At 67.6% G+C, this 451,511-nt stretch carries 406 protein-coding genes, 2 tRNA genes and 3 pseudogenes (1 of these 411 only partly in view); 223 read left to right on the top strand and 188 right to left on the bottom strand.

The features are described 5' to 3' along the window. The 3 genes from ACKI2N_RS32520 to ACKI2N_RS32510 all read left to right on the top strand — a co-directional run. Positions 1 to 621, top strand: partial view of an MFS transporter gene (locus tag ACKI2N_RS32520; protein WP_420998394.1) — the 3' end only. The gene continues 945 nt to the left of window position 1, outside the view; only the last 621 of its 1,566 coding nucleotides appear in the window; its start codon lies beyond the left edge, outside the window; it ends in the stop codon at positions 619 to 621. 631 nt (positions 622 to 1,252) lie between these two features. Beyond that, entirely contained in the window at positions 1,253 to 1,738 is a 486-nt protein-coding gene (locus tag ACKI2N_RS32515; RefSeq protein ID WP_420998393.1) for a MarR family winged helix-turn-helix transcriptional regulator, read from the top strand. 5 nt (positions 1,739 to 1,743) lie between these two features. Beyond that, positions 1,744 to 1,992: a hypothetical protein gene (locus ACKI2N_RS32510; RefSeq protein WP_420998392.1), complete on the top strand. Its 249-nt coding sequence runs from the start codon at positions 1,744 to 1,746 to the stop codon at positions 1,990 to 1,992. 399 nt (positions 1,993 to 2,391) lie between these two features. On the opposite strand, the gene ACKI2N_RS32505 is transcribed toward ACKI2N_RS32510, so the two are convergent. Further along, positions 2,392 to 4,059, bottom strand: a complete 1,668-nt coding sequence (locus ACKI2N_RS32505; protein ID WP_420998391.1) for a beta-propeller fold lactonase family protein — start codon at positions 4,057 to 4,059, stop codon at positions 2,392 to 2,394. A gap of 345 nt (positions 4,060 to 4,404) precedes the next feature. Between ACKI2N_RS32505 and ACKI2N_RS32500 the strand changes: the two genes are divergently transcribed. Next, positions 4,405 to 6,399, top strand: a complete 1,995-nt coding sequence (locus ACKI2N_RS32500; RefSeq protein WP_426990885.1) for a hypothetical protein — start codon at positions 4,405 to 4,407, stop codon at positions 6,397 to 6,399. 148 nt (positions 6,400 to 6,547) lie between these two features. Here ACKI2N_RS32500 and ACKI2N_RS32495 read toward each other — a convergent pair whose 3' ends face one another. From ACKI2N_RS32495 to ACKI2N_RS32450, 10 genes are all read right to left on the bottom strand, one after another. After that, the gene (locus ACKI2N_RS32495; protein WP_420997968.1) at positions 6,548 to 6,904 is read right to left on the bottom strand and encodes a copper-binding protein; all 357 of its coding nucleotides are present in this window, start codon (positions 6,902 to 6,904) and stop codon (positions 6,548 to 6,550) included. An 11-nt stretch (positions 6,905 to 6,915) separates the two neighbouring features. Beyond that, positions 6,916 to 10,086 (bottom strand): efflux RND transporter permease subunit, encoded by a 3,171-nt coding sequence (locus tag ACKI2N_RS32490; protein ID WP_420997967.1) that lies wholly within the window; start codon positions 10,084 to 10,086, stop codon positions 6,916 to 6,918. Beyond that, positions 10,083 to 11,621, bottom strand: coding sequence for an efflux RND transporter periplasmic adaptor subunit (locus ACKI2N_RS32485; RefSeq protein WP_420997966.1), 1,539 nt, complete (start codon positions 11,619 to 11,621; stop codon positions 10,083 to 10,085). The genes ACKI2N_RS32490 and ACKI2N_RS32485 overlap by 4 nt, the downstream gene beginning before the upstream one ends. Then, positions 11,618 to 12,916 carry a TolC family protein gene (locus ACKI2N_RS32480; protein ID WP_420997965.1) on the bottom strand — a complete coding sequence of 433 codons (1,299 nt, stop codon included), beginning with the start codon at positions 12,914 to 12,916 and terminating at the stop codon, positions 11,618 to 11,620. Before ACKI2N_RS32480 ends, ACKI2N_RS32485 begins: the two co-directional genes overlap by 4 nt. 69 nt (positions 12,917 to 12,985) lie before the next feature. Further along, positions 12,986 to 13,255: a hypothetical protein gene (locus ACKI2N_RS32475; RefSeq protein WP_420997964.1), complete on the bottom strand. Its 270-nt coding sequence runs from the start codon at positions 13,253 to 13,255 to the stop codon at positions 12,986 to 12,988. A 1,000-nt stretch (positions 13,256 to 14,255) separates the two neighbouring features. After that, positions 14,256 to 14,966, bottom strand: a complete 711-nt coding sequence (locus ACKI2N_RS32470; RefSeq protein WP_420997963.1) for an enoyl-CoA hydratase/isomerase family protein — start codon at positions 14,964 to 14,966, stop codon at positions 14,256 to 14,258. 70 nt (positions 14,967 to 15,036) lie between these two features. Continuing rightward, entirely contained in the window at positions 15,037 to 15,819 is a 783-nt protein-coding gene (locus tag ACKI2N_RS32465; RefSeq protein ID WP_420997962.1) for an enoyl-CoA hydratase/isomerase family protein, read from the bottom strand. A gap of 56 nt (positions 15,820 to 15,875) precedes the next feature. Further along, on the bottom strand, positions 15,876 to 17,456 hold the full coding sequence (locus ACKI2N_RS32460; protein WP_420997961.1) for a class I adenylate-forming enzyme family protein: 1,581 nt from the start codon (positions 17,454 to 17,456) through the stop codon (positions 15,876 to 15,878). 51 nt (positions 17,457 to 17,507) lie between these two features. Next, the gene (locus ACKI2N_RS32455; RefSeq protein ID WP_420997960.1) at positions 17,508 to 18,302 is read right to left on the bottom strand and encodes an SDR family NAD(P)-dependent oxidoreductase; all 795 of its coding nucleotides are present in this window, start codon (positions 18,300 to 18,302) and stop codon (positions 17,508 to 17,510) included. Between the two features lie 149 nt (positions 18,303 to 18,451). Then, complete coding sequence (locus tag ACKI2N_RS32450; protein WP_420997959.1) at positions 18,452 to 19,384, bottom strand: LysR family transcriptional regulator; 933 nt, start codon at positions 19,382 to 19,384, stop codon at positions 18,452 to 18,454. A gap of 242 nt (positions 19,385 to 19,626) precedes the next feature. On the opposite strand from ACKI2N_RS32450, the gene ACKI2N_RS32445 reads away from it, so the two are divergent. From ACKI2N_RS32445 to ACKI2N_RS32355, 19 genes and pseudogenes are all read left to right on the top strand, one after another. After that, positions 19,627 to 20,163 carry a flavin reductase family protein gene (locus ACKI2N_RS32445; RefSeq protein ID WP_420997958.1) on the top strand — a complete coding sequence of 179 codons (537 nt, stop codon included), beginning with the start codon at positions 19,627 to 19,629 and terminating at the stop codon, positions 20,161 to 20,163. Between the two features lie 143 nt (positions 20,164 to 20,306). Beyond that, a complete protein-coding gene (locus ACKI2N_RS32440; protein WP_420997957.1) occupies positions 20,307 to 21,419 on the top strand; it encodes an LLM class flavin-dependent oxidoreductase in 1,113 nt (370 codons plus the stop codon). Then, positions 21,420 to 22,406: a quinone oxidoreductase family protein gene (locus ACKI2N_RS32435; RefSeq protein ID WP_420997956.1), complete on the top strand. Its 987-nt coding sequence runs from the start codon at positions 21,420 to 21,422 to the stop codon at positions 22,404 to 22,406. Positions 22,407 to 22,668: 262 nt separating this feature from the next. After that, a complete protein-coding gene (locus ACKI2N_RS32430) occupies positions 22,669 to 23,829 on the top strand; it encodes an acyl-CoA dehydrogenase family protein (RefSeq protein ID WP_420997955.1) in 1,161 nt (386 codons plus the stop codon). 24 nt (positions 23,830 to 23,853) lie between these two features. Next, positions 23,854 to 24,648 (top strand): enoyl-CoA hydratase/isomerase family protein, encoded by a 795-nt coding sequence (locus tag ACKI2N_RS32425; protein ID WP_420997954.1) that lies wholly within the window; start codon positions 23,854 to 23,856, stop codon positions 24,646 to 24,648. A 39-nt stretch (positions 24,649 to 24,687) separates the two neighbouring features. Then, complete coding sequence (locus ACKI2N_RS32420; protein ID WP_420997953.1) at positions 24,688 to 25,845, top strand: acyl-CoA dehydrogenase family protein; 1,158 nt, start codon at positions 24,688 to 24,690, stop codon at positions 25,843 to 25,845. Beyond that, entirely contained in the window at positions 25,842 to 26,621 is a 780-nt protein-coding gene (locus ACKI2N_RS32415; protein WP_426990883.1) for an SDR family NAD(P)-dependent oxidoreductase, read from the top strand. Before ACKI2N_RS32420 ends, ACKI2N_RS32415 begins: the two co-directional genes overlap by 4 nt. Before the next feature lie 74 nt (positions 26,622 to 26,695). Continuing rightward, positions 26,696 to 27,970, top strand: a complete 1,275-nt coding sequence (locus ACKI2N_RS32410) for an ABC transporter substrate-binding protein (protein ID WP_426990882.1) — start codon at positions 26,696 to 26,698, stop codon at positions 27,968 to 27,970. A 12-nt stretch (positions 27,971 to 27,982) separates the two neighbouring features. Continuing rightward, the gene (locus tag ACKI2N_RS32405; RefSeq protein WP_420997950.1) at positions 27,983 to 28,858 is read left to right on the top strand and encodes a branched-chain amino acid ABC transporter permease; all 876 of its coding nucleotides are present in this window, start codon (positions 27,983 to 27,985) and stop codon (positions 28,856 to 28,858) included. Then, entirely contained in the window at positions 28,855 to 29,904 is a 1,050-nt protein-coding gene (locus tag ACKI2N_RS32400) for a branched-chain amino acid ABC transporter permease (protein WP_420997949.1), read from the top strand. Before ACKI2N_RS32405 ends, ACKI2N_RS32400 begins: the two co-directional genes overlap by 4 nt. Further along, on the top strand, positions 29,901 to 30,665 hold the full coding sequence (locus tag ACKI2N_RS32395) for an ABC transporter ATP-binding protein (RefSeq protein ID WP_420997948.1): 765 nt from the start codon (positions 29,901 to 29,903) through the stop codon (positions 30,663 to 30,665). The genes ACKI2N_RS32400 and ACKI2N_RS32395 overlap by 4 nt, the downstream gene beginning before the upstream one ends. After that, positions 30,658 to 31,362, top strand: a complete 705-nt coding sequence (locus ACKI2N_RS32390) for an ABC transporter ATP-binding protein (RefSeq protein WP_420997947.1) — start codon at positions 30,658 to 30,660, stop codon at positions 31,360 to 31,362. The genes ACKI2N_RS32395 and ACKI2N_RS32390 overlap by 8 nt, the downstream gene beginning before the upstream one ends. Before the next feature lie 38 nt (positions 31,363 to 31,400). Continuing rightward, positions 31,401 to 32,045 (top strand): TetR/AcrR family transcriptional regulator, encoded by a 645-nt coding sequence (locus ACKI2N_RS32385; RefSeq protein WP_420997946.1) that lies wholly within the window; start codon positions 31,401 to 31,403, stop codon positions 32,043 to 32,045. 82 nt (positions 32,046 to 32,127) lie between these two features. Further along, entirely contained in the window at positions 32,128 to 33,795 is a 1,668-nt protein-coding gene (locus ACKI2N_RS32380) for an AMP-binding protein (RefSeq protein WP_420997945.1), read from the top strand. 154 nt (positions 33,796 to 33,949) lie between these two features. Further along, entirely contained in the window at positions 33,950 to 34,402 is a 453-nt protein-coding gene (locus ACKI2N_RS32375) for a PaaI family thioesterase (RefSeq protein ID WP_420997944.1), read from the top strand. Between the two features lie 65 nt (positions 34,403 to 34,467). After that, entirely contained in the window at positions 34,468 to 35,565 is a 1,098-nt protein-coding gene (locus tag ACKI2N_RS32370; RefSeq protein ID WP_420997943.1) for an iron-containing alcohol dehydrogenase, read from the top strand. Next, on the top strand, positions 35,556 to 36,191 hold the full coding sequence (locus ACKI2N_RS32365; protein WP_420997942.1) for a hypothetical protein: 636 nt from the start codon (positions 35,556 to 35,558) through the stop codon (positions 36,189 to 36,191). The genes ACKI2N_RS32370 and ACKI2N_RS32365 overlap by 10 nt, the downstream gene beginning before the upstream one ends. Positions 36,192 to 36,340: 149 nt before the next feature. Further along, complete coding sequence (locus ACKI2N_RS32360; protein WP_420997941.1) at positions 36,341 to 37,270, top strand: quinone oxidoreductase family protein; 930 nt, start codon at positions 36,341 to 36,343, stop codon at positions 37,268 to 37,270. A gap of 168 nt (positions 37,271 to 37,438) precedes the next feature. Continuing rightward, positions 37,439 to 38,155 (top strand): annotated as a pseudogene (locus ACKI2N_RS32355) (substrate binding domain-containing protein). A gap of 781 nt (positions 38,156 to 38,936) precedes the next feature. Here ACKI2N_RS32355 and ACKI2N_RS32350 read toward each other — a convergent pair. Next, on the bottom strand, positions 38,937 to 39,092 hold the full coding sequence (locus tag ACKI2N_RS32350; protein ID WP_420997940.1) for a hypothetical protein: 156 nt from the start codon (positions 39,090 to 39,092) through the stop codon (positions 38,937 to 38,939). Between the two features lie 737 nt (positions 39,093 to 39,829). Here ACKI2N_RS32350 and ACKI2N_RS32345 point away from each other — a divergent pair. The 26 genes from ACKI2N_RS32345 (at position 39,830) to ACKI2N_RS32220 (ending at position 61,866) form a co-directional block, all read left to right on the top strand. After that, entirely contained in the window at positions 39,830 to 40,096 is a 267-nt protein-coding gene (locus ACKI2N_RS32345; RefSeq protein ID WP_420997939.1) for a flagellar biosynthetic protein FliQ, read from the top strand. Between the two features lie 69 nt (positions 40,097 to 40,165). After that, complete coding sequence (locus ACKI2N_RS32340) at positions 40,166 to 40,888, top strand: flagellar biosynthetic protein FliR (protein WP_426990881.1); 723 nt, start codon at positions 40,166 to 40,168, stop codon at positions 40,886 to 40,888. Then, positions 40,888 to 42,000 (top strand): EscU/YscU/HrcU family type III secretion system export apparatus switch protein, encoded by a 1,113-nt coding sequence (locus ACKI2N_RS32335; RefSeq protein WP_420997937.1) that lies wholly within the window; start codon positions 40,888 to 40,890, stop codon positions 41,998 to 42,000. Before ACKI2N_RS32340 ends, ACKI2N_RS32335 begins: the two co-directional genes overlap by 1 nt. Further along, entirely contained in the window at positions 41,997 to 44,048 is a 2,052-nt protein-coding gene (flhA, locus tag ACKI2N_RS32330; protein WP_420997936.1) for a flagellar biosynthesis protein FlhA, read from the top strand. Before ACKI2N_RS32335 ends, flhA begins: the two co-directional genes overlap by 4 nt. A 17-nt stretch (positions 44,049 to 44,065) precedes the next feature. Beyond that, entirely contained in the window at positions 44,066 to 44,833 is a 768-nt protein-coding gene (locus ACKI2N_RS32325; RefSeq protein ID WP_420997935.1) for a flagellar hook-basal body protein, read from the top strand. Between the two features lie 48 nt (positions 44,834 to 44,881). Next, complete coding sequence (flgG, locus tag ACKI2N_RS32320) at positions 44,882 to 45,676, top strand: flagellar basal-body rod protein FlgG (protein WP_420997934.1); 795 nt, start codon at positions 44,882 to 44,884, stop codon at positions 45,674 to 45,676. A gap of 2 nt (positions 45,677 to 45,678) precedes the next feature. Then, entirely contained in the window at positions 45,679 to 46,668 is a 990-nt protein-coding gene (gene flgA, locus ACKI2N_RS32315; protein WP_420997933.1) for a flagellar basal body P-ring formation chaperone FlgA, read from the top strand. Between the two features lie 124 nt (positions 46,669 to 46,792). Further along, complete coding sequence (locus tag ACKI2N_RS32310) at positions 46,793 to 47,299, top strand: flagellar basal body L-ring protein FlgH (RefSeq protein ID WP_420997931.1); 507 nt, start codon at positions 46,793 to 46,795, stop codon at positions 47,297 to 47,299. Further along, positions 47,299 to 48,453, top strand: coding sequence for a flagellar basal body P-ring protein FlgI (locus tag ACKI2N_RS32305; protein ID WP_420997930.1), 1,155 nt, complete (start codon positions 47,299 to 47,301; stop codon positions 48,451 to 48,453). The genes ACKI2N_RS32310 and ACKI2N_RS32305 overlap by 1 nt, the downstream gene beginning before the upstream one ends. A gap of 93 nt (positions 48,454 to 48,546) precedes the next feature. Beyond that, positions 48,547 to 48,930 carry a flagellar basal body rod protein FlgB gene (flgB, locus tag ACKI2N_RS32300; RefSeq protein WP_420997929.1) on the top strand — a complete coding sequence of 128 codons (384 nt, stop codon included), beginning with the start codon at positions 48,547 to 48,549 and terminating at the stop codon, positions 48,928 to 48,930. Between the two features lie 7 nt (positions 48,931 to 48,937). Then, positions 48,938 to 49,393 carry a flagellar basal body rod protein FlgC gene (flgC, locus tag ACKI2N_RS32295; protein WP_420997928.1) on the top strand — a complete coding sequence of 152 codons (456 nt, stop codon included), beginning with the start codon at positions 48,938 to 48,940 and terminating at the stop codon, positions 49,391 to 49,393. Further along, entirely contained in the window at positions 49,390 to 49,722 is a 333-nt protein-coding gene (gene fliE, locus ACKI2N_RS32290) for a flagellar hook-basal body complex protein FliE (protein ID WP_420997927.1), read from the top strand. The genes flgC and fliE (ACKI2N_RS32290) overlap by 4 nt, the downstream gene beginning before the upstream one ends. Before the next feature lie 37 nt (positions 49,723 to 49,759). Next, positions 49,760 to 51,205, top strand: coding sequence for a flagellar basal-body MS-ring/collar protein FliF (gene fliF, locus ACKI2N_RS32285; protein ID WP_420997926.1), 1,446 nt, complete (start codon positions 49,760 to 49,762; stop codon positions 51,203 to 51,205). Further along, entirely contained in the window at positions 51,202 to 51,873 is a 672-nt protein-coding gene (locus ACKI2N_RS32280; RefSeq protein WP_420997925.1) for a hypothetical protein, read from the top strand. Before fliF (ACKI2N_RS32285) ends, ACKI2N_RS32280 begins: the two co-directional genes overlap by 4 nt. Continuing rightward, positions 51,870 to 52,691 carry a FliH/SctL family protein gene (locus ACKI2N_RS32275; RefSeq protein WP_420997924.1) on the top strand — a complete coding sequence of 274 codons (822 nt, stop codon included), beginning with the start codon at positions 51,870 to 51,872 and terminating at the stop codon, positions 52,689 to 52,691. Before ACKI2N_RS32280 ends, ACKI2N_RS32275 begins: the two co-directional genes overlap by 4 nt. Beyond that, complete coding sequence (locus ACKI2N_RS32270; RefSeq protein WP_420997923.1) at positions 52,691 to 54,058, top strand: FliI/YscN family ATPase; 1,368 nt, start codon at positions 52,691 to 52,693, stop codon at positions 54,056 to 54,058. Before ACKI2N_RS32275 ends, ACKI2N_RS32270 begins: the two co-directional genes overlap by 1 nt. Next, complete coding sequence (locus ACKI2N_RS32265; protein ID WP_420997922.1) at positions 54,051 to 54,539, top strand: flagellar export protein FliJ; 489 nt, start codon at positions 54,051 to 54,053, stop codon at positions 54,537 to 54,539. Before ACKI2N_RS32270 ends, ACKI2N_RS32265 begins: the two co-directional genes overlap by 8 nt. Beyond that, positions 54,536 to 55,306 (top strand): hypothetical protein, encoded by a 771-nt coding sequence (locus tag ACKI2N_RS32260; RefSeq protein ID WP_420997921.1) that lies wholly within the window; start codon positions 54,536 to 54,538, stop codon positions 55,304 to 55,306. Before ACKI2N_RS32265 ends, ACKI2N_RS32260 begins: the two co-directional genes overlap by 4 nt. 4 nt (positions 55,307 to 55,310) lie before the next feature. Then, positions 55,311 to 55,706, top strand: a complete 396-nt coding sequence (locus ACKI2N_RS32255) for a flagellar hook capping FlgD N-terminal domain-containing protein (RefSeq protein ID WP_420997920.1) — start codon at positions 55,311 to 55,313, stop codon at positions 55,704 to 55,706. A gap of 51 nt (positions 55,707 to 55,757) precedes the next feature. Next, a complete protein-coding gene (locus ACKI2N_RS32250; protein WP_420997919.1) occupies positions 55,758 to 56,948 on the top strand; it encodes a flagellar hook-basal body complex protein in 1,191 nt (396 codons plus the stop codon). Beyond that, positions 56,945 to 57,820, top strand: coding sequence for a FliM/FliN family flagellar motor switch protein (locus ACKI2N_RS32245; protein WP_420997918.1), 876 nt, complete (start codon positions 56,945 to 56,947; stop codon positions 57,818 to 57,820). The genes ACKI2N_RS32250 and ACKI2N_RS32245 overlap by 4 nt, the downstream gene beginning before the upstream one ends. A 5-nt stretch (positions 57,821 to 57,825) precedes the next feature. Next, entirely contained in the window at positions 57,826 to 58,197 is a 372-nt protein-coding gene (locus ACKI2N_RS32240; RefSeq protein WP_420997917.1) for a FliM/FliN family flagellar motor switch protein, read from the top strand. Between the two features lie 391 nt (positions 58,198 to 58,588). Continuing rightward, positions 58,589 to 58,735 (top strand): hypothetical protein, encoded by a 147-nt coding sequence (locus ACKI2N_RS32235; protein ID WP_420997916.1) that lies wholly within the window; start codon positions 58,589 to 58,591, stop codon positions 58,733 to 58,735. A 53-nt stretch (positions 58,736 to 58,788) separates the two neighbouring features. Beyond that, positions 58,789 to 59,811 carry a flagellar type III secretion system pore protein FliP gene (gene fliP, locus ACKI2N_RS32230; RefSeq protein WP_420997915.1) on the top strand — a complete coding sequence of 341 codons (1,023 nt, stop codon included), beginning with the start codon at positions 58,789 to 58,791 and terminating at the stop codon, positions 59,809 to 59,811. Positions 59,812 to 59,852: 41 nt separating this feature from the next. Then, positions 59,853 to 60,638: a sigma-70 family RNA polymerase sigma factor gene (locus ACKI2N_RS32225; protein WP_420997914.1), complete on the top strand. Its 786-nt coding sequence runs from the start codon at positions 59,853 to 59,855 to the stop codon at positions 60,636 to 60,638. Between the two features lie 34 nt (positions 60,639 to 60,672). Then, positions 60,673 to 61,866 carry a tetratricopeptide repeat protein gene (locus ACKI2N_RS32220; RefSeq protein ID WP_420997913.1) on the top strand — a complete coding sequence of 398 codons (1,194 nt, stop codon included), beginning with the start codon at positions 60,673 to 60,675 and terminating at the stop codon, positions 61,864 to 61,866. 17 nt (positions 61,867 to 61,883) lie between these two features. Here ACKI2N_RS32220 and ACKI2N_RS32215 read toward each other — a convergent pair whose 3' ends face one another. Then, on the bottom strand, positions 61,884 to 62,261 hold the full coding sequence (locus tag ACKI2N_RS32215) for a hypothetical protein (protein WP_420997912.1): 378 nt from the start codon (positions 62,259 to 62,261) through the stop codon (positions 61,884 to 61,886). Between the two features lie 40 nt (positions 62,262 to 62,301). Next, positions 62,302 to 62,967: a hypothetical protein gene (locus ACKI2N_RS32210; protein WP_420997911.1), complete on the bottom strand. Its 666-nt coding sequence runs from the start codon at positions 62,965 to 62,967 to the stop codon at positions 62,302 to 62,304. Between the two features lie 194 nt (positions 62,968 to 63,161). Between ACKI2N_RS32210 and ACKI2N_RS32205 the strand changes: the two genes are divergently transcribed. Both ACKI2N_RS32205 and ACKI2N_RS32200 read left to right on the top strand, forming a co-directional pair. After that, positions 63,162 to 77,552, top strand: a complete 14,391-nt coding sequence (locus ACKI2N_RS32205) for a LysM peptidoglycan-binding domain-containing protein (RefSeq protein ID WP_420997910.1) — start codon at positions 63,162 to 63,164, stop codon at positions 77,550 to 77,552. After that, positions 77,549 to 77,998, top strand: a complete 450-nt coding sequence (locus tag ACKI2N_RS32200; RefSeq protein ID WP_420997909.1) for a hypothetical protein — start codon at positions 77,549 to 77,551, stop codon at positions 77,996 to 77,998. The genes ACKI2N_RS32205 and ACKI2N_RS32200 overlap by 4 nt, the downstream gene beginning before the upstream one ends. 99 nt (positions 77,999 to 78,097) lie before the next feature. On the opposite strand, the gene ACKI2N_RS32195 is transcribed toward ACKI2N_RS32200, so the two are convergent. The 5 genes from ACKI2N_RS32195 to ACKI2N_RS32175 all read right to left on the bottom strand — a co-directional run bounded on the left by ACKI2N_RS32195 (position 78,098) and on the right by ACKI2N_RS32175 (position 80,746). Then, positions 78,098 to 78,274: a hypothetical protein gene (locus ACKI2N_RS32195; RefSeq protein ID WP_420997908.1), complete on the bottom strand. Its 177-nt coding sequence runs from the start codon at positions 78,272 to 78,274 to the stop codon at positions 78,098 to 78,100. A gap of 742 nt (positions 78,275 to 79,016) precedes the next feature. Further along, a complete protein-coding gene (locus tag ACKI2N_RS32190) occupies positions 79,017 to 79,541 on the bottom strand; it encodes a hypothetical protein (protein WP_420997906.1) in 525 nt (174 codons plus the stop codon). Continuing rightward, positions 79,538 to 79,765, bottom strand: coding sequence for a hypothetical protein (locus tag ACKI2N_RS32185; protein WP_420997905.1), 228 nt, complete (start codon positions 79,763 to 79,765; stop codon positions 79,538 to 79,540). Before ACKI2N_RS32185 ends, ACKI2N_RS32190 begins: the two co-directional genes overlap by 4 nt. A gap of 58 nt (positions 79,766 to 79,823) precedes the next feature. After that, positions 79,824 to 80,138, bottom strand: a complete 315-nt coding sequence (locus tag ACKI2N_RS32180; protein WP_420997904.1) for a hypothetical protein — start codon at positions 80,136 to 80,138, stop codon at positions 79,824 to 79,826. Positions 80,139 to 80,359: 221 nt separating this feature from the next. Further along, positions 80,360 to 80,746, bottom strand: coding sequence for a helix-turn-helix domain-containing protein (locus tag ACKI2N_RS32175; RefSeq protein WP_420997903.1), 387 nt, complete (start codon positions 80,744 to 80,746; stop codon positions 80,360 to 80,362). A gap of 115 nt (positions 80,747 to 80,861) precedes the next feature. Here ACKI2N_RS32175 and ACKI2N_RS32170 point away from each other — a divergent pair, with 115 nt between their 5' ends. The 6 genes from ACKI2N_RS32170 (at position 80,862) to ACKI2N_RS32145 (ending at position 87,299) form a co-directional block, all read left to right on the top strand. Continuing rightward, entirely contained in the window at positions 80,862 to 83,903 is a 3,042-nt protein-coding gene (locus ACKI2N_RS32170) for a CHC2 zinc finger domain-containing protein (RefSeq protein ID WP_420997902.1), read from the top strand. Positions 83,904 to 83,905: 2 nt separating this feature from the next. Next, on the top strand, positions 83,906 to 84,997 hold the full coding sequence (gene xerC, locus ACKI2N_RS32165; RefSeq protein WP_420997901.1) for a site-specific tyrosine recombinase XerC: 1,092 nt from the start codon (positions 83,906 to 83,908) through the stop codon (positions 84,995 to 84,997). A 29-nt stretch (positions 84,998 to 85,026) separates the two neighbouring features. Continuing rightward, positions 85,027 to 85,227 (top strand): hypothetical protein, encoded by a 201-nt coding sequence (locus ACKI2N_RS32160; RefSeq protein WP_253932921.1) that lies wholly within the window; start codon positions 85,027 to 85,029, stop codon positions 85,225 to 85,227. Between the two features lie 3 nt (positions 85,228 to 85,230). Beyond that, positions 85,231 to 85,545: a type II toxin-antitoxin system RelE/ParE family toxin gene (locus tag ACKI2N_RS32155; protein WP_426990876.1), complete on the top strand. Its 315-nt coding sequence runs from the start codon at positions 85,231 to 85,233 to the stop codon at positions 85,543 to 85,545. Positions 85,546 to 85,816: 271 nt separating this feature from the next. After that, on the top strand, positions 85,817 to 87,001 hold the full coding sequence (locus ACKI2N_RS32150; RefSeq protein ID WP_426990879.1) for a hypothetical protein: 1,185 nt from the start codon (positions 85,817 to 85,819) through the stop codon (positions 86,999 to 87,001). A gap of 10 nt (positions 87,002 to 87,011) precedes the next feature. Then, positions 87,012 to 87,299: a hypothetical protein gene (locus tag ACKI2N_RS32145; RefSeq protein WP_420998562.1), complete on the top strand. Its 288-nt coding sequence runs from the start codon at positions 87,012 to 87,014 to the stop codon at positions 87,297 to 87,299. 76 nt (positions 87,300 to 87,375) lie between these two features. Here ACKI2N_RS32145 and ACKI2N_RS32140 read toward each other — a convergent pair whose 3' ends face one another. Together ACKI2N_RS32140 and ACKI2N_RS32135 are read right to left on the bottom strand one after the other, a co-directional pair. After that, on the bottom strand, positions 87,376 to 87,624 hold the full coding sequence (locus ACKI2N_RS32140; protein WP_426990878.1) for a hypothetical protein: 249 nt from the start codon (positions 87,622 to 87,624) through the stop codon (positions 87,376 to 87,378). 483 nt (positions 87,625 to 88,107) lie between these two features. Further along, positions 88,108 to 88,488 (bottom strand): helix-turn-helix domain-containing protein, encoded by a 381-nt coding sequence (locus tag ACKI2N_RS32135; protein ID WP_420998521.1) that lies wholly within the window; start codon positions 88,486 to 88,488, stop codon positions 88,108 to 88,110. Between the two features lie 116 nt (positions 88,489 to 88,604). On the opposite strand from ACKI2N_RS32135, the gene ACKI2N_RS32130 reads away from it, so the two are divergent. Next, positions 88,605 to 89,009: a CHC2 zinc finger domain-containing protein gene (locus ACKI2N_RS32130; RefSeq protein ID WP_420998522.1), complete on the top strand. Its 405-nt coding sequence runs from the start codon at positions 88,605 to 88,607 to the stop codon at positions 89,007 to 89,009. 1,010 nt (positions 89,010 to 90,019) lie between these two features. On the opposite strand, the gene ACKI2N_RS32125 is transcribed toward ACKI2N_RS32130, so the two are convergent. Both ACKI2N_RS32125 and ACKI2N_RS32120 read right to left on the bottom strand, forming a co-directional pair. Continuing rightward, complete coding sequence (locus tag ACKI2N_RS32125; RefSeq protein ID WP_081651423.1) at positions 90,020 to 90,307, bottom strand: hypothetical protein; 288 nt, start codon at positions 90,305 to 90,307, stop codon at positions 90,020 to 90,022. Next, positions 90,304 to 90,918 carry a hypothetical protein gene (locus tag ACKI2N_RS32120; protein ID WP_420998524.1) on the bottom strand — a complete coding sequence of 205 codons (615 nt, stop codon included), beginning with the start codon at positions 90,916 to 90,918 and terminating at the stop codon, positions 90,304 to 90,306. The genes ACKI2N_RS32125 and ACKI2N_RS32120 overlap by 4 nt, the downstream gene beginning before the upstream one ends. A gap of 179 nt (positions 90,919 to 91,097) precedes the next feature. On the opposite strand from ACKI2N_RS32120, the gene ACKI2N_RS32115 reads away from it, so the two are divergent. Beyond that, positions 91,098 to 91,295, top strand: coding sequence for a hypothetical protein (locus tag ACKI2N_RS32115; RefSeq protein WP_420998525.1), 198 nt, complete (start codon positions 91,098 to 91,100; stop codon positions 91,293 to 91,295). Positions 91,296 to 91,360: 65 nt separating this feature from the next. On the opposite strand, the gene ACKI2N_RS32110 is transcribed toward ACKI2N_RS32115, so the two are convergent. Next, positions 91,361 to 91,822 carry an ATP-binding domain-containing protein gene (locus ACKI2N_RS32110; protein ID WP_420998527.1) on the bottom strand — a complete coding sequence of 154 codons (462 nt, stop codon included), beginning with the start codon at positions 91,820 to 91,822 and terminating at the stop codon, positions 91,361 to 91,363. Positions 91,823 to 92,111: 289 nt separating this feature from the next. On the opposite strand from ACKI2N_RS32110, the gene ACKI2N_RS32105 reads away from it, so the two are divergent. The 9 genes from ACKI2N_RS32105 to ACKI2N_RS32065 all read left to right on the top strand — a co-directional run bounded on the left by ACKI2N_RS32105 (position 92,112) and on the right by ACKI2N_RS32065 (position 99,930). Next, entirely contained in the window at positions 92,112 to 93,227 is a 1,116-nt protein-coding gene (locus ACKI2N_RS32105; protein WP_420998528.1) for a hypothetical protein, read from the top strand. Positions 93,228 to 93,369: 142 nt separating this feature from the next. After that, entirely contained in the window at positions 93,370 to 93,792 is a 423-nt protein-coding gene (locus tag ACKI2N_RS32100; RefSeq protein WP_426990880.1) for a hypothetical protein, read from the top strand. A gap of 148 nt (positions 93,793 to 93,940) precedes the next feature. Beyond that, positions 93,941 to 94,897: a DUF6883 domain-containing protein gene (locus tag ACKI2N_RS32095; protein ID WP_420998529.1), complete on the top strand. Its 957-nt coding sequence runs from the start codon at positions 93,941 to 93,943 to the stop codon at positions 94,895 to 94,897. A gap of 8 nt (positions 94,898 to 94,905) precedes the next feature. Beyond that, positions 94,906 to 95,103: a DUF4926 domain-containing protein gene (locus ACKI2N_RS32090; protein ID WP_420998530.1), complete on the top strand. Its 198-nt coding sequence runs from the start codon at positions 94,906 to 94,908 to the stop codon at positions 95,101 to 95,103. A 440-nt stretch (positions 95,104 to 95,543) separates the two neighbouring features. Further along, complete coding sequence (locus ACKI2N_RS32085; protein ID WP_420998531.1) at positions 95,544 to 95,693, top strand: hypothetical protein; 150 nt, start codon at positions 95,544 to 95,546, stop codon at positions 95,691 to 95,693. A gap of 215 nt (positions 95,694 to 95,908) precedes the next feature. Further along, on the top strand, positions 95,909 to 96,460 hold the full coding sequence (locus ACKI2N_RS32080) for a hypothetical protein (protein WP_420998532.1): 552 nt from the start codon (positions 95,909 to 95,911) through the stop codon (positions 96,458 to 96,460). A 74-nt stretch (positions 96,461 to 96,534) separates the two neighbouring features. Further along, positions 96,535 to 97,152 (top strand): hypothetical protein, encoded by a 618-nt coding sequence (locus ACKI2N_RS32075; RefSeq protein WP_420998533.1) that lies wholly within the window; start codon positions 96,535 to 96,537, stop codon positions 97,150 to 97,152. A gap of 1,295 nt (positions 97,153 to 98,447) precedes the next feature. Then, positions 98,448 to 99,632: a hypothetical protein gene (locus tag ACKI2N_RS32070; protein WP_426990879.1), complete on the top strand. Its 1,185-nt coding sequence runs from the start codon at positions 98,448 to 98,450 to the stop codon at positions 99,630 to 99,632. Between the two features lie 10 nt (positions 99,633 to 99,642). After that, on the top strand, positions 99,643 to 99,930 hold the full coding sequence (locus tag ACKI2N_RS32065; RefSeq protein WP_420998562.1) for a hypothetical protein: 288 nt from the start codon (positions 99,643 to 99,645) through the stop codon (positions 99,928 to 99,930). Between the two features lie 76 nt (positions 99,931 to 100,006). On the opposite strand, the gene ACKI2N_RS32060 is transcribed toward ACKI2N_RS32065, so the two are convergent. Continuing rightward, the gene (locus ACKI2N_RS32060; RefSeq protein ID WP_426990878.1) at positions 100,007 to 100,255 is read right to left on the bottom strand and encodes a hypothetical protein; all 249 of its coding nucleotides are present in this window, start codon (positions 100,253 to 100,255) and stop codon (positions 100,007 to 100,009) included. A 351-nt stretch (positions 100,256 to 100,606) separates the two neighbouring features. On the opposite strand from ACKI2N_RS32060, the gene ACKI2N_RS32055 reads away from it, so the two are divergent. The 5 genes from ACKI2N_RS32055 to ACKI2N_RS32035 all read left to right on the top strand — a co-directional run bounded on the left by ACKI2N_RS32055 (position 100,607) and on the right by ACKI2N_RS32035 (position 104,127). Beyond that, entirely contained in the window at positions 100,607 to 101,344 is a 738-nt protein-coding gene (locus ACKI2N_RS32055) for a DNA/RNA non-specific endonuclease (protein WP_420998490.1), read from the top strand. Between the two features lie 8 nt (positions 101,345 to 101,352). Next, complete coding sequence (locus ACKI2N_RS32050) at positions 101,353 to 101,748, top strand: hypothetical protein (protein WP_420998491.1); 396 nt, start codon at positions 101,353 to 101,355, stop codon at positions 101,746 to 101,748. Between the two features lie 449 nt (positions 101,749 to 102,197). Then, entirely contained in the window at positions 102,198 to 102,518 is a 321-nt protein-coding gene (locus ACKI2N_RS32045; protein ID WP_420998492.1) for a plasmid mobilization protein, read from the top strand. After that, positions 102,515 to 103,627: a hypothetical protein gene (locus tag ACKI2N_RS32040; protein ID WP_420998493.1), complete on the top strand. Its 1,113-nt coding sequence runs from the start codon at positions 102,515 to 102,517 to the stop codon at positions 103,625 to 103,627. Before ACKI2N_RS32045 ends, ACKI2N_RS32040 begins: the two co-directional genes overlap by 4 nt. After that, positions 103,624 to 104,127, top strand: coding sequence for an SMI1/KNR4 family protein (locus tag ACKI2N_RS32035; RefSeq protein WP_420998505.1), 504 nt, complete (start codon positions 103,624 to 103,626; stop codon positions 104,125 to 104,127). The genes ACKI2N_RS32040 and ACKI2N_RS32035 overlap by 4 nt, the downstream gene beginning before the upstream one ends. 75 nt (positions 104,128 to 104,202) lie before the next feature. Here ACKI2N_RS32035 and ACKI2N_RS32030 read toward each other — a convergent pair whose 3' ends face one another. Further along, entirely contained in the window at positions 104,203 to 104,388 is a 186-nt protein-coding gene (locus ACKI2N_RS32030; RefSeq protein WP_420998494.1) for a hypothetical protein, read from the bottom strand. 1,026 nt (positions 104,389 to 105,414) lie between these two features. Here ACKI2N_RS32030 and xerC (ACKI2N_RS32025) point away from each other — a divergent pair. The 7 genes from xerC (ACKI2N_RS32025) (at position 105,415) to ACKI2N_RS31995 (ending at position 111,711) form a co-directional block, all read left to right on the top strand. Continuing rightward, on the top strand, positions 105,415 to 106,437 hold the full coding sequence (xerC, locus tag ACKI2N_RS32025; protein ID WP_420998495.1) for a site-specific tyrosine recombinase XerC: 1,023 nt from the start codon (positions 105,415 to 105,417) through the stop codon (positions 106,435 to 106,437). A 28-nt stretch (positions 106,438 to 106,465) separates the two neighbouring features. Further along, positions 106,466 to 106,666 carry a hypothetical protein gene (locus tag ACKI2N_RS32020; protein ID WP_420998496.1) on the top strand — a complete coding sequence of 67 codons (201 nt, stop codon included), beginning with the start codon at positions 106,466 to 106,468 and terminating at the stop codon, positions 106,664 to 106,666. 3 nt (positions 106,667 to 106,669) lie between these two features. Then, positions 106,670 to 106,984 (top strand): type II toxin-antitoxin system RelE/ParE family toxin, encoded by a 315-nt coding sequence (locus tag ACKI2N_RS32015; protein ID WP_420998497.1) that lies wholly within the window; start codon positions 106,670 to 106,672, stop codon positions 106,982 to 106,984. Between the two features lie 810 nt (positions 106,985 to 107,794). Continuing rightward, on the top strand, positions 107,795 to 108,601 hold the full coding sequence (locus tag ACKI2N_RS32010) for a hypothetical protein (RefSeq protein ID WP_420998498.1): 807 nt from the start codon (positions 107,795 to 107,797) through the stop codon (positions 108,599 to 108,601). Positions 108,602 to 108,610: 9 nt separating this feature from the next. Further along, positions 108,611 to 109,105, top strand: coding sequence for a contact-dependent growth inhibition system immunity protein (locus tag ACKI2N_RS32005; protein ID WP_420998500.1), 495 nt, complete (start codon positions 108,611 to 108,613; stop codon positions 109,103 to 109,105). 738 nt (positions 109,106 to 109,843) lie between these two features. Further along, positions 109,844 to 111,376, top strand: a complete 1,533-nt coding sequence (locus tag ACKI2N_RS32000; protein WP_420998501.1) for a hypothetical protein — start codon at positions 109,844 to 109,846, stop codon at positions 111,374 to 111,376. Positions 111,377 to 111,378: 2 nt separating this feature from the next. Beyond that, positions 111,379 to 111,711 carry a DUF6572 domain-containing protein gene (locus ACKI2N_RS31995; RefSeq protein ID WP_420998502.1) on the top strand — a complete coding sequence of 111 codons (333 nt, stop codon included), beginning with the start codon at positions 111,379 to 111,381 and terminating at the stop codon, positions 111,709 to 111,711. Positions 111,712 to 111,788: 77 nt separating this feature from the next. Here the strand turns inward: ACKI2N_RS31995 and ACKI2N_RS31990 are convergent, their stop codons facing one another. Beyond that, a complete protein-coding gene (locus ACKI2N_RS31990) occupies positions 111,789 to 111,914 on the bottom strand; it encodes a hypothetical protein (RefSeq protein WP_420998503.1) in 126 nt (41 codons plus the stop codon). A 493-nt stretch (positions 111,915 to 112,407) separates the two neighbouring features. On the opposite strand from ACKI2N_RS31990, the gene ACKI2N_RS31985 reads away from it, so the two are divergent. The 5 genes from ACKI2N_RS31985 (at position 112,408) to ACKI2N_RS31965 (ending at position 115,389) form a co-directional block, all read left to right on the top strand. After that, complete coding sequence (locus ACKI2N_RS31985; protein WP_420998504.1) at positions 112,408 to 112,941, top strand: tyrosine-type recombinase/integrase; 534 nt, start codon at positions 112,408 to 112,410, stop codon at positions 112,939 to 112,941. A 29-nt stretch (positions 112,942 to 112,970) separates the two neighbouring features. Beyond that, the gene (locus tag ACKI2N_RS31980; RefSeq protein WP_253932921.1) at positions 112,971 to 113,171 is read left to right on the top strand and encodes a hypothetical protein; all 201 of its coding nucleotides are present in this window, start codon (positions 112,971 to 112,973) and stop codon (positions 113,169 to 113,171) included. A gap of 3 nt (positions 113,172 to 113,174) precedes the next feature. Continuing rightward, positions 113,175 to 113,489 (top strand): type II toxin-antitoxin system RelE/ParE family toxin, encoded by a 315-nt coding sequence (locus ACKI2N_RS31975; protein WP_426990876.1) that lies wholly within the window; start codon positions 113,175 to 113,177, stop codon positions 113,487 to 113,489. Positions 113,490 to 114,056: 567 nt separating this feature from the next. Further along, entirely contained in the window at positions 114,057 to 114,989 is a 933-nt protein-coding gene (locus ACKI2N_RS31970; RefSeq protein WP_420998314.1) for a hypothetical protein, read from the top strand. Continuing rightward, positions 114,976 to 115,389: a hypothetical protein gene (locus ACKI2N_RS31965; protein ID WP_420998315.1), complete on the top strand. Its 414-nt coding sequence runs from the start codon at positions 114,976 to 114,978 to the stop codon at positions 115,387 to 115,389. The genes ACKI2N_RS31970 and ACKI2N_RS31965 overlap by 14 nt, the downstream gene beginning before the upstream one ends. A 586-nt stretch (positions 115,390 to 115,975) precedes the next feature. On the opposite strand, the gene tnpB is transcribed toward ACKI2N_RS31965, so the two are convergent. Then, positions 115,976 to 116,329 carry an IS66 family insertion sequence element accessory protein TnpB gene (gene tnpB / locus ACKI2N_RS31960; protein ID WP_420998316.1) on the bottom strand — a complete coding sequence of 118 codons (354 nt, stop codon included), beginning with the start codon at positions 116,327 to 116,329 and terminating at the stop codon, positions 115,976 to 115,978. 72 nt (positions 116,330 to 116,401) lie between these two features. Between tnpB and ACKI2N_RS31955 the strand changes: the two genes are divergently transcribed. The 10 genes from ACKI2N_RS31955 (at position 116,402) to ACKI2N_RS31910 (ending at position 125,179) form a co-directional block, all read left to right on the top strand. Beyond that, on the top strand, positions 116,402 to 117,160 hold the full coding sequence (locus ACKI2N_RS31955; RefSeq protein ID WP_420998317.1) for a hypothetical protein: 759 nt from the start codon (positions 116,402 to 116,404) through the stop codon (positions 117,158 to 117,160). A 33-nt stretch (positions 117,161 to 117,193) separates the two neighbouring features. Next, the gene (locus ACKI2N_RS31950) at positions 117,194 to 117,694 is read left to right on the top strand and encodes an SMI1/KNR4 family protein (RefSeq protein WP_420998319.1); all 501 of its coding nucleotides are present in this window, start codon (positions 117,194 to 117,196) and stop codon (positions 117,692 to 117,694) included. A gap of 827 nt (positions 117,695 to 118,521) precedes the next feature. After that, positions 118,522 to 119,259, top strand: a complete 738-nt coding sequence (locus ACKI2N_RS31945; protein WP_420998321.1) for a hypothetical protein — start codon at positions 118,522 to 118,524, stop codon at positions 119,257 to 119,259. After that, positions 119,259 to 119,546: a hypothetical protein gene (locus ACKI2N_RS31940; RefSeq protein WP_420998323.1), complete on the top strand. Its 288-nt coding sequence runs from the start codon at positions 119,259 to 119,261 to the stop codon at positions 119,544 to 119,546. The genes ACKI2N_RS31945 and ACKI2N_RS31940 overlap by 1 nt, the downstream gene beginning before the upstream one ends. A gap of 446 nt (positions 119,547 to 119,992) precedes the next feature. Continuing rightward, positions 119,993 to 120,289, top strand: coding sequence for a plasmid mobilization protein (locus ACKI2N_RS31935; RefSeq protein ID WP_420998324.1), 297 nt, complete (start codon positions 119,993 to 119,995; stop codon positions 120,287 to 120,289). 192 nt (positions 120,290 to 120,481) lie between these two features. Then, positions 120,482 to 120,676, top strand: coding sequence for a hypothetical protein (locus ACKI2N_RS31930; protein WP_420998325.1), 195 nt, complete (start codon positions 120,482 to 120,484; stop codon positions 120,674 to 120,676). A 111-nt stretch (positions 120,677 to 120,787) separates the two neighbouring features. After that, positions 120,788 to 121,462, top strand: coding sequence for a hypothetical protein (locus ACKI2N_RS31925; protein ID WP_420998326.1), 675 nt, complete (start codon positions 120,788 to 120,790; stop codon positions 121,460 to 121,462). Between the two features lie 26 nt (positions 121,463 to 121,488). Beyond that, positions 121,489 to 122,661, top strand: a complete 1,173-nt coding sequence (locus ACKI2N_RS31920; protein WP_420998327.1) for a YcaO-like family protein — start codon at positions 121,489 to 121,491, stop codon at positions 122,659 to 122,661. Positions 122,662 to 122,723: 62 nt separating this feature from the next. Next, positions 122,724 to 124,013: an O-acetylhomoserine aminocarboxypropyltransferase/cysteine synthase family protein gene (locus ACKI2N_RS31915; protein WP_420998349.1), complete on the top strand. Its 1,290-nt coding sequence runs from the start codon at positions 122,724 to 122,726 to the stop codon at positions 124,011 to 124,013. Beyond that, positions 124,001 to 125,179 carry an aminotransferase class I/II-fold pyridoxal phosphate-dependent enzyme gene (locus ACKI2N_RS31910; protein WP_420998328.1) on the top strand — a complete coding sequence of 393 codons (1,179 nt, stop codon included), beginning with the start codon at positions 124,001 to 124,003 and terminating at the stop codon, positions 125,177 to 125,179. The genes ACKI2N_RS31915 and ACKI2N_RS31910 overlap by 13 nt, the downstream gene beginning before the upstream one ends. 6 nt (positions 125,180 to 125,185) lie before the next feature. Here the strand turns inward: ACKI2N_RS31910 and ACKI2N_RS31905 are convergent, their stop codons facing one another. From ACKI2N_RS31905 to ACKI2N_RS31895, 3 genes are read right to left on the bottom strand one after another with little or no spacing between them, the layout of a single operon-like run. Beyond that, entirely contained in the window at positions 125,186 to 125,839 is a 654-nt protein-coding gene (locus ACKI2N_RS31905) for a hypothetical protein (RefSeq protein WP_420998329.1), read from the bottom strand. Positions 125,840 to 125,871: 32 nt separating this feature from the next. Then, positions 125,872 to 126,618, bottom strand: a complete 747-nt coding sequence (locus ACKI2N_RS31900; protein WP_420998330.1) for a phytanoyl-CoA dioxygenase family protein — start codon at positions 126,616 to 126,618, stop codon at positions 125,872 to 125,874. A gap of 16 nt (positions 126,619 to 126,634) precedes the next feature. Next, a complete protein-coding gene (locus ACKI2N_RS31895; RefSeq protein WP_420998331.1) occupies positions 126,635 to 127,141 on the bottom strand; it encodes a GNAT family N-acetyltransferase in 507 nt (168 codons plus the stop codon). 155 nt (positions 127,142 to 127,296) lie between these two features. Here ACKI2N_RS31895 and ACKI2N_RS31890 point away from each other — a divergent pair, with 155 nt between their 5' ends. Continuing rightward, a complete protein-coding gene (locus ACKI2N_RS31890; protein ID WP_420998332.1) occupies positions 127,297 to 128,292 on the top strand; it encodes a hypothetical protein in 996 nt (331 codons plus the stop codon). A gap of 24 nt (positions 128,293 to 128,316) precedes the next feature. Here ACKI2N_RS31890 and ACKI2N_RS31885 read toward each other — a convergent pair whose 3' ends face one another. Beyond that, positions 128,317 to 129,045, bottom strand: a complete 729-nt coding sequence (locus tag ACKI2N_RS31885) for a 2OG-Fe(II) oxygenase (protein ID WP_420998333.1) — start codon at positions 129,043 to 129,045, stop codon at positions 128,317 to 128,319. 538 nt (positions 129,046 to 129,583) lie between these two features. Beyond that, positions 129,584 to 133,120 (bottom strand): DEAD/DEAH box helicase, encoded by a 3,537-nt coding sequence (locus ACKI2N_RS31880; protein ID WP_420998334.1) that lies wholly within the window; start codon positions 133,118 to 133,120, stop codon positions 129,584 to 129,586. 8 nt (positions 133,121 to 133,128) lie between these two features. Between ACKI2N_RS31880 and ACKI2N_RS31875 the strand changes: the two genes are divergently transcribed. Next, positions 133,129 to 133,428, top strand: a complete 300-nt coding sequence (locus ACKI2N_RS31875) for a hypothetical protein (RefSeq protein WP_426990875.1) — start codon at positions 133,129 to 133,131, stop codon at positions 133,426 to 133,428. Positions 133,429 to 133,838: 410 nt separating this feature from the next. Next, positions 133,839 to 134,771, top strand: coding sequence for a fimbrial protein (locus tag ACKI2N_RS31870; RefSeq protein WP_420998337.1), 933 nt, complete (start codon positions 133,839 to 133,841; stop codon positions 134,769 to 134,771). 287 nt (positions 134,772 to 135,058) lie between these two features. On the opposite strand, the gene ACKI2N_RS31865 is transcribed toward ACKI2N_RS31870, so the two are convergent. Then, positions 135,059 to 135,748, bottom strand: a complete 690-nt coding sequence (locus ACKI2N_RS31865; protein ID WP_420998338.1) for a glutathione S-transferase family protein — start codon at positions 135,746 to 135,748, stop codon at positions 135,059 to 135,061. A gap of 44 nt (positions 135,749 to 135,792) precedes the next feature. Next, a complete protein-coding gene (locus tag ACKI2N_RS31860; protein ID WP_420998351.1) occupies positions 135,793 to 136,962 on the bottom strand; it encodes an MFS transporter in 1,170 nt (389 codons plus the stop codon). Between the two features lie 275 nt (positions 136,963 to 137,237). Between ACKI2N_RS31860 and ACKI2N_RS31855 the strand changes: the two genes are divergently transcribed. Further along, positions 137,238 to 137,804: a hypothetical protein gene (locus tag ACKI2N_RS31855; RefSeq protein ID WP_420998339.1), complete on the top strand. Its 567-nt coding sequence runs from the start codon at positions 137,238 to 137,240 to the stop codon at positions 137,802 to 137,804. A gap of 25 nt (positions 137,805 to 137,829) precedes the next feature. On the opposite strand, the gene ACKI2N_RS31850 is transcribed toward ACKI2N_RS31855, so the two are convergent. From ACKI2N_RS31850 to ACKI2N_RS31840, 3 genes are all read right to left on the bottom strand, one after another. Continuing rightward, positions 137,830 to 139,152: a cytochrome-c peroxidase gene (locus ACKI2N_RS31850; protein ID WP_420998340.1), complete on the bottom strand. Its 1,323-nt coding sequence runs from the start codon at positions 139,150 to 139,152 to the stop codon at positions 137,830 to 137,832. Continuing rightward, the gene (locus ACKI2N_RS31845; protein WP_420998341.1) at positions 139,149 to 140,696 is read right to left on the bottom strand and encodes a metallophosphoesterase; all 1,548 of its coding nucleotides are present in this window, start codon (positions 140,694 to 140,696) and stop codon (positions 139,149 to 139,151) included. The genes ACKI2N_RS31850 and ACKI2N_RS31845 overlap by 4 nt, the downstream gene beginning before the upstream one ends. Before the next feature lie 62 nt (positions 140,697 to 140,758). Beyond that, entirely contained in the window at positions 140,759 to 142,483 is a 1,725-nt protein-coding gene (locus ACKI2N_RS31840) for a hypothetical protein (protein WP_420998342.1), read from the bottom strand. Between the two features lie 264 nt (positions 142,484 to 142,747). On the opposite strand from ACKI2N_RS31840, the pseudogene blaOXA (ACKI2N_RS31835) reads away from it, so the two are divergent. Both blaOXA (ACKI2N_RS31835) and blaOXA (ACKI2N_RS31830) read left to right on the top strand, forming a co-directional pair. After that, positions 142,748 to 143,542, top strand: a pseudogene (blaOXA, locus tag ACKI2N_RS31835) (class D beta-lactamase); the annotation flags it as partial. Next, positions 143,522 to 144,346 carry an OXA-1206 family carbapenem-hydrolyzing class D beta-lactamase gene (gene blaOXA / locus ACKI2N_RS31830; protein WP_426990956.1) on the top strand — a complete coding sequence of 275 codons (825 nt, stop codon included), beginning with the start codon at positions 143,522 to 143,524 and terminating at the stop codon, positions 144,344 to 144,346. The pseudogene blaOXA (ACKI2N_RS31835) and the gene blaOXA (ACKI2N_RS31830), both read left to right, overlap by 21 nt. A 15-nt stretch (positions 144,347 to 144,361) precedes the next feature. Here the strand turns inward: blaOXA (ACKI2N_RS31830) and fliR are convergent, their stop codons facing one another. The 8 genes from fliR to ACKI2N_RS31790 all read right to left on the bottom strand — a co-directional run bounded on the left by fliR (position 144,362) and on the right by ACKI2N_RS31790 (position 150,308). Then, a complete protein-coding gene (gene fliR / locus ACKI2N_RS31825; RefSeq protein WP_420998343.1) occupies positions 144,362 to 145,147 on the bottom strand; it encodes a flagellar biosynthetic protein FliR in 786 nt (261 codons plus the stop codon). A gap of 61 nt (positions 145,148 to 145,208) precedes the next feature. After that, positions 145,209 to 145,478, bottom strand: coding sequence for a flagellar biosynthesis protein FliQ (gene fliQ, locus ACKI2N_RS31820; RefSeq protein ID WP_029043347.1), 270 nt, complete (start codon positions 145,476 to 145,478; stop codon positions 145,209 to 145,211). Between the two features lie 43 nt (positions 145,479 to 145,521). Beyond that, a complete protein-coding gene (gene fliP / locus ACKI2N_RS31815; RefSeq protein ID WP_420998352.1) occupies positions 145,522 to 146,211 on the bottom strand; it encodes a flagellar type III secretion system pore protein FliP in 690 nt (229 codons plus the stop codon). 149 nt (positions 146,212 to 146,360) lie between these two features. Further along, the gene (gene fliO, locus ACKI2N_RS31810; RefSeq protein ID WP_420998344.1) at positions 146,361 to 146,897 is read right to left on the bottom strand and encodes a flagellar biosynthetic protein FliO; all 537 of its coding nucleotides are present in this window, start codon (positions 146,895 to 146,897) and stop codon (positions 146,361 to 146,363) included. Then, positions 146,894 to 147,352, bottom strand: coding sequence for a flagellar motor switch protein FliN (fliN, locus tag ACKI2N_RS31805; RefSeq protein WP_420998345.1), 459 nt, complete (start codon positions 147,350 to 147,352; stop codon positions 146,894 to 146,896). Before fliN ends, fliO begins: the two co-directional genes overlap by 4 nt. Continuing rightward, positions 147,345 to 148,352, bottom strand: coding sequence for a flagellar motor switch protein FliM (gene fliM / locus ACKI2N_RS31800; RefSeq protein ID WP_420998346.1), 1,008 nt, complete (start codon positions 148,350 to 148,352; stop codon positions 147,345 to 147,347). The genes fliN and fliM overlap by 8 nt, the downstream gene beginning before the upstream one ends. Positions 148,353 to 148,501: 149 nt before the next feature. Further along, on the bottom strand, positions 148,502 to 148,987 hold the full coding sequence (gene fliL, locus ACKI2N_RS31795) for a flagellar basal body-associated protein FliL (RefSeq protein ID WP_420998348.1): 486 nt from the start codon (positions 148,985 to 148,987) through the stop codon (positions 148,502 to 148,504). A 316-nt stretch (positions 148,988 to 149,303) separates the two neighbouring features. Further along, positions 149,304 to 150,308 carry a GlxA family transcriptional regulator gene (locus tag ACKI2N_RS31790; RefSeq protein ID WP_420998354.1) on the bottom strand — a complete coding sequence of 335 codons (1,005 nt, stop codon included), beginning with the start codon at positions 150,306 to 150,308 and terminating at the stop codon, positions 149,304 to 149,306. Positions 150,309 to 150,524: 216 nt separating this feature from the next. Here ACKI2N_RS31790 and ACKI2N_RS31785 point away from each other — a divergent pair, with 216 nt between their 5' ends. The 3 genes from ACKI2N_RS31785 (at position 150,525) to ACKI2N_RS31775 (ending at position 154,636) form a co-directional block, all read left to right on the top strand. Next, on the top strand, positions 150,525 to 151,211 hold the full coding sequence (locus tag ACKI2N_RS31785) for a M24 family metallopeptidase (protein WP_420998355.1): 687 nt from the start codon (positions 150,525 to 150,527) through the stop codon (positions 151,209 to 151,211). A gap of 220 nt (positions 151,212 to 151,431) precedes the next feature. Further along, the gene (gene acnB, locus ACKI2N_RS31780) at positions 151,432 to 154,017 is read left to right on the top strand and encodes a bifunctional aconitate hydratase 2/2-methylisocitrate dehydratase (RefSeq protein ID WP_420998358.1); all 2,586 of its coding nucleotides are present in this window, start codon (positions 151,432 to 151,434) and stop codon (positions 154,015 to 154,017) included. A gap of 148 nt (positions 154,018 to 154,165) precedes the next feature. Beyond that, positions 154,166 to 154,636 (top strand): thioesterase family protein, encoded by a 471-nt coding sequence (locus tag ACKI2N_RS31775; protein ID WP_420998360.1) that lies wholly within the window; start codon positions 154,166 to 154,168, stop codon positions 154,634 to 154,636. A gap of 45 nt (positions 154,637 to 154,681) precedes the next feature. Here the strand turns inward: ACKI2N_RS31775 and ACKI2N_RS31770 are convergent, their stop codons facing one another. The 8 genes from ACKI2N_RS31770 to fliF (ACKI2N_RS31735) form a co-directional block, all read right to left on the bottom strand. After that, on the bottom strand, positions 154,682 to 155,776 hold the full coding sequence (locus ACKI2N_RS31770; protein ID WP_420998361.1) for a glycosyltransferase: 1,095 nt from the start codon (positions 155,774 to 155,776) through the stop codon (positions 154,682 to 154,684). Positions 155,777 to 155,872: 96 nt separating this feature from the next. Continuing rightward, entirely contained in the window at positions 155,873 to 156,529 is a 657-nt protein-coding gene (alkB, locus tag ACKI2N_RS31765; RefSeq protein WP_420998362.1) for a DNA oxidative demethylase AlkB, read from the bottom strand. A gap of 180 nt (positions 156,530 to 156,709) precedes the next feature. After that, positions 156,710 to 158,251, bottom strand: a complete 1,542-nt coding sequence (locus tag ACKI2N_RS31760) for a flagellar hook-length control protein FliK (RefSeq protein ID WP_420998363.1) — start codon at positions 158,249 to 158,251, stop codon at positions 156,710 to 156,712. Between the two features lie 20 nt (positions 158,252 to 158,271). After that, positions 158,272 to 158,727 (bottom strand): flagellar export protein FliJ, encoded by a 456-nt coding sequence (gene fliJ, locus ACKI2N_RS31755; RefSeq protein ID WP_420998364.1) that lies wholly within the window; start codon positions 158,725 to 158,727, stop codon positions 158,272 to 158,274. After that, positions 158,720 to 160,192, bottom strand: coding sequence for a flagellar protein export ATPase FliI (gene fliI, locus ACKI2N_RS31750; protein ID WP_420998365.1), 1,473 nt, complete (start codon positions 160,190 to 160,192; stop codon positions 158,720 to 158,722). The genes fliJ and fliI overlap by 8 nt, the downstream gene beginning before the upstream one ends. Beyond that, positions 160,185 to 161,051: a flagellar assembly protein FliH gene (gene fliH / locus ACKI2N_RS31745; RefSeq protein WP_420998366.1), complete on the bottom strand. Its 867-nt coding sequence runs from the start codon at positions 161,049 to 161,051 to the stop codon at positions 160,185 to 160,187. Before fliH ends, fliI begins: the two co-directional genes overlap by 8 nt. Continuing rightward, positions 161,038 to 162,030, bottom strand: a complete 993-nt coding sequence (fliG, locus tag ACKI2N_RS31740) for a flagellar motor switch protein FliG (protein WP_420998367.1) — start codon at positions 162,028 to 162,030, stop codon at positions 161,038 to 161,040. The genes fliH and fliG overlap by 14 nt, the downstream gene beginning before the upstream one ends. Further along, the gene (gene fliF, locus ACKI2N_RS31735; protein WP_420998368.1) at positions 162,020 to 163,726 is read right to left on the bottom strand and encodes a flagellar basal-body MS-ring/collar protein FliF; all 1,707 of its coding nucleotides are present in this window, start codon (positions 163,724 to 163,726) and stop codon (positions 162,020 to 162,022) included. Before fliF (ACKI2N_RS31735) ends, fliG begins: the two co-directional genes overlap by 11 nt. A 495-nt stretch (positions 163,727 to 164,221) precedes the next feature. On the opposite strand from fliF (ACKI2N_RS31735), the gene fliE (ACKI2N_RS31730) reads away from it, so the two are divergent. Continuing rightward, positions 164,222 to 164,551, top strand: a complete 330-nt coding sequence (fliE, locus tag ACKI2N_RS31730) for a flagellar hook-basal body complex protein FliE (RefSeq protein ID WP_420998369.1) — start codon at positions 164,222 to 164,224, stop codon at positions 164,549 to 164,551. A 234-nt stretch (positions 164,552 to 164,785) separates the two neighbouring features. Here fliE (ACKI2N_RS31730) and ACKI2N_RS31725 read toward each other — a convergent pair whose 3' ends face one another. From ACKI2N_RS31725 to ACKI2N_RS31645, 17 genes are all read right to left on the bottom strand, one after another. Further along, the gene (locus ACKI2N_RS31725; RefSeq protein WP_420998370.1) at positions 164,786 to 165,439 is read right to left on the bottom strand and encodes a hypothetical protein; all 654 of its coding nucleotides are present in this window, start codon (positions 165,437 to 165,439) and stop codon (positions 164,786 to 164,788) included. Then, a complete protein-coding gene (locus ACKI2N_RS31720) occupies positions 165,430 to 166,305 on the bottom strand; it encodes an NAD-dependent epimerase/dehydratase family protein (protein ID WP_420998371.1) in 876 nt (291 codons plus the stop codon). The genes ACKI2N_RS31725 and ACKI2N_RS31720 overlap by 10 nt, the downstream gene beginning before the upstream one ends. After that, positions 166,302 to 167,378 (bottom strand): FkbM family methyltransferase, encoded by a 1,077-nt coding sequence (locus ACKI2N_RS31715; RefSeq protein ID WP_420998372.1) that lies wholly within the window; start codon positions 167,376 to 167,378, stop codon positions 166,302 to 166,304. The genes ACKI2N_RS31720 and ACKI2N_RS31715 overlap by 4 nt, the downstream gene beginning before the upstream one ends. A gap of 60 nt (positions 167,379 to 167,438) precedes the next feature. Continuing rightward, complete coding sequence (gene rfbC / locus ACKI2N_RS31710; RefSeq protein WP_420998373.1) at positions 167,439 to 167,984, bottom strand: dTDP-4-dehydrorhamnose 3,5-epimerase; 546 nt, start codon at positions 167,982 to 167,984, stop codon at positions 167,439 to 167,441. Beyond that, entirely contained in the window at positions 167,981 to 169,246 is a 1,266-nt protein-coding gene (locus tag ACKI2N_RS31705; protein ID WP_420998375.1) for a class I SAM-dependent methyltransferase, read from the bottom strand. The genes rfbC and ACKI2N_RS31705 overlap by 4 nt, the downstream gene beginning before the upstream one ends. Next, positions 169,243 to 170,298 (bottom strand): CDP-glucose 4,6-dehydratase, encoded by a 1,056-nt coding sequence (gene rfbG, locus ACKI2N_RS31700; protein WP_420998389.1) that lies wholly within the window; start codon positions 170,296 to 170,298, stop codon positions 169,243 to 169,245. Before rfbG ends, ACKI2N_RS31705 begins: the two co-directional genes overlap by 4 nt. Positions 170,299 to 170,330: 32 nt before the next feature. Next, positions 170,331 to 171,104, bottom strand: a complete 774-nt coding sequence (gene rfbF, locus ACKI2N_RS31695) for a glucose-1-phosphate cytidylyltransferase (RefSeq protein ID WP_420998376.1) — start codon at positions 171,102 to 171,104, stop codon at positions 170,331 to 170,333. Further along, the gene (locus ACKI2N_RS31690; RefSeq protein ID WP_420998378.1) at positions 171,101 to 173,326 is read right to left on the bottom strand and encodes a tetratricopeptide repeat protein; all 2,226 of its coding nucleotides are present in this window, start codon (positions 173,324 to 173,326) and stop codon (positions 171,101 to 171,103) included. Before ACKI2N_RS31690 ends, rfbF begins: the two co-directional genes overlap by 4 nt. A gap of 3 nt (positions 173,327 to 173,329) precedes the next feature. After that, positions 173,330 to 175,588: a tetratricopeptide repeat protein gene (locus ACKI2N_RS31685; RefSeq protein WP_420998379.1), complete on the bottom strand. Its 2,259-nt coding sequence runs from the start codon at positions 175,586 to 175,588 to the stop codon at positions 173,330 to 173,332. 240 nt (positions 175,589 to 175,828) lie between these two features. Further along, the gene (locus ACKI2N_RS31680; RefSeq protein ID WP_420998380.1) at positions 175,829 to 176,143 is read right to left on the bottom strand and encodes an EscU/YscU/HrcU family type III secretion system export apparatus switch protein; all 315 of its coding nucleotides are present in this window, start codon (positions 176,141 to 176,143) and stop codon (positions 175,829 to 175,831) included. Continuing rightward, positions 176,140 to 177,468, bottom strand: a complete 1,329-nt coding sequence (locus tag ACKI2N_RS31675; RefSeq protein ID WP_420998381.1) for a flagellar hook-length control protein FliK — start codon at positions 177,466 to 177,468, stop codon at positions 176,140 to 176,142. The genes ACKI2N_RS31680 and ACKI2N_RS31675 overlap by 4 nt, the downstream gene beginning before the upstream one ends. An 8-nt stretch (positions 177,469 to 177,476) precedes the next feature. Continuing rightward, a complete protein-coding gene (locus tag ACKI2N_RS31670) occupies positions 177,477 to 177,818 on the bottom strand; it encodes a flagellar protein FliT (protein ID WP_420998382.1) in 342 nt (113 codons plus the stop codon). Position 177,819: 1 nt separating this feature from the next. Beyond that, positions 177,820 to 178,266, bottom strand: a complete 447-nt coding sequence (gene fliS / locus ACKI2N_RS31665) for a flagellar export chaperone FliS (RefSeq protein WP_420998383.1) — start codon at positions 178,264 to 178,266, stop codon at positions 177,820 to 177,822. 46 nt (positions 178,267 to 178,312) lie between these two features. Then, complete coding sequence (gene fliD, locus ACKI2N_RS31660) at positions 178,313 to 179,740, bottom strand: flagellar filament capping protein FliD (protein ID WP_420998384.1); 1,428 nt, start codon at positions 179,738 to 179,740, stop codon at positions 178,313 to 178,315. Between the two features lie 49 nt (positions 179,741 to 179,789). Further along, on the bottom strand, positions 179,790 to 180,173 hold the full coding sequence (locus ACKI2N_RS31655) for a flagellar protein FlaG (RefSeq protein WP_420998385.1): 384 nt from the start codon (positions 180,171 to 180,173) through the stop codon (positions 179,790 to 179,792). A gap of 139 nt (positions 180,174 to 180,312) precedes the next feature. Beyond that, the gene (locus ACKI2N_RS31650) at positions 180,313 to 181,638 is read right to left on the bottom strand and encodes a FliC/FljB family flagellin (protein WP_420998386.1); all 1,326 of its coding nucleotides are present in this window, start codon (positions 181,636 to 181,638) and stop codon (positions 180,313 to 180,315) included. Positions 181,639 to 181,863: 225 nt separating this feature from the next. Next, positions 181,864 to 182,187 (bottom strand): RNA chaperone Hfq, encoded by a 324-nt coding sequence (locus ACKI2N_RS31645; protein ID WP_420998387.1) that lies wholly within the window; start codon positions 182,185 to 182,187, stop codon positions 181,864 to 181,866. Between the two features lie 951 nt (positions 182,188 to 183,138). Here ACKI2N_RS31645 and ACKI2N_RS31640 point away from each other — a divergent pair. The 4 genes from ACKI2N_RS31640 (at position 183,139) to ACKI2N_RS31625 (ending at position 188,901) form a co-directional block, all read left to right on the top strand. After that, positions 183,139 to 185,220, top strand: coding sequence for a methyl-accepting chemotaxis protein (locus tag ACKI2N_RS31640; RefSeq protein WP_426990874.1), 2,082 nt, complete (start codon positions 183,139 to 183,141; stop codon positions 185,218 to 185,220). 430 nt (positions 185,221 to 185,650) lie between these two features. Continuing rightward, positions 185,651 to 187,135 carry an MDR family MFS transporter gene (locus ACKI2N_RS31635; RefSeq protein ID WP_420992081.1) on the top strand — a complete coding sequence of 495 codons (1,485 nt, stop codon included), beginning with the start codon at positions 185,651 to 185,653 and terminating at the stop codon, positions 187,133 to 187,135. A 12-nt stretch (positions 187,136 to 187,147) separates the two neighbouring features. Continuing rightward, entirely contained in the window at positions 187,148 to 187,333 is a 186-nt protein-coding gene (locus ACKI2N_RS31630; protein ID WP_420992082.1) for a hypothetical protein, read from the top strand. After that, positions 187,330 to 188,901, top strand: a complete 1,572-nt coding sequence (locus ACKI2N_RS31625; RefSeq protein ID WP_420992083.1) for a sensor domain-containing diguanylate cyclase — start codon at positions 187,330 to 187,332, stop codon at positions 188,899 to 188,901. Before ACKI2N_RS31630 ends, ACKI2N_RS31625 begins: the two co-directional genes overlap by 4 nt. Positions 188,902 to 188,961: 60 nt before the next feature. Here ACKI2N_RS31625 and ACKI2N_RS31620 read toward each other — a convergent pair whose 3' ends face one another. From ACKI2N_RS31620 to ACKI2N_RS31600, 5 genes are all read right to left on the bottom strand, one after another. Then, positions 188,962 to 189,945 (bottom strand): oxygenase MpaB family protein, encoded by a 984-nt coding sequence (locus tag ACKI2N_RS31620; RefSeq protein ID WP_420992084.1) that lies wholly within the window; start codon positions 189,943 to 189,945, stop codon positions 188,962 to 188,964. A 61-nt stretch (positions 189,946 to 190,006) separates the two neighbouring features. Next, a complete protein-coding gene (locus tag ACKI2N_RS31615) occupies positions 190,007 to 191,029 on the bottom strand; it encodes a cytochrome d ubiquinol oxidase subunit II (protein ID WP_420992085.1) in 1,023 nt (340 codons plus the stop codon). Next, entirely contained in the window at positions 191,026 to 192,456 is a 1,431-nt protein-coding gene (locus tag ACKI2N_RS31610; RefSeq protein WP_420992086.1) for a cytochrome ubiquinol oxidase subunit I, read from the bottom strand. The genes ACKI2N_RS31615 and ACKI2N_RS31610 overlap by 4 nt, the downstream gene beginning before the upstream one ends. 4 nt (positions 192,457 to 192,460) lie before the next feature. Next, on the bottom strand, positions 192,461 to 193,078 hold the full coding sequence (locus tag ACKI2N_RS31605; RefSeq protein ID WP_420992087.1) for a GbsR/MarR family transcriptional regulator: 618 nt from the start codon (positions 193,076 to 193,078) through the stop codon (positions 192,461 to 192,463). Positions 193,079 to 193,330: 252 nt separating this feature from the next. Then, positions 193,331 to 193,927, bottom strand: coding sequence for a TetR/AcrR family transcriptional regulator (locus tag ACKI2N_RS31600; RefSeq protein WP_420992088.1), 597 nt, complete (start codon positions 193,925 to 193,927; stop codon positions 193,331 to 193,333). Positions 193,928 to 194,102: 175 nt separating this feature from the next. On the opposite strand from ACKI2N_RS31600, the gene ACKI2N_RS31595 reads away from it, so the two are divergent. From ACKI2N_RS31595 to ACKI2N_RS31575, 5 genes are all read left to right on the top strand, one after another. Beyond that, the gene (locus tag ACKI2N_RS31595) at positions 194,103 to 195,134 is read left to right on the top strand and encodes an alpha/beta hydrolase (protein ID WP_420992089.1); all 1,032 of its coding nucleotides are present in this window, start codon (positions 194,103 to 194,105) and stop codon (positions 195,132 to 195,134) included. Between the two features lie 285 nt (positions 195,135 to 195,419). After that, a complete protein-coding gene (locus ACKI2N_RS31590; RefSeq protein WP_420992090.1) occupies positions 195,420 to 196,334 on the top strand; it encodes a LysR family transcriptional regulator in 915 nt (304 codons plus the stop codon). 206 nt (positions 196,335 to 196,540) lie between these two features. After that, positions 196,541 to 197,287: a glucose 1-dehydrogenase gene (locus ACKI2N_RS31585; protein ID WP_420992091.1), complete on the top strand. Its 747-nt coding sequence runs from the start codon at positions 196,541 to 196,543 to the stop codon at positions 197,285 to 197,287. A gap of 427 nt (positions 197,288 to 197,714) precedes the next feature. Then, on the top strand, positions 197,715 to 198,263 hold the full coding sequence (locus ACKI2N_RS31580; RefSeq protein ID WP_420992092.1) for a hypothetical protein: 549 nt from the start codon (positions 197,715 to 197,717) through the stop codon (positions 198,261 to 198,263). Between the two features lie 30 nt (positions 198,264 to 198,293). Continuing rightward, entirely contained in the window at positions 198,294 to 198,899 is a 606-nt protein-coding gene (locus ACKI2N_RS31575) for a hypothetical protein (protein WP_420992093.1), read from the top strand. A 264-nt stretch (positions 198,900 to 199,163) separates the two neighbouring features. Here ACKI2N_RS31575 and ACKI2N_RS31570 read toward each other — a convergent pair whose 3' ends face one another. From ACKI2N_RS31570 to ACKI2N_RS31525, 10 genes are all read right to left on the bottom strand, one after another. Further along, complete coding sequence (locus ACKI2N_RS31570; RefSeq protein WP_420992094.1) at positions 199,164 to 199,658, bottom strand: (2Fe-2S)-binding protein; 495 nt, start codon at positions 199,656 to 199,658, stop codon at positions 199,164 to 199,166. Continuing rightward, entirely contained in the window at positions 199,655 to 201,991 is a 2,337-nt protein-coding gene (locus ACKI2N_RS31565; RefSeq protein WP_420992095.1) for a xanthine dehydrogenase family protein molybdopterin-binding subunit, read from the bottom strand. Before ACKI2N_RS31565 ends, ACKI2N_RS31570 begins: the two co-directional genes overlap by 4 nt. A gap of 40 nt (positions 201,992 to 202,031) precedes the next feature. Beyond that, complete coding sequence (locus tag ACKI2N_RS31560) at positions 202,032 to 202,817, bottom strand: FAD binding domain-containing protein (protein ID WP_420992096.1); 786 nt, start codon at positions 202,815 to 202,817, stop codon at positions 202,032 to 202,034. A gap of 13 nt (positions 202,818 to 202,830) precedes the next feature. Then, entirely contained in the window at positions 202,831 to 203,337 is a 507-nt protein-coding gene (locus tag ACKI2N_RS31555; RefSeq protein ID WP_420992097.1) for a nucleoside deaminase, read from the bottom strand. Positions 203,338 to 203,412: 75 nt separating this feature from the next. Then, positions 203,413 to 204,174 carry an ABC transporter permease gene (locus ACKI2N_RS31550; RefSeq protein ID WP_420992098.1) on the bottom strand — a complete coding sequence of 254 codons (762 nt, stop codon included), beginning with the start codon at positions 204,172 to 204,174 and terminating at the stop codon, positions 203,413 to 203,415. A gap of 23 nt (positions 204,175 to 204,197) precedes the next feature. Then, entirely contained in the window at positions 204,198 to 204,971 is a 774-nt protein-coding gene (locus tag ACKI2N_RS31545; RefSeq protein WP_420992099.1) for an ABC transporter ATP-binding protein, read from the bottom strand. 94 nt (positions 204,972 to 205,065) lie between these two features. Next, entirely contained in the window at positions 205,066 to 206,046 is a 981-nt protein-coding gene (locus ACKI2N_RS31540; RefSeq protein WP_420992100.1) for an ABC transporter substrate-binding protein, read from the bottom strand. Between the two features lie 40 nt (positions 206,047 to 206,086). After that, positions 206,087 to 206,875, bottom strand: a complete 789-nt coding sequence (locus ACKI2N_RS31535) for an alpha/beta fold hydrolase (RefSeq protein ID WP_420992101.1) — start codon at positions 206,873 to 206,875, stop codon at positions 206,087 to 206,089. A 15-nt stretch (positions 206,876 to 206,890) separates the two neighbouring features. Continuing rightward, a complete protein-coding gene (locus ACKI2N_RS31530; RefSeq protein WP_420992102.1) occupies positions 206,891 to 207,862 on the bottom strand; it encodes an isopenicillin N synthase family dioxygenase in 972 nt (323 codons plus the stop codon). A gap of 151 nt (positions 207,863 to 208,013) precedes the next feature. After that, complete coding sequence (locus ACKI2N_RS31525; protein WP_420992103.1) at positions 208,014 to 208,973, bottom strand: LysR family transcriptional regulator; 960 nt, start codon at positions 208,971 to 208,973, stop codon at positions 208,014 to 208,016. 237 nt (positions 208,974 to 209,210) lie between these two features. Here ACKI2N_RS31525 and ACKI2N_RS31520 point away from each other — a divergent pair, with 237 nt between their 5' ends. From ACKI2N_RS31520 to ACKI2N_RS31510, 3 genes are read left to right on the top strand one after another with little or no spacing between them, the layout of a single operon-like run. Beyond that, the gene (locus ACKI2N_RS31520) at positions 209,211 to 210,086 is read left to right on the top strand and encodes a transporter substrate-binding domain-containing protein (protein WP_420992104.1); all 876 of its coding nucleotides are present in this window, start codon (positions 209,211 to 209,213) and stop codon (positions 210,084 to 210,086) included. Between the two features lie 8 nt (positions 210,087 to 210,094). Further along, positions 210,095 to 210,943: a transporter substrate-binding domain-containing protein gene (locus ACKI2N_RS31515; RefSeq protein WP_420992105.1), complete on the top strand. Its 849-nt coding sequence runs from the start codon at positions 210,095 to 210,097 to the stop codon at positions 210,941 to 210,943. Positions 210,944 to 210,972: 29 nt separating this feature from the next. Then, complete coding sequence (locus ACKI2N_RS31510; RefSeq protein ID WP_420992106.1) at positions 210,973 to 212,406, top strand: FAD-binding oxidoreductase; 1,434 nt, start codon at positions 210,973 to 210,975, stop codon at positions 212,404 to 212,406. A 32-nt stretch (positions 212,407 to 212,438) separates the two neighbouring features. On the opposite strand, the gene ACKI2N_RS31505 is transcribed toward ACKI2N_RS31510, so the two are convergent. Next, on the bottom strand, positions 212,439 to 213,212 hold the full coding sequence (locus ACKI2N_RS31505; RefSeq protein ID WP_420992107.1) for an SDR family oxidoreductase: 774 nt from the start codon (positions 213,210 to 213,212) through the stop codon (positions 212,439 to 212,441). 196 nt (positions 213,213 to 213,408) lie between these two features. After that, positions 213,409 to 214,431: an NADPH-dependent aldehyde reductase Ahr gene (gene ahr, locus ACKI2N_RS31500; protein ID WP_420992108.1), complete on the bottom strand. Its 1,023-nt coding sequence runs from the start codon at positions 214,429 to 214,431 to the stop codon at positions 213,409 to 213,411. 365 nt (positions 214,432 to 214,796) lie between these two features. On the opposite strand from ahr, the gene ACKI2N_RS31495 reads away from it, so the two are divergent. The 9 genes from ACKI2N_RS31495 to ACKI2N_RS31455 all read left to right on the top strand — a co-directional run bounded on the left by ACKI2N_RS31495 (position 214,797) and on the right by ACKI2N_RS31455 (position 223,924). Further along, complete coding sequence (locus tag ACKI2N_RS31495; protein WP_420992109.1) at positions 214,797 to 216,005, top strand: efflux RND transporter periplasmic adaptor subunit; 1,209 nt, start codon at positions 214,797 to 214,799, stop codon at positions 216,003 to 216,005. 1 nt (position 216,006) lies between these two features. After that, positions 216,007 to 216,711, top strand: coding sequence for an ABC transporter ATP-binding protein (locus ACKI2N_RS31490; RefSeq protein ID WP_420992110.1), 705 nt, complete (start codon positions 216,007 to 216,009; stop codon positions 216,709 to 216,711). A gap of 21 nt (positions 216,712 to 216,732) precedes the next feature. Continuing rightward, positions 216,733 to 217,887 (top strand): ABC transporter permease, encoded by a 1,155-nt coding sequence (locus ACKI2N_RS31485; protein ID WP_420992111.1) that lies wholly within the window; start codon positions 216,733 to 216,735, stop codon positions 217,885 to 217,887. A 15-nt stretch (positions 217,888 to 217,902) separates the two neighbouring features. Beyond that, entirely contained in the window at positions 217,903 to 219,069 is a 1,167-nt protein-coding gene (locus ACKI2N_RS31480) for an ABC transporter permease (RefSeq protein WP_420992112.1), read from the top strand. A gap of 344 nt (positions 219,070 to 219,413) precedes the next feature. Continuing rightward, positions 219,414 to 219,980 carry a peroxiredoxin-like family protein gene (locus ACKI2N_RS31475; protein WP_420992113.1) on the top strand — a complete coding sequence of 189 codons (567 nt, stop codon included), beginning with the start codon at positions 219,414 to 219,416 and terminating at the stop codon, positions 219,978 to 219,980. Positions 219,981 to 220,002: 22 nt separating this feature from the next. After that, entirely contained in the window at positions 220,003 to 220,515 is a 513-nt protein-coding gene (locus tag ACKI2N_RS31470) for a CoA-binding protein (RefSeq protein ID WP_420992114.1), read from the top strand. Further along, entirely contained in the window at positions 220,515 to 222,107 is a 1,593-nt protein-coding gene (locus ACKI2N_RS31465; protein WP_420992115.1) for an acetate--CoA ligase family protein, read from the top strand. Before ACKI2N_RS31470 ends, ACKI2N_RS31465 begins: the two co-directional genes overlap by 1 nt. After that, positions 222,104 to 222,838, top strand: a complete 735-nt coding sequence (locus ACKI2N_RS31460) for an enoyl-CoA hydratase/isomerase family protein (protein ID WP_420992116.1) — start codon at positions 222,104 to 222,106, stop codon at positions 222,836 to 222,838. Before ACKI2N_RS31465 ends, ACKI2N_RS31460 begins: the two co-directional genes overlap by 4 nt. A 120-nt stretch (positions 222,839 to 222,958) precedes the next feature. Continuing rightward, positions 222,959 to 223,924 (top strand): Bug family tripartite tricarboxylate transporter substrate binding protein, encoded by a 966-nt coding sequence (locus ACKI2N_RS31455; protein WP_420992117.1) that lies wholly within the window; start codon positions 222,959 to 222,961, stop codon positions 223,922 to 223,924. Here ACKI2N_RS31455 and gcvA read toward each other — a convergent pair. Then, the gene (gene gcvA / locus ACKI2N_RS31450) at positions 223,893 to 224,843 is read right to left on the bottom strand and encodes a transcriptional regulator GcvA (protein ID WP_420992118.1); all 951 of its coding nucleotides are present in this window, start codon (positions 224,841 to 224,843) and stop codon (positions 223,893 to 223,895) included. The genes ACKI2N_RS31455 and gcvA overlap by 32 nt on opposite strands. 116 nt (positions 224,844 to 224,959) lie before the next feature. Here gcvA and ACKI2N_RS31445 point away from each other — a divergent pair, with 116 nt between their 5' ends. The 7 genes from ACKI2N_RS31445 (at position 224,960) to ACKI2N_RS31415 (ending at position 233,513) form a co-directional block, all read left to right on the top strand. After that, positions 224,960 to 226,396 carry a pyridoxal phosphate-dependent decarboxylase family protein gene (locus ACKI2N_RS31445; RefSeq protein WP_420992119.1) on the top strand — a complete coding sequence of 479 codons (1,437 nt, stop codon included), beginning with the start codon at positions 224,960 to 224,962 and terminating at the stop codon, positions 226,394 to 226,396. A gap of 139 nt (positions 226,397 to 226,535) precedes the next feature. After that, positions 226,536 to 227,630 carry an NADH:flavin oxidoreductase gene (locus ACKI2N_RS31440; RefSeq protein WP_420992120.1) on the top strand — a complete coding sequence of 365 codons (1,095 nt, stop codon included), beginning with the start codon at positions 226,536 to 226,538 and terminating at the stop codon, positions 227,628 to 227,630. 256 nt (positions 227,631 to 227,886) lie between these two features. Beyond that, positions 227,887 to 228,273 (top strand): response regulator transcription factor, encoded by a 387-nt coding sequence (locus tag ACKI2N_RS31435; protein WP_420992121.1) that lies wholly within the window; start codon positions 227,887 to 227,889, stop codon positions 228,271 to 228,273. Positions 228,274 to 228,629: 356 nt separating this feature from the next. Continuing rightward, positions 228,630 to 230,546: a PAS domain-containing sensor histidine kinase gene (locus ACKI2N_RS31430; RefSeq protein ID WP_426990873.1), complete on the top strand. Its 1,917-nt coding sequence runs from the start codon at positions 228,630 to 228,632 to the stop codon at positions 230,544 to 230,546. Further along, positions 230,536 to 231,183, top strand: a complete 648-nt coding sequence (locus tag ACKI2N_RS31425; RefSeq protein ID WP_420992123.1) for a response regulator transcription factor — start codon at positions 230,536 to 230,538, stop codon at positions 231,181 to 231,183. Before ACKI2N_RS31430 ends, ACKI2N_RS31425 begins: the two co-directional genes overlap by 11 nt. A gap of 237 nt (positions 231,184 to 231,420) precedes the next feature. Continuing rightward, positions 231,421 to 232,098, top strand: a complete 678-nt coding sequence (locus tag ACKI2N_RS31420) for a heavy metal response regulator transcription factor (RefSeq protein ID WP_420992124.1) — start codon at positions 231,421 to 231,423, stop codon at positions 232,096 to 232,098. Beyond that, entirely contained in the window at positions 232,098 to 233,513 is a 1,416-nt protein-coding gene (locus ACKI2N_RS31415; protein ID WP_420992528.1) for a heavy metal sensor histidine kinase, read from the top strand. Before ACKI2N_RS31420 ends, ACKI2N_RS31415 begins: the two co-directional genes overlap by 1 nt. Here the strand turns inward: ACKI2N_RS31415 and ACKI2N_RS31410 are convergent. The 3 genes from ACKI2N_RS31410 to ACKI2N_RS31400 are packed head-to-tail and all read right to left on the bottom strand — an operon-like array spanning position 233,488 to position 239,620. Continuing rightward, positions 233,488 to 235,050, bottom strand: a complete 1,563-nt coding sequence (locus ACKI2N_RS31410) for an efflux transporter outer membrane subunit (RefSeq protein ID WP_420992529.1) — start codon at positions 235,048 to 235,050, stop codon at positions 233,488 to 233,490. The genes ACKI2N_RS31415 and ACKI2N_RS31410 overlap by 26 nt on opposite strands. A 53-nt stretch (positions 235,051 to 235,103) precedes the next feature. Then, on the bottom strand, positions 235,104 to 236,354 hold the full coding sequence (locus ACKI2N_RS31405) for an efflux RND transporter periplasmic adaptor subunit (protein ID WP_420992125.1): 1,251 nt from the start codon (positions 236,352 to 236,354) through the stop codon (positions 235,104 to 235,106). After that, positions 236,351 to 239,620, bottom strand: a complete 3,270-nt coding sequence (locus ACKI2N_RS31400) for an efflux RND transporter permease subunit (RefSeq protein WP_426990872.1) — start codon at positions 239,618 to 239,620, stop codon at positions 236,351 to 236,353. The genes ACKI2N_RS31405 and ACKI2N_RS31400 overlap by 4 nt, the downstream gene beginning before the upstream one ends. Before the next feature lie 368 nt (positions 239,621 to 239,988). Here ACKI2N_RS31400 and ACKI2N_RS31395 point away from each other — a divergent pair, with 368 nt between their 5' ends. Both ACKI2N_RS31395 and ACKI2N_RS31390 read left to right on the top strand, forming a co-directional pair. Then, positions 239,989 to 240,339: a DUF4148 domain-containing protein gene (locus ACKI2N_RS31395; protein WP_420992127.1), complete on the top strand. Its 351-nt coding sequence runs from the start codon at positions 239,989 to 239,991 to the stop codon at positions 240,337 to 240,339. A gap of 218 nt (positions 240,340 to 240,557) precedes the next feature. Beyond that, entirely contained in the window at positions 240,558 to 240,911 is a 354-nt protein-coding gene (locus ACKI2N_RS31390; protein ID WP_420992128.1) for a DUF4148 domain-containing protein, read from the top strand. Between the two features lie 431 nt (positions 240,912 to 241,342). Here the strand turns inward: ACKI2N_RS31390 and ACKI2N_RS31385 are convergent, their stop codons facing one another. From ACKI2N_RS31385 to ACKI2N_RS31350, 8 genes are all read right to left on the bottom strand, one after another. Then, positions 241,343 to 241,840, bottom strand: coding sequence for a lecithin retinol acyltransferase family protein (locus ACKI2N_RS31385; RefSeq protein WP_420992129.1), 498 nt, complete (start codon positions 241,838 to 241,840; stop codon positions 241,343 to 241,345). A gap of 61 nt (positions 241,841 to 241,901) precedes the next feature. Further along, on the bottom strand, positions 241,902 to 242,045 hold the full coding sequence (locus tag ACKI2N_RS31380; protein WP_420992130.1) for a hypothetical protein: 144 nt from the start codon (positions 242,043 to 242,045) through the stop codon (positions 241,902 to 241,904). A gap of 128 nt (positions 242,046 to 242,173) precedes the next feature. Next, entirely contained in the window at positions 242,174 to 242,494 is a 321-nt protein-coding gene (locus ACKI2N_RS31375) for a hypothetical protein (protein ID WP_420992131.1), read from the bottom strand. Between the two features lie 291 nt (positions 242,495 to 242,785). Continuing rightward, entirely contained in the window at positions 242,786 to 244,057 is a 1,272-nt protein-coding gene (locus ACKI2N_RS31370; RefSeq protein ID WP_420992132.1) for a chloride channel protein, read from the bottom strand. Then, positions 244,041 to 244,460: a DUF3331 domain-containing protein gene (locus ACKI2N_RS31365; RefSeq protein ID WP_420992133.1), complete on the bottom strand. Its 420-nt coding sequence runs from the start codon at positions 244,458 to 244,460 to the stop codon at positions 244,041 to 244,043. Before ACKI2N_RS31365 ends, ACKI2N_RS31370 begins: the two co-directional genes overlap by 17 nt. 60 nt (positions 244,461 to 244,520) lie before the next feature. Beyond that, positions 244,521 to 245,480 (bottom strand): helix-turn-helix domain-containing protein, encoded by a 960-nt coding sequence (locus ACKI2N_RS31360; RefSeq protein WP_420992134.1) that lies wholly within the window; start codon positions 245,478 to 245,480, stop codon positions 244,521 to 244,523. A 462-nt stretch (positions 245,481 to 245,942) separates the two neighbouring features. Further along, a complete protein-coding gene (locus tag ACKI2N_RS31355; RefSeq protein WP_420992135.1) occupies positions 245,943 to 246,923 on the bottom strand; it encodes a cytochrome d ubiquinol oxidase subunit II in 981 nt (326 codons plus the stop codon). A gap of 37 nt (positions 246,924 to 246,960) precedes the next feature. After that, positions 246,961 to 248,358, bottom strand: a complete 1,398-nt coding sequence (locus tag ACKI2N_RS31350) for a cytochrome ubiquinol oxidase subunit I (RefSeq protein ID WP_420992136.1) — start codon at positions 248,356 to 248,358, stop codon at positions 246,961 to 246,963. 331 nt (positions 248,359 to 248,689) lie between these two features. Between ACKI2N_RS31350 and ACKI2N_RS31345 the strand changes: the two genes are divergently transcribed. Both ACKI2N_RS31345 and ACKI2N_RS31340 read left to right on the top strand, forming a co-directional pair. After that, positions 248,690 to 249,202: a DUF2721 domain-containing protein gene (locus ACKI2N_RS31345; RefSeq protein WP_420992137.1), complete on the top strand. Its 513-nt coding sequence runs from the start codon at positions 248,690 to 248,692 to the stop codon at positions 249,200 to 249,202. Positions 249,203 to 249,256: 54 nt separating this feature from the next. After that, positions 249,257 to 249,556 (top strand): ArsR family transcriptional regulator, encoded by a 300-nt coding sequence (locus tag ACKI2N_RS31340; RefSeq protein ID WP_420992138.1) that lies wholly within the window; start codon positions 249,257 to 249,259, stop codon positions 249,554 to 249,556. 33 nt (positions 249,557 to 249,589) lie between these two features. Here ACKI2N_RS31340 and fdhD read toward each other — a convergent pair whose 3' ends face one another. Both fdhD and ACKI2N_RS31330 read right to left on the bottom strand, forming a co-directional pair. Further along, positions 249,590 to 250,372 carry a formate dehydrogenase accessory sulfurtransferase FdhD gene (gene fdhD / locus ACKI2N_RS31335; protein WP_420992139.1) on the bottom strand — a complete coding sequence of 261 codons (783 nt, stop codon included), beginning with the start codon at positions 250,370 to 250,372 and terminating at the stop codon, positions 249,590 to 249,592. A gap of 133 nt (positions 250,373 to 250,505) precedes the next feature. Next, entirely contained in the window at positions 250,506 to 251,426 is a 921-nt protein-coding gene (locus ACKI2N_RS31330) for a bestrophin family protein (RefSeq protein WP_420992140.1), read from the bottom strand. A gap of 235 nt (positions 251,427 to 251,661) precedes the next feature. On the opposite strand from ACKI2N_RS31330, the gene ACKI2N_RS31325 reads away from it, so the two are divergent. The 5 genes from ACKI2N_RS31325 to ACKI2N_RS31305 all read left to right on the top strand — a co-directional run bounded on the left by ACKI2N_RS31325 (position 251,662) and on the right by ACKI2N_RS31305 (position 258,019). After that, on the top strand, positions 251,662 to 253,980 hold the full coding sequence (locus ACKI2N_RS31325; protein ID WP_420992141.1) for an FdhF/YdeP family oxidoreductase: 2,319 nt from the start codon (positions 251,662 to 251,664) through the stop codon (positions 253,978 to 253,980). A gap of 26 nt (positions 253,981 to 254,006) precedes the next feature. After that, entirely contained in the window at positions 254,007 to 254,510 is a 504-nt protein-coding gene (locus ACKI2N_RS31320) for a nitrate reductase associated protein (protein ID WP_420992142.1), read from the top strand. Between the two features lie 114 nt (positions 254,511 to 254,624). Beyond that, positions 254,625 to 255,635, top strand: coding sequence for an alpha/beta fold hydrolase (locus ACKI2N_RS31315; protein WP_420992143.1), 1,011 nt, complete (start codon positions 254,625 to 254,627; stop codon positions 255,633 to 255,635). A 177-nt stretch (positions 255,636 to 255,812) separates the two neighbouring features. Then, complete coding sequence (locus ACKI2N_RS31310) at positions 255,813 to 257,132, top strand: hypothetical protein (protein WP_420992144.1); 1,320 nt, start codon at positions 255,813 to 255,815, stop codon at positions 257,130 to 257,132. Next, positions 257,129 to 258,019, top strand: coding sequence for a hypothetical protein (locus ACKI2N_RS31305; RefSeq protein ID WP_420992145.1), 891 nt, complete (start codon positions 257,129 to 257,131; stop codon positions 258,017 to 258,019). The genes ACKI2N_RS31310 and ACKI2N_RS31305 overlap by 4 nt, the downstream gene beginning before the upstream one ends. Positions 258,020 to 258,082: 63 nt before the next feature. On the opposite strand, the gene nhaR is transcribed toward ACKI2N_RS31305, so the two are convergent. Both nhaR and ACKI2N_RS31295 read right to left on the bottom strand, forming a co-directional pair. Then, on the bottom strand, positions 258,083 to 258,976 hold the full coding sequence (gene nhaR / locus ACKI2N_RS31300; protein ID WP_420992146.1) for a transcriptional activator NhaR: 894 nt from the start codon (positions 258,974 to 258,976) through the stop codon (positions 258,083 to 258,085). Between the two features lie 90 nt (positions 258,977 to 259,066). Continuing rightward, positions 259,067 to 259,234 (bottom strand): hypothetical protein, encoded by a 168-nt coding sequence (locus ACKI2N_RS31295; protein WP_420992147.1) that lies wholly within the window; start codon positions 259,232 to 259,234, stop codon positions 259,067 to 259,069. A 343-nt stretch (positions 259,235 to 259,577) separates the two neighbouring features. Between ACKI2N_RS31295 and ACKI2N_RS31290 the strand changes: the two genes are divergently transcribed. Then, the gene (locus ACKI2N_RS31290; RefSeq protein ID WP_420992148.1) at positions 259,578 to 259,715 is read left to right on the top strand and encodes a DUF3563 family protein; all 138 of its coding nucleotides are present in this window, start codon (positions 259,578 to 259,580) and stop codon (positions 259,713 to 259,715) included. Between the two features lie 140 nt (positions 259,716 to 259,855). Further along, entirely contained in the window at positions 259,856 to 259,990 is a 135-nt protein-coding gene (locus tag ACKI2N_RS31285) for a hypothetical protein (protein WP_420992149.1), read from the top strand. Positions 259,991 to 260,042: 52 nt separating this feature from the next. Here ACKI2N_RS31285 and ACKI2N_RS31280 read toward each other — a convergent pair whose 3' ends face one another. From ACKI2N_RS31280 to ACKI2N_RS31220, 13 genes are all read right to left on the bottom strand, one after another. After that, positions 260,043 to 260,708 carry a helix-turn-helix domain-containing protein gene (locus ACKI2N_RS31280; RefSeq protein WP_420992150.1) on the bottom strand — a complete coding sequence of 222 codons (666 nt, stop codon included), beginning with the start codon at positions 260,706 to 260,708 and terminating at the stop codon, positions 260,043 to 260,045. A gap of 59 nt (positions 260,709 to 260,767) precedes the next feature. Next, on the bottom strand, positions 260,768 to 262,075 hold the full coding sequence (locus tag ACKI2N_RS31275; protein WP_420992151.1) for a M20 family metallo-hydrolase: 1,308 nt from the start codon (positions 262,073 to 262,075) through the stop codon (positions 260,768 to 260,770). 43 nt (positions 262,076 to 262,118) lie between these two features. Further along, positions 262,119 to 263,408, bottom strand: a complete 1,290-nt coding sequence (locus ACKI2N_RS31270) for an amidase (protein ID WP_420992152.1) — start codon at positions 263,406 to 263,408, stop codon at positions 262,119 to 262,121. A gap of 30 nt (positions 263,409 to 263,438) precedes the next feature. Further along, positions 263,439 to 264,146, bottom strand: coding sequence for an ABC transporter ATP-binding protein (locus tag ACKI2N_RS31265; protein ID WP_420992153.1), 708 nt, complete (start codon positions 264,144 to 264,146; stop codon positions 263,439 to 263,441). Further along, positions 264,143 to 264,946 (bottom strand): ABC transporter ATP-binding protein, encoded by an 804-nt coding sequence (locus ACKI2N_RS31260; protein WP_420992154.1) that lies wholly within the window; start codon positions 264,944 to 264,946, stop codon positions 264,143 to 264,145. Before ACKI2N_RS31260 ends, ACKI2N_RS31265 begins: the two co-directional genes overlap by 4 nt. Further along, positions 264,943 to 266,109: a branched-chain amino acid ABC transporter permease gene (locus ACKI2N_RS31255; protein WP_420992155.1), complete on the bottom strand. Its 1,167-nt coding sequence runs from the start codon at positions 266,107 to 266,109 to the stop codon at positions 264,943 to 264,945. The genes ACKI2N_RS31260 and ACKI2N_RS31255 overlap by 4 nt, the downstream gene beginning before the upstream one ends. A gap of 21 nt (positions 266,110 to 266,130) precedes the next feature. Then, on the bottom strand, positions 266,131 to 267,060 hold the full coding sequence (locus ACKI2N_RS31250; RefSeq protein ID WP_420992156.1) for a branched-chain amino acid ABC transporter permease: 930 nt from the start codon (positions 267,058 to 267,060) through the stop codon (positions 266,131 to 266,133). Between the two features lie 117 nt (positions 267,061 to 267,177). Then, a complete protein-coding gene (locus tag ACKI2N_RS31245) occupies positions 267,178 to 268,353 on the bottom strand; it encodes a branched-chain amino acid ABC transporter substrate-binding protein (RefSeq protein ID WP_420992157.1) in 1,176 nt (391 codons plus the stop codon). Between the two features lie 360 nt (positions 268,354 to 268,713). Continuing rightward, the gene (locus ACKI2N_RS31240; RefSeq protein ID WP_420992158.1) at positions 268,714 to 269,667 is read right to left on the bottom strand and encodes an ABC transporter ATP-binding protein; all 954 of its coding nucleotides are present in this window, start codon (positions 269,665 to 269,667) and stop codon (positions 268,714 to 268,716) included. After that, complete coding sequence (locus tag ACKI2N_RS31235; RefSeq protein ID WP_420992159.1) at positions 269,664 to 270,680, bottom strand: ABC transporter ATP-binding protein; 1,017 nt, start codon at positions 270,678 to 270,680, stop codon at positions 269,664 to 269,666. Before ACKI2N_RS31235 ends, ACKI2N_RS31240 begins: the two co-directional genes overlap by 4 nt. A gap of 12 nt (positions 270,681 to 270,692) precedes the next feature. After that, complete coding sequence (locus ACKI2N_RS31230; protein WP_420992160.1) at positions 270,693 to 271,577, bottom strand: ABC transporter permease; 885 nt, start codon at positions 271,575 to 271,577, stop codon at positions 270,693 to 270,695. After that, a complete protein-coding gene (locus ACKI2N_RS31225; RefSeq protein ID WP_420992161.1) occupies positions 271,574 to 272,581 on the bottom strand; it encodes an ABC transporter permease in 1,008 nt (335 codons plus the stop codon). Before ACKI2N_RS31225 ends, ACKI2N_RS31230 begins: the two co-directional genes overlap by 4 nt. Before the next feature lie 5 nt (positions 272,582 to 272,586). Beyond that, positions 272,587 to 274,212, bottom strand: a complete 1,626-nt coding sequence (locus tag ACKI2N_RS31220) for an ABC transporter substrate-binding protein (RefSeq protein WP_420992162.1) — start codon at positions 274,210 to 274,212, stop codon at positions 272,587 to 272,589. A gap of 152 nt (positions 274,213 to 274,364) precedes the next feature. Here ACKI2N_RS31220 and ACKI2N_RS31215 point away from each other — a divergent pair, with 152 nt between their 5' ends. Next, a complete protein-coding gene (locus tag ACKI2N_RS31215; protein WP_420992163.1) occupies positions 274,365 to 274,535 on the top strand; it encodes a hypothetical protein in 171 nt (56 codons plus the stop codon). Between the two features lie 79 nt (positions 274,536 to 274,614). Here the strand turns inward: ACKI2N_RS31215 and ACKI2N_RS31210 are convergent, their stop codons facing one another. Both ACKI2N_RS31210 and ACKI2N_RS31205 read right to left on the bottom strand, forming a co-directional pair. After that, a complete protein-coding gene (locus ACKI2N_RS31210; protein ID WP_420992164.1) occupies positions 274,615 to 275,661 on the bottom strand; it encodes an aldo/keto reductase in 1,047 nt (348 codons plus the stop codon). Positions 275,662 to 275,836: 175 nt separating this feature from the next. Further along, complete coding sequence (locus ACKI2N_RS31205; protein WP_420992165.1) at positions 275,837 to 276,517, bottom strand: TetR/AcrR family transcriptional regulator; 681 nt, start codon at positions 276,515 to 276,517, stop codon at positions 275,837 to 275,839. Positions 276,518 to 276,723: 206 nt separating this feature from the next. Here ACKI2N_RS31205 and ACKI2N_RS31200 point away from each other — a divergent pair, with 206 nt between their 5' ends. The 5 genes from ACKI2N_RS31200 (at position 276,724) to ACKI2N_RS31180 (ending at position 281,854) form a co-directional block, all read left to right on the top strand. Continuing rightward, the gene (locus ACKI2N_RS31200; protein WP_420992166.1) at positions 276,724 to 277,719 is read left to right on the top strand and encodes a tripartite tricarboxylate transporter substrate binding protein; all 996 of its coding nucleotides are present in this window, start codon (positions 276,724 to 276,726) and stop codon (positions 277,717 to 277,719) included. Continuing rightward, a complete protein-coding gene (locus ACKI2N_RS31195; protein WP_420992167.1) occupies positions 277,712 to 278,476 on the top strand; it encodes a GntR family transcriptional regulator in 765 nt (254 codons plus the stop codon). The genes ACKI2N_RS31200 and ACKI2N_RS31195 overlap by 8 nt, the downstream gene beginning before the upstream one ends. Positions 278,477 to 278,529: 53 nt before the next feature. Continuing rightward, positions 278,530 to 279,759, top strand: a complete 1,230-nt coding sequence (locus ACKI2N_RS31190; RefSeq protein WP_420992168.1) for an aconitase X — start codon at positions 278,530 to 278,532, stop codon at positions 279,757 to 279,759. Further along, positions 279,756 to 280,268, top strand: a complete 513-nt coding sequence (locus tag ACKI2N_RS31185; protein WP_420992169.1) for an aconitase X swivel domain-containing protein — start codon at positions 279,756 to 279,758, stop codon at positions 280,266 to 280,268. The genes ACKI2N_RS31190 and ACKI2N_RS31185 overlap by 4 nt, the downstream gene beginning before the upstream one ends. 212 nt (positions 280,269 to 280,480) lie before the next feature. Beyond that, complete coding sequence (locus ACKI2N_RS31180) at positions 280,481 to 281,854, top strand: HdeD family acid-resistance protein (protein WP_420992170.1); 1,374 nt, start codon at positions 280,481 to 280,483, stop codon at positions 281,852 to 281,854. A 34-nt stretch (positions 281,855 to 281,888) separates the two neighbouring features. Here the strand turns inward: ACKI2N_RS31180 and egtD are convergent, their stop codons facing one another. From egtD to ACKI2N_RS31165, 3 genes are all read right to left on the bottom strand, one after another. Beyond that, positions 281,889 to 282,869 (bottom strand): L-histidine N(alpha)-methyltransferase, encoded by a 981-nt coding sequence (gene egtD / locus ACKI2N_RS31175; RefSeq protein WP_420992530.1) that lies wholly within the window; start codon positions 282,867 to 282,869, stop codon positions 281,889 to 281,891. Beyond that, complete coding sequence (gene egtB / locus ACKI2N_RS31170; RefSeq protein WP_420992171.1) at positions 282,862 to 284,103, bottom strand: ergothioneine biosynthesis protein EgtB; 1,242 nt, start codon at positions 284,101 to 284,103, stop codon at positions 282,862 to 282,864. The genes egtD and egtB overlap by 8 nt, the downstream gene beginning before the upstream one ends. A 382-nt stretch (positions 284,104 to 284,485) precedes the next feature. Continuing rightward, a complete protein-coding gene (locus ACKI2N_RS31165) occupies positions 284,486 to 285,394 on the bottom strand; it encodes a LysR family transcriptional regulator (RefSeq protein ID WP_420992172.1) in 909 nt (302 codons plus the stop codon). A 210-nt stretch (positions 285,395 to 285,604) separates the two neighbouring features. Here ACKI2N_RS31165 and ACKI2N_RS31160 point away from each other — a divergent pair, with 210 nt between their 5' ends. The 9 genes from ACKI2N_RS31160 (at position 285,605) to ACKI2N_RS31120 (ending at position 298,342) form a co-directional block, all read left to right on the top strand. Continuing rightward, positions 285,605 to 286,270: a gamma-glutamylcyclotransferase gene (locus ACKI2N_RS31160; protein ID WP_420992173.1), complete on the top strand. Its 666-nt coding sequence runs from the start codon at positions 285,605 to 285,607 to the stop codon at positions 286,268 to 286,270. A 31-nt stretch (positions 286,271 to 286,301) separates the two neighbouring features. After that, positions 286,302 to 287,276, top strand: a complete 975-nt coding sequence (locus tag ACKI2N_RS31155; RefSeq protein ID WP_420992174.1) for a LysR family transcriptional regulator — start codon at positions 286,302 to 286,304, stop codon at positions 287,274 to 287,276. A gap of 172 nt (positions 287,277 to 287,448) precedes the next feature. Next, a complete protein-coding gene (locus ACKI2N_RS31150; protein ID WP_426990871.1) occupies positions 287,449 to 288,237 on the top strand; it encodes an alpha/beta hydrolase in 789 nt (262 codons plus the stop codon). A 255-nt stretch (positions 288,238 to 288,492) separates the two neighbouring features. Then, positions 288,493 to 289,665: an efflux RND transporter periplasmic adaptor subunit gene (locus tag ACKI2N_RS31145; protein ID WP_420992176.1), complete on the top strand. Its 1,173-nt coding sequence runs from the start codon at positions 288,493 to 288,495 to the stop codon at positions 289,663 to 289,665. 27 nt (positions 289,666 to 289,692) lie between these two features. Continuing rightward, positions 289,693 to 292,911, top strand: a complete 3,219-nt coding sequence (locus ACKI2N_RS31140) for an efflux RND transporter permease subunit (protein WP_420992177.1) — start codon at positions 289,693 to 289,695, stop codon at positions 292,909 to 292,911. Positions 292,912 to 292,928: 17 nt separating this feature from the next. Next, a complete protein-coding gene (locus ACKI2N_RS31135; RefSeq protein ID WP_420992178.1) occupies positions 292,929 to 294,452 on the top strand; it encodes an efflux transporter outer membrane subunit in 1,524 nt (507 codons plus the stop codon). 311 nt (positions 294,453 to 294,763) lie between these two features. Beyond that, positions 294,764 to 296,314, top strand: a complete 1,551-nt coding sequence (locus tag ACKI2N_RS31130; protein ID WP_420992179.1) for an MFS transporter — start codon at positions 294,764 to 294,766, stop codon at positions 296,312 to 296,314. Between the two features lie 542 nt (positions 296,315 to 296,856). After that, complete coding sequence (locus ACKI2N_RS31125) at positions 296,857 to 297,657, top strand: VacJ family lipoprotein (protein WP_420992180.1); 801 nt, start codon at positions 296,857 to 296,859, stop codon at positions 297,655 to 297,657. 211 nt (positions 297,658 to 297,868) lie between these two features. After that, positions 297,869 to 298,342: a DMT family transporter gene (locus ACKI2N_RS31120; RefSeq protein WP_420992181.1), complete on the top strand. Its 474-nt coding sequence runs from the start codon at positions 297,869 to 297,871 to the stop codon at positions 298,340 to 298,342. A gap of 78 nt (positions 298,343 to 298,420) precedes the next feature. Here ACKI2N_RS31120 and ACKI2N_RS31115 read toward each other — a convergent pair whose 3' ends face one another. Beyond that, positions 298,421 to 300,430 (bottom strand): gamma-glutamyltransferase family protein, encoded by a 2,010-nt coding sequence (locus ACKI2N_RS31115; protein ID WP_420992182.1) that lies wholly within the window; start codon positions 300,428 to 300,430, stop codon positions 298,421 to 298,423. A gap of 1,004 nt (positions 300,431 to 301,434) precedes the next feature. Here ACKI2N_RS31115 and ACKI2N_RS31110 point away from each other — a divergent pair. Beyond that, positions 301,435 to 301,821, top strand: a complete 387-nt coding sequence (locus tag ACKI2N_RS31110; RefSeq protein WP_420992183.1) for a hypothetical protein — start codon at positions 301,435 to 301,437, stop codon at positions 301,819 to 301,821. Positions 301,822 to 301,873: 52 nt separating this feature from the next. Here the strand turns inward: ACKI2N_RS31110 and ACKI2N_RS31105 are convergent, their stop codons facing one another. The 3 genes from ACKI2N_RS31105 to ACKI2N_RS31095 all read right to left on the bottom strand — a co-directional run bounded on the left by ACKI2N_RS31105 (position 301,874) and on the right by ACKI2N_RS31095 (position 304,189). Next, positions 301,874 to 302,269: a hypothetical protein gene (locus ACKI2N_RS31105; RefSeq protein WP_420992531.1), complete on the bottom strand. Its 396-nt coding sequence runs from the start codon at positions 302,267 to 302,269 to the stop codon at positions 301,874 to 301,876. Between the two features lie 159 nt (positions 302,270 to 302,428). Next, the gene (locus ACKI2N_RS31100; protein WP_420992184.1) at positions 302,429 to 303,262 is read right to left on the bottom strand and encodes a tetratricopeptide repeat protein; all 834 of its coding nucleotides are present in this window, start codon (positions 303,260 to 303,262) and stop codon (positions 302,429 to 302,431) included. A 27-nt stretch (positions 303,263 to 303,289) separates the two neighbouring features. Beyond that, a complete protein-coding gene (locus tag ACKI2N_RS31095) occupies positions 303,290 to 304,189 on the bottom strand; it encodes a Ku protein (protein ID WP_420992185.1) in 900 nt (299 codons plus the stop codon). A 296-nt stretch (positions 304,190 to 304,485) separates the two neighbouring features. Here ACKI2N_RS31095 and ACKI2N_RS31090 point away from each other — a divergent pair, with 296 nt between their 5' ends. Beyond that, a complete protein-coding gene (locus tag ACKI2N_RS31090) occupies positions 304,486 to 309,354 on the top strand; it encodes a response regulator (RefSeq protein WP_420992532.1) in 4,869 nt (1,622 codons plus the stop codon). On the opposite strand, the gene ACKI2N_RS31085 is transcribed toward ACKI2N_RS31090, so the two are convergent. Next, complete coding sequence (locus ACKI2N_RS31085) at positions 309,338 to 311,971, bottom strand: excinuclease ABC subunit A (RefSeq protein ID WP_420992186.1); 2,634 nt, start codon at positions 311,969 to 311,971, stop codon at positions 309,338 to 309,340. The genes ACKI2N_RS31090 and ACKI2N_RS31085 overlap by 17 nt on opposite strands. A 204-nt stretch (positions 311,972 to 312,175) precedes the next feature. Between ACKI2N_RS31085 and ACKI2N_RS31080 the strand changes: the two genes are divergently transcribed. The 3 genes from ACKI2N_RS31080 to ACKI2N_RS31070 all read left to right on the top strand — a co-directional run bounded on the left by ACKI2N_RS31080 (position 312,176) and on the right by ACKI2N_RS31070 (position 314,786). After that, entirely contained in the window at positions 312,176 to 313,306 is a 1,131-nt protein-coding gene (locus ACKI2N_RS31080; RefSeq protein ID WP_420992187.1) for a methyl-accepting chemotaxis protein, read from the top strand. 360 nt (positions 313,307 to 313,666) lie between these two features. Further along, positions 313,667 to 313,996 (top strand): RcnB family protein, encoded by a 330-nt coding sequence (locus ACKI2N_RS31075; protein WP_420992188.1) that lies wholly within the window; start codon positions 313,667 to 313,669, stop codon positions 313,994 to 313,996. A 469-nt stretch (positions 313,997 to 314,465) separates the two neighbouring features. Next, positions 314,466 to 314,786 (top strand): high-potential iron-sulfur protein, encoded by a 321-nt coding sequence (locus ACKI2N_RS31070; protein WP_420992189.1) that lies wholly within the window; start codon positions 314,466 to 314,468, stop codon positions 314,784 to 314,786. A gap of 106 nt (positions 314,787 to 314,892) precedes the next feature. Here ACKI2N_RS31070 and ACKI2N_RS31065 read toward each other — a convergent pair whose 3' ends face one another. Next, positions 314,893 to 316,011: a BON domain-containing protein gene (locus tag ACKI2N_RS31065; protein ID WP_420992190.1), complete on the bottom strand. Its 1,119-nt coding sequence runs from the start codon at positions 316,009 to 316,011 to the stop codon at positions 314,893 to 314,895. Positions 316,012 to 316,189: 178 nt separating this feature from the next. Next, positions 316,190 to 316,660 (bottom strand): MarR family transcriptional regulator, encoded by a 471-nt coding sequence (locus ACKI2N_RS31060; RefSeq protein WP_420992191.1) that lies wholly within the window; start codon positions 316,658 to 316,660, stop codon positions 316,190 to 316,192. Positions 316,661 to 317,207: 547 nt separating this feature from the next. Between ACKI2N_RS31060 and ACKI2N_RS31055 the strand changes: the two genes are divergently transcribed. Next, complete coding sequence (locus ACKI2N_RS31055; protein ID WP_420992192.1) at positions 317,208 to 318,557, top strand: MFS transporter; 1,350 nt, start codon at positions 317,208 to 317,210, stop codon at positions 318,555 to 318,557. 54 nt (positions 318,558 to 318,611) lie between these two features. On the opposite strand, the gene ACKI2N_RS31050 is transcribed toward ACKI2N_RS31055, so the two are convergent. Together ACKI2N_RS31050 and ACKI2N_RS31045 are read right to left on the bottom strand one after the other, a co-directional pair. Next, positions 318,612 to 319,589, bottom strand: coding sequence for an aldo/keto reductase (locus tag ACKI2N_RS31050; RefSeq protein ID WP_420992193.1), 978 nt, complete (start codon positions 319,587 to 319,589; stop codon positions 318,612 to 318,614). 123 nt (positions 319,590 to 319,712) lie between these two features. Further along, complete coding sequence (locus ACKI2N_RS31045; protein WP_420992194.1) at positions 319,713 to 320,660, bottom strand: LysR family transcriptional regulator; 948 nt, start codon at positions 320,658 to 320,660, stop codon at positions 319,713 to 319,715. 215 nt (positions 320,661 to 320,875) lie between these two features. Between ACKI2N_RS31045 and ACKI2N_RS31040 the strand changes: the two genes are divergently transcribed. From ACKI2N_RS31040 to ACKI2N_RS31020, 5 genes are all read left to right on the top strand, one after another. Continuing rightward, complete coding sequence (locus tag ACKI2N_RS31040; RefSeq protein WP_420992195.1) at positions 320,876 to 321,865, top strand: Bug family tripartite tricarboxylate transporter substrate binding protein; 990 nt, start codon at positions 320,876 to 320,878, stop codon at positions 321,863 to 321,865. 31 nt (positions 321,866 to 321,896) lie between these two features. After that, positions 321,897 to 323,192, top strand: a complete 1,296-nt coding sequence (locus tag ACKI2N_RS31035; protein ID WP_420992196.1) for a 3-isopropylmalate dehydratase large subunit — start codon at positions 321,897 to 321,899, stop codon at positions 323,190 to 323,192. A 62-nt stretch (positions 323,193 to 323,254) separates the two neighbouring features. Beyond that, the gene (locus ACKI2N_RS31030; RefSeq protein WP_420992197.1) at positions 323,255 to 323,818 is read left to right on the top strand and encodes an alpha-IPM isomerase; all 564 of its coding nucleotides are present in this window, start codon (positions 323,255 to 323,257) and stop codon (positions 323,816 to 323,818) included. Between the two features lie 84 nt (positions 323,819 to 323,902). Continuing rightward, positions 323,903 to 325,105, top strand: coding sequence for an aspartate transaminase (locus ACKI2N_RS31025; protein ID WP_420992198.1), 1,203 nt, complete (start codon positions 323,903 to 323,905; stop codon positions 325,103 to 325,105). Positions 325,106 to 325,146: 41 nt separating this feature from the next. Next, positions 325,147 to 325,848, top strand: a complete 702-nt coding sequence (locus ACKI2N_RS31020; protein ID WP_420992199.1) for an RraA family protein — start codon at positions 325,147 to 325,149, stop codon at positions 325,846 to 325,848. A gap of 141 nt (positions 325,849 to 325,989) precedes the next feature. On the opposite strand, the gene ACKI2N_RS31015 is transcribed toward ACKI2N_RS31020, so the two are convergent. Next, positions 325,990 to 326,065, bottom strand: a tRNA-Met gene (locus tag ACKI2N_RS31015). A gap of 276 nt (positions 326,066 to 326,341) precedes the next feature. Next, positions 326,342 to 326,584 (bottom strand): hypothetical protein, encoded by a 243-nt coding sequence (locus ACKI2N_RS31010; RefSeq protein WP_420992200.1) that lies wholly within the window; start codon positions 326,582 to 326,584, stop codon positions 326,342 to 326,344. Positions 326,585 to 326,767: 183 nt separating this feature from the next. On the opposite strand from ACKI2N_RS31010, the gene ACKI2N_RS31005 reads away from it, so the two are divergent. Beyond that, positions 326,768 to 327,571 carry a 5'-3' exonuclease gene (locus ACKI2N_RS31005; protein ID WP_420992201.1) on the top strand — a complete coding sequence of 268 codons (804 nt, stop codon included), beginning with the start codon at positions 326,768 to 326,770 and terminating at the stop codon, positions 327,569 to 327,571. Between the two features lie 16 nt (positions 327,572 to 327,587). Here ACKI2N_RS31005 and hpaI read toward each other — a convergent pair whose 3' ends face one another. Both hpaI and ACKI2N_RS30995 read right to left on the bottom strand, forming a co-directional pair. Beyond that, positions 327,588 to 328,388 carry a 4-hydroxy-2-oxoheptanedioate aldolase gene (gene hpaI / locus ACKI2N_RS31000; protein ID WP_420992202.1) on the bottom strand — a complete coding sequence of 267 codons (801 nt, stop codon included), beginning with the start codon at positions 328,386 to 328,388 and terminating at the stop codon, positions 327,588 to 327,590. Between the two features lie 159 nt (positions 328,389 to 328,547). Beyond that, entirely contained in the window at positions 328,548 to 329,411 is an 864-nt protein-coding gene (locus tag ACKI2N_RS30995; RefSeq protein ID WP_420992203.1) for a class I SAM-dependent methyltransferase, read from the bottom strand. 290 nt (positions 329,412 to 329,701) lie between these two features. Here ACKI2N_RS30995 and ACKI2N_RS30990 point away from each other — a divergent pair, with 290 nt between their 5' ends. From ACKI2N_RS30990 to ACKI2N_RS30965, 6 genes are all read left to right on the top strand, one after another. Continuing rightward, complete coding sequence (locus ACKI2N_RS30990) at positions 329,702 to 330,169, top strand: rhodanese-like domain-containing protein (protein ID WP_420992204.1); 468 nt, start codon at positions 329,702 to 329,704, stop codon at positions 330,167 to 330,169. 108 nt (positions 330,170 to 330,277) lie between these two features. After that, positions 330,278 to 331,264: a serine O-acetyltransferase EpsC gene (gene epsC / locus ACKI2N_RS30985; RefSeq protein WP_420992205.1), complete on the top strand. Its 987-nt coding sequence runs from the start codon at positions 330,278 to 330,280 to the stop codon at positions 331,262 to 331,264. Next, positions 331,261 to 331,515, top strand: a complete 255-nt coding sequence (locus ACKI2N_RS30980) for a helix-turn-helix domain-containing protein (RefSeq protein ID WP_420992206.1) — start codon at positions 331,261 to 331,263, stop codon at positions 331,513 to 331,515. The genes epsC and ACKI2N_RS30980 overlap by 4 nt, the downstream gene beginning before the upstream one ends. A 188-nt stretch (positions 331,516 to 331,703) precedes the next feature. After that, on the top strand, positions 331,704 to 332,636 hold the full coding sequence (locus tag ACKI2N_RS30975) for a family 2A encapsulin nanocompartment shell protein (protein WP_420992207.1): 933 nt from the start codon (positions 331,704 to 331,706) through the stop codon (positions 332,634 to 332,636). Beyond that, entirely contained in the window at positions 332,611 to 334,512 is a 1,902-nt protein-coding gene (locus ACKI2N_RS30970) for a family 2A encapsulin nanocompartment cargo protein cysteine desulfurase (RefSeq protein WP_420992208.1), read from the top strand. The genes ACKI2N_RS30975 and ACKI2N_RS30970 overlap by 26 nt, the downstream gene beginning before the upstream one ends. Before the next feature lie 272 nt (positions 334,513 to 334,784). Then, positions 334,785 to 335,555 carry a ferredoxin--NADP reductase gene (locus tag ACKI2N_RS30965; RefSeq protein WP_420992209.1) on the top strand — a complete coding sequence of 257 codons (771 nt, stop codon included), beginning with the start codon at positions 334,785 to 334,787 and terminating at the stop codon, positions 335,553 to 335,555. Between the two features lie 57 nt (positions 335,556 to 335,612). Here ACKI2N_RS30965 and ACKI2N_RS30960 read toward each other — a convergent pair whose 3' ends face one another. Genes ACKI2N_RS30960 through ACKI2N_RS30935 form a run of 6 tightly spaced genes read right to left on the bottom strand, consistent with a single transcriptional unit; the run spans position 335,613 to position 342,660 of the window. Continuing rightward, positions 335,613 to 335,798, bottom strand: a complete 186-nt coding sequence (locus ACKI2N_RS30960) for a hypothetical protein (RefSeq protein ID WP_420992210.1) — start codon at positions 335,796 to 335,798, stop codon at positions 335,613 to 335,615. Between the two features lie 30 nt (positions 335,799 to 335,828). After that, on the bottom strand, positions 335,829 to 337,586 hold the full coding sequence (locus ACKI2N_RS30955; protein ID WP_420992211.1) for a dipeptide ABC transporter ATP-binding protein: 1,758 nt from the start codon (positions 337,584 to 337,586) through the stop codon (positions 335,829 to 335,831). Continuing rightward, on the bottom strand, positions 337,583 to 338,530 hold the full coding sequence (locus ACKI2N_RS30950; RefSeq protein ID WP_420992212.1) for an ABC transporter permease: 948 nt from the start codon (positions 338,528 to 338,530) through the stop codon (positions 337,583 to 337,585). Before ACKI2N_RS30950 ends, ACKI2N_RS30955 begins: the two co-directional genes overlap by 4 nt. A 25-nt stretch (positions 338,531 to 338,555) precedes the next feature. Further along, entirely contained in the window at positions 338,556 to 339,521 is a 966-nt protein-coding gene (locus tag ACKI2N_RS30945; RefSeq protein ID WP_420992213.1) for an ABC transporter permease, read from the bottom strand. A gap of 40 nt (positions 339,522 to 339,561) precedes the next feature. Beyond that, positions 339,562 to 341,148, bottom strand: coding sequence for an ABC transporter substrate-binding protein (locus ACKI2N_RS30940; RefSeq protein ID WP_420992214.1), 1,587 nt, complete (start codon positions 341,146 to 341,148; stop codon positions 339,562 to 339,564). Positions 341,149 to 341,193: 45 nt separating this feature from the next. Then, a complete protein-coding gene (locus ACKI2N_RS30935) occupies positions 341,194 to 342,660 on the bottom strand; it encodes a leucyl aminopeptidase family protein (RefSeq protein WP_420992215.1) in 1,467 nt (488 codons plus the stop codon). A 271-nt stretch (positions 342,661 to 342,931) separates the two neighbouring features. On the opposite strand from ACKI2N_RS30935, the gene ACKI2N_RS30930 reads away from it, so the two are divergent. Beyond that, positions 342,932 to 344,029 (top strand): LLM class flavin-dependent oxidoreductase, encoded by a 1,098-nt coding sequence (locus ACKI2N_RS30930; RefSeq protein WP_420992216.1) that lies wholly within the window; start codon positions 342,932 to 342,934, stop codon positions 344,027 to 344,029. Positions 344,030 to 344,033: 4 nt separating this feature from the next. Beyond that, complete coding sequence (locus ACKI2N_RS30925; RefSeq protein ID WP_420992217.1) at positions 344,034 to 344,993, top strand: ABC transporter substrate-binding protein; 960 nt, start codon at positions 344,034 to 344,036, stop codon at positions 344,991 to 344,993. 27 nt (positions 344,994 to 345,020) lie between these two features. Here the strand turns inward: ACKI2N_RS30925 and ACKI2N_RS30920 are convergent, their stop codons facing one another. The 9 genes from ACKI2N_RS30920 to ACKI2N_RS30880 all read right to left on the bottom strand — a co-directional run bounded on the left by ACKI2N_RS30920 (position 345,021) and on the right by ACKI2N_RS30880 (position 353,104). Then, positions 345,021 to 345,758 carry a GGDEF domain-containing protein gene (locus tag ACKI2N_RS30920; RefSeq protein ID WP_420992218.1) on the bottom strand — a complete coding sequence of 246 codons (738 nt, stop codon included), beginning with the start codon at positions 345,756 to 345,758 and terminating at the stop codon, positions 345,021 to 345,023. Between the two features lie 18 nt (positions 345,759 to 345,776). After that, complete coding sequence (locus ACKI2N_RS30915; RefSeq protein ID WP_420992219.1) at positions 345,777 to 346,166, bottom strand: DUF1987 domain-containing protein; 390 nt, start codon at positions 346,164 to 346,166, stop codon at positions 345,777 to 345,779. A 22-nt stretch (positions 346,167 to 346,188) separates the two neighbouring features. Then, a complete protein-coding gene (locus ACKI2N_RS30910) occupies positions 346,189 to 346,758 on the bottom strand; it encodes a SiaB family protein kinase (protein WP_420992220.1) in 570 nt (189 codons plus the stop codon). Positions 346,759 to 346,800: 42 nt separating this feature from the next. Next, positions 346,801 to 348,051, bottom strand: coding sequence for a SpoIIE family protein phosphatase (locus ACKI2N_RS30905; protein WP_420992221.1), 1,251 nt, complete (start codon positions 348,049 to 348,051; stop codon positions 346,801 to 346,803). Between the two features lie 155 nt (positions 348,052 to 348,206). Beyond that, entirely contained in the window at positions 348,207 to 349,127 is a 921-nt protein-coding gene (locus ACKI2N_RS30900; protein WP_420992222.1) for an ABC transporter substrate-binding protein, read from the bottom strand. Between the two features lie 58 nt (positions 349,128 to 349,185). Then, positions 349,186 to 350,004, bottom strand: coding sequence for an ABC transporter permease (locus tag ACKI2N_RS30895; RefSeq protein WP_420992223.1), 819 nt, complete (start codon positions 350,002 to 350,004; stop codon positions 349,186 to 349,188). 20 nt (positions 350,005 to 350,024) lie between these two features. Further along, positions 350,025 to 350,939 (bottom strand): ABC transporter ATP-binding protein, encoded by a 915-nt coding sequence (locus ACKI2N_RS30890; RefSeq protein ID WP_420992224.1) that lies wholly within the window; start codon positions 350,937 to 350,939, stop codon positions 350,025 to 350,027. A 13-nt stretch (positions 350,940 to 350,952) separates the two neighbouring features. Then, the gene (locus tag ACKI2N_RS30885) at positions 350,953 to 352,053 is read right to left on the bottom strand and encodes an ABC transporter substrate-binding protein (protein WP_420992225.1); all 1,101 of its coding nucleotides are present in this window, start codon (positions 352,051 to 352,053) and stop codon (positions 350,953 to 350,955) included. Between the two features lie 163 nt (positions 352,054 to 352,216). Then, positions 352,217 to 353,104 (bottom strand): LysR family transcriptional regulator, encoded by an 888-nt coding sequence (locus tag ACKI2N_RS30880; protein WP_420992226.1) that lies wholly within the window; start codon positions 353,102 to 353,104, stop codon positions 352,217 to 352,219. Positions 353,105 to 353,383: 279 nt separating this feature from the next. Between ACKI2N_RS30880 and ACKI2N_RS30875 the strand changes: the two genes are divergently transcribed. From ACKI2N_RS30875 to ACKI2N_RS30845, 7 genes are all read left to right on the top strand, one after another. Continuing rightward, a complete protein-coding gene (locus tag ACKI2N_RS30875; protein WP_420992227.1) occupies positions 353,384 to 354,385 on the top strand; it encodes an ornithine cyclodeaminase family protein in 1,002 nt (333 codons plus the stop codon). Further along, positions 354,382 to 355,215: a phosphate/phosphite/phosphonate ABC transporter substrate-binding protein gene (locus ACKI2N_RS30870; RefSeq protein WP_420992228.1), complete on the top strand. Its 834-nt coding sequence runs from the start codon at positions 354,382 to 354,384 to the stop codon at positions 355,213 to 355,215. Before ACKI2N_RS30875 ends, ACKI2N_RS30870 begins: the two co-directional genes overlap by 4 nt. Positions 355,216 to 355,349: 134 nt before the next feature. After that, a complete protein-coding gene (locus ACKI2N_RS30865; RefSeq protein WP_420992229.1) occupies positions 355,350 to 356,306 on the top strand; it encodes a Bug family tripartite tricarboxylate transporter substrate binding protein in 957 nt (318 codons plus the stop codon). Between the two features lie 172 nt (positions 356,307 to 356,478). Further along, positions 356,479 to 356,820 (top strand): hypothetical protein, encoded by a 342-nt coding sequence (locus ACKI2N_RS30860; RefSeq protein WP_420992230.1) that lies wholly within the window; start codon positions 356,479 to 356,481, stop codon positions 356,818 to 356,820. 290 nt (positions 356,821 to 357,110) lie between these two features. Further along, positions 357,111 to 358,652: a methyl-accepting chemotaxis protein gene (locus ACKI2N_RS30855; protein ID WP_420992231.1), complete on the top strand. Its 1,542-nt coding sequence runs from the start codon at positions 357,111 to 357,113 to the stop codon at positions 358,650 to 358,652. A gap of 97 nt (positions 358,653 to 358,749) precedes the next feature. Beyond that, positions 358,750 to 358,826 (top strand) — tRNA-Arg (locus tag ACKI2N_RS30850). A 285-nt stretch (positions 358,827 to 359,111) separates the two neighbouring features. Next, on the top strand, positions 359,112 to 359,498 hold the full coding sequence (locus ACKI2N_RS30845) for a hypothetical protein (RefSeq protein WP_420992232.1): 387 nt from the start codon (positions 359,112 to 359,114) through the stop codon (positions 359,496 to 359,498). A gap of 22 nt (positions 359,499 to 359,520) precedes the next feature. Here ACKI2N_RS30845 and ACKI2N_RS30840 read toward each other — a convergent pair whose 3' ends face one another. From ACKI2N_RS30840 to ACKI2N_RS30825, 4 genes are all read right to left on the bottom strand, one after another. Then, the gene (locus tag ACKI2N_RS30840; RefSeq protein ID WP_420992233.1) at positions 359,521 to 359,895 is read right to left on the bottom strand and encodes a hypothetical protein; all 375 of its coding nucleotides are present in this window, start codon (positions 359,893 to 359,895) and stop codon (positions 359,521 to 359,523) included. A 137-nt stretch (positions 359,896 to 360,032) separates the two neighbouring features. Beyond that, positions 360,033 to 361,064: a phosphate ABC transporter substrate-binding protein PstS gene (pstS, locus tag ACKI2N_RS30835; protein ID WP_420992234.1), complete on the bottom strand. Its 1,032-nt coding sequence runs from the start codon at positions 361,062 to 361,064 to the stop codon at positions 360,033 to 360,035. Positions 361,065 to 361,346: 282 nt separating this feature from the next. Then, a complete protein-coding gene (locus ACKI2N_RS30830; RefSeq protein ID WP_420992235.1) occupies positions 361,347 to 361,538 on the bottom strand; it encodes a hypothetical protein in 192 nt (63 codons plus the stop codon). 232 nt (positions 361,539 to 361,770) lie between these two features. Continuing rightward, entirely contained in the window at positions 361,771 to 362,466 is a 696-nt protein-coding gene (locus ACKI2N_RS30825) for a dienelactone hydrolase family protein (protein WP_420992236.1), read from the bottom strand. Between the two features lie 256 nt (positions 362,467 to 362,722). Between ACKI2N_RS30825 and ACKI2N_RS30820 the strand changes: the two genes are divergently transcribed. The 3 genes from ACKI2N_RS30820 (at position 362,723) to ACKI2N_RS30810 (ending at position 365,056) form a co-directional block, all read left to right on the top strand. Beyond that, positions 362,723 to 363,076: a YciI family protein gene (locus ACKI2N_RS30820; protein WP_420992237.1), complete on the top strand. Its 354-nt coding sequence runs from the start codon at positions 362,723 to 362,725 to the stop codon at positions 363,074 to 363,076. A 181-nt stretch (positions 363,077 to 363,257) separates the two neighbouring features. Beyond that, the gene (locus ACKI2N_RS30815; protein WP_420992238.1) at positions 363,258 to 363,671 is read left to right on the top strand and encodes a YciI family protein; all 414 of its coding nucleotides are present in this window, start codon (positions 363,258 to 363,260) and stop codon (positions 363,669 to 363,671) included. 89 nt (positions 363,672 to 363,760) lie between these two features. Then, positions 363,761 to 365,056, top strand: coding sequence for an RNA polymerase sigma factor (locus tag ACKI2N_RS30810; protein ID WP_420992239.1), 1,296 nt, complete (start codon positions 363,761 to 363,763; stop codon positions 365,054 to 365,056). Positions 365,057 to 365,059: 3 nt separating this feature from the next. Here the strand turns inward: ACKI2N_RS30810 and ACKI2N_RS30805 are convergent, their stop codons facing one another. From ACKI2N_RS30805 to ACKI2N_RS30780, 6 genes are all read right to left on the bottom strand, one after another. Continuing rightward, complete coding sequence (locus ACKI2N_RS30805; protein ID WP_420992240.1) at positions 365,060 to 365,773, bottom strand: class I SAM-dependent methyltransferase; 714 nt, start codon at positions 365,771 to 365,773, stop codon at positions 365,060 to 365,062. Positions 365,774 to 365,999: 226 nt separating this feature from the next. Further along, on the bottom strand, positions 366,000 to 368,024 hold the full coding sequence (locus ACKI2N_RS30800; protein ID WP_420992241.1) for an acetyl-CoA carboxylase biotin carboxylase subunit: 2,025 nt from the start codon (positions 368,022 to 368,024) through the stop codon (positions 366,000 to 366,002). A 40-nt stretch (positions 368,025 to 368,064) separates the two neighbouring features. Then, positions 368,065 to 368,850, bottom strand: coding sequence for an enoyl-CoA hydratase/isomerase family protein (locus tag ACKI2N_RS30795; protein ID WP_420992242.1), 786 nt, complete (start codon positions 368,848 to 368,850; stop codon positions 368,065 to 368,067). 52 nt (positions 368,851 to 368,902) lie between these two features. Beyond that, positions 368,903 to 370,510, bottom strand: a complete 1,608-nt coding sequence (locus ACKI2N_RS30790) for a carboxyl transferase domain-containing protein (RefSeq protein ID WP_420992243.1) — start codon at positions 370,508 to 370,510, stop codon at positions 368,903 to 368,905. Between the two features lie 56 nt (positions 370,511 to 370,566). Next, entirely contained in the window at positions 370,567 to 371,748 is a 1,182-nt protein-coding gene (locus ACKI2N_RS30785) for an isovaleryl-CoA dehydrogenase (protein WP_420992244.1), read from the bottom strand. 96 nt (positions 371,749 to 371,844) lie between these two features. Then, positions 371,845 to 373,569, bottom strand: coding sequence for an AMP-binding protein (locus tag ACKI2N_RS30780; protein ID WP_420992245.1), 1,725 nt, complete (start codon positions 373,567 to 373,569; stop codon positions 371,845 to 371,847). A gap of 311 nt (positions 373,570 to 373,880) precedes the next feature. Between ACKI2N_RS30780 and ACKI2N_RS30775 the strand changes: the two genes are divergently transcribed. From ACKI2N_RS30775 to ACKI2N_RS30765, 3 genes are all read left to right on the top strand, one after another. Further along, entirely contained in the window at positions 373,881 to 374,588 is a 708-nt protein-coding gene (locus ACKI2N_RS30775) for a TetR/AcrR family transcriptional regulator (RefSeq protein ID WP_420992246.1), read from the top strand. A 438-nt stretch (positions 374,589 to 375,026) separates the two neighbouring features. Next, entirely contained in the window at positions 375,027 to 375,821 is a 795-nt protein-coding gene (locus tag ACKI2N_RS30770) for a substrate-binding periplasmic protein (protein ID WP_420992247.1), read from the top strand. After that, complete coding sequence (locus ACKI2N_RS30765) at positions 375,818 to 378,610, top strand: bifunctional diguanylate cyclase/phosphodiesterase (RefSeq protein WP_420992248.1); 2,793 nt, start codon at positions 375,818 to 375,820, stop codon at positions 378,608 to 378,610. The genes ACKI2N_RS30770 and ACKI2N_RS30765 overlap by 4 nt, the downstream gene beginning before the upstream one ends. 130 nt (positions 378,611 to 378,740) lie before the next feature. Here the strand turns inward: ACKI2N_RS30765 and ACKI2N_RS30760 are convergent, their stop codons facing one another. After that, positions 378,741 to 379,100 (bottom strand): hypothetical protein, encoded by a 360-nt coding sequence (locus tag ACKI2N_RS30760; RefSeq protein WP_420992249.1) that lies wholly within the window; start codon positions 379,098 to 379,100, stop codon positions 378,741 to 378,743. Positions 379,101 to 379,663: 563 nt separating this feature from the next. Further along, positions 379,664 to 380,446 carry an IclR family transcriptional regulator gene (locus ACKI2N_RS30755; RefSeq protein WP_420992250.1) on the bottom strand — a complete coding sequence of 261 codons (783 nt, stop codon included), beginning with the start codon at positions 380,444 to 380,446 and terminating at the stop codon, positions 379,664 to 379,666. Between the two features lie 248 nt (positions 380,447 to 380,694). Here ACKI2N_RS30755 and ACKI2N_RS30750 point away from each other — a divergent pair, with 248 nt between their 5' ends. The 10 genes from ACKI2N_RS30750 to ACKI2N_RS30705 all read left to right on the top strand — a co-directional run bounded on the left by ACKI2N_RS30750 (position 380,695) and on the right by ACKI2N_RS30705 (position 393,013). Continuing rightward, complete coding sequence (locus ACKI2N_RS30750; RefSeq protein WP_420992251.1) at positions 380,695 to 382,716, top strand: hydantoinase/oxoprolinase family protein; 2,022 nt, start codon at positions 380,695 to 380,697, stop codon at positions 382,714 to 382,716. A 3-nt stretch (positions 382,717 to 382,719) separates the two neighbouring features. Further along, positions 382,720 to 384,354 (top strand): hydantoinase B/oxoprolinase family protein, encoded by a 1,635-nt coding sequence (locus tag ACKI2N_RS30745; protein ID WP_420992252.1) that lies wholly within the window; start codon positions 382,720 to 382,722, stop codon positions 384,352 to 384,354. Positions 384,355 to 384,386: 32 nt separating this feature from the next. Continuing rightward, complete coding sequence (locus tag ACKI2N_RS30740; RefSeq protein ID WP_420992253.1) at positions 384,387 to 385,643, top strand: ABC transporter substrate-binding protein; 1,257 nt, start codon at positions 384,387 to 384,389, stop codon at positions 385,641 to 385,643. 114 nt (positions 385,644 to 385,757) lie between these two features. Beyond that, complete coding sequence (locus ACKI2N_RS30735; RefSeq protein ID WP_420992254.1) at positions 385,758 to 386,540, top strand: ABC transporter ATP-binding protein; 783 nt, start codon at positions 385,758 to 385,760, stop codon at positions 386,538 to 386,540. Positions 386,541 to 386,557: 17 nt separating this feature from the next. Beyond that, on the top strand, positions 386,558 to 387,292 hold the full coding sequence (locus tag ACKI2N_RS30730) for an ABC transporter ATP-binding protein (protein WP_420992255.1): 735 nt from the start codon (positions 386,558 to 386,560) through the stop codon (positions 387,290 to 387,292). Positions 387,293 to 387,317: 25 nt separating this feature from the next. Further along, positions 387,318 to 388,211, top strand: a complete 894-nt coding sequence (locus ACKI2N_RS30725; protein ID WP_420992256.1) for a branched-chain amino acid ABC transporter permease — start codon at positions 387,318 to 387,320, stop codon at positions 388,209 to 388,211. Positions 388,212 to 388,220: 9 nt separating this feature from the next. Next, entirely contained in the window at positions 388,221 to 389,276 is a 1,056-nt protein-coding gene (locus ACKI2N_RS30720; protein ID WP_420992257.1) for a branched-chain amino acid ABC transporter permease, read from the top strand. 8 nt (positions 389,277 to 389,284) lie between these two features. Continuing rightward, positions 389,285 to 390,604, top strand: a complete 1,320-nt coding sequence (locus tag ACKI2N_RS30715; RefSeq protein ID WP_420992533.1) for an NAD(P)/FAD-dependent oxidoreductase — start codon at positions 389,285 to 389,287, stop codon at positions 390,602 to 390,604. A 78-nt stretch (positions 390,605 to 390,682) separates the two neighbouring features. Then, on the top strand, positions 390,683 to 391,843 hold the full coding sequence (locus tag ACKI2N_RS30710; protein ID WP_420992258.1) for an NADH:flavin oxidoreductase/NADH oxidase: 1,161 nt from the start codon (positions 390,683 to 390,685) through the stop codon (positions 391,841 to 391,843). A gap of 261 nt (positions 391,844 to 392,104) precedes the next feature. Then, positions 392,105 to 393,013, top strand: coding sequence for a LysR family transcriptional regulator (locus tag ACKI2N_RS30705; RefSeq protein ID WP_420992259.1), 909 nt, complete (start codon positions 392,105 to 392,107; stop codon positions 393,011 to 393,013). Here ACKI2N_RS30705 and ACKI2N_RS30700 read toward each other — a convergent pair. Then, the gene (locus ACKI2N_RS30700; protein ID WP_420992260.1) at positions 393,010 to 393,327 is read right to left on the bottom strand and encodes a hypothetical protein; all 318 of its coding nucleotides are present in this window, start codon (positions 393,325 to 393,327) and stop codon (positions 393,010 to 393,012) included. The genes ACKI2N_RS30705 and ACKI2N_RS30700 overlap by 4 nt on opposite strands. A 456-nt stretch (positions 393,328 to 393,783) precedes the next feature. On the opposite strand from ACKI2N_RS30700, the gene ACKI2N_RS30695 reads away from it, so the two are divergent. The 4 genes from ACKI2N_RS30695 (at position 393,784) to ACKI2N_RS30680 (ending at position 400,946) form a co-directional block, all read left to right on the top strand. Then, entirely contained in the window at positions 393,784 to 395,823 is a 2,040-nt protein-coding gene (locus tag ACKI2N_RS30695) for a hydantoinase/oxoprolinase family protein (protein WP_420992261.1), read from the top strand. Between the two features lie 9 nt (positions 395,824 to 395,832). After that, positions 395,833 to 397,818, top strand: a complete 1,986-nt coding sequence (locus ACKI2N_RS30690) for a hydantoinase B/oxoprolinase family protein (protein ID WP_420992262.1) — start codon at positions 395,833 to 395,835, stop codon at positions 397,816 to 397,818. 9 nt (positions 397,819 to 397,827) lie between these two features. After that, a complete protein-coding gene (locus ACKI2N_RS30685; RefSeq protein ID WP_420992263.1) occupies positions 397,828 to 398,820 on the top strand; it encodes a Bug family tripartite tricarboxylate transporter substrate binding protein in 993 nt (330 codons plus the stop codon). A gap of 440 nt (positions 398,821 to 399,260) precedes the next feature. After that, the gene (locus ACKI2N_RS30680) at positions 399,261 to 400,946 is read left to right on the top strand and encodes an FAD-dependent oxidoreductase (RefSeq protein ID WP_420992264.1); all 1,686 of its coding nucleotides are present in this window, start codon (positions 399,261 to 399,263) and stop codon (positions 400,944 to 400,946) included. 83 nt (positions 400,947 to 401,029) lie between these two features. Here the strand turns inward: ACKI2N_RS30680 and ACKI2N_RS30675 are convergent, their stop codons facing one another. The 3 genes from ACKI2N_RS30675 to ACKI2N_RS30665 all read right to left on the bottom strand — a co-directional run bounded on the left by ACKI2N_RS30675 (position 401,030) and on the right by ACKI2N_RS30665 (position 403,624). Then, positions 401,030 to 401,848, bottom strand: a complete 819-nt coding sequence (locus ACKI2N_RS30675) for an SDR family NAD(P)-dependent oxidoreductase (RefSeq protein ID WP_420992265.1) — start codon at positions 401,846 to 401,848, stop codon at positions 401,030 to 401,032. Between the two features lie 71 nt (positions 401,849 to 401,919). Further along, entirely contained in the window at positions 401,920 to 402,840 is a 921-nt protein-coding gene (locus tag ACKI2N_RS30670) for an alpha/beta fold hydrolase (RefSeq protein WP_420992266.1), read from the bottom strand. After that, positions 402,833 to 403,624: a type 1 glutamine amidotransferase domain-containing protein gene (locus tag ACKI2N_RS30665; protein WP_420992267.1), complete on the bottom strand. Its 792-nt coding sequence runs from the start codon at positions 403,622 to 403,624 to the stop codon at positions 402,833 to 402,835. Before ACKI2N_RS30665 ends, ACKI2N_RS30670 begins: the two co-directional genes overlap by 8 nt. Positions 403,625 to 403,904: 280 nt before the next feature. On the opposite strand from ACKI2N_RS30665, the gene ACKI2N_RS30660 reads away from it, so the two are divergent. Then, positions 403,905 to 404,645 (top strand): SDR family oxidoreductase, encoded by a 741-nt coding sequence (locus ACKI2N_RS30660; protein ID WP_420992268.1) that lies wholly within the window; start codon positions 403,905 to 403,907, stop codon positions 404,643 to 404,645. Positions 404,646 to 404,679: 34 nt separating this feature from the next. Further along, complete coding sequence (locus ACKI2N_RS30655; protein WP_420992269.1) at positions 404,680 to 406,056, top strand: aldehyde dehydrogenase family protein; 1,377 nt, start codon at positions 404,680 to 404,682, stop codon at positions 406,054 to 406,056. A gap of 73 nt (positions 406,057 to 406,129) precedes the next feature. Here the strand turns inward: ACKI2N_RS30655 and ACKI2N_RS30650 are convergent, their stop codons facing one another. From ACKI2N_RS30650 to ACKI2N_RS30640, 3 genes are all read right to left on the bottom strand, one after another. Further along, complete coding sequence (locus ACKI2N_RS30650; protein WP_420992270.1) at positions 406,130 to 409,018, bottom strand: ATP-binding protein; 2,889 nt, start codon at positions 409,016 to 409,018, stop codon at positions 406,130 to 406,132. A 169-nt stretch (positions 409,019 to 409,187) separates the two neighbouring features. Continuing rightward, on the bottom strand, positions 409,188 to 409,670 hold the full coding sequence (locus tag ACKI2N_RS30645; protein WP_420992271.1) for a hypothetical protein: 483 nt from the start codon (positions 409,668 to 409,670) through the stop codon (positions 409,188 to 409,190). Positions 409,671 to 409,903: 233 nt separating this feature from the next. After that, positions 409,904 to 411,331, bottom strand: a complete 1,428-nt coding sequence (locus ACKI2N_RS30640) for an ATP-binding protein (RefSeq protein ID WP_420992272.1) — start codon at positions 411,329 to 411,331, stop codon at positions 409,904 to 409,906. A 348-nt stretch (positions 411,332 to 411,679) separates the two neighbouring features. On the opposite strand from ACKI2N_RS30640, the gene ACKI2N_RS30635 reads away from it, so the two are divergent. Further along, positions 411,680 to 411,982, top strand: a complete 303-nt coding sequence (locus ACKI2N_RS30635) for a putative quinol monooxygenase (protein ID WP_420992274.1) — start codon at positions 411,680 to 411,682, stop codon at positions 411,980 to 411,982. A 34-nt stretch (positions 411,983 to 412,016) separates the two neighbouring features. Continuing rightward, positions 412,017 to 412,343: pseudogene (locus tag ACKI2N_RS30630) on the top strand (2,4-dienoyl-CoA reductase); the annotation flags it as partial. A 141-nt stretch (positions 412,344 to 412,484) separates the two neighbouring features. Here the strand turns inward: ACKI2N_RS30630 and ACKI2N_RS30625 are convergent. The 8 genes from ACKI2N_RS30625 to ACKI2N_RS30590 all read right to left on the bottom strand — a co-directional run bounded on the left by ACKI2N_RS30625 (position 412,485) and on the right by ACKI2N_RS30590 (position 427,278). After that, on the bottom strand, positions 412,485 to 413,030 hold the full coding sequence (locus tag ACKI2N_RS30625; RefSeq protein ID WP_420992276.1) for an invasion associated locus B family protein: 546 nt from the start codon (positions 413,028 to 413,030) through the stop codon (positions 412,485 to 412,487). Positions 413,031 to 413,082: 52 nt separating this feature from the next. Beyond that, positions 413,083 to 421,683: an autotransporter-associated beta strand repeat-containing protein gene (locus ACKI2N_RS30620; RefSeq protein WP_426990870.1), complete on the bottom strand. Its 8,601-nt coding sequence runs from the start codon at positions 421,681 to 421,683 to the stop codon at positions 413,083 to 413,085. Between the two features lie 370 nt (positions 421,684 to 422,053). Then, entirely contained in the window at positions 422,054 to 422,581 is a 528-nt protein-coding gene (locus tag ACKI2N_RS30615; RefSeq protein WP_420992280.1) for a DUF302 domain-containing protein, read from the bottom strand. A 148-nt stretch (positions 422,582 to 422,729) separates the two neighbouring features. Beyond that, positions 422,730 to 423,566, bottom strand: coding sequence for an alpha/beta fold hydrolase (locus ACKI2N_RS30610; RefSeq protein ID WP_420992281.1), 837 nt, complete (start codon positions 423,564 to 423,566; stop codon positions 422,730 to 422,732). A 613-nt stretch (positions 423,567 to 424,179) separates the two neighbouring features. Then, a complete protein-coding gene (locus ACKI2N_RS30605) occupies positions 424,180 to 424,575 on the bottom strand; it encodes a VOC family protein (RefSeq protein ID WP_420992282.1) in 396 nt (131 codons plus the stop codon). A gap of 28 nt (positions 424,576 to 424,603) precedes the next feature. Continuing rightward, positions 424,604 to 424,954, bottom strand: coding sequence for a ribbon-helix-helix domain-containing protein (locus ACKI2N_RS30600; protein ID WP_420992283.1), 351 nt, complete (start codon positions 424,952 to 424,954; stop codon positions 424,604 to 424,606). A gap of 38 nt (positions 424,955 to 424,992) precedes the next feature. Next, positions 424,993 to 426,561, bottom strand: a complete 1,569-nt coding sequence (locus ACKI2N_RS30595; protein WP_420992285.1) for a GMC family oxidoreductase — start codon at positions 426,559 to 426,561, stop codon at positions 424,993 to 424,995. A 108-nt stretch (positions 426,562 to 426,669) separates the two neighbouring features. Further along, positions 426,670 to 427,278 (bottom strand): twin-arginine translocation signal domain-containing protein, encoded by a 609-nt coding sequence (locus tag ACKI2N_RS30590; RefSeq protein ID WP_420992287.1) that lies wholly within the window; start codon positions 427,276 to 427,278, stop codon positions 426,670 to 426,672. 365 nt (positions 427,279 to 427,643) lie between these two features. On the opposite strand from ACKI2N_RS30590, the gene ACKI2N_RS30585 reads away from it, so the two are divergent. The 5 genes from ACKI2N_RS30585 (at position 427,644) to ACKI2N_RS30565 (ending at position 431,666) form a co-directional block, all read left to right on the top strand. Next, the gene (locus ACKI2N_RS30585) at positions 427,644 to 428,342 is read left to right on the top strand and encodes a hypothetical protein (RefSeq protein ID WP_420992289.1); all 699 of its coding nucleotides are present in this window, start codon (positions 427,644 to 427,646) and stop codon (positions 428,340 to 428,342) included. Positions 428,343 to 428,403: 61 nt separating this feature from the next. Further along, positions 428,404 to 429,414, top strand: coding sequence for a M35 family metallo-endopeptidase (locus ACKI2N_RS30580; protein ID WP_420992291.1), 1,011 nt, complete (start codon positions 428,404 to 428,406; stop codon positions 429,412 to 429,414). Then, entirely contained in the window at positions 429,414 to 429,902 is a 489-nt protein-coding gene (locus ACKI2N_RS30575) for a hypothetical protein (RefSeq protein ID WP_420992292.1), read from the top strand. Before ACKI2N_RS30580 ends, ACKI2N_RS30575 begins: the two co-directional genes overlap by 1 nt. A gap of 149 nt (positions 429,903 to 430,051) precedes the next feature. Beyond that, positions 430,052 to 430,852 (top strand): ATP-binding cassette domain-containing protein, encoded by an 801-nt coding sequence (locus tag ACKI2N_RS30570; protein ID WP_420992293.1) that lies wholly within the window; start codon positions 430,052 to 430,054, stop codon positions 430,850 to 430,852. Position 430,853: 1 nt separating this feature from the next. Next, positions 430,854 to 431,666 (top strand): ABC transporter permease, encoded by an 813-nt coding sequence (locus ACKI2N_RS30565; protein WP_420992534.1) that lies wholly within the window; start codon positions 430,854 to 430,856, stop codon positions 431,664 to 431,666. A gap of 24 nt (positions 431,667 to 431,690) precedes the next feature. On the opposite strand, the gene ACKI2N_RS30560 is transcribed toward ACKI2N_RS30565, so the two are convergent. Continuing rightward, on the bottom strand, positions 431,691 to 432,752 hold the full coding sequence (locus tag ACKI2N_RS30560) for an NAD(P)-dependent alcohol dehydrogenase (protein WP_420992295.1): 1,062 nt from the start codon (positions 432,750 to 432,752) through the stop codon (positions 431,691 to 431,693). 174 nt (positions 432,753 to 432,926) lie between these two features. Between ACKI2N_RS30560 and ACKI2N_RS30555 the strand changes: the two genes are divergently transcribed. Both ACKI2N_RS30555 and ACKI2N_RS30550 read left to right on the top strand, forming a co-directional pair. Next, positions 432,927 to 433,304 carry a c-type cytochrome gene (locus ACKI2N_RS30555; protein ID WP_420992535.1) on the top strand — a complete coding sequence of 126 codons (378 nt, stop codon included), beginning with the start codon at positions 432,927 to 432,929 and terminating at the stop codon, positions 433,302 to 433,304. A 158-nt stretch (positions 433,305 to 433,462) separates the two neighbouring features. After that, the gene (locus ACKI2N_RS30550; protein WP_420992296.1) at positions 433,463 to 433,777 is read left to right on the top strand and encodes a hypothetical protein; all 315 of its coding nucleotides are present in this window, start codon (positions 433,463 to 433,465) and stop codon (positions 433,775 to 433,777) included. A 90-nt stretch (positions 433,778 to 433,867) separates the two neighbouring features. On the opposite strand, the gene ACKI2N_RS30545 is transcribed toward ACKI2N_RS30550, so the two are convergent. Then, a complete protein-coding gene (locus tag ACKI2N_RS30545; protein ID WP_420992298.1) occupies positions 433,868 to 434,779 on the bottom strand; it encodes a LysR family transcriptional regulator in 912 nt (303 codons plus the stop codon). Positions 434,780 to 434,971: 192 nt separating this feature from the next. Between ACKI2N_RS30545 and ACKI2N_RS30540 the strand changes: the two genes are divergently transcribed. Next, the gene (locus ACKI2N_RS30540; RefSeq protein WP_420992300.1) at positions 434,972 to 435,835 is read left to right on the top strand and encodes an NmrA family NAD(P)-binding protein; all 864 of its coding nucleotides are present in this window, start codon (positions 434,972 to 434,974) and stop codon (positions 435,833 to 435,835) included. Between the two features lie 64 nt (positions 435,836 to 435,899). Here ACKI2N_RS30540 and ACKI2N_RS30535 read toward each other — a convergent pair whose 3' ends face one another. Further along, complete coding sequence (locus ACKI2N_RS30535; protein ID WP_420992301.1) at positions 435,900 to 436,856, bottom strand: hypothetical protein; 957 nt, start codon at positions 436,854 to 436,856, stop codon at positions 435,900 to 435,902. A 307-nt stretch (positions 436,857 to 437,163) separates the two neighbouring features. Here ACKI2N_RS30535 and ACKI2N_RS30530 point away from each other — a divergent pair, with 307 nt between their 5' ends. After that, positions 437,164 to 437,928 (top strand): helix-turn-helix domain-containing protein, encoded by a 765-nt coding sequence (locus ACKI2N_RS30530; RefSeq protein ID WP_420992303.1) that lies wholly within the window; start codon positions 437,164 to 437,166, stop codon positions 437,926 to 437,928. Here ACKI2N_RS30530 and ACKI2N_RS30525 read toward each other — a convergent pair. Genes ACKI2N_RS30525 through ACKI2N_RS30515 form a run of 3 tightly spaced genes read right to left on the bottom strand, consistent with a single transcriptional unit; the run spans position 437,889 to position 440,312 of the window. After that, a complete protein-coding gene (locus ACKI2N_RS30525) occupies positions 437,889 to 438,395 on the bottom strand; it encodes a RidA family protein (RefSeq protein WP_420992304.1) in 507 nt (168 codons plus the stop codon). The genes ACKI2N_RS30530 and ACKI2N_RS30525 overlap by 40 nt on opposite strands. Positions 438,396 to 438,433: 38 nt before the next feature. Next, complete coding sequence (locus tag ACKI2N_RS30520; protein ID WP_420992305.1) at positions 438,434 to 439,339, bottom strand: PhzF family phenazine biosynthesis protein; 906 nt, start codon at positions 439,337 to 439,339, stop codon at positions 438,434 to 438,436. A 10-nt stretch (positions 439,340 to 439,349) separates the two neighbouring features. Next, positions 439,350 to 440,312, bottom strand: a complete 963-nt coding sequence (locus tag ACKI2N_RS30515; RefSeq protein ID WP_420992307.1) for a Bug family tripartite tricarboxylate transporter substrate binding protein — start codon at positions 440,310 to 440,312, stop codon at positions 439,350 to 439,352. A 268-nt stretch (positions 440,313 to 440,580) separates the two neighbouring features. On the opposite strand from ACKI2N_RS30515, the gene ACKI2N_RS30510 reads away from it, so the two are divergent. From ACKI2N_RS30510 to ACKI2N_RS30500, 3 genes are all read left to right on the top strand, one after another. Next, positions 440,581 to 442,032 carry an aldehyde dehydrogenase family protein gene (locus tag ACKI2N_RS30510; protein WP_420992308.1) on the top strand — a complete coding sequence of 484 codons (1,452 nt, stop codon included), beginning with the start codon at positions 440,581 to 440,583 and terminating at the stop codon, positions 442,030 to 442,032. Next, positions 442,029 to 442,943, top strand: coding sequence for an NAD(P)-dependent oxidoreductase (locus tag ACKI2N_RS30505; RefSeq protein ID WP_420992309.1), 915 nt, complete (start codon positions 442,029 to 442,031; stop codon positions 442,941 to 442,943). The genes ACKI2N_RS30510 and ACKI2N_RS30505 overlap by 4 nt, the downstream gene beginning before the upstream one ends. Before the next feature lie 69 nt (positions 442,944 to 443,012). Further along, positions 443,013 to 443,996, top strand: a complete 984-nt coding sequence (locus ACKI2N_RS30500; protein ID WP_420992311.1) for a Bug family tripartite tricarboxylate transporter substrate binding protein — start codon at positions 443,013 to 443,015, stop codon at positions 443,994 to 443,996. On the opposite strand, the gene ACKI2N_RS30495 is transcribed toward ACKI2N_RS30500, so the two are convergent. After that, positions 443,929 to 444,903 (bottom strand): LysR substrate-binding domain-containing protein, encoded by a 975-nt coding sequence (locus tag ACKI2N_RS30495; RefSeq protein ID WP_420992313.1) that lies wholly within the window; start codon positions 444,901 to 444,903, stop codon positions 443,929 to 443,931. The genes ACKI2N_RS30500 and ACKI2N_RS30495 overlap by 68 nt on opposite strands. A 125-nt stretch (positions 444,904 to 445,028) precedes the next feature. Further along, the gene (locus ACKI2N_RS30490) at positions 445,029 to 445,982 is read right to left on the bottom strand and encodes a LysR family transcriptional regulator (protein WP_420992314.1); all 954 of its coding nucleotides are present in this window, start codon (positions 445,980 to 445,982) and stop codon (positions 445,029 to 445,031) included. A gap of 244 nt (positions 445,983 to 446,226) precedes the next feature. On the opposite strand from ACKI2N_RS30490, the gene ACKI2N_RS30485 reads away from it, so the two are divergent. Next, a complete protein-coding gene (locus tag ACKI2N_RS30485) occupies positions 446,227 to 448,425 on the top strand; it encodes a molybdopterin cofactor-binding domain-containing protein (RefSeq protein WP_420992315.1) in 2,199 nt (732 codons plus the stop codon). 34 nt (positions 448,426 to 448,459) lie between these two features. Here the strand turns inward: ACKI2N_RS30485 and ACKI2N_RS30480 are convergent, their stop codons facing one another. The 3 genes from ACKI2N_RS30480 to ACKI2N_RS30470 form a co-directional block, all read right to left on the bottom strand. Further along, on the bottom strand, positions 448,460 to 448,951 hold the full coding sequence (locus tag ACKI2N_RS30480) for a (2Fe-2S)-binding protein (protein ID WP_420992317.1): 492 nt from the start codon (positions 448,949 to 448,951) through the stop codon (positions 448,460 to 448,462). A gap of 153 nt (positions 448,952 to 449,104) precedes the next feature. Beyond that, the gene (locus ACKI2N_RS30475) at positions 449,105 to 449,941 is read right to left on the bottom strand and encodes a hypothetical protein (RefSeq protein WP_420992319.1); all 837 of its coding nucleotides are present in this window, start codon (positions 449,939 to 449,941) and stop codon (positions 449,105 to 449,107) included. A gap of 66 nt (positions 449,942 to 450,007) precedes the next feature. Next, positions 450,008 to 451,429 carry a TAXI family TRAP transporter solute-binding subunit gene (locus ACKI2N_RS30470; protein WP_420992320.1) on the bottom strand — a complete coding sequence of 474 codons (1,422 nt, stop codon included), beginning with the start codon at positions 451,427 to 451,429 and terminating at the stop codon, positions 450,008 to 450,010. Between the last annotated feature and the right edge of the window lie 82 nt (positions 451,430 to 451,511).

The raw sequence follows: 451,511 nt of genomic DNA, 5'->3' as shown, positions 1-451,511 counted from the left end.
CTGTCGGCGCCGATGTTGGTCGTCCCCGTAGTTGTCGCCACGCTGACCCGCTGGATCTCCGCAGGCGTGCTCTCGGGCATCGGCTTTCTCATCGCCGCGGGCGGCCTCCACTGGTTCAGTCAGATCGACGTCGGTGCTGCCGGCTTCGCAGTAGTGGGCCCGATGCTATTGATTGGAATCGGAGCTGGCATGCCTTGGGGCCTCATGGATGGTCTCGCAGTGAGTGTGGTGCCCAAGGAACGTGCGGGGATGGCCACGGGCATCTTCAATACGACGCGCGTGGCGGGGGAGGGGATCGCTCTCGCCACGGTCAGCGCCGTCCTGGCCGCCATTGCCCAGGTTAGCTTGAACGCAGTACTGGCCGAAGCCGGTTCGACTGCCGGAAAGGTCACCGAAGCTGCGCAGCGGCTTGCGACCGGGGACCTCGCGCACGCTGCCGAGGCGCTGCCTCAAGTCAGCCATCAGCTGTTGGTCGCGGGGTATGGTGATGCCTTCCGTATTCTGTTGCACGTGCTGACGGTCATCACCGTGCTGTCAGCCGTCGCAGTCTTCGGCTTCCTCTCGCGCACGCCACAGCAAGCCGGAGCACCTGCAACTGAAGAACTGGGCTCAAACGCCTAATCTTCGATGCCGGCCCTGTCTTGCGCAAACCAAGCCAAGGTTGCCGCTTCGCAGTAATCGAGAATCTCTCGCGTGCGGGCTAGGAATGGAAACTTGAGCTGGCGCCGCGGGAACGGGCTAAGTGCGACGGTAGGGTGGCATGATCGCTGCGGTAGCTCTGGTCTGCCGGTCCAGCGGTTTGCGCAGGGTCTCCCTGTGTTCACGCAAGTGGTCGAAGACAACTTCGGTTGCAATCAAGTCCTGTTTGAGCATGTCTTGAACCGTCCTAGGTACGCGGTCAAGAAGCAGGCCGGACTCGGTCGTCGTTTCGAAGCACTGCCATTCGGAAGCGATCTCCTATATGCGCTTGTTCCAATCCAAGTTGACATGAAGCTTGGTCAAGGTCGACATCGAAGGAGTATTGTTCCTTCACGCCGGGATTGATACGTACGAAGTTGCGGAACTGGATCGGCGCGTGGTCTGAGATATGGATAGACAAGAGGTGGTGGAGAGGCTTTTTGCCTATAGCGTCCAGCGAATTGTCAAGGCGCGGCGGCTTCGCGACTGATTGATTTTTAGCGGCAGGAGGGCCGGTGCGGCCTGCGCGCTGCGTAGGCCCCAATCTAACGATATGGTTGCTATCATCTCTCTCATGCCCCCGATCGACGCCCTCCGTTTTGCCTTTACCGGCCAGCTCATGCTGGCCGGCCGCCAATGGCGCCATATCTCACAAGGCGTGGTGACTGCCTACGGCATCTCCGCCGCAGCAGCCGGACCGCTGCTGTTCATCCGCCGCCTCGGCGGCGGCGTGCGGCAGGTCACGCTGGCCGACTACGTGGGACTGGAAGGCGCTTCGCTGGTGCGGCTGGTCGACCAGCTTTCCGCCGCGGGCCTGGTGCGCCGCGAGGTCGACGCCAATGACCGCCGCGCCAACGCGCTGTGGCTGACCGACGCCGGCGAGGAACTCGCCACCAAGATCGAGGCCGACCTCAAGCAGGTGCGCGCGGACGTCTTCGCGGGTCTCACCGAGCAGGATTTCGAAGGCGCGCTGCGCGTGCTCGACGCGCTGTCGCGCGGCGCCGCCGCGGCGGGCGGCAACGCCGGCAACATCGCCCTCCCCCGCAGCGCGGAGTCCTGACCGCGATGATGACCTGGCCTTCCGGAAGAGACTGGCTCTTTTCCTTCAAAGCTTTCGTGGCCGCCATGCTGGCGCTGTTCATCGCGCTCTACCTCGGCCTGCCGCGCCGGCTGGTGGCCTTGCGGGCCATGAGCTATGCGCGGATGCCGTTGACAGAGCCCGGCACCGGCTGGTGGTCGGCATCCTGGCATTGGACCGGCTCATCAGCCAGCTTTCCTACGGCACCGAGACCGCCGCGCGCGCGGCAGGCGTAGGAACTGTGCGGCCGCATGACCATCGGGGGCGCTAGCATGTGATGGCGCGTTAGCAGCGTGTCCCGATAGGTGGGTTCAGTCCAGGAGGGGCAGGTGCCGCACGCATCTCGACGCTGCACTGGCCTCCCACTGAGGCAGCGGGCGACCGCAGGCCAATTTGAGCACGCTCGGTTCGCGCCGGTGCCACCGGCCTCCGCGGTGCTGCATTCTCGTCAGCGCTGCCCCTGCCGCGAGCATCCCGTGCCTCGATGACAGGAGCGGGCTGGGAAGCGGGTTTCCCCGAGGGACTATCGTTGGGTGACATTGGCTTTCCGTTTCCATTCATGCTCAGCGCAACGGCCTCACTTTGTCGCCATCCAACTCTGAGAGCCGCTGTCGTGAGCATTGTGCCGGGATGTATCAGAACAGCCCAATTCCTGCAGGGCCAGATCCTGTCGCGGGCAACGCTCCGCCGCTAGGAGTTAGTGTTCCGCTGGATGGATTAATGCCATAGACGGTGACATTGTTGTCGTTGAAATTCGTCACGTAGAGCAGCCGTCCACCGGGATCCACCGCCGCATAGAGCGGCTGGCCGCCCGTCGGATAGGTCCCCGTCCCCGTCAAGGCGCCGGTGACGGCATCGATGCTGTAGGCTGAAACGCTGTTGGATGCCTGATTGACAACATACAGGAACCTGCCGCTCGGATCGATCACCAAGGTTCTCGGCGAGGAGCCGGCCGCTATCGTCCCCTGGAGTGTCAAGCTTCCCGTCGTGCTATTGATGGCAAAGATCGAGACAGTGTTCGCACCGAAGTTTGTCACGTAGGCAAACTTGCCCCGGGGCTCGATGATGATGGTGAACGGTATGTTCGCCACGGAGAATGGCGAGCCAGCCACGGGCGTGAGCGTACCGGTAACGGCGTTGAGTGCATAGACCGAGATTGAGTTGTCATTACGGTTTGTGCAATACAGAAATTTTCCAGCTGGATCGATCGCAATGCTGCTGGCCCCGTTTCCTGCCGCAAAGGGCGATCCCGTGACTGGGGTAAGTTCGCCTGTCGTTGTGTTGACGGCGAAGGCCGAAATGCTGGGAGGAGAACTGCCGCCGGTGTAAACAAACTTCCCACGCGGATCCACGGCCAACCCCAGGGATGCCGAGCTAACCGGATATGGCGAACCGACCGTTGCGGCCAGCGTACCAGTGGCGGGATCAAGACGGTAGGCCCACAGTGCGCTAACGCTCGCACTTGCGGCAAATAAGAACTGCCCCGCCGGATCTCTTGCCATCCCGAACGGGAACGAGGAAGGAAATGGTGATCCGGCCAGTCCAGACAGGGCGCCAGTCGTGGCATCGACGGCATAGCCCGAAATAGTGCCCGACGTTTGGTTTGCCACATAGGCAAAGCGCGGTGTGCTAGCGGTACAGGTGACGGTCGCGCTAGCCACGTCTGCGCCAGCCACCGTGCCGGTGCCAGCCGCCACCGTGCAGGTCTGCGGGGGTAGCGTTGGCTGCGTCCTGACCGTAACCGTATAGTTTGCGCCGCTCGCCACTGGCGTCGCGAATGTGAACGCGCCGTCGGTGTTCACGGGCAGGTCATCCCCCGCATTGTTCTGCAGGACGAGCCCGCTACCCGTCAAGCCGCTCACGGTTCCACCCACACGGAAGGCATTGGTCGAGCAAACTACGGCCACGTTGTTGACGGCGGTATCTTGCACTGTGGCGCTGCCGGCATTGACCGTGCAAGTCTGTGTCGGATTGTTCGGCTGGACCTTGACGGTTACCGCATAGGACGCGCCGGTCGCGACCGGCGTGGCAAACGTGAACTGCCCATTGGTAGCGACAGCCAGATCGTCGCCTTCGTTGTTTTGCAACAGTAGGCCGTGCCCGGAGAGCCCGGTGACATTGCCACTAATGGCAAAGGTTGCGAGCGGCGGAGCAACGGGTCCGACGGGAGGGGTGACAGGGGCAGGAACCTCCGCGTTCGCGGGCGGGTCATCACTGCCGCAGCCGAAAAGAGAGAGGGAGCCGACCGCGACGCTGGCGGCCAGCAGCACGGCTCGCAGCCGCGCGGAATTGAGGTTGACCATGTGACCGATCCCGTTTCTTATGATCAGGGCGCGTCCGTCGGCCGGTGTCAGCTACGGTGTCCCTTTGTATCTATTGTTTGATCCATTCTCGCTGGCGATTTTCGACCTGATACCAGCGGCGACTATTTTAGAGCTTGTTTGGATATTCAAGGATGGGCGATTTTGTGCGGCAGCAGACCGCCTATGGGCCCATGTTTGCTTACTTGTGATGATTGACGCATATTATAAAACTTGATAGCCCCGAAGGGGTATGGAAGAGAGCAGGAGCTCGCTGCTACAGTCGCCCGGCACAACCCCGGTGGCGCGTATGTATATTTGCCAATAAATAAAAACGGGTCAGGTCACATGTTCCAAGGTTTCCATGCCGGCGCGCGGTCTCGCGCGGCCGGCCTGCTCTCGCTTGTCCTCGCCGCTGGCCTGCTGTCCGCCTGCGGCAGCGACGAAGCCCCATCTTCCCCAGCCACGCAGACACCCAGCAGCCGCCTCGTCGTCGACACCGGCACGGCCGCGCCCGCGCAGGGCGGCACGCTGACGCTGAAGGCTACCTTGCTCGGCGCCGATGGCCTCGAGGTCAAGGGCGCCAAATTCGCGTGGTCGTCGTCCAACGAAGCGGTCGCGGTAATCGTGTCGGCCTCCGACCAGGCGCCGGCGGCCGCCAGCATGATGCAGCCGGTGGGTACCTATGCCTCGGTGCGCATGCTCGCTCCCGGCGAGGTCGACATCGTCGCCACGGCGACGCTGCCCGACGGCAGCCAGGCCACCAGCACCACGCACCTGGCCGTGCAGGCGCCGGCGGCGAAGACCTATGCGCTGACGCTGTCGCCGTCCACGCTGACGGTCAACTACGGCGCGGCGCCGCAGGTCGTCACTGCGGTGGTGCAGCGCTCGGACGGCGTCGACGGCGCGGCCGACCTGACGGACTGGTCGTGGGCGGTCGACAACGCCACGTTCGCCGCCGCGCCGGCGGCGGACAGCCATTCGGCGCAGGTCGCCACCACGGGCACGCTGGCGGACACGGGCAAGCTCACCGCCTGCGCCACCACGCCGGCGGGCGACCGGCTGTGCGCCAATGCCGCGCTGGCGCGGCCGCTGGTGGCGCTGCCCTCGATCGCGTTCTCGGCGCCGTCGCTGAGCGTGAAGCCGGGCCGCACCGGCACCGTGACGGCGACGCTGACCGACGGGCCGGGCGCCGACCTGGCCGGCCGGGCGACGCTGGCGTGGTCGATCCAGCAAAGCGGCACGGCCGCATCCATCGTCGGCATGCCCACCAGCACCAGCGTGACGATCGGCCTCGATGCCGCACAGGTCGACGCCTATGTTGCGACGCTGACGCTGACGGCGACCTATCCGGACGGCCGCACCAACAGCAGCACGCTGCCGCTGACGTCCACGGGCGCATGGACACGCCTGCCGGATGCGCCCATCGCCAACCCGTCGGTGGTCAGCCTGGCCATCGACGGCACGCGCGTGTGGCGGCTGACCGCGGACGGCAGCCAGCCGGCGCGGCTGGAGCGCTTCGGTGCGCTCGACGCCGCTCCGCGCGAACCTGCTACGGCGTTGCCGGCGGCGGCGCGCGGCGTGTGGCTGGCGGCGGATACGGACCCGGCGAATTCGGCGGTGGTGGTGCAACTGGGTGCGGATGGCGCGGGCGTGCCGTTCGGCAGCTTCGATGCGGAGCTTGTCGGCCCCCTCACGAGCTTCTCGCTGATGGACTGCGCGCAATATACGGCCTCTTCCACTGCGGGGCGTGCCTTCGTGAAGGCCAGCGTCGGCACCGGCATTGTCTCGACGGGCTGGTGTGCCAATTCGTGGATATGGTGGTGGCAGCAGGTGGGTGGTGATGCGTATTTCAGCTATTTCGACGGCTCACCAGTTCTTGACGCGCGTCCGCTTCCCGCTGGTGGTGGCTTGGCTGTCCAGGCAGACGGATCGCGCAGCTTCGTGTGGGCGGACGGCGACGGAATTTCTTGGGGCGCCGTGGCACCGATAAACCTTGGCCTTGGGGCCGTCCAGGGGAATGCCGTCAATGAAAATGCGCCACTCTATGGTTATGCGAGCGGCTCCGGGATCGTTGTCAACGCCGGACCAGGCATCCCCTATGCGCCTGTCGCGGCCGCGGTACCGCCATTGACGAAGCTGAGCGCCGTCCCGCATTTCGTGGTGGGGCTCGCCGCGTCGTCGCTTGCTGTCCTCGATACGGACAGCAACACGCCGACGACGCTCGCGCTGCCGGGCAACGGCACTGCGACCGACTTCGTGAGCGCAGCCGCCGCGAACGGCAAGCTGCGCATCGCCGCCCGGCTCGCCGACGGCTCGGTGTGGGTCTACGACCAGCCTTGATTTAGTGGCCGCTGGCTGCAAAACGGCCCAGCCGATGGTATCGAACAGTGCCCGGGCACGGGCCTGTCAGCGCGCGGCAACCGGGCCGCTGCAAGGTCATCCGGCCCGTCGCATGCCGCCGAAAGCGGCGGCATGCGGTCGGGTACGCCTATTTCCGTTGCATGTCCACGACGGTCGGCCTGCCGTCGATCTTGTCGAAGGTGGCCGAGACCGAATCGCCCTCCTTGAAGTCTTTCAGCGAAGCGCGATCCTTGGCTGGAAACGCCATCGTCATGGCGGGCATGCCGAGGTTCTCGATCGGGCCGTGCTTGAGCGTGACTTTGCCTGACTGGAGGTCGATCTTCCTGATCTCCGCGGGCACCGGGTGCGGCGGCTGAGCCGGTCCGGCAGAAGCGGCCGCCGGGGCAGATGGTTTCATGGCCATGCCGTCCATAGGTGCCGCGGCGAACACGGCTGGCGCGGTGGAGAACGCAAGAACGAGCGGGAGAATCTTGAAGTGCTTCATGACGTTTCCTCTTAAAGTGGGGGATGGGTGGGGAGTGATGAAGATGACGGGGGTGACCGCGTTGCTTGGCGCCTGCGGATCAGCAAATACATGGCCGGCACGACAAACAGCGAGAGCAACGGTGCGGTGACCATGCCGCCGACCATCGGCGCGGCAATGCGTTGCATGACTTCCGATCCGGTGCCGTGCGACCACATGATCGGAATCAGGCCGGCGAGGATGACCGCGACGGTCATCGCCTTGGGGCGGACCCGTAGCACTGCGCCTTCCTGAATGGCGTCCAGCAGCGCAGCCATGCTTGCCTCACCTTCGTCCACGCGTGCCGCCCAGGCTTGCTTCAGGTAGAGCAGCATGATGACGCCAAACTCGGCCGCCACGCCAGCCAGCGCGATAAAGCCGACGACTCCTGCCACTGACAGGTTGTAGCCCAACAGATAGAGCAGCCAGAAGCCGCCGACGAGCGCCAGCGGCAGCGTGCCCATGATGAGCAGGGCTTCATCCAGCCGGCCGAATACCAGGTAAAGCAGCATGAAGATGATGAGCAGCGTGAACGGCACCACCACCTTCAGCTTCGCGGTGGCGCGTTCCAGGTACTCGAATTGTCCCGACCAACTGACGGAATAGCCCGCCGGCAGCGGGACTGCCCTGGCCACTGCCACCTGCATGTCGTGCACGACCGAGCTCAGGTCGCGCCCGCGAATGTCCACGTACACCCATCCGGACAGCCGCGCATTCTCGCTGCGCAGCATTGGCGGACCCAGTACAACCTGGATGCGCGCCACGTCGGACAGCGTGATCTGCTGACCCCGGTCGGTGACGATGGGCAGGCCGCGCAACTGTTCCACCGAGTCGCGGTAGTCCCGCGGGTAACGCACATTGATGGGAAAGCGCGCCAGGCCATCAACGACTTCGCCCACGTTATCGCCGCCTACGCCCGACGACACGATGCCCTGGACATCCTCGATGTTGAGCCCGTAGCGCCCGGCTGCCATCCGGTCGATATCCACATCGATGTAGCGGCCGCCGGCGAGCCGTTCGGCCAGCGCGGAAGTGACACCCGGCACCGTCTTGACGGCGTCTTCGATCCGCGCGGCCAGGCGGTCGATTTCCTTCAGGTCAGTGCCCGCCACCTTGATGCCAACCGGACTCTTGATACCCGTGGCGAGCATATCGATCCGGTTGCGGATCGGGGGCACCCAAATATTGGACAGGCCTGGCACTTTGACAATGCGATCGAGTTCCTCCACGATCTTGTCGGTGGTCATGCCCGGGCGCCACTGATCGCGGGGCCTGAACTGGATGGTGGTCTCGAACATCTCCATGGGCGCCGGGTCGGTCGCCGTATCGGCGCGCCCGGCTTTGCCGAACACGGTTGCTACCTCGGGGACGGTCTTGATGAGCCGGTCGGTCTGTTGCAGCAACTGCGCCGCCTTGCCGGCGGAGAGTCCGGGCAAGGCCGAAGGCATATACAACAGGTCGCCCTCGTCGAGCGGCGGCATGAATTCGCCGCCGATCCGCATGATCGGCCAGGCGGTAGCCGCTAGCAGCACCGCGGCAATCGCCACCGTTGTCTTGGGGTAGGCCAATACCCTTGCCAGCACAGGCCGATATGCGCGGATCAGCCACCGGCTTAGCGGATTGGACTGCTCCGCGGGGAGCTTCCCCCGAATCAAGTAACCCATCAGGACCGGCACCAGTGTTACGGACAGCCCCGCGGCCGCGGCCATGGCGTAGGTCTTGGTAAAGGCCAGCGGCGAGAACAGCCGACCCTCCTGCGCTTCCAGCGTGAAGACCGGAATGAATGACAGCGTGATGATGAGCAGCGAGAAGAACAGTGCCGGCCCCACCTCGGCGGCCGATTCGCCGATTACGTTCCAGCGCTCCTGGCCGGCCAGGCTGCGCCCGGGATACTTCGCATGCCAGTGCTCCAGATGCTTGTGCGCGTTCTCGATCATGACGACTGCAGCATCGACCATGGCCCCTACCGCGATGGCGATGCCGCCCAGGGACATGATGTTGGCGTTGACACCCTGGTAGCGCATCACCAGGAATGCGGCCAGCACGCCCAGTGGTAGCGACACGATGGCGACCAGGGCGGAACGCAGGTGAAACAGAAAGGCCAGACAGACAATGGCGACGACGATGAACTCTTCGATCAGTTTGTGCGTCAGGTTCTCCACTGCGCGGTTGATGAGGGCCGAGCGGTCATAGGTGGGGACAATCTCGACGCCCGCCGGCAAGCTCTCTTGCAGTGTGGCGAGCTTGGCCTTTACCGCCTCGATGGTTTCCAGCGCGTTCTTGCCCGAGCGCATCACGATCACGCCGCCGGCCACCTCGCCCTGGCCGTCCAATTCGGCGATGCCGAGCCGCATCTCTGGGCCGAGCTGGACCGTGGCGACATCCCCCAGCCGCACGGGGATGCCGGCGTCACTCGTCAGCAGCGGTATCTGCCGGAAATCGTCGAGCGTTTTCAGGTAGCCGGTGGCCCGCACCATGTATTCCGCCTCGCCGAGCTCCAGTACGGAGCCCCCGGCCTCCTTGTTGGCGCCCCTGAGCGCCGCTAGCACCTTGGACAGCGACAGGTTGTAGGCGCGCAGGCGGTCCGGCATCAGCACCACCTGGAATTGCTTGACCATCCCGCCGAGGGACGCAACCTCGGCGACATTGGGCAGCGATTTCAACTCGAAGCGCAGGAACCAGTCCTGCAACGCGCGCAGTTGGCCCAGGTCATGCTGGCCGGTCTTGTCCACTAGCGCATACTCGTAGATCCAGCCGACGCCGGTGGCATCCGGGCCCAAGGCGGGCTTGGCCGCGGCCGGCAGGCGGGATTGCACCTGGTTCAGGTATTCGAGCACGCGGGAGCGCGCCCAGTACAGATCGGTGCCGTCCTCGAACAGCACGTAGACAAATGAATCGCCGAAGAACGAGTAGCCGCGCACGGTCCTGGCGCCCGGCACCGACAGCATGGTGGTGGTCAGCGGATAGGTGACCTGGTTCTCCACGATCTGCGGCGCCTGGCCGGGAAACGGCGTGCGGATGATGACCTGCACGTCCGACAGGTCGGGCAAGGCGTCGAGCGGCGTACTGCGTACCGCCCACAGCCCCCATGCGGTCAGCATGGCCGTCGCCAGCAGGACCAGGAAGCGGTTGCGGATGGATGCCAGGATGAGGCGGGCGATCATGGCCTGGCCTCCCGCGCGGCGGTAGCCGGCTCGACCGACGACAGGACCGCCTCGCCCTCGTCATTCAGGTGGAAGCGGAAGCGCACGCGATCGCCAGGCTTGAGCCCTTTGGGCAGGCCGGCGGGCGGCGCGGCAAAATCCATCGTCATGGCGCCCCACTGCGCCGACGGAATAGCGCCGTGCGAGATCGTCAGGCTGTCGCCGCCATTCACAGCCTCGATGCGCCCCATGCCCTCGTGTTCGACTGCGGACGCTGCCGGCGCGGGGGCATCCGGCGACGCGCTCAGGCGTTCGGTGGTGCCGCGCAGGCTGGCCTCAGAATCGATGAGGAACTGCCCGGACGTGATGATTTTCTGACCTGCCTTGAGGCCGTCCAGCACTTCCACCATGCCCCCGGACTCACGGCCCGTCTTGATGCCGGCAGCCACGAAACCTGCGTTGCCGGCATCCACCATGACGATGGTGCGCTGGCCAGTGCGGATGACGGATTCGGCGGGGATCAGCAGCGCTTCCTTGTCCTGGCGGCTATCGAAGCGAACGGTCGCGAACATGCCCGGCAGCAGGCGCCTGCTCTTGTTGGGCAGGATGATGCGGACCTTGATAGTTCGCGTTACCTGATCGACGTCGGGTAGCACGGTGTCGACCTTGCCGGCGAGCAGCTCGGCCTCCCCCGTGGCATGCACCTGGACGGCTTGCCCGGGCGAAATAGCGCGCGCTTGTCCTTCCGGCACCTCGGCGATTACCCAGACCTGGCCAAGGTCGGCCAGGCGGAACAATGTCATGCCGGGAGACACGGTCATGCCGTCGCGCACGGCAACTTCGGTCACGACGCCATCGACCGGGCTGACGATGCCAAGGTTGGGCTGGACCTTGCCAGAGGCCTCGACCACCCTGACCTGGCCCGATGTCATGCCGGCCTGGAACATGCGGGCCCTGGACGCACTGCGCAGGTCGGGCTGGCCGCTCGCCGCCGTGCGGGATACTGCGAGAAACTCCTCCTGGGCGGCCACCCAATCCGGCGAGTACAGCGTGACCAGCGCCTGACCTTGCTGGACCGGATCGAATGTTGCGCGGACCGCGACGTGCTGGACAAACGCACCCGTGCGTGCCTGGATCACCTGGATACTGCGCTCGTCGACGGCAACGTTGCCGGGCACCTCGAGCACCGCGCCTAGGCGGCCGGCTTTGACCTCTGCTGTGCGGATGCCCAGGTTCTGGGCAATGCGACTATCCACCGTGACACCGCTGCCGCCACCATCCCCATCCGCGTAGACGGGCACAAGCTGCATGTCCATGAAGGGCGACTTGCCCGGCTTGTCGAAACGCTGGCCCGGCACCATGGGATCATGCCAGTACAGGACCCTCTTGCCGGTTTTCGGATCGGCGTTGCCCCCCTTGAGGCCAGGTGCCGCGCCGGCCTGGGCCGACGATTGCGCTGATTGCGCTCCCCGCACGAAGCCGAGGTGATAGGCACCATAGATCGCCGTGACGGCGAGAACGACGCAGGCCGCCGTTGCCATGCGCTTGCGGTTCATTTGACCTCCTTCAGGGCGGGCTCGGTTTGCGCGGTGGGCAGGGGGACCAGGAAGGCCAGGTCTGCCCATAGCTTCGCCGTTCTGGCTTCGAGTGCCAGCCGCTCCAGCGTGGTGTCGATGGCACGATGGTTCGCCTCGGCGACGGCCAGCAGCGTTCCGGTGTTGGCTTGGTAAGCGGTCAGCGCGGCGTCCGCCTGGGCCTGCGCCAGCGGCAGGGTGCTCTCGTCGTAGCGCTTGAGCCGGCCGAGATTGCGCTCCAACTCGGCGAGCCTGACCCCGACCATGGCTTGGATGTCGCGGCGAACGACTTCTGACCTCGCGCGCGCGTCGGTTGCCTGCGCCAGCCTGGCGGCGACTTCGCGGTCCTGGCGATTGCCCTGGTCCCACGGCATGGGAAAGCTGACGTTGATAGAGGCCATATTGGAAAAAGCGGAGCCGCGCTGGCTGTACATCAACTCGACTGTGACATCCGGCTTCCTTGCCTGCGTGGCTGTGCGGACCTCCGTTTCTGCCAGGGCGACGTCGCGCCGCGCGGCTTCGATCTCGGGCACGGCATCGAATTCGCCTTGTGCAAGTTGGCGGACTGGCGGTGGCACATCGAAGCGCGGTCGGTCAGAGAGCGGCCGGCTCGCCTCTGGGCCGACCCAGCGCTCCAGCGCCAGCGTGCTGGTAGCGAGGGCAGAGCGGTTTTCGTCAAGGCGGTCCTGCAGTTTCTGGATCTCCAGTTCCGCCGTGAGGACGTCCGCGCGCGTGCCACGTCCGCTCCGGTATGCGGCGATTGCCGCCTGGCGTGCCAGTTCGAGAGGGTGGCCATGATGGCCGAGCAGCACACCCGTCTGTTCCGCATACCAACGGTCCAGCCATGCGGACACCGCATTGCGTTGCACATTGGCCACGCTGACCGCGCGTTGCGCCTCGGCGGAGGAGGCCTCAGCCTCGAAGCGCGCGGCCCTGGCGCGGCGTTTGTCCGCGCGGGTGAATTCCTGCGCCACGCCGATGGAGCGCTGGGTCATGAAGTCCCGGCTGAGCGAAAATTTATCGGGGCCGCTAACGGGAACGTTGTCAAGTCCGAGCTTGAGCACCGGGTCCGGCAGTTGGCCCGCCGCGACCGCCATTTGCATGGCCGCCTCGACGGCACCGCGCGAGGACTCGGCATCGCCGGCGTGCGCGGTGGCTAGCGCGACGGTTTCCGCCAGAGAAAGAGGGGGAACGGATGGCGGAGTCGCGGCATGCGACAACGCCACGAACGCGGACGCGCAGAGCAGCGCCAGCGTCTGACGATGAGGGAAAAGCATATAGCCTCCAGAAGCGACGAAAGCTACCCCTGCATAGGGGATAGCAACGAACTGTCGTCGGTCTGGAGGCTATGTTTGATAACTGCAGTGGAGAATCGTGAGCGCGGGCGGCGGGGCGCGTGCCTCCGTTTCCGCACGCATTGCGATGCAAAAATCGGAGACCGTCACGGCGATCGGCGAAAGGACGCTCAGCAGAACCGGCAAGAAAACCGGAATCTGTGGTGACACATGGTCGGCAGTTTTGGAGTCGGCCTGGCAGTGCGCGAGGCAGAGCGCGCCTTGATCGGCCGCCTTGTCGCTGTCGGCCATCTCGGCCATCTCGGCGCAGGATTCGGTCAAGGCCGCCTCCGTGCTGCCGCCTGCCACCTGATACCGGTTGCCAGTACAGGCGTACGCCGCCACTGCCAGTTGAACTGTCAGGAAGACGATAAGCAGGAAGCCGGCAAAGAGTGGATGCCGGTGGGCCAAGGAGCGCAAAGGCGATTTTCAGGTGACTGACAGCCGCAAGAATACCGTATTTGCTTGGAATACTCCTGCATGCCGGCCCGGTGGCGCTGCAGGGTAACCTGCTCTAGGCGGGTGACGGCAGGCACGGCACAGCCTCCAGTCCGTCGGGGCGGGGAGGGCGCGGTTGCGCAACGCCAGCGCGCCGCCATGCGCCACCGCAATCGCGCACGCGATCCTCAGCTCTAGCCCGGTTCTACCGGCCGTTTTGTCCGGCCTGACATAGGGCTCGATACCTCGTCGAGCATATCGTCGGGGACGCCGGGCCAGTTGTCGCTGACCGTGATGCGCGGTATGCGGCCTTTATCCTCGACGAACAGATGGTGCCGGTCAGGAGTACCAGCCTCCATGTCATCTTGGCGAAATCCACGCGTCGATGTCAACGGAGGGATACGACTCTCCAAGCGACCAGTGCGGCCGAGCCTTGGCCAGGCTGTCCAGGGCCGGCGGCGCGCCGCCTTCCAGGTTATGCGCGTGCTTGGCCCACGCCGGCGTGCCGGCAACTGGTGGCCATGCAGGTCTCGACCGTGCTGGTCGGTGTCGGTGGCCGTGGGCACGAGTCGGCGTGACCCAAGCCCTGCGCGAAGCCAGTGTGCGGGCGCTGTCATCGCGCGCACGCGGGTGCACCACCACCTGAAGGTTCTGTTGGTCTTGGCCAGCCTGACGCTGTGACGCATCCGGTGCCCGCAGCAGCCATCATGCTGGCGCAGCGCGGGAGCACGGCTTGCGCTGGCGTGTGAACAATCGTGGGCACCGCAGATCCTGGGCTGGTCGGGAACACATCCCGATGTTCCTAATTTCGGGCGAATTAGGAGCGAACTGGGCATGCCGCGCTTCAGGAGGATGCGCTCATGCCCATGATGCTGGCAGCATAGTCCCGCTCGATGTCATACGCGGGCCACAAGGCATTGTCGTCCTGGTGGTTCATCACCGCCTTGATCTGTTCGCCCAGCGGGCTCGCCAGGTTCTTGCCGACCTCGGTAGCCAAGGTGAGCGCACGCTCGAGCACGCCGTTTGCGTCCGCTGCCAGTTCGTGGACGAAACCCAGGTCGAATGCGCGTTGCCCGCTGATGGGGCTACCGAGCAAGGTCAGCGCGCGCGCGACGCCGTGCGGCAGGTGCGCCTTCAGCATCGCGTAGCCACCATAGGCGCCGACCTTGACTTCCGGCAGCGCGAGCCGCGCATCGGCGGTCGCGAGGCGGATGTCGCAGGCGGCGGCGAGAATCAGGCCGCTGCCCATGACGGCGCCGTGCAGCGCCGCAACGCTGGGAAGGGTGCTGCATGTGACGGCCCGCATCGCATCGCGCACCGCGCCGATGCCCTGCAGGGTGCCCGCGCGCGTGATGCCATCGAATTCAAGCACGTCGTTGCCGCCGCAGAAGTGCTTGTGCGGTGCTCCGCTGAAGACAATGGCGCCCGCGCCGGATGACTCGGCATCGTGAATGACCGCGGGCAATTCCGCCCACCGGCCGAACGACATGGCATTGACGGGAGGCGCATCCAGATGGACGATGGCGATGCCGTTGGCAAGTTCGAGTCGAAACATGATCCACTCCTTTGAGGTGGCAGTGTGGCCTGCCATCCGCCGCACGTGGGCGGATAGCGTTCTGGCCTCGTCAGGCTTTGCCGAAGACCGGCTTTCTCTTTTCCGCGAAGGCTTCGATCGCTTCGGCGTGGTCGGCGCTCAGGTTGGTGAGGCACTCGTAGGCCGTGCCGGCGTCCATGTGGCCATGCGCCAGCTGGCGAAGGGGGATGGTGTACCCGGCCTTGGTCCACCGGATTGCCTTGGTCGCGCCGTTGCGTAGTTTGGCGACGATGCTCTCTACCTTGGCGTCGAGCTCGGCCTCGGGCGCCACGTGGCCGAACGCGCCGAGCCCGTGCGCGTCCGCGGCGCTCAGCAGATCGCCCGTCAGCAGCAGTTCGCGGGCCTTGCCGTAGCCGATGACCTGCGGCCACAGGAAGCCGCCGCCATCGGCCGCGTTCAGGCCCACGCGGACATGCGGGTCGCCGATGCGGGCGCGCTCGTCGGCGATGGTGATGTCGCACAACAGCGCGAGCGTCGCACCGAGCCCTACCGCGTCGCCGTTGATGCGGCCGACGATGGGGATCTCGCAATCGAGCATCGCATACACGATGCGCTTGGCCTCCCACGTGACCATCTCGAAGCTGTCCGGGTTGCGCACGGCCTCGCGCATCCACTCGATATCGCCGCCGGCGCAGAACGCGCGGCCAGCGCCGGTCAGCACGATGGCTGCAAGGTCGCGCCGCGCGCCCAGGTCGATGAAGACGCGCGACAGCGCGGTGTGCAGCTCGCCGTTGACGGCGTTCAGTGCATCGGGGCGATTGATGGTGAGATAGGCGACCCGGTCGCGCACCTCGAGCAATAGGGCTTCAGACATCGTTCTTCCTTCTACGTTAGCGAATCGAGTTCGCGGATTGGTGGTACGGAAACGGTTCAGGCGGCTGTTTTCGCGGGCCGTGCGCGGTCGGCGAGGGCGTCGCGCAGTTCACGCTTGAGCACCTTGCCCATCGGGTTCTTGGGCAGCGCGTCCAATACGTGCCAGTGGCGCGGGCGCGCATAGTCGGCGAGATAGGTTGCGCAATGGCGGGCAAGCGCATCCACGTCGATGGTGTGCCCCGGCGCCGCGACCACGCAGGCGGCGACGTCCTCGCCCAGTGCATCGTGCGGGACAGAAATCGCCGCCGCCTCGGCGATGCCGGGGAAGCGATACAGGACGCTTTCGACGGCGGCGGAAGATATCTTCAGGCCGCCGCGGTTGATGATGTCCTTCATCCGGTCGACGAAATGGAGTAGGCCTTCGTCATCGATGCACCCAATGTCGCCCGTGCGGACCCAGCCGTCGACGAACGCCTCGCGGCTGGCCTCGGGATTGCGGTAATAGCCCACCGCCATCGAGGGCCCGCTGAAGACGATCTCTCCGTGCTCGCCGGGGGCCGCGGGCTTTCCGTCCGCGTCGACGACTCGCACCGAGCAGGTGGGCATGGGCAGGCCGACCGCGCCGGCCTTGCGCGGCAGGAATTGCGGCGGCAGATAGGTGCCCGCCGGCCCGGTTTCGGTCATGCCCCAGATATGAACCTGGTCCGCCCAGGGCAGGCGTTTAGCCAGTTTGTCGATGACTTCCGGCGGCATGACGGACCCGCCGTAGCCGAACCGGCGCACGCGGCGCAGGTCATAGCTGTCGTTGAGATACTCGTCCACCAGAAAGTGGATGATGGAGGTGACGCCATGGTAGACCGTGGTGCCCTCGGTTTCGATCAGCCGCAGGCGCTCGGCATTGGACAGCGGTACCTGTTCCAGCACTACGCCGGCGCCGCTCACCCAGGCCGACATGCACGCCATGCTCATGACGGAGCTGGTAAAGAAAGGCCATGCCCCCTGATATTGGTCGCCGCGCTCGAGGCCGATGGACAAACCCACTGCCTGGCCGGCGTGCAGCATGCTCCGATGGCTGTGCATGACGGCCTTCGACCGTGCGGTGGTGCCCGAGGTGAACAGAAGGCAGGCGAGGTCTTCCGCGCCGACCGCCGTCGGCACGGCTTCCGCCGCATGGGAATGCTCGGGGTCGGGCCAGCGCTCGGCCGAGCCGTCCGGCGCATCGAGCAGAAGCAGGCGGGCCCCCGCGCAGATCTGCGCGATGCGGCCTGCAGACTCGCTCATGCACACCACCGTGACCGGCTCGGTCAGTGCAAGCGCATGTTGCAGTTCCTCGTCGGATGCGCGTGTGTTCAGCGGCACGACCACCGCGCCGATCTCGAGGCAGCCCAGTGCCGTCAGCACGCATTCGCGGCTGGCATAGTTGGTAAGGAATACCGCGACGCGCTCGCCGTGCCGCACGCCGTGCCGGTAGAGCGCGCGGCCCATGCTCGTCATCCGGTGGACAAGCTGGCCGTAGCCAAGGCGGTCGCGGTAGCCGCGCCAGGAGTGGCCGGAGAAGGCAATGGTGAAGGGCATCTCCGCCGCGCGCCGGCGCAGCAGGGCCGGGATGGTTAGTCCGTGAATGTCGTTGTGGCTCATGATTTGCCTGCTATGACGGGGTTCAGGTTCGCCGGCCGACTCGGGCCGGCCTCAGCCGATCGTGTCGACGACGCCGCCGTCGACGCGCAGGGAGGCGCCCGTGGTGGCGGAGGCTTGCGGCGAGGACAGGTAGACCACGAGATTGGCGACCTCGTCCATGCTGGCCGCGCGGCGGATGATCGAGGTCGGACGGTGCGCGACGACGAACGCCGCTGCCGTCTCTTCCATCGACAGTCCGGATTTCTCCTGCTCTTCCTTGAGCAGGCTTTGCAGTCCCTCGGACAGCGTCGGTCCCGGCAGCACGGCATTGACGGTCACGCCGGTGCCTGCCATGCGCTTGGCAAGCCCGCGCGATACGGTCAGGTTGGCGGTCTTGGTGGTGCCGTAGTGAATCATCTCGACCGGTACATTGAGTGCCGACTCGGACGAGATGAAGATCACGCGGCCCCAGCCGCGCCCGGCCATGCCACGTAGATAGGCACGGGCGGTACGTACCCCGCCCATCACGTTCACCTCGTACATGCGCAGCCAGACCTCGTCCGGCGTTTCGAAGAAGTCCTGCTGGCTGTAGATCCCGGCGTTGTTGACAAGGATGTCGACCTCCGGCACGGCCGTCGCAAGCGCGTCCACGCCGTCCGCCGTCGCCACGTCGCACACTGCGCCGCGCACATCGGCCCGCGGCAGTTCAGCACGCAATCTTTCGACGGCGAGGCTGACCTCCTCCCGGGTGAGACCGTTGATGACGACGGACGCGCCCGCATTTGCCAGTCCCCGGGCGATGGCAAAGCCGATGCCCTGGGTCGAGCCGGTGACGAGCGCGGTCTTCTTCGATAAATCGATCTTCATGGTTAGCCCTCCTGTTGGCCAATGCGGGACGCGAACGCGATGTCCCGGCGAGATGCGGCGGACGTCGTTGTCGACGCCTGGTTCCTTCGGGTTTGTTGTGGTTTCTGACGGGAAAAACGACCGCCGCGTCCGCGCGGCGCCAGGCTCGCTCAGAGCACCGAGTCGAGCAGGTGAGCCGAGCGGGATGCGACGAGATGGCGCGCGGGCTCTTCCATCTGCTTGAAATACTGGACGGCGAAATCGACGAAGGACTTCACGCGGACTGTCAGCCGTTTCGAGCCGTCGGTCAGCAGGTGAAACCGCGTGGCCGGCAGGTGATGATCTTCCAGTACCGGCACTAGCCGGCTCGCCACGATGTCGGCGCCGACTTCCCATGCACCCTTCCAGATCAGCCCGAGGCCCGATATGGCCCACTGGCGCAGGATGTAGCCGTCGTTGGTCATGCGGTTTCCCCTGACCTGCACGGAGGTGGCGAAGCCATCTTGCATGAAGCGCCAGCGGTCGAGCGGGAAGTCTGCCCGCAACTGGATCAGGCAATTGTGGCTGCGCAATTCGTCTGGCGTGCGCGGTGCGCCGTGCTTGTCCAGGTACGCAGGCGAGCAGCACGCGACCGGCCTGTCGTCGCCAAGGGGGCGGGCCACCATGGAACTGTCCGGAAGATTTCCCCAGCGGATGGCGACGTCGAGCCCGCGGTCGACGAAGTTGAGCACCTGGTCACTGAAGATGATGCGAAACGTGACGCCGGGATTCTCCGCGACAAACGCATCGACCAGTTGCGAGACATACTGGCGCCCGAGATCGATTGGGCAGGTGATGCCGATGGTGCCTCGCAGGTCCGCGTGTCCGCCTTTGATGGCGCGGTCGAGCGATTCGACTTCGTCGAGGATGCCCTGCGAGTTCTCGAACAGGTACTGTCCTTCCGGGGTCGTGCTCAGGCCGCGCGTGCTGCGCTTGAGCAGCGGCGCGCCGTAGAACTCTTCCATGGCCTTGAGGCGGCCGCTCATGGCCGCCGGTGAAAGCCCCAGTTGTCTTCCGGCCGTCGAAAGCGACCCCGTCTGGACGACCAGGCGGAATAGACGCATGTCCTGTATGCGGTCAGCCATAGTGCGATTGTCTCGAATGTTGTTCTAGTTCTGGCAGTTGACGTCATGTCGCGTCAACCCGTTGCGGCTCAGTATAGGGTGAGCTCGCCCGCTTAGCGATGCCTTTGCTTTTCAGGAATTGTGAAAAGTATTTTCACCAAACTTGAATACAGGTTGGGCTGAGCGCGGTGCTAACGTTTGACGAAACGAAGCGCGGCGACAAGACATGAAGGAGACAAACAATGCACGCAAATGCCAAAACCGGGACCGGCACCCCGGATCTCTGCGCGGAATTCAGATCGGCCATGGGACGGTTAGCGTCATCCGTCACGCTGATCACCACCGTGGACGGCGATAGCAGCCCGCACGGCCTGGCCGCCACGGCCTTTTCCTCCGTTTCGATGGACCCGGCATCGGTCCTCATCTGTGTGAACCGGTCGGCCAGCGCGTCGCCGGTCATCAGGAAGACAAAGCTCTTCTGCGTGAGTCTGCTGCAGAGCGAGCACGAGAAGATCAGCACGATCTTCAGCCGCTCCGACATGCGCGGGCAGCGCTTCGTCGAGGGCGACTGGAAGGCCGGCATCCATGGTATCCGCTATCTGGTGGATGCGCAGGCGGCCATCTTCTGCGAGGTGGCTCACGAGATCGAGCACGGCACCCACACCATCATCGTCGGTAACGTCATCGATGTCGTGCTGCCCGACGTACAGGAACCCCTGGTCTATGTCGGCGGCCGCTACCGGCGGCTCGAGACGCCGACGTCGATTGTCCGGCAGTAACGGGCAGGGCCGTGTGGAGGCGGCGGGGCTCCCGTTCATGCCCGCCGGGCACCGGCGTCCGCCGATCACGGAGGTTGTGCCAGCGCCGTCCGCGACGACGGCCTGTTTAATGGATCAGCAAACAAGAAGATCAAGGAGACACGATGAAACTCGGCATTTTTATGCAGCCGCTGCACCTGTCCGGTGCCCCGTACCACGCCATGTACGACATGGATCTCGCCTGCGCCATTCATGCCGACAAGGTCGGTTATGACGAGCTCTGGATGGGGGAGCATACCTCGCAGCGGACCGAACCGGTCACCAACGCGCTGCAGTTCCTGTCGGCGCTGATTCCGGTCACGGAGCGGATCAAGCTGTGCACCGGCGTGTTGAATCTGCCCCACCATCATCCTGCCCGCATTGCCGCCGACGCGGCGATGTTCGACCACATGTCGAAGGGGCGTTTCATCATGGGCATCGGCCCGGGTGGCCTCGCGTCCGATTTCGAGGTCTACAAAAGTGACCACAGGTCGAGCGGCGCGATGCTCGCGTCGTGCTACGACATGGTGCGCGCGATCTGGAACAGCAGCGCGCCATACGACCTCGAGACCGCCCACCACAAGGTGAGCATCAGGAATACCGTCAACGAGGCGCTGGGGGTCGGACTGATGCCGACGCCCTATCAGGATCCGTTCCCGCGCGTGGCGACGTCGGCGATGAGCAATTTCTCCAGCACGGCGAAGCTTGCTGGGTCCAAGGACTGGGATCTCATCTCGGCCAATTTCAACCTGCCGTCGACCGTGGCGTCGCACTGGCAATCCTACAGCGAGGGCGCGCAGGCGGCGGGGGTGAAGGCGGACTGGCGCAACTGGCGTGTCGCGCGCTCGGTCTTCGTCACCGATTCGCAGGCGCAGGCCGACGAGTATCTGGCGCGCGAGACTAACGCGCTGAGCAAGTATTTCGACTTCATGGTCACCCACCTCAAGGCCATCGGCTACGCCGGCATCTTCAAGACGAGGCCGGAAATGACCGACGACGAAGTCTCGGTCGAGCACTGCGTCAAGGAGATGGTCATCGCGGGCGATGCGAAGTCGGTGGTCGACCAACTGGTGGCCTTCAGCGAGACAACGGGCCCGTTCGGCACGTTGCTCACGACCTTTCACGAATGGGACGACGAAGCGCTCTGGCGGCGTTCGATGGAATTGACTGCGCAGCATGTCATGCCGAAGCTGAGCGAATACATGGACGGCCATCTGGCTGCGGCACTGGAGAAATGAATGAGTTGGGAAGCACAAGAGGTACGCATCCGTGAATACGGCGGACCGGAGCAGATGTATGTGGAGTCGGTAACGCTCACCGAACCGGGCGAGGGACAGGTTCTGCTCAGGCAGGATGCGGTCGGCATCAATTTCGTCGACACCTACCAGCGCCGAGGCGTCTTCCAGATTGGAGCGCTGCCAGCGGCGCTGGGCGTGGAGGGCGCGGGCATCGTGGAGGCGGTAGGGCCGGGCGTGGCGCGCGTGCGTGTGGGCGACCGCGTGAGCTATGCCGGTCCGCCGATCGGCTCGTACGCGAGCCGCCGGGTGCTGCCGGAGAGGATCCTCGTGCGGCTACCCGAGGGAGTCAGCAACCAGGTCGCCGCCGCCGTAACGTTGCAGGGCATGACCGTCCACATGCTGATGACACGCATCCGTCCGCTCAAGGACGGCGACACCGTGCTCGTGCACAGCGCTGCGGGTGGCCTTGGTCTGCTGATCGTGCAGTGGGCGAAGAGTCTCGGCGCGCGCGTCATCGGCACGGTCGGCTCGCCGGAGAAGGCGGCGCTGGCGAAGTCTGCGGGCGCCGACGAGATCATCCTGTACAAGCAGGTCGACTTTGCCGAGGCGACCAGGGAGATCACGCGCGGCGGCGGCGTCGACGTGGTCTACGAGGGTGTGGGAGGAGACACGCTCAGGCGCTCGCTGGCGGTCATCAAGCCATTCGGGCTGGCGGTGAATCTCGGGCAGGTCGGCGGGCCGCTGCCGACGCTTTCGCTGGCGGATCTGGGACCATACCAGTCGCTGTCGGTGTCGGTTCCGGGCGTGTCGACGCACCTGCGCACGCTGCCGGACTTACAGGCCGCGGCCGACGAACTCTTCGGGCGCGTCGTTACGGGCGCGCTGAAAGTGCACATCGGTGCACGGCTGCCGCTTGCCGCCGCGGCGGACGCGCACCGTCTGCTCGAGAGCGGCAGATCCACCGGTTCCATCATCCTCGAGCCGTAACCATCCCCTGCGGCACCTGCGGCGCCCGCCGACCCTGCCGGGTCGCGCGGGCGGCAGCGTATGGAGCGCCGCCCGCGCGCGTCGGATGTCGTTCCCGCGCAGGGGAATGACAAGGCAGCGCATCGGGCGCACACGCCCAGTTTCTGCGGGTTCATCGTTTACCCTGAAATGAATGTAAATTCATAAAATGAACGTTGACTCATAATTCATGGCGTTCTATCTTTGTTTCAACGACGACCAGTCATCGACAGTGGGAGAAGCAGTGGATTTCACCGAAACGACCGAAACGCGGCAGCTCAGGGAAACGCTGCGCCGCTTCGTGGAAAAAGAAATGCCGCGCGAAGCCGCGGCCGCATGGGACCGGGAGAACATCTTCCCCCGCGAAGTGTTCGGCAAGCTTGCCGGGCTCGGCGTGATGGGACTCACGGTGCCGGAGGAGTTCGGCGGGACCGGGCGCGACATCGTCGCCACCATGATCGTCATCGAGGAGCTGTCGCGCCGCAGCCTTGCGGTGTCGGTGCCCTACCTCATGGCGTCCTGCTATGCCGGCATGAACCTCGTGGAGTGCGGCTCCGAGGCGCAGAAGCACGAGCTGCTGCCGCGCGTGGTCGACGGACGGCTGATGTTCGCCTACGGCTGGACCGAACCGGACGTCGGTGCCGATCTGGCCAGTGTGCAGACGCGCGCTCGGCGCGAGGGAGACAAGGTGATCGTCAATGGCGCCAAGCGCTTCTGCTCGGGAGCGGAGATCTGCGACTACATCTTCACGCTGGTGCGCAGCGGCGAAGAGAGCGAGCGCTACCACAACCTGTCGTTCGTGCTGATTCCGCCGGATGCCCCCGGCGTGACGATCACCCGCATCGATTGCATGGGCATGAAGGGCGCGGCGACTACGGACGTGATTTTCGACAACGTCGAGATTCCGGCTGCCCACATCGTAGGGGGGGACGCGGGCTGGAACCAGGGATGGTCGATGCTGATGGGATCGGGTCTGGATGTGGAGAAACTCGAGGTGGCCGCGGTGGCGGTCGGCGTCGCCACCGCCGCACTCGAGGATGCCTGGGCCTATGCGCACGAACGGCGCCAGTTCGGCAAACCGATCGGAGACTACCAGTCCATCCGCCACAAGCTGGCCGACATGAAGACGCGCCTGCACGCCGCACGCCTGATGCTCTACCACTCGGCATGGATGGCCGACCAGCACCAGCGTTGCGCGGTGGAGACCTCGATGACCAAGTTGTATGCCGCCGAGGCTGCCAAGGACATCGCACTGGAATGCCAGACCATCTTCGGCGCCTACGGCTACGTCAAGGAATTCGACGTGGAGCGCTATGTGCGCGACGCGCTGCTGATTCCCATCATGGGCGGCTCGTCGGCGATCCAGCGCAACAACATTTACAAGTGGACCAGCGCCGGCCTTTGAGCCGGCGCAATCGGAGGAGACATCATGAAGTTCGAAGATTATCGGACCATCGCGTTCTCGCGGCGCAACCGCGTGCTGACCGTCACTCTGAACCGGCCCGACCGGCTCAACGCCGTCGACGAGCTGATGCACGAGGAGCTGTCGCAAGTGTTCGTCGACTGCTCGCGCGACCCGGATTCCGACCTGGTCGTCATCACCGGCGCCGGGCGGGCCTTTTGCGCGGGGGGCGATATCGACTGGATGCAAAGCGCGATCGACGTCCCGAGCCGCTTCGAGAAGACCACCCGCGAAGCCAAGCAGATCGTCTATTCGCTGCTCGACTGCGAGAAGCCGGTCATCGCCAAGCTGAACGGCCACGCCACCGGTCTGGGCGCCACCATCGCGCTGTTCTGCGACCTCATCTTCGCTTCCAGCCGCGCCAAGATCGGCGATCCGCACGTCAGCGTGGGCCTGGTCGCAGGCGACGGCGGCACCGTGATCTGGCCGCAACTGCTCGGCTTCGTGCGCGCCAAGGAATACCTGCTGACGGGCGATCTGCTGTCTGCGGAGGAGGCCGCGCGCATCGGCTTGATCAACCGCAGCGTGGATCCGGAAGCGCTCGACGCCACGGTGGACGCCTTTGCCGACCGCCTAAACGCCGGCGCGATCAAGGCGATCCGCTGGACCAAGATGTCTACGAACATCGCGCTAAAGCAGATCGCGCATTCGGCCATGGATGCCTGCCTGGCCTACGAATCGTTGTCCAACGTCACCAGCGACCACCAGGAAGCGGTGAATGCTTTCCGCGAAAAGCGCACGCCGGTCTTCACCGGCGAGTGACCCGCCAAACCGGCGTCCAACCCAGCAGGACACTCCATCGTGGACCTTTCCGAAGCGGATGACATCCGGCAACTGCGCGAGACGCTGCGCAGGTTTGTCGACAAGGAAATGCCCCGGGACCTCGCGGCCCGGTGGGACAAAACCAACACGTTTCCGCGCGACGTCTTCAACAAGCTCGCCGGCCTGGGCGTGCTCGGCCTTACCGTGCCGCAGGAGTACGGCGGCCTGGGCCGCAACATCGTCGCGGCGATGGTGGTGATCGAGGAACTGGCGCGGCGCAGCCTGGCCGTGGCGATTCCCTACATCAATGCCGCCTGCTACGCGGGCATGAACATCGTTGAATGCGGCACGGACCGCCAGAAGGCCGAGATCTTGCCGCGCGTGGTGGATGGCTCGATGATCTTTGCCTACGGCTGGACCGAGCCCGACGTGGGTTCCGACTTGGCCAGCGTGCGCACGCGCGCTCACCGAGATGGCGATGTCATCGTCGTCAACGGCGCCAAGCGATTCTGCTCCGGCGCCGCGCAGAGCGACTACATCTACACGCTGGTGCGCACCGGCCCGGAGCAGGAGCGTTACCGCAACCTGACGCTGCTGCTGATTCCGCCCACCCACCCCGGCGTCACCATCGAGCCGATCAACGGGCTGGGACTGAAAGGCTTCCCGACCACCGACGTCACGTTCGCGGACGTCGAGCTGGCCCCGGACATGATCGTCGGCGGCGCGGCCGGATGGAACAATGCCTGGCCCATGGTGGCCCGCTCCGGTCTCGACGTCGAGAAGCTCGAAGTGGCGGCCATGGCGGTCGGCATCGGGCAGGCCGCGCTCGACGACGCCTGGACCTACGCCGCCGAGCGCCGGCAGTTCGGCGCGGCGATCGGCACGTATCAGTCGATCCAGCACAAGCTGGCGGACATGAAGACCCGCCTGCACGGCGCCCGGCTGATGCTCTACCAGGCCGCCGGGATGGCGGACCGGCAGCTTCCCTGTTCGGGCGAGACCTCGATGGCCAAGCTGTTCGCCACCGAGGCCGGCAAGGCCATCGCGCTGGAATGCCAGACCATCTTCGGTGCCTATGGCTACGTCAAGGAGTTCGACGTCGAGCGCTATGTGCGCGACTCGCTGGGCCTGCCCATCATCGGCGGCTCGTCGGCGATCCAGCGCAACAACATCTACAAATGGATGGCACGGCAATGACAGGAAACCAGACCCCGATCACCCTCGCGGGACGCACGGCGCTGGTCACCGGCGGCGCCAGCGGCATCGGCCTGGCTGTCGCGGCGCTGTTCAGGACGCTCGGCGCGACGGTGGTGGTCAGCGACCTCAACCTCGAGCCGCCGCCGGACCTGCCCGGCGACTACGTGCATGGCGACGTGCGCAGCGAGGCCGATGTGGAACGCATGGTGGCGGCCGCGGCCGGGATTGGCCGCGGCCGCCTGGACATTGCCGTCAACTGTGCCGGGATTTCCGACCAGCTCGTGCCTACCGTCGAGCAGGATGCCGAGACCTGGCAGCGGGTGGTGGACATCAGTCTGCGCGGTACCTACTTGGTATGCCGCGAGGCAGGCCGGCGCATGCTGGCGCAGCGCGCGGGCGCGCTCATCAATATCTCCTCGGTCACGGCGGCTTCCGGCTTCCCGCGCCGCACGGCCTACGGGCCGGCCAAGGCCGGCGTCGAATTGTTGACCCGGAGTCTCGCCTGCGAATGGGGTGCGCAAGGGGTGCGGGTGAACTGCATTGCGCCTGGCTACATCGCCACGCCACTGGTCGAGGCGCTGTGCCGGCGCCAGGAGCTCGACGAGGGCCGCCTGCAGCAGCGCACGCCGCTGGGCCGCCTCGGCAGGCCCGAGGAGATCGCGCGCGCAGCGGCATTCCTGGTTTCGGACTGGGCCGCTTTCATTACCGGTGCCGTACTGGCCGTCGATGGCGGATGGACCGCGTTCGGCGGGGCGGGAGATATCGCGTCCGCCTGATCCCGCTTCGTAGCCTTGCCCGGCGGGGTCCACAGAGGCCCCCCTCGCCGTCAATAAAACAAGAGGAGACAAGAGTGAAACTCAAACGTAGAGATGTACTCAAGATAGTTGGGGCTGGTGCGGCCGTGGCCGGCTCCGGGACGCTGCTGGGCGGCGTCGCGCGGGCGCAGTCGAAAGATCCGCTGAAGATCGGCTTCATTTCTTCGCTCACCGGGGCGCAGGCGCCGATCGGTCAGCCCATGCTGTTGGGCGCGCAGATCGCGGTCGACCAGGTCAACCAGGCGGGAGGCGTGAACGGCCGCAAGCTCGAGCTCGTGATCCGCGACGACAAGGCCAAGCCGGCCGACGCCACGGTGGCCGCGCGCGAACTGGCAGGCAGTGGCGTCAACCTGCAGATGGGCGTGGTATCGAGCGCGGTGGCACTGGCGCTGACCGCCATGCTGGAGCAGGAGAAGGCCGTGCTGATCACCTGCGCGGCCCATTCCGACAAGCTGACCAAGGAGAACTTCAGCCGCAACTATTTCCGCGTGACGGACAACCCCTACATGAAGCTGCGCTTCATGGCGCGCGCGCTGGCCGAGCGCTACGGCGCGGTGTCGCGCTGGTCCGGTCTGGTGCCGGATCATGAGTACGGGCGCACCACATGGAATTGCTTCGAGGAGGGCCTGCTCGAGTACTACCCCAGCGTGGCGAAGAAGGAACCGAGCATCTCCCAGGCCCTTAAGACCCAGTACGGCGCGACAGACTATCGCAACGTCATCGGTTCCGCCATGGGCCTGCCGGCCGACGGCTTCTTCGTCTCCGTCTACGGCGGCGACGCGGTGACGCTGTTCAAGCAGGCGCAGCCCTACGGCTTCTTCCGCAAGGCCAAGGTGGTGGTCGATCCCGCCAACGAATTCGTGGTGGCCAAGGCGATGAAGCGGGAGCTGCCGGAGATGTGGTGCGGCTCGCACTGGTATGCCGGCGCCTTCGAGGACCTGCCGCTCAGCAACGCAGTGCTCAAGGAGCACGTCAGGCGGACCAACGATCCGTACCCGACCGGCTGGGTGGGAGAGGGACATGCCGCGGTCATGGCTTACGTGAAGGCCATCCAGGAGGCCGGCGGCACCGGGACGCAGGCCATCGTCAAGGCGCTCGAAGGCGTGACCTTCGATACCGTTTGCGGGCCCCGCCATTTCCGCCGCGAGGACCACCAGGCCATCAAGCCGCTGATCATGTACCGGCTGCGCGGCTCGCGTACCGCGGCGGCCGGGTTCGAGGTGCTAGAGTACATCAAGATGCCGGGCCAGGACTTCGTCGATCCCCCCACCCCGGGCAAGCCGCTTTCGTTCCGCTACGTGAAGGCCTGACGGGGAGCCCGCATGGACCAGATAGCCTTGACCCTGCTCAACGGCCTGTCGTGGGGAATGACGGTGTTCCTCACGGCGGCCGGCCTGTCGCTGGTCTTCGGGATCCTGCACGTGCTGAATTTCTCGCACGGCGGCTTCCTGATGATCGGCGCCTATCTCTCGTACACCATCGGCGCCGCGCTGCAGGCGGACTCGCTGTGGCAGTTCTTGCTGGTTGCCCTGGCCTGCGCGGTGGCGGTGGGCCTGCTGGGCGCCGCGGTGGAGCGCTTCGTGTTCCGACGGCTGCAGCGCGTGAGCGAGGCGTATTCGCTCATCGCCACCTATGCGCTGCTGATTCTCTGCCAGGGCGTCGTCAAGGTGGTCTGGGGCATCGATTTCCTGAGCGTGGCGCCGCCGGTGGAACTCGGTGGCGCAGTGGCGCTGGGCGATGTCGTCGCGCCGAGCTTCGTGCTGTTCGTCATCGCCTGCGGGGTGGCGGTGTTCGCCGTGATGGATGCGGTGCTGTTGCGCACCGAGGTCGGCAAGCGCGTGCAGTCGGTGGCCATCGATCCGTGGATGGCCGGGCTGGTCGGCATCAACGTCAACGCGGTGCTCTCCTGGACCGTGGTGTGCGGCTTCGCGCTGGCGGGATTGGCCGGCGCGTTACTGTCGGTCAACCAGAGCCTGTCGCCGTCGATGGGCAGCGCGTTGATCATTCAGGCCTTCGGCGCACTCATCGTGGGCGGGCTGGGCAATATCCGCGGTGCCTTTCTTGCCTCGGTGCTGCTGGGGCTGGTCACATCGTTTGGCGACAGTTTTGTGCCGGACGTACCCGGCCTGTTCTTTTTCGTGGCGCTGGCGGCCATTCTCCTGATCCGGCCGCAGGGGCTGATGCGAGGTCTGCGATGAACCCGAACCCTGACACGGACCTGATCGCGGGCGCGCGGCGGGCCGATATTGCCATCTTTGCCTCGCTCCTGGTGCTGTTCCTTTCGGTGCCGGCCTGGGCCGATGCCGGGCTGGTGTTCCTGGCGGGCGTGGTGCTGGTGCAGATCGTCTTCGCACTGAGCTTCAACACCATCTTCGGCCTGGCGGGCATGGTCAGCTTCGGGCACGCCGCCTACTTCGCCGGCGGTGCCTATGCGGCGGGGCTGATCCTCAAGGGCGAAGATCCGTCGATCATGGCGGCGCTGGCGGCGGGCGGCCTGGCCGGCGGTGCGATGGCCTGGTTGGTCGGCGCGCTGGCGCTGCGGCGCGCTAGCGGCAACTACTTCGCCATCCTGACCCTGGCGCTGGCGGAGCTGCTGCATGTCGTCATTTCGAAATCCACGGTCCTCGGGCGCGAAGACGGCCTGACCGGCATCGCCCGTCCGCGGATGCATCTGTTCGGTGTAGCCACGCTGGACCTGGCACAGGGCACGACGCTGTTCTACTTCCTGCTGGCGCTGGCCGTACTGCTTGGCGCGGGAGCGTGGCTGCTGTGGCACGGCCCGTTCGGGCGCGTGCTGGCCGCACTCCGCCAGGAGCCGGAGCGCGCCGCGTTCCTCGGCATCGACGTGCACCGCGCGCGGCTGGCGGCCTTCGTGCTGAGCGGGGCGGGCGCCGGGTTGGCCGGCGCGATGTATGCGCCGCTGGCGCAGTTGCTGACGCCGGAGGTTGCGCACTGGAGCTATTCGGCGCTGCCGATCCTGTTCTGCCTGCTGGGCGGCAGTGCGTTCTACTGGGGTCCGGTGGCCGGCGTGCTGGTGTTCCTGGGGCTCGAGCACGCCACGCGCAATATCGTAGGCTTGTCGGAGATCGTCATCGGCGCGACGTTGCTGTGCGTGGTGCTGGCATTCCCGGGCGGGATGGCCGGCGCCGTGGCGCGCCTGGCCAGGCGCCGTGGGCAGGGCGCGCGCGCCGCCACGGCGCACGCGCGGGCGGCCGCGGTTGCCGGCAAGGAGGTGGACGCATGACCCCGAGCCTGCAGGCCAGCGGCATCCACAAGAGCTATGGCGCCATTTCCGTGCTGAAGGACGTCTCTCTCAGCGTGGCGCCGGGCACCACCCATGCGGTGATTGGCCCCAATGGGGCGGGCAAGACCACGCTGTTCCGCGTGCTGAGCGGGGAGGTCTTCGCCGAACGGGGCAGCGTGCGCTTCGAGGGCCGCGACGTCGGCGCGCGCCCTGGTTTCAGGCGCGTGCGCGACGGCATCGGCCGCACCTTCCAGGTGGCGCGGGTGTTCGGCGAATTCAGCGTGCTGGACAACGTGGCGCTGGCGCTGGAGGCCTGCGCTGCGGCGTCGCCAGCTTCCCTTTGGCGGCGGCTGCGCGTGCGTGCTTCCGCCGCGCTGTTGGCCGAGGCGATGGACGTGCTCGCGACCGTGGGGCTGCACAAGCGTGCGGCTGACCCCGCCGGCATCCTGGCCTATGGCGAGCGCAAGCGGCTGGAACTAGCCATGACGCTGGCGCTGCGCCCGCGCATGCTGCTGCTGGACGAGCCCATGGCCGGTATGTCACCGGGCGACCGGCTCGCCGCGGTGGAGCTGCTCAACCGCATCTCGCGCGAGCTGTCCATGGCGATCCTGCTGACCGAGCACGACATGAGCGTGGTGTTCGCGCTGGCTCACCACGTTACCGTGCTGAACTACGGCGAAGTGATTGCCTCTGGCACGCCGGACGAGGTCAGGGCCTCCGCGCTGGTCCGCGAAGTCTACCTGGGGCACGAACATGCTTGAGCTGCGCGACGTCAGCGCCTTCTATGGCGACAGTATCGCCCTCCATTCGGTCAGCCTGCGCGTCGGGGCGCGCCAGGGCGTGGCCCTGCTCGGGCGCAACGGGGCCGGCAAGAGCACGCTACTCAAAAGCATCGTGGGCGGCGGCCCGTCGGTGCGCGGCAGCGTGCGGTTCGACGGCCAGGAGCTGGGCGGCGTGGCCACGCACCTGCGGGTGCGGCGCGGGCTGGCCCTCGTACCGGAGGATCGCCGCATCTTTGCGCACCTTAGCGTGGCGGAGAACCTGGCGATCGCGCGGCACGGCGCCCGCGCCGGCACCGCCTGCCACGACGTGGCGCAGAGCTGCGGCCTGTTTCCGCTGCTGGGTGGCCTGCTGGAGCGCAAGGGTACACAGTTGAGCGGCGGGCAGCAGCAGGTGCTGGCGGTGGCGCGCGGGCTGGTGACGCGTCCGCGCTGCCTCCTGCTGGACGAGCCGACCGAGGGCGTGGCGCCGCTGATCGTGGCGCAGATGGCCGAGCAGATACGCCATGCCTGCGCACTGGAGGGCACCGCGCTGCTGGTGGCGGAGCAGAACGTCTGGTTCGCGCGGGCGTGCAGCGAATATGTCTATGTGATGGATGCCGGTAATATCGTGTTTTCGGGCACCTGGGCGGACTACGACCGCCGGCCCGAGATCGCCGAACGCTACCTGGCGCTGTAGGGTGGCCGGCGCCCACGATCAATCCATCGCCCACAGGTATGAGCTCCGACACCGCTGCCACCAACCCCACCAGCCTGGCGCCCAAGGCGCGCCGCACCACGCGCGAGGCGCGGGCGGAAGAACTGCGCAACAAGATCCTCGCCGCCGCGGCGCAGGTAGTCGGCCAGCATGGCTACGCCGACGCGTCCATCGGGCGCATCACCGAGGCGGCCGGCATTGCGCAGGGCACGTTTTACCTCTACTTCGAGTCGCGCCAGGCGCTGTTCGACGTGCTGCTGCCCCACGTGGGCGCCGGACTGCTGGCTTACGTGCGCAAGAAAGTGCACGGCGCGCATTCGTTCCTCGAGGTGGAGGAGCGTGGTTTTCGCGCTTTTTTCGAATTCCTGCGCACGAACCCGGGCTTCGTGCGGGTCCTGAACGAGGCCGAGGTCGCCGCTCCGGTGGCGCACGCGGCCCACATGAAGCTGCTGACCGAGCACTACGTGCAGTCGCTCCAGCGCAGCGTGGAAAGCGGCGAAATCCGCGAGTTCGAGGGCAAGGAGCTGGAAGCGCTGGCCTATGTGTTCCAGTCGGCGCGCAGTTATCTCTATTTGCGGTATGTGAAGGGGAGCGAGAAAACCAAGAAGCTCCCCGACTGGGTGGTCGAGACGTACATGAAACTGGTGCGTAACGGCCTGAAGTGACGGGCTGAAGCGGCGCGGCGATCCCTGCACAGGCGGGCGCCGCAGCGCGATGCAGTGTGGCTGGCCCGTCGGTGTCATGCAGATGGACAACGAGACCGACATGAGCATGGATGCAAGTGGCTGGAGCACTCGTCTGACTGACGAGCTGATCGGGCAGTACACACGAAGCGGAGCATGGCGCGGCCTGACCACGGAGCGGCTGGCAAGGCAGCGCGCGGATGAAGTGCCGGAGCGCATCGCGATCGTCGATGGTGAGCGGCGCCTCAGTTATGCCGGGTTGTTGCGGGAGGCCGAACGCATTGCCTGCGGCCTGCGCGATGCCGGTCTGGTGCCCGGCGACGTCGTCAGTTTCCAGTTGCCGAACTGGTGGGAAGCGGTGGCGATCAACCTGGCCGCCGCGCTGGGTGGCTGGGTCATCAATCCCATCGTGTCGATCTACCGCGATGCCGAGGTCGGTTTCATCCTGGACGACAGCCGGGCGCGCGCGATCTTCGTGCCCGAGCGATTCCGCAGCATCGACTATGACGCCATGCTGGAACGCATCCTGGCCGGCATCGCGCAGCCGCTCCTCGTGGTCACCGTGCGCGGCGAGTCGTCCGGCCGGAACGCCTTCGAGGAACTGGGCGTCGGCGCCGCGCCGTGGCGGCCATGTCAGGTTTCGCCCGACGCCGTCAAGCTTCTGCTCTATACCAGCGGCACTACCGGGCGGCCCAAGGGCGTGCTGCACAGCCACAACACGCTCATGGCCGAGCTCGACGCCGTGTCGCGCTTCTGGGACGTCACCGCGGATGACGTCGTGTTCATGCCGTCTCCGGTCACGCACATCACCGGCTATACCTACGCGCTGGAGTATGTCTTCGTCGCCGGGGTCAGGGTGGTGCTGATGGACCGCTGGGACGCCGGCGCCGCGCTGGCGCTGGTGCGCGCCGAAGGCGGCACCCTCACGGTCGCGGCCACGCCGTTCCTGGCGGAGCTGGCCGACGCCGTGGAACGCAGCGGTGTCGGCCTGCCTTCGCTGCGCATTTTCGCCAGTGGCGGGGCGCCGGTGCCACCTGAACTGGCGCGGCGCGCGGCGCGCCTCATGCCCGGCTGCGTGGTGTGCCGCGTCTATGGCAGCAGCGAGACACCGACGGTGACGCTCGGCATCCGTGCGCAGGAGGCGCGGGAGCGCGGCGCCGCGACCGACGGCCAGGTCGTCAACAATGAGGTCCGGATCGTCGATCCGGCCACCGGAGCGGCGTTGCCCTCCGGCGCCAGCGGCGAGATCCTGGTGCGTGGTCCGGAGGTCATGCTGGGGTATCTCCGCCCGCAGGACAACGCGGAGGCGTTCGACGCCGATGGTTACTTCCGCACCGGCGATCTCGGCTGCCTGTCGGCGGACGGTTTCATCACCGTGACCGGCCGCAAGAAAGACCTGATCATCCGTGGCGGCGAAAACCTCAGCCCGAAGGAGATCGAGGACGTCATCCACGCGCACCGGGACGTGCTGGAAGCCGCGGTTGTCGCCATGCCGCATGCGCGGCTGGGCGAAACGCCTTGTGCCTATGTCGTGCTGCGTCCCGGTGCTGGCATGACGCTGGATAGCCTGAGCCGGCACCTGGAACAGGCCGGGCTGGCACGGCAGAAGTTTCCCGAGCGGCTGTTCATGGTCGAGGCGATGCCCAAGACCGCCTCGGGCAAGATTCTCAAGCACGAACTTCGCGCCCGCGCGGCACAAGCCGGCGCGGCGCCCGAGACCGCCGCGTCCTGAACGGAGCCCCCCTTGAAGTCCATTCTCTTTTCCGCGTTGCCGCAGCATGTGGTGACGCCGCCCGATCGCGTGGCCATCGGTCCCGTGAGGCGATATTCGGTGCCGGAGGGTTCTGCTATGGGCCGGCACAGCGTCAACTCGCAGGGGAGTCGGCATGTCTGTTGATCCGACGCGCGTGCCGGCGGCCGCAATACCGCCGGGCTATGTCGCGATTCCCACTGAGCCTTTCATGGAGGCCGTGGGGCCGGTCTACCGCCGCATCAATGCGGCAGGGTACTGGGATATCGGCTGCCGGGCGATGCCGCATCACGGCAACCGCTTCGGCCGTATGCACGGTGGCATGCTCGCCACCCTCGCCGACTATGTCATCGGCTTCAACCTGCTGGCCGACGCGGACCCTCGGCTGCAACTGGCAACAGTGAGCCTCAACCTGGATTTCCAGGCCGGCGCGGGTATCGGTGAATGGATCGAAGCCACGGTTTGCATCGACAAGCCGGCGGGCCGGCTTCGCTTTGCGAGTTGCATGCTGCGCGGCGAGGGCGGGCGTTTGCTGCTGCGTGGCAGCGGCGTGTTTTCAGCCGTGATAGCGGGGCAATCATGCGCCTAGACCATGCCCGCGCACGGCAAGGCCAGGCCGCTGGAACGCACGCGCCGGATACCGGAGAGCGCCGCATGCTGCGCTTTGTCTCTCCGGCCGAATATGTGCAGGGTCCCGGCGCGCTGTCCTGCTTGCCGGCGTTCGCGGCGCGGGCAGGCACGAACGCGGCCATCGTGATCGACGGCGGCATCGACGAGATGGTCTCGCCGCTGATCGGCGAAGCCTATGGCCCACGCCACCCGCCGCCCAGATGCCGCATCGGCGGTGAAGTCACCCATGCCGCCATCGCCGCGTTGGCGCAGTCCCTGCCAGCCGATGCCGCGGTGGTGATCGGGGTGGGCGGTGGGAAGGCCATCGACATGGCCAAGGGTGCGGCGCGTGTGCGCGGCCTGCCGGTTATCTCGGTGCCGACGGTGGCTTCCAGCGACGCGCCCGCCAGCCGTGTCTATGCCGTCTACGACGACGCCCACCGGCTGGTCGCGGTGGAGCACATGCAGGCCAGCCCGCTGGCCGTGATCGCGGACACCGCGCTGATGGTACGGGCCCCGCTCAGACTGATGCGCGCAGGTATCGGCGACGCCATCGCCAAGAGCTTCGAGGCCGATGCCGCGTGGGCCGCGCAAGGCCGGAACATGCTCGGCAGCGCGCCGCCCGCGATCGGCAGGGCGATTGCCCGCGCGGCATATGACACGATCCGGCTGCAGGGGCAAGCGGGGCTCGCGGCCATGAAGCAGGGTGCGCCGGATGCGGCGTTCGAAGCGCTCGTGGAGGCTTGCGTGCTGATGTCCGGTCTGGGATTCGAGAACGGCGGGCTGTCGCTGGCGCATTCGGTCACGCGTGGCCTGATGTGCTCGCCGCATGGCGCGGACGCGCTGCACGGCGAGCATGTGGCTTACGGCGTCATGGTGCAGGTCGCAGCCGAGCGCCGCGACGGCGGCTTTATCGATGAGCTCGCCGGCTTTCTTCGCGACGTCGGGTTGCCGTTCTCGCTGCGGTCGATGTCGGGGCGCCGTGCAGAGCTGGCGGATTTCGCGCAGATCGCGGCAGCGACCATGCAGGCGCCGCATCTGGCCAATTTTCCCTTGCCGCTCGATGCCATGGCACTGGTGCGCGCCATGCAGGAGGTCGAAGCGCGCTCAGAGTCCACCGCCTCGCGCGGGCCGTGGCCATGATCTCGCGGCCCGCACCGAAACGCGGCGGGGGCAGTCACTGCGGCGAGGCGGACTGCGCCCGGCCCGCCTGGCGCAATGCCCCGCCGCGCGCGACCGATGAATGGGCGGCGCTGCGGCGCGAGGTGAAAGCGCTGGTGCGGCAGGCTGCCAGCGCCGCCACCCATCTGGATGCATGGCTGCGGCGCCAGCGCGGGCGCAGGCAGATTCTCGCCTTTGCTGCCGCGTGCGAGCTTGGCCTGGGAACGCAGTCGCAGATTCCACCGTGCCTGGAGACGATGCGCGGTATCGACAGTCCGGCGCTGCGAGCGTTGTTCTGGGCGGCAGTGAATCGGATCCGCGTGCGCGAGGCCAACACCGGCATGGGCGAGGCCGGCAGCATGGATGCGGAGGCGGCAGATCGCCTCCTGAACAATCGTGCCGGTGCGGCCTGCCCGTCCTGCATCGCGTTTTCCCGATTGGGCAGGCAGGCGGCTCCGGCCGCGCATCTGCTGGCGCGCGGGCAACGCATCCGCGACGTCGGACAGCAGCGCAGCGTCCAGTCCCGCTATGTCTGCGGGCACTGCGGGACCCAGTGGATTCAACAGCATCACCCGTGGGAGTTTTTCTCGCACTGGTACCGGGCGTAATGCGGGGTGACGGGTGACAGGCGCCGTCGCGGCCGCGCATGGCAAGCGGAGCAATCATTGTTTCATCGCAAGCAAATGGAGGAAGACGAATGAGATGGAGCGCAGACGAAGTAAAGATCCGGAAATTTGGCGGGCCGGAGGAATTTTATTTGGACCACGTCTCACTGCAAGAACCCGGCCCGGGTGAAGTTCTATTGCGGCAGGAGGCGGCCGGCGTCAACTTCATCGATACCTACCACCGGAAAGGCCTCTTTCCCATTGGCGAATTGCCGCGGGCGCTGGGTGTCGAAGGGGCCGGAGTCGTGGAAGCGATCGGTCCCGGCGTGACGAGCGTAAGAGTGGGGGAACGGGTCAGCTATCCTCGCTCGCCTGTGATCGGCGGATACGCCAGCCGCCGCACGATTCCGGAGTGGCTGTTGATGCGATTGCCGGATGGCATCGACACGGACACAGCCGCAGCCATCAGCTTGCGGGGGATGACGGCGCATATGCTGATGTCGCGCGTGCGGCCGCTGAATGCGGGCGATACCGTGCTGGTTCATAGCGCGGCGGGTGGGCTCGGGCTTGTACTCGTGCAGTGGGCGAAGGCGCTGGGGGTTCGCGTGATCGGGACGGTCGGCTCCCCGGCGAAAGCCGATCTGGCCAGCTCGGCCGGCGCCGACGCTGTCATCCTCTACAAGAACGCCGATTTCGTCGAGGCGACCAGGGAACTGACCAATGGCGCGGGGGTGGACGTCGTGTACGACGGCGTGGGCGGCGACAACTTCACCCGCTCGCTTGCCGTTATCAAGCCGTTCGGCATGGCCATCAACCTCGGGCAGTCCGGCGGACCGCTTCCCACCGTCGGTCTTGCGGAGCTCGGGCCCTATCAATCTCTTTCGGTTTCCGTCCCGGGATTGTCGCCGTACCTGCGCACGCTTGCCGCGGTTCAGCCGGCGGCGGACCAGGTATTTGCCCGTGTGCTGGACGGCACGCTCAAGGTCCACATCGGGGCGCGGTTTCCGCTGGCGCAGGCGGCCGATGCCCATCGGCTGATCGAGAGCGCACAGTCGACCGGATCCATCATTTTGCTGCCATAGGGATCATGGCGTCCTGAGAGTTAGCGGCGAGCCGCCCGTTGTGTGGCCGGCTCCGCCAACGAGTCCAATCTACCCGGTAGCGCAATCGAGAAGAGCGGCGGTAGCCGCGCCGTATCGAACCGACAAGCAAATCTTCCTGAATCCGCTCTGCGCTCACTGACTTCCAACATGGGCGCGCTACTGGCACGACTGCGCATATGGGCAGACGCTCGACAGCCTGCGCGAAGCGCATTTGGCCCTTTCCGCGGCGCACGTGGAGCCTGCCGGCCGGGTTCGCGTCATCTGCCTGCCGCGCTGGGCCGCCTGATCATCCCGGTCCTCACTTCTCTCAGGGCGCGCCATCCGAAGGTAACGCTGGAGCTGTCACTGACCGGCAAGATTTCAGACCCGATCAGCGAAGGGTGGGACATCGTGGTGCGCATTGGGGAATTGCCCGCGGATTGGGAGATGACGGTGCGCAAGCTCTGCGAGATGCGCTTCGGCCTGTATGCCTCGCCGGACTACCTCGCGCGCAGGGGCGAGCTGAACAGCATTGCCGACCTGGACGAGCATGACGCCGTGGTCTTCCGCGGCTAGACCGGACGCCTGCGCCCTTGGGCGCTTTTTGACGGCAAGGAGATCCGGCACATCTCGCCGGAGCCAGCGATTATCGTCGCTGACGGACAGGCGCTGACGGAAGCCCTCGTGCAAGGGCTTGGCATCTCACAGTTGTTATACGGCATGGTAAAGCCGTGTGTGGCGACTGGCCAGCTCGTCAACGTGCTGCCCGGCGCGAATATTCCCGGCCTGCCCGTCCACGCGATTATCCCGCAAGGCCAGAAAATGCCGGCCAAGACGCGGGCGGAGCTGAACCAGCTCGCGGACAGTATCCGATCGCCGGCATAAGGTTGGTGATGCGGATACAGGCACCGCGCCCGCTGGTTCAAGGCGGCCATTCGCTAGGAATCGAAGACTGTTGATTGCATAGCTCCTGCTTCGGTAGGCCGTCGTGCCACGAACCTATACGGCCGCCCAAACGAAGTCCGCTTGAGCGAGGTCTTGGTATCTGGGAAAGCACAATTATGGGGCCAATTTCGAGATCTCGCACCGCTGCAGCTTGTCGTGCCACCGTCGCGCGCAACCACGATCGCTGTCAGACGCTCGCCCCGCTTTATATAAGGCACCGCAATTGCGTCGGCTCACTGACTCAGGATGCTGGCGGATCGGATCCTCGAGCGTGCCTGAACCGAGCCATTCGCCCCCGGTCTTGATGACGTCTTTAAGCCGGTCCGTGATGCGCAGGTAAGCGTCGGAATCGTTCCGAACGTCGCAGCGCCACTCATCCGGTTTTGCTTACCCTGCCTTGTGCCCGTCATCTGTTCGGGGTTCGTGGAGCGGTTTGTTAGCTGGTCTAAGACAATCGCACGCGGCTCTTTTACTGGGAGGCTATCTGCACTACGTGCTATGTCGGATCGCCGATCACCCGATAAGCCGGATCGACGGACTACTCCCTTGTGCCTTGATACCGGACTGACGACACTCGCGTACATCCTGCGCCGCGTCGCCTTCATCGGAGACACGGGCTGCATCATCTTGGTCCGGCCAACGATTCGGGAACTGGCATGCGCTTGCGTGCGAGCCACGAGTCGCCGAACGTTTCGTGTTCCATACTGACCTTGCCGCAGTACTATGGGCGGCTCCCGTATTCATTGCCGCCAGTGGCATAGCCGCAGAGGTACTGGACTTTGTCGAAATTGACCTTGTTGTCGAGCGGCGCCTGTACTTGGCGCTGGCTCTGCCCGACGCCCGATGCGTGATTCGGATCGCTCCAGACATTGCGCATCTTGATGGCGTTGCCGGCAAAGGCACCGGCCAGAGCGCCGGCCGCGCCCGCGGGGATGTCTCAGTTGCCTGGTTGACAACCTGCGAGGCTTCCGTAATGACTGTCGCTCTGGTACCCGTCGTCGCAGAAACACTACCGACCCGAAGTGCTCCACCCAGGCGACCAGCCATCTGCTGGCTGCGGAGATACCCGAGATCGTCAGCGCCATCTGACTTGATACGACCAGACTCTCCTTAATGACTGATACATACATTCACAATTATGTCATGTATTTGCATCGAGTCAATGGAAGGGCGCTTCGCTACTCGGTCCTCCATGTGGGAAATGTGTGGCGTAATTGCATCGCTCCCCCGAGGTCTTCTCCGGCAGGTGCGGATTCCACTGGCGGCACCGCTCAGGTGGGGCCGCCCGCAATCGCGCTTCGCATAAAGAAAGCAATGTCAAAACTGATGCAATCGACGCGACAAACTCGTGTTGATGTTTGCATTGATCCCGCCAAAAGTTGGGCTTGTGAATTTTCTTTCTTTAATTGCACAATGACACTCGCCGCATTGATGGCGCACACACGAACGCATGAGGCGAACGTGATGCACTGACATGCCAGTTGCTGTCGTGTGGGAGCGACAGCAACCGAAAACATAGATTACGCGATACGTTGCCGCTGGCTTTACAAGAGCCAAGAGAGCAACGGTCGACGTAAAAAACATAAGCCGAAATCAGTTGTGAAGGGGTCGACAATGCACGCGGATCTTGCGTTGCGGATGATGGCAAGTTTGCTATGGACAGGCCTGACGATATGCCTGCCCTTACTCGCCGTGATCATGGCTGTGGGACTGGCAATCAGTCTTCTACAGGTGGTCACGCAAGTTCAGGAAATGTCACTCACTTTTGTCCCGAAGCTTGTTGCGACGGGCATTGTCCTCATTGCCCTCGGCCCCTGGATGTTGCGGCAGCTGACAAGCTATTCGGCGCAACTCTGGGCAAGCATCCCAAGCCTGTTCTGACGGCGGTCCCGCATGTTTTCCGCAGGCAGCCTCGCGTGGTACGGGCCGTGGGTGGCATCCGTGTTGTTGATGAGCATACGTATCGGCATGGTATTCGCCATGACGCCGATCCTGACCGGCATGCCCATGCCGGCCTCGGTCCGTATCATGCTTGTGCTGGGGCTTGCCGTTGCCTTGGGAGGGGTGCTGCCCAATACGACCCTGCGCGGCGCAGTTGATGCCAGCGACTTGCTGCGTGCGGTGGGAATCGAATTTTCGATCGGCGTGGTACTGGCCCTGGGAGTCACCCTGGCGTTTGCCACGTTCTCAGTCGCTGGGCGCATCTTGGACATTCAGATCGGCTTCGGTATTGGCCAGTTGTTCGATCCCGCAACGCGGCAGAACCTTCCCATCCTAACTGGCGCGTTCAGCCAGTTGGGCTTGCTTTGTTTCTTTGCCGTCAATGGCCACCACACGGTGCTACGTGCCCTTGCCTATAGCTTCGAGCAGTTTCCGATGGGTGAACCCTGGCCGTTGTCCGAAAGCCTGCCTGTTGTCTTGCGGCATGCCGCTGGCGTGTTTGCACTTGGTTTTTCTTTGGTAGCCCCCGTGGTGACGTGCCTGTTACTGGTGGAGCTTGGTCTTGGCGTGGTGGCGCGCAACCTGCCACAAATGAATATGTTCGTGATGGGTATGCCGGTCAAGGTCATCGTGGGCCTGTCCGCGTTGGCCGCCTGGATCGGTGGCGCTGGCGATGTCGTTAGCAGGATCTTTACTTCGGTGTTTCGCGGCTGGGAGGCGTTGTTCCGGTAATGGCCGACGAGGACTTTGACAAGAGCGAGACGGCTTCGGCATACAAGCTGGAGCGCGCGCGCGAGCAGGGGCAGGTTGCCAAAAGCACTGAGATCACGGCCCTGTGCGTCTTTGTCACGGCCATTGCGTGCCTGAACGCGCGTGGAATCGAGGGGGTCCTGGCGCAGTTTCGTTTCGACCTGGGAATCCTGCAGCGAGTTTCCCAAGCGGAGAGCGTCGCGCAGTTGTGGACGCTAATCGGAAGTTCGCTCGAACACATCGGCGCGTCGCTGGCATCCTTCCTGGCGATGATCGTGATTGCCGCAATAGCGGGTAATGTGCTTCAAACCGGACTGATGTTCGCGCCGAAAGTGTTGCAGCCTGACTGGACCCGCCTCAATCCAGTAACGGGGCTCCGTCGCTTGTTCACCATGCGGACGTTGTTCGAGGCACTACGTGCTTGCGTGAAGCTGACGTTGCTAGTGCTTGTTATCTACTATGCGCTGGCCGCACTTCTTCCCCAGTTCCACCATCTGGCCGCGTTGCAGCCCCGCCGCTATATCGAGGTCGTGGTCGGCGATATCGCGTCTGTTGGTTTTCGGATCGCAATGATCCTGTTGCTGATCGCGGCGGTGGATATTCTTTTCATGCGGCGCCAGTTTGCCAACCGAATGCGAATGAGCAAACGCGAAGTGCGCGACGAGCATAAGCAGCGCGAAGGCGATCCCCGCGTGCGGGCCAGGCAGCGCGAAATCCGTCAGCAGATGCGCAGGCGCTCTGCAACGCTGACACGCGCGGCGGGCGCGGACGTGGTCATTGCCAACCCGACCCATCTTGCGGTCGCGCTCGAATATCGCCATGGCCAGATGGAATCGCCTAGGGTTGTCGCCAAGGGCGGTGGGCCGCTCGCGCTGGCCATTCGCCGGATCGCCCACCAGCATGGCGTGCCTGTCGTGGAGAACCGCCCGCTCGCGCGTGCCTTGTTCCGGCAGCTCGACATCGGTCACCATGTACCGCAGTCCCTGTACGCGGACGTTGCCAGGATCATGGTGTGGGTGTTGGCGATGCAGCGCTCGCGTAGGGCCGCGTTGCAGTTGGCTACCGGAAGTCCGGAGCGAGAGGCGATCAAATGAAGATGTTACAACGCCTGTTCGCTCGGCAGGGCGACATCGTCCTTGTCGCGTTGGTGCTGGGGATCTTGCTGGTTCTTTTCGCGCCGATTCCGCGCGGGGTGCTGGACTTCCTCATCCTGACGAATTTCTCTTTCGCCTTCCTTATATTGCTGCTGACGTTTTACATGGCTAGGCCGGTGGAGTTCTCCACCTTTCCGTCGCTCTTGCTGATCGCTACGTTATTCCGGCTCTCACTCAACGTTGCAGCAACGCGCCTGATTCTGTCCGACGCCGACGCTGGGCGCGTCATTGCGGCAATAGGTTCCTACGTAGTCGGCGGCAACTACGTGATCGGCCTCATCGTTTTCCTGATCCTCATCGTCGTGCAGTACGTGGTAGTGACCAGCGGCGCGCAGCGCGTGTCGGAGGTGGCCGCGCGCTTTACGTTAGACAGCATGCCGGGCCAGCAGATGAGCATCGATGCCGATCTCAATATGGGGTTCATCGATCAAGAGGAAGCGCAACGTCGCCGGAAGAACCTAGAGAAGGAAGCCGCCTTCTATGGAGCGATGGACGGCGCTAGCAAGTTCGTCAAGGGTGATGCGATCGCGGGCATCATCATCATGTTGATCAATATCATCGGGGGCTTGGTCATCGGCACGATGCAATTCGGTATGCGGTGGTCAGAGGCGCTGCAGACCTACACGCTATTGACCATCGGGGACGGCATCGTGACACAAGTACCCGCGCTGGTCATTGCCGTTGGCACGGGTATCATCGTCACGCGGTCGGCCTCCGATTCTAACCTGAGCCATGAAGTGCTGCGTCAGGTGACATCATTTCCGAAGACGTTGCTGCTGGTGGCCTGTGCCCTCGGGGGACTGGTCATGCTGCCCGGTATTCCCGCGTTGCCGGTGGTTGTACTGCTGGCCTGCGTGCTGGCTATTGCATTCTTTGCATATCGATCTCGCAAGGCAGAGGCCGCCCCGGCGGAAGAGGCTGACGAGGGTGCCAATGGCGCGGCGAAAGCGGATAGCGACACCTATGCAGCACTGGCTGTCGAGCCCATCGAGGTACACGTGGGAACACAATGGTTGCCCCTTGTTCGCAAGGACGGCGGCTTGTTCATGGATCGCATCGCGCTGTTCCGCAAGCAGCACGCACAGGAGCTTGGGCTGGTGCTGCCACCCGTGCGGTTCCGCGAGGGGGCGCGCATGGGGCCGTCGCAATACGAGATCCACGTCGACGGCGTGGTCCGAGCGAAAGCCGATGTACAGATGGAGCGCCTGCTGGCAATCCATCCTTCCGGTGACACGCGAGCCATTCCTGGCGAGATTACCAAGGACCCTACCTACGGTTTGCCTGCGCTCTGGATCGGGCCGGAACAGCGCGAGGCGGCCACTGCTGCTCGTTTTACCCTGGTCGATGCGCAAACCGTCTTCCTGACGCACCTCACCGAAGTTCTGCGACGGGAGTCGGCCACATTGCTGACCCGCGCCGATACGGAGCGGTTGCTTGCACGGGTCCGGGAATCGCATCCAGGTCTGGTTGAAGAATTGATCCCTACCGTGCTGTCTCTGGGCGACGTACAGAAGGTGATGCAGAACCTATTACGGGAGAAGGTCAGTATCCGGCATATCGAGGCCATCCTGGAGACTCTCGCCGATGTGGGGCGCACTACCAAGGACTCGCTTGCGTTGACCGAGGCCGTACGCCAGCGGCTGGGCCATGCTATCTGCCAGGCGTTGGTCGGCGATGCCGGAGCGCTTCAGGTGCTGACACTTGATGCCACCATGGAGGCAAGTTTCCTACAAGGTTTGCAGGCGGCCGAACCCGGCGGGCATTTTGCATTGGAGCCGCGCATGGCGGAGCAATTCATCCAGCGCTTGGTGTTTCAGGCGGAGAAGATGATGAAAAGTAATCTCTTGCCTGTGGTGTTGTGTTCGCCGGAATTACGCCGGCATATCCGAAGCTTGTCGGAGCGGGTGTTGCCGCATCTGCGTGTGATTTCGATGGCGGAGGTGCCGCATGCCATCGAGTTGAAGTCGTTCGGCATCGTAACTCTCTAGCCAGAAGGAAGACAATCGTGCAACAGACACTGGGCGTGGCTCTGTTGGGAATGCAGCAGGATGCTAGTCAGTTGGACCGGATCGCAATGAATCTTGCCAATGCGGCGAGCCCGGGATATCGGCGCGACGTCGGTGCCATGCAGTCCACTCAGGTACTGTTCAATGCCTTGCCGTTTGCCGCCCATCTGGCGATGGGCGATGGAGCGACAACCGGCGCATACACCTCGGGCAGGCAGGCGGCATTGACACCGCTGTCGCTGACCGACACGCGTGCCGGCACGCTGCGAGCCACGGGCCAGAAACTGGACGTGGCGCTGACGGGACAAGAGTTTTTTGAAGTCGCTACAGAAGCTGGCCCCGCCTATACGCGTGATGGGCAGTTCAGGCTAGACGTGAGGGGCCGGTTGGTGACGGCGAACGGAAACGCTGTTATGGGCCGTGGTGGCGAAATCGTACTAACCACATCCACCCCCATCATCGACAGCACTGGCGTGGTGCGGGAGAACGGCAATGTGGTGGCGCAGTTAAAGCTGGTGACATTTGCCGATCCGAAAGCACTCAAGCGGCTTGGCGACGGGATGTGGGAGCAGGGCGCCGGCATGACGCTGGTGCAGGAAGGCGCGACCGTGGTTCGGCAGGGGTTCCTCGAGAACAGCAACGTTAACTCCTTGGCCGAGATGACGGAACTGATCCGGACGATGCGACATTTCGAATCGATGCAGAAAGTGACGCAGCACTACGATGAGATGACCGGCAATGCGATTCGCAAGCTGGGTGAGATGTAATACGGCACGGAACCCGGGCAGATAAACAAGCAAAGGAAGGAGGACAAGATGCTGGATGCACTCTTCATTGCGGCGACAGGCATGCAGGCGCAGCAGACCAACGTGGATACTATTGCCAATAACCTAGCCAACGTCAACACGCCCGGATTCAAGAAGGGCCGCGTGAGCTTTTCTGACCTGATCACGCAGGACGCCACCAAGCTTCTGGGCATTGCCGGGGATGCGGCTGCCGGCGTTAGCGGCGCCACCACCCGGGTCGGTGTCGGCGTGGGTATCGCTAACATGGACAAGGTGCTCGACGTTGGTGATCTGAAGAAGACTGACTCGGCATTTGACGTCGCTATTGCCGGCCAGGGGTTCATTGAAGTCCAAATGCCAGATGGCACCCGCGCGTTCACGCGCGGCGGGACGCTGAAGGTCAACCAGGACGGCATGCTCGCCACACAAACTGGCTACGCGCTCAAGCCCGGCATAGCCATCCCGGAGAACGCGACGGACATGCAGATCGGAGCCGATGGACATGTAATGGTGCGCCTAAGCGGGCAGACCACACCGACGGACGCCGGCCAGCTTGAACTCGTCAGGTTCCCGAACGCGGGCGCTGTGACCGCGATGGGAGACAACCTGTACCGCACTAATGAGAACGCAGGCGAACCTATTGCCATGCGTGCGGGCGATGACGGTACATCGCAGATCCAGCAGGGTTTTCTGGAAGGGTCCAACGTCAAGCTTGTCGACGAGATGGTGGGCCTTATGATTGCGCAGCGCGCGTATGAGGCCAACGTCAAGATCGCGCAGGCGTCGGACGAGATGCTCGGCATGGTCAACAATCTGCGGCGATGAACGTGAATCAGGTCGCTCCCTGCCGATCCATGCTTGCCCTGACGTGGATGCTAGCGTTGGCGGCGCTGCTGCCTGCGCACGCACGGGCGGGTGCTAGCGCGCACGTCGCGCTCGCCGACCAAGTACAGGTTCGGCGGCCCGAGGTGTTGCTTGGCGATGTCGCACAATTACGCAGCGGCGACCTGGACACACTTCGCCAACTAATGTCGCTATCGATCGGGCCGGCTCCCAGGGCAGGCGACGCGGTAGTCCTAGATCGGCGCATGATCGCCCGGTTCGCCCAGGCCCGGCTCCGGGTGGCAGAAGGTGCGATCGAATGGGAGGGCGCGCAGAGCGTTCGCATCGAGCGTGCCACGCAGTCAATTGCGGGAGATCGGCTTGTCGGTGCAGCGCGCGAGCAGTTGGACGGATGGCTGAGGGGGCGCTACCAGCGCTTCAGCTTGGCGGCCACCCAAGACGTCAGCGTGCTGCAGGTGCCCGCCGGTGACGTGGAGGTGCGAGCCCGGGAGTTGCCCGACAACCTTTTACCCACGCGGCGGATGGTGGTTTGGCTAGATGTATGGGTTGGCGGTGTCTTCGTGCGGACCGTCCCGGTTTCCTTCGAGGTCAGCGTCTACCAGCAAGGCTGGGTGGCGCAGCGCGATGTGCGCGCCGGCGAGACCTTGCAGGCCAGCGCCTTCGAGCCTCGCGTGATCGATATCGCCCGCGCGGGCGGCGTGCCGCTCGCCGTGGTGCCCGAAGGAGGGCGCGTGCGCCACACGGTCCTGGCGGCGACTCCCCTGCTTGCGGCCGCGGTGGAGGCCGCGCCCGCTGTAGTACGTGGCCAGACTGTCGTCTTGCGTAGCCATATGGGTGCCATTGCTCTGGAAGCACGCGCCGAGGTACTGCAAGACGGTTGGCGGGGGGGCCATGTGCGCGTACGCATGCCTGCTGCGAAGGATTCCATTATGGCCCGCGTCATCGACGGCGGCCATGTCGAGTTGGTGCAGTAGATGCCGATACGAAGGGTATAGGGAACACATCGAAACCATGTCCAGAACTGATTGGTCACGCCGAATCATGCGCCTGTGTGCCGTGGCGCTGCTCGTTGCTAGCACATGCGTCAATGCGGAGAGCTTGTACTCCGAACAACGATTCCGTCCGCTGACTGCCGACAACAAGGCGTTCCGGCTTGACGACGTCATTACCGTGCAGGTCTACGAGAACGCATCAGCCGCCGCCAATGCCGACACGGCCACGCGCCGCAAGAACGACGTCGGAGGCAACCTTACGGTGTCCCGCACGCCGCCGTTCACCGCCAATCTGGCCGTGGGGGGAGACTTCGATGGCGGTGGACGCACCAGCCGCACGGGCAAGGTACTCGCGTTGCTCACGGTTCGCGTGCAGGAAATTCTTCCCAACGGCGACTTGCGTGTTGCAGGCGAGCAATTGCTGGTCATCAATGGCGAGCAGCAGCGCATCAACCTCGAGGGCCGCGTGCGACCGCTGGATATTTCCGATGGAAACGTCGTGCTGTCCACGCGGATCGCGGACGCAAAGATTACTTACGTGGGCGATGGCGACCTGTCGGAACGACAGACGCGCGCCTGGTGGCGCAAGGTGATCGATTGGTTGGGACTGTAATGAACGGCATGTTGCGCAAGCGATGGATGACAGCTTGTGGCGGTACGCTTGCCGCCGCAGCTCTGCTGCTCGGTGCCGTGGGCGCGCAAGCGGCCACGGAGGCCCCGGTGCGAGTCAAGGACCTCGGCAAGTTGCACGGTTGGCGCGAGAACGCGCTGGTTGGCTATGGTGTTGTGACTGGCCTGGCCGGTACCGGCGACGCGCCCACGAATCGTTCGACGAGGCAGGCCCTGGCCAATGTATTTTCGCAGTTCAACATGACCGTAGCCCCGGAACAGGTTCAGAGCCGCAACGTCGCCGTGGTCATGGTTACGGCGTCGTTACCGACGTTCGCGCGTGAAGGCGATACTGTCGACGTCACGGTCACCTCAGCCGGGGACGCACGCAGTCTGGTCGGGGGCACCTTGTTGCTGACACCGATGAAGGCCCCCAATGGTCGGGTCTATGCCTTGGCGCAGGGCCCGCTATCCGTCGGCGGCTATCGCTATGACGCCAACGGTAACGTGGTACAGAAGAACCATCCGACCGTGGGTTCAATCCCGGCCGGGGCGACCGTAGAGGTGGGAGTCCAGGCCAACATGGTCGACGAGCGCCAAAACGTGACCTTCGTGCTAGCCGAGCCTGACTACACCACCGCAAACCGCGTTGCCAATGCCATCAACGCGCAACTTGGCGCGTCACTGGCGGAGGCGCGCGATGCCACCGGCATCGAAATCAGTATTCCCGATGCGCTGCGGGCGCACCCTGTGGGTTTCTACTCCCGCATCGAGAACGTCACCGTGGAGCCGGACCGACGCGCCAAGGTGGTCATCAACGAACGTACAGGCACGGTGGTTACGGGAGGCGACGTCCGTATCGATAAGGTGGCCATTTCTCATGGAGACCTAAAGATTTCCATTGTCAGTGAGAACATGGCATCGCAGCCATTGCTGGTGCGGCAGGCTGGGCCAGGCGTGCGGACAGCCATCGTGACCAACACACGTGTGGACGTGGACGAACGCAATTCACCAGCGTTTGTCGCTGCAACCAACAACACGGTCGCGGATCTGGTCCAGTCGCTGGCCCAGATGAAGACCAACACGCGGGACATCATCTCGATCCTGCGCGCGGTCAAGGCAGCCGGCGCGTTGCACGCCGAACTGGTCGTGCAATAGCAACCGAGCGATGCGCAGGATATGCCGCGGAGCACTGGACAAGAAGAGCAAGGCAGACGTGAAGCAATACATGATGGGAAACCGGAAGACACCATGATTACAGGGATTGAAGGTCTGACCACGGCAGCGCTGTCCGCGGCGCTCGATGCCGCATCGATGCAGCAGCGCGTCATCGCCGCGAACATCGCCAATGTCAATACACCCGGCTACGTGCCTATGCGCCTGCAATTTTCAGCGCACCTGGATGCACTCGCGATGCCGGGGCGGGGTGGTGCCGGTACGGACCCGGCGACACTGCTGGCGGTCAGCATGGACTTGCGCCAAGCCCGTGACGCCAGCGGGGTGATGGACACAGTACAACCGGACCAGGAGGTTGCCGCAATGTCCGAGAACGCGCTGCACTACCAGGCCCTTGCTACCGCGCTCGACAAGCATTACTCGATTCTCACCAGCGCCGTCTCCGACGGTAAGCGATAGGTATCACATGGATTACCAGCAATCCTTTGCAGTTAGCGCGCTGGGCATGAGCCTGGAGCGCATGCGTGTGGATGTGTCCGCGCTGAACATTGCCAATGCCAATTCGGTGCTCGGCGCCGTTGGCGCGCCCTACCAGCCAATGCGTGTGGTGTCCTACGCGCAGGGACCATTCGCGATTCCGGGTCCCTCGATGGATGCGGGGGCCTTCACCAATATGATCGATCGCGCGCTGGCCGCGCCGGTGGCTTGGCTGGAGCCCACAGCCATGCCGCCGCGCCAGATGTACGAGCCCGGCCATCCCTACGCGGATGCCAAGGGGTTTGTGTCATATCCGGGTGTGGACACCGCAACCGAGATGATGACGATGCTGTCGGCCACGCGCGCGTATGAGGCCAACGTGGCCGCGATGAACATGGCGCGCGCGATGGCCATGAAGGCCCTGGAGATCGGAGGCAACACATGAACGTGGAAGCTGTTGGCGAGATTGCGGCCGCTGCGGCCGCGGCGACAGCCGGCCAAGCGAGCCCGCAGGCAGTCGTTGCAAACCCGTTGCTCGTTGGAGCTACCGGTCAGGCGTCATTTGGCGGAATGGTCTCGGGTGGATTGGAGCAGATCAACCAGACGCTGCTGACAAGCCAGCAGGACATGCAGAACCTGGCAATCGGCAATGTGCAGAACCTGCATCAAGTCATGATCCGCCTAGAGGAAAGCAAGATCACTTTCCAACTGATGTTGCAGATGCGCAACCGCATGCTCGAGTCCTATCAGGACGTCATGCGCATGCAGGTATGACGTGCAAACCGACCGGCAAGGATGAACAGGTGACGAAGTGCTGAAGGAATTCTGGAATGGATTGTCTCGCGTGCGCCGGGCAGGCCTGGGGATTGGTGCGGCGGCGATTGTCGCTGCAACCGTGTTCGCAGGCGTCTGGCTGCTCCCCGCTGAGGATCAGGTGCTGTTCGCCGACCTGGCGCCGCAAGATGCCGCTGTGATGACAGCGGAACTCGACCGCATGAAGGTGCCATATCGCCTATCGAACGATGGTTCGACCATTCTGACCGACGGAGATGTGGTTCATAAGACCCGGCTTAAGCTGATGGGTAAAGAGTTGCCTCTGCACGGCGGGGTGGGTTTCGAATTGTTCAATGGGGGCGATTTTGGCATGACTGAGTTCGCCCAGAAGGTAAATTACCAGCGTGCCCTACAGGGGGAACTGACGCGGACTATCTTGTCGATCTCGGATGTGAAGGCGGTGCGCGTGCATATCGCGCTGCCGGAGGATGGGTTGTTCAAACGTAACGACAGCAAGCCGAAGGCATCCGTAACTCTTGCGCTCAAGGATGGCAAGACGCTCGCACCGGAGCAGACAACTGGCATCCAGCGACTGGTGTCGGCATCCATTGCTGGGTTGGTTAGTCAGGACGTGACGATTCTTAATGAGCAGGGCGTGGCCCTCACCCGTGCGGTCCAGTCCGACGGCGGATCAGACGGCTCGGCGCGACTTGACTTGAAGCGCGATACGGAGAACGCCCTCGCAAAAAAGGCGGTTAACGTGTTGGAGCGCACGTTCGGCGCAGGGCAGGTGGTGGCCAGCGTCGATGTGACGCTGAGCATGGACGCAGTACGGATCACCACGGAGGACGTGGTGGGTACGCCCGGGCGTGGCAACCAGGCGCTGACTGGCGTCGTGGTGCGCGAGCGCGAGAGCAACCATGACGGCGGCGCACCGTTGAGCGTCCGCGATGGTGTCGGCGGCAGCGCGCAGCGGGAAGTCGAGTATCAGGTTGGCAAGCGCGTCGAGCAGGTGATTGGCCAGCCCGGCGCGGTCAAGCGGATGCAGGTACTAGCGGTCATCAAGCGCGGCCTGTCCCCTGAGCAGATCGAGCAGGCCAAGGCCATGCTCGCTACCGCGACGGGCGCGATGGCGGAACGCGGTGATGTGGTACTGGTCCAGACGATGAGTGCATATGGTGCCGACATGCTGCCAGACGACGCGTCTCCGTCGGATCGCACGGACACCGCAGCTGCGGCCACGCCTGCGTCCGAACGGGCAAGCGGGCATGGGGATGCCGGCACCTTTGGCCCCGGCCTAGTGCTATCTGCACTGCTGGCGGCCGTATTGTTCGGCGGGTTCGGTTGGTGGCTCGGCCGCCTACGTAGCGGCGCACGAGCCGGCGTGGCGACCATGACGGGCGCGGAGCGCGAGGCCATGCTCGCGCAGTTGAGATCGTGGTTGAACGATCCGGGACAAGGACATGGCGGGGACCGGCGATGATGGCTGCGATCTCTCCGTTTCCCGATCTGACATTGGATGAGGACACGGTCGTGGCAGGACAGCGTCGCGCTGCGCTGGCGCTACACGCGATGGCTGCCGCTGATCGTGAATGGGTGCTCGACCAACTTCCAAAGGCGGACCGGCTCACGCTCCGGCGGTTGACTGAAGAGCTGGCACGCCTTGGCGTGCCGCAAGACCGCCAGTTGCTCGAGCTGACGCGTCAGGCGTTGCCAGCGGTGGACGCTGGCGAAAGTGTTGGCGCACGTCGCGTGGATCCGGCCGTCGGCCTGTCGCGCGACGCGCTGGTGGTCCGGGTGGCCGCGTTGCCGCCGGAGATCGTGGTGCAGTTGTTGCTCAGGGAGCCGGTGGCACTGGCAGCCAGACTGCTGGCGATCAGTACATGGCCATGGAAGGCGTCGCTGATGCAGCGGCTCGGCCCGGTCCGTGCGCGCCGTATCACAGACCACATGCTGATGGATTCGGTGCCGGACGTCGGGCATCAGCGCGACGAGGCGCTCCTGCGCGCGTTGCTGCGGCGCGCGGAGGGATTCCACCCAGATGACGTGACCGAAGAACGGTCCAAGGGAGCGACGCTGAATGGCCTCGTCAACCGGTTCGGTACCCGTCTCGGCGGCTGGATCAGGATATGGAGACGGGCAACACAATGAACATCGACCAGGAATCCCGGGTGCTGAAGATCGCCGTGCTGGAGGAGGCACCGCGCGCATTGCCACGGTGGCCGGCACGCGCGCCGGTGCTGGCGGTACAGCCGACCTCGATGTTGGAGCCGGCTGTCGCCACGGGGGGCGTTCAACCCATGCCGGCGTCTGGCGCGGCTAAACAGACGGACCGTGCTCCGGCAGCGGACGATGCCGAGGCACGTGGCTATGCGGTGGGTTTGGAGCGTGGCATGAACGAGGGCATGGCCGCAGCCCGCGTGCAGATAGCGGAAGCTGCCGGGCAGGCCGCCGCCGCGGCCCGCGAAGAGGTTGTCAGCGCTCAGACCGGCGAACGCGCCCGGATTGATGCCGCGCTGGCCGAGCACGCGTTGCTGACGCACCGCGTGCTGGAGCAGGTCCAGCGCAAGCTGGACGACAGCCTGCATGGCATGGAAGCCCAGGCCGCGGCGATTGCCTACGAGGCAACATGCCGAATTGTCGGCGCAGCTGCCCCAGAACCTGAGGCGATCCGGCACGTGATCGTGGCAGCATTCGCCGAACTGCAAGGCAAGGCCGTCCTGCGCGTGCGCCTGCATCCGGACGATTTCACGACCTTCCACGCGGGCCATGATTCGTCGTCGCTGACCGCGCGCTACCCGGCGGTGACGTGGGCGGCCGATGAAGGTGTGGCAATCGGCGGATGCCTCGTCGATACCGTGGCTGGCACGCTGGACGCGCGTATCGAGACGCAGTTGCAGAAGCTCGGTCGTGCATGGCGGGAGGCCGCCGCTACGGTCCCGGCCGATTCCGATCGGGATGGCGACTAATGACAGGAACGCTGGCAGCCGTGCGCGCCTCGACGCTTCGCGCCGCCCTGACTGGCCGCATAGGTACAGTGCGGCAGCTGTCCGGGCTGGCTATCGAAGCTGATGGTCCCGACGCGGTAATCGGCGAGGTCTGCACCATCCTGCCGCGCCACGGCGGCGCACCAGTGCACGCGGAGATCGTTGGTGTACGCCCAGGTGCCGTGACGCTGATGCCGTATGCGGCTGCGCATGGGCTGGGCGTTGGTAGCGAAGTGGTTGCGACGGGTCGAATGGCAAGCATCGGGGTTGGCGTCAGGCTGTTAGGACGCGTTATCGACGGATTTGGCGAGCCCCTGGATGGGAAGCCGAGGCCAGGGTGCTCGGTACGTCGACCGCTGCATGCGCGACCCCTGAATCCGATGGAGCGACCGCGCATCGAGCACGTGCTGGAGACCGGTGTGCGTAGCCTGGACACGCTGCTGACGTTAGGGCAGGGCCAGCGCGTCGGCATCTTCGCGGGCAGCGGCGTTGGCAAGAGCACCCTGCTCGGCATGGTGGCGCGCCATGTCAAAGCGGACATTAACGTGATCGCACTGATTGGCGAGCGCGGCAGGGAAGTGCGCGAGTTCATCGATAAGCAACTGGGCGAGGAGGGCCTGCGGCGATCCGTGGTGGTAGTTGCAACTTCCGACCAGCCAGCACTGGCGCGCGTGCACGCCGCATACGCTGCGATCTCCATTGCGGAGCATTTCCGCGACGAAGGCAGGCAGGTGCTGCTGACCATGGATTCCGTCACGCGGCTGGCCATGGCACGCCGTGAAATCGGCCTGTCCGCCGGCGAGCCACCGACCGCCCGTGGGTACACGCCATCGGTTTTCGCCGAACTGCCACAATTGTGCGAGCGCTGTGGCACGGCGGCTGGCGGCGGCAGCATCACGGCGTTGCTCACGGTGCTGGTGGAAGGCGACGACATGAACGAGCCGATTGCCGACTGTCTACGCGCTACGCTGGATGGCCATATCGTATTGTCCCGCGCGATCGCGCACCAGGGCCGGTATCCGGCCATCGATGTGTTGCAGAGTGCCAGCCGCCTGATGTCGGACCTTGTTGACGCACCCACGCGGGCGCTGGCAACCGAAGTCGTGCGCTTGCTGGCTGTGTTGGAGCGCAATCGACAACTAGTTGACATCGGCGCCTACGAGGCGGGCGGCAATGCGGAGCTGGATGCGGCGCTGGCGGTGGCCCCTGCCTTGCGCGCGTTCCTTGCGCAGCGCGAGGGTGGCGAGTCGCGCGACGCATCGCTGCAGGCGCTTCGTCAAGCCCTTGCGCAGTCCGCCGCAGCGACGCGGATGCATGGTGGTCCCCAGGTGGAGAGCCGACATGGATAGTCGCGGTTTCCACTATAGCCTGGATCCGGTACTGAAGCAGGCCACATGGCAACTCGATGCCGCGAAGCTTGCACTGGGGCGTGCCTGCGCGGCGCTGGCGCAAGAGCAGGCCCGGCAGACGAAGCTGGACGCGGACTACGCGGGGGCCGCACGAGAGCTTTCGACCGACGATGGTGGCGTGATCGACCTTGCCCGCCGCAGACACGCGCTGCGTTACCTCGGCCAGATGCGGACTCACCTGGAGGAAGGCAAACGGCAACTGGAGCGGTCAGTGGCGGCACGCAACGAAGCCTTGGAGGCTCTCAATGCGGCGCACCGCGCCATGGAGTTGCTGGACCAGCACAGGGCCGACATGCGGCGTGCCTATGCGGCAGAGCGTGCGCGCCGCGCCGGCGCGGCACAGGACGAGGACTGGACGGCGCGCCGGGCTTGGCGAGCAGCCGCCGTTGCCATGACTGACCAGGAGGCATCGCCCCGATGATCGCAATGAACCCGTTCCCGCAAGGCGGTTTACCGGACTTGCCAAAGCAGGCGGCCAGCCGGGAGTCGGTGCCCCCACCGACCAGCCCGTCCCAGGATTCAGGCGGTTCGGCTTGGCTGCGCGAAATGGAGCTTGCCGAGCGCCAGGACTGGTTCCAGGGTGCGCTGAGCTACCGTGCTCATCCGCATGCCACGCCGTCGGGGGCGAGCGCGGCACCCGCCCAGTCGCCCCTAGTGAAGGCCTCCTCCGGAGCCGCGCTTGCCGCGCGCATCGCGCTGGATCGCCTGAGTGCGGCAAGCGCTGAGACCTGGCGCGCGGAGACATGGGGGGGCGTGCCCACGGTGCCAGTCTGGGCTGACGCAAGCGATGACAAGCACGCCGCCTTGCACAACGCGCAAACGGTGCAAGCTCCGATGGGAGACGCGCGCATCGCAGCAATGGGACCCGCTGGCACGACGGCGACGACAACAGGGAACCATGCGCGGGCCTCGTCGGGCCAGCGTTCCATCGCGGATGTCGACGGCATGGGGGAGGCAACGCCGCTGCGGCTCCATCTTGAGTTTCACGCGGAGGGCGCGCGCTTGTGGATCGGCACGCGAACTGGCACGGCGACCGAGATAGAGCAGGCGATCGCGGCGGTTCGCCACCGACTGGCGCGGGAGGGCAGGTCGCTCGTCAGCGTGACCTGCAACGGCAAACCATGGCAGGCAGACCAGGCCGCCCGGACCTGGGGGTCGGGCGTGACGAACCAACACAACGAAGGATAAGACGATGGCATCGATCGACACTGTTGGGAGTACCAGCCTGCAGTCGGGCTCCATCGGGCTGCAGGATTTTCTAAAGATCCTGCTGACGCAGCTGACCTACCAGGATCCGCTGAAACCCATGGACAACCAGGAATTCATGGCGCAGGTGGCGCAGTTTACATCGCTGGAGCAGACACAGCAGTTGAACAGCAAGATGGATGCGCTGCTGTCCAGCCAGTCATCGCTGCAGTCGGTGGGGTTGATTGGCCGGACCGTGGAAGTCTCTACCCAGTCCGGTACCGTCGTCGGCACCGTCAGCTCACTATCGCTAGCGGGCGGCGCACCGTCGTTGACGATCAAGACTGCCGCCGGCGCAGAGCTGCCTAACATCAGCCTGTCACAAATCAACGTGGTGCGCTGACGCGCGCCTCACGGCACGGAACACAGAACGCACTAGACAGGGGGGGGAACGATGCTTGATTCCATCTACATCGGCATGACCGGTCTCATGGGGTATTCGGAAGGGCTGAAGGTCATTGCGAATAACACGGCGAACATGAACACGCCGGGGTTCAAGAGTTCGACATTGCAGTTTGGCGACCTGCTTTACACCGACGGTAAGTCGGACCTTGGCCTTGGGGGCTCGATGTCGGGTCACGGTTTTGGCCTCAGCACTTTCGGCACGACTCTGAATTTCAACTCTGGCGAACTACGCCAGACCGGCAATAGCATGGACTTGGCGGTCGATGGCCTGGGCCTGTTCATGCTGCAAGCACAGGACGGCAGCATCCGCTACACGCGATCCGGCCAGTTCGACTTTAACGACGCCGGTGAGCTGATTACGCGTACCGGCGGACTCAAAGTCTTCGGCATCGACGCCGCAGGCAACGTGGGCATTGTATCGGTGGCCGGGGCGCGGACCAGCGCGGCCAAGGCGACGGGCAAAGTGTCGTTTACCGGCAACCTGTCCAGCACGGCCACCGAGCAAACAGTCGGCAACCTGAAAGTCTTTGACGTGGCGGGCGTGGAACACGCCCTGTCGCTCAAATTCACCAACGGCAGTGCCACCACGCCCGGCAGCTGGGCGGTGTCGATCCTCGACGGCACCACGGAAGTCGGGAACGGCACGATCCAGTTCACCAACGGCAGCCCCAGCGCGGATACCGCGCAGCTGACATTCAGCTATACGCCGCCTGGGCAGGCGGAGATGTCGGTCACGCTGGATTTCAGCAAGGATGTGACGTCATTCGCCTCCGGCAACCTGTCCACCCTGGCGGCGTCTGGGGGGGATGGCACACCCGCAGGCACGCTTGCCAACATTGGCTTCGATGAGAACGGCTTCGTGGTTCTCACGTACTCGAACGGCGAGTCCACCAAGGGAGATCGCCTGCTGTTGGGGCGCTTCGATTCCAGCGACGCTATCAAGGCTGTGGGCGATAACCTGTTCATGTCCACCAACGATTCCCTTTGGCATCAGGGCGTCGCGAACTCCGACGCGTTCGGCGGCATCAAGCCCGTCACGATCGAGATATCCAATGTCGATCTGTCGCAGGAGTTCAGCGATTTGGTAATCATGCAGCGTGGCTATCAGGCATCGTCCCAGGTTATTTCGACGGCCAATGACATGCTGCAGGAGTTGTTCACGATGAAGAGCCAAGCATGACAGCCGCACGCGGGAGCATGACCGCGGTGCCGCGAGAACTGATTTGGTGGCGCGAGGCGGACCTGGCCCAATGGCGCGAGCTCCTGGAGCGGGCGATGACTGCTTTCGCCGTGGCTTGGGACCTGGATGTCGCCGTGTCCGCGTTCGGCAATGCCGGCGATATAGTTTTGCCTCCGGTATTGCGATCCGAACTAGCCTGGGCTCCCCTCGAGACCTCGGGTTTATGGGTCGGGTGCGCCGATGCGCCCGTGCTTTCGGTCCGGCGCGCGCTATTTGGCCACGAGGAAACAGAGGCATGGCAGCATGGCGATGAGCGCGACGGCACCCTGACGACCGATGTGGCCAACGAGGCGTGGCGTGCGCTGGGTGGAGCGCTGGCTGGTGTCTTTCTTGTTCCTGAGGACGATCGCAACTTCCCGGTGGCGGTTACGTATCCCGTAGCGCAGCGCAAGCCCTGGTCCGGGGCGTTGATGGCAGTCATATCCGTCCGCGGCAGCATGTCCGTGCAGTTTGGCCTGCATGTGCCGCCTGAGCTGACTCGTGTTTCCGCTCCAAAGTCGCCACGTCCGGGCCTCCCGTCGCGTGCGCGCATAGCGCTGACGCCAGTAGCGGCGGCCCTTGGCAGCCAGCCGATTGCACTTGTCGTCACTCTTGCCGACATCGAGCTTGACCTCGGCGCGCTGCTTGCGATGCAGACCGGAGATGTCGTCACGATTCCGCACTCGCTCCAACAGCCCATGACGCTTGCGGTGCGCCACGCCAACGGTGGTGCCGGAGAACCGGTCGCGCACGCGTTTCTCGGTGCTGTGCATGGCACAAAGGCCATTGAATTGGTCGGCTTGGCCGACCGGCCCTCTACTCTCACGCATTGAATATCATGCTCGACAATGAAGCGGCGCCCCGCGCGCATAACCCTCAACCCACGGATGTCGCAGCGGTCGCTGCGCAACCACTGACCTACGAGCCATTGCCCGACACGCCGTCGGCAGTTGGGACGGCGGTGGTGCGGTCGGCAAGTCCGCTGCTGGGCGTCAGGGCTCGACTGGAGGTCTGCATCGGCGAGACCGAGACTACTGTCGGCGAATTGCTCGGCGCCAAGGAAGGCCATGTATTCCAGTTGGATCGCGGGATTGACCAGCCCGTCGATATTCGTCTCGACGGCAAGGTCATTGCGCGAGGTACGCTTGTCGCCGTGGGCGACAGTTTTGCGGTTCGCTTGACCGAACTGCCGCTGCCACTGAATCCTTAATATGCGGAGATTTGGGACACCCACGCAGTGTATCGTTGCTGGCATGCGTCTTCCACGGACGGTATTCGCGTTGTCTGCGGCGATGCCTGTGTCGGCGGCGCCGGCGATGCCGGCCGGGCCAGAGGCGACTTCGCAAGACGCGCGGCCCCGGGCGACTCCTTCAACTGCAGTACCACTGCCCTACAAGCAGGAGGATGACGTACCGTCCGGCGCGGCCAGCGTATCGATCTTACTGCTGGTCATGGCGCTTGTGACTATGATCTGGGCGTCCGCGCGCCGTCGCGGCCATGCGCCGTGGCTTGCGCGCCTGCTGCGTATTCGTCCAGGCACTCGGCCCAACGACGCACGCGTCGTGGTATCCACGCCGACATCGTTGAACCCGGCGATACGTTTGCACGTCGTCGAATGGGACGGTGGGCGCCTGCTGGTGGCCGCCAGTGCCGCGGGCAACGTTACGGTGCTCCAGACCTGTCCGCCGACCGGCATGGATGGCGTGCCGGACGCGGCGCTAGCAGAGCCGGAGGCCGCGGATCAATGACCGACCCGTTACTGACCTCGGCCAGTAGTACGCTACGAGAGCTACGCATGGTAATGTTAGCTGTCGCGCTTGCGTTGTCGTGCTTGCCCGGACTTGCCGCCGATATCGACGGGCCAGCAGACAGCCCGACCTCAGGCGCCGCCTCCGAAGAGGGGAGCGGTTCGTTCATTGGAAGCCGCTCAAGCAAGGCGAATGGCGGTCCTGGGGTGGCGCTTGACGCCGAGGCGAGTGCGACCGGCGACGGTGCCGCATTGCTGCGAAGCGCCATCACCATTGAACGGGATGCGGCTGCAAACGAAAGTTCCCCGGCCATTGTTGGAAGTACCAGCGCGGCGCGCAGCGGCGCGCGCGACCGGACCGCCGCGGTCGGTGGTGGATCCCATATCTCCGCGTCGCCAGCGGCACTACGCGCCGCTGCCAGACCAGCGGAGATTCGCATCACGCCCGACGAGACCTCGTTCGCCCTGCGCGCGGTCATCGGCCTTACCGTGCTGGCCGTCCTGCCGGCCATGTTGATCTGCCTAACAGCGTTCCTGCGAATCATTGTGGTGCTGTCGATGCTGCGTCACGCAGTCGGCATGCCGGAGACGCCGCCGAACACGGCGCTGATCGGACTGGCCTTGTTTCTCACGCTCTTCACCATGGCACCGGTGCTGCAAACCGTGAACACCGAGTCGCTGCAGCCGTTCATGCAGGGCCGCATTGGCATGGAGCAGGCATACACGCGGGCCAGCGGGCCGATGCGTGACTTCATGATCCGTCAGACCCGCGAGCAGGATCTGGCGCTAATGGTGGAATTGTCGAAGGCAAGCAAGCCGGAGACGCTGGACGACATCAGCAACGTCCAACTGATCCCAGCGTTCATGCTGTCGGAGCTGCGCGCCGCTTTCCAGATCGGCTTCGTGGTGTTCCTGCCGTTCCTCCTAATCGACCTGATCGTTTCCAGCATCCTGATGGCGCTGGGCATGATGATGATGCCGCCGATGACCATCGCATTGCCACTGAAGATACTGATGTTCATCTTGATAGACGGCTGGAGCGTCTTGCTGAAAGCCTTGGTGGGGTCGTTCCATTGAGCAGAGCTACCTCAACTTCTGCCCACGTCCATGGGCTAACTGTGTCGGCCGAAGGAGCCGAGCGGGCGGACGCCGAGGTCGCGCTGTGGCGGAGCTGGCGCGAGACACAGGCCGCGGAGGCGAGGGAGGCGCTCATCTGCCACTACCTGCCTTACGCGCGCATGGTGGCTGCAACCTACTACGCGCGGCGCACACACGACGAGATCGAGTTCGATGAATACCTGCAGTTCGCCGTGGTCGGCCTGGTAGAGTCGCTGGACCGTTACGAGGACGGTCGTGGCGCACAGTTCAAGACGTTTGCGTCGCGCCGGATGCACGGAGCGATCCTGAATGGCCTGGAGCACATGACCGAGAAGCAGCAGCAGATCGCGCTGCGGATGCGGCTGAGGCAGGAGCGCCTGAAGGAAGTTAAGATCGCCGCCCGCTTGGCCGCGGAGGAAGAGGAGCGCCAGAGCGAGAGCAGCCGTGCGGCCAAGGGAGCCCCGTTTCGCTACCTGGCGGAGGTTGGGATAGGCGTGGCGCTAACATTCCTGCTGGAGGGCACGGGCCTGGTGGAAAACGACGCGCTCGCCAGCGCACCGACGTCCCAGTACTATGGCAGCATCGAATTCCGGCAATTGCAGCAGCGCTTGCGCCATTTCGTCGGCACGCTGTCAAAGCAGGAACAGACCGTCATCCGCTCGCACTACCTGCAGGAAATCAGTTTCGAGGAGATAGCCGGCACGCTTGGTGTAACACGCGGACGGATCGCCCAGATTCACCGCGCGGCGCTCGACAAGTTGCGGCAATCGCTGCGATCGCACAATCAATCGGATGTGGCGTGGTAGCGCAGGCGCGGCACCGACAACTGGATACCTTACTATGGCAAACCACCGCCCGGCCGCGGAAGCGCTGGCACGGCTGACACGGCTGGAACAATATCTGCGGGAGGATCCCAACAACCTGCCGCTGCTCGAGGATGCATTCAACGTGGCCTTTGCCGCTGGCGAATGGGAGCGCGCGCGGTTTCACCTGCGCCACGCGGCGGCGTTGGGTGTGACCGGACACACGGTGGATTTCCGAGAGGCTCACCTCGATCTCGCGGCGCATCGCTGGCAGCAGGCACGCGCGCGCCTTGAGTCCATGCGGGCAGCCCCCGGCCTGCCGGTCGAGGCGCGGGACGCAGTTGCGCACGATCTGGCCTATGCTGCCTTTCGCCAAGGAGACCTGGATGGCTCCCACGCCGTGCTGGCGCCACTGATGGAACCGGTCGAGGCCCGACCTACGCCCGCGCAACAGATCTTGTGGCTCCGGCTACTCCATCATGCTGGTCGCCTGGAAGATGCCGTAGAGTGGGTGCGTTCCCGGATATCTTCTGACTGGCTTGTGGCGGACGCCTCGGGCGTGGCGAGCCTGGCGGCATTGGACCTTGGACAGCTTGATGTGGCTCAAGCCTGGGCGACGGCCGCGCTTCGCGAAAACAGCCAGTTGCTCGAAGCGTTGGTGGCGCTGGGGACGGTCGCGCTGGCCCGGCGCAATCCCACACAGGCCCGTGCCGCGCTGCGCGGCGCGCTCGAAGTCCATCCCCGAGATGGCCGTGCGTGGTCGGCGCTTGGGTTCGTGGACCTGCTGGAACAGCAGCTGGATGCTGCCATCTATGACTTCCACCAAGCGGTCCAGTCCATGCCTGACCACATTGGTACATGGAACGGGATGGGATGGACCAATATCGTCCGTCGTGACATGGAGGCGGCGGCACAGGCATTCGAACGTGCGATTGCATTGGACCGCAACTTTGGCGAGAGCCATGGCGGTCTCGCGGTTGCCTATGCTTTCCTTGGCAGGCGAGAGGAAGCCGAGCAGGCTATCGAGCGGGCCAACGGCTTGGACAGGACAAACCTGGCCAGCCAGTACGCCAGCGCGGTGCTTGGCGGCGATGCGCGGGATGTCCAGACGATTCAACGTTTGGCGGTGCGATTGCTTTCCCGTCGCGCGGGACCGGCGGGTGGCACGATGGCCGATTGGCTGCCGCCTGTCGTGGAAGCTACTCGGGAAGCGGGCGACACCGGTCAGTAGATTCCAGGCATGGCCAGTTAGATTAACAGTTGACTCGCCTCCCGGATAACGGCGGCAATTTCCGGCTCGGATTCCATATGCTTTTGGACATCATCGACGAGCTGGTAGAAGCGGGCGTCGTTCATCAGTGTTTCACCAAATTCGGCCAGCAGCACGGATTCCAGGAACACCCGGAATGCCTTGCGGGGCCGCTCCGGATCGTCGGGATCAATGGCCAGTACCCGTCGTGCGACGACCGCCGCAAGGTCTGTTTCGGTGCTGGCGCCTTGCACGGCATCGCGTCTGGCGCCGTCCTTGCGCGCCGGGACGGCTTCACCCGCGCGGCCGTCCCTCAGTGTGGCAACTTGGGCGCGAATCATTGCGGCGAGGCGGCTCGGGCCATCGATCTGCGTCATGAAAACTCAGTAATGATTGTCTGTGCCATCGCAGGTGGCATCAATTGAGCGAGCCGCCGCGTTGGTAGTTGGTGAGCAGCACATGGGCGGACGCTGCTGGGCCGGGTGCTTCCGGCTGTACAGCGGTCTCCGCGGTTGGCACCGCTGCGCTGGTCTCTCCCACGGAGTCTGCCATCCTCTGCAAGACCATGGCGATATCCGCATTCAAAGGCGCGTTGTCTGCGTTGGCTCGCATGCCTTGGTGGAACAGTCGGGCGGCGTCGGACATGTTGTCGTGGGCCAAATGGGCAAATCCCTGCACGAACAATGAAAGCGGATGCTCCTGGCCAAGGTCCAGCAGAGGTTGCCACGAGAGCATCGCCATCGGGACGTTACCCGAAGTGAACTGCAGCAGCCCCAATTGATATCGCGCGATATGCAGCGCGGGATCGAGCAGCAACGCCCTAGCATAGGCAGATTCTGCCTCCGCATAACGGCCAGCCTGGGCTAGCTCGCCGCCGGCCAGCACGTAAGGGATGGCGGCATGGGGTGCAAGCGCGCTCACTTGGGCCAGCAAGGCCAGCGCGGTCTCGCCGTCGTTGCGCTGGCTGGCCGCAATGGCGTCGCGCAGCAGCGCGTCGGGATCTGAAGTTCGCAAATCTGACAATTCTCGCAAGGACGGCAGGCCGTGCACGGCCTGAACAGGTACGCCTGGAGCGCTCAGCATGGCTGGCAACCGCGACGGAAGGGTCGCGACCGGGTTGGATAACCACAGCCGCTCTCAGTATATCCAACGCTGTCTTACCCCGTTTAGTTTGCACCATACTGGTGCAATCGCGAGCACATGGTTGTCCTGCCGCGCGCGATGGTCGGCTAAACGCTTCGCAGAACCTATGGATGTCTTGGTTCGAGGACCGGTCGATGTTGCTGAGCGAATTGCCAGCCCGACTGTTCGTGAACCAACCGTACACAGGTAAAGCACAATCCATGGTAGCGATCGTCAGCGGCAACAGCCTCGGCCTGAATCTCACGTCCCTTGCCACGCTCGGGCAACGAGGATTAATAGGTAACGCTTCGCAGGGACGGAACGGCGAGCAGTCCTACGTCAATATCGTCACGGGCAACCTGGTCCTGCAGGACCGCGACGACGGATTGGTCGGTCTGGGCGGGGCGGTCAGTGTCCTGCGTACGTACAACAGTCAAGGCCGGTTTGCTGACGACAACGGCGATAACTGGCTCAACGGCCTGGACGCCCGGATCCTGATCTTCGGCGCGCCGATGGCGTCCGGTAGCACGATCAACCGCACTGACAGGGACGGATCGGTTGCCGTCTACGCGTTCGACAGTTTTTACGGCGCCTACGTTAGCACCTCCGGTGGTGGCGCCTACGACAAGTTTACCTACGATGCGGCCCAAGGCCAGTACGTCTGGACCGACGGTGATTCGCAACGCAAGGAGACCTACGGAACGGACGGTCGACTTCTGCAAAGCACGGACGCCCAGGGCAACACCCTTACCTATGTCTGGGGACAGTGGGGTGTCACGTCGATGACGAACAGCGCGGGAGAGGCGTTGTTGCTGGACTACGACAACGGCAGCAACCTCTCGCGCGTGCGCTCGATGGTGCTGGTTAATGGCACGCTGACATCCGTGCGCACGGTGTCTTACGAATACGACAGCTCCAACCGCCTTTCCGCCGTCACAGTGGACCTGACCCCCGACGATGGTACGGTCGCTGATGGGAACGTCTATCGGACGACCTACACCTACGACGGTGCCAGCACCCGCGTGGCGTCGATAAACCAGACCGATGGCACGCGGCTGGCGTTCACCTATGTGCAGACTGGCGCCACGTTCCGCGTTGCCACCGTGACGGATGCGCTGGGTCAGATCACCTCCTATAGCTACGACCAGGCGAACTACCGGACCACGGTGACCGACCCTCTGGGCCACGCCACGCGCTACAGCTACGATAGCAAGGGACAGCTCTACAACATCGAGTCCCTGAGCGCGACGGGGGTGCCGACCCAACTCGTATGGTTCGACTACAACCTTAGCGGCGACGTTGTCCGTGCCTACGATGGTGAGGAGCGATCCGTTTCATATGAGTACGATGCAAACGGCAATCAGACGCTTCAGCGCGACAGCCTTGGCAACACCGTGCGGCGTGTGTATGACGCACAGAACCGGCTGCTGACGGAAACGATCTACCTGGTGCCGGATCCGGACGGCGAAGACCAGTTGCAGCCCGAGGGGCCCCAAACGACCCGGTACGTCTACGATGCCGGTAATAAGAGCGAGCTCCGCTTTACGATCTCGGCGCAAGGGCGAGTGACCGAATATCGCTACGATGCAGCGGGGAACCGTATCCGCAGTATCGAATACACCGCGGGCACCTATACCGTCGCATCGCTCACAGAGACCAGCGTCCTTGCCGAATCGCAACTGGCCACCTGGGCCGCTGCGCAGGATCAGCGTCGCGTTGTACGGACCGACATGACGTATGACTTCCGCGGCCAGTTGCAGTCGACGACCACCTACACGAGCGTCGATGCGGCAGGCAACGGCGTGGCGGACGGCGCCGCAACGACACAATTCGTCTATGACCAACATGGCCTGTTGCTGAAGACGATTTCCGGAACCGGTGGGATCACGCAATACAGCTACGATGGGCTTGGTCGCCTGGTGGCAAACATCGATCCGGCCAACCAGTTGACGATAACCCAATACGACGACGCCAACAACAAGACATCGGTCCGCTCGGCCAACGGACTGGTGACCACTAGTGCCTATGACAAGGCAGGGCATCTTGTCGGTGTGGCGCAATTCAACGCCTCGGCTCAAGCACTGGGTCAGAGCACGTATGCCTACGATGCGGATGGGCGCCTGGTGATGAGCCAGGACGCCACCGGCGTCCGCAGCTGGATCCTGTACGACGACAGGGGTCGCAAGAGCGCCGACATCGACGGCAACGGTACGTTGACCGAGTATGTCTACAACGACGCGGGCCAGCTGACCGAGGCAATTGTCCATGCAAACGCCATACCAATCGGGCAGCTCGTCAATGGACAAGGCACGCCGACGAACCCGCTTCTGGCCACCGTGCGGCCGGCGCCTTCAACGCTGGACAGCAAATCCTGGCGCATTTATGACGGTGCAGGCCGGCTGATCATGTCGGTGGACGCGAGCGGCGCGGTAACCGAAACGAAGTACGACGGGGCGTCGCGAGTGATTTCCGTGGTCCGCTATGCCACCCTGGTCAATCCCGCCACGCTTGGTGCCCAGCCGGCAGTGGACAGTGTGGCGCGGCCGACGTCGGCAGACGATCGCGTGCTGCGCAACTTCTACGATGCCGATGGTATCCTGCGCGCGACGCTCGACGGCGAGGGCTACCTGTCGGAATTGCGTTACGACGCCGCCGGCCAGTTGACTGATCGCATCACGTATGCCACGGCCACCGATCCGTCGCTACGCGCGTCCGGCACGCTGAGTGAACTGCTGCCCGCCGCGAACGGTGCCGATGCGCATTTTGTGTATCTGTACGACGCGCATGGCCAGTTGACGGCCGAGATTGACGCCGAGAACTTTATGACCGAGCGGGTCTACGATGCGGCCGGTAATGTTACGCGCAGCGTTCGGTATGCTACCAAGATCGGTGGCACGGTCACGGCCGCGTCGGACATCAATACAGTCCGGCCGACAGCTAAGGCGGCGGACCAACTGACTGTATGGGCCTACGACCAATTCAACCGCGTTATCAGCGAGACCAACGCCGAAGGCACGATCACGTCCTACACCTACGACGTGATGGGCAATCGCACCTCCACGTCGACGGCAGTAGGTACCACGGACTTGCGCACGCTGAACGTCCGTTATGACATCCAGGGCCGCGTGGTTGCAGAGCTGTCGGCCGAGGGCGCTTCCAAGCTGACCACCGGCATGACCCAGGCTCAGGTCGATGCCATCTGGGCGCAATATGCCACCATCCATACATACGACGCGGCGGGTCGCCGTACCAGCAGTACGGATGCAAACGGCTTCCTCACGTTCTATTTCTATGATGCCGACAATCGCCTAACGCACACGGTCAATGCGCTTGGCGAGGTCACAGAGCAGCAGTACAACGCGCAGGGTTTGCTGACTGCGTTGATCCGCTACGGCACGCGCATTAACATCTCGGGCTTGACAGGTCCCAACGCCGGTGGGATTGCCAATGCGGCGCTGAGTGCAGCAATTGACGCCATTCGCAATCCCGCGTTGGACAGCAAAGTCGCCTACACGTATACCGCCAATGGCCTGGCGGCCAGCGCAACCGATGCGACGGGCAACCAGACTACCTTTGCCTACGATGCATTTGGCGAAGAAATTACTCGCACCTCGGCGGTGGGGGACGGCCGCATCGTCGTGCAGCAGACCAGCTACGACAAGCGTGGCCTGACGGTCCAGTCGCTGCTGGATCCGGCCGGCATGCGCCTGGCCACCGGCACGGTCTACGATGCGTTTGGCCGCGCTATCCGCTCCGTGGATCGCAACGGCAATGTCAGCGAGGCTAGCTATGACCGCCTGGGACGCACGGTCTCGACGAAGGATCCGCTTGGTGGCGTGCGGGCGACTACCTACGACGCATTCAATCGCATACTGACGCAGTCGGACGCGCTCGGCAACGTCACGACGTACGCTTATTCGGACAAGAATCGCACGGTGACGGTGACATTGCCTGGCAATATTGTCACGACCACGACGCACAACCGCTATGGACAGACGGTTAAGCTAACTGATGCCAAGGGTAACGAGACGCTGTACAAGTACAACCCGAACGGCAGCCTGATCCAGACGGACACCAACGTCACCCAGACCAAGAACGCCTACGACCGTGTCGGCCACCTGATCAAGTCAACGGACGCCAACGGCAACGCAATCAATTACACGTACGATGCCGCTGGGCGCGTGCTTACGCAGCAAGTGGACCCCGGTGGTCTCAACCTGACTACCACCTACACATACGACGCGCTGGGAAACCGGGTGACCGTCAAGGACCCGCGCGGCACTGTCACGACCTATCAGTACGACCAGAAGGGCCAAGTTTTGAAGCAGTCGGTGGATGCCGCCGGCTTGAACTTGCAAACGATATATGCCTACGATGCTGTCGGCCGCGTGCTGACGGTCACTACGCCAAACGGCATAGTAACGGCGTACGCCTATGACAAGGCGGGGCGCCGCATCAGCGAAGCGGTGGACCCAGCCGGGCTGAACCTTACCACGACCTACGCCTACGACGGCGACGGCAATGTGACCAGCAGCACGGACGCCAATGGTAACGTCACTCGCTTTGCCTACGACGCCAACGGTAACTTGGTCTTCACCCTGGCGGCAAACGGGACCCTGACCCAGTCGGTCCATGACGCAGAAGGGCACGTGATCCGTGCGATCACCTACGCGACGCCGATTTCGATGGCTGGCCTGCCCGCTGTACCCACCATCGCCGACATCACGGCGCGGATCGTGTCCGCGCCCGCCAGCGACATCGTCGACTCGAGCGTCTACGATGCGACTGGCCGCCTGCGCTACAGCGTGGACGGCACAGGGGGTGTCATCGAGTATCGCTATGACGCCAACGGCAATGTCGTCGAACGCATTGCCTACGTCAATCGCATCGCGTTGGCCAACTGGAACGGTACGTCCAGTCCGACGGTGACGGCTGACCCGGCCCACGACCTGCACCTGCGCACGGTTTACGACGATGTTAACCGTCCGGTCTACACGATCAATGCCGCTGGTGTCGTGACCGAAGTCCGATACGATGACGTGGGCAATGTGCTGGAGCAGATCACCTACGCGACCCCGGTACCGGCCAACACGGCGGCCACGGTCTCTGCCATCAAGGCCGCCGTCGCTCTGGTCGCTAACGCCGCAAAGGACGCCCGTGTCCGCACGCAGTATGACGCGGCCAACCGTCCTACCTATAGCGTGGACGGCACTGGCGCGGTCACCCTGAGGGTCTATGACAAGGCTGGCAACCTGACCAGGCTGGTCCGCTACGCCACCTCTTTGTCGCCGGGCGCTGCATTCAGCGCCGTGGTGTCCAGCCCAGCGGATGTCGTGACCGCTTTTGCTTACGATGCAGCCAGTCGCCAGGTATTCCAAGTGGACGCACTAGGCGGCGTGACCGAGCGTAGCTACGATGCCAATGGTAATGTGACGACCAGCACGCGCTATGCGACGGCCCTGGTTGGCACGGTATTGACGCAGGCTCTGGCCAGCCCGACGCTTGCCACTATCCGCACGGCCATCCAGCAGGCAGCCGGAGACCGCACCGAGCGCTACGGTTACGACAATGCGAACCGTGCGGTCATTGCGATCGACGCGCAAGGCACGGCAACCGAAAACACCTACGATGCTGTAGGGAATGTGGTATCGGTCCACACCTATGCCAAGCCGGCGGACTTGAGTGGCCTGACAGCGAACTCCCCGCTGGCCACGTTGCGATCGCGCCTGACTGCGGATGCGGCGCACGACCGTATCGAGCGCAAGGCCTATGACGCGGGCAACCGGCTGGTGTATTCGGTGGACGCCCTCGGGTATGTCAAGCAGACCCAGTACGACGGCATTGGCAATATCGTCAAGGCGACCCAGTACGCGCTGGCGATCCCGGCCGGTGTTGCTCCGACGGCGACTGCCATTGGCGCCGCGGTGGTGACGGCCGTGGCGCTGGACCAAGTCAACACGTTTGCCTACGATCCCGCGGGTAACCTTGTGGCCAGCTCGGACGCGTTGGGCGCATCCGAGCGGTACACGTACAACGGCCTGGGCGAGAAGCTCTCCTACACCAACAAGCTCGGCAACGTCTGGACCTATGACTACGATGCTGCGGGGCGGCTGATTCAGGAAACGTCGCCACTGGTCAACCTGATGACGGTGGGGCCTGTTGGCCCCGGCGGCAGCCTGCAGGGCACGTTGTACCAGACCACGACAGTGGTAACGCGCTACCAATATGACGCGCTCGGTAACCTGTTAGCCCGCACCGAAGCTGCCGGGCGGCCGGAAGAGCGGACTACGCGATACGAGTACGACGCCCTCGGCAGGCAGGTCAGAACAACGTTCCCCCCGGTCGGGGTCTATACCGCTGAATCGGCAGGCAGCCTCGCGGCAGCGGCGCAGAACGGTGGCACCACGCGCTCGGAGACCGTGCGCTCGTTGACATCGGAAACCTACTACGACACGCTGGGCAACGCGGTTGGCGGCAAGGACGTCGCCGGTAATACGAGCGCCAAGGTCTACGACGCGCTCGGCAACGTTCTGTATGAATTGGATGCAGAGGGGTACGTCACCGGCTACACGCGTAATGCGTTTGGCGATGCCACACGCATGGTTCGCTATGCTACGCGGACCAGTCTTTCCAACACTCCATTCGCCGGCGCCAGTGGCGCGCCGACGCGGGCGGCCGTGGAGGCCGCTATCAACGCGGCGGGTATCGACCACAGCCTTGACCGGGCAATCTTGAGCGCTTACGACAAGCTTGGCCGCGTGATCGAGCTTGGGGAACCGCAGGCGTTCACGTACGACTCTAGCGCAGCGGCCAATGCCCAATATTTCATGGCGGGGCGGACCACGCGCACGACCTATGACGGCTTCGGCAACGCGGTACAGGTCAGCCAGTTGCGCAATGCGGTCACCAATAGCTGGACCACGACTACCAACTACTACGACCTACGTGGCAACCAAGTGGCCACGGTGGATGCACTAGGTTATCTGACGACGAGCAACTTCGATGCCGAAGGCAACGTGGTCGCCCAAACCGAGTATGCCAACGCGATTGCCGCCGGTAGCTGGTCGGTGGCCGGCTACAGCTTGCCGACGGGTTCCGGCGATGACCGCACGAAGGCGTATACGTTCGACAGGGCAAATCGTAAGATCGCCGAGACGCGTATCAATGTGGAGTACAGTGCCTCCTCGAACGGATCGAGCCAGCGCAGCAACCTGACAACGTCGTACACGTACGACGCGGTCGGAAACCAGACTAGCATCACGGATGCTCTTGGCTCGGTGACCTATAGTTACTATGACGCTCTGGGCCGAGTCAAAGCAGTGGTCGCGCCCCCTGTCAACGGTGGGGGTAGTTCGCCTGTCACCACACCCTTGACGGAGTTCTATCGTGACGCCTACGGCAATGTGGTGTCGCAGTCGGAACGTATTTACGGGGCGAACTACGTCTCGGTCAACTCCTATACGTCAACCCAGGGGCCGGGTGACCGTACGAGCTATACCCAGTACGACCTGCACGGCCACGCAATACAGTCAACCGATGCTACGGGCGCGAGCGGCTATGCCTCCTATAACGAGCGGGGGCAAGTGGCCAAGACGTGGCAGGCAGTCACCGGCAACGACGGCCTTACTCGTACCCAGCTTGAGGTCTACCAGTACGATAAGCTGGGTCAACTGACTCACACCGTGGACCCTGCCCCCGGCCTTAGCTGGTCCGGACTGAACGACAATGGCCTTGAGTACAACGCGTTTGGTGAGGTCGTTCGCAAGGGCCTCAATGGGGGGTGGCAGGAGTACTTCGACTACGACAACGCCGGTCACCTCTGGCGTACCAACAACGGCGACGGCGTTGACCGCATCACGCTGTTCGACCTGAATGGTGACGCCACGGCCGATCTTCGTAGTGCTGGCATCGGGCGCGATAATATCAATATCGCGAACATCGCGAGCGCGGACGCGGCAAGGATGTACACAGATCTGCGTCGCACGGACACGCAGTACGACGCGCTTGGCCGTCAGGTGGCGCAGTCCGGACCAGAGCGCCTGGAGTCGCAAGGTGGGGTGTCCGTGGAGCCGATGTCGGTCAATTTCTCGCTACAGTCCGCGACCTCGGCCGGCGACGAATCCGGGAACGCCCAATGGGTCGGTGCCAATCAGATCAACCTGTCGTGGTCTGGTCTGGCATCGCTGGGTAGCGGTGCCGTGCGCGTCGAGGTGGACTACGTCAGCAGCCCGTACAACTACGGAACCTACGTACGGGATGAAAGTGGCAACTTGGGATTTCCGAAGGACGAAAACGGCAATCCAATCTTCAGCACCATGCCCGGCGTCACGCAGTCCCGTTCGCAGATACTTACTGCGGAACAGGGTGCTTACGGCGCTGTCTTTTCCTGGCAGGATTCCTATGGCCAGGTGGGCGGCATCAGCAAGGTGACGCATGTACGCGTCTTCAAGCAGGATGTGCAAGGCAACTGGGTCCTGATCCACGATCAGGGAGGGGCGGGAATTGGGGGTAGTGCCATTGAGGTCCGGGCTCCCGCGGATCCAATGGAGCAGGTCTACCTGCAAGTCCGTCCGCTAAACGGTGGCGGCACGTGGGGTGACCCGCTCCCGCTGACGAATTTTGGGGACGTGCTGCGCTACAACGCCGCAGGTCTGTCCCCGGGCGACTATGCATACCAAGTACTGACTGTCGGTCGGGACGGCGCGACGCATATCACGGCGACAGGTTCGGTTAACGTGGCAGTGCCCGCGCTTGCGACAATCGGTGTGCCGGTGAGTTATGGGGCCGCCGGCGCCGGCGTGCTCGCGTGGCAGAGCCCGGGTGACAACATCATCCAGACCGTCAACTATCGTCTGGCGGGAAGCAATGGAGGGTGGCAGTCGTTGGTTGCAACGTCGCGGGGTAACGGGTATTACGGCGTGGATACCTCGGTGCTCGGCGCGGGGACGTACGAGTTTGAGCTGCTGTGGAGGCAGGATGGCGTATCGGTCCCCTACGCTCATGCGACTGGCCAATTCCAGAAAATTGCCGAGGTCCCGGGATACTGGGTCCCACAGGTCAATTATCCGCCGATCAGTGTGAACCTTGCGGATGGGGTGGTCGGTTCCACGCTCACCACGGACGAAAACGGCAATCCGATCTACGCACGAGACGAGAGTGGAAACATTATTGACGCGACGTCAGTCAAGGTCATGCGGTGGGCGCTGACTGGCGGGAACGTACAGTTTCTCTACCGGCCCACAGGCGGTGGAGCGTGGACGGCACTGCCCGTGATCATGCAAGGCGCGGACGAGTCTGGCAACCCCGCCTACCAATTTGTCAACATATCGGGCATTCCGCCGGGCACGTACGAATACCAAGTGCTCTCGACTAACGCGAACGGGAACCTTATCGCACAGGGTACTGGCTCGCTTACGTCCTACGCGCAGGGCCCTGGTCACTACGAGACGGTCAACGTGCAGGTGCAGGTCCCGGTGACCGTCTATCCTCCGGATCCGTCGCTCTACATTGTCGGCGCGACCAAAGCCCAGTACACCTATCCGGTTGTGACGGCCACAGACGAAAGCGGAAACCAGACGCTTGGCCCGCACTATGCTTGGCAGGGCAGCGTGGTGGTTGCGGTTCCCTACACGGAGACCCAACTCGTCGGCTATCAGGAGCAGTGGTATACGGTTCAGGTCCCGACGCAAGGTCCCCCCGTGATGGTCCAGGACGAGTCGGGCGCCATGGTGCCCGCGCGCGACGAAGCTGGCAACATCATCTACACCACCGTCTATGTAACAGAGTGGCGCTCGCAGTGGGTCCCGGTGTACGGGCCGGTCACGATCTATCCGCCTGATCCGAACCTGTACATGACCGTCGCGCCGCACGCGGTCTACAGTTATCCCGTCGCTGTCGGCACGAACGAAAGTGGCAGTCAGATACTGGGCGAACACTACGCTTGGCAGGGCAACACCGTTGTCGGCGTGCCTTACACCGTGTACCAATGGCAGACCCAGCAACAACAGGTCTGGGTGCCGGGCACTACACCGCCACCGACCAGTCAGTCGACCACACCACCTTATACGCCTGCGTACTACGTCAACACTGTTCCGGCGCAGTATGGTGTCACGGTATCAAACACGTCGGCAAGCCCCATCAGCATCGCCCCCGTGGTGTTGGGGCAGGTATCGGCGATCGACGGAGCATCCTACTGGAGTCGCCCGACGGTCCAGCAGAAGCTCGACCGTTGGGGAAACGTGATCGAGATCACTGACCCACGTTCACCGTACTGGAAGACGACGTATCGCTATAACGCAAACAACCAGGTCATCGAGGAAATCAAGCCCGACGAGAACGGCGCTCAGAGTTCCCTGAGCCCGGTGACGCGGATCACTTACGATGCGCTGGGCCGACAGGTGTCTGTTACGGATGCGAACGGCCATATCAATGGCTTGACCTACGATGAGGCAGGTAACGTGACCGCCGAACTGCATGCGGACGCCGGCATCGTCCGCTACGGCTATGACGCGTTTGGCGACAAGACTCTCACCATCGACGCGCGGGGCTATGCGACCAGATATGGTTATGACAACGCGGGCCGGCTGATTTCCGCCGCGCACGCACAGGTCCAAGTGACTTCGATCAATGCCGCTTACCAATTGCAGGACTATGGCTGGCAGAACCTCACTGAGCACTATTCCTACGACCAGGCCGGCCAACTGCTGAAGCAGAGCAACGGCGCAAACGAGACCACGAGCTATGCCTATGACCTGCGCGGCAACCTGATCTCTACCACGCAGCCACTCCTGCAGGTGACGTACGTAAGCTACGACGCTTATGGCCACAAGAATTATGAGCTGGATCCCAACGGCAACGCGTCGACGTGGACGTACGACTATTTCGGCAAGTTGACGAGCCGTACCGATCTCGCTGGCGCCACATACACCTATACGTACGACAATGCGAAGCAACTGATCTCACAGACCAGCGCACGGGGTGCCTCGATTGCATACAGCTATGACGCGGCGGGCCAAACGACAATGGTCCGCCAGACCGTCGACCCCGCGCAGGGAATCGAGCAGGTCACGACATACGCCTACGACTTGGCTGGCAATCATGTGCGCGAGAAGACGGTCCAGGGCGGCGTGGTCTACCAGGACAACTTTCTGGGCTATGACGCGCTCAATCGTCTGCGCGACGTGGCGGATGGGCAAGTCCATATCTCGTTCCAGTACGACAAGGTCGGCAATCGCACGTACATCGAGACGCATTCGGTTGATGGGGGAAACCGTGCTGACCAGGCACGCTACTTCCTCTATGACGAGATGAACCGGCAGATCGTGGTTGACGGGGTCAACAGTGCCGGAGCCATCGATCCCAGCCAGGGCCATGTCATTACTTATGACAAGAGCGGCAACCGCGTCTCAGATGTCCACTGGGGCAATCAGGTCGTCACCGCTGGCGGCCAGACGGTGATCGATCACTATGACGAGTCGGGCGAGGCCGTGTATAACACGACGCCGGTCCAGTACATCCTACAGCAAGGTTTTACAACGGAAGTCTATGCCTATGACGGTAACGACCGTCTGATGGGCGTCGTACGCGACGGCGTGCAGATTGACCATCGCTACTACGATGGCGCGGGCCGCGTCACGATGAGCGGCCCGAGCAACCTGCCTGTCGATTACGTGACCAAGCTCAATGAAGGCGTCGCGCAGGACCAGACCACCGGTTTGGAGGCGCATGTCAACCAGTACGATGCGAACGGTCGCCTGCTGCACCAGCGTACTCTTAAGAGCAATGGCGCGCTGAAGACGGATGTCAACTACAACAGCTACGACGCCGCCGGCAATGTGCTGCAGTACGCGTTGACGGACTACGATGGCGGGTACACCAACACTTACACATATAGCCTGCAGCTATTTGACAGCTATAAGGAAGGCACGATTTCCGGCACGAGCACGAAGCTCAATCCGGGCTCGACCACGAGCAAATACGACGTCAACGGCAATCTAGTTAGCATTACCGACTCGACCAAGCCGGAAAACAACCGCACCTTCGTCAATGACGCGAGCGGCCATGTGCTGATGGTCAACCAGGGCGGCAACGTGGAGCGCGAGCTTGTCGTCAATGGCGAGGTGGTTGGTCAGCACGGTGTGGGAATTAACCCCGTCACGCCTCGCAACAATCAGGGCAACCCCAATTTCTCGTACATCGCAGACTTCGATTTTGGCTACCAGCCGATCGTGGGCAACTACCCGAATGCCTCGCCGGGTGCCTACACGGTACAGAGTGGCGACACGCTGCAGAGCATCGCGCGCAGCGCGTACGGAGACTCGGCGCTGTGGTACCGGATCGCCGACGCCAACGGGTTGAGTTCTGACCGCGATTTGCGTGTCGGGCAGACATTGAACATCCCGAACAAGGCGACAGGCGTCCATAACGACGGTGGCGTGTTCAAGCCGTACGACCCGAGCAAGATCGTCGGCGATACGACACCGAATCTACCGACGCCGAGCGCGGAAGGCGGTGGAGGAGGCGGTGGGTGCGGTCTGATCGGCGCGATCATTGTAATGGTTGTAGCGGTGGTCGTGGCGTTCTATACGGGACAGTATTACTTGGTGGAGGAGGGGTGGTCTCTTGCTGCGGCAGGTGCGTTGGGTGCAGCGGCAGGTTCGGTTGCAAGCCAGTTGGTAGGCATGTCAATCGGGCAACAGAAGGATTTTGACTTCAAGGCAGTGGGGCTCGCCGCGATCGCTGGCGGGGTCTCGGGCGGTCTGACGGGATTGGATACGGGGGCCGGCAACATTGCCAACGCGATGGTCCGAGCCGCTATCACAAATGCTGTCACTCAGGGGGTTGGGGTCGTCACAGGCGCGCAACACAGTTTCAATTGGGTCGGAGTGGTGACATCAGCGATTGGCGCTGGCGTAGGGCAGGGGGCTTCGGACAGTCTGTTAGGCGAGGCGCACTACGACGCGGATGGGCGCCTCTTGTCAAGGGACAGTACCGATTTTTCGAAGGGATTCGCCGAGACGTTTGGAGGGGCAACGAAATTCGTTGCTGGCGCGATCAGTGGCGCGGCAGCGGGGTTGGTGGCCCAGGCGGCTGTTGGTGGTAGAGTGACCGGAAAACAGATCGCGATGGATGCGTTTGGCAATGCGCTGGGTGGGAGCCTGGCGGACCGCTCCAGTAGTGTCAACAGCGGGCAAGAAGACGTCCTTGGCCAGAAGATTGCGGAACTGCAGCAATCGCCTATCTGGAACGATCCGGTGTCTAGCCAGCCCGGCTTCGACAGCAACGCGGCGTACAACCAACTGGTGGGTGCCTTCAGCCAGCCGGGTGGCACTTATAGCGGGGGCGGATCGTCACAACTGCTGGCGGCCAATGGCATCACGCAGCCCGGGCAGCCGGTGGTGATGTCGGATGCGGGCGGTGGTGGCTATGACGCCCACAATGCGCGCGTGGCCCAGTTGCAGACCCTGGCCGGCCAGGCGTTGGGCGAGGGTGACCGGTATAACGTCGACGGCACTATTGACAATATTATGGTTACCGGCGGTGGGCAGCCTCCGTCGCCCGAACCGGTGGCGCAGCCGCCGCTGCTGCCAGTAAGCCAAGGTGTGCAGCCGGGCATCACTGCGGTGGACCCTGTGACGGGAGCAATTACTTGGGACACGGGAGCGGTATCCAATCCGATTCCATATCCGAACGTTGTTGGAACACAATTACCGCCGGTGTTTGGTGACAGGGTTGCCGCGCTGTCGAGCGAGAGTAACGGACAGGCCTTTCTGCGCGGCTGGTCGGGTGGATACATGGGCGTGATGGAGGGGCCAGATCCGTCCGCAGCCCTGATGGCGGGCAAGTATCTCCGGGAAGGCTGGGACAGCACCAAGCAGTTCGGCTATGACATGATTGGTGGCACTGCCGTCGACAAGGCTCGGGCCAACTTCACCGCTGGTGACTACTTCGGTGCCGCCGTATGGGGTGCCAAGTCCTTGACTGATGCGGGGATGGCCGTCTTTGGTTTGGCTGCGTTACGCCCCTTTGCCGCTGGGGCAGAGACGGTAGAATCCGTCAGTGCAGCCCGCGCGGTAAAACCATACTCTGGAGATGTGTATGCCTCAGACTTCGTTGGCCCGGTTCAGTGGAAATACTTCTATCGTGGTGATGCATCGGCGCGGACAGACTTCCTGTCTTCTATGGCGCAAGAGCGCGGTGTCCCGGCTACTACTGAATTCCTAGATAGCCATGCGGCAGGTGGACTCAACGACATCTATGCAGCGCACGGGGTCGGCAGTCAAGGCCTGCCAACAATCGGTGTGACCGACAATGCGGCTGTTGCGGAATATTTTGCTCGCGGCCCGGCACAGAACCAAAATGGCGTCGTCACGACGTTCCGCTTGGCCGAACGTGACGCGACGAACCTTGCTATTCCGAACTATGAGAATCCTCAGGCATTCTTTGAGCCGAACCCACACATTGGTTTGCCGGAACGTGAATACCTGTTCCACACGCAGATCGATCCGAAGTTCATGTTCCAACAAGTACCGGTGAAACCAAAATGAATGAGATCCGTCTGGCATGGGAGCCAGAAAACCTGACGCCGTTGCAGGCCATAGAGGAGCGCCTGATGGCCTACACGAAAGGCCGCGGCGGAATCATCATTATGGGAAACGGCACGTTGCTTTCCTTGACCCAAGGAGGCAGCGATATTGAGGATGCCAAGAAAGCGCTGAATGAAGCCCGATTCATCATTGATTTCCGGGTGGTTCCCCTAAAGGAAGGGGGGTACATGGTGGCGTTTCACGATGCCGTTTCGGTGTTCGTTGGGCAGGACGAGTTCGAGCAGATGAAGGGCGAAATCGAAACTAGGCAGGGCGACTTACGCTTCCCCGGTGAAGCGTTCTTCGTGCCATCTAATGAACCACCTGCGCATATGCTGGTTGGTCTCTATGCACGCGGAAAGCTTCAGCGAGATGCCTACTTCTTCAATTTTTACAAGCGCATTTAGGGGCGTGGCTGTAGGTGCTCGGCTGATCCCTCTATGTTAGTGATGCGCCGCGCCGCAGCCGTCCGATTTACGCCCTGCGGGCAGTCTCCGTCGCGGGACTCAGCCACTAAAAATCCTCTTAGCCACCTCGCGGCGCACGTCCTCGCTCTCGTGCATTTGCTTGAATCCGGCCATCGCGCGGCGGAGCCACTCGGCAGTGCTTGAGTACAATTCGTCGTGCGGTTGGCCGGCGGGCACGGCCTCCGAATTGTGCATTTGTTCGTCATGGTCGGACATCGCAGTTTCCCTTTGTAGAGTGAGACACATTACGCACGTATCAAAACGCGTGCAAAACAGCCTAGAACCCACGCCAGCATTGGCGTTGCGGGTGATATAGCAATGCGCTTTGCGTCGAACGGGTCAGGCGGCGGTGATTTGTTGGCAAAGCCTTGCAGGACAAGGCTTTGCGGTGTGATAACAAATGCTACCAATTGGTTCCTGAGGCCCTGAGGCGGGCCTGGAGTGTGTTGGCCGGCATGCTGGGCCACCGGAGCCCTAGCGGCCCGAAATAGACGAATTGCCGTGGGATGACACGCGTCATTCGCGGCAGCTTCATCGCTCATGGGCGCGGTGAGCGCGAGCAACGCGGTCAGACCGTGTGTCAGTCTGCAGCTTCCGATTACACGTTGTCACCGACGATATGTTCCCCGGTCAGATCGAACCGCACGAGCTGGCGCCGGCCGTCCTCAATGACACTGCCGCCAAGGTGACTCGGTGCTGTAGCGGCTCTACGTGGGTTCCTCGGCTAATTCGCGATCACTTTACTCCGTAGACGGCCGGAAACCACTTACAGACCACCGCAGATCTACCGCGAATCTGCCACAGATTCGCAGCACGGGTGCACAACGGTAAAGGGCAGGATGCCAGGTCGCTATCTCACGATAGTGACCTGATCCTTGTTCGCTAGGTCGCTACGCGCCCGTCGCAGACACTCAGGGCTACGCCCCGAGACCCTGGGTGAAGGATGGCTGGTACGGCCTCACCTGAAAGCGAAGGCGTTCGCGCGGGCATCGTGCAGCGCATGGTGCTTCCCGCCATGCACGGCGATGTACTGCGCGAAGTGTTCGGCATTGATCCTCAGAAACACGTTCTCGTGCTTCCATCCGCGTGGCAACGGTCCCCCGAGCAAGTGGGTGACGAGCGCGTAATCGTAGTGGGAGTCATAGCAGAGCACAGGCTTGGGCCTGAGTGGCGCGGCCAACAGCCACGCCCGTAGTTCAGCGGCGAGCTGCGATGCCGGCATCGAGCGCCCAGGAAAGCCGCCGAGCTGCGGCAGCACAGTCGCCCGCACGAACTCGCTGCACGCGGACAGCTCGAAGTCCGAGCGCTCGCCGTAGAACTCGCGCCCATCCTCACTCACAATCGCCACACTGATGAGCTGACTGTCCTTGAAGTCAGTGAACTCGGTGTCGATGAAGTAGCGTGTCTTCCACGGGCTGCGCGGGCCGCTGCGCGTCATGCTGTCGGCACTGCTGGCGGTAGCCACCAGCTCATCGCGGGTCATGCCGCGTCCTCCCGATACCACTGCTCGATGTCCTTGGCGTCGTCCGGTTTGAGCGGACCGATGGTGCGAATCGGCGTCAGGCCGGCCAGGCCGAGCCGGTAGAGGTGGTACATCCGTGTCCACGGGGCGTAGAGCGTCAAGCACTGCAGCTTGCGCTCGCGGCGCAGGGGCGGACCGAACAGTTCATACATGGGGTCCGTGTCATCGTTGCGGGGGGTGTCCATGGCTTCCTCCAAGCCAGCCCGACCGAGAGCGGGCGTAATGTCTGCTACCGATTACAGGTCAGGGCCGTTGCTGCGTGTCGTGCCAGGCGCGGCCGGCGGCGAGGGCTTCATCACGGGTAGCAAAGATCTCGCTGGGGCCGCTGGTGATGTGCAGGCGGTCAGGTGCGGCGGCCTTGCCGGCGTCGGGCGTGATGGTCAGCACCTCGCGCGTCCAAAGCTCCCATCGGCCGTCGTTGCGCCAGCTCGGCACGGCGGCGTAGCCGTTGGCTTGCAGCTCCGACTCGACGGCCTCGACCTCGGGGCGGGGCGCGAGTTGCCCGCTCATCATCAGCATGGTTCCGCAGAGGTTGTTGTGTTCACGATTCGTTGGCATCTTGTTGCTTCCTGTTGCCGGTGGCCAAAGCCGTCCCCGGCGGAGGCACGGAGACGGCCGGTGAGACTGCCGGCAGTGCGAAAAGAAACGGGTACGCGGATGAAGCCTGCGTGGTCAATGCAGGGGTAGGACTTTATATCTAAAGAAAAAAGCCGCCCCCAACCCCCTAGCCGTGGCTGGGGGTGATAGGGCACTTCCCTTAGCTGCTAAGGGTGTGGCGTTCAGTGCGGGGCTTGCGCGAGCACCGTATCGAGCAGATCGGAAGCGAGCTTCTGCTTTGAGCGCGGCAGGCGACTGATCTGCTCGACCTGCTGCTGCAGGCGCGAGACGGGGCCAGGCTTGTGGGGGAGGCTGGCGGCTTCGCCGATCAACTCGGTGACGCTGACCTGCAACTCCTGGGCGAGCGCGAGCAGAGCGGCCACGGGCAGGCGCAGACGACCGCCCTCGTAATGGGCGAGCGTTTGCTGGGCGATGCCGAGTCGCTCGGACAGTTGCACCTGGGTGAGGCCACGGGCCTTGCGGGCCTGCGCGATGCGCGCACCCAGTTCCCTGAAAAGTTGTTCGTCCTTGACCTTCACGTCTGCGATGAGTGAGGTGATAAGAGTCATGACGATACCCCCGGTTTGCCTGAATGCGCTTGACAGTACTCGTAAACAGAGTACTCTGCAACGTAGTTATTTTTAGATAACCCTCTTGACAGGTTTTTAGCCGAAGGACGGATGTATGCCACGAATCCCCGATACCGAACTGGAGCGGCTGAAGACGGAGATCTCGGTGCAGCGGCTGGTGGAGGGCTCGGGGGTGGCGCTGCAAAAGTCGGGCAAGGACTGGCTGGGGCTGTGCCCCTTCCACGAAGACCGCGAGCCGTCGCTGGTGGTGAGCCCGGGCAAGAACCTGTGGCACTGCTTCGGCTGCCAGGTGGGCGGCGGCCCGATTGATTGGGTCATGAAGCACAAGGGGGTGTCGTTCCGCCACGCGGTGGAGCTGCTGCGTGCCGACCCTGCCTTAGCCGCTGGGGTGGGGAGCGGGCGCGCCACGGTGCGCAGCCTGCCGCCGCCGGTGACGCCGGACGCCGACGACCAGGCGCTGCTGGACCAGGTGGTGGGCTACTACCACGAGACCCTGAAGCAGTCGCCCGAGGCGCTGGCCTACCTGGCGGCGCGCGGCCTGTCGCACCCCGAGGTGGTGGAACGCTTCCAGTTGGGCTATGCGAACCGCACGCTGGGCCTGCGCCTGCCGCTCAAGAACCGCGTGGCCGGGGCCGAGTTGCGCACGCGGCTGCAGCGCATTGGCATCCTGCGCGAATCGGGCCATGAGCACTTCAATGGCTCGCTGGTCATCCCTGTGCTGGATGGCGAGGGGCAGGCGGTCGAGGTGTACGGGCGCAAGCTGCGCGACGACCTGCGCCCGGGCACGCCCAAGCACCTGTACCTGCCGGGGCCGCATCGCGGGCTGTTCAACCTGGCTGGCGTCATCGAGGCCGGCGCGCGCACCGAGGCTGGGGCGCGCGAGCTTATCGTGTGCGAGGCGCTCATCGACGCGCTGACCTTCTGGGTGCACGGCTACACCAATGTGACCGCCGCCTATGGGGTCGAGGGCTTCAGCGACGACATGCTGGCCACGGTGCAGGCCAGCGGCATCGTGCGCGTGTTCATTGCCTATGACCGCGACGAGGCGGGCGAGCGGGGCGCCGAGCGGCTGGGCGAGCGCTTGCTGGCCGCGGGCCTGGAGGTGTTGCGGGTGCAGTTGCCGCGTGGCATGGACGTGAACGAATACGCGCGCAAGCTGCAGCCGGCGCCGCAGGCGCTCGCGCTGGTGCTGCGCCAGGCGCGCTGGGTAGGCCGAGCGCCCGAGGTCTGCGAAGCCCCGGAAAACCTGACCCCGGCGGCTGAAGAAAAAACTATCCAACCCGGGCCAGTCCTGACGCCCGAGCCTTCTGTCTTAGCCGCTGCTGTGCCCGCGCCGACCACCGACACGGCCCTGCCGGCGCTGGCCGACGATGTCCAGGGCGACGAGCTGACCCTGCATCTGGGGGCCTGCCAGTGGCGGGTGCGCGGCTGGCGCAAGAACCTGAGCCCGGAGCAGATGCGGGTGAACCTGCAGGTGCGCCAGGAGGGAACGGCAGAGGCCGCCGGGGGCTACCACGTCGACACGCTGGACCTGTATGCGGCGCGCGCCCGCGCGGCCTTCCTGCGGCAGGCCAGCGCCGAGCTGGGCTTGCCCGAGGACGCGCTCAAGCGCGACCTCGGACACCTGTTGCTGCGTCTGGAAACGCTGCAGGACGAGGCCTTGCACGCCACGCAGGTGCCCAAGAGCGCGGTGCCGGTGCTCAGTGCCGACGAGGAGGCCGAAGCCCTGGCGCTGCTGCGCGTGCCGAACCTGTGCGAGCGCATTGCTGCTGACCTGCAGGCCTGCGGCGTGGTGGGCGAAGCCACCAACCTGCTGGCGGGGTATCTGGCGGCCACCAGCCGCAAGCTCGACACGCCGCTGGCCGTGCTCATCCAGAGTTCCAGCGCGGCTGGCAAGAGCAGCCTGATGGAGGCCGTGCTGGCGATGATGCCGCCGGAGGAGCGCATCCAGTACAGCGCGATGACGGGGCAGAGCCTGTTCTACCTGGGCGAGACCGACCTGCAGCACAAGATACTGGCCATTGCCGAAGAGGAGGGCGTGCGCCAGGCCGCCTACGCGCTCAAGCTGCTGCAGTCCGATGGCCAGCTCACCATCGCCAGCACCGGCAAGGACGAGACCACCGGCAACTTGGTGACCAAGCAGTACCGGGTGCAAGGCCCGGTGATGCTGATGCTCACCACCACGGCCATCGACGTGGACGAGGAGCTGCTCAACCGCTGCCTGGTGCTCACCGTCAACGAGAGCCGCGAGCAGACCCGCGCCATCCATGCGCGCCAGCGTCACCGGCAGACCCTGGATGGCCTGCTGGCCGAGACCAATCGCAGCGCGCTCATTGAGCTGCACCGCAACGCGCAGCGCCTGCTCAAGCCCGTGCACGTGGTGAACCCCTACGCCCAGCAACTGAGCTTCGGCGACCACCAGACGCGCACGCGGCGCGACCATACCAAATACCTGAGCCTCATCCGCGCCATTGCGCTGCTGCACCAGCATCAGCGGGCCTTCAAGCACGTGGAACACCGGGGCCAGACGCTGGCCTACATCGAGGTGACGCGCCAGGACATTGCGCTGGCCAACGAGGTGGCGCACGAGGTCCTGGGGCGCACGCTGGACGAGCTGCCGCCGCAGACGCGCAAGCTGCTGACGCTGCTGCGGGAGTGGGTGAGTGAACGATGCCGTGCCCTGGGCATTGCCCTGGCCGACTTCCGCTTCACGCGCCGGGAATTGCGCGAGGCGGTGCACTGGGGCGACACCCAGCTCAAGGTGCATCTGGCGCGCCTGGTGGAGATGGAGTTCCTGGCCGTGCACCGGCGGGGGCTGAGCCACACCTATGAGCTGGTCTATGACGGCGACGGCGAGCGTGCGCACCTGTGCGGGCTGCGCGAGGTCGAGAGCTTGCGGGATGACGGCGGACAGCAGTACGACCCCGACCGGTCGGGGCCAAAGGCGAAGCGGTCGGCCTCCGGTCGGGGGCAGGTCGGTGCCCGGTCGGCCCTCGGTCGCACGCCCTCGGATAGCCCACCAGGTCAGGTGCGGCGCGGCCTGGACGACGCGGCGGCCAGCCGCAACGGCGCCGATGGTCGAGAAGCGCTGTTCCGGCACGAGAGCGTGTCTCCGGTCATACCCTCAGCCGCCTGACCTTGCGCACCGGCCGCGCTTCTGAACGGTCCCAGGCCAGCCCGCGCCAGCGCTTCGCGCAGCCGGTGGGCGACCCGCGCGACGCGACCGGGCTGTACGCGGCGATGCGCCGCTACCTGGCGCACCGGGCGACGATTGGCAGCACCGAGCAAGGGCTGTACGGCGTCGAGCGCTATCTGCGCGACTTTATTGCCTGGGCGCACGAGCGCGCCATCACCCATCCGCAGCACGTGAGCCGCCCGGTGCTGGAGCGTTACCAGCGCTGGCTGTACCACTACCGCAAGCGGGATGGCGCGCCGCTGTCGGTGGCCAGCCAGCGCAGCAAGCTGGTGCCGTTGCGGGGCTGGTTCAAATGGCTCACGCGCACGGGCGCCATCCCGGCCAACCCGGCGGCCGACCTGGACTTGCCCCGGCGCATCCGGCGCCTGCCGCGCAGCGTGCTGACGGCGCGCGAGGTCGAGCAGGTGCTGGCGCTGGCCGACACCGGCACGCCGCTGGGCCTGCGTGACCGGGCGCTGATGGAGCTGCTGTATGCCACGGGGATGCGCCGCATGGAGGTGGCGCACCTGGAGCTGGGCGACATCGACGCCGAACGCTGCGTGGTGCTCATCCGCGAGGGCAAGGGGCGCCGCGACCGGTTGTTGCCGCTGGGCGAGCGCGCGCTGCACTGGGTGCAGCAGTACCTGGACCGGGCGCGGCCGCTGCTGGCGTGGAACCTGGCCGAGCCGACGCTGCTGCTGGGTAGCGAGGGCAGGGCGCTCAACCCGGTGTGGCTCTCGACGGTGGTGGCGCAGTACGTGGAGCGGGCGGAGTTGGGCAAGCACGGGGGCTGCCATCTGTTCAGGCACTCGATGGCGACGCTGATGCTGGAAAACGGCGCGGACATCCGTTTTATACAGGCGATGCTCGGGCACGCGGAACTCTCGACCACGCAGATATACACGCAGGTGGCCATCCGCCAGCTGCAGCAGGTGCACGCGGCCACGCACCCCGGGGCGAAGCGGCGGGAGGTTGGCGGCGAGGCCCAGGGCTGTACAACACCAGAGGCTCGTGATGTGCTGTGGGAGGCGCTGGAGGACGAAGCCGACGAGTAGGATGGCTGCTTCCTTGCTACAATCCTGGCATGGCCCACCTCACTCCGCCCACCTCGCAGAAGTACCTGATGCCGCGCGATGCCGATGCTGTCGGTCCGCAGAACGAGGCTGAGCGCCGCCTGTACGAACTCATCGTGGAAGGGCTCAATAGCGGCCCGGGCACGGACTACGAGAGTGTGGCCGACTTCGCTGTCGAGTTCCGCGCGCGCCTGCAAAACGGCAAGCGCTGAATCGTGGCGCTTCACCTGCGGCTTCGCCCTTCCGCGCGGAAGGATGCCAACGCGGCCCAAGATTGGTATAACGATGCCGCGCCAGGCCTCGGTGAGGCCTTCACCGACGAGTTCCTGAGCGCGCTGGCCTTCCTGGCCGAGCATCCCAGCGTTGGCTCCCGCCGTTATGCTCACTTCCTGCCGGGTGACTCTCTGCGCGTCTGGTCCCTCGACCGCTTCCCCTTCCTGGTGTTCTATCGGGTGAACGGTGACATGCTGGACGTACTGCGTGTCCTGCATGAGCGCCGGGACATCGTGGCAAGCCTGATTGCGCATTGAGCCTGGCCACGGCCGTTCGCGCCGCCGACCGCTGAACCCTCCTCGCTTGGCCGCCTGCGGCCCCAAAAACGCACTTCGGGGCTTCTGACCCAAGAAACGGCCTTCCTGCGGTCGTATCACGGCCTGGAAAGGCGCGCCCGCTAAGGCGTAGCGGGCGATAGGGTTACGACTTCGCCTCGGACCTATTGCGTTTGGCAATGCGCTCGGCGCCAGCCTCCAGGGGCAGAATTCGAGCGCCGGCGACTCAGACCTGCCGGACTGGCAGCAGCAGATGCTGAATGGTCCGGTCGATCCGCTGACTGGCGTATCGCTGGGCGTCAATCCGACCTACGCAATGCCCCAGCAGTCGATGTTTGCTGATGCCCTCCAGCCGAGCGACGGACGGGCCTACGACAACGCCAACTACAACCAGCTTGCTTCAGTGTTCGGTGACGCGGCCACCGGCAACTCGCCATCGTCGTTTGCGTCGCGGGACACAATGCTCTTCGCGGGTGATGGGGCGCCGCCGACATCGAAATTCGTCGGGACTTTGCAGGGCGTGATCACAGATCAGTACGGCAGCCGCCTGGAGCCGATTCTGGATCCGGTGACGGGGCTCGGGGGCGGATATTCGTCTACGCTGAACGGCACTGAGGGCCTGACCGGGGTATTTGGAGGTGCAAATCTTGTAGACACCGGCAAGCCTATGTTCACCATGGCCGATGCGGTGAACAACTTCCAAGCGGAAAATGATGCGAAGGTGTCGATCGGCAGCTATGACAGGTTCAAGGAGATCGGTAATGCCCTGACGGCAGGCGAGTTTGGGAACGCCTGGAGTCATGTCACGTTTGAGGCTTCCCCGGATGCGAGGGTGGCCAACAACGAGCGGTTGTTCCCGACGCCCAGTCCAGCAGCTGCGGCACTGAGCAACACGCTTGCCGGTCCATTGCCCGCGATCACCACGGCGCTCACCTATGCAATGGGCGGGAGTGATTGGGATGCCTACTATGCGTCGAGTGCTGCCAGTGCTTTCGGTGCGGGTGCTTCTGCACTAAGTGGATATCAACTGCCCAAGGCTCCGACAGTCGGGCAAGTTGCGTCAATCGGGAGAAACAAGCTATCTTCACGAGTACCTGTCAAGCCGGGTGAGGCTGGCAGATTCGGTGATTTAGAGGCGAGAGCGGTGACGGGCGATCAACTCACCCCTCATCATATGCCTCAGGCAGCTGCGCGTTTCACTGGTCGCGCGGATGGGGGTGCGCTGGTGCTTCCAGAAGCCGAGCACATGTTGACGCGAACATATGGCTATAAGGGGGCCATAACTGCGCAGAACGAGGCCAGCATGCCGTTTCGCGATGTGCTGGCGCGAGATATTCGTGACGTCAGAGGCATCGGGGGATCTCGGTATAACGATGGCCTTAAAAAGCTAGCCGATTACTATCGATCAAACTTCCCTGATCTAATGAACAAGCAATAGGGAGAAAAAGATGCAAGATGCAGTTAGGGATTTAGTAAAACTCGGGCCGTTGCCGAGTATCGTTAGCCCCGACGTTAAAGTGCTTGAGAATATTCAGGAGGCCCTATCGCGGCTAGAAAAGCCGGTGTCAGATGAAGATGCCAGGGCATTAGTCGGATTGTTTGGGCCGGATGACTGCTTTGGCCTCGCGTGGAGCCTCTTGCATGCTATCGAAACTGCTCCTGGTTGGCCGCTCAAAGACGTGCTCGATGCGGGCAATGGCGAATGGATTAGCCGATTGAAGCAGCGAGCGGAATAACATGTTCGGCGAGAAGACTCCTAGGTCTTTGCGTCGAGACAACGCCTGCGAGACGCGGGCGTTAGTGTTTCTAGGGCTATGCATCGGGCTGCATGATGTCGCTCGCGGCATGCTCGCCCTTGAGGTCGAAGCGTACAAATTGCCGCGAGCCATCCGGGAAGCGCTTCTCGATGGCGCCGGCGGGCGTGTCCGGCATAAAGACGTAGATCGGGTTGCCGTTGGCCAGGTGCTCGCGTGCGGCCGCACCATCGTCGTGGACGATCTCGTCCAGGAAGGCCGCCATCTCGTCGTCCGACAGCGCATCAATGGGTGTGCGTGATTGCATGGTGGGGAACATAAAAGGAACACATTGGGTACATCAGGGGAACAGTTCTGAGCGTCCGCTGGGTACTTGATGGGAACACTATCGGGACAGTAAGGGAACTGTTTGGGAACATGGCCTGCGCTGCAAACCTGGTGGGATACGCCCTTTAGCGGCGTTGTCGGTGTGGTTGAGGGGCTCCGCGAGCGCCAATTTACGCGCGAATCCTGCCCCTTCCTAGTCTCCACACCATACGCACCTCGTTCGAGGAGCCTGCAACCTGCGCCCAGCTTGGGATAGCGCCAAATCGTTGCCTTGCCGATGGGTCATTACGTAACACGCTAGCCCCCGCGAACCCGCCTGGAGCCTAGGATTCATGTGTGATGAGCCGTTGTGGCCGAGGCGCGTGCAAAGCCTGTGTTGGTAGGTCTTTAGATAAAAAGAAAAATAGCTCCCCCAGGCCCCGCGATGCGGGGCCTTTGCATTAGCCGCTGAGGAGCGCGGCGTTCAGTGCTGGGCGAGCACCGTATCGAGCAGGTCGGAGGCGAGCTTCTGCTTGGCGCGAGGCAGGCGACTGATCTGCTCGACCTGCTGCTGCAGGCGCGAGACGGGGCCGGGCTTGTGGGGGAGGGTGGCGGCTTCGCCGATCAACTCGGTGACGCTGACCTGCAGTTCCTGGGCGAGTGCGAGCAGTGCAGCCACGGGCAGGCGCAGGCGCCCGCCCTCGTAATGGGCGAGCGTTTGCTGGGCAATGCCGAGTCGCTCGGACAGTTGCACCTGGGTGAGGCCGCGGGCCTTGCGGGCCTGCGCGATGCGCGCGCCCAGTTCCCTGAAAAATTGTTCGTCCTTGACCTTCACGTGTGCGATGAGTGAGGTGATGAGAGTCACGACAATACCCCCCGGTTTGCTTGAATGCGCTTGACAGTACTCGTAAACAGAGTACTCTGCAACGTAGTTATTTTTAGATCCCCCCCTTGACAGGTTTTTAGCCGAAGGACCGATGTATGCCCCGAATCCCCGATACCGAACTGGAGCGGCTCAAGCGTGAGATCTCGGTGCAGCGGCTGGTGGAGGGCTCGGGGGTGGCATTGCAAAAGTCGGGCAAGGACTGGCTAGCACTGTGCCCGTTCCACGAGGACCGCGAGCCGTCGCTGGTGGTGAGCCCGGGCAAGAACCTGTGGCACTGCTTCGGCTGCCAGGTGGGCGGTGGCCCGATTGATTGGGTCATGAAGCACAAGGGGGTGACGCTGCAGCGCGAGGACGGCCAGGCGGTGGAATGGCGTCCGGCCCTGATGCCCAACGTGGCGGTGTACGCGGTGAGCATCACGCGCTGCACGACGCCCGCGCGAACGCCTTCGCTTTCAGGTGAGGCCATACCAGCCATCCTAACCCAGGGTCTCGGGGCGTAGCCCTGAGTGTCTGCGACGGGCGCGTAGCGACCTAGCGAACCAGGATCAGGTAGCTATCGTGAGATAGCTACCTGGCATCCTGCCCTCTACCGTTCCCTGCCCTCTACCGTTCCCTGGCAGGGCTGTAAATCCGAGGTAAATCTGCGGCGCATCTGCAGTAGCTTTGCGGCAGACCAGACGCGAGCCAGCAGTATTCCACGTGTGATCTGTTGTCAGAATTGGGGGGCGATTGCGCGTGCTTCGTTGCCAGGGCTGAGTCGGGTTGCAGCAGCAGCCCGCTCACCAAACGGGACTCGTAACACACGAATCCCCAGGTTTCAGGCGGGTGCGCGGGGACTCGTGTGTTACGTAAAGGCAGGGATCTGACCGATACCCCAAGCCCGGCGCGGGCTTCAGGGCTCCTCGAACGAGGTGCGTATGGTGTGTAGAGAGCTTAGGATCAGGATTTGCGACGGAATCGGACCGGGTTGAGGGCGCCTTTTCCAGGCCACCGACACAGCTAAAGAGCGTATCGCATCCGGTTTGCAGGGCAGGCTATGTCCCACAACTGCCCCATTACTGTTACTTTTAAGTTGCCTTTCAGTTCCCCCGCACCCGGGACTGTTCTGCTGGTGTTCTGAACAAGTTCCGTTACTGTTTAGTTTTTGTTTAGTTGCCCTGCCATGCTGCCACCCAAGCCCCTTCACCTGCTGTCGGACGATGAACTGGAGACGCTCCTGGCCGAGATGTTCAACGACGATGGCGAGGCCGCTCGCGAGCACCTTGCCCCGGGGCAACCCGATCTACGTCATCACGCCGGACACGCCCAAGGGCACCGTCGAGAAGCGCTTCCCGGACGGCACCCGGCAGTTCGCTAGCGCGCAGTATCCACGTGCTGGTCAATGAGAAGAAGGTCGATGCCGCCAGGCCGCTCTTGCGTAGTCGGGCCAGATTTTGCTCAAATATTTAGCCTATGCAGCAGGAGGTATCTCCCTTACACCTCCCATCAATTCGCCAAAGCCGCCAGCTGATCATACGGCGAGCTTCAAGTCTTTGTGCTGCGACAGGAATTCCTTTTGGGCGACCTCACCTCGCAGCACAAACTCGTCAGCAGGAAGTTTGACCCTGGACAATTGAATCCCTTGCTTGCAGGCATCGCACCACACAAGCTTCCATCCGAAGTCCCCATCCTCGAAGCCAAAGTACTGACGACGAATTCCGATGGAGCCGCAGCATGGACACTTTGTTGAAGCGTACTCATCGTCGTTCGAAGGAAGGGCTTTGACCCAATCCAAGTATGTCAGGGCGCTTGCATTCATCGGAACTGCTCCAACTTGCCAGAGTTGTTTTGAGGGTAGTACTGCCAGAAGCTATTCTCAATTCCATGGGCAGCGTTCTCATTGAGCATCAGTTGCCGCATAGTCCCGTCGCCATAGGTGTTCGGGTGACCAAATATGTCAATCTGCATGGTGTGGGTACGCTCATGACCGAGCGTCTTCACTAGCTGTTCCGTATCGGTGAAGGCATCGGGGTAAAGGTCAATCGAACCATTGGGGTGAGTGTACCCGTAGAGATTCTTCCCAATCAAATCAGGGTCGCGAACGATGCGCACCTTAACACCTTGCAGGCCGACCCCTCCATCTTCTGCGGCTTGTTCGACATACCGCATCTGCATCGGAACCTTCAAGTCAGCAAAGTCGCCGACGTTTTCTGTGCGCCGGAACAGGCCCGCAACATCGGTAGTCTGGCCTGCAGTTTTGCCGAAGACGCCCTGAATCTCTGGCACAGCAGTCAAACCTAGGGTGCTTACAGTTCGCCACATCGCGCCCTGCTGCTCTCCGGGGCCGTAGTACTGGTTAGCAACGGGATTGTACCCGCTGTAACCGCCAACCATATCGCCTACCGTATCCACCGCCCCCTTGAGCAGCATTCCAGTCGCCGTATGGCTCAGAACTTGCTGTACCTCCGGCGAATTCCAGATCTGTTGGGCCAGATTTGCGTCGCCCGGGTTCGCGCGCGAGTACGCGACAAGCTGAGCATTTGGCGTGTTCGGATTTGCCGCAAGCTGCGTTTGCTCTATTGATCCGGCCAGGACCGCTACCGGCCTCGATGCTGACCACCCTGGCGCAGGAACTGACCGTCACGGTGGCGGAGTTGGTCGGAGAGGCCACGTCCAGCCACCACGGCAAGCGCGGCCCGGCCTCGCGCCTGCAGCAGCAGATGGACGCTATCAGCCAACTCCCCAAGGCCCAGCAGAAGTTCGTCTCGCAGATGCTCGAGACCGTGCTGGCCCAGCACGCTCGCTAACGCCCGTTAGCCGCTAACGCAAAGGCCCCGCATCGCGGGGCCTGGGGGCGCTTTTTTCTTTTAATCTAAAGACCCATCCCCTCACGGGGCCGCTCCAGGTCCAGCGCGGCCGCCTTCGCATCCACCCGGCTCATCGCCCCCACGAGCAGGCTGCGGTCATCGGTGTACAGCTGCACCTCGCTCCTCGCCCGGCTGATGGCCACGTAGTACAGGCTCTCGTTGGCCATCGCGCTTTTCACCTCCGCATCTATCATCACCCGCTCGCAGGTCTGGCCCTGCGCGCTGTGCACCGTGGTGCAGTAACCGTGCTCCAGGTGCAATGGCCGGCGCAGCTCCAGCACCACCTGCGTACCCGATTCTTTTGTCAGCGTGAGCGCCTGCGGCGTCAGCGCCGACACCGTGCCGAACTCACCATTGACGAAGCCCAGCCCATAATTGTTGGCGCTGACCCGCACCCGGTCTCCCACCGCCATGTCGCGCTCGATCACCGCCATGCACAGCGATGTACTGCGCGAAGTGTTCGGCATTGATCCTCAGAAACACGTTCTCGTGCTTCCATCCGCGTGGCAACGGTCCCCCGAGCAAGTGGGTGACGAGCGCGTAATCGTAGTGGGAGTCATAGCAGAGCACAGGCTTGGGCCTGAGTAGCGCGGCCAACAGCCACGCCCGTAGTTCAGCGGCGAGCTGCGATGCCGGCATCGAGCGCCCAGGAAAGCCGCCGAGCTGCGGCAGCACAGTCGCCCGCACGAACTCGCTGCACGCGGACAGCTCGAAGTCCGAGCGCTCGCCGTAGAACTCGCGCCCAACGGCACCGGCTTGCCGTATCGCGCGATTGACAATACCGACGGCCTGACCGGCACCTTTGCAGACAATGGCTTGTCCAGCCGGACCAGCGTCTTCGATGCCGGGCTGGGTGTCGTGCAGACTGCGGGCATGGTCAACGGCGCTCGTGCCTTCGCTAACGTTGTCACGGCTCCGGTGTACGGGCTGGACGCGGATGGTCACGGAATCGGTGGGTCGTTCCAGTCTGTTACGGTGCGCGCCAACGAAAATGCGGTTGACCTGGCGACGCGCTTTGGCGAAGGTGTAGTGAACACAGCCAAGGACCTGTTCGTGCAGCCCGTCCTGCAGGCGCGCGACGTGGCACTGGCAGCGGCGTCGGTCGGTTACAACGAGCTCATCCGGGTTGAAAACGAGCCGAAGTGGTTCCCGGAGATGAAGAGCGGCGTGGCTGAAGCCTACGCGAATGGTGCATCGCAGACGAGGCTGCTGCTGCAGTCGAATCCCCTCACCGGGGTTGGCGTGCAGTCCTACGACGCGACGGGTGCGTTGATGGAGGGTCGCTATGGAGATGTGGCGCAGATGGCGGGTGGCGCGGCGACGGGATTTGCTGTCGGTGCAGTCGCACAGAAGTATGGCGGCTACGGGCTGACCATCGAGGATATCGGTGGGCCGCAGTATGGGCCGCTGGCGGGGCAGCGCGGCGCGGTAAACTTGCGCTTGGTGACTCCGGAGAGTGCGCACGGTACGATTGCCGCTGAAACGTTCACTGCCGAAGCCCCTTATGTGACCAGGTTTGACCCACGCTCTCCTGGCCGACCGGACCCGCAGTTCTCGCTCGACTCGCTAAGCTTCAAGGAGCCAGCGGGATACAACGCCCAAGGTTTCCCGCGTGATGCCGGACAGTTTTGGGGGCAATGGATTGAACAGAATCCTGGGACCATTAGCCCTGGGAACAAATATTTGATTGAGAACTTTGACCGCCTGAAGGTATCCCCGCGAATCGACCAGACTTGGATTGACGCATTTCCTGAACATGGCGCTTATGTGGGGGATGTGCTTGTTCACCACCACGTTGATTTTGGCCGATACACGATACCGGTACCTGGAAGAACTCACGTGGGTTCAGGCGGTATTTGGCACACCAAGTGAGGTATAGATGACATTATTGTCGTTTGACGAGATTCGGCACGGACTTGATAACGAGTTTGTTCCACTGGAGCCAATGCTGTCGGGCTATAGATTGCTGGAGCCTGGACTCTCCAGGGAATCCATTGTGGAGTGTGAGTCGCGAATGTCCGTGAAACTCCCCGAGAAATTCTGTCAGATGCTTGCTCGCTTTGACTTTGGTAGGTTGACCATTGGACCAATCGCGTTTTGTGGCTCAGGGGATTATGGGAGGGAGTTACTGAGTCTGAACGAGGACGTTCACTGGTGGGGAGCAGGTGCGAGGCCCAAGAACTTGCTAATGGTTGCCAACTCAGACCCGTTCGCAATTTTGCTAGATATTGATACGGAAGCAGTCTACGCAATGGACCCGGAACTCGGTTGGGAAAAGGCGGTACAGATCGCGGCAGACTTCGAGAGGTTCGTGCGCGGCGTAGGAACAGCATTTCTATGCCGTGGCCGAGGAAATGCCTCTGATGATTTGGCTCAAAGTATCCGTTTGGGGGTTCAAGGCCACGACTTGGGCTTCTGGCGCAACCTGGTAGCGTAGTTTGGCTGGTGCAGCTGCTGAGTAACCCATTGCGTTTGGCAATGCGCTCGGTAGTAGCCTTGCCAGCAACTCTAGCTCTAGCAGCGGGAGAACCACTCAGGAGCAGGCGCTGGCCCAAGCGGGTGGTGGCCTTCCGGACAGCCAGTTGGTGGGTGGCGCGCTGCTGGTCAACGGCACCAGTTCGCCGTATCGCGCGCTCGATACCACCGATGGCTTGACCGGCATCTTTGCGGATGGCGGTGGCCTATCGGGCCGAACCAGTGCATTCGAGAGCGGTCTGGGGATTACCCAGACGGTGGGGATGTTCGAGGGGACTCGTGCCTTCACTGATGAGCACTGGTCGAGCGCCCCGGTCATTGGGCGTGGCGTTGTTGATGGCAGGGACTCGGTGATAGGAGGCTCGCTGCCGATTGTGAATGCTCGGGTCGAACCCGACCTGGATGGTCAGATTAGCGACTTCAAACGGGCGTTCTCGGGTGGGTACCTCGGTGTAATGGAGGGGCTGAATCCTTCTGCCGGTGTTCAGGCAGGCAAGGTCGCGCGAGAAGCCTGGGATAGCACCAAGCAGTTTGGCTATGACATGGTTGGAGCCAAGGACGCAGATATGGCGTTGAACAGTCTGGCCGCTGGCGATTATCGTGGTGCCGCAGTATATGGTGCGAAATCCTTTGCCAATGCCGCGATGGCCGTAGGCTCCGTCTTTGGCATGGGAACTGTGCGCCCGCTCGCTGTTCCCGGAGGGGCAGCGGCCCCTGAACTGATTGAAGGTTCTTATTCCCTGCTTGGCGCCAATCGCGCTGTAATAGACCCTCGAAAACTGACTGAGTACGCATTGAATCCCGAACACCCAGTCGGCGGTAACAAGGCGCGTGTGTTCGAGTCAGCTATGGGCTTCACCAAATCCAATGCTGAAGACCTGATGCAGCAATTGCGGCAAGGAGTGATGAGCAATACGCCGATTGCCGGGAAAGTGGACCAATTCGGCTCGCGCTTTACGGTTGACATCCCAGTTACGGGCCCGATTGGCAATGGTACTTTTAGGAGTGGCTGGATTTATAAACCTGGCTCGAATGTTCCTGAACTCACAACCATATTCGTCAAATGAGGACCAGTATGAACCTTAAAGTCAACGATACGGTCCAATTGCTGGTGGACCTTCCCGAACACTTGCTCTCAAAGGGAGCGGTAGGCGTTGTTGTTATGGAATATGACGACCCCACCGAGGCCTATGAGGTCGAATTCTGCGACGAGCATGGGGATACCACTGCGCAAGTGGCTCTGCTTCCGACACAAATTGCACTCCAAAGCTGAGCGCACAGGAGTTCTGTTGACAACGCCCGCCCCGTGCGGGCGTTGTCGTTTCTATCCATGCCTCAGCCGCCTGGCCGGCGGCATCTAAAACTCCCCGCCAAGCCTTGCCAGGAGCCGGTCTCCGGTAAAAGGCTAAACCCCAGTCGCTTACTCCTGACGTAGACCTGCACATGCGGGTCTGCCGAGCCACGGCCGGCGCCCACAGGCGTTGGACCGGGCTCGCTACACCTTGCATCCCCACGCGTCAGGAGCGACCCATGTTCGACCCCAAGCCGGCCCTTACCGGCCCTGCAGAGAGAGTACACACCCCTGCAATCTCCGATTGCGGCGCATACGCGCCTGAAACCCGCGCCACGCCTGGCTTGGCGCGTAGACCGACCCCCGCCGCAGCGGTCCACAAAGCGACCACGCCCAGTGCTGGCGCGGCTTCGCGGGCCGGCGTGCGCAACAAGTTTATCAAGGTGCGGGTGGCGCCGGCCGAGTACGCCGGCATCGCCCGCCACGCCGATGCGGCATTGCTGCAGGCGCTGGAGGACGAGGCCAACGACGAAGCCGAAGACGGCGGCGAGGCCGGTCTCTCGGACCTCTGAACCCTTCCCCATTGGCCGCCTGCGGCCCCAAAAACGCACTTCGGGGCTCTTGACTCCAGAAACGGCCTTCCTGCGGCCGTAGCACGGGATGGAAAGCCGCGCCACGTAAGGCGTAGCGGGCGATAGGGGTACGACTTCGCCTCGGACCTATTGCGTTTGGCAATGCGCTGGGGCAGAGCCTAGCAGGCCAATCTAGCAGTGCGTGGGATGGCACCTTGTACGGCGGCAAGGCGCCGAGCATTAGCTACCTCGACAAGACGCCTGTCAGCGGGATGTTCATTGGAGGTGAGGCAACTGACTCCGCCAGTGGCAACGGTTTCACTTGGAGTGATATCGGCCAGCCTCGGACCCAGGCCGATCGGTACGCCGATACCTTTGGTGGCGAGGTCATCAACACAAGCGATCGTTCACAGTTTGGTAGCGGTCAACCGAAGTACAGCGAGTACACCCGATCCGACGGTTTGCGCGTTGGCCGCATTACTGATGTTCCCGTGGTAGCAACTCCGACAGCAGCAGAGGCTACCTTGCCTGCCGTGACGGTATCGGCGAAGGCGGAGCAGTGGATCGAATACGGGCCGGGCGGAAAGGTGACGGTGAATGCCACACGCATGACGCCAGAGGAAATGGCTGCGTTTGACGCCGAGAACAGCCCACCAGGGGAGATTCGAGCGATCGAGCCCTCGGGGTGGGAGCGGTTCTGGGGAGACCCCAATCTGCAGCATGTAATGCAGCACACGGCTACCGGCAAGGTGGTGGGGCTGCGGTAAATACTGCCGGTAGTCTCTGGGCATCTTTTGCTCCATCGCGCTATAACTTTGCGACGATGCAGACGCTTAATCCGATGCAGCAGCGCAACGCGCGGATTGATAATGTGATCAATATCGCGACGTTGCCGCTGATGGCAGGCACAACCTTCGCCAAAGCGGAGGCGGCGGTTGCCAAGGCGGATGCAGCCCTTAGTGCTAATGCACGCGACGCCCTCGTCAATGAGGCACGAGCCAGAAGCACCTACCTAAGTTCGAAATACGGCGAGATGACGTCAGCGCAGCGGCTCGCTCGCATTGATGAACTGGCCGGCTCCAACTATCAGCGGTTAATCGGTAAAGCGATTGATAATCAGCAGTACGTGTATCGCTACCTGTCGGAGAAGGGGTTGAGCGATTCTGTACAATACGGCACACTGCGCGGGTACACCACCACCGAATATTCGACTTCCAGCGCTGAGGTGGCTCATGGTGCCCAAATCCTCCCGGAATGGGGCGTGCCAGCCTATAGGGTTCAAGTTCCAGTTTCGGATCTGAACGGCTTTAGCGTGGCGCGTCCGATGGGCAATAAGGCTTCGATTGGATGGGAGCCATACACCAACTCCTATCCGGAGGCGGGGCCTGGGGGCTGGACACAATTTCTTCTTAACGAAGTGCCGTTTGATCTGAAGAACGTTTTCAAGCTGAACCCATGACCTGTGCAAGTTGTGCCATTCATAAGGGTGGCTTCGCATCTGAGGCCGCCTATGAAGCGTTTGAAGGTCGGCTTAACGCGGCCGTCGTCAACGGGGAATTTGTGTTTTTAGGAAAGAGCCCGACCGGAGGCGCGTTTCTTGGGCGCATGTATAGATGCGTCAAATGCGGAGAGACCTGGGAGTTAGTCACGCCCGATCAAGCATTTCGAGGTGCTTGGAAGCAGTTGGGTGGCAATTGATATGCATACGATTGACATCATATTGCCTTCAACGTTGTCTGAAGCCTCGGTCAGGGCACTCAAGTTGTGCGAATTGTTCTTAGGCTCCCTAATCTCGTCTCGATCGGAGACGATAAATATTTCGGTTGACGTCGAAAATCGATCCATTAGGTGCCAAGATAGAGAATTGAGGGAAGTGGTGCGGCTGATCCTCGGATCTGGCGAGTTCGATAGTTTTGTTCGCCAACTAATGGACGTTTTACATCTCTCGTCTAGTGTTAATTCGCTTGGGGAGCTTTGGTTCAGGCAGGACGGTGTTATCCGAAAATTCACCTTTTCTGGAGACATCCGGAAGGTTGGCTGGACTATATTTGCTAGTTAATGATGTTGGCAACGCCATTGGTTCAAGCTTGGCGAGTCAGTCGAGCTCTGCTTGGGGCGGCACGCTGTACGGCAAAGCGACCCGCACAGCTAAACAGTGGGTCGAGCTTTGATAGCGATGCGACTACAATCTGCTCGTAGCAGCCGTTAATAACGCGCAGGACGGTACAAGGAATGCGCGGGCATGCTGCTGGCTGCAAATACGCTGAGATCCAGGTCGGTCTTCGGTGGCTGCTGATGCTGGCGGGGGCGCGTGCGATGCCCAGCCGCAAGGGTTGCCGATTGCAGTTGATGGCTGGAGAATCGTCGGGTCAAGGCGGCTATATCGACGCGAGCGGCCGACTCAATGTGCTGACTACCGGTAGTACGAGGCAACAACTACCGGATATCCCAGCTTGCAGCTGCACAAGCAGGTACGCCCATACCCGTTTTCCTGCTTATGCCGTCGCGAACCCCGGGGTCTCAAGCCAAATGGACGCCCCTGTGGCCCCATAACCGCACTTCGGCGCCTCCGCCCCAAAACCATCACCTTTGCGTCGTAGCACGCGCTGCAAAGCCGCGCCCTGTAAGGCGTAGCGGGCGATAGGGTTACGACTTCGCCTCGGACCTATTGCGTTTGGCAATGCGCTCGGCGCCAGCCTCCAGGGGCAGAATTCGAGCGCCGGCGACTCAGACCTGCCGGACTGGCAGCAGCAGATGCTGAATGGTCCGGTCGATCCGCTGACTGGCGTATCGCTGGGCGTCAATCCGACCTACGCAATGCCCCAGCAGTCGATGTTTGCTGATGCCCTCCAGCCGAGCGACGGACGGGCCTACGACAACGCCAACTACAACCAGCTTGCTTCAGTGTTCGGTGACGCGGCCACCGGCAACTCGCCATCGTCGTTTGCGTCGCGGGACACAATGCTCTTCGCGGGTGATGGGGCGCCGCCGACATCGAAATTCGTCGGGACTTTGCAGGGCGTGATCACAGATCAGTACGGCAGCCGCCTGGAGCCGATTCTGGATCCGGTGACGGGGCTCGGGGGCGGATATTCGTCTACGCTGAACGGCACTGAGGGCCTGACCGGGGTATTTGGAGGTGCAAATCTTGTAGACACCGGCAAGCCTATGTTCACCATGGCCGATGCGGTGAACAACTTCCAAGCGGAAAATGATGCGAAGGTGTCGATCGGCAGCTATGACAGGTTCAAGGAGATCGGTAATGCCCTGACGGCAGGCGAGTTTGGGAACGCCTGGAGTCATGTCACGTTTGAGGCTTCCCCGGATGCGAGGGTGGCCAACAACGAGCGGTTGTTCCCGACGCCCAGTCCAGCAGCTGCGGCACTGAGCAACACGCTTGCCGGTCCATTGCCCGCGATCACCACGGCGCTCACCTATGCGATGGGCGGGAGTGATTGGGATGCCTACTATGCGTCGAGTGCTGCCAGTGCTTTCGGTGCGGGTGCTTCTGCACTAAGTGGATATCAACTGCCCAAGGCTCCGACAGTCGGGCAAGTTGCGTCAATCGGGAGAAACAAGCTATCTTCACGAGTACCTGTCAAGCCGGGTGAGGCTGGCAGATTCGGTGATTTAGAGGCGAGAGCGGTGACGGGCGATCAACTCACCCCTCATCATATGCCTCAGGCAGCTGCGCGTTTCACTGGTCGCGCGGATGGGGGTGCGCTGGTGCTTCCAGAAGCCGAGCACATGTTGACGCGAACATATGGCTATAAGGGGGCCATAACTGCGCAGAACGAGGCCAGCATGCCGTTTCGCGATGTGCTGGCGCGAGATATTCGTGACGTCAGAGGCATCGGGGGATCTCGGTATAACGATGGCCTTAAAAAGCTAGCCGATTACTATCGATCAAACTTCCCTGATCTAATGAACAAGCAATAGGGAGAAAAAGATGCAAGATGCAGTTAGGGATTTAGTAAAACTCGGGCCGTTGCCGAGTATCGTTAGCCCCGACGTTAAAGTGCTTGAGAATATTCAGGAGGCCCTATCGCGGCTAGAAAAGCCGGTGTCAGATGAAGATGCCAGGGCATTAGTCGGATTGTTTGGGCCGGATGACTGCTTTGGCCTCGCGTGGAGCCTCTTGCATGCTATCGAAACTGCTCCTGGTTGGCCGCTCAAAGACGTGCTCGATGCGGGCAATGGCGAATGGATTAGCCGATTGAAGCAGCGAGCGGAATAACATGTTCGGCGAGAAGACTCCTAGGTCTTTGCGTCGAGACAACGCCTGCGAGACGCGGGCGTTAGTGTTTCTAGGGCTATGCATCGGGCTGCATGATGTCGCTCGCGGCATGCTCGCCCTTGAGGTCGAAGCGTACAAATTGCCGCGAGCCATCCGGGAAGCGCTTCTCGATGGCGCCGGCGGGCGTGTCCGGCATAAAGACGTAGATCGGGTTGCCGTTGGCCAGGTGCTCGCGTGCGGCCGCACCATCGTCGTGGACGATCTCGTCCAGGAAGGCCGCCATCTCGTCGTCCGACAGCGCATCAATGGGTGTGCGTGATTGCATGGTGGGGAACATAAAAGGAACACATTGGATACATCAGGGGAACAGTTCTGAGCGTCCGCTGGGTACTTGATGGGAACACTATCGGGACAGTAAGGGAACTGTTTGGGAACATGGCCTGCGCTGCAAACCTGGTGGGATACGCCCTTTAGCGGCGTTGTCGGTGTGGTTGAGGGGCTCCGCGAGCGCCAATTTACGCGCGAATCCTGCCCCTTCCTAGTCTCCACACCATACGCACCTCGTTCGAGGAGCCTGAGACCCGCGCCGGGCTTGGGCTAGCGCCAAATCCTTGCCTGACCGATGGGCCATTGCGTAACACGCCAGGCCCCGCGAGCCCGCATCAAACCTGGGGGTGTGGCCGAAGCCTACGCGAACGGTGCATCGCAGACGAGGCTGCTGCTGCAGTCGAACCCGCTCACTGGGGTTGGTGTGCTGTCCTATGACGCGAAGGGTGCATTGATGGAGGGCCGCTATGGAGATGCGGCGCAGATGGCAGGTGGCGCGGCAACAGGCTTTGCTGTCGGTGCAGTCGCACAGAAGTATGGCGGCTACGGGCTGGCCTTCGAGGATATCGGTGGGCCGCAGTACGGGCCGCTGGCGTCCCAGCGTGGTGCGGTAAACTTGCGCTTGGTAACCCCAGACGAAGGCGTAACAAGTGGAGTTGGCGGTGCGCCGCGAGTGGAAACCCGCAACGGCTACACTTACTCTCTGGATGATTTGGGGCGTGCAACTCGTATTGAAGGGGAGCTCTCCAGCAATCCGGCGCAGGGAAGAAGCCCCCAGGCTCAATTGAACGCTGGCGGCTCCTACCGGTTGCCTGGCGATGAAGGCGGTCACTTCATTGGCCGCCGGTTTGATGGCCCGCTGGAGGACTTCAATCACTTTGCACAAGACATGAACTTCAATCGAGGGGCATACAAGTCTCTTGAGAATTCTTGGCAAAGGGCTCTGGATGTTGGGAAGTCGGTTTACTTCGATATCAAGCCGAGTTACACCGGCCCTTCTCTAAGACCGGGTTCCCTTGATGTGTTTTATAAGATTGACGACGTGCCCTATCGGAAGACGTTTATGAATCGACCAGGGGGGCAATGAGGACTAGCATGAGCGAAATTACAGTCGAACAGCTCTACCAGGATATTGGTCTGGCCGCTATTGCGATAGCGAAGGGCCTGGCTGGAAAGCTTCTGTTGTATGCGGAAGTGGAAGATGGCGCAGTGTCGGCAGATATGTTCTATGAGTCCGCCGCTGGACCTGTCCAGTTTCGATTCTGCCCGGAGAACCTCCAGCAGCTGGTTTACTCCCTTTGGGAGGCATGGAAAGCGACTCCTGGCAACAAGGAGTGGCGTGCTATGAGCTATGTCGTGGATGATGGGAAGTTCAACATTGAGCTTCAATATCCCGACCAAATCGACCCTGTCGAAGACGTTTCTGATAGGCGGCCGGTAGTGGTTCATAAGTACTTCGGTGACGCGAAGGTTGATTACTCTCAACCCTAAGCCCATGGCTGTAAGGAATGACAACGCCCGCCTCGCGCGGGCGTTGTCGTTCCTGGCCCCGGGTTCGCTCTCAGCCGCCTGGCCGGCGGCATCTAAATCTCCCCGGAGAGCCTTGCCAGGAGCCGGTCTCCGGTAAAAGGCTAAACCCCAGTCGCTTACTCCTGACGTAGACCTGCACATGCGGGTCTGCCGAGCCACGGTCCGCCCTTGAAGGGTCCTGGACCGGGTTCGCTACACCTTGCATCCCCACGCGTCAGGAGCGACCCATGTTCGACCCCAAACCGGCCCTCCAGGGCCCTGCAGAGAAGATACACACCCCTGCAATCTCCGATTGCGGCGCATACGCGCCTGAAACCCGCGCCACGCCTGGCTTAGCGCGTAGACCGTCCCCCGCCGCAGCGGTCCACAAAGCGACCACGCCCAGTGCTGGCGCGGCTTCGCGGGCCGGCGTGCGCAACAAGTTCATCAAGGTGCGGGTGGCGCCAGCCGAGTACGCCGGCATTGCCCGCCACGCCGATGCGGCCGGGCAGACCATGAGCGAGTACGTGCGCGAGCAGGTGCTGGCGGTCCACCGCACGCTGGACCTGCAGGCGGAGCTCGCGGCGCTGCGTGGCCTGGTGGCGGCGCCGGCGCGGTCCACGAACGACGCGCTGGCGCTGGAAGCCGTGTTGCTGCTGCGCGAGCTGGCGGCGGCGCGCGACGCGCAAATCCTCGGGCGTGTGCGTGCCCAACTGGCCCAGCGGACCGCGCAGCAAGGAGGCCAGGCATGAGCACGCGCGACCCCTTCCTCAGTAGCCTGCTCATCGTGCTGGACCGTGCCATGGTGTGGCTGGTGCTGACCGGCGTCCACTTCATGGTGCTGTGGGCGGCGGTGTGGCAGCGCGGCCTGGGGCTGTCCTGGTCGCTGGCGGTGCAGCAACTGCAGGCGGTGTTCACCGGCGGTGCCGAGCGCGTGAGCGTGACCCCTAGCACAGTCGCAGGCTTTGGGTTGCGTTTGGCCACGGGCAACGTGTCCCTTGACGAGATTGGGCAAGGGGCGAGGAGTGCCTGGCAGACGGACCGGATCAACCAGTTGGAAGCGGCTGGAGACTATGCTGGTGCGCAGGCAATTCGCACGCAGAATGTATTGGGCATCGCTTCGTTCGCCATTGGCGGAGAAGGGGCGGTAGCAGGAGTTGCGGATGCAGGAGCAAGCTTCGCGCGTACCGCTACAATGGGCGTAAGGCTAGCCGGAGAGGACATCGCGGCGTCGCGTACGATGCAGCTTGCCGGGGCCAAGGCCGAAGAGTTGATGTACCGGTCGGGGGTTGGGCCAAGTTATGTGGTGGCGCCTGATTTTACGGTTGCTGCATCAACGGGCAGTGGTAATGGTGCTGTAGGGTTCGCTGGTGAAAATGCTGCACACAGTGCTTACCAGTATGCCTTGCTGAAGGCTGATCTGTTGCGCCAAGAGGTTGCCAATTCCGGCAATTCGATGTCTGGGCCAGTTGTTCTCCGAGATCCAGTGGCCGGTGCAACGCTTGCTCAGGAGGGGCAGATCCGACAATATGCTGCCATTGCTAACCTATCGATCGACGAGGGGTACATGTCGCCCACCGGTCGGGTCTCGACGACTGGGGCGACGCGGGTCGAGGCCAGCGCAGCCGCGCGCGAGGAGCGAGCGGTGGCGCTAGCTGAAGGTAAGCCGTACGTTGGCGTTGTTGGCCACGGTCCAGATACCACTTGGACGGGGAGGCCGGTTGCTCCTTTCTGGTTGGATATGGACTTCTCCATCAATTCCAGCTTGGGGCGCCAGGCGCAGGATTATCCGATTGGATATAAGCCGACACGATTCATTTACCAAAAGGACCTAAGTTGGACTGGAAACGGGAATTGGTGATCGCCCACCTTGTTAAGCAAAAGATTGCTGAGGTAGATGTCGCCCATCTCTGGGAAAACACATTGCCTGAGCTTGCTGCCTCGGAGGACCAGTTGCAGTCTCTCGAGACACGAATGGGCTATGCGTTGGACTTGCAGCACAGGGAGTTCCTGTTGCATGCGAACGGATGGCGGGCCTTCATGCAGCATATCGATGTGTTCGGTGTTGATGATCTCGAAGGCGGTCCGCGCGCGATGCGTGCCATTGCGTTGATTGAATCGCTTGAGCCCCTGAAGACTCTTTGTGGCTTCGACAAGCGAGATGTGCTGCCGATCGCCGTCTCTTCAGATGACATCGACGTGATGGTGATGGCCCGGCCTCATACGGCGACGCCGGGACAGGTGCTGTGGATTGCGGGTCAGCTTATTGACGTCTTCTCAGGATTTGATGAATGGTTCCTTGCGATGGTTGACTACAATCGTCAGGAGTACCAACGGCTGGTCAAGGAAAGCGGCTCCTGACCGAACCAGGTCAAGAATCGTAAATAGTAATTCCTCCAACGCCTGCCTTGTGCGGGCGTTGTCGTTTCTGGGTGGTTATGCGTCAGGCTGCATGATGTCGCTGACGGCATGCTCGCCCTGGAGGTCAAAGCGCACGAACTGCCGGGTGCCGTCCGGGAAGCGCTTCTCGACGGTGCCCTTGGGCGTGTCCGGCGTTGATACGTAGATCGGGTTGCCCGGGGCAACGTGCTCGCGGGCGGCCTCGCCATCGTCGTTGAACATCTCGGCAAAGAGGGCTTCCAGTTCTTCGTCTGACAGCAGGTGAAGCGACTTGGGTGGCAGTATGGCAGGGCGACTAAACAAAAACTAAACAGAAACAGAACTTGTTCTAAACATCAGCAGAACAGTCCGGGCCTGAGGGGTACTGAAAGGCAACTTAAAGGTAACAGTAATGGGACAGTTGTGGGACATGGCTGGCCCTGCAACCCGGATGGGGATACGCTCTTTAGCGACGTTGGCGGGGTGTAAAAGGCCCTCAGCCCGGTCCGATTCCGTCGCCAATCTGGGTCCTAAGCTCTCTACACACCATACGCACCTCGTTCGAGGAGCCTGAAACCCGCGCCAGTCCTGGCTTAGCGGTCGATTCCATGCGTTGCCGGTGGGCTGTTGCGTCATACACGAGTCCCCGCGGACCGCCTGAAACCTGGGGATTCGTATGTTATGCCCCGGTTGGTGGGCGGGCTGCTGCTGCAACCCGACTCAGCAACATCAACGTAAGCCCGTGCAATCGCGCCTGTTCTTGAGCAGATTGGCAAGAGGCCTGTCGCCATCCTGCCAATCGTCGATGGTAGATCCCTCAAGGATCGGCTAAAGATTTACGACATAACCGTGGGAATGGCCAAGGGCAGGATGCCAGGTCGCTATCTCACGATAGCTACCTGATCCTTGTTCGCTAGGTTGCTACGCGCCCGTCGCAGACACTCAGGGCTACGCCCCGAGACCCCCCGGTTGAGGATGACGGCCTCACATGAAAGCGAAGGCGTTCGCGCGGGCATCGTGCAGCGCGTGTCCGGTCGGGTGTGGATCGGGGTTCAGTCGGTACCCGGTCGGCGGGTGGGCGTTCCGTCGCGGACAGCCTGCCGGCCCAGCCCCGGCACGGGAAAGCGGGCTTCCCCGACCCCGATATGCCGCGTGCGGGCGAGGAACCACCATATAGCGAGCGTCCTGCCTTGGTCGTATCCTCAGCCGCCTGACCTTGCGTACCGGCCGCTCCTCGCCACCCCGGGCAGCCGGCGCTTCGCGCAGCCGGTGGGCGATCCGCGCGACGCCACGGGCCTGTACGCGGCGATGCGCCGGTATCTGGCGCACCGCGCGACCATCGGCAGTACCGAACAAGGGCTGTACGGGACCGAGCGCTACCTGCGCGACTTCATTGCGTGGGCGCACGAGCGCGCCATCACCCACCCGCAGCACGTGAGCCGCCCGGTGCTGGAACGCTACCAGCGCTGGCTGCACCATTACCGCAAGCGCGATGGCGCACCGCTGTCGGTGGCCAGCCAGCGCGGCAAGCTGGTGCCGCTGCGTGGCTGGTTCAAGTGGCTCACGCGCACGGGTGAGATCCCGGCCAACCCGGCCGCGGACCTGGACCTGCCGCGGCGCATCCGTCGGTTGCCGCGCAGCGTGCTGACAGCGGGGGAGGTGGAGCGGGTGCTGGCGCTGGCCGACACCGGTACGCCACTGGGCCTGCGCGACCGGGCGCTGATGGAGTTGCTGTATGCCACGGGCATGCGCCGCATGGAAGTGGCGCAACTGGAGCTGGGCGACATCGACGCCGAGCGGTGCGTGGTGCTGATCCGCGAGGGCAAGGGGCGCCGCGACCGGTTGCTGCCGCTCGGTGAGCGGGCCCTGTACTGGGTGCAGCAGTACCTGGACGGTGCGCGGCCGCAACTGGCGTGGAACCTGACCGAGCCGACGCTGCTGCTGAGCAATGAGGGGAACCCGATGAATGCGGTGTGGCTCTCGACGGTGGTGGCACAGTACGTGGAGCGGGCCGAGCTGGGCAAGCACGGCGGCTGTCACCTGTTCCGGCACACGATGGCGACGCTGATGCTGGAGAACGGGGCGGACATCCGGTTCATCCAGGCGATGCTGGGGCACGCGGAGCTGTCGACCACGCAGATCTACACGCAGGTGGCGATCCGCCAGTTGCAGCAAGTCCACGCGGCCACGCACCCGGGCGCGAAGCGGCGGGCGCCGCCGGTGGGCGGTGATGCCACAGCCCAGGCCCGAGAAGTGCTGCTGGAGGCGCTGGACGAGGAAGACGATGATTAGACTGAGCACACCCTTGGTAGAATGCGGCATGGCCCGCCTGACTCCCCCTTCCTCGCAGAAGTACCTGCTGCCGCGTGCTGCCGACGCTGTTGGTCCGCAGAACGAGGCGGAGCATCGCCTGTATGAGCTCATCCTGGAAGGGCTCAACAGTGGCGAAGGGACCGAGTACGCGCGTGTTGACGAGTTCGCTGCCGAGTTCCGCGCCCGCCTGCAAAGCCGCAAGCGCTAAGCCGTGGCGTTGCGCCTGAAGCTACGTCCCGCTGCGCGCGGTGACGCCGATGCGGCCCAGGACTGGTATGACGACGCCGCGCCTGGTCTTGGCGAGGCCTTTACCGACGAACTGCTGAACGTGCTGGCCTTCCTGGTCGAGCATCCGAGCGTTGGTTCCCGCCGCTACGCCCATCTCCTGCCGGATGCATCGCTGCGCGTCTGGTCCCTTGATCGCTTCCCCTTCCTGGTGTTCTACCGCGTGAGCAGAGAGGTGCTGGACGTCGTGCGCGTCTTGCACGAGCGCCGCGACATCATTGCGAGCCTGATCACGCATTGAGCCCCAAGCGGCGCCGGTCGGCGCTGGCGGATACCGTTTGCACGTAAACGGCTCCGTGCTGCCTCAAGCGAACGGCAACGATGCCCGTGCATTGCGGGCGCTACTCCCTCAGATCCCAATCGATGGCTGGCGCGGCACGTGCAAACGGTATCCGTTGGCCTTATGCATGGTGCATAAGAGGCCACCCAAGTAGTCGCCGAACGCCCCTGCGCCCCCGAAACCGCACATCGGGGCCTTCGCCCCAAAAAACCTCCCATTCTCCGTCGTAGCACGCGCCGCAAAGCCGCACCCAGTAGGGCGTAGCGGGCGATAGGGGTACGACTTCGCCTCGGGCCTGATGCGTTTGGCAATGCGCTAGGGGCTAGCTTGGCGCAGCAGAACTCTAGCGGTTCGAACCTGCCCGATTGGCAACAGCAGATGCTTAACACCGCGACGGCGGACCCCGTGACGGGCGTCTCGCGCGCCGCACCGGGAACGTTCTTCAATGAAGCGTTTCAGGATTCAGCACCGAGTGCCCCGTCTGAAGGAGGCCCGGCGTGGGACGGAGAGCTTTATGGAGCGCCCTCGCGAGCCAGCTACCTAAGCGCCACGCCGTATAGTGGTGTCTTCGCGGGAGCGGCGGGGAGGGGGAGCTCGCTAACAGGCGCGGTGCCCGATGCATCCGGGCAAGGACTCGTTCGAAGCGGAGCGTTTGGGCAGTATTCGGCGGAAAGGGCGAATGCCGATACAAATCCAGGCGTTCTGCTGGCGGCTGGAGGGCCAAATGAAGCTGGGTACGGTCAACTCCTAAAGAGCGCGGCAAGCGGCCTCTTGTCGACTGCACTGACAGGCACCTTGGGTGGGGCGGATGCGGTTAACCCTGAAGATATTGCGGCATGGCGCAAAACGAATCCTGGCATCGGAGCGTTTGACGCAAGACCGACAGTCCAATATCAGGTCGACGTGGAAGCTGGAACGGTTACTCGCTCTGTCGTGACATCGCAGTCCTTCATCGAAGACCTGAAGGATTTAGGCTCATTAGGGTTGAGGCCGCTTGGGAAGAGCTTGGGAACGTTCCTTGGAGGCGCCAGCGTTGCTCTGGATGACGGCTCCCCGGCGTCGACTCGCGCACAAGGTGCGTTTGACGCGGGAGCCAATGCGCTGTCAGTTCCGGCTGCGGTCGCGGCAGTCGGAGCGCCTCTTGTTCGATCTAGTGCGACTGATGCAGGCATAAAATGGGGCGGCGGTATCCAGGGCCAGGGTATGCCTTGGGAGAATTATTTGGCGGATCAGCTGCCGGCAGGATCAAGACTACCGCCGAACTTCAAGACGTTCGACTTCTTCGATAGGATGGAAGGTGTAGCAATTAGCGCTAAGACCTTGGACACGACAACGGTGGCACGCCTTGCGAAGCCCGAGCAAATTTATACCTCGTTGAAGGCAAACGTCGATGCGACGGCCAGTTTTGAAGGATATACCTTGAGGGGTGTAAGCTTGTACGCTGATGACGTCGCTGCACGGCAGTTGCGCGTCGCCGTTCCTGAGCGGACAACCGCTCCTCAATGGCAGCAGATTCAGCGAGCGATTGATTATGGTCAATCGAAGGGTGTACAGATAATAGTTACTCCGACGAGGTAATAATTGAACGTGACAATTCAGAAGAAGTGGTCTTCGATGTATGCAAATGAGAAATTTATTTGCATTCAGACTTGTTCCGGGTTGCGCGGTGCGGCAAGCGATCCCGATGGGAAGCTATTTTTCCTAAATCCGGAGGCAAATCCGGATGAAATCGGGAGGGCTTTGCAAGATGCGTTATCGGTTAGTCGAACGCTGGCACCTGAGGAGGTTGGCCCTTTCTTTGATCTCGAAATAATCGAAAAAAGGTACGAAGACTGGGTCGACTTAATGATGAAAAAGTTTGAGTATTCTTCTCGAAAGGCCTTATTCAAAAAAATGAGCCATTGTCAAGTCGAGTGTGTGGATGGGGTTATTTATATTCGACCAATGTTTCATGAGAAATTGGAAGCCTGGAGCGCAAAAGGAGTCGAAAAAGCAGATCATGTAGTAATCGAAGATTCTGCATCGTCATATGCCGTAGGCCAAGGTGCCCTGGTGGCATTGAGCCGGTGCATTAATCGCTAGTGGGAACGTGGAGAGCGCTTTGTATGCCGGACGTTGATTTCTCGGTGCCAGCAGCAGCGGGCTTTCCGCTGGCCTTTTAGCGTGATTGGGTTGTCAGGCATTTCGGAGCGCGGCCGCACGTGAGATCTTCGCGAATACTTCCGAAGGGCATTATCTGCAAGGTGCCGCGTTGCTCTTCTTCTCCCAATGCCCGCGCCGTGCGGGCGTTTTCGTTTCTGTAATCAAAGTACTCCAGATGACACGTCGTCGGCGACGAGGTCTTTGTCCCTCGAGGCAAAGTACATTAACTCCGGGGTGCCGTCGCGGGAACCGCTTCTTGACGGTGGCCTTGGGCGTGTCCGGGGTTACGACGTAGATTAGGGAACAGTCCCGGGCGTCCGCCGGGTACTTGATGGGAACACGATTGGAACAGTAAGAGAACTGTTTGGGAACATGGCCGACACTGCAAACCGGATGGGGTACGCCCGTTAGCGGCGTTAGCGGCGTTGGTGGCGTGGTTTAAGCGCCAATTTACCGCAAACAGTAGCTGTTGCATTGAACACGCCTCGCCATTCACCTCCAGAAGTGCATCACAGGCGGCCGTTGCCCCGAAACCACACGTCGGCGCCTTCGCCCCAAAAACCCCCACTTCTGCGTCGTAACACGCGCTGCAAAGGCGCGCCCGCTATGGCGTAGCGGGCGATAGGGTTACGACTTCGCCTCGGGCCTGATGCGTTTGGCAATGCGCTGGGCTCAAGCTTGGCCAGCCAGTCGAGTACGGCAGCGTGGGACGGTACGCTTTACGGCAAGGCGCCGAGCATTAGCTACCTCGACAAGACGCCTGTCAGCGGGATCTTCGTGGGTGCCGACGCGGTTGATCCGGCGATTCCGGAAGTGCAGAACCCGGACGGGTCGTGGACGCCACCAGGCGCTCCGACTGGGCTGCCGGCTGATGGGCCCAATGTCATTACCATTGGCAAGGGACAAGGCGTTCTGTCTGCTCTGGATGGAGCCGGGGCGTCCGATTCTTACGCCGCATACGGTCAGTTGGCGCGTACGGGCCAGTTGAAGTTCGATGCCAAGGGCATGCCTATTGTGCGGGCCGGGCAGGAACTATATCTGGATAGCGCCATCGCTGCCGATGGCGACAGTGCCCTTGGGCGCAAGTTGACGTCGGCTGAGGGAGCCAATCGCATCAAGATTGCGGAGCAGATCGCAAAGGCACAAGCCGAAGCGGCAGCCGCGAGCGAGTCGTACCGCGAGGTCAATCGATTTAGTGGTTTCCAGGCTGACAATCAGGCGTTTGCTGCGCAGCAGGCCACGGTGCAGGCTGCGGCTGTTGCCCCCAGCAATTCTGGCGCGAGCATTGTAGCGGCTGCTCTAGGTGGAGAATTCTCCGTACTGTCGAGTGATCTACCAGCTGACGTGGCGTCCGGGTACGCCGGTCCCGCTCGCGCCATTGCGGACCCTGCTGCTCGAGCTATCGACGAGTACAAGCTCGGGCCGCGTGCCTTGGGGCTGGCGGGTACGGTGGCAGCGGGGTACGGAGTTGCAGGAACTGCAGTCAGCCTTAATCCGCAAGCGACGGCGTTGGCTCTAGATCAGATGTACGCGAACGCTCAGATGGCAGTGACGGGGCAATCGGCATCGAGCCTCCTGAACCAGGGCTTGCGCGGAACATTCGGGCTGAATGAACAGCAGGCGGCCTTGGGTGAGTTGGCGGTGACCTTTGGGGCGTCGGGTGGGATCTCGGCGACACGCGAGCTGGTTGGTGATGCCGCGGCGGCATTGCGCAGTGCAGGTGTGCGAGATTGGAACATCAAGTTGGCACCCTATACGCCGGGTACACTGTACTCGAATCCTGTGCCGCTGCAGCTCGAGCCGATTGCGCCAAACGGTACATCAGAGCTTACGCAAGTCCAGATTAACTCTCAAAATGGAGCTGCGTTCCAAGCGCGCGTTGCTGCCTACGGCAGCAATACCCTCAACAACTTCCTGGAAGAGGTTTCTATTCGTCCTTTCACGAATGCAGTTGGCGACGTTGCGAACTTCCGCGTAAGATTGGACGGAGTCGGGACTGATCCGAATACGTCGAAGTTCAACCTCATGGAGGCTAAAGCTAGCGAAGCTGCGCGACTGACGCGTAATCAGACTGCCGGCTTCCCTTTGATTGAACAGTATGGTGGTGTAGTAGTTGGAAACTCGGGGAATCCAAGCTATCCAGTTGGCACCGTGATTCCTCCAACCACAGTACAGGTGGTGAGACCAAGCAATCTTCAGAAAGGATACTAGTTGTGACAGTTGAGAATGCGAATGCCGTCGACGGAATGGGCATTGCGAAGGATGACGGAAAGGTTGTTCTTACCATCTCCGACCACCTCACCTGGGACGATGAAGCAAGCCACTTCAGCTTGTTGGAGCAGAAAATTGGGGCCTATCTCGGCTTCATCGGGAGTGGCCAGATGGAGGAGGTCTTGCCTGACTCAAAAGGCCGCACCATACGAATCCAGGTGGTGTGCCAGCATGGGCCTAACGAGGCTGGTATGCGCTTCTTAACTGCAGCACAGCAGCAACTGCTAGACATGGGGGTAGAACTAAGGTTTGGGGCACTGCCAGAAGGTTATTAGTGCCTACGGACCGTGGAACTGCCGAAAAGTATTCACTCCTCTAACGCCCGCCTCGCGCGGGCGTTGTCGTTTCTGGGCTATGCGTCGGGCTGCATGATGTCGCTGACGACATGCTCGCCCTGGAGGTCGAAGCGCACGAACTGCCGGGTGCCGTCCGGAAATCGCTTCTCGACGGTGCCCTTGGGCGTGTCCGGCGTTGACACATAGATGGGGTTGCCCCGAGCGAGATGCTCGCGGGCGGCCTGCCATCGTCGTTGAACATCTCGGCAAAGAGGGCTTCCAGTTCGTCGTCCGACAGCAGGTGAATCGGTTTGGGTGGCAGCATGGCAGGGCAACAGAACAAAAACTCAACAACAACTAAACAGAAACAGAACTTGTTCTAAACATCAGCAGAACAGTCCGGGTCCGAGGGGGACTGAAAGGGGACTTAAAAGTAACAGTAATGGGACAGTTGTGGGACTGTTATGGGACATGGCTGGCCCTGCAGACCGGATGGGATACGCCCTTTAGCGGCGTTGGCGGGGTGGTAAAGGCCCTCAGCGCGGTCCGATTTCGTCGCAAGTCTGGGCCCTAAGCTCTCTACACACCATACGCACCTCGTTCGAGGAGCCTGAAACCCGCGCCAGGCCTGGCTTTGCGGGCAATTCGATGCCTTGCCGAGGGCCATTGCGTAACACACGAGGCCCGGAAACCCGCATGAAATCAAGGATTCTGCGTATTACGCGCAGATCGTCGCGCGTTCGTGCGCCGCTCGGCGGGCGGAGTAAGGACCGGCTGTTGCCGCTGGGCGGGCGGGCGCTGCACTGGGTGCAGCGGTACCTGGACCGGGCGCGGCCGTTGCTGGCGTGGAACCTGGCCGAGCCGACGCTGCTGCTGGGCAGCGAGGGCAGGGCGCTGAACCCGGTGTGGCTGTCCACGGTGGTGGCGCAGTACGTGGAGCGCGCCGAGCTGGGCAAGCACGGGGGCTGCCATCTGTTCAGGCACTCGATGGCGACGCTGATGCTGGAAAACGGCGCGGACATCCGTTTTATACAGGCGATGCTCGGGCACGCGGAGCTCTCGACCACGCAGATATACACGCAGGTGGCCATCCGCCAGCTGCAGCAGGTGCACGCGGCCACGCACCCCGGGGCGAAGCGGCGGGAGGTTGGCGGCGAGGCCCAGGGCCGTACAACACCAGAGGCTCGTGATGTGCTGTGGGAGGCGCTGGAGGACGAAGCCGACGAGTAGGATGGCTGCTTCCTTGCTACAATCCTGGCATGGCCCACCTCACTCCGCCCACCTCGCAGAAGTACCTGATGCCGCGCGATGCCGATGCTGTCGGTCCGCAGAACGAGGCTGAGCGCCGCCTGTACGAACTCATCGTGGAAGGGCTCAATAGCGGCCCGGGCACGGACTACGAGAGTGTGGCCGACTTCGCTGTCGAGTTCCGCGCGCGCCTGCAAAACGGCAAGCGCTGAATCGTGGCGCTTCACCTGCGGCTTCGCCCTTCCGCGCGGAAGGATGCCAACGCGGCCCAAGATTGGTATAACGATGCCGCGCCAGGCCTCGGTGAGGCCTTCACCGACGAGTTCCTGAGCGCGCTGGCCTTCCTGGCCGAGCATCCCAGCGTTGGCTCCCGCCGTTATGCTCACTTCCTGCCGGGTGACTCTCTGCGCGTCTGGTCCCTCGACCGCTTCCCCTTCCTGGTGTTCTATCGGGTGAACGGTGACATGCTGGACGTACTGCGTGTCCTGCATGAGCGCCGGGACATCGTGGCAAGCCTGATTGCGCATTGAGCCTGGCCACGGCCGTTCGCGCCACCGACCTCTGAACCCTCCTTGCTTGGCCGCCTGCGGCCCCAAAAACGCACTTCGGGGCTTCTGACCCAAGAAACGGCCCTTCTGCGGTCGTATCACGGCCTGGAAAGGCGCGCCCGCTAAGGCTCAGCGGGCGATAGGGGTACGACTTCGCCTCGGACCTATTGCGTTTGGTAATGCGTTGGGCGCCAGCCTGGCTCAGCAAAACTCGAGCGGTTCGAACCTGCCGGCGTGGCAGCAGCGGATACTAGACGCGCAGGTGGACCCCGTGACTGGCGTTTCACGTAGTGCCGGTGTGTCGTTTGCCGCGGAGGCCATGCACGAAGCGCGTGTGGCTGATTTGCGTGCCATGGCAGGTGAGGAGTTGAGGGGCCCAATCAACAGGCAGCCACCCGACATCAATCTCCCAGAGGGAACATTTGGTACGGCAGTTCGGGGCGACGCTGGCAATGGTGTTCAGGCGTATGCAGTTCCTTACCCCAATGTAGTTGGAAGACCACTATCAGAGTCCGATGTCAATATTGTCACCAACCAAAGGGGACAACGTTGGATGCAGCGCCCGGGCTTGGTGAGGGATTGATGCGCGTTGGCAACGCATACCTGGATGGTAGAATTGACCTCTCCGGCGCATTGAAAATGGGCGCTGAACAGGTTCGCTCGAGTTGGACCACGGCGCATCCCAAGCAAGCTTTACTTGATACCGCGACCGAGGTGTCCGCGTGGGGTGTGAGTCGAGGTGGTATTGTTGGCGATGCTGCACTATATGGTGGCAGCGTTGTAGGAGGTGTTGCAGACGGGCTGCTGCCAAACTCGAAGGCAGAAGCTCTGATCGGCGCGGGGCTTGCGCCGATCGGCGGCCCCCTGATGGGGAAGGCTGTCAGTGGGCTGAATAGTCTAGCTGCTCGAAGCGTCTTTACGTCCTTTCTTGCTGAGGATGCTGGCGTTGTTGCAAGTCGTATTGGTAGTGCAACCGGCCAGGTGTTCGCCGAAGGATTTGAGGGATTAGCGAGTCGCTATCCGCCAGCATTTGGGCGGATGGGGATCCTACCGGACAATGCAACGAGTTCGGCTGTGGACGCTGGTGCGTTCCCTCAATCGCTACGTATGAACCCACGTGATGTTCGATTCACGCAAGATACGGTCAGCCCGAACTTCAGCGATCGTGGCACAATCAGTGACACCATCAACCAACTTCGGAATGGACAAATCAGCGCTGAGGACTTCCCGGCGATTCGCACGGTCAACTATGGCGGGAATGTGTGGACGCTCGATAATAGGCGGTTGGCGGTGTTTAGCGCTGCTCAGGTTGATGATATTCCGGTGCGAATGCTGAATTTGTCCGACCCGGCCGTCAACGCGGAGTTCTTGAAGAAATTCAACCCAATCAACGATGGCAAGAACGTCGTTGTCGTACCATCGGCTGGTCGGGCTGCAGCCCGAGCCGTCTTGCGGGATTATGGAATGTATGGCCCAAATTAAAGCTTCGGATTTCCGGGAAGAGCACTTGAAGCTCGGGGATGTTTGGACTTGGTCAAACCAGCTCCACGAGAGCGAGGACTTCCTGGTCACGGTGCCACTGACAGAGGATGCACTGGCAGAGGTTGACTCTTTGCTGGTTCGCGCATCATTTGAGACGGCTCAAGGCGACGCCCTGGAAGGACTCGTTGTGTACGCGATGGGGCGAGGAAATGTCTTCGCGATCGAAATCTTCGAAGGGGACCAGAAGTTTACATTCAATAGATTTGCGCGCGAGCCGTCGCTTGCAGAGCTTCGCAGATTGGCAGCACATTTAAACAAGGATGCCGATAAACTGCTGCCGATAACATATAAGGTTGTGTCACAAAAACTGGCCATACCGTCTGACTCGTTTGCCTTCTGAGCTTTGATAGCTGACCCGCAGCAGCGGGTCAGTTTGTTTGGTGCACCCGACAGGGCGCACTCACTTGAGGGTGCAAGTCCCTTACACACCCGGCAAGGGGAAGTGTTTGCCAGAGACAAGGGTTTTCCCGGGCGACTGGGAGTCTGAAGGAAGTCCGAGGCATTGGCGGATCGCTGAGGCGGCATGTGCAAACGGTAGCCATTGCGTTCGCCAGCACCCTTCCGGCCAGCCCTTGACGTGCGTCGCGCGTGCCTGTTGGCCCGGAAACGCTCGTCGGAGCCTTCTCACTCAAGAACAACCTGTTCGCGGCCATAGCGCGCGCTGGGAACCCGCACCCGGTAAGGCCTGGTGATCGACAAAGGTACGACTTCGCCTCGGACCTGATGCGTTTGGCAATGCGCTCGGTAGCCGCCGAGCTGCGGCAGCACAGTCGCGCGCACGAACTCGCTGCACGCGGACAGCTCGAAGTCCGAGCGCTCGCCGTAGAACTCGCGCCCAACGGCACCGGCTTCAGGGTGGCGATGTCGTCGGGAAGCGTGGCCGGATCGGTTTGCATGCCCCGCAGTGTAGGAAGCGGCGCAGCCGTTTACAAGGCGAGTGTCGGGCGCCAGGTGCGTTCTGGCTTGCGCCAGACAATGCCTTCGAGCAGCATCGAAAGCTGCGCGGGCGTCAGGTGGACCTTGCCGCTGTCAGCCTGGGGCCAGACGAAGCGGCCTCGCTCCAGGCGCTTGGCCAGCAGGCAGAGACCGTCACCGCTCCACCAGAGCACCTTGATGAGGTCTCCGCGCCGGCCACGGAAGACAAAGACGTGACCGCTGTATGGATCTTCGGACAGGGTGGTGTGTGCCTTGGCGGCCAGACCATTGAAGCCGCAGCGCATGTCGGTGATGTCGGCGGGCTTGTGCTCGAGGATGACGTGCTGCTGAGGGACTTTGGACACTTGGATGGGAAGACGGTGGCCTGGAGGATTGAACGGCTTGACGCTGACTTCCTCTAAGCTGAAGAAAAGTCCTTGACGATGACCGACAACGCCCGCCTTGTGCGGGCGTTGTCGTTCCCGGCCTCCGGGTTCGCTCTCAGGCGCCTGGCCATCACTGGCGGCAAGCCCGTACCGTTCAAAAACGGGATGGTGATTTTTGATCCGTGGTCAAAAGGACGTTTCAACGTGGCCAACATGACCGGCTCCAGTTATGATCTTCGCCTCGGACGCAAGGCCCTTCAAGAGAAATATGGACTCCCAACCGACGATGCCGCAAAACAATGGCTGCGCGAACGCGGCTTAACCCTGCACCACAATGCGAATGGCCTATCGCTGGATCTGATTCCGTCTGACCTGCACAATACTAGGAACGGCGGCATACCGCATACGGGCGGAGCTAGCATCCTGCGCAATTGGGACGCGCAAGGTACGCCGCTGGAATTCTTCAACGCCAATCGCATCGCCACAGGTGCACGCTATCTCGGCGCCGCAGGCATGGCGTATGGAGCCTATGCAGATGGCAAGAGCTTCTACGGTCAGTATCAGGTCAGCGAGCAAACGGGAAATTACGCCAATACCGTTGCTGAGGCTGCTCGCATTGCCGGCGGCTGGGCGGGCGCCTGGGCCGTCGGTGGTGCTCTCGCCGAGGTCGGTGCGGGCGTCGGCACTGCGTTTGGGCCGGTTGGTACCGTGGCGGGCGGTGTAATCGGCGGCGCGATCGGCGGCGTACTGGGCTACGAAGGCGGCAGTTACACTGTGCCTCGTGTGGTGGATGACCTCACGAGGTTCTAATGTGCTTGGCTGTTTAAAGAAGAGGAGCAATTCATGGCCGTCCCGTTTGAAAAACTCCGCGACCTGGCATATCGTCCATATGCCTCCGCTGACCAACACGACCCTGCAGTGTTTGCCGGCCTCTCAGCGGTAGTTGGGTATCCCGTTCCGCAGGAATACATGGATTTTCTGCGCGAGTTCCCCGATACGGGAGTGTTTGCGGTGGAAGGTGATGTCATCATTCATAGCAAAGAGAAATTGTCGGGAAAACACGATGGAATCTACGCTATCGACATGCTTTTTGCCGCGAGCATGGACAAGCGATACGACCTCATGGAGATTGCGAGTCGGCCTGTCTACGATGGCGACACACCTCGCTATGTCTTGCAAATAGGACAAGATCTAGGCGGCAATGCCTTTTGTCTCGACCTCCGGCCTGAGACCTTTGGGAAAGTGTATTTCTGGGATCACGAGCACAGTGCGCGCGAGACAGGCTTGCACTTGGTGGCGGATGACTTCTTCTCATTTTTGAATGGGTTGCAGGTCGAAATTTAGCCTCATTTACTGCCCCGTGCCCACGCCAACTGCTCCGCCAGCTCATGCGCCGTCAGTCGCGCACATCAAGAGCGAGGCTCCCGGTCTTCAACTGCGAGTGAGCACGCGCGCGGAAGGCGTTAGGTGGTGTGCCCCGAAGCAAAAACGACACCAAAACTGATGGTGGCTCGCGCCCGTTGGATAACATCCACAGTCAAACGTTAACGACGGTGAACGTGTCCATCGCGGACTGCGAACCTAAAACGTCGGTTCGGACCTGCTGCGTTTGGCAATGCGCTGGGGGCGAGCCTAGCCAGCCAAAACTCCAGCGGTTCGAACCTGCCGGACTGGCAGCAGCGGATGGTGGACGGACCGACGGACCCGCTGTACGGCACATCGCTGGGCGTTACACCGACCTACGCCACACCGGCGTCGCCCATTTTTAGCGGACCAGACGCGGGCGGTGGCGGCTACGACTATCTGCAGGCCTACCGTGGTAACAGTGATGTCCCCTATGCCGTTAGTGCGGGCCAGATACCGTTCAATGAATCGCTGGGTGTCGAAGCGAACGGAGCCATGGGGCCGGATGAGTTGCAGGCTCGCAGAGGCGCCGTCGAAGACCAGCTACGCTGGGAACTTGCTGGGCAGGAAGCTCGTGATGCTTCGTTGGAGGGTGCTCAATTGCTTCCCACCGGCGGGGCAGCGCGTAGCATGCCGCGAGGAGGCATCGGTAACTTCGAGATGGTGCGTAACGGTAACTGGGATGCTGCACTGAATCTTGCGGCTGACCCAATGGGCATACTTGGCGAGTTGCCAGCGCTCAGGCAAGACTTGGTAAGCTTAGCCAGTTGCAGGCCGAGAATCGTGTTGAAACACTGCGTCAAGCAATGGCAGATGCTGGCGTTAAGGATGTGCCTGGTTACTCTGAATCCTGGTCCACCGGCGCAGACGGCATAACTAGGAACGTTCGAGATTACGGTGCAACTACCGAGAATCTGCAGCGTGTTTATGAAGACTTCGTGCGCGACCAGCGATTGAGGGAGACCTGGGGCGACGACTATCAGAGCCTGCGTATTGGCAAGTCCCAAATGACCCCGATGGAGTTCGAGAAGAAGGTTCTTGACATACACCAGCGTGCAACCGATGCGGCGTATACCCAAGGCGTAGACCTTATCGCCAAGGGCGAACTGGAAGTCAAGCCGGGAGAGTATGCTAAGGAACTGGGGAACTTTATTGACAAGCAGGTGCGAGACGGTTTGCGAGGTTTCGCTAAGGTCGAGGGACTTAGCGATAGTGCAGCGTCGAACATTTGGGCGGTTAATCGGCGCCTCAAGAGTGAGATAATGCCGGGCTGGGGTATCCCTGACAGCCGATTGGGCTACAACATGTATGCAGACACGACACTCGCGATGAAGGGACCTTATACAGAGCAGATTCAAAAGTGGAATAGTTTGCGGCCAGGCTACACAATCATTATCAGACCATCAGCTTTGCCAGGGCCAATCGAAGGGACGCGAGGCTCATATGTCATTCCGCGACCGGCTATTCCGAGTTATGTGCCTAGAAATCTTGGTAGGGGGCTTTGATGTCATTGAAAGAACGCCTTGCTGACTTCGCTGGCGCGCTTACCAGCGCGACGTTTGCTCCGGATGAATATCCGTTACCAGAGTACGTGAATTATCAGAGCAACATGGCGGACCTGCGTGAGCTATGGTCGGAGATTCGCCCGCAATTGGGGCGGGACCTTGAGCAAGCAGAGGTCATCGACAAGAAGCTGCAGGAGATGTTCGATGCCTTTGAGATGGGCAGGAAAGAGGACGGACGAAAGGCCGTCTTAGCCATCTATAACCTAAAAGTGGAAAGACTGCGGTAAGTCTAGACCATCTAGTTCAACGCCCGCCCCGCGCGGGCGTTGTCGTATCTGGCCCCCGGGTTCGCTCTCAGCCGCTTGGCCGGCGGCATCTAAAACTCCCCGCCAAGGCTTGCCGGGACTCGGTCTCCGGCAAAAGGCTAAACCCGAGTTGCTTACTCCTGACGTAGACCTGCACATGCGGATCTGCCGAGCCATGGCCCACCCTCGAAGGGTGCTGTGCCGGGTTCGCTACACCTTGCATCCCCACGCGTCAGGAGCGACTCATGTTCGACCCCAAACCGGCCCATAAGGGCCCTGCAGAGACAATACACACCCCTGCAATCTCCGATTGCGGCGCCTATGCGCCGGAAACCCCCGCCACGCCTGGCTTGGCGCGTAGACCGTCCCCCGCCGCAGCGGTCCACAAAGCGACCACGCCCAGTGCTGGCGCGGCTTCGCGGGCCGGCGTGCGCAACAAGTTCATCAAGGTGCGGGTGGCACCGGCCGAGTACGCCGGCATTGCCCGCCACGCCGACGCGGCCGGGCAGACGATGAGCGAGTACGTGCGCGAGCAGGTGCTGGCGGTCCACCGCACGCTGGACGTGCAGGCGGGGCTCGCGGCGCTGCGTGGCCTGGTGGCGGCGCCGGCGCGGTCCACGGACAGCACGCTGGCGCTGGAGGCGGTGCTGCTGCTGCGCGAGCTGGCGGCAGCGCGCGACGCGCAAATCCTCGGGCGCGTGCGCGCCCATCCACCCGCGCTCTAAACGTTCTCCCAACCGTGCGGATATGTTCTGAGAGGAAACAATCAAGTCACTTGTTCTGCCAATAACCGGTCGTTATTCAGGTGATGTATGGTCCTCTTTTTTGGGGTTGCCCCGGGCCCTGCACCGCCCAGCCGGTTGAGCGGCATGGGCGGACATTTCGACAACGCGTCATAAACACTATCTGGAGTTGATATGCAATCGTCCCAACAAACGCTCGCTCCGGGCAACGCCCAAGCTCAAGCCGCCGAAAAGGTGGCAATGTCAGCGACTGCCCGCCGCGCATGGAACATCTCGTTTGATGTGCCGGAACCGCAAGCCATGCCGTCCGAGCGCATGCAGGCTCGTGCCGAAGTGGTGCGCAATGCTCTGAACTGCGCTGTCTACTGATTTCAGCATGAGCCCCGGGGGCCTGCGTGCGGCAGGACTCCGGCGTTTGTGCCAACAAGCGCGGCGCTGCCCGCCGCGAATCCGGTACTCCAATCCCAATACGAAAAGCCAATGTTTCTGCCTGGACATTTGTACGAGCCATTGGCGCAGTTCGACGATGCGCCGTGGCAAGCAGTGCTTGAGCGCCGCCCATTCTGGCGCCATACCGGCACCACCCTCGATGCCGAGCATGTCGATCTAGCGTTTCACATCTTGATGCAAGAGGGGCAGATTGCCTTGGGAATGGGCGCGAAGGCGTCGGACTTCGAGTTCGATGCCGTGCCGATTGCCGATGACGTGCTTACGGATTCGGCGCTGCAACGACTCGTAACCGGATGGTCGGCCATGCACGCGCAGAATTTTGGTCCGGGACTGACGACGAAGATGGGGCTCTATGTGATCCGCGCCGGCGGTACATTGGGTTTTCACACCGATGGCCCGGTCTTCCTGAAGGGAGCGCGTGTCGATCTGGGCGCCGCCGAGATACAGCGCGGGTTGATCGAAATGAATGCATCGCATCGCACGATTCTTCCGCTGCGCTTCAATGCCGCAGACGACTTCATGATCTGCAGCTACCGCGCGCCGTTGCAGCGTGGCGAGCTCTTCGAATTCAGCAACATCTTGCCGCATGCCTATTTCAATCGCGGCAAGGAGCATGCGGTACTACTGGTGACGACCTATCTGGAAGAGAAACTGCTGCCACGGGAATACCAGTACAGCCAGATGCCAGAGGCCGAGGCCGTCTGACGTGGGCGAGGTGCCGGCCTGATACTGTGTCGATACGATTCGAAGTCCGCACGCTCGATGTCTTTGACAAGCCCGACTTCGAGTTGGTCAGGGCGGAGCTTTTTCTGAACGAACAAAGCAAATCGACGGGGTGGGGGCGTGACGCCGATGTCGAAGTCGCACAGCACAAGGCGGTCGGCGAGGCTTTCGAGCGATTTGCTGCGAGGCAATTGCCCCCCAGCCACCTGGCGCCCGCGCTGGCATTGCCGCACTATATGCATCCCGACTGGCTGGTGAGGTATGCGAGCGAGCAGTACGAGCGGCCCGGATTTCCATTCACAAGATTTGATCGTGTGCAGCCCCGCCTTTGGATCAACGCAACGGAGGTGGCAGGCGGAACATCCGTGCCGGTTCTGGCGGATCATGTTTGCATGCCCGGTGCGTTCGATAAAGAGTATCGCGCGAAGCTCGTTACGCATGCATCGACGTCCGGTTGCGCCACGGCGACGACCGTCAAAGACGCAATCCTGCGCGCGACCTTCGAAGTGATCGAGCGTGATGCCTTTATGCGTCACTGGCTGCGCCAGCAGGGCGGACTGCCGGTTGCCATTCCTTCCCTGCCAGTGCGCTTCCAGACTCGTCTTGGTCGGCTTGAAGAACAGGGTTGCCGGGTGGGTGTGCAATGCCTCACGCTCGGACACCATCCTGTATGGCTGGTGTGGGCGCAAAGCGCCGCACGCCATTTCACCGCCATCGGCACAGCGTGCGGCGACAATGCGGAGCGCGCGCTCGAATCGGCATGCTCTGAGTTAGAGACTATGGCCCTGGTGCGAATAGAGGACGTCGAGTGGACCCCGATCGAGCCCCAGGCCGTGGTCACGCCTGGCGATCACGCAGCACTATACGCGACGCCGCGGTACTTCCGTATGGCAGACGCACTCTGGGATCGGACGGTGGCGGACATGATACCGTTTGACGACGTAGCGGCAAGATGCGTGATTGAACGCGATGCACTGTTCAGCAAGCTAGCAAGTGCCGATTGCCAGGTGCACTGGGTAGATCTGACCCCCCCTGACTTGGGCCAGGACGCTCCAGGTCTGCATAGCGTAAGAGTGCTGATGCCCGGAGCCATTCCCATGAGTTTTGGATACGGACGAATGCCGCTGGGCATGACACTCCGGTATGCGAAGCGAGCAACCTTTCCACACCCATTCGCATGACCAACCTTCGCGTCACGAGCGCAAGGGGCGGACATGTCGTCGACCTCAATAAAGACCGAGATATGGAACGACTCTGGCGATTCGAAACTTCCGCGGTGCATGCCGGTTACGATCCGGACCCCCATACGCGTTCGGTGGCAATGCCGATTTACCAGACCGCCGCGTTTGCCTTCGACGACACGCAGCATTCGGCCGATCTGTTCGACGGCAAGGCGGAAGGTTTTATCTATAGCCGGCTAGGAAATCCTACCGTCCAGGCGCTAGAGCAGCGCGTGAACACGCTTGAACAGGGCGTTGGCGCATTGGCCCTGGGTTCCGGCCAGGCGGCCGTGGCAGCCACATTCATGACAATCGCTGGCGTGGGCGACAATATTGTTGCGGCCAGTTCGCTCTATGGCACTACGTATGGCTTGCTAGCCTACACCTTGCCCCAATACGGCATCCAGGCAAATTTCTTCGAATACCGTGACCTTGACCGCTGTGAGCAACTGATCGATGACAACACCAAGGCCATCTTTTGCGAGTCGATCGCGAACCCATCGGGGCACGTCGCCGATCTGGCTGCTATGGCCGAGCTTGCTCACAGGCACGGGCTGCCGCTGATCGTCGACAACACGATCGCTACGCCATATCTGTGCCGTCCCTTCGAACACGGCGCGGATATTGTCGTACATTCAATGACGAAATACATGGGCGGCCACGGCGCGACGCTGGGCGGAGTGGTGGTCGATGCGGGCCGCTTCCCATGGACCAATCATTCCGGCCGGTTTCCGAAGCTGACGCGGCCGGACGAAAGCAGCCACGGCAAGATTTTCACCGAAGCCTATGGTGACGCGGCATTTATCGGTCGCTGCACCGAGGTACAGTTGCGCACTATGGGCGCGGTGCTGCCGCCGACGTCCGCATGCATGATCGCGATGGGAATCGAGACGCTGGCCGTGCGCATGGACCGCATCTGCTTCAATGCCGGCATCGTCGGCCGCTTCCTGCTTGAGCACCCAGCCGTGTCGTGGGTCAGCTATCCAGCGCTGCCGAATCATCCCGACCATGAGCGCGCGAAGCAGTATATGGGCGGACGCGCATCGGGCGTGCTTAGTTTTGGTATCAAGGGCGGATGCGAGGCTGGTGCGCGACTGCAGGACGCATTGACGCTGATCCGGCGCTCGACCAACATCGGTGACTGTAAGACACTGGTCTGCCATCCCGCGTCGACCACGCATCGCAAGCTATCGCCGGAAGACCTCCGTAAGAGTGGAGTCAGTGAAGAGCTCGTGCGTTTGTCCGTCGGCATAGAGCATATCGAAGACCTGCTGACCGATCTGGACCAGGCTCTGTATCAATGCGTCGCCTGAAGGGAGCACCCGACGTGACAATGAAGCCAGAGACCGCGTTGCTCCATGCCCCGCACGTCGCGGCGTCCCAGTTCGACGCCGTACACCCGGGAACGTACCGTGCTTCCAGTGTGTTTTTTTCGAGCATGCAGGCATGGCGCGAGCGTGACTGGACCGGAAAGTCCGGATATGTCTATGGGCCGCACGGTACGCCGACCACCTTTGCCCTGGAGGCCAGGGTGGCTCAGCTTGAGGGTGGCAACCACTGCCTGGTGTGCCCCAGTGGGCTCAATGCCATCGCCCTGGTCTACATGACACTACTCAAGCCGGGCGACGAGTTGCTGGTACCGATCAATGTCTACGGTGCCAACCGCACGTTCATTACACAGGAGTTGATGAGCTGGGGAGTCAACGTGTCAATTTACGATCCGACGGATCTCGCTTCGCTGCATTTCACGAAGCGTACCCGGTTGGTCTGGATTGAGGCGCCCTGTTCGATGACGTTCGAGTATCCTGATCTGCCAGCGCTCGTGGCGCTGGCACATGAACACGGTGCGCTGGTGGCCTTGGACAACGCCTGGGGAGCAGGTATCGCGTTTTCACCGTTCGATTTCGGTATCGACATCTCGGTGCACGCGTTGACGAAGTATGCCAGTGGAGGCGCCGACGTGGTCATGGGCGCAATCACTGTCCGGGACAAGGCACTCTATGACGCACTGAAGCTCTGCTATATGCGCCTGGGGCTCAATGTGTCCGGACCAGATGCGGAATCGGTACTGAAGGGTCTGCTGACACTGTCCTTGCGATATCACGCTCACGACCGAAGTGCCCGCCAGATTGCCGAACACCTGCGCCGCAACGGAAAGGTGGCTCGTGTCATGCATCCGGCACTGAAGGATTCCGTCGGCCATGCATTCTGGGCGCGCGATTGCGGTGCGGCGGCGGGCATCTTCAGCGTTGTATTCGATGTGCGCTACAAGCAAGAGGATGTCGACCGGTTCGTCGACGGCCTGCGACTGTTCCGGATCGGATTCAGCTGGGGAGGCCCGGTTAGCCTGGCAGTCTCGTACGGTAAGAGCGTGGCGACTTTGCGGGAGTTGGAAGGAGAGCTCGTCCGGCTCAGCGTGGGGCTTGAGGCCACTTCGGACCTGATCGCGGATATCGATCAGGCACTGGCTCGCCTGTAGTTGTATTCAAACTTGATAGCGCGGAGCCGTCGCCGGCGGGTTGAACCGCAGGAGACCGGGGTAGCGCTGCATGACACCGGCCGTGTGCATCCAGGTGACCAGCGGCACATCCATTGCCTGCGGGCCGAACGTGTTCCAGTATCCATGGTTGACAAACAACTGACGTTCGATGTCGGACGGGGTGTCGTCCAGCGATATCGGTGGTTGTGTGGGACAGGGCGCCAGCCAGCGAAATGCGTACTCGATATAGAAGCCCCGACCGACGTCGACCGAGGTGGCGGCTGCAAGCGCCTGCGAGATCCGTCGGTCGACCAGCACCACTTCGCCGGCGCGTAGCGCAATCCTGCCTTCGCCGTTCTCATCGGTGCTGGCTTCGGTACAGACAATAGCCGCGACGGAATACATGGGGGCATCGGCATTGGGCGCGTACGGATCTGTTTCCCACGGCCCCATGGCGGCAGACAGCAGGCTGTCAGGCAGCGTCAACCCGCGGCGAACCGAGATATTGGGCCCAAGCAGCCGACACATGGTGGCCAGTATGTCAGGTCGGGTTGCCACATGCCGGAGCGCTGCCCGCGAGGGCATGCCATCCAGCCAGTCAGCTTCAGGAAGAATGCGAGCAAAACCGCGAGACTTGAACTGTTGGAACGGATTTTCCATTGGGGCAGTCGTGTGGATCGATGTGGGTGTTTTCAACTGATCAGGCGTGTCTGCATCTCAGACAAGCCTTCCAGGTGTTTGGATGTCAAGTGCCAGTCTTGCTTGCGGCGAATCCAGGGCACAGAGAATTCTGCGAACACCACCCGTCGCGTCGAACGACTTTGGTTCCACGTGCGTGAGTGCAACAGACGGCGGTCGAAGAATGTAACGTCACCCGCGCGCGCCACGATAGCCTGTTGCGGGGCACGTTCAAGGTCGAGTTTCCGGATATCCTGGGGCGACAGCTTGTGCGTGCCAGGATAGAGCAGCAGATTGCCTCCGTGCAGTGCAACATCGTCCAGCCAGATTGCGGCCTTGAACGTCAGCATCGGCGGGTTGTCGATGCTGAGATCGTCCTCGATCCACCCGCCATCGCGATGCGCTCCCATGTTGCCCAAGTAGAAGTACCCAAATGCGTGGGGATCGCCTGGGCCACGCTGCTCCGGGTCTTCGGGATCTGTCACGCCGAATTCGATCATGCTGATGCGGCATTGCGAGCCCAGAATGGCATCGGCTATTGCAATCAGTCCCGAATGGAAAAGAAGTGGGGCAAGATCCATGAAATCCTCGCCTTTGGGCCGCAGCATTCGATGAGCCATGCGCCCAGATTGATAGGGCTGATCGTCCATTCGCTTCAGTACCGTCCGAGCTGAGCTGATACCCGCGGCCCCGATCAGTTGCGGTACATGAATGTGGCCTTCATTCATAAAAGTCGCAACGCAGTGGACTAGACGATTCATCGGCGGCATCCCAACCCTACAATTGACGTACCATCACAATGCTGAAGAAATCTTCCCCTGGCCATTGAATTCTGTCCACCTTGACATAACCTTCCCTGGTCATTGAATCGAGTCGCTCGGTGTGACCTTCAGCGGTATCCGTACCGAGTTCAGTGAACCCATGGTCGCGCGCGAAAAACTCTATCTGTTTTCTGAGCATAAAACCGATCCCGAGCCCTTGCAGCTCTTCCGCGACCGCGAATTGGTAACGGTATGCGAGGTTTGGGCGTGCCAAATACGCGCACGTCTCATTTGGAAAACCGGGACAGATGGACATTGTGCCTACAATGACCCCGTCGAGCACGGCGATAAAGCATGTTCCGCGCGAAACCCGGCGGCGCGTTTGCTCGACATCTTGATATGTTCCGGCTAGGCGATATCCCATCGCCGCGACTGGTGCATAGGCCCGGTTGATCAGGCTGGTCAGTTCTTCGAGTGAGTCGTCCTGAGTAAGCTCGCGGATTTGGATGGATTTCTGTCTCACGTTACCCTCCCATCGTTCACGCATAATATATCCGCTGGATTCAAGAATGATTTAGTTTTCTGGCGTATAAAATCGTCTTCCTGACAATGTAAATATCGTGCGACAATGATGAGGCATAGCGTCGATATTAAAAAATTCATTCCGGTCTGCTTACAATGGCAATCTATCTCACGGTAACGTTCAATCATTTTCGCGCTGTCCAGCGGTGGCTAGCGGAATCGGGCGCACAGGCGACGATGAATCCCAAAGATTTCACGCTTGAAATCAAGCACCGGAACCGCTACTACCTCTTCCATCCGTTGTTTCAGGGCGAAATTGATGGAAAGTTCGTCCATTTTTCCACGCTGACCGACGATGCAATCCGTTTCGGCGGTTGGCGTCCGTATCGCACCCTCCAGCACCCGCACTCCACCGACAAGCTGCTGTTCAAGCGGTATCTGGCCTCCGAGGCCATCCGAACACCGGCGATGCTGACACTGGGCGATGGCGTGCCAGATTTCGACTACCTTCTGAAAGGGTCGGTCGGTTCGTTTGGCTATGAACTGGCGGGTCCATTCCGCGCGGGCACTCCCATCGATCTTACGTCGCCGCGCTTTCAGGAAAAGGGGGGCACGACTTTCGTCGAGCAATTTGTTCCGGGGAAGATGCTCAAGGTGTGGTTCTGGGGAAAGACCCCGTTCTTTGCGCATGCGCAAGATTTTCCGAAGCTGGTCTGTGATGGCTCGCGCAGTGTCGAAAGGCTGCTGCGTGAGCGTCTCCAGCGTGCCGGCGAAACGCTTGAGACGTTCTCGGAGATGGCTTTTGTTAAGCAATGTCTCGCGTATCAGGGCGTCACACTCGATGCGGTGCCGCCGGAGGGCCAGGAATACTGGATTGACTATCGGTACTCACGTGTCTATATGAGGTCAGGTCGTACGTCATCGCAGTCGGACAGTCAGTTGGCAATGCTCCAGAAGGTGGCGGGCGATCAGTTGAGCGCGATGGGCGAGGCGCTGGTCAAACTGACATGGCAGACGTACCAGTTCCCTGTCATGCTCACTTGTGATGCTATGCTTGACGAGCATGGGCAGATCTGGTGGTTGGAAATGAACACCAATTCGCTGATGCCCCCAGAGGGATATGCCGTCATGTTCGGCCAATTGTTCGCCTAACACTGATATGGTATGGGGAGTCGTTCAGTGATCGGTGGAATCCTTAGCGCAGACTTTCCACCAGCGCGTCAAGGCAACACGCGTCCCGCCGCGCACTGGTAGAACCTCATGTCGGAACCAAGGAGACGCAGGGAATAGAACCATCGTGCCTGCTTGAGGGCGAACACAGAGGGGGAGGCCGGTGTCGGTTTCAATCAACGAATTGACGCGAAGCTCTCCGCCCGAAAAGGCGTAACCTCTTATTTCTCCGCATGTAGGGACTACATCCTCGCACTGTGATGTCAGCCAAACGATTCCGACGAGATGGCGATCGGGTTTGACGGCGCGCCAGACTTGACAGCCATGTTCTGCATGGACCAGTGCACTGTCGTCGGCGTGATCGCGAACATAGTCACCTGTTTCGTATAGCAGACATTGATCGTCTACGGGAACAAGTGTATGCAGGTCTTCGCTTAAACCGAAGGCCGGCATCGATCGCTCGGCGAAGGTCTGCATTGTGTTGAAGCCGTGCTCAAGGCCGTCGAGTCTTGTCGGTATATTTCTGGAGCTGCGAAACTTCATGTTAATGTCCCACTTCGCTTGGCTTGCATATCTGGTGCGCGAGTTGACGCTGTGGCCCAAGTGATGGGCATTCATGACAATCTCCGCCAACGTGTGAGCCGATTCCGCCGATAAGATCGTGGCTTGCTGGACTTCAGGTCGTTGGATCCAGCAGGGTACCGGCATCATGGCAGATTCCATCTTGGGGATCATGAATTGATATCCCATCGGCGCTCCGAGAATGAGAGGTAGGCAAAGACATCGATTTCCCTGAAATCGATGTAGAGGACTATCCACATATCCTACAAATTTTATGGTTGTTTAGCAGGCTATTGAAAAGCGACTCGTCTTGACGACTAGGGCTGTTGTTTCTAGAGGGCGGTAGCAGGACCACCAGCCGCTGCGCTAGCCTCGCGTTGAGCAGCAGTGCGGGCAGTGGACAGGTCCAGTGCGTATCGGGCTCGCGCCGGCGTACAGGTAACTGATTCTCGAAGAGGTTGCAAATAGTTGCGACGTTGCTTTTATCGAAAAAACAATGGGGAGGCTTCGGCTATAACTCTGCATATTGGCGTGGTCCAAGAAGGCGGATGCCTGCAGAATCTTGAATGAATGCGATGGTTTCGGCTCCGGACATCTGTCAGATAGCGCTATGCAAATGACAGACCCTGCGCGCGACCTGAGCCTGCAGGCGACCGCATCTGGCGTGCGCCTCGAAGTACCTCGGACTCCAAGCCGCCATGGCCGCTACGCCTTACGGATGGGCGATGAGCCAGAATGGCGCGTCGTAGGTCTCCCGCAGATAGTTCTCCGTCACGCCCAGCAGGGCCAACTGTGACCGACTCACCGCCCGCTTGGACAGCCCGGGCTGCACGGCAAAGATTTCCAGGTCGACCGACAGCGTGTTGAGCCGGCGCGCGATGTCGTGCAGCGTCGCCAGTTCGCCCTGATCCAGGCGGGTACCGCCCTGCTGGTTGCGCTCGATCTCGCGCCGGCGCATTCGGTCCAGCATTCTTGCTGCCATGCCCTTCCAGCTCACACTGCGTTGCGCCTGGCCGCACACCTCGTAGAGATCCTTGACGCGCGCCCCGGCCGTGTCTTCGCTCGAAAACTTGCAGTGATACAGGCGCACGAGGAGCGTGTGCCCAGTCACCCGCAGCGCGACCACATCGGCAATCTCGCCCGATCCGTCATCGTCGAAGACTACGTCGAAGCGGGTCACAGCAGGCTCCGCGAGCAAGGCCAGAATCACCTTGCGTTGAATCGATGCCGGGCGACGTTCCTCGCGTTGCGACTCCATGCGGATGTCGGTCCCCGCCCAGTCCCATGTCAGGATGCGTTCCCGCGGGAACGGCACGCGCCGGTGTGCATCCGGAAGCGGGAATAGTTCGTTGCCCACCATCAGCGTGCCATCGGCAAAATAAACCGTCGGCGGGTTTTCGGCAAACCACTCAGTCAGGGGGCTTAATACCCCGCGCCGCGCCGAGATGCTGGCCTCTGGGCCCGACACCTGGACAAACGCCGCACGCCCATCGGTAATCAGGACCTCGTACTCGGCCGCAGCGCCAATCTCGTCGACCACCACAGCAAACCGTACTGGTCCGGCCAATTTGTGGGAGGTGATCGCCAAACCGACGTCATAGAGAGAAGCCTCCTGCTGCCCCATCTGGATCAATACCCGCTCGTGCGGCCGTGCGAGCAGTTCAGGATGCCATTCCACCGCGATGGCGACTGTCTCCGGACGTCCGGAGACTTCCCGCGGTACCACAACGTTGCGGAACACGTCCTCAGTCGCAATGGTTGCATCATTGAGTTTGGCTCCGACGCCATGGCACCAGTCGACCCAGTCGGATAGGTCGTAGGCTATCCGGTGCGACCACACTCGACCCTTCTGAGAACACCCAAACGTGACCGGCTCACCATGCTCGAAGCCCTTGCCAAACAGGTTTGATTTGGCCTTGTTCTCCCGCATGGCCGTGGCGAGGGCCTGGCCCACGTCGGCACCGTTGTGCATGGAAAACTGGATGTTGCGGTTCAGCAGATGCCGCAAGCCCAGACTCATGATCACGAAGCGGTTCAGACCGTGCATCGACCGGAAGATCGTCTCGCCGCGAATCAATCGCGCCGTATCGCCGGCCACCACCATCGCCAGATCCTCGTGCACGGAGCTGTTGTCTGAACTGTTGATGAACAGCAGGCCGCTGTTCGCGTCCCAGTGCAGCAGGTACAAATGCCAGAACGTTTCCTTGAGATCGCGAATGTCGCCCCAGGGCACCGGGAGCTGGTCGCGAGCGACGACGATTAGGGTGCGCGCCTCGCGATTGATGTATGGGCCGGCATACAGCCGGCCGGCGGGAAATTTCCTCACGATGTCCTCGGGCTGCCACGCCGCGCAGTCGGTCTTGAAGACCACAGCACTCATCTTGGGGAAGATGTTCTGCAGCGAGATGACCGGGTTGGCTTCCCGGAACCCGTCGACGAAATCCGAACGGCGCACTTCGCGTTGGGTCGCCCCTTCGCTGAGCTTGCGCAGCAGTTCGTTCCAGTCCGCATCCTCGGCGTAGAGGTCCTGCAGCTTCTGCTCGACGTTGGCATCGGCAATATTGGCAATTACAGTGGCCTCGCCAATGCCATGCGCCGAACGCGTGAAGCGGCCGGTAAACTGCAGCGTGATCGCTAGGCTCTTGTGCATGTCGTGCAAAGCCGCGATCTTGAGGGCCGGCAGGTCGAAGCCTTCACCGAGCATGTCGACGCACACGACGATTCTCGAGGCACGGGAATGCAAAGCGGCGAGACCCGCCTGTCGGGCGCGGGCCCCCTGCCGACTGTGCAACAGCACGGGGTGGTGCTCAGGCGCCATCTGCTGGTAGATTGCATGCAGCCGCTCAGCCCCCGAAATCGAGGCGGTACGTGCCATCACCAGGTGATCATGGCCCGCGGCGCGGTCCCGATCGAGCACCTCGATGGCCGCTGCGCAGATCGCTGCGTCGGCACGCCGCGGATCGAATTCCATCACCGGCCGGAACGTCACGGCACGAAAGTAGCCCTCTGCCTGCGCCCGGCGAAGGGGATAGTTGAAAATGATCTTGCCGTCCACGAGCTTGCCGTCCTGACGGAAGGGGGTCGCGGTGAACTGCAGGATACGGGCGGTCGCCATGCGAGCCTTGAAGGCATCCCAAGTGCGCGCCGCAACATGATGAGCCTCGTCGATGAACACGTGCGACGCCCATTGCGTCAGCGCATCGTCGCGCAGACTCATGCCGTTCGCGATTGCCATCGTCGTGACCAGGACGTTGCACTGCATCAGAATGCGATCGGCGTCTTCCCGGGAGCGCGGCATCTCCGTGAGCATGCCGACGACGGGCAGATGCGCCGCCTCGCCGACGATGTTGAACGCCTTCAACCAGCCAAGTGTCAGGAACTTGCGTCCGATCTGCTCGCGCAGCGCATCAGAGGGCACCACGACGAGCAGGCGCGGAATCCGCCGCGCCACGAGCAGCGCCAGCATAGTTTCCGTCTTGCCGGTACCGGTTGGCATGACCACGGTGGCCGGGTGGTCGGACACCTTCCAGTGCGCAAGCACCGCGTGCAACGCGCCAATCTGGGGACCGCGCAGGCCCGGCGACACGGCACCATCCGCCAGCACTTCCTCCTCGCGAAAGGCAAACTGATCCCGCCAGCTTTGCAGCACAGCGTCGCGACGGTATCGTGCGGCTTCAGCGTCCACGAGGTCGGCCGCCTGCGGCAGCGGCGACAGCCAGCGCACGCCACGGTGCGACGCCAGATCCCATCCTGCTCCGTCTTGGGGAAAACCCGATTTGGGGGTCACCAGCACAGGCGTGCCGACCTCTTCCGGATCCGCACCGCTGGGTAGCACACGGATGCGCTCGCCACTAGGCGTCACGACATCGAATGCCACCACGCGCCCCCGTGCGTCGGTCTCTGCTTCAACATCCAGGCCACTGCGTATCGACTCGGTCCGCAGTTGCTGGATCACACTACTGCCAATACTGCCAGAGAGATGAAACCGCTCCGGGAGGGAGCCTTCGAATCGCTGCGCCATCGCATATGTCACGGTAGCCGGGATGCGCCAAAGTATACAGATCATCTCCGTCGCCGTAATTACCCCTCTGGTCCGGTGTGGCGTCGCCCCGCTCCTCCTGTCGCCCATTGCCGATTGCCACGCCTGCAGCGCAGCGGCCAACATGCCAAGGTCGCGGTGTGTTTGACTGCCGCGAGCGCAAGCGGATTGCATCGCGACGATGCGGCTGAGGTTGGCGGCGATTTTCATCTTGAAGCATGGGGCAGCGGCCCGCTAAACGGCAACTTGTGGGGGCCTATCTTCCAAAGCTGGATCGGGAAGCGATGCAGGCGTTTGCTGATCACGAGGTGGAAGAGCATCGCAGCTACCGGCTTGACGATATTACTCGGGGAAACGAAAAAAATCCCGCACGCGTTGAGGAGCGCACGAAGGAAATTCGTGATGAGCTTTTGGCCGGTCTTCAGGACGGTGCTTATTTCGAAGTCCCGGTAACGGGGGATAGCGCCGAATTCAGAGCTGATGAATTCATCTGCTGGCGAGTTCGGACGTCGGTATGAGGCGGTACGCCTCACCAGTGGACAAGATGGGCGTCTATGTGTGGTTTGTCCGCCGGCCGTGGGAGCCAGAGACCTGAGTCCGGTATGTCGCTGATGGTGGCCACGACAGTAGCGCCTGCGCGACAGTGAGGCATGCCGACGTTGTGTTGTGAGGTTACGCGCAGGTCCGGTGCTTGGGGGCATGCCGGCCGTGCTGCGCCAGCCTGCTCATCATGCGGCGTTGGCGGCAGGCAGACCACCCACTACATCGACGCAATAGCCGTGTCACATTTGGTACTTGTCCCATATATTGCATCGGACTCTTCCCGGATACTGGCGGCAAATCATCGTTCGCGCCGCTGTGCGCGGGCCATCATCCGAGGATTCAGACAATGAAATGCGATAAGCGAGGGCGCGGGCGGAGCGCTCGATTGGCGTACACCATCGTGGCCGCCTTTGCCGGCATGCTGCTGGTACCGGCACATGCCCTGGCAGCAACAATCGAGGTGACGGCCTTCGGACGGGACCTGGCTTTCCCGGCCACCTCGACCGAGGGCACGGTGCTGGCGCGCACCAGTTTTTCGCCGCAGCAACTCTGCGGCGCGGCGACCTGCCCGTTGCCGCAAGCCACGATATGGATCTGGAATGGCGAATCCTTCGTGTCGGGGCCTGTCACCCGCACCGGCGTCACGGGGATCGGCGTCCAGTTCGTGGTCAACGGGGCTCCCCTGACCAGCGGCACGATATCTCCGGCGGCGACGATTTCCCAGCCCCTGGAAGTGCAGCTGATACGCATGGCGGGCACGATGGCTTCCGGCACTCTGGGGGGAGCCGCGTCAACTTACCTGAACCTCTGCTCTCCTATCGCGGGAGGGTTCAGTCAATGCTATGACTCTTCCAATACCGTCTATGCCAAGATCCGGCTGGGCGGCAATGTCAAGCCCATCGCCGGCACCTGCCGGACGCCCGACCAGACCGTCAACCTGCCGCCGGCGCAGAAGCGGTCGCTGACGGGCATCGGCAGTTCGACCGGCGAGACCGGTTTCGAGGTGCGGCTGAACAACTGCCCGCCCGGCTACAACCGGGTCGGCTATGCACTCGACCCGGTCGGCGGCATGGTCGCCAATGCCCCCGGCGCGCTGCCCGCGGGCCAGGGTTCCACCGCGGGCGGAGTCCACATCAGGCTGATGGACGATGCGGGCACGCCGGTGACGTTCAGGGAGTCGAAGCCGGTGAGCGCGTACAGCAAGGCGACCGGAGGATCGTATTCGATCCCGATGAAGGCGGCCTATCTCCAGACCGGCGAGTCGGTCACGGCGGGCAGCATCACCGGCGCCGCCACCGTGCTGGTCGATTATCAATAGGTATGGCGCAGGCAGTCCCCGCGCATCGGTTCGCCGACGGCCGTGGCGGCGCCTCGTCCGGCCCGGCGCCGCGCAAAAAAGCGCCCCGCGCAGCGGGACGTGCGCGGGGCGGATAGGACTGATGTTCGGGGGCGCAGTGCCCCTGTCGAAGGCACCCCGGCATCTTAAGCAAAGCGCGGCCGGTTCAAAACGCCGAGCAGCGCCGCCAATTCCGCCTAATCCCGGCTTTGAAGCCGCCGCCGCACGGCGCGCGGGGAGTCCCGGCCGCGCCGCGCCGCGGACGCGCTTCAGCGCGCCGGTCCTGCCAGGAAGCGCTGCGGAATCTTGTCCGCCATGGGAAACATGGCGAAGTAGGGCCGGGCTTCGGCAAGCACGCGCTGCACGCTCGGCCTGCCCGCCAGCCGCTCGAAATACGCCGCGAGGCGCGGGTGCGTGCCCGTGAACGGCTGCGCGATGCCCGCGTAGAACAACGCCGGCGTGGCCGAGCAGTCGGCCAGCGAGAACCGTTCCCCGGCGGCCCAGCGCCGTCCCGCCAGGTGCTTGTCGGCCAGGTCGTAGGCGGTGCGCAAGGCGGCGCGCGCATCCGCCACGCCGCGCGCGTCGCGCTCGGCTTCCGGCCGCAGGCAGTCGCCGACGATCTTCTGCATCGGCAGGTGCACGTAGAGATCGAAAAGGCGGTCCCACAGCCGCGCTTCGCGCTGCTCGTCCCCGCCGGCGGGCAGCAGCGGCCGGCTGCCGGGGTAGTGGCGGTCCAGGTATTCGATGATCACGGTGCTCTCCGGCACGGTCAGCGCGCGTGCCTCGTCGCGCAGCACCGGGAACTTGCCGACCGGCCACAGCGCGAGGAACGCCGCGCGCTCGTCCGGGTCGCCCAGGTTGACGATATGCCCGGTGAAAGGCGTGCCGTTCTCGTAGAGTGCGATGAGCACCTTGTGGCAGAACGAGGACAGGGGATGGTAGTGCAGCGTCAGGGCCATGGCGTCTTCTCCTCGCCGTTCAGCGCGGGCGGGGCCGCGCGCTGTCATGTCGCCGCCATCTGCGGCGGGCGCGGCCGCGTGACGACCGCGAAGGCAATCTGTACCAGCCCGGCGGCCAGCCCCAGCGTCACGCCGATCTGCCAGGCCAGGGTGTAGGAGCCGAGGGCATCATAGACCAGCCCGCCGCCGAAGGCGCCGACGAAGCTGCCGATCTGGTGGCTGAAGAACGCCACCCCGCCCAGCATGGCCTGCCAGCGCAGGCCGAAGGTCTCGGCGATCCAGCCGGCCACCAGCGGCGCCACGCCCAGCCACAGGAACCCCATCACGGCGGCAAACACCAGCGTGCTGCCCGGCGTGGGCGGCGAGGTGAAATACCAGGTCAGCGCCAGCGAGCGGATGGTGTAGATGCCGCCGAGCAGCAGCAGCTTGTTGACGCGCCCGCCGGCCCAGCCGAAGAACAGGCTGCCCAGCACGTTGAAGCCGCCGATCACGCCGAGCGCCTTGGCGCTGAGCATGGGGTCCATGCCGCAGATGTCGAGGTAGGAGGGCAGGTGCGTGGTCAGGAACACCAGTTGCATGCCACACACGAAATAAGCCGCGCCCATCACCAGGAACGGCGTATGGTGCAGCGCGGTGCCGAGCGCTTCGCGCGCGTTCTGCTGCACGCCGCCCGGCGGCACCGGCAGCGGCAGGCGGTCCACGCGGCCGGCGAACCACGCCGCCGGCAGCATCGCCAGCGCGAGCACCACGAAGGCCGCCAGCCCCACGCGCCAGCCGTACGACTGCGCCACCACCTGCCCGATCGGCGCGGCCACCAGCGCGCCCAGCGACCCGGCGCCCGAGACGATGCCGAGCACCGTGCTGCGCAGCGCCACCGGCACCGGCCGCGCGGACACCGCCATGGCGATGGCGCTGCCCGTGCAGGCCATCGACGCGCCGATGGCCACGCCCGCGCCGAGCGTGACACCGACGATGCCTTGCGCGGTAGCCAGCATGACCAGCCCCAGCACGTACAGCAGCGAGCCCGCCATCATCAGCGGCCGGAAGCCGGTGCGCGCGGCCCAGGCGCCCGCGATGGGCTGCAGCAGGCCCCAGGCCAGGTTCTGCACCGCGATGGCCACGGTGAAGTCGGACACCGAGATGCCGATGCCCCTGGTCAGCGGCGGCATGAAGATGCCCAGGCTCTGGCGCAGGCCCATGGCCAGGCTCAGCATGACGGAGGCGCCGAGCAGGATCGGCAGGACGGGGCGGAGTTCGGAAAGGCGGGAAGGCGCGGAGGTGCTCACGAAGAATTGTCTCGGTCTTTGTATTGTTCTTATTGTTTTGTTTTTCTTCCGGTACCGCGTGCCGCGCGGGCCGGAGGTTCAGGCGAGGGTAAGGCCGAACCGGAACGGAAGTCAATGAGCGGGCCGGCTCCGGGTTTTGCCCGGCGGCGCGCCGGCGGCCGGAGCGCCTATGCTTGAACGGACGCCCACATTCCCGCGAGCCCATGCCGAGAGTCCGAATATCCGCTGTCCTGGCGAGCCTGGTGCTGGCCGCCGTGCTGGCCGGCTGCGTGACCCGCTATCGGGTCGAAGCCGGCGTGCCGGCCGCGCGCGTGCGGCTGGTGACCAATACGGACGACAACACCACCTTCAGCGTGGTGGATGCCGGCAAGTGCCCCAGGCCGCCGCGGCCGATGCTGCTGGCGGCTACCGGCCACCAGGCGGCCGCCATCGGCAAGGAGGAAGACCTGAAGATGTGGGGCATCTCGCCGGAGCCGGCCGCGCGCACGCGCGAGCGCTGGCTGGCGGCGAGCCAGCGTGTCTACCTGACGGCGGCGGCGGCTTCCGCCGCGGACGACCAGCCTTACCGCTGCGCGATCGGGGTGTCCTTCGTGCCGCTGCCCGGCTGGCAGTACGAGTTGCGCTACCAGCGCAACGCCGCGGCCAGGAACTGCGCGGGGCAGGTGCTGCGGCTGCTGCGCGCGCCGTCGGGCGAGATCGTGGCCACGCCGGACCCGACCCAGCAGGTATTCCGCGGTTTCGAGCCGGACGCCGTGTGCGCGTCGCTGTAGCGCGCGGCCTGCCGCCGGGCCCGGGCTAGGGCTGGCCGGCGGCCGGCATCGCGCTGATATATGGCGCATCGGTCAGCGTGCGCAGGAACGCCGTGATGTCGTCGATCTCCGCTTCCGTCAGCGCGGGCGCGGCGCCCGCGCGCCGGTTCATCGGCATGGAGTTGATGTTGACGTTGCCGCGGTAGGCGGCGGGCACGTCGTCGAAGGGCTTGCCGCCGCGGTACCACTTGCCCGGGTCGGTCGAGCGCGTGTTGTAGAACGCCACCGCGTCGCGCAGCGTGGTGAACACGCCGTTGTGCATGAAGCTCTGGCGTACCGCCACGTTGCGCAGGCCGGGCGTGCGCAGGTAGCCGCACCATTGCGCCGGCTCGGGCCAGCGCAGGCGGCGCGCGGTGTCGCACAGGCCGTTGTCGAAATGCTTCGGGTCGCGGTTGGCGGGCAGCGCGCGGTTGCGCGGCACGGCGATGGCGTCGTAGCCGAAGTCCGTGAACAGGGAGCGCTCGGGCCGGCTGGCGGTGTCCGCCAGCGTGTGGCAGCTCATGCAGTTGCCCTTGTCCGGGTTCTTGAACAGCGCCAGGCCGCGCGTTTCCTGCGGCGACAGCGGCGTGCGCCGGCGCAGGTAATCGTCGAAGCGCGAGCTGAACGGCGCCATCTCGTCGCTTTGCAGGTAGGCCTCCAGCGCGCGGCCCAGCGCCACCATCATCTGCTCGGGATCGCGCTGTGCCGCCGGGCCGAAGTGCGCGGCCAGCGCGGGCGCCAGCTCGGTGCCCCTGACCTTGCGCAGCAGGCTGGCCGGCGTGCCGTTGTTCATCTCCCCGGGATCGAGCAGCGGGCCGCGCACCTGTTCGGCCAGCGTATCGGCGCGGCCGTCGGCGAACAGGCCGCCGAACGGCGAGGCGTAGGGCGCGTCGTCGTCCTGGTAGAAGTGCCGGCGCGGGACGTAACGCACGTACAGCAGCGAGGGCGCGTTGCGCAGGCTGAAGTGCCCGGGCCGGCTGCCCTGCGGCACGTGCGGCCCCGCCAGCGCGGCGGGCGAGAGCGTGGGCGCGAACGCGCGCGCGGGGTCGTGGCAGCCGGCGCAGGACATGCCGCGCGGCTCCGACAGGCGGGTGTCGAAGAAAATGCGCTTGCCGAGCGCGGCGAGCGCCGGATCGGGGCGGAACACGGCGGCGGTCGGGTCGACCTTGGCGGACACCTTGGGCGTGCCGCTGCCGATGGTGTCCACCACCACCGCCGGCGGCGCGCCCGGCGTCAGCACGGCACCTGCTGCGAGGGCGAGGGCGGGCGCGGCGGCCCCCAGGCACGCGGCCAGAACGGCAAAGCGGGCGGCGGGAACCGGTGCCGTCACGGCGTCAGGAAGCCCGTCTTGTCGCAGGCCAGCGTGGTGCCGGTCTGCGTGCAGGTGGCCATCAGCTTGCCGGCCACGCTGTAGGCCTTGAAGGTCCAGCCGGTGGCGGGCGCCGGGCTGCGCTCCATCATCAGGAAGCCGAAGCTGTTGTGATGGGTGATCTTGTCGATGGTGGTGCCCGGCGCGGGCACGGCGCCCGGCGTGAGCGGATCGGGCAGGGCCACGTCCAGGTTGTCGCCGCCGTTGCCGGACACGATGGTGGCCGGGTGGTTGGAAGCGAAGCTGATGGCCTGGAAGTCATGCACGTGGCCGTGCAGCGCCACCTGGATGCCCGGCGGGTAGTAGGCCTGGGCATTGAGGTTGCTCATCACCGACTGCAGCGCGAGGTTGCCCGGCGCCGGCGCGTTGCCCGCCACCGGGGCGAAGCCGAGCACCGGATGGTGGTTGGTGAACATGGTGTTGACCATGCCCGGCTTGCTGGCCAGCCAGCCCACGGTCTGGAACTGCTTCTGGTAGGCGATGAACTGCGGGTCGTTGGTCGGCAGCGCGGTCTTGCCGGCACGGGCCGAGTCGAACACGATGACCTGCGAGTCGGCGCCCAGCGCCACGGTGTAGGGCTCGGAGTAGTTGGCGTTGTTGTCGTTGGCCGGGTCGTTGCACGAGCGGGCCTCGGTGTACGGGCGCGGGTCGAGGAAGCGGAACCAGCCCTGGCCGGCGCGCGCGCACTCCTCATGGTTGCCGCGCACCATCACCCACGGCGCCTTGGCCATCAGCGCGGCGGCGGGCTTGAACAGGTCGGCCTGCCAGGTATCCCAGCCATAGCCCCACGGCGTGCCCTGGCAGCCGGCCACATCCGGCGGGCACAGGTTCTCGCGGTAGTGGTAGTCGCCGATATGCAGCACCAGGTCCGGGTTCATGGCGGCGGCGTTCGCCGCGAGCGTGGCGAACGGCCATGCGGTGGTGTCGCTGCACGGCTGGTAGACGTTGTCGGCCTTCTTCAGGCGGCAGCCGGTATCGGCCAGCACCAGCACGCGCTGGGGACTGGCCTTGGGCAGCGGCAGGGTCTGGCCTGCCACGCTGGCGGCAGCGGCGCCGGCCGGCAAGGTGGCTTCGCACGCCGAGACCGGGAAATCCGAGGGCTTGGAATCGGCCGGGGCGCTGGCGGTGGTGCGCAGCGGCATGGTGCCGGCGCCCACGCGCAGCGCCATGCGCTGCTGCACGCCGTCCACGGTCAGCAGCGGGCACACGGTGTTGGAGGGCGGGGCACTGCCGGCGGTGGCCGGCGCCACATAGCTGGTGATCACGCGGGCGATGGCCTGGTTGCCGTCGCCGATCTCGACCCATGCGGCCTGGATGTTGGCGGTGGCGCTGGCGGCGTCGCCGGCCGGGGCGACCGGCGTGGCGGGCGTGGCGGGGGCGGCCGGCGCGGCGGCCGCGTCCGGGTTGTCGCTGCCGCAGCCATGCAGCACCGCCGCGGCGGCCAGCACGGCCAGCATGGCGGCCATGCCGAGGCGCGCGTGGCGGTTCTTCTTGTGAGTGCCCATTCTTATCTCCCTGTTAGTGGCGAGCGCGACTATAGGGACGGGATATTGCGCAGGGATGACGCTTATGTGTCAGCGTGGCCGGTGGTTGTCCGGGACGCGCCGGCCCGCGCCCGGCCGCGCTTTTTTGGCGGGCTCGGCTGGTGCTGGCCGATTCCAGCCGGTTCCGGCTGGTGCCGGCCGGCCTCGGCCGCGGCGATCCGCAGGTCGCGCGGCAACGCCGCCAGCGCGGCCTGAAAGAACCGCCGCTCGGCCGGGCGCAGCTTGCCCAGCAGGTTGGCCAGCCGCTCCACGGCAGCGAAGGCGGCCGGCGTGGCGCCATGCTCGAAGGCCTCGAACCAGCTCGCTTCGAGCAGCAGGTTGGCCAGTTGCAGGGCGCCGTAGCGCACGTGGCCGCCGTCATGCTCCTCCAGCGCGAAGCCGGCCAGCGACGACCAGCTGATGAAGCCCTTGGCGCGCGCGAAGGGCGCGTGGAACGGGCGCAGCGCATCCACCGCGTCTTCGAGCAGCAGGGGCCGCTGCGCGCGGAAGGCCGCAAGCGCGCCGCCGCCGTCCTGCCGGCAGTTGCCGCGCGCGATGCGCAGCAGGAAGATGATGTTCCATGCCGAGCCGCCGCCCACGCCGAAGCGGTCGCAGATCCATTCCGACAAGCCCAGCCAGCGTACCGCCTGGCGCTGCACCTGCCCGGCCGACCACGCGCGCGCGGGATCGATCAGCGCATGGTTCCAGAACAGCCACAGGCATAGGCCGAGATTGGCCGCGACGTGCTGGGCGGCATCCACGGAATCGGCCTCGTAGGCGGCCTGCAGCGCGCCGGAAAAGTCCTCCAGCGCAGCCTCCGCCGCCTGCCGCGCCGTCAGCGGCTGGGCCGCCATGTCGCGGATCGCCACGGTCTTGTGGATCAGCGCGCGCAGGTTGAGCGTTTCGAAGCGCACGCGCGGGTTGTAGCGCACCACCGGCTGCAGCGCGGGATCGGCGGCCAGGCTTTCCAGTTCCGCCTGGGCGGCCTCCATGCGGTTGCCCGCGTACCGCTCCCAGGCGCGCACCACGCGCGCCATCGCGGCGAAGGTAGGCAGCGCGATGTCCACCGCGCCGGCGCCGACGATGCGGTCGAAACGCCGCAGCGCCGCGCGGCTGCGCGCGAGGTCGTCGCCGCGCCGCCAGGCCAGGCTTTCCTTGAGCAGGGCAAAGGCTTGCTGGAAGTCGTCGGTGGCGCAGCGCTGCGCGGCGCGCAGGGCCTGCGTCACGCCGTTGGCCTCGGCGCTGCCGGGAGCGTTGGCAACGCCATCCTGCATGCCGCGCATGGCTTGGGTGAGGTGGTTCCAGTAGCTGACGTCGCGCATCACGTAGCCCGCGGCGGGATCTTCCGCCCCCGGCGCCGCGCCGCGCGCCGAGGGCCCCGCGGCGGCGGCCTGTCCCACGAAGCGTGCCAATGCCGCCTCGCCGGCGGCGCGGCCGTCCAGCGTGAAGCGCAGCCGCTTGCAGGCGGACGCCTCGATCCAGAACGGCCCGCGGCTGCGCCGCGCCGGGTTGAGGCTGCCGCCGGCGCGGTCCGGTCCCCATCCCACCGCCACGCCCCAGCGCGCGAAATCCGCGAATGCGCGCGACACCAGCATGCGGATATTGGCCGCGTCGGGAAAGCGCGCCTGCAACTGCGCCGCGGTCAGCGCGCCGCCGCGGCGCGCGGCCAGGCAGACCGCCGCCAGCAGCCACAGGCTCTGGTAGCGCGCGGGTTTGCCGCCCACGCGGTACGGGGCGGACAGATCGATGGCGAGGACGGTCTGGCGCATGCGGTCGGGAGGAAACGGGAAACGCGAACTAGAAACGTGGACGGAAACGTGGACGGAAGCGCGGACGGAAACGTGGACGAAAACGGCCGTGAATGGTGCCACGCAAAACGCCGCGGCAGGCTCCATGTTACGCAAGTTACGGTGCGCGCCCTTGGCGCTGCCGTGCCGTGCTCCTATGCTGCGCTTCGTACGCCGGGCCCGGGCGTCATCCCCGACCAGAACACGACCAGAACACGAGATGAACACAACACGACGGAGAACATCTTGAAGCGATTCGCAATCCTCGCTGCGCTGGGCGCGGCGCTGGCCATTCCCGCGGCCCGGGCGGAAGTGACGTGCACCGTGATGGCCGACGCCGCCACCGGCAAGCTGCTGGTGCAGGAAGGCAACTGCGGCCAGCGCGTCACTCCCGCATCCACGTTCAAGCTGCCCATCAGCCTGATGGGTTTCGATGCCGGGCTGCTGGTGGACGCGCACGCCCCGGCCATGCCTTACCGCGCCGAATACGGCGATGCCAACCCCGCGCGCCAGGTCACCACCGACCCCGCCGGCTGGATGAAGAACTCGATCGTCTGGTACTCGCAGCAGGTCACGCGGCAACTCGGCGAGACCCGCTTCCGGCACTACGTCGACGCCTTCCGGTACGGCAACCGCGACATCTCCGGCAACCCCGGCCAGCATGACGGCCTGACCCGCGCCTGGCTCAGCGCATCGCTGCAGATCTCGCCGCTGGAACAGGTCGCTTTCCTGCGCAAGGTGGTCAGGCGCGAACTGCCGGTCAGCGCGCGGGCGTACGACATGACCCGCCAGATCACCGCGCTCGGCACGCTGCCCAACGGCTGGGCCGTGCACGGCAAGACCGGCACCGGCGCCCCGCGGCTGGCCGACGGCAGCGAGGACTGGGACCACGCGTATGGCTGGTTCGTCGGCTGGGCAGAGCGGGCAGGCCGCAGCGTGGTCTTCGCCCGCCTGATCCAGGACACCAGGAAAGAGGCGGAGTATTCCGGCCCGCGCGCCCGCGCGGCCTTCATGAGGGAGCTGCCGGCCAGGCTCGACGCCATCGCGGCGGCCCCGGAGAAGGCGGCCGCCGGCGTCGGCACGTCCGCCGTCGACATGCCCGCCGCGCCGCTCGACGCCGGCCCGCTGTTCCGCCAGGCCGGCGCCGAAGGCACGCTGCTGGTCTACGACGTGCGGCGCGACAAGCTGCTGGCCTACAACCCCGCGCGCGCCCGCGCCGCTTACCCGCCCGCGTCCACCTTCAAGATCTTCAATTCGCTGATCGGCCTGGAGACCGGCGCCGTGAAGGACGTGGACAGCGACAAGCTGCCGTGGGACGGCCACGTCTACACGATCGGCGGCAAGGCCATCCTGCCCGAGGTCTGCAACGGCGACGTGCCGCTGCGCACCGCCTTCCCGAACTCCTGCGTGCCGGCCTACCAGGCGCTGGCGCGCCGCGTCGGGCCGGCGCCGTACCGGCATTACCTGGCCGCGGCCGGCTACGGCAACCAGGACCTGAGCGGCCCGGTCGACGCGTTCTGGCTGACCGGCAAGCTGCGCATCACCGCCTACCAGCAGATCGATTTCCTGCGCCAGGTAGCGGCCCGCACGCTGCCGTTCTCGCCGCGCACCTATGCCGAAGCCCTCGACATCATGGTGACCGAGCGCACTCCGGCCTATACCTTGCGCGCCAAGACCGGCTGGGCCGGCGCCGCGCAGCCCGAGGTGGGCTGGTGGGTGGGCTGGGTCGAGCGCGGCGGCGACACCTACGTGTTCGCCATGAACCTGGATCTCACGCGGCCCGAACTGGGCCGGGCGCGCATGGAGATCACGCGCGCGGTGCTCGGTCAGCTCGGCGTGCTGTAGCCCGGGGCGGACTGCCTACCGCCCCAGCTGCCCCAGCAGCATTCCCACCGCCGCAAGGCTGTTGTCGAGCAGCCGCCCCATATAGGCGCTCATCTGCGGCATCACCAGCATCATCATCAGGAAGCCGCCGGCCAGCGTGACCGGAAAGCCGACCGCGAAGATCGACAGCTGCGGCGAGGCGCGGTTGAGGATGCCCATGGCCAGGTTGAGCGTGAGCAGCGCGGCGATCAGCGGCAGCGCCAGCAGCAGGCCGGAGGAGAACACGCTGGCGCCGGCGGCCGCCACCGCGCCCCAGCCCGCGCCGGACAGCGGCTGGGGCGAGATGGGCAGCGCGGCGAAGCTGTCGGCGAGCGTGGCCAGCAGCATCAGGTGGCCGTCCATGGCCAGGAACATCAGCATGGCGACCACGTTGAGGAAGCGGCCCAGCACCATGGTCTGGCCGCCCGAGGAGCGGTCGTAGAACGAGGCGAACGACAGGCCCATCTGCAGGCCGATGGTTTCGCCGGCGTACTGCACGGCGGCGAAGGCCAGCCGCATGGTGAAGCCCACCGCCAGCCCGATGCCGACCTCGTTGAGGATGATCAGCAGGCCTTCGAAGGAATACACCGGCGCCAGCGGCAGCTTGTCGATGGTGGGGGAGATGATGACCGCCATCAGCGCGGCCAGCGCGACCTTGGCGCGGCGCGGGATGGTGGATTCGCCGAACAGGGGCGCGGTGCCGATCAGCGCCAGCAGCCGGAACAGCGGCCACAGGAAGGCGGCGATCCAGGCGTAGAGCTGGGCGGAGGTGACGGACAGCACGGCAGGCGGGCGCGATGCGGGGGGGATGCGGGGAAGATGCGGGCGGGGCGCTACGCCCGCATCAATGCACCAGGGCGGGAATGCCCTGGAAGACTTCGCGCATGTAGTCGACGAAGGTGTTGATCATCCACGGGCCGGCCAGCACCATGGTGGCGAACAGGGCCAGCAGCTTGGGGATGAACGACAGCGTCATTTCGTTGATCTGCGTGGCGGCCTGGAACAGGCTCACCACCAGGCCGGCCACCAACGCCACCAGCAGCAGGGGCGCGGCCAGCATCAGGGTCATCTTCATCGCCTGGGTGGCGATGCTCATTACGGTTTCCGGCGTCATGGCGGAGCGGTCTCGGTGGGGACGCGCCGGGCGCGTCCGGTGTTCAGTTCAGGAAACTCTGCGCCAGCGAGCCCAGCAGCAGTTGCCAGCCGTCCACCAGCACGAACAGCATCAGCTTGAACGGCAGCGAGATGGTGGCCGGCGGCACCATCATCATGCCCATGGCCATCAGCACGCTGGCGACCACCAGGTCGATGATGAGGAACGGGATGAAGACCGTAAAGCCGATCTGGAACGCGGTCTTGAGCTCGCTGGTGACGAAGGCCGGCACCAGGATGCGCATCTGCACGTCTTCCGGGCCCTGCATCTCGGGCGCCTTGGCCATCTGCGCGAACAGCGCCAGGTCCTTCTCGCGGGTCTGCTTGAGCATGAAGGCCTTGAGCGGCACGGCGGCTTTCTCGGCGGCGTCTTCCAGGCTGATCTTGTTCTCGGTCAGCGGCTTGTAGGCGTCGGTGTAGACGCGGTCGAACACCGGCGACATGACGAAGAAGGTCAGGAACAGCGACAGCCCCACCAGCACCTGGTTGGGCGGCGAGGTGGCCGTGCCCAGCGCGTTGCGCAGCAGGCCCAGCACGATGATGATGCGGGTGAAGCCGGTCATCATCAGCATGGCCGCCGGCAGGAACGACAGCGAGGTCAGCAGGACCAGCGTCTGCACCGACAGCGACCAGGTCTGGCTGCCGCCGGGGCCGGCCCGGCTGGTCAGCCCCGGCAGCGCCTGGGCCTGCGCCATGGCGGGCAGGAGCACCAGCGCCAGGCAGGCGCCGGCCAGCACGGCCGCGAAGGCGAGCCGCGACGGCTGGCCGGCGCAGGCGCGCAGGGCCTGCAGCCGGCCTTGCAGCCGCTGCTGGAAAACGCGCCGCGAGGCGCCGGGCAGGAAATTCATGACTTCAGGTTGTGTTGCATGGCGCGCAGCAGCTTCTGGCCGAAGCTGCCGTTGCCCGCCGGATTGGCCGGGCCGTCCGGTTCCTGGCCCGGCTGGCGGGCTTGCGCGGGCAGGGTATGGAGCGTGCGGATCTCGCCGGCGCTGACGCCCAGCACCAGGCAGGTGTCGCCGACCTCCACCATCACCAGGCGCTGGCGCGGGCCGAGCATGGTGCTGCCGACGACTTTCATGGCGCCGCCCTGGCCGTGGCGGACCAGTCCGGCGCGTCGCGCCAGCCAGGCCAGCAGCAGGATCAGGGCGATGACGGCGAACAGGCCGAGGCCGGCCTGCGCCATGCTGGCCGCCCCGCTGGGGCCGACGTGGCCGGCGGCGGTATTGGCTGTATTGGCCGCGGTGGCCGCGGTGCTGACGGCAACGCCCGGGGCCGGACTGCCGGCGGCCGCGCTGGCTTGCGCGGCCGCCGGCGCAGCCTGCGCCAGCGCCAGGCCGGCCACAAGCCCGGCAATGGCCATCCGGCGCAGGCTGGAGATCATCGGTTGAGCTTCCGGATGCGTTCGGACGGCGTGATGATGTCGGTCAGGCGGATGCCGAACTTGTCGTTGACCACCACCACTTCGCCCTGGGCGATCAGGTAGCCGTTGACCAGCACGTCCATCGGCTCGCCGGCCAGGCCGTCGAGCTCCACCACCGAGCCCTGCGCGAGCTGCAGCAGGGTCTTGATGGGCACCTTGGTGCGGCCGAGTTCCACCGTGAGCTGCACGGGGATATCGAGGATCATCTCGATATCGTTGTGGAAGCCGGTCGGCGCCTCCTTCTCCAGCGGCTGGAAGACCTTGGACGCGGCCGGCGTCGCGGCTGCGGTGGCGGCTGCGACTGCCGGTGCCGGCACGGCAGTCGCGGCGAGATCCTCGGCGCTGGTCTGCTCTGCCAGGGCGCTGGCCCAGTCGTCCATCGGGTCGGCCGGCTTGTCGTCTTTGCCGTCAGTCATGGTCGGTTTCCTTGTTGGAATCGCTTTCTTGGTGATTGATCATCCGTTCTACCCGCAGCGCGTACTGGCCGTTCATGGTGCCGAAGCCGCACTGCATCACGGGCACGCCATCGACCTTGCCGAACACCTGCTCGGGCAGCTCGATGGGGAGTACATCGCCGGCGCGCAGCGACAGCACTTCGGCCACGGTGCTTTCCAGGTGGGCGAATTCGGCCACCAGTTCCACCTCGGCCGAGCGGATCTGCTGCGACAGCTGGGAAATCCAGCGCTTGTCCACTTCGACCTCGTCCTGCAGCGGGTTCATCAGCAGGTCGCGCACCGGCTCGATCATCGAGTAGGGGAAGCAGACATGGAGCTGGCCGCCGACGGCGCCCAGCTCGATATGGAATGCCGTGGTCACCACCACCTCGCTGAGCATGGCGATGTTGGCAAACTTGGTGTGCATTTCCGAGCGGACGTATTCCAGCTCGATCGGGTGCACCGCGTTCCAGGCGTTGCCGTAGCTGTTGAGCGCGAGGTCCAGCAGGCGGCGGATGATGCGCTGCTCGGTCTGGGTGAAGTCGCGCCCTTCCACGCGGGTGTGGAAGCGCCCGTCGCCGCCGAACAGGTTGTCGACCACCAGGAACACCAGGTTGGGGTCGAACACGAACAGTGCCGTGCCGCGCAGCGGCTTCATGTGCACCAGGTTCAGGTTGGTCGGCACCGGCAGGTTGCGCACGAAGTCGCCGTACTTCTCGATGCGGATCGAGCCGACCGAGATGTCGGCGCCGCGGCGGATGAAGTTGAACAGCGCGGTGCGCAGCTGGCGGGCGAAGCGCTCGTTGATGATTTCGAGCGTGTGCAGCCGGCCGCGCACGATGCGCTCCTGCGTGGCCAGGTTGTACGGGCGCACGCCGTCCTCGGCGACCGGCGCGGAGACCTCGGGCAGATCGGCTTCGCCCGACACACCCTTCAGTAATTCGTCTACCTCGTCCTGCGAGAGGAACTTGTCGTAGGCCATCTAGTGTCCTGCCCCGTGAGTGCCGTGTTGAATGAAAGCGACCATGTGCCGATCAGCCCGCGCGCTGGCGTTGGCGCGCGTGCTGTTGTACGGGCAAGGCAGGCAGGGACGGATTCATGTCGGATTTGCTGGTGGGGCAGGGCACGTGCTTACTGCACCACGAAGGATGTGAATAGGACGTCGACGACCTGCTGCGCCGGCAGATTGGAGGCGAACGGCTGGTTGACGGCGCGCTGGATTTCCTGCGCCAGCCGGCGCTTGCCTTCCACCGTCGCCAGGTCGGGCGGCTGCTTGGCCGACAGCAGCAGCAGGATGCGGCTGCGGACTTCCGGCAGGTACTCGGTGATGCGCGCCTGGTCCTTCGCGTCCGCCACCTTGAGCGACAGTCCGGTGTGCAGGAAACGGTCGCCGTCGTCGCTCTTGAGGTTGACGGTGAACGGTTCCAGCGGCACGAAGATCGGCGGCGGCACAACCGGAGCCGCGGGTACCTGCGGCTGGCGGTTGCTCAGGATGTTGCCCAGAAAGAAGCCCCCGGCACCCAGCGCCGCGACGATCACGACGCCGAGAACCAGCAGCAGTCGCCCGCGCTTGCTCTTGTTGCCGTCAGCCTGGGAAGAAGTGAGCGTAGTCGCCATGAGATGCCTGTATCGGAATGCCCTGCCATTCTTGGGTGAAGACAGGGCAAGCAAAGGGCCGAAAAAAAGGGTGAAACCCGCTCAGCTTGGCCATTTGAGCCAAGCGGGTGCGTCATCCGGTCAATGGGATGGTCTTACAGGGGGTTAACGAATGGCGTGCACGGAACTTGAGCCGGAACTTTGACGAAGATCCGCGCCCGGGGCCGTGGAGCAGGCCGCAGCCGGGGCCGGCGCGGCCGCCGGGCGCCGGCCCGCGCGGGCTGGCCCGCGTGGCGCATGCGTGGCGCGCCGCCGCGCCGCGCCGCCGCGCGCGCGGCTAACTGCTTGATTCCATTGGCGCGGGCGGCTCGGCCGGGGCGCCGAAGCTATGGCGGTACTGCTGCGGCGACACGCCGAGCCGGCGGCGGAATACCGCGCGCATGTGATGCGGATCGCGGAAACCGCATTCGTAGGAGACGGTCTTGAGCGGCACCGCGCTGCGCTCGAGCATGACCCGCGCGGCGTCCAGGCGGGCGCTTTCCACGAATTCGGCCGGGGTGACCCGGGCATCGCGGGCGAAGATGCGCGAGAAGTTGCGGCTGCTCATCCTGGCCACCGCCGCCAGCTTGTCGAGGGCGAGGTCCTCGGTGAGGTGAGCCAGCACATACTGCTGGACCTGCGCCACCGGCGACGCCGCCTCCACCAGCGGGGTCAGGTACGGGCTGAACTGCGACTGGCCGCCGGCGCGCCGGATGAACACCACCAGCCGCTTGGCCACGTTGAGCGCCACTTCCTCGCCGTGGTCTTGCGCCAGCAGGTATAGCGAGAGATCGATGCCCGCGGTCACGCCGGCCGAGGTGTAGAGGTTGCCGTCCTGCGCGTAGATGCGGTCCGCCTCCACGTTGGCGGCGGGGCAGCGCGCGGCCAGCGCGGCCACGTCGTTCCAGTGGGTGGTGACGGTGCGCCCGTCGAGCAGCCCCGCGCCGGCCAGCAGGAAGGCGCCGTTGCAGATCGAGCCGAAGCGCCCGGCGCGCCGGCTGGCCTCGCGCAGCCACCCGTACAGCGCGGCGGGAAAGGCGCGCCCGGGCAGCGTCGGGCCGCCTGCCACCAGCAGCAGGTCCGGGACGGCGCCGCCGGCCCCGGCCTCGGCGAAATGCCGCTGCGGATGCAGCACCATGCCGTTGGAACAGGCCACGGGGCCGGGTTCGGTGCCGATGAGCTCGAGCCGGTAGTGGTCCTCTGGCAGCAGGAAGCGGTTGGCCTCGGCGAACACGTCGAGCGGGCCGCTCACGTCCAGCGCTTGCACGCCGGGAAAGACGAGGATGGCGACGGATCGGTTCATGGGCGGGCCGGATCGGGGAGGCAATGGCCGCCATGTTAGCCGGGCGGCGCCGCGGCCGCGCGCCTGCCCGGCCCCGCGCGGGCCGCGCTGGCACGAAAACGCCGCCATTTGGCGCCAGGGCGCCGCCGGCGGCGGCGCGGCCCGGCCGGCGGCTCGCCATACTGGTTCGTACCCGGCGCCGCAGACGGCGCGCGCCACCTGACCTGGAGAACCCCCATGACAATGACCGATGTTGCCGCCGCCGAACGCGTCGGCCCCGCCTTTTCCGTCGACGGCATGCTGCTGGCCCGCGACAAGACGCGCCACGCCATCGGCGAGATCGCCGCGCGCGTGGCGCCCGGCATGGTCGAGGAAGACGCCGTGGCGATGGCCCGCTCGGTGCTGCTCGACGCCGGCCTCGCGCTGAGCTGGCACCCCGTGCGCGTGCGCTTCGGCGGCAACACCATCAAGCCGATGAAGCAGGCCTCGGTGCCCGGCGTGGTGCTGCAGGAAAACGACATCTTCTTCATCGACATCGCCCCGCGCGTGGACGCCTGGGAGGGCGACGGCGGCGCCAGCTTCACGGTGGGCCACAACGCCGCGTACGCCCGCTGCGCGCGCGACGCGCAGGCGCTCTTCCATGACGTGCGCGCGGTCTGGAGCAAGGAAGGCCTGACCGGCCACGCCCTCTACGAGTACGCCGACAGGACCGCGCGCAAGATGGGCTGGGAGCTGAATTTCGACCTGCCCGGCCACCGCGTGTCGGACTTCCCGCATGCCACCATCTACACCGGCTCGCTGGCCGACCTCGACATCTGCCCGTCGGCCATGCGCTGGATCCTGGAGATCCACCTGCGCGACCCGCAGCACCGCTTCGGCGCCTTCTTCGAGGACATGCTGCTGGGCGACGCATACTACGGCTGAGCGGCCGCGGCGGCGCCGCGCGGCGGGGATTGCCCGAGCAATTTGGTCAAGGTCTCTTGTTGCGGATTTTCGACGGCTGGGAAGGCCAAGTCATTGTTTTCAATGTGATTGTGTGATTCAACTCTTATATAAGATATAAGACATTTGACCTCCGGCGCACTTCACTTTACAATCACGGCACAACAACGCCCTCCCAACCCCTATTACCCCGCAGGATCCCATGCTTGATACCTATCGCGCCCATGTTGCCGAACGCGCCGCGCTTGGCATTCCCCCTCTGCCGCTGACCGCGAAGCAAACTGCGGAGCTGATCGAACTCCTGAAGAACCCGCCCGCCGGCGAAGCGCAGTTCCTGGTCGACCTGATCACCAACCGCGTGCCGGCCGGCGTGGACGACGCCGCCAAGGTCAAGGCCTCGTACCTGGCCGCCGTGGCGCTGGGCAAGGAAGCCTGCCCGCTGATCACCCGCGCGCGCGCCACCGAGCTGCTGGGCACCATGCTGGGCGGCTACAACATCTCGCCGCTGATCGAGCTGCTCGACGATGCCGAAGTCGGCACCGTGGCCGCCGCCGCGCTGAAGAAGACCCTGCTGATGTTCGACGCCTTCCACGACGTCAAGGAAAAGGCCGACAAGGGCAACGCCAACGCCAAGTCCGTGCTGCAAAGCTGGGCCGACGCCGAATGGTTCACCAGCCGCCCCGAAGTGCCGCAAAGCCTGACCGTGACCGTGTTCAAGGTCTCGGGCGAAACCAACACCGACGACCTCTCGCCGGCCCCCGACGCCACCACCCGCCCGGACATCCCGCTGCACGCGCTGGCCATGCTGAAGAACGCGCGCCCCGGCATCACCCCGGAAGAGGACGGCAAGCGCGGCCCGGTCAAGTTCATCGAGTCGCTCAAGGAAAAGGGCAACCTGGTCGCCTACGTGGGCGACGTGGTCGGCACCGGCTCCAGCCGCAAGTCCGCCACCAACTCGGTGCTGTGGTTCACCGGCGAAGACATCCCGTTCGTGCCGAACAAGCGTTTCGGCGGCGTGTGCCTGGGCAGCAAGATCGCCCCGATCTTCTACAACACCATGGAAGACGCCGGCGCGCTGCCGATCGAGCTGGACGTGTCCAGGATGGAAATGGGCGACGTGGTCGAGCTGCGCCCCTATGAAGGCAAGGCCCTGAAGAACGGCGAAGTCATCGCCGAATTCCAGGTCAAGTCCGACGTGCTGTTCGACGAAGTGCGCGCCGGCGGCCGCATTCCCCTGATCGTCGGCCGCGGCCTGACCGCCAAGGCCCGCGAAGCGCTCGGACTGGCCCCGTCCACGCTGTTCCGCCTGCCGCAGAACCCGGCCGATACCGGCAAGGGCTTCACGCTCGCGCAAAAGATGGTCGGCCGCGCCTGCGGCCTGCCCGAAGGCCAGGGCGTGCGCCCGGGCACCTACTGCGAACCGAAGATGACCTCGGTGGGCTCGCAGGACACCACCGGCCCGATGACCCGCGACGAGCTGAAGGACCTGGCCTGCCTGGGCTTCTCGGCCGACCTGGTGATGCAGTCGTTCTGCCACACCGCCGCCTATCCGAAGCCGGTCGACGTCAAGACCCACCACACGCTGCCCCAGTTCATCAGCACGCGCGGCGGCATCTCGCTGCGCCCCGGCGACGGCGTGATCCACTCGTGGCTCAACCGCATGCTGCTGCCCGACACCGTCGGCACCGGCGGCGACTCGCACACCCGCTTCCCGATCGGCATCAGCTTCCCGGCAGGCTCGGGCCTGGTGGCCTTCGCCGCCGCCACCGGCGTGATGCCGCTGGACATGCCGGAATCGGTGCTGGTGCGCTTCAAGGGCAAGATGCAGCCCGGCGTGACCCTGCGCGACCTGGTCAACGCGATCCCGCTGTACGCCATCAAGTCGGGCGAGCTGACCGTGGCCAAGCAAGGCAAGAAGAACATCTTCTCCGGCCGCATCCTGGAAATCGAAGGCCTGCCCGACCTGAAGGTGGAGCAAGCGTTCGAACTGTCCGACGCCTCGGCCGAGCGTTCGGCCGCCGGCTGCACGGTGCGCCTGAACAAGGAACCGATCATCGAGTACATCAACAGCAACATCACGCTGCTGAAGTGGATGATCGCCGAAGGCTACGCCGATGCGCGCAGCCTGCAGCGCCGCATCAAGGCCATGGAAGCCTGGCTGGCCGACCCGCAACTGCTGCAGCCGGACGCCGACGCCGAGTACGCCTCGGTCATCGAGATCGACCTGGCCGACGTGCACGAGCCCATCGTGGCCTGCCCGAACGACCCGGACGACGTCAAGACCTTGTCCGACGTGGCCGGCGCCAAGATCGACGAAGTGTTCATCGGTTCGTGCATGACCAACATCGGCCACTTCCGCGCAGCCTCCAAGCTGCTCGAAGGCAAGCGCGACATTCCGGTCAAGCTGTGGGTCGCCCCGCCGACCAAGATGGACGCCAAGCAACTGACCGAGGAAGGCCACTACGGCGTGTTCGGCACCGCCGGCGCCCGCACCGAAATGCCGGGCTGCTCGCTGTGCATGGGCAATCAGGCACAAGTGCGCGAAGGCGCCACGGTGATGTCGACCAGCACCCGCAACTTCCCCAACCGCCTGGGCAAGAACACCAACGTGTACCTGGGCTCGGCCGAACTGGCCGCCATCTGCTCGCGCCTGGGCCGCATCCCGACCAAGGAAGAGTACATGGCCGACATGGGCGTGCTGAACGCCAACGGCGACAAGATCTACAAGTACATGAACTTCGACCAGATCGAAGACTTCAAGGAAGTGGCGGACACGGTGTCGATGTAAGGCACACGACCGGCGGGGATGTTCTTCCCCTCTCCCATTGCATGGGAGAGGGAAGCAAGACCGCCGGCAATGTGGACTTTGTCCGGCATCAGGCCCCTCCCGGGGCCTTTCTTTTTGCCCGTCCCACGCTCACGCCCCTGACCGCATCATGGCCCGCCTCAAGCTCGAATTCCCCGAAGACCAGTACTACTACAGCACCCACCTCACGGTGCGCGTGACGGACATCAACAGCGCCAACCACCTCGGCAACGACTCGATGATCTCGATGATCTCCGAGGCGCGCGCGCGTTTCCTGTTCGACCTGCGCAGCGGCGACGGCGAGGCGGCCGAGACCGAGCAGGTCGGCACCATCGTCACCGACCTCGCCACCACCTACCGCAACGAAGCCCACGCGCGCGACCAGCTCCTGTTCGAGGTGGGCGTGATGGACTTCAACCGCTACGGCGGCGACATCACCTTCCGCATCACGCGCCCGAGCGACGGCGCGCTGATCGCGCTGGCCAAATCCGGTTTCGTCTTCTTCAGCTATGCGCGCAAGGAAGTGATGCCGATGCCGGCCTCGTTCGCCAGCAAGTTTCCCAGGGTCAACTGGGTCGACCGCGAAGTCGACCGCGCCTGAGCGGCGCGCCGCCCGTAACGGCGGGGCAGCCGGCAAGGCGAGCGCCTACAAACCGTAGAACGGCCGGTTGGCCTCGATGCGGGCGCGCTCGGACTCGGGGAATTGCCGCTCGGCCAGCAGCTTGCGCAGCGCGGCCCGGCCCTGGTCGAGCGCGCCGATGTAGTAAGCGCTGACCACGAGCTCGTCGAGCGCGCGCCAGGCGTAGACCGAGGTGTCGACGAACAGCGAGTCGGGCGGGACCGCCAGCGCGGCGGCCTGCTGCGCATAGAGATGCGCCAGCGCGAACTCGCCGCGCAGGCGGTGCCAGCGGGCCAGCTCGCACAGCGGCTCGGCGCGCGTGGGGCGCGCCTGGTAGGCGGCCAGGTAGGCATCGCGCACGGCGCCGGCGGCGGCCGTCGCATCGCTGGCGGCCAGCCGCTCGGTCAGCGCGCCGATCTGGAACAGCGCGAACCAGCGCTCCTCGTCCCATCCCGCCAGCTCCGCGCGAGCGCGGTACTGCGCCAGGCTGGCCTCCACGTTCCCCGCGTCGCGATAGCTCTGCGCCAGGTAGAAGCGGTAGCGCGGGTTGGCCGGCTCCTTCTGCAGGGCGCGCTCCAGCACTTCGATGTCGCGCAGGTACGTGTGCGGGTCGCGCGCTCGCGCGCCGTCGCGCGACACCACGATGGCCGGCCCTTCCAGGTGCTGCCACGCGTGGGGCACGTCCTGCGTCAGGTATTCGTGCAGCACGCCTTCCCAGCGCCACGGCTGCGTGCCGCTGACCAGCGCGTTGCGCTGGTAGCGCCACCCGCCCAGCTCGCACAGGAAGCGGTAGCCGTCGGCGCCCAGCGCGGGCCAGCGGAAACCGGGCGGCACGCGCAGCGTCTCGTCGGCATCGATGAACAGCACGTAGTCGCCGGGGCGGGCGCCGGCGCGCGCCAGGGCCAGCGCTTCATTGCGGTTGTGGGCAAAGTCCACCCACGGCCGCTCGTGCAGCTCGCCGGGCAGGCCGTCCATGCAGGCGCGCACCAGCTCCTGGGTGCCATCGGTGGAGCCGGTATCGACGATCGCCCAGCGGTCGATCCATGGCTTGACCGAGGCGAGGCAGCGCGCGATCACGGGTGCCTCGTTCTTCACGATCATGTTCAGGCAGATGCGGCTCAATTCGGATGTCCTGTCGGGATGGGCGGGGGTATGCCTGCGGGCGGCGCGAGCAGCATACGCGCAGTCATGCGTTTTCGGCAATGCCGGTGCCGGCGCCTAGCGCGTCTTGCGAAACGTCAGGTTGATGCGCTCGTGCCCGGTCAGGGCGTGGTCGCCGTCGGCCAGCGGCGCGATGCCGTGGAAGGCCAGCCGCGCCGGGCCGCCCCACACCACCACGTCGCCGTGGGCCAGCCGCACGCGCTGGCGCGGGTCGGTGCGCTGCAGGCCGCCGAACAGGAAGACCGCGGGCAGGCCGAGCGAGACCGAGACGATGGGCGCGCGCAGGTCCAGTTCGTCGCGGTCCTGGTGCAGGGACAGGCGCGTGCCGGGCACGTAGCGGTTGAGCAGGCAGGCATCCGGGCTGAAATCCGCGAAGCCCGCCTCGGCGGCGGCCGCGCGCGCCAGCGACAGGAAGCCGCCGGGCATCGGCGGCCACGGCTCGCCGCTGAGCGGGTCGGCCGGCTCGTAGCGGTAGCCGGTGGCGTCGGAGACCCAGCCGAACTGGCCGCAGTTGGTCATCGCCACCGACATGCGCAGGCCGCCCGGCGTGATCAGGTGGCGCCACGGCGCGCGCGCGGCGACCTCGCGCACGGCATCCAGCAGGGTTTGCCCGTGGGCGCGGGCGAAGCCGCGCAGCACGGTCGCGCCGGGCGCGATCGGCTCGGCGTGCGGCGGGTCTTGCTGCGGGAGGGAATCGAAGAGGTCGAAGGTCATGGCGGTCCGGGACGCAGGCGGCGTGCCTGTGCTCAAACCACATGGTAGGCGGGATCGGGGGCAGCGGCTGGTGCCCGATGCGCCCGATGCGCCCGATGCGCCCGATGCGCCCGATGCGCGCGATGGCCGGCGCGGCAGGCAGGGCGCTGGCGCGCGCCTGCCTGCCGTGCGCGGCCGGGATCACGCAAAGGTGTCGACTTCGCCGCGGGCGAGGGTGCGCGCGGGCGCGGCCACGGGGCTGGCGGCCGGGGCCGGGTCGTTGCCTGCCAGCGCGCCGAAGCCGGCTTGCGGGCTGCCGGGCTGGCGTTGCTGCTGCGGCTGGCCGTTGCCGGCCTGGCCGGCAAAGCTGTCGGCGCCGACCGAGGCCTGGCCGAGCTGGATGCCGCTGTCGGCCATCGCGGTGCGCAGGTGCGGCAGCGCGGCTTCCACCGCTGCGCGCACGGCGGCGTGCGGGGAGACGAACTGGGCCTGGGCCTGGTCGTTGACCACGCTGAGCACGACCTTGAGCGGGCCGAGGTCGGGCGGGTTGAGCTGCAGCTCGGCGGTGTGGTTGCCTTGCGTGGACAGGCGCACCATCTGTTGGCTGAGCGCTTGCGGCCACTGGCCGTCGCCCACCGGCGGCGCGACCGGCAGCGAGGTGGCCGGCGACAGGCCGCTGCTGGTCGGCGCGGGGCCGGCGGCCACGGTGCCGGCAGCCATCAGGGCGCTGGCGGCGGTGTCGGCGGGGGCGGCTTCGGCGCCGGCCGGCTCGGCCGCGCGCAGGGCGGCGGCGAACTGCGCCGCGCTGGTGGAAGCCGCCGTGGTGGCGGCGGTGTCGGGGGCGGCAGCGGCGGCGGGCGCCAACGGGCTCCTGGCGCCGGTGGCTTCGCCAAGCTGGAGCGGCGCCTTGTGCTGCTGGCCGGCCGTGCCTTGCTGGCCGGCGGACTGGCCGCCGCCGTTGTTGCCATTGCCGCCATTGCCCTGCTGACCGGCGATGCCGGCCTTGAGGCTGGCGGCCAGGTCGGGGCCGGCCTTGGCGGCATCGGCCGCCGCGGCAGCGGCGAGGGTCGGCTTGTCGGCGGCCTGGGCGGCGGCGTGTTGCGGCGCGCCCTGCAGCGCGGCGCGCTGGGAAGCGATGGTGGCCAGCGTGTCGGCGGCGGTCGAGGCCGCCGGCGCGGCGTCGGCTGTGGTGGCCGCGGCCAGCGGCAGCGCGGGGTCTTTCGGGCCCGGCTGGCCGGCCTGCCCGGCGAGGGCGGCGGCAGCGCCCGCCAGGGCGTCGCCGGCGGCGGCCGGCGCGGCGGGCTGGGCCGGTTGCGCCGGCAGCAGCACGGCCAGCGCCGCGGCGGCGGCCTGGGCCGCCGGGTTCACGGCTTGCGCGTCGGCCGTCTCACCGTCCTTGCCATCCTTGGCGCCGTCCTTGCCGGGGCGGGCCGGCTTGCCCGCCACCGCGCTGCCCTGCGTGCCCTGGGCCGCGTTGCCGGCGGCATTGTTCTGCGCGGTGTTGCCGTTCTGCGTGTTCTGCGCGTTTTGCGTGTTCTGTGCCGGGGCGCCGCCGCTGCCGGCCGGGCTGTTCGCGTTGTTCGCGTTGCCGGCATTGTTGGCGTTGCCGGCGCCGGCGCCGTCGTCGCGGGCGCGCGCCAAGGCGTCGCCGAATCCCTGCGACGCGGCATCGCTGCTGCCGGTGCTGCGCGAGGCGGCTGCGCTGCTGGCGGTGTTGCTGACAATCTGGCTGATATCGATCATGGTCGGATGCGGTCTGGCGCTTAGCGTTGGCGGTCGGCGACTTGCAGGCGGGCCGCGCGCGCGGCGTATTCGTCGGTGTCGCGCTGCTCGCGGCGCGAGATGGCTTGCTGCTCGCGCGTCTCGGCGCGGGTGATGAGGGTGTCGAAGGAGTTCTGGCGGCGCTTTTGCTGCTGCCAGTTGGCGCGGCCGGCCAGCAGTTGCGCCTCGGCGCGCGCCAGCGCTTCGGTCTGCTGGCGGATGGCGGTATCGAGCGAGGCCAGGAACTGGGCGAAGTCCTGCCAGCGCGTGGAGGTCATGCCGTCCTGGGCGATGGCCTGCATGCGCTCGCGGTATTCCTGCCGGTACTGGGTGAGCGCCGCCAGCTGCTGCTCGGCCTGGTTGCGCAGGCCCTGCAGCCGGCCCAGCTCGCGCGCGGCCGCATCCGTATCGTTCTGGGCCAGGTCGGCCAAGGTATTCAATGCAGATGGCTTAGCCATGTTCGCTCCGTTGGAAGAGGCTGTGCAGCTGGCCGATCGAGGCGCCGTAGCCGGCGCGCTCGTGGATGTCCTGCTGGAGGAAGGCTTCCATCTGCGGATGCAGGTGGATGGCGAGGTCCAGCTCCGGGTCGTTGCCCGGCACGTAGGCGCCCACGCTGATCAGGTCGCGGTTGCGCTGGTAGCGCGACATCAGCTGCTTGAAGCGCCGCACGGAAGCGAACTGCGGCGGATCGATCAGCGCCGTCATGGCCCGGCTGATCGACGCTTCCACGTCGATGGCGGGGTAGTGGCCGGACTCGGCCAGGCTGCGCGACAGCACGATGTGGCCGTCGAGGATGGCGCGCGCGGAGTCGGCGATGGGGTCCTGCTGGTCGTCGCCTTCGGTCAGCACCGTGTAGAACGCGGTGATGGAGCCGCCGCCTTCGGGGCCGTTGCCGGTGCGCTCCACCAGCGTGGGCAGCTTGGCGAACACCGAGGGCGGATAGCCCTTGGTGGCGGGCGGCTCGCCGATGGCCAGCGCGATCTCGCGCTGGGCCATGGCATAGCGCGTGAGCGAATCCATGATGAGCAGCACGTGGCGGCCCTGGTCGCGGAAATACTCGGCCAGGCGCGTGGCATAGGCGGCGCCCTGCATGCGCAGCAGCGGCGAGGTGTCGGCCGGGGCCGCCACCACCACCGAGCGCCGGCGGCCGTCTTCGCCCAGGATGTTCTCGATGAAGTCCTTCACTTCGCGGCCGCGCTCGCCGATCAGGCCGACCACGATGACCTCGGCGCTGGTGTAGCGCGCCATCATGCCCAGCAGCACGCTCTTGCCCACGCCGGAGCCGGCGAACAGGCCCATGCGCTGGCCGCGGCCCACGGTGAGCATGCCGTTGATGGCGCGCACGCCGACGTCCAGCACGGTCTCGATGGGGGCGCGCTCGAGCGGATTGATCTGGGTGCCGCCGAGCGTGACCTCGGTGGCCGCGGCGATGGGGCCGAGCCCGTCGAGCGGTCGGCCGGCGGCGTCGAGCACGCGGCCGAGCAGGCCTTCGCCGACCGGCAGGCGCTTGGAGCCGGGCTCGCGCGGGGTGGCGTCGCCGCTGGGGCGCGGGGTGGGTTCGAGCGGGTACACGCGCGCACCGGGCACCAGGCCCACCACGTCGGACTGCGGCATCAGGTAGAGGCGGTCGGCGCCGAAGCCGACCACTTCCGCCTCCGCCATGCGCGGGCCGGTGCCCTTGCCGCCCGGCGACTGGCCGCCGGGCAGCTCGATCAGGCAGTCGCTGCCCACCGGCATGCGCAGGCCCACGGCTTCGAGCACCAGGCCGGCCGCGCGCGTCAGGCGGCCGCAGCTGCGCTTGCTGTCGATCTCGGCGATGCCGGCCGAGGCCGCGCCCAGCGCATCGCGCCAGCGCTGGCCATGCAGGCCGGGCACCGCGGGCGCGCCCGCGGCGTTGTCGGGCTTGGCGGCGCTGTCAGGCATGGGGCGGCTCCCACGGGTCGTCGCGGCCGAGCGCCTTGACCACGCGGTTCCAGCGCGTGGACAGCGTGGCGTCGAGTTCGCCGCTGGCGGCGCTGGCCACGCAGCCGCCGCGCGCCACGGCAGGTTCGGCGCGCACGGTCCAGCCGGCGGCTTCGAGCTCGCCGGCCAGGTGGGTTTCCACCAGCGCCACGTCTTCCGGGTTGAGCAGCAGGCAGGGCGAGCCGGACAGCGCCGGCTCGGCGGCCAGCAGCTCGCGCACGGCCGGCAGCAGCACCGAGGGATCGGCCACCACGGTCTTCTGCACCAGCTGGCGCGCCACGTCGAGCGCCAGCGCGATCAGGGTCTGCGCCACTTCCTCGTCGACGCGGCCGAGCGCGTGGCTGAAGGTGGCGGCCAGTTCCTGCAGGCGGCCGGCTTCGGCGCGCGCGCCTTCCAGGCCGCGCGCATAGCCTTCGCGGTGGCCGTCGCCGTAGCCCTGGGTCTGGCCCTGGGTATAGCCCTGGGCGTAGCCTTCCTTGCGCGCGCCTTCGCGCATGGCGTCGAGCGCGGCGAAGTCGATGGGAGGCGGGGCGGGTTCGAGCGGCATGAACGCCGACGGCTCCGGCTCGGCCTCGCGCGGATCGAGCGAGACCATCTGCCAGCGCTGCCAGCCGCTTTTCTGCGGGGCGCGGCCGCCCGGCGGGGTGAAGCTGGTGAATTCGTCCTGGCGCGGAGCGCCGCGGCTGCCCGCGCGGCGGCCGTCGCCGTCGCTGCCGCCGCCGTTGTTGCCGTTGCCGCGGCGTTCGCCGCGGGCATTCGTGTAGGCCGGGTCCGCGGCATAACCGCGGAACTGGCCAAGCGCACGTTCAGACGTAGGCATCGTCGCCACCACCGATTACAACTTCGCCGGCTTCGGCCAGGCGGCGCACCACCTGGAGGATGTTCTTCTGTTCGGCCTCGACCTGCGAGACCCGCACCGGGCCCAGCGCTTCGAGGTCTTCGCGCAGCATTTCGCCGGCGCGGGTAGACATGTTGCGGATGAACTTGTCGCGCAGCTCCACCGGCGCGCCCTTGAGCGCGACGATGAGCGATTCGGTGGCCACTTCCTTGAGCACGCGCTGGATGCCGCGGTCGTCCACTTCCAGCAGGTTCTCGAACAGGAACATCTCATCGATGATCTTCTGGGCGAGGTCGCCGTCGTGCAGGCGCACGCCTTCGATGACCGCTTCCTCGTGGGCCGTGCTCATCAGGTTGATGATCTCGGCCGCGGTGCGCACGCCGCCCATGCGGCTGCGCTTGAGGCTCTGGCCCGCCAGCAGCTTGGTCAGCACGTCGGTCAGTTCCTGCAGCGCGCCGGGCTGCACGCCGCCGAAGGTGGCGATGCGCAGGATCACGTCGTTGCGCAGGCGCTCGGTGAACATGCCGATGATCTCGGACGACTTCTGGCGGTCCAGGTGGATCAGGATGGTGGCGATGATCTGCGGGTGCTCGTCGCGGATCAGCTCGGCCACCGAGGTGGAATCCATCCAGTTCAGCGAGTCGATGCCGCTGCCCGGGTCGCGCGACTCGAGGATGTCCTCGATCACCGACAGCGCGCGCTCCTCGCCCAGCGCCTTGTTCAGCACGCTGCGGATGAAGGCGCTCGAATCCACGTTCAGCGCCATGTACTGCTCGGTTTCCGAACGGAACTCGGCCAGCACCTCGGCCATCTGCTCGCGCGTCACCGAGGTGAGCGTGGCCATGGCCTGGCCCAGGTTTTGGACTTCATGCGGGCCGAGGTGCTTGAAGACCTCGGCCGCGGCGTCTTCCCCGAGCGACATCATCAGGATGGCGCTCTTCTGCAATCCTTCATCGTTCATCGCTAGACATCCAGTTCTTGATCACACTGGCAACCAGGCGCGGGTCGCGTTGCGCGGCATCACGCACCAGGGCGAGATCGCTTTCGTATTTGGCGGCGAGCCGCAGGACTTCCGGATTGGCCGGCTCTTCGGGCGGCAGCAGTATGGCCGGATCCTCGGTCTGCTCCTGTGGCGGCGGCAGCGGCGGCGCGGTGTACTTGCGCAGCACCGGACGGGCGATCTTGAACCACACGAACAGGGCCAGCAGCGCCAGCATCAGGTAACCGGCACCGGTCTTGGCCAGCGCGATCATGTCGGGCTGCTTCCACAGCGGCAGTTCCGGCTTGATGTCGGTGTCGGCCGTAAACGGGCTGTTGACCACGTTGAGCGAGTCGCCGCGCTCGGCCGAGAAGCCCATCGCTTCCTTGGTCAGGTTCTCGATCTGCGTGAGCTGGGTGGCGGGCAGGGCCTCGGCCACCATCTTGCCGTTGGCGCCGGCCTTCTGGCGGTAGTTGACCACCACCGCCACCGACAGGCGCTTCACGCCGCCGGGCGCCTGCTGCACGTGGCGCACGGTGCGGTCGAGCTCGTAGTTGGTGGTGGAGTCCTTGCGGTTGCTGCTCGGGCCGGACTGGGCCGTGGCGGTGGCGCCGGTCTGCGCCGGCTGTCCGGCCTGGCCTTGCTGGCCGGGCTGCTGGCCCGGCTGGTTGGGCTGGCCCGGACGCGGTGGCTGGGCCGTGGCGATCGGCGCGGTGGCCGGCGCGGGCGGCTGGTTGGACAGCGCGCCGGGCACGCCGCCGACGGGCGCCGCGCCCTGCTGGCTCGATTCGCTCGACTGCTGGCTGCGGATCGCGGCGTTGGCCGGGTCCTGGTTGGGCTTGAACGACTCGTCGGTGTGCTCGACGATGGAGAAGTCCACGTCGGCGGTGACCTGCGCCTTGACGTTGTCCTGGCCGACGATCGGCGCTAGGATGGCTTCCACGCGCTGCGCGTAGTTGCGCTCCAGCGCCTGCACGTACTTGATCTGGCCGGCGTCGAGCATGCGCTCGTTGGTGCCGTTGCCCGACAGCAGGTTGCCGTGCTGGTCGACGATGGAGATCGACTTGGGCGTCAGTTCCGGCACGCTGGACGACACCAGGTAGCTGATCGCCGCGACCTGGCCGTCGTCGATGGCGCGGCCCGGGTAGAGCTGCAGCACCACCGAGGCGGTCGGCTTCTGGCGCTCGCGCACGAACAGCGTGGGCTTGGGGATCGCCAGGTGCACGCGGGCGGACTGCACCGCGCCGATCGACTCGATCGAGCGCGCCAGCTCGCCTTCCAGGCCGCGCTGGTAGTTGACCTGCTCGGCGAACTGGCTGATGCCGAACTTCTGCGAGTCCATCAGCTCCATGCCGGTGGTGCCGCTCTTGGGCAGGCCCTGGGAAGCCAGGCGCAGGCGGGTCTCGTGGACCTTGTCGGAGGGCACCATGACCGCACCGCCGCCGTCGGCGAACTTGTACGGCACGTTCATCTGCTGCAGGGAAGCGATGACGGAACCGCCATCGCGCTCGGACAGGTTGCTGTAGAGCACCTTGTAGTCCGGCGCACGCGACCACAGCACGCCCACCGCGATGGCGGCGGCGAGCGCCGCGCCACCTAGCATCATGGGCAGGCGCGGGTTGGTCCTGATGCGCTCGAACAGCTCGGATTTGCCCGACAGGGCTGCCACGGCGTTCATGCGCGCGCCCCGGTCATGGCCAGGACGGGCAGGGCCGGATGGCGGGCGCCGCTCTGGCTGCCCTGTCCACCCCGGCTGGCCCGGGACATCCCGGCTACGGCATGGCTAAGATCACGCTGCTGACAAAACACGCGTACTCCCCGCGATAGTTGATCAAGATTCGGGTTCCGGACCGGGCGCGGCAACGCAGCAGCACCCCAGATTCGGCACGGTATCGATCATCGTCCAGGGGCGGGGCCGACAATCCCGGGAATAAGCCTCGTTTTCCACCCGATTTCCCGCAATGGCCCGCCCGGCGGGGCAGGTACGCTTCGGGGGCTGGCACAGGGAGCGTGCGCGGATGCGGTTTTGCGGCATGCGCGGCGCACCGGCAGGTCTGCCGGCGGCGGCGCGGGGAAGGTCCGGCGCCATGTTCAACGACTTGACTCTTTCCGGGACCGGTTTCCCCGGGCCAGGCTACGGCCGGCCGGCGGGGCGGGTTCCCAGCGGATCGCCATGACTACCATCTCTTCCATCGAAGGCATGCTGCAGCAACTGCGCGGGCTGGCCCAGAGCGCCACCGGCACGGAAAGCCAGGCCACCTCGGCCGCCGCCGCCGGCCCGGGCAGCTTCGCCGGCGAACTGCAGCGCTCGCTGGCGCGCGTGAGCGCCGTGCAGGACCACGCCTACGGCCAGGCGGACGCCTTCGAACTGGGCAAGCCCGGCGTGTCGCTCAACGACGTGATGATCGACATGCAGAAGGCCAATGTGTCGTTCCAGACCGCCGTGCAGGTGCGCAACAAGCTGGCCGGCGCCTATCAGGAAATCATGAGCATGACGGTGTAACGGCCGCCGGGCTGGCGGCGCCGGTCCTGGATGCCTCGTTTGCCGGAAGAAGACCTCCGTTCGCGGATGCGGGCGGAGTTTTTGCGTTTTTGGGGCGGGGGCTGGCGACGGGCCTGCCCCGTCATCCCGCCCTGGGTTTGCTCCCCTCTCCCGCGGGCGGGAGAGGGGCCGGGGGAGAGGGCGGGGGCTGGCGAATGCCGCGGTGCCGGATTTCCCGGCGCCGTCGCCCCTGCCCTATATCCGAAAATACTCCGCCGCACCCGGCTCGCGGGCCGGCTTGCACACCAGATCGCCGCCGTGCCCGGCATAGACCAGGCAGTGCCCGGGCGTGTCGCGGTTGACCACGCTCACGCCCTGGGCGATGACCGAGCCGTCGCCCACGTGGCTGCGGCCGATGATGGCGGTGTTCGGGTACATCACCACGCCGTCGCCGATCACCGGCGCCACGCCGTGGTTCTTGCCGACCGTGGAGTTCTGGTACAGCACCAGGTAGTTGCCGTAGGTCGCTTTTGCCAGCACGATGCCGACCGAATGGCCGATGAAGAACACCTCGGGCAGCTCGATCTCGTAGAACAGGTCGATCCCGTTGAGCGCCTTGTTCAGCAGGAACAGCCGCGTGCAGGCCTGTGCGTCGCCCTCGTTGCGCCAGATGGTGTTGGCCAGGTAGTACAGGTACTGGCAGTACTGGCTCGAATGCAGGTAGTTGAAGCGCCCCGGCTGCCACATGCGCACGGCGGCGATGCAGCGCTCCAGCCGGGCCAGCGCTTCGGGCTGGTGGCGGGCGATCACCGGCAGCAGCGCTTCGGCCTTGCCGTCCGGCACCAGCGCGGCCACCTGGGCGCAGGTATAGGCCGCCAGGCTCTCCAGGGTCTGGTCGATCAGTTCCACGTTCGGATTCCTTGCAGGTGAGCGGCCACTACGTCGCGCACGTCGCGCGGCGCCACGCCAAGCGCACGCAGGCGCGCCACGCTGCAGACCGCGGCCGGCTGGGGCCGGGTGGCGCGGGCCAGCTCGATCTGCCAGCCGGCGCGGTTGAACACTTTGGCCAGTTCCGCGTTGGAGACGTTGGCGCCGCTGGCGAGGTTGAAGATGCCTTGCGCGTGCTGCGCGGACATGGCGGCCAGCGCCTGCGCCACGTCGTCCAGATGGATGTAGTCGCGCACGAAGGCGGCGTCGCTGTCGAGGCGGAACGCGCGCTCGGCGGCGGCGCGCTGCAGCCATTCCGAGAGAAAGCCCGGCGCGCCGGCGGACCAGTCGAACACGCACGACAGGCGCGCCACGGCGGTGCGCTGCGGCGCCAGCGTGAGGCATAGGTTCTCGCCCAGCGCCTTGGACAGGTCGTAGAGATGGCGCGGGTTAGCCGGCTGCAGCGTGAGCGCGCCGGCTTCGTCGCCCACCGGCAGCGCGGCGCTGTCGTACAGGCGGGTCGACGACAGGTAGATCAAATGGTCCCAGCGGCCCGCGCGCAGCAGCGCCGCCAGCAGGCCGACGTGGGCTTCCACCGTGTCGAACGGGCGCGCGGCGAAATCGGCGGTCAGGCCCGCGCAGTAGAACACGCGGCCCAGGTCGCGCTCGAACAGGCCGGCGTCGTCGCGGCGCGGCACGTAGACTTCATGCCCGGCGTGGCGCAGCGCTCGCACCAGGCGCTGGCCGACGAAGCCGGCCCCGCCGATCACGGTGCACCGCGCGGCGCGGCCGCCGGGGGTGGAGGCGCCCGCCTCGCCGCGCATGCCGCTCTCGCTGACGCTGCTCACGACAGCGGGTGGTGCAGCGCCGGGTCGCGATGCCACAGCAGCTTGGGGCTGACGTGGTGGCAGACCGAGAAGTCCGCGCCCTGCAGCAGCGCCGGGTCCTTGACCGCCACCATGTTGAAGCCGTGCGCCGGGCCTTCCAGGTAGACCTCGTCGACCGGGATCAGCTCGATCGGGCGGCCGGCCATGTCCACGTTGGAGTTGAAGTCGCGCACCGCGAACACGCTGTAGCCGAAGCCTTGCAGCATGCGGATGATCTCGGCGTTCTCCAGGCCGTTGCTCCAGTCCACGTAGTGGCGGTGCACCTCGAACACGATGTTGGGCGCGTCGGGCGCCGGGCGCGACAACTGGTTCTTCGCGCCCTTGAACACGTCGAGCTCGGCGCCTTCGATGTCCAGCATGATGAGGCTGAGCTTGTCGAGCTTCTGCTGCGCGCAGTAGTCGTCGATGGTGATGGTGGCGAAGCTGCTGTCGTCGGTCGCCGTGCTGGCCTCGGCGCGCTCGGCGTGGGCGAACGAGTCGTTGCCGACCAGGCGCAGTTGCGTGCTGCTGTCGGACCACAGGCCCAGGCGCCAGCTCTTGATGTTTTCCACCGCGTTGAGCTTCGCGTTGTTGCGCAGCATGCCGAGCTGGTCGGCATTGGGCTCGAACGCGTGGCAGGTGCCGCCGGCCGCGGCCAGCTGCCGGGCCATCAGGATCACCTGGTCGCCGAAGTAGGCGCCGCCCACCACGGCGTTGCCGCCGCCCTGGCACAGCTTGACCAGCAGCTTGGTGGTCTGCGGCTCCCACACGTGGTCCGGCTGCGCGGGCGTGCTCATGAGGAAGTCGCGCGCGATCTTGGTGCGGTAGAGGAATTCGAACACGGTGCCGTCGGCCAGCGTCTTGCGCAGGCGCGAGTCGTCGTCGTACATGGCGTCGACGATGGGGCCGGTGATGTCGTCGCGCACGCTGCCCTCGTAGCCGGACAGGTCGGCCTCGATGGACTTGCACAGTGCGACCAGCCGGTCGCGCGCGGCCCCGCTGTTGCCAACTTCGCGCAGGGCTTTGGACAGTTTCTGCAATGGGTCGGTACTCATGGATTGGCTCCGAAGTTTGGCTTGATGGTCGGTGACCGGTTGAATGCGGGGATGGGTTGTTCAGTACGCACGGGCCGCCGCCACGGTTGGCAGCGCCATGTCCCTGGCCGAGATGAGCCGGGAGGCGCACGGCGGCCAGGCAATGCCGATCTCGGGGTCGTCCCAGCGCACGCCGCCGCTGTGCGCGGGCGCGAACGGCACGGTCATCTGGTAGAACACCTCGGACAGCCCGGTGAGGGTCTGGAAGCCGTGCGCCACGCCGCGCGGGATGTAGAGCGCGCGCTGGTTGTGCGCCGACAGTTCCACCGAGAACCACTGGCGGTAGCTGCCCGAATAGGGCCGCAGGTCCAGCAGGACGTCGAACACCGCGCCGGTGGTGACGCGCACCAGCTTGTCCTCGCCGGCGGGCTCGTATTGCAGGTGCATGCCGCGCAGGATGCCGGCGCGCGTGTTGCGCGACACGCTCTGCTGCACGAAGCGGCCGTTCAGCCCGCGCGTGGCGAAGGCGTCCACGCAGACCGTGCGGGCGAAGAAGCCGCGCTCGTCGGCGAGCGGTTCCGGGTCCACCAGCCAGGCGCCCTCGATGGGAGTCGGCGTGAAGATCATGGCAGCACCGCGGTTTCCGGGATGGCGACCACGAAGCGCCCGCCCCAGTCGCGGATGCCGGCCATCTGCGCCATCACCTCGTCCTTGATGTTCCAGGGCAGGATCAGCAGGTAGTCGGGGCGGTCGCCGAAGACCTGCTCGGGCGCCACCACGGGGATGCGCGTGCCGGGCAGCAGGCGGCCCTGCTTGGTGGGATTGCGGTCCACCACGTAGTCGATGAAATCGGTGCCCGCGCCGCAGTAGTTGAGCAAGGTGTTGCCCTTGGCCGCGGCGCCGTAGGCGGCGATGCGCTTGCCGGCGTTGCGCGCCTCGATCAGGAAGGCCAGCAGGTCGCGCTTGGCCTTGCGCACGCGTTCGGCAAAGCCCGCGTACAGCGCGGCGCTGTCCAGGCCGGCGGCGTGTTCCTCCGCCAGCGCGGCGGCCACCGCCGGGGTGGCAGCATGGCCGGCGTTCGCGTGGCAGGCGAACACGCGCAGGCTGCCGCCGTGGGTGGGCAGGTGCTCGACGTCGAACACGCGCAGGCCGGCCCTGGCGAAGATCGGCTGCAGCGCCGACAGCGACAGGTAGGAGTAGTGCTCGTGGTACAGCGTGTCGAACTGGTTCTGCTCGATCAGGCGCAGCAGGTGCGGGAATTCCAGCGTGATCACGCCCTGCGGCTTGAGCACCGCCGGCATGCCGCCGACGAAGTCGTTGATGTCCGGCACGTGCGCCAGCACGTTGTTGCCCAGCAGCAGGTCGACCTGCCAGCCTTCCTCGCGCAGGGCGTGCGCGGTGGCGGTGCCGAAGAACAGCTCGCGGCTGTCCACGCCCCTGGCGCGCGCGGCGGCGGCGGTGTTGGCGGTGGGCTCCACGCCCAGGCACGGCACGCCGGCCTGCACGAAATACTGCAGCAGGTAGCCGTCGTTGCTGGCCAGCTCCATCACGCGGCTGGCGGCGCCCAGGCCGAAGCGCGCGGTCATGGCCTCGACATAGCGGCGCGCATGTTCGAGCCACGACGACGAATACGAGGAGAAATAGACGTAGTCGTCGTGGAAATGGGTTTCCGCCGGGGTGGCGTCGCGCAGCTGGACCAGCCAGCAGTGCTCGCACACCATTGCGTGCAGCGGGTAGAAGGTCTCGGCCCGGGCCGCGTCGCCGGCCTTGATGAAGGCGTTGGAGACCGGCGAGAGGCCGAGGTCGACCACGGTTTGCGCCAGCGGCGCGCCGCACGCGCGGCAGGGCGCCTGCGTGGCGGCGGGGTGGGATTGGACAGCGTTCGTCATGCGCGGAATTGATCGATTTGTCGTTCGGTCACCGCGCGGGCGGCGGCCGGGTCTGCCTGCACGGCGCGGTACCAGTGGGCGGTGGCGGCCAGTGCCTGGTCGAGCGTCCAGCGCGGCTGCCAGCCCAGCATGTCCCTGGCCAGGGACGAGTCGAGGTGCAGGTTGCGCGCTTCGTGCGGCGCGCCGGCGGCCGCGCCGGCCGGCTGCCAGCGCAGTTCGGGCCAGTGCGGCTCCAGCGCGGCCAGCACGGCGCCCACCGGGAGGTTGTCCGCGGCCTGCGGGCCGAAGTTGAAGGCCTGCGCGCAGGCCTGCTCGCCGCCGGCCAGCCGCGCGCCCAGCAGCAGGTAGCCATGCAGCGCTTCGAGCACGTGCTGCCATGGCCGCGTCGCGCGGGGGTTGCGGATCTCCAGCACGCCGCCCGCGGCGGCCGCGCGCGCGGCGTCCGGCACCAGGCGGTTGTCCGCCCAGTCGCCGCCGCCGATCACGTTGCCGGCGCGCGCGGTGGCCACCAGCACGCCGCGCTCGGCCAGGAAGGACTTGCGGTAGCTGGCGGCGACCAGCTCGGCCGCGGCCTTGCTGGCGCTGTAGGGGTCGTGGCCGCCGAGCGGGTCGGTCTCGCGGTAGCCCCAGACCCACTCCTTGTTGTCGTAGCACTTGTCGGTGGTGACCACCACCACGGCGCGCACGCCCGGGCAGTGGCGCACGGCCTCGAGCAGGTTGACCGTGCCCATCACGTTGGTGGCCCAGTTGGCCACCGGGTCGCGGTAGCCGGCGCCGACCAGCGGCTGCGCCGCCAGGTGGAACACGATCTCGGGCTGCGCGGCCTGCAGCGCGCGGGCCAGCGCGCCGGCCTCGCGGATGTCTTCCAGGTGGTGGCCGTGCAGCGTGTCCGCCACGCCGGCGGCGGTAAACACGCCGGCCGGCTGCTCGGGCGGCAGCGCGTAGCCGGTCACGCGCGCGCCCAGGCGCGCCAGCCACAGCGCCAGCCAGGCGCCCTTGAAGCCGGTATGGCCGGTCAGGAACACCTGGCGGCCCGCATAGCCGCCGAGCATGCCGGCCGCCGGGCTCGCGGGCTTCGCCGCGCTCACCACGTCTTCCACGGCGCCGCGCCCGATTGCCACAACTGCTCCAGCATGTTCTTCTCGCGCAGGGTGTCCATCGGCTGCCAGAAACCCTGGTGCTCGTAGGCCAGCAGATGCCCGCGCGTGGCGAGCTCTTCCATCGGGCCCTGTTCCCAGCTGGTCTTGTCGTCGCCGATCAGGTCGATGACCTCGGGCTGCAGCACGAAGAAGCCGCCGTTGATCCAGGCGCCGTCGCCGCGCGGCTTCTCGGCGAAGCCGGCCACCATGCCTTCGCTGGTGCGCTCCAGCGCGCCGTAGCGCCCGGGCGGCTGCACCGCGGCCACCGTGGCCCAGCGGCCGTGGCCGCGGTGGAAGGCTATCTCGGCGGTGAGGTCGATGTCGGACACGCCGTCGCCGTAGGTGAAGCAGAACGGCTCGCCCGGCGTGAGGTAGTCGCGCACGCGGCGCAGGCGCCCGCCGGTCTGCGATTCCTCGCCGGTGTCCACCAGCGTCACGCGCCACGGCTCGGCCTTGCGGCAATGCACGTCCATGCGGTTTTCCGACATGTCGAAGGTCACGTCCGACATGTGCAGGAAGTAGTTGGCGAAGTACTCCTTGATGACGTAGCCCTTGTAGCCCAGGCAGATGATGAAGTCGTTGATGCCGTGGGCGGCATACATCTTCATGATGTGCCACAGGATCGGCTTGCCGCCGACCTCGATCATGGGCTTGGGGCGCAGGTGCGACTCTTCGGAAATGCGGGTACCCAGCCCGCCCGCCAGGATGACGGCTTTCATGCGGCTTTCTCCAACACCTGGATGCCCAGGATTTCGTGGGTGGATGGACGGCCCTGGCTGTCGATCAATGCCAGGTCCAGGCCGAACTGCTGTTGCAGGATCTCGGCCAGCGGGGCCTTGTCGTGCCCGCCCGCTTCCATGCGGGCGCTGAGCAGGCGGTACAGCGGCAGGTGGTAGGGGCGCAGGTTGACGGCTTCCATCAGCAGCTCCAGCGCGCGCTCGTGGTTGCCGATGCGCTGCTCCATCTCGCCGAGCGCGAAGGCGATCAGCCAGTGCTTGCTCCACTTGGCCGACATGTTCTCCAGCAGGCTGTTCAGCTCGATGTGGCGGCCTTCTTCGAGCAGCAGCCCGATGGTCAGCACCAGGTGCTCCATCGGGTGCCAGGCGCCGGCGCAAAACACGCCGTCCTGCGCGCGCGGCTGCAGGTGGCCGACGTCGCGGTGCTGGCCCACCAGTTCGGTGAGCTGGCCCTCGAACCAGCGCGTGAAGCCGGCGGCGTCGAAGATCGCGCTTTTCTCGAAGCGGTGGCGCAGGCTCAGGCGCAGGGCGTTGAGCTGTCCGGCGTCGGCGGCCAGCTGCGCGGCCATCGTCACGTAGTCGTCCTCGCTCTCGCAGATCAGGCCTTCGAGCCCCACCGCGTGCAGGAATGGCGCCGACACCCGCGTATGGAACGCCGGGCCGGCCAGCGTCACCAGCGGCACGCCCATCCACAGCGTGTCGCAGGTGGTGGTGCCGCCGGTCACGGGCGAAGTGTCCAGCGCGATGTCGATGTCGTGGTAGGTCAGGTACTGGTTCTTGCCCTCGCGCGGCACGCAGGTCACGCGCTGCGGATCGATGCCGGCCCGCGCCATGCGCGCCAGCAGCGGCTCGCGCACGCTGTCCTTGTCCAGCTCCGCGGCTTCCACCAGCAGGCGGCTGCCGGGCACGCGCGCCAGCACCGCGCTCCACAGGCGCAGCGTGCGGGCGGTGATCTTGCCGAGGTTGTTGCACGAGCCGAAGGTGATGAAGCCGTTGCGCAGCGCGGGCGTCTCGCGCACCTGGTATTGCGGCTGGTACGCCTGCAGCGGGCTGTGCACCAGCGGCTGGTAGGCGGCGAACACCGGCGCGCGCAGCAGGTTCTCGGTGTAGTGGCTTTCGAAGCCGGCCGGGTCGCCGATCCAGTCGGTCACGCGGTGATGGATGGCCGGGATGCCGGTGCTGCCCGGGTAGCCGAGCCAGGTGATCTGCACCGGCGCCAGGCCGTGCACCATGTACTGCAGCGGCGGCGTGCCGGTATAGCCGCCGAGGTCGATCAGCGCATCGAGATGCTCGTCGCGCACGGCCTGCACGATGTCGGCGTCGCTCTTGTTGGCCAGTTGCACGAAGCGGTCCGAGTAGAGCTCGAGCTTGTGCGTGATCTGGTCGCGGTACGAGTGCAGGCCGAGCAGCACGACCTCGAAGCGGGCGCGGTCCAGGTTGGCCAGGAACGGCACCAGGAAATAGGCGCAGGCGTGGCGGTACAGGTCGTTGGACAGGATGCCCAGGCGGATGCGGCCGCCGGCTGCCGGCGCGGGCGTGCGGGCCGCGCCGGGGATCGGCCTGGCGGCCAGCAGGCGGGCGAAGCCCTGCGCCTCGGCAAGCAGGTCGGCGGCGGTGGTCCGTTCGCCGAACAGCATCAGGAACAGCAGGTTGGTGCGGATGCTGCGGTTCTCGGGCTCGATCCCGGCGGCCTTGCGCAGCGTGCCGACGGCTTCCTCGGCGTTGCCGGTGTCGCGCAGGTCGTTGGCGTAGTTGGCCAGCACGGACGCGTTGTCGGGCGCCAGCGCCAGCGCCTTGCGCGAGGCCTCGAGGGCCTGCGCGTGCAGGCCGAGCACGCGCAGGACGATGGCGTAGTTGGCCCAGCCGCCCAGCGACTGCGGGTGCCGCGCCACGCAGGTTTCCAGTTGCTCGCGCGCTTCCTGCAGGCGGCCCATCTTGTTCAGGATGCGCCCGCGCATCGTCATCAGGTCGGGGTTGTCCGGCGCCACCGCCAGCCCCTTGGCGATCCATTCGTAGGCCTGCTCGTCATGGTGCTGCGCCATGTGCGCGAAGGCCAGCCAGTAGTAGGGCTGCGGCAGTGCGGGGTCGAGGTTGCGGGCCCTGGCCGCATGCTCGGCCGCTTCCTGGTAGCGGCCGGCGAAATAGCTCGCGTCGGCCTTCTGGATGTACTGGTTGGCCTTGGGAGTGGCGAGGGTTTTCTTCATGGCTCAGGCGGGCACGTGTGCGGTGGTGGTGGCGGGCGGCTGCGCCGCGGCGGGCACGACTTCGATGCCGAGCACGTCGAACACCGTGGGCACGGCCTGCTGCTCGAGGTAGTCCAGGCTCATGCCGAACTGCTGGCGCAGGAAGTCGGCCAGCACGGCCTTGTCGTAGCCGCATTCGTCCATGCGCGCGCTCAGCAGGCGGTACAGCGGCAGGTGGTAGGCGCGCAGGCCGACGCTTTCCATCAGCAGGTCGACGGCGGCTTCCTTGTTGCCGCCGCGGTATTCCATCTCGGCCAGCACGTAGGGCACCACCCAGTGCTTGCTCCACTTGGCGCACAGGTTTTCCAGCAGGCTGCGGGTCTCGCCGAAGCGCCCGGCCTCGAGCAGGCCGGCGATGGCCAGCACGATGTCGCCCATGCCGTGCCAGGCGCCGGCGAAGTACATGCCGTCCTGTTGGGCGGGTGGCGCCGGGCCGCGCAGCCCCTGCGGGTCGACCAGCGCCGCCAGCTCGGCTTCGAGCCAGCGCGCGAAGCCGGCGCCGTCGGCCACCGGGCTTTGCTCGAAACGCTGCCGGATGGTCAGGCGCAGCGCGTTGAGCCCGCCGATGTCGCCGGCCAGCGTGGTGGCGGCGCTGACATAGGCGTCCTTGTCGGCGCAGATCAGCCCGTCGAGGCCGAGCGCGTCGAGGAAGGTGGCAGAGATGCGGGCGTGATAGGCATTGCCGGCCAGCGTGACCACCGGCACGCCCATCCACAGCGCGTCGCACGTGGTGGTGCCGCCGGTGAGCGGCGAGGTGTCCAGCACGATGTCGATGTCGTGGTAGGTCAGGTACTGGTTCTTGCCCAGGCGCGGAATGCAGTCCACGCGCTGCGGGTCGATGCCGGCCCGCGCCATGCGTGCCAGCAGCGGGCCCCGCACGCCTTCCTTGTCCAGCTCCGCGGCTTCCACCAGCAGGCGGCTGCCGGGCACGCGCGCCAGCACCGCGCTCCACAGGTGCAGGGTGCGGTCGGTGACCTTGCCGAGGTTGTTGCACGAGCCGAAGGTGACGAAGCCGTTGCGCAGCGCCGGCGTCTCGCGCACGCGGTATCCGGGGGCATAGACCGAGAGCGGATCCTGCACCAGCGGCGCGTACACGTAGGCGGCGCGCGGCGCGCGCAGCAGCGTCTCGGTGTAATGCGCCTCGAAGCCGGCCGGGTCGCCGGTCCAGTCGGTGATGCGGTACTGGATGGCCTCCATGCCGGTGCTGCCCGGGTAGCCCAGCCACGTCATCTGCACCGGCGCCAGGCCGTGTGCCATGTGCTGCAGCGGCGAATTGCCGGTGTGGCCGCCGAGATCCATCAGCACGTCGAGCTGCTCGGCGCGCACGGTGTCGATGAGCTGCTCGCGCGACATGCCCGCCAGCGGCACGAAGCGGTTGGCGTTCAGGCGGATCTTGTCGGTGACGTGGTCGCTGACGGGGTTCAGCGAGAGCGCCACCACTTCCACGCGGCTGCGGTCCAGGTTGGCCAGCAGCGGCAGGATGAAGTAGGCGCAGGCATGGCGCAGCAGGTCGTTCGACAGCAGGCCGAGCCGGATCGGCGCGCCCTGGCGGGCCGGCCGGGCCGGCTGAGGGCGCAGCCGTGCCGACATCTGGCGGCCGAGCATTTTCGCCTCGCGCAGCAGGTCTTGCGCGGTCGTGGCCTGGTCGAACAACATCAGGAATAGCAGGTCGGCGCGGATCGTGGCGTCGCGCGGCGACAACGCCGTCGCCTTGCGCTGGGCGACGATCGCCGCGTCCATCTCGCTGGCTTCCTTGAGCGCAAGGGCGTATTGCGCGTAGGCCAAGGGCTCGCCCGGATCGAGGGCCAGCGCCTTCTGGGCCGCCGCGCGCGCGCCCGCGTGCTCGCGCAGGCTTGCCAGCAGGGCCGCGTAGTTGATCCAGCCATGGATCTGGCCCGGCGCCAGTTCGATGCAGCGCTCCAGCAATGCGCGCGCGTGCGCATGCTTGCCGTTGCGCATGGCGATGGCGCCGCCCAGTGCCATCAGGCGGGTATGGTTGGGAAACTCTTCCAGCGCCTGCTCGATGACCTGGCCGGCGCGGATGGTGTCTTGCAGCCCCAGGCAGGCCGCGGCCTGCCAGTAGCGGATCTCCGCCTGCCGGCCGAGCAGCTTCTCGGCCTTCTCCGTCTGCGCCAGCGATTCGCGGAATTTCCCCGCTTCATAGAGAGTCTGCGCCTTGGCGATCGGCGGCGGCAAGGTGGGAGCGTGCTGGGGTCGTTTCATCGTGAGTGGATTTCCAGGCATGCCGGAGCTGGCATTCCGATCACCCACGACGCCTGGCGCGTACAGGAGAAATGACAATATCCGACGCCCTCAACCGTATCAGGGCGGCGTTTTTTCCAGAGGCGGGAATACAAGGCCAAAACGGCGCCAATTCGTGGCCCATGGCCGCGCACGGCGGGTTTGCCGGCCAGGCGGGCGGCAGCGCGCGCCGGCAGGCGGCTCAGGCGCCGCCTGCCGGCGTCAGGCCCGCAGCGGGGCCGGTCCGCCCTCGCCGGCGGCGGCCTTCTCGAGCTGGTAGAGCCAGGCCAGCAGCTCGGCCACGGCGACGTAGAGCTGCGGCGGGATGTGGGAATCCAGGTCGACCTGCATCAGCAGCGTCACCAGCGCGGGGGAGTTGTGCACGTATACGCCGCTCTCGCGGGCGCGCGCGATGATGGCGTCGGCGACCTCGCCGTAGCCCTTGGCGACCACGCGCGGGCTGCCGTCGCGGCCTTCTTCGTAGGCGAGCGCGACCGCGCTGCCGCGCGCGTCGTCCTGTGGCGCCGGCTGGCTCAAGTGAGGGTCTCCCCGGGCGACAGGATGCCGTTGACGGCCAGCGCCGACAGGTCGAGGCCGGTGGCGGCCAGCCGCTCCTGCAACTGGGCGCGGGCCGCGTTCAGGCGGTTGACCGCGTCGGGCGCGGCCAGCCGGGCCTCGATGTGGTTGCCGGCCACGCTCAGGCGCGCCTCGACGGTGCCGAGATGCGGGAACTGCAGCACCAGCCTGGTCGACCACATCGCGCGGGCCGGGTCGGGCGCCGCGCCGTGGCCGCCGGCCTGGCGCTCTGCCGTCTCGCGGCGGATCTGCCAGTCCATCGGCGTGCCGGGCCAGGCTTCGCCGGTCCAGCGGAACTGCTGCGTGGCCAGGGTGTCGAGCTGCTGGCGCACCAGCGCGGTGGCGTCGGGGTGGACCGCCGGGCCGGCGGCCGAGGTTGCCGAGGTCGCGGCTGGCCGGGCGCCACCGCCGTCGCGGCCGTCGGCCGCGGGGCTGCCGGTTTCCACGTGCCGGGCTTGCGGCGGCGGGGCGGACGCGGCCTGGTAAGCCTGCGTGGCCTGCTGCGCGAGGTGGGCCGACGGCCCTTGCGGGACCGGCAGGCCGGAGGTGGCCGGGGCGGCAGCGCCGGATGGCGCGGCCTGGCGGGCCGGGGCGGCAGCGGGGGCCGGGGCATCGTCGCCGGGCACTTCGGCATCCGGCGCGGCCACGGTTGCCGCGGCCATCGTCCTGGCATCCGCGGCGGCGGCCTGGGCCGCGCCGGGCGGCGCCACGGCGGCGGGCTGGTAGGTCAGTTGCAGGACCGGCTGCGGCGCGCCGTCGCCGGGCGTGGCTGCCGCGGGAGTGCCGGCGAGCGGCGCCGCGCCGCGTCCCAGCGCGGCCTGCGGCTCGCGCATCAGGGTCTCGAGCGGCTGCGTGCCGTTGAGCCACTGGCCGAGGTGCGATTCGTAGAACAGGCCGCTCTGCCCGACCTGCCGGGCCAGCGCCGCGGCCAGCGCGCCGGTGCTGCCGGGGGCCGGCGGGCTCGGCAGCAGCGGGGCCGCGCCGCGCAGCGGGGCCGGCTCGGTGCCTTCGAGGATATCCAGGATGACGCGCGCGGCCGCGCTGAAGGTCTCGCGCGCGGAAGGCGGCGCCGTGCCGTCGGCGGGGGCGGGCGTGCCGCCGGTGACCACGCCGGGGCGGTTCTGCTGGACGGTGGCGCCGCTGTTGGCCGGCGCCACCGTCTCGGCGACGGCCCCGGCGGGCATCAGCGCGGCCAGCTTGGCCACGCTCAGGGCGGATTTCAGCCCTTGCGGATCCGCGTTGCGCAGCGCGAGCGCCGGATCCGGCGGGAGATTGATGCCGACCATTCGGCGTATCAGTAGCTGGCGTCGGCGCCGTAGGCGTGATGCAGTTCCTGGCGGCGGCGCGAATTGTTGAGCAGGTGGCCGAGCCGTTCGATCTGGGGCATCACCAGGTTGCGGATGGCGGCATCCTGCGACAGGATGGTTTCCAGCATCTGGTAGCGGTAGCGGCGTTCCTGCGGCGACAGCAGGACCACGTCGTCGTTGTTGCGCAGCACGTTGACCTGGGCCACGTAGCGGGTCTGGAGCGCGCTCAGCGAGTCCCAGTCGCCGGCCCGGGCAGCCTCGCACATCTGGCCGGACAGGGCCAGCAGGGCTTCATAGCAGGCGATCAGGTGGTTCTTTTGGGTGAGCATGTCAGGCACCGATGGAGACGGCATCCCGGGGCCGCAGCAACTGGTGCTCCGGCTCGGGCTCCTGCGCGGGATCGATCTGGCCCCAGGCGCTGGCCAGGTCGGCCAGCAGCTTGTCCACTTCGAGCAGGCGCGCGCCGTCGTTGTGCAGGTTGGCGAGCATGAGCTGGCGCGCCATGTATTCGTAGAGGGCGTCGAGGTTGGCCGCCAGGTCCTCGCCCGCGGTGTGGTCGAGCGAGGCGCGCAGGCCGCTTTCGATGATCTCGATGGCCTTGGAGATGGCCATGCCCTTGTCGGCGATTTTGCCCGCCTCCATGTGGAAGCGGGCACGGGCGATCGCCGCGCGCGCGCCGTCGAACAGCATGACGATAAGCCGGTGCGGCGAGGCGCTCATGGCGCCGGTCTGGACGCCGACACTGGCGTAGGCGTTGGCGGCGGTGCGTGCGTACATGGCGATCCCTAGGTTTGAAGCAGTGTAGGCAATGATTCCGGCGCGCTCAGCTCGACGATGATCCGCTCATCGAGGCGAACTGCTGCGTCAGGTAGTTCTTGGTGGACGTCATCTGCGCCATGATGGTGTCGAGCTGCTGGAACTGGGCGCGGTATTGTGCCATCGTCGCGTCGATCTGGTTCGACATGTTGGTGTAGTCGTTGCCCAGCGACTTGAGCTGCGTGTTCACGCCGTTGGTGGCGGTGGTGAGCACGCCGTTGGTGGACGTGAAGCCGGCGGCCAGGCTGGCGAGCTGGTTGCCGTAGCCGGACTTGCCGTCGCTGCCGCTGAACAGCTGCTGCACGCCGGCGCGGTTGCTGGTCAGCGCCGCGTTCAGCTTGGAGGTGTCCAGCGACATGCTGCCGTCGGCGTTGAAGCCGATGCCGACCTGCGTCAGGTTGATCGCGTTGCTGCCGGTCGGCGACGTGTTGAACACGCCGCGCAGCTGGCTCTCGATGGTGCGCACGGTGCTGTCGCCGAGCAGGGTGCCGGCGGTGTTGGTGTCGGCATCGTAGCTGTCGAGCTTGGCGACGGTGCTTTGCAGCGTGTTGTAGGCGGTGACGAAGCTCTGCACGGCGCTGGCCATCGACGAGGTGTCGGTGCTCACGCCGACCGTGCTGGAGCCCAGCGAGGACAGCGTCATGGTCACGCCCGGCACCGCGCCCTGCACGGTATTGCTCGCGCTGGTGATGGGAAGGCCGTTGACGGTCAGCTTGGCGTCGACCGCCTTGATGTTTTCCGTCATGGCCTTGGTGCCGGCCGGGTCGTACGACAGCAGGTTGCTGATGGTGCTCGGGTCGCCGGTGCCGTTGCTGCCCACCGAGATGCGCATGCTGGACTTGGCGCCGGTGGTGTTGGAGGTCAGCACGATGTGGTACGGCGTGCCGCTGCCGTCGTTGACGATGCTGGCCGTGACGCCGGCGTTCGAGGCGTTGATCGCGTCGCGGATGCCGGTGAGCGTGTTGTTGGTGCCGTTGATGTTGATCGTGGTGGGCGTGCCGCTGCCCGGCGTGAAGGTGCCGTCGGCGGCGGTGGTGCCGAGTTCGATCTTGATGCTGGCGCTGCCCAGCAGCTGGCCGGTGGCGTCGGTGATGCCGCTGGACACCAGTGTCTGCGAGGTGGCGAGCTGCGTCACGTTGACGGCGTAGTTGCCGGCCACCGCGGTCTTGTCCGCGCTGGTGGTCAGCACGCCGGTGTTGCTCGACGACGTGGTGGTGCTGTTGTAGAGGCCGGCGGCGCCCAGCGCGGAGGCGGCGGTCTGGAACGAAGCCAGCGCGCCTTGCAGCAGGCCGTAGGCGGACAGCTTGGTGGTGGCCGCGGTCTGCGCATCGGTGATCGGCTGCAGCTTGGTTTCCTCGCCCGACTGCAGGTTGTCCAGGAGGGTGCTGAGGTCCAGTCCGGAACCCACGCCAATCGACGAAATCGGTGAACTCATGATTGCTGCCTGTGTTGTCTTGTTCGAGGAGGAAAGACTGCTGGCCGCCTTATGCGGTCTGGTGGATCAGCAGGCCTTGCAGCCTGTCGATGGCGCGCGTGATGCGCAAGACTTCTTCGGAAGGGAACTGGCGGATGGTGTCGCCGGTGGACTTGTCCACCACCGTGGTCACGATCTGGTGGGTGTCGCCGTCGATGCTGAAGCGCACTTCCACCGGCGTGGCGCGCAGCGCCTCGGTCAGGCTGGTGAGAGCGCTGGCCAGTTCCTTCGAGCTTTCGGCATGGGCCTTGTCCGCCGGCGCCTTGCCTGCCGCGATGGCGCCCGACAGGCTTCCCGCCGCCGCGCCTCCCGGAGCCGCGGCACCCGCGGCGGAAAGGGTGGCGGGCAACGGCGCGGCGGGCAACTTGGCTAGCTGTTCGGTCGGGCTGATCATGATTTGTCTCTCGCGAGGGACGGTCGGAGCAGCGAAGCTCCGGTGGAAACGCTTTCAGAGCGGAGACCGCTCTGGAAGCATTCCCCGGGGCGCCGGGCCCGAAGGCCCGGCGCCGCCAGGTGCGCGGCTACTGTTGCGATTAACGCAGCAGCGACAGCACGTTCTGCGTGGTCTGGTTGGCCTGGGCCAGCACAGCGGTACCAGCTTGTTGCAGGATCTGGGCGCGCGACATGTTCGACACTTCCGTGGCGTAGTCAGCGTCCTGGATGCGCGAGCGCGAAGCGGACAGGTTGGTCACGGTCGAGCCCAGGTTCGAGATCACCGAGTTGAAGCGGTTCTGCACGGCACCCAGGGCGCTGCGCAGCTTGTCCACGGTGGCCAGGGCCTTGTCGATCGAGTCGAGCGGGTTGGAGCTGCCCACGCCGGTGAATTCGGTGCTGGCGGTGGTGGCGCCTTGGGTGCTCAGTTCGATCTGCGTGGCGTTGGAGATCGTGGTGGCGGTGGAGCCGCCGTTGGCCAGCACGGCTTGGCCGGCCGTGTCCAGGGCGTAGTTCTTGCCGCCTTGGGTCACGTAGGCGACGGCGTTGCCGCCGGAGTCGGCGCCGACCTTGACCAGCTGGGCGGCGATGCCGCTGCCGGTGTTGCCGTTGGCTGCGTCGCCGACGCTGATGTCGGCGGTGTTCAGCGTGACAGCGCCGGTAGCCGAGTCAACCGAAGCGGCGTAGTAGTCGCTGCCGAACTTGACGACGTAGTTGGCGGTGGCGTTGCCGGCCGTGTCCAGCACGTTGCTCAGTTGCAGGTCGCTGGCGCTGACGGTGCCGCCGGTGGCGGTCGACAGCGAGGTGGCGGCGGCGCTCAGGTCCACGGCGTTCGGAGCCGAACCCGTGCCGGTCACGACGGTGGTGATCGGGGCGCTGGTCGGCAGCGAATTCTTGGCAACCGTGAAGCCGGTCATGCCCAGGGTGTTCGTGCTGATTTCCTTCAGGTCGATCGAGATGGTCTGGCCGTCTTGCGCGCCGACTTGCACCTTCAGCGACGAAGCAGCCGACGACAGCACCTTGACGCCGTTGAAGTCGGTTTGTTGCGACGTGCGGTCGATTTCAGCCAGACGCTGGGTGATTTCGTCCTGGATCGATTGCAGGTCCGAAGCCGAGTTGGAGCCCGTTGCGGCTTGCACGGCCAGGGTACGGATGGCTTGCAGGTTGTTGTTGACTTCGGTCAGCGCGCCTTCGGTGGTTTGCGACAGCGAGATGCCGTCGTTGGCGTTGCGCTGAGCTTGGCCCAGGCCGTTGATGTTGGCGGTGAAACGGTTGGCGATCGCCTGGCCCGCTGCGTCGTCCTTGGCGCTGTTGATACGCAGGCCCGAAGACAGACGCTGAATCGCGCTGTTCAGCGACGATTGCGACGAGTTCAGGTTGTTCTGCGTCATCAGGGACAACGTGTTGGTATTGATGACCATCGACATGGTACGACTCCTATTCTTTTACAGTGAGTTGTGCAATCCGGCTGTTGCCGCAACGTTGGCTGCCTGGCAATGCAGGGCGAGAAGTGCCACCGTTGTTTGGGTTATCGGTTGGGGCCGGGAAAGATTTAGAGTGACTTTTGCGATGGACTCAAACTGTCTGCCTATTTGTCCGCGCTAATAGTAAACAGGGAGTAAACAGGGCGGCGCGCGCGTGGATCAACGCGCTCAGCGCCGCTTGCGCGTGCGCGGGATATACAGGCTGACGAATTCCGGCGAGCTTTCGGCGCCCGGCACGCTGGCCATGGCTTCGGGCGCGTGGGCCGGGGTGATGACGGCGATGGCGTGCTTGTAGACGACCTGCGGCAGGGGATCGTCCGGTCCTCCGGCGAGCAATACCATATAGTTGTCGGCGGCCACGATCACGCCATGCAGGCGGGTGCCGCTGGACAGGTGCACGACCACGGGCTTCCGGCTCGCGCTGTGGGTGGACAACTGCTGGTGCTGCAGCTTCCGGCTAGGGCGGTCCACCCTGTTTTCCTTCTTGTTCACAACTTCTCCGGAAGAGCCCGCGCGGGTTCTGTCGGCTGGCAGGGATTCGATGACCAGGCCTGGACAACTGGGGTGTGACGCACTGCTGAGCGCGGGCTGCGGCCTGACCTGGGCGGAACTGGAAATGAAACATCCGCTCTCGGGGTCGGCCTCGGGGCTGGCTGCATGGAGCACCGCCGGTAGCGACTGATACGCTGGAGGCTGGTCCGATGCTGCCCCGCAATCGGTGGCGAGCGCCGCCGCCGGAAGAGAAAGGGAATACTTCAGGGGCGAGGGTAACAAAATTTTACAAATATGGACGGTTGGGGAGCGCGCCGGCACTAGAGGTTTTCCTCTAATAAAACGATTGCATCACAATGGCCGAATGTGGATTCATGCACACTTGCGCGGCAAATCCCAACACTGTCCGGGTTGCAGCCCCCGGTGCAACATGAGGTTTGCGCAGCCTCACGCAGCCCTGGCCTGCCCTCTCGGTGTCCTTCCGTGCCGCTCATGCGCCACTTGCATGGCGAAGCCGGCACTTTCCTATCAGAGATATCCCTGATAGAAATTGGATTTACACCTCATGTAAGCAGGTTTATATTCGCTAGTGAACCTTTCGGTTCCTAGCAGTCCTGGAAAGCCTACGAGCACCCCGCGCGTGGGCTTCTTTTTTTGTGCGCCCACTGTATTGTCGGCAGCGCCCGGCCGGAAGTACCGGTGGCTGCCTTTCCGACGTGCCTGCCATCATTAGACGACAGGACGCCCGCTGTCAATTCTCCGAATTGCCCCTCTTTTCCCCTGTATATCTCCGCTAACCACGGCGTTTTCGGCTTTATTTCTGCAAAACGCAGAAATGTACTCAAGCTTGGGCGGCGCCGGCCGTTAAGGTCTGCGATGCGGCGTCGGTCCGGAGGTCTGCCCGGCACAAGGCGCCGCGCGCGGGATGAAAAGCAAAAAAGGAGCGGGAAGATGCGTTGGTTGCGAAACTTTGGCATTGGGGCGCGCCTGACTGTGGCGTTTTCGGTCGTGGCGCTGTTGCTGGTGGCGGTTGCCGTGCTGGGGGCGATGTCCCTCCGGACCATGAACGAATCGATGCGCCTGACGGTGGAGGGGCGGCTGTTCCGCGTGATGGACATCGAGCGCGTCAAGCAGGACGCGCTGTGGGTCGGCATCCTGGTGCGCGACGCCACCCTGAACGAGGACCCGGTCGCGGTGCGCCGCAACGCCGAGAAGATCGGCGCGCTGCGCGAGGACATGAGCACCACGCTGGACGCGCTCGGCAAATGGATCGCCAAGGCTTCCTCGCCGGCGGTGCAGGAAAACTACGAGCGCCTGACCGTGGCCCGCAACGCCTATAACGGCCAGCTCGACATGGTGCTGCGCCAGCTGCAGGGCGGCGAGTTCGACGGCGCCCGCAGCGCCATGGTGGCCACGCTGCCGGCGGCCCAGGCGCCTTATTTCGACAAGCTGACCGAACTGGCCGAAGGCGGCCGCAAGGTGGCCGTCGCCGCGGTGGACGAGGCCAACGCCAGCTACGAGATGGCGCGCAACCTGCTGGTGGCGCTGGCCGCCGTGGCGGTGGCGCTGGCCGCCGCGCTGGGCATCGGCATCACGCGCTCGATCACGGGCCCGGCGCGCCAGGCGCTCGAAGCCGCCCAGGCGCTGGCGCAGGGCAACCTGACCTACACCGTCAAGGCGCGCAGCAACGATGAGATGGGCCGCATGCTGGGCGCGCTGGAGCGCGCCTTCGGCCAGCTCGCCTCGCTGGTGCACGGCATCCAGGGCGCCTCGCGCTCGATCGACGGCGCTACCCGCGAGATCGCCAGCGGCAATACCGACCTTTCCCAGCGCACCGAGGAGCAGGCCGCCTCGCTCGAGCAGACCGCGGCTTCGATGGAGCAGCTCACCTCCACGGTCAGGCAGAACGCCGCCAATGCGCGCCACGCCAACGAACTGGCCGTCAGCGCCTCGGGCGTGGCCACCGAAGGCGGGCGCGCGGTGCGCGGCGTGGTGGAGACCATGCAGAACATCTCGCAGTCGTCGGCCAAGGTGGCGGAGATCGTGGGCGTGATCGAGGGCATTGCCTTCCAGACCAATATCCTGGCGCTCAACGCCGCGGTGGAAGCCGCGCGCGCCGGCGAGCAGGGCCGCGGCTTCAGCGTGGTGGCGGCCGAGGTGCGCAGCCTGGCGCAGCGCTCGGCGTCGGCCGCCAAGGAAATCGGCCAGCTCATCAATGGCTCGGTGGGGCAGGTGGCCCACGGCGCCAGGCAGGTCGAGGATGCCGGGCGCACCATGGACGACATCGTCGGCGCGGTCAAGCGCGTGACCGACATCATGGGCGAGATCGCCGCGGCGAGCGAAGAGCAGTCCTCCGGCATCGAGCAGGTCAACCGCGCCATCACCCAGATGGAAAGCGTGACGCAGCAGAACGCGGCGCTGGTGGAGGAAGCCGCCGCCGCCGCCGAGAGCCTGCAGCAGCAGGCCGCGGGCCTGGTGGACGAAGTGTCCCGCTTCCAGGTGACCCCGGAACAGACCGACGTCGCGCGCCCGGCACCGGCGCGCCCGGCCGCGCCTGCCGCTGTCACGGCCGCTGCCGCGGCGGTGCGCAAGCCCGCCGCGCGCGCCCCGGCGGCGCGGCCGGAAGCCCGTGCGGCAACCGCTCGCCCGGCCGCTCGCCCGGCCGCCCGCGCCAAGAGCCAGGCGCCGCTGCGCGCGGTGGCGTCCGCGCCCGCCGCGTCGGAGCCGGCCGAGGCGCCCCGCGCGGCGCCCGCCGCCGCTCCCGCCCCCGCCAGGCCGGTTGCCCGCGCGGCGGCTCCGGCTCCGGCCAAGGTGGCGGCTCCGCTTGCCGCCGCGGGCGGCACCCGCGCGCCGGTGCTGCCGAGCAAGGCCCGCGCGCCGGTGGTGCGCCTGGGACGCGAGCCGGTGCTGTCGGCCAAGTCGCTTCCCGCGCGCCCGGCCAAGGCCGCCGCACCCGCCCCGGCGCGCCGCGCGCCGCGCGCCGTGGCCGCCGGCAACCTGGCCGTGGCCAACGGCGACTGGGAGTCTTTCTGACGCGCCCGCGGCGCCGCTCGCGAAAGCGGGCGGCAAGGCTGCCGGAAGGGCGCCCGGATGCGGTGAAAGCGTGCTGAAAGGGCAATGAAAGGGCCCTGAAAGGGCGGCGAGGGAAGGCCGGCAGTGGCCGGGAAGCCGCCGAAAAAGGGCGCTGCAAGGCGGCGGGCTTCGGCCTACAATATGCCCCTTGTATACAAAAAACAGAGATGAGCGAGGCCCCCCAGCCTCCCAATCGATGTCCTTTCCTGCGTTTCCCTCCTCCCGCCCGCCCATGCCCGCCGCCTCCCAGACGTCGTTCCCGCCGGTTTCCGCCTTTCCCCCTTCCCTGACTGCTGCCGTAGCGGCCGCCGCCGCGCCTCCCCCGCAAGGCGCGGCCGAGCCGCGCGGCGGCGGCGCGCCCGCTCCGCTCGCCACCCCGCCCGTGCCCGTCATGCAGGTCATCTTCGGCATCATGCTGGCGATGTTCCTGGGCGCGCTGGAGCAGTCGATCGTGGCCGTGGTACTGCCCGAGATCGCGCTGCAGCTCAATGGCTTCGAGGTGATGGCGTGGGTGGTGTCGGCCTACCTGGTGGCCTCCACCGTGGTCACGCCGATCTACGGCAAGCTGTCCGACCTGCTCGGGCGGCGCTCCGTGCTGTCCTTCGCCATCGTGCTGTTCTTCCTGGCCTCGGTGGCGTGCGCGCTGGCGCAGACCATGCCCCAGCTGATCATCGCGCGCATCCTCCAGGGCCTCGGCGGCGGCGGGCTGATCTCGGTGTCGCAGGCCACCATCGCCGACGTGGTGCCGCTGCGCGACCGCGGCCGCTACCAGGGCTACGTGAGCGGCGTGTGGGCCGTGGCCAGCATGGCCGGGCCGGTGATCGGCGGCTACCTGGCGCACTACCTGTCGTGGCGCTGGATCTTCTGGATCAACCTGCCGCTGGCCGTGCTCGCGCTGGTGGTGGTGCGCCGCGCGCTCAAGCACCTGCCCGCGGGCGGGCGCCGCCATCGCATCGACTACCTCGGCGCGGTGCTGTTCGGCGGCGGCCTGACCGGCGTGCTGGTGTTCCTTACCCGCCTGGGGCAGGGCCAGTCGCCGCTGGCGCCGCAGACGCTGGGCCTGCTGCTGGCCGGCCTGGTCGCGCTGGCGCTGTTCGTGTGGCAGGAAGGCCGCGCGGCCGATCCGATGATCCCGCTGGCCATGCTGCGCGTGCCCACGGTGACGATCTGCTGCATCACGCTGTTCCTGTGCTTCTTCCAGCTCATCTCCATGTCGGTGCTGTTGCCGCTGCGCTTCCAGGTGGTGGGCGGCGCGCAGGCCGACAGCGCCGCGCTGCGGCTGGTGCCGCTGACGCTGGCCATCCCGTTCGGCGCCTTCATCTCGGGCCGGCTGATGTCCTGGAGCGGGCGCTACAAGCCGCTGCAGCTGACCGGCTCGCTGGTCGCGCCGCTGGCCATCGTGGCGCTGGCCTTCGTCGATCCGCACGCGGTGGCGCTGACCGCGCTGGTGATGGTCGTGCTCGGCCTGTCGATCGGGCTGCAACTGCCCAGCGGGCTGGTGGCGACCCAGAACGCGGTGCCGGCCCAGCAGGTCGGCGTGGCCACCGCGCTGACGGCGTTCTCGCGCATGCTGGGCGGGGCGGTGGGGGTGGCGGTGCTGACCACGGTCCTGATCGGGCTGCTGCGCCATGGCGGCATGGGCGTGGCCGACCTGTCCGGCGGCGAAGACATCCTCATGAGCATGTTCCACCGCGTCATGGTGGGCAGCAACGCGGCCGACGCCGGCGCCGTGCGCGCCGCCGCGGAGACGGCGTTCCGCATCCTGTTCGTGTTCAGCGCGGCGGTGTCGCTGGTGGCGCCGTTCCTGGTGGCGCGCCTGCCCGAGGCGACCCTGCGCGGCAGCAAGACCGCCACGGTGGCGGCCAGCCTCGACTGAGGGCGCGCGCCGATGGCCCGGCTTGCGCGCCTGGCCGGCGCTCATCGGGGCGCCGCGGGCATCGCGCTCTACGAGAGACGGCCCGAGTTCGCGCAACGGCCGTTCGGCCGCATCGACACCAGCGAGGCGGGTAGCGTGGTCGTCGCGCAGGCGGGGCCCCTTCCATGGATAGCCGTACTTGTCGTGGCCAGGAAATGAAATTCAACAAGATCCCGATCATCGACCTCCGGCGGCTGATCCTGCTGTTCGCGCTGGTGACCTCGCTCGTGACGCTGGCCAACAGCTTCTATGCCGCCTACCGGGTGCAGCGGGACGCGCTGGTCGCCAACGCCCAGGAAGCCAATCGCGCCTATGCGGCCAAGGTAGCGTCCAGCATCGACGAGTTCCTGCGCGTGGTCCAGCAGAAGCTGGCATACAGCGCCGGCCTGCTCGGCGACCATTTCGGCGATCCCGGTTTCGTGGCGGGCGAAGCGAGGCGGCTCAAGACGCAAGACCCCGATTTCAGTTCCGTCACCATTGCCGACGCCAGCGGCCGGGTCCTGGCCGCCATGCCGGACAGCCTGCGCATCGATGGCAAGACGCTGGCGTCGCCGGGCGTGGGCGAGGCGCTGCGCGGCCGCCGGCCCACCATCAGCAGCGCCTACAATTCGGCCGCCGGCAACCTGATCGTGTTTATCTCCCACCCGATCTGGAGCAAGACGGGCGAGTACCTCGGCTTCGTGGGCGGATCGATCTACCTCAAGGAGAAGACCGTCCTGAGCACCCTGATCGGCAACCACTTCTACCGCGATGCCACCTATGCCTACGTCGCGGACGGCAACCGCAGGCTGCTGTACCACCCGGATGCCGCGCGCGTGGGCGAGGTCATCGGCAAGAATCCGGCGGTGGAGGCGGCGTTGAAGGGAGAGAGCGGCGCCATGCCGCTGGTCAATTCGCAGGGGACCGAGATGCTGGCGGGCTACGCCGGCGTCCCCTCCGCCAACTGGGGCGTGGTGTCCCAGCAGCCGCGCAGCGCCACGCTGGGCGCGCTGCATGCGCTGATGCGCCAGATGGTGCTGGGCGCGGCCCCGCTGGGGATCGTGGGCCTGCTCACGATCTGGTGGCTCTCCCGCCTGATCACCCGCCCGCTGCAGCAGCTCGCGGAGAACGCCACCGCCATGGACAGCCTCGAAAGCACCGAGCGCATCCGCACGGTCGACTCCTGGTACATCGAGGCCGCCCACATCAAGCAGGCCCTGCTCAAGGGGATGGGGCTGATGCAGGAGAAGCTCAGCCGGCTCAGCAGCCAGGCGCACACCGATCCGCTCACGGGCCTGCTCAACCGCAGGGCGATGACGGAAGCCCTGGATCTCATGGAGGCGGCGCACCGGCCTTTTGCCATCGTCGCCTTCGACATCGATCATTTCAAGCGGGTAAACGACAGCTTCGGCCACGATGCGGGCGATCTCGTGCTGGCCACCGTGGCGCGGCTGCTGCGGCAATGCTCCAGGGAAGGCGACCTGGCTTGCCGGCAGGGTGGGGAGGAGTTCGCGCTGCTGTTGCCGGAGACGACCGTGGCCGACGCCGCGGAGGTGGGCGAACGCCTGCGGCAGCTGGTGCAGCAGACTGCCTTCGAGATCGTCGGCCACGTCACCATTTCGCTGGGCGTGGCCAGCTGGCCGGGCAGCGGCGCGCGCATCGCCGACGCCCTGAAGCGGGCCGACGACCTGATGTACCAGGCCAAGCAGGGCGGGCGGAACCGGCTGGCGCGCGACGCCGCCGGCTGACGGCGCGCGACTTCCGCATCGGTCTCCCGGCGGGGCGCCGGCGGCCGGCGCCGGCCCGGCTCAGGAGGTCGGCGCCAGCGTCACCGGCGCCGGCTTTTCGGCACGCCGCCGCGCGCGCGCCGCCAGCCCGCTGCCGAGCGCCCAGCGCAAGGTGGGCGCCAGCATGCGCATGCCCGCCAGCGACACCGGCAGGCGCAGCGCGGCGGCGCCGTGCAGGCCGAGCTCGCGCTGGGCCCAGCGCGGCAGCAGCGCGATGCCCGCGTCGCCCATGATGCGCACCGCCGGCACCAGCAGCGGGCTGGCGACCGGCATGGCCATCACCAGCCGCACCACTTCGTGGGTGCGCTCGCTGACCACCAGTTCGGGGCGCAGGCGCGCGAGGTAGGCGGCGACGGCGGCGGCGCTCCGCGGCACGCCGGTGGCGCCGAGCAGTTCGGCGATCTGCGCCACCTCGGCGTAGTAGCGGTCCTGGTCGGCCGGCGGCAGCGGGCCGACGTAGCGCAGGTAGGCGCCCAGGAAGCTCGATACCTCGGCCACGTGGACCCAGGTCAGCAGCGCCGGGTCGTCGGCCGCGTAGGGGCGGCCGTCGGGCGCGGTGCCCTTGACCATGGTATGGATGCGCCTGACGCGCTCGATCAGCGCCAGCGCGTCGGCGCGGCTGCCGTAGGTGGTGCCGGCGATGAACTGCGCGGTGCGGCCCAGCCGGCCCTGCATGTCGGTGCGGAAGGTGGAGTGGTCCCACACCCCGGCCAGCGCCAGCGGATGCAGGGTCTGCAGCAGCAGCGCGCTGACGCCGCCGGCCAGCATCGCCGGGAAATCCGCGTGGACCCGCCAGCAGACCGCGTCCGGGCCGAACAGGCCGGGGTCGCCGGGCGGGTTGTCGTAATCGAGGCTGAGGCCGGAGTTGCTGCGGGTGAGTCCGCGTACCTGCGCGCCCGCGCCGGCGCGCAGGCGGTCGAGCAGGCGCCGGGTCAGGGGAGCTGCCTCCGCGGGCGGCGGCGAGGATGGGGGCGTGCCGGGTTGCTGGCCTTGCGAGCCGTTCATGTGTCGCTGTCTGTCCTGGTCGGTGCGGCCGCCCGCGGGCCGCCTGCCGGCGCCGGCCGCCTCAGTAGTAATGCAGGTCGGTCGCCTTGCCCCAGAATACACGGTACGCGTACAGCGTGTAGCCCAGGATGGTCGGCAGCACCACCGCCGCGCCGGCCAGGATCACGCCCAGCGATTCCGGCGCGCTCGCGGCCTGCCAGATATCGATCCGGTCCACCACCAGGTACGGGAAGATGCTGTACGCCAGCCCGTTGAACGCCATCAGGAAGATCACCGCGGTGCCGGCGAAGGGCACCCAGCACCAGCGGTCGTTGCCACGCTCGTGCATGGCCGGCATGCGCCGCAGCAGCCGGTCGAGGATCACGAACAGCGCCACCGTCACCAGTGGGATCGGCGCCAGCAGGATGATGTTAGGCAGCGAGAACCATTTGTCGAAGATGCGCTGGCTCACCAGCGGCGTCACCACCGAGATCAGCGTCACGCCGGTGCCGGTCAGCCACAGGCTGTGCCGTGCCCAGTACATGGCGCGCCGCTGCAGGCTGCCGCCGGTCTTCATGATCAGCCAGCCCGCGCCCAGCAGGCAGTAGCCCGCCACCAGGCACAGCCCCACCACCACCGCGAAGGCGATGTCCAGCCAGTCGTGGCGGAAGCCGGTGATGTACAGCCCCAGCATCAGCCCCTGCGAGAAGCCGGCCAGCAGCGAGCCCGCATAGAACGCGCGGTTCCACCACGGCTTGTGGTGCGCGCGCGCCTTGACGCGGAAGTCGAACGCCACGCCGCGCACGATGAGCCCGGCCAGCATCAGCGCCACCGGCAGGTAGAGCTGGGTCAGGATCATGCCGTGCGCGATCGGGAAGGCCGTGAGCAGCAGGCCCACGCCCAGCACCAGCCAGGTTTCGTTGGCATCCCAGAACGGGCCGATCGACGCGATCATGGTGTCCTTGTCGGCATCGCCGGCGCGGCGCAGCAGCACCCCCACGCCGAGGTCGTAGCCGTCGAGGATCACGTAGACCAGCATGGAGATGCCCATCAGGGCCAGGAACACCAGCGGCATCCAGCCGGCGGGTTGGGTCAGGTCGTTCATTCTGCGCTCCGCAGTTCGCCGGGCAGCACGGCTTGAGGGGTTTCGATTCGATGGGTTTCGGTTCGATGGGTTTCGATTTGACGGGTTTCGATTTCCGGCTCTCCCGCGCCCGCGCCCGCGTCCGTGCCCGCCTTGCGGGCCAGGTAGAACACCACCGAGACATAGGCCGCGATCAGCGCCGCGTAGAGCGCCAGGTACATCGCCAGCGTGGCGCCGATCATCGCGGCCGGCACCTTGGAGGCGGCCTGCGCCGTGGTCAGCACGCCATACACCAGGTAAGGCTGGCGGCCGATCTCGGTGACGTACCAGCCCGCCACCAGCGCCACCCAGCCCGAGAACGTCATCGCCAGCAGCGCGCGCGCCATCCAGCGCGACGGCTGGCCCTGGCGGCGCAGCTGCCACGCCGCCGTCCACGAGACCGCCAGCATCAGCAGGCCCACGCCCACCATGACGCGGAAAGCGTAGAACAGCGGCGCCACCGGCGGATGCGCGCCCTCGAAGGCATCGATGCCCTTGATCTCGCCGTCGGCGCTGTGGGTCAGGTAGACCGATGCCAGCTTCGGGATCGAAATCTCGAAATCGTTGCTTTGCGTGCCCGCGTTGGGCAGGCCGAACAGCACCGCCGGCGCGCCCTTCCCGGTCTTCCAGATGCCCTCCATGGCGGCGATCTTGGCCGGCTGGTGATGCAGCGTGTTGAGGCCGTGCAGGTCGCCCGCCACGATCTGCAGCGGGATCAGCACCGCCGCGATGACCACTCCGGTGCGCAGCGACGACAGCACCTCCGGCGCGCGGTCGCCGCGCAGCCAGCGGTAGGCCGAGATGCCCGCCAGCAGGAACGCCACCGTCAGCCCCGACGCCAGCAGCATATGCGCGAGGCGGTAGGGGAACGAGGGATTGAAGATCACCGCCAGCCAGCTCGTCACGTGGGCGCGGCCGTCGATCATCTCGAAGCCGGCCGGCGTCTGCATCCACGAGTTCAGCGCCAGGATCCAGAACGCCGACAGCGTGGTGCCGCCCGCCACCAGCAGCGTGGCGACGGTATGCGTGCGATTGCTCACGCGGCGCATGCCGAACAGCATGATGCCGAGGAAGGTCGCCTCCAGGAAGAACGCGGTCAGCACCTCGTAGGCCAGCAGCGGGCCGGCCACGTTGCCCACCGTCTCCATGTAGCCCGGCCAGTTGGTGCCGAACTGGAAGCTCATGGTGATGCCGCTGACCACGCCCAGCGCGAAGGTCAGCGCGAAGATCTTCACCCAGAAGCGGTAGGCCGCCATCCAGCGGTCGTCGCCGGTCTTGTCGAAGCGCAGCTTGAAGAACAGCAGCACCCAGGTCAGCGCGATGCTGATGGTGGGAAACAGGATATGGAAGGTGATATTGGCGGCAAACTGCACGCGCGCCAGCACCACCGGGTCGAGCGACGACAACATGAAACTACTCCTTGCGGGTACGGGCGGGCCTGGCCTTGGCGGCATCGCCCTTGTCGGCATCGGCGCGCGCCTTGCCGCCGATGGCGCTGCCGAGCTTGTCCTTCATCTCGAGCAGCTTGTTGACCTTGGCGCCCAGCTTCATCAGCTTCTCCAGCGTGGCCACGTCGAGCTTCTGGATATCGCCGAACCAGCTCGTCACCAGCACGATCAGCCCGTACATCTCCTTCATGCGCGCCTGCGCATGGCGGTCTTCGGCGCTGGCCGGCGACTCCAGCTGGACTTCGCGCAGCATCGACAGCGTCGGATCGATCTCGCGCCGCCTGCGCTCCTCGGCCAGCGTGCGGAAGATGGCCCAGACATCGTCCGGCGCCGAGAAATACTCGCGCCGGTCGCCCGGCTGGTGCGACAGCCGAACCAGGTTCCACGACTCCAGCTCCTTCAGGCCGATGCTGACATTGGAGCGCGAGAAACCGAGCGCCTCGGCGATTTCGTCGGCGTTGAGCGGGCGCGAGGCGGTGAACAGCAGCGCGTAGATCTGACCGACCGTGCGGTTGATCCCCCAGCGGCTGCCCATTTCGCCGAAATGGAGCACGAAGCGCTGGATCAGGGGCGACAGGTGCATTGCTTGTCTTTTTTGAATTTTTAGAAAGTTGTGAAAGTTTAGTACGGAACGGGAACGCGCGGGAGGGGGCGAGGTGCGGCAACGCGTCGCTGGCGGCCGCGCCCCACGGCAGTCACGTCTCAGAGTTCTTGAGTCTTACCCGTAGTCCCCGGGTCGGAGCGGCCATAGGCGTGCCGGAGAACACGACCATTCAACCGTGTGTCCACCCAAGCATAGTGAAATGATCGGAAGTGGCCGCCGCCCGGACTGGCGCTAGGCGACCTTGACCCTGCGCTTGCCTGTCGTTGCAGCTTCTTCGATTCCCGCCAGCACGCGCCTGCCGGATTCCACCACTGTGGCATCGCGCGTCATCTGGTAGCGCACGATCATCCCTTCCACACACAGCATCGCATCCGCCGCCACGGTGGCCGGCGACGGCAGACCCAGCCGCATGGCTATCCCGGCGATGAACTGTTCCAGTGCCTGTTTGTGCGAAACCGCTTGCTGCAGGTGGCCTGGGCTGCCCGTCGCCCCCGCTTCCGCGACCACGTTGATGAAGGAGCAGCCGCGGTAGTCCTCCTGGGCAAACCACTCGCCCAAGGCGTCCGCGATAACGGACAGCTCAGCCCGCCGGGCAAAGCGTGTTTCCACCGCCTCGATGAACCAGCGCATCCAGAAATCGTGGCGCCAGTCCAGGAATGCCGCGATGAGCTCGTCCTTCGAGGCGAAATTCCGGTACAGCGACATCTTGGCCACGCCTGACTCGGCAATGATCCTGTCGATTCCGGTGGCCCGGAATCCGTCCCGATAAAACAGGCGCGCCGCGGTTTCCAGAATCCGGTCGCGCGCGCTAGGAATGGGCTGGGTCATTTCGGCTACCCCTTACGTTCAGTCGACTCCATAGCTTATGATACAGACCTGTCTGTGTCAATGCGAATTTTCCACAATCCAAATTTCTCTTGAATACAGGTCTGTCTCTTCTATCATAGATACAGACCTGTCTACATCATCAGGTCGCCGCTGATCTCTAAAGGACACTTTCATCATGAACCGTGCATCGAAACTCGCCCTTTCCCTGATTGGAGCCGCCATCATGGCCCAGCATGCCTTCGCCCAGGACGTCTCGACGGATCCGAACCTCGATCCGCAAGTTCGCAGCTTCCTCGTGGAGCTCAACAAGGACAGTTCCCCGTTCTGGGAACTGCCTCAGCCCAAGCCGCAGGACATCCTGACGGGGCTGCAAAGCAAAACGCCGGTAGACATGTCGGGGGTGACGACCTCGGAGCGCACGATTACGGCCGATGGCCGTACCGTGAAGATCTACATCATGAAGCCGGACCAACCCGCGGCCAAGCCGGGCGTTCTGTTCTTCATCCACGGCGGGGTCTGGATCGTCGGTAACTTCGCCAACCATCAGCGCCTGCTGCGCGATCTCGTCGTCGGCTCGGGACAGGTAGGCGTGTTCGTCGAGTACACGCCGCTGCCGCAGGCCAGGTTCCCCACGCAACTGGACGAATCGTATGCGGCTCTCAAATGGGTGGCGGCCCACGCTGGCGAGTTCGGTGCCGACGGCAGCCGCATCGCCGTGGCAGGAAACTCCGTGGGCGGCGACATGACGGCAGCCATAACCATGATGGCCAAGGACCGCGGCGGCCCGAAGATCCGCTATCAGGTGCTGCTGATTCCGGCCACCGATGCAAGTGTCGACACGGATTCGTACAAGCGCTTTGGGACCGGCTACTTCCTGTCGCGTGGCTTCATGGACTATGGATGGAACCTCTACGCCCCGGATGCGAAAACGCGGGACAACCCATACGTCTCGCCGTTGCGTGCCAGTGACGCGGAGCTCAAGGGTTTGCCGCCCGCGCTCGTCATCACCGCACAGAGCGACCCGCTGCGCGATGAGGGCGAGGCGTATGCCCGCAAGCTGAAAGAGGCTGGCGTGCCGGTCGCGGCCGTTCGCTATAACGGCACCATCCACGACTTCGTACTGCTCAATGCACTGCGTCATGTGCCTTCGACCGAGGCGGCACTTCAGCAGATCAGCTCCGGCATCCGCGAGCATCTCGCAAAATGAACCTCCGTGTGGCTCTGGCGGGCGCCGACATGTCGATTTCCTGGATGGATGCGGCGGAATGAACACGCAACGGCGGATCGATGACACACTTGTGCGCGTCGATCGTGCTCGTCATCGGATGCGGCCACGCGGCGACGTTGCGCGTCGCGTGGGCCTGACTATGCGGCCACGGCGGTCTTCCAGGAACCCCCCGTTGCTGGTTATGATTTATCTCGAAATCGCATCAATCGGCCAAGCACCGGGGTTGTTCCTTTGACCGGCAGGCCCCCCAACCCCAAGTGCGAGATGGACATCAGCCAACTCAAGATCTTTTCGCGTGTCGCCAGGCTCAAGAGTTTTTCCGGGGCGGCCCGCGAGTTATCGATCTCCCAATCGCAGGCGTCGCGGGCTGTCTCCGACCTCGAGCAGGAACTTGGCGTCTCCTTGCTGGCTCGCACCACGCGGGCGGTGATTCCCACCGAAGAAGGAACAGAGTACCTGGCCCGCATCGAGCCCGTTCTGGATCAGCTGGATGAAGCGGAGCAGAGCGTCCGTCGGGGCGAACTGCGTGGCACCCTGCGGATCGGCATGCCGACAAGCGCGGGCGTGCGTGAGATCATTCCGCTGATCCCCCCGTTCGCGGAGATGCATCCCAAGCTGTCGCTGCAGGTCATCCTGGGCGACCGGAAACAGGATCTTGTGCGCGACGCGGTGGATGTAGCGCTGAGGATGGGAATGCTGCCGGATTCCAACGCTACGGCCAGGCTGCTCACGACCTATCCGCGGCTGATCGTCGCCGCGCCGGGATATCTCGATCGATATGGCACGCCGCCGACACCGTCCGCGCTGCCAGAGCACCGGATCGTCCACGGACCCGCCGGAAGCGTCGACACGGCGTGGGCGTTTTCCCGCGAGGGCACCGATGAGTCCGTCTCGGTCCGGCCAAGCATCTCTTTCAATGACAACGAAGGTGTCGTCGCTGCCACGGTCGCCGGCATGGGCATCGCGTCGATCGGGTTGTGGGCCTGTCGGCGAGAACTGGAAGAAGGCAGGCTGGTACGCCTGCTATCCGACTGGGACATGGTTCCGACACGTGTCTATGCCTACTATCCGCTCGGGAAGGCGACGCGATATTCGGCGCGGGCGTTCATCCATTACCTGAGCGCCAGGCTGGAAGGCATCGCCGCGGTTCCCGGCGGTGTTTCCGCCGGGCCCAACTGATTGCGCGGCGGTTTTTCGGCAGCCAGGCGGTGCCGATGAACCGCGCGACACCGCGCAGATCACGGGGATTGATCCCCGATCCGGATAGGTGATAACCAGATCGACCAGCTAGTCGTCGCGACTTCCGGGCTCCATGATTGGACATGACTACCGAGGCAACGAAAGGCGTTGTCCCGGAGCCCATTCATCCATCGAAGGAGTTGTTCATGTCCAAGCTTGCAGGTAAAGTCGCCATTGTCACTGGCGCATCCAAGGGAATCGGTGCAGCGATCGCAAAGGCACTCGCCGCGAACGGTGCAAAGGTGGTTGTCAACTACGCAACCAGCAAGTCCGGCGCGGACGCGGTGGTTCAAGCCATCACCGACGCAGGCGGCCAGGCGGTGGCCACGCAGGGTGACGTGTCGAAGGGCGCCGACGCCAGGCGCGTGGTCGATACCGCCATCGTCACGTATGGAAAGCTCGACATCCTGGTCAACAACTCGGGGGTCTACGAGTTCGGCGCCCTTGACGAAGTCACGGAGGCGCAATTCCACAGGATGTTCGATATCAATGTGCTGGGTCTAATGCTGATGACCCAGGCAGCGTCAGCGCAACTCGGCGAAGGCGGCAGTATCGTCAACATCGGGTCCGCCGTCACTGCCATCACGCCGCCAGGAACCGCGCTGTACACCGCCACCAAAGGCGCGGTCGACGTCATCACCGGCGTGCTCGCAAAGGAACTGGGCGCGCGCAAGATCCGGGTCAACTCCGTCAACCCGAGCCTCACGGCAACCGAGGGCACCCATGACGCGGGAATGCTGGCCTCGGAGTTCGAGGCCGGCATCGTCGCGCAGACCCCGCTGGGCCGCCTCGGGCAGCCGCAGGACATCGCCGATGTCGTGGCTTTCGTCGCCTCGGACGATGCACGCTGGCTCACCGGCGAGAAGATCATCGCTGGCGGCGGACTTCGTTGATCGGGCGTGGCGGATACCCCCAAGCGTTCCATTTGACATCCACGCAGAGTCGCAGCGACCTGCACGCTTGACACCGCCCCGACCCGGTGAACGGTCCGCCGGCTTTCCTGACTCCAACGGCGTCGGGAAAGCATGCGAGTCATTGCGTGCCATGTACCCGGATGGCTGACGTCATTGAAATGCAGCTTCTGACCGACCCGGCCGTCCCGCGGCTACGAACACCCCCAAATGGATGGGTGTTTAGTTGGCGCAACATTTTGGTCTTGATGACACCTTTAATGTGATGCAAAGTGCTTCGGCTTTGGCAGAATACGTTTCATGCCGGCACCGAAGGTTATCAAGCCGGCAATCGTCATCACGCGGCCGCTGTGGCCGATGACGACACAAGAAAACACGTAAAACAAGGAAGGTGTCCGCAGTGGGTCGCATGAAAACCAGCCTCGCGCTTGGCGCGCTAGGCCTAGTCCTGTCCGGGTGCAGCGTCGTTGCACCTCCCTATCCTCCGTCGCTCGATAACGTCCAGACCCTCAAGAACAGCGGCGCCGCGCCCACGCGCGTCGGCACGTTCAATGCAAGCGGGACCGGCGTCAAGCATCCCATTCCGCTGCGTGCCAACAGCCTGGTGTCACCGTACGGCGGCACGTGGTCGGCGTATCTCTCGGAAGCCGTCACCCGCGAGCTGACCATGGCCGGAAAGATGTCGTCGGACGCAGACGTAGTGATCTCCGGCACGCTGCTGCGCAACGAGATCGATCCGGCGATCGTCACCGCTTCCGGCGACGTATCGGCACGCTTTGTCGTGAAGAAGGGGGACACCGTCCGCTACGACCAGATCAAGTCGGTCCATCGCGAATGGGATTCATCGTTCGCGGCTGCCGTGGCGATTCCGAAGGCGGTCACCGAATACGGCTACACGGTGCAGGCGCTGCTCGGCACGCTCTACGCCGACCCCGCTTTCCTGGACGCTTTGAAGTAAACCCCACAGCAACACCAAAAGGAGAAAACGATGCGTGCCTGGTTCACGATCGCTAGCCGTTGCGCGGCTGTCGTCGCGCTGATCGCACTGGCTGGCTGTGCTCACCCGATTCAGATCGCGACGGACAAGTCCGCGCCCGCCACGCCGGCCGAGAGGAAAGTCGACAAGAACATCGGCTTCGTCCTCCCCGATGCGCTGCTGACCAAGGAAGTGACCACGCCGGGCGGCGGTGGCGACAAGGTCAGCTACCTGCCGTACCGCGACCTCGAGGTACCGATCTACAGTACGCTGTCGAACGTGTTCGCCAATGCGACCAAGCTCAAGGCGCCGGACGATCGCGCCATGATCGACAAGGCGCAGCTTGCCTACATCCTGACGCCGGAGATCACGACCGAGTCGTCGTCCGACAGCGCGCTCACCTGGCCTCCAACCCGTTTCACGATCAACCTTACCTGCACCGTGACGGACCTCAACGGCAAGGTCGTCTTTAAGAAGATCGTCACGGGCCAAGGGAACGCAGAGTTCTCCGAGTTCAAGCGCAACTTCTCGCTGTCCGCCCAGCGTGCCAGCGAGGATATGCTTAGCAATCTGCAGAAGGCGCTCAGCGAAGCGCCCGAACTCAGCGCGGCACGCTGACGCCTTGCGCGGTATCGGTTGCAAGCGGGGGCTCTATGCCCCCGTTCTCATTGTTGGCACGGCTGTATGCGCAGACTGCGCCAGTCCGATGACTGGGTGGACGGCGCTGCACCTTGCGTGTACCCATGAACTGTCGGACAGGTGGCGAATTTGCCCACCCTTCTTGAGAATCTGGCTCGTTTAGCCTGAGACACGGTGACGCAAGACGTTGATGCGGCCGGCCGGCGCTACTCACCAACTGAGGCGAGACAGCCGCGACTACGCCTACACCTCCGGAAACAGCCTCTCCACCGCGCGCCGGATGCCGCCGTAGCCCGTGCAGCGGCAGATGTTGCCGCACATCAGGGCCTTGGCCTCGCCGGCGGCGGGGCGGGGCTGTTGCCGGTGCAGGTAGGTCATGGTCATCACCATGCCGGCGGTGCAATAGCCGCACTGCACGCCGCCGCATTCGGCCAGCGCTGCGCGCACGGGCTCGCTGGCGGTGTCGGCCGCGACCGATTCGATGGTGCGCACCGCCTGGCCCTGGATCTGGTAGGCCATCAGCAGGCAGGCATTGGCGGGGGCATCGTCGAGCCAGACCATGCAGGCGCCGCAACGGCCGACTTCGCAGCCGGGCTTGGCGCCGGTGAGGTGCCAGTGCTCGCGCAGCAGCGTGAGCAGGCGCGTGTCGGGGCTGCATTGCACGCGCACGGGCTGGCCGTTGAGCCGCAGTTCCAGGATGAAGGGGGCGGGCCGGGTGCCGGGGGCCGGGACGTTCATGCGGGCTTCTCCAACAGCGCGATGACCTGCGCGGGCTGCACGGGCAGGCGGGTGACGGGGTGGCCCAGCGCGGCGGCGATGGCGCTGGCCACGGCGGGGGTGGCGAAGTTCACGCTGATCTCGCCCGCGCCGCGCGGGCCGATGGGATCGCCGTCGGGCAGGTTCTGGATGGCGATGACGTCCATGGCGGGGGCGTCGGCCAGCGTGGGCACGAGGTAGGTGTCGAGGTTGCGCGCGGTGTAGCGGCCATCCACGCATTCCAGTTCTTCCTGGGTGCACATGGCCAGCCCCATGACGGCGCCGCCTTCCATCTGTCCCAGGTAGCCCTGCGGCGAGATGGTGGGGCCCAGCGCCGTGCACATGACCAGTTGCTGCACGCTGATCACGCCGCTCCAGCTGTCCACGCGCACCTGGGCGATGGCCGCGCAGGCGCCGAACACGAAATGCGTGTCGTGCGCATTGCCTGCGGGGTCCTCGGCGGGCAGGTCCACGTCCAGGCAGGGCCGGTCCGGTCCCAGCAGCTGCGCCAGGGCGCGGTAGGACAGGCGCAGGCCTTGGGCATCGTGCACGCCGCCCTCGCCCAGGCGCAGCGTGGCGGCGGGCTGGCCCAGTTGCCGGGCGGCGGGCTCCAGCAGCGACTGCCGCCAGGCCGCGCGGGCATGGGTGACGGCGCGCCAGGCCAGGGTGGTGGCGCGCGAGGCGGCCACCGGGCCGGAGTCGGGCGCGTGGCGCGTGTCGCCCAGCACGGGGCGCACGTCGCCGGGTCCGCAGCCGAGGTGCTCCACGCAGAGGTTGCGGATCACGCCCACCAGGTTCTGCCCCAGCTCGGTGAAGCCGCAGCGCAGCTCGATGGCGCCGTCTTCGGCCAGGGCCAGCGCCATGCGGCTGGCGCCGGGGCCGCCTTTGCCGAAGCCGTCGCTGCGGTGGACCAGGGCCAGGCCGGTGCCGTAGCGGTAGCGCGCGTCGGCGCTGCGCCAGTGGCGCGGCGCCTGCCACAGCGGCTGCCGGCGCGCCACGTCCAGCGCGCGATGCGGGCCGTCGAACGGCACCACCTGCTGGCCCAGCGGGCCGGGGCCGTCGGGCGCGGCCAGGTTGAGCGCGCGGAAGGCGGCGGGATCGAGGCCGGCCAGCGCGGCCAGGCGGTCGATCTGCTGCTCCAGCGCGTATTGCACCTGCACCGCGCCGAAGCCGCGGAACGCGCCGGCCACGCCGTTGTTGGTATAGGCCAGGCGCGCGTGGAGATGCACGGCCCGGTAGCGGTAGGGGCCGGGGCTGTGTTCCACGGCCGCGTCCAGCACCTCGGGGCCATGGGTCGCGTAGGCGCCGGTGTCGGCCAGGATGTCGGCCTGCTGGAAGGTGAGCCGGCCGCGCGCGTCGCAGCCCATGCGCAGCCGGATGCGCATCGGGTGGCGCTTGACGCCGAAGTCCACCGACTGCGGCCGCGTCAGGTGCAGCCGCACCGGGCGCCCGGCCTGCCACGCCAGCAGGGCCGCGACGGGCTGCACGGTGAGTTCGTCCTTGCCGCCATACGAGCCGCCGACCGGCGTGCCCACGGCATGCACCTTGTCGTGCGGCAGCCGCAGCATGTCGGCAATCACCTGGCGCTCGCGCGCCGGGTTGTGGCCGCCGAAGAACAGGCGCAGGCCGCCCTCGCCGTCGGGCTCGGCGACGCCGCCCTCGGTCTCCAGGAAGGCATGCATCTGGCGCGGCGTGGTGTAGGTGTCCTCCACGACATGGACGCTGGCGGCCTCGGCCGCGGCCAGGTCGCCGCGGCGGTGCTCCACCTGGTGCAGCAGGTTGCCGCCGGCGTGCACCCAGGCGTCCTCGGGGCAGCGCGGGTCCAGCGCGGCGGCCGGGTCGCCGACCAGGGGCAGCGGTTCGTACTTGACCTCGATCAGCGCCAGCGCCGCGCGGGCGGTGGCCATGTCGACCGCCGCCACGGCAGCCACCGGATCGCCCACGTAGCGCGCCTTGTCGGCGCACAGCACGGGCCGGTCGGCCTTGCGCAGGCCGTAGACGGCGGTGCCGGGAATGTCGGCATGGGTAACCACGGCATGCACGCCGGGCAGCGCGCGCGCGGCGGCGGTGTCGATGCGCACGATGCGCGCGTGGGGGTGCGGGCTGCCCAGGATGGCGCCGCGCAGTTGGCCTTCGGCGATGCGGTCGGTCAGGTAGCCGGGGTTGCCCGAGAGCTTGGCGTGGATATCGGGCCGACACTCGGGCTGGCACTCGGGCTGGCACTCGGGCCTGGATCCGGCCTCGCAGTCCAGCGGGCGCAGGGTCCGGTGCGGGGTGGCGAAGGCCGGGGCGGCCGGCTGGTCCGTGGTGGTCATGGCGTCATGGGGAGCAATGCCGGCAGGTCATGCGGGCGGTTCACAGCAGGCCGCAGTGGCCGGCGATCAGCCGGCTGGCGATCAGGGCCAGCGGCGGCGGCAGCGCGCGCAGGCAGGCGCCGCGCACGGCGGCCAGGCCGGGGCGCGGCCCGGGCTCGGCCAGCAGGGCTTCCACGGCGTGCAGGCGCACGGCGCTCACGCCCGGGGCGCCGGCCGCGGCCCGCACCACGGCGCGCCCGCGCGCGGCGTCGCGCCAGCGCAGGGCCAGCCGCAGGCGCCCGGGCGAGAACGCGGCCCGGTAGCCGACTTTCTCGAACACGGCGTGCACCGGCCGGCGGGCATCGGCGCGCGGCAGGTGGAAGGCCACCATCAGCGGGCGCACCGGGCGCAGCAAGGTCCGCTCCAGCGGCTCGCGCGTGCCGTCGGCCAGCTCCGCCTCGGCGTCCAGCGCCAGCAGCACCGGCGCGCTGTCGCCCATGCCCCAGCCCACGTTGCCGCCCAGCGTGCCCAGGCGGCGCACGCCCAGCGCGCCGAGCTGGCCCAGCGCCTCGCTCAGCAGCGGCGCATGGGCGAGCACCAGCGCATGCGTGCGCACGGTTTCCAGGCGCGCGCCGGCGCCGATGCGCAGGTGGGCCTCGCCGAGCGCGATGCGCTGGGTTTCGGGCCAGGCCTGCACGTTGATGAAGCACAGGCCGGGCGGGGCCAGCCGGGGCTCGTCCCACTCTTGCTGGAGCAGGGTGCCGCCGGCGATGAAGCGGGCGCGCGCGCCGAGCCGGTCGGCCAGGGCCTGCGCGTCCTGCGGGGTGGCGGGCGTGACGAGTTCCATGCGCGCCGCCCCTTCAGCGCCCGGCCCAGAACTGCCGCTGCAAGGCGGCGATCTCGGCCTCCATCTCCGGCACCGGGCCGATCAGCTCCACGGCTTTCTGGCAATGATCGAACACGTAGCGCGCGGGCACGCTCATGGTGGGATTCTCGGCGTGGCTGCCCGTGCATTGCAGCAGGTCGCGCTCGGTCATGCCGAAGACCACGCAGCCGATATTGGCCCAGTAGGCCGTGCCCGCGCACATGCAGCAGGGCTCCACCGTGGTGTAGAGCGTGCAGCCCCACAGGAACGCGGGCGTGTAGTTGGTGGCCGCCACGCGCGCCAGCGTGGATTCGGCGTGGTTCACGGTGTCGATATTGCACTGCTCGAGCAGCACGGTCTCGTGGTCGGGGCCGACCAGGATGGCGCCGAACGGGTGGTGGCCCAGCTCGACGGCGCGCTGCGCCACCTGCTGCGCGCGGCGCAGGTGGCGGCGGATCTGTTCCGGCGTGCGGGGCAGGCGGGGGGCGGAGGTGTCGGTCATGGCGAGGGCGTCCGGGTCGGTTGTCGCGGTTGCCGCGGTTGTCGCGGTGGTCGCGGTGGTCGTGGAGAAGGGCGTTCAGGAGCCGCTGCCCTGGCTCCACGGGAACAGGCGCCGGTGCAGCAGTTCCACCAGGCCATAGAGCAGCAGGCTGCTGGCCACCAGCAGGGCCAGCGCGGCAAAGGCCACCGCCACCTTGAAGGACGAGGTGGCGAACAGGATCAGGTAGCCCAGGCCTTTCTCCGCGGCCACGAACTCGGCCACCACGGCGCCGACGATGGCCAGCGTGATGGACACCTTGAGCGCGGAGAACAGGTAGGGCACGGCGAACGGCATGCGGATCTGCCAGTACTGGCGCGCGGCGGTGGCGCGCAGCGAGCGCGACAGCTCGATCAGTTCCGCCGGCACCGAGGCCAGGCCCAGCGCGGTGGAAACCACCAGCGGGAAGAAGGCGATCATGGTGGTGATCACCACGCGGGGCAGCATGCCCGCGCCCAGCGTGACCACGATGATGGGCGCCACCGCCACGATGGGCGTGGACTGGATCACCACCAGCCACGGCATGACGATGCGCGACAGCAGCGGCGAGCGCGTGATGGCCACCGCCGTCGGCAGCGCCAGGCAGATGGCCACGGCATAACCGGCCAGCGCCACCTGCAGCGTGGCGGCGAGGTGCTCCGCCCAGCGCGCCGCGCCAAGCTCCCGCGCGGCGCGCCAGATCTGGCTGGGCGCGGGAAAGATGTACTCGGGCAGGTGCAGCAGGCGGCAGGCGGCCTCCCACAGGCCGAGCGCCAGCAGGAAGACGCACAGGCTGGCATGGCGGTTGATGAAGGCAGGCATGGGGGCTCGTTCTCGTTGCGGCGTCATTCGGGTTTGCGGCTGAAGACCTGCACGCGGATGTCGTTGGCCATCTGCGTGAACACCGGGTCGGCCAGCGTGGCCAGGCTGCGCGGGCGCGGCAGCGGCACCTCGATGATGCCGGCCACGCGGCCCGGGCGCGCGCTCATGACCACGATGCGGTCCGACAGCAGCAGCGCTTCCTGGATCGAGTGCGTCACGAAGACCACGGTCTTGGGCCGCTCGTTCCAGATGCGCAGCAGCTCGAAGCTCATCTCGTCGCGCGTAAGCGCGTCCAGCGCCGAGAAGGGTTCGTCCATGAGCAGGATGTCCGGATCGTGCAGCAGCGAGCGGGCGATCGAGACGCGCTGCTGCATGCCGCCCGAGAGCTCGCCGGGGCGCTTGTGGCCGAAGTCCTGCAGCCCTGTCATGGCCAGCAACTCGCGCGCGCGCGCCAGGTCGCGGGCATCCACGCGGCCATACTTGTGGCGCATGGGAAAGGTGATGTTGTCCAGCACGCTGAGCCAGGGCAGCAGCGTGGGCTTCTGGAACACCATGCCGATCTCGTCGCGCGGCTCGGTCACCGGCAGGCCGAAGATGCAGACCTCGCCGCCGGTGGGGCGCAGCAGGCCGGAGATCAGCCGCAGGATGGTGGACTTGCCGCAGCCCGACGGGCCGATCAGCGAGACGAACTCGTGGCGGCGCAGGTGCAGGTCCACGCCTTGCAGGGCCGTGACGGGACTGCCATCGCTGGAGACAAAGGTCTGGGTGACCGCGTTCAGGTCGATAACGGATTGCATGGCGGACGGCAGGTAGCCGATGGCAGGTGGCAGGTGGCGGAAAGCCCGGGCCGGAGCGCCGGCCCGGGCCGCGGGGGCGAAGCGGGCGCGGGGCTTACTTGCCCAGGAACCTGCGGTCCACCAGCTTCTCGGCATCGACCTTGCCGAGGTCGTAGTTCATGGACCTGGCCACCCAGCCCCAGGTGGCGGCCAGCAGCTTGGGATCGAACCTGCCCAGCCCGTCGCGCTTGCTGATGTCGTTCTGCAGCAGCGGGATGGAGGCCTCGAACTCGGCCTTGACCACGGCCACGTCGGCCTCGGGCACGCTGGCCTTGAGCGCCTCGGCCGCCTTCTGCGGGTCCTTGATGGAGAACGCCAGCGATTTCTGCAGCGCGCGCAGGTAGCGCCTGAGCACGTCGGGGCGCTCCTCGATGGTCTTGTCGCTGGCCATCACGGACCAGCCGTAGCCGTCCAGGCCGAAGCGGCTCCAGGGCAGCACGGCCAGTTCCTTGTCGGCCTGCCGGAGCACGGCGCCGAAGGCCGGCGCCACGGTCACCCAGTTGATGGTGGCGTCCACGCGGCCCTGCGCCAGCATCGGGGCCAGCGTGGCGGGGTCCGACTTGATCACCTTGATCTTGCCGGGGTCGACGCCGTTCTTTTGCAGCACCACGGGCCACAAGGCGTTGGACGAGGAGAAGGTGGGCATGGCCACGGTCTTGCCTTCCATGTCCTTGAGGGTCTTGATCTTGCTGTCGGCGCGGGTAAACAGCGCGTCCGGCTGGCTGGAGTACAGCGACATCACGGCCTTGACCGGGATCTTGCTTTCGGCGGCCGCCGTCATCAGCGCCGAGATGCCGCCGAAGCCCACGTCGGCCGAGCCCGAGGCGATCTTGGTCACGGCGTCCGAGGAGCCGCGCCCGGGCACGATCTTCACCTCCAGGCCTTCTTCCTTGAAGAAGCCTTGTTGCACGCCGGCGTAGACGAAGGATTTGTCGCCGCCGGGCAGCCAGTCCAGCTGCACGGTCAGTTTGTCGGCGGCCGAGGCGCCGGCCGAGAGGGCCAGCAGCAGCGAGGCAAAGAGGGGACGCAAGGTCATGGTGAAACTCCCGTGGGGCGTGGCAAGGAAAAAAGAAGGGTCATGGCGCGGCGGCGTGCCGGGGCAAGGGGGCGAGCGGCAGGTCGTCCAGGACCGGCAGCAGCGCCGCCGTCAGCGCCTGCGGACAGGCCAACTGGGGCACGTGGCCGCAGTCCAGGCTGATGCGCCGCGCGCCGGGCGCGAGGGCCTGCATGCGCCGCTGCAGGGGCAACAGGACCGAGCGGTCCCGCAGGCATTCCACGTAGACGCGCGGCACGCTGCCGAAGCGCCCGGCGCTGAGCCGGTTGCGCATGCTGCGGCCGGTCTCGGGCTGGGCGCACAGGCGCGCGGCCGCCCGCCGCGCCGCCGCCGGCTCGCAGTCGTGCAGGAACAGCGCCAGCGCGGCCTCGGCGGGCACGCGGCTGGCGCCGCGCGCCGCATCCCATTGCAGGTGCGGGTCGACGCCGTCATAGGCGAAGCCGGGATCGGCGGCGCGGCATTGGGCGATCACGTCGCCATAGCTGGCGCCGTCCGGCAGCATCATGCCGGCCAGGTAGACCAGCGCGCGCACGCGCCCGGGCGCGGCCTCGGCCACCTGGGAGGCGGTCATGCCGCCGCCGCTGTGGCCCACCACCACGGCGGGCGCGTCCAGCCGCGCGAGCAGTTCCCGCACATGGCGGGTGTAGCCGCGCAGATGCGCGTCGGCGGCGCGTTCGGGGCTGCGGTCGTTGCCTGGCAGGTCCACCGCGTGGACCTGCCAGCCGGCCGCCTCGAGCAGCGGCTGCCAGGCCGCGAAGGCCCAGCTGCCTTGCCAGGCGCCGTGGATGAGGACGATGTGGGGAGCGGGCATCGGTGCGTTCCCGGCTCAGCCGTAGGTGCGGCGGTAGCACTCGATCTGGTGCTGCTCCACGGTCACCGCCGGGTATCTCGGCGTCTCGCCGGGCGCCAGGCAGGTGGGCAGGCATTCCACCCGGTGCAGCAGGTTGCCGGTGAAGAAGAACGGCACGGAAAAGCGCTCGCGGCCCGAGCGGTTGATCACGCGGTGCAGCGTGGACACATAGCGGTCGTTGGTCCAGCGCGCGAACAGGTCGCCGATATTGACCACGAAGGCGCCGGGCACCGGCGGCGCGTCGATCCAGCACCGCTGCTGCGCGTCCCAGACCTGCAGGCCGCCGGCCTCGTCCTGCAGCAGCAGGGTCACGCCGCCGAAATCCGTATGCTCGCCGCAGCCTTTTTCGCCGGGCCGGGCCTGGGCCGGCTGGGGCGGGTAGTGCAGCAGGCGCAGCGTGGCGGCGGCGTCCCGCAGGTAGCCGTCGAAATGGCTGGCCGGCAGGTCGAGGGACAGCGCCAGGCCGCGGACGACGGTCTCGCCCAGCGCGCGGGCCGCGCGGTAGTAGGCCTGCATCACGGGCTGGAAGTCGGGCAGCGCGGCGGGCCACTGGTTGGGGCCGGTGTTGAAGCGGCCGGCCAGCACGCGCGGGTCGTCGGCGGCGACTTCCGCGCCCACGTAGAAGCTCTCCTTGAGATCGGGCGGCGCGCCGGCCTCCAGGGTCTGGGCACGCAGCGGCTCGTAGCCGCGATTGCAGGGCGAGAGCTTCTTGTCCACCGCCAGCTTGTCCGCCATGCCGAGGTCGAAGAAGCGCTGGCTGGCGGCGAACACCTGGTCGATCAGCGCCTGGTCGATGCCGTGGTTGCGGATATAGAAGAAACCGCGTTGCTCGCAAGCCTGGCGCAGTTGCGCGGCCACCGCCCGGCGCGCGGCGGGGTCGGCGCCGCGCAGGCCGGCGATGTCGATCAGGGGCAGGCTCAGGGCGGAAGCGGGGGCGTCGTCTTTCACGGCGGAAGGTCTCTGGCGGATCGATGCGGCCCAGTGTAGAGATGAGCGCCTGCGTCAGATAGCGCCGTTTTTTGCGCGGGGCGATGCCGAAAAGAGAGCGGCGGGCGCGGCGGGCAAGCGCGCCGCCCGAAAGTGGTGCGCCCGCCGGCGGCTACGCACTCAACTGGTGCTGCCGGGCATGCAGCTGGCGCAGCGACACGCTCTCTTCGTCCTCGCGCCACTCGATGGCTTCGGCCGCGAGGTGGATGAAGGCATCCAGCGCCGAGGGCAGGGTGCGGCCCGCGCGCACGTAGACGCCCAGCTCCGAGTACAGCGTGGTGGGGGCGTCCAGCGGCACATGCACCAGCCGGCCTTCGCGCAGCTCGCGCTCCAGGCCCAGGCGGCTCTGGAAGAACAGCCCCACGCCACGCTCGACCAGGCTCTTGGCGAGTTCGATGGACGAGGTCTCCAGCAGCACCTGCAGCGCGCGCTTGTGGTTGGCGATCACCGGCTGCAGCAGGCCGTGCATGGACAGTTCGGGCGCGGGCAGGATCAGCGGGTAGGCCGCGCAACTGGCGAAGTCCACGCGCGGCAGGCCAGCCAGCGGGTGCTCCGGCGGCACGATGGCCCCCAGCGCGAAACGGCCCATCGTGCATTGGCGCAGGCTCTCGTGGCGGCGCACCGAAAAGCCGATGCCCACGTCGGCATCGCCCTGCATCACCGCCTGGGCGGCCTGGTCCGAGCCGCAGATGCGCACCTGGATCTGGACGGTGGGATAGCGCCGGTGCATCTGGGTCAGCATGGCCGGCATGAGGTCCGCGTTGAGCCCTTCGACGGCGGCCACGCTGACCGAGCCGCGGCGCACCCCGCGCAGCATTTCCAGCTCGGTGACCAGGCGGTGCTCGTCCTGCAGCACGGTGATCACATGCCGCGAGAACACCTCGCCCGCGGGCGTGAGGCGCAGGCCCGTGGCCATGCGCTCGAACAGCGGCGTGCCGATTTCCTCCTCGAGCTGCAGCAACTGGCGGTTCACGGCCGACGAGGCCACGTGCAGCCGGCGCGCGGCCTCGCGGATGGAGCCGCTGCGGCGGATCATGTCGAAGTAGCGGATGGAGCGGGCGTGGATATGCATGCCACGGCATGAGCACGCGCCGTGCCAGCGGCCCGCGGCCCGTTGGTTCCACTGCCCGGCGCGAACGGGATCCACGCATATCCATATCCGAAACGCTTTGTTGCCGCCGCCGGTGCGATCCCGCAAGATGCCCGCTTGCTTGTGCGTTCCCCGTTTTACCTGTACCCCTTTTACCTGTACCCCTTTATCTGTACCTCTCTACCTGTACCCCTTTACCTGCCTCGCCGCCGGGCCCGCATGCCTTCCGCCTTCCGCTCCCCGTTCTTTCCCCGCGCCGCCGCCCTGGGCGCCCTGCTTTGCCTGATGGCGGGCGCCGCGCATGCCGACGCCACGCTCGACAAGGTCAGGCAGCGCGGCCGGCTCAGCGTCGGCATCGACGGCGCCAGCCCGCCGTTCGGCTTCATGGACACGGCCAGCGGCAAGGTCGGGGGCTACCAGACCGATCTCGCGGCCGATATCGCGCGGCGCCTGGGCGTGCAGCTGGAGACCGTGCCCGTCACCGCCAACACCCGCGTGCAGTTCCTCAACACCGGCAAGGTGGACCTGCTGATCGCCAATATCCAGTGGACGCAGGAGCGCAGCGAGATCCTGTCCTTCGCGCCCACGCCCTACGACCTCGTGGGCGGCGCGGCGATGGTCTCGCGCGCGAGCGGCATCCATCGCTGGGAGGACCTGCGCGGCAAGGTGGCGTGCGTCTCGCAGGGCAGCAACTTCGCCCGGCCGCTGCAGGAAACCTACGGCGCCATCGTCAAGGGCCTGCGCGGCATCCCCGAATCGCTGCTGGCGCTCAAGGGCGGTTCGTGCGCGGCCTCGGTGCACGTCCAGCCGTCGCTCTACCAGAAGCTGCACGGCGACGGCGCCGCCGAGTGGAAGGACTACGAGCTGGCGACGCAGGACCAGCTGATCCCGTCGCCCACCGTGGTCTGGATGCGCCGCGGCGAGACCGACACGCAGGCGTTCGTCGACGCGGCCATCCGCGACTGGCACCGCTCCGGCCTGCTGCTGCGCACCGCGCAGAAATACGGCGTGCCGGATGCCTACATCAAGCTCCGCAACCAGAAGGCGCAGCAGGGCGAATTCGATCGCGCGCCGCTGGCGCAGGCCGCGAAATGACGCTGCCGATGCCGACTCCATCCCGTTCCGGCCCGGCCGCGCGCGTCCTGCGCGCCGCGCTGCTGGCCGGCCTCGCGCTGGCCGCCGCCGCCGCCCATGCCGACGCCACGCTCGACAAGATCCGCCAGCGCGGCAAGCTCGTGGCCGGCGTGATCCTTTCCGGGCCACCCTTCGGCACGCTGGACCCGGCCACGCAGAAGCCCGTCGGCTACAACGTGGCCTTGTCCGAAGGCGTGGCCAGGGGGCTGGGCGTGGCGCTGGAGACGGTGCAGGTGCAGCCATCCAACCGCGTGCAGTTCCTGCAGCAGGGCAAGGTCGACATCCTGATCGCCAACATGCAGTGGACGCAGGAGCGCAGCGAGATCCTGACCTTCGTGCCCACGCCGTTCGAGGAAGTCGGCGGCGCGGCCGTGGCGAGGAAGGGCAGCGGCATCGCGCGCTGGGAAGACCTCCGTGGCAAGCCGGTCTGCGTTTCGCAGGGCAGCAACTTCACCAAGCCGCTGATCGAGCAGTACGGCGCGCAGATCAAAGCCTTCCGCGGCCAGCCCGAGTCGCTGCTGGCGCTGCGGGGCGGCAACTGCGCGGCCGCGGTGCACGTGAGCCCGACCCTGCGCGACCTGGTGGACCACAACGCGGACTGGAGCGGCTACGAGATCGTTTCGCCGCGCGACCTGATCCCGTCGCCGTCGGTGATCTGGGTGCGCCGGGGCGAGGCCGATACCCAGGCCGCCATCGACCGCATCGTGCAGGACTGGCACCGCACCGGCTGGCTGATCGACGTGGAGAAGAAGAACGGCATGACGCCCACGCCGCTGCTGTACCAGTTGCACGACAAATATCGCAAGGCGCCGGGCTGAGCCAGCCGCGGCGCGAAGGAAGCCTGCCCATGACCTCCCTGCTGGAAGCGCTGCGCGCCGGCCTTGGCGCGCAGCATGTCCTGGCCGGCGCCGACGCGGCCGGCTATCTCACCGACCAGCATGGCCGCCTGCGCGGCCAGGCGCTCGCGGTGGCGCGGCCCGCCGATACGGCGCAGGTGGCGCTGGTGGTGCGCCTGTGCCGCGAGCACCGCGTGCCGGTGGTGCCGCAGGGCGGCAATACCGGCCTGATGGGCGGCGCCACGCCGGACGCCAGCGGCCGCGCCGTGCTGCTGTCGCTGGGGCGCCTGAACCGCCTGCGCGCGGTCGACACCGACAACGACACCATCACCGTGGAAGCCGGCTGCGTGCTCGCCAACGTGCAGCAGGCCGCGCGCGACGCGGGCCGGCTGTTCCCGCTGAGCCTGGGCTCCGAAGGCAGCTGCACCATCGGCGGCAACCTGTCCACCAATGCCGGCGGCACCCAGGTGCTGCGCTACGGCAACACGCGCGAGCTCACGCTCGGGCTGGAAGTGGTCACCGCCGAGGGCGAGGTCTGGGACGGCCTGCGCGGCCTGCGCAAGGACAACACCGGCTACGCCTTGCGCGATCTCTACATCGGCAGCGAAGGCACGCTCGGCATCATCACCGCGGCCACGCTCAAGCTGTATCCGCTGCCGGCGACGCAGCAGACCGCGCTGCTGGCCTTTCCCTGCATCGGCAACGCGGTCGCCTTCCTGTCGCGCGCGCGGGCCGGCTTCGGCGCCGCGCTGACCGCGTTCGAGCTGATCTCCGACACCGCGCTGGGCCTGATCGCCCGCCACGTGCCGGAGCAGCCGATCCCGCTGCCGGACCTGGACCATCCCTGGTACGCGTTGCTGGAGCTGTCCGACAGCGAGGGCGAGGAGCACGCCCGCGCGCGCTTCGAGGCGGTGGTGGGCGCCGCCTTCGAGGATGGCCTCGTCACCGACGCGGCCATCGCCGAGACCCTGGCGCAGAGCGAGGCGCTGTGGCGCCTGCGCGATGAGGCGCTGGGCGAGGCGCAGCGCCGCGACGGCCGCAATGTCAAACACGACGTCTCGGTGCCCGTGTCGCGCATCCCGGCGTTCCTGCGCGGCACCGCGGCCGCGCTCGAAGCCCGCTTCCCCGGCGTGCGGCCCGTGGTGTTCGGCCACCTCGGCGACGGCAACCTGCACTACAACGTCTCGCACGCGCCGCACCAGACCGCCGCCGCCGTGTTCGCGGTCGAAGACGAGATCCACGAGGTGGTGCACGACAGCGTGCATGCGCACGGCGGCTCGATCAGCGCCGAGCACGGCATCGGCCAGCTCAAGCGGGACGTGCTGCCGCGCTACAAGAGCGCGGTGGAGATGGACCTGCTGCGCCGGCTCAAGCAGGCACTGGACCCGCTGGGTTTGCTCAACCCGGGCAAGGTGCTGCGCGAGGAAGGGCCGGCGCAGGCATAGCGCCGGCCCGGCACGGCAAGCCAGGCGGGCCGCTACAGCACCGCCGAGGTGCCGCCGTCGATGTTGATGCTGGTGCCGGTCACGTAGCTGGCCGCCTGCGAGGCCAGGAAGGCGATGACGTTGGCGGCTTCCTCGGCATGGCCCACGCGGCCGAGCGGGATGTCGCCGGCCATGCGGGCATAGAGCTCCTCGACCGGGATGCCGGCCTGCGCCGCCTTCTTCTCGTGCTGCCCGGCGCGCACCAGGCCGATGCACACGGTGTTCACCAGGATATTCTCCGGCGCGAACTCCTTGGACAGCGCCTTGGTGAACGCCAGCCCGGCGGCGCGCGTGACGGTGGTCGGCGTGGACTTGGCGCGCGGCTGCTTGGCGCCGATATTGGTGACGTTGACGATGCGCCCGCCGCCTTGCTGCCGCATGTGGGGTATGGCGAGCCGCGCCAGGCGGATCGCGGCGAACAGCTTGAGCTCGAAGTCCGCCTGCCAGGCCTCGTCGGACACGGTCTCGAACGCGCCCGTGGCCGACGTGCCGGCGTTGTTGACGAGGATGTCGAGGCGGCCGAACGCGCCGAGGGCGGCCGTCACCAGTTGCGCGCAGTCGCCGGCCCGGCTCACGTCCGCCTGCACCGCCGCGACCCGGCCGCCCAGCGCGCGGATTTCCTCCGCCACCTGGTCCAGCCGCTCGCGGCCGCGCGCGGCGACCACCACGGCCGCGCCTTCCTGCGCCAGCCGCAGCGCGGCGGCCTTGCCGATGCCCTGCGAGCCGCCGGTGACGATCGCCACCTTGTCCTTCAGTCCGAGATCCATCTCATCCCCTCCCTTTTTTCCGGTCATCGTCCGGCGCGTAGTTTATCCGGTAGGCGGGGACCTCGCTTGCCGCGCGGCGTGGCCACCGGAGGGGGAGGCGGGAAGCGGGAGGCGGAAGCGGGAAGCGGGAAGCGGAAGCGGGGAAGCGGACCGGCGGCGCCCGGCGCCGGCCCGCCCGCTGGCGACGCGGCGGCCGTCAGGCAAAGTCCGCATCGAGCACGACGCGGTAGCTGGCCTTGCCCGCCTCGAGATGCGCGATGGCGTCGTTGACCTTGCTCATCGGGAAATGCTCCACCCTGGGCGCGATCCGGTGCCGCGCGGCGAAGCGCAGCATCTTGTCGAGCGAGCTGCGCGCGCCGCTCGGCGAGGCCGAGAGCGACGCCTGCGCGCCCAGCAGCGACATCACGTGCACCGGGATCGGCTGGTCGACGATGCCGACGAAGTGCAGCCGGCCCTTGGGCGCCAGCATCGCGGTGATCTTGTCCCAGTCGAGCGGCACGGCGACGGTCACGAGCAGCAGGTCGAACTTGCCCTTGAGCGCCTCCCACTCGGCCGGGTCGCGGCTCGACACCACGTGGCTGGCGCCCAGCGCCAGGATCTCGTCGTACTTCGACCGGGTCGAGGAGAAGGCCGTGACGTCGCTGCCCCACGCGCGGCAGAACTGCAGCGCGAGATGGCCCAGCCCGCCGATGCCGAACACGCCGACGCGGGCGGTGGGCCGCAGCGCGTATTCCATCAGCGGCGAGAACACCGTGATGCCCGCGCAGAACAGCGGGCCGGCGTCGGCGGCGTCCAGCTCCGCGGGCACGGGGATGGTCCACAGCCAGTGCGCCTTGACCCGGTCGGCGAAGCCGCCGTGGTTACCGAAGATGGTCGCCTGCAGCGACGAGCACAGGTGGGGCGCGCCTTCGAGGCACGGGTCGCAATGCTGGCAGCTCTGCTTGTTCCAGCCCACCCCCACGGTCTGCCCGACCGACAGGCCCTTGGCCGCGGCCACCTCGCCGAGCGCGGCGATGCGCCCGACGATCTCGTGGCCGGGCACGAGCGGAAACGGGATCATGCCCCACTCGTTGTGGATGAAGGCGAGGTCCGTGTGGCAGAGCCCGCAGTGGGTGACCTCGATCTCCACTTCCTCGGGCCCGGCGGGAGGCATTTCGTAGGTAAACGGCTGCAGCTTCGCGCCGGCTTCGAGCGCGGCCCACGCTTGGACGGTTGACATTGGCTATCTCCGGGAAACGGCAATATGCCGGGCTCGGCACGCGCGCCTGCGCAAGGGCGGGCCCGGGAAGGGATGCCGTTCAACAATATGCGATATGTCGCGATGAATAAATCGCAACCGGCCCGCTTCAGTTTTCGGAGCCGGCCGACAATGGCAACAATGGCCTTTGCCGGCACTGCGGCGGCCGCGCGTTTTGCCGATGTGGTGTTGCCAGCACCGCCCGGGCACGGCACTATACTGGGGCGCCCCTCCCCTGCGCGGCGCGCGTGGGTACGCCGTCCTGGCCATCCGGCCGGCGGCGCCCGCGCCGGCGCGCCGCAATGTCACCCGACGTCACCGTCTCCCGGTAGAAGAAGGCCCGAAAATTGGCTGATCACGATCTGGCAAAGCTGAAAATCGACCGCGGCGCGCTCGCGCCCGCTCCCCGCCGGCGCCGCTGGCTGCGCTACGCGGCGGCGGCGGCGGTGGTCGCCGTGCTGCTCGGCGTCGCCGCCCGGCTGGCGGCCCCGCCCGCGGTGGAAACGGCGACTGTGGCTTCCGCCTATCCTTCGCAGGCCTATACCCTGCTCAACGCGACCGGCTACGTGGTGCCGCAGCGCAAGGCCGCGGTCGGCTCCAAGGCGCAGGGCCGCCTCGAATGGCTGGGCGTGCTCGAAGGCTCGCAGGTGAAGCTGGACGAAGTGATCGCCCGGATCGAGAGCCGCGACGTGCAGGCCGCGCTGGCGCAGGCGTCGGCGCAGGTAAACGTGGCACAGGCCAACTACGAGCTGCAGGTCGCCGAACTCAAGGACGCGGAGATCAGCCTGCGCCGCTCCGAGACGCTGCTGGTGCCGAAGGCCATTTCCACGGCGCAGTACGATGCCGATTTCGCGCGCTACAACAAGGCGAAGGCCTCGGTCAGCAGCGCCCGCGCCGCCATCGTCTCGGCGCAGGCCAATGCGCGCGCCGCGCAGGTCGCGGTGGACCAGACCGTGATCCGCGCGCCGTTCGACGGCGTGGTGCTGATCCGGCACGCCAACGTGGGCGACAACATCACGCCGTTCTCGTCCGCCTCCGACACCAAGGGCGCCGTGGTGACCATCGCCGACATGCAGACGCTGGAAGTCGAGGCGGACGTGGCCGAATCCAATATCGGCAAGATCAGCGTGGACCAGCCGTGCGAGCTGCAGCTCGACGCGCTGCCGGCGCTGCGGCTGGAAGGCCGCGTGTCGCGCATCGTGCCCACGGTGGACCGCTCCAAGGCCACCGTGCTGGTCAAGGTGCGCTTCGTGGACCGCGACGCGCGCGTGCTGCCCGACATGAGCGCCAAGATCGCCTTCCTCGAAAAGCCGGTGCCGGCGCAGGACCGCAAGCCCGTGGTCGCGGTGCAGCCCGCCGCGGTGGTCGAGCGCGGCGGCCGCAAGGTGGCCTATGTGCTGGGCAAGGACGGCACCGTGCGGGAAACCCCGGTCACCACCGGCGCCGCGCTGGGCGAGCTCGTCGCGGTCGGCGGCGTGGCGCCCGGCGACGTGGTGGTGCTGGCCCCCGGCGACAAGCTGCGCGACGGCGCCAAAGTCACCGTGGCGAAGAAGTAGCATGCAATCCGCCGCCGCCGCTACCCCGCTCGTCGCCATCCGCCACGTCGCCAAGTCGTACCGGCGCGGCGCGCAGACCGTGCCGGTCCTGACCGACATCACGCTCGACATCGCCGAAGGCGACTTCATCGCGCTGATGGGCCCGTCCGGCTCCGGCAAGAGCACGCTGCTGAACCTGATCGCCGGCATCGACCGGCCCGACGCCGGCGAACTGCTGGTGGCCGGGTTCGACATCGCGCGGCTTGCCGAAGCCACGCTGGCCGAGTGGCGCGCCGCCCACGTCGGCTTCATCTTCCAGTTCTACAACCTGATGCCGGTGCTGACCGCGTTCGAGAACGTCGAGCTGCCGCTGATGCTGACGCGCCTGAACCGCGCGCAGCGGCGCGAGCGGGTCGGCATGGTGCTGGAGATGGTGAACCTGGCCGACCGCATGAGCCACTATCCGTCCGAGCTGTCCGGCGGCCAGCAGCAGCGCGTGGCGATCGCCCGCGCGCTGATCACCGACCCCATGCTGATCGTGGCGGACGAGCCCACCGGCGACCTCGACCGCACCTCGGCCGCGGAGATCCTGGCCATGCTGCGGCGGCTCAACGCGGAACTGGGCAAGACCATCGTCATGGTCACCCACGACGCGCATGCGGCCGCCGCGGCGAAGTCGCTGGTGCACCTGGAGAAGGGGGAACTGATCCATGGCCAGGCCGGTTGAGCGGCGCGGCGGGCGGATGCCATGGTCGCGCTGAAGCTGATCGCGAGGAACGCGCTGCGCCACAAGCTGCGCACCACGCTGACCGTGGCGGGGCTGGTGGTGGCCGTGCTCGCGTTCGGGCTGCTGCGCACCGTGGTGGACGCGTGGTACGCGGGCGCCTCGGCGGCGTCTAGTGCGCGGCTGGTGACGCGCAACGCCATCTCGCTGGTGTTCCCGCTGCCGCTGAGCTACGAGAACCGCATCCGCGGCGTCGATGGCGTCACGCTGGTGGCCCGCTCCAACTGGTTCGGCGGCATCTACCGCGATCCCAAGAACTTCTTCGCGCAGTTCGCCGTCTCCGACAATTACCTCGACCTCTACCCGGAGTTCATCCTGCCGGCGCAGCAGCGCGCCGACTACCAGCGCGACCGCAGGGGCGCGCTGGTCGGGCGCCAGCTGGCCGACCAGTACGGCTTCAAGGTGGGCGACGTCGTCCCGATCAAGGGCACCATCTACCCCGGCACCTGGGATTTCGTGGTGCGCGGCATCCTCGACGGGCGCGACGAGAGCACCATCACGCGCCAGATGGTGTTCCACTGGGAATACCTCAACGAGACCGTGCGCAAGCGCACGCCGCGGCAGGCCGACCAGGTCGGCGTCTATGTGGTCGGCGTGGCCAGTCCGGACAACGGCGCGGCGGTCGCGCGCGCGGTGGACGGCGTGTTCAGGAATTCGCTGGCCGAGACCCTGACCGAGACCGAGCAGGCCTTCCAGCTCGGCTTCGTGGCCATGTCCAACCAGATCATCGCGGCCATCCGCGTGGTGTCGTACGTGGTGATCGTCATCATCATGGCGGTGATGGCCAACTCGATGGCGATGAGCGCGCGCGAGCGCACGGTCGAGTACGCCACGCTCAAGGCGCTCGGCTTCGGGCCCGGCTTCCTGGCGCTGCTGGTGTTCGGCGAGTCGGTCGCCATCGCCGTCGCGGGCGGCGCCATCGGCATGCTGGCCACACCGCCCATGGCAAGCGTGTTCAAGCAGGCCGTGGGCGGCGTGTTCCCGGTCTTCAGCGTGTCGCGCGAGACCGCGCAGCTGCAGGCGGCCTGCGCGCTCGTGGTCGGCGTCGCGGCCGGCATCGTGCCGGCCGTGCAGGCCGCGCGCGTGCGCATCGTCGAGGGCCTGCGGGCCATCGGCTAGGGGCAACGGGCTGCCATGGCGATTCCGCTCTCCTACATCGCGCGCAACCTGTGGGCACGCCGCCTGACCACCGCGCTCACGGCCGGCGGCCTGGCGCTGGTGGTGTTCGTGTTCGCCACCATGCTGATGCTCGACGCCGGCCTCAAGCAGACCCTGGTCACCACCGGCGAGCAGGACAACGTGGTGGTGATCCGCAAGGGCGCCGAGACCGAGATACAAAGCGCGATCTCGCGCGAGCAGGCGAGCATCATGGAAATGCACCCGGCCGTGGCGGCGGGCGCCGACGGGCGCCCGTGGGTGTCCAGGGAAGCCGTGGTGCTGATCTCGCTGACCAAGGCCAGTTCGGCGCGGCCGTCCAACGTGGTGATCCGCGGCGTCTCGCCGGCGGGCCTGTCGCTGCGCCCGCAGGTCAGGCTGGTGGCCGGGCGCATGTTCCGGCCCGGCTCGTCCGAGATCGTGGTCGGCAGCAGCATCGCGAAAGGATTCGACGGCGTGCAGATCGGCGAGCACCTGCGCTTCGCCCAGCGCGACTGGACCGTGGTGGGGCACTTCGACGCCGGCGGCAGCGGCTTCGACTCCGAGATCTGGGGCGACGTCGACCAGCTCATGCAGTCGTTCCGCCGCGCCAGCTACTCGGCGATGGTGTTCCGCCTGGCGCGCGGCGGCCTGCTCGACCGGTTCCGCGCCGACATCGACGTCGACCCGCGCCTGGCCAGCGAGGCAAAGCGCGAGCAGGTGTTCTACAGCGACCAGTCGAAGGCGCTGTCCGCGTTCATCAACATCCTCGGCTTCACGCTGTCGATCATCTTCTCGGTCGCCGCCATGATCGGCGCCATGATCACCATGTACGCCTCGGTCGCCAACCGCGTGGCCGAGATCGGCACCCTGCGCGCGCTGGGCTTCAAGCGCATCAACGTGCTCGGCGCGTTCCTCGTCGAAGCCATGCTGCTCGGCCTGGCGGGCGGCATCGCCGGGCTCGGCTGCGCCGCGCTGATGCAACTGGCGTCGTTCTCCACCACCAACTTCCAGACCTTCGCCGACCTGTCGTTCCGCTTCATCCTCACGCCGTCCGTGGTGGTGAAGACACTGGCGTTCGCCATGGCGATGGGCCTGTTCGGCGGCTTCCTCCCGGCGCTGCGCGCCGCGCGCATGAACATCGTCGACGCGCTGCGGGCGCATTGAAAGTGCGCCGAGGCCGTGCCGAGGGGGCGGCGGCATTCCGCAGCTCCCTCGCGCCTGGCCGCCCGCGCTCGCACCATCCCCTCCGCTTCCTTCCGCGCTCCTTCGCTCGTTCTCAAAGATGGAACTGTTGTGCCGTATTTGGGAAACACCTACTGTAGCTCCATCGACAGGGAGACCTGGATGACCGATGCCGCTCAGCCCGCGACACGCGCCGTGGCGATGCCCGCCACGCCCTTGCCGCGTGCAGTGCAGCATGAACCCGAAGCTGGATTCGACCCGCTCCGGCGCGCAGCAGCCGCGCGCCGGCCCCACCCATGCCCATGCCTGAAAACGGAGTGCCCCGCATGCTGATTCCCCGCCAGGCCGTCCCGGCCCTTGCCGTTCCCACGCTCGACCACGGCGACTACGTGTTGCAGGACGAGTCGCCGGCCCAGTTCTCCCTCGTGGTGTTCTACCGCGGCTATCACTGCCCGGTGTGCGCCAAGTACCTGATGGAGCTGGGCCGGCTGCTGCCCGAGTTCGACGCCCGCGGCGTGTCCGTGGTGGCCATCAGCTCGGACGCCGCGCCGCGCGCGCGCAAGATGGCCGACAAGATCGGCATGCCGGCGCTGCGCATGGGCTACGGCCTGCCGCTGGAGGCGGCGCGCCGGTGGGGCCTGTACGTGACCGAGGGCCACGGCAAGACCTCCATCGGCATCGACGAGCCGCCGATGTTCTCCGAGCCCGGCGTGTTCCTGGTGCGGCCCGACCATACGCTCTATTACGGCGCGGTGCAGACCATGCCGTTCGCGCGGCCGCAGTTCGCCGAGCTGCTGACGTCGGTGGATTTCGCCATCACGCGCAACTACCCGGCGCGCGGCGAGTACACCGGCCCGGTCAGCGCGGCCGCGCAACCCGAGATGGCGGCCTGAGATGCGCGCCCCGGAGGAGACCATGACGCCGCTGCCGGTGGCCGACCTGCTCAAGCCGCGCTCGGTCGCGGTGATCGGCGCGTCGGAGGACCAGGGCAAGTTCGGCGGGCGCGTGCTGGCGATGCTGCTGCGGCATCGCTTCGGCGGCACGCTCTATCCCATCAACCCCAACCGCGACACGCTGTTCGGCCTGCGCGCCTATGCCTCGGTGGCGGATACGCCGGCGGCGCCCGACCTGGCCATCATGGCGGTGCCGCAGCCGCAGGTGAAGGCGCGCGTGGCCGAGTGCGCGGCGCGCGGCGTGCGCTGCGCCATCATCATCACGGCGCGCTTTTCCGACGCGGACGCCGCCGGGCGCGCGCTGGAAGAGGAGATCGTGGCCATCGCGCGCGCGGCCGGCATGCGGCTGATCGGCCCCAACTGCCTCGGCGTGATCAGCCCGCGCAACCAGCTGGTGCTGTGCTCGTCGCCGGCGCTGGAGATCGAGCGGCTGCCGCGCAGCCCGATGGGCTCGTCACGCAGAGCGGCGCGCTGATGGGCACGCTGTTCGACCGCGCGGTGGCCATGGGCGTCGGTTTCACGCACTGCGTCTCGGTGGGCAACCAGGCCGACCTGGAGCTGTGCGATTTCGTCGAGTTCCTGGTCGACGACCCCGACACGGCGGTGATCTGCTCCTACATAGAGGGCATCAAGTCGCCGGCGCGCTTCCGCGCGCTGGCCGCGCGCGCCCGCGCGGCGGGCAAGCCGTGGCTGGTGGTCAAGGCCGGCCGCACCGCCGCCGGCCAGCAGGCGGCGTTCTCGCACACGGCCAGCCTGGCCGGCGACTTCGCCGCGCTGGAGGCCGTCTGCCGCGCCGAGAACGTGGTGCTGCTCGACGACGTGTTCGCCATGCTGCTGCTCGCCGCGGCGATGGCGCGCCACCCGGGCCACCGCGTGCGCGACACGGTGCTGCTGTCCACTTCCGGCGGCAGCGCGGCGCTCAGCGCCGACAAGCTGGCCGCCGCGCAGTTGCCGATGACGCGCTTCGACGCCGACACGCGCGCGCGGCTGGCCACCCTGTTCGTGCCAGGCCAGGCCGACAACCCGGTCGACCTGTTCGGCGCCAAGGTGGCCGAGGTGCCCGACTTTGCCTACCAGAGCACGCGCCTGGCCATGGCCGATCCGCGCGCGGACCTGTGCCTGGCGGTGATCACCACGGCGCCCAACCTGGCCGGCATGGCCGCGGAGATCGCGCGCGCCGCCGACGAGGCCGGCAAGCCCGTCATCCACGTGATGCAGCCCGCGCGGCTGGCCGACGGCGCGCGCGCGGTGCTGGCGCAGGCGGGCCAGCCCCTCACGGACGGGCTTGGCGAAGCGGTGGAGGCGGTGCGCGCCTGGAGCGCGTGGTCGGCGTGGCAGCCGGCGCAGCATGGGCAGCACGGGCAGGACGGCGCGCGGCTCGCCGTGAGCCTGCCGCCCGGCGCCACCGTGCTGGACGAGGCGGCGGCCAAGGCGCTGCTCGCGCTGGCCGGCATCCCGGTCAATGCCGGCGTGGTGGTGGCCGACGCCGAGGCGGCGCGGCAGGCCGCGCCCGCGGTGGGCTTCCCGCTCGCGCTCAAGGTGGTCTCGCCGGACATCGTGCACAAGTCCGAGGTGGGCGGCGTGGCGCTGAACCTGCGCAGCGCGCAGGAAGTGGCCGATGCGCTCGGCGCGATGGCCGCGCGCATCGCCGCCGGATGGCCGCGGGCGCGCATCGAGGGCTGGTTCCTGCAGCGCATGGCCGGCGGCGAGGTGGAGCTGCTGGTGGGCGCGCGCCGCGATCCGCAGTTCGGGCCGATGGTGGTGGTGGGCAGCGGCGGCGTGCTGGTGGAACTGCTGCGCGACGTGGTGCTGCTGCCGGCCCCGGTCAGCGCCGGCGCGGCGCGCGCGGCGCTGGCCTCGCTCAAGCTGGCGCCGCTGTTCGCCGGCTATCGCGGCGGCGCGCCGGTCGACCTGGACGCCGCCGTGGACGTGCTGGTGCGTTTTGGAGCGCTGGCCGCGCAGATGGGCGAGCGCGATTTCGAGATCGAAGTGAATCCGCTCAAGCTGGGCGCCGACGGCTGCGTGGCCGTCGATGCCCGCGCGCGGTTCGGGGAGGAACCACAATGAGTTGCCTGAAGATCGAAGAGCATGGCCCGGTCACCGTCTTCACCATCGACAACGCGGCCAAGCGCAATGTCATCTCGCAGGCCACGGCGCTGGACCTGCAGCGCGCGTTCGCCGAGTTCGACCGTTCCGCGCAGCGCGTGGCCATTATCACCGGCGCCGGCGACGAGGCTTTCACCGCCGGCGCGGACCTGAACGACATTCCCGAGTTCTGGCGCTGCACGCCGGGCGCCGGCATCGCCACCGACAAGCCCATCATCGCCGCCGCGGCGGGCTGGTGCATCGGCGGCGGCATCACGCTGCTGGGCATGTGCGACCTCGCGGTGGCGGCCGACAACACCAGGTTCATGTACCCCGAGGCCCGGCTCGGCTTCACGCAGGGCTTCATCACCGGCATCGCCGCGCGCATCCCGCAGAAGGTGGCGATGGAGATCATGCTGCTCGGGCGCACCATCGACGCCGCGCGCGCCTACGAAGTCGGCCTCGTCAACCAGGTGGTGCCCACCGGGCGGCAGCTCGGCGTGGCGCTGGAGATGGCGCACGAGATCGCCGCGCACGCGCCGCTGGTGGTGCGCACCATCAAGCGCTTCGTGCACGAGCTGCTGCCGGCCAGCCCGGCCGAGTCGTACGCGCGCACGCTGCAGCAGCTCGACGCCATGCGCCTGTCCGATGACGTCAGGGAGGGCCAGCAGGCGTTCCGCGAGAAGCGCCCGCCGAACTTCCAGGGCCGCTAGCCTCAGCGCGCCGGCCTCCGCCGGCCCCCACGCGAAATACCGCGAAATACCGCGAAGTACCGGGAAACACCGCCCGGCACCGCCGAGCGCCGTCCAGAGCGCCAACGCAGGAGACACCTCATGAACCGCCGCCGCTCCATTCGCCAGCTAGCCGCCGTGCTGCTCGGCCTCGCGCTGCCCGTGCTTGCCGCCGCGCCCGCGCGCGCGCAGGACAAGACCGTGCGCATCATCGTGCCCTATCCGGCCGGTGGCAACGCCGACAACATCGCGCGGCTGTTCGGCGACGCGCTGGCCAAGAAGCTGGGCCAGCCGGTCATCGTCGAGAACAAGCCCGGCGGCGGCGCCATGATCGGCGCGCAGGCGGCCGCGCGCAGCCCCGGCGACGGCAGCGTGCTGTTCATGGCGCCGACCGCCGTGTTCGTGGTGACGCCGCACCTGCGGACCACGCCGTACGACGCGCAGAAGGACTTCATCCCGGTGGCCAAGGTCACCTCGTGGATTCCGGTGATGGTGACGCGCAAGGACTTCCCGGGCCACACGCTGGCCGAGATCGTGGCCGAGGTGAAGCGGCACCCAGGCAAGTACACCTTCGGCTCGGCCGGCCCGGCCACCATGACCCACCTGATGGGCGAGCTGATGAACCAGAAGCTCGGCATGAACACCGTGCACGTGCCCTACAAGGGCTCGGCCGACCTGATCTCCGAGGTGGTGTCCGGACGCATCGACATCGCCTACGACAGCGTGCTGGTGCCGCAGGTCAAGGCCGGCCAGGTGCAGGCCGTGGCCAGCATGGTGGCGCTGCGCAACCCGGACCTGCCGTCGGTGCCGACCCTCAAGGAGCTCGGTACCGACATCGACGTGCCCAACTGGTATGGGCTGTTCGTGCCCAAGGGCACGCCGCAGGCCACGGTGGACCGGCTGGGCGCGCTGTCGCGCGACATCGTGGCCGGGCTCGACAAGGACCAGCTCGGCAAGATGAGCATGAAGGCGGACTACCAGGGGCCGGCCGAGTTCAAGGCCCAGATCGCCCGCGACGACGCGCTGATGCGCGACGTCATCCAGAAGGCGAACATCCACCTGGAATGACGGCGCCGGGGGTTGCCGCCTGCCTCCCGGCCGCGGGAGCCTGCCCGGCCTGCTCCAGCAGCCAGTCGCGGAAGGCCGGCGCGCCGGCGCCGTGCAGCGTGGCTTCCGGATACACCAGGTAGTAGGCCAGCCCGCTCGGCGCGGTGGCGCCGAACCATTCCACCAGGCGGCGCGCGGCCAGGTCCTGCCGCACCAGCGCGCGCGGCACCAGCGCCACGCCGTTGCCGGCCCGCACGGCCTCGATCACGCCGTTGGAATCGGTGAAGACCGGCCCCTTGCGCGCCAGCGCGGCGGGCAGGCCGGCATCGGCCAGCCACAGGCCCCAGTCGCCGCGGTGCTCGTCGTGCAGCAGCACCTGCGCCGCCACCTCCCGCCGCGCCGGTTTCGCGCGGCGCCTGCGCAGCAGCGCCGGGGCCGAGACCACGGTCAGGTCGTCGTCGAACAGCTTGTGCGCGTGCAGGCCGGGATAGCGGCCGCGGCCGTGGCGCACCGCGAAGGCGATGCCGTCGCGGGCGAAGTCGGCGACCTGGTTGGACGCCTTGATGCGGATGTCGACCTGCGGGTGGCGCGCCTCGAACGCGCCCAGCCGCGGCACCAGCCATTGCGCGGCGAAGCCCGGCGTGCAGCTCACGGCGAGCTGCGGCGCCGCGGCCGTGCGCGCCGCCGCGGTGGCCTGGCCGATCAGCCCGAGCGCGCCGCTCACGGCCTGGAAATAGGCCTCGCCGGCCGGCGTCAGGGCCAGGCCGCGCGGCGAGCGCGCGAACAAGGCCACGCCCAGGCTCTGTTCCAGCCGCTTGACCTGCAGGCTGACCGCGCCCTTGGTCACGCACAGCAGGTCGGCCGCGCCGGCCAGGTTCAGCTCGCGGGCCGCGGCGTCGAACGCCAGCAGGGCGTTCAGGGGTGGGAGCGATGTCTTCATGTTGAGGAAAACTAAACGACCCGGCGCGAAATGTCGATAGCGCCGCGCGCGGCGGCCCGCTAGTCTTGCGCGCAGGCTCATTCCGCTCAACACTACCGCTCCCGCAGGCAGACCCGATGACCAACCCCGGCCAGTCCTCCGAATTCCCGCTGCTCGAACAGACGCTGGCGCACGCCCGCGACTACCTGGCCAGCCTGGCCGACGGCCCGGTGGCCGCCACGGCCTCGCTGCCGGCGCTGCGCGCGCGCTTTGCCGCCGCGCTGCAGGAAGGCCCCGTGGACCCTGCGCGGGTGATCGACGAACTGGTGGAGAACACCGGCGACGGCCTGATGCGCAGCACCAGCGGCCGCTTCTTCGCCTGGGTGATCGGCGGCAGCCTGCCGGCCGCGCTGGCGGCCGACTGGCTGACCTCGGTGTGGGACCAGAACGCCGCCATCCACGCCTGCAGCCCGGCCGAGGCAGTGATCGAGGAAACCTGCGGCGCCTGGCTCAAGGACCTGCTGCAATTGCCGGCCACGGCCAGCTTCGCGCTGACCACGGGCTCGCAGATGGCGCACACGGTGGCGCTGGCCGCGGCGCGGCATGCGCTGCTGGCGCGCGCCGGCTGGGACGTGGAGGAAGACGGCCTGTGGGGCGCGCCGCCCGTGCGCGTGCTCACCAGCGACCAGCACCACGGCTCGCTGCAGCGCGCGCTGCGCGTGCTCGGCCTGGGCCGCCGCGCGCTGGTGAGCCTGCCGGCCGACGCGCAGGGCCGGCTGGCGCCCGCCACGCTGCAGTTCGCGCTGGACAGCGCGCCCGGCGTGCCCACCATCGTGGTGCTGCAGGCGGGCGACCTCAACACCGGCGCCTATGACGATTTCGCCACGCTGGTGCCGATGGCCCGCGCGCGCGGCGCCTGGGTGCACGTGGACGGCGCGTTCGGCCTGTGGGCCGCGGCCAGCCCGCGCCTGCGCCACCTGACGGCGGCGGCCGGCACGGCGGATTCCTGGGTGGCCGACGGTCACAAGTGGCTCAACGTGCCGTATGACTGCGGCTACGCGTTCGTGGCCGACCCGGCCGCGCATTTCGCCTCGATGTCGCACCGCGAGAGCTACCTGCTGCAGGTCGACGGCGCGCGCGACGCGCTCGACTGGAACCCCGAGTGGTCGCGCCGCGGCCGCTCGGTGGCCACCTACGCGGCGCTGCGGCAACTGGGCCGGCAGGGCGTGGCCGGTCTGCTGGAGCGCACCAGCGCGCTGGCCGGCGCGCTGGTGGACGGCATCGGCGCGCTGGACGGCGCCGAGGTGGTATGGCGTTCCGAAGTCAACCAGGGGCTGGTGCGCTTCCCGGCGCCGGTTGCCGGCGCGCAGGCCGCGGACCACGAGCGGCACACGGATGCGGTGATCGCCGCCGTCGCCGCCGGCGGCGAGGCCTACTTCGGCGGCACCACCTGGCGCGGCCAGCGCTGCATGCGCATCTCGGTCTGCAACTGGCGCACCACGCCGGACGACGTGACGCGCACGGTAGCGGCGGTGCGGGACGCGCTGGCGCGCGTCAGCGAGGGCGGACGCTGACGGACCATCGGCGCGCTACGCACTATCAGCCGGCAATATCGGCTCCATGCACGCGCTGCATGCGCGGGCCACATAAACATGGCAATCGGCGCGGGGCGGGCTTAATCTGCCTGCCTGACCAGACCTGCAAGGAGCCCCGATGTCGGCCAACCCGTTGTTCGAACCGTTCCAGTTCAAATCGCTGCGCCTGAAGAACCGCATCGTCATGGCGCCCATGACGCGCTCGTTCTCGCCGGCGGGCGTGCCGACCGCCGAGGTGGCCGCGTACTATGCGCGCCGCGCCGCGGCGGAAGTCGGCCTGATCGTCACCGAAGGCACCGTGGTGGAGCGGCAGGCGGCCAAGAACGACCCGGACGTGCCCAACTTCTACGGCGAGGCGCTGCCCGCCTGGGGCAAGGTGGTGGAAGCCGTGCACGGGCAGGGCGGCCTCATCGCGCCGCAGCTGTGGCACGTGGGCGCGGTGCGCGGCCGCCATGAGGACTACAAGCCGCAGCCGGTGGATTCTCCTTCCGGCATGTCCCGCCCGGGCAAGGTCTTCGGCGCGCCCATGAGCGAGGAGGCCATCGCCGATACGGTGGCGGCGTTCGCGCGCGCCGCGCGCGACGCGGTGCGGCTGGGCTTCGACGCCATCGAGCTGCACGGCGCGCACGGCTACCTGATCGACCAGTTCCTGTGGGAAGGCACCAACGCGCGCGACGACGCCTGGGGCGGCCGCAGCCTGGCCGAGCGCGCGCGCTTCGCCGCCGCCATCGTGCGGGAGACGCGCCGGGCCATCGGCGCCGAGGTGCCGCTCATCATCCGCCTCAGCCAGTGGAAGCAGCAGGACTACGGCGCGCGCCTGGCCGGCACGCCGGAAGAGATGCGCCAGTGGCTCGAGCCGCTGGCCGACGCCGGCGTGGATATCTTCCACTGCTCGCAGCGGCGCTTCTGGGAGCCGGAATTCGCCGGCTCGGAGCTGAATTTCGCCGGCTGGGCGAAGAAGCTGACCGGCAAGGCCGTCATCACGGTGGGCTCGGTCGGCCTGAGCGGCGACTTCATCGGCGCATTCGGCGGCGAGAGCTCGCAGCCGGCTTCGCTGGACGCCTTGCTCGAGCGCCTGGCCCGCGGCGAGTTCGACCTCGTCGCGGTCGGGCGCGCGCTGCTGGCGGACCCGCAATGGGCCGTCAAGATCAGGGAGAACCGGACCGCCGAGCTCAACGATTTCGAGCGGTCCAGCATGGCCACCTTGTACTGAGGCGCGCCCGCCGGCCCGCGCGGGCGTGGCGGCCTGCCCGGCGGCAGGACCGGGCCACAAGAAAAAGTGATGCTGGGGAGACGCGGCCCGGAGTTCCCGCCGCGTGGCGTGGCGGACATATACATGTATATGATTCCGCCCGCGAAACGCCGCTCGTATCATGCATTCAAGGAGCCGGATATTGCCGCCACCGCGCCGCCATAGCGCCGCCGCTGGCGTGCCGGCCCCATTGCTCAGCTTGGTCGAGGTAGTCGCTTTGCACAACAACCAGATAATAGCCATCGTCGACGACGACGATTCGGTTCGCCTCGCCACGTCAAGCCTGGTGCGCTCGCTGGGCTGGAAGGTCCTTTTGTTCGCGTCGGCCCATGCCTTTCTCGATTCCGGCCGCGCGGCCGAGGTGGCCGGCGTGATTTCCGACATCCAGATGCCGGGCATGACCGGCCTCGAGATGCAGCGCGCGCTGGTGGACGCCGGCTGCCGGATTCCGGTGATCTTCATCACCGCCTTCTGCACCGAGGCGATCCGCCGCCAGGCCATGGAGAGCGGGGCACTATCGTTCCTGTGCAAGCCGGTCGACGGCGCCTCGGTCCAGGAGTGCCTGGACCAGATCGCGCGGGGGGAGGCGTCCCCGGCCGGCTGAGCGGCGCCGGCGCGGCAAAAACGCGCCCATAAAAACGCGCCCGTTTATTTACCGCTTGTTTACCGCTTCCGGGCCAAAAGGGAGGGTCCTGGAATTGTATAATTTTTGACGCGATGTCCGATTGCGCGAGGGGGCAGCCGCGATACGTACCATCGGCGCCATTTGTGCCATTTGCACCATTTCCGGGCGCCCGCGCGCAGGGTACCGTGTCCGGCACGGGGCCGCCGGTCCGGCGTCCATTCACCGCAAAAAAACGAAGCACCGAGGAACCATGTCATCGAATCGGTCTGTCCGAAATGAGCCGCTCCCAATTCCTTCGTATCCCGTGGCGGGCCGGCAGCGCCGGCAGGCCAGCAATGGATGAGTCGTTCCGGGCCGGCGACCCGGCGCACGCGGACGCGCGCATGCTGTCCGCCGCCGCCGGGCTGCTGGCGCTGGCGGTCTTCCTGATCGACGCCCTGACGCCGCTGGACATCGCCATCGCGGTCCTCTACGTGGTGGTGGTGCTGCTGGTCGCGCTGACCGGCTCGCGCCGGGCCACGCTGGCCGTGGCGGTGGGCTGCGCCGCGCTCACCGTGCTCGGCTTCGCGCTGTCACAGGGCGTCCCGACCGGCGGGCAGGTGGCGCGCTGCGTGTTCAGCCTGCTGGCGATCGGCATCACCTCGGTGCTGGCGGTGCGCAACCTGGCCAGCAACGCCCGCCTGCGCGAGCAGGTGCAGATGCTCGACATGACGCACGACGCCATCGTCGTCTACGACCTCGACGACATCATCACCTTCTGGAACCACGGCGCCGAGGAGGTGTACGGCTGGACCGCCGCGCAGGCCATCGGCCAGCCCATGCACAGCCTGACGCAGACGCGCTTTCCCATCCCGCCGGAGGAGATCCACGCCGAACTGCTGCGCACCGGGCGCTGGGACGGCGAACTGGAGCGCGTGCGCCGCGACGGCACCCAGGTGATCATCTCCAGCCGCTGGGCCTTGTGGCGCGACCGCGCCGGCAAGCCGGTGGCCATTCTCGCCACCAACAACGACATCACCGAGCGCCAGCGCGCCGAAGCCGCGCTGGCGCAGAGCGAGGCCTTCCTGGCCGAGGCCCAGCAACTGAGCAAGACCGGCAGCATCGCCATGAAGCTGCCCGAGGGCGAGATGACCTGGTCGGACGAGGCCTACCGCATCCTGGGCTACGGCAAGGAAGTGCGGCCAAGCGGGGAGCGCGTGAGCGAGCGCACCCATCCGGAAGACATGGCGCTGGTGGCGGCGGCCCGCGAGCAGGTGCGCACCGGCGCGCCGCTGGTCGACGTGGCGCACCGCCTGCTGATGCCCGACGGCACCATCAAGCACGTGCACCTGGTGGCGCGGCGGACCCTGGCGGCGGACGGCCGCTTCGAGTACGTGGGCGCGCTCATGGACATCACCGACGCCACGCTGACGCAGCAGGCGCTGCAGCGCACCCTGTCCGAGCTGGCCCACGTGATGCGGGTCACCACGCTGGGCGAGCTGGCGGCGTCGATCGCGCACGAGGTCACGCAGCCGATCGCCGCCATCGTCACCTGCGGGGATTCCGCGCTGCGCTGGCTGAACCGGCCGCAGCCCGAGGTCGGCGAGGCCACGCAGTCGATCGGCCAGATGATCCGCGACGCCAAGCGCAGCAGCGAGATCATCCGCCAGATCCGCTCGATGGCGCAGAAGCGCGATCCCAGCTACGCGGAAATCGACCTCAACGCACTGGTCGACGAATCGGTGGAGCTGGTGCGGCGCGAGTTGCAGGACCATCACGTGGAGGCCGAGCTGCGGCTCGGCGAGCCGGCCGCGCTGATCCACGGCGACCGCACCCAGCTGCAGCAGGTGCTGATCAACCTGCTGATGAACGCGGTGCAGGCAATGGACGGCGTGACCGGCCGGCGCCGCCTGTGGGTCAGCACCCTGGCCGCCGACGAGCGGCACGTGCAGGTCCAGGTGCGCGATTCCGGCAAGGGCATCGCCGCGGAGGACGCCGGCAGGCTGTTCAACGCCTTCTTCACCACCAAGGCCGACGGCATGGGGATGGGATTGTCGATCTGCCGCTCCATCATCGAAGCGCATGGAGGGCGGATCTGGGCCGAGTCGCCGCCGGAAGGGGGCGCCTTGCTGCTGGTGCTGCTGCCGCTGCACGAGCGGGAGAGCGAGAGCGAGAGCGCCCGGGACGCCGGGGCAGCAGGAGAAGCAAGAGAAGCCGGGGAGGGGCCGGCAAGGCCGAAGGCGATAACGAAGGGAGCCAGCCATGAGCAATGAGCCCGGCGCGAGCGGGGGTACGGGAATCGTCTACGTGGTCGATGACGACGAGTCGATGCGCATCGCCGTCAGCATGCTGCTGCGTTCGGTGGGGCTGCGCGTCGAAGCGTTCGCCTCCGCGCAGGAGTTTCTGGCCCATGACCTGAGCGACGCGCCCAGTTGCCTGATCCTGGACGTGCGCCTCAAGGGCCAGAGCGGCCTGGCGGTGCAGGAACAGATCACCGCCGGGCGCATCCCGATCCCCATCGTGTTCATGACCGCGCATGGCGACATCGCCATGTCGGTCAAGGCGATGAAGGCCGGCGCCACCGACTTCCTCGCCAAGCCGTTCCGCGACCAGGACATGCTCGACGCGGTCACCAGCGCCCTGGAGCGCGACGAGGCGCGCCGCGCCGCGGACCAGTCCAGCGCCGACCTGCGCGCGCGCTACGAGACGCTCACGCCGCGCGAGCGCGAAGTGATGGCGCTGGTGGTGCGCGGCCTGATGAACAAGCAGATCGCCGGCGAGATGGGCCTGAGCGAGATCACCGTGAAGATCCACCGCGGCCAGGCCATGAAGAAGATGGCGTCGCGCTCGCTGGCGGACTTCGTGCTCAAGGCCGAGGCGCTCGGCATGACTTCCGGCGCGCTTTCCTGAGCGGCCCGGGCGCGGCGTCCGCCGCTTGCGGCTCTCTTCGCCTTTCTTCGCCGCCCTTCACTGCCCGTTCATCGCCCATTCGCCGCCCCCTCCCCATACCTTCGTATGAGCGGTGCACACCGATGGGCGCGCCCCGCAACCGATCGTAGGGCTATCGGCGCCGCCTTGCCTGCGTTAACTTCAAGCTCAAGCGGCGGCCGCTCCGGCCGCCGGCAACGTCGCGCGAAGGAGATGCACATGCGGGTACTGGTGATCGAGGACGAGCCCAAGACCGGCGCCTATCTCAAGAAGGGCATGGAAGAGTCCGGCTGCCAGGTGGATGTGGCGACCGACGGCTCCGACGGCCTGTTCCTGGCGCAGGAATTCCCCTACGACGTGATCGTGCTGGACGTGATGCTGCCGGCCATGGACGGCTGGGCGGTGCTCAAGGCGCTGCGCGCCAGCCGCACCACGCCGGTGATGTTCCTCAGCGCGCGCGACGACGTGGCCGACCGCGTGCGCGGCCTGGAGCTCGGCGCCGACGACTACCTGACCAAGCCGTTCGCCTTCGTCGAGCTGCTCGCGCGCGTGCGCACGCTGGCGCGGCGCTCGCCCGTGCGCGAGGCCGAGCTGATCGTGGCCGGCGACCTCGAGGTCGACATCGTGCGGCGGCGCGTGCGCCGCGGCGGCGACCGCATCGACCTGACCACGCGCGAGTTCGCGCTGGTGCAGCTGCTGGCGCGCCGCCAGGGCGAGGTGCTGTCGCGCACGCAGATCGCCTCCTACGTGTGGGACATGAACTTCGACGGCGACTCCAACGTGGTCGACGTGGCCATCCGCCGGCTGCGCGCCAAGATCGACGACGAATACCCGGTCAAGCTGATCCAGACCGTGCGCGGCGTCGGCTACGTGATGGAAGCCCGCGAGGCGGCATGATGCGCGGCCGCTCGCTGGCCGCCACGCTGGCGCTGGCCTTCGCCGGCACCACCCTGGCCGTGTTCGCGCTGGTCGGCAGCCTGCTGTACTTCGCCCTCGACCGCCAGATCAAGGCGCAGGACGATCTCGACATGGTGCTGATCGCGCGCCACACGCGGCGCCTGGCGCAGGAGCTGCAGGACCTGCCGGACGCGCGCGCGCACGCCGACCGCCTGGTGGTGGAAGCGCTGGGCAACCGCGCGCTGTCGATGCAGGCCTGGAGCGACCGGCAGGAGCGCCTGTTCGCGCACAACGCGGCGATGGCGCCGGGCGCCGACGCGCGCCCGCCCTCGTTCGCGGCGCGCGTGCCGGCGGCCGGGCGCATCACCGCGTCGGCCATCGAAGAATGGCGCTCCGCGCAGGGCGACCCCATGCGCGGCCTCATGGCCGACGCGATGCTCGGCGACGGCTCCGTCATCACCGTGCTGGTGGCGCGCGACATGCGCGACCGCTGGGCGCTGCTGGACCACTATCGCGACCGCCTCTACCTGGCCGGCGCCGCCGGCGCGGCGCTGGCCTTCCTGATGGGCTTCCTGCTGATCCGCGAGTCCCTCAAGCCGCTCGGCGAGATGGCGCGCAGCGCGCTGGCGGTCACCGTGGCGCGGCTGCATACCCGCATCGACGTGCCCAATGCGCCGTGCGAGCTGCACGCGCTGCAGGCCGCGCTGAATGCCATGCTGGGCCGGCTCGACAACGGCTTCGCGCAGTTGTCGCAATACACCGCCGACCTCGCCCACGACCTGCGCACGCCGCTCAACAACCTGCGCGGCACCACCGAGGTGGCGCTGGCGCGCCCGCGCGGCACGGAGGAATACCAGGCCGCGCTGGTGTCCAACCTGGAAGAGTGCAACCGGCTCGAGCGCATGATCGGCAACGTGCTGTTCCTCGCGCGCACCGAGCACCCCGAGTTCATCGTGCAGCGCCAGGACTTCGATGCCGGCGCGGAACTGGCCCGCATCGCCGACTACTTCGAGGGCGTGGCCGGGGAAGCCGGCGTGTCCGTGCAGGTGCGCGGCCAGGGCCGCCTGCGCGCCGACGTGGAACTGTTCCGGCGCGCGGTCGGCAACCTGCTGGCCAATGCCGTGCGCTACACGCCGCGCGGCTGCGCCATCACGCTGTCGGCCGCGGCCGGCGGCGGCAACGTGACCGTCACCGTGGCCAATGCCGGCCGCCCCATCGACAGCGTGCTGCTCGAACGCATCTTCGACCGCTTCTACCGCGCCGACCCGGCGCGCGCCTCGGACCAGCGCGCCACCGGCTCGGCCGGGCTGGGCCTGGCCATCGTGCGCAACATCATGCGCCTGCACCGGGGCAGCGCGCGCGCCGAGAGCGACGCCACCGGCACGCGCTTCATCCTGACCTTCCCGGCGGCGTAGCCGCCCGGCTTTCCTGCTGCTGCTGCTGCTGCTGCTGCTGTTGCTGCTGTTGCTGCTGCTGCCAGCCGCCGCCGAGCGCCTTGAGCAGCAGCACGCAGGCCTGCATGCGCCGCCCCTGCACCTGCGCCAGCGCGCGCTGGTGGTCGAGCGCCTGGGTCTGCGTGACGACCACGTCCAGGTAGCTGGCCGCGCCCACGCGGTAGCGCTCGCCGGTCAGCGCCAGCGAGCGCGCCGCCGCGTCGCTGGCGCGCTGCTCGCTTTGCGCCTCGCGCGCCAGGCCGCGCAGCGCCGAAAGATGGTCCTCCACGTCCTGGAACGCGCCCAGCACGGTCTGGCGGTAGCCGGCCACGTCGGCATCGTAGGCGGCGGTGGCGCCGGCCAGCGCGGCCTTGCGCCGCCCGCCGTCGAACAGCGTGGTGGCCAGTTGCGGGCCGATGGCCCAGAACAGGCTCGGCGCGCCCAGCCACGGCGAGAAGAAGGAGCTTTCCAGCCCCGCGCCGGCGGACAGCACCAGCGAGGGGAAGAAGGCGGAGCGGGCCTCGCCGATGCGCGCGTTGGCGGCCGCCACGTGGCGCTCGGCGGCGGCGATGTCGGGCCGCCGCTGCAGCAGCTGCGAGGGCAGCCCCACGGGGATGTCCGGCACCGCGGCCGGGCCAGCCTGCGGCGCCAGCGAGAAGCCCGGGGCAGGCTGGCCGGTCAGCGTGGCGATGGCGTGCGCCAGTTGCTGGCGCCGGATGTCGAGATCCTCGGCCTGGCTGCGCGTGCTTTCGAGCTGCGCCTGCGCCTGCGCCACGGCCGCGTCGTCGGCGCCGCCGATGCGCTCCTGCGACTGCACCAGGGCCAGCGCGTCGGCATAGGCCCGCAGCGAGGCGTCCAGCAGTTGCTTCTGCGCATCGAGCGCGCGCAGGCCGAAATAGTCGAACGCCAGTTCGCCGCCGACGGCCAGCCGCACCGCTTCGAGGTCGGCCTGGCTGGCCTGCGCGTCGGCGCGCGCGGCATCGGTGGCGTTGGCCACGCGGCCGAACAGGTCCGGCTCCCAGCTGGCCACCAGTCCGGTGCTGTAATCGTCGACGGTCTTGCCCGCCAGCGCCCGCCCGGTCATGTTCTGCGAGGTGCGCGCGCGCGCCGCCGCCACGCCGGCGTCCACCGTGGGATAGAAACCGGCGCGCTGCACGTTCACCAGCGCGCGCGCCTGCCGCAGCCGGGCCGCGGCTTTCTTCAGGTTCTGGTTGGAGATCTCCACCTGCCGCTCGAGCGCGTCCAGCGCGGGGTCGCGGAACACGCTCCACCAGGCGCCGCGCGCCACGGTGTCGGCCGGCGCGGCCACGGTCCAGCCGGCGGACGCCGCCGGCGAGGAACGCGGGTCGTCCGGACCATGCGGGTCGTGCGGATCGCGCGAGTAGTGCGCGGGGACGTCCACCGCCGGCACCTGGTAGGCCGGCGCCGTGGCGCAGCCTGCCACGGCGCATGCCACGCAGGCCGCGATGGCCTTGCGTGCCAGCCCGGCGAGACGCTGGCTGTTCGATGGTTGCGGCACGGCGGCCTGCCTGGCTCCGGCTTGTTTCACCTGGTTCACCTGATTCACCTGTTTCACTTGTCTCGCCGGGGCGCGGCCGGCGCGGCTGCCGCTACGCGGACGGTCTCGCCGGCGCCGATCGCGTCGCCCGGATTGTCGATGACGCGGTCCGTGGCGGACAGCCCTGACGTGACCTCGACTTCGGTGCCGAAGTCGCGGCCCAGCGTGACGGTGCGCAGCGCCACCTTGTCGTCGCTGCCGGCCAGCGCCACGGTCACGCCGGCGGGCCGGAACAGCAGCGCGCTCACCGGCAGTTGCAGCGCCGGCGTGGCCGTGCGCACCATCAGGTGCACCTGCGCGAACGCGCCGGGCAGCAGGGCGCCGTCGGCGTTGTCGACGTCGACCTCGGTGCGCAGCGTGCGCGTGACCGGATCGAGCGAGCCGGCGGAGCGCGCCACGCGCGCGGCGAAACGCCGCCCCGGATACTGCTGGGTGCTCAGGTAGGCCAGGGTCTGCGGCGTGATGCCGGCGGCCGCATCCTGCGGCACGTCGACGAACACGCGCAAGGTCCGGGTCTGCTGGAGATGGAACAGCTCGCCCTGCGCGCCCGCCACGCCGGGCGTGCCGCTGGCGGTGACCAGCGCGCCCACGTCCACGCGGCGCGCGGTGACCATGCCGTCGAACGGCGCCAGCACCCGCTCGTAGGACACCAGCTCCTGCAGGCGCGCCACGTTGGCGCGCGCGGCGGCCACCAGCGCGGTGCGGGTGGCGAAGCCGGCCTGCTTGTCGTCGGCATCCTGCTGCGAGACCGAGTGCGCCTGCGCCATTTCGCGCCAGCGCTGCGCGGTGATCCGCGCCAGGTCGCAGGCGGCCTGCGCCGAGGCCAGGTCGGCCGTGGCCTGGCGCAACTGCGCGTCCAGCTCCGGCGTGCGGATGGTGGCCAGCAGCTGCCCCGCCTTGACGTGCGCGCCGATATCCGCGTACCAGCGGTCGATATAGCCGCTGGTGCGCGCATAGATGGCGGCATCGGCGAACGGCATCGCCGAGCCGGGCAGCAGCAGCGCCTGCCGCGCCGGCGCCGGCACCGGGCTGACCACCGACACGTCGAGCGCCTCCTGCGCGGCGGTCTGGCGCGCCAGCACGGGGCCGGCGCGCAGCCGCGGCACGATGCCGGCGGCCAGCAGCATGGCCAGGGCGCCGGCCAGCACCGCGGGCGCGAGCCAGCGGCGGCGGGGCGCGGCGGGCGGCGCCGCGGCAGCGGGCGCGGCGCCCGGCGCGGGCTGGGGCGCGGGCTGGGGCGCAATGCGCTCGTCCGGGGTGTTCATGAAGACTCCCTGGCTTGTCGTTGGGGAAGGCCGGCGAGGGCCGGAGCGGGTAGTGCCGGTGCCGCAGGCGCGATGGGTGCGATGGGTGCGGCCGGTGCGGCCGGTGCGGCCTTGCCGCCGCGCCGGGCCAGCCACGCGTGCACGGTGCCGAACACCACCGGCACGAACATCAGCGTGGAGACGGTGCCGAAGGCCAGCCCGCCGATCACCGCGCGGCCCAGCGGCGCGTTCTGCTCGCCGCCGTCGCCCAGGCCCAGCGCCATCGGCAGCATGCCGATCAGCATCGCCAGCGCGGTCATCAGCACCGGACGGAAGCGCGTGAAGCCGGCCTGCAGCGCGGCCTCGGGCGGGGCCGCGCCGCCGCGCAGCGCATCGCGCGCGGCGTTGACCACCAGGATGCTGTTGGCGGTGGCGATGCCGATGCACAGGATGGTGCCGGTCAGCGCGGGCACGCTCAGCGTGGTGCCGGTGGAGAACAGCATCCAGGCGATGCCGGCCAGCGAGGCGGGTAGCCCGCCGACGATGATGAGCGGGTCGATCCACGACTGGAAATTGACCACCATCAGCAGGTAGACCAGCACGATGGCGAACGCCAGGCCGGTGCCCAGGCCGCCGTAGGACTCGCGCATCGACTGCACCTGGCCGCGCACCACGATGGACGCGCCGGGCGGCAGCTGCGCGCGCGCGGCCGCCACCAGGCGGTCGACGTCGGCGGCGACGCCGCCCAGGTCGCGTCCCTGCACCGAGGCGAAGATGTCCAGCACCGGCTGCACGTTGTAGTGCGACACCACCGCCTGCTGCGTGGTGCGCGACACCGTGCCGAGCGTGCCGAGCTGGCTCTGTGCGCCGGTGGCGGCCGCGCTGTCGCCCAGCGGCAGATTGGCCAGCGTCTGCAGCGAATGGATGTCGTACTGCGGCACCTGCGCCAGCAGCGGATAGCTCACGCCGTTTTTTGGGTCGAGCCAGAAATTGGGCGTGGTCTGCGCGCTGCCCGACAGCGAGATCAGCAGGTTCTGCGCCACGTCGTGCTGCGTCAGGCCGGCCTGCAGCGCCTTGGTGCGGTCCACGTCGATGTCCACCGTGGGCGCGTCGGCGGGCTGCTGGATGCGCGCGTCGACCAGCCCGCGCACGCCGCGCAGCCGCGCCAGCAGGCGCACCGCCACGGCGCGGTTGGCGTCCAGGCGGTTGCCGACGATCTGGATGTCGATCGGCGCCGGCAGCCCGAAGTTGAGGATCTGGCTGACGATGTCGGCCGGCAGGAAGGCGAAGCTCACGCCGGGAAAGGCCGCCGGCAGCACGCTGCGCAGCCTGGCCACATAGTCCGCGGTGGGACGGTGGCCGGGCTTGAGGCTGATCATCACGTCGGCATCCTCGGGGCCGATCGGGCTGGAGGTGTCGTAGGTCAGGTTGATGCCGCTGACCGGCACGCCGATGTTGTCGAGGATGCCGGCGCGCTCGCTGTCGGGGATCACCTGCCTGATGCGGCTTTCCACCTCGTCGGTCAGCGCCGCGGTGTGCTCGATGCGCGTGCCGGTGGGCGCGCGCAGGTGCATGCGGATCTCGCCGGCGTCCACCGACGGGAAGAAGTCGCGCCCGAGGAACGGCACCAGCGCCAGCGAGGCCACGCAGAACAGCAGGAACAGCGCCAGGAAGCGGCGGCGGCGCGCCATCGCCGCCGCCAGCGCGTTGCGATAGCGGCCGCGCAGCGCTTCGAAGCGCCGCTCGAAGCCGCGCTGGAAGCGCGCCAGCGCGGCGAAGCGCCCGCGCGGCTGCGCGCCGGCGGCCGCCGGCGCGCGCATCAGGTACATCGCCAGCGTCGGCACCAGCGTGCGCGAGAAGAAATACGAGGCGCACATGGCGAACACCACCGCCTCGGCCAGCGGCACGAACAGGTAGCGCGCCACGCCGGACAGCAGGAACATCGGCACGAACACGATGCAGATCGACAGCGTGGAGACGAAGGTCGGCACCGCGATCTCGCCCGAGCCGTCGAGGATGGCGTCGTACAGCGGCGCGCCGTTTTCCAGGTGGTGGGTGATGTTCTCGATGGCCACGGTGGCGTCGTCCACCAGGATGCCCACCGCCAGCGCCAGTCCGCCCAGCGTCATGATGTTGATGGTCTGGCCGAGCGCGGACAGCGCGATCAGCGAGGTCAGCACCGCCAGCGGGATCGATACCGCGATGATCAGCGTGGCGCGCCAGCTGCCCAGGAACAGCAGGATCATGGCGGCGGTCAGGGCGGCCGCGATCAGCGCCTCGCGCACCACGCCGGAGACCGCCGCGGTGACGAACACCGACTGGTCGGAGAGCGTGTCGATATGCAGCGCGGCCGGCAGGCCGGCCCGGATCTGCGGCAGCATCGACTTGACGCGGGCGATGATGTCCAGCGTGGAGGCGCCGCCGGTTTTTTCCACCTGCAGCAGCGCGGCGCGCTTGCCGTCGCTGCGCACCATGTTGGTCTGCGGCGCGTAGCCGTCGCGCACGTGCGCCACGTCGCGCACGTAGACCACGGTGCCGTTCACGTTCCTGACCGGCAGGTCGTTGAGCGCCGCCACCGTGGCGGTGCTGCCGTTCATGCGCACGTCGTACTCGCGCTCGCCGATCTTGGCGGTGCCGCCGGGCAGCGTCAGGTTCTGCGCGTTGACGGCGTTGACCACGTCGGCGGGCGCCAGCCCCTTGGCCTGCAGCGCGGCCGGGTCGAGGTCGATCATGATCTGGCGCACCTTGCCGCCGAACGGCAGCGGCACGGCCGCGCCCTGCACGGTGGCGAGCTGGGTGCGGATGAAGCTGTTGCCGAGGTCGTAGAGCGTCTGCTCGGGCAGCGTGTTGCTCGACAGCCCGAGCTGGAGCACCGGCACGGTGGACGCGTTGTAGGTGATGATGTTCGGCGGCAGCGTGCCGGGCGGCAGGATGCGCAGGATCGACGCGGAATTGGCCGCCGCCTCGGCGATGGCGCGGTTGATGTCGGCGCCGGGGTGGAAGAACACCTTGACCACCGAGACGCCGTTGAGCGACTGCGATTCGATGTGCTCGATATCGTCCACGTCGCCGGTCAGCGCGCGCTCGTAGCTGGAAGTGATGCGGTTGGCCATGTCCTCGGCCGAAAAGCCGTTGTACGACCACACGATGCTGACCACCGGGATATCGATATCGGGAAAGATGTCGGTGGGCGTGCGCTCGATCGCCAGCGGGCCGAGCACGAACAGCAGCAGCGCCAGGACGATGAAGGTGTAGGGCCGCCGCAAGGCGAGTCTGACGATCCACATGGTGGCTTCCAGGGGGAGGTGGGCGGGGCGCCGCGGGGCCGGTCCGGCCGGCGCGCGGCGCTTGAGTCTTGTGGATAGTGTGGCGGGGCGGATTTACCCGGCGCTGACCGAAGCATTACCGGGCCGTCATCTTGCAGGGCGGGGGCATGCAGGGGCAGGCAGGGGACAAAAAGAGGATAGAAAGGTGGTTAGCGCGGAGGCAGGCGGCGGCGAAGACGGGCAGGCCGCGAAGGTGACAACCTTGTAATCAGATGGTCAGCCGCGGGTCACCGTGCCCGACCAACAATGATCACAACTTGCTCACATCCCGACGCAAGAACCAAGGCACCGCACTCCGGCGGGCCACCCAACCGAAAGAGGTAATCATCATGAAATCCCTGATCCAAACCGTACTCGTCGCCTGCGTCATGGCTGCCCCCGTGGTGTCGTTCGCCCAGAGCGTGCAAGGTCCGCTGACCCGCGCCGAAGTGCGCGCCGACCTGGTCCGCGTGGAAAATGCGGGCTACCATCCCCGTGGCCAGGACGGCGCCTATCCGGCGGACATCCAGGCCGCCGAAGCCAAGATCGCCGCGCAGGACCAGATGGCCAGCAACGGCACGGCCGGCACGCCGGTAGCCATGCAGACCTCCACGCAATCGGCCGGCACGCACCTGCAAGCCTCGATGTCGATGGTGCCGCGCATCGACCTGCCGCGCAGCCCGTTCTACGCCGGCGCCTGAATGCCGTCCACGCGTGCGGCAGCCCGCTCCCTCGCTGACGGGGCCCGCTGCCGCGCATGGCGCGGCGCATCCACCGCCCGGGTGACAACCTTGTCACCGAATGGTCAGCCACGGGTCACCACGCCCGGCCAACAATGATTGCAGCTTGCCCGCATCGCGGCGCAAGAGCCAAGGGGCCGCTACGGCGGGCCGCCTAACCGAACAAAGAGATATCCATCATGAAAACCCTGATCCAAGCCACCCTCCTTGCCTGTGCCATGGCCGCCCCCGTGCTGTCGTTCGCCCAGAGCGTGCAAGGCCCCGTGACCCGCGCCGAAGTGCGCGCCGACCTGATCCGCCTGGAGAAGGCCGGATACGATCCCCGCGGCGACAACGCAACCTATCCGGCGGACATCCAGGCCGCCGAAGCCAAGGTCGCCGCGCAGGAACAGCTGGCCCGCAACGACAACGCCGGCACGGCCACGGCCATGCCGACCGCCGCGCAGGCGACCGGCGGCACGCAGTTGCAGGCTTCGATGAAGATGGTTCCGCGCATCGACCAGCCGCGCAGCCCCTTCTACTATGGCGCGTAAATGCACGCCGCCGCCGCAGCAGCAGCCCGTTCCGGAGCCGCCGGGGCGGGCTGCGGTGCTTTGCGCGCGCGTTTCGCGCGCGGCAGCAGAACGGCCTTGAGGGAGATCGTGGCTTGCCGGCGGCTGATGCACCGGTGGTACCGATGCGGATGAGCCGGGCGATTTCGATTCCTGCGCTCGTGCGCCACGACCGGCCGCCATTTCAACGACAAAGGCTTTCGCTCTCTCCGAGCGAAAGCCTTTGTCGTTGTTTCTGGAGCGGCCCTCGGCGTTGAATGCGTCGCTGGCCTTGCGGTGGATTTCGGCCTCGGAGCCCGGCCTCGGAGCCCGGAACGCAGGGCAGAAGGCAGCAGACGCCGGCGATCCCGATGCCGGCCTCCCGTCGCGCCGCGGGACGCCTCGCTAGCCAAGCGCCGTGTCGGAACGGATGCTCAGGCCCCGTCCCCGGCGAACCGATGCATGCCGCCGATCGTGAGCAGCAGGCCGAAGGCCGCGCGCAGCGCGGCGAGCGGATCGCGCAGGCAGCACCGCACCTGCGCGCTGTAGCTGGTCCCGGTCAGGCACCAGTTGCAGAAGTGCTCGCAATTGTTGGTCAGCAGCTTGTAGCGGCATTCGCCGAGCCGCGAGCGCGCGCGCCGTATCGTTTCCGGCGCGTCGAAGCAGCAGTTGCAGTTGGCATGCATCCACAGCGCCTGTCCCGCGGCGAAGCGGGCCAGCGGGATTTCTTCCACGGGACCGGAGCGCCATGCGCCGACCAGGCCCGCGTAGTGCACGACCTTGCCGTGTCCCACATAGATGCCGTGATGCCAGTAGCCGCTGCGCGCGATGATCAGGTGCGCCGCCAGGGGCGGCTCGCTGCCGGGCGCGAGGGGGACCAGCGGGCCGTCGTGCCAGGGCGCACGGACCGGTGCGGGAGTGGCTGGGCTCATGACGGGGCTCCTGGCGGGGCGGAGGGCGGCCGCGCGATGCGCGGGCCGCCGGCGCGAGAGACTACAGCGGGGCCCACATGGCCACGGCTGCCACCATCGCGCAGCTGGCGGCGCACATGCCCAGCCAGCCCGCGGCAAGCCATGCCTGGCGGCGCAGTTCGTTGGTGCCCGGGCGGGCAGCGAGAGTCAGGGCATTGCGTTTCATCTCGGACCTCGTGTCGCGGTGGCGATGGTGCGTCGGCGAAGCGGCGCGGGTGGCGCGGGTGGTGCGTGGCGCAGCCGTGCAGTCGGGGCTGGGCGGGCGGCGCCGCCCATGCCGCCGCGGCGCGGCGTTCAGGCGTGCGAGTTCTGCTCGTCGGCGGGCGACGCCGACACGCCGGTCTCGTCGCGGCCGGTCAGCAGCAGGCCGCCGAACGGATGCGGTTGCTGTTCCACGCGCAGGCCCTGGGTGAAGGTGTCGTACTTGTGGCCGCGCGTGCCGCCGTGCGCGCCGTCGGTATAGACGTCGCGCGGCTTGTCGATGTTGAAGTTGTGGCCGTAGCGGTCGCCGGCCTCCGGACCGGTGCGCGGGTCGGCGGCATGGGCAAGCGTGGCGCCGAGCGCGCTGGTGGCAAGCAGGACGGCGGCGAGCAGGCGTTGGGTGCGGGTGGTCATGATGTTTCTCCAGTCTGTCGGTGCGTTTCGTTGGCGAGAGTGCCGGCCCTGAGCGGGCTTTTCGCGGAGGAACGGCGATGCCGGCTCCTTGTTGAAAAGCATAGAAGCCGGGCCGCGCCGGCGCCTTCGTACACACGGTGTGCCGCGCTAGCGCATTGGTAGCGGGACCCTATCCTTTGGTTTATCCGGCGGCGTTCTTGCCGCGCGCGGGCACCGCGGACCGCGGTGCGTGGCGGCGCGTGAAGGAGAGAGAGAAAGAGGAACGGGAAGGAGGGAGACCGGCGGCGGGGACTAGGCCCTGGCCGCCTGCACGCGCCGCACGCACGCGGCGCCGAGCCACGCGCCGCACACGCCCAGCGCCACCGGCAGCAGGAAGGCGCCGTCGGGCCGCGTGAACTCGACGATCAGCACCGCCGCGGTGAGCGGCGCGCGCATCGTCGAGCCGAGGAACGCCGCGGCGCCGACCAGCGCGAAGGCGCCGGGCGCCGTGCCGGGCCAGGCCAGGGACCAGGCTTCTCCCAGCACGCTGGCGAGCAGCGCGCCGATGGCCAGCGCGGGCGTCAGCAGGCCGCCCTGGGCGCCCGCGCGCAGGCTCGTCAGGGTGAACAGCGCGCGCAGTCCGAGCAGCCAGAGCGCGGCCTGCACGCCGAAGGCGCCGTCGAAGCCCACCAGCGCCGGACCCTTGCCGTTGCCCAGCAGCGCCGGCACGTGCGTGGCGACCAGCCCGATGACGGCGAAGTTGAGCACGCACAGCAGCGGCAGCCAGTAGCCGGTGGCGGCATGCTTGCGCGCCGCCGAGGTCCAGCGCGTGAAGACCGTTCCCAGCGCGCCGAGCAGCGGCCCCGCAAGCGCGGCCCACGCCAGCAGCGCGGGCGTCACCGGATAGTGCGGCACCAGGTATTGCGGGTGGTTGCCCAGCCCCGCGCGCGCCACCAGCGCGGCAATGCACGAGGTGGACAGCGCGGCCAGCAGCGCGCGCCAGCCCGCCGTGGCGAGCAGGGCTTCCAGCACGAACACGGCGCCGGCCAGCGGCACGTTGTACACCGCGGCCAGGCCGGCGCCGGCGCCGCACGCCACCAGGATGCGCGCGTCCGCGGCGGGCAGGCCGAGGCGCCGCGCCAGCACGCCGGCCAGCATGGCGGCCAGTTCGCGCGGCGCCACCTCGCGCCCGAGCGGCGAGCCCAGCGCCACCGTGACCACCTGCAGCAGCGCGTGGCAGGTGGTGGCCAAGGGCGGCATCCAGGCCTCCACCTGCACCGCGCGCGCGATGCTGCGCAACGGCTGGCACCAGCGGTACACGGCCCACCAGCCCGCGCCGGCGACGACGCCGCAGGCGCACAGCGCGGCCACGCGGCGCAGCGCGGACGACTGCGTCACGCCTTCCAGGAAGCTCTCGGAGGCCAGCGCGCCGTAGCCGTAGGCCAGGTGCTGTATCAGGTGGAGCAGCGTGGCCACGCCGAGCCCGACCAGGCCGCCGGCCACGCCCGTGGCCAGCAGCGCGAGCGGCCAGCGCAGCAGCGCGGCGGCGCGGGCCATGCCGCGGCCTTCAGTCGGCGGCGGCATCGAGCACGGTTGCCAGGATCATGGCATCGGCATTGCGCGGGCGGGGGCGGCACGCGCGCGGTTTGTAGATGGCGTCGCCCGCGGCGATGGCCTGTCCGCTCATGGCGCAGACCCCGGCCGCGCGCGCGGTGCCCGCGCACCATTCCTGGTCGCCGTAGCGGCAGTGGGTGGCGTCGCGCCAGGCGAGCGTGGCGGTGCCCGGGCCGGGCCGGTCGATCACGCTGATCAGCGCGCCGTAGTAGCCGCGCGCGGCGCGCGGCACCGCGGGCGCGCAGGGCAGCGCGCGGCTGGCCGGCCGCGCCGCCAGCAGCCCGAGGGTCTGCTGCCACGGATCGGCGCCGCCCTGGGCGGCGATGCCGCGGTCGGTCACGTTGCGGTCGATGACGTTGCTGTCGGCTGGCATTTCCACACCTCCGGGTTCGGGACGGGCTGGCACGCGCCGCCGGGCGGCGGCGCCGGCAGGTCACGCAGCCTTGCGCTCGAGGCCGCTCTTGATCTTCCAGTTGTAGGGGGTCTCGCCGACAAAGCGCTTGAACACCGTGGTGAAGTGCGATTGCGAGCGGAAGCCGCAGCTCAGCGCGACGTCGAGCATGGTCTGGCCGGTGGCGCCTAGCAGCGCCTGGGCCCGCTCGATCCTCCGGCGCAGCAGGTATTCGTGCGGGCGCAGGCCGGTGGCGAGGCGGAACTGGGCTGCGAAGTGCATGCGGGTCAGGCCGGCGCTGTCGGCGATGTCGGCCAGGCCGATGGCCTCCGACAGATGCGCGTCGATATAGTCGGTGGCGCGGCGCAGGCGCCAGGCCGGCAGGGCGGTCATGTTGCGCCCCTTGGGCGCGGCCTGCTGGAAGTGGCGCGCCACCAGGCGCGAGACGATGGCCATGCTGACGCTGTCGGTGAAGATGCGGCCGGCGCCGCCGTCCTGCGTCTGCGCCACCGCCAGCGCCTGGGCCAGGCGGTCGAGCGCGGCGTCCTGCACCAGGCGCGGATCGCCCAGCACGATGTCGCCGGCGTGGGCGTGGCCGAACAGGTCTTCGTAGCACTCGGCCAGCACGGCCTGCGAGGCATACAGGTGGAGCACGTCGCTGGGCGCGTCGAAGGCGGCGCGCACCGCCACGCGCGGCGCGGTGACCTGCACCGCGCCCGCGGTGACGCGCCCCTCCACCAGCACGCGGCTGCCATGCGTGAACGTCAGCGAGGTGGACTTCAGGCTCATGGCGATGCAGTGGTGCGCATCGTTGCCGGGATGGGCCACTTCGCACGGCGCGCCGGCGCGGCGCGTCCAGCGCGAGAGCGGCACCGCGCCGTGCGACGTGCCGGCGCCTTGCACGAGGGAGCGCCAGGCGCTTTCCTGGCCGATGGGGCTGTGGGACAGCACCGGCATGAGGTCTGTCGTGGCGGGGTGGCACGCGAGCGATGCATTGAACATGATGGGCCTTGATCGTGGTTCTGGAAGAGGGGGCGGGACGTCGGTCCGCGATGGATTCAAGGTATAGCAGCGCATGGCCTGCCACCAGCCCTACAAACGGTTGCGGGCAGCGCCAGATGGTTTGCGCGACTCATACCTTGGTTTAGTCCGCGGCGCAGGGGCCGGCCCGCGCGCGAAGGTCCGGACAAAGAAAAAGGCAGCCGGCCCGGGGAGGGCTGCGGCTGCCGAAGGGAGGAGACTTCGTTGCGCGCCGGGCACGCTGGGCGGGATCCTGTCCTGTCCGTTACGTGTCTGGTCGCCATGTAGAGATCTTAGGCCGCGGCGGCGCGGCTTTCAGCCATCCATCGGGTGCGGCGGATACACCCGTTCGTTTCGCCGGCCTATACCTGCGTATAGGTTGGCGGGGGTTGGCGGGGTTGGCGGGGTTGGCGGGGGCCGCCCCGGCCCCGCCGCGCGGCGCGTTCAGTGCGCGGTGCTCACCTTGCCGCGGAACACGTGGTACTGGTAGAGGTTGTAGCCCACCATGACCGGCAGCAGCAGGCCGATGCCGATCAGCATGAAGATCAGCGTCTGGCTGTCGGACGCGGCGGCGACGATCGACAGCTTGCCCGGCACGAGGTACGGGAACAGGCTGATGGCGAGGCCGCCGAACGACACCAGGAACAGCACCACGGCGGCGCGGAACGGGCCGCGGTGGCCGCCGGTCCAGGTGGTGGCGGCAAGGCACGCCGAGGCCGCCGCGGCCACCAGCGCCAGCGCCGCCAGCACCGGCAGCACGCCCGCCTGCTGCCAGCGCAGCGAGGTGACGAGGCTGACCTTGAGCGTCACCGCGGACAGCACCAGCGCGCACAGCAGCGTGACCGGCAGGCAGGTCAGCGCCCACCTGCGCGCCAGCGCCTCCAGCTGCCAGCCGGTCTTCTTGATGAGATAGGTGGCGCCCAGCAGGGCGTACCCCGCGACCACCCCGCAGGCGGCGATGGCGGTGAAGAGCGCGTTCCACGCGCCCGGCTCCAGGCTGGTGATGAGCTTGCCGAGCACCACCCCCTGCGAGGCCGCGGCCAGCAGGCTGCCGATGCCGAACACGGCATCCCAGAAGTGGCTGTTTCCTTGCGCGGCATGGCGGAACTCGATGGCGGCGCCGCGCAGGATCAGGCTGGCGATCAGTCCCATCAGGGGCAGGTACAGGTTCTGCAGCAACAGCGCGTAGGCCGCCGGGAAAGCGCCGAACAGGCCGCCGCCCAGCACGACCAGCCAGGTCTCGTTGGCATCCCAGACGTGGGTGATCGACTGGACCATGGCATCGCGGTCTTCGCGCCGCCGGGCGAACAGGCTGAGGATGCCGATGCCGAGGTCGAAGCCGTCGGTGACGACGTAGAACGCCAGCATCAGGCCGAGCAGGCAGAACCAGAGCGCGGCGAGCAATGAGTGGACTGAGGTTTCCATGATGATTCCCTGGGTCGGTGGTGTCTCTGGATGCGGCTCAATAGCCGCTCGCGGGGGCGGTGGCCAGGCGGGCCGTGCCCGGCGGCTGCAGCGTCAGGTCCGGCCCCGCGCGCAGCCATTTGCGCGCGAACCAGAAGAAGGTGGCGATCAGCACCAGGTAGAGCGAGAGGAACATGGCGATGCTGGCGCCGACCTCCGGCGCGGCCACCGCGGTGGAGACGCCCTGGCTGGTGCGCATCAGGCCGTACACCACCCACGGCTGGCGGCCCACCTCGCGCACGATCCAGCCGCACTCGACCGCCGCGTAAGGCAGCGGGATGGAGAGCACCCAGGCCAGCAGCAGCCGGCGGCGCGCCAGCAGCGCATCGAGCCGGCCGCGCGCGCGGCGCATCACCCACGCGGTCCAGAACGCCAGCACCATGAACAGGAAGCCGATGCCGGCCATCACGCGGAAGGCGTAGTACAGCAGCGGCAGCATCGGCGGCTGGTCGGCGCGCGGGATGTCGGCCAGGCCGGTCACGCGGCCGTGCAGGCTGTGGGTGCCGAGCACGCTGAGCAGCCCGGGCACCTCGAGCGACCAGTCGTTGCGCTGCTGCGCCTGGTTCGGCCACGCCAGCAGCGACCACGAGGCGCCGGTGCCGGGCGCGTTGGTCTGCCAGTGCCCCTCGATGGCCGCGCCCTTGGCCGGCTGGGTCGCGAACACGTCGACGCCGCTGCTGTCGCCGAGCCAGATCTGCACCGGCGCGACGAAGGCCAGCATCACCAGCGCGAGGCGGAACGAGCGGACGAAGAACTCGGGGTTGCGGCGCCGGAACAGGTAATAGGCCGAGATCCCGGCCACCACCACCAGCCCGGTCTCGAGCGCGGCGAACCACATATGCGTCACGCCCCACACCATGTCGGGGTTGAAGATCGCCTTCAGGTAATCGGTGACGACCAGCTTGCCGTCCACCACGGTCACGCCCGCGGGCGTCTGCATCCACGAGTTGGCTACCATGATCCAGAACGCGGAGAGCGACGAGCCCAGCGCGACCATGGCGGTGGCGAACAGGTGCACGCCCTTGGGCACGCGTTCCCAGCCGAACATCATGATGCCGATGAAGCCCGCTTCCAGCATGAACGCCATCGCGCCCTCGAAGCCGAGGATGTTGCCGAAGAACTGGCCGCTGAATTCCGAGAACGGCGCCCAGTTGGTGCCGAACTCGAACTCCATCGGGATGCCGCTGACCACGCCCACGGCGAAGTTGAGCAGCAGCAGCTTGCCCCAGAAGCGGGCGTGCCGGTACCAGGCGATGTCGCCCGTGCGCACCCACAGGATTTCCACCACCAGCAGGTAGGCGGACAGGCTGATGGTCAGGATCGGCCACAGGATATGGAAGATCGCGGTAAACGCGAACTGCAGGCGCGAGAGGTCGAGGACGTCTGGGAGGGACATGGAAATCACCTTTGCCGGAAAGATAAGGGGGCGCGAGATACGTGATGGACGCAGTCTGGGCACGCGGCGGCGCAGCGTCTTTTGCGGGACGGGGCCGGTTGCGGATTCGCACGCGGCGGGCCGCGCGCGGGGGCGGGCCGCGCTTGCGCCGGCCCCTGGCAGGGGAATTCCGGGGGAAATACCGTGCGGAACCGCAATGCCGCGTTCGTTCCGGAAAGCGCCGCGCGCGGGCGTGGCGCAAGCTCCTGCTCGTGGGCATGCGCCTTGCTCCCGGCGCCATCCCGCCCCTGCGCCATCCGGCCTCCGCGCCCCCGACACCCCCGACACTGCCATGTTCGACAGCAATCTCTTGTCCGATCTCTCTTTCATCGCGGGGCCAGCCTTGCTGACCAACGCGTCCACCGTGCTGCTGCTCGGCGCCACCAACCGCTACGGGCTGGCGCTCGACCGCGCCCGCAAGCTGGCCGCCGAGATCAGCGACGCCACCGAGTTCCACCGCCCGCTGGCCCCGTCGTCGTCGCTGCAACTGGCCACGGCCGAGCAGCGCGTGGTGCTGCTCCTGCGCAGCATGGCGCTGCTCTATGTCGCGGTGGCCGGCTTCGGGCTCGGCACGCTGTCCTTCCTGCTCGGCGTGGGCCTCGGGCAGCACGTGGTGCCCGGCGGCGACGGCGTGGCCACCATCTCGCTGCTGGTGACCACGCTGGCCGGCGTCTGCTGCCTGGTTGCCGGCGCCGGGACGCTGGCGTGGGAAAGCCGCCTCAGCTATGCCTTGCTGAGCCGGGAAGCGGACATCATGCTGGCGCGCAGCCGCGACATGCCCAAGCCCGCCACGCTCGACCTCTGACGCTCTGAATCTCTGAACCGCTGAACGCTGAACGCTTACCCACGGAGAACCGCGATGGCCAGCCAGGACCCTCGGACGATGCCGGACCCGGACTGGGATCCGCAGGCGCACGCCGCGCTGCTGAACATTCTCGCGGCGTGCTGGGAAAGCAGCCAGGCCGCGGACGGCCGCGCGATGTCGCTGGCGCGCCTGCGCAAGCGCACCGGCCTGCCGATGAGCGAGCTGCGGCGCACGCTGGTGGATCTCGAGGAAGGGGAACTGCTCGCCGTGCGGATGGAGCCGGACGGCGCCACCGGCACGGTCTGGCTGACCGAGGGCGGCACCGCGCTGTGCCGGGAGCTGTTCGGCGCCTGAGCGCCGAGCGTCCCGGCCCGGGTGCCCGGGCGCTCAGCAGTCGTGCGCGAGCGCCTCGCCGGCGAATTCGGACAGGCTCTCGTCGCGGCAGAAGCTGAACAGCCGCATGCCGGCCTGCCGCGCGATGCCGATCGCCAGCGAGGTCGGCGCCGAGATCGTCGCCAGTGCCGGAATCTGCATGCGGGCGGCCTTGCGCACCAGCTCGTAGCTCGCCCGGCTGGACATGAAGACAAAGCCGTGGCGCAGGTCGGCGCGCCGCAGGGCGAGATGGCCGATCAGCTTGTCCAGCGCATTGTGGCGGCCCACGTCTTCCATCACGTGCAGCACGCCGCCGTCGGGCGCGCACCAGGCGGCGGCGTGGACGCCGCCCGTTTCGCGCATCAGCGGCTGGCGCGCCGGCATGTCGCGGGCGGCGCGCCATACCGCCTCGGGGCGGATCACGGCGCGGCCGGGCACGGGCGCCAGCGGCGCCGGCACCAGGTCGAGCAGTTCCAGGCTTTCCAGCCCGCACACGCCGCAGCCCGTGCGCCCGGCCAGGGTCCGGCGCCGCTGCTTGAGCGACATGAACGCCTCCTGCGCGATCGACAGCTGCACCTCGGCGCCGCTCTCGTGCATGGCCAGCTCGACGTCGAAGATGTCCGCGGCCGCCCCGACGATGCCCTCGGTCAGGGCAAAGCCCACGGCGAATGCTTCGAGGTCGCGCGGCGTGGTCATCATGACCGCGTGCGAGACGCCGTTGAAGACCAGCGCCACCGGGAATTCCTCGGCCACGCGGTCGCGGCCGGGGCGGGCGAAGCCGGGGCCGTGGCGCACCATCGCGCAGGCGATGCTGCCGCCGCGGTCGCCGGGGACGCTTAGGTCCCTTTGATCGCTTCGGTCGCTTCGGTCGCTTCGGTCGCTCGGGCCGCTCGGCCCGCACAGGGTTGTCGTCTCGGGCATGGCATGTCCCTCAGGTCAGCTGGTAGGGGCGCACGGGCGTGGCCTCGGCCGGCAGCTCGAGTTCGCACAGTTCCAGCAGCGAACGCTCGATGCCGTTCGTCATGGCGTCCAGCGCGAGATTGTTCGGCGCCAGGCCGAACGGCTCCGCGATGTCGCTGGCGATCGCTTCGAGCGCGATCAGCGTGTACGACACGAAGATGGAGATCAGCGGCGTGGCCATGCCGATCGAATCGACCAGCCCGAACGGCAGCAGCATGCAGTAGGCGTAGACCGTGCGATGCAGCAGCACGCCATAGGCGAACGGAATCGGCGTGGAAGCGATGCGCTCGCAGCCGCCCACCACTTCGCCCAGGCGGTCGAGCTGGCCGTCGAGCATCCACAGCTGGGTGCCGGTGATGCCCATGCGCCGGTGCGACGCCGCCAGCGCCGCGCGCAGCGCGTTGAGCTGCGCCACCGGCTTGTACTGCTTGTCGGCCAGCGCCACCACCGCGCGGATCGGCAGCAGGCGCCGCAGGTCGGGGGCCGGGCAGGTGCCGCGCAACTGGTGCTTCAGGGTATAGGCGAGGGCGACGATGCCGCGCGCGAAGGCCACGCCGTCGAACGCGCCGTCCATCGGCGCGGCATAGCAGAGTGCCTGCGACGCCAGCGTGCGCGCGGCGATGAGCATGTTGCCCCACATCTTGCGGGCTTCCCAGTAGCGGTCGTAGCTGGCGTTGTTGCGGAAGGCGAGGAAGATGGTCAGCGCCACCCCGCACAAGGTGAACGGCACGGCGTTGAGCGGGATCTTCTCGCCGAGGACGCGCCCGTCGGTCAGCACCGCGAGCCCGCTCACCACCGCCATGAAGACCAGCTGCGGAATGATGTCCCGGAGCACGGAGCCTTTCCAGGCGAACAGCATGCGAAACCAGTTCTGCGGGGGTCTGACGATCACGGGGTCGGCCTTCGGGTGGGGGGAACGGGATATGTGCCACAGCGTAGCGTCCCCGCCCGCTGGCCGTATTCGCGCCGCCGGCGCGTTCGTCGGATTCGCACGGCCGGCGCGCGCGCGCGCCGCGGTACCGTGCGAATCCGACATCCGCGGGCTGCCGCGAAAGCCACACGGCGCCACGCGGGCTAACCTGCCGCAACTGACGCAACCGCGCTATACCGAAACACGGAGCACCGCCATGGGCAGCAAGTCGAAAGCACGCATCGAACCCTACACGCATCCCGCCGCGGGCTGGGGCGCGCTCAAGTACGTGGCGATCAACCTGCTCAAGGAACGGGTGGCCGGCGGCAACTACCGCACGCTGTTCCGCCAGAACCAGCCGGACGGCTTCGACTGCCCGGGCTGCGCCTGGCCCGACCGCGAGCATGCCTCGACCTTCGAGTTCTGCGAGAACGGCGTCAAGGCGGTGGCCGCCGAGGCCACCTCCAAGCGCGTGACGCCGGACTTCCTGGCCCACCACACGGTCGAGGCGCTGATGAAGCAGACCGACTACGAGCTGGAGCAGCACGGCCGCCTGACCGACCCCGTGGTCTACGATCCCATGACCGACACCTACAAGGCGATCGCCTGGCAGGACGCCTTCGCGCTGATCGGCACCCACCTGCGCGCCTTGCCCGACGCCAACCACGCCGCGTTCTATACCTCCGGGCGGGCCAGCAACGAAGCCGCCTTCCTGTACCAGCTGTTCGCCCGGGTCTACGGCACCAACAATTTCCCCGACTGCTCGAACATGTGCCACGAGGCCACCAGCCGCGGCATGCCACTGACGGTGGGCGTGGGCAAGGGCACGGTCACGCTGGACGATTTCGAGCACGCCGATACCATCCTGATCTTCGGCCAGAACCCCGCCACCAACCACCCGCGCATGCTCGGCGAGCTGCGCGAATGCGCCCGGCGCGGCGCCACCCTGGTCTCGATCAACCCGCTGCGCGAGCGCGGGCTGGAGCGCTTCACCAGCCCGCAGCACCCGATGGAAATGCTGACCATGTCGAGCACGCAGATCTGCTCGGTGTTCGTGCAGCCGCGCATCGGCGGCGACTACGCGCTGATCAAGGGCGTGGCCAAGCGCGTGGTCGAGCTCGACGACGAAGCCGTGGCCGCCGGCCAGCCGCGCGTGCTCGACACCGACTTCATCGAGACCCACACCACCGGCTTCGCCGCCTTCGCCGCCGACCTGCGCGCCGAATCGTGGACGGTGATCGAGCAGGAATCCGGCGTGCCGCGCGAGGACATCGAGGGGCTGGCGCTGATCTACGCGCGCGGCAAGCGCGTCATCTGCACCTGGGGCATGGGCTTGACCCAGCACAAGCACTCGGTGCAGACCATCCAGATGCTCACCAACCTGATGATGCTGCGCGGGAACATCGGCCGCGAAGGCGCCGGCCTGTGCCCGGTGCGCGGCCACTCCAACGTGCAGGGCAACCGCACCGTGGGCATCGAGGAAAAGCCGGCCGCGGCATTCCTCGACAAGCTCGGCGAGGTGTTCGCCTTCTCCCCGCCGCGCCACCACGGCTACGACGTGGTGGAGACCATCGAGGCGATGCTCGAGGGCAAGGTCAAGGTCTTCGTCGGGCTGGGCGGCAACTTCGCCGCCGCCACGCCGGACACCTACCGCACCTGGGACGCGCTGCGCTCCTGCGAGCTGACCGTGCACATCGCCACCAAGCTCAACCGCAGCCACCTCATCCACGGCAAGGCGGCGCTGATCCTGCCCACGCTCGGCCGCACCGAGATCGACATGCAGGACGGCGTGGCGCAGGGCGTCACCGTGGAGGACTCGGTGTCGATGGTGCACGTCTCGTTCGGCATGAACCGCCCGGCCTCGCCCAACCTGATGTCCGAGACCGCCATCGTCGCCCACATGGCGCGCGCCACGCTCGGCGACGCGCAGGTGCCGTGGCTGTGGTACGCGCAGGACTACGCGCGCATCCGCGACAAGATCGCGGTGGTCGTCGACGGCTTCGAGGACTACAACGCGCGCATCGCCCATCCGGGCGGCTTCCACCTGCGCGTGGCCGCGCGCGAGCGCGAATGGCACACCCCGTCGGGCAAGGCCGTGTTCCTGGTCAACCCGCTTACCGCCGACACGCCCATCGCGCGGGCCCGCGCGCAGCACGGCGAGCGCCTGATGACGCTGATGACCACGCGCTCGCACGACCAGTACAACACCACGGTGTACGCGCTCGACGATCGCTACCGCGGCGTGTTCGGCCAGCGCCGCGTGGTCTTCATCAACCGCGACGACCTGGCGATGCTCGGCTTCAAGGCCGGCGACTGGGTGGACATGACCACGGTCTGGGACGACGGCATCGAGCGCCGCGCCGACGGCTTCCTGCTGGTCGAGTACGACATCCCGCGCGGCTGCATCGGCGCCTACTACCCCGAGACCAATCCGCTGGTGCCGCTGGACAGCGTGGCGGACCTCTGCAACACGCCGACCTCGAAGTCCATCCCGGTGCTGCTGCATGCCACCGCCGCCCCGCGCGCGGCCGCCTAGATCGCATGCCACAGGAGGAAACCGCCATGCTCCCGGCTTCCGGCCCCGGCGTCACCTGCTTCGGCTTTCCCGTGGACGAGGCCGCCGCGCAGGCATTGCGCTACATCCCCATGAGCGTGCGCTTCGCGCTCGACCAGGAGGGCGTGACCATCGCCCTGTCCGAGTGGCAACTGCTGCCGCTGCACGCGCGCCGGCAGCTGGTGCAGGCCAGCGTGGCGGCCAGCGCGGCGGACGCGCCCGACGCGCAGGACGCCGCCGCCTTCCGCGCGCTGCTCGACGCCGCCATGCGGCAGCACCTCGGCAAGGCGCCGGCCAGGCTCGACGTGGCGCCCGACGCGTCATGGCGCGAGGTCGGCGCGCTGCCCGCCGCCGTGCTGGCGCAGTATGCGTGGGCCGGCCTCGCGCCGGCCGCGCCCGAGGCGTGGCGTCGGCTGCCGCCGCTGGCGCGCTACACGCTGGCCAAGATGTCCCGCAAGCCGCGCCCCAACGAAGCGTTCCGCGCCGCGCTGGCCGAACTGCGGCTGGCATAGCCGCATGGATGGCCGCCCGGCCTGGCGCAAAGTGCCGGGAGCCTTGTAGACTGCAGCCTGTCGATTCGCGACATTCACGACCTCACGACGTTCGCGACAGCAGGGGGGCAGGCAATGGTTCTCCACACCCGATATGCCGCCGGCGATGCCGCCCGCGGACACCGGCCGCGGCGCGCGGCGGCGCTGGCCTGGCTGGCGGCGCTGGCGATGCTGCCCGGCCTGGCCGCCGGCCCCGCCGCCGCCGAGACGCTCGCCTATGCACCCGGCATGGTGTGCGGCGCCGACCCCGCGCGCCCCGACCGGGACGATGCCCTCGCGCAGCGGATCGCGGCGACGCCGCGCGGCGCGGTGGCCTACTACCGCTTCGGCCAGGGCAGCCCGATCGTGCTGGTGACCGGCTATCGCGCCACCATGGCGGAGTGGAACGCCTATTTCCTCGGCGAACTGGCCAGGACCCACGAGGTGATCGTGTTCGACAACCGCGGCATCGGCCGTTCGGTGGCGCGCGCCGGCGGCGACCGGCTCGGCGACCTGTCGCGCGATACCGGGGCGCTGATCGAGACGCTCGGCCTCAAGGACGTGACGGTGCTGGGCTGGTCGATGGGCGGCGCCGTGGCCCAGTTGCTGGCGCTGGAGCAGCCGGCGCTGGTGTCGCGCCTGGTGCTGCTGAGCACGCTGCCGCCGGGGCGCGCCTCGGTGCCGGTCTCCGGCCGCGTCGAGCAGGTCCTGTCCGGCAGCGGCAAGGGCCACTACGAGCGCGTGATGGACCTGCTCTTTCCGCCGGCGGTGGCGCCGCGCGCGGCACAGTGTTTCCTCAAGGACATGTTCACGCCGCCCGGCTATGGCAACCCCGCCATCCCGCCGGCCGTGACCCGCCAGCAGGACGCCATGCTGCGCGCGTGGCACGGGGACGACCGCGCGTTTGGCCGCCTGCGGCAGGTCGCGGCGCCGGCGCTGGTGCTGGCCGGCACCGACGACGCGGTGCTGGCGCCGCGCAACGCGCGGGTCCTGGCGCAGGCGCTGCCGCGCGCCACGCTCGACGACGTGGCCGGCGGCGGCCACGCGATGATGTACCAGTATCCGCGCCAGCTGGCGCAGCGCATCAGCGCGTTCATCGGGCGCTGACGCCGGCCCCGCCGACGCCGGCCCCCGCCGACGCAGGCCCGTTCCCCGCTTCGGCAAAACCTGAGCATTTCCCCCGAAATCTCGCATTTTCGCGCGCGCGCCTGCCGCCTACATTGGCACTGTCGCCACACGGACCGCGTCGGTCCACCGGCTCAGTCCCCAGGTACAGGTGCCAACATGGAATACGGATCAGACAAGACCATCGCCATCGTCGATGGCTACTCCACGGGCCGCGAACTGGCCCGCGAACTCTCGGCCAAGGGCGTGCGCTGCGTGCACGTGCGCTCCACGGCGCAGATGCCGCCGGCGGTCGCCCGTTCGTTCGACCCCGGCCGCTACGACGAAGACCTCGGCCATCTGGGCACGGTGGAGGCCGCCGCGCTCAGGCTGTCCGCGCTGCGCCCGCATGCGGTGGTGGCGGGCTCGGAATGGGGCGTGTCCTACGCCGAGCAGCTCGCGTACGTGATGGACCTGCCGGCCAACCGCATGGAAACGCTGCGCGCGCGGCGCGACAAGTTCGAGATGATCGAGGCGCTGCGCGCGCGCGGGCTGCACTGCGCCGAGCAGATCGTGACCGCCTCGGCGCTCGAGGCGCGCCGCTGGGCGAGCCGCAAGGGCAACTGGCCGGTGGTGGTCAAGCCGCTCGACAGCGCGAGTTCCGAAGGCGTGGTGATCTGCTTCAACGACGCGGACATCGAGCGCGCCTTCGCGCAGGCGCTCAACCGGGGCAACCTGCTCGGCGCCGTCAACGACCGCCTGCTGGTCCAGTCGTTCCTGGCGGGCCCGCAGTTCATCGTCAACACCATCAGTTGCGGCGGCCGGCATTTCGTCACCGATGCCTGGCACGTGGGCCTGCGCATGGTGCAGGGCGCCTCGGTCGCCGCGGAATGGGTGCGGCTGCTCGATCCGGCCGCCACGCCGTGGAAGCGGCTGCTTCCCTATACGCGCGACGCGCTGGGCGCGCTCGGCGTGCAGAACGGTGCGGCCCATGCGGAGCTGAAGTGGACGCCGCGCGGCCCCGCGCTGATCGAGGCCGGCGCGCGCCTGATGGGCGGGGCGATGGACTGGGAGCCCTACGCCGCGGCCGGCATGCAGACCCAGGCCGAGCGCTACGCGGACCTGCTCGCCGGCGCCGGCTGGAGCCACCGCGCGGACCACGGCGAGGCCCCGGCCGGGCTGCCGCCGCAGGCGCACTACACGTTCAGGCGCCCCTTCGCCAAGGCGTTCTTCGTGTTCGCGCACGATGGCCTGGTGCGCGGCACCGGCGGGCTGGCGAAGCTGCGGCTGCTGCCGTCGTTCCACTCGCACCACCGTCCGCTGGAAGCGGGCGCGCGGGTCTGGCGGACCGCGGATTCGTTCTTCTGCGGCGGTGTGGTCTACCTGTCGCATGACGATCCGGGCCAGCTCAGCGCCGACCTGCAGGCATTCCGCGCGTGGAATGATGCCGGCGAGCTCTACGACGTCGCCCCCGCCGCGATGCTGCGGAGCGCGGCATGATTGCCGCCCAGGGACTGACGCTGGGCGCGGTCGGCCTGCAGTCGGCCGGCAAGGTCCTGTACGGCACGTTCATCCCCGGCGTGTCGGCCGCGGTCTTCATCCTGGCCAGCTTCGCGCTGACCGCGGCGGTGTTCCTGCTCGGCGCGCGCCTGCGCGCGCCGAGGACGGGGCGCCGTGCCATGGTCATGATGAACGTGTGGACCGCAGTCACGTTCCTGGGTTTTTTCTACGCGCTGCAGCACCTGCCGCCGGCCACCGTGGGCGCCCTCGACATCGGCGCGTCGCTGCTCGCGGGCGTGCTGCTGGTGCGCCTGCGCCGCGGCCCGGGCCTGTGCCCGCGCCGGGCGCTGGCCTGCGCCGGCATCGTCGGCGGCTGCGCCATCCTGGCGGCCGCCGAGATGCAGCGGGCCGCGCCGGGCGGCGAGGTCCTGCTGGCGGGGCTCGCGCTGTTCGCCTGCCTGATGGTGGGCGTGGCCTCGGCGCTGGTGGCCACGCTGTCGAAGGCGCTCGCCACGCAGGGCTGGCGCCCCGGGGACATCCTGGCCCACCGCTTCTATCTCACCATCGCGGCGGCGGTGCTGTGGCTGGCGGCGGGCGGGCAGGACGCCACGGTCACGCCGGGCGAGCTGTCGGTGATGCTGGCGATCGGCTCGGTCGCGGTGCTGCTGCCGATGCTGCTGCTGCAACTGGCGATCCAGCGCGCCGACGCCGTGACCGTGCTGATCTGCATGGCGGCGCAGCCGATGCTGTCGTTCGCGCTGTCGATGCTGTCGCCGGCGTACGACTGGAGCACGCTGACGCTGGCCGGCGTGCTGGTGGTGACGGCGGCGCTGCTGCTCGATATCCGCGCGCGGCGGGCGGCGCCGGGGCTGCCGGCGGCGCGGTAGGGGCGGGAGCGGAACGAACCGGAGAGCGAACCTGAGAGCAAAGCGCGAAGGACGGGGCGCGGGTCAGGAAAGCAGTTCGCCGCGCAGCGCGTTGGCAATGCGCGATACCGAGGGGTGGCAGGCCCGGTGCGCGATCGAGATGGCATAGAACTCGTCGAACACGTCCGTCATGGTGCCGAGCAGGCGCACGCCGTGCTCGCGCAGCAGTTGTTCCTCGAGCGCGGCCGACGCGGCGAACACGCCGCGCCCTTCGCGGCCGAACGCCAGCATCAGCGCGTCGTCGTCGAACTCGCCCACGATCAGCGGCCGGATGCCCATCTCCGTGAGCCAGCCTTCCACCCTCGGGCGCAGCGCGCTGTCGATGCCCGGCATCAGCATCGGCGCGCCGTGCAGGCAGGCCGGGAACGCCGCCGTGCATTTGCCGCCCAGGCTGCCGCCGGCGAAGATCGCGATGCCGGACTGGCCCAGGTGGTGATGCACCGCCCGCGCGCTGGCCGCCTGCGGATGCGGCGAGTCCGACAGCACCAGGTCCAGCCGGTGCGCTTCGAGCTCCGTCAGCAGGGCCGGCAGGCCGCCCTCGCGGCAGACGATCCGCACCGCCTCCGCATGGGCCATGGCGGGCTCCAGCAGCCGGTACGCAATCGGCTTGGGGATGGAGTCCGCGATGCCCACCTTGAACGGCGCCGGCGCGCCGGCGGCCGCCAGCGGCTTGAGCGCGGACTCCAGCTGCGCGCCCAGGCTGAAGATCTCGTCCGCATAGCGGAAGGCGACGCGGCCCTGGTCGGTGAGGCGGATATTGCGTCCGTCGCGCTCGAACAGCGCACAGCCGAAGCGCTCTTCGAGCAGCTTGATCTGGCCGCTCAGCGTCTGCGGCGTCACATGCAGCTGCGTGCCCGCGCGCACGATGCCGCCGCTGCGCGCCGCCATCCAGAAGTAATAGAGGTGTTTGAAGTTCATCGCATTGCGTCCGTCTTGCCCAGGCCGGCCATGTGCCGCGCGCGCCGGGCTTGCTGCTGTCGATCCCCGGCACGCCAGGGCGCGGGAGTGTCAGTTCGCCCGGCCGTCGCGCTCCAGGTGGCGCATCCGGCGTTCCGGGTCGCCCAGGTCGCCCAGGTCGGCGCAAGCCGAAAAGCAGGCTTCGGCGCGGCGCTGCGCGGCGTACTCCATCCAGAAGTTCAGCTGGGTGGCGATCTGGTCGACGAAGTGGGCAATCATGGCGGTCTCCGGTGTGGTGGATGTGTCGTGGCCGGATGGGTCCGGGCCGTCGGTGCACGGAAGACTACGAGGCGAAAGTGAGATGAAAATGAGCCGGGCCGGGGCAGGGAGAAGTACGGCGGAGAGGGCAAGATGGCGCGCGCGCGCGGGGCGGCGCCGATAAGGGAAGGTGGCCCTCATTCGGGCCTCATTCTGCGCGGCTAGCCTTCTGTCATCGACACGATGCACGGCAGCAACGAGATGGAGGTGGCGGGCCGGGTCGATGCGACGCGGGGCTCAGTCGACGTGGCAGCCCGGGCCCGACCGCGCAAGACATCCCGGCCACGCATATCGGAGATTCATCATGTTCAACTCGGTTCTCGAACGTTTTCTCGCCTGGTTCGATCGCTCTGAGCAAGACCGGCATCACGGCTATCTGTCGTCCTCGACCGATCTGCATGACCTGGAGCGGCGCATGCGGTCGCTTGAACGGAACGATTGAGGCGTTCCCCGACGGGTCGCACGGGCCATGCTGCCGGAGCGCGAGGCGCGGGCGGCATGGTCCTTGCATTGCAACGTCAATGACAATGGCCCGTGGACCGGGCCCGACCCTGGTGCTTCGAATTCCGGCTGGAGGCCGCCATGAAACAGCTGACTCACCATTTTCATGCCAACCCGCCGCATCACGGTGCGCGATATTACATGGCGATCGCGGCATGCATGCTGGTCCCGGCCGCGGCCTATCTGTTGTGGACATCGATGTCCGCGGCGGCATGATCCCGGCCGGGCCGCATCGCCCGTGCGGGCCGGCAACGCCGCCGCGCGCGCGTCAGAACGTAGCCGGAGAATTCACCCAAAGTACCTTGGCCACGTCGGTGCCGACGTTGCGGTAGCCGTGCGGCACGCTGCTGGGGAACGTGAACGCGTCGCCCGCGCCGATGGTGTAGGTCGCCTCGCCGAGCATCAGTTCCAGCGTGCCTTCGAGCACGTAGCCGACTTCCTCGCCCACGTGCTCGATCTGCCCGTCGCTGGCTTCGCCCGGGGAGACGATGTGGATGTTCGCCTGCAGCAGCCCGCCGCGCTTGGGCAGCACCAGGCGCTCGAGCGCGATTCCGCCGGACTTGATGACCGCGCGCTCGCCCAGCCGCAGGACCGGGCTTTCGGGGGGCGCCTCGTCGCTGGTGAGCGCGGCGATATTGGTGTCGAGCGCCACCGCCAGCCGGTGCAGCATGGCGAACGACGGCGTGGCGTGGCCGCGTTCGAGCTTGGAGATCAGGCTCTCGGAGCAGCCGGCTTTGTGCGACAGCTGCAGCAGGGTGTAGCCGGCCACCAGGCGGGCGTGGCGCAGCTTCAGGCCTAGCGTGGACGCGGGCGAGGCGGGCGCGGGCGGGGCCGCGGCGCGCGCCGGCGCGCCGGCCGCCTTTCCCGGCGCGGCCCTGGCCACCGGCTTGGCGGTGGCGGGTTTCTTGGCAGGCGGTGCGTTCTTGGTTTTCAATTCGCGTTCGTCCAGGAATGAGGGGAGGCGGGCAGCTTGCCGGCGGCCCGCCGCGCCGGCTACCGGTGCGCGAGCGCGGCCACGGCATAGGCCAGCGCCTGCGCGCCGAGGAACAGGTCGTGCGGCGCGGTTTCCTCGGCGGCATTGTGGCTGATGCCTCCCTTGCTGGGCACGAAGATCATGGCGGTCGGGCAATGCCCGGCCAGGTACATAGCATCGTGGAACGCGCCGGAGGTCAGCTGCACGGGCGCCGGCAAGCCGGCTTGCGCGCTGGCCCGCCCGCAGGCCTGGCCGATCAGCGCCAGCATCGCCGGCGGGAACAGCGTGGGCGGGCGGCGGAAAAAACACTCGAAACCCACGCCGCCCTGGCGCAGCCGCGGCTGCGCGGCGACTTCCGCGAGCCTGGCCTCGAAACGCGCCAGCACCGCCTCGTCCACGCAGCGCACGTCGACGGTGAATTCTACCTTGCCGGGGATGGTGTTCACGGAGTTGGGCGTGACTTGCCAGCGGCCCAGCGTCAGGCGCAATTCGTTCTCGTTCCCGTGCCCATGCCCGCCGCCGGATTCCGCCGCGGCGAAGGCGTACAACTGCTGCGCGATGGCTACCGCGGCGGCCATCGCGTCGCTGCGCTCGGCCATCGGCGTGGTGCCGGCGTGGGCCATCATGCCGGTGCACGCCACGCGGTACCAGCGCACGCTCTGGATGCCCGCGACCACGCCCAGCGGCACGGCGGCGCGCTCCAGCACCGGGCCCTGCTCGATATGCAGCTCCACGCAGGCGGACATGGGCTGCCGCATGGCGCGGCGCGGCACGTCGGGAAAGGCGGCCAGCGCGGCATCGAGCGCATCGCCGAAGCGCACGCCGGCGCCGTCCACCGCGTCGCGGTAGGCCGGCAGGCAGGCGGGATCGACGAAGGCGCTGGAACCCATGGCGCCGGGGCCGAAGCGGCTGCCTTCCTCGTTGGTCCAGGCCACCACCTCGATGGGGCGCGGCGTGCGGATGCCGGCATCGTTGAGCGCGGCGATCACTTCCAGGCCGGCCAGCACGCCGTACGCGCCGTCGAGCTTGCCGCCCACCGGCTGGGTGTCGGCGTGGCTGCCGGTCAGCACCGGCGACAGGTCGGCGGTGCCGGGGCGGCGGAAAAACAGGTTGGCGCAGTCGTCGGTGCTTACCTCGCAGCCGAGCGCGCGGGCGCGGTCGATGAGATGGCGGCGCGCGGCCAGGTCGGTGTCGGTCAGCGTCTCGCGCGAGACGCCGCCATCGCCGCGCCCGCCGAAGGCGGCGAGCGCGGCGATGGCCGCCTGCAGCCGCGCGCTGTCGACGTGGTCCTGCGCGCGCTCGGCGGCTTGTTGTTCCTGAAAGGTCAAAACGATGCTCCTGGATTGTGGTTCCCGCGCGCGCCGCGGCGGCTCACGCGAGGCCGCGCTCGAGCGCGTGCGCGGCGGCCAGCACTTGCGCGTCGCCGCGGTACGGGCCGACCAGCGTCACGCCGACCGGCATGCCGTGCGCGCCGCTGCCGGTGGGCACGTGCACGCACGGATTGCCGAGCAGGGTCCACATGCGGTTGAAAACGGGGTCGCCGGTGGCGCCCAGGCCGGCCGGCGCCTCGCCCTCGGCGCTCGGCGCGAGCACCACGTCGAACTGGCCGAAGGCGGGCTCGAACGCGCGGCGCGCGGCCGCGGCCAGCGCTTGCGCGGCGAAGTAGTGCTCGCCGCCGATACGCTGCCCGGTGGCCAGCAGCGCGGCAAAGCCGGCGCTGAAATCCGCGGCGCGCGCGTGCAGTTCCGGCGCGAAGGCGGCGGCGGCCTCGTAGGCCATGATGTCGATCTGCGCCTGGGTCAGGTGCGCGAAGGCGTCCGGCATCGCCAGCTCGCCCACCGTGGCGCCCTGCGCCTGCAGCACGCGCGCGGCATCTGCCAGCGCGCGGCGGCTGTCGTCGCCGGCGCGCTCCCAGTGCGGCGTGCGGCAGATGCCCACGCGCAGGCCGGCCGGCGCCGGGGCGTCGGCGGGCGCCAGCGGCAGGCGCGCCAGCGTGCCGATGAAGAACGCCGCGTCGTCCACCGTGCGCGCCAGCACGCCGACGGTATCCAGGCTCGGCGCCAGCGGCTTGATGCCGGCGCCGGGCAGCGTGCCGTAGGTGGGCTTGTAGCCGACCACGCCGCAGTAGGCGGCCGGGCGGATGATCGAGCCGGCGGTCTGCGTGCCGAAGGCCAGCGGCACCATGCCGGCGGCCACCGCGGCCGCCGAGCCGCTGGACGAGCCGCCCGGCGTGCGCGGCGCGTCGGCCGGCGCGCGCGGGTTGCGCGTGGCGCCCGGCTGGAAGGTGGCGAACTCGGTGGTGACGGTCTTGCCCATCACCAGCGCGCCGGCCGCGCGCGCGGCGGCCACGCTGGCGGCGTCCATCGCCGGGCGGTGCGCGGCGTAGATGGGCGAGCCATAGGTGGTGGGCATGCCGGCGGTATCCATCAGGTCCTTGACGCCCACCGGCACGCCCTGCAGCGCGCCGCCGGCCTGGCCGGCGTCGAGCAGGCGCGCCTGCGCCAGCGCCTGGGCGGCGTCGAAATGCTGCCAGGCCAGGATGCCGGGCTCGGCGGCCTCGATGCGCTCGATGCAGGCGCGCGCCACGGTTTGCGCGCTGAGCTCGCGCCGCCGGATGCGGGCGGCCAACTCGCGCACGGGAAGGGCCAGGAAATCGTTCATTGCCGGTTTTCTCCTCTGGATCTGGCGCGCTCAGCCGAAGTAGGCCGAGCGGACTTCGTCGTTGGCGGACAGCGCCTCGGCCGTGCCTTGCGCCACCACGCGGCCCTGCGACAGCACATAGCCGTAGTGCGAGATCGCCAGCGTCTGGCGCGCGTTCTGCTCCACCAGCAGCACGGTGATGCCGAGCGCATTGATCTGCTTGATGACCTTGAAATTCTCCTTCACGTACAGCGGCGACAGCCCCAGCGAAGGCTCGTCGATCACCAGCAGCTTCGGCTCGGCCATCAGCCCGCGCCCGATCGATACCATGGCCTGCTCGCCGCCGGACATGGTGCCGGCCAGCTGCGCGGCGCGCTCCTTCAGGCGCGGGAAGATGTCGTAGACCTTGCCGAGCCGCTCGCGCACCAGCGGCGCGTCGTTCTCGAGGAAGGCCCCCAGCGCCAGGTTCTCCGCCACCGTCATGCGCGGGAACACCTTGCGGCCCTCGGGAATGCACGAAATGCCCCGGGCGATGATCTTGTGGGTCTTTTCCCCGGCCAGGTCCCGGCCGTCCCACAGGATCTGGCCCCGGCGCGGCGGCGTCAGGCCCAGGATGGCGCGGATCAGCGTGCTCTTGCCGGCGCCGTTGGCGCCCAGGATGCAGGTGATCTTGCCCGGCGCCACCTCGATCGACACGTCGTGCAGCACGTCGATCTTGTCGTAGCCGGTGCTCAGGCCCTTCACGCTCAGCGTGCTCATGCTGCTTCCTCTCCCAGGTAGGCGGTCTGCACATCGGGGTCCGCGGTGATCTGCGCATAGGTGCCTTCGGCGATCTTCTTGCCGTAGTTCAGCACCACGCAGCGGTCCGTGATGCGCTCGATCACGTTCATCTCATGCTCGATCAGCACCACGCAGAGGTGCTTGAGCTTGCCGCGCACGTCCAGGATGTCGTTCATCAGCTCGTGGGTCTCGTCGTGCGTCATGCCGGCGGAGGGCTCGTCGAGCAGCAGCAGGCGCGGCTGGCTCATCAGCGCGCGGCACACCTCGATGCGGCGCCGGTCGATCATGGTGAAGGTCTCCACCGGCTCGAACAGGCGCGCGACCAGCGGCGGGCTGAAGATGTTCAGCAGGCCTTTCACCTTGTCCACATAGGCGTCGTACTCCGCGCGGAACGCCTTGCGGCGGAACAGGTTGAACCACAGCCCGTGGCGCATGTGCTGGTAGTCGCCGATCGCGATGTTGTCGAACACCGTCAGCGGCAGCGACAGGCGGGAGCGCTGGAAGGTGCGCGCCACGCCGCTGCGGTAGATGTCCTGCGGCGACTTGCCGATGACCTCCTCGCCGCCGTACGCGATGGAGCCGCTGCTGGCCTTGTAGAGCCCGGTCAGCACGTTGAAGAAGGTGGTCTTGCCCGAGCCGTTGGGGCCCAGCAGGCCGAGGATCTCGCCTTCGCGGATCCGCATGTCGAGGCTGTCGAGCGCGGTCAGGCCGCCGAAGCGCATGGTCAGGCCGCGCACCTCGACCATGGCGCCGGCGCCGGCATTTTCGTTGCGGTTCATCGCGAAGTCTCCCGGGCAAAGAACAGGCGCGTCTTGCGCGGCATCAGCCCGTCGGGGCGGAACAGCAGGATGGCGATCACCAGCGCCGCGTAGAACAGGAAGCGGTATTCCTGGATGAACTGCAGCTTCTCGGGCAGCACCAGCACGATGATCGCGGCCGGCACCAGGCCCACGGCATTGCCCAGCCCGCCCAGGATCACGATGGACAGCATCAGCAGCGAATCCGAGAACGTGAAGTTGTTGGGCGCCACGAAGCCGGTCAGCATGCCGTACACGCTGCCGGCGATGCCGGCGAAGAAGTTGCCCAGCATGAATGCCACGACCTTCCAGCGCGCGATATGCAGGCCGAAGGTGGCGGCGGCGGTTTCGTCGGTGCGCACCACGTCCATGGCCAGGCCCACCCACGAGTGCTCCAGCGCCTTGACGACGACGAACACGCCGCCGCAGAGGCCCAGGCTCAGCAGGGCATAGCTGACGTAGAACGACACGTCGGCGCCGAACACCGCGAAGCCGTCGTTGAGGGCATAGCCGAAGATGCGCATGCCGGGCACCTGCAGGCCTTGCGGGCCGCCCAGCACGTCGTTGACCTCGATGAAGGTCTTGAACAGGATGCCGAAGGCGATGGTGACCAGCGCGGCATAGTGGCCGCGCGTGCGCAGCACCGGCGCGATCAGCAGCGACCCCACCAGCGCGGCGACCGCGCCGGAGATGGCGATGACCAGCAGGTGCGGCAGGCCGGTGTGCGCCGCCAGCACGGCGGTGGCGTAGCTGCCGATGCCGAAGAACGCCGCGCCGGCGAAATTGGCCACGCCCGAGAAGCCGAACTGCAGCGTCAGCCCCAGGCACGCGGTGGTGTACAGCAGCACGGTGCAGATCATCAGCAGCGCGAAGTGCGTATCGTAGAACGCCGCGATCAGCGCCAGCGTGCCGCCCGCCGCCCACAGGCGCGCCAGGCCGGGCCGGCTCATGCCGGCCGCCTCGATGCGGCGGGTGGCGCCGAGCCGGCGGCCGGCCACCACCGCGGCCAGCGCCACCAGCAGCAGGATGGCCACGCTCAGCTGCGACTCCGCATGCAGGAACAGCCACAGGTAGACCGTGATGGCGATGCCGGCCGCGGCCAGCACGGCGGCGGGCGCGCGCATCGGGATGGTTGCTTGGTTCATGGTGTTGGTCTCCCTGTGGCCTCAGACCCGCTCACTGGTTTTCTCGGCGATCAGTCCGGTCGGCTTGAACGCCATCAGCACGATCACCACGGCAAAGGCGAACACGTCCTTGTACGCGCTCGGGATATCGGGCACCAGCGCCGGCAGCGTGGCGCTGCCGATCACCTGCAGCGCCGCGAACAGGAAGCCGCCCAGGATCGCCCCGTAGATATTGCCCAGCCCGCCCAGGATGGCAGCGGCGAATCCGATCACGCCCAGCAGCAGGCCCACGTTGAAGTTGATCTCGTTGTAGTACAGGCCGTTCATCACGCCGGCCAGCGCCGCCATGGCCGAGCCGAGCGCGAAGGTAAACAGCACCACGGCCTCGAAGTTGATGCCCATCAGCCGCGCCGTCTCGCCGTCCTGGGCCACCGCGCGGATCGCCATGCCGAAGCGGGTGCGCGTGATCAGCAGGTGCACGCCGACGATGATGGCGATGCCCGTGGCGAGCAGGATCACGTTGTCCGCGCGCAGCGACAGGCTGCCCAGCTCGATCGAGGCGGTCGGCAGCAGTTGCGGGAAGGGCTTGGGGTTGGAGCCGTCGGGATAGAACAGCCGCACGCACTCGCGCATCACCGTGCCGAGCATCAGCGTGGCCAGCAGCGTGTTGAGCGGCGGCGCCTTGCGCAGCGGCAGGATCAGGAACCTGGCGATTCCGGCGCCCAGCAGGCCGGTCACGCCGACCGCGCATGCCACCACCGCCAGCAGCCGTATCCACGGCGTGTCGATGCCGAGCATCAGCACGCCGGTGGACGCGGCCAGGCCGGCGAAGGCGCCGACCATCAGCGTGTCGCCGTGCGAGAACTTGATGACGTCGAGCACGCCGAAGAACAGGGTAAAGCCAACGGCGACCATGGCATAGATCATGCCGAGCATCAGTCCGTTGAACACATATTGGGCGATCACACTCATGGATTCTCCGCGTCGGGGAGGGCGCGTCTTGCGGCGCGGTCGGCCGCGCCAGGCATGGCGGCACGCTGCCGCGCCACCCGGCGGCGGCGCGGCGGTGCCGATTCGCGGCGGTGCGGCCTACAGGCCGGCCAGCTTCTTCTTGCCCTTGCCGTAGGCGCTGTCTTCCCAGATCACCCACTTGCCGTCCTCGACCACGTACTTGGTCACCAGCGGCACGATGTTCTGGCGGTGGTCGTCGAAGGTCACCTTGCCCACGATGGTGTCGGCGTCCTTGGTGGCGTTGAGCGCGTCGCGCACCTTCTTGCGGTCCGGGCCGACCTTCTCCACGGCGTCCATGATCAGGTTGGCCGCGGCGAAGGCGAACGGGCCGTAGGCTTCAGGCGGATCGCTGTATTTCTGCTGCGAGTACTTGCCCTGGAAGAACAGGCCGCCGGGCAGCTTTTCCCACGGCGCGCCCTCGATGAAGGCCAGCGAGCCTTCGGCCAGGTCCTTGCCCGTGCCCTGGATATAGGCATCGGCCTTGATGCCGGAGGTGCCCTCGAACTGCGCCTTGATGCCCAGCTTTTCCATCTGCGTGCGGATGCGCACGCCCAGCGGCGTCAGGCCGCCGAAGTACACCACGTCGGGCTTGAGCTCGCGGATCTTGGTCAGCTCGGTGGTGAAATCCTGCTGGTCGGCGGTCACGCCGAAGGTGCCCACCACGGTGCCGCCGTCCTTCTTCAGGAACTCGCTGAAGTATTTGTTGTGGCCCTTGCCGTAGTCGGTGGTGTCGTGGATGATCGCCCACTTCTTGTAGCCCAGGCCGGTCATGAACTTGGCGGCCACGTCGCTCTGGTTGATCATGGTGCCGTTGACGCGGTGGATTTCCTTGAAATCGTTGCCGTAGGTCACGTCGGGCAGCACCGCGCCCCACACCACCACCGGCAGCTGGAAGCGGTTGTACACGCCCACCGTGCCCATCGCCACGGCCGAGCAGAAATGCGTGACGCCGGCCACGATGCTGCGGTCCGCCGCGATCTTGGTGGCGACCTGCACGCCCACGTTGGGGCGGCATTCGTCGTCCTGCGTGACCAGCTCGTAGGTGTACCTGGACTTGGGGTCCGCGTTGCGCAGGCGCACCGCCAGGTCGGCGGAATTGCGGCCGCCCAGGCCGATGGCCGAGACGCCGCCGGTGAGCGGCCCCACGAAGGCGATCTTGACCACGTCCTTGGCGGCCGCGGGCGCCGACGCCAGCGCCAGCCCTGCCGAAGCCGCCAGCATGGCGGCGGCCACTACGGTGTTCTTCCTACGCATCCTTACCCCCTGAGGCAGATAGCCGGCAGCGGCCGGCCCGGTTGGTCTTCAAGTGACTTGAAAGAAAGTATTCCTGCAATCCGCAAAATTCAAGTTACTTGAATGCGGTGTTGCAACATGCGTGCCAGCGGTTTGGCGGGGCCGGTGGCCGATGTTGGTGCCGGATCCGGCCGGCCAGGCCGCGGCATGAGGAGATATCGGGGCGCGCGGCACGGTTGTGGTGCGATGCGCAAGCAAAAGTGCCGGCCGGGCCGGCGCCTCGCGCGGCGCGGCCGGGATGGGGGAAGAGAGGGGAAAGTGGAGAAGAAGGAAGGTCGGGGTGGCGCGCTACCGGCCGGCGGCGCGCCTTCCCCGGCGCCGCTAGGCGAAATGGCAGGCCACCCACTGGCCACCGCCCGCCTCGCGCAGCGCCGGCGCCTCCTGCCGGCAACGCTCGCCGGCCTGCGGGCAGCGCGGGTGGAAGCGGCAGCCGGCGGGCGGGTCGAGCGGGCTGGGCGGGTCGCCCGCCAGCAGCGCGCGGGGCGGCCGCTGGCCGCGCGCGGACGGGCGCGCCACCGGCGCGGCCGCGATCAGGGCGCGCGTGTAGGGATGCAGCGGGCGGTGCCACAGCGCGTCGCGCCCGCCGCTTTCCACCACCTGGCCGAGATACATCACCGCCACGCGGTCCGACACATGGCGCACCACCGACAGGTCGTGGGAGATGAACAGGTAGGACACGCCGAACTCGCGCTGCAGGTCCAGCAGCAGGTTGATGACCTGCGCGCGCACCGACAGGTCCAGCGCGGACACCGCCTCGTCGCACACGATCAGCTCGGGCCGCAGCATCAGCGCGCGGGCGATGCCGATGCGCTGGCGCTGGCCGCCCGAGAATTCGTGCGGGTAGCGCCCGGCCATGTCGGCGCGCAGGCCCACCCGCTCGAGCGCCCATGCGGCCTGCTCGCGCCGCTCGGCCGGGCCGGCGCGGCGATGGACCAGCAGCGGCTCTTCCAGCGCGCGCCCGACGGTGACGCGCGGATTGAGCGAGGCATAGGGATCCTGGAACACCATCTGCAGCCGCGCGCGCACGTCGTGCAGCGCGGCGCCTGCGCGCCCGGTCACGTCTTCGCCGCCGAACAGCACGCGGCCCTGCTGGACCCCCAGCAGGCGCAGCGCCACGCGCGCCACGGTGGACTTGCCGCAGCCGCTTTCGCCGACCAGCCCCAGCGTTTCGCCGCGGCGCACCTGCAGGCTGACGCCGTCGAGCGCGCGCACGGTGCCGCCCGGCGTGTCGAAGCGGCGCACCACGCGGTCGAGTTCGAGCAGCGGCGCGCTCATGCGGCGGCCTTGACGAGGCCGCCCGCGACCGCGGCGGGCGGCGCGAGCCGCGTCAGCGGAAAATGGCAGGCCACGCCGCGGCCGGCGCCGGCGGACAGCAGCGGGGCTTCGGCATGGCATGCCGGCCGCGCGTGCGCGCAGCGCGGCGCGAAGGCGCAGCCCGGCGGCATCGCCAGCAGCGACGGCACGGTGCCGGGAATCTCCGGCAGGCGCGCGCCGGGCGGAAGCTCATCGAGTGCCAGCGACGCCAGCAGCCCCTGCGTGTAGGGATGGGCCGGCGCGGCGAACAACGCCTCGACCGGGCCTTCTTCGACCACGCGGCCGGCATACATCACCGCGGCGCGGTCGGCCACCTCGGCCACCACGCCGAGGTCGTGCGTGATCAGCAGCAGGCCCATGCCGTGTTCGGCCTGCAGGCGCCGGAGCAGGTCCAGGATCTGCGCCTGGGTGGTGACGTCGAGCGCGGTGGTCGGCTCGTCGGCGATCAGCAGGTCTGGCTCGCAGGCCAGCGCGATGGCGATCATGGCGCGCTGGCGCATGCCGCCGGAGAGCTGGTGCGGGAAATCGTGGGCGCGCCGCTGCGGCGACGGAATCTGCACCTGCTCGAGCAATGCCACCGCGCGCTCCCACGCCGCGCGCGCGGAAAGCGGACGGTGCAGCCGGATCGCCTCGGCGATCTGCTGGCCGATGCTCAGCACCGGGTTCAGCGCCGACAGCGGCTCCTGGAAGATCATGGCGATGCGGTTGCCGCGGATGGCGCGGATGGCGGCGTCGGGCAGCGTCAGCAGGTCGGTGCCGTCGAACAGCACCTGCCCGCCGGCGATGCGCCCGCGCCCGCGCGGAATCAGCCGCAGCACGGAATAGGCGGTGACCGACTTGCCGCTGCCGCTCTCGCCCACCAGCGCCACGGTCTCGCCGCGCGCCACGCTCAGCGAGACGCCGTCCACCGCGCGCGCCACGCCGCCGCGCGTATCGAACCAGGTGCGCAGCTCGCGTATTTCCAGCAGGGACATGCCGCCGTCCTCCTAGCGTTGTTGCAGATGCGGGTTGAGCGCGTCGTTGAGCCCTTCGCCGATCAGGTTGAAGGCCAGCACGGTCAGCACGATGGCGATGCCGGGCAGGCCGCAGATGTACCAGGCGTCCACCACCTGCTCGCGCCCGCTGCCGATGATGGTGCCCCAGCTCATCACGTTGGGGTCGCCCAGCCCCAGGAAGGCCAGCGAGGCCTCGGTCTGGATCGCGGTGGCGACAGTCAGCGTGGACATCGCCACCACCGGCGGCAGCGCGTTGGGCAGGATCTGCGTGAGGATCAGCCGGGCATGGCTCATGCCGATGGCCTCGCCGGCCAGCACGAACTCGCGCTCGCGCAGCACCAGGAACTCGGAGCGCACCAGCCGCGCGGTGGGCGGCCACGAGACGATGCCGATGGCGATCACCGCGGTGGCCACCGAAGGCTTGAACAGCGCCACCAGCACGACGGCCAGCACGAACTTCGGCACGGTCTGGAAGATCTCGGTCACGCGCATCAGCGCCGCGTCGATCCAGCCGCGGTAGTAGCCGCCGATCGCGCCCACGGCGACGCCCAGCGTGGAAGCCAGCGCGGTGCTGACCAGCCCGACCAGCAGCGACACGCGCGCGCCCGACACCAGCCCGGTGGCCAGGTCCCGCCCCATGAAATCGGTGCCGAGCGGAAACGCGGGATCCTCGCCGGGCCAGAGCATCGGCGGCCCGGCCATGTCCCACGGGTCGCCGGGGAACCACAGCGGGCCCAGCAGCGCGGCGGCGGCCAGCAGCGCGAGCAGCACCAGGCCGACCAGCGCGGCGCGATGGCGCGCGAGCACGCGCAGCAGCGCCAGCAGGCGCGCGGCGCGCGGCGGCAGCGCGGGGAGGGACAGGCGCAGCAGGTTCATGCGCGGCCTCCGGCATGGCGCAGTTGCACGCGCGGATCGAGCATGGCGTAGACCACGTCCACCGCGATGTTGATCAGCGTGACCAGGATGGAGCTGAGCAGCAGGATGCCCAGCAGCAGGTTGAAGTCGCGCGCCAGGATCGATTCGAAGGCCAGCCGGCCCAGGCCCGGCCAGCCGAACACGGACTCCACCAGCACCGCGCCCGAGAGCAGCGACGCGACCTGGTAGCCCAGCATCGTCACCAGCGGCAGCAGCGCGTTGCGCAGCGCATGGAACAGCGTGATGCGCGCCTCGCCGGCGCCCTTGGCGCGCGCGGTGCGGATGAAGTCGGCGCCGTACAGTTCCAGCATGGCGGTGCGCACCAGCTTGGCGTAGACGGCCAGGTAGAAGGTGGCCAGCGTGAGCGCCGGCAGCACCGCGTGGCGGGCCACGTCGAGCACGTGGGCCAGGCCGGTATAGGCCGCGCCGATGTCGGTCATGCCGCCGGACGGCAGCCAGCCCAGCCGCGCCGAGAACAGCACGATGGCCATCAGCCCCAGCCAGAAGGTCGGCATGGCGTAGGCCACCAGCACCACCAGCGAGATGGCGTTGTCCTGCCAGCGCTGCACGCGCAGCGCGGAGACGACGCCCAGCGCCACGCCGAGCACCAGCGCGAAGCCCATCGCCAGCGCCATCAGCAGCAGGGTGGCGGGCAGCCGGTCCATGATCAGCGTGAAGACCGGCATGTTCTGGCGGTAGGAGAAGCCCAGGTTCAGCGTGGCGACGTTCCACAGGTAGTGCGCCAGTTGCAGGTACACCGGCTGGTCCAGCCCGAAGCTGGCGCGCAGCCGGGCCATGTATTCGGGCGTGGCGGCGCCGGCCTCGCCGGCCAGCACGTCCACCACGTCGCCGGGCGCGAGCTGCAGGATCAGGAAGTTGAGCAGGGCGATGCCGAGCACCACCGGCACCACCTGCAGCAGCCGGCGGCGCAGGAACCCGAGCAGCGGCGAGCGCGGCCTGGACATGCCGGCTAGGCCTTCTTCGGCGTGAGCCACGCGTCCGCGTAGGAGGCGAACAGGCCGTCGCCCTGCAGCGCCGTCTTCTGGAAGCGTGCGGTGGACACCGTGACCCAGGTCTGCTCGACCAGGTCGAGCACCGGCACGTCTTCCTGCACGATCTGCTGCCACTCGGTGATCAGCGCGCGGCGCCTGGCCACGTCGGCCTCGCGCCCGGCGGCCTCCATGATGGTGTCGAGCCGGGGGTTGGAGTAGCCCGAGCCGTTGGTCCACGGCGCGCCCTTGATGATGTTCCTGGTCCAGAACAGCCGCTGCACGCCCAGCGTGGGGTCGGGCAGGCGGTGCAGGCTGGAGATCATCAGGTCGTAATCCTGGTCGGTGAACACGCGGCGCAGGTAGCTGGCGGTGTCGCCGCCGCGCAGCTCGACCTCGATGCCCACGCGCGCCAGCGATTGCTTGATGAATTCCGCCGGGCGCGTGGCGGTGACGCCGCCGCCCGCGTCGTAGTCCAGCGCGATCCTCAGGCGCTTGCCGTCCTTGCCCGGCTTGAGCCCGGCTTCGTCCAGCAGCGCGGCGGCCTTCTTCAGGTCGTACGGATACTGGCGCGTCTGCGCGGCGTAGTAGTTGACCACCGACGACGGCACCGGCCCGGTGGCGGGCTTGCCGTAGCCGAGGAACACCACCTTGAGCAGCGCGTTGCGGTCGATGGCGTGGGCGAAGGCCTGGCGCACCCGCTTGTCGGCGAAGTACGGCTTGCGCACGTTGAACTGCGTCAGGAAGATGGTGGCGAGGTAGCGGCCGTCGTCGAGGTTGATGCTGTAGCGGGACTTGTCCTGGAACTTGTTGAGGTTCGACAGCGGAATGCTGGAGCCCAGCGCCACGTCGATCTCGCCGGCCTCCAGCGCCACGGTGCGCGCGGCGGCGTCCGGGATGAACCTGAACACCACGCCGTCCAGGTAGGGCTGGCCCTTCTGCCAGTAGTCCGGGTTGCGCGCCAGCCGCACGTGGCTGCCCTTGACCCACTCCTTGAAGACGAAAGGCCCGGTGCCGACCGGTGCGTTGTTGACGGGGTTGGTCAGCACGTCCTTGCCTTCGTACAGGTGCCTGGGCAGGATCTGCGCGCCGTAGGTGTTGATGTAGTTGATCAGGTAAGGCGCCGGCGAGGACAGCCTGATCACTACCGTGTGCGGGTCGGGCGTGTCCACCGCCGTGACGTTGGCGAAGGCGGCGCGGCCGAACGGGTGCAGCTTCTTCCAGACTTCCAGCAGCGTGTATTGCACGTCGGCCGCGCCGAACTGCTTGCCGTCGTGCCACTTCACGTTCTGGCGCAGCCTGAAGGTCACCGTGAGGCCGTCGGGCGCGGTGCTCCACGAGGTGGCCAGCGCCGGCACCGGCTGCAGGTTCAGGTCGTAGCTGACCAGGCCTTCGAGGATCTTGCTCGAGACCTGGCCGATGTTCATGGTGGTGATGAAGGCCGAGGTCAGCAGCGTGGGCTCGGGCGACACCGCCACGTTGAGCACGCCGCCGGGCACGGGCGTGCCGCCGGCGGTCTGGGCATTGGCAAAGGGCACGTCGCCCAGGCCGAGCGAGAACAGCAGGCCCAGCGGCGCGGCGCTGGCGATGAATTCACGACGCTTCATGTACGAGGTTCCGGCTTGGAAGGAAATCGGATGCGATGGAGAGCGCAGGAGGCTGCGCGGCGCTGCGTGTCGCGGTGTGGACCGTGACGCGCGCAAGCCGAAACCTTACGCGGCGGGGCGGCGTTCGGTAAGGAATAAGAACGACAGTGAATATGCGGATTTTTGCCGGCGTGCGTGCGGCGAGGAATGCAGAAGGCCCGGCCCTTGTCGGTGAGGTGGTCTGCTACCAGGGCTTCCCGGACGAACTGTTGCCCGAGGCGCTGCGGCACGACAACCCGCGCGGCCTCTGGCGGCTGGTCGGCGGCGAACTGTCGCAGGCCTGAGCGCACGGGGCATCGGCCCGCGCCGCGCCGGCGCGGGCGGCAGGCCGGATCGCGCGGCCGGGCGCGCGCGTTGCCCGGATCAGGCCACGGGCCCGGCCGGCCCGTCGACCTGGTCGAACTTGCCGCCGGTGAAGGCCTGGCGGTTGCCCGCATCGTCGATCACCGTGTAGGGGAAGATGGCGGGGATCGCGCTCACCTCGTCGAGGCGTGCGATCTGGCCGGGCGTCAGCGTCACGTTTGCCGCGGCGAGATTGCTTTCGAGCTGGGCCAGCGAGCGTGGCCCGATGATCGGCAGCGAGCCCTTGGCCGCCACCCAGGCGATGGCAATCTCGCCGGGCGTGACGCCGGCTTCCGCGGCGACCGCGATCAGCGTGTCGAGGATGGCGGTGCGCTGCGCGGAATTCTCCGCCTGGAACACCTTGCCGCCGAACCCTTCGGCGCGGCCCTTCTCGCCCTGGCGGTATTTGCCGGTCAGCATGCCGCCGCCGAGCGGCGACCATGCCACCACGCCCAGGCCGAGCGCGTGGCCGGCCGGCAACAGCTCGTGCTCGGTGGTGCGTTCGACCAGGCTGTGCTCGACCTGCAGGCCCGCGATGGGGACGGCGCCGCGCAGCTCGGCGATGGTCGCGGTCCGCGCCACGCGCCATGCCGGGAAGTCGGACAGCCCCGCGTAGAGGATCTTGCCGGCCCGCGCGAGGTCGTCGAAGCCCCGCACGATTTCCTCGGCCGGGGTGACGCCGTCGGCCATGTGGACCCAGTAGAGGTCGATGCGGTCGGTCTTGAGCCGCTTCAGGCTCGCCTCGACCGAGGCGACCATCGCCTGGCGGCTATTGCCGGTGACGAGGATGCCGGCCTTGGGGTCGGTTCCCATGGTGAACTTGGTGGCCAGCACGAAATCGTTGCGCCGCCCGGCGAGCAGTTCGCCCAGGATTTCCTCGGACTGGCCGAACTGGTAACCGTTGGCCGTGTCGATGAAGTTGCCGCCCGCGTCCGCGTAGGCGTCGAAGATGCGGCGGACCTCGTCGGGTTCGGCGCCATGCCCCCAGCGCGTGCCGAAATTCCCGGCGCCCAGCACCAGCTCGGAGACCCGCAGGCCGGTATGTTTTCCAAAGAGTTTGTAGCGCATGGATCCATCTCCATTGAAGTGGCATGTCGAGTCCGACATGAGAAAGCGAGGACGAGAAGACGAGAAGACGAGAAGACGAGAAGACGAGAAGACGAAGACGAAGACGAAAGGAGCCGCAGCGGCGTTACGTGTAACGCACTGCCGGGGACAACGGCGCGATGCGGCGGGCGAACGCCTACGAGTCGGGCAGACGGTCTGTCTGACCGGCCTGCGCGGCGGGAGTGCCATCGCGAATGTCATCGCGAATGTCATCGCGAATGTCATCGCGAGTGCCATCGCCAGCGAGCAGGCTGCCGGCCGCGGTGTCGAGTATGCGGCGGGAAAGCGCCTCGTCTTCGACAATGCGGGACAGCAGCAGGGCGCCCACCATCGTCGAGAGCACGACGAGCGGATCGTTCTGCGCCCCATGCGGCGCCGAGGCCTGCATGGCGCGGTCGAGGATCTCGAGATGCGACTTGAGGCCCGCTTCGAAGCTCCGGACCAGTGCCGGGCTGTGCCGCGCGGCGTCGGCGCCGAGCGCGGCGAAGGCGCAGCCCTCGCCGGCATGGTCGCGGTGGGCGCAGGACAGGTACTGGCCGACCAGCGTGGCCAGCGGACTGGCCGACGGACCGGCGCCGGCGCTCTCGACCACGCGCGCCCATTTTTCGGCGCTGTCGGCCAGCGCGCGCTCGCAAGCCTGGACGGCGAGATCGTCCTTCGACCTGAACTGCCGGTAAAAGCCCCCCTGGGTCAGGCCGGCCGCGCCCATCAGGTCGTTCAGGCCGATCCCGTCGAAACCGTGTTCGCGGAACAGGCGCCCCGCGGTATCGATCACGGTGCGCCGGTTCTCTTCCGCCTGTGCGCGGCTGACTCTCATGAGGCTCTCCGCCTGGTTGGATCGCGTCGATTATATGGTGATCACCATCTATCCGCAATCGGCGGCTTAGGCGCGACCGCGTGGCGGGGTGTACGTGGCCGGGGCCGCATATGGATGTGCAAAAACCTTCGTTCGGAAACTAGTATTAATACGTTTCAATACAAGTCGTCGCGCGGGCCTGTCCGGCGCTTGCTTGAGGAATCATCGTGTCCACCCGAATCTTCGCGGCCGCCTTCGCCGCCGCCGCCAGCCTGCTTTCCGTCCTGCCGCTTGCCGCGCCCGCCTGCGCGTCGGCCGCCGAGGCGTATCCGAAGCAGGCCATCCGCCTCGTGGTGCCGTTCCCGCCCGGCGGGCCCACCGACATCGTGGCGCGCCCGCTGGCGCAGGCGCTGTCGCTGCAGCTGGGCCAGCAGGTGGTGGTGGACAACCGCGGCGGCGCGGGCGGCATCATCGGCGCCGATCTCGTCGCCAAGTCGCCTGCCGACGGCTACACGCTGCTGCTCGGCACCGTGGGCACCAATGCCATCAACCAGAGCCTGTACCGCAAGCTGCCGTACCAGCCGTCGACGGATTTCACACCGATCTCGCTGCTGGCGTCGGCGCCGGTGGTGCTGGCGGTCAACCCGTCGCTGCAGGCCACCACGCTCGCCGAGTTCATCGCGCTGGCGCGCAGCAAGCCGAAGTCGATCGCCTATGGCTCGGCCGGCAGCGGCTCGCCGGGCCACCTCGCGGGCGCGATGTTCGCGGATGCCGTGCATGCCGAGCTGCTGCACGTGCCCTACAAGGGCAGCGCGCCGGCCATCTCGGACCTGCTGAGCGGGCAGATTCCCGCCATGTTCGATCCGGTGCAGTCGCCGCTGGCCAACATTCGCGCCGGCAAGCTGCGCGCGCTGGCGGTCACCGGCGCGCGCCGCAGCCCGGTGCTGCCCGACGTGCCGACCATGGCGGAAGCCGGCGTGCCCGGCTACGAGGCCGAAGCCTGGTGGGCGCTGTTCGCGCCGGCGGGTTTGCCGGCGGCCGTGCAGCAGAAGCTGCAGGCGGAAACCGCCCGGGCCATGCGCAGCGCGGAGATGCGCGAGCAGCTCGGCAAGCTGGGCATCGAAGCGGTCGGCAGCAGCACCGCGGAGCTGCGCGCGCTGGTGGAGTCAGAGGTTCCCAAATGGGCGCGCGCGGTGAAGAGCTCGGGAGCGACGGTTGACTGACGCGCCGGAAATCTACGCGGACGCGACGCTGGACCGCCATGCCGCCACGCCGCTCTATGAGCAGGTGTGCCGCATCCTGCGGGCCGGCATCGATGCCGGCCACGACAGCCACGGCACACTGCTGCCTTCGGAGGCGGCGCTGCAGCGCCGCTTCGGCATCAGCCGCGTCACCGCGCGCCAGGCGCTCAGGAAGCTGGTCGACGAAGGGCTGATCGAGACACGGCAGGGCAAGGGCACCTTCGTTGCCCGCAAGCGCGTGCAACACCAGCTCGACACGCCGCGCGGCTTCTATGACGAGCTGCTTTGCCAGGGCGTGATTCCCGAGACCACGCTGACCGCGTTCGGCACGCGCGAGCCGCGCGCGCCCGGCCTGTCGACCTACCTGGAGCGTCACTACCTGGTCGACGGCGAGCCGCTGGCGGTGGTGGCGTCGTGGCTGCCCGACGCGGCGCTGGCGCTGGGCGAGGAAGTCGCCGCCCAGCGCACCATCTACGGCATCGTCGAGCAGGAGCTTGGCCACCGCATCGCGCGCGTGGAAGCCACCATCAGCGCCGAGCAGGCCAGCGCGCCGGTGGCGGCGTCGCTGGCGCTGGGGCGCGGCGGCTTCGCGCTGGTGCTGTCGCGCCGCTCGTTCGACGAGCAGGGCGCGCTGTGCGAGAGCTCGGCCTTCCACGTGCGGCCGGACCGGTACGAGTTCGTCGTCACCACGCAGGGGCCGCTGGCCGGCGTGCAGACGCGCGCGCGGCCGCCCGGCTGAGCGCCGGCCACCTGCCTCGCGCTACCCGCATCCCCCACAGGAGAGAAAACAAGATGAGACTCAACGACGAAGAGGCAGCCATGCTGGCCGGCGAGGCCGGCACCGTGGCGCGGACAGTCATCGAACACCAGATCAAGGTAGGCGACTTCTTTGGCGCGCAGGATTTCGTGCCGGTGTCGCAGGCCCACATCATGGCCGATACCGAGAGCCTGGGGCAGGCCGGCGTGATGTGGCTGGAGCGGCTGGCCGACGCCGGCGACGCGCGCGTGCGCATTCCCACCATCACCGATCCGCGCGGCACCGATTTCGAGAAAGCCTCGCTGCTGGGCCAGGCCGGATGGATGCTGGAGCTGGAGCGGCGCGCCATCGATGCCTTCACGCGCCTGGGCGTGAGCATGACCGACACCTGCATCAACTACCAGACCGTGCTGGCCGCCACGCGCGGCGAGCACGTCGCGTTCGGCGACACCGGCGTGGTCATCTATTCGAATTCGGTCAGCGGCGCGCGCTCCAACTTCGAAGGCGGGCCGTCGGCGCTGGCCGCGGGCCTGACCGGGCGCACGCCGCGCTACGGCTTCCATCTCGACGCGCAGCGCCGCGCCACGCTGCGGCTGCGCGTGGACTGGACGCCGCAGAGCCTGAACGACTGGGGCGCGCTGGGCGGCGTGATCGGGCGGCTGGCGGGCAACTACTGGCAGGTGCCGGTCATCGAGGGGCTCGACGCCGCGCCGACCTCCGACCAGCTCAAGCATTTCGGCGCGGCGATGGCCAGCTTCGGCTCGGTCGCGCTGTTCCACCTGGTCGGCATCACGCCGGATGCGGCGCGCCTGTCCGACGTGGGCGGCGACGCGCTGCCGGTGGCCCACCGCATCGGCCAGGCCGAGGTGCGCGGCCTGCAGCAGAGCTACGCGGTGGAGAAGGAGATCGACGTGGTGGTGTTCTCGGCGCCGCAACTGAGCCTGTTTGAGCTGCGCCAGCTGGCGGGCCTGTGCGAAGGGCGGCGGTTCAGGCGCCCGCTGCTGGCGATCACGAGCCCGCAGGTCAAGCCCGACTGCGACCGCTTCGGCTACACGGCGGCCATCGAGCAGGCCGGCGGCACGGTGCTGTCGGGCATGTGCTTCTACCAGTCCTACGCGCGCGAGATCCGCGAGGCCAAGGGCTGGACGCGGCTGGCCACCAACAGCGCCAAGATGGTCAACATCCTGGGCGGATATGGCTACGTCCCCATGCTGGCGTCGATGGAACACTGCGTCGACGCGGCAGAAACCGGAGAACTCGCATGAGCGACACGATCTTCACCGCGCGCCATGCGATGGGCCGCGCGGTCACGGGCCAGGCGCTGGTCGCCGCCGACGGCTTTTCCGCGCGCTACGACCTGGACCGGCTGCAGGGCGTGTTTTCCCGGCCCGGGCACAAGCTGGCCGGGCAATCGTACGTCGGCCGCATCCTGATCCTCGACACCGCCAAGGGCGGCGTGGCGACGGCCTGGATGCTGCACGAGATGCAATCGCGCCAGATGGCGCCGCTGGCCATCGTCCTCAACTCGGTCAACACTATCCTGGCCCAGGGCGCGGCGCTCGGCGACGTGACCCTGCTGGCGGGCTTCGACGCCGACATCACCGCGCGGATCGCGCACGGGGCCTGGGTGGACATCGATCCGGCCACGCGCACGCTGCGCGTGGTGGCGCCGCCCGCGCCGCCGGCGCGGGGTGGCGCGGGCGGAGACAGCGGAGACAGCGAAGCGAGGGGCCTGCGCAAGGTGCACGGGCCGGGCGCGCTCGGCCCGCGCTGAGCCGGCATCGGCTCCGCCGCGCCGGGGCTTGTGGCCGGGTGCGGCGGCAAGGCCGGAGCCGCCGGCAATGCAGGCCGGCCATTTGATGGTATTTTCGAGGCTGCCGGCGCGCGGGGATGCCCGCCCGCCGGCACGGGAGACAAGGGATACAAGAGCAGCGCAAGACAAAAGAAACACAGAAGAAACACATAAGAAACACAGGAGGGGGAATCATGGTCCGGCTGATGCTGCTGCTCCTTGGCGTCGACTACCTGCGCAAGCGCGCCCGCGCGATCCTGGCGATCGGCGTCATCTGGCTGGTCGCGGGCGTGGTGGTGTTCATCGACGCGCTCGACGGCGTCCTCTATTTCCCCATCGATCTCTTCGCCTGGCTGTTCCTCGCCGAGGGGCTGGCCACGCTGGCCGTAGCGTGGACCGGCGTGGGCGGCCAGCGCGTGCTGCGCTACGTCAAGGGCTTCGCCGTGGTCGGCGCGGCGATGCTGATCCTGGCCGGCCATCACCATGGCAACTTCCTGCTATCGATGATCTTCGGCACGCTGTTCCTGGCCGACGGGCTGCTGCAGTGCATCTCGGCCTGGGTGGTGCGCTACCGGCGCTGGAAGGCGGCGTTCGCGTGGGGGACCGCCGAGATCCTGCTGGCGGTCTTCTTCTACCAGCCGTTCCCGACCCACTACGTCGGCACGCTGCCCTACTGCCTCGGGCTGTTCCTCTTCTTCGGCGGGCTGAATCTCGTCACGCTGGCCATGCGCGTGCGCCGCCTCGCGCGCAATCCCGCGCTGAACCGGTCGAAGCACCCCGCCATCGGGCCCGACCGCGCCGAGCCCGGCGCCGCGCGGGTCTTCGCCGAGGCCGGCTGGGACGGCCCGCCCGCCGACGACGAGCATGCGCTGACGGTCCATGTCTGGACCCCGGCCGGCTCGTCGCGCGCACCGGTGCAGCGTCACCCGATCATCGGCCGCTACATCGCGGCGGTCGACGTGAACGGCGTCATCTCGACCGGCCACGCCGCGCTCGAATCGCCCGAGGGCATCTACATCAGCCTGTATCCCGGCGTGGAGATCGACCGCTCGCCCGACGAGTTCGGCCGCATCCTGCGCGCCACGCGCGAGAACGACGTGCCGGGCCTGTTCCAGCCGGACTACGCCACCGAGTCCCGCGCATGGTGCCCGTCGACGGTGCGCGTGCGCATCCGCAATTACGATCCGGGCAAGCTGCGCGCGTTCTGGGAGCGCTACCGCGCCGACACCACCTACAACCTGACGTACCGCAACTGCTCCAGCACGGTGGCCAACGCGCTCGAGGCCGCGCTGGAGGGCGCCGCGGGCCGCCTGCGCGGCGGCCGCGCCGGCTGGGCGAGCTTCTTCCGCATCCTGGCCACGCCCGAGTTGTGGGTGGCCGCGCAGATCCGCAAGCGCGCGGTCACCATGGCGTGGACGCCGGGGCTCACGCTGGACTACGCGCGCGCGCTCAGCATGCTCGCCGACCCGCGCCCGTTCGCGTGGTGGAAGGTCGCGCGCCGCGCGCTCGACCTCATGCGCCGGCGGCGCAAGGAGTGGCGCGCGCAGGATTCGCAGGCCGCGTCCTGATCTGCTCCGGGCGGCGGCCCTGCGCGCGCGCGGGTCAGCCGGCTTCGAGCCAGTGCACGCTGAACAGCCGGCGCTCGTCGGTCCACACCTTGCCCGGCCGGAAGCCGGCCGCGGCGGCCAGCGCGCGGAATCCCCCGACGGTGAACTTGTGCGAGTTCTCGGTGTGGATGGTTTCCCCTTCCTCGAAGCGGTGCGGCCTGCCGCCCACGGTGACGGTCTGCGCGCGGCGGCTCACCAGGTGCATCTCGATGCGGCGGCGCACGGGCTCGTAGAGGGCGTAGTGGGCAAAGCCGTCGAGGTCGAAATCGCCGTCCAGCTCGCGGTTGATGCGCGTGAGCAGGTTGAGGTTGAAGGCGGCCGTGACGCCCTGGCTGTCGTTGTAGGCGGCATGCAGCGTCGCCGGCGCCTTGACCAGGTCCACGCCCACCAGCAGGCCGCCGCCCGCGAGCAGCCGCGCGGCCAGGCGCAGGAAGCGCATGGCCTCGTCGGGGCTGAAGTTGCCGATGGTGGAGCCCGGAAAGAAGCCCACCGGGCGCGCCGGCGCGCCCGGCGCGGGCGGCAGCGCGAAGGGCGCCATGTAGTCGGCCACCACCGGGTGCACGGCCAGCGCGGGATAGTCGGCGCGCAGGCGCTGCGCGGCTTCGCGCAGGTGCGTGCCCGAGATGTCGATCGGCAGGAAGCGGCGCGGCAGGGCGGCCGGGGCGAACGCGTCGAGCAGGCGCCGGACCTTGGTGAGCGAGCCGGCGCCGAATTCGATCAGGTCCGCGCGCGGGCCGATCTGCGCGGCGATCTCGCGCGCGTTGGCGGCGAGGATGCCCAGCTCGGTGCGGGTGGGGTAGTACTCGGGCAGTTCGCAGATGCGGTCGAACAGGGCGGAGCCGGCCGCGTCGTAGAAATACTTGGGCGCGATGCTGCGCGGCGTGCCGGCCAGTCCAGCCAGCACGTCGCGCGCGAAGGAGGCGCCTCCGTCCTCGGCGGGGGTGTCCGCCTGTGCGGCGGGAGGGTAGTCAGAGATCGCGTGCAAGCCGCACTCCGGAAAATTGCCAGCGTGCCGCCGGCGGGAAGAAATTGCGGTAGCTCGGCCGCGCATGGCCGGCCGGCGTGGCGAAGCTGCCGCCGCGCAGCACCAGTTGCCCGACCATGAACTTGCCGTTGTATTCGGCCGCGACGCCCGGCAGCGGGCGGAAGCCCGGGTAGGGGTCGTAGGAGGAGCGCGTCCATTGCCAGACATGGCCGGTCAGCTGGCGGATGCCTTCGGCATCGCTGGCGGCTTCCCATTCGGCTTCGGTGGGCAGGCGCGCGCCGGCCCATTCGGCATAGGCCGCGGCTTCGAAGAAACTCAGGTTGACCACGGGCGCGGCGGCATCGAGCGGCGCGAGCCCGTGCAGGCCGAACACGTGCCAGCCGCCGTCGTTGCCGTCGTTGCTGCCGGCGCGCGGATCGGCCGCGTCCAGCCAGTAGATCGGCGCGCGCAGCGCCTGCGCCTGGATCGCCGCCCAGCCGTCGGACAGCCACAGCCCGGGCCGCCGGTAGCCGCCGTCGGCGATGAAGGCCGCGTATTCGCCGCAGGTCACCAGGCGGTCGGCAATCTCATAAGGCTCCAGCAGCACGGAATGGCGCGGCAGCTCGTTGTCGAAGCAGAAGCCGTTGTCGCGGTGGCCGATGTCCACGGTGCCGCCGGGCTGGCGCAGCCAGCGCAGCGGCGCGGCTTGCGCCGCCGGCGCCGGCCCGGCGGCAGCGGGCCGGTAGGCCGGCAGCAGCGGATTGCACGAGAACGCGTGCAGGATGTCGGTCAGCATCAGCTCCTGGTGCTGCTGCTCGTGATGCAGGCCGAGCGCGAGCACCGGCGCGACGGCGGCCAGCTCGTCCGGCCCGGCCAGCGCCAGCAGGCGCTCCACGGCGGCGTCCACGTAGCGCCGGTAGGCCTGCACGTCCTGCGCCGACGGGCGCGAGATCAGGCCGCGCTGCGGGCGCGGGTGGCGCGGGCCGAGCGCTTCGTAGTACGAGTTGAACAGGTACTGGTAGGCGGGATCGAACGGCGCGTAGCCGTCCATCTGCCGCATCAGCAGCACGGTCTCGAAGAACCAGGTGGCATGCGCGAGGTGCCACTTGACGGGGCTCGCGTCGGGCATCGACTGGATGCCCTGGTCCTCCGCGGAGAGCGGCGCGGCCAGCGCGAGGCTGTGCTGGCGGACCGCGTGGAACTGGCGCAGCAGCGTGGCTGCGGCCGGGGGATTCGTTTCGGTCATGCGCTTGGAGTGGGGAAATCGTTCCTGCAAGGCCAGCCCGCGCCGCGCGGACGCGGCCGGGATGTACTCGGGACAAAGCCTATCCGATGGCCGGCCCGGCATCGTTGCCGAAAATGAAAAACAGTTTCCAGGGTGCGCGGGTTGCATTCCGGTTCGCGCTCCGGACGGAGCGCCGGCGAGTGCGGCGGATCGCGCCCTGCCGACGGTTCGGGACTGCCACTCTATCGATGCCCGGTTCCCGATAAAGGCCGCCGGAGATGACTCTCCGTTACGCGGGGCATCATAATCGGCGGCAGGGGCCATATCCTTTCGCCGGCGGGAATGCATGCGGCGAGGCGCGGAAAAGGCGCGGCCCGGTCAGTCGGGCCGCTTCGCGGGCAGCTTATGCCGGCGCGCGCAGGTATTCGGCCAGGTGGTTGAGCACCGCGCGCGTCTTGGCCGGCATGCGCAGGCCGAGCGGAATCATCGCGTGGACGGGCGGGCCGGGCACGTCGGATGCCGGCAGCACGTGGCGCAGCCGGCCCGCGTCGACATGGGGCTGGGCCACGCGGTCGTGGATCTGGGTCAGGCCGAAGCCGTTGACCGCCGCTTCCACCAGGGCCTGGCCGTCGGCCAGCGCCAGCACCGGGTTGAGGGAGAGTTCGCGCACGTGGGCCCCGTCCGCCACGCGCCACGGCCGCAGGCGGCCGGACGGGCCGCGGAAGACGATGGCATCGTGGCCGGACAGGTCGGCCACCGAATTGACCTCGCCGCGGCGCGCCAGGTAGTCGGGCGAGGCGTACAGCCCCAGGCGCAGGTCGCACAGCTTGCGCACCGTCATTTCGCTGTCGGCCGGCAGCTCGCCGATGCGCACCACGATGTCCCAGCCCTCGGCGACCGGGTCCGACATGCGGTCGGCCAGCGCCAGCTCGAAGGTGAGCTTGGGGTGGCGCTGGCGCAGTTCCGCCAGCGCCGGGAACAGCAGCCGGCCGAAGCCCGCCGGCAGGTCCAGCCGGACCTTGCCGATCGGCTCGGCGCGCCGAGCCGCCAGCGCCTGGCCCGCTTCGCGCAGTCCTTCCAGCGCCGTCTCGGCCGCCATCAGGTAGGTCTCGCCGTCCTCGGTCAGCCGCACCGCGCGGGTGGTGCGCTGGAACAGGCGCGTGCCCAGGCTCGCTTCGAGCCGCTGCACGGACTTCCCGACATTCGATTTGCTTGTCCCCAGGCCCTCGGCGGCGCGCGTGAAGCTGCCGCTGTGCGCGACGGCGACGAAGGCTTCGATATCGGCGACGGAGGCATCGATGCGGTCGGACATTGTTTCCGCTCCGGAGACAAAGAATCGCACTCTAGCATGTTTATCGAGCAGGGGCCGACAGCCATAATGCCTTCGCCGACACCGGCATTCGAGTGGCCGGAGCCCGCGCGGCGGGCGCATCCGCCTGCCCGTCGGCGGCGGAATCTCCGGCAGGTTTGCCGGCGGATTTTCCGGCGCTGGCGCCGCGGCACAGCCGAACAGAGACGATGCATGTTCACTAGAGAGACGATCAATTCCGGCGCCTACCTCGGGAGTTTCGACCTGCCCAAGGACGTCGTCTGGACCCAGGGCCAGATCGACGCCTCGCTGGCCGAGACCATGCGGGCGCGGCCCGCCGGCGGCGAGGTGTGGGTCTTCGCCTACGGCTCGCTGATGTGGAACCCGCTGCTGAACTTCGACCGGCGCGAGATCGCCACGCTGCACGGCTGGCGCCGCAGCTTCTGCCTGCGCATGATCGCCGGGCGCGGCTCGCCCGAGGTGCCGGGCCGCATGCTGGCGCTGGAAGCGGGCGGCAGCACGCACGGCGTGGCCTTGCGGCTGGCCGCCGGCACGCTCGAAGACGAACTGCGCGTGCTGTGGATCCGCGAAATGGTCACCGGCTCCTACCTGCCGACCTGGGCTCCGCTGACGCTGGCCGACGGCACCGAGACCGCCGCCATCGCCTTCGTCGCCAACACCGCGCGGCCGCAGTACGAGCGGGATTCCAGCGTCGCCACCGTGGCCTCGATCATCGCCGCCGCCTCGGGCTCGTTCGGGTCCAACGCGGATTACGTCCTCGCGCTCGAATGCGCCTTGTCCGAGTGCGCGCTGGCGGACGAGTACATCGAAGCCCTCGCCGCGGCACTGCGGCGCAGGGCGCCATCCGCGGCGCGCTGAGCGCCGCGCAACCCGGCCTTCGGCAGCAATCATGGACAAGCTACAAGCGATGCAGGTGTTCACCCGGGTCGTCGAGACCAACAGTTTCTCGCGCGCCGCGGATTCGCTGGGGATGCCGAAGGGCTCGGTGACGCGCCACGTCAAGGAACTCGAAGCGTTCCTCGATGCGCGCCTGCTCAACCGCACCACCCGCAGCCTGAGCCTGACCTCGGCCGGCGCGGCCTACTACGAGCGCTGCGCGCGCATCCTGGCCGAGATCGACGAGGCCGAGGCTTCGTTTACCGACGCGCCGCGCTCGCCCAAGGGCAAGCTGCGCGTGGACATGTCCGGCTCCATCGGCCGCCTGATCGTGGTGCAGGCGCTCGACGAGTTCCACGCGAAGTATCCGGACATCGAGCTCACGCTGGGCTTCGGCGACCGGCTGGTGGACCTCGTGCAGGAAGGCGTCGACTGCGCGCTGCGCATCGGCCACCTGGAAGACTCCACGCTGGTGGCGCGCCGCATCGGCCTGTTCCACCTGGTCACCGCGGCCAGCCCCGGCTATCTCGAGCGCTTCGGCACGCCCGCGGCGCTGGACGACCTGCAGGACCACATGGCCGTGAACTACTTCTCCAGCCGCACCGGCCGCATGGTCAACATGAACTTCGAGGCCGGCGGCGAGACGGTCAACATCAAGGTGCCTTCGCGGCTGGCCGCCAACGACGGCGAGGCGTACCTGCTGTGCGGCATGAAAGGGCTGGGGCTGATCCAGATTTCGCGCGTGCTGGCGCAGCCGCATCTCGACCGCGGCGAGCTGGTCGAGGTGCTGGCCCCCTGGCGCCCGGCGCCGATGCCGATCTCCGCCGTGTTTCCGCAGAACCGCCACCTGTCGCCGCAGGTGCGGGTGTTCGTGGACTGGGTGGCGGAAGTCTTCGCGCGCTGCGCGGCGGTGCGCGGCGACATGCCGGCCCCCGCTGCCGTGGCGGCGCCGCAAGGCCGGCCCGCGCGGATCCCGGTGGTTGCCTGAGCCGCCCGCGCGCGGGCGTCCCGCCTGCCGCCGCGCCGGAAGACCGCCTCATCGTTCACGGATCTGGAATTGTCTTCCATGCGCGCGGGCGATTATCCGCGCGCATGCAAGCAGTACAGTACAGCGCGTTGCATCCCGAACCCAGCCAGCTTGCCCAGTGCGTGGCGACCCCATGAACCCGAATCTCGAAATCCAGGACATTCCCATCTCCGGCCACGCGCAGCACATCATGCTGCGCTGCTACCGGCCGACGTTCGAGAAGCGGGTGCTGCCCATCGTGCTCTATTGCCACGGCGGCGGCTTCGTCGCGGGGGGCCTCGACGAAGCCGACCACCAGGCGCGCGTGCTGGCCGCGCAGGTGGGCGCGTGGGTGGTGTCGGTGGGCTATTCGCTGGCGCCGCGGCATCCGTTCCCGGCGGCGCCGGAGGACGCCTACCTGGCCCTGCAATGGGCCGTCGGCCATGCGCGCCAGTACAAGGCGGACGGCCGGCGCGTGGCGGTGGCCGGGCACGAGGCGGGCGGCAACATCGCGGCCGGCGTGGCGGCCATGGCGCGCGACCGCGGCAAGATCCGGCTCGCGGCGCAGGTGCTGGTCGCGCCCTTGCTCGACCCGAGCATGACGCGGCTGCTGCCGGCCGCGGCGCAGGCGGCCGGCGGCATCGATACGTTCGCGCGCGCGCAGTGCTACCGCGCCTACCTGCCCGGCGCCGCGCACTCGGTGCACCCCTACGTGGCGCCGCTCGAGTCGAGGCGGCTGGCCGGATTGCCGCCGACGCTGGTGGTCAGCGCCGAGCGCGACGTGGCGCGCGGCGAAGGCGAGCAGTACGCCGGGCGGCTGATCGCCGCCGGGGTGCCGACCGAGGCGCGCCGGCATGCCGGCGCCTGCCATGTCGACCTGCCGTCGAGCACGGCGGCGCTGGAAGACGTGGCCGCGTTCCTGTGCCGGCACCTGGCCGCGTGAGCTGAGCCGTCGCCGGGCCAGGCGACGCCGGCCGCGCGGCAGGCGCGGAAACACCCATGAAAACCAAGGCTTCGCACGCGCGCATTGTTTCCTGTGTGGATACAAAGTTCGCAAGAAAGCCGTCTTTATCCGCCGCCGGGCGGTAGCCATACTGGTTTCCATCGATCGGTTCGCTGGCATACCCGGATTTGCTTAGACCCACTCGATCGCTTGATCGCTTGATCGCTTGATCCAAAAGGAAAAGGAATTTCAATCATGATCGCCAACCGTAAAAGGCTCTCTGTTGCGCTGGGCACGGTGTTCGCTCTCGGTGCCATCAGCCTGGCTGTCACCCGGGGCTTCGAGCCCGTCGCCTCCGCCAAGGCCGATGCGCCCGCGCCGGCCGCCGAGGTCGACGTGGCCACCGTCGTCAGCGAGTCGATCGTCGAGTGGCAAAGCTACTCGGGCCGCCTCGAAGCCATCGACAAGGTGGACATCCGCCCGCTGGTGCCGGGCAAGATCGTGGCCGTGCATTTCAAGGACGGCCAACTGGTGAAGAAGGGCGACCCGCTCTTCACCATCGACCCGCGCCCGTACGTCGCCGAGGTCGACCGCGCCGCCGCGCAGGTGGCCGCCGCCGAGGCGCGCGCCAGCTACGCCAGCAGCGACGCGGCCCGCGCCGACCGCCTGATCGGCAGCAACGCCATCGCCCGCCGCGACTACGACGAGAAGCAGAACGCCGCGCGCGAAGCCAGCGCCACCCTCAAGGCGGCCCGCGCCGCGCTCGAGGCGGCCAGGGTCAACCTGTCGTACACCGAAGTCGCCGCGCCGGTGGCCGGGCGCGTCTCGCGCGCCGAGCTGACGGTGGGCAACATCGTGTCCACGGGCGCCAGCGCGCCGCTGCTGACCACGCTGGTCTCGGTGGCGCCGATCTACGCCTCGTTCGACGTCGACGAGCAGACCTACCTGCGCTACATGCGCAACACCGGCAAGCAGGCCGTGCCGGTGGAGCTGGGCCTGGCCGACGAAAGCGGCTACTCGCGCCGCGGCATCGTGGTCTCGGTGGACAACCGCCTGGACACCACCTCCGGCACCATCCGCGTGCGCGCCCGCATCGACAACCAGGATGGTTCGCTGGTGCCGGGCCTCTATGCGCGCGTCAGGGTCGGCGGCGGCGAGGCCCACCCGGCCGTGATGATCGACGACGGCGCGGTCGGCACCGACCAGGCCAAGAAATTCGTGCTGGTGGTCGACAAGGACAACCGCGTGCAGTACCGCGAGATCCAGCTCGGCGCCATGCATGACGGCCTGCGCGTGGTGGCCTCGGGCCTGAAGCCCGACGAGAAGATCGTCGTCAACGGGGTGCAGCGCGTGCGCCCCAACGACCCCGTCAAGGCCAATACGGTCAAGATGGTCGACGCCACGCGCACCGCCAAGCCGGCGGCCTAATCCATCGACCTACGTCGAGAGCGCATCATGAACATCTCAAAATTCTTCATCGACCGCCCGATCTTCGCGGGCGTGCTGTCGATGGTCGTGCTGCTGGCGGGGCTGATCGCCCTGACCAAGCTGCCCACGGCCGAATATCCCGAAGTGGTGCCGCCGTCGGTGGTGGTGCGGGCGCAGTATCCCGGCGCCAACCCGAAGGTGATCGCCGAAACCGTGGCCGCGCCGATCGAGGAACAGATCAACGGCGTGGAAAACATGCTGTACATGCAGTCGCAGGCCAACAGCGACGGCAAGATGACCACCACGGTCACTTTCAAGCTGGGCACCGACCCGGACAAGGCGCAGCAGTTCGTGCAGACCCGGGTGGCGCAGGCGCTGCCGCGCCTGCCCGAGGACGTGCAGCGCCTGGGCGTGACCACGGTCAAGTCCTCGCCGACGCTGACCATGGGCGTGAACATCGCCTCGCCCAACGGCCGCTATGACCTGACCTACCTGCGCAACTACGCGCTGATCAACGTCAAGGACCGCCTGGCGCAGGTGCCCGGCGTGGGCGAAGTGGCGATGTGGGGCTCGGGCGACTACTCGATGCGGGTCTGGCTTGACCCGCAGAAGGTGGCGCGCCAGAACATGACCGCCACCGACGTGGTCAAGGCTATCCGCGAGCAGAACGTGCAGGTCGCCGCCGGCATCGTCGGCGCCTCGCCGATGGCCGCGGGCGTGCCGACGCAGCTGAGCATCAATGCGCGCGGCCGCCTGAAGACGGAAGAAGAGTTCCGCGACATCATCCTCAAGACGTCGCCCGACGGCGCGGTCACGCGCCTGTCCGATGTCGCGCGCATCGAGCTGTCCGCCTCCGAGTTCGCCCTGCGCGGGCTGATGGACAACCAGCAGGCGGTGCAGCTGATCATCTTCCAGCAGCCCGGCGCCAACTCGCTGCAGATCTCCGACGACGTGCGCAAGATCATGGACGAGTTGCAGAAGGACATGCCCGACGGCGTCAAGTCCGAGATCGTCTACGACCCGACCCGCTTCGTGCGCGAGAGCATCGACGCGGTGGTGCACACGCTGTTCGAGGCCATCGCCCTGGTGGTGCTGGTGGTGATCCTGTTCCTGCAGACCTGGCGCGCCTCGCTGATCCCGCTGCTGGCGGTGCCGGTGTCGATCGTCGGCACGTTCTCGCTGATGCTGGCCTTCGGCTACACCATCAACGCGCTCTCGCTGTTCGGCATGGTGCTGGCGATCGGCATCGTGGTCGACGATGCGATCGTGGTGGTGGAAAACGTCGAGCGCAACATCGCCGAAGGGCTGTCGCCGCGCGACGCGACCTACAAGGCCATGCAGGAGGTGAGCGGGCCGATCATCGCCATCGCGCTGACCCTGATCGCGGTGTTCGTGCCGCTGGCCTTCATGAGCGGCCTGACCGGCCAGTTCTACCAGCAGTTCGCCATGACCATCGCCATCTCGACGGTGATCTCGGCCTTCAACTCGCTGACGCTGTCGCCGGCGCTGGCCGCGCTGCTGCTCAAGGACCACCACGCGCCCAAGGACCGCCTGACGCGCGCGATGGACAAGGTGCTCGGGCCGTTCTTCAACGGCTTCAACAAGGTCTTCCATCGCGGCTCGGAATCCTACGGCCGCGGCGTGGGCGGCGTCATCAACCGCAAGATGATGATGTTCGTGATCTACGGCGTGCTGCTCGGCGGCGCCGTGCTGATGGGCAAGGTCGTGCCCGGCGGCTTCATCCCGGCGCAGGACAAGGATTACCTGGTCAGCATCGCGCAGCTGCCGCCGGGCGCCTCGCTCGACCGCACCGACGCGGTGGTGCGCGAGATGGGCGACATCGCCCTGAAGCAGCCCGGCGTGGTCCACCTGCCGCAGTTCCCGGGCCTGTCGGTCAACGGCCTGACCAACTCGTCGAGCAGTGGCCTGGTGTTCCCGGTGCTGCGGCCGTCGAAGGAGCGCGGCAAGGGTGAGTCCGCGGCGGAGATCGCCGCCGCGCTGAACGCCAAGTATGCCCATATCAAGGGCGCGCAGATCGGTACCTTCCCGCCGCCGCCGGTGCAGGGCCTCGGCACGCTGGGCGGCTTCAAGTTCCAGCTCGAGGACCGCGGCTCGCTCGGCTACGAGGCGCTCAACGACGCCACGCAGAAGTTCCTGGCCGCCGCCGCCAAGGCGCCCGAACTGGGCCCGGCCTTCACCAGCTTCCAGATCAACGTGCCGCAACTGGACGTGGACCTGGACCGGGTCAAGGCCAAGCAGCTCGGCGTGTCGATCACCGACGTGTTCGACACCATGCAGATCTACCTCGGCTCGCTGTACGTGAACGACTTCAACAAGTTCGGCCGCGTCTACCAGGTGCGCGCCCAGGCCGACCAGCAGTTCCGCGCCACCGCGGCGGACGTGCTGCAGCTCAAGACCCGCAACGCCGCCGGCGAGATGGTGCCGCTGTCGTCGCTGGTCAAGGTGACGCCGACCTACGGCCCGGAAATGGTGGTGCGCTACAACGGCTTCACCGCCGCCGACATCAACGGCGGCCCGGCGCCCGGCTACTCGTCGGGCCAGGCCAAGGCGGCAGTGGAGCGCATCGCGGCCGAAGTGCTGCCGCGCGGCATCAAGCTGGAGTGGACCGACCTGACCTACCAGCAGATCCTGACCGGCAACGCCGCGCTGTGGGTGTTCCCGATCAGCGTGCTGCTGGTGTTCCTGGTGCTGGCCGCGATGTATGAAAGCCTGACGCTGCCGCTGGCCATCCTGCTGATCGTGCCGATGAGCATCCTGTCGGCGCTGCTGGGGGTGTGGCTGACCAAGGGCGACAACAACATCTTCACGCAGATCGGCCTGATGGTGCTGGTGGGGCTGTCGGCCAAGAACGCGATCCTGATCGTGGAGTTCGCCCGCGAGCTGGAGATGCAGGGCCGCACCATCGTGCAGGCCGCGATCGAAGCCAGCCGCCTGCGCCTGCGCCCGATCCTGATGACCTCGTTCGCCTTCATCATGGGTGTGATTCCCCTGGTGACGTCGACCGGCGCGGGTTCGGAAATGCGCCGCGCGATGGGCATCGCGGTGTTCTTCGGCATGCTCGGCGTGACGCTGTTCGGGCTGATGCTCACGCCGGTGTTCTACGTGGCGCTGCGCAAGATGGCCGGCGGCAAGCCGCTGGTGGACAAGCATCGCACCCATACGCAGCCGCTGCACGTCGAGCACGCGCCGGCCGCCCACGTGTCCTCGGTGGCTTCGGCCGAGTAAGGACCAAGGAGATCATCATGAAAGCATCTTCATTCATGCCGTCGACCCGCTGGCTGGCCAAGGGTTCGGTGCTGCTGGCGTCCTTGCTGGTCCTGGCCGGCTGCTCGCTGGCGCCGACCTACGACAAGCCGGCGGTGCCCACGGCCGGCTTCAAGGAAGCGTCGGCCGACTGGACGCAGACGCAGATCAAGCCCTCTGAAGCGGGTACCTGGCAGCCCGCCAAGCCGTCGGAAGAAGTGGCGCGCGGCGAATGGTGGACCGTGTTCGGCGACGACCGGCTCAACGCGCTGGAGCAGCAGGCGCTCGAAGCCAACCAGGACCTGGCGGCCGCCGCCGCGCGCCTGAAGGAAGCGCGGGCGCTCAACCAGGCCGCGCGCGCCGGGCTGTTCCCGTCGCTGGACGCGGGCTTCGGCCCGACCCGCGAGAAGCTCTCGGCGGCGTCGCAGCTGCAGCCCGACGGCACCAGCATTCCGCAGCAGACGCTGTGGCGCGCGCAGGCCAGCGCCTCCTACGAGGTCGACCTGTTCGGCCGCGTGGCTTCCTCGGTGGATGCCGCGCGCGCCGACACGCAGCGCAGCGAGGCGCTGTTCCGCTCGGTGCAGCTCGCGCTGCAGGCCGACGTGGCGCAGACCTACTTCACGCTGCGCGGGCTGGATGCCGAGGCCGAGGTGTTCGCCCATACCGTGAACCTGCGCGAGCAGGCGCTCAAGCTGGTGCAGAGCCGCTTCGACGAAGGCGACATCAGCGAGCTCGACGTGGCCCGCGCCAAGGCGGAGCTGGCCACGGCGCGCTCCGACGCGATGAGCGTGCAGCGCCTGCGCGCGGCCTCGGAGCACGGCCTGGCCGTGCTGCTGGGCAAGGCGCCGGCCGAGTTCTCGATGCCGGCGGCGCCGCTCAAGGCGGTCAACCTGCGCATCCCGGCCGGGCTGCCGTCGTCGCTGCTGGAACGCCGCCCGGACATCGCGGCGGCCGAGCGCGCCATGGCCGCGGCCAATTCGCGCATCGGCATTGCCCGCGCTGCGTTCTTCCCGTCGCTGACGCTGACCGGCACGGGCGGCTTCGAGTCGGCCACGCTAGGCGACCTGTTCAAGTGGAGCAGCCGGGCGTTCCTGCTGGGGCCGCTGGCCGGCACCGCGCTGAACATCCCGATCTTCGACGGCGGGCGCCGCAGCGCCAACCTGGCGAACGCGCGCGCGGTCTACGAGGAAGACGTGGCCAAGTACCGCCAGCAGGTGCTGACGGCGTTCCGCGAGGTGGAGGACGGCCTGTCCGACCTGCGCATCCTGGAAGCGCAGACGCAGACGCAGGCCGACGCGGTGCAGTCCGCCGCGCGCGCCGCGGACATCTCGCGCACGCAATACCGCGAAGGCGCGATCAACTTCCTCGACGTGATCGACGCCGAGCGCACCGCGCTGCAGACCCGGCGCGCGGCAGTGCAGCTGCAAAGCGTGCAGGCCGCCGCCACGGTCAACCTGATCCGCGCGCTCGGCGGCGGCTGGGGCGATGTGCCGGCCGCCGGGGCCAGCGTGGCGAGCAATTGAGGCCCGCGCAGGCGTCGGTTGCGCGCTAGTGCGGTTTGCTGATGGCGCCTGTCATGCCCAGGGTTTGCTCCCCTCTCCCATGAAATGGGAGAGGGGCCGGGGGAGAGGGTGGGCGCCTGCTATGGCGAAGATATGCACTTCGCGGATACGCCGGCCCTCTCCCCCGTCCCCTCTCCCGCAAGCGGGAGAGGGGAGCGAACCGTCGGTGCGCGGATGCGCCGACGCCACGACGCCATCCGCGCCGGCATCCATTCGCCCGGCTGCCAGGCAGCCGTCTTCTTTCCAATCCACTGTCACCCACCGAACTCCCCATGACCCAACCCGACCCCCATGCCGCCGAGCGTGGCAAGCCATTGATCCTGCTCGCGGTATGCCTGGCCGCCGTGGTGCTGCCGCTGAGCTTCTCCGGCGGCGCCGTCTCCACGCCCGCCATCGGCCGCGAGCTGGGCGGCAGCGCCGTGTCGCTGACCTGGATCACCAACGCCTTCATGCTGAGCTTCGGCAGCCTGCTGATGGCCGCCGGCGCGCTGGCCGACGTGTACGGCCGCAAGCGGCTGTTCGGCCTCGGCATCGGCTTCTTCATCCTGACCTCGTTCGCGCTGGCCGCGGCGCCTTCGGTGATGTGGCTCGACATCCTGCGCGCGGTGCAGGGCATCGCCGCCGCCGCCGCGCTCGCCGGCGGCTCGGCCGCGCTGGCGCAGGAATTCGAGGGCCACGCCCGCACGCGCGCGTTCAGCATGCTGGGCACCAGCTTCGGCATCGGCCTGGCGTTCGGGCCGCTGCTGGCCGGCGTGCTGATCGATGCCTTCGGCTGGCGCTCGGTGTTCCTGTCCACCGGCATCATCGGCGCGGTGGCCATGGTCTTCGGCGTGCCGCGCATGCGCGAGACGCGCGACCCCGGCGCGCAAGGGCTGGACTGGCCCGGCACCATCACCTTCACGGCCACCCTGGTGCTGTTTACCTTCGGCGTGATCCAGGCGCCGGAGAGCGGCTGGTCGAGCGGCCTGGTGGCGGGCTCGCTGGCCGGCGCGGCGCTGATGCTGGCGATCTTCGTCTTCGTCGAGTCGCGCGTGGCGCGCCCGATGCTGGACCTGAGCCTGTTCCGCATCCCGCGCTTCGTCGGCGTGCAGATGCTGCCGGTCGGCACCTGCTACAGCTACATCGTGCTGGTGGTGATGCTGCCGCTGCGCTTTATCGGCATCGAAGGCCTGAGCGAGATCGACGCCGGCATCCTGATGATCGCCTTGTCGGCCCCCATGCTGGTGGTGCCGGTGGTGGTGGCGTCGCTCACGCGCTGGATCTCGGCCGGCGTGCTGTCGGGCATCGGCTTCCTGGTCGCGGCGGCGGGCCTGCACTGGTTCAGCCAGATCGACGTCGGCACCACCGGCCTTGCCGTGGTGCCGCCGATGCTGCTGATCGGCATCGGCGCGGGCATGCCGTGGGGCCTGATGGACGGCCTCGCCGTCAGCGTGGTGCCCAAGGAGCGCGCCGGCATGGCCACCGGCATCTTCAACACCACCCGCGTGGCGGGCGAGGGCATCGCGCTGGCCATCGTCAGCGCCATCCTGGCCGCCATCGCCCACGTCAGCCTGAGCGCGGTGCTGGCCGAGGCCGGCGCCAGCGCCGGCGGCAAGCTGGCCGAAGCGGCGCAGCGCCTGGCCACCGGCGATCTCGCGCATGCCGCCGAGGCGCTGCCCCAGGTCGGCCACCAGTTGCTGGTGGCCGGCTACGGCGATGCGTTCCGCATGCTGCTGCACGTGCTGACCGCGATCACGGTGCTGTCCGCCGTGGCGGTGTTCGGCTTCCTGTCGCGCACGCCGCAGCAGGAGGCGGGCGAGGAGACGGTGGGTTCCAGGGCCTGACGGGGCGAGTGGCCCGCATTGCCTGAGCCAGGGCGCCGGTCGTGACCGGCGCCCTTTGCATTGGCGGCGCCCAAGCTGCCGGGCGAAGCCGCCGGCAGGAAAAAAAAGCGCAGCAAAAGCTGCGCTCGAAGCAGAACCGGAGTGTTGCTACGGAGAGGAGATGAACAACAAGCTTGCTGCTTCCAGTAAAGACAGAAAAGGGCGCCGGCGTTCGGCGCCGGGGCCCGGGGAGGAGATATCCGGGCCTTGGGCATAACCATAGCAAGCGGCGGCGCGCGGATAAATGCCTGCCGCGTGAAAACACTCTTCATCGAGGGGTAACAACCGCGCCGGCGTCCGTCACCGCCGCGTTACATCGCATCGCGTCGCGTCACACCGCGCCGTCCGGCCATCCGCCCGCCGCGCCGCGCCATTGTTCGCGATTTGTAGACAAAGAATCCCTGGTTATGCGGTTTATCGGCGGCGCGTCGACAACGATAATCCCGTCACCGGCCACATGAGGGGCCGGTTCTCGCGCTTTCCAACCTGACCGACGAGTTCCCATGCTCTCCAGCTTCCCATCCTTCCGGCTGCTTGCGCGGCACACCGCACTCCTGCTCGTCGCCGCGGCGGCGCTGGCCGGCTGCGCCAGCAGCCCGGTGGCCAATCCGGCCGATCCGCTGGAGCCGGTGAACCGCGCGGTCTTCAACGTCAACGAAAAGGTCGACAAGTACGTGGCCGAGCCGGTCGCCAAGGGCTACCAGGCGGTGACGCCCGAGCCCGTGCGCACCGCGGTCAGCAATGTCTACAGCAACCTCTCCGACGTCGGCAACTTCGCCAACAACCTGCTGCAGGGCAAGGGCGTGGAGGCCGCCGAGAGCCTGATGCGCGTGGCCATCAATTCCGTGCTCGGCATCGGCGGCCTGCTCGACATCGCGACGCCGGCGGGGCTGCAGAAGCACTCGCAGGATTTCGGCCTGACGCTCGGCACGTGGGGCGTGCCCGCCGGCCCCTATGTGGTGTTGCCGCTGTTCGGCCCCAGCACCGCGCGCGACGGCGTGGGCCTGCTGGCCGACCACTGGCTGGCGCCGGTCACCTATCTCGACCCCGCGTGGCGCAATTCGATGACCGGCGCGGCCATCGTCAACGGGCGCGCCAACCTGCTGGGCGCCACCGACCTGCTGTCGCTGGCGGCGCTCGACAAGTACACCTTCGTGCGCGATGCCTACCTGCAGCGCCGCCGCTACCTGCTGCGCGACGGCGCGGACCCGCTGCCGGCCTACGAAGAGGACGAGGCGCCGGCGCTGGCCGCCGCGCCGCCCGAGGCGGCCCAGGACGGCAACGCCGCAAGCGGCACCGACTAGGCGCCGCGCAGAACGCAACGGCCGCCGTGCCGGCGGCCGGTTTACCGGAGTGAGGAAATGGATCTGAAGAGTTGTGCGGCCATCGTGGGCGGATGGCTGGCGGTATGCATCGGGTGCGGCTGGCTGACCGGCCAGCTCGCGCAATGGCTGTCGATGTCGTAAGGGCACGGCGCGGGCCCGGCAACGTGGCATTCGCGCCCCAGGGTCAGGCATGAACCCGGTCTTTCTTCTGCTGCCGCTGGTCGCGGGCGTCGCCGCGGCAATGCAGACGGCCATCAACGGGCGCCTCGCCGCGGCGCTCGACGGCGACAACATCACCGCCGCGCTGTTCTCGTTCCTGGTGGGTGCGCTGGCATTGGCCGGCGTCGCGCTCGGCAGGGGCAGCCTGCCCGCCGCGGTGGCCAGGCTGCCGGCCCAGCCGGCATGGCACCTCGCCGGTGGCCTGCTCAGCGCCACCTCGGTGCTGGCGACGATCCTGCTGTCGCCGCGCATCGGCAGCGTCAACACGCTGGCGCTGGTGCTGATGGGACAACTGGCCGCCGCGCTGCTGATCGACCAGTATGGTTTCGCCGGCGTGGCGGTCCGCCATGTGTCCGCGGCGCGGCTGGCGGGCGGCGTGGTGGTGCTCGGCGGCGCCTTGCTGATGCTGTTCGGCGACCGGCTGGCGGCGCTGGCGGCGCGGTGAAACGCAGGGCGTTCCACCGCGCGCGGCCATGCTTCGGCCATGCGGCCGGCGTTGCGCCGGCCGGTCCTGCTCGCCCGCTTACGGGTTGAAGGTGTCGCCCAGCACCACGCCCTCGCGGCGCGGGTCGGTGCCGCCCATCAGTACCGTCGCGCCGTTGAGCTGGGTGCGGATGATGGAGTTGATGCCGCTCGCCTGCGAACCGGTCGAGATGGTGTGGCCGAGCGCACGCAGGCCGGTGATCAGCGGATCGTTGTTGCCGCCGTTGGCGATGTTGACGTTGGGATGCTCGCCGCCCACCGTGGTGGTGGCGCTGTTGCTCGCGCCGAAGTCCACCAGCCCGGACGACTGCTGCGCGTCGAGACCCCAGTCCAGCACGCCCACCAGCGTCTTCACCACGTATTGCGGAATGGTGCCGCCGCCCGGCGAGCCGGTTGCCATGAAGAACTCGCCGATCGAGCCGTCAGCCGCCTTCTTGAACACCAGTGTCGGCGCCATCGAGCTGCGCGGGCGCTTGCCCGGCGCCACGCGGTTGGCGATCGGGTTGCCGCCGCCGTCGAGCGGATTGGCCGAGAAGTCGGTCAGCTGGTTGTTCAGCAGGAAGCCGTTGGTCATGTGGAACGACCCCATGCTCGATTCCACCGTGGTGGTGGCGGTCAGCACGTTGCCCTTGCCGTCGACGATGGTGAACTGGTTGGTGCCATGCTCGATGAGGTTGGCGTCCACGCCCAGCGGCACCGCGCCGAGATTGCCCGCCGCCGCCACGCCCATGCTCAGCGCGGGGTTGATCAGCGCGGCCCGGCCTTGCAGGTAGGGCTTGTTCAGCATGGTGTCCCAGGTGCCGCCCGGCAGCGGCACGAAGTCGGTGTCGGCCACGTACTTGTCGCGGTCGGCATAGGCCAGGCGCTCGGCTTCGGAGATCAGGTGCACGCCCTGCACGGTCGGCTTGCCGCCTTCGAGGTCGATGGCGGTCGGCTTGAGCGGAGCCAGGTCGAAGTTCTCCAGGATGCCCAGCGCCGAGGCCACGGTGATGCCGCCCGACGACGGCGGCGGCGTGCCGCACACCCAGTAGGCGCGGTAGGTGGTGCAGACCGGGTCGCGCAGCTTGGCCTGGTAGGCGGCCAGGTCGGCCAGCGTGGTCTTGCCGGGGGTGGTCGGGTTGCCGTCGGCGCCTTGCGTCGAACCGATCTTGGCGACGATGTCGGCGGCGATCTGGCCGGTGTAGAGCACGTCGGCGCCGCCGGCGGCCATGGCCTTCAGGGTGTTGGCATAGGCCGGGTTCTTCAGCAGCGTGCCGAGCGCCTTGGGCGTGCCGTCGGTTTCGAAGAAGTAGGCCAGCGCTTCGGGGTCGCGCTTGAGCGCGGCGGCGTTCGACGAGATGGCCTGGGCCAGGCGCCCGCCGATCTTGAAGCCGTTGGTGGACAGCGAGATGGCATCGCCGAACAGGTCCTTCCACGCCAGCACGCCGTGCTCCTTCTGCACCCGTTCGATCAGGCGCGGCACGCCGATGGTGCCGATCGAGCGGCCGCTGGCACGCGCGTTGGGCTTGGGCGCGGTCTGGTCGGTGACGTCGTCGACGTAGCGCAGGTAGTTGGCGGTGGCCGCAGCGGGCGCGGACTCGCGGCCGTCGTAGGCCTGCACCGTCTTCGCGCCGGCATCGTAATAGATCATGAAGCCGCCCGAGCCGAGGCCGGTGGCCTCGGGCACGGTCAGGCCCAGCACGGCCTGCACGGCCACTGCCGCGTCGGCGGCGGTGCCGCCCTGCTTGAGCACCGTGCAGCCGGCCACGCTGGCCAGCGCGTTGGAGCTGGAGACCATGAACTTCTTCGCATACACGGGCTTGAGGCCGGTGCGGTAGCCGGAGGCCGGCTCGGGCAGCGCGGGGTCGCCCGGCTGGTCGGAGCCCACCACCACGGAATTGCCGTCGCTGGAGAGGATCTGGCAGCTGGTATCCGGGACGACGGGCTGGGAAGGCGGCGCGGGCGTGGCGGCGACGGGGGGGCTCGGATCATCTCCGCCGCACGAGGCCAGCATGACCGCAGCCAGGACGGATGCGGCCAACGCCGTAAGCGCCGGTTTGTTCTTGTACATCGTGATTTCTCCCTGGGGGGACTATGAAAGAGGGACCTCGAGGAAGCCCGGAGGGCACCACAAGAGGGAAGTCATTTTTTTCCGATGGTGCAGGATGCCCGGAATCGGTTCCTTTTCCCTTTAAACCAGGAACCGTCGGCTTATTCAGGGGCCTGCAGCATGGGCTTTTAAATCCGACAAGGTATTCAAGCCAACAGGTGGCAAATAAAAGGGCCAATATTTCTTGGCGTCGCGTTGTGGTGCCGGCATATGCAACTTGCGTACCACCCGGCCGGGGGGTAGGCGGGCGTGGCGGTTTTTGCGCGGTGTTTCGGCATGCCCGGAACGTGGGCCGCACCGGGGAAAACCGCGTGCATTCCGGCGAAATCGCGCGGCGCGGAGGCGGCCGTTTCATGACGGGCCATGCCGGAAACCAGGCGGCGAGGCGTGTGCCGGCCGGCCGTTCTTGCTGTGCGCGACGGCACCATTTCGGGTTATCTGCCGCGATATCGGTGCGATCGATTGGTGAATTTCCGAATAAGCGGATATTGAATTTCCATTGCGCAAATGTATTGCTACATTGGATTTTATAATGTCAGCACAATACCCTGGCGATGCCATTTTCCACGCGCCGCCGGAGCGGCGGCCGAAGGCCGTCGCGAACGCGATGTCGCCGCGTCGCGGCCATTGTGCCCGCCAATGGATTTCACTGTTCCATTCTTGAGGGCTTCCCGGCGCGCCGATTTGTCCGCTATCCTTCTCCGCTTTCCGCGGCGGCGGGCCTCGCATCGGGACGCCGCGCCGCGCGGACCCGCGCTGGCCGCGCGCCATGCCACGCCGCACGGCATGGCCTGTCGGCGCCGGGCATGCCTGTCGCCATCCCATGCCGACACCGCGGCGCCTGTCCAGGCCGCGGCCCGTCCGGCCAACTGCCTTCCGGCTTCCCCACCATGCGCCTTGCCGTTGCCGCCTGTTGCCCGCCATCGACCTCACTGTCCCGCAGCCGAAGTAGCAGCCGCAGGCGCGTGCCGCTGCTGGCCGCGCTGGCGCTGGCGGCGGCCATGACGGCGCCGGCCCGGGCCAGCGCCGCGGACGGCGGCGCCTACGTCTCGCCCGGCGGCGGCAACGTGCGCGTGGCGCTCGGCATGCGTTCGCGCACGGCCGGCGTGCCCAGCCTGGCCGAGGCCCACGGCCTGGTGCGCAACTGGCGCCGCGAGGGCAGCGTGACCCGCTTCGAGTTCAGCGGCTACTACCAGCCCTTTTTCCGCCTGCGCGGCGCCGACCACTGCCGCGTGACCATCGACGGCCGTCCCGCCACGCCCGCGCGCGAGGCCGGCACGCTGCGCTTCGACACACCGGCCGTGGAAGATGCCGAGCGCGACCGCGCCAAGGTGGAAGTGCACTGCGTCTGAGCGCGCGCGCCGGGCGGCCCGGCACGCGGCGCGCCTGGTCCGTTCAGCGCGTTCAGCGCGCCTTGTCCGCGGCCGGGCTGGCGGGGCGCCGCGCCGGCAGGTTGCGGACGATGCAGTCCACCGCGTGCGTGCCGGACTTGCCTTCGCCGAACGCGCCGGTCACGGAGTCGCGGTATTGGGCCGGCGTGATGCGCCGGTAGTAGAGCCGCGAGGTCTGGTCGAGCCAGTAGACGTAGTCGCTGTCCGGCGAGCCGTCGGTGCGCAGCCAGTCGCTGATGTTGTTGTCGCCGATCATCATGTCGGGGCATTCGCGCCGCAGGCCGTCGAGGTAGGCGTCGAAGCCGCGCGCCTGGATGTTGTCGATGGAGTCCGGCGCGCAGGCCGCGCACAGCAGGGCCGCGCAGGCGGCGGCGCGCGTGGCGAAGGCGGGGAGGAGGCGCTTGGGCATGGCGGTGGCGGCAGGCGTGGCGGTCATGGGCGGGTGGCGGCGCGGTGGAGGTAACTGCAAGGATAGGCCAGCGCGCGGCCGCCGCCGCGCCGGCGCGAAATTTTCCGGATGGGGGGTAAAGCCGCCCGCGCCGCCCGCGCCGTCCTGGCGCCCTGCCGCCTATGAGCGCGGCTGCAGCTTGCGGTACTGGTTGAAGTGCCGGATCGCCCCGCGCGCGTTGCCCAGTTCCTGGTACAGGCGGGCGGCATTGAAGTGCGCGTCGGCAAAGTCCGGCAGCAGGGCGATGCAGCGCTCATAGCCGGCCAGCGCCTCGCGCGGGTGGCCGCCGTCTTCCAGCGCCACGGCCAGGTTGAAGTGGATCAGCGCTTCGCCGGGCAGGTGCGCCAGCGCGGCGCGGTACAGCGCGGCGGCGTCGGCGTAGCGGCCGGCGTCGCACAGCAGGCAGCCGAGATTGAGGTAGGCGTCGAGATAGCCGGGAAAGGCCGCGATGGCCTGGCGGTAGGCGGCCTCGGCCGCTGCTGCGGCGGCGGGGCCGCGCGCCTCCAGTCCGCGCGCCGTCTCGAAATGGCCTGCGGCCACGGCGTGCGCGGCGGGCTGCGGCGGCAGCGGCAGCGGAGCCACGGTGGCTTCCCGCCGTTCCTCGCGCGGCCCGAAGTCCATCAGCAGCTGCCCCGACTCGGCCTGCCATTGCAGCCCGCCTTCGCGCACGGCCACCTGGTTGCCCACCGCGCTCACGCGCACGCCGGACAGCGGCTGGCCGTCGCCGCGCGACGCCTGCAGGCGCGCCAGCGCGCGCACGATGCGCCGGCTGGGGATATTGGCCGCGCGCAGCGAATGCGCGGTGCGCAGCATGACCATGTCGCGGAAGGTGAACAGGTATTCGCGCCGCGCGCCGCGCGCCGGCTTGACGATGCCCGCGGCGATCAGCCGCGCCGCGGTGGCCCGGGAGATCCCGAGCAGGGCCTGCGCCTCGCGCATGGTGTAGGTCGGCATCGGGTCAGCGGCGAGCCGGCATGCGCGCTATTTCTTGCCCGCGCTGCGGCGCGCGGGCGCGGCCGGCGTGGCGCGCCTGGCGCCCTTGCGCTCCTTCGGCTCGGCGCGCGCGGGCGCGGCATCGGCGCTGCCCGCCGCCGCGCGCTTGCGCTGGCCCACGCTGGCGCGCAGCGCGGCCATCAGGTCGATCACCTCGGCGCCGCCGCCTTCGCTCTTGCGCTCCTCGGCCACGGTGATCTTCTTGCCGGCGATCTTCTTGTCGATGGCGGCCAGGATGCGTTCCTTCTCTTCGTCCACATAGGCCGCCGGGTCGTAGCCCGGCACCGCGTTCTGCTCGATCAGTTGCCGGGCCAGCGCCAGTTCGGCGGCCTGCACGTCGGCCTTTTCCACGTGGAGCTCGGCCATCGGGCGCACTTCGTCGGCGTACAGGAGCTGCTGCAGGACCAGGCCCTCCGCTTCGGCGCGCACCTGCACCATGGCCTGCTTGCCCTTCCATACCCAGCGCGCCAGCGCGCAGGTGCCGGTCTGCCGCATGGCCTCGGCCAGCAGGTTGTAGGGCTTGGCGCCGCGGCGGTCGGGGCCGAGGTAGTAGGCTTTCTCGAAGTAGATCGGGTCGATGGCGCCCGCGGGCATGAACGAGACGATGTCCACGGTGTGCTGGGCGGTGGCGTCGAGCGCGTCGAGCTCGTCGGGCTCGAACACCACGTAGTGGTCTTTCTCGAACTCGTAGCCCTTGACCATCTCGGACCGCTCCACCACCACGCCTTCGCGCAGGCAGACATATTGCTGCTTGAGCCGCGAGCCGCAGCCCTTGTGCAGCAGGTTGAAGCTCACGCCGGACCGGCTTTCCGTGGCGGAGTACACCTTGACCGGGATCGAGACCAGTCCAAAACTCAGTGAAAGCGAGGCGATGGAGCGCGCAGCCATGGCAGTCCCCTTGCGGCCGGAACGGTACTGTCCAGCTTATACCGTGCCAGCCCGCCGCGCGCGGCGGCGGCGCGCCGTGCGCTGCACTTGCGGCGCCTCCACCGGCGGGGGCGGCGTCCCGGGCACGGCAGTAATGACACGCCTTTGTAGAAGGCACATGGTGCCGGGGCGCTCCCGGCGGGGCGCCGCGCCGGACCGGTCCGGCCCTCGCGCCGGATTCCCGGCGCCGTGCGAGAATCTGCGCCAGGGCGACGACGCGCCGGGGCGGGCCCGGGCGGGAGGAGACTCCGATGACGATGGCTGAGGGTGCCGGGCAGGGTGCGCGGCCGGACGCGGCGGGTCCGGACGCCGGCTTTCTTGCCGGCGGCGGCGAAATGGGCGCGCTGATCCGCGCGCGCGACTGGAGCCGCACGCCGCTGGGCGCGCCCGCGGGCTGGCCGCAGAGCCTCAAGACCGCGATCCGCATCATGCTCACGTCGCGCCAGCCGATCTGGATCGGCTGGGGCGAGCAGCTCGTCTTCTTCTACAACGACCCCTACAAGGCCATCATCGGCGGCAAGCACCCGCACGCGCTGGGGCAGCCCACCGCGCTGGTGTGGCACGAGATCTGGAACGAGATCGGCCCGCTGCTGGCCACCGCGCTGACCGGCACCGAGGGCACCTTCGTCGAGCAGAAGCTGCTGGTCATGGAGCGCAACGGCTACCCGGAAGAGACCTACTACACGTTCTCCTACAGCCCGGTGCCGGACGACCACGGCGGCACCGGCGGCATCATCTGCGCCAACAGCGACGACACCGAGCGCGTGGTGGCCGAGCGCCAGCTCAGCCTGCTGCGCGAACTGGCCGCGTCCACGATCAACGCGCGCGCGCTCGACGAAGCCTGCGCGCTGGCCATGCGCGCGCTGCGCTTCGACCCGCACGACATGCCGTTCGCGCTGCTTTACCTGGCCGAGCCCGGCAGCGACAGCGTCACGCTGGCCGGCACCTGCGGCATCGAGGCCGGCCATCGCGCGGCGCCGCCGGTCATGGAGCCCGGCGCGCCCGCCTGGCCCTATGCCGAGGTGCTGCGCCGGCAGGAGTCGTGCCTGGTGCAGGACCTGGCGCAGCGCTTCGGCGCGGACCTGCCCGGGGGCGTGTGGAGCATGCCGCCGCGCCACGCGGCGATCCTGCCCATCCTGCCGTCCGGCAGCACCGCGCGTGCCGGCGTGCTGGTGGTGGCGCTCAATCCCTGCCGCCTGTTCGGCGAGCGGTACCACACCTTCCTGAACCTGGTGGCGGGGCAGATCGGCGCGGCCATCGGCTACGCGCATGCTTACCAGGAGGAGCGCCGCCGCGCCGAGGCGCTGGCCGAGATCGACCGCGCCAAGACCACGTTCTTCTCGAACGTCAGCCATGAGTTCCGCACGCCGCTGACCCTGATGATGGGGCCGCTGGAAGAATTGCTGAGCCGGCCCGCGGCCGCGTCTCCGGACGACCGCAAGCTGCTTGCCGTCGCCCACCGCAACGGCATGCGCCTGCTCAAGCTGGTCAACGCGCTGCTGGACTTCTCCCGCATCGAGGCCGGGCGCGTGCGGATGCTGCCGCGCGCCACCGACCTGGCGGCGTTTACCGCCGAGCTGGCCTCGCTGTTCCGCTCGGCGGTGGAGGGCGCGGGCATGCGGCTGGCGGTGGACTGCCAGCCGCTGCCGGCGCCGGCCATGATCGACCAGGACATGTGGGAGACCATCGTCCTGAACCTGATGTCCAACGCGTTCAAGTTCACCTTCGCCGGCGCGGTGACGATCACGCTGCGCCCGCTGCCCGGCGGCGGGGCGGAGCTGTGCGTGCGCGACACCGGCATCGGCATCGCGGCGGCGGAGCTGCCGCGGCTGTTCGAGCGCTTTCACCGCGTGGAGGGCGCGGCCGGGCGTTCCATCGAAGGCAGCGGCATCGGCCTGGCGCTGGTGCAGGAACTGGTGAAGCTGCACGGCGGCGAGATCCGCGTGCAGAGCGCGCCGGGCGAGGGCTCCTGCTTCACCGTCACGCTGCCGCCGGCGCGGACCCCCGCCAGCGCCGCGGGCGAGGCGGGCGCGCCCGCGGCCAGCAAGCAGGCGCTGGCCTATGCCGAGGCGGCGCGGCGCTGGTCCGCGCAGGACGAGGAGGATGCCGAGGATGGCGCCGGGGCCGAGGCGGCAGCGGGCCTGCCCGGCGCGCTTCCTGCCGCGCTTCCCGCCGCGCGCGTGCTGGTGGCCGACGACAACGCCGACCTGCGCGACTACATGCGGCGCATCCTCGGCGCCGCCGGGCACGCCGTCACGGCCTGCGCGGACGGCCAGGAAGCGCTCGAGCTGGCGCGCGCCGCGCCGCCGGACCTGATCGTGTCGGATGTGATGATGCCGCGCCTGGACGGCTTCGGCCTGCTGCGCGCGCTGCGCGCCGACCCCGAGCTGCGCGACACGCCGGTGCTGCTGCTGTCCGCGCGCGCCGGCGAGGAAGCGCGCATCGGCGGCCTGGCGTCCGGCGCCGACGACTATCTCACCAAGCCGTTTTCCGCGCGCGAGCTGCTGGCGCGCGTGGCCGGCAACCTGGAGTTGGCGCAATTGCGGCGGCAGACCGAGGCGCGCCTGCGCGACGAATCGCGCGTGCTGGAAGTGCTCAACCGCGTGGGCGCCGCGGTGGCCGCCGAGCTGGACCTGGGCCGCGCCGTGCAGGTGGTGACCGATGCCGCCACCGAGCTGACCGGCGCGGCCTTCGGCGCCTTCTTCTACAACGTGCCCGACGCGCAGGGCGGCGCCTACACGCTCTACACGCTGTCGGGCGTGCCCCGCGCGGCGTTCGAGCAATTTCCCATGCCGCGCAACACGGCGGTGTTCGCGCCCACCTTCAGCGGCGAGGGCATCGTGCGCGTGGACGACATCACGCAGGACCCGCGCTTCGGCAGGAACGCGCCGTACCACGGCATGCCCGAGGGCCACCTGCCGGTGCGCAGCTACCTGGCCGCGCCGGTGCAGTCGCGCACCGGCGAGGTGCTGGGCGGGCTGTTCCTCGGCCATCCGCGCCCCGGAGTGTTTACCGCGCGCGCCGAGCGCGTGCTGGTGGGCATCGTGGCGCAGGCGGCGGTGGCCATCGACAACGCGCGCCTGTACCAGGCCGCGCAGGACGAGATCGCCAAGCGCGCGGCCGCGCAGGCGGCGCTGCATGAACTGAACGAGACGCTGGAGCGCCGCGTGGCGGAGACCGTGGCCGACCGCGACCGGCTGTGGGAACTGAGCGAGGACCTGCTGATGGTGGCGGGCTTCGACGGCGCCCTGCAGCGCGTGAGCCCTTCGTGGCGCAGCGTGATGGGGCATGCGCTGCCGGGTCTGCTCGGCCAGCCCTACCTGGACTTCGTCCATCCCGCCGACCTCGCCGTGGCCACCGCGCGCCTGCTGGAGCTGCGCCAGTCCGGCAGCCCGGTGCGCTACGAATGCCGGCTGCGGCGCGGCAACGGCAGCTGGCGCTGGGTGGCGTGGACGCTGGCGCTGGACCCGTCCAGCGGGCGCATCCACGGAGTGGGCCGCGACGTGACCGGCGACAAGGAGACCGAGCAGGCCCTGCGCCAGGCCGACGAGGCCGTGCGCCTGGCGCAGAAGATGGAAGCCATCGGCAACCTGACCGGCGGCGTGGCCCATGACTTCAACAACCTGCTGCAGGTGATCGGCGGCAACCTGCAGCTGCTGGCGCGCGACATCGCCGGCGACGAGCGGCCCGAGCAGCGCGTGCGCGCCGCGCTGGCGGGCGTGGCGCGCGGCGCCAAGCTGGCTTCGCAGCTGCTCGCATTCGGGCGGCGCCAGCCGCTGGCGCCGCGCGTGGTCAACCTGGGGCGGCTGGCGCGCGGGCTCGACGAAATGCTGCGCCGCGCGCTGGGCGACGGCATCGAGATCGAGACGGTGGTGGCCGGCGGGCTGTGGAACACGATGGTCGATCCGTTCCAGGTCGAGAACGCCCTGCTCAACCTTGCCATCAACGCGCGCGACGCCATGAACGGCCACGGCCGGCTGACGGTGGAGGCCGGCAATGCCTCGCTCGACGACGCCTATGCCATGCGCAACGCGGACGTGGTGCCCGGGCAGTACGTGCTGCTGGCCGTGACCGACACCGGCTGCGGCATGACGGCCGAGGTGCGCGAGCACGTGTTCGAGCCGTTCTTCACCACCAAGCCGGAAGGGCAGGGCACCGGCCTGGGCCTGAGCATGGTGTACGGCTTCGTCAAGCAGTCGGGCGGCCACGTCAAGATCTACAGCGAGCCCGGCCAGGGCACCACGGTGCGCATCTACCTGCCGCGCGCGCGCCAGGAGGAAGACCTGGAAACCCACGTGGAGCCCGGGCCCGCGCGCGGCGGCACCGAGACCGTGCTGGTGGTGGAGGACGACGAGGACGTGCGCGCCACCGTGGTGGACATGCTGGCCAGCCTGGGCTACCGCGTGCTCAGGGCGCGCGACGCGCAGAGCGCGCTGGCCATCGTGGAAAGCGGCGTGCCGGTCGACCTGCTGTTTTCCGACGTGGTCATGCCGGGGCCGCTGCGCAGCACCGAGATGGCCCGCCAGGTGCGCGAGCGCCTGCCCGCCATCGCGGTGCTGTTCACCTCGGGCTATACCGACAACGCCATCGTCCATGCCGGGCGCCTGGACGAAGGCATCGAGCTGCTCAGCAAGCCGTATTCGCACGAGGCGCTGGCGCGCAAGGTGCGCCAGGTGCTGGCCAAGGAGCGGGTCGCTCTGCCGCCGGGCGTGCCGGCCGCGCTGCGCGTGCCCGCCGGCATGCCGGCCACCCCGCCGGCCAGCCGCGTGGCCGGCCTGCGCGTCCTGCTGGTGGACGACGACGAACTGGTGCGCGCCAGCTCCGCGGAGCTGCTGCGCTCGCTGGGCGTGGCGGTGGCCGAGGCCGGCGGCGAGGACGACGCCGTGCCGCAGCTGCTGGCGCAGCCGCCCGACGTGCTGGTGACCGATGTGTTCCTGGGCGGCACCTCGGGCGTCGACCTCGCCATCGCGGCGTGCCGCCAGCAGCCGCGGCTGCGCGTGGTGTTCGTGAGCGGCTACGACCTGCAGCTCAGCCAGGCGCAGCGCGCCGCGCTGCCGCATGCGGTGGCGCTGCGCAAGCCCTACGCGCTGCCGGACCTGCTGGAGGCGCTCAGGCCGCCGGCGTAGGGTCGGCGGCCGGCGCGCCCTGGGCGCGCAGCGCCTGCGCGAGGTAGGCGGCGGTGCGGCTGGCGGGCCGCGCGCCGACCTCGGCCGGGGTGCCGGCGGCCACCACGCGGCCGCCCGCGTCGCCGGCGCCGGGGCCGATGTCGATCACCCAGTCCGCCGCGGCCGCCACGCGCATGTCGTGCTCCACCACGATCACGGTGTTGCCGGCGCCGACCAGGCTGTCGAGCTGGCGCAGCAGGCGGTCCACGTCGGCCGGATGCAGGCCGGTGCTGGGCTCGTCCAGCACGTAGAGCGTGCCGCCGCGCTGGGTGCGCTGCAGCTCGGTAGCCAGCTTGATGCGCTGCGCCTCGCCGCCCGACAGCTCGGTGGCGGGCTGGCCGAGCCGCAGGTAGCCCAGCCCGACCTCGCGCAGGACCTCCAGCGCGCGCATGACCGGCGCCACGCCGGCGAAGAACGCGCAGGCGTCTTCCACCGTCATGCCCAGCACTTCGGCGATGTTCTTGCCCTGGTAGCGCACCGCCAGCGTGGCCTCGTTGTAGCGCGCGCCGTGGCACGAAGGGCAGGGCGCGTACACGCTCGGCAGGAACAGCAGCTCCACGCTGACGAAGCCTTCGCCCTCGCAGGTCGGGCAGCGCCCCTTGGCCACGTTGAAGGAAAAGCGCCCGGCGTCGAAGCGCCGCCGGCGCGCCGCCGGCGTGGCGGCGAACAGCTTGCGCACCGGGTCGAACAGCCCGGTGTAGGTGGCCAGGTTGGAGCGCGGCGTGCGGCCGATCGGCTTCTGGTCCACCCGCACCAGCCTGTTTACGCGCGCCATGCCGGCGGCGATGCGCCCCTCGGTGGCGGCCTGCGGCTCGCGCTCGAGCGCCTGCGCGGCGTCGGTCTCGCCGGCGTCTTCCGGCAGGGGCTGGCCCAGCCCGGCCACCACCAGTTCCACCAGCGCCTGGCTGACCAGGCTGGACTTGCCCGAGCCCGACACGCCGGTCACCGCGGTCAGCACGCCCAGCGGAAAGGCCACGTCGACCGCGCGCAGGTTGTTGCGCGTCACGCCCGCCAGGCGCAGCCAGCCGTCCGGGTCCGCCGCGCTGGGCGGCGCGCGCGGCTGGCGGACCGGCGCGCCGGCGCCGCCGAACAGGTAGCGCCGGGTGTGCGAGGCGTGCACCGCCTCCAGCCCGGCCGGCGGCCCGCTGTACAGGATCTCGCCGCCGCGCTCGCCGGCGTCCGGACCCACGTCGACGATCCAGTCGGCGCGGCGCATGATTTCCAGGTCGTGCTCCACCACGAACAGCGAGTTGCCGGCCTGGCGCAGGCGCTCCAGCGCCACCAGCAAGGCCGCGCTGTCGGCGGGGTGCAGCCCGGCCGAGGGCTCGTCCATCACGTAGACCACGCCGAACAGGTTGGCGTGCAGCTGCGTGGCCAGGCGCAGGCGCTGCAGCTCGCCCGGCGACAGCGTCGGCGTGCCGCGGTCCAGCGACAGGTAGCCCAGCCCCAGCTCGCGCAGCGCTTCGATGCGGGCGATCAGCTCGTGGGCGATGCGCCCGGCGACCAGCGCGGTCTCGCCGAGTTCGGCCGGCGGCTTGCGGCCTTCGTGCTCGGCCGCGCGCGCGGCGGGGCGCAGGGCTTCGGCCAGGCGGTCCAGCGGCAGGCGGGCCAGCTCGGCGATGTCGCGGCCCGCGAAGCGCACGGCAAGCGCCTCCTTGCGCAGGCGCTTGCCGTGGCAGAGCGGGCAGTCGCCATGGACCAGGTAGCGCGACACGCGCCGCTTGATGGTTTCGCTCTGCGTGGTGGCGAAGGTGTGCATCAGGTAGCGCCGCGCGCCGGTGAAGGTGCCGTGGTAGCTGGGCGGCTCGCCGCGCGCGACGGCCGCGCGCGTTTCCTCGGGCGTGAAGCCCGCGTAGACCGGCGCCACCGGCTGCTCCTCGGTAAACAGGATCCAGTCGCGCACCTTGCGCGGCAGCTTGCGCCACGGGCGGTCGACGTCGTGGCCGAGCGAGACCAGGATGTCGCGCAGGTTCTGGCCGTGCCACGCGGGCGGCCACGCGGCGATGGCGCGCTCGCGGATGGTGAGCGTGTCGTCCGGCACCATCGAGCGCTCGGTGGCGTCGAAGATGCGGCCGAAGCCGTGGCAGCGCGGGCACGCGCCGGCCGGGGTGTTGGGCGAGAAGGCGTCGGAGTCGAGCCGGGGCTGGCCCGGCGGATAGGCGCCGGCGCGCGAGAACAGCATGCGCAGCAGGTTGGACAAGGTGGTGACGCTGCCCACCGACGAGCGCGAGGTCTGCGTGCCGCGCTGCTGCTGCAGCGCCACCGCCGGCGGCAAGCCGGCGATGGCGTCCACGTCGGGCGCGCCGACCTGGTCGATCAGGCGGCGCGCGTAAGGCGCCACGGACTCGAAGTAGCGGCGCTGGGCTTCCGCGTAGAGCGTGCCGAACGCCAGCGAAGACTTGCCCGAGCCGGAAATGCCGGTGAATACCACCAGCGCGTTGCGCGGCAGCACCAGGTCGACATTCTTGAGGTTGTGCTCGCGCGCGCCGCGCACCTGCACGAAGCCGGCCAGTGCGCCGGGCGTGTGGTCTCGCTGGTCTGGTCGGTCTGGTCGGTCTGGTCCGTCTGTGCTGGGCATGGACGCCTCGTGCTGCACCCGCTGGCCGGTGATGCCCCATGTTAGGCAGCCGGCGCGGGCGCGGCAAGGCGGCGGCGTCCTACAGAAAGCACGGAAATCCCCCGCCCCGGACGGCGCGCGATATTTTTCCTAAAGTTCCGCGCCACCGCGCCGTTAACCAGACGACGAAACGGGCGAAGTCCATGATAACGGGGAGATGAAACGATGGCGTCTTTTGGCAACCTGAGCATCCGCGCGCGTCTGGGCGCCGGTTTCGCGGTGGTGCTGGTACTGGCGGCGGCGGGGATCGCGGCGGGGCTGGGCAGCCTGCCGGACGCCGCCGGGGGCAACCTGGAGCAGGCCGTGTCTTCGGCGCGCACCTGGATGTACGGTTTGTGGGGGGTGGCGCTGCTGGCCGCCATCGTCTTCACCTTCGCCATCGCGCGCGGGGTGGAGCAGCCGCTGGGCGAGGCTGTCTATATCGCCGAGACCGTGGCCTCCGGCGACCTGAGCCAGGAGTTCGAGACCGAGCGCGGCGGCGAGTTCGGCCGGCTGCTGCGCGGCATGGGCGAGATGGAGGACATGCTGACCGACCTGGTCAGCCGCATCAAGGGAACGACCGATTCCATCACCGATGCGTCCCGGCAGATCGCGGTGGGCAATACCGACCTCTCGCAGCGCACCGAGGAACAGGCCGCGGCGCTGCAGGAAACCGCCTCCAGCATGGGCGAGCTGACCACCATGGTGCGCCAGAACACGGAGCGCGCGCATGCCGCCAACGACCTCGCGGCCAATGCCTCCCAGATCGCCGAGCGCGGCGGCGCCGTGGTCGGCGAGGTGGTGGAGACCATGCAGGCGATCAGCGCCAGCTCGAAGAAGGTGGTCGACATCATCGACGTGATCGAGGGCATCGCCTTCCAGACCAATATCCTGGCGCTCAACGCGGCCGTGGAAGCGGCGCGCGCCGGCGAGCAGGGGCGCGGCTTTGCCGTGGTGGCGGGCGAGGTGCGCACGCTGGCGCAGCGCAGCGCCGCGGCGGCCAAGGAGATCCGCGGCCTGATCGGCGATTCGGCCGAGCAGGTGCGCACCGGCTCCGTGCGGGTGGAGCAGGCCGGCGAGACCATGCGCGAGATCGTGAGCGCGTCGCGCCAGGTGACCACCATCCTGAAGGAGATCTCGGTGGCGTCCGCGCAGCAGAGCAGCGGCATCGACCAGGTCAACCAGGCGGTGATGCAGATGGACACCGTCACGCAGCAGAACGCCGCGCTGGTGGAGCAGGCCGCCGCCGCGTCGACGGCGCTGGCCGAACAGGCGCAGCAATTGCAGGGCGCGGTCGGCGAGTTCAAGCTGGACTGAGGCCGGGGGCCCGGCGCCCGGCCTGCGGTTGGCGCGGGCCGGTCCATGCAGTTTTTTGCGCCCCGTTTGCAATTCTTACCTGCCGGGCGGGCCGTCCGGGCCTGCCCTTTTCCCGCGCGTTCCGCTGGCCGGCCACGGCAGCCGGGCGCCTGAACAGGCGCATGGCGCCGCCGCCGCGCGCCGCAGCCACTATCCTTGAGTCGGGCATCGAAGTTGCGAACCACTCCACTGCGACGGCTCCCGTGCGCGTGGCTGGCTCGTGACATGGCGCGTGCCCGGACGGACAGGTCCCATGCGTCGCCACCGCGCGGCCACCGCGGCTATCGTGGCCGACCAAAGGAGTGCTCAATGACAAAAACCGTGAAAAGCAGATTGCTGGCCGGCCTCTTGCTCGCCGCTGGGTTGCTGGCCTCGGCGCAGGGTAATGCGCAGCCCGGGCCCGACCGCGGGCGCGGCTACCAGTCCCAGGCGGGCGACGACCGCAACAACGACCGCATGACGCCGCCGCGCTGGCACAAGGGCGACCGGCTGCCGGCGGAATACCGCGACCGCCAGTACGTGGTGGACGACTGGCATGCGTACAACCTGCCGAAGCCGCCCAAGGGACGCCACTGGGTTGGCGTGGGCGCGGACTTCTACCTGGTGGCGCCCAATGGCGCGATCGTGGACATGGGGCCTGGCGGCCGCTAGGGCCGCCAGGCGGCGGTCCGGCTGACCGGCTGACCGGCAGTTCTTCTTTCCAGCCCCGCGCATCCCGGATGCGCGGACCGGCATGTGGGCCGGCGCGCGGTGTTCCCGCGCGCCGGCCTTTTTCCCTTTCGCCTTTCGCCCTTCGCTTTTTTGCAGCGGGCTTCCCGTCTACCCGTTTTTCGCCGCCCGCGTGCGGCTTCCCGGCGTTATGTTGCCCTGCGTCAAGCCGCGCTGCCGCGCGCGTGACGCGTGCGTCGCCGCGCCGTCGCCTTGGCCTAGAATCTATCGGTACCGGCTTCCGGCGCCGGCGTGCGTTCCGTTGCGGGTGTGTCTGGCGCCCGCGGCGGCCTGCCGCGCGGCCGCAGCCGGTACCGGCGTGCCGCAGGGCGCGCCGGTGGCTGCCGGCCGCGCCGCACATTGGCGCGCGCGGCCTGCCCAGGTTGTTCCCCCACAGAAAAAAGGAATAAAGATGTCAACACGCCGTCATTTCTTGAAAGGCATCCCGATCGTCGCCGCCGCGGGCGCGCTCGGGCTATCCCTCCCCACGCGGGCGCAGGGCACCGGGCCCATGGTCGACGAGAAGGACCCGCAGGCGGTCGGGCTCGGCTACAAGTCCGATACCACCAAGGTGGACAAAGCCAAGTATCCGAAGCACGACGCTACCCAGCATTGCGGCAATTGCCAGCTCTTCCAGGGCAAGGCGACCGACGCCAGCGGCGGCTGCCCGCTGTTTGCCGGCAAGCAGGTCGCCAGCAAGGGCTGGTGCAGCGCATGGGTGAAGAAGGCCTGATGCGCCAGGCCTGAGGTAGTGCCGCGGCGGCCGGTGGTCCCGGCCGCCGGCGGCTGTCCGCTTCCGGCGCTTAATCCGCCTGGTCCGCCGGGTCCGCCTGGTCCGCTCAGTCGGGCTTCCAGGTCTTCAGGTCGGTCATCTTCGCGGGCGTGGCGTCCGCTGCGGCCGCGTCGCCGCCGGCACCGCCGACGGTACCGTCCACCGCCGCCGTGGATGCAGCCGCCGGGCCGGCCGGGGAGCCGCTGGCCGACAGCGGCGCGGCCACGTATCCGCCGCCGCCCGCGCCGCCATGGCGCGCCACGCGGATATTGTTCTGCACCTCGGTCACGCCGAACACATTGTCGACGAGGTCCTCGATGTCGTATTTCTCGCTGCGGCTGCGGACCGTGCCGCTGAGCGTCGCCACGCCCCCCGCGACTTCGACGCTGACCTCGCTCACGTCCACGCCGCGCGCGTAGGCCAGATGTTCGCAGATGGCTTCGTGGATCCGTTCGTCGCTGCGCTGGTAGCCCTTGGGGCCGGTGCGCCGGGTCTGGCCGCGCGCGTCCCAGCGGCTTTCCCGCGCGGGGTCGCGGCCGCCGTCGTGCTGGCCGAACATCTCGCCCACGGCTTCGCCGAGGCGGTGGCCGAGCTGGTACAGCGGGCCGTGTTCCGGGCCCTCGCGGAAGTTGTCGCCGGACTCTTCGCCGAAGTCGTCGCGGTAGCGGCGCTGGCTGGTGCGGAAATCTTCGCGGTACGGGTTGCCGTACTCGTCGCCGCGCTGGTTGCCATAGACGCCGCGATAGGGCGTGGTGTAGCCGCTGCGCTCACCGATCTCGCTGAAGTAGCCGCGCTGGCCGGAGCGCCGCGCGTCCCCGCGCGGCTCGTCCTGGTCGTGGCCGCCGTAGCTCGCGCCCAGCCGCCAGGCGTCGTCGTCCGGGTCGTACCGGCCGTTGAGCCCGTAGCGCAGGTCGCTGCCCTGGTGGCCGCGGCGCTCGGCGGGGTGGTCCGGATAGCGGTCGTGCCCGTATTCGCGTTCGTAGCCGCGTTCGTAGCCGCGGTCGTCGCGCGCCGGCCCGCCGTCGCTCAACTGGCCGGGCGCCAGGCGCTGGCGGCGGCGCTCGCCGTCCCAGCCGCCGGCGCCGGCGCCCGGGCGGGGCTGCCATTCCTCGCGGTCCTGGCTGCCTGCCTCGTAGCCACGCCGGGGCTGGCCGCGGCGATAGCGTTCATCGTATCGGTCGTCCATGCTTGTCTCCTGGTGCTGGTCCGCCACATGCACGCATATGGCAAGTCCGGTAGAGGCGCAAGAAACGTACCGCCGGAAGAATGGCGCGCGGTGGCGCGCGGTGGCGCGCGGCCGCGCGCCGGGGCCGGCCGGTTGCAGGCAAGGATGGGCGCTGGTGTAAATAGTGCGCGCGGTGCGGTCAGTACTGCATTTCGACCTGGCGCCCGGCCTGGCGGCCGCGGCGCTCGCAGTGGTCGTGCAGGGTGGCCTTCATGCGCAGCAGCGATGCGGTGAGCGCGGCGCGCTCCGCGCTGCTGAACGGCGCCAGCGAAACCGAGTGCAGCGCCTTGAGCGCGGTGTACACGCGCTCCACGCGCGCCAGCGCCGCGGCGGGAATGAACGGCTGGCCGGACGCGTCGAGCGCGATCCAGCCGTGCGCCTGGAGCGGGCCGAGCATGGCCTCGGACTGGGCCACCGAAATCGGCATCAGGCCGGCATAGGGCGCATGGCGCACGAATTCTTCCTGGCGGATCGCGCGCAGCAGGAGCCATCCGGGATAGTCGAGGCCGACCTCCGAAAGGGTCTGGTCGAGCGCGCTCTGCCATTCGCGCACGCTGGCCATGAGGGCGAGCAGCACGGATTCGGTCGGTTCTAGAGCCTTGGGCCGCATTGTTGTGTCTCCTGTCTTTGGGCATTGCCGCAGACCAGGGGCCGGTGCTTGGCCGGCCCGGGCGGCGCGGGAACCGGCGGTCTCTCCTCCCCCGGTTTTCCTGCGGGTCAGACATTAGCAGACAAAGATGACGGCGGCGAAGCGCGGGTGGCGCGCATCGGGCCATAAAAGGCACGAGGCTGCGCTTGCCGCGCCAAACCAAGGGAAAATCCCGAGCCGCGCCGGCCGCGGTTGCGGCCTTCGCTGCTCCTGCCGCATGGCCTGTATGTGCCGCCCGGCCCGGGCCTGCGGCGCGAGGCGGGGAGCGGCGCCCGGTCCGGCGCCCGGGCCTCGCGCAAGGCTGCCGCGCCGCCAGCAGATATTCGCGTTTTCCCTTATCGTGTCGGCTTTGCCGCGGTTTTCGGCCCGCCCGGGCCGCGGGCCATGTATCAGACATGGCGGGCGCATGGCGCGCGATGCTCGCGCGGCACGCCTGAAGCGGCAACCGGTAAAGACAGTGTCGAACACAGCGGATTCCAACCTCGCAGAGCGCGCCGCGGACGCGCCCATGACGTCGATCGAGCGCCGCGGCATGGCCGCCATCCTGCTGGCGGTGTCGCTCGCCACGCTGGACACGGCGATCGCCAACACGGCACTGCCGGCCATCGCGGCCGACCTGCATGCCACGCCGGCGGCCTCCGTCTGGGTCATCAATGCGTATCAGCTGGCCATGGTCGCCACGCTGCTGCCGTTCGCGGCGCTGGGCGGCATCATCGGCCACCGGCGCGTCTACCTGGGCGGCCTGGTCCTGTTCATCGGCGCCTCGGTGGTGTGCGCGCTGTCGTGGTCGCTGCCCACGCTGGCCGCCGCGCGCCTGCTGCAGGGCGTGGGCGCCAGCGCCATCATGAGCGTGAACGCGGCGCTGATCAGCGCGATCTTCCCGCCGCACCGGCTCGGGCGCGGGGTGGGGCTGAACGCGCTGGTGGTGGGAGTGTCGTTCGCGGTGGGGCCCACGGTGGCGTCGATCATCCTGTCGCTGGGGCCGTGGCCGTGGCTGTTCGCGGTGAACCTGCCGATCGGCCTGCTGGCGCTGTTCATCGCCTGGCCGGCGCTGCCGCAGACCGCGCGCGGCGCGCACCGCTTCGACCGCGTGGCCGCGGGCCTGAACGTGGTGACCTTCGCGGCGCTGATCTTCGCGCTGGGCGAGGGCGCGCAGCGCGCGCCCGCGGCGCAGTCGCTGGCGGCGCTGGCGGTATTCGCGGTGGCCTTCGTGCTGCTGCTGCGCCGCGAGCGCGGCCACCCCGCGCCGATGCTGCCGGTGGACCTGATGAAGCGCCCGATGTTCGCGCTGTCGACGATGACCGCGATCTGCTCGTTCGCCGCGCAGGGGCTGGCCTTCGTCTCGCTGCCGTTCTTCTTCGAAAGCGTGCTGGGCCGCAGCCCGATCGAAACCGGCTTCCTGATGACGCCGTGGTCCGCCGTGGTGGCGCTGATGGCGCCGATCGCCGGGCGGCTGTCGGACCGCTATCCGCCGGGCCTGCTCGGCGGCGTGGGGCTGGCGGTGCTGAGCGCGGGCATGGCCTCGCTGGCGCTGATGCCGGCGCATCCGAGCGCGCTCGACATCGGCATCCGCATGGCGATCTGCGGCGCGGGTTTCGGTTTCTTCCAGTCGCCCAACCTCAAGGCGCTGATGTCCAGCGCGCCGCGCGAGCGCGCCGGCGGCGCCAGCGGCGTGATCGCCACCGCGCGCCTGCTGGGCCAGGCCACCGGCGCGGCGCTGGTGGCGCTGAGCTTCGGCATCGCCGGGCGCCACGGCCCCACGCTGGCGCTGGCGCTGGGCGCGGGCTTCGCGGGCGTGGCCAGCATCGCCAGCGGGCTGCGGCTGATCACGCGCGAGCCCGGCGCCGCGAAGGCGTAGGCGGCGCGGGCCGCGGTGTCGCGGGCCGGCGCGAGGCCGGCCGCGCGCATGCGCTCAGAAGCCCACCGGCTCGTGCGGCACGTAGGGTGCTTCCAGCGCCTTGATCTCGTCGGCCGTCAGCCCGAGCGAGAGCGCCGCCACCGCATCTTCGAGGTGGTGGGGCTTGGAGGCGCCCACGATGGGCGAGGTAATGCCCGGCTTCTGCAGCAGCCATGCCAGCGCCACCTGCGCCGCCGGCACGCCGCGCGCCTGCGCGATGGCATGCACCTGCTCCACCACCGCGCGGTCCGCATCCTCGGCGCCGCGGTATAGCGTCTTGCCGAATTCGTCGCTCGCCTCGCGCGCGCTGCCGGCATGCCAGGGCCGCGTCAGGCGGCCGCGCGCCAGCGGGCTCCACGGCATCACCGCGATGCCCTCGGCCGCGCACAGCGGCAGCATCTCGCGTTCCTCTTCCCGGTTGAGCAGGTTGACGTGGTTCTGCATGCTGGCGAACTGCGTCCAGCCGCGCTGGCGCGAGGTATGGATGGCGCGCGAGAACTGCCACGCGAACATCGACGACGCGCCGATATAGCGCGCCTTGCCCGCCTTGACCACGTCGTGCAGCGCTTCCAGCGTTTCCTCGATCGGGGTGGCCGGGTCCCAGCGGTGGATCTGGTAGAGGTCCACGTAATCGGTGCCCAGCCGGCGCAGGCTGTTGTCGATCTCCGACAGGATGGCGCGGCGCGACAGGCCCGCGCCGTTGGGGCCGGGACGCATGCGCCCGTGCACCTTGGTGGCGATCACCACGTCGTCGCGGTGGGCGAAATCCTTGAGCGCGCGCCCGACGATCTCCTCGGACGTGCCGTCGGAATAGACGTTGGCCGTATCGAAGAAATTGATGCCGGCGTCCAGCGCCTGGCGCAGCAGCGGGCGGCTGGCTTCCTCGCCCAGCGTCCACGGATGGTTGCCGCGCTCGGGCACGCCGTAGGTCATGCAGCCCAGGCATAGCCGCGAAACCTTCAGTCCTGTCGAGCCAAACCGCACGTAGTCCATCTTGGTTCTCCTTGGTGATCCGTGATTGGCGAGCGTTGCCGGCCAGGCGCATGGCCGCCGGCGCACCCCGGCATGGTAGGCCAATCCCCGCGCGGCTGCAGGCGGCCGCGCGGCGCGGCAGCGTCAGTCTTGCGCCGCCGGCGCCACCAGCGCCACGCCGGGCGGCAGCGGTTGCCGGCGGATGTCGTCGAGCAGCACGCCGAGCAGGCGCTGCGCGCTTGGCGCGAGCGAGCGCAGCGGCCGCGTGATCACGCAGACCTCGCGCGACAGGCGCGGCTCGTGCAGTTCGAGGAAGACCAGCCCGGGATAGGCGTGGCCCTGGTAAGCCAGCGCGGGCAGCACCGAGTACTGCTTGCCGGTGCCGAGCATGGCGAACAGCGCGCCGGTGCTTTCCACTTCGTCGTGCGTGCCGCCGAGCACCGGCCAGTGCGTGGCGTGGCTGCGCAGGAAATGGCCGATGCCGGTGTCGGCGTTGAAGCCGATGTATTGCGCGGGCGGCAGGTCGGCCCAGCGCAGCGGCCGGCCCAGGCGCGCGAGCGGCAGGTCGCGGTGGCAGGCCACGCCGTAGCAGTCGGACAGCAGCGGGGTGTAGTGCAGGCCGTCGTGGCCCTGGTACTTGCTGTCGATGGCGAAGTCCACCTCGCCTTCGAGCACCAGCCGCTCGGCCTGCCGCGCGGCGGGGTTGCGCAGGGAGATGGTGATCTCGGGGTAGGTCTCGCGAAAGCGCGGGATGGCGCTCACCAGGAACAGGTTGATGATCGACGTGGCCGCGCCGATGCGCAGGTGGCCACGGTTGCCCTGCGCCAGCGCCATCAGGTCGTAGACCGAGCTGTCGAAGCCGTTGACCACCTTTTCCGCCTCGGGGCGGAAGCGCTCGGCGTGCTCGGTCAGCGCCACGCGGCGGGTGGTGCGGTCGAACATCCTCAGGTCCACCGCTTCTTCGAGTTGCTGGATGGTGGCGGTGAGCGCGGACTGGGTCATGCACAGGCGCAGCGCGGCGGCGGTGAAGGAGCCGGTGTCGGCCACGGCGAGGAAGCAGCGCAGTTGCTTGAGGGTGACGTTGTGGCGCATGGGGGGGCGGGCAGAGCGACGGCGTGCGGGCGGCGAAGACGCTCATTTTTCAGCTTTTCGAAAAAATCGGCAAGATAAATTCGTTTGTCCGGATTAATGACGGTCCATAGAATCGTCCTTCATCCACGGCGCAGTACCGCGTGGCGAACGACAAAAACACAAGAAAGCCCGAAGCCAGAGAAAGCGACACCTTCTTCTTCCACAAAGGACCCCCGATGAAGAGCCTGATCCGTCTTAGCGCAGTACTGCTTGCCTGCCTGCCATGCGTGGCCGCCGCGGCCGATGCCCCCGCCGCCGCCGATGACGGCTATCCCAACAAGGCGGTGCGCATCGTGGTGCCGTTCGCCGCGGGCGGCTCGACCGACGTGGTGGCGCGCATCGTCGCCGAGAAGCTCGCCCAGCAGTTCAAGCAGCCGTTCCTGGTGGACAACCGCGCCGGCGCCAGCGGCAACATCGGCGCCGAGCTGGTCGCCAAGTCGCCCGCGGACGGCTACACGCTGCTGATGGGCGCCACCGGCGTGCTCTCCATCAACGACCATCTCTACAGCCGCATGAGCTACGACGTGGCCCGGGATTTCGTGCCGGTGAGCTACGTGACGCAGAACGCCAACATCCTGGTGGTGTCGCCGAGCCTGCCGGCCACCACCGTGCCGGAACTGGTGGCGCTGGCCAAGAGCAAGCCCGGCACGCTGAGCTTTGCCTCGTCGGGGCCGGGCAGTTCCACCCACCTGTCGGGCGAGCTGTTCAAGTCGATGTCTGGCGTGGACATCCTGCACGTGCCCTACAAGGGCAGTTCCTCCGCGCTGACCGACCTGCTGGGCGGCCAGGTGACGATGCTGTTCGACAACGCGCCCTCGTCCATCGGCTTCGTGCAGCAGGGCAAGCTGCGCGCGCTGGCGGTGACCAGCCGCAAGCGCCTGCCCGGGCTGCCCAACGTGCCGACCGTGGACGAGGCCGGGCTCAAGGGCTACGAGTCGCTGTCGTGGTGCGGCATCGTGGCGCCGGCCGGCACCCCGCGCGCGGTCGTGCTCAAGCTCAACCGCGCCATCGACCGCATCCTGGCCAGCGAGGAGGTCAAGGACAAGCTGGTGCAGCTCGGCGTGGAGCCCGTGGGCGGCACGCCCGAGGTGTTTGCCCGCCTGATCCAGAGCGAGCACGAGAAATGGGGCAAGGTCATCAAGACCGCCAACATCAAGCTCAACTAGACCCGCGCCCCCCGACTCCCTGACCGACACGATGGCGAATACCGACCTTTCCCCCGGCCGCACCATGGCCGAGAAGCTGCTCTCGCGCGCCGCCGGCCGCGGCGTGCGCGCCGGCGACCTCGCCATCTGCGCGCCGCATGCCGCCATGGGCACCGACGGCTCGATCCCGATGGCGCTGGACTACTTCCGCCAGATGCAGCCCGAGGGCGAGCCGCTGCCGCCGCCGGCCGCGCCGCAGCGCCTGGTGTTCGCGCTGGACCACTACGGCGCCACCTCCGGCGCGCGCGCGCTGGCCTTGCAGGAAGTGGCGCGGGCCTATGCGCTGGCGCATGGCGTGGGCCTGTTCGAGGTCGGCGAGGGCATCGGCCACCAGCTGATGCTGGAGCGCGGCCGGGTGCTGCCCGGCACGCTGGCGGTGGGCGCCGACTCGCACGCCGTGAGCTACGGCGCGCTCAACGCGTTCGGCTCGGGCATCGGCTCTTCCGACCTCGCCGGCATCCTGCAGTGCAACCAGCTGTGGCTGAAGGTGCCGGGCTCGCTGCGCATCCGCCTGCATGGCGCGCTGCCGGCCTATGCCTCGGCCAAGGACCTGGCGCTGGCGATGGCGCGGCGCATCGGCGCGGGCGGCGCCAACTACCTGGCGCTGGAATTCGACGGGCCGGGCGTGGCCGCGCTCGACATGGACGACCGCATCGTGCTGGCCAACATGTCGGTGGAGATGGGCGCCAAGGCGGGCCTGTTCCCGTTCGACGAGCGCACCGCGGCATGGCTGTCCGGGCGCACGCGGGAAACCTTCGAGCCGGTCGCGGCGGACCCGCATGCCGCGTATGCCGGCACGCTGGACTTCGACCTGGACGCGGTCGTCCCGCAGGTCGCGCTGCCGCACCGCGTGGACGACGTGATGGACCTCGCGCGGGCGCCGGCGACGCCGGTCGACATGGTCTACCTCGGCACCTGCACGGGCGGGCGCAGCAAGGACTACCGCGAGGCGCTGGACGTGCTGCGCGCCGGCGGCGGCGTGGCGCCGGGCGTGCGGCTGATCGTGACGCCGGCCTCCGAGACGGTGCGCGCCGAGCTGGCCGACGGCGGCATGCTGGCCGAGTTCGAAGCGCTCGGCGCGGAGATCCATCCGCCGGGCTGCGGCGCGTGCTGCGGCACCTGCGGCAGCATTCCGGCCGACGGCATGCGCGTGATTTCCACCGCCAACCGCAATTTCAAGGGGCGCATGGGCAACCGGCAATCCGAGATCTTCCTGGCGTCGCCGCGCGCGTGCGCGAGCGCGGCGGTCGCCGGGCACCTGGTGGACCCGCGCGACCTCGCGCCGTGACACCGGCGCGGCAAACGACGCAAACGACGCAGCAACGACGCAGCAAAACGACGCACCGGACCATGCAGCAACAAACACAACGACAGAGACAGCAGGAGGGCGCCGGCGCCTCCCTGATCCACGGCCGCGCGCGCCTGCTCGGCGACGACATCAATACCGACTACCTGATCGCCTCGAGCCGCAAGAAAGACAGCCTCGACCCGCAGGTGCTGCGCCGCTACCTGCTGGAAGACCTCGATCCCGCCTTTGCCGCCAGCGTCGCCGACGGCGACATCCTGGTGGCCGGCCACAACTTCGGCTGCGGCTCGGCGATGGAAGTGGCGGTCACGGTGGTGCTGGCGGCGGGGATCCGCGTGGTGGTGGCGCGCAGCTTCGCGCGCACCTACTGGCGCAACGCCATCAACAACGGCCTGCTGCTGATCACGGCCGATACCGCCGGCATCGCCGAGGGCGACGCCCTGGAACTGCGCCTGGACGGCGCCAGCGCCGAGCTGCTGGCGCGTCCCGCGGCGCAGGCGCAGCCGGCCCGGCGCATTGCGTGCGAACCGGTGCCGGACATCGTGCTGACCATCCGCGCGGCCGGCGGACTGGTGCCGTATCTGCGCCTGCACCGCAAGCTGGCCTGAGCCGGCGCCGGCCCGGCTGCTGCCGCTCTGCTGCTCTATTTCTCCATTGCCCTATCGTCATCCCAACCTGGAAACGCCCGGACCATGACTCTCATTGCCGCCCGCCTCAACCGCATCAAACCGTCGCCCAGCTCCATGGCGGGACAACGCGCGCGCGAACTGCGCGCCGCCGGCCGCGACATCGTCGGCCTGACTTCGGGCGAGCCGGATTTCGATACGCCGCAGCATGTCTGCGAGGCCGCCACGCGCGCGATGGCCGCCTCGCGTACCAAGTACACCGACGTGGGCGGCACGCCCGAGCTCAAGGCCGCCATCGCCGCCAAGTTCCGCCGCGACAACAACCTCGACTATGCCGCGGGGGAGATCGTCGTCGGCACCGGCGGCAAGCAGATCATCTTCAACGCGCTGATGTGCACGGTGGACAAGGGCGACGAAGTCATCATCCCGGCGCCGTACTGGGTGTCCTACCCGGACATCGTGCTGCTGGCCGACGGCACGCCGGTGTTCGTGCCATGTCCGGCCGAAAACGGCTTCAAGCTGCGCCCGCAGGACCTGGAACGCGCCATCACGCCGCGCACGCGCTGGCTGGTGCTCAACGCGCCCAACAACCCCAGCGGCGCGGCCTACTCGCACGCGGAGCTCAAGGCGCTGGCCGAGGTGCTGATGCGCCATCCGCACGTGTGGGTGATGACCGACGACATCTACGAGCACATCCTCTACGACGGCCGCAAGTTCTGCACCATCGCCGAGGTCGAGCCGGCGCTCAAGGCGCGCACGCTGACCATCAACGGCGTCTCCAAGGCGTATGCCATGACGGGCTGGCGCATCGGCTACGGCGGCGCGCCGGCCGAACTGGTCAAGGCCATGGTCAAGCTGCAGTCGCAGAGCACGTCGAATCCGTCCTCGATCAGCCAGGCCGCCGCGCTCGAAGCGCTGAACGGGCCGCAGGACTTCATTGCCGAGCGCACCCGCATCTTCCAGTCGCGGCGCGACATGGTGGTGGCCGAACTCGCCGGCATGCCGGGCATTTCCTGCCATTCGCCCGAAGGTGCCTTCTACGTATATCCGTCGTGCGCCGGCATACTCGGCAAGCGCACGCCCGACGGCAAGGTCATCGAGACCGACGCCGATTTCGTGCTGTACCTGCTCGAAGCGCAGAACCTGGCCGTGCTGCAGGGCGGCGCGTATGGCGTGTCGCCGTTCTTCCGCATTTCGTTCGCCACCTCCGAGGCGCAGTTGCGCGAAGGCATGCGCCGCCTGCGCGCGGCCTGCGAGGCGCTGCGCTGAGCGGGCGCCCGCCAACCGAGAAACCGATCCTGGAAACCAACATGAGCAACGAATCCCAGCAAGTCCAGTGGCCAGCCGGCTACCGCATCAACCCGCGCGCGGCCGGCCCCGCGGCGGACCTCGTGGCGGCCTTCCGCGCCATGCCGGTGGCCGCCGTGGGCGACGCCATGAGCCGCAACGTCGGCGCCATCGGCCTGCGCCAGTACCACGCGCGGCTCGATACCGTGCTGTGCGGCCCGGCCGTCACGGTGCGCGTGCGGCCCGGCGACAACCTGATGATCCACAAGGCGCTGATGATGGTGGAGGCCGGCGACGTGCTGGTCATCGACGGCGGCGGCGACGTGACGCAGGCGCTGGTGGGCGGCCTGATGCGCACCACCTGCGTGGCCCGCAAGCTCGGCGGCCTGGTGATCGACGGCGCCGTGCGCGACCTGTGCGAGTGGGCCGAGGAGGGCATGCCGATCTTCGCGAAGGGGCATACCCACCGCGGCCCGAGCAAGGACGGCCCGGGCGAGATCAATGTGCCGGTGTCGTGCGCCGGCCTGGTGGTGATGCCGGGCGACCTGGTGATCGGCGACGCCGACGGCGTGATCGCCGTGCCCGCGGCCGAGGCGGCCGACGTGTTGCGCCGCACGCGCGCCCACCTGGAGAAGGAGGCGCAGATCCGCGAATCCAACCGCACCGGCACCGCCGACCGCGAGCGTTTCGACGCCGTGCTGCGGGCCAAGGGCTTGCCGGTCTGAAGCGCGGCGCCCGGAGCGCGGGCGGGCGTTCCGGCCTGCCGCCTCGGGGCGGCAGGGCCGCTCATTAAAAAGCGCAGAAGCAGAAAAGCGGAACAGCAAAAAGCCCGTGCGGCGTGAACCGTACGGGCTTTCCGGGAATCCTGGTTGCGGGGGCAGGACTTGAACCTGCGACCTTCGGGTTATGAGCCCGACGAGCTGCCAACTGCTCCACCCCGCGAAACGAAATATACCCGGATTGGTGCGTAATGGAAAGTCCTGATTGGATTTTCTTTTTCCATTGTCGGTGGGAGCCGGGTGCGCATTACGGGGTCAGGGGGCCTGAAGGTCACGCAAGACTGCGTAACTTCGCCCTATGAAGTGGGAAAAACCGCATCCGCAGCCATCTTCTGGCATGGCGGGACGCGCCCGGCAGGACGCCGGCATCCTTCCGGTGCATGCAGGAAAGCCGGCGGCCTCGCGGCGTGCCCGGGGCGCGGGCGTGGGAAATGTGCCGTCAGCCGGCGCTGCCGTCCGCCTTCTGCGCGGGCGCGAGCGTGAAGCGGGCGGACAGGTCGGCTTCCTCGCTCAGCGGGTCCTCGGGCTGTACGATGCCCTTGGCGCTGAGCTTGGTCAGCGTGCGCGCGGCCTGGATCGGGCTGACGCCCGCGGCCTTGGCGACCTGGTATGCATCCATGGGGGTGCCCGCTTTCTGGAGGGCGTCGATTACTGCCTGGCGGGTGTCGTGATTGTTGTTCATTTCCGGGCACGGGTTGGATTTGCTCAGACTAGACGCACTGAGGCGCGCGCGCAACCCCGGGTTCTCGCCAATCGCTCCGCTTCGATCGCCCCCCCGCGGCCCTGCTTGCGCGCCGCCGCGGTTGCGCCTGCGGCCGGGCACGTCAGAATAGAGGGTCTGACGAGAAGACGCACCGCACGCACAATGACGCAAACACTCCTGCTGATCGACGGCCTGAACATCCTGCGCCGCGTCTACGAGGCCAACCCGGCCCAAGACATCCCGGCCAAGGTCGAGGGCGCGGTGATCTCGGCGCTGGCCTCGTTCCGGCGCGCGCTAGCCGAGTGCCGCACCACGCATGCGCTGGCGGCCTTCGATACCGGCGGCAAGACCTGGCGCCACGCGCTCTACCCGCCGTACCGCCAGCACCGCAAGCCGATGGACCCGGAACTGGCCGAGGTGATCCCGGATTTCCGCCTGACGCTGACCGAGGTGCTGGGCCTGCAGACCGTCTCCATCGACGGCTTCGAGGCCGACGACATCATCGGCACCGCCTACTACCGCTGGACCGCCGCCAAGGACGGCGCGGCCATCCCGGTGAGCACCGACAAGGACGTGCTCCAGCTCATCGCCGACGGCGCCGTCGTGCGCAACCACTTCGCCACCGCGAAGAACGGCGAGCGCGCCTGGTTCGACGAGTCCTACGTGATGGACAAGTTCGGCGTGGCCAGCCACCAGTTGGCGGACTACCTGGCGCTGCTCGGGGACAGCTCGGACGACATCCCCGGCGTCGACAAGATCGGCGCCAAGACCGCCGCGCGGCTGCTGCGGCAATACGGCGACCTCGAAGGCGTGCTGGCCAACGCGGGCGAGGAGAAGGGCGTGATCGGCAAGAACCTGGCCGAGCAGGCCCACCTGGCGCGGCTGTCGCGCCAGTTGCTTTCGCTCAGGACCGATGCGCAGCTCGGGCTGACCTGGAACATGCTGCGGCTGCCCGAGCCCGCGTGAGTGGGACCGGGATGCTTCAATACGCCGCCGAAGGCGCGCCGGCCGGGGCGGCCGCACTGGTGAATTCCGCGGCCAGGCTGCGCGCGGCGTTCGCATAGACCAGCACGTCGACGCCGGTGGCGACGAAGGTGCAGCCCAGCGCCAGGTAGCGGCGCGCGAGGTCGTTGTCGGAAGTCAGCGTGCCGGCCGCCTTGCCGCTGGCGACGATGGTGCGCATGGCGCCTTCGATGGCGGCCTGCACCTCGGGATGGCCGGGATTGCCGCGGTGGCCCATCGACGCGGCCAGGTCCGCCGGGCCGATGAACACGCCGTCCACGCCGTCCACCGCGCAGATGGCTTCCAGGTTCTGCAGCGCGGTCACCGTCTCGGCCTGCACCAGCAGGCAGATTTCGTCGTCGGCCACCGCCAGGTAGTCGGTGCGCGCGTTCCAGCGCGAAGCGCGCGCGATCGCGCTGCCCACGCCGCGGATGCCCCGGGGCGGATAGCGCGTGGCGGCCACCAGCGCGGCGGCCTGCGCTGCGGTGTCCACCATCGGCACCAGCAGGCTCCTGGCGCCGATATCCAGCAGTTGCTTGATCAGCGGCACTTCGCCGGCCACCGCGCGCACCACCGGCTGCGACGGGTAGGGCGCGACGGCCTGCAGCGCGTGCAGGATGCCGCCGAGTTCGTTGGGCGCGTGCTCGCCGTCGATCAGCAGCCAGTCGAAGCCGGCGGTGGCGGAAACCTCCGCCAGGTAGGGCGAGGCCATCGAGACCCAGAGGCCGATCTGCGGCTTGCCGGCCGACAGCGCGGCCTTGAAGGGATTGTTTGCGGGCATGGGGTCTCCGGGTTTGCCGTTCAGGTCTGTCGAGCGTGGCCGCCGGGCGGCGCCGCGCCGGCGGGATCCGGGCAATATACGGGCAGCGGATGCGGCGGTCCAGTTGTCTGCGCCGCCGCGGCGCCGGCTGCCGGCTGCCGGCAGGCGGGCTGGATGCGGCTACGGCCTGGCCGCCGGCGGCTTGACGAACTTCAGCGTCATGCGGTCGGACTCGCCGATGGCCAGGAAGGCCGCGCGGCCGCGCTCGCCGCCGCGCAAGGTGGGCGGCAGCGACCACACCCCGTCCGGGTGATCGTGGTCGTCGCGCGGGTTGGCGTTGATCTCGCTGCGGCCGGCCAGCGCGAAGCCGGCCGCGCGCGCGTGGTCGATCACGTAGTCCTCGGTGACGTAGCCGGTGGCGATCATCTGGTCCAGCGAGGTGCCCGGCGTGGCGCGGTGTTCCTCCACGCCCAGCACGCCGCCTGGCTTGAGCACCGCATAGAACGCGCGCAGGCTGTCGTCCAGGTGGCCGTCCTGGATCCAGTTGTGGATATTGCGGAAGGTCAGCACCAGGTCGGCGCTGCCGGCCGGGGCGAAATCGTCGGCGTTGCGCAGCGGCAGCGTGCCGACCACCACCTTGCCGTAGTTGGCGGGATCGCGCGCCAGCTTCTGCGCGTAGCTTGCCCGCGCCTTCACGCTTTCCTCGCTGGCCGAGCCCGCATCGTAGTGCGCGGCGTAGAGCTTGCCGCGCTCGCGCAGCAGCGGCGCCAGGATTTCCGTGTACCAGCCGCCGCCCGGCGCGATCTCCACCACCGTCTGGCCCGGCTCGAGGCCGAAGAAGCGCAGCGTCTGCAGCGGGTGCCGGTAGGCGTCGCGTGCCTTGTTGGCGGCGCTGCGCTGCGGCCCGGCGATGACCGCGGCGAGCGCGGCCTCGTCGCCGCCGGCCTGGGCACCCGCCGTCGCGGCGGCCAGGGCGAGCGTGCCGGCGCAGGCCAGCAGCAGGGCGCGCCGCGCGAGGCGGCGCTGTGAAGACTTCGGGGTCATGGCGTCCTTTGCCGGTGTGGGGCGGCGGCGGCACATCGCGCGCCGCCGCGTGGGTGGACTCGAATCTGGACGCAGCGCCGCCGCCTGTCAAGCCGGCGCCCGCCGCGCCGCGGCCGTCTTTGGAAATGCGTTTTTATTCGTTTTCAATCTCCGCGCCCCCTTTCATAGTGCAGACGTGATGGCTATAGGCGGTTGCCGGCCACCGGAAACCGTGCCACGGGCGCGGACGAGAGGCAAAAAAAGCGGGCGGCGGAAAGCGCGCGGCCCGCGCGCCACAAGGAGAACACCAGATGACGACTGCATTGGAAAACCAGACCAGCCACCCCGTGCTGGAGGCCGCCCGCGCCGTGGCGCGTTCGTCCGGCCTGCCGTACGCGGGCCGCGTGACGCCGCAGCAGGCGTGGGCGCTGTTCAGCGCCGGCGATGCCGTGCTGGTGGACGTGCGCACGGCGGAGGAGCGCAAGTTCGTGGGCTACGTGCCGGATTCCGCGCACGTGCCGTGGGCCACCGGCACCAGCCTCACCCGCAATCCGCGCTTCGTGCGCGAGCTGGAAGCCAAGACCGGCAAGGACGCCGTGGTGCTGCTGCTGTGCCGCAGCGGCAACCGCTCCGCGCTGGCGGCCGAGGCCGCGGCCAAGGCCGGGCTGGCCAATGTGTTCAATGTGCTCGAAGGCTTCGAGGGCGACCTCGACGAGCGGCAGCGGCGCGGCAAGAGCGGCGGCTGGCGCTTCCACGACCTGCCCTGGGTCCAGGACTAAGTCCGGGCGGGCCGGCCAGCGGCCACGCCGGACCCGCCGCGCGGGCGCATCGCGCCGCGCGGCGCAGGACAACGACAAAACGACAAGACGCAGAAGGGGAGCATCACTGTGGCTGACTTCGAGATCGGCGGGATCGTGCTCGCCTTGCAGCAGGTGCGCCAGCAGTGGCGCGAGGGCCAGCAGCGGCAGCTGGAGCCGGGCGGGCGCGACCTGCCTTCGCGCGATGCGCTGGCGCAGGTGGTGGCCACGCTCAAGGGTGTGCTGTTCCCGATGCGGCTCGGGCCACCGGATCTGCGCCAGGAAAGCGAGAACCTCTATGTGGCGCATTCGCTCGACGCGGCGCTGCATGGCCTGCTGGCCCAGGCCCGGCTCGAGCTGCACTACGCCGCGCGCCACGGCGAACGCGACGAGGCCGGCGAGCGGACGCGGGCGCTCGCCGCCGTGCGCGAGTTCGCGGCGCGCCTGCCGCGCATCCGCGAACTGCTCGACAGCGACGTGCTGGCCGCCTTCCACGGCGACCCGGCCGCCGGCAGCGTGGACGAGGTGCTGCTGTGCTACCCGGGCATCCTGGCCATGATCCACCACCGCATCGCGCATGCGCTGTACGGGCTGGGGCTGCCGCTGCTGGCCCGCATCGTGGCCGAGCTGGCGCACGCCGAGACCGGCATCGACATCCATCCCGGCGCGCAGATCGGCGGCGGCTTCTTCATCGACCACGGCACCGGCGTGGTGGTGGGCGAGACCACCATCATCGGCGAGCGCGTGCGCCTGTACCAGGCGGTCACGCTCGGCGCCAAGCGCTTCCCGCGCGATGCCACCGGCAAGCTCGAGAAGGGCCTGCTGCGCCATCCCATCGTCGAGGACGACGTGGTCATCTACGCCGGCGCCACCATCCTCGGGCGCGTCACGCTGGGCCGCGGCGCGGTGATCGGCGGCAATGTCTGGGTCACGCAGGACGTGCCGGCCGGCGCGCACGTGACCCAGGCGGTGTCCCGCAACGAGACGGCCCGCAACGAAGGCGCGCGCAACGGCGCCGCCCACGGCGGCACCGCGGGCGGCGGCGCGCCGCTGGCCACCGCGGCGAGCCTGCCATGACGGACCTGGTGCGGACCCTGGGCACGGCGGTGCGCCAGTTGCGCGAGGCGCATGCGTGGTCGCAGGAGGAACTGGCCGAGCATGCGGGCCTGAACCGCTCCTACATCGGCGAGATCGAGCGCGGCAGCGCCGTCGCTTCCATCGTCACCGTGGAAAAGCTGGCCGCGGCGCTGGGCGTGCCGATTTCCTGGCTGCTGCGCCCGGCCGGCGCCGCGGCCGCGCAGCAGGGCACGGCCGCGGCCGAGCGCTGAGCGCCGGCCGCCGAGCGCGCGCCGGCGCGAACCCCGTCCGCCGCGCGCCTGCCCGGACCGGACCGCGATTGCCGTCTATAGCATGTTGAACGGCCCGCCCCCGCTCCAGATAATCGCTGCGGTAATAAGCATTCTCGTTTTTTTCATAAGCCCCCACCCACTTTTGTCCATCAGCCACGGAGCAGCACATGTCGGTACAAGGGAGCAGCCACACGGCGCTCGGCGATAACGCAGCACGGCAACTAGCCAATGCCACCAAGACCATCCCCCAGCTTGCGACCATCACGCCGCGCTGGCTGACGCATTTCCTGCAATGGGTGCCGGTGGAAGCCGGCATCTACCGCCTGAACCAGGTGCTGGATCCCGAGTCGGTCAAGGTGGCCTGCACCCAGCGCGACGACGAGGGCAAGCTGCCGCGCACCTTCGTCAACTACGACGAGCAGCCGCGCGAGTATTTCCTCAATGCGGTGAGCACCGTGCTGGACGTGCACACGCGCGTGTCGGATCTCTACAGCAGCCCGCACGACCAGATCAAGGAACAGCTGCGCCTGACCATCGAGACCATCAAGGAGCACCAGGAAGGCGAGCTGATCAACAACCCGGACTACGGCCTGCTGGCCAACGTGGCCGAGGAGCAGCGCGTGTTCCCGCTGACCGGCGCGCCCACGCCGGACGATCTCGACGAGCTGCTCGCCAAGGTGTGGAAGGAGCCGGCCTTCTTCCTGACCCATCCGCTGGCGATCGCCGCGTTCGGCCGCGAGTGCACGCGCCGCGGCGTGCCGCCGCCCACGGTGAGCCTGTTCGGTTCGCAGTTCATCACCTGGCGCGGCATTCCGCTGATCCCGTCGGACAAGGTGCCGGTGGCCGACGGCAAGAGCAAGATCCTGCTGCTGCGCGTGGGCGACAAGCGCCAGGGCGTGGTCGGCCTGTACCAGCCCGGCGTGGCGGGCGAGCAGGGGCCGGGCCTGTCGGTGCGCTTCATGGGCATCAACGACCAGGCGATCGCCTCGTACCTGATCTCGCTGTACTGCTCGCTGGCCGTGCATTCGCCGGACGCGCTGGCGGTTCTCGATGACGTGGAGATCGGCAAGTACCATGACTACCCTGACACCTACAAGTAATCCGCCGGCCGCCGCGCCGGCCGGCCAGTCCGCGCTGCCGGGCGCGCCGGCAGTGCCGCCGGGCCTGCCCGATCCCGCCGCGCTGGCGCGGCTGGCCGGGGCGTTCTTCTCGGCGCTGCCGGGCACCTCGCCGGCCGCCGTGCAGTCGCCGCCGCTGGTGAACAACCCCGCGCCGCCGGGCTCGCCCGTGGCCGGCCCAGGCGGCACCGGCACCGGCGTGCCGGGCGCGGCCATCCCGCAGGGCCGCGTGCCCGGGGCCAACCTGTTGCCGGCCGCGCCCACGCATGTGCTGTCGCTGCCCAACCGCGCGCCGTCCCTGGCGCCGAGCGCGGTGGCGCAGAACGGCCTGCCGGATACGGTGGTGACGGTGGTGCCCGCGCTGGAAAGCCGCTTCGGCGGCCAGGCGCTGGGCGTGCCGCAGGCCGCCGCGCCGGCGCCGCAGGCTTCGGCCGCGCCCGCCTACTATTTCCTGGAAGGCGCCGGCCGCGACCTGCATGGCGGCTCCGCCGGCCTGCGCGAGATCGGCTCGTTCGGCGATCCGCTCTCGCTGCATCTGCCGCGCCAGGGGCAAGCGGCGCGCCAGGCGCCGGCCGTGCATGGCTACGGGCATGACCGCGCAGGCCAGCAGACGCTGCCGTGGGCTTCGTCCCAGGCGCGCGTGCCGTTCGACGTCAACGCCATCCGCCGCGATTTCCCGATCCTGCAGGAGCGTGTCAACGGCCGCCAGCTGGTGTGGTTCGACAATGCCGCCACCACCCACAAGCCGCAGTCGGTGATCGACCGCCTCGCGTACTTCTACGCGCACGAGAACTCCAACATCCACCGCGCCGCGCATGCGCTGGCCGGGCGTGCCACCGATGCCTACGAGGCCGCGCGCAGCAAGGTGCAGCGCTTCATCGGCGCGGCCTCGCCGGAGGAGATCGTCTTCGTGCGCGGCACCACCGAGGCCATCAACCTGATCGCCAAGACCTGGGGCGCGAAGCACGTGGGCGAGGGCGACGAGATCATCGTCTCGCACCTGGAGCACCACGCCAACATCGTGCCGTGGCAGCAGCTGGCCGCGCAGACCGGCGCCCGCCTGCGGGTGATCCCGGTGGACGATTCCGGCCAGGTGCTGCTCGACGAATACCGCAAGCTGCTCAACGACCGCACCCGCATCGTCTCCGTGACGCAGGTCTCGAACGCGCTCGGCACCGTGGTGCCGGTCAGGGAGATCGTCGAGATGGCGCACCGCGCCGGCGCCTGCGCGCTGGTCGACGGCGCGCAGTCGGTCTCGCACATGCGCGTGGACGTGCAGGCCATCGACGCCGACTTCTTCGTGTTCTCTGGCCACAAGGTGTTCGGGCCGACCGGCATCGGCGTGGTCTACGGCAAGCGCGCGCTGCTGGAGGACATGCCGCCCTGGCAGGGCGGCGGCAACATGATTGCCGACGTGACCTTCGAGCGCACGGTATTCCAGCCGCCGCCCAACCGCTTCGAGGCCGGCACCGGCAACATCGCCGACGCGGTGGGGCTGGGCGCCGCGCTGGACTACGTGGAGCGGGTCGGCATCGAGAACATCGCCCGCTACGAGCACGACCTGCTGGAGTACGCCACCCGTCTGCTGCAGCCTATCCCGGGCGTGCGGCTGGTGGGCACGGCGCGCGACAAGGCCAGCGTGCTGTCGTTCGTGCTCAAGGGCTACGAGACCGAGGAGGTGGGAAAGGCACTCAACGAAGAAGGCATCGCCGTGCGCTCCGGGCATCACTGCGCGCAGCCGATCCTGCGGCGTTTCGGGCTGGAAGCCACGGTGCGGCCTTCGCTGGCCTTCTACAACACCACGGACGAGGTCGACCAGCTCATTTCGGTGGTCAGGCGCCTGTCCGGGCGCCGCTGAAACCGGCGCTGAAACCGGCGCAAGTGGAGACTAGCCGCTGAAAACGCAGGCACAACGGCCGCGAAACCCGCATAAAACCATGATATCGGGCGTGAATTGGCACGCGGCCTGCGTTTTCTCCTAAAATCCGCTATCTTCTCACCTTGAATCGGCGCGCCTTCCTGCCTTCGGACCGGAGCCGCCTTGTTGAACGCAACCGGCACGCTTCCCGCCCGCCACTGGCACCAGGCCCCCGGCGCCGGCGCAATACAGCGCTTTCCAGCGCTTTTTTCATGAGCAATCTGAACCAGCAAAGCATCCTTTCCGTCCATCACTGGACCGACACGCTCTTCAGCTTCACCTGCACCCGCGATCCCGGTTTCCGCTTCGAGAACGGCCAGTTCGCCATGGTCGGCCTGGAAGTCAACGGCCGCCCGCTGCTGCGCGCCTACAGCATCGCCAGCGCCAACTACGAGGAAACGCTGGAGTTCTTCAGCATCAAGGTGCCAGACGGCCCGCTGACCTCGCGCCTGCAGCACCTGCGCGAAGGCGACCAGATCTTCGTCGGCAAGAAGCCCACCGGCACGCTGCTGGTCGACAACCTGCTGCCCGGCAAGACCCTGTGGCTGCTGGCCACCGGCACCGGCCTGGCCCCGTTCCTGTCGATCATCCGCGACCCGGAGGTGTATGACCGCTACGACAAGATCGTGCTGACCCATACCTGCCGCTTCGTCGAGGAACTGGCCTACCGCGAACTGATCCAGGAACACCTGCCCCAGCACGAATACCTGGGCGAGCTGGTGCGCGAAAAGCTGGTGTATTTCCCCACCGTGACGCGCGAAGAGTTCGACAACCAGGGCCGCATCACCGACCTGATCGCCTCCGGCGAGCTGTTCGAGCGCCTGGGCGTGCCGCCGTTCTCGCTGGAGAACGACCGCATCATGCTGTGCGGCAGCCCCGACATGCTCAAGGACGTGCGCAACATCCTGGTCGAGCGCCAGTTCACCGAAGGCAACATGAGCCACCCCGGCCACTTTGTGCTGGAAAAGGCATTCGTCGACTGAGCCCTGGAGGCAGGCCGGCGGCTGCCGGCCGCTGCCCCGCTGCCCCCGGGCGCGCTCTCAGTCCTGCTGGCGGGACATCACCCACAGATGGATCCCCAGGGTGATCAGGAACACGCCCGCCAGCTGGACCCATCCCAGGTCGGACCCGAATGACAGGCCCGCGCCCGCCGCGCCGGCCGCCGTGCCCGCGCGTCCATGCCATGCGCGGCCGCCCGCGGGGGCCGCCGGTTTTCCGTCGCGCATCGGTTTCTCCATCTCCGCCGTCCCGCCTGCCTAGACCGCGGCCGCGGCGCGCGCCGGCGCATCCGCCACGCTTGCCAGATCCGGGACGGCGGCCATCAGTTCGCGCGTATAGGCGTGCGCCGGTGCGGCGAACACCGCTTCGGCCGGCCCGCTTTCCACCAGCCGGCCATGCCGCATCACGCCGACGTGGTCGCATAGCTGGCGGATCACCGCCAGGTTGTGGCTGATCAGCAGGTAGGTCAGGCCGAATTCGTCCTGCAGGTCGCGCATCAGGTTGAGCACCTGCGCCTGCACGGACACGTCCAGCGACGAAGTCGGCTCGTCGCAGATCAGGAAGGCCGGCTGGCTCGCCAGCGCCCGCGCGATGGCGATGCGCTGGCGCTGCCCGCCCGAGAACTGGTGCGGGTAGCGCCGGCCCGCATCGGGCGACATGCGCACGCGGCGCAGCGCCTGCGCCACGCGCTCGGCGATCTCGGCGGCGGTCAGCGGCTCGCCATGTGGCAGGCCGAGCACCTCGAGCGGCTCGGCGATGATGCGGTCCACGCGCCAGCGCGGATTGAGGCTGGCGTACGGGTCCTGGAAGATCATCTGGAACCGGCCCGGCAGCGCGGCCGCGGCCCGCGCGTCGGCCCAGCGGTCCACGCCGTCGAGCACCACGCGCCCTGCGGTGGGTCGGGTCAGCCCCGCGATCATGCGGGCCACGGTGGACTTGCCCGAGCCCGATTCGCCCACCAGCCCGAAGGTGGTACCGCGCGGGATCTCGAAACCGACGTCGCGCACCGCGTGCAGCACCTTGCGCGGCTGGCGCGCCAGCGTGCGCAGCAGCCAGCCGGGGGAGAGCGCGAAGTCGCGCGAAAGGCCTTCCACGCGCAGCAGCGGCGCGTTGCCGCGCGGGGCGGCCGCCGGCGCCGGGGCGGATGCCGGCGCGGGAGCGGCCAGCGCATCCGGCACCGGCAGGCGGTGCAGCCGCGCGCGCACGGACGGGATGGCCGCCATCAGCGCGCGCGTGTACGGCGCGGCCGGCCGCGCGAGGACCTCGCCCACGGGCCCGGTCTCCAGCACGCGGCCCTGGTGCATCACCATCACGCGGTCGGCGGTGCCGGCCACCACGCCCATGTCGTGCGTGATCAGCATCGCCGCGGTGCCGTGCTCGCGGCAGATCCGGCGCAGCAGCCGCATGACCTGGGCCTGCACCACCACGTCCAGCGCGGTGGTGGGTTCGTCCGCGATCAGCAGCTCTGGCTCGCCGCACAAGGCCAGCGCGATCGCCACGCGCTGGCGCATGCCGCCGGAGAGCTGGTGCGGATACTGTCCCAGGCGCGCCGCGGGATCGGCAATCTCCACTTCCGCCAGCCACGCCAGCGCGCGTTCGCGCGCCTGCGCCGGCGTGAGCGGCAGGTGGGTGCGGATGGTCTCCGTCAGGTGGCGGCCGATGGTCAGGACCGGGTTGAGGCTGGTCAGCGGATCCTGGAACACCATGCCGACGTGCTTGCCGCGGATGCGGCGCAGGTCGTCGCCGCGCAGCGTGTCGATGCGCTCGCCGCGCAGCGCCACGCTGCCGGCGCTGATGCGCCCGGGCGGCTCGATCAGCCCGGTCACGGCGTTGCCGGTCATCGACTTGCCCGCGCCCGATTCGCCCACCACGCCGAGGATCTCGCCGGGCGCGATGTCGAACGACACGCCGTCCAGCACGCGCGCGGTGCCGCGGTGGCTGTCGAAATCCACCGACAGGCCGCGCACGCGCAGCACGGGCAGATCCTGCGGGGCGGGCGGGGGCAGGGTCGTCATTGCAGCCTCGGGTCGAGCGCGTCGCGCAGCCAGTCGCCGGCGAGGTTGACCGAGAGCGCCAGCGCCAGCAGCACCAGCGCGGGGAACAGCAGGATCCACCACTCGCCCGAGAACAGGAAGCCCTGGCCCACGCGGATCAGCGTGCCCAGCGAGGGCTGCGTCGGCGGCAGGCCCACGCCGAGGTAGGACAGCGTGGACTCCGCCACCACCGCCAGCGCAAAGCTGATGGTGCCGATCACCAGCACCGGCGCCAGCAGGTTGGGCAGGATGTGGCGCAGCAGGATGCCGGCATGCGAGCGGCCGATGATGCGCGCCGCCAGCACATAGTCCTTGTGCTTTTCCACCATCACCGCGCCGCGCACCGTGCGCGCGTACTGCACCCATTCCGACAGGCCGATGGCGGCCACGATCACGTAGAGCGCCATCTCGTCGCGGTAGCCGGCCGGCAGGAGCCCGCGCGCGATGCCGAAGATCAGCAGCGCCACCAGCAGCAGCGGGAAGGTGAGCTGCACGTCGGCCACGCGCATCACCACGGTGTCGAACCAGCCGCCGGCATAACCGGCGGCCAGCCCGAGCGGCACGCCGATGGCCAGCGACAGCGCCACCGCCGCCGCGCCCACCAGCAGCGACATGCGCAGCCCGTAGAGGATGGCGGAGAAGATGTCGCGCCCCTGGTCGTCGCTGCCGAGCGGGTAGAAGGCGCCGGAGGCGCCGTGCTGCCATGGCGGCGTGAACGCGTCGAGCAGCTCCAGCGCGGCCGGGTCGAACGGGTCCTGCCGCGCCAGCCACGGCGCGAACAGCGCGGCCAGCGCCAGCAGCGCCAGCAGCAGCACCGCCAACTGCACGGTGCGCGAACGCGCCAGCGCGCGCAGCACCGCCGAGTCGGCATCGCGCCAGCGCACCCGCGCGGATGCGGCGGGGCTTGGGGAAGAGGAGTCTTGCATGGGCGGCACGGTTGGCATGGCGGGGTCAGGCGCGGCGCAGGCGCGGATCGGCCAGCAGGTAGAGCAGGTCCACCACGAGGTTGATGCACACGTAGAGCACGGCGATCATCAGCAGGTAGGCGGCGATCACCGGCACATCCACCGCCTGGATCGAGGCAATGAACAGCAGCCCCACGCCGGGCCACTGGAACACCGTCTCGGTGACGATGGCGAAAGCGATCAGCGAGCCCAGTTGCAGCCCGGCGATGGTCAGCACCGGGATCAGCGTGTTGCGCAGCGCATGGCCGTAGTGGATGCGGCGCGCGGGCAGGCCGCGCGCGCGGGCGAAGCGCACGTAGTCGGTGCGCAGCGCCTCGAGCATCTCGGTGCGCACCAGGCGCATGATCAGGGTCAGCTTGAACAGGCCGAGCGTGGCCACCGGCAGCACCAGCGAGGTCCAGCCCGACGCCGTCAGCAGGCCGGTCTGCCAGCCGCCCACGGCCACGGTCGCGCCGCGGCCGAAGGACGGCAGCCAGCGCAGCTCCACCGCGAACAGGTAGATCAGCAGGATGCCGATCAGGAAGGTGGGCAGCGAGACCCCGACCAGCGACGCCGTCATCAGCGCGCGGCTGGCCCAGCTGTCGCGCCGGATCGCCGTGTAGACGCCCAGCGCCACGCCGCCCGCCAGCGCCAACGCGGCCGCCACCAGCGCCAGTTCCAGCGTGGCCGGCACGCGCTCCAGGATCACCGCGGCCACCGGCCGCTTGACCCGGTAGGAAATGCCGAGGCGGCCGCGCAGCACGTTGCCGAGGTAGCGCGCGTACTGCACCGGCACCGGCTGGTCGAAGCCCAGCTCGGCTACCAGCGCCTGGCGTTCGGCCAGCGAGGCGTCCTCGCCGAGCAGGCTGACCGTGGGGTCGCCGATATGGCGGAACACCAGGAAGGCGATGAAGGACACCGCCAGCAGCACCAGCAGGGACTGGCCGAGCCGCCGGACCAGGTGGATCAGCATCGGGCGGATTGCCGCAGCGGGTGGGTGGCGACGGGCCCGCTCATCTGGCCAGCTTGAACAGCTTGAAGTACGGCGTGTTCGACGGGTTCACCGGGATATCGAGCTTGCGCACCATGGCGTAGGTCTGGATCTGGTCGTGCAGCGGCAGGTAGATCAGTTCCTTCTGCACCGTGCTCCAGATGCTCTCGATGGTGGCATCGCGCCGCTGCGGGTCTCCTTCGGCCGCCAGCGAGACGATCCTGGCGTCGAGCTCGGCGTTGCCGTAGCGCGTGGCGTTGGTGGCGCCGCGCGCGTTCTTGCCGCGCGTGTGGACCAGGTAGTCGAAGATGTAGGCCGAGTCGTAGGTCGGCACGCCCCAGCCGTACAGGTAGAAATCGGTGTCGAGGTTGTTGATGGCCGCGCTCTGGATCGCCAGCGGGCGCGACACCACGCTGGTCTTGACGCCGATGCGGCCGAGGAAGCCCGCGGTGGCCTGGCAGATGGCTTCGTCGTTCAGGTAGCGGTCGTTGGTGCAGTGGAGCGTGATGCCGAAGCCGTTGGGGTAGCCGGCCTCGGCCAGCAGCGCCTTGGCGCGCGCCACGTCGGTCTTGCCCACCACGTCGAAGCGCTTGTCGTAGCCGTGCACGAAGGGCGGGGCGATGATGTTGGTCGGCACCGACAGGCCGCGCATCACCGCGGTCTTGATGGCGTTGCGGTCGATGGCGAGCTGGAACGCCTCGCGCACGCGCCGGTCGGCCAGCGGGTTGCGGTCCTTCACGTCGGCGTACTTCAGCGGCGCGCTGCCCACGTTGAGGCCGAGGAAGATCACGCGGTTCTCCGCCGCCTGGTTCACGCGCAGGCGCGGGTCCGCGCGCAGCCGCGCGGTGTCCTGGATCGGCAGGTCCTGCACGAAGTCCACCTCGCCGGACAGCAGCGCCGCCACGCGCGTGGCCGGCGACTTGATCGGCAGGTAGACCAGCTCGTCGATCTCCAGCGGGAACTGGCCGCGTCCCCAGTATTGCGGGAAGGCCTTGAGCACGGTGCGCACGTCCTGCTCGCGCGAGACCAGCGTGTAGGGCCCGGTCCCGTTGACGTGCTGCGTGGCGTAGGTTTCTTCCTTCGCCGCGGCGTTCTGCGGCTGCTCCACGCCGTGGGCCTTGGCCCAGGCCGCGCTCAGGATCTGGATGTTGGTCAGGTTGTCCGGCAGCAGCGGGCTGGCGCCGGCGGTCTTGATGCGGATCGCGAACGGCGAGACCTTGGTCACCTCGGTGACCGACGCCAGCAGCGACTTCATGTCCGAGGTGGGCGCCTTGGCGCGCAGCAGCGAGAACACCGCGTCGTCGGCGGTAAACACGCTGCCGTCATGGAACTTCACGCCCTTGCGCAGCTGGAATTCCCACACCGTGGGGTCGGCCGTGCGCTGCCAGGAAGTGGCCAGCGTGGGCAGCAGCTTGCCGTCGGCGGTGCGGATGAGCAGCGGCTCGTAGACCTGGTGCAGCAGGTTGTGGTTGGGGCCGTTGTTCAGGGCGTGCGGATCCAGCGTGGAAGCGTCGGTCGAACGTGCCCAGCGCACGGTCTCGGCATGCGGCGCGGATGCGGCCAGCAGGGTGGCGGCCAGGGTGGCGGCCAGCGCCAGTCGTCGGATCATGTGGCTTGGTCTCGGCAAAGGTGGGTTTGGCGAATGGCGTGCCGCTCAGGCCCGCGCCGGCGCGAAGCGCGCCGACAGCAGGGCGAACAGCGCGCGCAGCCCTTGCGCCTCGCCGCCGCGCGGGCGGCCGGGGCGGTCTTCCTGGTTCCACGCGAACAGGTCCAGGTGCAGCCACGGCGTGCCGCGCGGCACGAAGCGCTCCAGGAACAGCGCGGCGGTGATGGCGCCGGCCAGCGGCGCGCCGGCGGCGTTCTGCACGTCGGCGAACGACGACTTCAGCATCGGCTGGTAGGGCTGCCACAGCGGCAGGCGCCAGAGCGGATCGGCCTGCTGCCTTGACTGCGCGAGCAGGGCTTCGGCCAGCGCGTCGTCGTTGCTGAACAGCGCCGGCAGTTCGGGGCCCAGCGCCACGCGCGCCGCGCCGGTCAGCGTGGCCAGGTCGATGGCGAGCGCGGCCGGGCCGAACTTGTCCTGCAAGGCGTAATGCAAGGCATCGGCCAGCACCAGGCGGCCTTCGGCATCGGTGTTCTCGATTTCCACGCTGGTGCCGCCGGCGGTGCGCACCACGTCGCCGGGGCGCAGCGCGCCGGCGCCGACGGCGTTCTCCACGGCCGGCACCACCAGCGTCAGCCGCACCGGCAGCCGCGCCTGCATCACCAGTTGCGCCAGCGCGATGGCGTGGGCCGCGCCGCCCATGTCCTTCTTCATCCAGCGCATGCCTTGCGCGGGCTTGAGGTCGAGCCCGCCGGCATCGAAGCACACGCCCTTGCCCACCAGCACCACGCGCGGCGCGGCCGGGTCGCCCCAGTGCAGGGCCGCCACGCGTGGCGCCTCGGCGGCGGCGCGGCCGACCGCGTGCACCAGCGCGAAGCCCGCGCCGGGCAGGTCGTCGCCGGCCCATTCGTGGAATTCCGCGTCGTGGTCCAGGGCCAGCGCGCGCACCTGCCCGGACAGCCGCGCCGGGCCGAGCACGTTGGCCGGCGCATTGACCAGCCGGCGCACGCGGCCGATGGCCGCGGCGAGCGGCAGCAGGGCTTGCTGCGCGGCGGGCGGCACCACCAGCTGCGCGGCGGCGCCGTCATTGCCGCGCGGGTCCGCGCCGGCCTGCGCGTCGTCTTCCCAGCCGCGGGGAAGCGAGCCGATGGCCCAGCCGAGCGCGCGCAAGGCCGTCTCGTCCTGCGTCGCGGCATGGATATCGGCATCCGCCAGCGCATACCGCCCCGGCGGCAGTTGCGCGGGCAGGCCGGCGAGCTGCCAGAGCGGCTGCGCGGGGTCGGCGCCGACGATGACGCCGGCCAGCGCGCCGTCCGCATCGGGCAGCAGCAGGGTCTTGCCCGGCCCGGCCGCGAATCCGGTGGCGCGCACCCATTGCGCCTGCGCGGGCGGCAGGCGGTCCGTCACCGCGTCCAGCGTATCGGGTGTGGCCAGGTAAAGCGCGACGGCCGGGCCGCCAGGATCGGCAAAGCAGCGCGGCGCCGCGTGTTCGGGCAGCGAAGAGGAATTGGCTGACATCTCTGGAATGGTTGGGGCGCGATGCGAGTCGACTAGCCTAACGCCGCGCGCCGGGGTGGACAAAGAACCATATCGTGCATGGTTATGCGTGCGCGCGCATGCCGCGCCACCACGCAAATCGCATATTGACTTGCATTCTTATTCGTTAAGAACGGTGCCGGCGCGGCGTATGTTCGTAGCTTGTCCGCGCGCGGCGCCGCCCTCACCGGCGCTGCCGGGCGCCGTACCCGCAAACCCGCCGTACCCGCAAACCAGTCACAAGGAGTCTTCGATGAGCGTGGAAATCATTGGCATGATCCAGACCCAGAAGCAGTCGGAGATCCATCCGGCCAGCGGACCGGCGGTGGATCGCGATTACGTGCGGGCCTTCGCGCAGGCGCACGAGCAGGCCGGCTTCGACCGCGTGCTGGTGCCGCACCACTCGACCGGCCCTTCGGCCACGCTCACCATTTCCTACGCGGCGGCGGTGACCGAGCGCGTGCATTTCATGCTCGCGCACCGTCCCGGCTTCACGGCGCCCACGCTGGCCGCGCGCCAGATCGCCTCGCTCGACCAGTTCAGCGGCGGCCGGCTCGGCGTGCATTTCATCTCCGGCGGCTCCGATTCGGAGCAGCAGCGCGACGGCGATTTCCTCGGCCATGACGAGCGCTACGCGCGCACGGACGAGTATCTCGGCATCCTGCGTCGCATCTGGACCGAGGACAAGCCGTTCGACCACGAAGGCAGGTACTACCGCTTCACGCAGGGCTTCTCGGAGGTCAAGCCGGCCCAGCGCCCGCATGTGCCGATCTTCTTCGGCGGCGCGTCGGAGGCCGCCATCGAGGTCGCCGGGCGCCATGCCGACGTGTACGCGCTGTGGGGCGAGTCGCTGGACCAGGTGCGCGAGCTCACCACGCGCGTGCGCGCCGAGGCGGCGAAGAACGGGCGCCAGGTGCGCTTCTCGGTATCGTTCCGCCCGATCCTGGCGGCCACCGAGGCGCTGGCCTGGGAACGCGCCGGCCGCATCCTGGCGCAGGCGCGGCAGCTGCGCGAGGTTGCCGGCCTGGGGCAGGGCGGCCCGCAGCAAAGCGAGGGCGCGCGCCGCCTGCTGGCCGCGGCCGGCCAGGGCCCGCGCGTGGACAAGCGCCTGTGGACCGAGATCGCGAAGCTGACCGGCGCGCGCTCCAATTCCACCGCGCTGGTCGGCACGCCCGAGCAGGTGGCCGACGCGCTGCTGGACTACTACGACCTCGGCGTCACCACCTTCCTGATCCGCGGCTTCGACCCGCTGGAGGATGCGGTGGACTATGGCCGCGAACTGATCCCGCGCGTGCGCGCGCTGGTGGCGCAGCGCGAGGCCGCGGCCGGCGCGGGACGCAAGGCGGCATGACGGCATGACGGCATCCAGACGACAATTCCTGCGCCTCGGCGCGGCGGCGGGCGTGGCGGCGGCCGGCGCCACGCTGCCGTTTGCCGCCGGCGCGCAGGCGCGCCCCGTGCTCAAGGCCGGCGACCAGAAGGGCGGCCTGCGCGCGCTGCTGGAGAGCGCGGGCGAGCTGAAGAACCTGCCCTACGACATCCAGTGGACTGAGTTCCCGGCCGCCGCGCCGCTGGCCGAGGCGCTCAACGCGGGCGCGGTGGACTCCGGCCCCATCGGCGACGCGCCGGCCATCTTCGCGCTGGCCGCCGGCACGCCGATCAAGATCATCGGCGCCAACCGCTCGGACCCGTTCGGCACCGCCGTGCTGGTGCGCGCGGACTCGCCGTGGAAAGGCGCGGCGGACCTGCGCGGCAAGAACATCGGCACCAACCGCGGCTCCATCGGCCACTTCGTCGCGCTCAAGGCGCTCGAATCGGCCGGGCTCAAGCCGGAGGACGCCAGCATCCGCTTCCTGCCGCCGGCCGACGCCAAGCTGGCGCTGGTCAACGGCTCGATCGACGCGTGGGCGACCTGGGAGCCCTATACTGCGCTGGCCGAAACCAGCGGCCACGCGCGCGTGCTGGTCAGCGGCCGCGGCCTGTGGTCGGGCCTGAGCTACCTGGCCGCCACCGACAGCGCGCTGGCCACCAAGCGCGAAGTGCTGCGCGACTTCCTGCAGCGCGCGGCGCGCGCGCAGGTTTGGTCGTACCAGCACGTGGATGGCTTTTCGGCGGCGCTGGCGCGCATCATCGGCATCCCGCCCGAGGCGGCGCGGCTGCAGTTCGAGCGGCGCCACACGCAGTGGCGCAATATCGACGCGGCGCTGATCGCCGAGCAGCAGCGCACGGCGGATTTCTACCTGAAGGCGGGTTTGCTCAAGCAGCGGCTGGACGTGCGCAACACCTTCGATACCGGCTTCCCGCTGCCGGCATAGCCGGCATGCCGGCGGACAGGCCGCCCGTCAGGACAGCGGCAGGGCGGCCTCGGGCGCCTGCGCGCTGACCACCCGGTTGCGGCCGCTGCGCTTGGCTTCGTAGAGCGCCTCGTCCGCGCGCCCGTAGGCGTACTCGAAGCTGGTGCCGCGCGGGTTCCAGCTCACGCCGAAGCTTGCCGTCACCTGCAGCTCGGGCGCCTCGGCGAAGGTGTGGGCGGCGATGCGCAGGCGGATGCGGTTGGCCAGGTCCATGGCGGCGCCGAGCGGGCGCGCCGGCAGCAAGGCGGCGAACTCCTCGCCGCCCACGCGGCCGACCATGCCGGCGTCCAGCACGGTCTGCGTCAGGCATTCGGTCACGCCGCGGATCACCGCGTCGCCCACCGGATGGCCGAGCGTGTCGTTGACGCGCTTGAAATGGTCGATGTCCAGCACGATCAGCGCCAGGCTGCCGCCGGCCAGGATCACGCCGGCCTGCTCGATCACCGCGCCGCGGTTGAGCGCGCCGGTCAGGGTGTCGCGCGTGGCGCGGAATTCCAGCTCGCGCGCCAGTTCCTGCAGGCGCTGGTTGAGCCGGTTCATTTCCAGTTCCTCGCGGTCGCTGCGCCGGATCAGGCGGCGCGTCTCGCGCATCAGCCGCTCGTAGTGGCCGATCAGTTCGCCGAGCGTGCGGCGGTACGCCTCCGCGCCGGCATCCGGATTGCAGAAGACCGCGCGGGCCCCGGCCACGGCGCTGTTCTCCAACTCGAAAAGATCGGGCTCGGACATTCGGCGGATCGGCGCGGTTCAGGTGGCGGTGGTGGCGTGGTCGATGAACTCGATGGCCGGAAAGTCGGCGTGCAGCTCCTGCCCGAACTCCAGGATGGTGTCGTCGTCGACGTCGTGATACCAGTTCACGATCACGCGATTGCCCTTGTCGGCGGCGTCGTTCATGGCGTCGAACATGCTGAACAGCACCTTGGTGCTGGAGCTGTTGAAGTAGGTCAGCGCCACGTGGACGGTGACCTCGGTGTCCTCGCACGCGGCCAGGTACTTGCGCATGCGCACGATCACGTCGCCGTAGAACATGGCGGCGTTCTCGGGGTAGGACTCGCCCTTGAGCGACAGCGTGTGCTGCGCGAAGTCGAAATTCACCTCGGGCGAGGAGGGGGTGGCGGCGATGAACAGGTTTTCCATGACGTTGTTTTTCTCGTCCTGCTCAGATCGTGGCGACCAGGTGGAACATGGTCGACGCAGGATCCGCATCGATCGGCTGGAAATTGTATTCCAGGGGAGCGCTGGCGTCGCGCGCCACGGTCAGGAAGCCCAGGCCGGCGCCCTTGCTGCCTTCCGGCGATTCGGCGCGCATGGTTTCCCGGTAGGCCTGCTTGATCTGGTCCAGCGTCATCGTGCGCAGCGGCTCGAGCGCCGCGCGCAACTGCGCCACGCGGGAGATCGCCACGGGGTTGGAGCACATCAGGCGGTAGCGGTCGTCGATCATGCTGATGCACACGGAGCCGTGGCGCAGCTGGTCGGTGTCCTGCGTGGGCGGCGTCAGGGCGTCCGAGGAGTAATGGACGATGTTCTGCGCCATCTCCACGAACGAGGAGAACAGCTTGCGCCGCGTGGAGTTGTCCACGCCGCTGACCGCGAGCTGCAGCCGCACCGCGTCCGACATGGCGGCGATGATGTTCTGGGAAAAATAGCCGACGTAGTAGAAGATCACGTTGCGTTCCCGGGCCATCTTGAAAAAGGCCCCATATTCGTTGTCAATCGAAGTACCGTTCATCGGCGTGGTTTCATCGGCGTTGTGGTCAGGACTTGCTGCCTGCTATTGAACACGGAAGCAGAAGAAAGTGAGGTCGTCCCTGCGGTTCTGCTGCCCCTGCCAGGCGCTGTACTGCTCCAGCACGGCCTGGTTGATGCGTGCGGCCGGCTCGTGCCGGCTGGCGCGTACCGCTTCGCGGATGCGCCGCTTGCCGAAGGCGATCTCCTTCGGCCCTCCGATCTGGTCGATCAGCCCGTCGGTGGTCACGAACACCACGCTGCCGGGCCGGGTCGGCACCAGCCGGTTCTGCCAAGCGAAATCCATGCCTGTGTCGACGTAGCCGGCGCCCATGCGCTCGCCTTCCACCATTTCGCCGTCTTCGTCGCCGGGGTGCAGCACAAACAGCGCGCTCTTGGCCCCGGCGAAGCAGAGCTGCCGGCTGGCATTGTCGAACCAGAAGAAGGCCGCGTCCAGGCCGTCGTTGGACTCGGCGGTGTCGCTGTAGCGCTCCACCTGGCCGAGCATCTGCTTGATGCCGCGGTTGACCGCCATCAGCAGCGCGCCGGGGTCGCGCGGGCCGCGCTGCTCGATGGCCTGGGTCAGGATGGAGGAGGCGATCAGCGTCATGAAGGCGCCCGGTACGCCGTGCCCGGTGCAGTCCGCCAGCGCGGCGAACCAGCCGTCCTCGAACGCCGCGAAGTGATAGAAGTCGCCGCCGACCACGTCGCGCGGCTCCCACACCAGGCCGGCGTCGCCGAGCGTGCGGGCCATCGCCTCGCGCGAGGGCCGCAGCATCGAGCGCTGGATGATGCTGGCGTAGTCGATGCTGTGCATGATCTGGCGGTTCTTCTCGGCCTGCATGTCGGCCACCACCCGCATCAGCTGCAGGCCGCGTCCCAGGCCCACGAAACGGCCGTCGCGCGCGATGATGAAGCCGTCGGCCAGCGCTTTCTCGCCGTACTCCACCGCCTTGAAGGTCAGCGCCTCGATGCTCATGGCCGCGTCCACCACCAGCGGCTCCTTGTCCATGAAGGCGATGCAGCTCTTGCGGTTGTACAGCTCGCGGTGGTAGGGCTTGCTCATCTGCGACATGAAGATCGCGCGGTTGATGAGCCCGATCGGCCTGTCGTCCTCGGTCACCGGCAGGCTGTCCAGGTCGCGGTGCCTGCCGAAGACGTCCAGCACGTCCTGGTTGGTCTGTTCCGTGGTCACCGACGGCGTGGCGACGCACAAGTCTTCCGCGCAAGGCTGCCGGAAGCGGGAGCGCGCCGCGCGGGATTCGACCCTACTGGTATCGGCCGGAACGTCAGACATCGCCAGGGTATCCGGATTATTTTGAAGCCGCCAATTCTAGGAGCGGCATATGTCTTCTTTGTGACAGTTTGAAGAAAAGAGGGGATTAAGGGGGGTATTTTCCGCAAATGAAACGGGCACGCCCCGGCCGCCGTCACCCCGGGGGGCACGGCCGTTCAGGCGTGGCAGACCAGCCCGCTCTGCAGTTCGCCGGCCTGGTAGGCCAGGTCGCCGGCGCGCTGCTCGCGCGCGCGCGCCAGGCCGCCGCCGCCCACCCAGTAGCGCACCGCGCGGTCCAGGTAGGCCGCGGAGGCGGGGTCGGGCTGGCGCAGGCCGATCTGCGCGCCGGCGTCGCCGTCCAGGTCCTGGTCCAGCACGGCGTAGAAGCGCCATTCCGGCAGGCCCGCCAGCCGCGCCAGCGCCAGCTTGTCTTCGGCCAGCGCCTGGCATTCGCCGGCCATGAAGGCGGCGATGGCGCGGATCGCCGACACATGGACCACCGGGACCGCGTGATAGCGGCTGGCCAGTTCCTGCACGTACGGGCTGCCCTGCGCCACGCACACCGGCCGCTGCGCCAGGTCCGCGGCGCGGGTGTACGGGCTGCCGCGCAGCGCGACCAGCCGGCCGGTGCCGCCGGCGTAGGGGCTGGGCACGCGCGGCTCGCCGGCCGCGCCGGGGCGCGCGCCGGCGATGATCAGGTCGGGCACGGGCGCCGGCGCGTCGTGCGCGCGTCCGTCCGCGCCCAGCCCCACCAGCTTCACCGGCACCTGCAGGTGCGCGCCCAGGAAGCCGGCCAGTCCGGCGTCGAAGCCATCCGGGCCGGGCGGGTTCGGCGCGCCCGGCAGCGCCGGCCGCGCGTACTCGCGCACGCCGACGACCAGCACGCCGCGCTGGCGCGCCGCGGCCAGCACCGGGCCCTGCGGCAGCGCGTCCCAGCGCGGCTCGGGCTGCAGCCGCTGCAGCAGGTCGAGCGCCGGCGCGGGCAGGTGGTCCAGCGGCAGCTTCACCGGCAGGCGCCCGAGCAACGCGGGAATGCTGAGCCAGGCCAGCCCCAGCACCACGATGGCGCCGGCCAGCGCGGCAGCCAGTATAGGCACGCCGCGGTGACCGTCGCGTGACGCCGCGCGCGCACGGAGCGGGGCCGCGGAAGACAGGTCAGGCATTGAGGGTCAGCCCCCGGCGCCAGCGCGTGAGGCGGCGCTCGATGCGCGCCAGGATGAAGTTCAGCGCCAGGCCCAGCAGCGCCAGCAGCAGGATGCCGGCATACATGGTCGGGATCTGGAACACTTCCTGCGAATTCAGCGTCAGGAAGCCGAGCCCGGAATGGGCGCCGATCATCTCGGCGGCGACCAGCGCCGTGATGCAATAGGTGCCGGCCAGGCGGATGCCGGTGAAGATGGATGGCGACGCCGCCGGCAGCACCACCTTGCCGAACACGAACAGGCGCGAAGCGCCCATCGAGCGCGCCGAGTTGATCAGCAGCTGGTCCACCTGCTTGACGCCGCTGATGGTGCTCAGCAGCACCGGCCAGAACGAGGCCCAGAAGATGATCGCCACCTTGGACAGCTCGCCAATGCCGAGGAACAGGATGAAGACCGGGAACAGGGCGAACGCCGAGGTCTGCCGGAACAGCTGCAGGATGGGGTCGACGATGGCTTCGAGCCGGCTGAACCAGCCCATCAGCAGGCCCAGCGTCACGCCCAGGCCGATCGCCAGCAGCAGGCCCCACAGCGAGCGCTGCAGGCTGGCGCCCACGTGCTTGAGCAGCGCGCCGCTTTCCAGCAGTTGCCAGATGGCCGGCAGGATCTGCGAAGGCGGGCTCAGGTAGGCCTCGCTGACGAGCCCGGTGCGCGGCACCAGCTCCCACAGCAGCAGGAAACCGGCGATGCCGAGCAGGCCCAGCGCGCGGTCGCCCAGGCGGGCGGCCAGCGAAGGGCCGGCAAGGCGGCGGATGGCGGTGGCGGGGTTGCTCACGGCGGGATGGCTAGGATGGCTCACAGCGCGGCCCTGGGTTCGGTGGTGGCCGGCAGGGACGCCGGTGCGGCGGTGGCGGCGCGCGCGGCGGGCTCGCCCGCCACGCGCTCGCCCGGATTCGCGGTGGCGCCGAGCGGGCGCGGCACGGCGGCGCTGAACTGGACCTCGTCCTTGAGGATGTCCCAGGCCTGCTGCCGCAGGCGGATGAACGCCTCGGAATTGCGCAGCTCGGGCTGGCGCGGGCGCGGCAGCGGCACGTCGATGATGGCCTTGACCGAGCCGGGCCGGCGCGTCATCACCGCGATGCGGTCGGACAGGAAGATGGCCTCGTCCAGGCTGTGCGTGATGAAGACGATGGTCTTGCGGTACTGCTCCCAGATCCGCAGCAGCTCGCCCTGCAGGATCTCGCGCGTCTGCGCGTCGAGCGCGGCGAACGGCTCGTCCATCAGCAGCACCTCGGGCTTGTAGGCCAGCGAGCGCGCGATCGCCACGCGCTGCTTCATGCCGCCCGAGATCTCGTGCGGATAGCGCTCGCCGAAGCCTTCCAGCCCGACCAGCTCCAGGTGCTCCCGGGCGATGCGGCGCCGTTCGGCGCGCTTCACGCCGCGGATCTCCAGCCCGACCTCGATGTTCTGCAGCACCGTGCGCCACGGGAACAGCGCATAGCCCTGGAACACCACGCCCTGGTCCCGGCTGATGCCGGCCAGCGGCTTGCCGTCGATGGCGATATGGCCGCCGGTGCGCTCGGTCAGGCCGGCCAGGATGCTGAGGAAGGTGGACTTGCCGCAGCCGGACGGGCCCAGCACGGAGAGGAACTCGCCGTTGCGGATGGCGAGGTTGAAGTCCTGCAGCACCGCCACGTTGTCGGGCCGCCCGTTCTCGCCGCGCACGGCGTAGTCCATCTGCACGCCGCGAGCGAGGATCTTGTCGGTCATGGTGCGCTGCCCCTCAGGCCTTCGCCTGGGCCTTGGCCGCGAACGGGTTGAACTCGTTGGTGTAGATGCTGGCGGCGGTCACCTTGCCCTTGGGCAGCTTGCCCTCGGCTTCCAGCACGTCGATGTAGTACTGGATCGGCGGCTCGGTCACCACCAGGTTATCCACGTAGGCATAGCGGTCCACGTAGTCCAGCTGCAGCTTGATGCGCTCGGACACCAGCTTGCGCGCGTCCTCGGGGTTGGCGTTGACCCAGTTGGCGGCCTTGGCCAGCGCCGTCACCACGTCGCGCACCGACTCCGGATGCTCGCGGATGAACTTGCCGTGCGCGCTGTAGGGCTGCATGCCGCCCAGGCCGCCGTCGAGGTCGAAGTCGCTCCACAGGCGCACCAGCTGGTCGGCGTGATCGGCGCGGCCCGAGAACGGCGCGTGGATGATGGCCAGGTCGGTGTTGCCGGTGGCCAGCGTCTGCTCGGCCTGGTCGTCGGGGATCACCACGAAGTTGATCTTGGTGACGTCCACGCCTTTCTGGCGCAGGTAGGTCTTGGTGACGAACTCCGCGCACGCGCCGAAGCTGTTGATGCCGATGGTCTTGCCTTCCAGGTCCTTGGGCTGGCGGATGCCGGAGGCCTTGCGCACGAAGTACTTCATGTGCGGCGCGTCCTGCAGCGTCTTGTTGCCGGCCGCCACCACCTTGATGTCGGCGCCGCTGGCCACCGCGGAAATCACCAGCGGCACCATGCGCGAGCCGAAATCGATCTCGCCGGTGCCGGTCAGCGGGATGATCTGCGGCGCGGCGACCTTGCCGATGTACTCGGGGCGCGTGTTGGTGCCTTCGAAGTAGCCGAGCTGGTCGGCCAGGTAGACCAGGTCGAAGGTCGGGTTGTCGGGATAGCGGAAGCGCACCTTGTCGCCGGCCTTGGCCACCACCGCGGGCGCGCCGCCGCTTGCCGCGCTGCCCGCGCTGCCGCCTGCCGCGCCGTTGCCGGCCGCCTGCGGCGCGCCTTCGCGCGAGCATGCCGCCAGTAGGGAGCCGAGGCCGCCGGCGGCGGCCATCGAGGCCAGTTGCTTGAGAACGAGGCGGCGTGTGCCGGGGGCGGAGGAGGGCGCGGGCATTCGGGTTGTCCTGTCGGGATGTCCTGCCGGCGCGGGAGCGCATGCATCCTGCGCGTCGATGGCGGACGGGGATCAGCCCGGAGTATCGGACAGCGCGGGCGCGCCACCAACGAAGGCTTTCAACTATGAATATCAGGTGGATGCGACGAGGGCGCGGCCGGCCTCACTTCTTCATCAGCCGCTTCAGCGTTTCCACGAAGTCCTGCGCCAGCCGCGACAGCGGCTCGGTCTGCACGTGGAAGATCTGCACCGACGCATCGACCTTGGTCCTGACCGGCACCGCCACGAGGTTCGGCCAGTCCTGGCCGAACACGGTCATGGCGTCCACCAGCGCGATGCCGGCCCCCGCCTGCGCCAGCGCGCGCGCCACGTGGGCCTGCTCCACCTGCACGCGCATGTCGGGCTGGTCGTCCTCGCCGCCGAACACTTCGCGCACCAGCAGCCCGAACGGCACGTCCGCGCCGTAGCCGATCAGCGGCTCGCCGGCCAGCTCGGCCGGCCGCAGCGAGGCGCGTGCGCTGAGCCGGTGGCCGGCCGGGACCAGCGCGACGATGGGGTTGCGCACCAGCAGCCGCGCCTCCAGGTTGGGGTGCGCCAGCGGCATGTTGGAGATCGCCAGCTCGACCTGGCCGGACAGCAGCGCGCGCAGCATGTTGCCGGGGATCTGCGTGCGCACCACGATGCGGATATCGGGGTGGGTCGCGCGGAACGCGGCGATGGCCAGCGGCAGCACGGTCTGGCCGAGGTTGGGGTTGCACGAGACGCGCAGGCTGCCGGTGCGCTTGGCGGCGAGGTCCTCGGCGATCTCGTTGACGCGCTCGATGCCCTCGTAGACGGCGTTGACCTCGCCCAGCAGGCGGCGCGCCTCGGGCGTGGGATAGAGGCGGCCCTTGATGCGCTGGAACAGCGCCAGCCCCAGGCGCTGCTCGGTGTGCGACATCAGGCGGCTGATGGCCGGCTGGGATACGTAGAGCAGCCTGGAGGCGGCGCTGATCGAGCCCGTGAGCATGACGGCGCGAAAGACTTCGATCTGCCTGAGATTGAGTTTCATCGAGGTTCCGGTGCGGCTGGCGAAGGCCCGCGCACGCTTGGTTCAACCCATAACACGGTGTTAAGTCCGACGGACATATAAGCATACGACAGTCATCGCCGCGATACCTACACTTGTTCTCCGAGGCGCCCGCGCAAGGCAGTTCCGGCGCATCGCCGGCTGCGCACCACGGTGGTTCCGCCGCGCTTCGCGCGGCACGCCGATGGGGCGCCGCCGCACCGGAAACCGAGCATGACGCACCGGGCGCGTGCATTCACTCACTTGAAGACAGGAGACGGCATGAGCGACATTCATCTGACTTACATCAACGGTCCCGACATCGCGAAACTGGCGATGACCGACGCGGAAATCCTCGATGCGGTCGAGCAGGGCCTGCTGGCGCAGGGCAACGGGCAGACCGTGATCGAGCCGCGCGTGCACCTGACGCCGGACCCGGCGTTCAACGGGCACTTCAACGTGCTGCGCGGCTATGTGGCGCCGCTCGGGCTGGCCGGCGTGAAGATCGTCGGCGACTACGTCGACAACTACAAGCTGGGCCTGCCGTCCGAGATGGCCATGCTCAACCTGTTCGATCCGCGCACCGGCATGCCGGTGGCGATGATCGACGCCACCTTCATCACCGATGCCCGCACCGGCGCGGTCACCGCGCTCGGCGCGCGCCACCTGGCCCGCCGCGACAGCAAGGTGCTGGGCCATATCGGCGCGCGCGGCACCGCGTACTGGAACGTGCGCCTGCTCGACAGCCTCTACGACTTCGACGAGATCCGCGTGCACTCGCGCCGCCCGGAAAGCCGCAACGCCTTCGCCGAGCGCCTGGCGCGCGACCTGGGCAAGAAGATCGTGGTCACCGAGGACTGGGAATCGTGCGTGCGCGGCGCCGACATCGTGGTGGAGGCTTCGCGCCTGGAGCGCCCCACGCCGATGCTCAAGACCGAATGGATCAAGCCCGGCGCGTTCGTGGTCCCTTACGGCACCATGAGCGCGGTCGAGCTGTCGCTGACCGACATCATGGACAAGCTGGTGGTGGACGACTGGGGCCAGTGCAAGGGCGGCGTGCTCGGCTCGCTGCGCGCGCACGTGGAAGCCGGCAAGCTGTCCGAGCAAACGCTCTACGGAGAACTGGGCGAGATCGTCGCCGGCCGCAAGCCCGGCCGGCAGAGCGACGACGAGACCAACCTGTTCTGGCACCGCGGCCTGTCGCTGAGCGACATCGCGCTGGGGCACGCCATCATGAAGAAGGCCGAGCGCATGGGGCTGGGCCAGCGGCTGGTCTACGCATGATCGCCAACGCACGCATGTACTCGGTGGCCGCGCCGGTGGCGCAGGCGTGGCGGGAGCTGTTCGCGCGCGTGGCGCGCCGCGCCGGGGTGGACCTGCCGTACCTGGAGCATGCCGCGCCGGCGCCCATCAGCGCGCTGTGGGCCCGGCCCGACTGCGGCTGCGTGTTCATGTGCGGCTTCCCCTATGTGAATGCCGCGGTGCGGCCGCGCCTGCTGGCCGCGCCGGTGCCTTCGCCCGAGCGCTATGGGCAGCGGCCGGTGTACTTCACCGAGTTCATCGTGCGGGCCGACGCGCGGGCCGCCTCGCTGGCGGAAACGTTCGGCGGCCGGCTCGCGCACATGCTGCCGGAGTCCAATTCGGGATACAACGCGCCGCGCCATTTCCTGTTGCGCCATTTCCTGCCGCGCCAGCCCGCGCCCGACGCCGGCGCGCTGTATCACCCGGCCGGCACGCCGACGCCGACGCCGAACCAGGTGATCGACGCCGTGATCGCGGGGCACGCGGACGTGGGCGTGGTGGACAGCTACGTGCTGGACCTGCTGCGCCTGCATGCGCCCGCGCGCATGGCGCAGCTCCGGACGCTGGCGGTGACGCCGGCGTCTCCGGCGCCGGCGCTGGTGGCGTCGCCCGCGGCCAGCGATAGCGCCGCCGCGCGCATCCGCATGGCGCTGCTCGACCTGCACCGCGACGCCGGCAACGCTGAACTGCTGGCCACGCTGCGCCTGGCGCGCTTCGCCCTCGTGGAGGACGCCGACTACGACGTCCTCGCCGGCTACGCGCGCGCGGCGGACGCGGCCGGCTTCGCGCTGACCAGCGAGGGCATGCCATGACCGCCCCGCGCTAACCCGCGCCGCATCGGCCGCGAGCCGCGAGCCGCGAGCCGCAAGCCGCGAGCCGCAAGCCGCAAGCCGCAAGCCGCGAGCCGATGGCGCCGCCCAGTTTTCCGACCAACCGAGTATTCCCGATGAAGCGTTTCCTGATCACCCTCATGGCTGCGTGCCTGCCGCTGCTGGCCGGCGCGCAAGGTTATCCCGCCAAGCCCGTGCGGCTGGTGGTGCCGTTCCCCGCGGGCGGCCCCGCCGACGTGCTCGGTCGCGTCGTCGGCGAAGGCCTGGCGAAGGCCTGGGGCCAGAATGTGCTGGTCGACAACCGCGCCGGCGCGGCCGGCAACATCGGCGTGGACCAGGTCGCCAAGGCGCCGCCGGACGGCTACACGCTGGCCGTGGTGCCGGTCGGCAATATCGCGGTGAATCCCGCGCTGATGCCGAACCTGCCCTACAAGCAATCGGACCTCGCGCCCGTGACCATGCTCGCCACCGCCGAGAACGTGCTGGTGGTCAACGCGGGCGTGCCCGCCAAAACCCTGCCCGAACTGCTCAAGCTCGCCGGCCAGAAGCCCGGCGAGCTCACCTTCGCCTCGCCCGGCGCCGGCAGCCAGGCGCACCTGGCGGGCGAGCTGCTGCAGCTCGACGCGGGCATCAGGCTGATCCACGTGCCGTACAAGGGCGTCAGCCCCGCCATCACCGATCTGGTGGGCGGCCAGGTCACCATGATGTTCGCCCAGCTCTCGTCGGCGCTGCCCTACATCAAGGCCGGCAAGCTGCGCGCGCTCGGCGTGGCCAGCGCCCGGCGCTCCGCCGTGCTGCCCGACGTGCCCACCATTGCCGAGCAGGGCTTCCCGAAGTTCGAGGCGGTCTCGTGGTACGCGCTGATGGCGCCCGCCGGCACGCCCAGGGACGGGATCCAGCAGCTCGGCCACCAGGCCGGCCAGGTGCTGGCCAATCCCGCGCTCAAGGAAAAGCTCGCCACCATCGGCATGGACGCCGCCGGCGGCACGCCCGCCGAACTGGCCGCGGCCATCCAGAAGGAAAGCGCGCGCTGGGCCGAGGTCATCCACAAGCGGCATATCACGGTCGACTGAGCGCGGTCGACTGAGCGTGCCGGGACTCGCATATGAAAATGCGGACTGGTTGTGATGATTTTTATTCCTTTTTCGAATCGTCTGCGGAGGCATAAGCTGTGTGCATCGGATACGGCATCGCGACCCACGGTGGATCGGATGGAGCCGTACCCCTCCGAGGAAAGGAATCATCATGAACACCCAGCGTTTTGTCTCCGTTGCCATCGCCGCCGCACTCGCAGCGGCCTTCGCCGCCGGTAGCGCCCAGGCTTCCAGTGCCAGGCGGGACGCCTTTACCGACGGCGCGCGCATCGAGCAACGCAGCCCCTTCACCGACGGCGCCCGCGCCGGCAAGGTGGTGCCGCATGGCGAGCTGGTCGCCGGCATGGACCTGACCGGCGCATCGGCCACGCCGGCGCGCGCCGGTACCCGCGACCCCTACACCGACGGCGCGCGCGTCGACAAGCGCGATCCGTTCACCGACGGCGCGCGTATCGACAAGCGCGACCCCTTCACCGACGGCGCCCTTGCCTGAGCGGCGGCCCGTCTGCGAGCACGCCGGTCGAACCTCGGCCAACCCGCTTCTTCATAGTGCGCCTGCCGGCGCCTTCATGCCCGCACGATTCGCGTCGTGCGGGCTTTTTCATGCCGGCCGCCCGTGGACGGCGAGCGACTAAAGGTTTTCCCTGATATGCCGATAAGGAGTCATCGTCCCGGATGGGCCTCCATCCGGCAGGCGGCAGGCAAAAAGAGCGGACCGGTGCCCATCTCCCTCCCGAAGCACCGGCATTTCGCCACCATTCAATCGCAAATCAGGTAGAAGAAATGAAAAGCTTGGGAATTGGTGTGCGCCTCGGCATTGGCTTCGGCGTAGTGATACTGTTGTCCACCTTCATGACCGTGCTGGGCATCGTGCGCCTGGAGCAGGTTGCGGACCGCACGAACGACATGATGCAGCAGCCGCTGGCCAAGGAGCGCATGGTCAGCGACTGGTACCGCCTGATGCATACCAGCGTGCGCCGCACCACCGCGGTGGCCAAGAGCTCCGACCCGTCGCTCGGCGCGTTCTTCGCGGCGGAAACCAAGGGGTCCTTCGCCGCCATCGGCGCGCTGCGCGACAAGATCGAGCCGATGCTGACCAGCGACGAGGAGAAGGCCGCCTTCAAGAAGATCCTGGCCGTGCGCAATCCGTACAACGAATCGCGCGACAAGATCACCAAGCTCAAGGAAGCCGGCAACACGGAAGAAGCCAACCAGGTGCTCGAGAAGGAATTCGTGCCGGCCGGCGACGCCTACCTGGCCGAGATCCAGAAGCTGCTCGACATCCAGCGCGCCAGCATCGACGCCACCGCGGTGGAAATCCACGGCATCTACCTGACCGCGCGCAACGGCATGGTCGTGATCGGCGCGCTGGTGCTGGCCATCGGCGTGGCGTTCGCGGTCTGGCTCACGCGCGGCATCACGCGGCCCCTGCACCGCGCGGTCGGCATCGCGCGCACGGTGGCCTCCGGCAACCTGGCCAGCCGCATCGACGTGGACAGCACCGACGAAACCGGCCAGCTGATGCAGGCGCTGTCCGACATGAACGCCAACCTGCTGAACATCATCAGCCAGGTGCGTACCGGCACCGATGCCATCGCCACCGGCACCAGCCAGATCGCCGCGGGCAATACCGACCTGTCCCAGCGCACCGAGGAACAGGCCTCGTCGCTGCAGCAGACCGCCTCCAGCATGGAAGAGCTGACCAGCATCGTGCGCCAGAACGCCGACAACGCCAAGCAGGCCAGCACGCTGGCCGTCAATGCTTCGGAGATCGCGGTCGAAGGCGGCGAGGTGGTGGGCCAGGTGGTGACCACGATGGAAGACATCAACGGCGCCTCGCGCAAGGTGGTGGACATCATCGCCGTGATCGAAGGCATCGCCTTCCAGACCAACATCCTGGCGCTCAACGCCGCGGTGGAAGCCGCGCGCGCCGGCGAGCAGGGCCGCGGCTTCGCGGTGGTGGCCGGCGAGGTGCGCAGCCTGGCCCAGCGCAGCGCCACCGCCGCCAAGGAAATCAAGGCCCTGATCGGCGACTCCGTGGACCGCGTGGAAAAGGGCTCCGAACTGGTGGCGCACGCCGGCCAGACCATGGAGCGCATCGTCGGCGCGGTCAAGCGCGTGACCGACATCATGGGCGAGATCAGCGCGGCCTCGGCCGAGCAGAGCGCCGGCATCGAGCAGGTCAACCAGGCCGTCACGCAGATGGACACCGTGACGCAGCAGAACGCGGCGCTGGTCGAACAGGCCGCGGCCGCGGCCGGCTCGATGGAAGAGCAGGCCCAGCGCCTGAAGGCAGCGGTAGCGTCGTTCCGGCTGGCGGCGTAAGCCGTCCGCACAGGCGGGGCGCGATGCCCCGCCGGGGGACCCTGCGTGGAAAACGCTTGCATTTTTCCACGGCTGCGATATAGTCGCGGCCTCGCGTGCGGCTGTAGCTCAGTTGGATAGAGTACTTGGCTACGAACCAAGGGGTCGTGGGTTCGAATCCTGCCAGCCGCACCACCTCTTACAGTGATGCAAGAAACGGCCCGGAGAGTTGTTGCTCTCCGGGCCGTTTTTTTGCGTGGCCCGTCTGGCTTGCGGACCGGCTCCCGCCGTCAGGCCAGCCGGGATCCGTCCAGAGCCCAGAGCGCCCGGACGGCAAGGAATAACTCTTTGGCAAAGGCTTCCATCGAATTCGGTTGACCGAGCGGTTGACCGAGGCCCGCCTGTTTCCTCCTCGCGCGAGCGGCCTCGCGCGGCAGTTGCGGTAACATGCGCCCACCGTTTTTTGCCAAAGGAGGGGGAATGTCCAACGGACGTGTATTGCTGGTTGCCGCCGCGGCGGTCTCGTGGCTCGCCGGATGCGCCAGCGGCGTCAGCCCGGAATCCATCCAGGCGAAGGAGCCGGTGCGCATCCATTCCGCGGCCAGCTCGGCCAGCCTGGTGGCGTGCCTGAAGGGCCGGATGGGCGACGATGCCAACGTGGTGTCGTATCCGGAGCCGGGCAGGGTGGATATCCGGGTCGGGCGCATCGACAATTCCGAGTACCGCTACTTCCGCCTGATCAGCCTGCGCCGCGCCGGGGACGGCACGGACGTCGAGATCCGCAGCTCCGACGAGTGGCACCCGCTGCTGAGCGTCGGGCGCATCAGCGGCATGGTCGAGGATTGCGCGCCCAACAAGCCGCGCTAGGCACGCCAGGCACGCCGCGCCCTTATTGCTGCAGCGTGTGCAGCAGGTATTCCTGCAGCCGGCTCAGTTCGAGCGCGATGCCGCCGGGGAAGCCCTGGCGGCCGCCGCGCCGGTCGATCAGCAGGTCGGCGAGATAGGCCGACAGCACGGACGGGGTGGCCGCCAGCGCGGCCATCTGGTTGCCGATGCGGGCGTAGCCGCGGCACAGCTCGAGCGGCCGCGCCTCGGGCGGCAGCGATGCCAGCCACTTGAGCGCGGTGCTCGTGAGGACTTGCGCCTCGGCGCCTTCGGGGCGCCGCATGGCGGGCCAGTCGGGCTGGACCTGCTCGGGGACCGCGCCATCCAGTATCTGTTTTGCTTCCTCGATGGAGACGAACTCGAACGAGAGGGATTCCATGCCAACTCCGGGATCTGGTCTGCGCGCCGCCACGCATCGGCGGCGTCTGATTTTACCGGTAACGGCCATTTCTCCGCCTTCTTGAGCCCCGCCTGCGCGGCGCCCCGCACGGCCCTGCCGCCCGCCCGCCCGTCCGCTCATTTCATGTTCTCGCCCCAGTAGGCCTCGATCTGCTTGACCAGCACCGGCGGCAAGGCCACGTAGTGCTCCGCGGCCGCATCGGCCTGGCCGTCGTTCAGCGCCCAGCGGAAGAAGGACAATGCGCTCTTCGCGCTCGCGGCATCCCTGGGCGACTTCGGCATGATGATGAACACCACGCCGGTGATGGGCCAGGCCTGTCCGCCGGGCGGATCGGTGATGACCTGGTAGAAGTCCGGCTGCCGGCTCCAGTCCGCCGAGGCCACCGCCGCGCTGAACGCCTCGCGCGAGGGCACGACGAAGGCGCCGTCCTTGTTGCGCAGCGCCGTGTACGGCAGCTTGCGCTGGAGCGCGTAAGTCAGCTCGGCATAGCCGATCGCCCCCTTGACGCTCTTGATATAGGCCGCCACGCCTTCGTTGCCGATGGCCCCCACGCCCGCCGGCCATTTGACGGTGGTGCCGGCGCCCACGCCGCGTTTCCACTCCGCGCTGACCTCGGACAGGTAGTTGGCCCAGTTGAAGGTGGTGCCGGAGCTGTCGCTGCGATGGACCACCAGCATCTTCAGGTCCGGCAGCGCGAGGCCGGGATTGAGCGCGCCGATGGCGGGATCGTTCCAGTTGACGATCTTGCCCAGGTAGATGTCGGCCAGCACCTGCCCGGTGAGCCGCACCTGGCCGGGAATCACGCCGTCCAGGTTGACGATGGGCACCACGCCGCCGGCCACCAGCGGGAACTGGACCAGCCCCGCGGCCCGCAGTTCGTCCGGCTTGAGCGGCATGTCCGAGGCGCCGAAGGCCACGTTGGCCGCCTTGATCTGCCGGATGCCGTTGCCCGAGCCGATGGCCTGGTAGTTCACCTCCTGCCCGGTCCTGGCGTAATACGTCGAGGCCCATTTCAGCAGCAGAGGGTAGACGAAGGTGGAGCCGGCGCCGGTGATGTCGCCCGCGTGCGCGACCAGCGCGCAGCCGGCGAGCACGCATGCCGCGGCGGCCCGTTGCCATGCCTTTTGCCAGTAGAGGGTGCAGGTCATGTCGGCGGCCTCCTTCGTATGCGGGCGGAGCGGATGCCTCCGGAGGCCGCCATGCCACGTATTCCGCGGCGGCGATGCGGCCCCCGCGAAATTTGCTTCCTCTCATGCTAGCAGCCGCGCGCGAATTTCCAACCGTGTCGAAGCCAAGCAGCGGCGCGTGCCCGGCCGGGCACGCGCGCACGTTGCCTTGCAACGGGTCGTCGGGGAGCGAAGCTGCCGCGGCGCGGGCGCGGGTTCATGGCCGCGCGGGAAGGCCCGCCCGTCGCGGTCGGGCAGCAGCCATCACTTCGGCGTCGGCATGTGCAACTGCCCGTCGTCGCCGAGCACGAGCCCTTGCCAGGTAGCCGGCTTGCCCGACAGTTCCCATGCCGCGATCTGCACCGGCGTCCTGCCGATGCCGCCTTTCACGCTGTTCATTGCCTCGCGGTCGAGTTCTTCGGCGGCGGGGAGGTCTTTGATTTCGAGGGTGTCCATGATGGTTCTCCGTGACGTGTCATGTTGGCAGCGGGCAAACGTCGTTGCCCGCCTGCCCATGACAACGCACGGTCCATGCCGGCGCCGCCGCGATGGCGCTTGTGGCGGATGGCCGCCGTGGCGGGGCAGGGCGGCGCGATGGCGCGGCGAAACAGCCGGGGCGCGCCCGACAGGTGCCGCCGCGGTGGTGGCGGCGGACCAACAGCGGGCGCGGCTGGCCGCCGGGTTCCGTTCAGAACAGGTTGGCGCGGAAGAAGGCCGCGGTGCGGTCGTTGGCGGCCTGCGCGGAAGCCGCGTCGAAATGCACGCCGTTGTTGCGCGCGAACGCGTGCGAGCAGCCGGGGTAGGTGTGTATCTCGATATTGGGCTGGGGCGACAGCGCGGCGACGATCCGGCTCCAGGTTTCGCGCGGCACGAACTCGTCTTCCTCCGCCACATGCATCAGCAGCGGCTGGCGGATATCGCCTTGCTCGCCCAGGTATTTGTCGATGCCGACGCCGTAGTACACCGCCGCGGCATCCGCGTCCGTGCGCGCCGCGGTGAGGAATGCGAGCAGCCCGCCCAGGCAGAAGCCCACCGCGCCGATCTTGCCGCCGGCGCCGTCCAGCGCGCGCATGTAGCCGATGGTGGCATCGATGTCCTTCACGCCGGCGGGCACGTCGAAGCCGTTGTAGAGCTTCAATGCCTTGTCCCACTCCGCCTGCGTGGCGTCCGTCAGCTCCACGCCGGGCTCCTGCCGCCAGTAGAGATCGGGGCAGATGGCGAGGTAGCCCTGCGCCGCGAAGTCGTCGCAGGTCTTGCGCATGTCCGCGTTGATGCCAAAGATTTCCTGGATCACCACGATCCCCGGCGCCTTGGTCGCCGCCGGCCGCGCCAGGTAGGCGGCAAAAGCGCCGTCCGCCGTGTTTATCGTCACCATTTCGCCCATCGCCGCGCTCCCATGTGAAATTCAAGGCAGTCGTCCGGAGGCCCTGCGCCGGACGTGCGAATAGGATTATTGGCGGCCAGCGGCGGAGTGCAAGGACAAAATCCCCGGCGCATGGCATGGAGCGCGTCGTCCTTCATGCTGGTCCTGCAATTAACGGCCATGAAGCGCCGACGTCCGCGAAGGTGGCCGGCCGCTTGCGGCCGGCACCGGGGCAGTGCAGGATGAAAGCTGTTCAGGCCAGAAAACCGGAGACCCCATGCCTTACATGCTGCTGATCGTCGAACCTGTGGGCCAGCGCGCCGCGCGCACCGATGAAGAAGGCCGCCAGGCCTACGCCAGCATGACGGAGTTCGCCGGCCGCCTGACCGGGCGCGGCGTGCTGCTCGGGTGCAATTCGCTGACCTCGGAGACCAGGGGCGTGCGCGTGCGGGTGCGCGAAGGCCGCCGCGATCTGCTCGACGGCCCCTTCGCCGAGGCCAAGGAGATGGTCGGCGGCTATTTCCTGCTCGACTGCGCGACCCAGGACGAGGCCATCGCGATTGCCGCCGAGTGTCCGGCCGCGGGCTGGTGCACGGTCGAAGTCCGCGAAGTGGGGCCGTGCTTTACCTGAGATCCTGGGCGGCCCTGCGCGGCGCGTGGATGAAACCGGGGGCTAGGTAGTTACCCTTGGTGTTGGGGATTTCCACGCTCCGGATGTCGATCTTGCCGCGCGCGGCTCGTCGTGCCGGTATGAGCCGCGGCACGCCCGATGCCGCCGGCTCCCGTCCGGCGCCAACCCGAGGAGCGATGCGATGCGATTCATGATCCTGGTAAAAGCCACCAAAGACAGCGAGGCCGGCGAGATGCCGGAGGAAAGCCTCTTTGCCGCGATGGCGGCCTATCACGAGCAGCTGGCCAAGGCCGGCGTGCTGCTGGACGCCGCCGGGCTCAAGCCCACCTCGGCCGGCTGGCGCATCCGCTATGCCGGCGGCCGGCGCACGGTGACCGACGGCCCGTTCGCCGAAACCGGCGAGGTGGTGGCCGGCTACACGCTGATCCAGGTGCGCAGCCGCGAGGAAGCCATGGAATGGGCCCGCCGCTTCCCCGCGCCGCACGGCGAGATGGCCGACGGCGAGATCGAGGTGCGGCCCTTGTTCGAACTGGACGACTTCGCGCCCAGCCCGGCGATGGACCGTTTCCGCGAACTCGGCATGGGCCAGCATTGAACGTGCCCCCAGCGCACCAGCCACCGCCGGATTCCCGCCAGGCAAGACCTGGCCCGGACGGGGACGCACCTCGCACCCGCGGCGGCAAGATGACGGCGACCAGCCCGGCGCACCGCGCGATCGAGGCGGTATGGCGCATCGAATCGGCCAAGGTCATCGCCCACGTGGCGCGCGTGGTGCGCGACGTGGGCCTGGCCGAGGAACTGGCGCAGGACGCCCTGCTGGCCGCGCTGGAACACTGGCCGCGGACCGGCGTGCCGGACAACCCCGGCGCGTGGCTGACGACCACGGCCCGGCACCGCGCGCTGGACCACCTGCGCCAGCGGGCGCTGCACATGCGCAAGCACGAGCAGATCGGCCATGACCTCGATGCGCTGGAGGCCCACGTAGTGCCCGACTTTGTCGATGGGCTCGACGCGGCCCGCCAGGACGATATCGGCGACGACCTGCTGCGCCTGGTCTTCATCGCCTGCCACCCGGTGCTGTCGCGCGACGCGCGCGTGGCCATGACGCTGCGCCTGCTCGGCGGCCTGACCACCGCGGAGATCGCGCGCGCCTTCCTCGTGCCGGAGCCCACCATCGCCCAGCGCATCGTGCGCGCCAGGCGCACGCTGGGCGCGGCGCGCGTGCCGTTCGAGGTGCCGGGCCCGCAGGCGCGCACGGCGCGGCTGGCGTCGGTGCTGGAGGTGATCTACCTGATCTTCAACGAAGGTTATGCCGCCACCGCCGGCAGCGACTGGATGCGCCCCGCGCTCTGCGAGGAAGCGCTGCGCCTTGGCCGCACGCTGGCGGGCCTGATGCCGCAGGAGAGCGAAGTCCACGGGCTGGTGGCGCTGATGGAGATCCAGGCTTCGCGCACGCATGCGCGCATCGATGCGCAGGGCAGGCCGGTGCTGTTGCCGGAACAGGACCGCGGCCGCTGGGACCGGCTCCTGATCCGGCGCGGCCTGCAGGCGCTCGAGCGCGCGCAGGAATCGTCGGGCGGGGGCGGGGCGCCCGGCCCCTACGCGCTGCAGGCCGCGCTGGCCGCCTGCCACGCGCGCGCGCCGAGCGCGGCCGAGACCGACTGGGCGCGGATCGCCGCGCTGTACGACGCGCTGTCCCGGGTCATGCCGTCGCCGGTGGTGGAGTTGAACCGCGCGGTGGCGGTGGGCATGGCGGCCGGTCCCGCGGCGGGGCTGGAGATCGTCGATGCGCTCGCCGCCGATGCGGCGCTGGCCAACTACCATTTGCTGCCGAGCGTGCGCGGCGACCTGCTGCAAAAGCTCGGCCGGTGGGACGAAGCGCGCGCCGAGTTCGAGCGCGCCGCCGGCATGACGCGCAACGAGCGCGAGCGCGAATTGCTGCTGGCGCGGGCGCGCGATGCCGGCGCGCCGCGCGGCTGAGGCTTACTGGACCGCGCCGGTGCGCGGCATCCGCTTGTACACCAGCAGCCGCCCCTTGTAGGCGTCCTGGTCCGCGGCGGCGGGGCGGTCGAGCCGCTGCTCGGCCAGAGAGAAGCCCAGCGCCGCCATCCAGCGGTTGAAGGCGGGGCGGTTGCCGCGGTCGGGGTCGACGATCCACACTTCCGCGTCCGCGCTGGCGTGGCTGTCGATATAGCGCGCGAGCTTGCCGTCGGTATCGCGCTCATACAGCAGGTCGCTGCCGATGATCAGGTCGAAGCGGCCATCCACGTCCTCCACGCCGGCCAGGCTGGGATCGCTGCCGTCGGCCGCGCCCCAGTGCCCATGCCGGTATTTCATCGGCGGCAGGCCGTTGAGGCGGGCGTTCTCCGCCAGGAAGGGGCCGGCCATCGGATGGCAGTCGCTGGCGGTCACGTCGGCGCCGCGGCGGTGCGCGACCAGGCTGGCCAGCGCCGTGCCGCAGCCGATTTCCAGGATGCGCTCGGCCGGGTTCACCGGCCGCGCGGCGATGCGCCCCGCCAGCAGCGCGCCCGACGGCCACAGCATGCCGAACAACGGCCACGCGGCGGAAGAAATGCCCATGCGCTCGGCGTCGCCGTCGGGGTCGTGGAACTGCTGCTTGTCGAGCAGGCAGCGGATGACCAGGTCGGGCACGCCCACGATGGCAACGCGCTCTTGCTTGGTTTGATACCCAGGCATGAGGGGAGGGGGAGGCCGGGAAGCCGGGCCTCGCGAAAGGGAGGGAGCGCGCAGTATGCCCGAAATACCCCGCCGCGAGCCGGAATTCGCCGTCAAACGCGCGCAAAAGCCGCGTTTCAGCCACCTCCGAGGCACCTGTGAGGCACCCCGGGGCATCCCCGGCACCCGCGCGGGCCCGCAAGCGCGGCCCGCGCCGCACGCGATATCCGGCGCGCGCGGCGGCACGTCAGGCCGGCGCTTCCTCCAGCGTGACCAGTTGCGCGCCGTCCTGCACCTGGTCGCCCACCGCGTACAGCACCTCCTGCACCACGCCGTCGGTGGGCGCGGTCAGCGTGTGCTCCATCTTCATGGCCTCCATCACGATCAGCGGGTCGCCCTTGCCGATCACCGCGCCGGCCTTGACCATCACCGCGATGATGCGGCCCGGCATCGGCGCCACCAGCTTGCCGCCCTCGGCATCGGCGCCGGCCGCATGCGCCAGCGGGTCGATCACCTCCAGCCGGGTTTGCCGGTTGCCGCCGAATACGTAGATGGCATCGCCGTCGATATGGGTGCTGCCCTTGACCGTGCGTTCGCCCAGGTCGAGCGCATGGCTGCCGGCGGTGCTGGCCGCGCGGAACGGCACGGTCTGCCCGTGCACGCTCAGCCACTGCCGCGCGCCGTCGTCGCGCAGGCTGGCTTCGGTCTCGCCCTCGGCGGTGCGCAGGCGGAAGCGGCGCGTGGCCTCGCCGTTCAGGCGCCAGGCGCCGCCGTGCTGCCACGGCGAATGCGCATCGGCCGGGTCCACGCGGCGCGCGCGCGCCTGCGCATCCAGCAGCGCGGCCACCGCCAGCGCGATGGCGTCGATGCCTTCCGGCACGGCGGGCGGGAACAGCGCCGCGTGGTTGCGCTCGATCAGGCCGGTATCCAGGTCCGCGGCGGCGAACGCCTGCGAGGTCACCAGCCGCTGCAGGAAGGCGATATTGGTGGACAGGCCCACCACGTGATACTGCGCCAGCGCCTGCGCCATGCGCGCCAGCGCTTCCTCGCGGTCGCGGCCCCACACGATCAGCTTGGCGATCATGGGGTCGTAGTAGGGGCTGATGGTGTCGCCCTCGCGCACGCCGGAGTCGATGCGCACGCCGGCCGGGCCGCCGCGGTCGTGGCCGAGCTCGAACTGCGCCGCCGCCGGCGTGCGCAGGTAGCGCAGCGTGCCGGTGGACGGCAGGAAGCCCTTGTCCGGGTTCTCCGCATACACGCGCGCCTCCAGCGCGTGGCCGTGGATGCGCAACTGGTCCTGCTTCAGCGGCAGCGGCTCGCCCGAAGCCACGCGCAGTTGCCACTCCACCAGGTCCTGCCCGGTGATCATCTCGGTCACGGGATGCTCCACCTGCAGGCGGGTGTTCATCTCCATGAAGTAGAACGAGCCGTCCTGGTTGGCGATGAACTCGACGGTGCCGGCACCGACGTAACCCACCGCCTGCGCCGCCGCCACCGCCGCTTCGCCCATGGCGCGGCGGCGTGCTTCGCTCATGCCCGGCGCCGGGGCTTCTTCCAGCACCTTCTGGTGGCGCCGCTGCACCGAGCAGTCGCGCTCGAACAGGTAGAGGCAGTTGCCCTGCGTATCGGCGAACACCTGGATCTCGATATGGCGCGGGCGCGTCAGGTATTTCTCCACCAGCACCTTGTCGTCGCCGAAGCTGGCCGATGCCTCGCGCTTGACCGATGCCAGCGCCGCCTCGAACGCGTCGCCGGCCTCCACCACGCGCATGCCCTTGCCGCCGCCGCCGGCGCTGGCCTTGAGCAGCACCGGATAGCCGATGCGGTCCGCCTCGCGGCGCAGCAGCGCGGCGTCCTGGTCCTCGCCGTGGTAGCCCGGCACCAGCGGCACCGCGGCCTTCTCCATCAACTGCTTGGCCGCGCTCTTGCTGCCCATGGCGCGGATGCTCGCCGCCGGCGGCCCGATGAAGACCAGCCCGGCGGCCGCGCAGGCCTCGGCAAAGCCGTCGTTCTCGGACAAGAAGCCGTAGCCGGGGTGGATCGCCTGCGCGCCGGTGGCCTTGGCCACCTCGATGATGTGCTCGCCGCGCAGGTAGCTGTCGCGCGCGGCCGCGCCGCCGATGCGCACGGCCTCGTCGCACAGCGCCACGTGGCGCGCGCCGGCATCGGCGTCCGAGTAGACCGCCACCGTGCGGATGCCCAGGCGGCGGCAGGTGGCCGCCACGCGGCAGGCGATTTCGCCGCGGTTGGCGATCAGGATTTTGTTGAACATGCTGGTGGTCCTTTTGTCTTTTCCTTGCGTCCGGCGTGCCTCAGACCTTCCAGGCAGGCGCGCGCTTCTCCAGGAAGGACTTCACGCCCTCCCGTCCTTCCTCCGAAGCGCGGATCGCGGCAATGCGCTCCGCCGTCTGCGCCAGCAGGTCCTCGTCGATCGCCCGCCCGGCCACCTCCTGCACCAGCCGCTTGCTCTCGCGCACGGCGTTCGGGCTGTTGGCCGCCAGCGTCGCGGCCAGCTCGGCCACCTTGGCGTCCAGCGCGTCGGCGGCCACCACTTCGTGCACGAAGCCCAGCCGCAGCGCCTCGGCCGCGCCGAAGCGCTCGGCGGTGATGAAGTAGCGGCGCGCGGCCTGCTCGCCCATGGCGCGGATCACGTACGGGCTGATGGTGGCCGGCAGCAGCCCGAGGCGCGCCTCGGACAGGCAGAAGGTCACGCCTTCGGCCGCCACCGCGATGTCGCAAGCCGCCACCAGGCCCACGCCGCCGGCGTAGGCGTCGCCGTGGATGCGCGCGATCACCGGCTTGGGGCAGGCCCAGACGGTATGCAGCATCTGCGCCAGCGTGAGCGCGTCGGAGCGGTTCTCGTCGTGCGAGTAGCCGGCCATCTTTTTCATCCAGTTCAGGTCGGCGCCGGCGCAGAAGGCCGGGCCGTTGCCGGCCAGCACGACGGCGCGCACGGAGGGCTCGCTGCCCAGCGCGCGGAAGGCGCCGGTCAGCTCCGCGATCACGGTTTCATTGAAGGCGTTGCGCACGTCGGGGCGGTTCAGCGTGACGGTGGCCACGTGCTGGGCGGTGGTGACGGCGAGGGTGGTGAATTCCATTTCGGTGTCCTGTAGCGGTGCGTGGGCGTGGGGCGTGGACGTGGGCGGGGCGTTACATGCGGAACACGCCGAACTTCATCTCGCCGATCGGCGCGTTGAGGCTGGCCGACAGGCCCAGGCCCAGCACCGTGCGCGTCTGCGCGGGGTCGATCACGCCGTCGTCCCACAGCCGCGCGCTGGCGTAGTAGGGGTGGCCCTGGTGTTCGTACTGGTCGCGGATCGGCTGCTTGAACTTGTCTTCTTCCTCGGCGCTCCAGCTGCCGCCGCGCGCCTCGATGCCGTCGCGGCGCACCGTGGCCAGCACGCTGGCGGCCTGCTCGCCGCCCATCACCGAGATGCGCGCGTTCGGCCACATCCACAAGAAGCGCGGCGAATACGCGCGCCCGCACATGCCGTAGTTGCCCGCGCCGAACGAGCCGCCGATGATCACGGTGAACTTCGGCACCTGCGCCGTGGCCACTGCCGTCACCATCTTGGCGCCGTTGCGCGCGATGCCTTCGTTCTCGTACTTGCGGCCCACCATGAAGCCGGTGATGTTCTGCAGGAACACCAGCGGGATCTTGCGCTGGCAGCACAGCTCGATGAAGTGCGCGCCCTTGAGCGCCGACTCCGAGAACAGGATGCCGTTGTTGGCGATGATGCCTACCGGGTAGCCCCAGATCCGCGCGAAGCCGCACACCAGCGTGGTGCCGTAGCGCGCCTTGAACTCGTCGAAATCGGAGTCGTCCACGATGCGCGCGATGACTTCGCGCACGTCATAGGGCTTGCGCGTGTCGGTGGGGATCACGCCGTACAGCTCTTCCACCGGATAGCGCGGCGGCAGCGGCTCGTGCAGGCGGATCTGGTCCGGCTTGCGGCGGTTCAGGTGCTGCACGATATTGCGCGCGAGCGACAGCGCGTGCGCGTCGTTCTGCGCGAAGTAGTCCGCCACGCCGGACAGGCGCGTATGCACGTCCGCGCCGCCCAGGTCCTCGGCGCTGACTTCCTCGCCGGTGGCCGCCTTCACCAGCGGCGGGCCGCCCAGGAAGATGGTGCCCTGGTTCTTGACGATGATGGACTCGTCGCTCATGGCCGGCACATACGCGCCGCCCGCCGTGCACGAGCCCATCACCACCGCGATCTGCGGGATGCCCTGCTTGGACAGGTTGGCCTGGTTGTAGAAGATGCGGCCGAAGTGGTCGCGGTCGGGGAACACGTCGTCCTGGTTGGGCAGGTTGGCGCCGCCCGAGTCCACCAGGTAGATGCAGGGCAGGTTGTTCTGCTCGGCGATTTCCTGAGCGCGCAGGTGCTTGCGCACGGTCAGCGGGTAGTAGGTGCCGCCCTTGACGGTGGCATCGTTGCAGACGATCACGCATTCCTGCCCGGCAATGCTGCCGATGCCGGTGATGATGCCCGCGCCCGGCGCGGCATTGTCGTACATGTCGTAGGCCGCCAGTTGCGACAGCTCCAGGAACGGCGTGCCCGGGTCCAGCAGTTGCTGCACGCGCTCGCGCGGCAGCAGCTTGCCGCGCGACAGGTGCTTGGCGCGCGCTTCCTCGCCGCCGCCCTCGGCCAGCCTGGCGATGCGGGCCTTGAGGTCGTCGACCAGCGCCTGCATGGCGTCGGCATTGGCGCGGAACGATTCCGAGCGCGCATTGAGTTTGGTTTCGAGCGTGGGCATGGGTCTGGTATCTCGTATCTGGGATCGCGCTGGCTGGCGGTTTCGGCCGGGCGGCCTTATGCGGTTTCGGCGTACAGCTCGCGGCCGATCAGCATGCGGCGGATCTCCGAGGTGCCCGCGCCGATCTCGTACAGCTTGGCGTCGCGCCACAGCCGGCCCACCGGGTACTCGTTGATGTAGCCGTTGCCGCCCAGGATCTGCACCGATTCGCCGGCCATCCAGGTGGCCTTCTCGGCCGTGTACAGGATCACCGCCGCGCAGTCCTTGCGCACCTGGCGCACGTGGTCACGGCCCAGCGCGTCGAGGTTTTTGCCCACCGTGTACAGGTAGCTGCGCGCCGCCTGCAGCGTGGTGTACATGTCGGCCACCTTGCCCTGGATCAGCTGGAACTCGCCGATGCTCTGGCCGAACTGCTTGCGGTCGTGGATATAGGGCGTGACCACGTCCATGCACGCCTGCATGATGCCCACCGGTCCGCCGGACAGCACCGCGCGCTCGTAGTCCAGGCCGCTCATCAATACCTTGGCGCCGCCGTTCTCGGCGCCGAGGATGTTCTCCACCGGCACCTCCACGTCCTCGAACACCAGCTCGCCGGTGTGCGAGCCGCGCATGCCGAGCTTGTCCAGCTTCTGCGCCACCGAGAAGCCCTTCATGCCCTTCTCGACGATGAACGCGGTCATGCCGCGCGCACCCAGGTCTGGCTCGGTCTTGGCGTAGACCACCAGCACGTCGCAGTCCGGGCCGTTGGTGATCCACATCTTGGTGCCGTTGAGCACGTAGCGGTCGCCCTTGAAGTCGGCGCGCAGCTTCATGCTCACCACGTCGGAGCCGGCGTTGGGCTCGCTCATGGCCAGCGCGCCGATCCATTCTCCCGACACCAGCCTGGGCAGGTACCTGGCCTTCTGCGCGGCGCTGCCGTTGCGGTGGATCTGGTTCACGCACAGGTTGGAGTGCGCGCCGTAGGACAGGCCCACCGAGGCGGAGGCGCGGCTGATTTCCTCCATCGCCACCATGTGGGCGAGGTAGCCCATGTTGGCGCCGCCGTATTCCTCGGCCACGGTGATGCCCAGCACGCCGAGGTCGCCCATCTTCTTCCAGGCGTCCATCGGGAACTGGTCGGTGCGGTCGATCTCGGCGGCGCGCGGGGCCAGCTCGGCCTGCGCCCAGTTGCGCACGCTCTCGCGCAGCATGTCGATGTCTTCGCCGAGGTGGAAGTTCAGGCCGGGGAGTTCGTTCATGTCAATGCTCGTCGTCTGGTGGAAGGGGGCCGCCGGAGGCGGGCGGCCTTGCGTCGAATGGAAAGAGGAAAAAAGGGGAAGAAAACGGGCGGGAAATCAGGCGGTCTTGTTCACGGCCAGCCCGAGTTCCTGCGTCATGCGCTCGCGCATCACGAATTTCTGCACCTTGCCGGTGATCGTCATCGGCATCTCGGCAACGAAGCGGATATAGCGCGGGATCTTGTAGTGCGCGATCTGGTCGCGGCAGAACGCGCGGATGTCGTCTTCCGTGGCGGTCTCGCCCGGCTTGAGCACGATCCACGCGCAGACTTCCTCGCCGTACTTCGGGTCCGGCACGCCGAACACCTGCACCGCCTGCACCTTGGGATGGCGGAACAGGAATTCCTCGATCTCGCGCGGATAGACGTTCTCGCCGCCGCGGATCAGCATGTCCTTCACGCGGCCGACGATATTGCAATAGCCTTCCTCGTCGATGGTGGCGAGGTCGCCGGTATGCATCCAGCCGTCGCGGATCGCCTCGCGCGTGCGCGGCTCGTCGTCCCAGTAGCCCTGCATCACCGAGTAGCCGCGCGTGCACAGCTCGCCCGTCTCGCCCACCGGCACGATGTCGCCGCCGCCGTCCACGATCTTCACTTCCAGGTGCGGCTGCACGCGGCCTACCGTGGTCACGCGCTTTTCCAGCGGGTCCGTGGTGGCGCTCTGGAACGACACCGGGCTGGTTTCCGTCATGCCGTAGGCAATCGTCACCTCCGCCATGTGCATCTGCGCGATCACGCGCTTCATGGTCTCGATGGGGCAGGGCGAGCCCGCCATGATGCCGGTGCGCAGCGTGGAGAAATCGTACTTGGCAAAGTCGGGATGGTCGAGCTGCGCGATGAACATGGTCGGCACGCCGTGCAGCGCGGTGCAGCGTTCCTCGCTCACCGCGGCCATGGTCGCCACCGGGTCGAAGGCCTCGCCCGGGAACACCATGCAGGCGCCGGTGGACACGCAGGCCAGCACCGCCAGCACCATGCCGAAGCAGTGATAGAACGGCACCGGGATGCACAGCTTGTCCTGCTCGGAAAAGCGCATCGCCATCGCGATGAAGCGCGCGTTGTTGACGATGTTCCGGTGCGTCAGCGTGGCGCCCTTGGGCGCGCCCGTGGTGCCGCTGGTGAACTGGATGTTGATGGGGTCGTAGCGGTCGAGCTGCGCGCTGATCGCGTCGAGCTCGTTCTTGATGGCGTGCGTGCCGTGCGCCAGCAGCGCATCGTAGTTGAGCATGCCGGGCGTGCGCTCGCCGCCCATGCGGATCACCCAGCGCAGCGCCGGCAGGCGCGCGGCCTGCAGGTGGCCCGGCTCGCTGGTGGCCAGTTCCGGCGCCAGCGTCTGCAGCATCTCCAGGTAGCGCGAGGTCTTGAACGACTCCGCCGCCACGATGGCCTTGCAGCCCACCTTGTTGAGCGCGTATTCCAGCTCCGACAGGCGGTAGGCCGGGTTGATGTTGACCAGCACCAGCCCCAGGCGCGCGGTGGCGAACTGCGTCACCAGCCACTCCACCCGGTTCGGCGACCAGATGCCGATGCGGTCCCCGCGCGCCAGCCCCAGCAGGCGCAGGCCGCCCGCCATGGCATCCACTACCTGCGAGAACTCCAGCCAGGTCCAGCGCACGCCCTGCTCGCGGAACACCACGGCCTCCCGGCCGGGGTGGCGCGCCACCGTCTCGGCAAGCAGCGCCGGCACCGTCAGCTCGGACAAGGGGATGTCGGTCTCGCCCCGTACATGGGAAAGCCCCGCCATGGGCAAAGTCGATGGGCCGGCCGCACCCGTCATCGTCATACTCGTCTCCAAAGCGCTGTCGCGATATCGTCTGAACCCCGTTTTCTGAGTCTTGCTCAATTTTATTGAGGGTGGCTCAAGTCTTGGGGTGCGCATATTTTATGGCTGCACCGCCCGAGATTCATGCTGCCGGGCCGGCGCGCTGAGTGCAAAAGTACACGCTGCCCCTGAAAAATGCAACCTTGACTTGAGTAAAGATCAATTACAATGCCATGACACCCGCCGCGGCCCGCGCGGGCGGCCCGGCAGGGGCCCGCTCTTGTTGCGCCGCACTATAATCAGCGCCTTCCGGCAAGCGAGGTAACAAGTCGATGGACGACATCACGGTGCGGCGCCGCGTCCCCGCAAGCGCCAAGGCGGAACAACGCATCCGCGACATCCTGCGCGTGAGCCGCGAAGTCTTCGCCGAGCTGGGCTACGAGCGCGCCACCACCACCGAGATCGCGCAGCGCCTGGGCATCTCCGAAGCCACCGTCTTCACCTATTTCCACGGCAAGCGCGAGCTTTGCGCGCGCGTGATCGAGGACTGGTACGACGAAATCATCGGCGTGGTGGAAGAAGGCCTGCCGCGCGACCAGAGCACCAAGGTGCAGCTCGAGTTCTATGTGCGCACCCACCTGCGGCTGTTCCTGATCCAGGGCACCGGCCTGTGCGCGCTGGTGCTCTCCGAAGGCCGCGCCAAGGGACCGGGCCTGGGCGAGGTGTTCGTGCCGCTGCAGCGCCGCTACACCGCGCCGCTGATGGACCTGCTGGCGCGCGCCCGCGAGAACGGCGAGATCCGCGCCGACCTGCCGCTGAGCCTGCTGCGCTCGGCCATCCTCGGGCCGATGGAACACATCCTGTGGGACGCCATCGCCCGCCAGCGCGAAGTGGATATCGAGCGCACCGCGCGCGACATCGTCGCGCTGCTGTGGCCGGCGCTGCTGCCGCCGGACCTGGAGATGGCGGCGCTGCGGGAGTTCTACGGGGAAGTGGGGGCGGCCCTGCGGCGGGCCGGCGGCGCCCGGGGCCAGGCCTAGCCACCACGCCCGGCCGGGCCCTTCCTGCCCCTTCCTGCCCCCGCGCCGGCCCGGTCCATGCCCCGCCGCGCCGGCAGGGCTGTATGGATATCCAGTGCCGCGGCGACTTGTGAAAGCCCGCAACAAGCCAGCAACAAGAGCGGGGCGGAATGCGCCTGGGCCTTCCCACGCAGACACCTGCATGAGAGCATGCAGGCTTTGCTGTCCATACTGCCCTGGCGGGAACCTTGCCAGGGCCTGATCGCCATGCTGCAATGCGGGCTCCGGCGGAAGCCGGCCGGGAATGAAACCAGAAAGAACACCGAGGGAACGCGGCGGCCCGCAGGGCCGGGATATTCGAGCGGGATGAACAGGCAAGACCTGTCGCGGCACCGGGCCACACCGGGCGCCGCGCCCATAAAAACGATCGGTGCCAGCATCTTTTTGCGGGGAATCACTGTGATAAGACACGGACTCGGCGGACTGCTCCTTGCGCTGAGCTGCCTGGGCAATGCCCTGGCCGGCGGTCCGGACTGCGCGCGGCCGTTCACGCTCGCGCTGCACGATCACGGCCTGCTCTATTCGCTCGACACCGACACCGGCATCGACAAGGACTTCGCCGACGAGATGACCCGCCGCAGCGGCTGCCAGATCCGCGTCAGCCTCATGTCGCGCGCCCGCATCTGGAAACTGATCGAGTCCGGCGCGCTCGATTTCAGCCTGTCCGGCATCGCCAACGCCGAGCGCAACCAGTACGCCGCCTTCGCCTGGTACTTCAGCAATAAGTACTATCTGCTGGTGCGCAAGGACGCCGGCATCCGGAAGCTGGCCGACTTCGCCCACAACGACCGCTTCCAGCTCGGCGTCATCCGCAGTTTCCGCTACAGCGAGTCCGCCAACCGGCTGGTGGATAAGCTCGCCGCCGCCAACCGCGTGAGCCAGGCCGGCGGTCTCGAGCCGCTTTACGAGGCGCTGGCGCGCCAGCGCATCCAGGGCATGATCATCGAGCCGTTCGACTATCCGGCGCTCGATGCCAAGCACATCCGCGACGTGACGACGGTGGTCGAATTCAACGACCCGCCCGTGCCGCATGGCCTGATCATGTCGAAGAAGGCGCTGCCGCCCGCCGAGCAGGAAAAATGGCGCGCGCTGGTCGACGACATGCGCGCCGACGGCACCGTGCGCCGGATCTTCGAGAAGTATTTCAAATCCGACCTGGTCGATGCCATGGTCGAATTCAAGTCGCCGTCGTGAAGGCAGCGCGTCTTATCCTGCTGCCCGTGCTGATCCTGGCCGCCGGGCTCGGCGTGACGTGGGCGGTCTGGGACCACGAACGGCAGGCCTCCCGCCACGAAGTGCGCATCCAGTTCAACTTCGCGCTCGACGACGCCGTCAGCCGCATCGAGCAGCGCATGGCCACCTACGAGCAGATGCTGCGCGGCGTGCACGGCATGTTCGCCGTGAACGGCACGCTGGACCGCGACCAGTTCCGCGATTACCTCAGGGCGATCAATCTCGACGCCAACCTGTCCGGCGTGCAGGCGGTCGGCGTGGTCAAGTGGGTGCCGGCCGCCGACAAGGCCGCCCACGTTGCCGCGCTGCGCGGCGTCGGCGTGGCCGGCTACCGCATCCAGCCCGGCGGCCAGCGCGAGGCCTATGCCCCCATCGTCCAGCGCGAACCCCCGGTCGAGGGAGAGCCGCCCGTGCTCGGCTTCGACACCTGGTCCAACCCGGAGCGCAGGCTCGCCCTGCAGAAGTCGCGCGACTCGGGCCTGGCGATCGTGTCCGGCAAGGTCCAGCTGGCGGTGGACAGGCGGGGCGACGAGGAGCCCGGCTTCGTCATGTACCTGCCGGTGTACGGCCGGGGCCAGCCGCAGGAGACCGCCGCGCAGCGGCGCGCCAGCCTGGTCGGCTGGGTCTACGCCTCGTTCCGCATGCGGGAGGTGATCGCCAGCCTCTACGGCGAGCAGCCGCCCGGGCTCACCCTGGCGCTCTATGACGGCGTGGAGCCCGCCGCCACCGCGTTGCTCTATCGGTCGCCCGAGGCCACCGGACCGGGCCCGGACGACGTCATGTCGGCCAACGAATACCTGGTGGTGGGCGGGCACGACTGGATGCTCTCCATGACCGCCCACAAGGCCTTCGAAGACCGCTTCGGGCGCAACTCGCAGGCGGTCATCGCCTGGACCGGCACCGGCCTGAGCCTGCTGCTCGCGCTGCTGGCCTGGGCCATGGCGAGCGGGCGCAGCCGCGCCATGCGGCTGGCCTCCCTGATGACCCGCGAGCTGCGCGAGAGCGAACAGAAATTCCGCGCGCTGGCCGACTCCACCGTCAACCTGGAAGTCTGGTGGGGACGGGGCGGCAGGCCGCGCTGGATCAATCCGTCCGTCAAGGAGTACACCGGCTACACCGTGGAGGAATGCATGGCGATGCGCGACCTCGCCGGCACGCTGATCCATCCCGAAGACATGCCGCGCGTGGCGCCCGAACTGCTCAAGGGCCAGCACGGCCTGCGCGGCAACAACCTGGAATTCCGCTGCCTGCGCAAGGACGGCTCGGTGCTCTGGCTATCCGTTTCCTGGGGTCCCATCCACGATGCCCGCGGCGTGTTCACCGGCTTTCGCATCAGCGGGCGCGACATCACCGAGCGCAAGCAGCTCGACGCCGAGCGCAAGATCGCCGAAGACAAGATCCGCGAACTCGCCTTCTTCGATGCGCTCACGCGCCTGCCCAACCGCACCCTGCTGGCCGACCGCCTCAAGCAGGCCATCGCGGTCAGCGCGCAAAGCGGCGCCTCCGGCGCGCTGCTGTTCATCGACCTCGACAACTTCAAGACCCTCAACGACACGCTGGGCCACGACAAAGGCGACCTGCTGCTGCAGCAGGTGGCGCAGCGCCTGTCCGCCAGCGTGCGCGAAGGCGACACGGTGGCGCGCGTGGGCGGCGACGAATTCGTCGTGGTGCTCGGCAACCTCAGCGACAACCGCCAGATCGCGGCCAGCGAGACCGAAGCCATCGGCGAGAAAATACGCACCGTCCTCGGCACGACCTACCATCTCGACGGCGTCGAATACCGCAGCACCGCCAGCATCGGCGTGACCGTGTTCAACGGGCACCATGCCTCCATCGACGAACTGCTCAAGCAGGCCGACCTCGCCATGTACAAATCGAAAGAACGCGGGCGCAATGCCATGCGCTTCTTCGACCCGGCCATGCAAACCGTGGTGGTGGCGCGCGCCGCGCTCGAAGCCGGCCTGCGCCGCGCCGTCGACGAAGACAAGCTCCTGCTCCACTACCAGGCGCAGGTCGCGGCCGGCAACTACATCACCGGCGCGGAAGCCCTGGTGCGCTGGCAGCATCCCGAGCGCGGCATCATCTTCCCCACCGAATTCATTCCGCTGGCCGAAGAAGCCGGGCTGATCCACGCGCTCGGCGAAAAGGTCCTGCGCGCCGCCTGCCAGCAACTGGCGCACTGGTCAGGCCAGCACGACATGGCCCACCTCACCATCGCCGTCAACGTCAGCGTCCACCAGTTCCGCGAGGCCGACTTCGTCGAGCGGGTGCTGGCCATCATCGGCGAGACCGGCGCCAACCCGTGCCGGCTCAAGCTGGAACTGACCGAAAGCGTGCTGGTGGACAACGTGGAGGACATCGCCGAAAAAATGCAGGCGCTCAAGGACTCGGGCGTGGTGTTCTCGCTCGACGATTTCGGCATCGGCTACTCGTCGCTCTCCTACCTCAAGCGCCTGCCGCTGGACGAACTGAAGATCGACCGCTCCTTCGTGCGCGACATCCTCGTCGACCCCAATGATGCCGTCATCGCCAAGACCATCGTCGCCCTCGGCAAGAGCCTTGCCCTGGAAGTGATAGCCGAAGGGGTGGAAACCGAAGCCCAGCGCGACTTCCTCGCCGGCGCGGGGTGCCACGCCTATCAGGGCTACTTCTTCTGCCACCCGCTGCCGGTGGAAGGCTTCGAAGCCTTCGTGCGCCGGTTTGCCCTGCGGCATCGCGTGGCGGAGTTGTCGCAGCAGGGGCAGGACTGAGCGGCAACGCGCGCGCGCCGGCGCGCATCGGTCATCCCCGGCGCCTGCCCCTTTCCATTGCGCGACGCATCGCCTTCAATGTAGCAATCGAAGGGAGGGCAGCGCCGCGCAAGGCGGCCCGTCGCGCGAACTACCTCGGCGCCGAACAGGCCCCGCCCGAGCCCGCCCGGCAGCCGGCATCGCAAACCACCGCCCCCGAACTGTCCAGGCTCGCGCCGCCGCCCACCGCCGTGGAGCACAGCACATTGCCCTTCATGTCCAGCGCGCAGCGGCCCACGCCGCAGCGCGCGTCGCCGTCCCGGTCAAGCGCAATCCCGCCGCCATCCTTGGCGCAGCGGACCTCTCCCGAGCGCGTCATCATGCAAGCCGAATTGGCCGAGCAGGTGACCGTGCCCCGGTAATCCGGCGCGCAGTTGGCGGCCAGGGCCGCCTGCGCGGCGGCGGCGAATGCCAGGCCGAGTAATAGCTTCTTGGTTAGCGCGACTGCCATTTTTTGTGATTTCCCGTTGATTTTCTTGGTCTTTTTTATCGGGCCTGGTTCGGCCCGGGGGCATTGTACTGGTGCCACGAAGCGGAAATCGCCCGCCTGGGGGTTTCTCCCGAGCGATCCCCACTAAAGGGGTATGTCGGTTGCTGGGCTGGCGACCGTTAGCCGAGACATACTTTGACTCAGAAGCCGGAGCCGGTCGCGGAGCTCGGCGGTGGTGCTTCCCCTCGGGTAATGGGTTTGGCTGATGCCCGCAGGGGCGGGCTGAGCCTCAGTCATGAATTTTCAAAAGCCAGTAGCGTCGTGCCGGCGTGATTCCGTCGAAGGTATGCTTCGTTCGTCGCTGCAGCAGCGCCCGGTTTGACAGCCCGGACCAAAAGGGCGGACGCCGCCGCCAGGCGGCATTTTCGGAACCGTCCAAAGGAGGCACTGACATGCCCCCGTTTCTTGTTCGCCTGTTCCGGGCAACCAGCGTTTTCCAATCTTTTCAGCGTCAGCCTGCGCGTGAGCGCTCCGCACCCGGCATGGTCCGGGAACAGGCACGTCCGGGCGGGACGGGTAGGGCGTCAATGGGCCCGTACCGCGTTCGTGATTGACTGCGCGCACTCGAGCACCATCGGCGCCAGCCTGCCGATCACATCGTCGCGCGTCCAGCGGCTCGACGGCGCAACCACGTGCACCGCGGCGATCGCCCGGCCGCTGTTGTTGAGGACAGGTGCACCCACGTTCAGGTGGCCGAGGTAGTACTCCTCGAAATTGGTCGAATAGCCGCGGGCGCGCGCCTCGAGCACGCTCGCCGTGATAGCGTCGATATCCAGCAACGTATGGGGCGTCAGCGGCGTGAGATCGGACTCCGCGAGCAAGGCGCGGATCTCGTCCTCGGGCAGCCCTGACAGGTAGGCCCGCCCGGCCGCCGTGCAGTACATCGGCATGCGGCTGCCGATGGCCATATGCGCCACGATGTGCTTACGGCTCGTAAACGAGGCCACGTAGGTCATGGTGGTGCCGCACGGCTCGGTGAGCGACACCGTCTCGTCGCAGTTGCTGTTGAACGCCGACAGGAAGGGATTCGCGCTGTCGATCAGCGCGTTGGCCTCAAGGTAATTGCAGCCGATCTCCATCACCTTGTTGGCCAGTTCGTAGCGGCGCGTGTGCGGATCCTTGGTAACGTAGCCCAGCGTTTCGAGTGTGAAGACGATGCGCTGCGCGGAACTGCGTGTGATACCCACGGTATCGGCGATCTGGCTCAGGCTCATGCGCCGGTTGCGCGAACCGAAGGCGGCGAGAATCGCCAGCCCCTTTTCCACCGACTGATTGAACATCGGTGCATTCCTGCTTTCGTCGTCCATGCCTGTTCCTTCTCTTGATGTGGCCATAATCGTTACAATTTAATCGATATACGATTATCAATGCACGTTTACCGATCTATAAGTTCGTCATAGACTTATCTCACTCAGTAATCGGTTTTACTTTATCGCATACCGATTATTTTGTGCAGCATTTTTGTGCGGCCGCATTAAATCTGTGCACGCTTTGCACCAGATGCGAGGCCACTCGCATAGCTGGCAACCCCTACACATCGAGGAAGGGACCCAAGATGAAAGTTGGAGTGGAAGTCGGAGGGACGTTCACGGACCTGGTCGCGCTCGGCAATGGCCAGGTACGGGTGATCAAGGTGCCGAGCACGCCGGCGTCGCCGGATATCGGCGTGCTGGATGCGCTGCGCGCGGCCGGCATCGATTTCTCGGCAATCGAGGATTTCGCACATGGCTCTACCGTGGCCACCAATGCGGTATTGGAACGCAAAGGGGGGAAAGTGGCTTTCGTGGCTACGGCAGGATTTCGCGACATCCTTTTTCTGCAACGGCATGACCGCAAGCAAATCTATGATCTGTTCTATAAGAAGCCCGAGCCGCCGGTAAAGCGGCGCGACTGCTTCGAGGCGCGCGAACGCATCCTGGCCGGTGGCGAGATCGAGGTGGAGCTCGACGAAGTCGCGTTCCGCGCCGAGGTGCTGCCGAGGCTGGAGGAGGGCAGCTACGACTCGGTAGCCATCTGCTTGCTCAACGCCTATTGCAACCCCGAGCACGAGTTGCGCCTCGCCGCACTGATCCGGGCCGCCTTGCCAGGCATCGTGGTGACCTGTTCGCACCTCGTGGCAAGGGAATTCCGCGAATACGAGCGCGCCAGCACGGCGGCGCTGTCGGCCTTCGTGCAGCCGGTCATCGCCGGCTACCTCGGTCGCCTGACCGAAGCGCTGGGCCGCGAAGGCTTTCGCGGACGATTCTCGGTGATGCAGTCCAACGGAGGGCGCTTGCCCGCCGACGCCATGCGCGAAAGCGCCATTACCGCATTGTTCTCCGGTCCGGCGGCCGGAGTGGTCGGTGCGGTGCGCCAGGTCATCCGCTCCGGCTATCCGGACATCATCACGTTCGACATGGGCGGCACCAGCTCAGACGTTTGCCTGGTCCAGAACGGCAAGCCCGCTATCGCCGCCGAGACCGAGATCGACGGCCTGCCGGTGCGCACGCCGGTACTCGACATCGTGAGCGTTGGGGCGGGCGGAGGCAGCCTGATCTGGCTCGACGACGGCGGCATGCTGCGCGTGGGTCCAGAAAGCGCGGGCGCCCAGCCGGGCCCGGCCTGCTACGGCCGCGGTGGCAAGCTACCTACCATTACCGATGCCCATGTAGTGCTCGGCACGGTGCGGCCGCAAGCCTTCCTGGGCGGGCAGATGTCGATCGACGTGAGGGCCGCCCACCACGCCTTCGACGAACTGGCAGCGCATTTCAAGTTGCCGGTGGAAACGGTGGCTTATAACGCCGTGCGCCTGGCCAATGCCAATATCGTGCGCGCTATCCAACTGGTATCGACCCAGCGCGGACGCGACCCGCGCGATTACGTGTTAGTGCCGTTTGGCGGGGCGGGTCCGATGCAGGCGGCCCAGATCGCCGAGGAACTCGGCATCGACACCGTGGTGGCGCCGCCCAACCCCGGCGTGACCTCGGCTCACGGTCTGCTGGCTTCCGACTTCATCAAGTATGAGACTCTGACCAACCGAGCCCAGGTTGACGAGGCAACTTGCGATGATCTGCGCGCCCGCTTCAAGACCATGCGGGCCGATCTGGAGGGCCAATTCCGCCAGATGAACTTCAGTGCGCCGCTGGATTTCTCGTACACGTTGGAGATGCGCTATGTGGGCCAGGCCTTCGAGGTGCCGCTCGAACTCGACGAGGCCACGCTGGCAGCGCTCGACCGCAAGGCGCTGGAAGCTGCGTTCATCGACGCGCACCACCGCATCTATTTCCATAGTGACAAGAGCGGCCGCCCGATCGAGGTGGTAGCACTGCGTGCCGGCGCCACGCTGCCCACGGCTCACGTGTCGGCCATTTCCACGGAAGGCGCGAGCCTGACGGCTGCGCCCGGCGAGCTGGCGCTGTACGACGGTTCCGGCTGGGCGCCATGCCGCCGCGAAACCGTGGCCGCGCTGGCCGCCAACGGCACCGCGCTGTCGGGCCCTGCCGTGCTCGAGGACTACACCACCACGGTGCTGGTGCCGGCCGGCTGGTCCGCCAGCGTCGATGCGCAATCCAACCTGATCCTCGCCAAGGAGGCATGAAGCATGCCGGTTAATCCGTTCGACAACGCCATCATCAGTCAGAGCATCCTGGCCGCGGCCAGGGAAATGGGCATCAAGCTGATCCGCTCGGCGTACTCCACCATCCTGCGCGAGGCCAGCGACGGTTCTGCTGCCATCGCCAACCTGCGCGGCGATATCGTCGCCCAGGCTGAGTTGATCCCCATCCAGCTCGGCCCCATCGGCATCACGCTCAAGCGGTGCCTGGAGCGGTATCCGGTCGAGTCCATCGGACCCGACGACTTCATGATCACCAACGACCCGTACTCGGGCGGCCAGCATCTTCCCGATGTCTATATCTTCTGCCCTATCTTCTACCACGAGAAGCTGATTGGCTTCTCGGCCAGCGTGGCGCACCAGATCGATTTCGGCGGTGGCGCGCCGGGGCTCGATACCGGCGCCAGCGACATTTACCAGGAAGGGCTGCGCCTGCCGCCCACGCGCTGGTCGAAGTCGCGGGACTGGAACGGTGGCCCGCTTGAACAACTGGTACGCGCCAACATCCGCGTGCCCGACCTGACCATTGGCGACATGAACGCAATGTTCGCCGCCAACGCCATTGCCGCGGCACGCCTGGTGCAGCTGTGCGACAAGTACGGCGAGCCCACGGTCACCGACGTGATGGCGGAAATGGTCGATTACTCTGAGCGCCGCTTCCGCGCGGCCATTGCCTTGCTGCCGGACGGCGTCTACCGCGGCGAAGATGTGATCGATGACGACGGCATTACTGACGAGCCCCTGACGATCAAGGTGAAGGTGACCGTGCTCGGCGAGGGCATCGACATCGACTTCGAGGGAAGCAGCCCGCAAGTGCGACGCAACCTGAACTCGCCGTTCTCGTGCACGGTCTCGGCCGCGGTGACCTGCGTCAAGTCGGTGCTGACCTCGCCGGACATTCCGTTCAACGACGGCATCTTGCGCGCCGTGCGCATCACGGCGCCGTACGGCTCCATCCTCAATCCGGCACCGCCATCGCCCGTGCGCGCGCGGCTTGAAGCCAACTATCGTATCTACAACGCCATCATGCGCGCGCTGGCGCCGGTGGTGCCGGGTAAGGTCATCGCCACCGGTTTCGATACGCTGACGGCGGCCTGCTTCTCGCTGCAGCGCGACGAAGGCTATAGCGTCTATCTGGAGATCTTCGGTGGCGGCTACGGGGCGTCGGACCGCAACGACGGCTGCGATGCGGTGGACTCGCCATTGTCGAACTGCGCCAACACGCCGGTGGAAGCGCTCGACATGGAGTACGACTTCTTCCGCCTGGAGAGCTACGCACTGGAAGCCGATTCGTTCGGCAAAGGCCGCTACCGCGGCGGCTCCGGCTTCAGCCGCGAGTACACGGCACTGAAGGACAACGTGGAATTCGCGATCTACGCTGACCGCCATCGCTACGCACCGCAAGGACTGTTCGGCGGTGAACCCGGCAAGCTCGGCTACTGCGAGTTGACCCGCAACGGCGTGACTGAACGCCTGCCTTCCAAGTCGATGGTCACGCTGAACCGGGGGGATCGGATCAAGGTGTACATGGGCGGCGGCGGCGGCTACGGGGCGGCCGCCGAGCGCGATTCGGCACTGTTGCGTGCCGATATCGACGATGGCATGGTCAGCGCCGCGGACTGATGGCGAACCGGGTTCTCACAAGGGAAACAATCATGAAGATTCGACTGGATGGGATGGCTGGTGGCGTTGTGCGTAATGTGGCGAGGCTTTCGCTGGTGGCGCTTGCGGCGTGCTGCGTGGCGGGGGGCGCCCACGCCCAGATCTCCGATGGCGTGGTCAAGATCGGCCTGCTCACGGATATGAGCGGCGCGTTCTCGCAGTTCTCCGGGCAAGGCTCGGTGGTGGCCGCGCAGATGGCCATCGACGATTGCCAGGCCAGGGAGTGCAAGGGCATGAAGATCGAGTTGCTCACGGCGGACCACCAGAACAAGACCGACATCGCGCTGGCCAAGGCGCGCGAGTGGGCCGACGTCAACCACGTGGACGCGTTCGCCGACATGGTCAACTCGGCGGTTGCGCTGGCCATGCAGAACCTGGCCGTGCAGAAGGGCAAGGCCGCGCTGTTCGCGGGCGGTCCGCTCCGGATCAGCAACGAGGACTGCCAGCCCGAGTACGCGGTGCAGTGGATGTGGGACACATATTCCCAGACCGCGGCCGCCATCAAGGGCCTGGCGAAACCGAAGCAGAGCTGGTATTTCGTTACCGTGGACTACGCCTACGGCAATGCGGCCGTTGCCGAGGCGCGCAAGCAACTCGATGCCATCGGCGCCCGCACGGTGGGGGAATCGAAGCATCCGCTCAACAGCAGCGACATGTCCTCGCAGATCATCGCCGCGCAGCAGTCCAACGCCGACGTGGTGGCCTTCGCCAATTCGGGTGCCGACTCGGCCAACGCCATCAAGACGGCGCAGGAATTCCAGCTGGGCGCCAAGCAGATCCAGGCAGCGTTCTTCCCCACGATATACGAGATCAAGGGCATCGGCCTGGCGCAGGCCAAGGGGCTGCGTTTCCCCGAGAGCTTCTACTGGGATATCGATGACGGCACGCGCCGCTTCAGCAAGCGCTTCATGGACATCTACAAGAAGGGGCCGCCGTCTCTCACGCACGCCGGCGTCTACTCGTCGGTATATCACTACCTGAAGGCAGTATCGGCCAGCCATTCGGACGACGCGCGCACGGTCATCAAAAAGATGCACGAGCTGCCCATCCAGGACGATGTGGTGCGCAATCCGAAGCTGCGCCCCGACGGCCGCATGGTGCACGACTACTACTACTTCCACGTGAAGACGCCGCAGGAGTCGAAGGGCCCATGGGATCTCTACACGCTGGAGAAGACGCTGCCGGGCGACCAGGTCTTTCTGCCGATAAGCGAAAGCCAGTGCCGGGTGTTCAAGACGGCCGCGCGCTGATGCGCTGAGCCGTTTCCAGTCAAGTCGGTGGATGCATCGCCGAGCCATGCGGGTAATGCCGCGGCTCGGCGGGTCCCCGTTCGTTCTGAAAAAACCATCCTCCCGGAGCAAGGCATGCGCGGTAACGACGACAGATTCATCCTCCGGACTCGAGCGCTGACGAAATCCTTCAAGGGTTTCACCGCCGTCAGCGGCGTCAATCTGCAGGTTCGCCGTGGTTCCATCCATGCGCTGATTGGCCCCAACGGCGCGGGCAAGACCACCTGCTTCAACCTGCTGACGAAATTCCTGGAGCCGACCAATGGCACCATCCACTTCAACGGCATCGACATCACGCGCGAGCGTCCGGCGCAGATCGCGCGGCGTGGCGTGATCCGTTCGTTCCAGATATCCGCCGTGTTTCCGCACCTAACCGTGATGGAGAACGTGCGCATCGGCTTGCAGCGCCAACTCGGCACCGCGTTCCAGTTCTGGCGCAGCGAGCGTTCGCTGCACGTGCTCAACGATCGCGCGATGGAATTGCTCGAACAGGTAGGGCTGACCGGATTCGCCGATATGGTGGCCGTGAACCTGCCCTATGGCCGCAAGCGCGCGCTGGAGATCGCCACCACGCTGGCGATGGAGCCTGAGTTGATGCTGCTCGACGAACCCACGCAGGGCATGGGCCACGAAGACGTGGACCTGGTCACGCAGCTGATCAAGAGGGTGGCGGCCGGCCGCACCATCCTGATGGTCGAGCACAACATGAACGTGGTGTCGTCGATCGCCGACCGCATCACGGTGCTGCAGCGCGGCGCGATCCTTGCCGAAGGCGCCTATGCCGAGGTGTCGAAGGACCCGTGCGTGATGGAGGCCTACATGGGCACGGTCGACGCCGAGATGCAGGGCGCGCACTGAATCCGGAGACACGAGAGATGATGCAGCAAAACACACCCGGCACGCCGGCACTGGAGATCAGCAGGCTGCACGCCTGGTACGGCGAATCGCACGTGCTGCATGGCGTGGACCTAACCGTGAACCACGGCGAGGTGGTCACCCTGCTGGGGCGCAACGGCGCGGGCCGCACTACCACGCTGCGCGCGATCATGGGCCTGACCGGCGCGCGCAAGGGGTCGATCAAGGTCAACGGGAAGGAAACGATCGGACTGCCGACCTACAAGATCGCGCATTTCGGGATTGGCTATTGCCCCGAGGAACGCGGCATTTTTTCCAGCCTGTCGTGCGAGGAGAACCTGTTGTTGCCGCCGGTGCTGAAGGGCGCGGACGCGTCCAAAGCCATGAGCGCGGAAGAGATCTACGAGATGTTTCCGAACCTGTCGGAGCGCCGCCGGAGCCAGGGTACGCGGCTGTCGGGCGGCGAGCAGCAGATGCTGGCGGTGGGGCGCATCCTGCGCACCGGCGCGAACCTGCTGCTGCTCGACGAGATTTCGGAAGGGCTGGCACCGGTGATCGTGCAGGCGCTGGGACGCATGATCCTGATGCTCAAGGAAAAGGGATACACGGTGGTGATGGTGGAGCAGAACTTCCGCTTCGCCGCGCCGTTGGCCGACCGTTTCTACGTGATGGAGCACGGCACCATCGTCGAACGGTTCGGCGCCGGCGAGCTACAGGCCAAGATGCCGGTGCTCAACGACCTGCTTGGCGTCTGAACGGGTTGCAACCAGGAAAATACGCATGACTATCGGCTTCAACCTAGGTATCCCCTTACCCGCGCTGCTGTCGCAGTTGTTGCTCGGCCTCGTCAACGGATCGTTCTACGCCATGCTGAGCCTGGGGCTGGCCGTGATCTTCGGCCTGCTCAACGTGATCAACTTCGCCCACGGCGCGCTTTTCATGCTCGGCGCCGTGCTGGCGTGGATGGGCATGGAGTATGTCGGGCTCGGCTACTGGCCGATGCTGCTGCTCTCGCCGCTGGTGGTGGCAGCGCTGGGCATCGTGATCGAAAAGACCCTGCTACGCCGGATCTACCGGCTCGATCACCTCTACGGCCTGCTGCTCACGCTCGGCATCACCATGGTGATCGAGGGCATCTTCCGCTCGGTCTACGGTGTCTCCGGCCTGCCGTATGCGACGCCGGAAGCGCTGTCCGGCGCTACGAGCGTGGGATTCATGATGCTGCCCAACTACCGCGCCTGGGTGGTGGTTACCTCGCTCGCGGTGTGCCTCGCCACCTGGTACCTGCTCGAGCGGACGCGGCTGGGCGCCTATCTGCGCGCAGGCACGGAGAACCCGCGCATGGTGGAGGCCTTCGGCGTCAACGTGCCATTGATGGTGACGCTTACCTACGGCTTCGGCGTGGCATTGGCCGCGTTCGCCGGCGTACTGGCCGCGCCGGTCATCCAGATCTCGCCACTTATGGGGCAGAACCTGATCGTCGTCGTGTTCGCCGTGGTGGTGATCGGCGGCATGGGCTCCATCTTCGGCGCCATCGTCACAGGCCTCGCACTCGGCGTGATCGAGGGGCTGACCAAACTGATCTACCCCGAAGCGTCGTCAACCGTGGTCTTCGTGATCATGGCCATCGCGCTGCTGGTCCGGCCGGCAGGGCTGTTCGGTAAAGAGAAGTAGGAATTCGACATGACTCTCATCGCCAGAAACGCTGTTCCCTCCGCTGTGATGCCCCTTGTTGTACTAACCGGCTTGCTTGTGGCTCCGTGGGTCGGCGTCTACCCGCTATTCGTACTCAAAGTGCTGTGTTTTGCGCTGTTCGCCTGCGCGTTCAACCTGCTGATCGGCTATGTCGGCCTGCTGTCGTTTGGCCATGCGGCGTTGTTCGGTGGCGCTGGCTACGTGGCCGGGCACGCGATGACGGCGTGGGGCGTAACGCCCGAGGCCGCCTTGCTGCTCGGCGCTGCCACGGGCGCGCTGCTCGGGGCCGGTATGGGCGCGCTGGCTATCCGGCGCCAAGGAATCTACTTCGCCATGGTCACGCTCGCGCTGGCGCAGATGCTTTACTTCGTCTTCCTGCAGGCGCCGTTCACGCGCGGCGAGGATGGCCTGCAGGCTGTGCCGCGCGGCAGGCTGCTCGGGTTGCTGCCGCTCGACAGCGACCTCACGCTGTATTACGTGGTGCTGACCATCGTGGCGGCGGCGTTCCTGCTGGTCGGCCGCATCGTCAGTTCGCCGTTCGGCGCCGTCCTGGCTGCGATCAAGGAGAACGAGCCGCGCGCGATCTCGCTCGGCTATGACGTCGACCGCTTCAAGCTGATCGCTTTCACGCTGTCGGCGTCCCTGTCCGGCCTCGCTGGCGCGCTCAAGACGCTGGTGCTCGGCTTCGAGACGCTGACCGACGTGCACTGGTCGATGTCGGGCACTGTGATCCTGATGACGCTGCTGGGCGGCCTGGGCACGCGCTGGGGCCCGGTGCTAGGCGCGTTGGTGCTGGTGTCGCTGGAAAACCGCCTCGGCGAGATCGGTGACGGGATGGCCACGCTCACAGGTGTCCACTGGTTCCGCACGCTGGGCGAGTCGGTCACCGTGGTGAGCGGCGTGATATTCGTGCTGACGGTATTGTTCCTGCGCAACGGACTGGCCGGTGCGCTGATGTCGCTCGGCGGGCGGATGCACTCGACAGGACTGCCCAGGCCGATCGGAAAGGCGGCGGCGCAAACGCCGCGTGGAGGTGGGGCATGACAGCCGCCATGCGAAGCCACGGAGAGGGCGCGGCCAAGTGTGCCACTGTGTCCACGGCGCTACCGCCGTCGCTATGGGCCGCCACCGCCGCGCCCGCGGCCGCCACACCGATGCTGGCCGAATCGTGCGACGCCGATGTTGCCATCGTCGGCGCCGGGTTCACCGGGCTTGTCACGGCGCTGCACTTGGCCGAACGGGGTGTGCGCGTGCGTGTGCTCGAGGCCGCCGAGCCGGGCTGGGGTGCTTCGGGCCGCAATGGCGGCCAAGTGATACCGGGGCTTAAATACGATCCGGACGCGTTTGCCGCGACATTCGGCCCGGCGCGCGCGGAGGCCATGATCGCCCTGGCCGGCGGCGCCGCCGATACCGTGTTCGAGGTGATCGCGCGTCATGGCATTGCCTGCGATGCGCGCCGCGACGGCTGGATCCAGCCGGCCCATTCGGCGGGAATGCTGGCGGCGCAGCAACAACGCGTGCGTCAATGGCAGGCGCGCGGCGCACCGGTCGAAATGCTCGACCGGGCCACCGTGGCCAGGCGCATCGGCACCGACGCCTACATCGGTGGCTGGGTCGACCGTCGCGCGGGCAGCCTGCATCCGCTAAGCTATGTACGCGGGCTGGTGCGAGCGGCGCAGTTGCACGGAGCGGAGATCCATGGCGACACCGCGGTGACGTCGCTCGCGCGGCGGAGTGGGCACTGGATGCTGACCACCGCGCCGGGCGCCACCGTGCGGGCCGCGCGCGTGCTCATCGCCACCAACGGCTACACAGGCGACCTGTGGCCAGGCTTGCGGCGCACGGTGATCGCGGCCAATAGCTTTATCGTCGCCACCGATCCGCTGCCGCCGTCGCTCGCGGGCACGCTGCTGCCCGGTGGCGAAGTCGGCTCGGACTCGCGCCGGCTGCTGCTGTACTTCCGCAAGGACGCGGCCGGCCGCCTGCTGCTGGGTGGACGCGGGTCGTTCGCCGAGCCCACCTCGCCGCAGGCCTGGGCGCACCTGGAGCGCTCGGTGGCGCATCTCTTCCCCCAATTGAACGGCATCGGCTTCTCGTATCGCTGGGCAGGCCGTGTTGCCGTGACGCGTGATTCGCTTCCACACGTGCACGAGCCCGCGCCGGGGCTGACTATCGCGCTGGGCTACAACGGCCGCGGCGTCGCCATGGCAACCACTCTGGGCAAGGCGCTGGCCGAACGGCTGTCCGGCCATGGCGATGCGCCATTCGTGTTTCCGATCACGCCGATCCGCCCGATCCCGCTCCACGGGCTGCAGCGCCTGTATTTCTCGGCGGCCGTGGCATGGTACCGGCTGCTCGACCGGCTCGCGTAAACAGGATGGCGCCCCGGCGCCATCGCGACTAAAGCAACTCGATTCTCAACAGCTCGTTCTCACACTTGGGTATAAGGAATGGACAACTCGAATTCTGCTAACGCACCGACGCCGGCACTGTTCAATACGATAGAGATCAGGGATCTTCGCATCCGCAACCGCATCGTCATCTCGCCGATGCAGCAATACCGCGCGGAACGCGACGGCATGCCAAACAACTGGCACCTCAGCCATCTGACGAAGCTCGCGGTAGGTGGCGCCGGCCTGGTGTTCACGGAGGCGCTGGCCACCGAGGAAAGCGGGCGCGCGACGCATAGCGACCTGGGCCTGTGGAACGATGCGCAGGCCGAGGCGCTGAGGCCGATCGCGGAGGAAATCGCACGCCAGGGCGCGGTGCCCGGCGCGCAACTGATCCATGCGGGGCGCAAGGCCAGCGTCCAGAAGCCCTGGGATGGCTACCAGTCATTGGGCGCAGCCGATGCCGCTCGCGGCGAAGAACCCTGGCAAGTCGTCGGGCCCTCGGCCATTCCTGCCAATCCGGGCTGGCAGACGCCGAAGGCCATGTCCATCGACGAGATCCGCCGCGCGCTCGACGCATTCGGCGTCGCCGCTCGCCGTGCCGCGCGAGCGGGGTTCCAGGTATTGAACATCCACGGCGCGCACGGCTACCTGATCCACAGTTTCCTGTCTCCCATATCGAACCATCGAGAGGACGAGTATGGTGTCGACCTCGGCGGCCGGATGCGTTTCGCGCTGGAGGTCGCGGAGGCGGTCCGAGCAGAATGGCCCGCGAATCTGCCGATCTTCTACCGCCTGTCGTGTATCGACGATCTCGAGGGTGGGTGGACGCTGGAAGACACGATCATCCTCGCGCGCGAGCTGGGCGCTCGTGGCATCGACGTCATCGACTGTTCATCGCGGGGCCTGGGGCCGCGCGGCACGCTGGCGACGGCTACGCAAGGCGAGGGCTTCCAGGTGCCATTTGCGGCACGTGTGCGCGCGGAAACGGGCATCAGGACGATGGCCGTCGGGCTGATCCGCCAAGCCGCATTCGCCAATGCGGTGGTCGAGGAGGAGAGCGCCGACTTTGTCGCCATCGGCCGGGAGGCACTGTTCAATCCGCACTGGCCGCTTCATGCCGCGCTGGAGCTCGGGCACGACCGCCGGTATGACGCGTGGCCCGATTCGTATGGATGGTGGCTCGCGCGCCGGGCACGCACCGCACCCGCGGTGCGGTGACAAGGGGCATGCGCACGAGCGCGTGCCCCAGTTCGGTGCCCAGCTCCGGTGCCGGCCATGACTGTTGAGGCGTTGCGCGCATCGATGCTACGATTGCCGCGTCCCGTTCCGACCGCCCGCGCGGACCATCCGTTACGGTCTTCCCGGCGAAAGGAAGCCCGGAGTGCGACATAATCCACCGTCGAGCCGTTCACCGACGGGAGCCGTGGATTGGCATGACGGATCGTGCGGGCCCGCATCGGATCCTCAACGAATTACCTGATGAAACGCATTGGTCGCCGTAACCTCCCAGCGATATCCAACCTGCTGGCGTTTTCCACCGCGGTTCGCCTGGGCAGCATCACGCTTGCGGCCCGCGAGATGTCGCTGACGCAAAGCGCGGTGAGCAAGCAGTTGTCCGAGCTTGAATCGTTTGTCGGCATTCAGCTTGTCGAACGGACAAGCAGCGGCATCGTACCGACCGTCGCGGGCAAGGAATACCTGCGGCGCATTACCCGGATCATCGAGGACCTCGACGACGCCACGGTGGACCTGATGTCGACGCGCGGTGGCGGCGGAGACCTGAACCTTTCGGTCGTGCCGTCGTTCGCGACGTTTTGGCTGCTGCCTCGCCTGTCCGATTTCACGAAGCGCCATCCGGACATCACCGTTGACATCACGACGAGAACCGGCACGCCCGACCTGAACACCGAGGGCTTCGACGTGGCGATCATCACGAACGCCGAGCCGCCGGACAAATATGCCAGCGACCTGATCATGGGCATCGAGGCCTACCCCGTCTGCGCGCCTTCGCTGATCGCCAGCCGGAACGTGGCGGCGCTCGCCGATATAGCCGACCTTCCGCTGCTTCACCAGTCCGTCTTTCCCGACGCCTGGCGCGATTTCCTCAAGTCGCAGGGCTGCGAGACGACCAGCGCGTCGACCGGACCGCGTTATTCCATTCTTTCGCTGGGCCTGCAGGCTGCCATCAGCGGGCTGGGCTGCGCCTTGCTCCCCGACTACCTGACCGGCGATGCGATCGACCAGGGGCAACTGGTCAAGCTGTCCACCTCATACTTCAAGCCGCCGCACAGCTATCATCTGCTGTACTCCTCGGATCGCGTCCAAGCCCCGGGCATCTCCGCGTTCCGCAACTGGCTGCTGGAGACGGTTGGCCTGCCCAAGGCCTAGCCGCGGTTTAGACCGGACCGTGCGGTCCGCCGCCCCGACGGATCGCACCGCATCTCCCGGCTTGGCACATGACGCACCGCGCACCACCGTGCGTGTGTCACCTCCGGCACGTCCCCGCTGCTACTTGATGTCCTAAGAAAGCCACTGACATGGCGCGCCGTGTGAGTCATCGTGCGCGTCGGTTCGCCATCTTCGCGGGCAGAAAGAAGGGTGTGAATTTCCGGAATGCCCGTCTGAAAATCGATCAGTTGTTGGTCATCAATCCGCAAATTAAAGTTCGGCAACAACAGGATCTTGACCATGCCGAACAGCATTCTCGCCGGCGGTTTCTCCACCAATCCGTACTGGTGGCGCCGCTATAACCCGAATACCGATCCCGTTCCGACTCCGGATTACCGGAGCATACCGATGTGCTGATCGCCGGCGCCGGCTATGCGCGGGCGTCAGCTGCGCATTATCGGCGTGGAAACACTGGTGCTCAATGCTCGCGCCGGGTTCAGCGGCGCGCACGCGTTAGGGCGGGCAGATTACGGGCGGCGACAGAGCGATCGTAGAAGCGGGGCAGGGAGACAGGATCGTGCGCAAAGCGCGCGGACCCGGTGGCGATTGGGCGTCAGGCACTCCTGAAACCGTGCCGGGCGCCGCATATCGCGCAAGAACCGGGTCAGGACAAGGGCTGGAAAAAACGGCCGCCGTCCTATGGATGGCGGTTTGAGTCGCGGGACCGGATCGGTCTCTCGGTTTGAAATCAACCTGGATTGGATAATCACATGGGCTACAGAATTGGAGTTGACATCGGTGGTTCGTTCACCGATTTCGCGGTGCTGAACGAGGAGACGCTTCAGGTGCAGGCGCTGAAGGTATTCTCCCGACCCGACGAGCCTGGCGCCGAGGTGATCACCGGCATCAAGACGCTGACCGAGCGCTATGGCATCAGGCCGGAAGAGGTTACCTATTTCACGCATGGCACTACGGTCGGCGTCAACGCGGTCATCCAGCGCAAGGGGCTCAAGCTCGCGCTGTTTACCACGGAAGGCTTTTGCGACGTGCTCGAACTCGGCCGGTTGAAGCTGCCCAGCATGTTCAATCTTCTGTCGAAACGGCCGGCGCCGCTGGTGCCGCGGGAAATGGTGTTCGGCATTCGGGAGCGGCTGTTCCGCGACGGCTCCGTGGACGAACCGCTTGATCTCGACAGCGTGGCCGCCGCGCTTGACCTGGCGAAGAAGGCCGGCGCAGAAGGCATCGTGGTGTCCTTCCTGCATTCGTACCGCAATGCGGACCATGAGCGGATGGCCTGCGAACTGATCAGGACGCTCGCGCCGGAACTGCCCGTGTTCAGCTCGGCCAAGATCTGGCCCATCGTGCGCGAATTCGAACGCACCACCACGTCGATCATCAACGGCTACGTCCAGCCGCGTGTCGAGCACTACCTGACGTCGTTCCAGGCCGCATTGAAGACGGCGGGCGTCAGTCCCGATCCGCGCGTCACCAAATCCAACGGCGGCGTGATGACCGCGGAGCAGGCCAAGCAGGAATGCGTGCAGATGATCCTGTCGGGAACGGCGTCCGGCGTGATCGGCGCGGCGTTCGTCGCCAAGGAGTGCGAAGTTCCCGAATGCATGAGCCTGGACATCGGTGGCACCAGCGCTGACGTGGCCCTGATCGTCAATGGCTCCCCACAGTACGGCATCGGCGAGTACATTGGCGAGCACCAGATCTTCATTCCGTCGGTGTCGGTCACGTCCATCGGCGATGGTGGCGGCTCGATCGCCTGGGTGGACTCGCTCGGCGTCCTGAAGGTGGGCCCGGACAGTGCCGGATCGAGCCCCGGTCCCGCCTGCTTCGGACGCGGCGGCGAGCGACCGACGATCACCGACGCTTTCGCGGTGTGCGGCATCGTGGGTCATGGCGAGCTCGGCTTCAATGCCGTGAAGGTGGACGTGGAGCGCGCCAGGACGGCGGTCGGTACGCTCGCCAGCACATTGGGGCAAACCGTGGAGGAGACCGCGGAAGCCATCATCAACATCGCCACCTCCGGCATGTTCGCGAAGGTCAGCGGACTGGTCACGCGCTTCGGTGTGGACCCGCGTTCGATGGCCATGCTGCCGTTCGGCGGCGCGGGTCCGATGATGGGTTGCCTGCTGGCGCGCGAACTCGAGATGACGGAAATCATCGTGCCGCTGGTACCCGGGGTACTGAGCGCGATGGGCGGCCTGATCGCCGACCTCAAGAACGACTTCATCAAGACGGTCTATGAGGATCTTGAGGCCGAGACCGTCGCGCTCCTGCAGGACGAATTCCGTCGCCTGCGGACGACCGCGTTCCACTGGCTGCGCGAGGAGCAGGGATACGTCGGCGACAAGCAGTTGGTCTACTCGGCCGACATGCGCTACCGCGGCCAGTCGTACGAGATCGAGGCGGTCATCGAAGAGAGGGCCATCGAGGCCGGCGATCTGTCGGCGATTCGCCAAGCGTTCCATGACGCGCATGAACGGCTCTACGGCCATTCCGACAAAGATGCCGCGATCCAGATCGTGAGCCTGCGCCTGGTGGTGAGCGGCAAGACGCCTCAGCCGGCCATGCCGAAGATCCAGGCTGGTACCGGCCGCCCGACGCCGGCAGCGGAAGTCGATGTCTGGTCCGATGCGGCCTGGCACAAGACCCCCGTGTACCGCCGGGCCAACCTGCTGGCGATGCAAGAGTTCCCGGGCCCGGCAATCGTGACGCAGGACGATTCGACCACCTTCGTTCCCCAACATATGGTCGTCCGCGTGGACGTTTTTGGAAATCTGCGCATTTCGGCGCAATAGGATTACACGATGAAACTCAACCGAGCAACGCTGCAGATTCTTGCCGACTATTGCGCGGCGGCAACCGAGGTCATGGCCTACACCGTGATGCGTACCGCGCATTCCTCGTTCGTCAAGGAAACGGAAGACTTCACCACGCAGCTGGTGACGCCGGAAGGGCTGACCTTCGCCTCGCCCAAGGGGCTGGGTGCCACCTGGTACACCGGCATCGACTATTCTGGCGTGCTGCCCATGGTTCAGGATTATCGCGAGGGCGATATCTGTATCACGAACGATCCGTATAGCGGCAACGTCGCGACCCACACGCCCGACATCCACATGTGGAAGCCGGTCTTCCATGCCGGCGAGCTGGTCTGCTTCGTTGCTGGGCACGTGCATAACACAGACGTCGGCGGCGCCGTGCCGGCATCGCTGTCACGCTCGCTCAACGAAGTGCACCAGGAAGGCATTCGTATTCCCCCTGTCAAGGTCGTGCAAGGCGGCAAGTTCAACGACGATGTGATGAACATCATGATGCTGAACGTCAGGACGCCGGACCAAAACTGGGGCGACTTCAAGGCCCACATCGCGGCGATGAACTCAGGCGAGCGCCGTGTCCATGAAATCATTCGGCGCTTTGGCGTCGACGTGTTCAAGGCAGCCCAGCACGAGCTGCTCGACTACGCGGAGCGCCAGGCGCGCGAAGTCGTGCGCGGCATCCCCGATGGCGAATACTTCTTCGCGGACTATGCCGACGAGGACTCGGTCAACGGCTACCCGTGCCGCATCGCATGCACGTTGACAGTCAGCGACGACACGCTGACGATGGATTTCAACGGCAGCGACCCGCAACTGTCGTCGTCGCTGAACATGGCCACCGGTGGCCACGAGCGTCATGCGCTCGTCACGCCCGCCATGATCTACGTGCTGGCCACGCTGAACCCGCACCTCGTGCTGAACGCCGGCACCTCGCGCGTGGCGCGGGCGATCCTGCCCAAGGGCACGGTCATGAACGCCGAGGCGCCGGCGGCCTGCGGCATGCGAAGCCTGACGGTCGCCGTCTCGCAACTGGCCGTGTTGGGCGCGTTCCAGCAGGCGCTGCCCGAACGCCTGGCGGCGGCACCGGCGGGCAGCGCCTCCCTGATGAACGTCAAGACCAACGATCGCCGGGGCCGCCTGATCATGGCGTCTATCGGCCCGATCAGCGGCGGTGGCGGGGGCTCCGCCTGCGCCGACGGCGCGGAGGGAAGCGGCGGGAATCGCTCGTTCCTCAAGAACACGCCGGTGGAAATGATCGAGACCGAGGTGCCGATCAAGGTCATGAAGTACGGGCTCGTGCGCGACTCGGGCGGGGCAGGGAAGTATCGGGGCGGCCTGGGCATGGTGATGGAGTTCCAGGTTTTTTCGCCGAACTCGGTGGTGACGGCACGCAACCGGAATCGCACGCGCTTCAGCACGTGGGGCGTACTGGGCGGGAACGCCGGCGGCAACTCGCAGTTCCTTCGCAATCCGGGCAAGGACAATGAAGTCGATCTCGGGAACTCCGACGTGGTGAGCTGCAACCCCGGCGATGTCCTTCGCATCATCGGCCCGGGCGGCGGCGGCTACGGCGATCCGTTCGAGCGGAGTGCAGAGGTCGTCGCACGCGACGTTGCCGCCGGCTTCGTCAGCCGGGAGGCTGCGCGTTCGGATTACGGGGTCGTGCTGACCGACGACCTGACCGTCGACGACCGCGCCACGCGCGAGCTGCGCGCATCGCGGCCCGCGTGGAAGGATGGATCGCATTTCAGCTACGGCGAGCAGCGCGATGCGTTCGAAGCGGTGTGGTCGCGCAGCCGCTACGATGCCTTGACGAAGATCCTGTCGCAACTGCCGGTGACGTGGCGGCATTTCGTGAAGAACTCGATCTTCGCCGCGATCGGTGAGAATGTTGGCGATGCGGGCCCGGCGGCCGTGTATGCCGCCTACAACGAGCTGTCAGCACACCATGCCGATTTGCCAACCCTTGCCGCCTAGGAGAATACGGTGATCAAGCAGCGTCGTGATTTCATCAGCGGCCTGGCCGTGCTAGGCGGAGCCGCGCTCCTGCCGGGTCTGGCCCGGGCAGGGAAGCCGTTCCAGTATCCCGTCGACCCGGTGAATGTCGTCATTCCATTCACGGCCGGCGGCAGTACCGACTATATGGGGCGTCTGATCATGGCGGACGTCGGCGCCCGCCATGGCGGCAAGTTCATCCCCGAGAACCGGCCAGGGGCCAGTGGCAGCATCGGCACCGCCTCGGTGCTCCGGGCCAGGGCGGACGGAAACACGCTGCTGTACAGCACTGCGTCGTTCCTGACCAACATCCTGCTGTACAAGGATCTGCCTTACGACCCCCTCCGGGACTTCACGCCCGTTGCCCGTACCGTCCAGCTTCCGCTGGTGCTGATCGTCGGGCGGGAGCTAGGCGTGAAGAGCATCCAGGAACTCGTCGAATACCTGAAGCGGAACCAGCAGACCGCGTCCTATGGAACGTACGGGATCGGCACCTCCTCGCATGTGTCGGCATCGATCTTCCTGAAGAAGATCGGGCTGCCGTCGATCCTGCACGTGCCATACAAGGACAACCGGATCTCGACCGATCTTGTCGTGAACCGGCTGACCTTCATGATGGAGGCGTGGTCGGTTGCGGCGCCGATGATCCAGTCGGGAAGGTTCGTGCCGCTTGCGGTGACGAGCGATCAACCGTTGCCGTTCAATCCCCGCCTGCCGACTGTCTCGAGCTTTATCAAGGACAAGTTCAACCTGGTGTCGTGGCACGGACTGTTCGCCCGGAAGGGAACGCCCGACGAGATCGTGGAATTCCTCAACAGGGAGGTAGCCCATTCCCTTGAAAAGGACCAGATACAGAAGTCGATCGTCGACATGGGGTTCCTGAAGTATCCGCCCCTGTCGCGCGCTGCTTTTTCCACATTCCTCACCGACGAACTCGCTCGCTGGAAGGGGTTCATGGCGGAAGCGGGGGTATCGCTCATCTGAACGACGGCAATGGCGCGAGGCCCGGTCGGGTCTCGCGCACTCACGATTCTTCACTTGGATTAACAACCGGCTGGCACGTCCGACATAGACTTTTCTGACATATGGGTGCCTTCGGAGGCATGGTCGGATCCGAGGTGAAGTACCGGTTGGCGATCGACATGGCGACGCTGACGGCTGGTCGAACGGACAGGGGGCAGAGTGCCTTTTCCCGTCTTTGCATGGCATGGTGCTCCATCCTTGCCCGCGCGCCACGCCGGCGTCCGGGAGGCAAGTCTGCGTGCCCTCGGGGCGGCCCGCCGGGGCGGCGGCGCGCGGTGCTTCGCGACGCCGCGTTTGCATTTCTGCCCGTCCGTTCTACTCTTTGGTGATGCCGCAAGAAGGTGCCACCGGTCCGTCGGGCCGGTTGGCCCCGCCCCGTCTCAATCGCCACTGGAATCCCGATGATCGAAGATGCCCCAAGCACCTTGCTCACTCGCCGCCACCAGATGTATCCGAAGATCAGTGATGCCGAAGTCGCGCGCATGATGCGCTTCGGCACGGTGCAGACGTATGCCTCGGGCGTACTGCTGACCAGCACCGGTACGGCCTCTCCGGGCATGTTCCTGATCCTGAAGGGGGTGGTGGCCGTCATACAGCGCGACGGCATGGGCAATACGACGCCGATCGTGCAGTTCGGGCGCGGCGACTTTGTGGCCGAGCTCGGCGCGATGTCGGGCAGGCACTCCCTGGTGGACGCCGTGGCGATCGGCAGCGTGAATGCGCTGCTGGTGGCGCCGAGGCAACTGCGGTCGCTCATCGTCGCCGAGGCCGATCTCGGCGAAGGCCTGATTCGCGCATTGATCCTGCGGCGCGTGTCGCTGATCGAATGGGGCGCGAGCGGGCCGGTGCTGATCGGCTACCCGGGCTCAGCCGACCTGCTGCGACTGCAGAGTTTCCTGCAAAGCAACGGCGAGCCCTACCGGGTTGTCGATGCGCGACAGGACGACAGCGCCGCCGCGCTGGTCGAGCAGTACGGCGTGCCCCATGGCGAACCCGTGGCGGTCTGTCCCGACGGCTCGGTGCTCGTCAATCCGACCGAAACCGCGCTGGCGCGCTGCATCGGCATGATCGACACGCTGGAACGCGGCGACCTTTTCGACATCGCCGTGGTAGGCGCCGGCCCAGCCGGGCTGGCCACGGCCGTGTACGCCGCATCGGAAGGCTTGCGCGTCGTCGTGATCGATCGTCGCGCCTATGGCGGGCAGGCCGGTGCCAGTGCCCGCATTGAAAACTACCTGGGATTCCCGACCGGCATCTCCGGCGCGGCACTGACTGGCCGGGCGTGCGTGCAGGCGGAGAAGTTCGGCGCGGAGATCCTGATCCCGGCGGAGGTGCATTTGCTCGACTGCTCGCGGACCGGCCCCGACCGCGAGCTCGTGCTGCAGCTCACCGATGGCCGTCGGATACGCAGCAGGGCGGTCGTCATCGCCAGTGGGGCGCGCTACCGCCGACCGGCGGTGCCGCAGCTATCGGAATTCGAGGGACGCGGCATCTGGTACTGGGCCTCGGCGCTCGAAGCCAAGATGTGCGCGGATTCGGAAATCGTGCTGGTGGGGGGTGGCAACTCGGCCGGCCAGGCTGCCGTCTTCCTGTCGCAGCACGCGGCCAGGGTCCATCTGCTGGTGCGCGGACCCGGTCTCGCAGCGAGCATGTCACGTTATCTGATAGACCGTATCGACGCCGCGCCGAATATCGCATTGCGGCCGCACACGGAGATCGTCCGCTTGCACGGAAAGCCCTCCTGTGGCCTCGCGGCGGTGACCTGGCAGGACCGCAGCACGGGTGTCGAGGAAGAGCAGCCCTTGCGCAATGTCTTCCTGTTCGTCGGTGCCGAGCCTGAAACACGCTGGCTGGAAGGTTGCGGCGTCAACGTGGACCGCTCCGGCTTCGTGCTTACCGGAGCGTCGCTGGGCGCATTCGACGCCGGCTGGCCTCCCGCGCCCCTGGAGACGAGTGTCCCGGGCGTATTCGCCGTGGGCGACGTGCGCTCGGGATCGGTCAAGCGAGTCGGTGGCGCCATCGGCGAAGGTGCCGCCGCGGTCGCGCAGATTCATCAATACCTGACCGCGGCGACGGCGTATGGCTGAACGCATGTGGCCGACGTCATGCCATCAGGCGGCGGCCCCGGAGCGCCAGGCCGTCGTCTGGCCCCAATTTTCCCCTACCCGGCTCAACTGGCGCCGGCCCACCAGTTCAGCTTGTCGCCGAGTGTCCGGACATCGAAGGCATCGTCCCCGGGATAGCGAGGTGCATAGCGCGCGTAGGCCGCGTCGACTTCGGCGTTGCGCGCCTGGATCCGCACAATGTTATAGGCGTGCGTCACGACGAAGAACTCGCCAGCGCGAATCTGCGCGATGGCCGACGCGGCGAACTGGTCGGTGTCCATGCCCTCGCGCGTAATCTCGCCCAGCTCCGACTGCACGAGCCCAGGGCAGATCAGCGCAACCTCGATATGCTCTGGCACTTCTTCGCGCAGGGCAATGGTCATCGCGAGCAATGCGTGCTTGCTGGCCACATAGCCGGCGCCGCCGGGCACCGCGTTGAAAAAGCAGTTTTCCGACCCCACGTTGTAGATCGCCGCCGGCCTACGCTGCGCGATGAAGCGCTGGCCGAACACGGCAGTGCCATTCCACGCGCCGAACAGATTGACATCGAGGATGTGCTGGACATCTTCGCGCCGCGCCTCGATGACCGTCGACAACACCGGGCCGATGCCGGCGTTGTTGACGATCGCATCGACGTGCCCGAACGCCTTCCAGGAGAAGTCCGCTAGCGCATCGACCTGGCCGCGATCCGTGACGTCGCAAGCGAAGCTCCGCGCGTCCACGCCGGAAATGCGCAACTTCTCCTCGGCCTCTTCCAGCCGATCGCGTCGTCTCCCGGCCAGCACCAGGCGCGTGCCGTGCGCTCCCAACTGCTTCGCGAGGGCAAAGCCGATGCCCGTGGCGGCACCCGTGACAACGAACACCTTTCCGTCCAGTTCCTGCATGTCGGCTACCTCCGATGTGCGATCGGCGAAGTTTCCCTTCCTCGATGCCTTGCGCGTTCCGCCGACGGGAGTCAGTGTTTCGCGACGTGGCGATCGAGAAAATCGTTGATCAGCGGCGCCATCACATCGAGCTTGTCTTCCAGGGCGAAGTGACCGGTGTCGAGGATATGCACTTCGGCATTCGGCAAATCCCGGCGGTAGGGGTGTGCGCCGTCCTCGGGGAAAATCTTGTCGTTCTTGCCCCACGCGATCAGCATGGGCGGCGAATACTGGCGAAAGTAGCTCTGGAAATCGGGATAGAGCGGCACGTTGGTGCGATAGTCGTAGAACAGGTCGAGTTGGATCTCCTTGTTGCCTGGCCGGCCGAGAAGCGCTTGATCGTGAGTCCAGTTGTCGGGACTGATGCGCGAGAGATCGCGCACGCCGTCGGTGTACTGGAATCTGGTTATCTCGAGCGTCACGAGAAACGCAAGCGCCTCCCGGCGCTGCGCCGTGCCTTCGTTCCAATATGCCTTGATCGGAATCCAGAAGTCGCGCAGCCCCTCTTCGTAGGCATTGCCGTTCTGAACGATGAATCCGCTGACGCGGTCGGGATGCCTGAGCGCAAGTCGATAGCCGACGGGCGCGCCATAATCCATGACATACATCGCGTACTTGCGGACGCCGATCTGACGCATGAGCGCTTCAACGATGTCCGCGTAGCCCGCGAACGTGTAGGCGAAACCCGCGCGATCGGGCGCGTCGCTCTGGCCGAAGCCCGGATAGTCCGGCGCCACGACGCGATACCGGTCGGCAAGCAGCGGGATCAGGTTCCGGAACATGTGCGACGACGTCGGAAAGCCGTGCAGCAGCAGGACGGCCGGTGCGTCTTCCGGGCCGGCCTCCCGGTAGAAAACCTTCACGCCATCGATCGTTGCCGATCGATAGAAGACCGTGACTGGCACATGGCCGACAGTGCTTGCTCTATCCATCACAGTCTCCATGTCAGGCATGCATGCGATCCAGCGCCGCGACGAACTTCGCGGCGATCGGATGATCCGAGCGTGGGTTCTGGCCGGTGATCAGCTCGCGATCCTCGACGACGTACGGGTCGAAGTCGACCGGGGTCGTGGTCACCTTGCCGCCCGCGAGGTTCAGCGCGAAGGGCATGTCGAAGTAGACCTTGGCATGCAGGATGTGCTCTTCGACAACCTTCTCCTCGGTGGCCGAGAATACGGTCATGTTGTAGCCCGCATACTGCCAGCCCTTACTCCATTCTGCCGCCTTGGCGGGATCGCCGGCCACGAGCGCCGCACGAAACTCGCGCGCGTAGGGCATCGCCGCGGCGGATGCGATCGGGCCATGGCAAAGCATCGCCGTGGGTTTCGCCTTGTCATGGAAATGGCGGAGGATGTCCCCGACTTCCTGGTCCTGCATCAGATCGACGATGGGCGCCTGTCCACCAGGGACGAACACACCGGCGTACTTGTCCAGTCCTTCGTCGATCACCGAGCGCAGTGTTCGTGCCTTCATCGCGGGATCGTTCGCATAGAAGTCCCTCGCGCGCGCATGAGCAGCCTTGTCCCCGCCGAAGTGCTCGGGCGCGTCCGAGACCTCGTCGATATGGGGCTTTCCGCCGTTCGGGGTGGCGAGGACAACCTCGTAGCCGGCTTCGATCACGGCCATCGCAGGCACCACCGTCTCGTTGAGATACTGGCCGGTGGCGCCCCAGCCGCCCCCCTGTGTCTCGATCCGGGTTGCACTGGAACCAAGAATCAACACTTTTCCTTTGCTCATGGACGTTCTCCGTTGCCTGCTCGCGGCGAGGTTACCGACCGCTTGAATCTAGTGCGTTCGCGTTTCGCCGGATGTTAGGACTGGGAAAATCCGGTGAAATGGCTGCAACGAAAAAGCCCGTCAGTGCACGTTCGCCCGGCTTCGCGGCAATTAACCTGTGCTCTCGCTCCGTGGCTGCTAGCTTCAACCAAGTCGGGTGAATACGGTTGCGGCGGTCGCTGCCGATTTTCTTCAATCCGACATCACCCCGATGTCGACCCGACATCGAAGGAGATGCGCCATGAGCGAAGGTATTCAAGGGAAGGTCGTCCTGATCACCGGCGGCGGCACCGGGCTGGGCGCCGAGACCGCCAGGTTCCTCGCGTCCCGGGGCGCGGCGGTGGCGGTCGCGGCAAGGCGCAAGGACAAGCTTGACTCGGTCGTGAACGAAATCGCCGGCAGCGGGGGCCGGGCCAGGGCGTATGCGCTCGACGTGGTCAGGAAAGAGCAGGTGGCAGCGGTCGTCCAGGCCGCGATCGCCGATTTCGGCAGATTAGACGTTCTGATCAATAACGCGGGGTTGATGCCGATTCGCCCGATGGCCGAGGTCAATACTGACGAGTGGGATGCCATGATCGACGTGAACCTGAAGGGCACCCTGTATGGCATCGCGGCCGTGCTTCCGGTGTTCCTGCGCCAGGAAAGCGGCCACATCATCAACCTGAGCTCGGTGGCGGGGGTGAAGGTCTTCGCTCCAGGCGGCACAGTCTATTCCGGCACCAAGTTCGCCGTGCGGGCGATCTCCGAGGGCCTGCGCCAGGAAATTGGCAGCAAGATCCGGGTCACCTCGATCGAGCCTGGCGCCGTGGAATCGGACCTCAAGCTCAACACGAGCGGCACGTCGCGGTCGGCCGTCCTGCACTTCTACGAGGCAGCCATTCCCGCGAGCGCGGTGGCGAAAGCGATCGCGTTTGCCATCGAGCAGCCCATGGAAGTCGATATCAACGAGATCGTCCTGCGTCCCACCGCGCAGGAATTCTGATCGCGCCCGCGGTTCCCCATTCCGGAGGCACACCATGATTGAAGTCGTGCAGGCGTTTGACCGGGCACCGATCACGAAGCTAGAGAGCGACGACGCCGACGCGCTCGAGCGCAAGCTGACGACGGCCACACGGCTGTTCCGTGATCGCGGCGCGTGGATTCCCGTTTACCAGCGCATGGATATCCTGCGCAGCCTTGCCATCCTGATGGAAGGGCGTCGTGAATTGCTTGGCCTCCAGATTGCCCGGGAAGGAGGCAAGCCACTGACGGATGCGCTGGTGGAAGTGGACCGCGCCATCGACGGGGTACGCAATGGCGTCGACGTGCTGCGGACGATGGGAGGCCGCGAGATTCCGATGGGGGCGACGCGGGCGAGTGCCGGGCGCCGGGCGTTTACCATCGAAGAACCCATCGGCGTCGTTGCGGCCGTGTCTGCTTTCAATCACCCGTTGAACCTCGTGGTGCACCAGGTCGTCCCCGCCATCGTGGCCGGTTGCCCGGTGATCGTCAAGCCGGCGGCGCCGACGCCGCTGTCATGTCTGAGCTTCGCGGAACTCGTCAGGGAAGCCGGCCTTCCCGAGGGCTGGTGCCAGGTGTTCCTGCCCGCCGAGCGCGCCTTGTCTGAGGCGCTTGTCACCGACCGGCGCGTGGCTTTCCTGAGCTTCATCGGCTCGGCGAAGGTGGGTTGGTATCTGCGTTCCAGGCTGGCACCCGGCACGCGGTGCGCGCTCGAGCACGGCGGCGTTGCTCCGGCCATCGTCGATCGGGGCGCTAATCTCGATCGGGTCGTCGACCCGATGGCCAAGGGCGGCTACTACCATGCGGGGCAGGTCTGCGTCTCGACGCAGCGCATCTACGTGCATGCTGACATCGTTCGCGATTTCGAGGATCGCTTCGCGTCCTGCGTGGCGATGCTCAAGGTTGGCGACCCGCAGTTCGCAGAAACCGAGGTCGGACCGCTGATCACGCCGAAGGAAGTCGATCGCGTGGCGGGCTGGATCGAGGAGGCGGTGGCCGCCGGTGCCCGTCAGATCGGCGGCGGCCGGCTCAGCAACACCACGCTGAAGCCGGCCATCCTGGTCGATCCGCCAGCCGACGCCAAGGTCTCGACCCTGGAGGTCTTCGGCCCGCTCACGTGCCTCTACACCTACACGCACCTCGACGAGGCCATCGCAGCAGCCAATGCGTTGCCGGTCGCATTTCATGCGAGCGTCTTTACCGAGAACCTCGGCGTGGCGCTCGACGCCGCCGAGCGCCTCGATGCGTCCGCGGTCATGATCAACGACCACACGGCGTTCCGGACCGACTGGATGCCGTTCGCCGGCAGGCGGGAGTCGGGATACGGCATCGGCGGCATTCCCTGGACCGTGGAAGAAATGACCGAGGAAAAAATGATTGTCTTCAGGCGCTGAGCAGATTGCGACGGCGACGGATGCTGCCGCCCGGCGGCGAGAGTATCTTGCTCAACGCAGCGGGGCGCCATGCTCAGGTTTCCACCCTCCGGCGCTGTTCGATGAGCGTGCGTGCGGCGACGAGATCTGACGTGCCGTGGCCTTCGGTGAAGCGTGCATGGACGGCGACCAGCAGGTCGAGTGCCTCCGTGGGCGCGGCACTCGCCTGGGGGAGACGGGCAAGACTGGTCGCGGCGCGCAACTCCCACGCCAGCGCCTGCTGGTGGCGCGCGACATTGATCGCCTGGCGGAAATGATGCGCGGCGGCTTCGAGCCCGCTGTTGGTTTCACCGAGCCGCAACAGTTCCCCCTTGATGCGGAGCAATTCGGGGAAGCACCAGCGCTCATCGTTGCGGGAGGACCATGCAAGCGCCTCGTCGATCGTGGCGTGTGCGTCGGACAGCCGGCCCGCCGCGCCCATGCCCTCGGCCAGCGCGCCAAGGTAAGCCGGATAGCGAAGGCGAAATCCGGTCTCCCGCAGCGCGTCGAGCGCCCCGCGCAAGACCGATATGCCGGTGAAGTCGCCCAAGGCGAGCCGCAACATGCCGTCGAGCGCGCCGCACAGCGCATTCCAGAACGTCACGGGATGTCGCGCCAGATGTTGCTGGAGGACGGTGAGCGCGTGCCGCGCCGCTTCCAGGTCGCCAACCTGCAGCGCGATCGAGCAGGTGGTGTGCACCAGCGCGTTGGATAGCGAGAGCCGGTGGTTGGTCGCCTGCGCGTCGTCCAGTGCGTGCTGGGCAGCGGCCAGGGCCTGGTCGGGGTAGCCCTGAAGCCAGAGCACGTGCGCGAGCGTACCGAGCGCGGCGGCGCGCTGATCGAGGTGGAACCGCGCCACATGCGAACGGTGTTCGGGCGACACATACTGGTCGAGCATGCGATCGAGGTATTGGCGCGCTTTGGCCTGGTCGCCGAGGTAGCGCAGCGACGTGGCGCTCATGCGGTCCACGCTCAGCGATGCCGCGCGGTCGCCCAGTTCGTTAGCGGCCTGGCGGAAACGCTCTGCCACATGGAGTGCGGCACGGTGCTCGCCCTTGTAGGTGTGATAGACCAGCAATCCCCATAGCGCACGCAGGCGATGCTCGCCGTCTCCGATCTGCTCGGCGAGCAGGAGCGCGCGCTTCCAGATTTTTCCGGTCTGCTGCGTCGGTCCCTGCGCATAGAGCAGGGCAGCGCCGAGCGCGGTATTGAGCTTCATCTCGTCACGGCCACCATCGCGTGCGGCGGGCAGTACCGCCGCCAGCGCCCGCTCGACGCATTGCCGGCATTCGTCGAACAGCGACAGATGCATCCACAGGGGAATCGCGGCGACGGTCAGCGAGAGGCCGATCTCCCGGTCGCCCGCCGGCGAGAAGGCCCATCGGAGCGCGCCGCGCACGTCGTCGATCTTGCTGCCGTAGTCTGCCAGCCACGCCACCGTGGGCCGCGCCTCCCATTCGGCCGCCGCGCGCGTGAGCAGGTTCCGGTGATGCGTGGCGTGCAGCCGTGTCAGGCGGTCTAACTCCCCGTGGGCCAAGAGCTTCTGCTGGCCGTAGGCCCGCGTGGTGTCGAGCAGCCGGTAATGGACTACATTGCCGCTCAGGTCGGCAACGAGCAGCGATTTGGCGATCAGGCTGGCGATGGCCTCGACGATATTCGCCTCATCCGCGCCGGACACGCAGCTCATCGCCAGGGCGGACTCGCGCGTGAACGGCCCGGTGAATACCGATAAGCGCCGCAACAGGACCTGCTCATGCGCGGGCAGGTAATCGTAGCTCCAGTCCAGCGTCGCGGCCAGGGTGCGATGGCGTGGCAGCATGCCGCGGCGGTCCTGGGACAGCAGGCGCAAGCGGTCATTCAGCAGCAACGACAATTCGTGGATCCCGAACGCGTCTACGCGCGTCGCGGTCAGCTCGATAGCCAGCGCAATGCCATCGAGCTTGCGGCAGATCGCGGCGACGCCCGGCGCGTCGGCATCGGCGAGTTCGAAACCATCGAGGCATTCGGCCGCGCGTTCGACGAATAGCCGGACCGCCGGATAGCTCTGCGCTTCCGCTGCCGTGAGTTCGGGCGACTCGGGCGCCAGTTGCAGCGGCGGCAGGCGGTAGACGCTTTCTCCGCGCACCCGTAGCGACTCCCGGCTGGTCGCGAGGATGGAGACGCCGGGCGCACCGGAGACGATCTGTTCGACAAGCATCGCCGCGGCGTCTGTTACATGTTCGCAGCTGTCGAGCACGATCAGTATCGAGCGGTCACGCAGATAGGCTGTCAGGACGGCAACGGGATCGCCGCTCTGGATCATCAGGCCAAGTGCCGAGGCGATTGCGCTGGCCGCGAATTCGCCATCGGGCAGCGGGGCAAGGTCCACGAAGCGCACTTCATGCTCGCCGCTGGCGGCGACCGCTTCGGCAACCGCGAGCGCCACGCTCGTCTTGCCGATTCCCCCTGGCCCCATCACGGTGACGATGCGACGCGTGTGCAACAATTCCCGCAGTGCATCGAGGGCGTCGGCGCGACCTATCAGGCGCGTGGTCGATGCCGGCAGGTTGTGCTGCGCTTGCGCGGCCGCGAGCGGATGCGTGGGGAATGACGCCCAGGCCACAGGTGCGACGAAGCGATAGCCTCGCCCGATGATCGTCGCGATGAATCGCTGCCCGGGTTGCCCGTCGCCCAGCGCGCGCCGCAGCGCCGTCATGTGGACCTTCAGATTGCTTTCCTCGACGACCGTGTTCGGCCACGCGCGCCTCATCAGTTCCGCCTTGCTGACGATTTCACCAGGTCGCTCGGCGAGCGCCGCGAGGATTTCGAGCGCACGTCCGCCAATGCGCACCGTCGTTTCGCCTTTAAGCAGCAATTGCCTGCCCGGTATCAGCCGAAATGGCCCAAACGCGAACACCTCTGCGCTGGAGGCGCCCGCCACATCAATCGCTGTTTTTTGCTCCACATTGGGCTCGTTGGAGATATATCAGGTGGCGTATGGGAGGGCGCCTGCTGGTGCAACGGTGCGGACAACCCGCATCCCGTCCCCGATGCAGGTCACGTCCGGGAATGGAATTAAGTGAGTTTATGAAAATTCGCTGACTTGGTAAATTCCGCGCGCGCCCGGACAGTAATCAAACTGTGTCAGGTGGACAGGGATTGGCCGGGCGGACGATGGAAATCGCGCGTCGACACCACGGGTACCCGGCGGGAGCGTGGCCAGAATACGCTGCCGCCCAAGGACGACAGCGGCTATCAATTGTCGGACGACAGCGCGATCGGTGTCTGATGGGCCTCGGAGAACGCCCCTGATATTGCCCCCCCGAACGCCCCGGGGTATCGACGTCGCATCCGTGTGCCATCAGCCGTTGCACGAAGGCATGCGTCTGCTCGACGTCCCAACCGCCCTTGATCCGATCGGTGCCGGGCACGCAAAGATAGATCGGTTGCCCGGCGGGCACCGCGTCGCGAACTGTGTCGAGCACTTCTAGCGGTAGGCGCATGCGGTTGTCGAGCGTGCCGCCATAGTGATCTGTGCGCTGGTTCGAAAGCGGAGATAGGAACTGATGGAGCGCGCGGAATCGTTCATGCAACCCTGGTCGGCCGCGTACTGGCACATCGGCGCGATCACGATGCGATTCGCCAGACCGAGGCTGCCGATGCGGGTGGGCTGGAAAAGCGCAGGCAGGTTCACGGCCGCGGTTCCACCGCCGGCGTGGCGGGGAACCCTGCGCGCCCGATGAGGCTGGCGCGAACTTCGTTCATGTTGGTTTCCCTTGCCGGGCCGATCGGTGGAAGGCCGCCATCGCGACCGGCGTCGCCATGGTAGTGCGCGGTGCCTGCTCTGGCATTAAACGTCGTGAATGGCCGGAATACGCTCAGGCGCGATTGCCGCACCGGCCCGCGTGCCGAGTTTCATCGTGGCATAGGTTCGCATCGTATCGAGCAATCGCAGCTTGGTCTTGCCGTCGGTCGTGTTGACCGCGATGAGCGACTTGTCGATCAGGTCGCCGATCGCTTCGGCGACCTCGGCCGGGCAGATGTCTTCCGCGGCGACCGCGATGCCCGCATCGAGCGAGAACTCACCGGTGAAGATGGCTAGCCGGTGCAGCACCCGCCGGTCGCGCGCCCGCAGCAGGGTACAGCTCCAGTCGAGCGTCGCCTCCACCGTCCGGTGCCGCGGCGCGGCGTCGCGCCTGCCGCGCCAGCGCAGCGCGAGCTGGTTGCCAAGCAGGTCCGCCACGCCCTGAATGCCGTAGCGGCCGACGCGGCTGGCGACCAGCTCGATCATCAGCGGATTGCCATCGAGACGCCGGCAGATGGCGGCCACCACGGAAGCCTGCTCATTGCTCAGCGGCGCGTGATGGCCGCCTTCTGCCGCGCGTTCCATGAAAAGTTGCACCGCGGGCCAGGTCATTGCTTGCCGCGCGGTCAGGCGTCCGGTATGCGGCGGCGAGCCGAGCGGAGGCAGCAGGTAGACCGATTCGCCATGCACGCGCAGGGCCTCGCGGCTCGTGACCAGCAGTGAAAGATACGGGGCGTGCTCGGTCAGCCGCTCGACGAGATCCGCCACGGTATCGATCAGATGCTCGCAATTGTCGAGAATGACGAGCATCCGCCGCTCCCCCACCACGGCGAGCAAGGCATCGAGGCGAACCTCGCGTTCTGCCTCGATGCCAAGCGCGGCAGCGACCGCGTCGACGACGAGCGCGCCGCGCTCCACCGGACCCAGGTCGACGAAACAGGTCGCGGCGGTGAACTCGTGCAGCTGGTGAGCGACCAGCAGGGCAAGCGTGGTCTTTCCGACACCGCCCGAGCCAACCACGGTCACGAAGCGGCGGCTCCGCAGCGCGTCGGACAACTGCGCGATCTGCTCGGCCCGCCCGAGTGCATGTGCCAGCGGAGGCGGGGGCGGGGGAAGCGCGTGCGTATTGCTGGCCGCAGGCAGTGTCACCGCCGAATCGCCGCATTGCACTGGTGCGACGAAACAATAGCCGCGCCCGGCGATACTAGCGATATAGCGCACGCTATCGTTACCGCAGCCGAGCTTGCGCCGCAGGCTGGCCATTTGCACGCGGACATTGGAGTCCTCGACCACCAGATTGGGCCAGGCGATCTCCATGAGATCGCGCTGGGAGAGTACCTGGCCAGCGCGCTTGACCATTGCCGCGAGCATGTCGAATGCGCGGCTTCCCAGCATGACGTTCGCACCGTCCCGTTGCAGGATGCGTGCCTGCGGGAATAGACAGTACGGCCCAAAAACAAAGACGTCGCTCATGCTGGAACCTCCCGGGATTGGCTTCATGTGTCAGGAAGGAGACGGCGGCCAACTTGTGGGTGCCTGGGCTTTGTTCTACCGGACGGCGTACGGACGTGCGGTTAAGCGAGGTAAATCCGGGTTAATTCCGGGGCGCACGGAGGGCGTGGTGTCCGAGGACTGAGCGCATGCGTGGGGAAAGGCGCGCTATGGAACCTTCGGATGCGGTGCCGGAACCGCCAAGTGAATTGTCGCGAAAGCGTGAGAGCAGCTGGTCGGTCACCGCCCTTCCGGCGATTAACAGGACATCCGGCAACCCGTCTGCTAGTTTCTTCGGATATCGGCGCAACTCTTCTAAGGAGATGGCAAGTGAACTCACCCCTCAAGGTCGTTGCCGTGCTTACCGCGAAGGAAGGGCGGGAAGTGGAACTCGAAACGTTGCTGCGCGGGCTGACCGCGCCATCGCGCGCGGAGTCTGGCAACCTGCGTTACGACTTGTGGCGCGACATCGAGAACCCGCGCCAGTTCGTTCTCGACGAGTTGTACCAGGACGAAGCGGCGATCGATTCGCACCGTGCCACCGGCCATTTCCAGGATTATCGCTCGCGCATCGGCGACCTTGCGGAGCGCATGGCGGTGGTCGTGCGTCCGGTGGATGTCGATGGCGCATGAACGCCGGGAACATTGTTTTTCCTGAAACCGTATCTCGATGGTGGGCGCTGGCCGGGATGAGCACACCTTGGCGCGCGAAGCGTACTTCCTCGAATTCGCCCGCGGAATCGCCGTGGTGGCGCAGATGCCCCTCATGGTCACCGGCGGCATCCGGCGGCGCGAGGTAGCGCAGAAAGTGATCGACAGCGGCATCGCCATGGCGGGAATCGGTACCGCGCTCGCGATCGAACCGGGCCTGCCCCGCAATTGGCGGCTCGGCCGGCCGGATGTCCCCACGCTCAAGCCGATCACCTGGCAAAACAAGCCGCTGGCCGCCACCGCGCACATGGCGGCCGTCGAATACCAACTGACCTGCCTCAGCCGTCACGAGATCCAGCGGCTGGCCTGACAGCCCCGATCTTCGTGGGCGGCCGGCTGCGCGGCACGCGCGCTCTGGCGGCAGCGTGGAGAGTTTCCGACGGACGTTGCCGGAAACCGGCACGGCGGCCGAGGCGAGGTGGTCTCACTTCGCAAGCGACACGGTTCTGTCGTAGGCGCTGCCGAACCCGCTTAGCGAGAGTGGAAACATCATGTCCCTGCCACCGTCGGCCTTGGCGTAGATTTTCAGCGAAGTGGCGTTGCGCAGCGATGCCAGCATCCTCGGCTCAATGTTCGACGATACGACGCAGCCGGCCGGCAGGCAGGTCCGGAACGGAAGAACCTGTCCTTTCGCCCCGTCGTCGATCTGCAGCGTCGCGCCGGCGGCAAGGTCCAGGCCGAAGGGCAGGATGAAGGTGGCCACGTTGCTGCCCGGCGACGTCCGCAGTTCCATTGCCACCACGCGCTGACCGGACTTGGCGTCCTTCTGCTCCTGCTGCATCGCGCACGCCTTGCGGGCCTGGCTGCCTTGTCCGGTGACTGCGCAGTTCACCAGCCAGTCGCCATAGGACTCGCGCAGCGAGCTCGCTCCGCCGGGAAGGGACGCGTCCGCGGCCATGGCAACCGAGCCCCCCAGGCTGGCGGAGATCATGGCGGCGACGGACGAACGCCGGAATAAGGTGAAAACCACGTGCATCGCTCCTTGTGTTGGCGAGCCATCGAGGGGGATGGCTCATGCTTGCCTAGAACTTGACCTTCACGCCGATTTGCCCGCCCACGGCATGCCCGTCGCCGCCGACTACGCCCTGCACGCTGCCGTAGAAAGAAGTGTCGCGCGTGATCTGCGCATCGACGCCGACGTCGAGCTTGGCGCCCGCGCCGCGGGTGTCCGAGCGGAACGCCACGTAACCGTCGGCGGACGAGAACAGCGTTTCCGGCCGCCCAAGGAATTCGTTGATGACGCTGACGCGCACCCACGCCGTCGTCCTGCGCGGCGGCATCTCGCGCGCGGCGCCTTGGTCCACGTTCCACGTCCGCGATACGCGTACGCCGAGCCGGCCCACCATGCTGCGTTCGTTGTTGAAGCGGATCGAGGCCGCCTGGTCACGCGTATCGTCGAGGAACACGGCCTGATAGGTCAGCTGCGCCTGCGGCTCCACCACCAGGCCATTGGCGAGCGGGACCGGGTAGCCGCCTTCGAGCGAGGCCGCCACGCCGTTGCCGCGCGCCCGCGTGGTGGCGGGCAGCCGGCCGGATGCGCTGGTGTCGTAGCGCGTGCCCTGCAGGACGCCGTCGACGTACCAGCCGCTCGGCCCGAAGTGGGTCCAGTAGCCGCCCAGCGTGACGCCGTCGATGCGATCGGAGCCGGCTCGCGAGCCATCGAAATGCATCACGTCGCTGTTGACCTGGCCCGTCGCGAAGTACACCCCCGCGTTGTCCGAGCTGTTGTCGGGCCGGCGCTTCCGGTAGACGTCCATGCCGGCCTGCACGGCGAACATGCGGTAGTCGTAGTCGGGCCCATCGCTGCCGTAGATGCCCAGCCGTCCGCCGTCCTTGGAGCCGCCCAGGCCGATGAAGCGGCCCCAGCCGAGCGGGATCGGCGCGCGCCGGAGGTTGTGGGGATCATCGGGCTGCGGCGCGATCTGCCCGCCCATGCGTTCGTGCAGCGTGTCGAGCAGGGCGTTGCCATAGGTCAGCGCGAGTGACGGAATGGCGGTATAGAGCGATGTTTCGGCCCGGTAATTGGGGGGCGCCGGCGGCGGGCCGCCGGTGCTCTGGCATTCTGGCGAGCCTGGCGCCGCCGCGCAGTTAAGGGTGGAGCGCAGGAACCAGCTGTCGGACGAAGCGCCGCTGGCGCCGCCGCGAAACAGCGAATACTCGTAGGGGCCGGCCAGCAGCGGACCGCCCATCACGAAGGCGGCGGGCGCCGTGGTGGCGCCGTTGACGGCATCGACCAGCAGGATGCCGTCGCCGGTCGTCCTGGCGCCGGGGCCGCCGACGTTGGATACGAGCATCGCCGTGCTGCCGCCCGCGACCGCAGCCGGCACGCGCACCGCAGCATTGCCGCCCGCGCTCGCGGGCGTGGCCGCCGTCGCCGTGCCGCCGCCGTCGCCGTCGCCGTCGATGACAAGCCGGTCGCTCGGCGAGTTGTCGGCGCCGAGATAGGTGTTGAGCGCGAGCAGGCCGCCGTTGCCCACATAGTTGCCGACGACGCGCAACGTGGTTCCCGGCGCGCCGCCAAGCCGCACCATGCCGCCGTTCGCGAGGCCGGCGATGGTCTGGCTGAATCCACTGAGATCCAGCGTGGTGCCCGCCGCCACGTTGAAGCGCGAGCCGGCGCTGAAGCTGCCCACAGCGCCGGCGCGCAGCGTGCCGCCGGCCACCGTGGTGTCGCCGGTATAGGTGTTGTCGCCGGACAGCACGGTGATGCCGCTGCCGATCTGGTTCACGGCGCCCGAGCCCCAGATGTTGCCGCGGATTGTGGCGATGTCGGCGCGGTTGAACGCGAGCACGCTGTCGTTGATCACGTTGCCGGCGACGTTGCCCGTCGTGCCGCCATTGCCGATCTGCAGCGTGCCGGCGGAGACGATGGTATTGCCGGTGTAGGTATTGTCGGCGGTGAAGATCAGCGCGCCCGCGCCGGTTTTGGTGAGCGTGCCGGCGCCGCTTGCCGCGCTGCCCAGCGTCAGGGTCGTGCCGGCCAGCGATTCGAAGGTGCCGCCTCTCTCGCCCAGTGTCGCGGCGCGCATCGACGTGAAGGACGATGTCGTGCGCAGGGTGCCGCCATCGAGGTTCAGCGGTGTGCCCGCCGCGCCCAGGTTGTTGTCGGCGCCCACCTGCAGCACGCCGCCGCGGATCGCGGTGCCGCCGGTATAGGTATTGGCGGCGGTCAGCACGAGCGTGCCGATGTCGCTCTTGACCAGGGTGGTGGCGCCCGCCAGGACCGACTCGATGGTGGCGACATAACTTGCGCTCGGCCCGGAGCCGTCGCCGACGCGGATGATCGATTCCCCGGGCGTGGCGGCGGAGTCGACCAGCGTGATCGGGTCGCCTCGCACGACGTAGCCGTTGCTGGCGAACTGCATGCCGCTGGCCGTGACCGGCCCGAGGCTTCCGTCCACCGTGACCGTGCCCGGGGCCGCCATGAAGATGGCGAAGGCCCGGTCGGCGAAGGCCGCATTGGGCACGGCCAGCTCGTTGGTCCAGTTGTTGTTGCCGGTCGCGTTCTGCCAGATGCCGTCGCCGCCGTCGATCAGGCTGTTGTCCTTCGGGCCCGCGGTGCCATCCCAGTAGTTGAACAGCATGCCCGCGGTGTTGACAAGGTTGACTTGATGGTTGACCGTGGTCTGCACGAAGAAATTGGGCGACGGGATGGTGCCGATGGCCAGGCCGTTGTTGGCCAGCGTGCCCGCGTAGCTGATGACGCGATAGATGCCCGGATCGAAGCTGCCGCCCTCGGTGGTCTCCACGTTCATCGTGCCGGCGAGCGTCAGGTTGCCCTGGACCACCGTCAGGTCGTTGAGCGGCCCGCCGACCACGTTGGCCTGGCCGAAGCCGTAGGTCAGCGTCGAACCGCCGGTGAGGCTGAGGTTCCCGTTGACGGTCAGCGTGCCCGGCGCGATCCCGACCTGGCCGGGCGCGAGGGCGCCGCCACTCGCGATGTCGACATTGCCGCCGATGATGCCCGAGCCGCCCAGCGTGCTGCCGGCGGCTGCCGTGGTCAGCCCGGTCGCGGCCGCCTGGTTGCCGTCGACGTAGAGCCCGCCGCTCAGGATGTCGGTCGGGCCGCTATAGCTGTTGGTGCCGAGCAGCACGGTCGCGCCGGTGCCGCGCTGGATGATGTTGCCGGTTCCCGAGATGTTGCCGACGATGGGCAGCACGTCGCTGTGCTCGACGGCGAGCGTGGCGTTGTTGACGATGTTGCCCACGATGCTGCCGGCGTTGCCGCCGTTGCCGAGCTGCAGCGTGCCCGCGCTGATCGTGGTGCCGCCGCTGTAGGTGCTGCCGCCGGTGAGGACGGTCGTGCCCGCGCCCTGCTGGACCACGGAGCCGCTGCCGAGGATCCGCCCGCCGAAGGTCAGGTCGTTCGAGCGGTTGAAGATCAGCATGCCGTTGTTGTTGACGTCGCCGACGATGCTGCCGGTGGCACCGCCGGCACCCGCGCCGGCCCCCAGTTGCAGCGCGCCGGCGCTAATCGTGGTGCCGCCGGTGTAGGTGTTGGTGTTGGTCAGCACCGTGGTGCCGGTGCCGGTCTGGTTGACCACGCCGGCGCCCGAGACGATGCCGTCGAACGTCATGGTGTCCGAGCGGTTGAAGGCGAGGACGCCGCCGTTGGCCACGTTGCCGACGATGCTGCCGGTGGTGCCACCGTTGCCGAGCTGCAATGTGCCGGCGCTGATGGTGGTGCCGCCCGTGTAGATGTTGGTGTTGGTCAGCATTGTTGTGCCGGCGCCGATCTGGTTGACCACGCCGCCGCCGGAGACGACGCCGCCGAAGGTCATGGTATCCGAGCGGTTGAAAGCGAGGGCGCCGTCGTTGGCCACGTTGCCGACGATGCCACCGGTGGTGCCGCCATTGCCCAACTGCAATGTGCCGGCGGTGATGGCGGTGCCGCCCGCGTAGGTGTTGTCGCTGGTCAGCACCGTGGTGCCGGTGCCGATCTGGCTGAGCGTGCCGCTGCCGGAGACGATGCCGCCGAAGGTCACGGTATCGGAGCGGTTGAACGCCAGCGTGCCGTTGTCGGTCACGTTGCCGAGGATGCTGCCGGTGGTGCCACCGTTGCCGAGTTGCAGCGTGCCGGCGGCGATGGTGGTGCCGCCGCTGTAGGTATTGTTGTTGCTGGTCAGGACCAGCGTGCCGGTGCCAGCCTTCTGCAGCGCTGCCGGAATCGGAGTCGAGGGATCTTGCTGGATCGCGCCGTCGAGGGTCAGCGTGGTGCCGGCCGCGGTCTCGATGGTGCCGCTGCTGGGGCCGTCGCCGTTGCTGCCGACGATGATCAGGCGGTTGGTGGCGAAGGTGCCGGTGGTGCGCAGCGTCGAGCCGTTGACGATGGCCACGGCCCCCGCCGCCTGCCCCAGGTTCTCGTCCCTGGAGATCTGCAGGGTGCCGCCGAACACGCCGGTGCCGCTGGTGTAGCTGTTGGTCCCGTTGAGCACCAGGGTGCCGAGGTCTTCCTTGATCAGCGCCGCGGTGCCGGTGAGGTTGGCATCGATCGTCGCGGTCATCGACGTGCTGGCCGAGGTGCCGTCGCCGACGCGGATATAAGTGACGTTGCCCTCGGCGGGATTCTGCAGCGTGATCGGGTCGCCGTTCACCGTGTACCCGTCGCTGGCGAACTGCATGCCCCGGCTGACGACCGCCCCCTGGTCGCTGTTGACCGTCACGGTGCCGGGCGTGGCCATGAAGATGGCGAACTCTCCGTTGGCCCACGGGGCGTTGATCGTACCGTCCGGGTTCGTCCAGTTGAAGGTCGAGGCCGGCCCGGCCACGCGCCAGGTGCCTGAGCCGCCGTTGATGACGCCGTTGTTCTTGGGGCCGAGGTCGCCGTCCCAGTAGTTGAGCGTCAGCCCGCTGGTGTTGATCAGGTTGACCTGTCCGGCGATCGAGGTCTGGACGCTGAAGTTCGTCAGCGGGGCGACGACGGTCGGCGTGTCCTGTGGCGTGGCCGGCGCCGTCATGTAGGAGCCGATCGTCAGGCCGTTGTTGGTCAGCGTGCCGCTGTAGTCGATGATGCGGTAGACGCCCGGCCCGAGGGTCTGGCCCTGGTCCACCACGTTGATGACGCCATCGAGCACGAGATTGCCGCCGACCACGGTCAGGTCGTTGCGCTGGCCGCCGGCCACGTTGGCCTGGACCATGTTGTAGAACAGGTTGGAGGTGGGGTTCAGGTTGAGGTTGCCGTTGATGGTCAGCGTGCCGGGGGTCTGCGGCACGGCGCCGGGAGCGAGGGTGGCGCCGTCGGCAATGGTCACGCTGCCGCCGACGATGCCGTTGCCGGCGAGCCGCGCGCCGCTGGCCACGGTAGTGGCGCCGGTGGCCGCGCCCTGGTTGCCGTCGACGTAGAGCCAGCCGCCGGCGACCGTGGTGGTGCCGGTGTAGGTGTTGTTGCCGGTGAGGGCGGTGACGCCGGTGCCGGCCTGCACGACGGAGCCCGTGCCGGAGATGGTGCCGCCGAAGGTCATGGTATCCGAGCGGTTGAAAGCGAGGGCGCCGTCGTTGGCCACGTTGCCGACGATGCCACCGGTGGTGCCGCCATTGCCCAACTGCAATGTGCCGGCGGTGATGGCGGTGCCGCCCGCGTAGGTGTTGTCGCTGGTCAGCACCGTGGTGCCGGTGCCGATCTGGCTGAGCGTGCCGCTGCCGGAGACGATGCCGCCGAAGGTCACGGTATCGGAGCGGTTGAACGCCAGCGTGCCGTTGTCGGTCACGTTGCCGAGGATGCTGCCGGTGGTGCCACCGTTGCCGAGTTGCAGCGTGCCGGCGGCGATGGTGGTGCCGCCGCTGTAGGTATTGTTGTTGCTGGTCAGGACCAGCGTGCCGGTGCCAGCCTTCTGCAGCGCTGCCGGAATCGGAGTCGAGGGATCTTGCTGGATCGCGCCGTCGAGGGTCAGCGTGGTGCCGGCCGCGGTCTCGATGGTGCCGCTGCTGGGGCCGTCGCCGTTGCTGCCGACGATGATCAGGCGGTTGGTGGCGAAGGTGCCGGTGGTGCGCAGCGTCGAGCCGTTGACGATGGCCACGGCCCCCGCCGCCTGCCCCAGGTTCTCGTCCCTGGAGATCTGCAGGGTGCCGCCGAACACGCCGGTGCCGCTGGTGTAGCTGTTGGTCCCGTTGAGCACCAGGGTGCCGAGGTCTTCCTTGATCAGCGCCGCGGTGCCGGTGAGGTTGGCATCGATCGTCGCGGTCATCGACGTGCTGGCCGAGGTGCCGTCGCCGACGCGGATATAAGTGACGTTGCCCTCGGCGGGATTCTGCAGCGTGATCGGGTCGCCGTTCACCGTGTACCCGTCGCTGGCGAACTGCATGCCCCGGCTGACGACCGCCCCCTGGTCGCTGTTGACCGTCACGGTGCCGGGCGTGGCCATGAAGATGGCGAACTCTCCGTTGGCCCACGGCGCGTTGATCGTGCCGTCCGGGTTCGTCCAGTTGAAGGTCGAGGCCGGCCCGGCCACGCGCCAGGTGCCTGAGCCGCCGTTGATGACGCCGTTGTTCTTGGGGCCGAGGTCGCCGTCCCAGTAGTTGAGCGTCAGCCCGCTGGTGTTGATCAGGTTGACCTGCCCGGCGATCGAGGTCTGGACGCTGAAGTTCGTCAGCGGGGCGACGACGGTCGGGGTTTCCTGCGGCGAGGCCGGCGCGGTCATGTAGGAGCCGATCGTCAGGCCGTTGTTGGTCAGCGTGCCGCCGTAGTCGATGATGCGGTAGACCCCCGGCCCGAGGGTCTGGCCCTGGTCCACCACGTTGATGACGCCATCGAGCACGAGATTGCCGCCGACCACGGCCAGGTCGTTGCGCTGGCCGCCGGCCACGTTGGCCTGGACCATGTTGTAGAACAGGTTGGAGGTGGGGTTCAGGTTGAGGTCGCCGTTGATGGTCAGCGTGCCCGGGGTCTGCGGCACGGCGCCGGGAGCGAGGGTGGCGCCGTCGGCAATGGTCACGCTGCCGCCGACGATGCCGTTGCCGGCGAGCCGCGCGCCGCTGGCCACGGTGGTGGCGCCGGTGGCCGCGCCCTGGTTGCCGTCGACGTAGAGCCAGCCGCCGGCGACCGTGGTGGTGCCGGTGTAGGTGTTGTTGCCAGTGAGGGTGGTGACGCCGGTGCCGGCCTGCACGACGGAGCCCGTGCCGGAGATGGTGCCGCCGAACGTCATGGTGTCCGAGCGGTTGAAGGCGAGGGCGCCGTTGTTGGCCACGTTGCCGACGATGCTGCCGGTGGTGCCGCCGTTGCCCAGCTGCAGCGTGCCGCCGCTGATGGTGGTGGCGCCTCCGGCGTAGCTGTTGTCATTCGCGAGTACCAGCAGTCCCGCACCCGCCTTGGTCAGTGCGCCGGCGCCGGTGATCACCTGGCCGACGGTGCTGGATACGCCCGCATCGGCCTGGATCGTGCCGTTGTTGGCCGTCACGGTGATCGTGCGCGATGCGGACAGGTCGAAACTGGAGGTGAGTTCCAGCGCGCCGCCATCGAGCGTCACCGCGCCGGCGACCGCTCCGAGCCGGTTGTCCGCGCCGATGGCGACGGTGCCGCCCTGGATCAGGGTGCCCGCCTGGTAGCTGTTGGCGCCGGAGAGCGTCAGCACGCCCGCGCCCGTTTTCGCCACCGAGCCGCTGCCGCCGATCACGCCGGCATAGGTGCCGTTGTCCGGCTGGACGAAGCGTACCAAGCCGTTGTCGGTCACGCTGGGTGGCAGGCTTTGCGCGCGCGCTTCCAGTATGCCGGCGGCATCCACCAGCACCGAGCCGTTGAAATTGGTGTTGTCCCCGGTCAGTGCCAGCGTGCCCTGCTGCACCAGCACCGACAGGGCCGTATTGCCGCTGTTGCTGCCCACCGAGCCCTGCAGGGTCCATGTGCCGAGACCCGTCTTGGTCAATGTCTGGAAGTTGCTGATATTGCCGCTCAATGTGTCGCTCGATCCCGCTTCGCCGGTGAGCGTGAGGGTATTCGTGCCGCCGCCGCCATTGAACCCGCCGGTGACCACGGAGGAGGGGAACAGCGTGAGCACGTCGTTGCCGTTGGCGAACGACAGTCCGCCGTAGACCACCGCGCCGGTCCGGTTGGTGAAGTGAACGTCGCCGTTGCGCTGGCTGCCGATGACGTTGGAGATGATGCTCTGGTCGGACCCGTTGCCCGTGCGGACGATGCCGTAGTTGTCGATGGTGTTCGCGGCGCCGATGACGGTATCTTCAAACCAGATGGCAGCCGAGTTGATCGCGGAAATGGTGCCGTGGTTGATGACCGTATTACCCGAGCCGATCAGGTTGACGGCTTCGGCATTCGTACTCGTGCCGGTCGCGGTCACGGATGCGCCATTGCCGACCGTGAGCACCCCATTGGAGCGGAATTCGATGGTGTTCTTGCCGGCGCCCCATAGCCCCGTGCCCGTACGGCCGGCACTGGTAACGAAGGCGTTGTCCTCCAGCGTGACAATTGCGCCGTCGCGCAGGCTCACCGCGCTGGCATCGCCCGCGATCAGCGAACCGTTCGCCGTGACCGTGACCGTTCTGTTATCCGGGCCCGCGGAGCCGTTCCCGATCGGCGTGGTTCCGAGGTTTGTCGTGCCGCTGCACGTGGTCAGGTTGCCAGTCGTCGTGCATACCGCCAATACCGAGGCCGGCAGGGCAACGCCAATAGGCACGAGTATCAGTATCCGCACCCATGCCGCGATGTGTCGTGGCGAGCAATGCATCCGCTGTCGTCCTGGCTAAAGCGCGTCGGGAACGCGCCGCAACGCTGGGAGGAAAGAACGACATGCGGTGGAAGCTAACGGGATGAAGACTGCCGCATTTCTTTCCGGCGAAGTAGGCTTATCCCAGTTCGCAAAAGAACCGGACAAAGCCATTTTTTTGCACAATGAGTCGCAAATCATTGTAGCAGGTGCTCAATAAATTAATAGAATATGGCGAATCAGCCATTTTCTCCTGAATTTTTATGTGAGACATCCTCAACATGGCACGGCGCACGGAGCGGCATGGTCTTGCTTTCCTCCACCCGACCGCAATCCCTCCCTAACGCCCAAGCAAACCCAATACAACCCTCTCCATCTTGCCATCCAAAGACCGGCCAATTTCCGTCAGTTCAGGCCGCCCAAGCGCATCCAGGAATGAAGATGGCAAGTCGTAGGAAATGAGGCTGCCGGCTTCGTTGCCGCGATCATGGATGGCGACCCTGAATGGCACATAGAAGCTGCCGCGCCGGTCGATTTCGATGATCCGGTTGGCGATCACGGGATTGCCGACGAGGTAGAGGGCGCAGCGTTTCACCGTGCCCGAGAGGGAGGTCAGCCGGCCCTGGTCGATCTTTGCCATCAGCACGAGGCCGAATGGCTCGGCGATCGCGGCGACTGCGGCTTCCACTTTGGGCCAGCTTGCTGCCTCTTGCGCCAGGGACTTTCCCAGGTCGGGGTCCCAGTGTCCCAGCGAATGCTCGAATGCCGCGATGAGAGGTTCGTAGGCGAGTTCCGTGGAGATGCTGACGTGCGTCACGGTAGTGATGGCGCTCGTCCGGCTGGGCTGCGGCGTTGTGCGGTCTTTCATCGCGGTTTCCTCTGTCATCGATGGATGGCGCGGATGACATGGATCGCTATCCTGCTGGTCACGGTTCCGCTTCCCCGACCACGGCGCCTTGCATCATCCTTGCAAAAGCGCCGCGGCCCGGAAAAAGAACACCGAGCGGGGCTGCCCGTCAGCCCCGGATAAATGCCAGCAAGTCCGGGTTGATCACGTCCGCATGGGTGGTCAGCATGCCGTGCGGGTAGCCTTCGTAGATCTTGAGCGTGCCGTTCTTCAGCAGCTTGGCCTGCAGCAGGCTGGCGTCGGCGTAGGGGACGATCTGGTCGTCGTCGCCCTGGGTGACCAGGGTGGGTACGGTGATCGCTTTCAGGTCTTCGGTCTGGTCGGTTTCGGAGAAGGCCTTGATGCCTTCGTAGTGCGCCTTGGCGCTGCCCATCATGCCCTGGCGCCACCAGTTGTCGATCACGCCTTGCGAGATCTTGGCGCCGGGGCGGTTGAAGCCGTAGAACGGGCCGCTGGCGACGTCGACGTAGAACTGCGCGCGGTTGGCGGCGAGCGCGGCGCGCAAGCCGTCGAACACTTCGAGCGGCGTGCCGCCGGGGTTGCTCTCGGTCTTGAGCATCAGCGGGGGAACGGCGCTGACCAGCACGGCCTTGGCGACGCGGCCCTGCGGCTGGCCGAATTTGGCGACGTAGCGCGCTACCTGGCCGCCGCCGGTGGAGTGGCCGATATGGACCACGTTCTTCAGGTCGAGGTGCTCGACCACGGCCGAGGCGTCGGCGGCGTAGTGGTCCATGTCGTGGCCGTCGCTTACCTGGGTGGAGCGCCCGTGGCCGCGCCGGTCGCTGGCAACGACGCGGAAGCCTTTGCCGAGGAAGTACAGCATCTGGGTGTCCCAGTCATCGGAGCTCAGGGGCCAGCCATGGTGGAAGAAGATCGGCTGCGCGTCCTTCGGCCCCCAGTCCTTGTAGAAAATATCGACGCCATCCTTGGTCTTGACGGTGGTCATTGCGGTGTTCTCCTGTGATGAAGGTGCTCTCTATGGCTGACCGGCTTCGGAATGCATGCTGTGGTCAGATGGGTTGCGCGGCGTGGTGGTGGCTGCCGCGGCGTGTGCCGTGCGTCGGACCTATGGCTGCTGCGCCCATGGGGCCTCGCCGTCGAAATGGGCGTGCTGGCGTGCGCTGCCGCCATGCACATCGATGATCTCGGAAAGAAGCAGGCTCATCTGGGATCCTTCTTCGTCTGGAAATCCGGCTGCTGGCCTTGAGCCGCACGCATGGAGGCCGCGCGGCCGTCGAAGGCCGCGTGTGATCCCGGGAAGCGGTTGTCGGGGCGCGGGCGGAGCAGCGCGAAGGGCCGCTCCGGAGCGTTCATTGTAGGCGGCAAAAATGGAGTCGCCATGCGATTTGGCGATGGCGCGGCATGGCGGCGGCCGGCCCACCGGGGCCGTTCGCCACGGAGGAGAAAAGTGGGGAAAGTGCCGCTTTGGGTCTTCGCGGCGGATGCCGGCGCCGTCGGCCTGTCACGCAGACGCCGCTATGCCGGCGGCGGGTCATGCTGGCGGGAGCCTTTGCCTGGCGGGTGCCCAAAGGCGGTGCACGGCCCTTGTCATTTTCCGGTCACTGGTAGTGGCCATGGCGCTCCAGCACCTCGATCTTGTAGCCGTCGGGGTCCTGGATGAAGAAGAAGCGGGCCAGCAGCGTGCCGCCGTCCTTGAATTCCTTGACGGGCAGCGGCTGGTAGCCGGCCCGGACCAGTTCGGCATGGCGGGCGGCCACGTCGTCGACGACCGCCGCCACGTGGCCGTAGCCGTCGCCATGGGTGTAGGGCTCCTGGCGGCCCTTGTTCCAGGTGAGCTCGATCTCGGCGTCGTTCTCGGCATTGCGCAGGTACACCAGCGCGAAATCGGGGAAGTCGAGCGTGTGCGCCGGGGTCATGTCGAGGACTTCGCGGTAGAACTTGAGCGACGCGTCGAGATCTCGCACGCGGATCATCGTATGGATAAGCTTGGCCATGGCTGCAGGTTCGGGGAGGTCGGGGAGGTTAGTGAGTGATGCGCGACAGCCTCGCATGCGGCAGCAGCACAGGGGCCTCGGCCGGCGTATCGATGGCCTTGGCCCCTTCGAGCAGGTCGCATTTGCGCCGCAGGTAACGCAGGCAGGTCACCCGCAGGAACGAGGTGAAGTTGAGCACGTCGCCCCGGTGGCGCAGGATCTCGTCGTGAAACTGCACGATCAGGGCATTGGTGGTCACGCCTTCCTCGGCGGCCAGGGTGGAGAGCGTGTCCCAGACGAAGTTCTCCAGCCGGATGCTGGACTGCACGCCGTGAATGCGGACCGAACGGGTGCGCGACTCATAGAGGATGGGATCGGCGCTGACAAAGAATTCGCACATGGGGGTCTCCTGGCGGGTTCGGTGCTGGACGCGTTGCCTCAGATGGTGCGCCGCGACATCTGCGAGGCGATGTAGTCGGCCTGGCGAATCGCCAGGGTGACGATCGTCAGCGTCGGGTTCTCCGCGCCACCGGTGGTGAACTGGCTGCCGTCGCTGATGAACAGGTTGGGGATGTCGTGGGTCTGCCCCCATTTGTTGCAGACCCCGTCCTGCGCCCGCGCGCTCATGCGCGCGGTGCCCATGTTGTGGGTCGACGGATACGGCGGCGTGCGGAAGGTCTTGATCGCTCCCACCGCGCCGTAGATGCGCTCGGCCTGGGCATAGGCGTGATTGCGCATGGCGACGTCGTTGTCGTGATCGTCGAAATGCACATTCGGCACGTAGTTGCCGAACTGGTCCTTCACGCTGGTGTTCAAGGTCACGCGGTTGGATTCGCGCGGCATGTCCTCGCCCACCAGCCATGCTCCGGCCAGGCTGGTGTAGCGGTCCATCCACCAGGTGAAATCCGGGCCCCAGGCACCAGGGTTCAGGAAGGCGGCCATGAACGGCAGGCCGAGCGACAGCGTCTCCATCTCGTAGCCGCCCACGAACCCGCGGCGGGTATCGTTGTGCGCCTCGTCGCGCACGATGCCGGCCATGGTGGTGCCCCGGTACATGTTCACCGGTTCGTTGAACGCCGCATAGACCGATCCCGTCATGTGGCGCATGTAGTTGCGGCCCACCTGGCCGGAGGAGTTGGCCAGGCCGTCCTTGAACAGGTTCGACGACGACATCAGCAGCAGGCGCGGCGTTTCGATGGCATTGCCGGCCACGCAGACGATGCGCGCCTTCTGGCGTTGTTCCTTGCCGTCCTGGTCGATGTAGACCACGCCATTGACGCGGCCCTTGGCGTCGTGCTCGATGCGCGTGACGTGCGACTGGCTGCGCAGCTCGAAGTGGCCGGTGGCCTCCGCCTCGGGCAGTTCGGTGTATAGCGTCGACCATTTGGCGCCGCTCTTGCAGCCCTCGAAGCAGAAGCCGAGCTGCAGGCAGCGCGCGCGCCCCCTGCGCGGCTGGCTGTTGATCGCCATGTTGCCGGTGTGCACTTCCTTGTAGCCCAGCCTGGTCGCGCCGTTGTACATCACCTTGAAGTTGTTGTTGCCGGGCAGGCCCGGAATGCCGTTGGTGCGGGTGACGCCCATCTTGTCTTCCGCCTTGGCGTAATACGGCTGCAGCTCCCTGAGCGTCAGCGGCCAGTCGAGCAGGTTGGCGTTCTTGATCCCGCCGTAGACGGTGCGCGCGCGGAACTCGTGCTCCTGGAAGCGCAGCGATGCGCCGGCCCAGTGGGTGGTGGTGCCGCCCACGGTCTTGCAGACCCATGCGGGCAGGCCGGCAAAGTCCTTGGCCACGCGCCAGGTGCCGGAGGTGGTGCGCTTGTCCAGCCACGCCAGCTGGCTGAATGCCTTCCATTCGTCGTTGATGAAGCTGGCGTTGGATTGCGTGCCGCCCGCTTCCAGCACGACGACCTTGATGCCCTTCTGGCACAGTTCGTTGGCCAGCGTGCCGCCGCCCGCGCCCGAGCCGATGATGACCACGACCGAGTCATCCTTGAAGTCGAACTTTGCCATGCTTGTCTCCTGTCTCGGGGCCTGCGCGCTTGCCGCGGGGCCCGCTTTTGTCCGGCGTTCCACGACGCCGGATCGGGATGCGCGTTGCCGCGGCGGCCTTGGGCGCGGTCAGCCCATGTCGGGCGCGGGACTGGCCGTGGCCGGCGGCTCGGGAAGCCACTTCAGGTCCTGGAAGCCACGCATGATGTAGCCGCCTTTTTCCCAGGCGGAGCCGGGGTAGCCGAAGGCGGCGAACGCCATCTCGTTGTCATAGAGCGATGTCACGCACTTGCCGCGCACGGTGTCGAAGAAGGGCTGGCCTTCCAGGGCCTTGACGGCCGCGAGCCGCCGGCCGGCGTCGGCCTTGACGAAGCTGCCGCCCGCCTGCTGATTCAGCGCGGCAATGCCGTCGCGCAGTTGCCGGGCCACTTGTGCATCGGCCGTGGCGGCCTGGTCGAGATCCTTGGCGAGCAGTGCGTAGACCGCGTCGGGCAGCTTGTCATGCGGGAACAGCACGCGCCCCATCTGGAGCAGGGTGTCGCCCTCGGGCGCGCTTAGCGTCTTGAGCTCGACCGCCCACACCGTGGAGGGCGCCAGCAGCGCCAGCGGGCTGCCGACGGCCAGCGTGCCGATCAGCACGCCGGTGCCCTTGAGCAGGCTCCTGCGAGTCAGCGTGAGCGCCTTCCTGGGCGCCACGCCGCCATCCTCGCGGAGTGGCGAGATGGGGATGGTTTGCATGGTGGGGTCTCCGGAATAGTCGGCCGTGCCCGTTCGATGCGGGCTTGATATGACTATAGGAGCATGCGGTCGGACTGCGGTCACAGCCGGTTATTCACAGGGGAAACCCTTAGGAATGGCCGCCCGGCGCCAAGCTTTCCGTGGGCGGGCGACGAACCGGTTCAGCGCCGGTGCGGCGCCGCAGCGCGGGCCGGCAGCGAGGTCGCCGACGCATCGGCATTCCCTTCGCCGTCATCGCAGCCACGCCGCAGTGGGATCGACGTCAAGCGCCAACACGGCAAAAACAGAAATTTCCCATTTATATCGCGCCCGATACTGAGTATATGTTGAGGCACTTCAATGATACTCAAGGGAAGTGTACTCATATGGCGCAACCGAACCCGTCCTCCCGGCCGTGCGGCCATGTCCTGCACACCCGGCCCGACCTGTTCCTGCTGGTCAACTACGCACCCAGGAGGGGCGAGCCGAACTGGTGCAACGCGCTGTGCGAATTCGTGGAGGAGGGCAACGCCGACGCCGGCGATGCGCTCTCCGTCTACATCTCGCCCTTTGACGCCCTGGTCGACGCGGCCTTCACGTCCCGCCCGGGCAAGCCGTATCACGTGGTGCCCGCGGACACCTTCGATCCGCGCACGCTGATCCGGCACAGCGGCGGGAAGCTCCATGTCAACCTGCATTGCGGCTGGGCCGCGAGCGACGGCCGCATCGTGGTCCGGCGCAAAGGCGCGCTTGCCAGCGTCTGCCTGATGCAGAGCGAAGACATCCCCGACGCGCGGCTCCAGGCCATCGACCTGGAGATCGGCCGCGAAGGCCTGGCCAGGTACGAGCGCTTGCGCGAGCACGCCGGGCTGTTCGCGCATGCGGACTCGCACCGCCTGCCGGAAACCTGGACGGAACAGCAACGGCATCAGGCCGTGGGGCAGGCCATACAGCGCATGCCGGGCACCGTGCCCGTGGGCGCGGAAGTCAACCAGGTCGCCCTCTACGACCCCGAAGCCGCGCAATGGCACTTCGTGCCCATCGCGGTGTTCCGCGGCGACACCGGCGTCAAGGCGGCCGCCTGAGCGCCGCACCGCGCGGTGGCCGCGGTCACCGCGCCAACACATCCCGCCTGGAGGTCTTCCGATGATGGATATGCGACGTGCGCTGCGCGACGGCGACCGCACCAGCAACAACGGCACGCTGGTCGGCACCGGCGTGATGACGCACCACGGGGCGCAGCTTGGCGTGGAGGGCGACATTGCCACCTGCCCGGTGTGCCACAGCAGCGGCATGGTCACCAACGACTGCCACCCGTCGTTCAGTGTGATGGGCAAGCAGGTCCTGGTCGAAGGCGCGCGCGTGAATTGCTTGTGCGCGGACAAGCCGCTCGTCATTGCCTCGCAGGACGATTTCACCATCGAGGTGAATCGCGGCGGCCTCATTCATTCACCGGTGGCTGGCGCCGTCGCCGTGCCGGTGGCAGCGTCGAACAAGCTGACGGAAGGCATGGCGCGGGAAACACCCACGGACGATCCCGCGCTGATCTGCCAGAACATGAGCAACGCGGAGTTCTACGCCACCATGAACCGGCTGCGCGACAAGGCGGTGCGGCTGCTCGGCGACCGGCTGGCCGAACTGGAGCGATGGAACACCGCGGACCAGGACAAGGTCAAGCTGTGGTTCGGCAATGCGCGGGAGGATACGCGGGAGAGGTTGCGCGGCGGGATGGCGCGGATGCGCCAGATCATGCGCGGGCTGACCGACAGGAACTATGAGCGCTATACGGTGGAGGGGCTGGCGCGGGTGGGGTGCGTGCCGCGTGCGAGGGAGGGGGAGATTCCGAGTATTGCTGCGGTTTGCAAGCCCGACGAAACATACACGATCTTCATTGGGGATTTTTTCTGCAGGATGCAGGAAGAAAACAACCGATACGATGGAGTGCCCTTTGATCTTGACTCAAAGTTGACAACCTTGATCCATGAGGTATCGCACTTCCCTGGGGCAATGAATGCGGAGGAGCCGCAGTACTCCATAAAAAAATCCAGGGAGCGAACGGCAAAAGGGGAGTTTGGCATAGACAATGCCGACAGCATCGCTGCATATGTGGCAAATATTCCAAATTGGGATGGCTATCATCCTGTGTGGAGGCCGTGATGAGCATGGCGAAAGTGAAAGCGCTGACCATGCTTTTTTTCATGAATTCAACGGTCGTGATGGGATGTAGTCTGGGTTTTATCGAGCACGAGCTGGTCTTCCAGGAAGGCCGTGCTGATCTATCCGGCCAGGAGGTGCTGCGCCTCGCCGAATGGCGCGCGGAACTGAGGCGATGGATCCCAAACGGCGGAAAATACTCAGTCTACGTCCGCCAGAACGCAAGCGTTGGAGTGTCGGCCGAACTGGCCGAGCAACGCAGACGCTTTCTGATATCCATGCTCTCCAATCTTGGCGTTGCGCATGATGACTTTGATGTATCCGTCGCTCGCAGATTCAGTGAAGACTTGGAACCGAGTGCCGAATTGCTCAGGATCACGAATCTTGCGTATGTCCTGATTGACCCGCGCTGTCCGCATCCTTGCTGCCCCGGGCCGCAGCCCATCGAAACGGGATCCACCGATCGGGGGACTGATATCCGGAAGAAATAGCGCGCTGGCGTCCAGTCCTGTATGTCCCTGCCGCCGCGGGGACAATACGGCTCATCGCAGGCAGCGAGGCTACCTTGACGCACATCAAGGGCCCGAAGCGGGCGGCGTATAGATTGAGTGCATTGCCTGCCAGTCCTGCCGAGAAAGCGATGCCCCAGCCCGTCATCGAAACCCATGAGTTGGTCCGCCGTTTCGGCGGCATGACGGCGGTCGGCGGCCTGACGCTGTCCATCGAGCCGGGCGAGGTCTTCGGCCTGCTGGGCCGCAACGGGGCGGGCAAGACCACCCTGATCAAGATGCTGACGACCTTGCTGCCGCCCAGCGGGGGCACGGCGTCGGTGGGCGGCTTCGACATCGTGCGGGAGGCCGCGTCCGTGCGGCGCGTCATCGGTTATGTGCCGCAGGCGCTGTCGGCGGACGGAGACCTGTCGGGCTTCGAGAACCTGCTGGTATTTGCCAAGCTCTACGACATTCCGCGCGCGCAGCGCGAGAAGCGCATCCTCGACGCGCTTGCCTTCATGGATCTTGCCGACGTGGGGCACAAGCTGGTCAAGACCTATTCGGGCGGCATGATCCGGCGCCTGGAGATCGCGCAATCCACGCTGCACCGGCCGCAGGTGCTGTTCCTGGACGAGCCCACCGTGGGGCTGGACCCGGTGGCGCGCATTTCCGTCTGGGAGCAGCTCGAGAAGCTGCAGGCGGAGTTCGGCAGCGCCATCCTGCTCACCACGCATTACCTGGAAGAGGCGGAGCGGCTGTGCGACCGGGTCGGCATCATGAATCACGGCGCGATCGCGGCCATCGGCGCGCCCGCGGAACTCAAGGCTGTCGTCGGCGCGCACGCCAGCTTCGAGGACGTTTTCGAACACTACACAAGCGCGGACGCTGCCCAGCAAGGTGCCTACGATGAAACCTCTCAGACCCGCCGCTCCGCCAACCGCCTTGCCTGACATGCTGCCGCAAGGCGATGCGGGCAGGCCGTGGCCGGTGGTGGCCTTTGTCGCCAAGACCTTCGCCATTGCCGACATGGAGGTGCGCAAGCTCTGGCATGACCCCACGGAGTTGGCGACGCGCGCGGTGCAGCCGGCGCTGTGGCTGCTGATCTTCGGGCAGGTCATGAGCCACGGCCGCGTGATCGATACCGGCGGCGTGCCTTACCTGGATTTCCTGGTGCCGGGCATCCTGGCGCAGAGCGTGCTGTTCATCGCCATCTTCAACGGCATCTCCATCATCTGGGAACGCGACCTGGGCATCGTGCACAAGTTTCTCGCCAGCCCCACGCCGCGCGCCGCGCTGGTGCTGGGCAAGGCGCTGGGCGGGGGCGTGCGCGCGCTGGTGCAGGCGGTGGTGGTCATGGCGCTGGCCGCCATGCTTGGCGTCAAGATGCAGTGGGATCCGTTGTCGCTGGCGGGGCTGGTGGTGTTCGTGCTGCTCGGCGCGGCGGTGTTTTCCACGTTCTCGCTGATCATCGCCTGCCTGGTGAAGACGCGCGAGCGTTTCATGGGCGTGGGGCAATTGCTGACCATGCCGCTGTTCTTCGCCAGCAATGCGATCTATCCCACTTCCCTGATGCCGCGCGCGCTGCAGGTCATTTCGCACCTCAATCCGCTGACTTACCAGGTGGATGCGCTGCGCACGCTGCTGCTGTCCGGGCGCGCGGCCGGCAGCGGCATCGGCCTGGCGGTGGACGGCGCCGTGCTCGGGGTCACGCTGCTGGGCATGGTGGCGGCCAGCGCCAGGATCTACCCGCAGATCGTGCGCTAGCCGCGCCGCCGCCCGGGCGGCGGCTCAGGCGGCAGCCTCTTCCTTCAGCGAAGCCATGTCGATCACGAAGCGGTATTTCACGTCGTTCTTTTCCAGCCGCTCGTAAGCCTCGTTGACGGCCTGGATCGGCACCATTTCCACGTCGCTGACGATATTGTGCTCGGCGCAGAAATCCAGCATTTCCTGCGTCTCGGCCATGCCGCCGATGGCGGAGCCGGCGATGGACTTGCGCCCGCCGATGAGGCTGATGCCGGCCAGCGGCTCGATGTCGGTCAGCACGCCCACCAGCACCATGGTGCCGTCGAGCTTGAGCAGCGCGGCGTACGGGTTGAGATCGTGGCCGGTGGGGATGGTGTTGAGCAGGAAGTCGAAGCTGCGCGCATGGCTGGCCATGGCGGCGGCGTCGCGCGAGAGCAGGACCGCGTCGGCGCCCAGGCGGGTGGCGTCCTTGCCTTTCCCCGGGGACGTGGTGATCATCGTCACGTGCGCGCCGAGCGCCTTCGCGAACTTGATGCCCATGTGGCCGAGGCCGCCCAGGCCGATCACGCCGACCTTCTGCCCGGGGCCGACCTTCCAGTGGCGCAGCGGCGAGTATGTGGTGATGCCGGCGCACAGCAGCGGCGCCACGGCCTTGAGGTCGAGCCTAGGGGAGACCTTCACCACGAAGCGCTGCTCGACGACGATCTGCTCGGCGTAGCCGCCGAAGGTCAGCTGGTCGCTGCCGCGCTCCTTGTCGTTGTAGGTCAGCGTGGCGCCCTGCTCGCAGTATTGCTCGAGGTCGGCGCGGCACGCGGCGCAGGCGCGGCAGGAATCGACCATGCAGCCCACGCCGGCATAGTCGCCGACCTGGAAGCCGGTCACGGCACTGCCGACCTCGGCCACGCGGCCGACGATCTCGTGGCCGGGCACCATCGGGTAGAGCGAGTTGCTCCAGTGGTTGCGGGCCTGGTGCAGGTCGGAGTGGCAGATGCCGCCGTAGAGGATCTCGATGCGCACATCGTGGCTGCCCACGTCGCGGCGGTTGAAGCGGAACGGGACCAGGGGGGACTCGGCGTTATGGACGGCGTAGCCGCGGACTTCGAACATGGCGGTATCGGCGGTTGGTTCGGGGAACACACACAATAGGCCTGCGCGGCGGGCTGTTCAACCTGGAAGATTGGCATGAGCTGTCCAACAATCCTGCACAATCCGCGCTTTACGACAAACAAACTCTCTCGCCTGGCTGCCTCTGGCGTGCTTCGGCGGGACTGTCCCGGCATGATGAAAAAATCCGCATCGATGGCATTCATGGTTCTGGCATTGGCGCTTCCCGCCGCGGCGCGTGCGGCGGGGGACGCGCAGGCCGGCAAGAACGTGTTCGCCTCAAAATGCGCGTCCTGCCATAGCGTCGGGCCGTCCGCGCGCGGGGCGTTCGGTCCCCAGCTCAATGGCATCTTCGGCCGGCATGCCGGCAGTACGAGCGATTATCAGTACTCTGACGCCATGAAGAAGTCGGGCATCGTCTGGTCCGAAAAGACGCTGGCGGCATTCGTCGCGTCGCCGGGCAAGGTCGTGCCCGGCACCAGGATGCGCTTCTGGGGACTCGGCAACGAACGGCAGATCGCGGACCTGCTGGCTTACCTGCATTCCTATCAATAAACCGGGGCGGGGCGCAGCGCCGGGAACGGCAGCGGCGGTCTCCTACGCAAAACCCTCACTGGAACTTTGCGGTGCTGGCAACTACGCTATCAGACGGAGGCCGCTGCGCGTGGTTGGCGCGGCAGGCCATGGATTTTATCGATGGGAAGGAGTGATCTATGAAAATCGCTGTTGCATTGGCAATCGCAGTTCTCGTTCCGGGTACCGTCTATGCCGCCGGGCCGGCGAATCCGGCCGACCGCTACGACTACAACATGCGTAGCACCAACAAGGACGGCTACGTCCCGGACCCCCAGCGGGTCACCAACAAGGATGGCTACGTACCGGACACGGCGCGGGCCAACGACAAGTTCGACCCCTACACCCAGGGCGCCAGGCAGAGCACGGCCTCCGCGCTGACCGATTCGAAGGCGCAGAAAGCGAGCGGGAAGACACACGGCCACAAGAAGGCGCCGGCTGCCGCCGCGAAATAGCGCCACCGATAGAGCCACCAATAGAGCCCGTGGCCGAGCGAGTCAGGAAGCCCCGTTCCGGGGCTTTTTGTTTTGCCGCGCGCGGGGCGCTCAGGTTGCCTCCTGCCCCAGCATCTCGACGATGAAGTCGATGAACGCCCGCACCTTGGCCGCGGGCAGGTGGCGGGATGGATAGAGCACATACAGCGAATACTTGTCGCCGGAATACGCCGGCAGCAGTTCGACCAGTTGCCCCTTCGCCAGCAGTTCCCGCACGCCGCTGGCCTTGAAGCGGGCGATGCCCGCGCCAGCCAGGCAGGCGCCCAGCATGGTGCCGAAGTCGGTGACGAACAGGCGCCCGGACGTCTTCACGGGAATGCCCTTGCCCTGGCGAAAGTATTCCCAGCCCAGCGGCTGCCCCGTCATGGGGCTGCGCATCTGGATGCAGGCATGATTCGCCAGATCGGCCGGCGCGGCCGGCGTGCCGTGCTTGCGCAGGTAGGCCGGCGTGGCCACCGTCACCGTGCGCGTCTCCAGCAGCTTGCGCGCGACCAGCGATGACGACGGCGGCTCGCCGAAGCGCACCGCGATGTCATATCCCTCGGACACCAGGTCGCCCAACTGGTCGCGCGTGACCAGGTCCAGCGACAGTTCGGGATAGCGGTCCAGGAACCGCGTGACGTGCGGCGCCAGCATCCGCTGCGCGAAGAAGGCGTCCACGTTGACCCGCAGCCGTCCCTTGACGGCGACGGAGGCGTTGCCGGTCGCCGTGATGGCCTCGCCGATGCCCGCCAGCAGCGGATTGATTTCCTCGTAGAGCCGCCGCCCTTCCTCGGTCAGCCTGACCGAGCGCGTGGTGCGCTCGAGCAGCCGCACGCCGACGCTGGACTCCAGCCGCCCCACCGCGCGGCTCACGCCGGAGGGAGTGATGCCCAGCGCATCCGCGGCGCGGGCAAAGCTGCCGCCCTCGACCACCGCCGCCAATACGCTGACGTTTGCAAGTACGCGACTCTCGAATGCCATTGCTCGGACTCATCTCGGACTCATGCCAGGATGTCACCAATCATATGATCGAATCGCTATTCCATCAATAAAAGCCGGCGCCTACCATTCGCTTCATCGTGCTGTCGCATCAGCCTGCCCGGCACCGCGGCGCGGACCGCCGGCCAGCGAGCCACGGCACGTCGTTCCCTCCACCCAAACGGAGTTACCAACATGTATGCCATCACTGGAATCAGCGGAAAAGTCGGCGGCGCCCTGGCAGACACCCTGCTCGCCGCGGGCGAGCCGGTGCGCGCGGTCGTGCGCAACCCCGCCAACGGCGCGCAGTGGGCCGCGCGCGGCTGCGAAGTCGCCATCGCGGAGATGACCGACGCGGATGCGCTCGCCAGGGCGTTCGACGGCGCCGAAGGGGTGTTCATCCTGCCACCGTCGGAATTCGATCCGGCGCCCGGCTTCCCGGAGGCGCGGGCGGTCATCGATGCCGTCGTCTCGGCGCTGACCCAGGCCCGCCCGGGCAAGGTCGTCTGCCTGTCGACGATCGGCGCGCAGGCGGAGCATACCAACCTGCTCACCCAGCGCACCCTCATGGAGGCGGCGCTGGGCGGCCTGCCGCTGCCGGTCACGTTCCTGCGGCCGGGCTGGTTCATGGAGAACATCGCGTGGGATGTCGCCTCCGCGCGCGGCGAGGGCGTCATCCGCTCGTTCCTGCAGCCGCTCGACCGGGCCATTCCGATGGTGGCGACGGTCGATGTCGGCCGCACCGCGGCATACGCGCTGCAGGAAGACTGGCAGGGCAGGCGCGTGATCGAGCTGGAAGGGCCGGCGCGCGTGAGCCCCGACGACATCGCGCGGGCCTTCTCCGAGGTGCTCGGCCGGCCCGTGCGCGCGGAGGCCGTCGCGCGCGAGACCTGGGGCGCGCTGTTCGTCGGGCAGGGCATGAAGGACCCCATGCCGCGCATCCAGATGCTCGACGGCTTCAACGAAGGCTGGATCGATTTCGAGGGCGGCGATGACACCGTCTTCAAGGGCGAGGTCGATATTGCCGCGGTCGTGCGCCAGCTCGTCGAGAAGAACTGAAGCAGGGCTGAGGCAGCGCCGAAGCGGGCCGCGCCGGCGCACGGGGCGCCGGCCACCGCGGTGCTCACGCCGCCGGCGCCATGCCGTTCTCGATCCACAACTGGCTGTCCGGAAACCAGAACGCGTCCGGGCGCGGCGGCGATGCCAGCCTGACCGGCAGCGCCGGATTGAATATCTTGGACCACGCCGACAGGTAGGACGGCGTTTTCACGAGATATCCGCAGCGCGACAGCAGCAGGCTCGAGACCAGCGCCTCGCGGCCGATTTCCAGGCCCGCATAGCCGCGGAAATGAATCGGCATGCTGCCGTCGGCGAGCAGCCTGGACGGTGCCACGCGCACGGGCTTGCCGAACGGCCAGGCGACGAAGAAATCGAGAAACGCCGCTTCGTCGCTGGAAACGAAGATATTGGACAGGCGCGGGTTTTCCGCCAGGGCCGCGGCCACGGCCTGGCAGAACGCCTCCCAGCTCATCGACTCCGCTTCATGCCGCTTGTCGGTGCCCCGGAAATGCACGCCGAGCGTGTCGTCGCCGATGCCGATCGTCCCGCACAGCGCATCGACCTCGTCGACGATGAACGCGGCGGGCCGGTAGTGTGCGCGGAACAGCGCGCTGGCGCTCCTGATTTCGAGCCTGGCCTCGTAGCGCTTGCGAAAGCCCAGTTGCACCAGATCCTGGACCGTGGAGGTCCTGATCTTGCGTGCCGGCGGCATGTCCGGCGGCGCCTGCACGGTCTCGAAGAAGGTCGAGAACCAGTCCACCGTGCCGTCCGGCGCGCCGTAGATCGGGCCGTGCGCGGAGATGCGCGGGACCAGGCCCTTCTCGTCGCAGTACATCAGGATGAACAGGACCATCTGCAGCACCGAGAAGAAGCCGGAATTCTCGTGGATGTCGATGGCGAACACGCCTGGGTTCAGGCGCTGCGTCGCATGCAGCGACAGCCGGGCGAAGGTGGCCGCGGCATACTTGAAGCGCTCGCTGCGCCGGATCCGCCTGGCCCGCTCCATCACCTCTTGCAACATGTCCCGCTCCCGTTCGGATTGGTGTTCTGGGGATTGGCTGGCTGCGCAAGGTATGCCCGTCGCGGCACGCGATGGCAGCGAGGATCGAGCCTACAAGCAGGCCCGCTTCATGTTTGTGGGGTGCCGCACAAAGCGCAGGGGCGCGGCGCGGTCGGCCTGGCGGGGACGCCGGCGGGCGGACATCGCGGTATGATCCAGGCAGACCCTAGGCAGACCCCAGGCAGACCCCAGGCAGCCCCCCGGACCCCCCCGGACAGACCCCAGGCAGACCATTCACGCCGTTTCCCCAGGCCGAGCACCGCACGCCATGCCCGCTCCCGCGCATTTCTCCCCCAAGCTGCACCTGACCGCCGCGCATGGCTTTGCCCTGCACGACAGCCGCCAGGCGGATTTCCGGCGCGAGTGGCACACCCACGACTGCGGCATGCTGCTGTGGCCGCGCATGGGGCGGCTCAAGAGCGCCTGGGAGCCGCGCGCGGACGAGGCGCCAGCGGTGTCGACGCGGCTGGTGCGCGGCGACGCGGTCCTGCTGCCCGCGGGCACCACGCACCTGACGGTGGCCGAGGCCGGGCGGCAACAGCATGGCGAGCTCTACCTGGCGCCCGAGCACCTGCGCGCATTCCGGGTCTTCGGCGCGGTGCACCTGGACGGTGCGACCATCGCCATGCTGGAGGCCTTGCTGTCTCCCATGCTGGCGCCGGCCAGCTCGGCCCTGCTGGTGCGGGCCATCGTGGCGCAGCTGGTATCGAGCCGGCCGCTGGCGGTGCCGGCGGAGCCGGCTTCGCTGGCGCTGCGCATGGTCCGGCGCTTCACGGCGGCGCTGGAGCGCGACGGCGCGCTGCCGTCGATCGAGATGGCCGCCGCGGCACTGGGCGTGTCGGTGCGGCAGCTCCAGCGCGCCTGCCAGATCGAGTTCGGCGCCAGCCCGGTCGCCATCCGGCGGCGCGTGCTGGCGGCGCATGCGCGCGCGTTGCTGGCGGAGGGGCGCCCGCTGGCCCGCGTCAGCGAGCAGCTCGGCTTTGCCAGCAGCGGTCACCTGACCCGGCTGTTGCGCGCGTCGGACGGTGGCTGATCGGCCGCACGCGCAAGCCGGGCATCCAGTTCGATTTCGATCCAGGTCTGGTCGGGCAGGCTCGCCGCGCCCACCGCCGTGCGCGCCGGCAGCGGGTGGCCGGGGAAGGCCAGCGCCAGCAGATCCGAGGCGGCGTCGAGCACGGCGGTGTGGCGCGCGAAGTCCGCGCCGGAACGGATGAAGCCGCGCACGCGGGTGACCTGGGCCACGTTTTCCAGCGCGCCGCCGCAAGCGGCCCGGAGCGCGGCCAGCGCGTTCAGCATGGCGGCCTGCGCGGCCTGCCTGGCCGGCGCCACGTCGGCGTCGGCGCGGCAGATGCCGGCCAGGGCCGTGCCGTCGCGCCGCGAGGTCTGCCCGCTGACCGCCACCCATTCGCCGGCCGCGCTGAACGGCGCATAGGCGCCGCGCGGCGCCGGCGCGGGCGGCAGGGCGTGGCCGGCGGCGGCCAGCCGTTGCTCGGGTGTCATCGGCGTCTCCTGTGCCGTTACGCGTCCATCGCCGCTCGTCATGCGCGCGCCCATGCCACCTTCCCGCTGAGCCAGCATCCCTGCAGCGCGCCGGTCTCCGACCAGCGCGGCGCGACCAGGATCTCCGACGGCCGCCCCATGCTTTCGCCCTGGCGCACGGCCAGCGCGGGTGGCTTGCCGTGCGCGGCGGGCAGCGCGCCCGATGCGGCCAGGTGGCCCCACAATGCCGCGGCGGCGATGCCGGTGGCGGCGTCCTCGGGGTAGCCGGACGATTTCGGGAACTGGCGCGCGTGTGCTACGGCATGGCCGCCGGCCGCGCCGGGCGCGGACGCGATGACGTAGGGATAGAGCCCGGTGGAGCCGATCTCCGCGCACAGGGACGCCATCGCCGCGAAATCCGGGCGCAGCGCGTGCAGCATGGCCAGGTCCGGCAGCGCCACCAGGGTCTTGGCCCGGCTGGTCGAGGCGTTGGTCATGGCATACGCCGCGCCGCGCGGCCCGAGCCCCAGCACCTCGGCAACCTGGCGGCGCTCCTGCGCGTCGAGCGGACGCGCCTGCACGCCCGGCTGCGAGATCCACACGCGCCGCGCCGCATCGTCCCAGCGCACGTCCACGATGCCGCTGAGCGTTTCCACGCGCGCCGTGTCCGTGTTCCACCGCCCCCACTGGCGCAGTGCCCACAGCGTGCCCACGGTGGCATGGCCGCACATCTCCATCTCGTGCTGCGGCACGAAGAAGCGCAGGCGCAGGTCGCAGCCGCTGTCGTCCGGCGGCAGCACGAAGGCGGATTCGTGGCCGTGCGCGGCCGCCACCTGCTGCATGGCGGCGGCGCTCATGCCCCGCGCGTCGGCCACCAGCGGCACCGGGTTGCCGCCGCCATTGCCATCCTCCGCGCCGACGAACACGTCGATCGCCACCACTTCGCCCGGGGCGGGCAGATGCATCGAAGCCGGCTTATTCAATCGTCGCTCCCACGGAGCGGGCGATGGCGCCCCAGTACGGAATGTCGTGCGCCACGGCGGCCTGCATCTCCGCCGGCGTGCCCGGCCGGGCGGTGACGCCTTTCTCGGCCAGGTCGCGGGCCACGTCCTTGTCGTTGAGCACCTTGTTCAGCGCGCCGTTCATGCGCGCGACGATCGCCGCCGGCGTGCCCTTGGGAAACGCCAGGCCGTACCAGAGCTGCTGCGAGAAATCGGCGATGCCCTGGCTGGCGAAGGTGGGCACGTTGCCGAGCAGCGGCGTCGGCGCGGTGGTGGCTACCGCCGTGAGCTTGTGTGCCTTGATGTACGGCGCCAGGCCCACCGGGTTGTCGAACATGATCTCGATCTGCCCGCCCATCAGGTCGGTATAGGCGGGCGCCGCGCCGCGGTAGGGCACGTGCGTCATCGGCACGTTGGCGAGCTTGCGGAACTGCTCGCCGATCAGGTGCGAGACCGTGCCCACGCCGACCGAGCCGAAGCTGTGCTGGGCCTTGCCGCTGCGCAGCTTCTCGATCAGGTCGCGGGCGCTGGTGGCCTGCACCGCGTCGTTGACGGCCAGCACGTACGGCGAGGTGCCGATGAAGCCGGCGTACGCGAAATCCGTGGCGGGCCGGTACGGCAGCCTGGGATAGAGGCTCACGCTCACCGCATGCGTGCTGGTGGTGGCCACGCCGACCACGTAGCCGTCCGGCGCGGCCCGCGCGACGAAGGTGGAGCCGATGGTGCCGCCGGCCCCGCTGCGGTTGTCGATGACCACCGGCTGGCCGAGTTCGCCCTGCAGCTTCTGCTGCACCGAGCGCACCACCAGGTCGGTGCCGCCGCCGGCCGGAAACGGCACCACCAGCGTGATCGGCCTGGACGGCCAGCTCTGGGCGAAAGCCGTCCCGCAGGACAGGACGGCGAAGAGGCAGGCCGAAGCCCGCAAGCGTAGCTGCATGTGTGACGCCATGGCGTTCCCCGTTGAATGGACGCCTTCACTCTATGGGCCGGCGCCCGCGCGGCCAAACCGGGATGCGACAGGGTTTGAACCGGAATGCGACAGGCGCCGCGGCGCGCGGGGCCGCGCGGGGGGCAACATGCGCCTCGTTTGCCCAACCACAGGTTGGCCAACGGCGCAGTTTTTCTCATTTGAGCCGCGCCTGCCGGCATGAGAGAGTCGGCTTCACGCACAGGTGCGACTGGCACCGGCAAATAAAGGAGACTCCATGCAAGACCAAGACGTCCAGCCGTTCCTGATCGGCGCCGAATGGACCCGCGGCGAAGGCACGCCGTTCGAATCCCGCAATCCCGCCACCGGCGCCCTCAACGGCCTGATCGGCGCGGCCAGCGCCGCCGACGTGGACCGCGCCGTGGCCACCGCCCGCGCCGCGCAGGCCGAGCCCGCGTGGCGCGACATGCTGCCGCACAAGCGCGCGGCCATCCTGCGCCGGCTGGCCGACCTGATCGAGGCCGATGCCGAGTGGCTGGCGCGGCGGCAGATGCAGGAGAACGGCAAGCGCCTGCAGGAGTGCCGCGACCAGGCCCTGGCCGGCGCCAATGCCTACCGCTACTTCGCCGGCATCTGCGAGGTGATGCCGTCGGAGGTGGCGCCCGCGCGCGGCAACCACCTGTCGCTGGTGGTGTACGAGCCGTTCGGCGTGGTGGCCGCCATCACGCCGTGGAATTCGCCGCTGACGCTGGAGTCGCAGAAGGTGGCGGCGGCGCTGGCGGCGGGCAACGCGGTGGTGCTCAAGCCGTCCGAGTTCACGCCGGGCCCGGCGCTGCGCGTGGCCGCGCTGGCGCTGCAGGCGGGCCTGCCGCCGGGCATCCTCAACGTGGTGACCGGGCTCGGGCTGGAGACCGGCGGCGCGCTGGTCGCTCATCCGGACGTGCGGCTGATTTCCTTTACCGGCGGCACCGCCACCGGCAAGGCCATTGCGCGCGCCGCCGCGCAGCGCATGGCCGCGGTGGCGCTGGAGCTGGGCGGCAAGTCACCCCATATCGTGTTTGCCGACGCCGACCTCGACAAGGCGCTCGACGGCGTGCTGCATGGCGTGTTCTCGTCCACCGGGCAATCGTGCATCGCCGGCACGCGCCTGTTCGTGGAGCGCGGCGTGTACGATGCGTTCGTGGCGCGGCTGGTGGCGCGCACGCGCGAGCTGAAGGTGGGCCTGCCCGACGATCCGGCCACGCAGGTGTCGCCGCTGTCGTCCTTCATCCATCGCGACAAGGTCGAGTCGATGGTGGCGATGGCCGCGGAGGACGGCGGCCGCATCCTGGCCGGCGGCACGCGGCCGGCGGACCCGGCGCTGGCCGGCGGCGCGTTCTTCCTGCCGACCATCGTCGCCGGCCTGGCCAACGACGCGCGGCTGTGCCAGCAGGAAGTGTTCGGCCCGGTGCTGTGCGTGCTGCCGTTCGACGACGAGGCCGACCTGCTGCGCCAGGCCAACGGCACCGCGTTCGGGCTGGCCGCCGGCATCTGGACCGCGAGCATGCCCCGCGCGTGGCGCGTGGCGCGCGCGCTGGAAGCGGGTACGATATGGATCAACACCTACAAGGAACTGTCGGTCTCGGTGCCGTTCGGCGGCTTCAAGGAAAGCGGCAGCGGGCGCGAGAAGGGCTTCTACGGCATCCGCACCTACCAGGAGCCGAAGACCGTGATGTGGGGGCTGGCATGAGCGGCGCTGCGCCGCGCCTGGGGTTCGTCGGCCTGGGCGTGATGGGCGCGCCGATGTGCGCCAACCTGGCCCGCAAGGCGGGCGCCGCGGTGACCTGCTTCGACCTCGACCCGGCCCGCGCGGGCGGCCCGCGCGAGGCCGGCGCGGCGGTGGCGCCGTCGGTGGCGGCGCTGGCGCAGGCCGCCGACATCGTGTTCCTGTGCCTGGCGGACGGCCGCGCCACCGAGTCGGTCGGCGCCGAGGTCCTGCGCACCTGGACGGCGGCGGGCCGGCGCGGCACGCTGACCGACACCGGCACCACCTCGGTCCACGTCACGCAGTCGCTCGCCGCGCTGGCCGCCGCCGGCGGCCACGCGTTCGCCGACGCGCCGGTGGCGCGCATGCCGGAGGCGGCCATCGCCGGCACGCTCAGCATCATGGCGGGCGGCAGCGCCGGCACGCTGGACACGCTGATGCCCTACCTGCGCTGCATGGGCACGGACATCACGCACTGCGGCCCGGTGGGGGCCGGACAGGTGGTGAAGATCCTGCACAACACCTTTCTGTTCGAGACCGTGCACGCGCTGGCGGAAGTGCTGGCCATCGCGCGCCGCCACGGGGTGGACGGCGAGGTGCTGTTCCACGCCATCGAGCTGGGCTCCGCCGACGGCCGCGCGGTGCGCGTGCAGGGGCGGCAGGCGCTGCTGCCCGGCGATTTCCCGGGCGGGCGTTTCCCGGCGCGCTATGCGCTCAAGGACGTCTCGCTGGCGCTGGAGCTGGCCGAGGCGGCCGGCGTGGCGGCCGCGGTGGGCCGGCATACGGCAGACATTCTCGCGCGCAGTTGCGACGCGGGCCACGGCGACCGCTACTACCCGGTGCTCTACACGCAGATCGACACGCAGATCGACACGCAAGCCGCCACGGCACGCTGACCGGCCGCCGCCGGCCCCGCCGCGCCGCCGGCGGGCCGGCAACACACAACAAGATACTGGAGACTAGCAATGCAGAAGACCTTGCTGGCGAGCGCGCTCGCCCTTTGCGCCGCCGTCGGTGCCACCCTTTGCGCCGCGCCGGCGCAGGCCGCCTATCCCGACAAGCCGCTGAGCCTGGTGGTGCCGTTCCCCGCCGGCGGCGCCACCGACGCGATGGCGCGGCTGCTGGCCGAGCGCCTGGGCCGGCAGCTCGGCCAGCCGGTGATCGTGGACAACCGCGGCGGCGCCGGCGGCTCGGTGGCCGCGGAGTATGCGCTGGCCGCGCCGCGCGACGGCTACACGCTGTTCTTCGCCACCACCGGCACCATGGCGATCAACCCGCACATCTACCGCAAGCTCAAGTACGACCCGCAGAAGGACTTCGCGCCGGTGGGCACCCTGGCGAGCGCCTCCAACGTGCTGGTGGTCAGCCCGCAGGTGAAGGCGCGCACGGTGGCCGAGCTGATCGCGCAGGCCAAGGCCAGTCCCGGCAAGCTGACCTACGGCTCGGCCGGCATCGGCAGTTCCAGCCATCTGTCGGGCGCGCTGTTCGCTTCCATGACCGGCACCGAACTGCTGCACGTGCCGTACCGTGGCTCCGCGCCCGCGCTGGTGGACTTCCTGGCCGGCCGCGTGGACATGATGTTCGACACCGCTTCCACCCACGCGCCCAACGTGCAGGCCGGCAAGGTGCGGGCGCTGGCGGTGACCAGCGCGGCGGGCTCGCCGGCGTTCCCGGGCGTGCCGTCGGTCGCCGCGGCCGGCGTGCCCGGCTACGACGTCTCGATCTGGTTCGGGCTGGTGGCGCCGGAGGGCACGCCCAGGGCCAGCGTCGACAAGCTGGCGGATGCCATGCGCGGCGTCATGCAAGGGCCGGACCTGAAGCCCGCGCTGGCCGCGCTGGGCGCCACGCCGCTGGTCAAGACGCCGGCCGAGTTCGCCGCGTTCATCCGGCAGGAAAGCGAGCGCTGGGGCCGGACGGCAAAACTGGCGGGGGCAGCCAACCTGGACTGAGCGCGGCGTCGGCCTGCTGCGCGGCGGCGGTCGCGCACAGCAGCCATTCGCGGAACACCTGGAAGGCGCGCGACTGCGCCGCGCCCGCCGGGTACAGCAGGTAGTAGCCGTCCTGCAGCCGGTGGACGTGGCCGAACGGCGCCACCAGTTCCCCGGCGGCGAGATAGGCCTGCACCAGCACGCGGATGCCGATGGCGACGCCCGCGCCCTGCAGGGCTGCTTCGTATGCCATCGCGGAGTTCTCGAACTTCATGCCGTTGTTGCCGCCGATGCCGGCCGCCGCCGCGCCCGCCGAGCGCAGCCACGCGCTCCAGTCGTCGGGGCGGGACAAGGAGTGCAGCAGCGTCACGCCGCGCAGCGCTTCGGCCGGCGCCGCCGTGCCGTCCAGCAGACCCGGCCGGCATACCGGCACCAGCTCCAGCGGGGCCAGCGGGTCCGCCATCAGGCCGGGCCAGTGGCCGTTGCCCGAGCGGATGGCCGCGTCCACGCCGCCCAGCTCGAAGCTGGCCGGCAGCAGCGAGGCCGTGAGCCGCACCTCGATCTCCGGATGCGCGCGCGAGAACAGGGCCAGGCGCGGGATCAGCCAGCGCTGCGCGAAGGTGGTGTAGGCCTGGATCGACAGCATGTCGCGCCGGCCACGCTGCTTCAGTCCGCTGGTGGCCGCGGCGATATCGTCCAGCGCGCGCGTGAGCGGCGGCAGCAGGCGCGCGCCGTCCTGCGTAAGCCGGATGCTGCGGTGCCCGCGCTCGAACAGCGTCATGCCGAAATACTCTTCCAGCGCGCGCACCTGCTTGCTCACCGCGACCTGGCTCACGCGCATTTCCTGCGCGGCCAGCGTGAAGCTGCCCAGGCGGGCGGCGGCCTCGAAGGCACGGAGCGGATTGAGCGGAGGCAGGCTGCGGCGCATGGGGGCGGCGGTGATGGTGTTCCGCCATGGTGGGCGTGCCGCCGCGCCGCGCGCAAGCCCATTCTTTGAAGCCGGCCTTCCGGCGGCTTTAAGGAAAACCGCAGGATCGGCGCGGCGCGGTGCCGCTAGCGCGCCGGCGGCACCAGGCTGCCGTCGGTTCGCGGCAGGGGCGGGGGCTCGCCGCCGAGCTTCTGCGCGGCCAGGAAGTCGATGAACGCGCGCAGCTTGTTCGGCACCCGGCGGCGGTCCGGGTAGTAGAGCGTCAGCCCCGGCAGGGCCGGGCTCCAGTCGGCCAGCACGCGCACCAGGCGGCCGTCCGCGAGCAGCGGCTCGATATAGCCGTTGATCATGTAGGCGATGCCGAGCCCGTCGAGCGCGGCCTGCACCAGCGCGGACGAGTCGTTGAGCACCAGCCGCCCCTTGACCACCAGTTGCACCGCGGCATCGCCCTTGCGGAAGTCCCACCGCTCCACCTGGCCGCTGCTCACGTGGCGAAAGCCGATGCAGCAGTGGCCGGTGAGATCGTCCGGCTGCGCCGGCGTGCCGCGGCGGCGCAGGTATGCCGGCGAGGCCACCACGTGGGCGGACATCTTCGGCCCCACGGGCACCGCCACCATGTCGCGCTCCACCAGGTTACCGAAGCGGATGCCGGCGTCGAAGCCGCGTCCCACGATGTCGGTCAGCCCATTCTCGATGCAGATCTCCACGTCGATCTGCGGATAGGCCGCCAGGAAGCGGTCCAGTACGGGCTGCAGCACGATCATGTAGGCGGCGCGCGGCACGTTCAGGCGCAGCAGCCCGCCGGGCTCGCGGCCCTGGTCGCCGAGTTCCTCGGTAGCGTCGATCAGCTCGCGCACGGCCGGGCCGATGCGCGCCAGGTACTGCGCGCCGGCCTCGGTCAGGCTCACGCTGCGCGTGGTGCGGTTGAACAGCGCGAAGCCCACGCGCTTTTCCAGCATCCGCACCGACTGGCTGACGGCGGACGGCGACACGCCAAGCCGCACCGCGGCCGCGGAGAAGCTGCTGAACTCCGCCACGCAGACGAAAGTGGCAAGGCCATCCAGTTGGTCTTGAGGCATCCGGCTCGGTTTCCTTGAGGTGGGGCGGCACGTCGCCGTGCCATGCGCCGTACTGGCCGACGACGCGATTCTAGCGCCAATGCGGGGGTGCGGCCGGCACGGCGCGCAATACGGCGGCAGTCCGCAGTCCCACTATGCAAATCCGCTTCAAAGGCCTTGCGCACGCGCGCCGTTCCGCGGCGGCGGGCCCGGCCGTAGACTGACCGCCAACGCGAACTGACACAATCGAAAGGATGCGATGGCAATGGACAGAGAACCCGAAGTACTGGAACGAGAGCAGGCCGGCGCGGCGGGCGTGTCGCGGCGCACCTTCCTCAAGGCGGGCGTCGCGGCCGGCGGCGGGCTGATGCTGGCCTTCAGCCTGTGGCCGCTGGCCAGGCGCGAGCTGGCGGAGGGCGCCGGCGCGCCGGAGTCCGGGCCGCCGTTCGAGCCCAACGCGTTCATCCGCATCGGCACCGATGGCAAGGTGACCTTCGTCGTGCCGCGCGTGGAAATGGGGCAGGGCACCTACACCGCCTTGCCGGTGCTGCTGGCCGAGGAGCTCGGCACCGCGCTGGACAGCGTCGTGCTGGAGCACGCGCCCGCCGACAAGCGCTACGACAATCCGGCGCTGGGCTTCCAGGTGACCGGTGGCTCCACCTCGATCCGCAGCGCGTGGGAGCCGATGCGGCGCGCCGGCGCGGCCGCGCGCATCATGCTGGTGGCGGCCGCGGCACGCGCCTGGCAGGTCGATCCGGCTGCCTGCGAGGCCGGCGGCGGCGCGGTGACGCACGCGGCGTCCGGGCGCCGGCTCGGCTACGGCGAACTGGCCACGCGCGCGGCGCGCGAGCCGGTGCCGCAGGAGGTGCCGCTCAAGCCGGCCGGCGCGTTCAGGCTGATCGGCACCGCGCAGCGCCGGCTGGACTCGCCGGACAAGGTGACCGGCCGCGCCGTGTACGGCATCGATACGCGGCTGCCCGGCATGAAGGTGGCGGCGATCCTGCCCTGCCCGGTGCTGGGCGGCAGGTTGTCCGCGGTGGACGATGCCCCCGCGCTGGCGGTGCCCGGCGTGCGGCAGGTGGTGCGTCTCGACGATGCCGTCGCCGTGGTGGCCGACCACACCGGGGCGGCGCGCAAGGGCCTGGCCGCGCTCGCGCCGCGCTGGGACGGCGGCGCCAATGCGGCCTATTCCACGCAGGAGATGGTGGCCGACCTGGCCGCGGCATCCGCCAGCGAAGGCGCGGTCGCGCGCAAGGTGGGCGACGCGCCGGCGGCCATGGCCAGCGCCGCGCGGGTCGTGCAGGCGGTCTACGAGCAGCCGTTCCTCGCCCACGCCTGCATGGAGCCGATCAACTGCACGGTGCACGTGCGCGCCGACGGCTGCGAGCTGTGGCTCGGCACCCAGGTGCCCGGCCGCGCGCAGGAGGCCGCCATGCAGGTCACCGGCCTGCCCGCGGAGAAGGTGCTGGTGCACAACCAGTTCCTCGGCGGCGGCTTCGGGCGGCGGCTGGACGTGGACTACGTGACGCAGGCGGTGCGCGTGGGGCAGCAGGTCAAGAGCCCGGTCAAGGTGGTGTGGTCGCGCGAGGAAGACACGCGCCACAGCACCTTCCGCCCCTACCACTACAACCGCATCGGCGCCGCGCTCGACAAGGACGGGCGGCCGGTGGCGTGGCACCACCGCGTCACCGCCTCGTCGGTGCTGGCGCGCTGGATGCCGTCGCGCTTCACCAACAACGTGGATGGCGACGCGATCCGCGACGCGGCGGGCCCCTACGATTTTCCCAACATCCTGGTCCAGTACGTGCGGCGCGAGCCGGCCGCGGGCATCACCACGGGATTCTGGCGCGGTGTCGGCCATACGCAGAACGCCTTCGTGGTGGAGAGCTTCCTGGACGAGCTGGCGCATGCGGCGGGCCAGGACCCGGTGGCCTACCGCCTCGCGCTGCTGGGCAAGCATCCGCGCGCGCGCCACGTGCTGCAGATGGCGGCCGAGAAGGCGGGCTGGGGCAGGAAACTGCCGGCGCGCAGCGGGCTGGGCGTGGCGGCGACCTTCTGCTTCGGCTCGTACGCGGCCCAGGTCACGGAGGTGGACGTGGACGCCAGCGGGCAGGTCCAGGTCAAGCGCATCGTGACGGTGATGGACTGCGGCCGCGCGATCTCGCCCGACACGGTGATCGCGCAGATGCAGGGCGGCGCGGTGTTCGGCCTGACGGCGGCGCTGTTCGGCAGGATTTCCATCAAGGACGGGCGCGTGGAGCAGGGCAACTTCGACAGTTATCGCATCCTGCGCATCAACGAGACGCCGGTGCTGGAGACGCATCTCGTGGAAAGTGCCGAGGAGCCGGGCGGGGTGGGCGAGGTGTCCACCGTGATGATCGCGCCGTCGCTGATGAACGCGATCTTTGCCGCGACGGGGCGGCGCCTGCGCAGCCTGCCGGTGGATCCGGCCAGGCTGGCCTAGCTAGCCGGCTCCGGGACGGGCGGGGCGCCGGGGCTCACGCGGCGCCGGCGGCGTCCTTCGGAGCTGGCTTGCCGGCGGCGGCGGCCTCGCGGATCGCCGCGCGGATGCGCGCGTAGGTGCCGCAACGGCAGATGTTGCCGGACATCGCCGAATCGATTTCCTCGTCGCTGGGGTTCGGGTTGCTCACCAGCAGCGCGGTGGCGGACATGATCTGTCCCGACTGGCAATAGCCGCACTGCACCACCTGCTGCGCCAGCCACGCCGCCTGGATGCGCTTGCCGGCGTCGCTCTCGCCCACGGCTTCGATGGTGGTGACCGCGCGCGTGCCGATGCTTTCCAGCGGCGTCAGGCACGCGCGCGCCGGCGCGCCGTCGACATGGATGGTGCAGGCGCCGCACAGGCCCATGCCGCAGCCGAACTTGGTGCCGGCAAATCCGATGACGTCGCGCAGCACCCACAGCACCGGCGTGTCGCCTTCGGCATCGACGGTATGGGGCGACCCATTGATCTGGATGGTGTAGCTCATTCGGGAAATCCTCGCGCGGCAGTGGGAAGGGAAGGGCGGCGGCCCGCGGCCGCCCGCCCATGTTGCCGCCAAGGGTAGCCCGCCGCGCCGGGCACGATAAGGGCGTTGTGGCTGGATGGGCCTTGAAGCGCTGCTTTATGGCGCGCCGCCGGCCTACCCGCCCAGGTACATGCTCCGGTCCGCTCCCGCCGCCGGCGCGGGCGCCTGCGCGGCGGCCGGCGCCGGGGACGGCGCCGCTGGCAGGGGCGGCTGCGGTTCCTGGTCCGGCCGCTCCTGCGCGCGCTGCTGGCCGTCGGCATAGCGCTGGCGGCGCTGGGCGTCCTCGGCCTGGCGCTGCTGGTAGAGGCGGATGCTTTCCCGGATGCTCTCGCGCAGGCTGCCGGCGGCGCCGCGCTGCCGGGCCAGTTCCAGTTTTTCCCGGCGCGCCACGCGGCTGGGGTCCAGGCGGTCCAGCGCGTCGGATGTCTCGAGGAAGCGGCGGTCGGCGTCGCTGAGATACGGGTACTGCATCAGCCGGTTGCGGATCGCGGCGAGCTGGCGGGTTTCTTCCTCGAAGGCCTTTTCCTGTTCCTGCTGTTCCTGGCGCCGGGCTTCTTCCTGCTTTTCGTGCGCGTAGGCGGCGCGCTCGGCCATGGGGACGTGGCCCTGGGCCCTGAAGCGCTGCAGCGAGTAGGCGGCCTGTTCGCGCTCGCGCGGCGTGGCGCGTGGATCGTTGGCGATCCGGTAGAGGCCTTCCACGCGTTCCTTGATGCTCGCCTGGCTGCCGGCGGTGGCGGGATTCCCGGCCGCCAGGCAGGCGGCGTCATCGGGCGGGCAGGCCGGGGCGAGCCAGCCGAAGCCATAGTGCAGGACCACGACCGCGAGGGAGATCACCAGGATGCCGGCGGCGCCCAGCGCCAGCAGGCCGCCGGCCGGCGCGCCGGTGCCGGCGTCCTGCTCGGCGCAGGCCCTGGCTGCCGCCCGCTTCGATACCCAGATTCTCTTGCTCATGACTCGCTCTGTCCGACCCTGCACCTGCTCTGCGGCGGGTGTCGGCCATCATAGCATCCGCGCCCGTCACGCTCCGGTCAGGCGCCGCCGGACAAAAGCGATGTGCTCGCGCAGCACATAGAACTGGTCGGCATAGGCCAGCGGCATCTTGAGCCGGTTGACGGCGGCCTCGATGTGATCCAGCCGCGCGATCAGGGCGGCCTTTTCTTCCTCGGTGGGGTCGACCAGCGCCACGCGCTCGATCTCGATCAGCGAGCCGTACCAGCGGTAGATGCGCGACTTGACGCGCCAGCTGTACAGCGACGGCACCACCTTGAACGCGGGGATCAGCAGCACGATGATCGGCACCACCACCAGCAGCGCGCGGTCGGCCAGGCTGGCCAGCCAGAATGGCAGGTGGCGATACAGGAAGCCCTTGCCGGAGGCATAGTAGCGCGTGGCGTCGTCGCTGAGCGGGAACTCGTGCACGGTGGCCGAGGGGAACTGCCCCGCGCCCTGCAGCAGCCCGGCCTTGCCGTGGACTTCGCGCGCGGCCTCGATCAGCAGGTCGGACAGGGCCGGGTGCAGGGTGTCGCGCGCCACCAGTTCCACCGTGGGGCTGATCAGGTGGATGGGGCGCGGCGGCAGGTTCTTGCCCAGGTCCAGAACGCCGGCGGGCAGCACCAGCTGCTGCAGGTAGAGGAAGCGCCGCGTGTAGGCATCGGCCTGGGCAAAGTCCAGCAGGCGCACGCCCGGCGTGCGGAACAGCTTGCGCATGGTCGGGCCGGTGGCGGAGTCGCCGGTCAGCATGGCCACGTCGATCTTGCCGTCGAGCAGGGCCTGGGCCGCCTCGTCGCCGTCATAGGCGATCAGCGTGGCGCTGCCGCCGGGCTCGATGCCGTTGGCCTTGAGCAGCGTCAGCGCCAGCGCGCGCGCGCCGCTGCCTTCGCGGCCGATGGCGATGCGCGCGTCGCGGAAGTCGGACAGCTTGTGCATCTCGCGGCCGCGGTACAGCACGCTGATCGGCGCGTAGAACATGCTGCCGAGCGAGACCAGCCCTTGCTTGTCCACCTCGCCGGAGACGCCGCCCTGGACCAGCGCCACGTCGACGGACTGCCCGGCATCGGCCAGCCGCTTCACGTTCTGCTGCGAGCCTTCGGAAGCCAGCACGTTGAGGCGGATGCCGTTGCGCGCGAGGATCGTGCGGTATTGCTCGGCGGCGTTCCAGAACGAGCTGTCCTTCGGCCCGGCGCTGATGGTGATGGTATTCGGGGGCGCCGGCTGGATCAGCCACACCGCCAGCCACGCGGCGGCGATGCAGAACACCACGGCCGGCCCGAACGAGACGGCGAGGTCGCGCCACGAGATGGCGACGAAGCGGGCGCCCAGGCGGCGGATGTCGGGCTTGGCGAGCTTGGCGGCCCTGGCGCGCGGCGCGGCGGCGGCGTCAGGGGCGTCAGGGGCGGCGTCGGGTGGCGTGGGCGGGTCTTGCCCGGAGTCTGGCGTCATCGGCTCGCGTGCAGGGAAGAGAGCGCCCGATCATAGCACCGGCGCCGCAGCGCCTGCCGCGCGTGGCCTTGCCCTCACATGC

The organism is Cupriavidus sp. 30B13, from assembly GCF_049059565.2.
Lineage (GTDB): Bacteria > Pseudomonadota > Gammaproteobacteria > Burkholderiales > Burkholderiaceae > Cupriavidus.
This window is presented reverse-complemented; position numbering and strand designations above follow the sequence as displayed.

What these genes read in the sequence shown, in the direction of transcription:
- ACKI2N_RS32515 (WP_420998393.1), top strand. Translation starts at nt 1,253, where the DNA reads ATGCCCCCGATCGACGCCCTCCGTTTTGCCTTTACCGGCCAGCTCATG.
- ACKI2N_RS32510 (WP_420998392.1), top strand. Translation starts at nt 1,744, where the DNA reads ATGATGACCTGGCCTTCCGGAAGAGACTGGCTCTTTTCCTTCAAAGCT.
- ACKI2N_RS32505 (WP_420998391.1), bottom strand. Translation starts at nt 4,059, where the DNA reads ATGGTCAACCTCAATTCCGCGCGGCTGCGAGCCGTGCTGCTGGCCGCC.
- ACKI2N_RS32500 (WP_426990885.1), top strand. Translation starts at nt 4,405, where the DNA reads ATGTTCCAAGGTTTCCATGCCGGCGCGCGGTCTCGCGCGGCCGGCCTG.
- ACKI2N_RS32495 (WP_420997968.1), bottom strand. Translation starts at nt 6,904, where the DNA reads ATGAAGCACTTCAAGATTCTCCCGCTCGTTCTTGCGTTCTCCACCGCG.
- ACKI2N_RS32490 (WP_420997967.1), bottom strand. Translation starts at nt 10,086, where the DNA reads ATGATCGCCCGCCTCATCCTGGCATCCATCCGCAACCGCTTCCTGGTC.
- ACKI2N_RS32485 (WP_420997966.1), bottom strand. Translation starts at nt 11,621, where the DNA reads ATGAACCGCAAGCGCATGGCAACGGCGGCCTGCGTCGTTCTCGCCGTC.
- ACKI2N_RS32480 (WP_420997965.1), bottom strand. Translation starts at nt 12,916, where the DNA reads ATGCTTTTCCCTCATCGTCAGACGCTGGCGCTGCTCTGCGCGTCCGCG.
- ACKI2N_RS32470 (WP_420997963.1), bottom strand. Translation starts at nt 14,966, where the DNA reads ATGTTTCGACTCGAACTTGCCAACGGCATCGCCATCGTCCATCTGGAT.
- ACKI2N_RS32465 (WP_420997962.1), bottom strand. Translation starts at nt 15,819, where the DNA reads ATGTCTGAAGCCCTATTGCTCGAGGTGCGCGACCGGGTCGCCTATCTC.
- ACKI2N_RS32460 (WP_420997961.1), bottom strand. Translation starts at nt 17,456, where the DNA reads ATGAGCCACAACGACATTCACGGACTAACCATCCCGGCCCTGCTGCGC.
- ACKI2N_RS32455 (WP_420997960.1), bottom strand. Translation starts at nt 18,302, where the DNA reads ATGAAGATCGATTTATCGAAGAAGACCGCGCTCGTCACCGGCTCGACC.
- ACKI2N_RS32450 (WP_420997959.1), bottom strand. Translation starts at nt 19,384, where the DNA reads ATGCGTCTATTCCGCCTGGTCGTCCAGACGGGGTCGCTTTCGACGGCC.
- ACKI2N_RS32445 (WP_420997958.1), top strand. Translation starts at nt 19,627, where the DNA reads ATGCACGCAAATGCCAAAACCGGGACCGGCACCCCGGATCTCTGCGCG.
- ACKI2N_RS32440 (WP_420997957.1), top strand. Translation starts at nt 20,307, where the DNA reads ATGAAACTCGGCATTTTTATGCAGCCGCTGCACCTGTCCGGTGCCCCG.
- ACKI2N_RS32435 (WP_420997956.1), top strand. Translation starts at nt 21,420, where the DNA reads ATGAGTTGGGAAGCACAAGAGGTACGCATCCGTGAATACGGCGGACCG.
- ACKI2N_RS32425 (WP_420997954.1), top strand. Translation starts at nt 23,854, where the DNA reads ATGAAGTTCGAAGATTATCGGACCATCGCGTTCTCGCGGCGCAACCGC.
- ACKI2N_RS32415 (WP_426990883.1), top strand. Translation starts at nt 25,842, where the DNA reads ATGACAGGAAACCAGACCCCGATCACCCTCGCGGGACGCACGGCGCTG.
- ACKI2N_RS32405 (WP_420997950.1), top strand. Translation starts at nt 27,983, where the DNA reads ATGGACCAGATAGCCTTGACCCTGCTCAACGGCCTGTCGTGGGGAATG.
- ACKI2N_RS32400 (WP_420997949.1), top strand. Translation starts at nt 28,855, where the DNA reads ATGAACCCGAACCCTGACACGGACCTGATCGCGGGCGCGCGGCGGGCC.
- ACKI2N_RS32395 (WP_420997948.1), top strand. Translation starts at nt 29,901, where the DNA reads ATGACCCCGAGCCTGCAGGCCAGCGGCATCCACAAGAGCTATGGCGCC.
- ACKI2N_RS32390 (WP_420997947.1), top strand. Translation starts at nt 30,658, where the DNA reads ATGCTTGAGCTGCGCGACGTCAGCGCCTTCTATGGCGACAGTATCGCC.
- ACKI2N_RS32385 (WP_420997946.1), top strand. Translation starts at nt 31,401, where the DNA reads ATGAGCTCCGACACCGCTGCCACCAACCCCACCAGCCTGGCGCCCAAG.
- ACKI2N_RS32380 (WP_420997945.1), top strand. Translation starts at nt 32,128, where the DNA reads ATGGACAACGAGACCGACATGAGCATGGATGCAAGTGGCTGGAGCACT.
- ACKI2N_RS32375 (WP_420997944.1), top strand. Translation starts at nt 33,950, where the DNA reads ATGTCTGTTGATCCGACGCGCGTGCCGGCGGCCGCAATACCGCCGGGC.
- ACKI2N_RS32370 (WP_420997943.1), top strand. Translation starts at nt 34,468, where the DNA reads ATGCTGCGCTTTGTCTCTCCGGCCGAATATGTGCAGGGTCCCGGCGCG.
- ACKI2N_RS32350 (WP_420997940.1), bottom strand. Translation starts at nt 39,092, where the DNA reads ATGCGCAATGTCTGGAGCGATCCGAATCACGCATCGGGCGTCGGGCAG.
- ACKI2N_RS32345 (WP_420997939.1), top strand. Translation starts at nt 39,830, where the DNA reads ATGCACGCGGATCTTGCGTTGCGGATGATGGCAAGTTTGCTATGGACA.
- ACKI2N_RS32340 (WP_426990881.1), top strand. Translation starts at nt 40,166, where the DNA reads ATGAGCATACGTATCGGCATGGTATTCGCCATGACGCCGATCCTGACC.
- ACKI2N_RS32335 (WP_420997937.1), top strand. Translation starts at nt 40,888, where the DNA reads ATGGCCGACGAGGACTTTGACAAGAGCGAGACGGCTTCGGCATACAAG.
- flhA (WP_420997936.1), top strand. Translation starts at nt 41,997, where the DNA reads ATGAAGATGTTACAACGCCTGTTCGCTCGGCAGGGCGACATCGTCCTT.
- flgG (WP_420997934.1), top strand. Translation starts at nt 44,882, where the DNA reads ATGCTGGATGCACTCTTCATTGCGGCGACAGGCATGCAGGCGCAGCAG.
- ACKI2N_RS32305 (WP_420997930.1), top strand. Translation starts at nt 47,299, where the DNA reads ATGAACGGCATGTTGCGCAAGCGATGGATGACAGCTTGTGGCGGTACG.
- flgB (WP_420997929.1), top strand. Translation starts at nt 48,547, where the DNA reads ATGATTACAGGGATTGAAGGTCTGACCACGGCAGCGCTGTCCGCGGCG.
- flgC (WP_420997928.1), top strand. Translation starts at nt 48,938, where the DNA reads ATGGATTACCAGCAATCCTTTGCAGTTAGCGCGCTGGGCATGAGCCTG.
- fliE (WP_420997927.1), top strand. Translation starts at nt 49,390, where the DNA reads ATGAACGTGGAAGCTGTTGGCGAGATTGCGGCCGCTGCGGCCGCGGCG.
- ACKI2N_RS32280 (WP_420997925.1), top strand. Translation starts at nt 51,202, where the DNA reads ATGATGGCTGCGATCTCTCCGTTTCCCGATCTGACATTGGATGAGGAC.
- ACKI2N_RS32275 (WP_420997924.1), top strand. Translation starts at nt 51,870, where the DNA reads ATGAACATCGACCAGGAATCCCGGGTGCTGAAGATCGCCGTGCTGGAG.
- ACKI2N_RS32270 (WP_420997923.1), top strand. Translation starts at nt 52,691, where the DNA reads ATGACAGGAACGCTGGCAGCCGTGCGCGCCTCGACGCTTCGCGCCGCC.
- ACKI2N_RS32265 (WP_420997922.1), top strand. Translation starts at nt 54,051, where the DNA reads ATGGATAGTCGCGGTTTCCACTATAGCCTGGATCCGGTACTGAAGCAG.
- ACKI2N_RS32260 (WP_420997921.1), top strand. Translation starts at nt 54,536, where the DNA reads ATGATCGCAATGAACCCGTTCCCGCAAGGCGGTTTACCGGACTTGCCA.
- ACKI2N_RS32255 (WP_420997920.1), top strand. Translation starts at nt 55,311, where the DNA reads ATGGCATCGATCGACACTGTTGGGAGTACCAGCCTGCAGTCGGGCTCC.
- ACKI2N_RS32250 (WP_420997919.1), top strand. Translation starts at nt 55,758, where the DNA reads ATGCTTGATTCCATCTACATCGGCATGACCGGTCTCATGGGGTATTCG.
- ACKI2N_RS32245 (WP_420997918.1), top strand. Translation starts at nt 56,945, where the DNA reads ATGACAGCCGCACGCGGGAGCATGACCGCGGTGCCGCGAGAACTGATT.
- ACKI2N_RS32240 (WP_420997917.1), top strand. Translation starts at nt 57,826, where the DNA reads ATGCTCGACAATGAAGCGGCGCCCCGCGCGCATAACCCTCAACCCACG.
- fliP (WP_420997915.1), top strand. Translation starts at nt 58,789, where the DNA reads ATGTTAGCTGTCGCGCTTGCGTTGTCGTGCTTGCCCGGACTTGCCGCC.
- ACKI2N_RS32220 (WP_420997913.1), top strand. Translation starts at nt 60,673, where the DNA reads ATGGCAAACCACCGCCCGGCCGCGGAAGCGCTGGCACGGCTGACACGG.
- ACKI2N_RS32215 (WP_420997912.1), bottom strand. Translation starts at nt 62,261, where the DNA reads ATGACGCAGATCGATGGCCCGAGCCGCCTCGCCGCAATGATTCGCGCC.
- ACKI2N_RS32210 (WP_420997911.1), bottom strand. Translation starts at nt 62,967, where the DNA reads ATGCTGAGCGCTCCAGGCGTACCTGTTCAGGCCGTGCACGGCCTGCCG.
- ACKI2N_RS32205 (WP_420997910.1), top strand. Translation starts at nt 63,162, where the DNA reads ATGTTGCTGAGCGAATTGCCAGCCCGACTGTTCGTGAACCAACCGTAC.
- ACKI2N_RS32200 (WP_420997909.1), top strand. Translation starts at nt 77,549, where the DNA reads ATGAATGAGATCCGTCTGGCATGGGAGCCAGAAAACCTGACGCCGTTG.
- ACKI2N_RS32195 (WP_420997908.1), bottom strand. Translation starts at nt 78,274, where the DNA reads ATGTCCGACCATGACGAACAAATGCACAATTCGGAGGCCGTGCCCGCC.
- ACKI2N_RS32190 (WP_420997906.1), bottom strand. Translation starts at nt 79,541, where the DNA reads ATGACCCGCGATGAGCTGGTGGCTACCGCCAGCAGTGCCGACAGCATG.
- ACKI2N_RS32185 (WP_420997905.1), bottom strand. Translation starts at nt 79,765, where the DNA reads ATGGACACCCCCCGCAACGATGACACGGACCCCATGTATGAACTGTTC.
- ACKI2N_RS32180 (WP_420997904.1), bottom strand. Translation starts at nt 80,138, where the DNA reads ATGCCAACGAATCGTGAACACAACAACCTCTGCGGAACCATGCTGATG.
- ACKI2N_RS32175 (WP_420997903.1), bottom strand. Translation starts at nt 80,746, where the DNA reads ATGACTCTTATCACCTCACTCATCGCAGACGTGAAGGTCAAGGACGAA.
- ACKI2N_RS32170 (WP_420997902.1), top strand. Translation starts at nt 80,862, where the DNA reads ATGCCACGAATCCCCGATACCGAACTGGAGCGGCTGAAGACGGAGATC.
- ACKI2N_RS32160 (WP_253932921.1), top strand. Translation starts at nt 85,027, where the DNA reads ATGGCCCACCTCACTCCGCCCACCTCGCAGAAGTACCTGATGCCGCGC.
- ACKI2N_RS32150 (WP_426990879.1), top strand. Translation starts at nt 85,817, where the DNA reads ATGCTGAATGGTCCGGTCGATCCGCTGACTGGCGTATCGCTGGGCGTC.
- ACKI2N_RS32145 (WP_420998562.1), top strand. Translation starts at nt 87,012, where the DNA reads ATGCAAGATGCAGTTAGGGATTTAGTAAAACTCGGGCCGTTGCCGAGT.
- ACKI2N_RS32140 (WP_426990878.1), bottom strand. Translation starts at nt 87,624, where the DNA reads ATGCAATCACGCACACCCATTGATGCGCTGTCGGACGACGAGATGGCG.
- ACKI2N_RS32130 (WP_420998522.1), top strand. Translation starts at nt 88,605, where the DNA reads ATGCCCCGAATCCCCGATACCGAACTGGAGCGGCTCAAGCGTGAGATC.
- ACKI2N_RS32125 (WP_081651423.1), bottom strand. Translation starts at nt 90,307, where the DNA reads ATGAATGCAAGCGCCCTGACATACTTGGATTGGGTCAAAGCCCTTCCT.
- ACKI2N_RS32120 (WP_420998524.1), bottom strand. Translation starts at nt 90,918, where the DNA reads ATGCTGCTCAAGGGGGCGGTGGATACGGTAGGCGATATGGTTGGCGGT.
- ACKI2N_RS32115 (WP_420998525.1), top strand. Translation starts at nt 91,098, where the DNA reads ATGCTGACCACCCTGGCGCAGGAACTGACCGTCACGGTGGCGGAGTTG.
- ACKI2N_RS32110 (WP_420998527.1), bottom strand. Translation starts at nt 91,822, where the DNA reads ATGCCGAACACTTCGCGCAGTACATCGCTGTGCATGGCGGTGATCGAG.
- ACKI2N_RS32100 (WP_426990880.1), top strand. Translation starts at nt 93,370, where the DNA reads ATGTCCGTGAAACTCCCCGAGAAATTCTGTCAGATGCTTGCTCGCTTT.
- ACKI2N_RS32090 (WP_420998530.1), top strand. Translation starts at nt 94,906, where the DNA reads ATGAACCTTAAAGTCAACGATACGGTCCAATTGCTGGTGGACCTTCCC.
- ACKI2N_RS32075 (WP_420998533.1), top strand. Translation starts at nt 96,535, where the DNA reads ATGCAGCAGCGCAACGCGCGGATTGATAATGTGATCAATATCGCGACG.
- ACKI2N_RS32070 (WP_426990879.1), top strand. Translation starts at nt 98,448, where the DNA reads ATGCTGAATGGTCCGGTCGATCCGCTGACTGGCGTATCGCTGGGCGTC.
- ACKI2N_RS32065 (WP_420998562.1), top strand. Translation starts at nt 99,643, where the DNA reads ATGCAAGATGCAGTTAGGGATTTAGTAAAACTCGGGCCGTTGCCGAGT.
- ACKI2N_RS32060 (WP_426990878.1), bottom strand. Translation starts at nt 100,255, where the DNA reads ATGCAATCACGCACACCCATTGATGCGCTGTCGGACGACGAGATGGCG.
- ACKI2N_RS32050 (WP_420998491.1), top strand. Translation starts at nt 101,353, where the DNA reads ATGAGCGAAATTACAGTCGAACAGCTCTACCAGGATATTGGTCTGGCC.
- ACKI2N_RS32040 (WP_420998493.1), top strand. Translation starts at nt 102,515, where the DNA reads ATGAGCACGCGCGACCCCTTCCTCAGTAGCCTGCTCATCGTGCTGGAC.
- ACKI2N_RS32030 (WP_420998494.1), bottom strand. Translation starts at nt 104,388, where the DNA reads ATGTTCAACGACGATGGCGAGGCCGCCCGCGAGCACGTTGCCCCGGGC.
- ACKI2N_RS32020 (WP_420998496.1), top strand. Translation starts at nt 106,466, where the DNA reads ATGGCCCGCCTGACTCCCCCTTCCTCGCAGAAGTACCTGCTGCCGCGT.
- ACKI2N_RS31985 (WP_420998504.1), top strand. Translation starts at nt 112,408, where the DNA reads ATGAAATCAAGGATTCTGCGTATTACGCGCAGATCGTCGCGCGTTCGT.
- ACKI2N_RS31980 (WP_253932921.1), top strand. Translation starts at nt 112,971, where the DNA reads ATGGCCCACCTCACTCCGCCCACCTCGCAGAAGTACCTGATGCCGCGC.
- ACKI2N_RS31965 (WP_420998315.1), top strand. Translation starts at nt 114,976, where the DNA reads ATGGCCCAAATTAAAGCTTCGGATTTCCGGGAAGAGCACTTGAAGCTC.
- ACKI2N_RS31950 (WP_420998319.1), top strand. Translation starts at nt 117,194, where the DNA reads ATGGCCGTCCCGTTTGAAAAACTCCGCGACCTGGCATATCGTCCATAT.
- ACKI2N_RS31940 (WP_420998323.1), top strand. Translation starts at nt 119,259, where the DNA reads ATGTCATTGAAAGAACGCCTTGCTGACTTCGCTGGCGCGCTTACCAGC.
- ACKI2N_RS31930 (WP_420998325.1), top strand. Translation starts at nt 120,482, where the DNA reads ATGCAATCGTCCCAACAAACGCTCGCTCCGGGCAACGCCCAAGCTCAA.
- ACKI2N_RS31925 (WP_420998326.1), top strand. Translation starts at nt 120,788, where the DNA reads ATGTTTCTGCCTGGACATTTGTACGAGCCATTGGCGCAGTTCGACGAT.
- ACKI2N_RS31915 (WP_420998349.1), top strand. Translation starts at nt 122,724, where the DNA reads ATGGAACGACTCTGGCGATTCGAAACTTCCGCGGTGCATGCCGGTTAC.
- ACKI2N_RS31910 (WP_420998328.1), top strand. Translation starts at nt 124,001, where the DNA reads ATGCGTCGCCTGAAGGGAGCACCCGACGTGACAATGAAGCCAGAGACC.
- ACKI2N_RS31905 (WP_420998329.1), bottom strand. Translation starts at nt 125,839, where the DNA reads ATGGAAAATCCGTTCCAACAGTTCAAGTCTCGCGGTTTTGCTCGCATT.
- ACKI2N_RS31900 (WP_420998330.1), bottom strand. Translation starts at nt 126,618, where the DNA reads ATGAATCGTCTAGTCCACTGCGTTGCGACTTTTATGAATGAAGGCCAC.
- ACKI2N_RS31890 (WP_420998332.1), top strand. Translation starts at nt 127,297, where the DNA reads ATGGCAATCTATCTCACGGTAACGTTCAATCATTTTCGCGCTGTCCAG.
- ACKI2N_RS31885 (WP_420998333.1), bottom strand. Translation starts at nt 129,045, where the DNA reads ATGATCCCCAAGATGGAATCTGCCATGATGCCGGTACCCTGCTGGATC.
- ACKI2N_RS31880 (WP_420998334.1), bottom strand. Translation starts at nt 133,120, where the DNA reads ATGAAAATCGCCGCCAACCTCAGCCGCATCGTCGCGATGCAATCCGCT.
- ACKI2N_RS31875 (WP_426990875.1), top strand. Translation starts at nt 133,129, where the DNA reads ATGGGGCAGCGGCCCGCTAAACGGCAACTTGTGGGGGCCTATCTTCCA.
- ACKI2N_RS31865 (WP_420998338.1), bottom strand. Translation starts at nt 135,748, where the DNA reads ATGGCCCTGACGCTGCACTACCATCCCCTGTCCTCGTTCTGCCACAAG.
- ACKI2N_RS31860 (WP_420998351.1), bottom strand. Translation starts at nt 136,962, where the DNA reads ATGCTGAGCCTGGCCATGGGCCTGCGCCAGAGCCTGGGCATCTTCATG.
- ACKI2N_RS31855 (WP_420998339.1), top strand. Translation starts at nt 137,238, where the DNA reads ATGCCGAGAGTCCGAATATCCGCTGTCCTGGCGAGCCTGGTGCTGGCC.
- ACKI2N_RS31845 (WP_420998341.1), bottom strand. Translation starts at nt 140,696, where the DNA reads ATGGGCACTCACAAGAAGAACCGCCACGCGCGCCTCGGCATGGCCGCC.
- ACKI2N_RS31840 (WP_420998342.1), bottom strand. Translation starts at nt 142,483, where the DNA reads ATGCGCCAGACCGTCCTCGCCATCGATCTGTCCGCCCCGTACCGCGTG.
- fliQ (WP_029043347.1), bottom strand. Translation starts at nt 145,478, where the DNA reads ATGACGCCGGAAACCGTAATGAGCATCGCCACCCAGGCGATGAAGATG.
- fliP (WP_420998352.1), bottom strand. Translation starts at nt 146,211, where the DNA reads ATGGCGCAGGCCCAGGCGCTGCCGGGGCTGACCAGCCGGGCCGGCCCC.
- fliO (WP_420998344.1), bottom strand. Translation starts at nt 146,897, where the DNA reads ATGATCTCCAGCCTGCGCCGGATGGCCATTGCCGGGCTTGTGGCCGGC.
- fliN (WP_420998345.1), bottom strand. Translation starts at nt 147,352, where the DNA reads ATGACTGACGGCAAAGACGACAAGCCGGCCGACCCGATGGACGACTGG.
- fliM (WP_420998346.1), bottom strand. Translation starts at nt 148,352, where the DNA reads ATGGCCTACGACAAGTTCCTCTCGCAGGACGAGGTAGACGAATTACTG.
- fliL (WP_420998348.1), bottom strand. Translation starts at nt 148,987, where the DNA reads ATGGCGACTACGCTCACTTCTTCCCAGGCTGACGGCAACAAGAGCAAG.
- ACKI2N_RS31790 (WP_420998354.1), bottom strand. Translation starts at nt 150,308, where the DNA reads ATGAACCGATCCGTCGCCATCCTCGTCTTTCCCGGCGTGCAAGCGCTG.
- ACKI2N_RS31785 (WP_420998355.1), top strand. Translation starts at nt 150,525, where the DNA reads ATGACAATGACCGATGTTGCCGCCGCCGAACGCGTCGGCCCCGCCTTT.
- acnB (WP_420998358.1), top strand. Translation starts at nt 151,432, where the DNA reads ATGCTTGATACCTATCGCGCCCATGTTGCCGAACGCGCCGCGCTTGGC.
- ACKI2N_RS31775 (WP_420998360.1), top strand. Translation starts at nt 154,166, where the DNA reads ATGGCCCGCCTCAAGCTCGAATTCCCCGAAGACCAGTACTACTACAGC.
- alkB (WP_420998362.1), bottom strand. Translation starts at nt 156,529, where the DNA reads ATGACCTTCGACCTCTTCGATTCCCTCCCGCAGCAAGACCCGCCGCAC.
- ACKI2N_RS31760 (WP_420998363.1), bottom strand. Translation starts at nt 158,251, where the DNA reads ATGATCGATATCAGCCAGATTGTCAGCAACACCGCCAGCAGCGCAGCC.
- fliJ (WP_420998364.1), bottom strand. Translation starts at nt 158,727, where the DNA reads ATGGCTAAGCCATCTGCATTGAATACCTTGGCCGACCTGGCCCAGAAC.
- fliI (WP_420998365.1), bottom strand. Translation starts at nt 160,192, where the DNA reads ATGCCTGACAGCGCCGCCAAGCCCGACAACGCCGCGGGCGCGCCCGCG.
- fliH (WP_420998366.1), bottom strand. Translation starts at nt 161,051, where the DNA reads ATGCCTACGTCTGAACGTGCGCTTGGCCAGTTCCGCGGTTATGCCGCG.
- fliG (WP_420998367.1), bottom strand. Translation starts at nt 162,030, where the DNA reads ATGAACGATGAAGGATTGCAGAAGAGCGCCATCCTGATGATGTCGCTC.
- fliF (WP_420998368.1), bottom strand. Translation starts at nt 163,726, where the DNA reads ATGAACGCCGTGGCAGCCCTGTCGGGCAAATCCGAGCTGTTCGAGCGC.
- fliE (WP_420998369.1), top strand. Translation starts at nt 164,222, where the DNA reads ATGACTACCATCTCTTCCATCGAAGGCATGCTGCAGCAACTGCGCGGG.
- ACKI2N_RS31715 (WP_420998372.1), bottom strand. Translation starts at nt 167,378, where the DNA reads ATGAGTACCGACCCATTGCAGAAACTGTCCAAAGCCCTGCGCGAAGTT.
- rfbC (WP_420998373.1), bottom strand. Translation starts at nt 167,984, where the DNA reads ATGATCTTCACGCCGACTCCCATCGAGGGCGCCTGGCTGGTGGACCCG.
- ACKI2N_RS31705 (WP_420998375.1), bottom strand. Translation starts at nt 169,246, where the DNA reads ATGACGAACGCTGTCCAATCCCACCCCGCCGCCACGCAGGCGCCCTGC.
- rfbG (WP_420998389.1), bottom strand. Translation starts at nt 170,298, where the DNA reads ATGCTCGGCGGCTATGCGGGCCGCCAGGTGTTCCTGACCGGCCATACC.
- rfbF (WP_420998376.1), bottom strand. Translation starts at nt 171,104, where the DNA reads ATGAAAGCCGTCATCCTGGCGGGCGGGCTGGGTACCCGCATTTCCGAA.
- ACKI2N_RS31690 (WP_420998378.1), bottom strand. Translation starts at nt 173,326, where the DNA reads ATGAAGAAAACCCTCGCCACTCCCAAGGCCAACCAGTACATCCAGAAG.
- ACKI2N_RS31685 (WP_420998379.1), bottom strand. Translation starts at nt 175,588, where the DNA reads ATGAAACGACCCCAGCACGCTCCCACCTTGCCGCCGCCGATCGCCAAG.
- ACKI2N_RS31675 (WP_420998381.1), bottom strand. Translation starts at nt 177,468, where the DNA reads ATGGTCGGCATCAATCTCCCGCCGGATCCGGCGCTCGCGCTGCGCAAC.
- ACKI2N_RS31670 (WP_420998382.1), bottom strand. Translation starts at nt 177,818, where the DNA reads ATGCTCACCCAAAAGAACCACCTGATCGCCTGCTATGAAGCCCTGCTG.
- fliS (WP_420998383.1), bottom strand. Translation starts at nt 178,266, where the DNA reads ATGTACGCACGCACCGCCGCCAACGCCTACGCCAGTGTCGGCGTCCAG.
- fliD (WP_420998384.1), bottom strand. Translation starts at nt 179,740, where the DNA reads ATGAGTTCACCGATTTCGTCGATTGGCGTGGGTTCCGGACTGGACCTC.
- ACKI2N_RS31655 (WP_420998385.1), bottom strand. Translation starts at nt 180,173, where the DNA reads ATGATCAGCCCGACCGAACAGCTAGCCAAGTTGCCCGCCGCGCCGTTG.
- ACKI2N_RS31650 (WP_420998386.1), bottom strand. Translation starts at nt 181,638, where the DNA reads ATGTCGATGGTCATCAATACCAACACGTTGTCCCTGATGACGCAGAAC.
- ACKI2N_RS31640 (WP_426990874.1), top strand. Translation starts at nt 183,139, where the DNA reads ATGCGTTGGTTGCGAAACTTTGGCATTGGGGCGCGCCTGACTGTGGCG.
- ACKI2N_RS31635 (WP_420992081.1), top strand. Translation starts at nt 185,651, where the DNA reads ATGCAGGTCATCTTCGGCATCATGCTGGCGATGTTCCTGGGCGCGCTG.
- ACKI2N_RS31630 (WP_420992082.1), top strand. Translation starts at nt 187,148, where the DNA reads ATGGCCCGGCTTGCGCGCCTGGCCGGCGCTCATCGGGGCGCCGCGGGC.
- ACKI2N_RS31625 (WP_420992083.1), top strand. Translation starts at nt 187,330, where the DNA reads ATGAAATTCAACAAGATCCCGATCATCGACCTCCGGCGGCTGATCCTG.
- ACKI2N_RS31620 (WP_420992084.1), bottom strand. Translation starts at nt 189,945, where the DNA reads ATGAACGGCTCGCAAGGCCAGCAACCCGGCACGCCCCCATCCTCGCCG.
- ACKI2N_RS31615 (WP_420992085.1), bottom strand. Translation starts at nt 191,029, where the DNA reads ATGAACGACCTGACCCAACCCGCCGGCTGGATGCCGCTGGTGTTCCTG.
- ACKI2N_RS31610 (WP_420992086.1), bottom strand. Translation starts at nt 192,456, where the DNA reads ATGTTGTCGTCGCTCGACCCGGTGGTGCTGGCGCGCGTGCAGTTTGCC.
- ACKI2N_RS31605 (WP_420992087.1), bottom strand. Translation starts at nt 193,078, where the DNA reads ATGCACCTGTCGCCCCTGATCCAGCGCTTCGTGCTCCATTTCGGCGAA.
- ACKI2N_RS31600 (WP_420992088.1), bottom strand. Translation starts at nt 193,927, where the DNA reads ATGACCCAGCCCATTCCTAGCGCGCGCGACCGGATTCTGGAAACCGCG.
- ACKI2N_RS31595 (WP_420992089.1), top strand. Translation starts at nt 194,103, where the DNA reads ATGAACCGTGCATCGAAACTCGCCCTTTCCCTGATTGGAGCCGCCATC.
- ACKI2N_RS31590 (WP_420992090.1), top strand. Translation starts at nt 195,420, where the DNA reads ATGGACATCAGCCAACTCAAGATCTTTTCGCGTGTCGCCAGGCTCAAG.
- ACKI2N_RS31585 (WP_420992091.1), top strand. Translation starts at nt 196,541, where the DNA reads ATGTCCAAGCTTGCAGGTAAAGTCGCCATTGTCACTGGCGCATCCAAG.
- ACKI2N_RS31580 (WP_420992092.1), top strand. Translation starts at nt 197,715, where the DNA reads ATGAAAACCAGCCTCGCGCTTGGCGCGCTAGGCCTAGTCCTGTCCGGG.
- ACKI2N_RS31575 (WP_420992093.1), top strand. Translation starts at nt 198,294, where the DNA reads ATGCGTGCCTGGTTCACGATCGCTAGCCGTTGCGCGGCTGTCGTCGCG.
- ACKI2N_RS31570 (WP_420992094.1), bottom strand. Translation starts at nt 199,658, where the DNA reads ATGAACGTCCCGGCCCCCGGCACCCGGCCCGCCCCCTTCATCCTGGAA.
- ACKI2N_RS31565 (WP_420992095.1), bottom strand. Translation starts at nt 201,991, where the DNA reads ATGACCACCACGGACCAGCCGGCCGCCCCGGCCTTCGCCACCCCGCAC.
- ACKI2N_RS31560 (WP_420992096.1), bottom strand. Translation starts at nt 202,817, where the DNA reads ATGGAACTCGTCACGCCCGCCACCCCGCAGGACGCGCAGGCCCTGGCC.
- ACKI2N_RS31555 (WP_420992097.1), bottom strand. Translation starts at nt 203,337, where the DNA reads ATGACCGACACCTCCGCCCCCCGCCTGCCCCGCACGCCGGAACAGATC.
- ACKI2N_RS31550 (WP_420992098.1), bottom strand. Translation starts at nt 204,174, where the DNA reads ATGCCTGCCTTCATCAACCGCCATGCCAGCCTGTGCGTCTTCCTGCTG.
- ACKI2N_RS31545 (WP_420992099.1), bottom strand. Translation starts at nt 204,971, where the DNA reads ATGCAATCCGTTATCGACCTGAACGCGGTCACCCAGACCTTTGTCTCC.
- ACKI2N_RS31540 (WP_420992100.1), bottom strand. Translation starts at nt 206,046, where the DNA reads ATGACCTTGCGTCCCCTCTTTGCCTCGCTGCTGCTGGCCCTCTCGGCC.
- ACKI2N_RS31535 (WP_420992101.1), bottom strand. Translation starts at nt 206,875, where the DNA reads ATGCCCGCTCCCCACATCGTCCTCATCCACGGCGCCTGGCAAGGCAGC.
- ACKI2N_RS31525 (WP_420992103.1), bottom strand. Translation starts at nt 208,973, where the DNA reads ATGCATATCCACGCCCGCTCCATCCGCTACTTCGACATGATCCGCCGC.
- ACKI2N_RS31520 (WP_420992104.1), top strand. Translation starts at nt 209,211, where the DNA reads ATGCCTTCCGCCTTCCGCTCCCCGTTCTTTCCCCGCGCCGCCGCCCTG.
- ACKI2N_RS31515 (WP_420992105.1), top strand. Translation starts at nt 210,095, where the DNA reads ATGCCGACTCCATCCCGTTCCGGCCCGGCCGCGCGCGTCCTGCGCGCC.
- ACKI2N_RS31510 (WP_420992106.1), top strand. Translation starts at nt 210,973, where the DNA reads ATGACCTCCCTGCTGGAAGCGCTGCGCGCCGGCCTTGGCGCGCAGCAT.
- ACKI2N_RS31505 (WP_420992107.1), bottom strand. Translation starts at nt 213,212, where the DNA reads ATGGATCTCGGACTGAAGGACAAGGTGGCGATCGTCACCGGCGGCTCG.
- ahr (WP_420992108.1), bottom strand. Translation starts at nt 214,431, where the DNA reads ATGTCAACCGTCCAAGCGTGGGCCGCGCTCGAAGCCGGCGCGAAGCTG.
- ACKI2N_RS31490 (WP_420992110.1), top strand. Translation starts at nt 216,007, where the DNA reads ATGCAATCCGCCGCCGCCGCTACCCCGCTCGTCGCCATCCGCCACGTC.
- ACKI2N_RS31485 (WP_420992111.1), top strand. Translation starts at nt 216,733, where the DNA reads ATGGTCGCGCTGAAGCTGATCGCGAGGAACGCGCTGCGCCACAAGCTG.
- ACKI2N_RS31480 (WP_420992112.1), top strand. Translation starts at nt 217,903, where the DNA reads ATGGCGATTCCGCTCTCCTACATCGCGCGCAACCTGTGGGCACGCCGC.
- ACKI2N_RS31475 (WP_420992113.1), top strand. Translation starts at nt 219,414, where the DNA reads ATGCTGATTCCCCGCCAGGCCGTCCCGGCCCTTGCCGTTCCCACGCTC.
- ACKI2N_RS31470 (WP_420992114.1), top strand. Translation starts at nt 220,003, where the DNA reads ATGACGCCGCTGCCGGTGGCCGACCTGCTCAAGCCGCGCTCGGTCGCG.
- ACKI2N_RS31465 (WP_420992115.1), top strand. Translation starts at nt 220,515, where the DNA reads ATGGGCACGCTGTTCGACCGCGCGGTGGCCATGGGCGTCGGTTTCACG.
- ACKI2N_RS31460 (WP_420992116.1), top strand. Translation starts at nt 222,104, where the DNA reads ATGAGTTGCCTGAAGATCGAAGAGCATGGCCCGGTCACCGTCTTCACC.
- ACKI2N_RS31455 (WP_420992117.1), top strand. Translation starts at nt 222,959, where the DNA reads ATGAACCGCCGCCGCTCCATTCGCCAGCTAGCCGCCGTGCTGCTCGGC.
- gcvA (WP_420992118.1), bottom strand. Translation starts at nt 224,843, where the DNA reads ATGAAGACATCGCTCCCACCCCTGAACGCCCTGCTGGCGTTCGACGCC.
- ACKI2N_RS31445 (WP_420992119.1), top strand. Translation starts at nt 224,960, where the DNA reads ATGACCAACCCCGGCCAGTCCTCCGAATTCCCGCTGCTCGAACAGACG.
- ACKI2N_RS31440 (WP_420992120.1), top strand. Translation starts at nt 226,536, where the DNA reads ATGTCGGCCAACCCGTTGTTCGAACCGTTCCAGTTCAAATCGCTGCGC.
- ACKI2N_RS31430 (WP_426990873.1), top strand. Translation starts at nt 228,630, where the DNA reads ATGGATGAGTCGTTCCGGGCCGGCGACCCGGCGCACGCGGACGCGCGC.
- ACKI2N_RS31425 (WP_420992123.1), top strand. Translation starts at nt 230,536, where the DNA reads ATGAGCAATGAGCCCGGCGCGAGCGGGGGTACGGGAATCGTCTACGTG.
- ACKI2N_RS31420 (WP_420992124.1), top strand. Translation starts at nt 231,421, where the DNA reads ATGCGGGTACTGGTGATCGAGGACGAGCCCAAGACCGGCGCCTATCTC.
- ACKI2N_RS31415 (WP_420992528.1), top strand. Translation starts at nt 232,098, where the DNA reads ATGCGCGGCCGCTCGCTGGCCGCCACGCTGGCGCTGGCCTTCGCCGGC.
- ACKI2N_RS31405 (WP_420992125.1), bottom strand. Translation starts at nt 236,354, where the DNA reads ATGAACACCCCGGACGAGCGCATTGCGCCCCAGCCCGCGCCCCAGCCC.
- ACKI2N_RS31400 (WP_426990872.1), bottom strand. Translation starts at nt 239,620, where the DNA reads ATGTGGATCGTCAGACTCGCCTTGCGGCGGCCCTACACCTTCATCGTC.
- ACKI2N_RS31395 (WP_420992127.1), top strand. Translation starts at nt 239,989, where the DNA reads ATGAAATCCCTGATCCAAACCGTACTCGTCGCCTGCGTCATGGCTGCC.
- ACKI2N_RS31390 (WP_420992128.1), top strand. Translation starts at nt 240,558, where the DNA reads ATGAAAACCCTGATCCAAGCCACCCTCCTTGCCTGTGCCATGGCCGCC.
- ACKI2N_RS31385 (WP_420992129.1), bottom strand. Translation starts at nt 241,840, where the DNA reads ATGAGCCCAGCCACTCCCGCACCGGTCCGTGCGCCCTGGCACGACGGC.
- ACKI2N_RS31380 (WP_420992130.1), bottom strand. Translation starts at nt 242,045, where the DNA reads ATGAAACGCAATGCCCTGACTCTCGCTGCCCGCCCGGGCACCAACGAA.
- ACKI2N_RS31375 (WP_420992131.1), bottom strand. Translation starts at nt 242,494, where the DNA reads ATGACCACCCGCACCCAACGCCTGCTCGCCGCCGTCCTGCTTGCCACC.
- ACKI2N_RS31370 (WP_420992132.1), bottom strand. Translation starts at nt 244,057, where the DNA reads ATGCCGCCGCCGACTGAAGGCCGCGGCATGGCCCGCGCCGCCGCGCTG.
- ACKI2N_RS31365 (WP_420992133.1), bottom strand. Translation starts at nt 244,460, where the DNA reads ATGCCAGCCGACAGCAACGTCATCGACCGCAACGTGACCGACCGCGGC.
- ACKI2N_RS31360 (WP_420992134.1), bottom strand. Translation starts at nt 245,480, where the DNA reads ATGTTCAATGCATCGCTCGCGTGCCACCCCGCCACGACAGACCTCATG.
- ACKI2N_RS31355 (WP_420992135.1), bottom strand. Translation starts at nt 246,923, where the DNA reads ATGGAAACCTCAGTCCACTCATTGCTCGCCGCGCTCTGGTTCTGCCTG.
- ACKI2N_RS31350 (WP_420992136.1), bottom strand. Translation starts at nt 248,358, where the DNA reads ATGTCCCTCCCAGACGTCCTCGACCTCTCGCGCCTGCAGTTCGCGTTT.
- ACKI2N_RS31345 (WP_420992137.1), top strand. Translation starts at nt 248,690, where the DNA reads ATGTTCGACAGCAATCTCTTGTCCGATCTCTCTTTCATCGCGGGGCCA.
- ACKI2N_RS31340 (WP_420992138.1), top strand. Translation starts at nt 249,257, where the DNA reads ATGGCCAGCCAGGACCCTCGGACGATGCCGGACCCGGACTGGGATCCG.
- fdhD (WP_420992139.1), bottom strand. Translation starts at nt 250,372, where the DNA reads ATGGTGCGCCACGGCCCCGGCTTCGCCCGCCCCGGCCGCGACCGCGTG.
- ACKI2N_RS31325 (WP_420992141.1), top strand. Translation starts at nt 251,662, where the DNA reads ATGGGCAGCAAGTCGAAAGCACGCATCGAACCCTACACGCATCCCGCC.
- ACKI2N_RS31320 (WP_420992142.1), top strand. Translation starts at nt 254,007, where the DNA reads ATGCTCCCGGCTTCCGGCCCCGGCGTCACCTGCTTCGGCTTTCCCGTG.
- ACKI2N_RS31315 (WP_420992143.1), top strand. Translation starts at nt 254,625, where the DNA reads ATGGTTCTCCACACCCGATATGCCGCCGGCGATGCCGCCCGCGGACAC.
- ACKI2N_RS31310 (WP_420992144.1), top strand. Translation starts at nt 255,813, where the DNA reads ATGGAATACGGATCAGACAAGACCATCGCCATCGTCGATGGCTACTCC.
- ACKI2N_RS31305 (WP_420992145.1), top strand. Translation starts at nt 257,129, where the DNA reads ATGATTGCCGCCCAGGGACTGACGCTGGGCGCGGTCGGCCTGCAGTCG.
- nhaR (WP_420992146.1), bottom strand. Translation starts at nt 258,976, where the DNA reads ATGAACTTCAAACACCTCTATTACTTCTGGATGGCGGCGCGCAGCGGC.
- ACKI2N_RS31295 (WP_420992147.1), bottom strand. Translation starts at nt 259,234, where the DNA reads ATGATTGCCCACTTCGTCGACCAGATCGCCACCCAGCTGAACTTCTGG.
- ACKI2N_RS31290 (WP_420992148.1), top strand. Translation starts at nt 259,578, where the DNA reads ATGTTCAACTCGGTTCTCGAACGTTTTCTCGCCTGGTTCGATCGCTCT.
- ACKI2N_RS31285 (WP_420992149.1), top strand. Translation starts at nt 259,856, where the DNA reads ATGAAACAGCTGACTCACCATTTTCATGCCAACCCGCCGCATCACGGT.
- ACKI2N_RS31270 (WP_420992152.1), bottom strand. Translation starts at nt 263,408, where the DNA reads ATGAACGATTTCCTGGCCCTTCCCGTGCGCGAGTTGGCCGCCCGCATC.
- ACKI2N_RS31265 (WP_420992153.1), bottom strand. Translation starts at nt 264,146, where the DNA reads ATGAGCACGCTGAGCGTGAAGGGCCTGAGCACCGGCTACGACAAGATC.
- ACKI2N_RS31260 (WP_420992154.1), bottom strand. Translation starts at nt 264,946, where the DNA reads ATGAACCGCAACGAAAATGCCGGCGCCGGCGCCATGGTCGAGGTGCGC.
- ACKI2N_RS31255 (WP_420992155.1), bottom strand. Translation starts at nt 266,109, where the DNA reads ATGAACCAAGCAACCATCCCGATGCGCGCGCCCGCCGCCGTGCTGGCC.
- ACKI2N_RS31250 (WP_420992156.1), bottom strand. Translation starts at nt 267,060, where the DNA reads ATGAGTGTGATCGCCCAATATGTGTTCAACGGACTGATGCTCGGCATG.
- ACKI2N_RS31245 (WP_420992157.1), bottom strand. Translation starts at nt 268,353, where the DNA reads ATGCGTAGGAAGAACACCGTAGTGGCCGCCGCCATGCTGGCGGCTTCG.
- ACKI2N_RS31240 (WP_420992158.1), bottom strand. Translation starts at nt 269,667, where the DNA reads ATGAGCGCGCCGCTGCTCGAACTCGACCGCGTGGTGCGCCGCTTCGAC.
- ACKI2N_RS31235 (WP_420992159.1), bottom strand. Translation starts at nt 270,680, where the DNA reads ATGTCCCTGCTGGAAATACGCGAGCTGCGCACCTGGTTCGATACGCGC.
- ACKI2N_RS31230 (WP_420992160.1), bottom strand. Translation starts at nt 271,577, where the DNA reads ATGAACCTGCTGCGCCTGTCCCTCCCCGCGCTGCCGCCGCGCGCCGCG.
- ACKI2N_RS31225 (WP_420992161.1), bottom strand. Translation starts at nt 272,581, where the DNA reads ATGTCCAGGCCGCGCTCGCCGCTGCTCGGGTTCCTGCGCCGCCGGCTG.
- ACKI2N_RS31220 (WP_420992162.1), bottom strand. Translation starts at nt 274,212, where the DNA reads ATGAAGCGTCGTGAATTCATCGCCAGCGCCGCGCCGCTGGGCCTGCTG.
- ACKI2N_RS31215 (WP_420992163.1), top strand. Translation starts at nt 274,365, where the DNA reads ATGCGGATTTTTGCCGGCGTGCGTGCGGCGAGGAATGCAGAAGGCCCG.
- ACKI2N_RS31210 (WP_420992164.1), bottom strand. Translation starts at nt 275,661, where the DNA reads ATGCGCTACAAACTCTTTGGAAAACATACCGGCCTGCGGGTCTCCGAG.
- ACKI2N_RS31205 (WP_420992165.1), bottom strand. Translation starts at nt 276,517, where the DNA reads ATGAGAGTCAGCCGCGCACAGGCGGAAGAGAACCGGCGCACCGTGATC.
- ACKI2N_RS31190 (WP_420992168.1), top strand. Translation starts at nt 278,530, where the DNA reads ATGAGACTCAACGACGAAGAGGCAGCCATGCTGGCCGGCGAGGCCGGC.
- ACKI2N_RS31185 (WP_420992169.1), top strand. Translation starts at nt 279,756, where the DNA reads ATGAGCGACACGATCTTCACCGCGCGCCATGCGATGGGCCGCGCGGTC.
- ACKI2N_RS31180 (WP_420992170.1), top strand. Translation starts at nt 280,481, where the DNA reads ATGGTCCGGCTGATGCTGCTGCTCCTTGGCGTCGACTACCTGCGCAAG.
- egtB (WP_420992171.1), bottom strand. Translation starts at nt 284,103, where the DNA reads ATGACCGAAACGAATCCCCCGGCCGCAGCCACGCTGCTGCGCCAGTTC.
- ACKI2N_RS31165 (WP_420992172.1), bottom strand. Translation starts at nt 285,394, where the DNA reads ATGTCCGACCGCATCGATGCCTCCGTCGCCGATATCGAAGCCTTCGTC.
- ACKI2N_RS31160 (WP_420992173.1), top strand. Translation starts at nt 285,605, where the DNA reads ATGTTCACTAGAGAGACGATCAATTCCGGCGCCTACCTCGGGAGTTTC.
- ACKI2N_RS31155 (WP_420992174.1), top strand. Translation starts at nt 286,302, where the DNA reads ATGGACAAGCTACAAGCGATGCAGGTGTTCACCCGGGTCGTCGAGACC.
- ACKI2N_RS31150 (WP_426990871.1), top strand. Translation starts at nt 287,449, where the DNA reads ATGAACCCGAATCTCGAAATCCAGGACATTCCCATCTCCGGCCACGCG.
- ACKI2N_RS31145 (WP_420992176.1), top strand. Translation starts at nt 288,493, where the DNA reads ATGATCGCCAACCGTAAAAGGCTCTCTGTTGCGCTGGGCACGGTGTTC.
- ACKI2N_RS31140 (WP_420992177.1), top strand. Translation starts at nt 289,693, where the DNA reads ATGAACATCTCAAAATTCTTCATCGACCGCCCGATCTTCGCGGGCGTG.
- ACKI2N_RS31135 (WP_420992178.1), top strand. Translation starts at nt 292,929, where the DNA reads ATGAAAGCATCTTCATTCATGCCGTCGACCCGCTGGCTGGCCAAGGGT.
- ACKI2N_RS31130 (WP_420992179.1), top strand. Translation starts at nt 294,764, where the DNA reads ATGACCCAACCCGACCCCCATGCCGCCGAGCGTGGCAAGCCATTGATC.
- ACKI2N_RS31125 (WP_420992180.1), top strand. Translation starts at nt 296,857, where the DNA reads ATGCTCTCCAGCTTCCCATCCTTCCGGCTGCTTGCGCGGCACACCGCA.
- ACKI2N_RS31120 (WP_420992181.1), top strand. Translation starts at nt 297,869, where the DNA reads ATGAACCCGGTCTTTCTTCTGCTGCCGCTGGTCGCGGGCGTCGCCGCG.
- ACKI2N_RS31115 (WP_420992182.1), bottom strand. Translation starts at nt 300,430, where the DNA reads ATGTACAAGAACAAACCGGCGCTTACGGCGTTGGCCGCATCCGTCCTG.
- ACKI2N_RS31105 (WP_420992531.1), bottom strand. Translation starts at nt 302,269, where the DNA reads ATGCCCAAGCGCCTCCTCCCCGCCTTCGCCACGCGCGCCGCCGCCTGC.
- ACKI2N_RS31100 (WP_420992184.1), bottom strand. Translation starts at nt 303,262, where the DNA reads ATGCCGACCTACACCATGCGCGAGGCGCAGGCCCTGCTCGGGATCTCC.
- ACKI2N_RS31095 (WP_420992185.1), bottom strand. Translation starts at nt 304,189, where the DNA reads ATGGCTGCGCGCTCCATCGCCTCGCTTTCACTGAGTTTTGGACTGGTC.
- ACKI2N_RS31090 (WP_420992532.1), top strand. Translation starts at nt 304,486, where the DNA reads ATGGCTGAGGGTGCCGGGCAGGGTGCGCGGCCGGACGCGGCGGGTCCG.
- ACKI2N_RS31085 (WP_420992186.1), bottom strand. Translation starts at nt 311,971, where the DNA reads ATGCCCAGCACAGACGGACCAGACCGACCAGACCGACCAGACCAGCGA.
- ACKI2N_RS31080 (WP_420992187.1), top strand. Translation starts at nt 312,176, where the DNA reads ATGGCGTCTTTTGGCAACCTGAGCATCCGCGCGCGTCTGGGCGCCGGT.
- ACKI2N_RS31070 (WP_420992189.1), top strand. Translation starts at nt 314,466, where the DNA reads ATGTCAACACGCCGTCATTTCTTGAAAGGCATCCCGATCGTCGCCGCC.
- ACKI2N_RS31065 (WP_420992190.1), bottom strand. Translation starts at nt 316,011, where the DNA reads ATGGACGACCGATACGATGAACGCTATCGCCGCGGCCAGCCCCGGCGT.
- ACKI2N_RS31060 (WP_420992191.1), bottom strand. Translation starts at nt 316,660, where the DNA reads ATGCGGCCCAAGGCTCTAGAACCGACCGAATCCGTGCTGCTCGCCCTC.
- ACKI2N_RS31055 (WP_420992192.1), top strand. Translation starts at nt 317,208, where the DNA reads ATGACGTCGATCGAGCGCCGCGGCATGGCCGCCATCCTGCTGGCGGTG.
- ACKI2N_RS31050 (WP_420992193.1), bottom strand. Translation starts at nt 319,589, where the DNA reads ATGGACTACGTGCGGTTTGGCTCGACAGGACTGAAGGTTTCGCGGCTA.
- ACKI2N_RS31045 (WP_420992194.1), bottom strand. Translation starts at nt 320,660, where the DNA reads ATGCGCCACAACGTCACCCTCAAGCAACTGCGCTGCTTCCTCGCCGTG.
- ACKI2N_RS31040 (WP_420992195.1), top strand. Translation starts at nt 320,876, where the DNA reads ATGAAGAGCCTGATCCGTCTTAGCGCAGTACTGCTTGCCTGCCTGCCA.
- ACKI2N_RS31035 (WP_420992196.1), top strand. Translation starts at nt 321,897, where the DNA reads ATGGCGAATACCGACCTTTCCCCCGGCCGCACCATGGCCGAGAAGCTG.
- ACKI2N_RS31030 (WP_420992197.1), top strand. Translation starts at nt 323,255, where the DNA reads ATGCAGCAACAAACACAACGACAGAGACAGCAGGAGGGCGCCGGCGCC.
- ACKI2N_RS31025 (WP_420992198.1), top strand. Translation starts at nt 323,903, where the DNA reads ATGACTCTCATTGCCGCCCGCCTCAACCGCATCAAACCGTCGCCCAGC.
- ACKI2N_RS31020 (WP_420992199.1), top strand. Translation starts at nt 325,147, where the DNA reads ATGAGCAACGAATCCCAGCAAGTCCAGTGGCCAGCCGGCTACCGCATC.
- ACKI2N_RS31010 (WP_420992200.1), bottom strand. Translation starts at nt 326,584, where the DNA reads ATGAACAACAATCACGACACCCGCCAGGCAGTAATCGACGCCCTCCAG.
- ACKI2N_RS31005 (WP_420992201.1), top strand. Translation starts at nt 326,768, where the DNA reads ATGACGCAAACACTCCTGCTGATCGACGGCCTGAACATCCTGCGCCGC.
- hpaI (WP_420992202.1), bottom strand. Translation starts at nt 328,388, where the DNA reads ATGCCCGCAAACAATCCCTTCAAGGCCGCGCTGTCGGCCGGCAAGCCG.
- ACKI2N_RS30995 (WP_420992203.1), bottom strand. Translation starts at nt 329,411, where the DNA reads ATGACCCCGAAGTCTTCACAGCGCCGCCTCGCGCGGCGCGCCCTGCTG.
- ACKI2N_RS30990 (WP_420992204.1), top strand. Translation starts at nt 329,702, where the DNA reads ATGACGACTGCATTGGAAAACCAGACCAGCCACCCCGTGCTGGAGGCC.
- ACKI2N_RS30980 (WP_420992206.1), top strand. Translation starts at nt 331,261, where the DNA reads ATGACGGACCTGGTGCGGACCCTGGGCACGGCGGTGCGCCAGTTGCGC.
- ACKI2N_RS30975 (WP_420992207.1), top strand. Translation starts at nt 331,704, where the DNA reads ATGTCGGTACAAGGGAGCAGCCACACGGCGCTCGGCGATAACGCAGCA.
- ACKI2N_RS30970 (WP_420992208.1), top strand. Translation starts at nt 332,611, where the DNA reads ATGACTACCCTGACACCTACAAGTAATCCGCCGGCCGCCGCGCCGGCC.
- ACKI2N_RS30965 (WP_420992209.1), top strand. Translation starts at nt 334,785, where the DNA reads ATGAGCAATCTGAACCAGCAAAGCATCCTTTCCGTCCATCACTGGACC.
- ACKI2N_RS30960 (WP_420992210.1), bottom strand. Translation starts at nt 335,798, where the DNA reads ATGCGCGACGGAAAACCGGCGGCCCCCGCGGGCGGCCGCGCATGGCAT.
- ACKI2N_RS30955 (WP_420992211.1), bottom strand. Translation starts at nt 337,586, where the DNA reads ATGACGACCCTGCCCCCGCCCGCCCCGCAGGATCTGCCCGTGCTGCGC.
- ACKI2N_RS30950 (WP_420992212.1), bottom strand. Translation starts at nt 338,530, where the DNA reads ATGCAAGACTCCTCTTCCCCAAGCCCCGCCGCATCCGCGCGGGTGCGC.
- ACKI2N_RS30945 (WP_420992213.1), bottom strand. Translation starts at nt 339,521, where the DNA reads ATGCTGATCCACCTGGTCCGGCGGCTCGGCCAGTCCCTGCTGGTGCTG.
- ACKI2N_RS30940 (WP_420992214.1), bottom strand. Translation starts at nt 341,148, where the DNA reads ATGATCCGACGACTGGCGCTGGCCGCCACCCTGGCCGCCACCCTGCTG.
- ACKI2N_RS30935 (WP_420992215.1), bottom strand. Translation starts at nt 342,660, where the DNA reads ATGTCAGCCAATTCCTCTTCGCTGCCCGAACACGCGGCGCCGCGCTGC.
- ACKI2N_RS30930 (WP_420992216.1), top strand. Translation starts at nt 342,932, where the DNA reads ATGAGCGTGGAAATCATTGGCATGATCCAGACCCAGAAGCAGTCGGAG.
- ACKI2N_RS30925 (WP_420992217.1), top strand. Translation starts at nt 344,034, where the DNA reads ATGACGGCATCCAGACGACAATTCCTGCGCCTCGGCGCGGCGGCGGGC.
- ACKI2N_RS30920 (WP_420992218.1), bottom strand. Translation starts at nt 345,758, where the DNA reads ATGTCCGAGCCCGATCTTTTCGAGTTGGAGAACAGCGCCGTGGCCGGG.
- ACKI2N_RS30915 (WP_420992219.1), bottom strand. Translation starts at nt 346,166, where the DNA reads ATGGAAAACCTGTTCATCGCCGCCACCCCCTCCTCGCCCGAGGTGAAT.
- ACKI2N_RS30910 (WP_420992220.1), bottom strand. Translation starts at nt 346,758, where the DNA reads ATGAACGGTACTTCGATTGACAACGAATATGGGGCCTTTTTCAAGATG.
- ACKI2N_RS30905 (WP_420992221.1), bottom strand. Translation starts at nt 348,051, where the DNA reads ATGTCTGACGTTCCGGCCGATACCAGTAGGGTCGAATCCCGCGCGGCG.
- ACKI2N_RS30890 (WP_420992224.1), bottom strand. Translation starts at nt 350,939, where the DNA reads ATGACCGACAAGATCCTCGCTCGCGGCGTGCAGATGGACTACGCCGTG.
- ACKI2N_RS30885 (WP_420992225.1), bottom strand. Translation starts at nt 352,053, where the DNA reads ATGCCCGCGCCCTCCTCCGCCCCCGGCACACGCCGCCTCGTTCTCAAG.
- ACKI2N_RS30880 (WP_420992226.1), bottom strand. Translation starts at nt 353,104, where the DNA reads ATGAAACTCAATCTCAGGCAGATCGAAGTCTTTCGCGCCGTCATGCTC.
- ACKI2N_RS30875 (WP_420992227.1), top strand. Translation starts at nt 353,384, where the DNA reads ATGAGCGACATTCATCTGACTTACATCAACGGTCCCGACATCGCGAAA.
- ACKI2N_RS30870 (WP_420992228.1), top strand. Translation starts at nt 354,382, where the DNA reads ATGATCGCCAACGCACGCATGTACTCGGTGGCCGCGCCGGTGGCGCAG.
- ACKI2N_RS30865 (WP_420992229.1), top strand. Translation starts at nt 355,350, where the DNA reads ATGAAGCGTTTCCTGATCACCCTCATGGCTGCGTGCCTGCCGCTGCTG.
- ACKI2N_RS30860 (WP_420992230.1), top strand. Translation starts at nt 356,479, where the DNA reads ATGAACACCCAGCGTTTTGTCTCCGTTGCCATCGCCGCCGCACTCGCA.
- ACKI2N_RS30855 (WP_420992231.1), top strand. Translation starts at nt 357,111, where the DNA reads ATGAAAAGCTTGGGAATTGGTGTGCGCCTCGGCATTGGCTTCGGCGTA.
- ACKI2N_RS30845 (WP_420992232.1), top strand. Translation starts at nt 359,112, where the DNA reads ATGTCCAACGGACGTGTATTGCTGGTTGCCGCCGCGGCGGTCTCGTGG.
- ACKI2N_RS30840 (WP_420992233.1), bottom strand. Translation starts at nt 359,895, where the DNA reads ATGGAATCCCTCTCGTTCGAGTTCGTCTCCATCGAGGAAGCAAAACAG.
- pstS (WP_420992234.1), bottom strand. Translation starts at nt 361,064, where the DNA reads ATGACCTGCACCCTCTACTGGCAAAAGGCATGGCAACGGGCCGCCGCG.
- ACKI2N_RS30830 (WP_420992235.1), bottom strand. Translation starts at nt 361,538, where the DNA reads ATGGACACCCTCGAAATCAAAGACCTCCCCGCCGCCGAAGAACTCGAC.
- ACKI2N_RS30825 (WP_420992236.1), bottom strand. Translation starts at nt 362,466, where the DNA reads ATGGGCGAAATGGTGACGATAAACACGGCGGACGGCGCTTTTGCCGCC.
- ACKI2N_RS30820 (WP_420992237.1), top strand. Translation starts at nt 362,723, where the DNA reads ATGCCTTACATGCTGCTGATCGTCGAACCTGTGGGCCAGCGCGCCGCG.
- ACKI2N_RS30815 (WP_420992238.1), top strand. Translation starts at nt 363,258, where the DNA reads ATGCGATTCATGATCCTGGTAAAAGCCACCAAAGACAGCGAGGCCGGC.
- ACKI2N_RS30810 (WP_420992239.1), top strand. Translation starts at nt 363,761, where the DNA reads ATGACGGCGACCAGCCCGGCGCACCGCGCGATCGAGGCGGTATGGCGC.
- ACKI2N_RS30805 (WP_420992240.1), bottom strand. Translation starts at nt 365,773, where the DNA reads ATGCCTGGGTATCAAACCAAGCAAGAGCGCGTTGCCATCGTGGGCGTG.
- ACKI2N_RS30800 (WP_420992241.1), bottom strand. Translation starts at nt 368,024, where the DNA reads ATGTTCAACAAAATCCTGATCGCCAACCGCGGCGAAATCGCCTGCCGC.
- ACKI2N_RS30795 (WP_420992242.1), bottom strand. Translation starts at nt 368,850, where the DNA reads ATGGAATTCACCACCCTCGCCGTCACCACCGCCCAGCACGTGGCCACC.
- ACKI2N_RS30790 (WP_420992243.1), bottom strand. Translation starts at nt 370,510, where the DNA reads ATGCCCACGCTCGAAACCAAACTCAATGCGCGCTCGGAATCGTTCCGC.
- ACKI2N_RS30785 (WP_420992244.1), bottom strand. Translation starts at nt 371,748, where the DNA reads ATGAACGAACTCCCCGGCCTGAACTTCCACCTCGGCGAAGACATCGAC.
- ACKI2N_RS30780 (WP_420992245.1), bottom strand. Translation starts at nt 373,569, where the DNA reads ATGACGATGACGGGTGCGGCCGGCCCATCGACTTTGCCCATGGCGGGG.
- ACKI2N_RS30775 (WP_420992246.1), top strand. Translation starts at nt 373,881, where the DNA reads ATGGACGACATCACGGTGCGGCGCCGCGTCCCCGCAAGCGCCAAGGCG.
- ACKI2N_RS30760 (WP_420992249.1), bottom strand. Translation starts at nt 379,100, where the DNA reads ATGGCAGTCGCGCTAACCAAGAAGCTATTACTCGGCCTGGCATTCGCC.
- ACKI2N_RS30755 (WP_420992250.1), bottom strand. Translation starts at nt 380,446, where the DNA reads ATGGACGACGAAAGCAGGAATGCACCGATGTTCAATCAGTCGGTGGAA.
- ACKI2N_RS30750 (WP_420992251.1), top strand. Translation starts at nt 380,695, where the DNA reads ATGAAAGTTGGAGTGGAAGTCGGAGGGACGTTCACGGACCTGGTCGCG.
- ACKI2N_RS30745 (WP_420992252.1), top strand. Translation starts at nt 382,720, where the DNA reads ATGCCGGTTAATCCGTTCGACAACGCCATCATCAGTCAGAGCATCCTG.
- ACKI2N_RS30740 (WP_420992253.1), top strand. Translation starts at nt 384,387, where the DNA reads ATGAAGATTCGACTGGATGGGATGGCTGGTGGCGTTGTGCGTAATGTG.
- ACKI2N_RS30735 (WP_420992254.1), top strand. Translation starts at nt 385,758, where the DNA reads ATGCGCGGTAACGACGACAGATTCATCCTCCGGACTCGAGCGCTGACG.
- ACKI2N_RS30730 (WP_420992255.1), top strand. Translation starts at nt 386,558, where the DNA reads ATGATGCAGCAAAACACACCCGGCACGCCGGCACTGGAGATCAGCAGG.
- ACKI2N_RS30725 (WP_420992256.1), top strand. Translation starts at nt 387,318, where the DNA reads ATGACTATCGGCTTCAACCTAGGTATCCCCTTACCCGCGCTGCTGTCG.
- ACKI2N_RS30720 (WP_420992257.1), top strand. Translation starts at nt 388,221, where the DNA reads ATGACTCTCATCGCCAGAAACGCTGTTCCCTCCGCTGTGATGCCCCTT.
- ACKI2N_RS30715 (WP_420992533.1), top strand. Translation starts at nt 389,285, where the DNA reads ATGCGAAGCCACGGAGAGGGCGCGGCCAAGTGTGCCACTGTGTCCACG.
- ACKI2N_RS30710 (WP_420992258.1), top strand. Translation starts at nt 390,683, where the DNA reads ATGGACAACTCGAATTCTGCTAACGCACCGACGCCGGCACTGTTCAAT.
- ACKI2N_RS30705 (WP_420992259.1), top strand. Translation starts at nt 392,105, where the DNA reads ATGAAACGCATTGGTCGCCGTAACCTCCCAGCGATATCCAACCTGCTG.
- ACKI2N_RS30700 (WP_420992260.1), bottom strand. Translation starts at nt 393,327, where the DNA reads ATGCTGTTCGGCATGGTCAAGATCCTGTTGTTGCCGAACTTTAATTTG.
- ACKI2N_RS30695 (WP_420992261.1), top strand. Translation starts at nt 393,784, where the DNA reads ATGGGCTACAGAATTGGAGTTGACATCGGTGGTTCGTTCACCGATTTC.
- ACKI2N_RS30690 (WP_420992262.1), top strand. Translation starts at nt 395,833, where the DNA reads ATGAAACTCAACCGAGCAACGCTGCAGATTCTTGCCGACTATTGCGCG.
- ACKI2N_RS30680 (WP_420992264.1), top strand. Translation starts at nt 399,261, where the DNA reads ATGATCGAAGATGCCCCAAGCACCTTGCTCACTCGCCGCCACCAGATG.
- ACKI2N_RS30675 (WP_420992265.1), bottom strand. Translation starts at nt 401,848, where the DNA reads ATGCAGGAACTGGACGGAAAGGTGTTCGTTGTCACGGGTGCCGCCACG.
- ACKI2N_RS30670 (WP_420992266.1), bottom strand. Translation starts at nt 402,840, where the DNA reads ATGCCTGACATGGAGACTGTGATGGATAGAGCAAGCACTGTCGGCCAT.
- ACKI2N_RS30665 (WP_420992267.1), bottom strand. Translation starts at nt 403,624, where the DNA reads ATGAGCAAAGGAAAAGTGTTGATTCTTGGTTCCAGTGCAACCCGGATC.
- ACKI2N_RS30660 (WP_420992268.1), top strand. Translation starts at nt 403,905, where the DNA reads ATGAGCGAAGGTATTCAAGGGAAGGTCGTCCTGATCACCGGCGGCGGC.
- ACKI2N_RS30655 (WP_420992269.1), top strand. Translation starts at nt 404,680, where the DNA reads ATGATTGAAGTCGTGCAGGCGTTTGACCGGGCACCGATCACGAAGCTA.
- ACKI2N_RS30640 (WP_420992272.1), bottom strand. Translation starts at nt 411,331, where the DNA reads ATGAGCGACGTCTTTGTTTTTGGGCCGTACTGTCTATTCCCGCAGGCA.
- ACKI2N_RS30615 (WP_420992280.1), bottom strand. Translation starts at nt 422,581, where the DNA reads ATGAAAGACCGCACAACGCCGCAGCCCAGCCGGACGAGCGCCATCACT.
- ACKI2N_RS30610 (WP_420992281.1), bottom strand. Translation starts at nt 423,566, where the DNA reads ATGACCACCGTCAAGACCAAGGATGGCGTCGATATTTTCTACAAGGAC.
- ACKI2N_RS30605 (WP_420992282.1), bottom strand. Translation starts at nt 424,575, where the DNA reads ATGGCCAAGCTTATCCATACGATGATCCGCGTGCGAGATCTCGACGCG.
- ACKI2N_RS30600 (WP_420992283.1), bottom strand. Translation starts at nt 424,954, where the DNA reads ATGTGCGAATTCTTTGTCAGCGCCGATCCCATCCTCTATGAGTCGCGC.
- ACKI2N_RS30595 (WP_420992285.1), bottom strand. Translation starts at nt 426,561, where the DNA reads ATGGCAAAGTTCGACTTCAAGGATGACTCGGTCGTGGTCATCATCGGC.
- ACKI2N_RS30590 (WP_420992287.1), bottom strand. Translation starts at nt 427,278, where the DNA reads ATGCAAACCATCCCCATCTCGCCACTCCGCGAGGATGGCGGCGTGGCG.
- ACKI2N_RS30585 (WP_420992289.1), top strand. Translation starts at nt 427,644, where the DNA reads ATGGCGCAACCGAACCCGTCCTCCCGGCCGTGCGGCCATGTCCTGCAC.
- ACKI2N_RS30580 (WP_420992291.1), top strand. Translation starts at nt 428,404, where the DNA reads ATGATGGATATGCGACGTGCGCTGCGCGACGGCGACCGCACCAGCAAC.
- ACKI2N_RS30575 (WP_420992292.1), top strand. Translation starts at nt 429,414, where the DNA reads ATGAGCATGGCGAAAGTGAAAGCGCTGACCATGCTTTTTTTCATGAAT.
- ACKI2N_RS30570 (WP_420992293.1), top strand. Translation starts at nt 430,052, where the DNA reads ATGCCCCAGCCCGTCATCGAAACCCATGAGTTGGTCCGCCGTTTCGGC.
- ACKI2N_RS30565 (WP_420992534.1), top strand. Translation starts at nt 430,854, where the DNA reads ATGCTGCCGCAAGGCGATGCGGGCAGGCCGTGGCCGGTGGTGGCCTTT.
- ACKI2N_RS30560 (WP_420992295.1), bottom strand. Translation starts at nt 432,752, where the DNA reads ATGTTCGAAGTCCGCGGCTACGCCGTCCATAACGCCGAGTCCCCCCTG.
- ACKI2N_RS30555 (WP_420992535.1), top strand. Translation starts at nt 432,927, where the DNA reads ATGAAAAAATCCGCATCGATGGCATTCATGGTTCTGGCATTGGCGCTT.
- ACKI2N_RS30550 (WP_420992296.1), top strand. Translation starts at nt 433,463, where the DNA reads ATGAAAATCGCTGTTGCATTGGCAATCGCAGTTCTCGTTCCGGGTACC.
- ACKI2N_RS30545 (WP_420992298.1), bottom strand. Translation starts at nt 434,779, where the DNA reads ATGGCATTCGAGAGTCGCGTACTTGCAAACGTCAGCGTATTGGCGGCG.
- ACKI2N_RS30540 (WP_420992300.1), top strand. Translation starts at nt 434,972, where the DNA reads ATGTATGCCATCACTGGAATCAGCGGAAAAGTCGGCGGCGCCCTGGCA.
- ACKI2N_RS30535 (WP_420992301.1), bottom strand. Translation starts at nt 436,856, where the DNA reads ATGTTGCAAGAGGTGATGGAGCGGGCCAGGCGGATCCGGCGCAGCGAG.
- ACKI2N_RS30530 (WP_420992303.1), top strand. Translation starts at nt 437,164, where the DNA reads ATGCCCGCTCCCGCGCATTTCTCCCCCAAGCTGCACCTGACCGCCGCG.
- ACKI2N_RS30525 (WP_420992304.1), bottom strand. Translation starts at nt 438,395, where the DNA reads ATGACACCCGAGCAACGGCTGGCCGCCGCCGGCCACGCCCTGCCGCCC.
- ACKI2N_RS30520 (WP_420992305.1), bottom strand. Translation starts at nt 439,339, where the DNA reads ATGCATCTGCCCGCCCCGGGCGAAGTGGTGGCGATCGACGTGTTCGTC.
- ACKI2N_RS30515 (WP_420992307.1), bottom strand. Translation starts at nt 440,312, where the DNA reads ATGCAGCTACGCTTGCGGGCTTCGGCCTGCCTCTTCGCCGTCCTGTCC.
- ACKI2N_RS30510 (WP_420992308.1), top strand. Translation starts at nt 440,581, where the DNA reads ATGCAAGACCAAGACGTCCAGCCGTTCCTGATCGGCGCCGAATGGACC.
- ACKI2N_RS30505 (WP_420992309.1), top strand. Translation starts at nt 442,029, where the DNA reads ATGAGCGGCGCTGCGCCGCGCCTGGGGTTCGTCGGCCTGGGCGTGATG.
- ACKI2N_RS30500 (WP_420992311.1), top strand. Translation starts at nt 443,013, where the DNA reads ATGCAGAAGACCTTGCTGGCGAGCGCGCTCGCCCTTTGCGCCGCCGTC.
- ACKI2N_RS30495 (WP_420992313.1), bottom strand. Translation starts at nt 444,903, where the DNA reads ATGCGCCGCAGCCTGCCTCCGCTCAATCCGCTCCGTGCCTTCGAGGCC.
- ACKI2N_RS30490 (WP_420992314.1), bottom strand. Translation starts at nt 445,982, where the DNA reads ATGCCTCAAGACCAACTGGATGGCCTTGCCACTTTCGTCTGCGTGGCG.
- ACKI2N_RS30485 (WP_420992315.1), top strand. Translation starts at nt 446,227, where the DNA reads ATGGACAGAGAACCCGAAGTACTGGAACGAGAGCAGGCCGGCGCGGCG.
- ACKI2N_RS30480 (WP_420992317.1), bottom strand. Translation starts at nt 448,951, where the DNA reads ATGAGCTACACCATCCAGATCAATGGGTCGCCCCATACCGTCGATGCC.
- ACKI2N_RS30475 (WP_420992319.1), bottom strand. Translation starts at nt 449,941, where the DNA reads ATGAGCAAGAGAATCTGGGTATCGAAGCGGGCGGCAGCCAGGGCCTGC.
- ACKI2N_RS30470 (WP_420992320.1), bottom strand. Translation starts at nt 451,429, where the DNA reads ATGACGCCAGACTCCGGGCAAGACCCGCCCACGCCACCCGACGCCGCC.